The organism is Pedobacter antarcticus (genome assembly GCF_900103515.1).
GTDB lineage: Bacteria > Bacteroidota > Bacteroidia > Sphingobacteriales > Sphingobacteriaceae > Pedobacter > Pedobacter antarcticus.
Map to the genome: position 1 here is coordinate 135,830 of NZ_FNGZ01000001.1, position 461,373 is coordinate 597,202.

The 461,373-nt window shown below is 40.4% G+C and carries 378 protein-coding genes, 1 tRNA gene, 3 pseudogenes and 4 riboswitches (2 of these 386 only partly in view); of the genes and pseudogenes, 262 read left to right on the forward strand and 120 right to left on the reverse strand.

The window, feature by feature from the left end:
• Together BLR53_RS00595 and BLR53_RS00600 are read left to right on the forward strand one after the other, a co-directional pair.
• On the forward strand, nt 1-535 hold the final stretch of the coding sequence (locus tag BLR53_RS00595) for an FAD-dependent monooxygenase (protein WP_074586185.1). The gene continues 581 nt to the left of window position 1, outside the view; only the last 535 of its 1,116 coding nucleotides appear in the window; its start codon lies beyond the left edge, outside the window; its stop codon occupies nt 533-535.
• A 194-nt stretch (nt 536-729) separates the two neighbouring features.
• Complete coding sequence (locus tag BLR53_RS00600; RefSeq protein ID WP_074586188.1) at nt 730-1,626, forward strand: LytR/AlgR family response regulator transcription factor; 897 nt, start codon at nt 730-732, stop codon at nt 1,624-1,626.
• A gap of 61 nt (nt 1,627-1,687) precedes the next feature.
• Here BLR53_RS00600 and BLR53_RS00605 read toward each other — a convergent pair whose 3' ends face one another.
• Nucleotides 1,688-4,060, reverse strand: coding sequence for an ABC transporter permease (locus BLR53_RS00605; RefSeq protein ID WP_074586190.1), 2,373 nt, complete (start codon nt 4,058-4,060; stop codon nt 1,688-1,690).
• A gap of 277 nt (nt 4,061-4,337) precedes the next feature.
• On the opposite strand from BLR53_RS00605, the gene BLR53_RS00610 reads away from it, so the two are divergent.
• Nucleotides 4,338-5,555 carry a GAF domain-containing sensor histidine kinase gene (locus BLR53_RS00610; protein ID WP_218122954.1) on the forward strand — a complete coding sequence of 406 codons (1,218 nt, stop codon included), beginning with the start codon at nt 4,338-4,340 and terminating at the stop codon, nt 5,553-5,555.
• 9 nt (nt 5,556-5,564) lie between these two features.
• On the opposite strand, the gene BLR53_RS00615 is transcribed toward BLR53_RS00610, so the two are convergent.
• On the reverse strand, nt 5,565-5,978 hold the full coding sequence (locus BLR53_RS00615) for a hypothetical protein (RefSeq protein WP_074586194.1): 414 nt from the start codon (nt 5,976-5,978) through the stop codon (nt 5,565-5,567).
• Nucleotides 5,975-6,532: an RNA polymerase sigma factor gene (locus BLR53_RS00620; RefSeq protein WP_074586196.1), complete on the reverse strand. Its 558-nt coding sequence runs from the start codon at nt 6,530-6,532 to the stop codon at nt 5,975-5,977. Before BLR53_RS00620 ends, BLR53_RS00615 begins: the two co-directional genes overlap by 4 nt.
• 126 nt (nt 6,533-6,658) lie before the next feature.
• On the opposite strand from BLR53_RS00620, the gene BLR53_RS00625 reads away from it, so the two are divergent.
• The 5 genes and pseudogenes from BLR53_RS00625 (at nt 6,659) to BLR53_RS00645 (ending at nt 10,936) form a co-directional block, all read left to right on the forward strand.
• Complete coding sequence (locus BLR53_RS00625) at nt 6,659-7,006, forward strand: hypothetical protein (RefSeq protein WP_139218390.1); 348 nt, start codon at nt 6,659-6,661, stop codon at nt 7,004-7,006.
• Nucleotides 7,007-7,108: 102 nt separating this feature from the next.
• Nucleotides 7,109-8,056 (forward strand): TonB-dependent receptor plug domain-containing protein, encoded by a 948-nt coding sequence (locus tag BLR53_RS00630; RefSeq protein WP_074586199.1) that lies wholly within the window; start codon nt 7,109-7,111, stop codon nt 8,054-8,056.
• A gap of 18 nt (nt 8,057-8,074) precedes the next feature.
• Nucleotides 8,075-9,328, forward strand: a pseudogene (locus BLR53_RS00635) (outer membrane beta-barrel family protein); the annotation flags it as partial.
• Nucleotides 9,329-9,506: 178 nt separating this feature from the next.
• A complete protein-coding gene (locus BLR53_RS00640; RefSeq protein WP_037444844.1) occupies nt 9,507-10,328 on the forward strand; it encodes a universal stress protein in 822 nt (273 codons plus the stop codon).
• A gap of 185 nt (nt 10,329-10,513) precedes the next feature.
• The gene (locus BLR53_RS00645; protein ID WP_074586202.1) at nt 10,514-10,936 is read left to right on the forward strand and encodes a cupin domain-containing protein; all 423 of its coding nucleotides are present in this window, start codon (nt 10,514-10,516) and stop codon (nt 10,934-10,936) included.
• A gap of 21 nt (nt 10,937-10,957) precedes the next feature.
• On the opposite strand, the gene BLR53_RS00650 is transcribed toward BLR53_RS00645, so the two are convergent.
• Nucleotides 10,958-12,163 (reverse strand): FAD-dependent monooxygenase, encoded by a 1,206-nt coding sequence (locus BLR53_RS00650; protein ID WP_074586206.1) that lies wholly within the window; start codon nt 12,161-12,163, stop codon nt 10,958-10,960.
• Between the two features lie 241 nt (nt 12,164-12,404).
• Between BLR53_RS00650 and BLR53_RS00655 the strand changes: the two genes are divergently transcribed.
• Nucleotides 12,405-13,820 carry an MFS transporter gene (locus BLR53_RS00655; protein ID WP_074586209.1) on the forward strand — a complete coding sequence of 472 codons (1,416 nt, stop codon included), beginning with the start codon at nt 12,405-12,407 and terminating at the stop codon, nt 13,818-13,820.
• Between the two features lie 25 nt (nt 13,821-13,845).
• Here the strand turns inward: BLR53_RS00655 and BLR53_RS00660 are convergent, their stop codons facing one another.
• The gene (locus BLR53_RS00660) at nt 13,846-14,271 is read right to left on the reverse strand and encodes a lysozyme inhibitor LprI family protein (protein ID WP_074586213.1); all 426 of its coding nucleotides are present in this window, start codon (nt 14,269-14,271) and stop codon (nt 13,846-13,848) included.
• 366 nt (nt 14,272-14,637) lie between these two features.
• Here BLR53_RS00660 and BLR53_RS00665 point away from each other — a divergent pair, with 366 nt between their 5' ends.
• The 8 genes from BLR53_RS00665 (at nt 14,638) to BLR53_RS00700 (ending at nt 23,170) form a co-directional block, all read left to right on the forward strand.
• Nucleotides 14,638-16,794: a GH92 family glycosyl hydrolase gene (locus BLR53_RS00665; protein WP_074586217.1), complete on the forward strand. Its 2,157-nt coding sequence runs from the start codon at nt 14,638-14,640 to the stop codon at nt 16,792-16,794.
• Between the two features lie 129 nt (nt 16,795-16,923).
• Nucleotides 16,924-18,042, forward strand: a complete 1,119-nt coding sequence (locus BLR53_RS00670; RefSeq protein WP_074586220.1) for a Gfo/Idh/MocA family protein — start codon at nt 16,924-16,926, stop codon at nt 18,040-18,042.
• Nucleotides 18,043-18,050: 8 nt separating this feature from the next.
• Nucleotides 18,051-18,401, forward strand: coding sequence for a DUF2200 domain-containing protein (locus BLR53_RS00675; RefSeq protein WP_037444832.1), 351 nt, complete (start codon nt 18,051-18,053; stop codon nt 18,399-18,401).
• Nucleotides 18,402-18,583: 182 nt separating this feature from the next.
• A complete protein-coding gene (locus tag BLR53_RS00680) occupies nt 18,584-19,042 on the forward strand; it encodes a MaoC family dehydratase (RefSeq protein ID WP_037444829.1) in 459 nt (152 codons plus the stop codon).
• A gap of 119 nt (nt 19,043-19,161) precedes the next feature.
• Nucleotides 19,162-20,700: a sensor histidine kinase gene (locus BLR53_RS00685; protein WP_074586223.1), complete on the forward strand. Its 1,539-nt coding sequence runs from the start codon at nt 19,162-19,164 to the stop codon at nt 20,698-20,700.
• A complete protein-coding gene (locus BLR53_RS00690) occupies nt 20,693-21,049 on the forward strand; it encodes a response regulator (RefSeq protein ID WP_074586228.1) in 357 nt (118 codons plus the stop codon). The genes BLR53_RS00685 and BLR53_RS00690 overlap by 8 nt, the downstream gene beginning before the upstream one ends.
• 39 nt (nt 21,050-21,088) lie before the next feature.
• Entirely contained in the window at nt 21,089-22,150 is a 1,062-nt protein-coding gene (locus BLR53_RS00695; protein ID WP_074586233.1) for a sensor histidine kinase, read from the forward strand.
• 90 nt (nt 22,151-22,240) lie between these two features.
• Complete coding sequence (locus BLR53_RS00700) at nt 22,241-23,170, forward strand: DUF5996 family protein (protein WP_074586236.1); 930 nt, start codon at nt 22,241-22,243, stop codon at nt 23,168-23,170.
• A 14-nt stretch (nt 23,171-23,184) separates the two neighbouring features.
• On the opposite strand, the gene BLR53_RS00705 is transcribed toward BLR53_RS00700, so the two are convergent.
• Nucleotides 23,185-23,661 (reverse strand): universal stress protein, encoded by a 477-nt coding sequence (locus tag BLR53_RS00705; RefSeq protein ID WP_037444816.1) that lies wholly within the window; start codon nt 23,659-23,661, stop codon nt 23,185-23,187.
• 138 nt (nt 23,662-23,799) lie between these two features.
• Nucleotides 23,800-23,991, forward strand: a riboswitch (cobalamin riboswitch).
• Between the two features lie 125 nt (nt 23,992-24,116).
• Between BLR53_RS00705 and BLR53_RS00710 the strand changes: the two genes are divergently transcribed.
• From BLR53_RS00710 to BLR53_RS00720, 3 genes are all read left to right on the forward strand, one after another.
• The gene (locus tag BLR53_RS00710) at nt 24,117-25,058 is read left to right on the forward strand and encodes a PKD domain-containing protein (protein ID WP_074586240.1); all 942 of its coding nucleotides are present in this window, start codon (nt 24,117-24,119) and stop codon (nt 25,056-25,058) included.
• Between the two features lie 15 nt (nt 25,059-25,073).
• Nucleotides 25,074-26,177 (forward strand): DUF5074 domain-containing protein, encoded by a 1,104-nt coding sequence (locus tag BLR53_RS00715; RefSeq protein ID WP_074586243.1) that lies wholly within the window; start codon nt 25,074-25,076, stop codon nt 26,175-26,177.
• 260 nt (nt 26,178-26,437) lie between these two features.
• A complete protein-coding gene (locus BLR53_RS00720) occupies nt 26,438-27,331 on the forward strand; it encodes a bestrophin family protein (RefSeq protein ID WP_074586245.1) in 894 nt (297 codons plus the stop codon).
• Between the two features lie 25 nt (nt 27,332-27,356).
• Here the strand turns inward: BLR53_RS00720 and BLR53_RS00725 are convergent, their stop codons facing one another.
• Entirely contained in the window at nt 27,357-28,199 is an 843-nt protein-coding gene (locus BLR53_RS00725; protein ID WP_037444805.1) for a hypothetical protein, read from the reverse strand.
• 431 nt (nt 28,200-28,630) lie between these two features.
• A complete protein-coding gene (locus BLR53_RS00730) occupies nt 28,631-31,834 on the reverse strand; it encodes a TonB-dependent receptor (protein ID WP_083331957.1) in 3,204 nt (1,067 codons plus the stop codon).
• 554 nt (nt 31,835-32,388) lie between these two features.
• Here BLR53_RS00730 and BLR53_RS00735 point away from each other — a divergent pair.
• The 26 genes from BLR53_RS00735 to BLR53_RS00860 all read left to right on the forward strand — a co-directional run bounded on the left by BLR53_RS00735 (nt 32,389) and on the right by BLR53_RS00860 (nt 60,530).
• A complete protein-coding gene (locus BLR53_RS00735; protein ID WP_037445124.1) occupies nt 32,389-32,571 on the forward strand; it encodes a hypothetical protein in 183 nt (60 codons plus the stop codon).
• 30 nt (nt 32,572-32,601) lie between these two features.
• Nucleotides 32,602-34,305 (forward strand): fimbrillin family protein, encoded by a 1,704-nt coding sequence (locus tag BLR53_RS00740; protein ID WP_074586250.1) that lies wholly within the window; start codon nt 32,602-32,604, stop codon nt 34,303-34,305.
• A 214-nt stretch (nt 34,306-34,519) separates the two neighbouring features.
• Nucleotides 34,520-35,908 carry a S41 family peptidase gene (locus BLR53_RS00745; RefSeq protein ID WP_176763497.1) on the forward strand — a complete coding sequence of 463 codons (1,389 nt, stop codon included), beginning with the start codon at nt 34,520-34,522 and terminating at the stop codon, nt 35,906-35,908.
• A gap of 46 nt (nt 35,909-35,954) precedes the next feature.
• Complete coding sequence (locus tag BLR53_RS00750) at nt 35,955-36,881, forward strand: DUF5106 domain-containing protein (protein ID WP_074586255.1); 927 nt, start codon at nt 35,955-35,957, stop codon at nt 36,879-36,881.
• A gap of 54 nt (nt 36,882-36,935) precedes the next feature.
• Nucleotides 36,936-38,096 carry an MraY family glycosyltransferase gene (locus BLR53_RS00755; RefSeq protein WP_037444798.1) on the forward strand — a complete coding sequence of 387 codons (1,161 nt, stop codon included), beginning with the start codon at nt 36,936-36,938 and terminating at the stop codon, nt 38,094-38,096.
• A 21-nt stretch (nt 38,097-38,117) separates the two neighbouring features.
• Nucleotides 38,118-39,077 (forward strand): NAD-dependent epimerase/dehydratase family protein, encoded by a 960-nt coding sequence (locus tag BLR53_RS00760; protein ID WP_037444796.1) that lies wholly within the window; start codon nt 38,118-38,120, stop codon nt 39,075-39,077.
• A 4-nt stretch (nt 39,078-39,081) separates the two neighbouring features.
• Nucleotides 39,082-40,602 (forward strand): lipopolysaccharide biosynthesis protein, encoded by a 1,521-nt coding sequence (locus BLR53_RS00765; protein ID WP_074586257.1) that lies wholly within the window; start codon nt 39,082-39,084, stop codon nt 40,600-40,602.
• A gap of 12 nt (nt 40,603-40,614) precedes the next feature.
• Nucleotides 40,615-41,493, forward strand: a complete 879-nt coding sequence (locus BLR53_RS00770) for a polysaccharide pyruvyl transferase family protein (protein WP_074586259.1) — start codon at nt 40,615-40,617, stop codon at nt 41,491-41,493.
• 103 nt (nt 41,494-41,596) lie between these two features.
• Nucleotides 41,597-42,655 carry an acyltransferase family protein gene (locus BLR53_RS00775; protein WP_074586262.1) on the forward strand — a complete coding sequence of 353 codons (1,059 nt, stop codon included), beginning with the start codon at nt 41,597-41,599 and terminating at the stop codon, nt 42,653-42,655.
• Nucleotides 42,656-42,742: 87 nt separating this feature from the next.
• Nucleotides 42,743-43,603: a beta-1,6-N-acetylglucosaminyltransferase gene (locus BLR53_RS00780; protein WP_074586264.1), complete on the forward strand. Its 861-nt coding sequence runs from the start codon at nt 42,743-42,745 to the stop codon at nt 43,601-43,603.
• A gap of 11 nt (nt 43,604-43,614) precedes the next feature.
• Complete coding sequence (locus tag BLR53_RS00785; RefSeq protein WP_074586267.1) at nt 43,615-44,427, forward strand: glycosyltransferase family protein; 813 nt, start codon at nt 43,615-43,617, stop codon at nt 44,425-44,427.
• Nucleotides 44,428-44,429: 2 nt separating this feature from the next.
• Nucleotides 44,430-45,314, forward strand: coding sequence for a beta-1,6-N-acetylglucosaminyltransferase (locus tag BLR53_RS00790; protein ID WP_074587239.1), 885 nt, complete (start codon nt 44,430-44,432; stop codon nt 45,312-45,314).
• Nucleotides 45,304-46,296 (forward strand): glycosyltransferase family 2 protein, encoded by a 993-nt coding sequence (locus tag BLR53_RS00795; protein ID WP_074586270.1) that lies wholly within the window; start codon nt 45,304-45,306, stop codon nt 46,294-46,296. The genes BLR53_RS00790 and BLR53_RS00795 overlap by 11 nt, the downstream gene beginning before the upstream one ends.
• Nucleotides 46,297-46,308: 12 nt before the next feature.
• The gene (locus BLR53_RS00800) at nt 46,309-47,550 is read left to right on the forward strand and encodes a hypothetical protein (protein ID WP_074586272.1); all 1,242 of its coding nucleotides are present in this window, start codon (nt 46,309-46,311) and stop codon (nt 47,548-47,550) included.
• Nucleotides 47,547-48,680, forward strand: coding sequence for a glycosyltransferase family 4 protein (locus BLR53_RS00805; RefSeq protein ID WP_074586275.1), 1,134 nt, complete (start codon nt 47,547-47,549; stop codon nt 48,678-48,680). The genes BLR53_RS00800 and BLR53_RS00805 overlap by 4 nt, the downstream gene beginning before the upstream one ends.
• A gap of 6 nt (nt 48,681-48,686) precedes the next feature.
• Entirely contained in the window at nt 48,687-49,814 is a 1,128-nt protein-coding gene (locus BLR53_RS00810) for a glycosyltransferase family 4 protein (protein WP_074586277.1), read from the forward strand.
• A 23-nt stretch (nt 49,815-49,837) separates the two neighbouring features.
• The gene (locus BLR53_RS00815) at nt 49,838-50,959 is read left to right on the forward strand and encodes a glycosyltransferase (protein ID WP_074586279.1); all 1,122 of its coding nucleotides are present in this window, start codon (nt 49,838-49,840) and stop codon (nt 50,957-50,959) included.
• A 92-nt stretch (nt 50,960-51,051) separates the two neighbouring features.
• The gene (locus tag BLR53_RS00820; RefSeq protein ID WP_037444769.1) at nt 51,052-51,489 is read left to right on the forward strand and encodes a S24/S26 family peptidase; all 438 of its coding nucleotides are present in this window, start codon (nt 51,052-51,054) and stop codon (nt 51,487-51,489) included.
• Nucleotides 51,490-51,514: 25 nt separating this feature from the next.
• Nucleotides 51,515-51,799, forward strand: a complete 285-nt coding sequence (locus BLR53_RS00825; RefSeq protein WP_037444768.1) for a PqqD family protein — start codon at nt 51,515-51,517, stop codon at nt 51,797-51,799.
• On the forward strand, nt 51,789-52,886 hold the full coding sequence (locus BLR53_RS00830; RefSeq protein WP_074586282.1) for a nucleotidyltransferase domain-containing protein: 1,098 nt from the start codon (nt 51,789-51,791) through the stop codon (nt 52,884-52,886). Before BLR53_RS00825 ends, BLR53_RS00830 begins: the two co-directional genes overlap by 11 nt.
• Before the next feature lie 3 nt (nt 52,887-52,889).
• The gene (locus BLR53_RS00835; protein ID WP_074586286.1) at nt 52,890-54,515 is read left to right on the forward strand and encodes an ABC transporter ATP-binding protein; all 1,626 of its coding nucleotides are present in this window, start codon (nt 52,890-52,892) and stop codon (nt 54,513-54,515) included.
• 11 nt (nt 54,516-54,526) lie between these two features.
• Nucleotides 54,527-55,501 (forward strand): phosphoenolpyruvate carboxykinase (ATP), encoded by a 975-nt coding sequence (locus tag BLR53_RS00840; protein ID WP_074586290.1) that lies wholly within the window; start codon nt 54,527-54,529, stop codon nt 55,499-55,501.
• Between the two features lie 10 nt (nt 55,502-55,511).
• Nucleotides 55,512-56,306: a polysaccharide biosynthesis/export family protein gene (locus BLR53_RS00845; RefSeq protein WP_218122955.1), complete on the forward strand. Its 795-nt coding sequence runs from the start codon at nt 55,512-55,514 to the stop codon at nt 56,304-56,306.
• A 5-nt stretch (nt 56,307-56,311) separates the two neighbouring features.
• Complete coding sequence (locus BLR53_RS00850; protein ID WP_074586295.1) at nt 56,312-58,696, forward strand: GumC family protein; 2,385 nt, start codon at nt 56,312-56,314, stop codon at nt 58,694-58,696.
• 78 nt (nt 58,697-58,774) lie between these two features.
• Nucleotides 58,775-59,962 (forward strand): OmpA family protein, encoded by a 1,188-nt coding sequence (locus BLR53_RS00855; protein ID WP_234797498.1) that lies wholly within the window; start codon nt 58,775-58,777, stop codon nt 59,960-59,962.
• A 139-nt stretch (nt 59,963-60,101) separates the two neighbouring features.
• Nucleotides 60,102-60,530, forward strand: coding sequence for a hypothetical protein (locus tag BLR53_RS00860; protein WP_143007792.1), 429 nt, complete (start codon nt 60,102-60,104; stop codon nt 60,528-60,530).
• 30 nt (nt 60,531-60,560) lie between these two features.
• Here the strand turns inward: BLR53_RS00860 and BLR53_RS00865 are convergent, their stop codons facing one another.
• On the reverse strand, nt 60,561-61,307 hold the full coding sequence (locus BLR53_RS00865; RefSeq protein WP_074586304.1) for a sulfite exporter TauE/SafE family protein: 747 nt from the start codon (nt 61,305-61,307) through the stop codon (nt 60,561-60,563).
• Nucleotides 61,308-61,502: 195 nt separating this feature from the next.
• On the opposite strand from BLR53_RS00865, the gene BLR53_RS00870 reads away from it, so the two are divergent.
• Nucleotides 61,503-61,874, forward strand: a complete 372-nt coding sequence (locus BLR53_RS00870; RefSeq protein WP_037444753.1) for a hypothetical protein — start codon at nt 61,503-61,505, stop codon at nt 61,872-61,874.
• Between the two features lie 159 nt (nt 61,875-62,033).
• Here BLR53_RS00870 and BLR53_RS19745 read toward each other — a convergent pair whose 3' ends face one another.
• Together BLR53_RS19745 and BLR53_RS00875 are read right to left on the reverse strand one after the other, a co-directional pair.
• Entirely contained in the window at nt 62,034-62,186 is a 153-nt protein-coding gene (locus tag BLR53_RS19745; RefSeq protein WP_139218388.1) for a lmo0937 family membrane protein, read from the reverse strand.
• A 77-nt stretch (nt 62,187-62,263) separates the two neighbouring features.
• A complete protein-coding gene (locus BLR53_RS00875; RefSeq protein ID WP_074586308.1) occupies nt 62,264-62,761 on the reverse strand; it encodes a DUF892 family protein in 498 nt (165 codons plus the stop codon).
• Between the two features lie 223 nt (nt 62,762-62,984).
• Between BLR53_RS00875 and BLR53_RS00880 the strand changes: the two genes are divergently transcribed.
• The 3 genes from BLR53_RS00880 (at nt 62,985) to BLR53_RS00890 (ending at nt 66,455) form a co-directional block, all read left to right on the forward strand.
• The gene (locus BLR53_RS00880) at nt 62,985-63,833 is read left to right on the forward strand and encodes a helix-turn-helix domain-containing protein (protein WP_074586312.1); all 849 of its coding nucleotides are present in this window, start codon (nt 62,985-62,987) and stop codon (nt 63,831-63,833) included.
• 81 nt (nt 63,834-63,914) lie between these two features.
• Entirely contained in the window at nt 63,915-65,261 is a 1,347-nt protein-coding gene (locus BLR53_RS00885) for an amidohydrolase (protein ID WP_074586316.1), read from the forward strand.
• A 3-nt stretch (nt 65,262-65,264) separates the two neighbouring features.
• A complete protein-coding gene (locus BLR53_RS00890; protein ID WP_037444743.1) occupies nt 65,265-66,455 on the forward strand; it encodes an MFS transporter in 1,191 nt (396 codons plus the stop codon).
• 146 nt (nt 66,456-66,601) lie between these two features.
• Here the strand turns inward: BLR53_RS00890 and BLR53_RS00895 are convergent, their stop codons facing one another.
• Nucleotides 66,602-67,174 carry a hypothetical protein gene (locus tag BLR53_RS00895; protein ID WP_037444742.1) on the reverse strand — a complete coding sequence of 191 codons (573 nt, stop codon included), beginning with the start codon at nt 67,172-67,174 and terminating at the stop codon, nt 66,602-66,604.
• Between the two features lie 363 nt (nt 67,175-67,537).
• Here BLR53_RS00895 and BLR53_RS00900 point away from each other — a divergent pair, with 363 nt between their 5' ends.
• Nucleotides 67,538-68,089: a hypothetical protein gene (locus tag BLR53_RS00900; protein ID WP_074586320.1), complete on the forward strand. Its 552-nt coding sequence runs from the start codon at nt 67,538-67,540 to the stop codon at nt 68,087-68,089.
• Between the two features lie 18 nt (nt 68,090-68,107).
• On the opposite strand, the gene BLR53_RS00905 is transcribed toward BLR53_RS00900, so the two are convergent.
• Nucleotides 68,108-68,341 (reverse strand): hypothetical protein, encoded by a 234-nt coding sequence (locus BLR53_RS00905; protein ID WP_074586324.1) that lies wholly within the window; start codon nt 68,339-68,341, stop codon nt 68,108-68,110.
• Nucleotides 68,342-68,479: 138 nt separating this feature from the next.
• Nucleotides 68,480-68,587: riboswitch (SAM riboswitch) on the forward strand.
• 296 nt (nt 68,588-68,883) lie between these two features.
• Here BLR53_RS00905 and BLR53_RS00910 point away from each other — a divergent pair.
• Both BLR53_RS00910 and BLR53_RS00915 read left to right on the forward strand, forming a co-directional pair.
• Complete coding sequence (locus BLR53_RS00910; protein WP_074586327.1) at nt 68,884-72,057, forward strand: SusC/RagA family TonB-linked outer membrane protein; 3,174 nt, start codon at nt 68,884-68,886, stop codon at nt 72,055-72,057.
• A 10-nt stretch (nt 72,058-72,067) separates the two neighbouring features.
• Nucleotides 72,068-73,501: a SusD/RagB family nutrient-binding outer membrane lipoprotein gene (locus BLR53_RS00915; RefSeq protein ID WP_074586330.1), complete on the forward strand. Its 1,434-nt coding sequence runs from the start codon at nt 72,068-72,070 to the stop codon at nt 73,499-73,501.
• 96 nt (nt 73,502-73,597) lie between these two features.
• On the opposite strand, the gene efp is transcribed toward BLR53_RS00915, so the two are convergent.
• Nucleotides 73,598-74,158, reverse strand: a complete 561-nt coding sequence (gene efp, locus BLR53_RS00920; RefSeq protein ID WP_037444734.1) for an elongation factor P — start codon at nt 74,156-74,158, stop codon at nt 73,598-73,600.
• Between the two features lie 178 nt (nt 74,159-74,336).
• Here efp and BLR53_RS00925 point away from each other — a divergent pair, with 178 nt between their 5' ends.
• Nucleotides 74,337-76,745, forward strand: a complete 2,409-nt coding sequence (locus tag BLR53_RS00925) for an outer membrane beta-barrel family protein (RefSeq protein WP_074586333.1) — start codon at nt 74,337-74,339, stop codon at nt 76,743-76,745.
• A 43-nt stretch (nt 76,746-76,788) separates the two neighbouring features.
• Here BLR53_RS00925 and BLR53_RS00930 read toward each other — a convergent pair whose 3' ends face one another.
• Entirely contained in the window at nt 76,789-79,284 is a 2,496-nt protein-coding gene (locus tag BLR53_RS00930) for a family 20 glycosylhydrolase (protein ID WP_074586336.1), read from the reverse strand.
• A 233-nt stretch (nt 79,285-79,517) separates the two neighbouring features.
• Between BLR53_RS00930 and BLR53_RS00935 the strand changes: the two genes are divergently transcribed.
• Nucleotides 79,518-79,745 (forward strand): hypothetical protein, encoded by a 228-nt coding sequence (locus tag BLR53_RS00935; protein WP_037444727.1) that lies wholly within the window; start codon nt 79,518-79,520, stop codon nt 79,743-79,745.
• Nucleotides 79,746-79,946: 201 nt separating this feature from the next.
• Nucleotides 79,947-82,421, forward strand: coding sequence for a glycoside hydrolase family 95 protein (locus tag BLR53_RS00940; protein ID WP_244889424.1), 2,475 nt, complete (start codon nt 79,947-79,949; stop codon nt 82,419-82,421).
• A gap of 4 nt (nt 82,422-82,425) precedes the next feature.
• Here the strand turns inward: BLR53_RS00940 and BLR53_RS00945 are convergent, their stop codons facing one another.
• Nucleotides 82,426-83,541, reverse strand: a complete 1,116-nt coding sequence (locus tag BLR53_RS00945) for a LacI family DNA-binding transcriptional regulator (protein WP_244889425.1) — start codon at nt 83,539-83,541, stop codon at nt 82,426-82,428.
• A 68-nt stretch (nt 83,542-83,609) separates the two neighbouring features.
• Between BLR53_RS00945 and BLR53_RS00950 the strand changes: the two genes are divergently transcribed.
• Complete coding sequence (locus tag BLR53_RS00950; protein WP_037444725.1) at nt 83,610-84,323, forward strand: DUF4397 domain-containing protein; 714 nt, start codon at nt 83,610-83,612, stop codon at nt 84,321-84,323.
• A 69-nt stretch (nt 84,324-84,392) separates the two neighbouring features.
• Here BLR53_RS00950 and BLR53_RS00955 read toward each other — a convergent pair whose 3' ends face one another.
• Nucleotides 84,393-85,457 carry an endonuclease/exonuclease/phosphatase family protein gene (locus tag BLR53_RS00955; RefSeq protein WP_037444722.1) on the reverse strand — a complete coding sequence of 355 codons (1,065 nt, stop codon included), beginning with the start codon at nt 85,455-85,457 and terminating at the stop codon, nt 84,393-84,395.
• A gap of 110 nt (nt 85,458-85,567) precedes the next feature.
• Here BLR53_RS00955 and BLR53_RS00960 point away from each other — a divergent pair, with 110 nt between their 5' ends.
• Entirely contained in the window at nt 85,568-86,287 is a 720-nt protein-coding gene (locus tag BLR53_RS00960) for a DUF3891 family protein (RefSeq protein ID WP_051760285.1), read from the forward strand.
• On the opposite strand, the gene BLR53_RS00965 is transcribed toward BLR53_RS00960, so the two are convergent.
• Together BLR53_RS00965 and BLR53_RS00970 are read right to left on the reverse strand one after the other, a co-directional pair.
• Entirely contained in the window at nt 86,288-87,061 is a 774-nt protein-coding gene (locus BLR53_RS00965) for an HAD-IIA family hydrolase (RefSeq protein WP_074586338.1), read from the reverse strand.
• A gap of 91 nt (nt 87,062-87,152) precedes the next feature.
• On the reverse strand, nt 87,153-88,277 hold the full coding sequence (locus BLR53_RS00970; protein ID WP_074586340.1) for a Gfo/Idh/MocA family protein: 1,125 nt from the start codon (nt 88,275-88,277) through the stop codon (nt 87,153-87,155).
• A gap of 149 nt (nt 88,278-88,426) precedes the next feature.
• On the opposite strand from BLR53_RS00970, the gene BLR53_RS00975 reads away from it, so the two are divergent.
• Nucleotides 88,427-89,014 (forward strand): Crp/Fnr family transcriptional regulator, encoded by a 588-nt coding sequence (locus BLR53_RS00975; RefSeq protein WP_244889426.1) that lies wholly within the window; start codon nt 88,427-88,429, stop codon nt 89,012-89,014.
• A 110-nt stretch (nt 89,015-89,124) separates the two neighbouring features.
• Nucleotides 89,125-89,787: a DUF1349 domain-containing protein gene (locus BLR53_RS00980; RefSeq protein WP_074586342.1), complete on the forward strand. Its 663-nt coding sequence runs from the start codon at nt 89,125-89,127 to the stop codon at nt 89,785-89,787.
• Between the two features lie 50 nt (nt 89,788-89,837).
• Here BLR53_RS00980 and BLR53_RS00985 read toward each other — a convergent pair whose 3' ends face one another.
• From BLR53_RS00985 to BLR53_RS00995, 3 genes are all read right to left on the reverse strand, one after another.
• On the reverse strand, nt 89,838-91,223 hold the full coding sequence (locus BLR53_RS00985) for a BamA/TamA family outer membrane protein (RefSeq protein ID WP_244889427.1): 1,386 nt from the start codon (nt 91,221-91,223) through the stop codon (nt 89,838-89,840).
• A gap of 117 nt (nt 91,224-91,340) precedes the next feature.
• Nucleotides 91,341-91,826, reverse strand: coding sequence for a hypothetical protein (locus tag BLR53_RS00990; RefSeq protein WP_074586344.1), 486 nt, complete (start codon nt 91,824-91,826; stop codon nt 91,341-91,343).
• 47 nt (nt 91,827-91,873) lie between these two features.
• Nucleotides 91,874-92,743 (reverse strand): AraC family transcriptional regulator, encoded by an 870-nt coding sequence (locus BLR53_RS00995; protein WP_074586347.1) that lies wholly within the window; start codon nt 92,741-92,743, stop codon nt 91,874-91,876.
• A gap of 103 nt (nt 92,744-92,846) precedes the next feature.
• Between BLR53_RS00995 and BLR53_RS01000 the strand changes: the two genes are divergently transcribed.
• Together BLR53_RS01000 and BLR53_RS01005 are read left to right on the forward strand one after the other, a co-directional pair.
• On the forward strand, nt 92,847-94,562 hold the full coding sequence (locus tag BLR53_RS01000; RefSeq protein ID WP_037444712.1) for an IlvD/Edd family dehydratase: 1,716 nt from the start codon (nt 92,847-92,849) through the stop codon (nt 94,560-94,562).
• A 4-nt stretch (nt 94,563-94,566) separates the two neighbouring features.
• Nucleotides 94,567-95,337: an SDR family NAD(P)-dependent oxidoreductase gene (locus tag BLR53_RS01005; protein WP_218122956.1), complete on the forward strand. Its 771-nt coding sequence runs from the start codon at nt 94,567-94,569 to the stop codon at nt 95,335-95,337.
• 59 nt (nt 95,338-95,396) lie between these two features.
• Here the strand turns inward: BLR53_RS01005 and BLR53_RS01010 are convergent, their stop codons facing one another.
• On the reverse strand, nt 95,397-96,392 hold the full coding sequence (locus tag BLR53_RS01010; protein ID WP_074586349.1) for an NADP-dependent oxidoreductase: 996 nt from the start codon (nt 96,390-96,392) through the stop codon (nt 95,397-95,399).
• 266 nt (nt 96,393-96,658) lie between these two features.
• Here BLR53_RS01010 and BLR53_RS01015 point away from each other — a divergent pair, with 266 nt between their 5' ends.
• The 5 genes from BLR53_RS01015 (at nt 96,659) to BLR53_RS01035 (ending at nt 105,428) form a co-directional block, all read left to right on the forward strand.
• The gene (locus tag BLR53_RS01015; RefSeq protein WP_074586351.1) at nt 96,659-98,854 is read left to right on the forward strand and encodes a M28 family metallopeptidase; all 2,196 of its coding nucleotides are present in this window, start codon (nt 96,659-96,661) and stop codon (nt 98,852-98,854) included.
• A gap of 7 nt (nt 98,855-98,861) precedes the next feature.
• A complete protein-coding gene (locus BLR53_RS01020; protein ID WP_244889428.1) occupies nt 98,862-99,431 on the forward strand; it encodes a TlpA family protein disulfide reductase in 570 nt (189 codons plus the stop codon).
• A 107-nt stretch (nt 99,432-99,538) separates the two neighbouring features.
• The gene (locus BLR53_RS01025) at nt 99,539-101,965 is read left to right on the forward strand and encodes a zinc-dependent metalloprotease (protein ID WP_074586356.1); all 2,427 of its coding nucleotides are present in this window, start codon (nt 99,539-99,541) and stop codon (nt 101,963-101,965) included.
• Between the two features lie 116 nt (nt 101,966-102,081).
• Nucleotides 102,082-104,763, forward strand: a complete 2,682-nt coding sequence (ligD, locus tag BLR53_RS01030; protein ID WP_074586359.1) for a DNA ligase D — start codon at nt 102,082-102,084, stop codon at nt 104,761-104,763.
• A 50-nt stretch (nt 104,764-104,813) separates the two neighbouring features.
• On the forward strand, nt 104,814-105,428 hold the full coding sequence (locus BLR53_RS01035) for an alpha-ketoglutarate-dependent dioxygenase AlkB family protein (protein ID WP_244889429.1): 615 nt from the start codon (nt 104,814-104,816) through the stop codon (nt 105,426-105,428).
• A gap of 431 nt (nt 105,429-105,859) precedes the next feature.
• On the opposite strand, the gene BLR53_RS01040 is transcribed toward BLR53_RS01035, so the two are convergent.
• Together BLR53_RS01040 and BLR53_RS01045 are read right to left on the reverse strand one after the other, a co-directional pair.
• Nucleotides 105,860-106,462 carry a DUF4142 domain-containing protein gene (locus BLR53_RS01040; RefSeq protein WP_074586363.1) on the reverse strand — a complete coding sequence of 201 codons (603 nt, stop codon included), beginning with the start codon at nt 106,460-106,462 and terminating at the stop codon, nt 105,860-105,862.
• Nucleotides 106,463-106,542: 80 nt separating this feature from the next.
• A complete protein-coding gene (locus tag BLR53_RS01045) occupies nt 106,543-106,911 on the reverse strand; it encodes a YccF domain-containing protein (protein ID WP_074586366.1) in 369 nt (122 codons plus the stop codon).
• Between the two features lie 102 nt (nt 106,912-107,013).
• Here BLR53_RS01045 and lspA point away from each other — a divergent pair, with 102 nt between their 5' ends.
• Nucleotides 107,014-107,508, forward strand: coding sequence for a signal peptidase II (lspA, locus tag BLR53_RS01050; protein ID WP_037444693.1), 495 nt, complete (start codon nt 107,014-107,016; stop codon nt 107,506-107,508).
• Between the two features lie 50 nt (nt 107,509-107,558).
• Here lspA and BLR53_RS01055 read toward each other — a convergent pair whose 3' ends face one another.
• On the reverse strand, nt 107,559-108,389 hold the full coding sequence (locus BLR53_RS01055; RefSeq protein ID WP_037444691.1) for an SMP-30/gluconolactonase/LRE family protein: 831 nt from the start codon (nt 108,387-108,389) through the stop codon (nt 107,559-107,561).
• Between the two features lie 204 nt (nt 108,390-108,593).
• Here BLR53_RS01055 and BLR53_RS01060 point away from each other — a divergent pair, with 204 nt between their 5' ends.
• Both BLR53_RS01060 and BLR53_RS01065 read left to right on the forward strand, forming a co-directional pair.
• On the forward strand, nt 108,594-110,747 hold the full coding sequence (locus tag BLR53_RS01060) for a S9 family peptidase (RefSeq protein WP_074586369.1): 2,154 nt from the start codon (nt 108,594-108,596) through the stop codon (nt 110,745-110,747).
• A 95-nt stretch (nt 110,748-110,842) separates the two neighbouring features.
• Nucleotides 110,843-111,337 (forward strand): hypothetical protein, encoded by a 495-nt coding sequence (locus BLR53_RS01065; protein WP_037444687.1) that lies wholly within the window; start codon nt 110,843-110,845, stop codon nt 111,335-111,337.
• Between the two features lie 71 nt (nt 111,338-111,408).
• On the opposite strand, the gene BLR53_RS01070 is transcribed toward BLR53_RS01065, so the two are convergent.
• The 4 genes from BLR53_RS01070 to BLR53_RS01085 are packed head-to-tail and all read right to left on the reverse strand — an operon-like array spanning nt 111,409 to nt 115,549.
• Entirely contained in the window at nt 111,409-112,275 is an 867-nt protein-coding gene (locus tag BLR53_RS01070; RefSeq protein WP_037444685.1) for a glycine betaine ABC transporter substrate-binding protein, read from the reverse strand.
• Nucleotides 112,276-112,293: 18 nt separating this feature from the next.
• Nucleotides 112,294-113,124 carry an ABC transporter permease gene (locus BLR53_RS01075; protein ID WP_074586371.1) on the reverse strand — a complete coding sequence of 277 codons (831 nt, stop codon included), beginning with the start codon at nt 113,122-113,124 and terminating at the stop codon, nt 112,294-112,296.
• Nucleotides 113,121-114,359 carry a quaternary amine ABC transporter ATP-binding protein gene (locus BLR53_RS01080; protein ID WP_074586374.1) on the reverse strand — a complete coding sequence of 413 codons (1,239 nt, stop codon included), beginning with the start codon at nt 114,357-114,359 and terminating at the stop codon, nt 113,121-113,123. The genes BLR53_RS01075 and BLR53_RS01080 overlap by 4 nt, the downstream gene beginning before the upstream one ends.
• 14 nt (nt 114,360-114,373) lie before the next feature.
• On the reverse strand, nt 114,374-115,549 hold the full coding sequence (locus BLR53_RS01085; RefSeq protein ID WP_083331959.1) for a hypothetical protein: 1,176 nt from the start codon (nt 115,547-115,549) through the stop codon (nt 114,374-114,376).
• A 450-nt stretch (nt 115,550-115,999) separates the two neighbouring features.
• Between BLR53_RS01085 and purL the strand changes: the two genes are divergently transcribed.
• On the forward strand, nt 116,000-119,659 hold the full coding sequence (gene purL / locus BLR53_RS01095; protein WP_074586383.1) for a phosphoribosylformylglycinamidine synthase: 3,660 nt from the start codon (nt 116,000-116,002) through the stop codon (nt 119,657-119,659).
• A gap of 10 nt (nt 119,660-119,669) precedes the next feature.
• Nucleotides 119,670-120,182 (forward strand): protease, encoded by a 513-nt coding sequence (locus tag BLR53_RS01100; protein ID WP_074587259.1) that lies wholly within the window; start codon nt 119,670-119,672, stop codon nt 120,180-120,182.
• 71 nt (nt 120,183-120,253) lie between these two features.
• On the opposite strand, the gene BLR53_RS01105 is transcribed toward BLR53_RS01100, so the two are convergent.
• From BLR53_RS01105 to BLR53_RS01115, 3 genes are all read right to left on the reverse strand, one after another.
• A complete protein-coding gene (locus tag BLR53_RS01105; protein WP_037444675.1) occupies nt 120,254-120,841 on the reverse strand; it encodes a DUF4142 domain-containing protein in 588 nt (195 codons plus the stop codon).
• 158 nt (nt 120,842-120,999) lie between these two features.
• On the reverse strand, nt 121,000-122,505 hold the full coding sequence (locus tag BLR53_RS01110) for a RagB/SusD family nutrient uptake outer membrane protein (RefSeq protein WP_170844837.1): 1,506 nt from the start codon (nt 122,503-122,505) through the stop codon (nt 121,000-121,002).
• A 22-nt stretch (nt 122,506-122,527) separates the two neighbouring features.
• Nucleotides 122,528-125,614, reverse strand: coding sequence for a SusC/RagA family TonB-linked outer membrane protein (locus BLR53_RS01115; RefSeq protein WP_074586388.1), 3,087 nt, complete (start codon nt 125,612-125,614; stop codon nt 122,528-122,530).
• 477 nt (nt 125,615-126,091) lie between these two features.
• Between BLR53_RS01115 and BLR53_RS01120 the strand changes: the two genes are divergently transcribed.
• Both BLR53_RS01120 and BLR53_RS01125 read left to right on the forward strand, forming a co-directional pair.
• The gene (locus BLR53_RS01120; RefSeq protein ID WP_037444671.1) at nt 126,092-127,066 is read left to right on the forward strand and encodes a 3-keto-disaccharide hydrolase; all 975 of its coding nucleotides are present in this window, start codon (nt 126,092-126,094) and stop codon (nt 127,064-127,066) included.
• A gap of 130 nt (nt 127,067-127,196) precedes the next feature.
• Nucleotides 127,197-128,525 carry an amidohydrolase gene (locus tag BLR53_RS01125; protein ID WP_074586392.1) on the forward strand — a complete coding sequence of 443 codons (1,329 nt, stop codon included), beginning with the start codon at nt 127,197-127,199 and terminating at the stop codon, nt 128,523-128,525.
• 39 nt (nt 128,526-128,564) lie between these two features.
• Here BLR53_RS01125 and BLR53_RS01130 read toward each other — a convergent pair whose 3' ends face one another.
• Nucleotides 128,565-128,945: a DoxX family protein gene (locus BLR53_RS01130; protein WP_037444667.1), complete on the reverse strand. Its 381-nt coding sequence runs from the start codon at nt 128,943-128,945 to the stop codon at nt 128,565-128,567.
• Between the two features lie 225 nt (nt 128,946-129,170).
• A riboswitch (cobalamin riboswitch) is annotated at nt 129,171-129,364 on the forward strand.
• A gap of 94 nt (nt 129,365-129,458) precedes the next feature.
• On the opposite strand from BLR53_RS01130, the gene BLR53_RS01135 reads away from it, so the two are divergent.
• From BLR53_RS01135 to BLR53_RS19665, 5 genes are read left to right on the forward strand one after another with little or no spacing between them, the layout of a single operon-like run.
• Entirely contained in the window at nt 129,459-131,543 is a 2,085-nt protein-coding gene (locus BLR53_RS01135; protein ID WP_083331961.1) for a TonB-dependent receptor plug domain-containing protein, read from the forward strand.
• Between the two features lies 1 nt (nt 131,544).
• Nucleotides 131,545-132,684: a YncE family protein gene (locus BLR53_RS01140; RefSeq protein ID WP_074586396.1), complete on the forward strand. Its 1,140-nt coding sequence runs from the start codon at nt 131,545-131,547 to the stop codon at nt 132,682-132,684.
• 11 nt (nt 132,685-132,695) lie between these two features.
• The gene (locus BLR53_RS01145; protein ID WP_037444663.1) at nt 132,696-133,799 is read left to right on the forward strand and encodes a DUF5074 domain-containing protein; all 1,104 of its coding nucleotides are present in this window, start codon (nt 132,696-132,698) and stop codon (nt 133,797-133,799) included.
• A 12-nt stretch (nt 133,800-133,811) separates the two neighbouring features.
• The gene (locus BLR53_RS01150; protein ID WP_083331962.1) at nt 133,812-134,471 is read left to right on the forward strand and encodes a hypothetical protein; all 660 of its coding nucleotides are present in this window, start codon (nt 133,812-133,814) and stop codon (nt 134,469-134,471) included.
• Nucleotides 134,452-134,760, forward strand: a complete 309-nt coding sequence (locus BLR53_RS19665) for a hypothetical protein (protein ID WP_143007793.1) — start codon at nt 134,452-134,454, stop codon at nt 134,758-134,760. Before BLR53_RS01150 ends, BLR53_RS19665 begins: the two co-directional genes overlap by 20 nt.
• A 7-nt stretch (nt 134,761-134,767) precedes the next feature.
• Here BLR53_RS19665 and pepE read toward each other — a convergent pair whose 3' ends face one another.
• Both pepE and BLR53_RS01160 read right to left on the reverse strand, forming a co-directional pair.
• Nucleotides 134,768-135,475, reverse strand: a complete 708-nt coding sequence (pepE, locus tag BLR53_RS01155; protein WP_074586401.1) for a dipeptidase PepE — start codon at nt 135,473-135,475, stop codon at nt 134,768-134,770.
• Nucleotides 135,476-135,494: 19 nt separating this feature from the next.
• The gene (locus tag BLR53_RS01160; protein WP_037444658.1) at nt 135,495-136,538 is read right to left on the reverse strand and encodes a hypothetical protein; all 1,044 of its coding nucleotides are present in this window, start codon (nt 136,536-136,538) and stop codon (nt 135,495-135,497) included.
• A 206-nt stretch (nt 136,539-136,744) separates the two neighbouring features.
• On the opposite strand from BLR53_RS01160, the gene BLR53_RS01165 reads away from it, so the two are divergent.
• The 7 genes from BLR53_RS01165 (at nt 136,745) to BLR53_RS01195 (ending at nt 151,896) form a co-directional block, all read left to right on the forward strand.
• Nucleotides 136,745-137,350, forward strand: coding sequence for an RNA polymerase sigma-70 factor (locus tag BLR53_RS01165; RefSeq protein WP_074586404.1), 606 nt, complete (start codon nt 136,745-136,747; stop codon nt 137,348-137,350).
• Nucleotides 137,351-137,461: 111 nt separating this feature from the next.
• Nucleotides 137,462-138,736, forward strand: a complete 1,275-nt coding sequence (locus BLR53_RS01170) for a FecR family protein (RefSeq protein WP_176763498.1) — start codon at nt 137,462-137,464, stop codon at nt 138,734-138,736.
• 113 nt (nt 138,737-138,849) lie between these two features.
• On the forward strand, nt 138,850-142,365 hold the full coding sequence (locus BLR53_RS01175; protein WP_083331964.1) for a TonB-dependent receptor: 3,516 nt from the start codon (nt 138,850-138,852) through the stop codon (nt 142,363-142,365).
• A 41-nt stretch (nt 142,366-142,406) separates the two neighbouring features.
• Nucleotides 142,407-143,918: a RagB/SusD family nutrient uptake outer membrane protein gene (locus BLR53_RS01180; protein ID WP_083331965.1), complete on the forward strand. Its 1,512-nt coding sequence runs from the start codon at nt 142,407-142,409 to the stop codon at nt 143,916-143,918.
• Between the two features lie 18 nt (nt 143,919-143,936).
• A complete protein-coding gene (locus tag BLR53_RS01185; RefSeq protein ID WP_074586411.1) occupies nt 143,937-146,678 on the forward strand; it encodes a M14 family metallopeptidase in 2,742 nt (913 codons plus the stop codon).
• Nucleotides 146,679-146,896: 218 nt separating this feature from the next.
• Nucleotides 146,897-150,394, forward strand: coding sequence for a TonB-dependent receptor (locus tag BLR53_RS01190; RefSeq protein ID WP_083331966.1), 3,498 nt, complete (start codon nt 146,897-146,899; stop codon nt 150,392-150,394).
• Between the two features lie 23 nt (nt 150,395-150,417).
• Nucleotides 150,418-151,896 carry a RagB/SusD family nutrient uptake outer membrane protein gene (locus BLR53_RS01195; protein ID WP_037444650.1) on the forward strand — a complete coding sequence of 493 codons (1,479 nt, stop codon included), beginning with the start codon at nt 150,418-150,420 and terminating at the stop codon, nt 151,894-151,896.
• 73 nt (nt 151,897-151,969) lie between these two features.
• On the opposite strand, the gene BLR53_RS01200 is transcribed toward BLR53_RS01195, so the two are convergent.
• Nucleotides 151,970-152,599 carry a DUF4159 domain-containing protein gene (locus BLR53_RS01200; RefSeq protein ID WP_037444648.1) on the reverse strand — a complete coding sequence of 210 codons (630 nt, stop codon included), beginning with the start codon at nt 152,597-152,599 and terminating at the stop codon, nt 151,970-151,972.
• A 151-nt stretch (nt 152,600-152,750) separates the two neighbouring features.
• Between BLR53_RS01200 and BLR53_RS01205 the strand changes: the two genes are divergently transcribed.
• The 22 genes from BLR53_RS01205 to BLR53_RS01310 all read left to right on the forward strand — a co-directional run bounded on the left by BLR53_RS01205 (nt 152,751) and on the right by BLR53_RS01310 (nt 190,258).
• Nucleotides 152,751-153,749, forward strand: coding sequence for an AAA family ATPase (locus tag BLR53_RS01205; RefSeq protein ID WP_037444647.1), 999 nt, complete (start codon nt 152,751-152,753; stop codon nt 153,747-153,749).
• Entirely contained in the window at nt 153,749-154,636 is an 888-nt protein-coding gene (locus tag BLR53_RS01210; protein WP_074586413.1) for a DUF58 domain-containing protein, read from the forward strand. The genes BLR53_RS01205 and BLR53_RS01210 overlap by 1 nt, the downstream gene beginning before the upstream one ends.
• A gap of 1 nt (nt 154,637) precedes the next feature.
• Nucleotides 154,638-156,068, forward strand: coding sequence for a BatA domain-containing protein (locus tag BLR53_RS01215; protein ID WP_074586415.1), 1,431 nt, complete (start codon nt 154,638-154,640; stop codon nt 156,066-156,068).
• A complete protein-coding gene (locus BLR53_RS01220) occupies nt 156,061-158,223 on the forward strand; it encodes a DUF4175 family protein (protein ID WP_074586434.1) in 2,163 nt (720 codons plus the stop codon). Before BLR53_RS01215 ends, BLR53_RS01220 begins: the two co-directional genes overlap by 8 nt.
• Entirely contained in the window at nt 158,224-160,020 is a 1,797-nt protein-coding gene (locus tag BLR53_RS01225; protein ID WP_074586436.1) for a hypothetical protein, read from the forward strand.
• Between the two features lie 88 nt (nt 160,021-160,108).
• Nucleotides 160,109-161,743 carry a TldD/PmbA family protein gene (locus tag BLR53_RS01230; protein ID WP_037444636.1) on the forward strand — a complete coding sequence of 545 codons (1,635 nt, stop codon included), beginning with the start codon at nt 160,109-160,111 and terminating at the stop codon, nt 161,741-161,743.
• A 2-nt stretch (nt 161,744-161,745) separates the two neighbouring features.
• Complete coding sequence (locus BLR53_RS01235; RefSeq protein WP_037444634.1) at nt 161,746-163,062, forward strand: TldD/PmbA family protein; 1,317 nt, start codon at nt 161,746-161,748, stop codon at nt 163,060-163,062.
• 87 nt (nt 163,063-163,149) lie between these two features.
• Entirely contained in the window at nt 163,150-164,790 is a 1,641-nt protein-coding gene (locus BLR53_RS01240) for a TldD/PmbA family protein (RefSeq protein ID WP_074586439.1), read from the forward strand.
• A 186-nt stretch (nt 164,791-164,976) separates the two neighbouring features.
• Nucleotides 164,977-167,649 carry an alpha-L-rhamnosidase gene (locus tag BLR53_RS01245; protein ID WP_074586441.1) on the forward strand — a complete coding sequence of 891 codons (2,673 nt, stop codon included), beginning with the start codon at nt 164,977-164,979 and terminating at the stop codon, nt 167,647-167,649.
• Nucleotides 167,650-167,797: 148 nt separating this feature from the next.
• A complete protein-coding gene (locus BLR53_RS01250; protein WP_143007794.1) occupies nt 167,798-170,926 on the forward strand; it encodes a SusC/RagA family TonB-linked outer membrane protein in 3,129 nt (1,042 codons plus the stop codon).
• A 10-nt stretch (nt 170,927-170,936) separates the two neighbouring features.
• On the forward strand, nt 170,937-172,451 hold the full coding sequence (locus BLR53_RS01255; protein ID WP_074586444.1) for a RagB/SusD family nutrient uptake outer membrane protein: 1,515 nt from the start codon (nt 170,937-170,939) through the stop codon (nt 172,449-172,451).
• A 16-nt stretch (nt 172,452-172,467) separates the two neighbouring features.
• Entirely contained in the window at nt 172,468-175,236 is a 2,769-nt protein-coding gene (locus tag BLR53_RS01260; protein ID WP_244889430.1) for a glycoside hydrolase family 78 protein, read from the forward strand.
• A gap of 62 nt (nt 175,237-175,298) precedes the next feature.
• Nucleotides 175,299-178,583 (forward strand): glycosyl hydrolase, encoded by a 3,285-nt coding sequence (locus BLR53_RS01265; protein ID WP_074586448.1) that lies wholly within the window; start codon nt 175,299-175,301, stop codon nt 178,581-178,583.
• Nucleotides 178,584-178,607: 24 nt separating this feature from the next.
• A complete protein-coding gene (locus BLR53_RS01270) occupies nt 178,608-180,371 on the forward strand; it encodes an alpha-L-rhamnosidase-related protein (protein ID WP_244889431.1) in 1,764 nt (587 codons plus the stop codon).
• 53 nt (nt 180,372-180,424) lie between these two features.
• Entirely contained in the window at nt 180,425-181,456 is a 1,032-nt protein-coding gene (locus BLR53_RS01275) for a GntR family transcriptional regulator (protein ID WP_037444623.1), read from the forward strand.
• Nucleotides 181,457-181,550: 94 nt separating this feature from the next.
• The gene (gene rhaT / locus BLR53_RS01280; RefSeq protein ID WP_074586450.1) at nt 181,551-182,627 is read left to right on the forward strand and encodes an L-rhamnose/proton symporter RhaT; all 1,077 of its coding nucleotides are present in this window, start codon (nt 181,551-181,553) and stop codon (nt 182,625-182,627) included.
• A 23-nt stretch (nt 182,628-182,650) separates the two neighbouring features.
• On the forward strand, nt 182,651-184,771 hold the full coding sequence (locus BLR53_RS01285; protein ID WP_074586453.1) for a bifunctional aldolase/short-chain dehydrogenase: 2,121 nt from the start codon (nt 182,651-182,653) through the stop codon (nt 184,769-184,771).
• 36 nt (nt 184,772-184,807) lie between these two features.
• The gene (locus BLR53_RS01290) at nt 184,808-186,082 is read left to right on the forward strand and encodes a sugar isomerase (protein WP_074586454.1); all 1,275 of its coding nucleotides are present in this window, start codon (nt 184,808-184,810) and stop codon (nt 186,080-186,082) included.
• Nucleotides 186,082-187,476, forward strand: coding sequence for an FGGY-family carbohydrate kinase (locus BLR53_RS01295; RefSeq protein ID WP_037444615.1), 1,395 nt, complete (start codon nt 186,082-186,084; stop codon nt 187,474-187,476). Before BLR53_RS01290 ends, BLR53_RS01295 begins: the two co-directional genes overlap by 1 nt.
• Before the next feature lie 3 nt (nt 187,477-187,479).
• Nucleotides 187,480-188,235 carry a (Fe-S)-binding protein gene (locus tag BLR53_RS01300; protein ID WP_074586467.1) on the forward strand — a complete coding sequence of 252 codons (756 nt, stop codon included), beginning with the start codon at nt 187,480-187,482 and terminating at the stop codon, nt 188,233-188,235.
• Nucleotides 188,235-189,614, forward strand: a complete 1,380-nt coding sequence (locus tag BLR53_RS01305) for a lactate utilization protein B (protein ID WP_074586468.1) — start codon at nt 188,235-188,237, stop codon at nt 189,612-189,614. The genes BLR53_RS01300 and BLR53_RS01305 overlap by 1 nt, the downstream gene beginning before the upstream one ends.
• Nucleotides 189,615-189,634: 20 nt before the next feature.
• Nucleotides 189,635-190,258: a LutC/YkgG family protein gene (locus BLR53_RS01310; RefSeq protein ID WP_074586475.1), complete on the forward strand. Its 624-nt coding sequence runs from the start codon at nt 189,635-189,637 to the stop codon at nt 190,256-190,258.
• Here the strand turns inward: BLR53_RS01310 and BLR53_RS01315 are convergent.
• Entirely contained in the window at nt 190,247-190,894 is a 648-nt protein-coding gene (locus tag BLR53_RS01315; protein ID WP_074586477.1) for a DUF6266 family protein, read from the reverse strand. The genes BLR53_RS01310 and BLR53_RS01315 overlap by 12 nt on opposite strands.
• A gap of 303 nt (nt 190,895-191,197) precedes the next feature.
• Here BLR53_RS01315 and BLR53_RS01320 point away from each other — a divergent pair.
• Nucleotides 191,198-192,571: pseudogene (locus tag BLR53_RS01320) on the forward strand (NAD-dependent succinate-semialdehyde dehydrogenase).
• A 40-nt stretch (nt 192,572-192,611) separates the two neighbouring features.
• Here BLR53_RS01320 and BLR53_RS01325 read toward each other — a convergent pair.
• Entirely contained in the window at nt 192,612-193,496 is an 885-nt protein-coding gene (locus BLR53_RS01325; protein WP_051760339.1) for an AraC family transcriptional regulator, read from the reverse strand.
• A gap of 318 nt (nt 193,497-193,814) precedes the next feature.
• On the opposite strand from BLR53_RS01325, the gene BLR53_RS01330 reads away from it, so the two are divergent.
• The 6 genes from BLR53_RS01330 to BLR53_RS01355 all read left to right on the forward strand — a co-directional run bounded on the left by BLR53_RS01330 (nt 193,815) and on the right by BLR53_RS01355 (nt 204,052).
• On the forward strand, nt 193,815-196,907 hold the full coding sequence (locus tag BLR53_RS01330; RefSeq protein WP_074586479.1) for a SusC/RagA family TonB-linked outer membrane protein: 3,093 nt from the start codon (nt 193,815-193,817) through the stop codon (nt 196,905-196,907).
• Nucleotides 196,908-196,939: 32 nt separating this feature from the next.
• Nucleotides 196,940-198,448: a RagB/SusD family nutrient uptake outer membrane protein gene (locus BLR53_RS01335; protein WP_074586481.1), complete on the forward strand. Its 1,509-nt coding sequence runs from the start codon at nt 196,940-196,942 to the stop codon at nt 198,446-198,448.
• A gap of 36 nt (nt 198,449-198,484) precedes the next feature.
• The gene (locus tag BLR53_RS01340; protein ID WP_244889432.1) at nt 198,485-201,499 is read left to right on the forward strand and encodes a glycosyl hydrolase; all 3,015 of its coding nucleotides are present in this window, start codon (nt 198,485-198,487) and stop codon (nt 201,497-201,499) included.
• Nucleotides 201,500-201,504: 5 nt separating this feature from the next.
• A complete protein-coding gene (locus BLR53_RS01345) occupies nt 201,505-202,938 on the forward strand; it encodes an arabinose isomerase (protein WP_074586486.1) in 1,434 nt (477 codons plus the stop codon).
• Between the two features lie 191 nt (nt 202,939-203,129).
• Complete coding sequence (locus BLR53_RS01350) at nt 203,130-203,561, forward strand: hypothetical protein (protein ID WP_051760266.1); 432 nt, start codon at nt 203,130-203,132, stop codon at nt 203,559-203,561.
• On the forward strand, nt 203,558-204,052 hold the full coding sequence (locus tag BLR53_RS01355; protein WP_070808232.1) for a nucleotidyltransferase: 495 nt from the start codon (nt 203,558-203,560) through the stop codon (nt 204,050-204,052). Before BLR53_RS01350 ends, BLR53_RS01355 begins: the two co-directional genes overlap by 4 nt.
• A gap of 348 nt (nt 204,053-204,400) precedes the next feature.
• On the opposite strand, the gene BLR53_RS01360 is transcribed toward BLR53_RS01355, so the two are convergent.
• Nucleotides 204,401-204,667 carry a hypothetical protein gene (locus tag BLR53_RS01360; RefSeq protein WP_139218386.1) on the reverse strand — a complete coding sequence of 89 codons (267 nt, stop codon included), beginning with the start codon at nt 204,665-204,667 and terminating at the stop codon, nt 204,401-204,403.
• Nucleotides 204,668-204,789: 122 nt separating this feature from the next.
• On the opposite strand from BLR53_RS01360, the gene BLR53_RS19885 reads away from it, so the two are divergent.
• Both BLR53_RS19885 and BLR53_RS01365 read left to right on the forward strand, forming a co-directional pair.
• Nucleotides 204,790-204,948 (forward strand): hypothetical protein, encoded by a 159-nt coding sequence (locus tag BLR53_RS19885; RefSeq protein ID WP_157282951.1) that lies wholly within the window; start codon nt 204,790-204,792, stop codon nt 204,946-204,948.
• A 25-nt stretch (nt 204,949-204,973) separates the two neighbouring features.
• A complete protein-coding gene (locus tag BLR53_RS01365) occupies nt 204,974-205,465 on the forward strand; it encodes a PRC-barrel domain-containing protein (protein WP_037444590.1) in 492 nt (163 codons plus the stop codon).
• An 8-nt stretch (nt 205,466-205,473) separates the two neighbouring features.
• On the opposite strand, the gene BLR53_RS01370 is transcribed toward BLR53_RS01365, so the two are convergent.
• Nucleotides 205,474-205,893: a hypothetical protein gene (locus BLR53_RS01370; protein WP_074586488.1), complete on the reverse strand. Its 420-nt coding sequence runs from the start codon at nt 205,891-205,893 to the stop codon at nt 205,474-205,476.
• A gap of 187 nt (nt 205,894-206,080) precedes the next feature.
• Here BLR53_RS01370 and BLR53_RS01375 point away from each other — a divergent pair, with 187 nt between their 5' ends.
• The 4 genes from BLR53_RS01375 to BLR53_RS01390 all read left to right on the forward strand — a co-directional run bounded on the left by BLR53_RS01375 (nt 206,081) and on the right by BLR53_RS01390 (nt 212,382).
• On the forward strand, nt 206,081-206,494 hold the full coding sequence (locus BLR53_RS01375; protein ID WP_037444583.1) for a hypothetical protein: 414 nt from the start codon (nt 206,081-206,083) through the stop codon (nt 206,492-206,494).
• A 136-nt stretch (nt 206,495-206,630) separates the two neighbouring features.
• The gene (locus BLR53_RS01380; protein WP_143007795.1) at nt 206,631-207,719 is read left to right on the forward strand and encodes an efflux RND transporter periplasmic adaptor subunit; all 1,089 of its coding nucleotides are present in this window, start codon (nt 206,631-206,633) and stop codon (nt 207,717-207,719) included.
• A gap of 69 nt (nt 207,720-207,788) precedes the next feature.
• On the forward strand, nt 207,789-210,941 hold the full coding sequence (locus BLR53_RS01385; RefSeq protein WP_074586489.1) for an efflux RND transporter permease subunit: 3,153 nt from the start codon (nt 207,789-207,791) through the stop codon (nt 210,939-210,941).
• Nucleotides 210,934-212,382, forward strand: coding sequence for a TolC family protein (locus BLR53_RS01390; RefSeq protein WP_143007796.1), 1,449 nt, complete (start codon nt 210,934-210,936; stop codon nt 212,380-212,382). The genes BLR53_RS01385 and BLR53_RS01390 overlap by 8 nt, the downstream gene beginning before the upstream one ends.
• 82 nt (nt 212,383-212,464) lie before the next feature.
• Here BLR53_RS01390 and BLR53_RS19670 read toward each other — a convergent pair whose 3' ends face one another.
• Nucleotides 212,465-214,396, reverse strand: a complete 1,932-nt coding sequence (locus BLR53_RS19670) for a PAS domain-containing sensor histidine kinase (RefSeq protein ID WP_083331968.1) — start codon at nt 214,394-214,396, stop codon at nt 212,465-212,467.
• A 154-nt stretch (nt 214,397-214,550) separates the two neighbouring features.
• On the opposite strand from BLR53_RS19670, the gene BLR53_RS01405 reads away from it, so the two are divergent.
• From BLR53_RS01405 to BLR53_RS01470, 14 genes are all read left to right on the forward strand, one after another.
• On the forward strand, nt 214,551-216,899 hold the full coding sequence (locus tag BLR53_RS01405; protein WP_074586490.1) for a mechanosensitive ion channel family protein: 2,349 nt from the start codon (nt 214,551-214,553) through the stop codon (nt 216,897-216,899).
• 44 nt (nt 216,900-216,943) lie between these two features.
• Entirely contained in the window at nt 216,944-217,741 is a 798-nt protein-coding gene (locus tag BLR53_RS01410) for an NIPSNAP family protein (RefSeq protein WP_074586491.1), read from the forward strand.
• Nucleotides 217,742-217,762: 21 nt separating this feature from the next.
• The gene (locus BLR53_RS01415; protein ID WP_176763499.1) at nt 217,763-218,611 is read left to right on the forward strand and encodes a hypothetical protein; all 849 of its coding nucleotides are present in this window, start codon (nt 217,763-217,765) and stop codon (nt 218,609-218,611) included.
• A gap of 24 nt (nt 218,612-218,635) precedes the next feature.
• The gene (locus BLR53_RS01420; protein WP_051760260.1) at nt 218,636-219,013 is read left to right on the forward strand and encodes a hypothetical protein; all 378 of its coding nucleotides are present in this window, start codon (nt 218,636-218,638) and stop codon (nt 219,011-219,013) included.
• 109 nt (nt 219,014-219,122) lie between these two features.
• Nucleotides 219,123-223,496, forward strand: coding sequence for a CusA/CzcA family heavy metal efflux RND transporter (locus tag BLR53_RS01425; protein ID WP_074587286.1), 4,374 nt, complete (start codon nt 219,123-219,125; stop codon nt 223,494-223,496).
• 13 nt (nt 223,497-223,509) lie between these two features.
• Entirely contained in the window at nt 223,510-224,643 is a 1,134-nt protein-coding gene (locus tag BLR53_RS01430; protein ID WP_083331969.1) for an efflux RND transporter periplasmic adaptor subunit, read from the forward strand.
• 99 nt (nt 224,644-224,742) lie between these two features.
• Complete coding sequence (metN, locus tag BLR53_RS01435) at nt 224,743-225,780, forward strand: methionine ABC transporter ATP-binding protein MetN (protein WP_280513374.1); 1,038 nt, start codon at nt 224,743-224,745, stop codon at nt 225,778-225,780.
• A 10-nt stretch (nt 225,781-225,790) separates the two neighbouring features.
• Nucleotides 225,791-226,432 (forward strand): methionine ABC transporter permease MetI, encoded by a 642-nt coding sequence (gene metI / locus BLR53_RS01440; RefSeq protein WP_425312209.1) that lies wholly within the window; start codon nt 225,791-225,793, stop codon nt 226,430-226,432.
• 65 nt (nt 226,433-226,497) lie between these two features.
• Nucleotides 226,498-227,316 carry a methionine ABC transporter substrate-binding lipoprotein MetQ gene (metQ, locus tag BLR53_RS01445; RefSeq protein ID WP_037444569.1) on the forward strand — a complete coding sequence of 273 codons (819 nt, stop codon included), beginning with the start codon at nt 226,498-226,500 and terminating at the stop codon, nt 227,314-227,316.
• Nucleotides 227,317-228,360: a hypothetical protein gene (locus tag BLR53_RS01450; RefSeq protein WP_074586500.1), complete on the forward strand. Its 1,044-nt coding sequence runs from the start codon at nt 227,317-227,319 to the stop codon at nt 228,358-228,360. It abuts the gene before it with no gap.
• Nucleotides 228,290-230,614 carry a hypothetical protein gene (locus tag BLR53_RS01455; RefSeq protein WP_074586501.1) on the forward strand — a complete coding sequence of 775 codons (2,325 nt, stop codon included), beginning with the start codon at nt 228,290-228,292 and terminating at the stop codon, nt 230,612-230,614. Before BLR53_RS01450 ends, BLR53_RS01455 begins: the two co-directional genes overlap by 71 nt.
• Before the next feature lie 7 nt (nt 230,615-230,621).
• Entirely contained in the window at nt 230,622-231,464 is an 843-nt protein-coding gene (locus BLR53_RS01460; RefSeq protein ID WP_051760254.1) for a DUF4349 domain-containing protein, read from the forward strand.
• A gap of 28 nt (nt 231,465-231,492) precedes the next feature.
• Nucleotides 231,493-232,173: a pseudouridine synthase gene (locus BLR53_RS01465; protein WP_074586502.1), complete on the forward strand. Its 681-nt coding sequence runs from the start codon at nt 231,493-231,495 to the stop codon at nt 232,171-232,173.
• Nucleotides 232,174-232,227: 54 nt separating this feature from the next.
• A complete protein-coding gene (locus BLR53_RS01470; protein ID WP_074586503.1) occupies nt 232,228-233,274 on the forward strand; it encodes an NAD(P)-dependent alcohol dehydrogenase in 1,047 nt (348 codons plus the stop codon).
• A 98-nt stretch (nt 233,275-233,372) separates the two neighbouring features.
• Here BLR53_RS01470 and BLR53_RS01475 read toward each other — a convergent pair whose 3' ends face one another.
• Nucleotides 233,373-234,401, reverse strand: a complete 1,029-nt coding sequence (locus BLR53_RS01475) for a glycerophosphodiester phosphodiesterase (RefSeq protein WP_074586504.1) — start codon at nt 234,399-234,401, stop codon at nt 233,373-233,375.
• A gap of 203 nt (nt 234,402-234,604) precedes the next feature.
• On the opposite strand from BLR53_RS01475, the gene BLR53_RS01480 reads away from it, so the two are divergent.
• The 8 genes from BLR53_RS01480 (at nt 234,605) to BLR53_RS01515 (ending at nt 243,733) form a co-directional block, all read left to right on the forward strand.
• A complete protein-coding gene (locus tag BLR53_RS01480; RefSeq protein ID WP_074586505.1) occupies nt 234,605-236,836 on the forward strand; it encodes a heavy metal translocating P-type ATPase in 2,232 nt (743 codons plus the stop codon).
• 11 nt (nt 236,837-236,847) lie between these two features.
• On the forward strand, nt 236,848-237,060 hold the full coding sequence (locus BLR53_RS01485; protein ID WP_037443566.1) for a heavy-metal-associated domain-containing protein: 213 nt from the start codon (nt 236,848-236,850) through the stop codon (nt 237,058-237,060).
• 22 nt (nt 237,061-237,082) lie between these two features.
• On the forward strand, nt 237,083-237,628 hold the full coding sequence (locus tag BLR53_RS01490) for a helix-turn-helix domain-containing protein (RefSeq protein WP_244889433.1): 546 nt from the start codon (nt 237,083-237,085) through the stop codon (nt 237,626-237,628).
• 163 nt (nt 237,629-237,791) lie between these two features.
• Entirely contained in the window at nt 237,792-239,171 is a 1,380-nt protein-coding gene (locus BLR53_RS01495) for a mercuric reductase (protein WP_074586507.1), read from the forward strand.
• 3 nt (nt 239,172-239,174) lie between these two features.
• Nucleotides 239,175-240,059 (forward strand): ABC transporter ATP-binding protein, encoded by an 885-nt coding sequence (locus BLR53_RS01500; RefSeq protein ID WP_051760169.1) that lies wholly within the window; start codon nt 239,175-239,177, stop codon nt 240,057-240,059.
• Between the two features lies 1 nt (nt 240,060).
• Nucleotides 240,061-241,641 carry an ABC transporter permease/substrate-binding protein gene (locus BLR53_RS01505; protein WP_074586510.1) on the forward strand — a complete coding sequence of 527 codons (1,581 nt, stop codon included), beginning with the start codon at nt 240,061-240,063 and terminating at the stop codon, nt 241,639-241,641.
• A 4-nt stretch (nt 241,642-241,645) separates the two neighbouring features.
• Complete coding sequence (egtB, locus tag BLR53_RS01510) at nt 241,646-242,791, forward strand: ergothioneine biosynthesis protein EgtB (RefSeq protein ID WP_074586512.1); 1,146 nt, start codon at nt 241,646-241,648, stop codon at nt 242,789-242,791.
• 3 nt (nt 242,792-242,794) lie between these two features.
• A complete protein-coding gene (locus BLR53_RS01515; protein ID WP_037443575.1) occupies nt 242,795-243,733 on the forward strand; it encodes an L-histidine N(alpha)-methyltransferase in 939 nt (312 codons plus the stop codon).
• Nucleotides 243,734-243,845: 112 nt separating this feature from the next.
• Here the strand turns inward: BLR53_RS01515 and BLR53_RS01520 are convergent, their stop codons facing one another.
• Complete coding sequence (locus BLR53_RS01520; RefSeq protein ID WP_037438210.1) at nt 243,846-245,174, reverse strand: OmpA family protein; 1,329 nt, start codon at nt 245,172-245,174, stop codon at nt 243,846-243,848.
• A gap of 385 nt (nt 245,175-245,559) precedes the next feature.
• Here BLR53_RS01520 and BLR53_RS01525 point away from each other — a divergent pair, with 385 nt between their 5' ends.
• The gene (locus BLR53_RS01525; RefSeq protein ID WP_074586517.1) at nt 245,560-246,153 is read left to right on the forward strand and encodes a biliverdin-producing heme oxygenase; all 594 of its coding nucleotides are present in this window, start codon (nt 245,560-245,562) and stop codon (nt 246,151-246,153) included.
• A 42-nt stretch (nt 246,154-246,195) separates the two neighbouring features.
• On the opposite strand, the gene BLR53_RS01530 is transcribed toward BLR53_RS01525, so the two are convergent.
• From BLR53_RS01530 to BLR53_RS01540, 3 genes are all read right to left on the reverse strand, one after another.
• Nucleotides 246,196-247,581 carry an MBL fold metallo-hydrolase gene (locus BLR53_RS01530; RefSeq protein WP_037438208.1) on the reverse strand — a complete coding sequence of 462 codons (1,386 nt, stop codon included), beginning with the start codon at nt 247,579-247,581 and terminating at the stop codon, nt 246,196-246,198.
• 103 nt (nt 247,582-247,684) lie between these two features.
• On the reverse strand, nt 247,685-248,515 hold the full coding sequence (locus tag BLR53_RS01535) for an SDR family oxidoreductase (RefSeq protein ID WP_074586522.1): 831 nt from the start codon (nt 248,513-248,515) through the stop codon (nt 247,685-247,687).
• A 70-nt stretch (nt 248,516-248,585) separates the two neighbouring features.
• A complete protein-coding gene (locus tag BLR53_RS01540) occupies nt 248,586-248,792 on the reverse strand; it encodes a cold-shock protein (RefSeq protein ID WP_037438206.1) in 207 nt (68 codons plus the stop codon).
• Nucleotides 248,793-249,009: 217 nt separating this feature from the next.
• On the opposite strand from BLR53_RS01540, the gene BLR53_RS01545 reads away from it, so the two are divergent.
• Both BLR53_RS01545 and BLR53_RS01550 read left to right on the forward strand, forming a co-directional pair.
• Nucleotides 249,010-249,243 (forward strand): hypothetical protein, encoded by a 234-nt coding sequence (locus tag BLR53_RS01545; RefSeq protein WP_037438205.1) that lies wholly within the window; start codon nt 249,010-249,012, stop codon nt 249,241-249,243.
• 74 nt (nt 249,244-249,317) lie between these two features.
• Nucleotides 249,318-249,794 (forward strand): YMGG-like glycine zipper-containing protein, encoded by a 477-nt coding sequence (locus BLR53_RS01550; protein WP_037438204.1) that lies wholly within the window; start codon nt 249,318-249,320, stop codon nt 249,792-249,794.
• A gap of 153 nt (nt 249,795-249,947) precedes the next feature.
• Here the strand turns inward: BLR53_RS01550 and BLR53_RS01555 are convergent, their stop codons facing one another.
• The gene (locus tag BLR53_RS01555; RefSeq protein WP_069381983.1) at nt 249,948-250,133 is read right to left on the reverse strand and encodes a hypothetical protein; all 186 of its coding nucleotides are present in this window, start codon (nt 250,131-250,133) and stop codon (nt 249,948-249,950) included.
• Between the two features lie 450 nt (nt 250,134-250,583).
• Here BLR53_RS01555 and BLR53_RS01560 point away from each other — a divergent pair, with 450 nt between their 5' ends.
• Both BLR53_RS01560 and BLR53_RS01565 read left to right on the forward strand, forming a co-directional pair.
• Nucleotides 250,584-250,958: a response regulator transcription factor gene (locus tag BLR53_RS01560; RefSeq protein WP_037438203.1), complete on the forward strand. Its 375-nt coding sequence runs from the start codon at nt 250,584-250,586 to the stop codon at nt 250,956-250,958.
• A gap of 10 nt (nt 250,959-250,968) precedes the next feature.
• Complete coding sequence (locus BLR53_RS01565) at nt 250,969-251,835, forward strand: aldose 1-epimerase family protein (RefSeq protein ID WP_074586528.1); 867 nt, start codon at nt 250,969-250,971, stop codon at nt 251,833-251,835.
• A gap of 44 nt (nt 251,836-251,879) precedes the next feature.
• Here the strand turns inward: BLR53_RS01565 and BLR53_RS01570 are convergent, their stop codons facing one another.
• Nucleotides 251,880-253,766 (reverse strand): CocE/NonD family hydrolase, encoded by a 1,887-nt coding sequence (locus tag BLR53_RS01570; protein WP_074587288.1) that lies wholly within the window; start codon nt 253,764-253,766, stop codon nt 251,880-251,882.
• 143 nt (nt 253,767-253,909) lie between these two features.
• On the opposite strand from BLR53_RS01570, the gene BLR53_RS01575 reads away from it, so the two are divergent.
• Both BLR53_RS01575 and BLR53_RS01580 read left to right on the forward strand, forming a co-directional pair.
• Nucleotides 253,910-255,142 (forward strand): MFS transporter, encoded by a 1,233-nt coding sequence (locus BLR53_RS01575; RefSeq protein WP_074587290.1) that lies wholly within the window; start codon nt 253,910-253,912, stop codon nt 255,140-255,142.
• A 9-nt stretch (nt 255,143-255,151) separates the two neighbouring features.
• On the forward strand, nt 255,152-256,666 hold the full coding sequence (locus BLR53_RS01580; protein WP_074586532.1) for a gluconokinase: 1,515 nt from the start codon (nt 255,152-255,154) through the stop codon (nt 256,664-256,666).
• A 22-nt stretch (nt 256,667-256,688) separates the two neighbouring features.
• On the opposite strand, the gene BLR53_RS01585 is transcribed toward BLR53_RS01580, so the two are convergent.
• Nucleotides 256,689-257,390 carry a hypothetical protein gene (locus BLR53_RS01585; RefSeq protein ID WP_037438199.1) on the reverse strand — a complete coding sequence of 234 codons (702 nt, stop codon included), beginning with the start codon at nt 257,388-257,390 and terminating at the stop codon, nt 256,689-256,691.
• Between the two features lie 176 nt (nt 257,391-257,566).
• On the opposite strand from BLR53_RS01585, the gene BLR53_RS01590 reads away from it, so the two are divergent.
• The 9 genes from BLR53_RS01590 to BLR53_RS01630 all read left to right on the forward strand — a co-directional run bounded on the left by BLR53_RS01590 (nt 257,567) and on the right by BLR53_RS01630 (nt 270,133).
• On the forward strand, nt 257,567-258,136 hold the full coding sequence (locus tag BLR53_RS01590) for an RNA polymerase sigma factor (RefSeq protein ID WP_051759568.1): 570 nt from the start codon (nt 257,567-257,569) through the stop codon (nt 258,134-258,136).
• A gap of 91 nt (nt 258,137-258,227) precedes the next feature.
• Complete coding sequence (locus tag BLR53_RS01595) at nt 258,228-259,292, forward strand: FecR family protein (protein WP_074586537.1); 1,065 nt, start codon at nt 258,228-258,230, stop codon at nt 259,290-259,292.
• Between the two features lie 170 nt (nt 259,293-259,462).
• Nucleotides 259,463-262,906, forward strand: a complete 3,444-nt coding sequence (locus tag BLR53_RS01600; RefSeq protein WP_234797484.1) for a SusC/RagA family TonB-linked outer membrane protein — start codon at nt 259,463-259,465, stop codon at nt 262,904-262,906.
• Nucleotides 262,907-262,941: 35 nt separating this feature from the next.
• Nucleotides 262,942-264,822, forward strand: coding sequence for a RagB/SusD family nutrient uptake outer membrane protein (locus BLR53_RS01605; RefSeq protein WP_074586541.1), 1,881 nt, complete (start codon nt 262,942-262,944; stop codon nt 264,820-264,822).
• A 51-nt stretch (nt 264,823-264,873) separates the two neighbouring features.
• Nucleotides 264,874-265,839 carry a formylglycine-generating enzyme family protein gene (locus tag BLR53_RS01610; RefSeq protein WP_074586544.1) on the forward strand — a complete coding sequence of 322 codons (966 nt, stop codon included), beginning with the start codon at nt 264,874-264,876 and terminating at the stop codon, nt 265,837-265,839.
• Between the two features lie 47 nt (nt 265,840-265,886).
• A complete protein-coding gene (locus tag BLR53_RS01615) occupies nt 265,887-267,209 on the forward strand; it encodes a Gfo/Idh/MocA family protein (protein WP_051759566.1) in 1,323 nt (440 codons plus the stop codon).
• A gap of 14 nt (nt 267,210-267,223) precedes the next feature.
• The gene (locus tag BLR53_RS01620) at nt 267,224-268,225 is read left to right on the forward strand and encodes an FAD:protein FMN transferase (RefSeq protein ID WP_074586546.1); all 1,002 of its coding nucleotides are present in this window, start codon (nt 267,224-267,226) and stop codon (nt 268,223-268,225) included.
• Between the two features lie 36 nt (nt 268,226-268,261).
• A complete protein-coding gene (locus BLR53_RS01625; protein ID WP_074586548.1) occupies nt 268,262-269,203 on the forward strand; it encodes a hydroxypyruvate isomerase family protein in 942 nt (313 codons plus the stop codon).
• 111 nt (nt 269,204-269,314) lie between these two features.
• On the forward strand, nt 269,315-270,133 hold the full coding sequence (locus BLR53_RS01630; protein ID WP_037438193.1) for a TerC family protein: 819 nt from the start codon (nt 269,315-269,317) through the stop codon (nt 270,131-270,133).
• On the opposite strand, the gene BLR53_RS01635 is transcribed toward BLR53_RS01630, so the two are convergent.
• A complete protein-coding gene (locus BLR53_RS01635) occupies nt 270,082-270,774 on the reverse strand; it encodes an ATP-binding cassette domain-containing protein (protein WP_074586550.1) in 693 nt (230 codons plus the stop codon). The genes BLR53_RS01630 and BLR53_RS01635 overlap by 52 nt on opposite strands.
• 398 nt (nt 270,775-271,172) lie before the next feature.
• On the opposite strand from BLR53_RS01635, the gene BLR53_RS01645 reads away from it, so the two are divergent.
• The 3 genes from BLR53_RS01645 to BLR53_RS01655 all read left to right on the forward strand — a co-directional run bounded on the left by BLR53_RS01645 (nt 271,173) and on the right by BLR53_RS01655 (nt 273,315).
• A complete protein-coding gene (locus BLR53_RS01645; protein ID WP_074586555.1) occupies nt 271,173-272,033 on the forward strand; it encodes a helix-turn-helix domain-containing protein in 861 nt (286 codons plus the stop codon).
• Nucleotides 272,034-272,106: 73 nt separating this feature from the next.
• Entirely contained in the window at nt 272,107-272,790 is a 684-nt protein-coding gene (locus BLR53_RS01650) for an SIP domain-containing protein (RefSeq protein WP_051759561.1), read from the forward strand.
• 42 nt (nt 272,791-272,832) lie between these two features.
• The gene (locus tag BLR53_RS01655) at nt 272,833-273,315 is read left to right on the forward strand and encodes a DUF4112 domain-containing protein (RefSeq protein ID WP_074586557.1); all 483 of its coding nucleotides are present in this window, start codon (nt 272,833-272,835) and stop codon (nt 273,313-273,315) included.
• A gap of 59 nt (nt 273,316-273,374) precedes the next feature.
• On the opposite strand, the gene BLR53_RS01660 is transcribed toward BLR53_RS01655, so the two are convergent.
• From BLR53_RS01660 to BLR53_RS01670, 3 genes are all read right to left on the reverse strand, one after another.
• Nucleotides 273,375-274,214 carry an N-acetylmuramoyl-L-alanine amidase family protein gene (locus tag BLR53_RS01660; protein WP_074586558.1) on the reverse strand — a complete coding sequence of 280 codons (840 nt, stop codon included), beginning with the start codon at nt 274,212-274,214 and terminating at the stop codon, nt 273,375-273,377.
• A gap of 218 nt (nt 274,215-274,432) precedes the next feature.
• Complete coding sequence (locus tag BLR53_RS01665) at nt 274,433-274,879, reverse strand: hypothetical protein (RefSeq protein WP_074586559.1); 447 nt, start codon at nt 274,877-274,879, stop codon at nt 274,433-274,435.
• A gap of 149 nt (nt 274,880-275,028) precedes the next feature.
• Nucleotides 275,029-276,000: a hypothetical protein gene (locus tag BLR53_RS01670; protein WP_074586560.1), complete on the reverse strand. Its 972-nt coding sequence runs from the start codon at nt 275,998-276,000 to the stop codon at nt 275,029-275,031.
• Between the two features lie 372 nt (nt 276,001-276,372).
• On the opposite strand from BLR53_RS01670, the gene BLR53_RS01675 reads away from it, so the two are divergent.
• The 14 genes from BLR53_RS01675 to BLR53_RS01740 all read left to right on the forward strand — a co-directional run bounded on the left by BLR53_RS01675 (nt 276,373) and on the right by BLR53_RS01740 (nt 296,672).
• Nucleotides 276,373-277,959, forward strand: coding sequence for a calcineurin-like phosphoesterase C-terminal domain-containing protein (locus BLR53_RS01675; RefSeq protein WP_074586562.1), 1,587 nt, complete (start codon nt 276,373-276,375; stop codon nt 277,957-277,959).
• 86 nt (nt 277,960-278,045) lie between these two features.
• The gene (locus BLR53_RS01680) at nt 278,046-278,378 is read left to right on the forward strand and encodes a DMT family transporter (RefSeq protein ID WP_037438187.1); all 333 of its coding nucleotides are present in this window, start codon (nt 278,046-278,048) and stop codon (nt 278,376-278,378) included.
• Nucleotides 278,379-278,501: 123 nt separating this feature from the next.
• Nucleotides 278,502-279,158, forward strand: a complete 657-nt coding sequence (locus BLR53_RS01685) for a response regulator transcription factor (protein WP_074586564.1) — start codon at nt 278,502-278,504, stop codon at nt 279,156-279,158.
• A 175-nt stretch (nt 279,159-279,333) separates the two neighbouring features.
• Entirely contained in the window at nt 279,334-282,294 is a 2,961-nt protein-coding gene (locus tag BLR53_RS01690; RefSeq protein WP_074586566.1) for a CheR family methyltransferase, read from the forward strand.
• Nucleotides 282,278-283,894, forward strand: coding sequence for a PAS domain-containing sensor histidine kinase (locus BLR53_RS01695; RefSeq protein WP_074586569.1), 1,617 nt, complete (start codon nt 282,278-282,280; stop codon nt 283,892-283,894). Before BLR53_RS01690 ends, BLR53_RS01695 begins: the two co-directional genes overlap by 17 nt.
• 24 nt (nt 283,895-283,918) lie before the next feature.
• Nucleotides 283,919-284,779 (forward strand): chemotaxis protein CheB, encoded by an 861-nt coding sequence (locus tag BLR53_RS01700; RefSeq protein ID WP_074586572.1) that lies wholly within the window; start codon nt 283,919-283,921, stop codon nt 284,777-284,779.
• Nucleotides 284,780-284,816: 37 nt separating this feature from the next.
• Entirely contained in the window at nt 284,817-285,458 is a 642-nt protein-coding gene (locus BLR53_RS01705; RefSeq protein ID WP_074586575.1) for a response regulator transcription factor, read from the forward strand.
• A gap of 12 nt (nt 285,459-285,470) precedes the next feature.
• Nucleotides 285,471-287,645 (forward strand): ATP-binding protein, encoded by a 2,175-nt coding sequence (locus BLR53_RS01710; protein WP_074586578.1) that lies wholly within the window; start codon nt 285,471-285,473, stop codon nt 287,643-287,645.
• A gap of 156 nt (nt 287,646-287,801) precedes the next feature.
• Complete coding sequence (locus BLR53_RS01720; protein ID WP_037438180.1) at nt 287,802-288,953, forward strand: sensor histidine kinase; 1,152 nt, start codon at nt 287,802-287,804, stop codon at nt 288,951-288,953.
• Between the two features lie 87 nt (nt 288,954-289,040).
• On the forward strand, nt 289,041-289,202 hold the full coding sequence (locus BLR53_RS19890) for a hypothetical protein (protein WP_176763500.1): 162 nt from the start codon (nt 289,041-289,043) through the stop codon (nt 289,200-289,202).
• Between the two features lie 89 nt (nt 289,203-289,291).
• Nucleotides 289,292-291,130, forward strand: a complete 1,839-nt coding sequence (treZ, locus tag BLR53_RS01725; protein WP_074586586.1) for a malto-oligosyltrehalose trehalohydrolase — start codon at nt 289,292-289,294, stop codon at nt 291,128-291,130.
• Entirely contained in the window at nt 291,123-295,091 is a 3,969-nt protein-coding gene (treY, locus tag BLR53_RS01730) for a malto-oligosyltrehalose synthase (RefSeq protein ID WP_074586588.1), read from the forward strand. Before treZ ends, treY begins: the two co-directional genes overlap by 8 nt.
• Nucleotides 295,092-295,151: 60 nt before the next feature.
• Nucleotides 295,152-295,859 carry a class I SAM-dependent methyltransferase gene (locus BLR53_RS01735; protein ID WP_037438177.1) on the forward strand — a complete coding sequence of 236 codons (708 nt, stop codon included), beginning with the start codon at nt 295,152-295,154 and terminating at the stop codon, nt 295,857-295,859.
• Between the two features lie 375 nt (nt 295,860-296,234).
• Nucleotides 296,235-296,672 (forward strand): RrF2 family transcriptional regulator, encoded by a 438-nt coding sequence (locus BLR53_RS01740; RefSeq protein WP_037438176.1) that lies wholly within the window; start codon nt 296,235-296,237, stop codon nt 296,670-296,672.
• 52 nt (nt 296,673-296,724) lie between these two features.
• Here the strand turns inward: BLR53_RS01740 and hmpA are convergent, their stop codons facing one another.
• The 3 genes from hmpA to BLR53_RS01755 all read right to left on the reverse strand — a co-directional run bounded on the left by hmpA (nt 296,725) and on the right by BLR53_RS01755 (nt 300,062).
• Nucleotides 296,725-297,933: an NO-inducible flavohemoprotein gene (gene hmpA, locus BLR53_RS01745; RefSeq protein ID WP_037438175.1), complete on the reverse strand. Its 1,209-nt coding sequence runs from the start codon at nt 297,931-297,933 to the stop codon at nt 296,725-296,727.
• Between the two features lie 195 nt (nt 297,934-298,128).
• Nucleotides 298,129-298,806 carry a response regulator transcription factor gene (locus tag BLR53_RS01750; RefSeq protein WP_037438174.1) on the reverse strand — a complete coding sequence of 226 codons (678 nt, stop codon included), beginning with the start codon at nt 298,804-298,806 and terminating at the stop codon, nt 298,129-298,131.
• Nucleotides 298,807-298,808: 2 nt separating this feature from the next.
• Nucleotides 298,809-300,062 (reverse strand): sensor histidine kinase, encoded by a 1,254-nt coding sequence (locus tag BLR53_RS01755; RefSeq protein WP_074586590.1) that lies wholly within the window; start codon nt 300,060-300,062, stop codon nt 298,809-298,811.
• A 122-nt stretch (nt 300,063-300,184) separates the two neighbouring features.
• Between BLR53_RS01755 and BLR53_RS01760 the strand changes: the two genes are divergently transcribed.
• From BLR53_RS01760 to BLR53_RS01805, 10 genes are all read left to right on the forward strand, one after another.
• On the forward strand, nt 300,185-301,528 hold the full coding sequence (locus BLR53_RS01760; RefSeq protein WP_176763501.1) for a DUF4270 family protein: 1,344 nt from the start codon (nt 300,185-300,187) through the stop codon (nt 301,526-301,528).
• A gap of 6 nt (nt 301,529-301,534) precedes the next feature.
• Nucleotides 301,535-302,512 (forward strand): Kelch repeat-containing protein, encoded by a 978-nt coding sequence (locus tag BLR53_RS01765; RefSeq protein ID WP_074586595.1) that lies wholly within the window; start codon nt 301,535-301,537, stop codon nt 302,510-302,512.
• A gap of 149 nt (nt 302,513-302,661) precedes the next feature.
• Complete coding sequence (locus BLR53_RS01770) at nt 302,662-303,858, forward strand: GTP-binding protein (protein ID WP_074587292.1); 1,197 nt, start codon at nt 302,662-302,664, stop codon at nt 303,856-303,858.
• A 388-nt stretch (nt 303,859-304,246) separates the two neighbouring features.
• Nucleotides 304,247-305,368, forward strand: a complete 1,122-nt coding sequence (locus BLR53_RS01775) for a porin (protein ID WP_074586597.1) — start codon at nt 304,247-304,249, stop codon at nt 305,366-305,368.
• A gap of 18 nt (nt 305,369-305,386) precedes the next feature.
• Nucleotides 305,387-306,862 carry an anion permease gene (locus BLR53_RS01780; protein WP_051759552.1) on the forward strand — a complete coding sequence of 492 codons (1,476 nt, stop codon included), beginning with the start codon at nt 305,387-305,389 and terminating at the stop codon, nt 306,860-306,862.
• A 17-nt stretch (nt 306,863-306,879) separates the two neighbouring features.
• On the forward strand, nt 306,880-307,557 hold the full coding sequence (locus tag BLR53_RS01785) for a succinate dehydrogenase cytochrome b subunit (RefSeq protein WP_234797483.1): 678 nt from the start codon (nt 306,880-306,882) through the stop codon (nt 307,555-307,557).
• A complete protein-coding gene (locus BLR53_RS01790; RefSeq protein ID WP_074586599.1) occupies nt 307,554-309,470 on the forward strand; it encodes a fumarate reductase/succinate dehydrogenase flavoprotein subunit in 1,917 nt (638 codons plus the stop codon). The genes BLR53_RS01785 and BLR53_RS01790 overlap by 4 nt, the downstream gene beginning before the upstream one ends.
• A gap of 6 nt (nt 309,471-309,476) precedes the next feature.
• On the forward strand, nt 309,477-310,220 hold the full coding sequence (locus BLR53_RS01795; RefSeq protein WP_037438168.1) for a succinate dehydrogenase/fumarate reductase iron-sulfur subunit: 744 nt from the start codon (nt 309,477-309,479) through the stop codon (nt 310,218-310,220).
• 79 nt (nt 310,221-310,299) lie between these two features.
• Entirely contained in the window at nt 310,300-311,163 is an 864-nt protein-coding gene (locus tag BLR53_RS01800) for an OmpA family protein (RefSeq protein WP_143007797.1), read from the forward strand.
• 239 nt (nt 311,164-311,402) lie between these two features.
• Nucleotides 311,403-312,953 (forward strand): M20/M25/M40 family metallo-hydrolase, encoded by a 1,551-nt coding sequence (locus BLR53_RS01805; RefSeq protein WP_037438166.1) that lies wholly within the window; start codon nt 311,403-311,405, stop codon nt 312,951-312,953.
• A 70-nt stretch (nt 312,954-313,023) separates the two neighbouring features.
• On the opposite strand, the pseudogene BLR53_RS01810 reads toward BLR53_RS01805, so the two are convergent.
• Nucleotides 313,024-313,648: pseudogene (locus tag BLR53_RS01810) on the reverse strand (CatB-related O-acetyltransferase).
• Between the two features lie 566 nt (nt 313,649-314,214).
• The gene (locus BLR53_RS01815) at nt 314,215-316,797 is read right to left on the reverse strand and encodes a TonB-dependent receptor (RefSeq protein WP_244889435.1); all 2,583 of its coding nucleotides are present in this window, start codon (nt 316,795-316,797) and stop codon (nt 314,215-314,217) included.
• Between the two features lie 560 nt (nt 316,798-317,357).
• On the opposite strand from BLR53_RS01815, the gene BLR53_RS01820 reads away from it, so the two are divergent.
• The 4 genes from BLR53_RS01820 to BLR53_RS01835 all read left to right on the forward strand — a co-directional run bounded on the left by BLR53_RS01820 (nt 317,358) and on the right by BLR53_RS01835 (nt 322,850).
• Entirely contained in the window at nt 317,358-317,912 is a 555-nt protein-coding gene (locus BLR53_RS01820) for an RNA polymerase sigma-70 factor (protein WP_051759550.1), read from the forward strand.
• A 59-nt stretch (nt 317,913-317,971) separates the two neighbouring features.
• On the forward strand, nt 317,972-318,934 hold the full coding sequence (locus BLR53_RS01825) for a FecR family protein (RefSeq protein WP_074586603.1): 963 nt from the start codon (nt 317,972-317,974) through the stop codon (nt 318,932-318,934).
• A gap of 108 nt (nt 318,935-319,042) precedes the next feature.
• Entirely contained in the window at nt 319,043-321,631 is a 2,589-nt protein-coding gene (locus BLR53_RS01830; protein ID WP_143007798.1) for a TonB-dependent receptor, read from the forward strand.
• Between the two features lie 52 nt (nt 321,632-321,683).
• Nucleotides 321,684-322,850: a PepSY-associated TM helix domain-containing protein gene (locus tag BLR53_RS01835; RefSeq protein WP_074586606.1), complete on the forward strand. Its 1,167-nt coding sequence runs from the start codon at nt 321,684-321,686 to the stop codon at nt 322,848-322,850.
• 20 nt (nt 322,851-322,870) lie between these two features.
• Here the strand turns inward: BLR53_RS01835 and BLR53_RS01840 are convergent, their stop codons facing one another.
• Complete coding sequence (locus tag BLR53_RS01840; protein ID WP_074586608.1) at nt 322,871-324,574, reverse strand: tetratricopeptide repeat protein; 1,704 nt, start codon at nt 324,572-324,574, stop codon at nt 322,871-322,873.
• Nucleotides 324,575-324,926: 352 nt separating this feature from the next.
• On the opposite strand from BLR53_RS01840, the gene BLR53_RS01845 reads away from it, so the two are divergent.
• The 5 genes from BLR53_RS01845 to BLR53_RS01865 all read left to right on the forward strand — a co-directional run bounded on the left by BLR53_RS01845 (nt 324,927) and on the right by BLR53_RS01865 (nt 329,766).
• Entirely contained in the window at nt 324,927-325,277 is a 351-nt protein-coding gene (locus BLR53_RS01845; protein ID WP_143007799.1) for a hypothetical protein, read from the forward strand.
• A 53-nt stretch (nt 325,278-325,330) separates the two neighbouring features.
• Nucleotides 325,331-326,338, forward strand: a complete 1,008-nt coding sequence (locus BLR53_RS01850) for an ABC transporter transmembrane domain-containing protein (protein ID WP_037438160.1) — start codon at nt 325,331-325,333, stop codon at nt 326,336-326,338.
• On the forward strand, nt 326,331-327,692 hold the full coding sequence (locus BLR53_RS01855) for an HlyD family secretion protein (RefSeq protein WP_037438159.1): 1,362 nt from the start codon (nt 326,331-326,333) through the stop codon (nt 327,690-327,692). The genes BLR53_RS01850 and BLR53_RS01855 overlap by 8 nt, the downstream gene beginning before the upstream one ends.
• Before the next feature lie 9 nt (nt 327,693-327,701).
• A complete protein-coding gene (locus tag BLR53_RS01860; protein WP_037438158.1) occupies nt 327,702-329,120 on the forward strand; it encodes a TolC family protein in 1,419 nt (472 codons plus the stop codon).
• A gap of 199 nt (nt 329,121-329,319) precedes the next feature.
• A complete protein-coding gene (locus tag BLR53_RS01865; protein ID WP_074586615.1) occupies nt 329,320-329,766 on the forward strand; it encodes an Hsp20/alpha crystallin family protein in 447 nt (148 codons plus the stop codon).
• Between the two features lie 90 nt (nt 329,767-329,856).
• On the opposite strand, the gene BLR53_RS01870 is transcribed toward BLR53_RS01865, so the two are convergent.
• From BLR53_RS01870 to dctA, 5 genes are all read right to left on the reverse strand, one after another.
• Complete coding sequence (locus BLR53_RS01870; protein ID WP_037438156.1) at nt 329,857-330,042, reverse strand: hypothetical protein; 186 nt, start codon at nt 330,040-330,042, stop codon at nt 329,857-329,859.
• A 93-nt stretch (nt 330,043-330,135) separates the two neighbouring features.
• The gene (locus tag BLR53_RS20125) at nt 330,136-330,474 is read right to left on the reverse strand and encodes a sensor histidine kinase (RefSeq protein WP_244889436.1); all 339 of its coding nucleotides are present in this window, start codon (nt 330,472-330,474) and stop codon (nt 330,136-330,138) included.
• A gap of 85 nt (nt 330,475-330,559) precedes the next feature.
• Entirely contained in the window at nt 330,560-331,258 is a 699-nt protein-coding gene (locus tag BLR53_RS20130) for a PAS domain-containing protein (RefSeq protein ID WP_244889437.1), read from the reverse strand.
• A gap of 55 nt (nt 331,259-331,313) precedes the next feature.
• Nucleotides 331,314-332,261, reverse strand: a complete 948-nt coding sequence (locus tag BLR53_RS01880; protein WP_037438216.1) for a manganese catalase family protein — start codon at nt 332,259-332,261, stop codon at nt 331,314-331,316.
• Between the two features lie 138 nt (nt 332,262-332,399).
• Nucleotides 332,400-333,692, reverse strand: coding sequence for a C4-dicarboxylate transporter DctA (gene dctA, locus BLR53_RS01885; protein WP_176763502.1), 1,293 nt, complete (start codon nt 333,690-333,692; stop codon nt 332,400-332,402).
• Nucleotides 333,693-333,828: 136 nt separating this feature from the next.
• Here dctA and BLR53_RS01890 point away from each other — a divergent pair, with 136 nt between their 5' ends.
• Entirely contained in the window at nt 333,829-334,395 is a 567-nt protein-coding gene (locus tag BLR53_RS01890; protein WP_074586617.1) for a Crp/Fnr family transcriptional regulator, read from the forward strand.
• Nucleotides 334,396-334,485: 90 nt separating this feature from the next.
• Here BLR53_RS01890 and BLR53_RS01895 read toward each other — a convergent pair whose 3' ends face one another.
• Entirely contained in the window at nt 334,486-335,157 is a 672-nt protein-coding gene (locus BLR53_RS01895) for a type 1 glutamine amidotransferase domain-containing protein (protein ID WP_074586622.1), read from the reverse strand.
• Nucleotides 335,158-335,168: 11 nt separating this feature from the next.
• A complete protein-coding gene (locus tag BLR53_RS01900) occupies nt 335,169-335,459 on the reverse strand; it encodes a putative quinol monooxygenase (protein WP_074586627.1) in 291 nt (96 codons plus the stop codon).
• Between the two features lie 296 nt (nt 335,460-335,755).
• On the opposite strand from BLR53_RS01900, the gene BLR53_RS01905 reads away from it, so the two are divergent.
• From BLR53_RS01905 to BLR53_RS01915, 3 genes are all read left to right on the forward strand, one after another.
• The gene (locus BLR53_RS01905) at nt 335,756-336,628 is read left to right on the forward strand and encodes an AraC family transcriptional regulator (protein ID WP_143007800.1); all 873 of its coding nucleotides are present in this window, start codon (nt 335,756-335,758) and stop codon (nt 336,626-336,628) included.
• Between the two features lie 63 nt (nt 336,629-336,691).
• Entirely contained in the window at nt 336,692-337,489 is a 798-nt protein-coding gene (locus tag BLR53_RS01910) for an inositol monophosphatase family protein (protein ID WP_074586634.1), read from the forward strand.
• Nucleotides 337,490-337,508: 19 nt separating this feature from the next.
• On the forward strand, nt 337,509-338,135 hold the full coding sequence (locus tag BLR53_RS01915; protein WP_074586637.1) for an NAD(P)-dependent oxidoreductase: 627 nt from the start codon (nt 337,509-337,511) through the stop codon (nt 338,133-338,135).
• A gap of 134 nt (nt 338,136-338,269) precedes the next feature.
• Here the strand turns inward: BLR53_RS01915 and BLR53_RS01920 are convergent, their stop codons facing one another.
• A complete protein-coding gene (locus BLR53_RS01920) occupies nt 338,270-338,668 on the reverse strand; it encodes a hypothetical protein (protein ID WP_074586639.1) in 399 nt (132 codons plus the stop codon).
• 609 nt (nt 338,669-339,277) lie between these two features.
• On the opposite strand from BLR53_RS01920, the gene BLR53_RS01925 reads away from it, so the two are divergent.
• The 3 genes from BLR53_RS01925 (at nt 339,278) to BLR53_RS01935 (ending at nt 343,233) form a co-directional block, all read left to right on the forward strand.
• The gene (locus BLR53_RS01925; RefSeq protein ID WP_074586641.1) at nt 339,278-341,338 is read left to right on the forward strand and encodes a tetratricopeptide repeat-containing sensor histidine kinase; all 2,061 of its coding nucleotides are present in this window, start codon (nt 339,278-339,280) and stop codon (nt 341,336-341,338) included.
• Between the two features lie 22 nt (nt 341,339-341,360).
• Nucleotides 341,361-341,972, forward strand: coding sequence for a response regulator (locus tag BLR53_RS01930; RefSeq protein WP_074587301.1), 612 nt, complete (start codon nt 341,361-341,363; stop codon nt 341,970-341,972).
• A gap of 292 nt (nt 341,973-342,264) precedes the next feature.
• Nucleotides 342,265-343,233, forward strand: a complete 969-nt coding sequence (locus BLR53_RS01935; RefSeq protein WP_037438148.1) for a TolB-like translocation protein — start codon at nt 342,265-342,267, stop codon at nt 343,231-343,233.
• Nucleotides 343,234-343,389: 156 nt separating this feature from the next.
• Here BLR53_RS01935 and BLR53_RS01940 read toward each other — a convergent pair whose 3' ends face one another.
• Complete coding sequence (locus BLR53_RS01940) at nt 343,390-344,877, reverse strand: PAS domain S-box protein (protein WP_051759545.1); 1,488 nt, start codon at nt 344,875-344,877, stop codon at nt 343,390-343,392.
• Nucleotides 344,878-345,057: 180 nt separating this feature from the next.
• On the opposite strand from BLR53_RS01940, the gene BLR53_RS01945 reads away from it, so the two are divergent.
• Nucleotides 345,058-345,864 carry a 3-keto-disaccharide hydrolase gene (locus tag BLR53_RS01945; protein ID WP_074586643.1) on the forward strand — a complete coding sequence of 269 codons (807 nt, stop codon included), beginning with the start codon at nt 345,058-345,060 and terminating at the stop codon, nt 345,862-345,864.
• Between the two features lie 554 nt (nt 345,865-346,418).
• Here the strand turns inward: BLR53_RS01945 and BLR53_RS01950 are convergent.
• The 12 genes from BLR53_RS01950 to BLR53_RS02000 all read right to left on the reverse strand — a co-directional run bounded on the left by BLR53_RS01950 (nt 346,419) and on the right by BLR53_RS02000 (nt 357,018).
• The gene (locus tag BLR53_RS01950; protein WP_074586645.1) at nt 346,419-348,218 is read right to left on the reverse strand and encodes a DUF2326 domain-containing protein; all 1,800 of its coding nucleotides are present in this window, start codon (nt 348,216-348,218) and stop codon (nt 346,419-346,421) included.
• Nucleotides 348,218-348,490 carry a hypothetical protein gene (locus BLR53_RS01955; protein ID WP_074586648.1) on the reverse strand — a complete coding sequence of 91 codons (273 nt, stop codon included), beginning with the start codon at nt 348,488-348,490 and terminating at the stop codon, nt 348,218-348,220. The genes BLR53_RS01950 and BLR53_RS01955 overlap by 1 nt, the downstream gene beginning before the upstream one ends.
• On the reverse strand, nt 348,487-349,413 hold the full coding sequence (locus BLR53_RS01960; RefSeq protein ID WP_074586650.1) for a hypothetical protein: 927 nt from the start codon (nt 349,411-349,413) through the stop codon (nt 348,487-348,489). The genes BLR53_RS01955 and BLR53_RS01960 overlap by 4 nt, the downstream gene beginning before the upstream one ends.
• Before the next feature lie 420 nt (nt 349,414-349,833).
• Nucleotides 349,834-352,005, reverse strand: a complete 2,172-nt coding sequence (locus tag BLR53_RS01965) for an ATP-binding protein (RefSeq protein ID WP_074586653.1) — start codon at nt 352,003-352,005, stop codon at nt 349,834-349,836.
• Nucleotides 352,006-352,318: 313 nt separating this feature from the next.
• Nucleotides 352,319-352,819 carry a phage integrase SAM-like domain-containing protein gene (locus BLR53_RS01970; protein ID WP_143007801.1) on the reverse strand — a complete coding sequence of 167 codons (501 nt, stop codon included), beginning with the start codon at nt 352,817-352,819 and terminating at the stop codon, nt 352,319-352,321.
• Entirely contained in the window at nt 352,812-352,961 is a 150-nt protein-coding gene (locus tag BLR53_RS19895) for a hypothetical protein (protein ID WP_176763492.1), read from the reverse strand. Before BLR53_RS19895 ends, BLR53_RS01970 begins: the two co-directional genes overlap by 8 nt.
• Nucleotides 352,934-353,101: an Arm DNA-binding domain-containing protein gene (locus BLR53_RS20290; RefSeq protein ID WP_083331973.1), complete on the reverse strand. Its 168-nt coding sequence runs from the start codon at nt 353,099-353,101 to the stop codon at nt 352,934-352,936. The genes BLR53_RS19895 and BLR53_RS20290 overlap by 28 nt, the downstream gene beginning before the upstream one ends.
• Nucleotides 353,102-353,512: 411 nt before the next feature.
• Nucleotides 353,513-353,600 (reverse strand) — tRNA-Ser (locus BLR53_RS01980).
• Nucleotides 353,601-353,699: 99 nt separating this feature from the next.
• Nucleotides 353,700-354,686 (reverse strand): YihY/virulence factor BrkB family protein, encoded by a 987-nt coding sequence (locus BLR53_RS01985; protein WP_037438146.1) that lies wholly within the window; start codon nt 354,684-354,686, stop codon nt 353,700-353,702.
• 80 nt (nt 354,687-354,766) lie between these two features.
• Nucleotides 354,767-355,174, reverse strand: a complete 408-nt coding sequence (locus BLR53_RS01990; RefSeq protein WP_037438145.1) for an acyl-CoA thioesterase — start codon at nt 355,172-355,174, stop codon at nt 354,767-354,769.
• A 1-nt stretch (nt 355,175) separates the two neighbouring features.
• Nucleotides 355,176-356,231, reverse strand: coding sequence for an endolytic transglycosylase MltG (mltG, locus tag BLR53_RS01995; protein WP_074586659.1), 1,056 nt, complete (start codon nt 356,229-356,231; stop codon nt 355,176-355,178).
• A 13-nt stretch (nt 356,232-356,244) separates the two neighbouring features.
• The gene (locus BLR53_RS02000) at nt 356,245-357,018 is read right to left on the reverse strand and encodes a PASTA domain-containing protein (RefSeq protein WP_037438143.1); all 774 of its coding nucleotides are present in this window, start codon (nt 357,016-357,018) and stop codon (nt 356,245-356,247) included.
• A gap of 183 nt (nt 357,019-357,201) precedes the next feature.
• On the opposite strand from BLR53_RS02000, the gene BLR53_RS02005 reads away from it, so the two are divergent.
• The 3 genes from BLR53_RS02005 to BLR53_RS02015 all read left to right on the forward strand — a co-directional run bounded on the left by BLR53_RS02005 (nt 357,202) and on the right by BLR53_RS02015 (nt 359,277).
• The gene (locus BLR53_RS02005; RefSeq protein WP_037438142.1) at nt 357,202-358,188 is read left to right on the forward strand and encodes a D-alanine--D-alanine ligase; all 987 of its coding nucleotides are present in this window, start codon (nt 357,202-357,204) and stop codon (nt 358,186-358,188) included.
• Between the two features lie 6 nt (nt 358,189-358,194).
• Entirely contained in the window at nt 358,195-358,776 is a 582-nt protein-coding gene (locus BLR53_RS02010; RefSeq protein ID WP_037438141.1) for a Crp/Fnr family transcriptional regulator, read from the forward strand.
• Between the two features lie 66 nt (nt 358,777-358,842).
• On the forward strand, nt 358,843-359,277 hold the full coding sequence (locus BLR53_RS02015; RefSeq protein WP_074586660.1) for a DUF983 domain-containing protein: 435 nt from the start codon (nt 358,843-358,845) through the stop codon (nt 359,275-359,277).
• A 304-nt stretch (nt 359,278-359,581) separates the two neighbouring features.
• Here the strand turns inward: BLR53_RS02015 and BLR53_RS02020 are convergent, their stop codons facing one another.
• On the reverse strand, nt 359,582-360,001 hold the full coding sequence (locus BLR53_RS02020) for an acyl-CoA thioesterase (RefSeq protein WP_037438139.1): 420 nt from the start codon (nt 359,999-360,001) through the stop codon (nt 359,582-359,584).
• A gap of 233 nt (nt 360,002-360,234) precedes the next feature.
• On the opposite strand from BLR53_RS02020, the gene rpsO reads away from it, so the two are divergent.
• The 6 genes from rpsO (at nt 360,235) to BLR53_RS02050 (ending at nt 366,994) form a co-directional block, all read left to right on the forward strand.
• Nucleotides 360,235-360,537 (forward strand): 30S ribosomal protein S15, encoded by a 303-nt coding sequence (gene rpsO, locus BLR53_RS02025; RefSeq protein WP_037438138.1) that lies wholly within the window; start codon nt 360,235-360,237, stop codon nt 360,535-360,537.
• Between the two features lie 116 nt (nt 360,538-360,653).
• Nucleotides 360,654-362,801: a polyribonucleotide nucleotidyltransferase gene (pnp, locus tag BLR53_RS02030; RefSeq protein WP_074586661.1), complete on the forward strand. Its 2,148-nt coding sequence runs from the start codon at nt 360,654-360,656 to the stop codon at nt 362,799-362,801.
• Between the two features lie 137 nt (nt 362,802-362,938).
• Entirely contained in the window at nt 362,939-363,613 is a 675-nt protein-coding gene (gene rpe, locus BLR53_RS02035; RefSeq protein ID WP_037438212.1) for a ribulose-phosphate 3-epimerase, read from the forward strand.
• Nucleotides 363,614-363,700: 87 nt separating this feature from the next.
• Complete coding sequence (serC, locus tag BLR53_RS02040; protein ID WP_037438136.1) at nt 363,701-364,768, forward strand: 3-phosphoserine/phosphohydroxythreonine transaminase; 1,068 nt, start codon at nt 363,701-363,703, stop codon at nt 364,766-364,768.
• A gap of 8 nt (nt 364,769-364,776) precedes the next feature.
• Nucleotides 364,777-365,727 carry a D-2-hydroxyacid dehydrogenase gene (locus BLR53_RS02045; protein WP_176763503.1) on the forward strand — a complete coding sequence of 317 codons (951 nt, stop codon included), beginning with the start codon at nt 364,777-364,779 and terminating at the stop codon, nt 365,725-365,727.
• Between the two features lie 55 nt (nt 365,728-365,782).
• On the forward strand, nt 365,783-366,994 hold the full coding sequence (locus tag BLR53_RS02050; protein WP_074586663.1) for a DUF1015 domain-containing protein: 1,212 nt from the start codon (nt 365,783-365,785) through the stop codon (nt 366,992-366,994).
• 130 nt (nt 366,995-367,124) lie between these two features.
• Here the strand turns inward: BLR53_RS02050 and BLR53_RS02055 are convergent, their stop codons facing one another.
• Nucleotides 367,125-367,667 carry a hypothetical protein gene (locus BLR53_RS02055; RefSeq protein WP_074586666.1) on the reverse strand — a complete coding sequence of 181 codons (543 nt, stop codon included), beginning with the start codon at nt 367,665-367,667 and terminating at the stop codon, nt 367,125-367,127.
• A gap of 53 nt (nt 367,668-367,720) precedes the next feature.
• Nucleotides 367,721-368,500 carry an SAM hydrolase/SAM-dependent halogenase family protein gene (locus BLR53_RS02060; RefSeq protein ID WP_037438134.1) on the reverse strand — a complete coding sequence of 260 codons (780 nt, stop codon included), beginning with the start codon at nt 368,498-368,500 and terminating at the stop codon, nt 367,721-367,723.
• Nucleotides 368,501-368,602: 102 nt separating this feature from the next.
• Here BLR53_RS02060 and BLR53_RS02065 point away from each other — a divergent pair, with 102 nt between their 5' ends.
• Genes BLR53_RS02065 through BLR53_RS02080 form a run of 4 tightly spaced genes read left to right on the forward strand, consistent with a single transcriptional unit; the run spans nt 368,603 to nt 371,891 of the window.
• Nucleotides 368,603-369,568, forward strand: coding sequence for a PhoH family protein (locus BLR53_RS02065; RefSeq protein WP_074586668.1), 966 nt, complete (start codon nt 368,603-368,605; stop codon nt 369,566-369,568).
• 36 nt (nt 369,569-369,604) lie between these two features.
• Entirely contained in the window at nt 369,605-370,558 is a 954-nt protein-coding gene (locus BLR53_RS02070; protein ID WP_074586671.1) for a phosphoribosylaminoimidazolesuccinocarboxamide synthase, read from the forward strand.
• A 31-nt stretch (nt 370,559-370,589) separates the two neighbouring features.
• Entirely contained in the window at nt 370,590-370,979 is a 390-nt protein-coding gene (locus tag BLR53_RS02075) for an STAS domain-containing protein (protein WP_074586673.1), read from the forward strand.
• Nucleotides 370,980-371,891, forward strand: coding sequence for a ribonuclease Z (locus BLR53_RS02080; RefSeq protein ID WP_074586676.1), 912 nt, complete (start codon nt 370,980-370,982; stop codon nt 371,889-371,891).
• Nucleotides 371,892-371,968: 77 nt separating this feature from the next.
• On the opposite strand, the gene BLR53_RS02085 is transcribed toward BLR53_RS02080, so the two are convergent.
• Complete coding sequence (locus tag BLR53_RS02085; protein WP_074586678.1) at nt 371,969-372,922, reverse strand: MlaD family protein; 954 nt, start codon at nt 372,920-372,922, stop codon at nt 371,969-371,971.
• 14 nt (nt 372,923-372,936) lie between these two features.
• Entirely contained in the window at nt 372,937-373,779 is an 843-nt protein-coding gene (locus tag BLR53_RS02090; protein WP_037443954.1) for an N-acetylmuramoyl-L-alanine amidase family protein, read from the reverse strand.
• Nucleotides 373,780-374,113: 334 nt separating this feature from the next.
• Between BLR53_RS02090 and BLR53_RS02095 the strand changes: the two genes are divergently transcribed.
• From BLR53_RS02095 to BLR53_RS02105, 3 genes are read left to right on the forward strand one after another with little or no spacing between them, the layout of a single operon-like run.
• Nucleotides 374,114-376,738, forward strand: coding sequence for a putative LPS assembly protein LptD (locus BLR53_RS02095; protein ID WP_244889438.1), 2,625 nt, complete (start codon nt 374,114-374,116; stop codon nt 376,736-376,738).
• A gap of 6 nt (nt 376,739-376,744) precedes the next feature.
• Entirely contained in the window at nt 376,745-377,998 is a 1,254-nt protein-coding gene (locus BLR53_RS02100) for a competence/damage-inducible protein A (protein WP_074586689.1), read from the forward strand.
• 52 nt (nt 377,999-378,050) lie between these two features.
• Complete coding sequence (locus tag BLR53_RS02105; RefSeq protein WP_074586693.1) at nt 378,051-379,403, forward strand: dihydrolipoamide acetyltransferase family protein; 1,353 nt, start codon at nt 378,051-378,053, stop codon at nt 379,401-379,403.
• A 56-nt stretch (nt 379,404-379,459) separates the two neighbouring features.
• Here BLR53_RS02105 and BLR53_RS02110 read toward each other — a convergent pair whose 3' ends face one another.
• From BLR53_RS02110 to BLR53_RS02125, 4 genes are all read right to left on the reverse strand, one after another.
• Entirely contained in the window at nt 379,460-380,701 is a 1,242-nt protein-coding gene (locus BLR53_RS02110) for a homoserine dehydrogenase (protein ID WP_074586698.1), read from the reverse strand.
• Complete coding sequence (locus BLR53_RS02115) at nt 380,702-381,760, reverse strand: homoserine O-acetyltransferase family protein (RefSeq protein ID WP_074586703.1); 1,059 nt, start codon at nt 381,758-381,760, stop codon at nt 380,702-380,704. It abuts the gene before it with no gap.
• 25 nt (nt 381,761-381,785) lie between these two features.
• Nucleotides 381,786-383,090 carry an O-acetylhomoserine aminocarboxypropyltransferase/cysteine synthase family protein gene (locus BLR53_RS02120; RefSeq protein WP_074586708.1) on the reverse strand — a complete coding sequence of 435 codons (1,305 nt, stop codon included), beginning with the start codon at nt 383,088-383,090 and terminating at the stop codon, nt 381,786-381,788.
• Nucleotides 383,091-383,311: 221 nt separating this feature from the next.
• Nucleotides 383,312-383,424, reverse strand: a riboswitch (SAM riboswitch).
• Nucleotides 383,425-383,565: 141 nt separating this feature from the next.
• Nucleotides 383,566-384,681, reverse strand: a complete 1,116-nt coding sequence (locus BLR53_RS02125; RefSeq protein ID WP_074586713.1) for a trans-sulfuration enzyme family protein — start codon at nt 384,679-384,681, stop codon at nt 383,566-383,568.
• A 65-nt stretch (nt 384,682-384,746) separates the two neighbouring features.
• Between BLR53_RS02125 and BLR53_RS02130 the strand changes: the two genes are divergently transcribed.
• The 7 genes from BLR53_RS02130 to BLR53_RS02160 all read left to right on the forward strand — a co-directional run bounded on the left by BLR53_RS02130 (nt 384,747) and on the right by BLR53_RS02160 (nt 393,750).
• Nucleotides 384,747-385,241, forward strand: a complete 495-nt coding sequence (locus tag BLR53_RS02130) for a lipocalin family protein (protein WP_074586718.1) — start codon at nt 384,747-384,749, stop codon at nt 385,239-385,241.
• 179 nt (nt 385,242-385,420) lie between these two features.
• Nucleotides 385,421-386,617, forward strand: a complete 1,197-nt coding sequence (mqnE, locus tag BLR53_RS02135) for an aminofutalosine synthase MqnE (protein WP_074586722.1) — start codon at nt 385,421-385,423, stop codon at nt 386,615-386,617.
• Nucleotides 386,618-386,680: 63 nt separating this feature from the next.
• The gene (locus BLR53_RS02140) at nt 386,681-387,406 is read left to right on the forward strand and encodes a menaquinone biosynthetic enzyme MqnA/MqnD family protein (protein WP_037443935.1); all 726 of its coding nucleotides are present in this window, start codon (nt 386,681-386,683) and stop codon (nt 387,404-387,406) included.
• Nucleotides 387,407-387,496: 90 nt separating this feature from the next.
• Complete coding sequence (mutS, locus tag BLR53_RS02145) at nt 387,497-390,106, forward strand: DNA mismatch repair protein MutS (protein WP_074586725.1); 2,610 nt, start codon at nt 387,497-387,499, stop codon at nt 390,104-390,106.
• 11 nt (nt 390,107-390,117) lie between these two features.
• On the forward strand, nt 390,118-390,627 hold the full coding sequence (locus tag BLR53_RS02150) for a C40 family peptidase (protein ID WP_037443931.1): 510 nt from the start codon (nt 390,118-390,120) through the stop codon (nt 390,625-390,627).
• A 175-nt stretch (nt 390,628-390,802) separates the two neighbouring features.
• Nucleotides 390,803-391,780 (forward strand): 3'-5' exonuclease, encoded by a 978-nt coding sequence (locus BLR53_RS02155; protein WP_074586727.1) that lies wholly within the window; start codon nt 390,803-390,805, stop codon nt 391,778-391,780.
• Nucleotides 391,781-391,884: 104 nt separating this feature from the next.
• Nucleotides 391,885-393,750 carry a M1 family metallopeptidase gene (locus BLR53_RS02160; RefSeq protein ID WP_074586730.1) on the forward strand — a complete coding sequence of 622 codons (1,866 nt, stop codon included), beginning with the start codon at nt 391,885-391,887 and terminating at the stop codon, nt 393,748-393,750.
• Here BLR53_RS02160 and queG read toward each other — a convergent pair.
• Complete coding sequence (gene queG, locus BLR53_RS02165) at nt 393,737-394,699, reverse strand: tRNA epoxyqueuosine(34) reductase QueG (RefSeq protein WP_074586733.1); 963 nt, start codon at nt 394,697-394,699, stop codon at nt 393,737-393,739. The genes BLR53_RS02160 and queG overlap by 14 nt on opposite strands.
• A gap of 81 nt (nt 394,700-394,780) precedes the next feature.
• Between queG and BLR53_RS20135 the strand changes: the two genes are divergently transcribed.
• On the forward strand, nt 394,781-395,092 hold the full coding sequence (locus tag BLR53_RS20135; protein ID WP_234797480.1) for a hypothetical protein: 312 nt from the start codon (nt 394,781-394,783) through the stop codon (nt 395,090-395,092).
• On the opposite strand, the gene BLR53_RS02175 is transcribed toward BLR53_RS20135, so the two are convergent.
• The 4 genes from BLR53_RS02175 to pdxH all read right to left on the reverse strand — a co-directional run bounded on the left by BLR53_RS02175 (nt 395,093) and on the right by pdxH (nt 399,318).
• Nucleotides 395,093-396,601 (reverse strand): bifunctional GNAT family N-acetyltransferase/carbon-nitrogen hydrolase family protein, encoded by a 1,509-nt coding sequence (locus tag BLR53_RS02175; RefSeq protein WP_037443923.1) that lies wholly within the window; start codon nt 396,599-396,601, stop codon nt 395,093-395,095.
• A gap of 123 nt (nt 396,602-396,724) precedes the next feature.
• Nucleotides 396,725-397,747 (reverse strand): Holliday junction branch migration DNA helicase RuvB, encoded by a 1,023-nt coding sequence (gene ruvB, locus BLR53_RS02180; protein WP_037443921.1) that lies wholly within the window; start codon nt 397,745-397,747, stop codon nt 396,725-396,727.
• Nucleotides 397,748-397,749: 2 nt separating this feature from the next.
• Nucleotides 397,750-398,643 carry a 3-hydroxyacyl-CoA dehydrogenase family protein gene (locus BLR53_RS02185; RefSeq protein WP_037443919.1) on the reverse strand — a complete coding sequence of 298 codons (894 nt, stop codon included), beginning with the start codon at nt 398,641-398,643 and terminating at the stop codon, nt 397,750-397,752.
• Nucleotides 398,644-398,667: 24 nt separating this feature from the next.
• Complete coding sequence (pdxH, locus tag BLR53_RS02190; RefSeq protein ID WP_074586735.1) at nt 398,668-399,318, reverse strand: pyridoxamine 5'-phosphate oxidase; 651 nt, start codon at nt 399,316-399,318, stop codon at nt 398,668-398,670.
• 49 nt (nt 399,319-399,367) lie between these two features.
• Here pdxH and BLR53_RS02195 point away from each other — a divergent pair, with 49 nt between their 5' ends.
• The gene (locus BLR53_RS02195) at nt 399,368-399,931 is read left to right on the forward strand and encodes a YqgE/AlgH family protein (protein ID WP_074586737.1); all 564 of its coding nucleotides are present in this window, start codon (nt 399,368-399,370) and stop codon (nt 399,929-399,931) included.
• On the opposite strand, the gene purE is transcribed toward BLR53_RS02195, so the two are convergent.
• Both purE and BLR53_RS02205 read right to left on the reverse strand, forming a co-directional pair.
• Nucleotides 399,932-400,423, reverse strand: a complete 492-nt coding sequence (gene purE, locus BLR53_RS02200; RefSeq protein ID WP_074586739.1) for a 5-(carboxyamino)imidazole ribonucleotide mutase — start codon at nt 400,421-400,423, stop codon at nt 399,932-399,934. It abuts the gene before it with no gap.
• Nucleotides 400,423-401,562, reverse strand: coding sequence for a 5-(carboxyamino)imidazole ribonucleotide synthase (locus BLR53_RS02205; protein ID WP_037443911.1), 1,140 nt, complete (start codon nt 401,560-401,562; stop codon nt 400,423-400,425). The genes purE and BLR53_RS02205 overlap by 1 nt, the downstream gene beginning before the upstream one ends.
• A 59-nt stretch (nt 401,563-401,621) precedes the next feature.
• Here BLR53_RS02205 and BLR53_RS02210 point away from each other — a divergent pair, with 59 nt between their 5' ends.
• From BLR53_RS02210 to nrdF, 9 genes are all read left to right on the forward strand, one after another.
• Nucleotides 401,622-402,812, forward strand: coding sequence for a BaiN/RdsA family NAD(P)/FAD-dependent oxidoreductase (locus BLR53_RS02210; protein ID WP_074586742.1), 1,191 nt, complete (start codon nt 401,622-401,624; stop codon nt 402,810-402,812).
• Nucleotides 402,813-402,828: 16 nt separating this feature from the next.
• Entirely contained in the window at nt 402,829-404,721 is a 1,893-nt protein-coding gene (locus BLR53_RS02215; protein ID WP_074586744.1) for a RecQ family ATP-dependent DNA helicase, read from the forward strand.
• A 40-nt stretch (nt 404,722-404,761) separates the two neighbouring features.
• A complete protein-coding gene (locus BLR53_RS02220) occupies nt 404,762-405,472 on the forward strand; it encodes a head GIN domain-containing protein (RefSeq protein ID WP_074586746.1) in 711 nt (236 codons plus the stop codon).
• Between the two features lie 21 nt (nt 405,473-405,493).
• Complete coding sequence (locus BLR53_RS02225) at nt 405,494-406,813, forward strand: MFS transporter (RefSeq protein ID WP_074586749.1); 1,320 nt, start codon at nt 405,494-405,496, stop codon at nt 406,811-406,813.
• A 23-nt stretch (nt 406,814-406,836) separates the two neighbouring features.
• Entirely contained in the window at nt 406,837-407,574 is a 738-nt protein-coding gene (locus BLR53_RS02230) for a (Fe-S)-binding protein (RefSeq protein WP_074586752.1), read from the forward strand.
• Nucleotides 407,575-407,888: 314 nt separating this feature from the next.
• The gene (locus tag BLR53_RS02235; RefSeq protein WP_037443901.1) at nt 407,889-408,131 is read left to right on the forward strand and encodes a glutaredoxin family protein; all 243 of its coding nucleotides are present in this window, start codon (nt 407,889-407,891) and stop codon (nt 408,129-408,131) included.
• Between the two features lie 24 nt (nt 408,132-408,155).
• Nucleotides 408,156-408,518 carry a class Ib ribonucleoside-diphosphate reductase assembly flavoprotein NrdI gene (gene nrdI, locus BLR53_RS02240; RefSeq protein ID WP_037443899.1) on the forward strand — a complete coding sequence of 121 codons (363 nt, stop codon included), beginning with the start codon at nt 408,156-408,158 and terminating at the stop codon, nt 408,516-408,518.
• 4 nt (nt 408,519-408,522) lie between these two features.
• On the forward strand, nt 408,523-410,613 hold the full coding sequence (nrdE, locus tag BLR53_RS02245) for a class 1b ribonucleoside-diphosphate reductase subunit alpha (protein ID WP_074586754.1): 2,091 nt from the start codon (nt 408,523-408,525) through the stop codon (nt 410,611-410,613).
• Between the two features lie 28 nt (nt 410,614-410,641).
• Nucleotides 410,642-411,628, forward strand: coding sequence for a class 1b ribonucleoside-diphosphate reductase subunit beta (nrdF, locus tag BLR53_RS02250; protein WP_074586757.1), 987 nt, complete (start codon nt 410,642-410,644; stop codon nt 411,626-411,628).
• Nucleotides 411,629-411,688: 60 nt separating this feature from the next.
• Here the strand turns inward: nrdF and BLR53_RS02255 are convergent, their stop codons facing one another.
• Entirely contained in the window at nt 411,689-412,327 is a 639-nt protein-coding gene (locus tag BLR53_RS02255) for a hypothetical protein (protein WP_074586760.1), read from the reverse strand.
• Nucleotides 412,328-412,662: 335 nt separating this feature from the next.
• Nucleotides 412,663-412,914, reverse strand: a complete 252-nt coding sequence (locus tag BLR53_RS02260; RefSeq protein WP_037443892.1) for a hypothetical protein — start codon at nt 412,912-412,914, stop codon at nt 412,663-412,665.
• A gap of 112 nt (nt 412,915-413,026) precedes the next feature.
• On the opposite strand from BLR53_RS02260, the gene BLR53_RS02265 reads away from it, so the two are divergent.
• Nucleotides 413,027-413,497, forward strand: coding sequence for a GAF domain-containing protein (locus tag BLR53_RS02265; RefSeq protein WP_074586763.1), 471 nt, complete (start codon nt 413,027-413,029; stop codon nt 413,495-413,497).
• 70 nt (nt 413,498-413,567) lie between these two features.
• On the opposite strand, the gene BLR53_RS02270 is transcribed toward BLR53_RS02265, so the two are convergent.
• From BLR53_RS02270 to BLR53_RS02290, 5 genes are all read right to left on the reverse strand, one after another.
• Complete coding sequence (locus BLR53_RS02270) at nt 413,568-415,202, reverse strand: carboxylesterase/lipase family protein (protein WP_074586765.1); 1,635 nt, start codon at nt 415,200-415,202, stop codon at nt 413,568-413,570.
• 71 nt (nt 415,203-415,273) lie between these two features.
• A complete protein-coding gene (gene aqpZ, locus BLR53_RS02275) occupies nt 415,274-415,981 on the reverse strand; it encodes an aquaporin Z (protein WP_037443888.1) in 708 nt (235 codons plus the stop codon).
• A 106-nt stretch (nt 415,982-416,087) separates the two neighbouring features.
• Nucleotides 416,088-416,549, reverse strand: coding sequence for a GNAT family N-acetyltransferase (locus BLR53_RS02280; protein WP_143007803.1), 462 nt, complete (start codon nt 416,547-416,549; stop codon nt 416,088-416,090).
• A 155-nt stretch (nt 416,550-416,704) separates the two neighbouring features.
• Nucleotides 416,705-417,499 (reverse strand): helix-turn-helix domain-containing protein, encoded by a 795-nt coding sequence (locus BLR53_RS02285; protein ID WP_037443886.1) that lies wholly within the window; start codon nt 417,497-417,499, stop codon nt 416,705-416,707.
• A gap of 12 nt (nt 417,500-417,511) precedes the next feature.
• Nucleotides 417,512-418,609, reverse strand: a complete 1,098-nt coding sequence (locus tag BLR53_RS02290; RefSeq protein ID WP_083331987.1) for an MBL fold metallo-hydrolase — start codon at nt 418,607-418,609, stop codon at nt 417,512-417,514.
• Nucleotides 418,610-418,937: 328 nt separating this feature from the next.
• On the opposite strand from BLR53_RS02290, the gene map reads away from it, so the two are divergent.
• Nucleotides 418,938-419,738, forward strand: coding sequence for a type I methionyl aminopeptidase (map, locus tag BLR53_RS02295; protein WP_037443884.1), 801 nt, complete (start codon nt 418,938-418,940; stop codon nt 419,736-419,738).
• Between the two features lie 25 nt (nt 419,739-419,763).
• Here the strand turns inward: map and BLR53_RS02300 are convergent, their stop codons facing one another.
• Nucleotides 419,764-420,165, reverse strand: a complete 402-nt coding sequence (locus BLR53_RS02300) for a VOC family protein (protein ID WP_037443882.1) — start codon at nt 420,163-420,165, stop codon at nt 419,764-419,766.
• 507 nt (nt 420,166-420,672) lie between these two features.
• On the opposite strand from BLR53_RS02300, the gene BLR53_RS02305 reads away from it, so the two are divergent.
• Genes BLR53_RS02305 through BLR53_RS02320 form a run of 4 tightly spaced genes read left to right on the forward strand, consistent with a single transcriptional unit; the run spans nt 420,673 to nt 425,591 of the window.
• Nucleotides 420,673-421,866 carry an anhydro-N-acetylmuramic acid kinase gene (locus tag BLR53_RS02305; protein ID WP_074586769.1) on the forward strand — a complete coding sequence of 398 codons (1,194 nt, stop codon included), beginning with the start codon at nt 420,673-420,675 and terminating at the stop codon, nt 421,864-421,866.
• Between the two features lie 30 nt (nt 421,867-421,896).
• Entirely contained in the window at nt 421,897-423,027 is a 1,131-nt protein-coding gene (locus BLR53_RS02310; protein WP_074586771.1) for a dipeptide epimerase, read from the forward strand.
• Between the two features lie 16 nt (nt 423,028-423,043).
• On the forward strand, nt 423,044-424,345 hold the full coding sequence (locus tag BLR53_RS02315; protein ID WP_074586777.1) for an NAD(P)/FAD-dependent oxidoreductase: 1,302 nt from the start codon (nt 423,044-423,046) through the stop codon (nt 424,343-424,345).
• Nucleotides 424,346-424,394: 49 nt separating this feature from the next.
• Nucleotides 424,395-425,591 (forward strand): aspartate aminotransferase family protein, encoded by a 1,197-nt coding sequence (locus BLR53_RS02320; RefSeq protein WP_074586782.1) that lies wholly within the window; start codon nt 424,395-424,397, stop codon nt 425,589-425,591.
• Here BLR53_RS02320 and BLR53_RS02325 read toward each other — a convergent pair.
• On the reverse strand, nt 425,576-425,947 hold the full coding sequence (locus tag BLR53_RS02325) for a response regulator (protein WP_037443874.1): 372 nt from the start codon (nt 425,945-425,947) through the stop codon (nt 425,576-425,578). The genes BLR53_RS02320 and BLR53_RS02325 overlap by 16 nt on opposite strands.
• 124 nt (nt 425,948-426,071) lie before the next feature.
• Between BLR53_RS02325 and cls the strand changes: the two genes are divergently transcribed.
• Complete coding sequence (gene cls / locus BLR53_RS02330; RefSeq protein ID WP_074586787.1) at nt 426,072-427,532, forward strand: cardiolipin synthase; 1,461 nt, start codon at nt 426,072-426,074, stop codon at nt 427,530-427,532.
• A gap of 4 nt (nt 427,533-427,536) precedes the next feature.
• On the opposite strand, the gene BLR53_RS02335 is transcribed toward cls, so the two are convergent.
• Complete coding sequence (locus BLR53_RS02335; RefSeq protein ID WP_234797478.1) at nt 427,537-427,734, reverse strand: DUF3606 domain-containing protein; 198 nt, start codon at nt 427,732-427,734, stop codon at nt 427,537-427,539.
• A 76-nt stretch (nt 427,735-427,810) separates the two neighbouring features.
• Here BLR53_RS02335 and BLR53_RS02340 point away from each other — a divergent pair, with 76 nt between their 5' ends.
• On the forward strand, nt 427,811-428,998 hold the full coding sequence (locus BLR53_RS02340) for an esterase-like activity of phytase family protein (RefSeq protein WP_074586791.1): 1,188 nt from the start codon (nt 427,811-427,813) through the stop codon (nt 428,996-428,998).
• Here the strand turns inward: BLR53_RS02340 and dinB are convergent.
• A complete protein-coding gene (gene dinB / locus BLR53_RS02345) occupies nt 428,988-430,073 on the reverse strand; it encodes a DNA polymerase IV (protein ID WP_143007804.1) in 1,086 nt (361 codons plus the stop codon). The two genes, BLR53_RS02340 and dinB, sit on opposite strands and share 11 nt — an antisense overlap.
• Before the next feature lie 111 nt (nt 430,074-430,184).
• On the opposite strand from dinB, the gene BLR53_RS02350 reads away from it, so the two are divergent.
• Together BLR53_RS02350 and BLR53_RS02355 are read left to right on the forward strand one after the other, a co-directional pair.
• Complete coding sequence (locus BLR53_RS02350; protein ID WP_074586800.1) at nt 430,185-433,586, forward strand: trifunctional glycoside hydrolase family 18/polysaccharide deacetylase/glycosyltransferase family 2 protein; 3,402 nt, start codon at nt 430,185-430,187, stop codon at nt 433,584-433,586.
• A gap of 58 nt (nt 433,587-433,644) precedes the next feature.
• A complete protein-coding gene (locus tag BLR53_RS02355; RefSeq protein WP_037437762.1) occupies nt 433,645-433,977 on the forward strand; it encodes a hypothetical protein in 333 nt (110 codons plus the stop codon).
• Between the two features lie 89 nt (nt 433,978-434,066).
• Here BLR53_RS02355 and BLR53_RS02360 read toward each other — a convergent pair whose 3' ends face one another.
• From BLR53_RS02360 to BLR53_RS02375, 4 genes are all read right to left on the reverse strand, one after another.
• Nucleotides 434,067-435,260, reverse strand: coding sequence for a metallophosphoesterase (locus BLR53_RS02360; RefSeq protein ID WP_074586805.1), 1,194 nt, complete (start codon nt 435,258-435,260; stop codon nt 434,067-434,069).
• 73 nt (nt 435,261-435,333) lie between these two features.
• Nucleotides 435,334-436,695, reverse strand: a complete 1,362-nt coding sequence (locus tag BLR53_RS02365) for an MATE family efflux transporter (protein ID WP_037437765.1) — start codon at nt 436,693-436,695, stop codon at nt 435,334-435,336.
• Between the two features lie 28 nt (nt 436,696-436,723).
• Complete coding sequence (locus BLR53_RS02370; RefSeq protein ID WP_074586810.1) at nt 436,724-437,356, reverse strand: AlbA family DNA-binding domain-containing protein; 633 nt, start codon at nt 437,354-437,356, stop codon at nt 436,724-436,726.
• A 21-nt stretch (nt 437,357-437,377) separates the two neighbouring features.
• Entirely contained in the window at nt 437,378-437,863 is a 486-nt protein-coding gene (locus BLR53_RS02375) for a DUF4442 domain-containing protein (RefSeq protein ID WP_074586814.1), read from the reverse strand.
• A gap of 224 nt (nt 437,864-438,087) precedes the next feature.
• Between BLR53_RS02375 and hemF the strand changes: the two genes are divergently transcribed.
• The 7 genes from hemF (at nt 438,088) to BLR53_RS02410 (ending at nt 448,275) form a co-directional block, all read left to right on the forward strand.
• On the forward strand, nt 438,088-438,981 hold the full coding sequence (gene hemF, locus BLR53_RS02380) for an oxygen-dependent coproporphyrinogen oxidase (protein WP_037437770.1): 894 nt from the start codon (nt 438,088-438,090) through the stop codon (nt 438,979-438,981).
• Nucleotides 438,982-439,079: 98 nt separating this feature from the next.
• Nucleotides 439,080-441,689 carry a DNA gyrase subunit A gene (gyrA, locus tag BLR53_RS02385; RefSeq protein ID WP_037437773.1) on the forward strand — a complete coding sequence of 870 codons (2,610 nt, stop codon included), beginning with the start codon at nt 439,080-439,082 and terminating at the stop codon, nt 441,687-441,689.
• 100 nt (nt 441,690-441,789) lie between these two features.
• The gene (locus BLR53_RS02390) at nt 441,790-442,869 is read left to right on the forward strand and encodes a tetratricopeptide repeat protein (protein ID WP_037437774.1); all 1,080 of its coding nucleotides are present in this window, start codon (nt 441,790-441,792) and stop codon (nt 442,867-442,869) included.
• Nucleotides 442,870-442,951: 82 nt separating this feature from the next.
• A complete protein-coding gene (locus BLR53_RS02395; protein ID WP_234797477.1) occupies nt 442,952-444,103 on the forward strand; it encodes a tetratricopeptide repeat protein in 1,152 nt (383 codons plus the stop codon).
• 255 nt (nt 444,104-444,358) lie between these two features.
• Entirely contained in the window at nt 444,359-445,573 is a 1,215-nt protein-coding gene (locus BLR53_RS02400) for a TCR/Tet family MFS transporter (protein WP_074586817.1), read from the forward strand.
• Between the two features lie 83 nt (nt 445,574-445,656).
• Nucleotides 445,657-447,819 (forward strand): FUSC family protein, encoded by a 2,163-nt coding sequence (locus BLR53_RS02405; RefSeq protein WP_074586819.1) that lies wholly within the window; start codon nt 445,657-445,659, stop codon nt 447,817-447,819.
• A 45-nt stretch (nt 447,820-447,864) separates the two neighbouring features.
• Nucleotides 447,865-448,275: an organic hydroperoxide resistance protein gene (locus BLR53_RS02410; protein ID WP_037437779.1), complete on the forward strand. Its 411-nt coding sequence runs from the start codon at nt 447,865-447,867 to the stop codon at nt 448,273-448,275.
• 74 nt (nt 448,276-448,349) lie between these two features.
• Here BLR53_RS02410 and mgtE read toward each other — a convergent pair whose 3' ends face one another.
• From mgtE to BLR53_RS02425, 3 genes are read right to left on the reverse strand one after another with little or no spacing between them, the layout of a single operon-like run.
• Nucleotides 448,350-449,699 carry a magnesium transporter gene (mgtE, locus tag BLR53_RS02415; protein ID WP_074586821.1) on the reverse strand — a complete coding sequence of 450 codons (1,350 nt, stop codon included), beginning with the start codon at nt 449,697-449,699 and terminating at the stop codon, nt 448,350-448,352.
• Nucleotides 449,700-449,704: 5 nt separating this feature from the next.
• Nucleotides 449,705-450,823, reverse strand: a complete 1,119-nt coding sequence (gene corA, locus BLR53_RS02420) for a magnesium/cobalt transporter CorA (protein ID WP_037437781.1) — start codon at nt 450,821-450,823, stop codon at nt 449,705-449,707.
• Nucleotides 450,824-450,826: 3 nt separating this feature from the next.
• Nucleotides 450,827-451,441, reverse strand: a complete 615-nt coding sequence (locus BLR53_RS02425; protein WP_074586823.1) for a WbqC family protein — start codon at nt 451,439-451,441, stop codon at nt 450,827-450,829.
• A 102-nt stretch (nt 451,442-451,543) separates the two neighbouring features.
• Between BLR53_RS02425 and BLR53_RS02430 the strand changes: the two genes are divergently transcribed.
• Entirely contained in the window at nt 451,544-452,569 is a 1,026-nt protein-coding gene (locus BLR53_RS02430; RefSeq protein ID WP_074586825.1) for a glycosyltransferase family 2 protein, read from the forward strand.
• On the opposite strand, the gene BLR53_RS02435 is transcribed toward BLR53_RS02430, so the two are convergent.
• On the reverse strand, nt 452,544-452,963 hold the full coding sequence (locus tag BLR53_RS02435; RefSeq protein ID WP_037437788.1) for a type II 3-dehydroquinate dehydratase: 420 nt from the start codon (nt 452,961-452,963) through the stop codon (nt 452,544-452,546). The two genes, BLR53_RS02430 and BLR53_RS02435, sit on opposite strands and share 26 nt — an antisense overlap.
• Before the next feature lie 43 nt (nt 452,964-453,006).
• Here BLR53_RS02435 and xerD point away from each other — a divergent pair, with 43 nt between their 5' ends.
• A complete protein-coding gene (gene xerD, locus BLR53_RS02440; protein ID WP_342342058.1) occupies nt 453,007-453,906 on the forward strand; it encodes a site-specific tyrosine recombinase XerD in 900 nt (299 codons plus the stop codon).
• Here the strand turns inward: xerD and prmC are convergent.
• Nucleotides 453,903-454,745, reverse strand: coding sequence for a peptide chain release factor N(5)-glutamine methyltransferase (gene prmC, locus BLR53_RS02445; protein ID WP_074586829.1), 843 nt, complete (start codon nt 454,743-454,745; stop codon nt 453,903-453,905). The genes xerD and prmC overlap by 4 nt on opposite strands.
• 80 nt (nt 454,746-454,825) lie before the next feature.
• On the opposite strand from prmC, the gene ribD reads away from it, so the two are divergent.
• The 5 genes from ribD to BLR53_RS02470 are packed head-to-tail and all read left to right on the forward strand — an operon-like array spanning nt 454,826 to nt 459,495.
• Entirely contained in the window at nt 454,826-455,881 is a 1,056-nt protein-coding gene (gene ribD, locus BLR53_RS02450) for a bifunctional diaminohydroxyphosphoribosylaminopyrimidine deaminase/5-amino-6-(5-phosphoribosylamino)uracil reductase RibD (protein ID WP_074586831.1), read from the forward strand.
• Nucleotides 455,878-456,738 carry an EamA family transporter gene (locus tag BLR53_RS02455; protein ID WP_074586833.1) on the forward strand — a complete coding sequence of 287 codons (861 nt, stop codon included), beginning with the start codon at nt 455,878-455,880 and terminating at the stop codon, nt 456,736-456,738. Before ribD ends, BLR53_RS02455 begins: the two co-directional genes overlap by 4 nt.
• Nucleotides 456,728-457,342 carry an IMPACT family protein gene (locus tag BLR53_RS02460; protein WP_074586835.1) on the forward strand — a complete coding sequence of 205 codons (615 nt, stop codon included), beginning with the start codon at nt 456,728-456,730 and terminating at the stop codon, nt 457,340-457,342. Before BLR53_RS02455 ends, BLR53_RS02460 begins: the two co-directional genes overlap by 11 nt.
• A 31-nt stretch (nt 457,343-457,373) precedes the next feature.
• Entirely contained in the window at nt 457,374-458,252 is an 879-nt protein-coding gene (locus BLR53_RS02465; protein WP_037437796.1) for a nucleoside phosphorylase, read from the forward strand.
• Between the two features lie 13 nt (nt 458,253-458,265).
• Nucleotides 458,266-459,495, forward strand: coding sequence for a multidrug effflux MFS transporter (locus BLR53_RS02470; RefSeq protein WP_074586837.1), 1,230 nt, complete (start codon nt 458,266-458,268; stop codon nt 459,493-459,495).
• 6 nt (nt 459,496-459,501) lie between these two features.
• Here BLR53_RS02470 and BLR53_RS02475 read toward each other — a convergent pair whose 3' ends face one another.
• Nucleotides 459,502-460,314 (reverse strand): mechanosensitive ion channel family protein, encoded by an 813-nt coding sequence (locus BLR53_RS02475; protein ID WP_074586839.1) that lies wholly within the window; start codon nt 460,312-460,314, stop codon nt 459,502-459,504.
• Nucleotides 460,315-460,495: 181 nt separating this feature from the next.
• On the opposite strand from BLR53_RS02475, the gene BLR53_RS02480 reads away from it, so the two are divergent.
• Nucleotides 460,496-460,816 (forward strand): hypothetical protein, encoded by a 321-nt coding sequence (locus BLR53_RS02480; RefSeq protein ID WP_037437799.1) that lies wholly within the window; start codon nt 460,496-460,498, stop codon nt 460,814-460,816.
• A 116-nt stretch (nt 460,817-460,932) separates the two neighbouring features.
• Here the strand turns inward: BLR53_RS02480 and BLR53_RS02485 are convergent, their stop codons facing one another.
• Both BLR53_RS02485 and BLR53_RS02490 read right to left on the reverse strand, forming a co-directional pair.
• Complete coding sequence (locus BLR53_RS02485; protein ID WP_074586841.1) at nt 460,933-461,313, reverse strand: hypothetical protein; 381 nt, start codon at nt 461,311-461,313, stop codon at nt 460,933-460,935.
• Between the two features lie 3 nt (nt 461,314-461,316).
• Nucleotides 461,317-461,373, reverse strand: partial view of a sigma-70 family RNA polymerase sigma factor gene (locus BLR53_RS02490; protein ID WP_074586843.1) — the end only. The gene runs 825 nt beyond the window's last position; 57 of the gene's 882 nt are visible here — the last part of the coding sequence; its start codon lies off the right edge, out of view; it ends in the stop codon at nt 461,317-461,319.

Here is a 461,373-nt window from a genome sequence, read left to right on the forward strand (position 1 = left end):
AAAGAAAAATTGCCTGCAAATATATAATGAGCCAGATAAGGCCGTTATGCTCAACGCTTATAAAAATAAGACTGATATAATCTTTTGCTTCAATTCAGAAAAAGAGATTTCTTACAATTACCGCGATTTGGAAGAGCAAAGAAAAATAATCCTGGAACAGTTTTCAGACGTAAATTGGAGAACTCCGGAACTATTAGAGGAAATGAAACAGTCGGAAAATTTTTACTTCGATAAATTCTGTCAGATAAAAATGCCCTCATGGACAAAGGGCCGTGTAGCTCTGGTGGGCGATGCGGGCTATTGTGCTTCTCCCGCTGCAGGAATGGGTGCCTCGTTAGCCGTAAGCGGTGCCGGGGCACTAGCAGATGCTTTACAAAAATATAACGGACATTTTGAATTGGCATTTCAGGATTATAATAAAAACCTGAGGCCATTAATAGAGGAGGTTCAAGCTGAAGCCGTAAAGAATTTGCGGAATAATTTTATCCCCAGAACTGAGGAGGCTATTCGCCGAAGAAACATTGAGGGCTTTTAGTATTTGAATACTATTGTGTAGAGATGTAAAGATTCCATAAGTTCTCTGATAAAAAACAATACACAATGCGATCCTTTTTGCTGAATTGTACATATTCACCTGCTGAAATGCCCATCTGCAAACGTGAAATGTCTTTATAGTTAATTTATTATGTGGAAATATTTGTATTTTTAGAAAACTATTTAATTTCAAGAATGCAGAAATATAAAAACATAGACGATAAAACATTGCCTAATCTCGGTTTAGGGTGGTTTTTGCTGATTGCATGCTTTATTACGCTATGTTTAATTTGGCCAGCCGCCGATATTCATATCTGGAATATTTTGACCGAAGAATGGTTTCAGCGTGCATTTGTGAATACGCTGGTTGTCGTCATACTGATGATGAAAATAGTCGGCTATTCCGGCAGGTATCTCGATATGAAAAATCCCTGGGAGGAAAACCCCTGGGAAAGGTTATTGATGCAGCTGATTTTCGGCTGGGCACTATCTGCCGGAGCCGGCTACCTGGTTACCTGGTTTTTTTCGGCTCAGCTCCATATTGATAACCGGGTGGTACGGTCCAGAAGCCTTATTTTACTGATCTCTCTGTTACTGAACTCATTGTATATAGTTCGATATTTCATTCTTAGAGTCGTAGAGCCGAAATTTCGTGAGCTGGAACCTGTGCCGGAACCGTTACCAGAGCCGGCAATGGAAACAGAAAGGGAGCCGGAAGGATATTCTGTGTTTTTTCTGATCCCCGATGGGAAAGGGGAAAAGAAAGTTCTGGTTATTGATATTGCATATATATCCAGAGCTGAGAATAACACGCTTATTTATTCCCATGGGGGAGCGATTGATATTTGTTATTTGTCGCTTGACTTTCTGATTTCCCGATTAGATCCTGATTCGTTTTTCAGGGCCAACCGAAGCTACATTATAGCTAAGGAGGCTATAGAAGGTTATTCAAGACAAAGTGATAGAAAGTTGAGCGTCAATTTAATTCCTCCAAGCGATAATCCGGCGGTAGTCAGCAGGACTAAAGCAAAACAACTTATTTATTGGTTCAAGGCTGGGAAAGGAAGCATATCGATTTTACGTGATCAATAATATGCAGGTATATCCGTTTAGTCTTTAGGGATTAAATTGGTTAGGCCAGTGGGGTTGAAGGCTATTCATATTTTAATGCATCTACAGGGTTTGCTTTCGCTACTTTGAAACTTTGCATACTAATAGTTAGAATCGCAATAGTCAAAGAAATTCCTGCTGCCAGCATATATGGCCATAAGCCGGTGCTCACTTTATAATCATACGTTTGAAGCCATTTGGTTAAAAGAACATAGGCGATAGGGATTGCTATAAGATTAGATATCAGTACCAGTTTGATAAAATCTTTATTCAATAAAACAAGAATACTTTTTAAATCTGCACCCAGGACTTTTCTGATGCTAATTTCCCGTTTCCGCTGTTCTGCCATATATAAGGCTAATCCGAGTAGTCCAAGGCAGGAAATAACAATAGCGAAGCTTCCGAAAATATTGGAAAGCACGCCAAGTAGTTTCTCGGACTTTATTTTTTGTTCCATGCCTTCATCAATATATTTTAAAGCAGATGGGTATGCCGGATTCAGCTGCTGGCTAATTCTGTTTATTGTCTGGATAGCAACGTTCAGCGGCTGACTGGGATTGAGCCTCAGCAATAAAGCGCCGCTCTTTTTAGGGCTATAATAAAATGCGGTAGGCTCCGCCTGATTTCTCACTGTTGCATTATTGTAATCATTGACCACACCAATAATATGCAGTTTTTTATCGCCCCAGCTAATGGGTGTGCCCACGGGATGCTGAAGTGCCATCATTTTTACTGCTGCCTGATTGACAAGAATCCCACTGGCAGTATCTGAGGCTAACAGTCTTGAAAAGTCGGCTCCCTCTATCAGTTTAGCTCCAATCGTACTAACAAAATCGTATCCTACAGTGCGGTAATTAATAACATAATCGTCTTTTTTATTTTTTCCCGGCCAACTGAAGTTACCTGTAATTGAGCCACCATTAGCGGTGAAATCTGCCGCATATTCTGAAGCCGATACAATTGCATTCTCTTTTTTTAGCGCCGTCTTCAAGACCTCTACTTTGCTGGGATTGGCAAATTCTCCCTCTAGGTTTAGCTGCACAAGGTTATTTTTATCAAAGCCCAGCGGTTTATTTTTCATATACTGAATTTGAGAATAAACGATCGTAGCACCAACAATCATAACTATGGATAAGCTAAATTGAAAAACAACTAAAAGCCTCCTGATTGATAACGAACCTTTACCAGCTATTGTAAACCCTTTTAAAACCCTTATTGGCGTAAAAGATGAAAGGTAAAATGCAGGGTAGCAGCCGGCAAGGAAACCGGTAGTTAATATGAGAACAATAATGGAGCACCAGAATAGTGGAGATTGATAATTAATGGTGAGAACTATTTCCAACAAGTGATTAAAATATGGAAGTGTGAGTTCGATAAGTACAAAAGCAATAACCATAGCCAAAAAAGACAATAACATGGATTCCATCAGGAACTGGCTAATCAAAGCCTTTCTACTTGAACCCAAAACTTTCCTTACACCTACTTCCCTTGCCCGCTTTTCTGATCGTGCAGTAGAGAGGTTCATATAATTGATACTGGCAATTAGTAATACGCAAAAGGCAAGAAAAAAGAAAAGTCGTACCTGATCTATTCTACCACCTATCAGTTTGCCGTTTTTAAACTCGTCATATAGCTGATACTTGCTGAAAGGGAAAAGAAAGACTTCCATCTGTGTGTCTTGCTGATGTGCTTTAATCAGCTTCCTCAGCGATGCGTCGGCTGCACCGAAGTCTGCATTCTCCTTGAGTTTGAAAATAGTTGAACAGTTAATACTTCCCCAGCCGCCATTTATTTCATTAGGATATTCCTGGTCATGAAAGGCCCAGGTTTGCAACGCCTCGAACTGCATACTCTGGTTTTTAGGCGGGTCTGCAATTACAGCGGTTACAGTCAGAGGTTTGCGGTTGTCCCACATCAAACTCTTTCCTAAAGGTTCTTCACTGCCAAATAACTTTCTGGCAGAACTTGCGGTAAGTATAACAGAATTGGGTTGTTTTAATGCTGTTGCAGGATCTCCCTTAAGGAAAGAATAATCAAAGACCTGCAGAAACTCCGGGTCTACATAGCTATAAGTTAACTTGATTTTATTTTGCTGGTAAGTAAAGAGCTTATTTTCTTCATCACTCATTCTGGTCGCAAGCTCAATACCAGGGATCTCCTGAGCAGCAGTATGGGCAAGTTGGTTTGGTGTAGCCTCTAAAGTAATAGTGTTACTGCCCAGCTTTAAGTTGAGCTTCGCAAAATATATGCGGTCAATATCTTTAAATTGTTTATCGTAACTCCACTCGTAATTAACGTAAAGCAGCAGTATCAGACAGGAAGCAAGTCCAATTGCTAGTCCACCTATATTGATAATGGTGAACCCCGGATTCTTACGAATGTTTCTTACCGCTATTTTGAAGTCAAGTGCGAGCATATTTTATTATTTTGCTGGCTTAAGCGATTAGTATGCCAATACAATTGTAGGTTTGTAGGACGCTAAAAATAAGCAAAATACATAAAGTATCCAGCTTATATGTCCAATACTGAACAACGATTGTACGCTAACGCACATTAATCGATAGATCGCAAAGACGAGCGTCAAAATCTAAATAATCAAACTTAAACATTGCATAATGAATAAATACTTGGAGATTATACACCTAAAACTTGCTTAGTATCGTTAAGTGTAATAATATTGTACGAAGTATTAAATGATGTTAGAAGAAACTTTCCCAGTACCACAAGACGAGATGCAAAGATTGTTGAGCTTATCTGAGCATGACCTGGATTATTCCGAACTTTCTGATGAATTTAAAGATCTGGCTATGCTTGCTGCAAAAATAGCAGGAACGGACATTTCCCTGATTAACCTAATTGATTCCTATACCACCTGGACTATTTCCGGCCAGGGATTGGATATAGAACAAGTGCCCAGAGAGGACTCTCTGTGTCAATATACCATAATGGGACAACCACAATTTGAAGTTTCAGATCTGTTGTTAGACAAGCGGTTTAAAGATATGGATTTTACAAAGGCGCCATTGGCACTCCGGTATTATTTTGGTGTACCGCTTACAGATACTGAAGGGCACCAGCTGGGCGCCTTATGTGTGGTAGATAAGCAACCTAAGCATCTGAGCCCTGAGAAAATTGAAATGCTGAAAATTATCGCTGATCAGGTGATGAACCGTATACATACTTACCGGGTTATAAGAGACCTGCAATGTCAGGTGAAAGGCGCTAATGAAACAAAAAGTAAAGTGGCCCATGACATTCGCGGACCACTGGCCGGGATTATTGGATTGTCTAATATTATTGTTCAGCAAGGTAACAGCAATACTCTTGGTGAAGTACTGGAATTTATCCAGCTGATAAACAAAAGTAGTAAATCACTGCTAGAGCTGGCCGATGAGATTCTTACCGAAGATCAGAAATGTGCGAAACTTGCGGAAAATGAAATGAATCTTAGTGTGTTTAAATCCAAATTGGAAGATCTCTACAATGCCCAGGCTAAAAACAAAGGTATCAATCTGCAAATACAAACTAACGACGGCAATACTTTATCTCCTTTCCCAAAAAATAAATTGCTGCAGATCACAGGCAATCTGATATCCAACGCGATTAAGTTTACACCCGAAAGTGGAACGGTTAAAGTTGATTTGAGTTTAATTGAACAGAAGCAGGAGTATATGCTCAGTTTAGTGATCTCAGATAATGGTGCAGGGATTAGTGAAGAGGCACTCAGGCACCTGAAAGATGGTGGCAATTCAAGTACGGACGGCACATATGGAGAAAAAGGCTATGGGTTCGGACTCGCATTGGTTAAGCATTTGATACACGGTTTAGGTGGCACTCTGGAGGTTCATAATATGACAGAATCAGGTGCTTGCTTTAACGTGCGCATACCTTTTCTAAAGCAAGTGGATTAACCGCTTGCTTTAGTATTCCCTTTCTGTCAGCTGCTGGTCTGTTAGCAGTATTCCAAAAAACAAGCAGGTTAGTGATAACAGCAACCATTTAAACTCTACAACCATACTCCAGACCAGATCAGCGGCAGTTTGACTGATTAATTGTAATAATCCATAACCCAGCAATAGGCACAGTATAAAAATGCTCGCCGCCATCATATTGAATCGCATATCACTTTTACGGTTAAGGCGTCCTTGTAGTTTTCTCCTTACGTTTGACGCGAAACTAAAAGATAGGCCTTGTGCAGGCTCAGTCTCCAGGATTTTAAATAAATTTTGATAGGCTAAAAGGTTATCGGCGTCTTTTACACTCAAGTTATCCTCATTTGAGCTTGGGTTGTTACTCAATAACTCCTGCAGGGCATCATCATTTAACTTTTTCATGTGTTTTCTCGTTTAAGATCTTTTTCAATTTTCTCTTTCAATAATTTACGTGCCCTGAAGAGATAGCTCTTCGCTGTGCCTTCTGGAATTCCTGTTATGTCCTTAATTTCAGCTAATGAAAACTCGTTCAGATGATATAAGGTTAAAACTGTCTTATAGTGATGTGGCATTTGTGAGATAAGGTGGTTAACATAAGCCGACGTATTCTTTTTTATTAGCTCCCCTTCCGGATTTTCATCTGTGAAATGATAATTGTCGATATTTTCAGGGTACTCATGAGATAATCTGTTTTTAGTGCTCTTAACATAGTTTACAGCAGTTAAATAGGCTATCCTCGCGATCCATGTGGATAGTTTTGACTGAAATCGGAATGACGGAAGGCTTTGATGTATTTTAATAAAAACTTCCTGACAGATATCCTCTTTGTTCTGCTTGTCTTGAACCAAACGGTGGATGACAAAGAAAACGAGCTGCTCATATTGCTTTACCAATAATTCAAAGGCACGTAGATCTTTGTTTAATACCCTGTTTACGATCGCATTCTCATCAAACATATTACAGTAGTCAAGATATGTACATTAGTGGTTGCAAAATCAAGAAATAAAATATTTATTAAAATAATTGCAACCGTGGTAGTGGGTATGCTGACTACTGTAGCAAATAACCTAATCAATAACGTCATGAAACATTTAATGCCATTTATAATTGTCATTGTATTTTTTATACTTATCGCCATATTCATCCTTGCTCTTTACAACTACAAGTTGAAGAAACGGATTATCGATGCAGGCCCATTAGATGAAACAGGTCTTAAGTTTCTGGCTCAATTATCAGGCTCTGGAAATGAAGCCGTAAAATGGGGTTTACTTTTGCTATTTGCAGGGATTGGGTTTGTCGTTCTGGAGTTTGTACCCTTTAGCGCGGAGGATTCACCTCTGCCATATGGTATAGAAATGATCTTTATTGCTGCGGGATTTCTGCTTTACTACCTCTTTTTAAAAAACCAAAAGAATAGCGATAGGCTATAGGTTTTCTACCTGAATACCATTCTTCTTCTAACCAATACTAAAGGATAAATACGCCTGATGGGATCGTTATGTCCAATATTACACCAATTTACACTTTCTATTATGAAACTTAAATATGCCATCATACAGTTGGCTATGATCAGTACTGTACTCCTAACTCAAACCATCGCGACCTTTGGCCAGACCGTAGTGAATTCCCGTAGCAACGCAGTCAAAGCTGATTCTTTAACGAAAAATGACAGTATAGTTGGCTTAAAGGAAGTGGCCATAACTGCTGGCCGACCAGTCATCCTGCGAAAGGCCGACAGGGTAATTTATGATCTGAAAGCGGATCCTGAAAGTAAAAATAATAATGTGCTTACGATGATGCGTAAAATCCCATATCTCTCAGTAGATGGTGATGATAATTTGCTGATGAAAGGAAATTCAAGCTTTAAAGTGCTCATTAACGGAAAACCATCCGGTAGCCTGGAAGGTAATCTTAAAGCGGTATTGAAAAGTATCCCTGCGTCTACGATAGAGCGAATAGAGGTTATTACGACCCCGCCATCTAAGTACGACGCGGAAGGGTTGGCTGGCATCATTAATATTATTACGGCTAAAAAAATAAACGACGGGTTCAACGGCTCGGTAAATATTAATGAAAGCTTCCCGGTTGGCGGTCCTGGTATTGGAGGAGCATTTACGGCTAAGAGTGGTCGTTTCGGGATGTCTGCTTTTGGAGGCGGCGGTATTGACCATTCGCCAAAGACCTTTAATCGCAATAAAAGGATTGATGCTACTGGTACCACACTAGATCAGCGAGGCAATCAGCACTCCAATAACAAGACTGTATATTTTGGGACAGAACTGAGTTATATGATTGATACCTTGAACTTATTGACAGCACAAGTAAATTACAATGGCAGCCTTGTAAACGGTTATACTGCACAGGCATCGGACCTGATAGAATCAGAGGGATCTTTACAGCGATATATTGCTGAAAACGATAACAGGGCAACTGGTTATGGTATAGATGCAGGCCTTAATTATGAAATGGGTTTTAAATAGGTAAAAAACAGGTTACTTACATTCTCGTATCTGTTTAGTGCTAATCTGAACGACAGGAGGGGGAGTGTGGCTTTTGGTGACCGTATGAATTTTACGACTCCAGACTTTGTGCAAACAGATCGCCAGCGATTTAAAGAACACACGTTTCAGATTGATTTTGTTACACCAGTTAAAAAACTGAGCATTGAGGCTGGGATAAAAGGAATACTGCGGAAAAATGATAGTGATTTTGACTATAGTCAGTTAAACCCGATATTGGGTTGGTACCAAAAGGATCAGGCAATTTCCAATTCGTTTAGCAACACCCAAAACGTGTTCAGTGCATATAACTCTTACCGGCTGAATTTAAGCACTTGGAATATCAATGCAGGTATAAGGCTTGAAGAAACGATAATCCGTGCCGACTTCTCTAGTACAACTTCAGTTGCCGATCAAAATTATTTAAACGTCATTCCCTCTGTAGCTGTTGGTAAGGGGTTCAAGGACGGCAGCAATATCAACTTCGGCTTTTCGCAAAGGATCAGGAGGCCGGGTATCAATAGGCTTAATCCATATGTGGATCGTTCAAACCCAAACTACGAAGTGACGGGGAATCCTGAACTAAAGCCGGTTCTGTTAAATGATATCCAGTTCGGGTATGGCAGTAACAAAAAACTGGCGGTGAATATTGGACTCAATTATTCGTTTATGAACAACTTGGATTTGCAGGTGCTCAGCTTTAATCCAGTGACGCAGATTACTCGGATAACTTACGCCAATACTGGAAAATCTAGTAGCATAGGAAGTAACTTTAACTTAGGCTACCCAGTAACCAGCATATACAACCTGAACATTAACGGTAATGCGACGTACCTTTGGCTTAGCGGAGAGGATAACGGCCAGCCGGTAAACAATGATTTGTTAATGTATGCTGTCACCTTGTCAAACGTTGTACGTCTTAGCCATGGCTGGGCTTTAAATGCAGACCTGGGTTTAAACAGCCGTAATCCGACGGGCTTACAGGGGTATACGAATGGCTTTTTTTACAGCGCATTTAATTTCAATAAGAATATCATTAAAGACAAATTCAGTATCGGTGGTGGAGTTAAAAATCCTTTCACTAAATACAGGAATAGTGTAAATACGAGTTTTGGTCCGCAGTTTACTCAGGTAAATAAGACACGTAATTACTTCAGATCATTCAACATCAGCCTAAATTACAATTTCGGAGGTCTAAAGGATCGCATCAGTAAAATCAGAGGGGGAATAGAAAATAATGATTTAGCGCGCTAAATTGACTGGGCGTAACTTCCAGGTGGTGTTGGATCTAAAATATAAAAAAGGAGCTTTAGACATATATTAACGACTTTTCACTATTTTATCTAGAGGTCTGAGTGGTGATATTTACAGTACTTATGCGAGTTATCACATAAGTACTCTCTGATTGAACTTATAAAAATATAAATCCTCTATGATCAAGATCCTCGTTGCGACAGATTTTTCAGCTATTGCTGATAATGCTGTTGAATATGCTGCGGCTTTATGTCGGCAGTTTAACGCAAAATTAATAATATATAACGCATTTATTGTTCCTGTTCATGCCGCCAATACATTGCTGACTGCTGAAAGTTTTCAGGAAATGCTTGAAAAAAATCAAGGTAAATTGAAAAAATGTGCGGAGACAGTTAGTGTAAATTATGGTATTCAGGTTGCTTATGAAGCTAGTTATTCATTCGTTGAAGATGAATTGAAAAATCTTTTACTAAAATATGAGGCGAGTCTGGTGGTACTTGGTATGTCCACAAAAAGTTTGGAGCAGGATCTAATGGGCAACACGACTACTGCTGTAATTAAGAAAATGAAATTCCCTGTTTTGGCTATACCATCAGGTGCTAAATTTACAGGAATGAAAAAGATACTATTTGCCTGTGACGTGCTGCAGGGGGTACCCGCTAAGGTACTGGAGCAGGTCAGAAATCTATCCTCAGATTTGCATTCACAGATCGAGGTGTTTTTCGTTGATGAAAAAATAGAAGAGTTAAGAAACAGTGATTCAGCAACGCTGGCTATTGATATTATTAACGATGGTCTTGAGGGTGTTACATATTCTCACAAAAACGTTCGTTCCAGTGCCGTCATAGAAGAAATTGGTAAGGAAATTATAGCTTTCCAAGCAGAGCTTTTAATTATGGTTCCTAAGAAATACGGTTTTTGGGCATCTCTCGTACACAAAAGTAAAACGCGCATGCTAGCTTCTGGTCTGGAAATTCCACTGCTTTCTATTCCACTTTAAGTCGGTTATTAAGCCTCTTATCGGTGTTTTCATTATTCCTAATTCTTGCAAATACGGCTAATCAGTAAAAATGGTATGATTAGCCGTTATTTATATAACAATATATAGTCTGATGTTTCCGAGGTTTGTGATGTCATCAGGAAATAAAACAAATGTTATATAATACTTAAAATAAGGAAGAAAACATGGAAATAACAGATAGTGAAAATGAAACAATCTTTCCACTTGGAAACCGAGGACCTGAGAACTGGTTCAGTGGTGAGGTGCATGTTCAGACTTTAGTAAGTCCTGAACAAATTGAGGGCTTATACACTGTTGGGCAGGTGACATTCAGCGCTGGCGGGAGAACATACTGGCACACACATCCAATTGGTCAGGTTTTGCTCGTTATCGAAGGAAAAGGATGGTATCAGGAACGTGGTAAACCAGCACAGGTGCTCCAAAAAGGGACAGTAGTTGCTATCCCTAAGGAAGTAGAGCATTGGCACGGAGCATCTGCAGAACATAAAATGGTACACATCGCAGTGTCCAATATTGCTGACGGTAACAGTGTAACCTGGAAAACTCCTGTTACGGGAGAAGAATATGCAGAAGTGAATAAGCAATGATCATCCAGCGATTAAATGAAACTATTGACTCGTAAAATCAGGTAAGTCTATTTTGTCTTTTGTAGGGTCTTCGTCCTTACTGGCAAATAACTTACTGATTTTTCTTACCGGGCGACTTGCTAAAATTCCGGCCATTGTATTAACCACCTTTACGCCGAATTTAGATTTCGGATGGGCAAGCCATGGAACTCCTGGCGGCAGCTTTTGAACGTTATTTACGAAAGGACGCATGCGTTCTTCATAAGCCGCAAAAGCGTCTTTATGCTTCTCATGCCGGGATAGTTCTCCCGCCAATAAGTAAGCACCTACAATTGCTAGCGTAGTACCCATACCTGTAAGGGGTGTAGGGCAATATGCAGCATCACCAATCATGCCTGCACGACCGTTAAACCATCTTGGTGCATGTACCTGGCTGACACCATCAAAATATACATCATCATTTTTTTCAACTTCTTTCATCAGTCGGTTTTCTTCCCAGCCGGCGCCTGAAAGTTTTTCTTTTAATACCTTTTTCTGTTCGCTGTTCGATAGGTTTTGATAACTCAAATTATCAGAAAGAAAGCTAAATGATGCCCGCACGGTACCATGGTTATCGGGACGGATTACCATAACCCTTGACCCCGGTGCTGTATACCAACGGGCCCACTTTGTATCTGTATCGTTTTTAGGGATTGTGTACCATGCATTATATAGTCCGACGAATTTAATTTCCGGTTCATCTCCAAATAGGAGATATCTTGTTGTAGAACGAACGCCTTCTGCGGCTATCAGCAAATCAAAAATATCTATTCTTCCGTCGTTAAAAGTTGTGGTGACTCTGTCATCACCCTGGTCAATGGCTGTGATGTGTATCCCAAAGACATACTTCACTTTCTTTTTTGTTGCGTTGTATAATATATTTACCAGGTCACCTCTTAAGATTTCTGCCTCACTTGTAAACCCATTGGCGCCGTCTATCGGGAATGCAGCTTCTACCTGGTTGTTTTTGTTTACAAACTGCAGGCCTATCTCGCCTGTATTAGCTGCAAGGATTTCGTCTTCTAAACCCATCAGTCTGGTTATAGCACGACCAGCACCTCTTATATCCAGATTCTGGCCACCTAGTCTTAATGATTTGGAACGTTCTATTACAGTTACATCGAAGCCATATTTGGCTAACCAGAAAGCCAGGGTTGGGCCGGCAATACTTGCTCCGGACACCAGAACTTTCTTATTTCCACTTTTCATATTCTTGATTAATTAAAGGTATCCGTTATATGATTTTGCTCATTGATATCACGGTGATTGCAATCCCGTGAATTCTAATTACGTCAATAATATTTAATAATATAATTGTTTACGCACAATAATTGCTTATGCGATGTTGATTGAACAAAAAGGAGTATCCTGATGCGCAGGCCGGCCCTGATAATTAAACCTGCAGAACATTTGAATCGGTTAATCGTTATTTTAAAACAAAATAAGTCTTATGAGTCCAAATCTATCGACGCAACCTCTGGAATCCACAAAAAAAATACTTCCTATTATTCTAGGTACCGCCATTTTCATGCAGATGCTCGATTCGACGATCCTGAATACATCATTACCGGCCATAGCTAAAGATTTTAATGAGTCGCCATTGAATATGCAGAATGCGATCATTAGTTATGTGCTGACTCTAGCTGTCTTTATGCCAGTTAGCGGATTTCTTTCAGATAAATTCGGCACCAAAAAGGTCTTCATTTTTGCATTGGTCTTATTTAGTGCAGGCTCTCTGTTTTGTTCACTTTCTCATAATCTGATACAGTTGGTAATTGCAAGGATGATACAGGGGGTGGGTGGTAGTTTAATGATTCCCGTCGGAAAACTGGCGCTAATCAAAACTTTCCCAAAAAATGAATTATTAAAAGCAATGAACTATGCTATTATTCCTGCGTTAATCGGTCCAGTTCTAGGGCCATTGGTGGGTGGCTATATGGTCGATTACTTATCATGGCACTGGATTTTCATAATTAATATACCTATTGGCCTAATTGGAATTGTTTTGAGCATTCGTTTTATGCCTGACTATAAATCTCCGATTATTGATTTTGATCTGAAAGGTTTCCTCATTTTCGCTGCAGCTTCCTTGCTATTATCGGTAGCCCTTGAGTTATTTGGTAATACGCTCTATGTTACGCCGGTGTTACTAGTCTTCTTATCTGGATTTTTAATGTTGTATTTCTATTATCGCCATGCCTCAACGGATAACAATCCTATCTTTCCTTTGAACCTGTTTAAAGTGAGAACATTCAGAGTTGGTATTGTAGGTAATCTGGCTACGCGCCTGGGAATTAGTGCTATTCCACTTTTACTCCCTATGATGATTCAGATTGCTTACGGAAGATCGGCGGTAACTTCTGGATGGATAGTGGCACCGATGGCTATCACAGCCATGTTCGGCAAATCTGCGGTAATTGGAATTTTAAATAGGTTTGGTTATCGGTTAACCTTAATGACTAACACTTTTATTATTGGCATTTTAATTTGTTGTATGGCTATACCGGGGGTAAACGCGTCGATCTACTGGTATATGCCTATTATTGCGATATTGGGGTTCTTCAACTCGATCCAGTTCACGGCAATGAACACCATTTCTATTGCCGACTTGCGTCAATATCATACCAGTAGCGGGAATTCGTTGATTTCAGTTAATCAGCAATTGGCCATTGGTTTTGGTATTGCCTTTGGACTCATCGTGCTGAAGATTTTTCAGGGCGATGTAACACTAATAAATGACCAGATTCATAATGCGTTCAGATATACTTTTTTAGTAGTTGGAGTATTAACTATCATTTCAGGATTAATTTTTAGAAGGCTTCATTTTAAAGATGGCGATAATATGAAATCTGAGGATAAACAATAATAGCCGATTCTTATGAATATTATTCCTAACGGGTTTTCACCGATCCATTACAAACGTCTCCTTCAGGAATACCATCTACCCAAACTTTAAGAACTTTGATGCGATCTCTGGTTAATGACGTCAGGTAGGTCGCCCTACATAATGATTCCGCAGTTCCATACTGTCCTTTTTCAGGAAATCTGGCCTCTAGATCGGCGTCTCGAAGTTTGAGCCAAAGACGTTGAGCAGTCTTTATATTTTTTATAAACTGAGTCTTTGATGCATATTCTTTAAGTATAGTTTGATATACCTTGTTGAGTTCATTATCGGCCTGTTTATAATTAACGGCGGCGGAACTATTCATTCCAGACTGTGACTGACCAAATGAATTACTGCAGAACAACGTTAGGCTTAATGCTACAGATAATAAAAGAGTGAAATGCGTAGAGAGTTTGCTTTTGTTAGTTTTCATAGCTTGGAGTTATTTAACAGATCATTGTACCTGTCCCGAAGGCTTAAGTCAAATACTTGTTCACTACATTCTGAGACCGAAAATTGTTTGGTTTTCTACCTGTTTGCGTTAATTTGGATTCGACTCAGTCAAGGGAGCGGTAGTTAATTATGTCACGTATACCGTACTCTTGGATTTTTGTCATCATTGTTATGCTTTTTCATAATGTCAGTTGTAAATTTCGTGCTGAATATGCTGAAACCTAATTCATTTTTTCAGCGTACCGGTCGATAAATATCTATTGTTAATAATTATATGTTAATTGATAATTATCAAAAGTTCTTTTTAAGTATTTTGTGCGACCAAATAGAAGCTAAATCGTTTAATATGAAAAAAAGATGCACGAGTTTGCTGTTGATAATCCTGTTTTTATCTACCGCAGTTAAGAGTCAGACGAGCAAAACAAATACGAAGTATGTAAATACTTTTATCGGAACAGAGGCAGTTACAGATCCAAAGATTCTTGGATTTGAGTTGCCAGAAGACTGGAGAGCTTGGTCTGGACTTACTTTTCCAGGTAGTTCATTACCAAATGCAATGGTTCAGCTCAGCCCTATGACAAAATACCAGCCGGCGGGTGCCGGGTATGAATATGAAGATTCTGTAATAGTCGGGTTTACTCATACGAATAAAGGACATTGGAACTTAGGAAATATTCCTGTACTGCCTATGTCAAATCCAGGCTCAAAAGCAGGTTCCCATTTTTCTCATAAAAACGAAAGCGCCGAGCCAGGTTATTATCAGGTATATCTTGAAGATTATAAGGTGAATGTCCGTCTGACATCAACATTAAGAACTGGTTATCATAGCTATGAGTATGCTAATAATCATAGCAGACAGGTATTGTTCGACTTATCAAAAGCACTTAGTGGCGTAAATAACTGGAATATTGAGCAGGTAAGTAAATCTGCTCTAAAAGGATTTCAAGGGGGAGAGAACGTCTACTTTTACGCAGTTCTGAATACAGATATTGAAAAGCTGGAAATCAAATCCACAGGCGAAAAAGACGGCTATGCAATAGTGCACTTGGCGGATGGAGGAAAAGGCCCCGTAGAGCTTAAAATAGGATTGTCATTTGTAAGCACAGCCAATGCAAAAGCGAATCTGGATAAAGAGATCGGTAATAAATCGTTTGAGTCCATTCGTAGTGAGGCACACAAGACCTGGGAGAAAATGCTATCGGCCGTTCAAGTGAAAGGTGGAACAGAGAAACAAAAGGTGATGCTTTATTCTTCTTTGTATCGCTCACTTCTGTGGCCTGCACTGCGTAGTGATGTGAACGGTGAGTTTAAAGATGCTAAGCATGCAGTTGTCAAAGCAGATAATTACAAATACTATACCGAACCTTCTTTATGGGATACTTACCGCAATAAGGATGTTCTTTTAGGGTTAATGTCTCCGCAGGTTACTACTGACGTGATTAAATCAATGAAGGACGTCGGAGACAAGACTGGATTTATTCCTACATTTTTTCATGGTGATCACGGAGCTTCCTCCATTGCTGGTGCTTATCTGAGGGGGATCGATAATTTTGATGTTAAAGGTACCTACGACATTCTGTTAAGAAATGCAAATGTATCACCCGGAGCGCGTCCTTTCCTGGATGAATATCTTAAAAAGGGTTTTATATCTGATCCGGATGTCGATAATCCTCATGTGGAAACCAAGGCCAGAGCGGGAGTATCTAAAACCCTGGAGTATGCTTATGATGATTATTCGCTTGCGCAGATGGCAAAAAAGCTAGGTGATACTGCCAATTACAGAATCCTGATGGCAAGATCTAATAATTATAAAAATATGTTTGATCCTTCTACACGGTTTATGAGGGGCAGACTGGAAAATGGAGACTGGATCACACCTTTTAATCCACAATATCCCTACTATGAGTACATGTATCGTGAGGCTAATGCCTGGCAAGTATCATTTTACGCACCTCATGATATGAAAGGCCTGATTGCGTTATACGGAGGAGAGAAAGGCTTTGAGTCCAAGCTGGATTCGTTATTTACCCTGCCATGGAATCCAAAGTATATAGCCAGAAATGTGGAAAGTATGATCGGGCAGTATTGCCACGGTAATCAGCCCGATCATGAAGCACCATTTTCTTATCATTTTATTGGAAAACCTGAGAAGTCCCAGAAAGTAATTGATAACATCCTGAATAATTTATATGGTATAGGTGAGCATGGTTTAGCACTTTGTGGTATGGATGATGCTGGAGAATTGTCCTCCTGGTATGTATTTACTGCATTAGGTTTTTATCCATTTTCGGCCACCGATGCCGAGTATATCGTGACTGCCCCACTATTTGACGAGGTTAAATGGACAACGCCAAATGGGAAGGTACTAACGATCACAAAACCTGAAAAGGGAAGGGCTATTACCGAAATAAAAGTTAATGGAGAAAAAAATAAAGGCTATTTTATCTCTCACGATCTGTTTAAAAACGGAGGTAAAGTAGAGATAATCACGGAAAAACTTTAGCGGCAGGCAGGCTGACGTGTTTGTTTAATTTTTTTTCTGTATTGTGTTGTACTATAATTAGTTGAAACTGTACGGAGTGATATTTGTTCTTGATAAAACTTATATTACAGACTAAATATATTTAAACTTATGAATTCACGTCGGGATTTTTTACAAAAGTTAGGCGGATCCGCCCTGGCCTTACATCTGGCATCCGTTAATAGTTGGGCTGCCGGTAAGAATGAATATAATGAACTTTATGACGGGCCAGTTTTGCGGGTAGCGATAATGGGTTTGGGCGGGTACGGTAGCCGTGTTGCCGAAGCGATGCAATCATGTGTTAAAGCTAAACTTGTCGGTGTGATTAGCGGTACGCCTTCGAAAGTCAAAGACTGGCAAAGCAAGTATGGGATTTTAGAGAAGAACTGTTACAATTATGAGAATTTTGACAGAATCATCGAAAACCCTGATATTGATGCCGTATATGTGATAACGCCTAATGCTTTACATCATGACCACGTAATACGTGTAGCTAAAGCGGGTAAACATGTAATTTGCGAAAAGCCAATGGCTTTGAATGCAAGAGAAGGACAGGAAATGATTGACGCCTGTAGAAAAGCAAACGTTAAACTGCTGGTTGGCTACCGTATGCATTTTGAACCCAAAACACTTGAAATTATTAAAATGAGAAAGAATGGAGATTTTGGGAAAATTACATTCTTTCAGGGCTTGTGTGGTTTTAAAATTGGTGATCCTAAACAATGGCGATTGAATAAACAAATGGCTGGTGGTGGAGCGCTTATGGATATTGGAATATACGCTATCAACGGTGCGCGTTATATGGTTGGTGAAGAACCTGTATGGGTCACCGCACAAGAAACCAAAACAGATCCTGTACTATTTAAAGAGGGGGTTGATGAAACTATTCAATTTCAATTTGGGTTTCCCAGCGGCGCGACAGCTTCTTGCTTATCAACATATAACATGAATAATCTGGACCGGTTTTTCCTGAATGGCGATAAAGGATTTGCAGAACTGCAGCCCTCTACCGGTTATGGTCCAATTAAAGGCCGTACAAATAAAGGTGAATTAACCCAGCCTGTAACCACTCATCAAACCGTACAGATGGAAGAAATGGCTGGGATCATTCTAGAAGGAAACCCCCCAGTTGTGCCTGTAGATGGCGAAGAAGCTTTGAAAGATTTAAAAATCATTGACGCGATCTACCTGGCGGTTAAAACGAATAAAAAGATTACCCTTAATCTTTAGGATGGGATATGGAAAATACCCGAGTATTTAAAATGCCCTTCGCTGGGGTTTACCCGCATTACATTCAAAAAGCGGAAAAAAAAGGACGTACAAAAGATGAAGTAGACGAGATTATATTTTGGCTTACGGGATATGATGCACAAACATTGCAACAAAAACTAGATAGCAGAATAGATGTTGAAACCTTTTTTGAGCAAGCACCACAGATAAATCCTAATACTTCAAAAATCACTGGTGTAATCTGTGGCTACCGTGTCGAAGAAATTGAAGACCCGATAATGCAAAAGATACGCTATCTGGATAAGCTGATTGACGAATTGGCGAAGGGTAGGGGAATGGAGAAGATTTTAAGGAAGTAGGTCGAGTATTCTTTAAACTAAACGGTATACTTTAATGAATTTTTATGCCGCACAGAAATTTGTGACCAGATGATTTGGGACATCAATTTCAATTGCTATATTATGATACTATCACGGCACGGATTTGGCGTGTAGCAAATGGGAACTGAAACAACTTAAATCGATAAAAAAGGAATATAAATATGTTAGTTATTAGAAATTTTGAAGAGTATAAATCTTATTTAGGCAAAGAAATAGGGGTTTCGAAATGGCATAAAATAGATCAACACCAAATAAATAAGTTTGCCGATGCGACTCTCGATCATCAATGGATTCATGTAGATAAAGAAAGAGCTGAAAAAGAGGGGCCATTTAGTGCGACTATTGCACATGGATACTTAACCTTATCACTCATTCCATATTTATGGAAACAAATTGCTGATGTTCAGAATATTAAGATGGAAATAAATTACGGGATTGAACAGTTTAAATTCGGTCAGGCTGTAGTAGTAGATAGTGAAGTGCAGTTAAAAGCTAAGCTTAAGTCGATAGTAAATCTTAGAGGTACCACTAAAGTGATTATTGAAGCCACACTTATCATAAAAGATCACGCCAAGCCTGCCTATACAGGAGACGTTATATTTTTATATCATTTTATTTAGTCAATATCTCTAATCCAAATTGAGAAAAAGATCGTATGTAAACAATTAATTAATATAGGCATACAATTGTTTTTACAAATGATATAAACAAAATGAGCTTTATAATGTAGTGTATTTTAATGAATTCAAATATCAAACCCAATTTAACTGATCAGGTGCTTCTGGAAAAAGTAGTGGAAGCAGCGAATACCGGGATAGTAATTACCGATAATCTATTGCCTGATAATCCTATCATTTATTGCAATCCGGCATTCGAACGGCTTTCTGGTTATAGCCGTGAAGAGATCATTGGGCATAATTGCCGTTTTTTGCAAAATCAGGATCGCAAACAGGAATCCCGAAAAACGGTGCGTGAAGCAATCGCCAGAGGAGAGAGCTGTATGGTTGAATTTAGAAACTACAATAAGAGTGGTGAGCTATTTTATAATGAACTATATCTCTCTGCCGTGAAGGATGATAAAGGATGCGTAACCAATTTTATTGGAATCCAGAATGATATCACTGACAGAAGAAAAGCTGAACAGGCCTTACAATTATATTATAATGAGACAGACCGTAAAGTCGTAGAGCGAACCCGGATGTTGAAAGAGAATGAAGAATACCTGTCCAGTATTGTAGAAACTATAAGAGAGAGCTTACTGGTGATGGATAAGGATTACCATATTCTGAGTGCAAATAGTCATTTCTTGAATACATTTAAAGTATCTATTAGTGAAACTAAGGGTAAATTGCTGTATGAATTAGGAAACGGACAATGGGACATCCCTGAACTTAGAAAGATGATGCTGGAAATTCTTCCTACAAACAACCCTGTACTGGATTATGAAGTGGAGCATGAATTTCCTCATATCGGAAAGAAGCTGATGTTGCTGAATGCACATCGGATTGAACTGGAGGGGCAGTTTAAGGATAGAATTCTACTGGCTATTGAAGATATTACTGAGCGTAAAGCTATAGAACAGCGCAAAGATGATTTCCTGTCTATTGCGAGCCACGAACTGAAAACCCCTTTGACTACCGTGCTTGGCTACGTACAAATGATGCAACGCCTGATGCCCGAAACTGTGAGTGATAAGTTCAGATCAGTGGTCGATAAGACTGGGGTTTATGTAGACAGGTTGAACCAATTATTGGCGGAACTGCTCGATGTGTCCCGGATACAAACCGGTAATCTGGAATTACATATGGAATCTTTTGATTTCGATAAGATGGTCATTGATACTATTGACGGGCTAAAGGCTGCGACACCGGGTTATAACATAATTTTAAAAGGTAAAGTCGAAGCCGTTTTTAATGGCGACGAAATGCACTTAGTCCAGGTTCTGACCAATTTAATCAGTAACGCAATTAAATATTCGCCTGAATCACATGAGGTCGAGGTCTACGTATCTAAAGTAAGTAACTTTGTTAAAGTCTCCGTAAAGGATAAAGGTATGGGGATTAAAGAAGGTGAATTGAAAAAAATATTCGAGCGGTTCTACCGCGTTGGTGAGATACAAAAACGCTATCCTGGTATGGGAATTGGTTTATATATCTGTGATCAGATCGTTAAAAACCATGGAGGTACGTTATGGGCTGAAAGCAAAATAGGAGAGGGCTCTGTTTTTAGTTTTACTTTACCAATAAAGGATTATACGGGAGAGGCGAGCAATGGTTAAGAAAATTATGATTTGTGACGATGATAACGGGATATTGGAAATGATGGAAATGATCATTGAAGAGTTTGGTTTCGAGGTGTTTACAGAAGCAAATAGTGTAAATGTTTTAAAACGGCTGGAGTCAGAAAAACCTGATCTGTTATTATTGGATATATGGATGCCTGTTCTTTCTGGAGACCAGGTTTTAAAGACGATTAAAGCGGAGCCTAAGTTTTCATCTTTACCGGTAATTATGTACTCTGCCAGTGCAGAAGGGCATATCATTGCAGAGAAATCAGGTGCCTCTGATTACATCGCAAAACCATTTGATATGAATGATCTGGAAGCTAAAATAATAGCCCTGTTATAAAATATTTTATTCGTTTGCTACTGCTTATTTTATACTTAAATGGAAATCGAATTACAATCATCTGCCACTTACCCTTTTGGTTCAAATGTTCATTTTGCTTATCAGGTCGTCACTGCCGAACTTCTATATCTGCATCCTGATTTTCATTGGGTTATTGATCAGCAAGCTAATCTGAAACTGCATGATGTACTGATGTCCGCCATTCACCCCGATGATTGGGCAGAATTAAAAAATGTTTTTGACAAAGTCATTGGAGGAACATTCAGCGGCAGCGTGAAAATAAAGTTTGATACGCCCCTGGGGTTTCGTTGGCTCCAGATCTGCCCGTTTATAGCCAGTCAGCATGGAAATCTTATTTTACTGGGAAGCATAACCGAGATTACAGATGAAGTTGCTAATCATGAGATTATTGCCCGTTATACAAATAAGAAGAACTCAATATTACATATGCTTGCCCATGACCTGCGGGGACCACTGAATATCGCCAAGTCGGTTACCAAGCTAATAGATGGTGAAATAGAGGAACCCCAAATACAGAAAAAAACGCAATACATCGCAGGGATTCTTCAGCAGGCAATTGATCTGATAGCAGACTTATTGAACAGAGAGTTTCTGGAAACCACCGAAGTGGTTTTAGTTAAGAAAAAAGTAGACATCGTATGTAAACTCAATGAATACCTGGAGGAATGCAGACGATCGGAAGATCTTGCCAAACTCAGTTTCAGATTGCTGAGATCAAATGAGGAAATATTTATTGAACTGGATGATGCAAAATTCATGCAGATTATAAATAATCTGATTTCCAATTCATTGAAATTTACCCGGCCACCTGGAGAAATCATTTTAGAAGTGATAGATGCTGGAGATCAGGTTCAATTTAGCTTTTCTGATAACGGTATAGGTATTCCTGAAAATCAGCTAGACGAAATCTTTGAGGAATTTACTGCCTCACGCAGGCCTGGCCTGAATGGCGAGCCTACTTTAGGACTCGGCTTGTCAATAGTTAAAACCATTGTCGGTTGGCATGGTGGAACTATTTGGTGTGAAAGTGTGGAAGGTTCCGGTACTACTTTCCATTTTATACTTCCAAAAAGCCATTGATGCATTATTCATCTGATTTTAACTTTGTCTTATTATTTAAATTCCGTTGAGCATTGCTTATCTTGTATCTGAACCTCAGATAATTCGATCATGAAAACTACCACTCAATCCTGGCCGGTACTAGATTACGAAAAGTATAATAATACACTCGCAACAGTCCATTTATGGACACAGATTGTTGGTAAAATCAGGCTGTCAAATTCTCCCTGGGTCAATCACTCCTGGCATGTAACACTCTATGTCTCTTCGAGAGGCCTCACTACCGGAAGCATTCCTTATTCCAATGGTATATTTCAATTGGATCTTGATTTCATATCGCATGAGTTGATCGTTTCTTCGAGTGACGGCCAGCGAGAGATCATATTGCTTTATCCGCGCACTGTAGCTAGTTTTTATAAGGAGCTTTTAAGTAAACTTGAACTCATGGGAATTGAAGTAGCCATTTATGCTTCTCCCAATGAGGTTGACCCTGCAATTCCTTTTATGCAGGACGAAATACATAAAAGTTATGACGCCGTTCAAATGAACTTACTTTGGATGGCTCTAGTTAAAATAGAAAAAGTCTTCACCAGGTTTCGGGCCGGTTTCACGGGGAAGGTAAGCCCTGTGCATTTTTTTTGGGGTGCCTTTGATTTGGCTGTGACCCGTTTTTCCGGTAGGGAGGCACCAGTCCATCAGGGCGGAGCACCAAATATGCCAGATAGGGTCATGCAGGAAGCATATTCCCATGAGGTCAGTAGTTGTGGCTTTTGGCCAGGTAGTGAGCTGTCTCCGTCACCGGCATTTTATTCTTATTGTTATCCGACTCCTGAAGGGTTTGGAAAGCAATCTGTACAGCCCGCCGAAGCATTTTATAGTGAAGAAATGGGCGAATTTTTCCTTACTTATGATGTAGTGCAGCGCTCAGGAAATCCCGAGGAATTACTAATGCAGTTTCTGGTATCAACTTATAAAGCCGCGGCTATTACAGGGAACTGGGACAAGGAGCTGGAGTGTAATCTAAGACATTTTGAACGATAGCTAATCCATATTGATTAATCTGTTAAAAATGCAAATTCGGGTACAATGACTGCCGGACATCTAGCGTTACCAAGTATGTCGCTGATGACCGTTCCATACTGGAAATCATCATTGTTACGTGCACGGTAACCTCCCATAACGACCATCAAAATATTTTCTCTTTCGGTAATCAGATTGGTAATATTGTCTGCAAGCGACCCTCCTTCGACAAGACATTCTATCTTTGGTTGATATACATTCTCTGACGCAGCTGTAAGTTGATTAAGGCGTTCTGCTTCCCTTTTCAATTTGGACAGGCTATTTTCCCGGAGTGCAGGGTAATCAGTGTCAGGCCAGTTGTCAAAGGTAGAAACTGGTATGAAATAGGAGTGGAACAGCAACAGGTTAGCCTGAAACTTACCGGCTAATACCAAAGAATATTCAGCTGCATTTCGTGCACAACTGCTGAAATCGGTCAACACAATTATAGTTTTAAGATCTTGATCACTCATAGAATTGGTTTGATTAGTTGAGTTATTAAAGTTACTGTGTTATTACGATATGAAAATGATAATACTCACCTAATTTACTGATAACGAGCATCTTTTTTATCAGACAAACATATCAGTTTTTTTTCTACATTATTTCATTACATTTGCGGCGCTTTTGGTTCCAGGAATAACGCCCAGGATTAAAAGGGAATACAGTGAAAATCTGTAACTGTCCCGCAACTGTAAGCGCCATAACGATTTTCTAATCTAGCCACTTTTCTGCTTCGACAGAATGGGAAGGCTTGAAAGTCGGGCGTGAGTCAGGAGACCTGCCTTTAGCAATATGATTTCATAGCTTCCGGGGATTGAAGCTAGGATGAGACTTAAAATATTGTATTTCATTTCCTTGTTTAACTGTTTGCTGTGGGGTTGCAACTCATATTTGCATTTCGTCAGGGATAATACTTTCGCTTCCTATGAGAATAAAATTAATTCCAGCGCTCTTTGTGCTATCAATCGTTACTTTTTCCTGTAAGAAAGAACAAACGGAAGGAGAGAGAGAATTACCTCCTGTGGTAAACCAATCACCTTATCTAAACAAAATTTATGAGTTTAGACCCGCTCCCGGACAATTTACTAATGAGGGAGGTAATAATGACCTTGCCAAAACAGATATTCTTGTAGGTGCTGTGGGCAATGGGCTGGTATCATTAGGAGGTTATGGTGGTTATATCGTCTTTGGTTTCGATCACGCTGTTACGAATGGACCTGGTGTTGATCTGGGGATTCATGGCAACCCCTTAATTGGGTTAGGGATGGAGTTTTCGGAACCTGGCATAGTGAGCGTGATGCAGGACAAAAATAAAAATGGCTTACCAGATGATGAATGGTTTGAGCTGGCGGGAAGTGATTATAATGCGTCAACAACCATTAAAAATTATAAGATCACTTACTACAAACCAGCAAGCCTGACTGATGATATCCGTTGGACTGACAATCAGGGTAAGGACGGTCTGGTGCTGAGAAATCAGTTTCATAAACAGGATTATTACCCGGGCTGGGCAACTACCGATGAAATATCTTTTACCGGTACCTTAGTTCGTAACACATTAACGCCAGGATCTATTATCACAAATAAACCTTTGGGTATCGGATACTCGGATAATGGATCGAGTGAATATTTAAGCCTGCAGGAGCAGTTTGGACGCGGTTACAATACTTTTGACATCGATTGGGCTGTAGATAGCAATGGAAAGAAAGTTGCGTTAGATGCGATCGATTTTGTTAAGGTTTATACAGGACAGAACAGTAATGGAAATCCTTTTAGCCCTGATAATGATAATCGGAGGTCCCGTTTTGTCGGCGAAATATCAACAGAATTTGCGGGCGCCGCAGACCTCAAATTACTAAAGAAATAAACAACAAACTATACAATGAAACAATTTAACATCAGACAACTACTTTTTGCTGCATTAATTGTCACTACAAGCTTATACTCTTGTAAAAAAGACAATGTTGATAGTCCGGAAATTGATCCCTCAGGGGCCAAATACGACAATGGGTTTTTCGTTATCGGAGAAGGTTCATATGCAAGAAATGCCGGAGCAATTAATTTCTACAGATACGGGGATGATACGTTGAGCATAAGGGCTTATGAAAAAGAAAATCCAGGTAAAATACTAGCAAATAATTCGCAAAGCAGCACGCTGCAATTTGCTTCGGTAATTAATAACAGCATTTACTTGATTAGCAAAATGAACGGGCCGATTGTTAAAGTAAGCGCGTCGACTTTAAAAGAAGAAGCCAGATATGTTCAGGAAACCAGTAATTGGAGAAGTATTATTCAGGTAGACGGAAACCGCGGACTTTTAAGTGCGGGTGATGGTGTTTACCAAATTGATTTAAATAATCTTGCTATTCAGAACAAATTGATTAACGTAAGTGCGTTAAACACAGGTGACATGTTGAAAAATGGCGATTATGTTTATGTATTGCAAAGTAACGGTGCTAAAATCTTGTCTGCCAGTAACTATTCATTCGTGAAAAGTTTTTCTAACCTGAGCCGTGGTTTTGCAGAGACGCCAAATGGTAAAGTATGGGCCTCGACAGGTAGCCGCTTAATTGCAATCGATAGTAAATTGGATACTGTAGGAGTGGCTATTCCAGTAAGTCTGGGGTCATCTGGTTTAGATGCACCTACAAGAATAACCGCTTCAACGAAAGAGAATGCTGTTTTTTATCATTCTGGCAAATCAATCTATAAGTATATTGACGGTAATGTATCTACATTGGCTAAGCCTTTTATTACCATTACTGAAGATCCATTTATGGTTTATGGCGCTATCCGGTATGATAGAAACAAAGATTATATTGTTGTTAATGGAATTCAGGGCTACGGCGCTGCTTCAACAGTTAATTACCTGTTAATTTATAATGCTTCGACTGGTGCTTTAGTTAAGAAAATAAAATACGGTGGAGACGGCGTTACAGTAGATTTTAGTAAGATCTTCTTTCCTGATCTGACTGTATTTCACTAAGTCTTACTAAATCAACGTATTAAATGCTTAAAGCGGGCGTGTCACATAAGATGACACGCCCGCTTTTTGGAATCGATAAAAAAAGATGGAGGGGAGAATCTTCAATTTCCCGATTTTGCGGTAAAAAATAGGCAGTAATATCATCATGGTCGTATAATTACAGATGTCTGCCAGTCAGACATTTACAGGTGCTATAGCAAATAAATTAAACGACTTGGTCTATAATGGATTCAGATTTGCTAAGCTGTAAAAAACGATATATGTTACTTAAAAAGCGGATTCCTTTTAGTTATATCTTCAATAAGGTAAAACTCGAATTATTTCATGTACTAATCATTGGACTTGTTGTCTATTATCTTACGACCAAATTCAGAGAATTTATTCCGGTGATGCCCTTAGGTATTCCTGCATTTCTGGGTACGGCGATATCGGTTATACTTTCCTTTAAGCTCAATCAATCCTATGACAGATGGTGGGAAGCGAGGAAGATATGGGGGAGTATTGTAAATGATAGCAGAAGTTTTATACTGCAGTTGCAGTCATTTGTTATCAAGCCTAATGCAGAAGATATAAAGAAAATTGCATACAGACATATTGCGTGGTGTTATAGCCTGAGTCAATCATTAAGAGGCCAGGACGGTGCTGCAAATCTGAATGAATATTTATCCGTTGAAGACGTAAACAGCTTGGAAAAACATCACAATAAGCATTTAGCTATTCTCCAGTTGAATGCGCAACATGTCGCAGATCTAAAAGAGCGTGATAAGCTCCATGTTTTTAATCATGTTCAGATAAACAATTCCATGGTTAATTTTTCTAATGCTATGGGAATGGCAGAGCGGATTAAAAGCACTGTGTTTCCGTCTACTTACAGGTATTTTTTACATTTAATTATCTACCTCTTTTTGATTACACTTTCTATCTCGCTCCGCGATATTAAAAGCTATTTTGAAATACCACTTTTGCTGGTGATTTCTGCAGCTTTTTTTCTGCTGGAGAAGACCGCAAGCCACCTTGAAAATCCGTTCAGTAATTTGCCTACCGATACTCCAATGACGACGATCTGTAATACCATTGAAATTAATATCAAAAACTTACTGAACGAAGAAGTGAATACTGCGCCCGCGGTTTCTGAATCTTTTTATATCTTGTAAAGATCGTAGGACTGTAAATGAATCCCTATTTCACATTTACAGTTACATAAGCCTTGTTGCCAGCTTTGTCTTGTAATGGAATAGTAAATATGCCTTTAGACTCATTTTCCGATGTGGCTATATTTAAAATGTCGTATTTTTTGTCCTTGTCGCCTTTTGCTATCATAGTGAGTTTCTTGAAAATAGGAGATGATTGTTCCCCAACTATTTTCCACTCACCAGCTCCCTGCTTAATGATGACAGAGATGATTTGATCATTTATCGCTGTTATTTCAAGGGTTCTACCGTAGAAATCATAAGCAGTAGTCACATAGACTTCAAACTTCGCTTTAGCACCTCTTTTATCTACTATTTTATAATAAGAATTTCCTGGCTTTAATGCATTAACTTTCAGTTCGTCATTCTCAACGACTATTACCTCGGCAGAGGTGCCTTTTATTTTTTCAATAGTGTATCCTCCCTCTCCAAAGTTGATATCCTTCATTGTATATGAAGTTCCATTATCAATGAATATCCCATATGCTGATGGGGTGAGAGATTTTGCAGACGAATTGATTACAACCGATGCACTTTGACTGTCTTTATCTGTGACTGTGATGCTCGCTGTATTTTTGAGCAGATTTACTTTTACCTTATTTCCTTCGACTGTCGCTCTGGCATCCTCATCGTCGGATACACTTACGGTATAGCCTCCATTCCCGTCCAGAATTTCAAATTCGAAGTCTATATTACTGGTGTAAATATGTCCCGGTTTAATTGAAAGGGAAAGTTCCTTTATTACCGCTTCGGGTTCTGCAATTAAATCATCTTGTGAACTACAGCCGGCAAAGACACTAGTTATAAGTAACAGGATTAAAACTTTTTTCATACAGTCTGATCAGTAAATATATTTTGGATAATACAATATAGAATTAAGAGTTGTGGTTCTTCCAACTGAAACTGTATTTATCGTGTTACTTTTAATCTTAAACGAATAATAAGTCTTTTGAATAAATGAAACATTTGAACTGTATCCCCTGGTCTGTTTGTTGTAGTTTCAGGAAACTATTTTTCTAACATTATTCATTGTTTCTTCAATGTTCCTTCAATCCAGATTGAAGGAGCATTGAAGAAACAATGAACGAGCAATGAAGGAACTTTGAATTGATTGTGGACTACACAAGCACATAACTAAGCGTTAACTAAAGGTTAATTATGTGTTTTTGTTAACACAGAATTAGAAATTGCAAAATAAATTTCGATAAAAAAAGGGGGATCCGTCCAGATCCCCCTTAAGTATATTAAGCACCAAGCCAAAGGTTAAAACCCGTATCTCAAACCAATTTGAAATTGATAAGGATTACCTGAAGGATTAACAATACCAGCATTGTTTACTCTGTAATTGAATGACTTAGTTGTTGCATCGTAATTTGGAACTGCGGGCACTGCTGGAGAAGTAGCTGTTGCTGGCTTCTCAGCGCTACCATTTAAAGCGTATAGTGCCTGGGTGCCTAAAGATTCATTTACGCCCCATTTTTTGTTCAGTAAGTTTGCAAAGTTGAAGATATCTCCAGAAACTTCCAGGTTATGGTTTTTGTATAGTTTGAATTTCTTACTGACTCTTAAATCTACAATACCAAAGAAATCATTCACGCCACCATTACGTTGCGCAATTTGTCCCGAATATTTGTTGATATATTCTTTCAAGCTCTGACTTGCATTAGGATTATCTAAGATTGCTTGTAAACCATTGCGGACATTCTGTGGTATAGCAAAATTGTTTTTATCAAAGACGAAAGCCAGGTCATTGGTGGCTACAAAATCACCGTTGTTGTTAGTGCCCGATAACAAGCTATAACGTGTACCGCCAATTCCAGAATAACGCACCCCAACTGTCACACCGTAGAAAGTTGGAAGCGTACCATAGATAACGATCTTTTTTCTGAACTGATTATCAGAATAAGTCATGTTGCTCAAGTTTCTCGGGTCATCTTTTACCGGTAAAGATAAAGTGGCAGAATTTGCTACGTTACCGTTGTAAGAGGTATTATCCTTTGCGTCATTCCAAGTATAACTTGCAGATATTTCACCATCTCTGAAATACTTCCACGTTGCATCTAAAACTACTGCAAACTGATTTACTTTACCCTGACTGTTCAATTCCAGGACACGGCCGAATTTATTGCTGATACGGCCGGTTTTCCAGTCCGGAGAACCGTTGCTTGGCATTTCAGGTACGAAAACGCCGCGGTTATCTTCGTTAGGTAACGTAAAGTACGGATCGGCAGACATATTCCTGTCGACATACATATAATTGTTGCGCCCTAATGTTGCATAACCTGTAATTCCAACTTTTAAGTTATCGCTAATTAGTCTGCTATATGATAAGTTAGCTTTATATACCACTGGTATTTTTGCATCTGCGGCATAAGTATTGATCGTTGGTAATTGTAAAGCAGTTAACGTAGGAGCAGAAACCGAACCATCTCTGTATCCCGGGAAATTAGGAGTAGGAACGTCTTTATTAAATACATCTACAGTGGCGAGATGTTTACCGTCAAAAGTTAAGTTGTTAATCGTCACATAGTTGTTTACATCTGAGCCAAAAATTCCTGCCCCAAAGCGAAGAAAATCAGTTCTGTTCTCATTAATATCCCAGTTGAACTGAATTCGTGGCTGAATTAAAAACTGCTTTAATTCATGATCAGTTCTAACACCCAGCTCGCTAAACAAGGTTTCGTTTAACGGTGATTTTGGATAAGAGCTATAATCAAGGCGTAAACCTCCAACGAAGTCAAGGCCTCTCGCTAATTTCGTTTGCATCTGACCGTAAAGTGCTGTATTCCAGATTCCGGCTTTAACTGTTGGGTCTGCAACTAAAGGTACTTCACGATAAAATCTGTTTGGAACCAGGTTTCTAAAGTTATCCAGGGAAGAGCCGGCAGTTGTGTTGGTATATTCAAACCTGCCGTTTACCTCACTACCATAAAGTGATTTAGCATTAGTATACATTACATCTACACCAAATGTGTATTTGACTTTATCTGTGTTATAATAGAAGTTATCGACTAACTGGAAAACGTTATTGGTAAAACCTTCCTGACCAAAACGGTGTCCGCCTATTTGAATTGCTGTATTTGCTGCCGTACCATCCGATAATGTTGACTGAACGTTTCCGACTACTGCTCTTGGAATAGCGTATTTAAGCTCGTCATTTTGCGTACTTGCCTGGAATGTATATAGATGCTGTACTTTCAGCTCATTGGTTATTTTGCTGCTAATGGTGGAGCGTAATGTCGCCAGTAAGCTATTATCAACGTTTTTATCATTTCCATAACTTTCGTAGAAGTTGATCGCAGTGTTATCTCCTAATCCTAATGGATTTCTGTCATTCGTATAATTATCACGAATGGTTAAGAGGTTTCTGTCGTTGATCTGCCAGTCTAAACGGGCAAATGCAGCATCAGAACCACGTTTCTTATCGAAGGTGCCATATTGTGGGGTATTTGCGACACCATATTTATTTCTCGCGATCGATAAAAAGTCTGTTAAAGTAGCATTGGTAATTCTAAATCTTGCTTCATCGGCAGGACCATTGATGTCGGCAATAATTAACGGACGTGAATCTTTCTGATGATCCAAACCAATGAAGTAATGGAGCTTATCTTTAATGATCGGCCCACCTAATGTAAATCCATACTGATAAGTAGAGAAATCATTTTGACGTCTGATACCTCTAATATCATAAGGGCTGGATAACCAGTCTGCTCTTCCGTACATGAATGCACTTCCGGTAACTGTATTTGTACCGGATTTAGTTACCGCAGTAACTGTACCGCCACCAGCTCTTCCTAATGTCACATCATATTGGTTTGTAACTACTTTGAATTCGCGCACAGCCTCTATAGAGATAGAGTAGGGGGCACCACTACGACTGGTTGTACTACCTGAAGATGTAGGGTTTTTAGCACTCATACCATCAATAGTATAGTTAGTGGATGAGCCTAGTTGCCCAGAAATACCGCCGCCGCGGCTTAAAGGAGACAAATCCATCAGATTTGAGAAGTTTCGGCCGTTAACAGGGAGCTGATTCATAGTTCTCGCTGAGATCTCAGTTGATGCGCCGAAATTCTGGACTTTATTTTTCAAACCAGATGCGACAACCTGCACTGCTTCCAAATCCTGAGATGCTTCCTGCATTGAAATATTAACTCTTACGACGTCACCCAGGTTCAAGTTATAACCGTTTCTGGTCTGTTCGCCGTAACCCATAAAATTGGCTTTTACTGAGTATGGTCCACCTAAAGGGAGTTCTTTAAAAGTGTATTCACCTTGCGCATTAGTAGATGTTCTGGTCGTGAAACCAGTGGAATTGTTTTTAACCTGGACAGAAGCACCTGGAACGGGCTTCTTTTGTTCATCAGTTATGATACCTAAAATAGATGCTTGTGTAGTTTGTGCATGTAGGGAATTTTTTACACAAAAACACAGCAATAATACCGCTAATAGTAGATTTCTTACCATAATTAGTTTGTTTTTTTTTGCTACAAAGATGTTGCTGCAGTATTAAGTGAAGTTTGATTTTAGATTAATAAATGGTTGTGAAATTCTCCTTTTTAGGACCTAATGTTAAGATAAAAAATGAGTTAAGACTGCCGATATAGTAAGAAGTGTCCGGTCAATTCGGGTAGGAATTTAACTCCGTTAAAACGTGAATTTTTTACCCTCCATGTAAATCTAAGTGTTTCTTGTTATGGTTTGTATACCAGTGTTTTATATGTTTTTTTGTTTGTGCAGGCTATTTGATGTAACATCAAAATGTGTCTTTCTCGCTGGACCGAACTTCTGGCAATTGGTTAAATTTGTAGGTAAATAATATTTCTTATGAAAAGAACCTGGCGAATATTCTTTGCCATTGCTGCAATATTTAACATGTAGCCTGCCATTGATCAAATGGTATTTCAGAACTAAATATTCATCAGGATATGCAGAACATGCTCTTTGTGATTTGCAACACAAATAAGAACATCGTAAGAGCGGGGAGAAATGAGGAAAATAATAAACATAAACATATACCAATGAAAAAGGAAAAAAAGATCAAATACGAAGCACCTGCTTTAGAAGTAGTGTTCGTAGAGCTGGAGCAGGGAATAGCTGCTGCTTCTGTAACGGTTTCCGGAGGAAATTCGGGTGCTCCATATCAACCTCAGGTTGACGATTGGGGAGATGGTGGCGGAACTACCTTTAATGGAGACCTATAATAAAGATCACGAACTTTTTAATGAAAAAATATGAAATTACTATACAAAAATTCTATCCCTAAAATAGCGGTAGCTGTTTTATTTGTATTTGCCACGCAGCTTTTCCAGAGTTGCTCGAAAAATAAGGCTGAAAATGAAGTGCCAGGGGAGACCAGACTAGACGGTAAAATCTCGGTGAAGGTTCTTGGTATCGACGATGATGAAGGCGTTACTCTAATTAATCCAAAAGCTAATGTTGGAAACAAATCAGTAGCCAGAGAGACTGGCACTACACCGAGAAAAATCATTACATATCCTGGGTTTGATGCCGTTGTTTCTGTAGAGCGCGACGTGTTAAAACAACCTAATATAGCTATTGGAAATGTACCGAAGGGAATATCAACTACGAGCGATTTACTAGCTGTCTCTGCTATGGCGACAGACGTTAAATACCGTCTTTTATTATATAAAACAGATGGAACGTTCGTAAGCTCCACACCATTGGTATCGGGAACTGCCGGTGCAGTGGATGTTGCTAAAGGAACTTCATATAATTGGTATGCAATTTCATATAATAGTACAGATGCCGTGCCAGATGTAGATCCGGCAGACCCAACTCTTGCTCTGCCTGGAGGCAAAGATGTGTTATATGCAAGTGGAACAATCGCCATTCCTGCAAACGGACCGGATGGTAATAGTCCATTGGGCATAACTTTTAAGCATAGCCTTGCCCGTATTGCAGTGGAACTGAATACCATGGGAATGTTTGCAGATATAAATACAGCTGCGGTTAGTGTATCCGGGATAGTTTTAAAGACAGCTACGATCAATCTTAAAACTGGTGCGCTATCTGATTTAGTGGATTATACACAGGTTGTTAATTATGCTAGTTTTTCAGATGTGCTGGCCCCATATCATGATGCGAAAGTAGCCTATATATACACCGCGGATGCAGCTACTCCAGCTGCGCTTACAGTTACGTTAACGAATTTGGCGCTTGACATAGATAATTCAACAATAAGATCTTTTGCTACTTTATTAGGTGCAACTCCGTCGGTTTTTACATTTAATGTGACGCCTCAATTAGGCCGCAGTTACAGGGCCTTAGTTAATTTGGTTGAATCACCGTTGACAGTTGCAGGCGTAAGATGGGCGAGGGCCAATTTGTATAACCCTGGTGGGCACAACCCTTACCGTTTTCATCATACTTATGCGAGTACAAATCGACGAGACAGCTACTTTTCTTTTAAAGGGATTGTTTCCGCCGATTATGGTACAAATGGCGATCCTTGTACACTGGTTTATCCGGCTGGAATATGGCGTCAGGCCAGTGAACCTGATTTTAGGTTGTTAGTAGGTGGCTTATTGGGACCTCCCGCTCAGCCGTTTACAACCGGAACTGTCGGAGCTCTCCGTTTTCTTGAATATACAGCGACAGGAACTGCCGCACCTTATCCAAGTAACAGACTGCATTTTAACTATAATGGAGAAGGTGTTGGACTTTCTTTGGTAGAAGGCATTATTCAACTGAATTTTAACGATACTTATGGAAACAGCGCGCAAATATGGACAAGTACTGCCGGTCTGGACTTACTTGGATTAGCTGGTGTAGGAGCCTGGGATTATTCGGCAAATACAGGTATTCTGGGTACTAGTGCAGCCCTTGGGGTTTCCCTTCTGAACGTATCTGCTATTGGTCTGGATGTTATTAAGACGAATTTCAAGAACGTTCGCTGCGTACGTGCAGCCATCTAATTATAAGCTGCCCATCTAGGGTAATGAAATGATAATGAAAGCGGTTTGATGCTGCATCAAACCGCTTTTTTACACCCAAATTGGGGTTCAGCAATGAGACAAGATCAATTTTATGTTTTACTGGAAAATCATAAGCGTGATGAGGGGCCTGGGTTATAAGTTTTTTTTAGTAAATGGATTCTTTCTGCTGTTTTTTTTATCCTGTAAAAAAGAAATGTTACCTATTTCCGAGGGCAATGAAAGGGCGGCCGACCAGCAGTTGAAAGACAGTATTTTCCATTATTATAAGCTTTATTCCTTATGGAGTGATAATATAATGCCAGAAGATAAAGCTCTGTTTTCATTTACAGATTCGTATGCGTCACCCGTTGATCTACTTACTGCCTTAAAAAGGACAACCCCATTTCACGCAGGTTATAATGCGAGTATTGATCGGTTTTCTTATCTGGAAGACATGAGTAAGATTGGAAGTTCACCTGATGACATAGAAGTGAACCGGGGTTTTGGTCTTTTTGTATCATTAGGAGCAGTGAACGAAAACTTTGCTTACCCGATAATATATTATGCAGAAGGGGGCTCTTCGGCGGCTCAATCTGGTATCAGACGGTCGGATGTGATTTTGGGAATAGATGACGATCAGGATTTCAGTGTTCCGGTTTCCTGTGAGTCAGGGAGCTGTAAGTTTACGGACGAGAAGATTCGCCAGGCAGTTGTGAATAAGTTGCTGGCAGCCATGCAACAGAGCAGCATGCGAATCAAAGTTCGTCACACTGATGGCAATGAGTCCACTAAATCGATCTCATCAACACCATATGAAGTTAATCCAATAATCAAAAATAAGGTGTTCTTATATCCTGCTAAAGCTATTGGTTACCTGGCGCTTTCGTCTTTTGAAGCCGTACCCGAGGGAAAAGCCAACCGAAGCCGGTTGAATCAGGTGTTTGACGATTTTGAGCAAAACCAGATCAGGGACCTCATTTTTGATTTGCGTTACAACACAGGAGGACATGTTAGCACTGTAGAATATATGGCTAACAAAATAATTGGTGCTACAGCTGACAGGGCTTTAATGTATAAATACATACTAAATACATACCTCTCACAACCTGATAATTTACCTGGGGAGTCTTTTGACGATGTGAATTTTCAACGCCGTAATAATCTGAATCTGAGTACTGTCTATTTTTTAGTAACAGACGTTACAGCTTCTGCCTCGGAATTGCTGATCAATGTTCTTCGTCCTTATATGAATGTCGTAATCATAGCAGAACATAATGGTACATATGGCAAACCTGTTGGTTTTTTCAGACAGGAAATTATGGGAAAGAAAGGGCTTTGGGTGGCATCTTTTAAATTGACCAATGCACGGAATCAGACAGATTACTGGGATGGGATCGGTGGAGATCAGCGGAATGTGAGAGACTATATCTTTCGGGATTTTGGAGATGCAGAAGAGGATATGCTATCTGCAGCGCTCAATCATTCACTGGGTAAAGCAGGCTCGTCTGCCCGGGCATCAGCAAGATCAGACAGGGGGCAAGCAGTAAAAATGACCAGGATAGAAAATGTGAATATCGTTAGTCAGGGGTATATGCGGAGGTAAGAATCCTCGGATAATAAATATGATAATATTAGATAGATAGTTAAATATGAATAAGGTGCTTTTTTTTAGATCTGTTGTATTGTCTTGCATTATTTTAAATGTATTGTTTAGCTGTGCCAGGAAAAACGAGAAATTACCCGATTCTGCTAAAGTAGATACGGGCACTAAACTCTCTGTAGAGACCTCTCCTGAACGTCTGTTCTTTCATTATTGGGATAATTTTGATTTTAAGGATACCATCGCCTTAAGAGATCCCGCTATAGGTGAACAGCTCCTGGTCGATTTCATTGCCAGTCTCCCTAAATTTCCGGATACGATCAGCTCAAGGGCAATAAAACATATGCTTTCAAAAGCAAAGCCATTTCCTACCAGTTTTGAATTTTTCAAAAAGCAGTATGAACACTATTTGCACGATCCGAATTCGCCGGTACGCAATGATTTATATTATAAACCTGTCTTGGAATTTCTATTGGACTCATGTAAGCTCGGTGAGGCCGATAAATATATCTACAATGCACAACTGGCAATGGTCAAAAAAAATAACGTAGGTTCAGCAGCAGTGGATTTTGAATTTCAGATCCCTACAGGTGGAAAAAGGAAGATCTCTTCTGTCCATGCACCTTTTGTCCTCTTATTCTTTTATGAGCCTGGTTGTCCGCATTGTGAAACAGCAATTGCGGAACTCCAAACTAGCACGAGATTCCGCCAGCTTGTCGACAAAGGAATACTGAATGTATTAGCAATATATGCACTCGGTGATCATAACGTCTGGAAGGCATATCAATCGCATATTCCGGCAACCTGGACGAATGGATTCGATAGTGGTAAACAGGTGCTCGCTAAAGGTTTATATGACATTCGAGCCTCGCCTACGATTTACCTGCTGGACATAAACAAGAAAGTTCTTTTGAAAGACACAGATCTGTCAAAGGTAGCCCTATTCTTAAACGCCCAGTCTACCCTTAATATATAATTAATAGTAACGAATACTTGAGTGTGGTTTATGTTTCACTTAATGAATTAAAAGATGACGACCGTAAAAATTTTAATTATCCTGATCCCTTTTCTATTAGCATTTTACCTTGGAAGGTCTATTATCCGTTTCATTTATCTTGTAAGCTACAAGAAGCGACTTTTTGACCCGGTTAATAATCGAAAAACACATGAGCATATCATACCCAGATTGGGTGGTGTGGCATTTGCACCAATCCAATGTTGTTTGATGACATTAGCAGTTGTAATCTTTCATAAGTACAACTTTTTAAATGACCTGCATTTAAATACTGGTGAAATATTACCAATGTTCCTGTTACTTACAACTGGTCTGGTAATCTTGTTTATTGTCGGGCTTGCAGATGATCTGATAGGTGTTAGTTATAAGTTTAAATTTTTTGCGCAGTTGGTTGCTGCAATGCTTTTACCACTTTCCGGTCTGTGGATAAATGATATCTACGGTGTATTTTTTATCGATTTTATACCTGCCTGGGTAGGTATGCCACTGACGGTTTTCGCGGTAATGCTCATTATCAATGGCATCAATCTTATTGATGGAATTGATGGTTTATGTTCCGGACTGATAATGGTCAGCAGCTTGATTCTTGGTATTTTGTTCGCTGCAGAAGGTGCATGGTTACACGCTATTTTCGCTTTTATTACAACTGGCCTGTTAATTCCTTTTTTTTACTTTAATGTATTTGGTGCATCAAAACGGAAACGTCGCATATTCATGGGGGATACCGGCAGTTTAACCCTTGGCTATTCAATCGCTTTTTTAGCAGTTAGTTTTTCTATGAATAATCAGGATATCAAACCATTCTTTGATGGTGCAATTGTGTCAGCATTTACAACCTTGATTGTTCCTGTCTTAGATGTAGCCAGAGTAATGTGGGTACGATTTAGAAACGGAAAGTCAGTTTTTGAGCCTGACCGGAACCATATTCATCATAAATTTTTGGACCTCGGCATTTCCCATCGTACTGCCATGATCTATATCATATTGCTCGCGCTATTTTTTAGTGTCTTTAATATTGTCAGCGTACAATATATCAGTAATAACATTGTACTGGCTTTAGATATTGTCCTTTGGGGTCTATTTCATTTTGTATTTCACCGGATTGAGGCGGGGAGAAGAGCCGATACTGCAATTTCATTAAGTAAGAACGCACAAATCAGCTATAGCGAAGTATAAATTTTATTTAGAATTGAAGATATGAAAGTTGCCATCATTGGAGGGTCAGGTTTTGTCGGAACCCGACTGATAGAGACCCTGAAACAAAATCAAGGATTTGAATTTCTTAATATAGACAAACAGCAAAGCAGCAGTTTTTCAGCTATTACCCACATTGCAGATGTGCTAAGAAAAGACACGTTAGTCACTTTATTAAAAGGTGTGGACGTAGTTGTGTTATTAGCGGCAGAGCATCGTGACGATGTTACACCTGCTTCTTTATATTATGACGTAAATGTTCAGGGGATGAAAAACACCCTGGAAGCGATGGCCCAAAACGAGGTAAGGCGTATCGTATTTACCAGCACCGTAGCAGTTTATGGATTAAATAAAGTAAATCCGGATGAACTTACTCCGGCCAACCCATTTAATGCTTATGGAAAAAGCAAATGGCAGGCGGAACAGGTTCTGCAGCAATGGTACGACTCGCATCCGGACTGGAATATTAATATTATCCGTCCGACGGTGATTTTTGGGGAAGGTAACCGGGGGAATGTATACAATCTGCTGAACCAAATTGCTTCTGGTAAATTTTTGATGATCGGAAAAGGTAATAACGAGAAATCAATGTCTTATATTGGTAATATAGTTGCTTTTATGGAATTTCTGATCCGCGAACGAAAAACAGGGTATGAGGTATACAATTACGTAGACAAACGTGATTTTACCACCAATGACCTCGTTCACCATACGGGAGAAGTATTGGGTAAGAAAATCCCAACTATACACATTCCCTATACATTAGGGATATTGGGCGGATACGGATTTGATATCCTGGCTTGGATACTTCGTAAAAAATTAACTATAAGTTCAGTGAGAGTAAAAAAATTCTGCGCAGTGACCCAGTTTGATTCGAAGAAAGCTATGACAACCGGATTTGTACCTCCTTACTCTATCGAAGAAGGATTGAAAAGAACGCTGCGAGCTGAGTTCGGTAAATAAATATATGTCAGATACAACGAATAGCAAGCGAATTGCTAAAAATACCCTAGTGCTTTATATACAGATGTTTGTCAGCATGCTCATTGGGTTGTATATCTCCCGTGTTGTGCTGAACGTATTGGGAGTAGAGGACTTCGGCTTATACAACGTTATTGGAGGTGTAGTGGCCATGTTTGGTGTGCTAAATTCGGCAATGGCATCATCAACCAGTCGCTTTATAACATTTGAGTTGGGGCGGGGAAATAATGACAGGCTAAAATCGGTTTTCAGTGTAAGCTTGCTTATTCATCTTTTGATTGCACTTTTAATTTGTGTTTTAGCAGAAACTGTAGGATTATGGTTTTTGAAAACGCGTATGCAGATTCCACCATTACGTATGCAGGCCGCGGTATGGGTATTTCATTTCTCTATAATCAGTGCATTTATTTCCATTATTAATGTGCCATATAGCGCAGTGATTATTGCACACGAAAAAATGGGTGTGTTTGCTTACTTCTCTATACTGGATATGGTCTTGAAACTAGTTGTTGTTTTCTTACTCCAGTCGGTTGACTTTGATAAATTAAAAATCTATGCAATGATGTTGGTTGTTGCACAGTTTATCATGCAAATTATTTATTGGGGTTATTGTTTCCGTAAATTCGACGAGGCGAGAGGTGGAATTAAATGGAATAAGCCTTTATTTAAAGAGATGGCTTCTTTTGCGGGTTGGAGTATGTTTGGTGATTCAGCGTTTTTATTATTCACTCAAGGCATAAATATATTGCTCAATATATTTTTTGGAGCGACAGTCAACGCCGCGCGTGGAATAGCAGTTCAGGTCCAAGGGGTAATATCACGTTTTATCAGTGGCTTCCAAACTGCGCTGAACCCACAGATTACAAAAAGTTACGCCGCAAATGACCTAACTTATATGCATAAGTTGATTTATGTAAGTTCAAAATATTCGTTTTTTTTACTGCTGCTGTTATCTCTGCCCGTTTTTTTGGATATAGAGAACTTACTTATTTGGTGGCTCAAAATTGTCCCGGAGCATACTGTTAATTTCGTTCGTGTCATGCTGCTCATTTCACTGGTTGACAGCTTAGCCAATCCACTGGTTTTTGCAGCTAAGGCGACCGGAAGAATTAAGGTTTATCAATCTATCTTAGGGAGTTTGCTTCTCTTGGTTGTACCTCTGGGTTATGTAGCCTTGAAATTTGGATTACCTCCGGAGTCAGTTTTTATTGTACACCTGGTTATTGTAATAATTGGGCAGATTGTGCGGGTATGGTTAATCCGTAATATGATTGAGCTTCCATTGAAAGAGTATTTGGTGCAGGTTGTTTATAAGTGTTTTATTGTTTTGCTTATTTCACCAATTGTTCCATATCTGATATATCAGTCAGTATCACAGCCTTTCTTACGCTTCGTAAGTGTCAGCCTAGCAAGTCTTTTTTCTATGTTCTTTCTTATCTATTTTGTAGCAATGAGCAAAACGGAAAAGGATTTAATTATAAATAGTTTTTGGTCAAAGATTAAATGATAAAAATATTATATGCGCGTTATTAATCTAATATATTGGGATAGTGATAATTTTGGAGATGCATTAAATCCTTTGCTTATTGAAGAACTGTCAGGTTTAAAGGTTCAGTATAAAAATATACAACTGTCCTTAAATGAGCGAATACGAATACTTTTTAAAAGTATTATCTCGTTACGACCCAGTGTTTTAGCGCCTATTATCTTTCCATGGCAAAAAACCTTTGTTGGCGTAGGATCTGTCATGAGTTGGGCTAAGGCAGATTCTCTTATTTGGGGTGCTGGTTTTATGAATAATTCTGATTCATTCAGGGGGGGAGAAACATTTGCCGTACGGGGTAAATTGACTGACGAGAAATTGAGAAGCGCTGGGTTTTCCGGATCCAAAGTTTATGGAGATCCAGCGTTACTACTGCCTTTGTGGCTTAATCCAAATATAAAAAAACAACATAAGTTAGGGATCATTCCTCACTGGAAAGAAGTTGATTTTTTCATAGAAAACTATGGGGATAGGTATCAGATAATTGATTTACGTACCAGAGACATTGAGAAAGTGATTAATGAGATTTCTGCGTGCGAATTTGTACTCTCTACATCGTTACATGGTATTATCGTGGCTCAAGCGTATAATGTTCCGGCGCTGTGGATTGAAAAAGGACATATTGATACTGATGGATTCAAATTCCATGATTATTTCAGTTCAGTGAATATTCCCTTTTACGATGGGTTTAAAGACTTTGACTGCATTTTGAAAAATGATCAAACTTGGATGCAGTTATTTGAACAGAATCGAGATAAAGCTAACATTAATACGTCGCTAGATGAGATCCAATCTGAACTGCTCCGGTCAGCGCCTTTTCCTTTAAAAGAAAAATATAGAATGATAATCCAATGATGTGATTTTACACCTTATCATTTCAATTTATGACTAGTATTAGGCATACATTGTTTGGTGCTTCGCATTTGATATTGTAGTTAGATTAAAGAAGAACGATTTAATGATAGTGAAAAATAAAGTTGAATCATTACAAATAATTAGAGCATTTGCCGCAGTTTTAGTGACTATTTGCCACATATGGAATGACGGTTGGCTACCAATTGAGTTTACAAATTTGGGAGGATTTGGCGTGGATTTATTTTTTGTTTTAAGTGGGTTTATAATGTGCCTCACCGTTAAGCTCAATATCGGGTCCAAATATTTAAATGCTAAATATTTTTTGAATAAAAGGATAATCAGAATATTTCCTATTTATATATTGTGCGCTTTTCCACTGCTACTGTTTAATATTAAAGCTGAAGGGATTAAAAGCAGCTTTTTTTATATCGGGAATCTATTTCTGCTCCCTTCGTTCAACAACGACGTCAATTATGCATTCGTTTTAGGTACAGGATGGACTTTGGCTTACGAAATGTTATTCTATTACATATTTGCATTTTTTATTTTAATAACGGGCAGCAAGTTTCGTTTGTTGGTTTTGTCATCTATCTTTCTCTGCAGTTTAGTTTTAATAGTTAATGTTTTTGGGTTCAAAGGAGGTCAGCTCCGATGGGTTAATTTCAGTTACATTATAGGTGATACACTACTTCTGAATTTTGTATTAGGAATAATCTGTTACTTTATTTATATAGAACTAAAAGATCGAATTTTTCTTAATTATTTTCATAGTTTACTTTTACTGGCTATTTTAAGTGTATTGGCTGCCTATCTTAATACGCTAGATTCTTTACCGAGAATCATTTCGTTTGGACTACCTGCTTTTGTTATTGTAAGCTTTTTTACGTTAACGAGAAATAACCTTAATAATAGCTGGTTACTAAAAAAGATTGTTTTTATTGGCGACGCCTCATACAGCATATATTTAACACATTTTTATTTTGCTTTTTTTAAACCAAAGGTATTATTGGTGGCTAAGCATATTGACCTAGAATTTAATGTGTTAATAAATATTATAGATGTTTTACTTTTGGTCGGTGCAGTTGCTTGCGGATGTTTATTTTATATAATAATTGAAAAGCCAATTATTAAGTACACTTCACGCGGCGTAATTGCAAGGTGATTTTACGGCCTGTGCCTAAGATAGGAGACTTGGGTTTTTAAACAATAATATGTTATAAAGTGGTCGCCTACCTAATGTTTAATTAAAATGCAGAAAGAAAATATGAAACACGCATACTTGATTATAGTACATCACCAATTCGAAGTTTTACGAAGTCTGCTAGCTGCTTTGGATGATGAACGGAATGACCTCTTTATTCATTTTGACAAAAAAATCAAAAGTTGGCCTAAACTTGAGACTGATAATGCCCGAATTTTTGTGGTTGGAAATAGAGTCGATGTGCGTTGGGGTAACGTTTCACAGATTGAAGCCGAGTATGAATTGTTTGCGGCAGCTCATAAGAAAGGGCCTTATTTGTATTATCATTTGATTTCAGGAGTGCATCTTCCGCTGTGTTCGCAAAATGATATGCATGATTTTTTTGATCGGTTATCTGGAAAGGATCTGCTGATGAAAATGAATACTTCGACTGACGAAATAGCACTTAAAGTGCAGAAGTATAATCTTTTTACTGAGAATTATATTTCTTCAATAAATTACAGGCAGAGATTCTACCAGCGACTTTGGAGTATTTCAATTAGATTTCAAAGAATTTTTGGGGTTTCCGTAAATAAGAGAGAATTGTTTTATAAGGCTGCGAATTGGTTAAGCCTTACTGAGAATTCAATACAATACGTATTGGACAAAAAAAAAGATGTATTGAAAAAATATAAGTATACTCTATGTGGAGATGAATTTTTTGTCTCATCAGTATTGGAGAATTCCGAGCTCAGATCTAATATTATGTATTATAATAATTTGCTGAAATGCGACTTTGACGGAGCAAATCCAAAATCATATACTATGTCTGATTATGAGGACTTAATGGGGTCAGGGTGTCTATTTGCTCGTAAATTTAGTGACGACGATTTGATACTAGTCAATAGAATTGTGGAAAATATTTCTTAATTGTGATAAAAATGAAAATAGCGGCTGTGATTATACTGTTTAATCCAAATATAAAGGAGGTTGAGAATAATATCCAGCAGTTTATTCAATGGGTTGATAAGTTAATTATATGGCAGAATTCTCCTGGACTAGTTACACTATCTGATGATTTCTCTGATAAAATCATATATATGGGATCGGAAATGAATGAATTTATTTCGAAGCCATTAAATGAAGTTATAGGTTGGTGCCATGAAAATGAATTTGACTGGTTACTTACCATGGATCAAGATAGTACTTGGAGGAACTTCGAAGAATTCCGAGCGCATATTCAGTTATACAAAGATACTGACGTAGTAATATATGCTCCTAATGTCAATAACATTATTACTAGCGAGTTATGTAGAGTTGAAGTTGAAACAGTTATAACATCAGGAGCACTTCATTCTGTTGAAAGGGTAAGAGAATTAGGCGGTTTTCGAGAGGATTATAAAATTTATTGGGTTGATGGCGAGTTTTGCTATTGGGCTAGATTGAATGGATATAAAATTATAGTTGTAAAAGACGCTCATTTAACACAAAAATTTGGAAAAGAGGAGCGGGGACCCTTTGGAATCTTTGTTGCAAACTATTCTCCAATAGTTTATTATTATTTATTTCGGAACATGATCTGGATGAAAAGGGAGTATCGGAAAGGACTTACGTTTAAGACAATAATTTACACATCAAAATTATTTATATGTGGAATTATCTTCGGGGAAAATCAAAAATTTAAAAAACTATTTATGATTAAAAGGGCCATTATTGAGGGCTTATTTAGTCATATTGAGACCAGAAGGAAATGATTATGAAGCATGCTTATTTGATTATTGCGCATAATGAGTTTGATGTTTTGGAACGTCTGATTCGTGCACTAGATGATATTAGAAATGATATTTTTATTCATTTCGATCTAAAATTGGATAATATTCCAACAATTAAGGTCAAATATTCAAAGTTATATTTGATTAATGAAAGAATAGATGTTCGATGGGGTGATTTGTCTGTCGTAAGAGCTGAGTATTCATTATTTGAAGAGGCCTTGAAGAGAGGTAGATATGCTTATTTGCACTTGCTTTCAGGAGTTGATATGCCGTTGAAGAGTCAGAATTATATTCACTCTTTTTTTGAATATAACATCGGTAAAGAGTTTGTCGGTTTTGGTCAGGGGGATATAGAGGTAGAAATCGAACGAAAGATGAGACGGTATCATTTTTTTTCTAAGTATTTCCGTACCTCTTCTAAATTGACTTCTTTTTTAATGAGAGCGAGCCGATTCTTGTTATTACGGTTACAATATATACTAAATATAAAAAGAAATAGCGGCTTTGTGTTCAAGAAAGGTCCGCAGTGGGTAAGCATTACAGAAGATTTTGCATATCATCTCGTAAAGCAGAAATCAGAAGTTTTAAAAGTCTATAAAAATACATTTTGTTGTGATGAGATATTCGTGCAAACAATTTGTTGGAATTCCACTTTTCAAGATCGAATTTTCAATATCACCGATGAAGCGGTTGGATCGCAAAGGATGATCGGATGGGAGAATGGTCAGCTGGTTGAATGGCAGGATGAAGATTATGAGCTACTTATGGAATCACACCTTCTATTCGCTAGGAAATTCAATGGTGAAAATTTAGATGTGTTAGATCGTATTTTAAAAGAAATAGAATCCCAATATAAATATGGAATTTAAACCTGTTGTATCTATAGTTGTTCCTATTTATAGGGTTGAACCGTTTATAGAAAAATGTGTTCATTCTTTACTGAATCAAACCTATCAAAATATAGAATTTATTTTTGTGAATGATGACTCTCCTGATAACAGTATGATGTTATTAAGGCAAATTATAGAAAAATACCCTCAACGTCAAGATCAAGTCAGAATTTTTGAACACAAAATGAATAAGGGACTACCTGCGGCTCGGAACACTGGGCTCTCTGCAGCTCAAGGAGATTATATTTTTCACTGTGATAGTGATGATTGGGTTAATTCGAATATGATTGAAGACATGATCTCCATAGCTATCAAGGAAAACTCGGATATAGTATATTCAGATTGGTTTTTGACATTTGAGGAGAAAGAAAGATATATGACGCAACCGTCGTTTTCAAGTGCTGATATTTGTATCCGAGGGATCTTAGAAGGAAGTATGAAGTACAATGTTTGGAATAAATTAATTAGAAAACGTATTTATCATGACAACGAAATTTCTTTTCCTGAAGGAAATGGCATGGGTGAAGACATGACCATTATTAAGCTTTTTTGCCATGCTGATCGCGTCTCCTATATTTCTAAAGCATACTATCACTACATGCAGACCAATCCAAATGCATTTACCAAGGGATTTTCCGAGCAGCATCTTAAAGAGGTGAGGTTTAATATGTATGATACCATACGATACATAGAAACAATATTTGGAGCAAATTTCTTTTTTAAAGAGTTACAGTATTTTAAACTTAATGTGAAGTTACCGTTTTTAATTGGTAGTGAACGTCGAATGTATGATATCTGGCGGGAATGGTTTACTGAGGCCCACCCATATATTGCGAAAAATCCTGCCTTTTCATCACGTACTCGTCTAATTCAGTACGCTGCTATGAGAAAACAGGACTGGTTGATTAAGCTATATAGTTATTTTTTAGACAGAGTAGTGTATGGATGGTTTTACAGATAACATAAGATATATATGATACGAGCCATTCTTTATTTTATCATTGGAATAATAACTAGTTGTTATTATTTTTCTTTCGGTTTTACTTTTCTTCCCAGTAGCATTAATACCAAGATGATTCTTGCTGTAGTAGGAATTGGGCTATTTGTGTTTACCGTATTGAAACAACGATCATTTACAATCAGCAAAGAAATGTTATCTGCTGTGATTTTTTCTGCTGTTTTCTCCTTAATCTGTTTTTTAACAACAGATATTAATAATACCAATGATTTATCTTACGCGACTTATCTTTTAAGTTTTTTCACATGGTTGGGAGGCGCCTATACAGTTTGTGCGTTAATTCGAATTGTGCATGGTGAAGCTAGTTTTCGCCTATTAACCACCTATTTAGCGACTGTCTGTTTTGCTCAATGTGTATTGGCATTGATGATTGACAGTATACCTTCTTTCCAATTATTAGTCGATAATTACGTTGCTCAGGGTCAGGAATTTTACGAGGAAGTAAATCGTTTGTACGGCATTGGAGCTGCATTAGATGGGGCAGGGGTCCGATTCTCTATTGTACTGATAATGATTTCGGCGCTTCTTTGTACAGATCAAAAAATTAGAGAAAACCGTTTCTTCATCGCACTTTTCCTAATTGCATTTTTTAGTATTGCCGTTATAGGTAACATAATTTCTCGGACTACAATTTTGGGCGTTATCGGTGGATTCTGTTACTTTTTTTTCGGTGCGGGCTTGTTACGGTTGGAACATCGAAAGTTTAATGGAGTGTTTATTGTGACGCTTTTGATCGCTCTAGGATTATGTATTTACGGATATAACATCAATCCGGCATTTCATGACCATATGCGTTTTGCATTTGAAGGTTTTTTTAATTGGGTAGAAAAAGGAGAGTGGCGTACAGACTCAACCGATAAGTTGAATAAAAACATGTGGATATGGCCTTCAGACATGAAAAGCTGGATAATTGGAACAGGAATGTTTGATAATTGGGCATTTGGTACGGATATAGGGTATTGCCGTTTTATATTATACTGTGGGGTAACTGGATTCGCGGTTTTCGCACTGTTTTTTGTTTACAATGCTATAGTGTTTGCACATAGATATCCGGAATATCGAGCTATGTTTTTCATATTCCTCATATTAACCTTTTTAGTTTGGGTAAAGGTATCTACTGATATTTTTCAGATATATGCCTTCTTCTATTGTATGGAGAGATCTGACACTTTGAAATTTTCAACTAAAAGAGTATGAAAATAGTATACTGTATCGTTGGAACATTTAATTCGGGCGGAATGGAACGTGTGCTTACTAATAAGGCCAACTATTTAGCCAAGATGGGTTACGATATTAGTATTATCACAACAGATCAAAAGGAACGTAAACCATATTTCGACCTAGATAAACGTGTCTCGCAATATGATTTAGAGTTAAATTACACCGATGAGATAAATGTTAGCTTGTTTCGTAAGATACTGGTTTTTAAAAGAAAGCAAAAGAATCACAGGGGGAAATTGTCAGCTTTATTGCTACGCTTAAAGGCCGATATAGTGATTTCCATGTTTGATCATGATGCTACTTTTTTGCATACGTTAAAGGATGGAAGTAAAAAGGTGTTGGAAATTCATTTCTCACGGTATAAGCGTTTGCAATACGGGAGAAAAGGGATTTGGAAACTTGTTAATATGTTTCGTAGTTGGACAGATCTCAATACTGCAAAAAAATATCACAGTTTTGTCGTATTGACACATGAGGACAAAGGGTATTGGGGGGATTTGCCGAATATAACTGTAATTCCTAATGCAAATAGTTTTATCCCTCAAAAACACGCTGACCTCATAGCAAAAAAGGTAATCGCAGTTGGCAGGTATGATTATCAAAAAGGATTTGACGAGCTTATACAAGCATGGAAACACGTGTACAGAGTTCATCCTGATTGGTCGCTTTCAATTTTTGGTCATGGTCCATTAGCAGAAACACTGCAATCTTTGATTCAAGATCTGGAGCTGCAGGATGTAGTACGTTTGTGCACTCCGGTTAAGAATATCGAAAAGGAATATGTATCGAGTTCGATTCTCGCTATGACTTCTCGTTACGAAGGTTTACCGATGGCTCTTTTGGAAGGGCAGGTATGCGGTTTACCATTAGTATCCTACGCTTGTAAATGTGGGCCAAAAGATATTATTCACGAAGGTGAAAATGGCTTTTTGTTAGCCGAAAGAGATCAAGAGGGGCTGGCTGGCAAATTAGTCCTTTTAATGCATAATGCTACTCTGCGGAAACAGATGGGACGCACTTCGCGCGCACTATCGTTAAACTATACTGAAGAAATTATTATGAAACAATGGTTTGATCTCTTCAAACAATTAATTAAAAATAATTAATATTTAATGTCTAAAATCATAATCTCGCCGAGAACAATCGTTATATCAGCTATTAACCTTAATAAAGGAGGCACCCTTACAATCTTAAGAGATTGCTTGCAATATCTTTCTACCCTAGCTTCTGAAGATAATTATCGAATAGTTGCTTTAGTATATAAGCAAGAGTTGGCTGATTATCCAAATATTGAGTACATCGAGACCCAGTGGCCAAAAAAACGTTGGATTAATCGTTTGTGGTTTGAATACATTTCCATGAATAAGATTTCCAGAGAAATTGGCGCGGTATATCTGTGGCTTTCTCTCCATGATACGACTCCAAATGTCGTAGCTGAAAGAAGAGCAGTGTACTGCCATAATTCTTTTCCCTTTTACAAATGGAAGTGGCGTGAGTGTTTCTTTGCTCCAAAAATAGTGTTACTTGCTTTGTTTTCGAGTTTTATTTATCAAAAGAATATACATCGTAATGATTTCGTCATTGTACAGCAGCAGTGGTTAAAAGATGCTATCAGGCATTTATTCGACTTATCTGCTGCGAAAATAGTAATAGCATCACCTAAAATCAACAAGGATGAAATTTTGTATAATCACAAACAAAGCCTTATAAAAGAATACTCCTTTATTTATGCCGCTTCCCCTGATAGCCACAAAAATTTCGAGTGTATTTGCCAGGCCGTAGAAATCCTTGAAAAGAAAAGATTGTCAAATTTCAAAGTGATCATTACCGTGGGGGGAAAAGAAAATAAATATGCCAAATGGCTCATGAAAAGTTGGGGGCATTGTTCAGCTTTAAATTTTGTTGGGTTTTTAGACAGGACTACACTTTTTGGATATTATTCTACCTGCAACTGCTTAATCTTTCCATCAAAAGTAGAGACATGGGGTCTGCCCATTTCGGAATTTTCAAGCTACCAAAAGCCTATGTTACTGTCGGATTTGCCTTATGCTAAGGAGACGGCTGCAGGCAATCAGCAGGTCGCATTTTTTGATCCAGACCGTCCCGATGTGTTAGCGCAACAGATGCAACAACTGATTGAAGGAGACTTGTCATTTTTGAAAATGGTACCGAAACTTCCACTTGAAGAACCAGTTGCGCATTCCTGGGATGAATTGTTCCGTATCCTTTTAAAACCATAATCAGTAGCTGAAATAATAGAAATATGAAAATACTTCAAGTCGGTAAATTTTACCCTATACGCGGGGGAGTAGAAAAGGTTATGTACGATCTGATGCTCGGTCTATCTGCCCGGAATATCCACTGTGATATGCTTTGTGCAACCACAGAAGATCATCCGGGGGGCATTTTGCCGGTAAACTCATTTGCTAAAGTAATAGCGATACCGACACAGATTAAATTCGCAGCGACGATGATCGCTCCTAAAATGATCCTGAAACTTCGTCAGATCGCTGGCGATTATGATATTATTCATATTCATCATCCTGATCCTATGGCAACCCTGGCCCTTTTTCTGTCAGGTTATAAAGGCAAGGTTGTTTTACATTGGCATAGTGATATTCTCAAACAAAGAATGTTATTGAAGCTATATAGACCATTGCAGGATTGGGTGATTAAAAGAGCAGATCTGATAGTAGGTACCACACCGGTGTACGTAAATGAGTCACCTTTCCTAAGTAAGGTACAGTATAAGGTAGATCATATTCCTATTGGAATAGAGTCCATCACACCAGAAATTGCACAAGTCGAAAAAATTCGTCAAAAGTACGGGGAAAAGAAATTGATTTTCTCGCTGGGAAGATTGGTAGAATATAAGGGTTATGAATATCTGATTCGTGCAGCACAGTATCTCAATGAAAACTATCAGATCGTTATCGGAGGTAAGGGGCCACTTTATGACGCATTGCAACAGTTAATTCTGGAGCTAAATGTAAAGGACCGCGTCGAGCTTATTGGATTTATTTCCGACGAAGATCTTCCTGCTTATTATGGTGCATGTGATATTTTCTGCCTGAGCTCGATTTTGAAAACTGAAGCTTTCGCAATTGTACAGATCGAAGCAATGTCTTGCTCAAAACCAATCGTATCCACGCATATTTCCGGGTCAGGCGTGAGCTGGGTAAATGCAGACGGAGAATCCGGTCTGGTTGTTGAGCTCGAAAATCCAGAGGCGCTAGCTAATGCAATTAACAGTATTTTGCAAGAAAAAGAAAAATATGACCAGCTGTCAGCTGGAAGTTTACAACGTTATCAGACATTTTTCACCCTCGAAAAAATGGTCGATAAATGTCTGAATCTATATCATAAACTCCGCTCAAATCTCTGAGAAATATCGGGCCGTATAAATGCACAAAATGAACAGAGGTATATTTCCTTCTATTTCATATTTTGAACAGAATTTAACGGTGGAAGACATTATTGCTATACAAAGATAGAATTACGATACCCAATAAACTTCTTTTTGAGCAGGTACTTGGCTACATAAAGCAAGGCAAATATGTAACCATACCGGTCAAAGGGACTAGTATGCTGCCTTTCTTAAAAGATGGCAACAGGGTATCGCTTAAATCTTTTCACGTAAGTGAGTTAACCAAAGGTATAATTGTATTAGCAAACGTAAAAGGCGAGATGATACTTCATCGTGTGGTGAAATACGATAGTACAAAAATCTACCTGGCAGGTGACGGGAACGTTGCAGCGCATGAAGTCGTCAATTACGATGATGTGGTAGCAATTGCCCACACCGTCTATCGTGGTGAGACCGAAGTTAAATTAAATCAGAGAAAGTGGCGCTATCTCGGGCAGATTTGGTACTTGATTCGCCCTGTCCGAAGAGTAGCGAGAAAATTGTTCTGAAAATTGTGTTGTAATTAACGGCTTTATGAAAATAAGAGAAGATTTGGTGTTGAGGCATATAGGAGATGATCATATTATTGTCGACCCTGGGCAAGATATGGTAGATATGTCGAAGGTTTTTACGCTGAATGATTCTGCAGCTTGGTTATGGGAGAAATTGGCAGGACGTGAGTTCACCAGTAGCACTATGGTGGATTTGTTGGTGGAACGCCACGATTTGCCATATAATCAGGCCGAAGAGGATATTCGCAAGTTAGTTGAGGTTTTAGAAAAGAATGGATTGCTGGACAAATTAGCTAATGCCGGATAATAAAATTCACAGGGCATTACTAGCGCTATTGCGGTCAGGACTTTGGGGTGAGAATGAGAATATTATATCATTTCCTTTATCCGGTGAGCAATGGGTTCAGCTATATAATTTTGCCAGGCAACATACTATAGAAGGTATTGTATTTGACGGTGTTCAGCGGTTACCTTTCGATATGTTGCCTCCGCGTGAGCTGATGTTGAAATGGGCTGTAAAGATTGATCAGATTGAGCGGCGTAATATGCAGATGAATGTCTGTATAGAAGAAGAGCTGAACTTTTTTAATGGCCAGGGTTTATATCCAGTATTGCTCAAGGGGCAGGGTGTTGCCGCTTGTTATGCTGTTCCAGAACATAGAGTTTGTGGAGACATAGATTGGTATTTTGAACAGAAAAATCAATACCAGAAAGCAAATAGAATACTTAAACAGCGGGGAATTAAGAGCTCCGGTACAGCTGGATTCAGCACTGAATACGTATGGCGCGGAATTCTCACGGAACATCATACACGAATGTTTGATATTCATAATCCTTTCTGCTTCACTTATCTGGATCGTTTGCAGAAACAGTTTTATAACGAAAGACTGAAAAGTGAGTTTCAGGGACACACTTTACTTTTGCCGGCACCTATACTTATGGTTTTACAAGTAAATGTTCATATTCTGAAGCATCTGTTATCGTTTGGAGTTGGATTGAGGCAGTTATGCGATTCAGCGAGAGTATATCATACTTATCAAATGAAGTTAGATGGGCAGGAGCTTAAGCAGATTTATCAAACATTGGGAATTCTAAAATGGATACATCTGTTACATACCGTTTTGGTCAAGTTTATGGGATTACCATCGGCGTCTTTACCTTTTGAACTTCCCGATGCGAGCGATGCAGATTGGATGATGGATGAAATTCTCATGTCGGGGAACTTCGGCTTTTTTCATCCCCGGTTTGAAGGACAAACTGAAAATGCTGGTTTAGTGAGAAGCCATGTGACCCGCCGGCTATGGTCGAATATGAGAAGATACTTTAAGTTTGCACCAATGGAAGCAGTTAGCTTTCCACTGGTGCAATTTTACTCAAAATTAGCAGTAAAATAACCAATGAATAGCACAGCTCTACATCAAATTAATTGGGTGTGGTCTATAACGAAAGGACATAGATCGGCATTACTCATTTATTTTTTGCTTGAGCTCGCAGCAATAGCACTTTCCCTGCTATTTGTACTCTGGTCTAAAAGAGCTGTCGATATCGCAATGCAGACAAATGCTTCCGATATGAAAATGGTGCTGATACTCGTAGCAACCAGCTTGTTGTTCGCTTTAGTTATCCGTGGTTTTTCAGGTTGGTTGAGTGAACGTACCACTTTGAAGATAGGCCTGCGTTTACAGCAACAAATGATTGAAGTTCAGATGATGTCTTTATGGAAAGTTGTAAAAGACTGGCACTCGGGAGATATACAGTCACGTATTCATTCAGATTGCAATGAAGTGGTTAGTATGGTGGCGTATTCAGGTATTTCATTTCTGCTGACATTGATCAGATTGCTTGCGTCTTTTGCCTTTCTCTGGAGTATGGATCCCATGCTCGCTTTCATGATTCTGGCCATTACACCTCTCTTTTTATTTTCAAAGGTATACTTCAGGAGAATGCGGCGCCTAAGCAGGGATGTTAAACAGAAAGAAAGCGATTTCTGGAGAATTTTACAGGAAAATTTAAGGTTCCGGATGGTAATTCGCGCAATGGATCTACTATCCGGCAGGAGAGAGAAACAGGAGAATAGCCAGGATTTGATTTACAAGCTGAAATCAGAACAGTTGAATTTCGCCAGCTTTACCCAATTGGCCATGAAATTTACAATCAATATTGGATACTTGCTGACATTTATCTGGGGTGTTTATCGCCTGCGTGCCGGAGAGATCTCATTCGGGACCATGACGGCATTTCTACAATTAGTAGGAAGAATTCAGACACCAATTTTGACGCTTAGTGGCTTTTTCTCGCTTTTTATCAGATTCAGAACTTCCCTGGAAAGAATAATGGAGTTAATGTCAGGAGAAAGAGAACCATTTGTAGCCCCTCAAAAAATACGTGGACTTTGTACGCTTTATATTGATAACCTGACTTTCAAATATGAAGATGAAAAGGTTATTGATGGGTTAACTATAAAAGTAAAGATTGGCGAACCAGCGGCAATTATTGGTTCGAGTGGAAAAGGTAAAACCACTTTAATGCGTTTACTACTGGCATTACTGCAGCCAGAGAATGGCTGGATATGGTTAGCAGACTATCGTCAGAAATACGTTTTGACAGCCGGCCATCGTGTGAACTTTGCCTACGTCCCTCAGGGAAATACTTTGTTTAGCGGTTCTATTCGGGAAAATTTATTAATCGCTAACCCTCAGGCAGACGAAGAAAAGTTAAAGTATGCTTTATGGCTTTCATGCTCAGAATTCGTGTATCATTTACCGAATGGTATAGATACGGTAGTGGGAGAGTCAGGACATGGACTATCGGAAGGACAGGCTCAACGTATTGCTATTGCAAGAGCGATGATGCGCGATTGTGATATCTGGCTCTTTGATGAGATTACATCGGCATTAGATAAAGAAACAGCAGGCAATTTAACCAGAAGATTGATAAAAGCCGGTGAAGATAAGCTCTGCATATTCGTTACGCATGATTTTAATCTGGCCGAAAACTGTAGCCAAACCATATACATTAATTGATTAGCGGGGAAATGGTAAATCATATTCAACAAGATGTAATGCCACAGAAAGCGACTTATAAAGTAGCCGGGCTTTATCTGGAACTCGTTTTTCCGGCGATGCTTAAACGCGCAGAAATATTGCCTTCTTTTGAACCTTTTTTAGAAGAGCATGGTATAAACGAAAAATGTATATGCTCCATTGAATTAACTTTTCAAGACGTATCAGTGCAAAATGAGGATGGAAAGCTCCTAAGTGATCTGTCTGTGGTCTGGGGTGATAATTTCCGTTTTTATGAAAGCGAGTATTGCTACACCACAACCATCTGGAGTGAATTTGACGATGGTTTCTGGAAAATGAAAAGTAGTAAAGACTTTAGTCATTCCGTCATATATCTGGTAAATAGAAAAGAGGCTATAAATAACGCACTAAGCTGGTTGGTTATGGTTGCTTTCGGGCAGGCATGCTTATTATATGATACTATTCTAATACATGCCTCTGCCATTTCTAAAAGTGGAGAAGGATATGCTTTTTTAGGTAAGAGCGGAACAGGAAAAAGCACGCACAGCAGACTATGGCTGGAAAATATTCAGGGGACACAGTTACTTAACGACGACAACCCGGCAGTCCGGCTTGAAAATGATGGCCATGTCTATATCTACGGTACCCCATGGAGCGGCAAGACTAGCTGCTACAAAAATATCAAAGTTCGTTTACAAGCATTTGTACGGCTTAAGCAGTCACTTTATAATCGGCTGACACAGAAAAAAGGAATGGCAGCTTTTGTTTGTGTTCTGCCAAGTTGCACAGCAATCCGTTGGAACAACCGGCTTTTTACCGCAATGAGTAACACTGTGGAACACGTTTTACAGAGAGTTATGATTGCTGAACTGGAGTGTCTTCCCGACCGGGAGGCAGCCTTGCTTTGCTACCGTGAAATTTTAAAAATTGATAAACAAAGTTTACAAAATTCCGGCTACCAGGAGGTTACGGGAACTAAAAATTAATTACACCTATATGAAAAAATGTCTACTTATTCCCTTTGTCGGCTTCGTACTACTTTTAAACTCTTGTGTTGTGAGTAAAAAAGTGGTATACGTCCGCGATATGGAGCCGGATACCACTTATCGCGCCATGTCCGCTCCTCCGTTACGTATTCAAAAGAGTGACCGCCTGAGTATTGTTGTTAGCGCTAAAACCCCCGAACTGGCTATTCCTTTTAATCAGGGCGTTGGTGCTTATCAGGTTAATGATCAAGGCGATATATCTGCGGGATCATCTGCAGCAACAGAAATTCAAGGTTATCTGGTGGACGATAGTGGTGAAATTGAATTCCCCATACTCGGTGCATTTAAAGTGGAAGGAATGACACTGGAGGAAATTAAAAATTTGATTAAAAGCCAATTGGTTAAGGAGAAATTGATTAATAACCCAGCCATCAAGGTCGAATTGTTAAATCTTAAAATCAACATGATGGGGGAAATTAACAAGATAGGTGTGCTAACTGTACCTGATGCCAGAATTACGCTTCTTGAAGCGATATCGCGGGCAGGCGGCTTGACTGTAAATGCCTCTCCGGGTAAAATAACTGTAATCCGTGAGGAAAATGGCGTACGTAAAATGGTGATCAATGACATCCGGTCAAGGGATATTTTTAATTCACCCACCTATTATCTGCAGCAAAATGATATCGTATATATCGAACCCCTGGATGCACAGCCAACACCTAAGGTCCAGACCAATTGGCGATATATCACAACAGGTCTTGGCTTAGTGGCAACTGTATTTACTATCATCAATGTTTTTAAATAAGCTGTATGGATAATCTTAATAACATTAACCTTATGCCAAAGGCAAAGGAAGAAAAATCCATCAACTTGCTGGATATTCTGAAGTACCTGCTCTTTCAGTGGAAGTGGTTTTTATTGTCAATATTCATATTCGGCGGATATTATCTATATCAGTATAGTAAGACACCATTTATCTATAGCCGTTCCGAGACCATTATGATCAAGACTCCGCTGAATACGATGCCGGGTACCCGTATCACAAGGGCTAATTATTACAACACTGTAAATGTTGCCAGTGAGATTCTGCAGCTTCGGTCTAAGGAGCTAATGCGTAAAACTATTGATCGGATTGAAGGTGATATAAGTTATACTGTAAAAAAAGGATTGCGGGAATATGAACTCTATAAAGACGCGCCCGTTAAAGTTCAGTTTATAGATGCTAAACCTGAAGTTGGTTTTTCCTTACAAATAGAGGCTTTAGATCAGGATCACGTAGCACTTTCTTCATTTTCAAAAGGAAATACGTCTCAAGTTCTTAAGATTAAACTAAACCAAACCGTTCGTACACCCATAGGTCTGCTTAAAATCACGAGATCACCTGGATATAAAGTTTCGGATTTTGATAAGCCTGTAATTGTCCGGAAGTATCCGCGTGAAGCAATGGTTGGCTATTATATGGCCAATTTGAAAATTCAGCAAATGGAGGAAGATGCATCTTTATTACAGGTTTTTGTAGAAGATAGCTCGCTGCAGCGTGCAGATGATCTGATCACTACTTTGATTACAGTATATAATGAAGATGCAGTCGAAGATAAAAATAAGGTTGCAATTAATACAGCTCAATTTATAATGGATCGGATTCAGATCATACAAAGTGAGCTGGGGTCTGTAGAGTCTAATTTAGAAAACTTAAAAGTATCAAATCAGGGCATTGATGTCAACGCGGCCAGTCAGATGTATGTGAGCGAAGGAATGATACATGAATCTGCTGGTAACGATGTTCAGACGCAGCTGAAGCTGGTAGAGATGATGCAGAACTATATGCGTGATGCAGATAAAAAGGATGACTTGATTCCTAATAATACAGGACTGGTAGATGTCAATATTGAAAACCGGATTAATGAATATAACACAGCCTCACTTAGAAGAAACCGGCTGCTGGAAGGGAGCAGTTCTGAAAATCCTATTGTTCAAGATCTGAATATAACCCTCGCAGCCATGCGTAAGAACATCTACCGGGCGATGGAAAATGCAGTTAGTGGTTTACAAATAAAGATTAATAATCTAAAAAAAGAACAAACACAAGCAAGAAATAAGGCAATGGCTGTTCCAGCGAAACAGCGGATGATGCTTTCAGTAGAGCGTCAGCAAAAGGTGAAAGAAGAACTATATCTGTTACTGCTTAATAAACGCGAAGAAAATGCGATTAACCAGGCAATGACAGAAGATAATGTCCGGATTATTGACCCGGCTTCAGGTTCGGATGCACCTATTTATCCTAGCCGTATTAAGAAATTAGCACTAGGTGTAGGAATCGGTATCGCATTGCCAGCTATAGTGTTTTTATTAATGCTTATGTTGGATACGGGAGTACGCAGCCGTAAAGACATCGAAGAAGTATTGTCTGTGCCCTTTCTGGGTGAGATTCCCTTCACCCTTAAAGATAAAGGAGGTGAAGCTGTTGTTGAGGAAAAAGGACGGGATTATACATCTGAAGCATTCCGTATTCTCAGGACAAATATTGGTTTTATGGCTGCGGGAAAAGAGCAGCGTGTAATCACCTTTACATCTTTTAATATTGGAGCCGGAAAGACATTTACAGCGATTAATCTTGCCGCAAGTTTTAGGTATTTGAATAAGAAAGTCTTGTTATTGGATTTAGATCTGCGAAAAGGGACCCTAAGCAATAGGGTAAATGCCCAAAAAGAAAAAGGTTTGGGTGTGACAAACTTTTTAGCAAATCCAAAAGTAACTGTTGATGACATTATTTATCAGGGTCTTGTAGGCGGTATAATAGATGTTATTCCTATCGGTGTAATCGCACCAAATCCTGTAGAACTTTTATTGAGCACAAGGCTAGATGAATTGATCATTGAATTGAAAAAAAGGTACGACTATATCATTGTAGACAATGTGCCTGTCAATTTGGTTGCTGATGCTTCAATTGTAGACCGTATATCTGAATTAACAATTTTTGTGGTCCGCTCAGGAAAGATGGACCGCAGGCAACTGCCTGAAATTCAATCCTTATATGATCAACGAAAAATTTCCCATATGGCAGTGTTGCTGAATGGTGTGCGTCTGAATAAAGGGGGGTACGGATACGGCTATGGATACGGTTATGGGTATGGTTACGGTTATGGGAACGAAACCAAAAAGACTATCTGGGATAAATTATTTGGAAAACGCTAGTAAGTGTGCATTTGTGGTATTCGCTCCATAATGCCTCCAGATTTTACAATAATATTTTAAACAAAAACAATTATGATTATGAAAAAAGAATTAATGATTTTGCTCTGTTTGTTTTGCGGTGGTGAAGCATGGAGCCAATCTGTAGAGTCGGTAAAAGATACTGTAGTTCAGCAAAGTACCGATAAATATAAGGTTGAAACAAACAGGTTTTTTGACAACTGGTTTATCGGTGCTGGTGCCGGTGCACAAATTTTCTTCGGTGATCACGACAAACAAATGAAGTTTGGAGATCGTTTGACTCCGGGCTTTGAACTTTATCTTGGTAAATCGTTCTCGCCTGGGGTTGCGGTACGTTTAGCAGTAAACGGTTTTAAAATTAAAGGTCTCACCCAGAATGGTGCCCATTCTACCGGCGAAGTGTTCGACGCTGGGAAACGATTGTCAAAACAAGAATTCAATTATTACAACGTGCATGGTGATGTACTATTCAATTTAAACAACCTTTTAAGTGGTTACAAAGAAGATCGCGTTTATACTTTAAGTCCATATGCGGGTTTAGGATGGATGCACACATGGGATAGGCCAGTGGAAAGCGGTGTGAGCGCTAACGTTGGTATTTTAAATGCCTTCCGTGTGAGTGACGGCCTTGATATCACAATAGATCTGCGTGGAAGTATGGTTGATGACCGGTTTGATGGCGAGACTGGAAACAGAAAACAGGATGGTCTTGCTACTGCAGCTCTGGGTTTGAAATATACATTTAAAAAGCGCAATTGGGATAGAAGTTCTACAACCGTTATCCGTCAAAGTGATAAAGAATTGAATGCACTGCGTGATCAAGTAAATACTTTAGCAAATGATAATGAAATTTTACGTAAACAATTAGCTCAGGCTGGAAATAAATCTGTTACAGATGTAGTTGTAGAGAAAAATATTATAGTTGCACCTGTACTGTTGACGTTTCCAATTAATAAAAGCGTCATTAGTAATGAAATGCGTGTAAACCTCGGATTCCTCGCGAAAGTGATTAAAGACGGTGGTGCAAAGGTTAAATATCGTGTCACTGGTTACGCAGACAAGGGCACAGGGTCTAAAAAGACTAATGAGCGACTAAGTAAAGAGCGCGCTCAGGCAGTCTACAATATTTTAGTAAAAGAGTTCGATGTACCATCATCACTGATCGATGTTTCTTATGAAGGTGGGGTAGATAATATGTTTTATGATGATCCTCGCCTAAGTCGTGCAGTGATTACCATTGCAAATTAATTTATCGGCTAATAGGGTTTAACAAAAACAGGCAGATCATTTTGAAATGATCTGCCTGTTTTTGTTTGGAATTATGTGTAGCGTTTTTCGAATGGTTTACGTTATACCAGTATTAACCTTTATAAACCTTATTCAAATTATGAAAAGAGCGCTTTCTCTCCTCAGCATTACCCTCTGTATGACGGTTTTATTTATTGCGTGTAAGAAAAACAAAGACGGGGAACCAAACCATGAATTGGTTAATCGATGGCAGGAAAAATTATCCGGAGGATTTACAAGAACACTAATTTTCAGTTCAGATGGTAAGTTCTCTATGGAGTTTGCCGGTGGTGATGAAAATTCAGTAGTGAACGGGAAATATATTGTCAATGGTAATTCACTGAAAGTGAATTTAACTGAGTCTCTTTCGAAACTAGGTACTTCAAATGTCGTCAGGACGAAAATAGATTACGAACTGTTTGAGAAAGGCACCTATAAGATTGAAGGGTCGGTGTTAATAATTCAATATATAAGTTATCCTGCAGATGCACCTGTACAAACTGAGACGGAATATACTTTAACCAAATAGATGCCCATACCATTTAGATTATTAACCGGATTATCCTTTAGTATTCATCAGTGAATTAATTACTAAAAACCCGCCTATTAATATTAAACCATAATAAACATATTTGAAAAAGGAATCATTTTTAAGTTTCTGGTTTAGATACCTTCCTAGAAAAATTGCAGGTATAATTGCAGGTAATGAGATTAGAAAATATTTGAATACTTCATAAGTTAGAAGTCCTTTGAACATATATCCCAATATTCCGATGAAACTGGCTGGCAGAAAATAAGCCTGAAGGGTGGCGCGGAAGTGTTTTGCACTCCAGTTTCTCATATTACCATAGACAACAAGAGGTGGGCCATTCACTCCGTAAGCACCTCCCAAAATACCTGATAGAAATCCACAGATGAATAACCACCATTTATTATCATTTGGGAGTTTGATACTTTTTTTACCATATAATGCATAAGCTGAATAAGCGATAATTAATATCCCAAGTCCAATTTTAACCCAAAATTCATTGCCGTAAATCAAGATTAGCAGCCCGACTGGTATCCCTAAAATTGCAAAAATAATCAACCATTTCGCGCTGTCAATATGAATCTGGCTATGGTCCTGAATTACTACAACAAGCGCAACCAAAACTGACATTAAAACAGATAGCGGTACCGCGACATCCAAAGGCATAAACAGAATGAACAAGGGAACGGCAATTAAGGATTCGCCAAATCCAAACGTTGATCTGACTAAAGTGGCGACGAAGGAAATAATTAATATAAAGAGGTAAGTAAGCTCCATAGAAAGAGTAGGAATCTAGATTTATAGGGATTGGAACTGGTGATTCGAGAGTATTAAAGATACGGTTTTTGCAAAGAAAAACCGATTGAAATGTAACCTTTTGACCCTTCTGTGCGTCTTATAAAATATTGGTGTACCTGATTATTATCAGAAATATAATCAGGGCGGCCGATACTTTATCTAATATATATAAATATGATAATCCTTAAGATTTCTATCCTATGCGGAGTTTTGCTTTTGAACGCACAAAATTATACCAAGAACTGGGAGGGTAGTGATCTGCCCGGCCATAGCTTTGCTAAGTTCGAAGATTTCAACGGAAAGCAGGACTTTAAAGTTAAGCTCGATAAAAATGAAAGTTTCGTTTTTAATTACACAGCTAATGTGAAAAAGGGCGAACTTCATCTGGAAGTTAAATCTCCAGGCGGAACGGTATTCACAAAGAACATTACAGGGACAGATTCAGGTGAGTTAAAGGTGCTGAACCTAAAGGGAGAACAGTACAAATTCATTTTCCGGGCCAAACATGCCGAAGGCAACTTTGACATTAAATACAAAAAGATATAGGAAAAATGACCCTATCTTGTGATTACACAACAGTCACTGAGTAGAATCAATGCAAAATATACATTGAGGCTTATTCGTAAAAGTAAAAAGGCCCGTTTTACTCTACCCATAGATAGTGTCTTATCTTTAGGATCGGTGTTAAAACGGGCCTTTTCTGATTTAGGCGGCTCGTCTGATTACCCCTAAAATGATTGCAATGATAGCGATTACAATAAGGACGTGAATAATTCCGCCGGTGTAATATCCGCCTAAGAAACTAATGGCCCAAATGATGACCAGTATGACTGCGATAGTATAAAGTAAATTTCCCATAGGTTTGAGTTTTAATTAGGATTCGAATCTACAACCGCTTTCAACGCATTTTGTTTTTGGATTTTTTCAAAAATAATCTACATAGACTCTGGATAGATAATATTTCCAGAGATTTGCAATAGATAACTATTGCTGTTTTGATTATCTTTTGAGCACTGTTCTAATAAGATAGCATCCTCATCTTGCTGTAAAGTCAGGGCCATAAGATGTAAGGATTGATAAGCAGAAACTTTCAGCTGAAAGATGAGCTGACCATACTCCAAAATGTCAATATCTCTTGCACGTGATGATTTTTTTTTGGGTTTTATTAAATCAGCACACAGCTTTAGTAGTGTGTCAGTCAGGATGTCGTTTGTGTTTGCGCCCTTAATTTTTTGACGTGTCATACATTGTTTGAGCCTTTCAATATGCTGATCCATTTCCGTAGATGACGGAGAGAGAGCCGTTTTTAACTCGTCGGTAAAGGCTGCTGCTGACATGTCACGGAAACATTTCAGATATTTCTTTTCCCTGTCCATCAGAGCTGCCAACCGTTGAGAATATACAGCCGACAGATTTAGTGTAGTTTCGTTCATATGTTCCAATTTTATGCTTTTGTAGAGGAGAATGAGACAACAAAACCAAATCGAATAGGTTTAGGTTATTCGTTTATGAACTAAAAAAGGGGCAAGGTGAAAAACATTGAGCTCGACGGCCCAAAATTCGCTATGAAGCCCGCTTATGAACACATATGTCGAAAAAGATAACCGGCCAATTACAAGTTTATATTATAATCGAATGATTTTGTAATTTCCCCTGGTGAAAGCAAAATCCAACATCCCGGTACTTCGAATCAACGATTTTCAAATTGATCTGCAGTCAGACGGCAGTATTCAGTATCATGAAATTTTTGGTTCCAGGTTGATTGATAAAGCTCATCAGCACGACTTCTTCCTTTTTCTGCTATTTGAAAACGGTGGGGGCACCCATACTATTGATTTTATAAAACACGACGTTTCCTCACACCAGCTACACCTGTTATTCCCGGGTCAGGTACATACCTGGAGCTTATCCGAAAACACACGTGCTTTTCAGATAATGATTAGCAAACGGATCTTTGAGATCTTCGCTACTTCATTGCGTTATGATCTGATACGCTATCAGGAAAATCCTGTACTGGCACTTAGCGCGACAGCCTTTCAGCAGCTTTTATACGAATTTAAAGAAATTCAGGCAGAACTAAGCCTGGAAACCAGGCTGTGGGACATTATCAGCTCCAGATGCAGGATTATTGCGCAACTGGCTAGCCGTGAAGCTGAAGAAAGATTCGCCGGGCTGACGGCTTATCAAACTAAACCGATATTAGTCGACTATCTTTCCTTAATAGAGCTGAACTTTAAACAGCAAAGGTCGGTGGCATTTTACGCTGAAAAATTAAATATAACACCAAACTATCTTAATATACTCTGTAAAAAACACTTTCATAGTTCTGCAACATCATTCATACATAACAGATTAATTCTGGAGTCTAAAAGATTATTACTCACCTCTAAAAATTCGGTAAAAGAGATAGCTTATGAATTGGGTTTTTATGATCTGGCTTACTTCTCTAAATTTTTTAAAATGCAGACCGGCACCAGCCCGAGAGAATTCAGGTTGCCATTATAATTATAAATTTTACAAGTAATGGGATGAATAAGACCTTCTGTAACCACGGTGTGGTTATAACTTTGTATAAAAAAGAATATTATGTCTGTACAATCAATTTCACGCAAAGATTTTATAAAAAATTCATCAATTCTGATAGCAGCCGGTACCGGTATATTGGGGCCTTCCTCCGCATTTGCCGGGGACAGATCTCCTAACGATTTATTAAAAGCTAAATCCGCTGCAAACAAAGGCTTTATTTTAAAAAACGTCAGACTGGAAACCGGTTTTGATTACGAAGATGATGAAGTCAGCCATACCAAAACAAACCTTTTTACTGTGCAAGTCAGTGATGGTAAGATTAAGTCGATTTTGCCTAACCAGCCCAATTCAGATGCAATCGATGCAAAGGGACTATTGATGCTTCCGGCATTTCGGGATATGCATATTCATTTGGACAAGACGGGCTATGGTTTACCCTGGAAGGCCAATCCGAATAAACGAAAGACTGTGAAAGATATGATCGCATATGAACAGCAAATTATCCCTGAATTGCTTAAAACGTCAATTCCAAGGACAGAGAAGTTGATAGAACTGATGCAAAGTTACGGCACAAACTACGCCAGGACACATGTAAATATCGATCCCACGTCTGGACTTGACTCGTTAAGGCATCTGGAGAAAGCCCTAGAGAATAAACAAGACTCTTTTCATGCAGAAATAGTGGCTTTCCCGCAACATGGTATTTATTACACAAAATCGGAACAGCTCATGAAGGAAGCTGCAAAAATGGATGTAGATTTTATAGGTGGACTGGATCCTTATACCATAGACGGTGCCATAGAAAAACATATGGACCTGGTTGTTCAGCTTGCGCTGGATAATAATAAAGGTATCGACATACATCTGCATGAAGCGGGAGAGTCAGGAATGAAAACCATAAATTATCTGATAGATAAAGTAGTGGAGAACCCAAAGTTAAAAGGTAAAACATTTATAAGTCATAGCTTTGCGCTGGCGAATCTTGATGCGGCTAAAACAGAAGAGATAGCGGAAAAACTGGGCAACGCGAAAGTTGGTATTACTTCAACTATACCATTCACACGCAATGTGATGCCAATCCCTACGCTTTATAAATATGGAGTAGACGTCATGGCAGGGAACGATTGTATTATTGACTGGTGGAGTACATTTGGAAGTGGTAGTATATTGCAGAAAACGAATCTTTCTGCACAGTTATACGGGTATCGTAATGAGTTCGACCTTTCCAGAAGTCTGAGATTGGCTACTCATCATGTTCTGCCATTAGACGACAAAGGAAATCAGGTTTGGCCGAAGGCTGGTGATACAGCAGATTTCGTGCTTATAGATGCTAGTTGTTCAGCAGAAGCGGTTTCCAGAATATCACCCGTGAAATCGTTGGTCCATCGTGGAAATATTGTATACTAAATAATGAAACAGAATAAACCAGAACTCACTAAGACTACATTATGGCTAATGACTATTGCCAGCGGGCTGGTGGTTGGAAATAACTATTATAACCAGCCTTTATTGGGTTTGATCGCCAGAGATCTGTCTGTGACTGAAAGTCAGGTGAGCAATATTGCAATGCTTACACAAGTAGGTTACGCATTTGGATTACTCTTCATTGTCCCTCTGGGTGATATGTTTCTTAGAAAACGGCTTATTCTGATTGATTTTTGTTTTATCATCCTTTCCTTGCTCGGAATGACCTTAGCTCCAAACCTCGGTTGGCTGTTACTTGCAAGTTTTACAGTTGGTTTTACCTCGGTAATCCCACAGATGTTTGTTCCGATGGCTGCAGAACTAGCCAAAAGAGAAAAGCAGAGCTCTGCAATCGGGATGGTTATGAGCGGGTTGTTAATTGGTATTCTCTTGTCTCGAGTGGTCAGTGGCTTTGTCGGGGATTTATGGGGTTGGAAAGCGATGTACTATATTGCTGCAGCACTGATGGTAATCCTGGCTGGAATGGTCGCTGTAAAATTACCTGAAGTTCCGCCGTCATTTAAAGGCAGTTATACTGCTTTGATGAAATCCCTTATTCATTTGACCAGAACTCAGCCCGTACTTCGCCTTGCAGCATTCCGCGGAGCGGTGGGCTTCGCTGCATTCAGTGCATTCTGGACGATATTGGTGTTTCATTTGAAGGGTCCGCCATTTTATGCGGGCGCTGCAGTTGCCGGATCATTTGGAATAATTGGTGCCGCCGGTGCGCTGGCAGCAGCACTAGTCGGTAGAATTAGTAAAAGCGTAAAACCTTTCACTATTGTTCTGGCAGCAATTATGATGCTTATTTTGAGTTGGGTAGTTTTCTATTTTGCCGGGTATACATATATCGGGCTAATTTGCGGCATAATACTTATTGATCTGGGTTTACAATCCATGCATATTATGAATCAGGCTGGTTTTTTTGCCTTAAATCTGGGAGCGACCAATCGCCTGAATACAGTTTATATGTTTAGTTACTTTATAGGTGGTTCGATAGGTACTTATCTGGCATCTTTAGCCTGGGGATATTACCAATGGGATGGGGTCGTTATGGTTGGTTTATTTTTTACGTTTCTGGCTCTTGGAGCGCATTTGCTATACGGGAGAGTTGACCTGACCGTTGACGACAATTGAGGAAATTTTAGTGCAATGTTCCTTCTATATCGAGAAATTTCATCGTGACAGCGGGGGAGATTTCATCACTTGTATGTTGAGTATACTCAAGTTTACATTTAGTTGTATAGCTAAATGTAAACTTATATCCTGGGTTCTGTTTTAATTTATTTTCTCAGCAAGTATGATTTCTTAATCTTAAACAAGTGGTTTTTGCTCATATTAAGCAACTTAGCTAATATCGCTGCATTAACCCTGAACAGAACTGATCTCTGGTTTTTAGCAAAGGCGTTAAATCTTTCTTTCGCATTTGTCATTCGGAGCAGGATCTCTCTTTCTTTGGCTAAATGAAGGCTTTCTTCCTGTATTTCTAAAAATAGCTTACATAAATATGGACTGTCCCGAAGTATCAATTCCGCTGTATTCATCTCTAGTGCATACACCCGTGATTCTTCAATTGCCTGTATATTTTCTTCGAATGGTAACTGATTGGAAAAGACCCCGGCAGGCGATATAAATCCGTTGTCGATTATCCAGGAAGGATAGGTTAGTTCGTTGATGATGCAGCTACCCATCACCAGTCCCTCTTCTACATAGTATAAAGTAGGATATGAATATCCACTGTTGTCCAGTGACATTCCCTTTCTGACTGTAAGTTCTACAAAAAGATCTTTGAAGGCCGTAATATCGTGGAACTGGGTAGCCCGCATAGACAATAATTTTTTATGTAGTTCTTGCATAGTACAATTAAGCAAATATCTTTTATATAAAAGATAACATTTGATTCTATTTGAACATGATCATAGTTTTTGTTGAAATTTTTCCTATTTAAAATCTAACTAACTCTACAAATACTAAATACCTATATAGTATTTTGTATATTTCCCCATAGATGCATTCATTTTGCGTAAGCAACTGGTTAAAGCTTCATCCAAATTCCTTATCTGGCAAAATGGAAAAGTCGATCAGGCTTGAGCTGTGAGTTTAGGTTGGACTGAGAAAAAAATCTATCAATTTCTAAAGCTCTTAAGGTTTTATATAGCGAATATCCTGTTTAGTTTATCTTTGTCTCCGCAATAATGCCGAGCTCAATAGCTATTTGAATGAAATCTGTTAAAAAATGTGACCTATCTGTATTCGTGTTGATTTTCTTTTGCTGTTTATCTTTTACCCTATCTGCACAGGAATCCAGAAGTGGTGCGCGTAAGCTTTCAGACAGACCATATTTTCTGGAACACGAGCTAAAAAGTAAGGATAGCCTGTTTGCCGTAGACACTCTTACGCTCAAAACGTATATCACATTTGACAGTCTTGATGTGGAATTGCTGAAAGCACCTGTATTAAGGGAGATTTTATTAGGAGAAGCCAGGATTGGCAGGCCCGCAACTTATCAGACAATGGTAACTTATATAGCTTACTACCGGCAGACAGTCGCTTACAGAGAGTTTCGTGAAAATTTGTCGCTATTTAAACGAATGGAATCTCTGAAAGTAAACCCTTTGAATTGGGAAATGGACAAGGTGCTTTTTAACCGCCTTGGGTTTACTGAAAGCGATCTGGAAGATTTTAAGTCCTACATTTCGTCTCCTGAACATGCTGATATGAACTATAAGCAGGCCTATATAGGTTACATGAATGAAATAATGGCCTTATAAATGTAAATTAACTATTGATTAATCCTTGTCTTGTGTTGGTGTGGTTAACATTTCCTTCCCACTTCCTTTGCTGTTTCTTCGGACTTCCTTCGCTGTTCCTTCGGTCAGAATCGAATAAGGAGCGAGGGAAAAGCGGATGATTTTTAAATGAAAATCGACCAAATGCAAAACTGTATACTTTCTTCCGGAGAAAATATAGCGGCCTGATAAAGCGAAGCTGAAAAAGCTTAATAAAAAGCTTTTTATTTTCATCGGTCAGCTTATTAGGCTACTAATTAAATAGTCAAATATAGCTGGCTATTATGCGCAGATAAAAAATATTCAAATAAATTCTACAGAATAAGTAGTTTTTAAATTATGAATGATATATTTGCCCCGGTTATTTTAAAGAACTTATCAAGAAAGGTGGAGGGAATGGCCCTTTGAAGCCTTAGCAACCGTCCGTGAAAATGGAAATGGTGCTAATTCCATCCCGGGACAGCCCGGGGTAGTTAAGTCAGTTGAATGCAAATAATTTATGTCTGACATAAACGCAAGCACTTCTGATTTTCAGCGGTGTTTTTTTTTGCCGCTTTTAATTGTATTGGATGTTTAATTTAAATGAGTACAGATGTAAAAACATTACCTAAGAGTGATCTACCCTCAGCCAGACCGGATTACGTTTACGTATTGGCTGTCTGGACAAACAAATTTTAAAGACACCTCCTGTTATATTTCGAGTTTAAAAAAAAGCGGACGTAAGCCGCAGTGGGATTGGTATGTCTAAATTTTCTTATCATCAATAATCAATAATTATGTTTAAAAGTATAAAACTGTCAGCGATACTCTTCCTGATATTGCTTTCACAACTGACTTTCGCACAGGATACCACTATTAAAGGAGTTGTTAAAGCCTCCACGGGGGAGACATTACCGGGTGTGTCCGTAGCCCTTAAAGGCTCCTCTCAGGTGGTTGCTACAGACATCAACGGCTCTTTTTCTATTGTCGCGCCGGACAGAAGCATACTGGTGTTTTCTTATATAGGTTTTCAAGTACAGGAACTCCAGATTAATAGAAATGCAGGCGCATTACTGGTCACATTACAGCCGACTGAAAATGCGCTTAATGAAGTTGTCGTGACCGCACTGGGTATTAACAGGCAAAAAAAATCATTGGGGTATGCCGTGCAGGAAATCAAGGGTCAGGATTTGGCGGAGGCGAAAGAAACGAATTTAGTTAATGCGCTGGCTGGAAAAATCGCCGGTGTGAGAGTAACGAACAGTCAGGGAGACATGGGTTCCTCAAGAGTGGTGATACGTGGGGAAACCTCCATTTCAGGAAATAACCAGCCTCTGTTCGTAGTAGATGGGATTCCGGTGGATAATTCTCAATTGAATTCTGCAGGTGCACGTGATTATGCTAATGCCATTTCGGACATTAATGCAGACGATATAGAATCGATCAGCGTACTGAAGGGGCCAAATGCAGCTGCGCTTTATGGATCGCGTGCTGCGGCTGGTGTCATCATCATTAAAACGAAGACTGGTAAATCAAAACGAGGAGTGGGCATCACAGTAAATTCCAATACTGTGCTGGAGACTATTGCTACATTGCCTGTTTATCAAAATGCATTTGGCCAGGGTTCTGAAGGCCTGTTCAGTTATGTAGATGGAAAAGGAAAGGGTCTGAATGATGGGGTCGATGAAAGCTGGGGACCAAGAATGGATGGACGTTTATTGCCTCAGTTCTTTTCTAAAGGTGTCGCGGTTCCATTTGTCGCACACCCGGATAATGTACGTGATTTCTTTCAGACAGGATATTCATTGAATAATGGTATTGCAATTGCAGATGCAACTGAGAAATTTGATTACCGGTTATCATATAATAATTTAAAACAGGTCGGTGTAGTTCCGAATTCAGGTCAGGGAAAAAATTCAGTGACCTTGAACACAACATTAAGGCTTACACCGAAATTGAGTCTCACCGCCAATGCTAATTATAGCAAACTTGGCTCAGACAATCTTCCTGGAACTGGTGGCTCAAGGTCTACGAGTACAATGCTTCAGTTCGCTTGGTTTGGAAGACAGGTAGATATTAATGAGCTCAAAAATTATCTGGATGAAGACGGAAATACGTTCAACTGGAATAATAGCTACTATTCTAATCCTTACTGGGTTGCCTACGAAAATACGGTGTCCCAAAACAGAAACCGTTTAATTGGAAGCGTAGGTCTGAATTACAAAATTATTGATGGTCTGGACTTTAATTTTCGTACAGGTACAGATTATTATAATGACCGCAGAAAGGTTCGTGTAGCTTACGGTACGAACGGATCGCCTTTCGGCTCTTATACAGAAAGTGCTTTCACTGTTAGTGAGACTAATACAGATGGGACGCTGAATCTTAATAAAAAACTAAGTTCTGACTTTACACTAGAAGCACTCGTAGGGGCAAATATCCGGTCGAGGTATATCGAGCAGAATGATCAGAGTGCACCGCGTCTTGCAGTAGCCGGTTTGTATGCGCTGAATAACTCACGTGATCCGCTCACTTCGTCAAATATTTATAATAAGCTGAAATCTTACAGTATTTATTCTTCCGCGCAACTTGGTTTCAGAAATTATCTTTTTGCAAATATTACGGCACGTAATGATTGGTCTTCTACTTTACCGGCGCAAAACCGGTCTTATTTTTATCCTTCATTTAACGGAAGCTTTGTTTTAACGGAGGCTCTGGATATTAAGAGTGAGGTACTTGATTACGCCAAAATTCGCGGAGGCTGGTCTAAAGTTGGTAAAGATGCAGATCCTTACCGTTTAATTAACACTTACGGTTTTAGTGCCCCATTTGGGTCCAATCCACAGTTGAGTCCTTCCACAACAGATCTTAACCCTAATTTAAAACCGGAAACAACGACTTCAACTGAATTAGGAGCAGAAGCGAGTTTCTTTAACAAAAGAGTCCGTTTGGACCTGAGTTTATATAATACAAATAGTTATGATCAGATCTTGAGCGTAGATGTGAGTCAGAGCACGGGTTTTAAGTCTAAACTGCTGAATGCCGGAAAGATAAATAACAAAGGTATTGAGGTTCAATTAGGTGTAACTCCTGTTAAAAAAGCTTTCACCTGGGATGTTGATGTTAATTTTGCGGCGAACAGGAGCAGAGTCATTTCACTGGATGATGCCGGACTTCTGCAAAATTACGTAGTTGCTACTAACTCTGCTCAGGTAATTGCGTCTGTTGGACAGCCTTATGGTACCTTATTTGGAAATGCTTTTCTGAGAGATGCCGGCGGAAATATTATCGTTAACTCTACAGGCGCGCCACAAACAGATCCCTCTAAAAAGGTATTGGGAAAATATACACCAGATTGGATAGGTGGCATTTCAAATACTTTTAGTTATAAAGGACTAAGCCTTGGTGTACTTATCGATGCGAGTATCGGAGGTTCAATTTACAATGGCACTTATGCTACTGGTACTTATACAGGTGTATTGGCATCTACACTTCCGGGAAGGGGCGCCGAATTTGGCGGCATATCGTATTACTATCCGGATAATAAAAAAGCTAATGGTACTGTCCGGGTGGGCAATGGGGCTGCTGCTCCAACTGGCGCTGTTGTTTATGATGATGGTATCGTATTTAATGGTGTGAGTGCCGACGGTAAGCCAAATGAAAAAGTTCTGCCTGCACAGCAATATTATAAGTCATTCCGTACAATAGATGAGGCCAATATTTTTGATGCTTCTTATGTCAAATTAAGAGAGGTGAAATTGAGCTATAATTTACCAGCCAAATGGATTCGTCCTTTAAATCTTCAGGGAGTCTCAGTTTCTTTAGTTGGCCGTAATCTTCTGATAATTCACCGCAACGTTACTGACATAGATCCTGAAGTTGCTTTTAATACCGGAAACGGGCAGGGACTGGAAAGTTTGTCAAATCCGACGACACGAAGCTACGGCTTCAACATTAACATCAAAATTTAATAATCTGGACATGAAAAATAATAAACTATATATCATAGCTGCACTGGCATTCTCCCTGGCGTCCTGCGCAAAGGAACTGGATAAAATTAATATCAATCCAAATGCAACTGAAAAAGCACAGCCTGATTATCTGTTGACAGGCGCAATTAAAAACACAGCAGATGTATATTGGGGAACTACCAATAATATGAATTCAAGCCTGCTTTTTTCTCAGCAATTTGCAAAGGTTCAATATACAGAGGAAGATCGCTTTATCTATTCGAATAGTAGTTTGACTACATTGTGGTCAAATGGTTATTCTCAAGGTATCATTGCTTTTAACAAGATAATCGAAGCCGGCGATGCACAGGATAATCCGAATTACCGGGGCGTTGGCCTGGTCTTACGTTCATGGGTGTTTCTTCTGCTGACAGATGCGTATGGCGATGTGCCTTATACAGAGGCCGGGAAACTAAACGAGTTTATTACGCCTGCTTATGACAAACAAAAAGATATATATTTCGGCTTGCTGGAAGATCTGAAAGCCGCTAAAACGGTACTCAATCCGGCTGGCAAGGCAATCGGAGGCGATATTATTTATAATGGAGATATTTCGCGCTGGAAAAAACTGGCTAACTCACTCCGGGTCCGGATTGCACTGCGTATCGCAGACCGGGAACCTGCAAAAGCAAAACAAGTATTTGATGAGATTAAGGCAGATAATGATGCATTGATTAGTGAGAATGCAGATATAGCACAGTTAATTTATCAGACCTCTCCTCAACAGAATCCGATTAGCGCACAGTTTGAAACCCGTGACGATTACCGGATCAGCAAAACAATCGTCGATAAGTTGTCCGAGCTTAAAGATCCCAGACTAGCAGTTTATGCCAGTAAGACGCAGACGCCTACACCAGAAGAGTATGTTGGTTTACCAAACGGACTAACGAACTCTGAAGCGAGTGCATTAGGTTTTGCAAAGGTATCTAAGCCAGGCGCTTACTTTCTTTTACCTCAGGCCCCGGCTGTAATCTTCAGTTATGCAGAATTACTGTTTGACAGGGCAGAAGCTGCCGCCAGGGGATTCACAACTGAAAATGCTGCAGATCTTTATCAGCAGGGGATTAAAGCGTCTTTCAGACAGTATAATATTTCTGATGCCGCTGCGGCAGCTTATGTAGCTCAGCCCTTCGCTCAATATGATCCGGGTAACTACAAGAAATCAATCGGTGAACAAAAATGGCTGGCTTTATTTGGGCAGGGCCTTGAGGCCTGGGCCGAGAGGCGCAGGTTGGATTATCCGGTGCTGAAAGCCTCGGTTAACACGGTTTTAAATGGCGAAATTCCGGTACGTTTCATTTACCCCGGAACAGAACAATCTTTAAATATTCAAAGCTATAAAAATGCAGTTGCGAGCCAGGGTCCCGACCTGCTGACCACTAAGTTATGGTTTGATGTGAATTAGCTGAAAGGCCAATTCTGAGTCATAAAAATGCCCCCGGAAAGTGTCTCACTTTTTGGGGGCATTTTAGGATATCCGTGATGCTTTTTTGAATGTAAATTATTTTACACGCTCTATGTATTCACCTGTACGGGTGTCTATTTTAACTTTATCACCTTGATTCACAAACAAAGGTACCTTAACTTCGACTCCATTTTCTAATGTGGCATATTTTAATGCACCTGAAGAAGTATCACCTTTTACAGCTGGTTCCGCATAAGTAATTTCCAGTTCTACAAAATTCGGTGTAAGGGCCATAATAGGTTCTTCGCTTTCAAAAGAAACCACTACGCTCATTCCTTCTTTTAAATATTTAGCAGCCGGTCCAAATAATGCTTTAGGAATGTTAAACTGATCAAATGTTTCATTATCCATTACCACAAAATAATCACCGTCTTCATACAGGTATTGATAGTCATTGGTTTCAACACGGCATATTTCCACCTGCTCATCTGTTCCTAAACGTGCTTCAACTATTTTTCCGGTTTTAATATTACGGAATTTACCTAAGTAGAAAGCTCCGCCTTTACCTGGTGTACGGTGAATGAATTCTGTAACTGTTACCAGTTCACTGTTGTAACGTAAAATATTTCCTACTTTAATTTCAGATGCCTTTGCCATAAAGAATATAATTGTAAAATTTGAGCCTAAAGATAAATGCTTTTTTGAATTTATAAGATTAATCTGATCAGAATAGTCTCAAGCCAATTTTTTATTTGTCTTCTCCGAAAATCCCTATATTGTAGAGGAATTCTTTAATCTAAAGAATGTCAGCCTCTTAAAACCTAATATTTATTGTATGCACAAAATTCTACAAGCGGGATTACTTCTTCTCCTTCCTCATGCTGTCTCAGCTCAACTATCCTTAAAAGGTAAGGTTAGCAACGAAAATAAAGAACCCGTGGAATTGGCAATAGTCAGTATTAAAAAAGGCAACGTGATAATCGGAAATACTATCACAGACAGTTTAGGCCATTATCAATTTCCGGATCTTAAAAATGGAGCGTATACTATTTCGGTGAAGAATATAGCTTTTAAGGATACTACCTTTCTTGCTGTGGTCGATGCAAATACCTTACCTGATATTTCTCTGCGTCGTATTGGCGACCTGAAAGAAGTGGTTGTAACAGCCAAAAAGCCTGTTTTTCAACGTGAAATTGATCGCCTGCGTTTTAATGTCGGAGAAACGGACCTGGTGTTCGGAAACAATATCTGGGATGTTATTGAAAAAACACCACTGGTAAATGTTTCCTCGGACGGAACCATACAGATCAGCGGTACTTCAGGTGCGATTGTATACATTAATAATAAGCGAAAAGTGCTTAGCGGTAATGCGCTGAAAAATTATTTAAGCAGTATTCCGTCAGATAATCTGGATGCAATTGAAGTTATAACTACACCACCGAGCAAATACGATGCAGAAGGTGGCGCAGGAATTATTAACATCCTGACCAAAAAGAATAAGGAAGAGGGGCTGGTCGGGAATACCGTGCTTAGTTCCAGGCAGACTGCCGTTAATTCGCAGGGTGCCAGTGTCTATTTGAATAACCGTCAGGGGAAATGGAATGTATACTCAGATTTTTCTATGGGTAACCGGAGCAGGCAGCCTGAGTTTAAAAAAGATATATATTATCCTGCCTCCGGTACGAAAAGTCTTTTACACCGGAATATTACCTCTAATACTGATTTTCAGAACCTATATCCCGGTGCGAATCTTGGAATTGATCGTGAGATTAATGAAAATCATGTAGTCGGTTTATTATTTGATTATGCAGGTAGCTGGCACAAGGAAACGCGGGATGCATTCAGACGCGATTATTACCCGGACACGGACTCACTCAGCAAAACGAATAACAGGGATAATTTGAGTTCACAGACTTTTTCACTTAACCTGAACTACCAGGGCAAACTGGATTCTTCCGGCAAAAAAATCAGCATTGATTTTGATGCACTGGAATACACTGCTAAAAACAACTCGGTAAGTAAGACGAATGCTTTAGACCTTGGCACGCAACAACCACTGTTCACAGAAGATTGGTTTAGAAGTGCATCTCCGCAGAAAATCAGTAATCAATCGGTTAAAGTTGATTTTGAATGGCCGGTTAATAAACGTGTCGGTGTAGAATTTGGGTCAAAATTATCCTTCTCCAATATTGATAATACCCTTCTTTTCGAAAACAGAAACGGAGATGATAACTGGGTGAAAGATTTGAGCAGAAGTAATCTTTTCAGGTATCAGGAAAATATCAATTCTTTATATGGACTGATAAAGCATATGGTCAGTGCAAAATGGTCATATCAGCTGGGCTTGCGTTTGGAAAATACAGTTGCAACAGGATGGCTGGAAGGTGTAAAGGAAGTAGACAGAAACTATGTTAATGTTTTTCCTACTGCCTTTCTGAAATATACAACCAGCCAGAACAGATCATTTGTGCTTGCGCTCTCCAGCAGAATCACCCGACCTGGTTACTGGGATGTTAATCCGTTCCGTACTTATACTACCGATCAGACTTATTTTGAGGGAAATCCATTTTTGTCTCCGTCTAAATATTACAGACAGGAGCTTAATCATACGTTTAGTAGTCAAAATGGCACATTTTCTGTCCAGTTTGCGGCTGGCCAGTTACTGGACGAGTTTTATGCACTTCCTTATAATCCTTCGGGCAATATTATCGCGAACAAGAAAGTTAACTACGGGAATAAATACAGCTATTCCAATACGATTACCTATTATAACCAGATTTTACCGTGGTGGAAATTTACAGGTACGACGCTAACTGGATATGTGGTATCAAAGGGGAAATATGCGAATGATGTGATTATCGATAACAAGACCATGTTATTGAGTATCTCTACCAATCAAACTTTTACGCTTTCTAAAAAGGAATCTCTTTTCTGTACTGTAATTGCGAATAATACTTTTCCCGTAACTATTGTAAACACAGCAATCGGAAACAGACTGGAAACCGAAATAAGGTTGAGGAAATCATCGGGCCCGTGGAATATCACTTTATCCGCACAGGACTTATTGAAGAGTAATAAAGACCGGTATAAAGTACTGCTAAACGAACTGAGTATTGTTGATATGAATTACTATGACACTAGAAGCGCAGCACTGTCTGTAAGCTATAGCTTCGGCAAATCTTCTGTTAAAAGCAAAAGAGACAGGGATGCAGGATACGAAGCAATTAAACAAAGGCTGTCGTAGTTAAAGATTGCCGAAATAGACGTGTATACACGTCTATTTCGGTTTACAACTGTACTTTAATTAAGTTACTTCCCCGTCCTTTAGCATTTATGGTTTTAAAAGTATAATTTCCTTTCTGGCTGATCGGTGCGGTATACTTCTGGCTGTTCTCATTAGGGTCAGAGCCATCTGTTGTATAAACTATGGTTAATCCCGGGTAAAGAACGTTTGCGGACAATGTTCCGTTTTCCACCTTAAGTCCGGGAGTAGGGATCCGGTAATTAAATCCACCAGACAGATTATCAAGCCTTGGGAGTTCATAGTTGCCAACGGAGTTTAGAAATGACTGGTACGCAGCATTATACTGCGCTTCTGATTTTGCTGCATCTTTTTCTAATGCCCATGTCGGATCCTGTGCCCAGGCTCTTTCGGCCAGCCCGAATAATTTCGGGAAAAGCAGGTATTCGAATCTTTCTTTGCTGAATATAATCTCGCTCCAGAGTGGTGCTTGTATACCTACAATATTAGACTTTCCAAATTCGGTAAGCTGTACCATGTTTTTGAAATGACCAGGGGCAATTGCGTTCCCACGTTCATCTTCCTTCTGGTTTTTGGTGTAGTTATAAGGAATAAAGCTGAACGGTTTATCGATATCTACATAACCGCCCCAGTATTGACCGGGCTCTGCGTAACTTTTGCTGTATGCCAGATCCAGGTAGAGGTTGGTAACATTGGTCAGCACTACTTTGTAACCAGCATTGGCCAGTCTGTAAGCGAGGTCTTCGTTGCCGGATAAATTATTCCAGACATCTGTATGGAAATTACTTTTAGCAAACCTTTCATTGACCACCATCTTTCCCTTGACTTTATGAAGTCCGATTTCTTCCCATCCGGAAAGATATAGCCCTTTGCGTTTTAACATCTGGTCCAGTTTATTAAAGTAATAGGGCCAAAGCTGCCCGGTGTTTTTAACTGAAGGATTTTTTCGCATCAGCGATAATACTACCGGAGATTTTTCCCAGACGCCTGCAGGTACTTCATCTCCGCCGAAGTGGATAGTTTTTAATGGAGCATCTGCAGTTTTATACATCGCGATCAGTTCGTCAGTTACCTTTTCAAGAAAAGTGTAAACAGAGGGCAGAGCTGCGTTTATGACATTATCTTTAAAACCCTGAACAGATCTGTACACAGATTTATCCTGCAAATCCCGCAGCAGGTATTTTTCGGCTTCTGTTTTATTTCCGGACTTGATCAATCTGTTGTAACGCGCATTCATTGCTACGATTGCCGCTCTGGCATGCCCGGGAGTTTCTATTTCCGGAATAACAAGAATATGTCTTTCATGCGCAAATTTCAATATTTCGATGAACTCATTTTTAGTCAGGTAACCGCTGCCGGTCAGGTTATCCCGATTTGGCCCTGATCCATAAGAAGGGTTAATCTGGTCATTTTCATCTGTGGTATGTCCTCTGTGTCCACCAACCTGCGTTAGCTCCGGTAAACCAGGTATCTCCAGTCTCCATCCTTCGTCGTCAGTAATATGGAAATGTAATACGTTAACCTTATACAATGCCAATGCCTCAATCAGTTTTTTGACCTCGTCTTTAGGTTGATAATTACGCGCGATATCCATCATAAATGCCCGATGTCCAAATCGGGGTTCATCATTTATTTCCAGTGCATTTATAGCGATGTTAGCTAGTGAACCCGTTCCTTTTTGTAGAGGTAACAGCGCTTTTAAAGATTGGAATGCGTAAAAAACTCCTGCTTTTGTCGCTGCCTGTATCTTAATTTCTTTTGGACTGATATGGAGATTGTAAGCCTCGGGTTTAATTGTGTTTAATTGTTGTACAATAATCTGATTTTCTTTTGCTTTTCCATTTAGCTGTGGTTTGATACCGGTTGCTACCTGCAGGTCATTTAAAAATAACTTTGCCTCAGCAATGAATTCCTTTGGTACAACCAGGTTAGATTGCCCGCTTAGTGAAAAAGAACCTTCCTTTCTGACCAGAGATTTTGGAGTAGGCAGGATCGGAGAAAAACTGTCTGAGCCAGCTGCCATCGTTTTTTCAGTCTTATCATACACCGACCGGGCAATCGCTAAATCTCTGGCATTAAGATCTTCTGTGGTGTTTTGCTTAAGTTTAACTGGAAAAGTCCGTTTGGTGCCAGTGAACGCAATGTAGAACCCTTTTGGGTAGTCTGTTAAGTTTTTGAGTTGTCGGGTGAGGATAGGAAGATCGAGTTCTTCTCCGGGTTTTAAAGCTTTAAAGCCCGATTTAGGAGAAAGGCTGTAAAAGTCTCCGTTAATATAAGTTATAGTCACCGGCGCACTCTCCGGATTCTGTAATTTACCATTTAAGGAGTTATAGTAGATGACCCATCCGGATGCCGGAAGATCCGTTTCTCCCAGATTTTTAAGTTTAAGTACTGAAAGCGCCTGGTTTGAATTTTGATAGTTTGGTTCGGTAACGGACCAGGTAATTTCCAGGTCTGTACTTTGAGCCTGAACAGAAATTACAGACAGGATCAATAAAGTAGTAAAAATCAGGTTTTTCATATTTGGTAAAAGATTTATATATCCCAATATAGTAATTATCGGGGGTAACGCAACTCCTCATTCAGCGTCCGATCACTTAAAGAAAAAGTTCATACTAAGGAATAAATTGATGATGTCTTTGTTTTGCGTTATTTTACTCGAACGTTATTTTTATTTTTTTTTAAAATTGTTTAAACCTTTCCGTATAGTGCCTGTTTACCAGTTGATTATAAATCACCTAAATTTTTGAACTTATGAAAAAGTCATTAATCACTTTGCTGCTGACAGCGTTCTGCTGGACAGCATTTGCGATGAGTGTTCCACAACAGGATACCACCCGCAAAAAACAAGATACGACCAAAAGACATGATCAAAAAAAGAAATCCAAGATGAAAAATCAAAGTAAAAAGGATTCAACCTGGAAAGACAGCACGAAACGGAAAACCTGGGACACTCTTTCCAGGGCACAGAAACCAATGTAGATCATCTCTATGTGAAATATTCTTGATGTGTTCAGATCAGTCTGTTGTTTAAAAGCCGCAGACTGATTTTTATTTTTTTAGCCCTGCTCAATAGAACAAGTTTTTCTTAGTTTAACGTTTTAAGGTCGATTAATGATATATTAAGGTTTTTAATTGCGTCAGCTTAATTTATGCTGAAACCATATATAATATTAACGGCCTATGCATAATTCTATCCGAAATAAGGGTATGGTTTTCACCATATTTATTTCTCTTACAATTTCTGTCTCCGCACAAAACACCGATCTCAAACTATGGTACAATGCCCCGGCCGAAAATGTATGGGAAGCTGCGTTGCCTGTCGGAAACGGCAGATTGGGGGCAATGGTCTTTGGTAACCCGGGTCAGGAACAGATCAGTCTAAACGAAGCGAGCATCTGGAGCGGCGGTCCAAATCGGAATGACAATCCGGAAGCACTGAACGCTCTTCCGGAAATAAGAAAACTTATTTTTGAAGGTCAGTATCAGCAGGCCAGTAAGATGGCGGCACAGCATATCCAGTCCAAACGCATTAATGGCATGATGTATCAGCCAGCAGGAGATTTCCGGCTAGTCTTTCCGGGACATGAAAACTATGCCGGCTATTACAGGGAGCTTGATCTTGAGAGTGCTGTTGCTAAGACTACCTACAAGGTTGGAAATATCACTTATACACGTACTGTTTTTTCTTCTGTTCCGGATCAGGCTATTATAATTCACTTGACAGCAGATAAGCCGGGTAGCCTGACTTTTGAAGCCTCCTTGCTGAGTGAACATAATTCCAAAGTTATAGTTGCAAAAGATAATATACTTTATCTGTCAGCTCAGAGCAGCGATAAAGATGGGGTTAAAGGCGCAGTTAAATTCGAAACTGGTGTCGGAATAAAGCAAAAAGGCGGTACGATTTCATCGGACAATGGGAATTTGAAAGTGTCCGGGGCAAGTTCTGCTACCGTTTATATTTCAATAGCGACCAATTTTGTCAATTATAAAGATATCAGTGCTGACGAAAAAACGAAAAATGCTGCGTATTTGCATGCGGTAATGCAGAAGAGTTATCGCCGGTTATCGAAAGATCATATAACTGCTTATCAAAAGTATTTTAACAGGGTGCAGATTAATCTGGGGAAAACTCCTTCCGCCGGGCTTCCGACAGACCAGCGTGTCGCAGAATTTGCAAAGGGAAATGATCCACAGCTTGCAGCGCTTTACTATCAGTTTGGACGTTACCTGCTAATCTCCTCATCACAGCCGGGAGGGCAGCCGGCAAATTTGCAGGGAATTTGGAATAATAAGATGAATCCACCCTGGGGTAGTAAATACACTATAAATATTAACACAGAAATGAATTACTGGCCTGCAGAGGAATCAAATCTCTCAGAAATGCACGGGCCGCTGATTGAAATGGTGAAAGAGCTCTCAGAGACAGGGAAAGAAACTGCCAGAGTTATGTACGGAGCCGCGGGTTGGGTTACACACCATAATACAGATTTATGGCGTATAAGTGGTCCGGTTGACGCAATAAATTACGGCATGTGGCCGATGGGTGGTGCCTGGTTAAGCAGGCACCTTTTCGAAAAGTATCTTTACAATGGTGACCGGGAATATCTGAAAACAGTCTATCCAGCTTTAAAGGGAGCGGCGCAGTTTTACCTCGACTTCCTGGTAGAAGAGCCTGTAAAGGGTTGGATGGTTGTAAGTCCGTCAATGTCGCCTGAGAACTCACCTAAATCTCATCAGGAGATCTCGATTGCCGCTGGCACAACTATGGATAATCAATTGGTTTTCGATCTGTTTACCAATACAATCAGTGCTGCAGAAGCCTTAAACACTGATGTGGTTTTAATCGACAAACTTAAAAAAATGAGAATGCGTCTTCCGCCGATGCAGGTAGGACAATATGGTCAGCTACAGGAATGGATACAGGACCTGGACAATCCAAATGATAAACACAGACATGTTTCCCATTTATTTGGTCTTTATCCGGCCGGACAGATTTCACCTTATCATACTCCTCAATTATTTGAGGCTGCAAAAAATAGTATGATACAGCGTGGCGATGTTTCCACCGGCTGGTCAATGGGTTGGAAAGTGAATTTATGGGCCAGGCTGCAGGATGGGAATCATGCCTATAAACTAATTATTAATCAGCTTACACCTGCAGGGGTAAATCAGGGAGAAAACAGTGGGGGTGGTACCTATCCGAATCTGTTTGATGCACATCCGCCTTTTCAAATCGATGGGAATTTTGGCTGTACTGCCGGAATTACAGAAATGCTGATGCAAAGCCATGATGAAGCCATTCATTTGTTACCTGCTTTGCCCGATGCCTGGAAAGATGGAAGTATTAGTGGTTTGAGAGCGCGTGGCGGATTCGAAATCGAACGCCTGGTATGGAAAGACGGCCATCTGTATGAAGTCGTTATAAAATCTACTTTAGGAGGTAAATGCCGGTTGCGTGTTCCTAACCAGATCAAAGGAAGAAAATTGGCAGTAGCCGCAGGTAATAATCCAAATCCATTCTTTCAGTCTCTGGAGGTAAAGCCTGCTATTATTTCAGCAACTGCGGGTCTGCGACCTGCTGAAATTAAAGATACCTTACTTTACGAGGTGGATACTAAACCCGGTAAAACCTATAAGTTTAAAATTAGTCAGTAAATTATTAAACCCGGTTTTTATTCCTGAGTGTCGATGATCTGACGATTAATTGAGGCTTAATACTCACCGTTTGCGGGTGGCTTCCATTGTCCATAAAATCGATCTCCTGGAAGTATAGATTAGCTATAGCTTTACCCATGCTCACACTGTACTGATCAATCGTAGTTATAGAGGGGCTTGTTATTTCTGTAAATGGCTCATTAGAATAGCCACAGATTCCGAGTTCTTCTGGTACTTTCAAGCCTTTTTTTGTTGCTACCTCTAAGACACCTAATGCGGAGAAGTCAGAGGTAGATGCAAAAATGGCGTCTGGAGGTTCAGGAAGGCTTAATAGTTGCCGGGTAGACTCAGCACCTAGCTCTTTCGTCCATGCATTTTCCTTAATTAATTCCGGTACTAGCGGGTAATTATGTTTTTTCAATGCTTTGAGATAACCTTCTTTTCTTTGTCTGAAGATATTAAGGTTCTGCGGCCCTTCCAGTAGTGCAATTCGTTTGTAACCCTGTTCGATCATATGACTCACGGCTTCCATTGACGCCTGCTCGTTATCATTTAAAACTTTAAAAGTGTCCAGGGTATCTGTAACCCTATCAAATTGAATAAGAGGAATACCATGTTCTTTAATGTTCCTCAGATGACTGTCGTCTTCAAAATCAGCACAAATGGAAATCGCAATGCAGCTTACATGCTGATTAATCAGCGTATTTACACACTTAATTTCTCTCAGATAAGATTCATTGGACTGACAGATAACCAGATTGTATCCTTTTTGATAAGTTACTTCTTCCAGTCCGGCAATGATGTCAGCAAAAAAATTCTGATTAATGCGGGGAACGATTACACCTATGGTCTGATTCTGCCCCTTACGAAGATTCGATGCCATACTGTTTTGCTGGTAATTAAGTTCTTTCGCAGTTGCCAGGATTAATTGCCGGGTAGCTTCGCTCACATTACTGTTGTTACTCAGAGCTCTGGAGACAGAAGAAGCATTTAAATTCAGCTTTTTCGCTATATCATAAATAGTTGTTCTTTTCTGCTTTTTCATAACGACGTAAAGATGGCTAAATAATGAGAAATAATTATTAGGATTTGGAATACGGTTATTATAGGAATTCATCATAAAATATAGCTGGCACTGTTGCATTTCGGTCTCGACAGGAGTTTTCCTTAAAACAATCAACACGATCAATGATGGAAACAAAAAACTACACAACCACATTTTTAAAAAAAGGCATAATGATTCTGCTTGCTGTATCGGCGTTTACCGCCTGCAAAAAAAAGGACGATAATGCTTCTTCGCCTGATCAGAAGGCAAAACTTGCGATATTGATATCTTCACCAGGTGCAAGTGAATTATCATTTTATATTAATGGCAACAAGACGGGTACCACCAATGTCTTAAATTTCAATACAGTAGTCAATTATTTTGCCACCGAACCAGGCACCGGAGAATTTGGATTTTCTAAAAAAGACTCAGAAGTGATATTAGCAAAAGTAGCTTATGACCTTAAACCGGCCAGTTATCATTCTTTAATATTCACGGGAAGATCTCCCGAAAGTGATGTGATTCTGGTAGAAGATGATCTTTCTGCTCCAGCAACAGATAAAGCTAAAATACGCTTTGCCAACCTTAGTCCGGACGCGCCCGCACTGGATCTATATATGCAAGGAAAAACAGACCCAGGACTAAGTAATAAGACATTTAAAACAGTATCAGGATTCATCAACGTTGACCCGGCAGTGAATCCAAAATTCGAAATAAAGACTACCGGAGGGACAAATGTGCTGGCGAGTCTCGAAAATTTTAAGATTGAAAAAGGAAAAATTTATACGATTTGGGTGAGAGGACTAATCGAGGCAGGCGACGGGCCTAAGTTAGGCTTAGAAGCAATGACAAATTAATTAAATCATGCTGCACAGCAGGGGGTAAAAGTCTTTTGTTATCCTGCTGTGCTTTGATAAAACTGTTTTTTAAAAAATCTCGATTGGCTTTGCCAATTTTTCTTCTGCGAGCTCCTTGTCTTCCTGATCAGCTACCGGAGCTTCATTTCGAGCTTCTGAGTCACTGTCAAACTGAAGATCGGCACACATCGGAAAATGATCAGAACCACAACTCTCTAATCGCTGAATACTCGTTAAGGTGAAATCGGTGGAACAGAAAATATGATCCAGTGGGAAACGGAGGAAAAAGTATTTAGCGTTAAAACTATTAAAAAATCCACGACCTCTTCTTGGGTCTAACAGCCCGCTTATTTTCGAAAATAGTTCGGTTGTATAACTCCATGCCACATCATTCAAATCACCTATTACAATTACAGGCTGAGCACATTTTTTCGCTTTTTTCGCAATCATCAATATCTCCTTATCCCGTTCTGTTGATCTCGGGTTTTCCTGCGGCACAGGTGGCTGTGGATGAAGGCAGAAAAGCCGGATCAGTACTCCGGACCTGAGTCTTACGTCTACCTCAATAGATGGAATATCGTCCTCTACCAGAAAATTTACTTGTCCATTTTCCAACTCAAATCTGGAATATAATATCATGCCGTACGTGTTCTCAAGCGGGATCTTCAATTGATGCGGATAATCCGAACTTATAGAATCCATTTGCTTTTGCCACCATAAATTAGTTTCAACAAGAAGAATCAGATCGGGGTTGCATTGGTCTATTATGCGGTGGTAATCTGCAGCGCGGCGATTTTCCTGATAGACATTTGCGATGAGCAGCCGGACATTATTATCGCCGGGAGGATTTCGGCTCTTCACAATTTGTTTAGTCCCCAAAATTGTAAAAGGGTATACCTGGTAGCACAGATATAATAAATTTAAGAATAGTGCAGCTAATACTATCCAGGCAACGGTATTTTCCGGCATATACCAGACAGTAATTATCAAAATTACGATCAGATTTAAAATTAGTTTTTGAAGTCTGGGATACTCAAATATTCTAAAAATCCAGTAATCATGGCGAATTAGTGGAATCAGTGTGGAGATAATGAGGAATAAACTGAAGCAGAGTAACGGGAGTGGGAGTGTCAACGATTAGAGTTTAAATGAAATTATTCAGATCCTAACCAAATAACAGGCCAGTTTTTATTTAGGGTTCGTAAAAATGCAAACCATTATTGCCTGTATATGTTAGGCAAAAGATGATTGTAAATTATACAGAGTCCGGTTGGCAAGTTATTACACAACGTTCACATGGTTTACTCGCCGCTCAAATCTGTGCGAACTGGAAATTTAATGAACAATATGGAAGCAGGTGGATTGAGACTTTGACTGCTGTAGCGGAGCATGATGACGTTTATAACGAATTTGAAAATGATGATTTGTTAAACGAATACGGTGGACCGGTCAATTTTAAAATGACTGTTTTCAGAAAAGACTATTGTACGCGTCTGATCGAGATGGCTATAACAAAAAGTTCCTGGATTGCCTTACTGGTTTCCCGCCATATTCAATTTGTCCACGGTAGCAATCCGGCTGCTGCTAACTTTATCAAGGGATTGAAAAAACAGGAAAAGGATTGGATCAGTACAAGAGGTGTAACATCAAAAGAAGTCAGTGAAGCATATTTGCTGCTGCAGTTTTGCGACGCGTTTTCACTATTAATTTGTCAGGGAATGATTCAGCCCGAGCAGCGAAAAATTGAGATAAGCAAAGGCCCTGGACAAGTTAGTTATATGTGTGTGGCAGGTGGTATAAATAAGTTGCTGGTAACCCCCTGGCCATTTGAAAAAGAAAAGTTCAGGGTGAGTTTCGAATCCAGAACGCTGCCAAGGCTTACTTTTAAAAATGCGGCAGAGTTCCGGAAAGAGTTATGGAGTGTGGAAACCGTTGTACACCAGTTCAGTATTAGCGCTTTTTGATTACCACCAGGCGAGCGGGAACTCAATTTCGTCCACGGAGCTTGCAATTAAATCGGGTTTAAATGCATAGTAACTTAATCTCTCTTTGGTGGAGATTCCCGAAAGAACCAGGATCGTTTTATAACCCATCTGTACGCCCCCCTGAATATCCGTTTCCATAGTATCGCCGATTACTGTAGTTTCCGAAGTTTCCAGGCCTAGAAACTTTCTTGCCGAACGCATCATTACCGGACTCGGCTTGCCTGTAACAAATGCCTTTCTGCCGGTAGCTTCTTCGATCATAGCTGTTGTAGCAGCGATTCCCAGATTATTCCATCCCGGTTTTTTAGGAGACGGATCCCTGTTCGTCGTAATAAATTTGGCTCCTGCAAGGATCATATCCACTGCACGTTGTACCATTTCCAAAGTAAAATTCCTTCCTTCGCCCAATACTACGAACTCCGGATCGGTATTGACCAGTGTAATTCCATTTTCATGAAGGCTGCTTAGTAAACCTCCTTCGCCAAGAACATAGGCGGTACTGTCCGGACTCTGATCGCGCAGAAATTTGCCGGTTGCCATTGCGCTGGTATAGACGTGCCGGGCTTCCACCTTTATTCCCAGACCTTTAAGTTTCCTTACGACCTCCAGACTGGTGCGCTGACTGTTATTAGTCATAAATGCGAAAGGGATATCTTTTTTTATCAGGTTATTGATGAATTTATCGGCACCGAAAATTAGCTCTTCGCCACTGTAGATTACACCGTCCATATCGATTAAAAGTCCTTGTTTCATAGCTGATAGCTTTAGAATTGAAAGATACAAAGAATCATTAATTTCCATTGTTTCCGATCAACTAGCAGAAAGTCTTTTTTTAACCGGTAACTTATTTTAAATAAACTTTCTGACCTTTTTTTGCAGATTCTTTCGCCGCCTCCAAAATTTTAACAACGATTAGATTATTCTCTGTTGAAGACAAATCATTAGCCGGGTTTATCTGACCTTTCAGAACTGCGGAAAGATAACCCAGATAGCCACTAGCAGATGGAGCAAGTGCGGCCGGTTGAGTAGTTTGATAGGTATCGCGGTTATGTTCCCTTGAGCGCACATTTCCAGGGTCAACAGCCTGTAAATAACCAGTCTGGCCAAATACTTCAAAGTCTTTGATATTGAACGGCCAGTTCCAGGAAGCTTCGATGATTCCGGTTGCGTCTGGATATTCTAAAAGGATAGTCGCATCATCATCGACCTTAGGATAAACGTCCTTTTTAATTTGTTTAAGAACAGCGGTCACCGATAACGGAGCTTTACCATCCATCATCCAGGTCATAAGATTGGCTCCATAGCAACCAAAATCAATAACAGCGCCCCCACCATTTTTAACAGGATCTGTTAACCATGCTAAAAACTCTTTACTGACTCCAATTTCTTTCGGACCCTTATGGCCGTCATGGGCGACCATTTTTCTGATATGACCTATAGACTGGTCCTTTTTTATCTTTTGATAAAGTTCCTGATTGCTTGCATACCAGGTAGTTTCATAGTTTGTCAAAAGGTGTATATTGTATTGTTTGGCCAATTGAATCATGCGTTCCGCATGTTTGACAGAGACAGCAAGCGGCTTTTCCACCATGACCGATACATGGTAAGGTGCTGCCGTTTCTACGACAGAAAGGTGATCCTCGATGGCATTAAATGCTAGAACGGCATCAGGTTTTTTATGTTTTAATAAGTCGTCCAGTGTGTTGTAAAATATAGAATCGGGGAGCTTAGCTCTTTTCTTAAACTTTTCAATCAGATCTTTATTTGACTCCGCAATTCCAATTATATGAACCATGCCTTTGGAATAATCATTCATGATCAGGTTCACGTGATCATGACTCAGTCCGGCAAGTGCCACATTCAGTTTTTCCTGACCATATACTTTCCGAAATGAAGAGCCTGTCAGCAGGACCGTAAAAAAAAGGAGGGAATACACAGCTCTTTGAGCGTACTTCAGCAGCTTAATCATCGTATTTATATTTGGTTATTAGTTTCCATTCAAACTAAATAAATAAACCGTGAATTCAATTTTTATGATGGCAATGGATGCGTGGCAAATAAATCAATAGTGCAGGGCCAGCAGATGCTTGGAATATCAATTAATATTATATTTGCGGGGTGGATACCAATAAAAACAGACATATATTTTTCAGGACGCATATCAGCCAGATTGTGCAATTGACTGACGAAGAATTCGAACAGGTATTAAACTGTTTCACCTTTCGGAAATACAAAAAGCATCAGTATATCACGCAGCAGGGAGAGATTGGTTCACACGAACATTTTGTGCTTAAAGGAATTGTAAAGTCTTCTTATACGGATCCGAGCGGGAAAGAACATATATTACAGCTGGCTATGGAGGAATGGTGGTTTTCGGACATTAATGCTTTTAACAATGAACAACCGGCCACTTTCAATGCTGATTGTCTTGAAGACACTGAAACCTATTCTATTTCTTTCGAGAATAAGGAGAAGCTCTGCGCAGAATCTAAAAAAATGGAGTACTTTTTTAGAAAAAAGTATACTTCAGGCAACATTGCACTACAAAAAAGAGTACTTGCACTTTTATCCAGCAGTGCAGGTGAAAGGTATAATCAGTTATTGATTCAATATCCTTCATTATACAAACGGGTGTCTAAAACAATCATAGCTGCCTATCTAGGTGTAAGCCGTGAAACACTCAGCCGATTATCCAGTACCGGTTAATCCGTGATATAGCTCACTTTAAAATAGTGATGTACATCCTTTAGAATCCTCCCTGATTGCGCTAGTTTTGAGATCAATTAAGTTCTGTACCAAATAAACATACTGTATCAATGAAAATCAAATTACTAGCCGTAGCGGGAATCCTGGCTCTATCTGCAGTTCAAACTGTATCGGCACAAAGCCTGGAAAAAATGAACTGGTTCAATGAACCGGAGCAATGGAGCATTCAGAATAAAAATACATTTAAAATGTCAGTTCCTGGTAAAACAGACTACTGGCGCATCTCTCATTATGGATTTACAGTCGATGATGCCCCTTTTTATTATGCAACTTATGGTGGTGAATTTGAAACTAAAGTAAAGATCACTGGTAATTATGTGACAACCTTCGATCAGATGGGAATTATGTTGCGTATTGATCATGAGAACTGGATCAAGGCAGGAGTGGAGTTTGTAAATGGCAAACAAAACGTAAGTGCGGTAGTGACACATAAAACCAGTGACTGGAGCGTGGTCGAATTGGAAAAGGCACCTTCTGCGATCTGGATTAAAGCAGTCAGAAAATTAGATGCAGTTGAGATTTCATATTCACTTGATGATAAAAAATATACAATGATCCGTACAGCGTGGTTTAAAGACAATTGCCCTGTGATGGTTGGTTTGGTTGGAGCCAGCCCGGATGGTAAAGGTTTTGATGCTGTATTTGAAAATTTTAAAGTTATACAAACACCAGACCTGCGTAGGGTAGACTGGGCAGAAAAACAAAAAAAATAGAATCGTATTATTTTTTAATCCACACGCTTTCACAACCGGAAAGGTGTGGATTAAAATGCTTCGTTTAAACCTAGAAAGAAACCCCTTGCGCCATAATTTCCAAACGCGTAGTCCAGGCAAAGATTTGTCCGCGTTGCTTTGTTAAAGAGTACACGTAAACCAGCGCCGCCTCCGGGCTGCCATTTTTGAAATAACTTCGTCGCAATATCATCACTGGCTGTCTGTACATTAAAAAATGTCACACCACTCAGGAATTTATTCCTGGTGATCGGAAAGCGATATTCCAGTTCAGAGTAGAAATATTTCGGACCCTTAAAATACCCGACCGTATAACCCCGCCCACTGCGGAAGTTTACATCCTTTCCAGTTCCCGGAAGCTCAAGGTATGGCAATGCCCCACTAATCAGATAAGACCCCCAGTTCCAGAAAGCGAGAACATGTTCAGGATTTGTTTGAGAAAGGCTCCAGTATTTTCTAAAGTCGGTAGTGATCTGTACCGCACTTTTAGAACTTCCCATCCACTGTTGATTTACCCTGACACCAGCATCGGCATAGATCCCTTTATAAGAACGGTTTTGATTATCTCTGGTTGTGTATTGCAAATTGAAAAGTAGGCCATTAGACATGTAGTTGTCCCGGTCAAAACCGTAACGGTCTGTATAGATATTATATGGCGTCATTTCAGTTTCAGTCCTTCTATCCTCAATTTTTCTTCGAATATCAAATGATACACCTGCACCAACGAACAGGTTGTCCATAATTTGTTTATAAACCTTCTCGCGAATATTGTAAAACTGGGCATGCAGAACATAACCTTTACGATCTGGGTTAGTCAGCGCCAGATCTTCCTCACTGCCATCTGCACCCTGTCCTATACCGAGCCCGTAATCTGGTGTGACTGTTTTTGCAGCGACCAGACTCCCCTGGAAATTCCATTTATTACCGGGGGTGAATACATTATGGCTGAGGTAGAAATACAGAATGCCTTTGGTGGTGATAGACGCAGATGAGGCCGCTACCGACATAAAAGTATTTGGTTCGTTTCCAAGCACTTTACCAGCTACAGCTTTAATGCCAATCTGCGCACCGATACTTGGATTATAAGCAATGTTGGGCATGGGTGTGATGCCAGATTTCTTTTTAAGTGGTTTAGGTGGACGGTGGGGATGTATGATGTCCCTGATTAAATCTGCAACATCATATTGCACCACACTTGAGTCCGGGACACTTTGTTTTTTTATAGTATCCTGTGGAATGACTGCGGAAGGAATAGTATCTGCAGTTTTCGTTGAAAAACGATCAGGGATACTGCCGGCAAAAGACGAATACTGAATCCCGGCCAGAAAAAACGCCAATAATATCTTCAGGTACAGTATAGATTTGAAGGGCGCAGAGGTGATTCCGGCTTCTGTACGTATCAGTTTTGTATATTTCAATATCTTTATATTTTTTTTGAACTGACAGCAAATTTTACACCAATAAATGGATAATGCTGTATTTCAAGCTAGTCGCTAATCCGAATTCTATCGATAACCTCTGTTTTTTGAGATTGATTATCTCGCAGTTTCGCGCAAATACTTTTCGGTAATTGTTCTGTCTACACCAGCCTTCTCAACTTTCTCCACACCTGTTTGTACGAGCGTATCACCCTGTATTTTAATGGTGAAAGTAAATGATTTCCCTTCCCAGTTCGGATCGTTATAGAAATCCAGTGATTCTGTATACTGGTCTCCGATGAGCTTATAACTTCCGCCACCAGCATCGAAATTGTTTTTACCTGCTTTACTGGGTTTAAGGTCATGTTTTAAAAAAGCAAAATGATCGTCATTAATAATTTTGATCATCCTTTGAGCTTTGGAGTAGTCTTGTACCGTGGTTTTTCCGTTCTCGAGCGTTACCGCTGAAAGTAAACGCCATGAACCTTTGAGCTGGCCAGCCAGTTCATTTTTATTATCGTCGGCCAGGTTTTCACTCTTTTGCTGCGTACAGGAAATGCCTGCTGCCAGGCAGCACATAAATGGTAGAAGGTATAATTTCATTGCTTATAAATTTAGATAGGGTTTAAATTAAATTTGGGGTTTAATAATTAAGACAGGTTAAATTCTCGCCGGTAGGAAAGCGGTGAATTGCCCGTGATCGTGCGGAATTGACGGTTAAAATAAGACAGGTTATTAAATCCGCAGGCAAAGCAGATCCCGGAGACGGCAATATCGGAAACAGTGAGTAGATGGATAGCATGGGTAATTCTCACCGTATTCACAAATTGGGAGAGTGTTTTGGTCGTTCTACGTTTAAAATATCTGCAGAAGGCTGCTTCGTTCATAGATACTATGGCAGCGGCATCCCTGGTAGTAACTTCGTCTTTGAAATTAGCCATAATATATTTGCAGACACGTTCGAGCTTATCTTTGCTTTCCTTTTCCTCTGCGCTGATCCGGTATAACGAACTACTGATATAATTGATACCATGGTCTGGCAGGGAGGAGATATTCTCCAGCATGGATAAAAGGTTAATCACAGCTTTTAATGCGGGAAGTGCAGGGAAAGCCATCATAAACTCCTGCAGTTCATTGGAAGGATCCCTTATTTTAATTCCCCTGGAAGATTCGTTTAGCAGATCTTTCAATTGGCTGAATTCCGATTTTTGATAGAATTCGCGTCCCATGAAGTCTTCGTGAAACTGAACGAAAATAGAGTGAACATGGTCAGGTTGCCCATTCAGAGATCTGTCATTGACGAAAAAATGAGGAAACCCAGGACCAAAAAGGTATAAATCACCAGCTTTAAAATTCATTACACTATCCCCGCCATAGAATTTACCCTGACCTTTCACTATATAAGTGAACTCATACCCCTGATGATAATGGAACGGAGCTGTGAACTCCTGGCCGGTTTCCTCTTTCACGATCAGACAGGTGTCCTCCGGCATTGAAAGTTCACGTAGTAATTTTTTCATTTTACACTATTTTGTTCGTGTTTGTATTTATAAATGTAAATAATGTATTAGAAACGGCAAATGGTGTTGTAGTTAAACCTATGGCAGAGTAGTAAGTTTGAATATGAAAGATCAAGTGCTCCGTAGCAGAGAATGGTTTGGCCGTAAAGGAAAAGATGGTTTTATCTACCGTGCATGGATGAAAAACCAGGGCATTCCTGATTATGAATTTAACAATAAACCGATAATAGGAATATGTAATACCTGGAGTGAACTCACGCCATGCAATGCGCACTTCAGGGAGCTTGCAGAGTCCGTTAAAAGAGGAGTATTGGAGGCGGGAGGGTTTCCTGTTGAGTTTCCGGTCATGTCACTTGGAGAAACTTTGATGAAACCTACTGCTATGCTTTACAGAAATCTGGCCAGTATGGACGTTGAAGAATCTATCAGGGCAAATCCGATCGATGGGGTGGTTTTACTTTGTGGCTGTGATAAGACTACCCCGTCACTGGTTATGGGGGCTAGCAGTGTTAACTTACCCACAATTGTCGTATCCGGGGGACCAATGCTTACAGGCAATCATAGAGGAGGGCATATCGGTACCAGTGATGTTTGGAGATACCATGACGAGGTAAGAGCTGGAAAGATGCTGGAAGAAGAACTGTTAACGATAGAATCTGCAATGTGTCGAAGTCAGGGACATTGTGCGGTTATGGGAACAGCATCGTCTATGGCTTGTATGGTGGAGTCTCTCGGACTAAGTTTGCCGGGGAACGCTGCAATCCCCGCTGCTGACTCCAGACGTAAAGTATTGGCGCAGCTTTCCGGCTTGCGGATCGTAGAAATGGTTGCTGAAGACTTTAAGCTATCAGATATTTTAACCACCCAGGCATTTGAAAATGCAATAAAAGTTAATGCGGCAATTGGCGGATCGACTAATTTTGTTATCCATTTACTAGCGATAGCCGGCAGGATAGGGATTAAACTAAACCTCAATGACTTCGACCGGCTTTCGGCGGCTGTTCCATTGATTGCCAATCTGCAACCATCCGGTAAGTATTTTATGGAAGATTTATTCTATGCCGGAGGTTTACCAGCAGTTCTCAGAGAGCTGGATGGGATGCTTAACCGCGATTGTATCACTGCAAACGGAAAGTCCATTTCGGCTAATTATGAGCATGCAGTTTGTTATAATCCAGATGTGATAGCCACTATTGAAAAACCTTTTAATACTGCAACAGGGCTGGCAGTGCTCACCGGCAATCTATGTGAGAGTGGTGCGGTTATCAAACCTTCAGCAGCCAGTCCGCATTTAATGCAGCATACCGGAAAAGCAGTTGTATTTGAAAATATCGAAGATTTTAAAGCAAGAATAGATACCGATGAATTAGAGGTTGACGGAGACAGTGTATTGGTTTTGAAAAACGTCGGGCCCAAAGGTTATCCGGGAATGCCGGAAGTCGGTAATATGGGCATTCCCAAAAAGTTGTTGGAAAGCGGTATAACTGATATGGTTCGTATTTCCGATGGAAGAATGAGTGGGACAGGTTTCGGTACGGTGGTGCTGCATGTATCGCCTGAAGCTGCTGCCGGAGGTAATTTTGCAATGATCAGGACGGGAGATATGATTACACTTGATGTTCCGAATCGCAGATTGGATACGGATATTGGAACTGCAGAATTGGAGCGTCGCAAAAGGGAGTATATTGAACCATTACCTGTAGCGGAAAGAGGATATATTAAATTATACACTGATCACGTACAGCAGGCACACTTAGGTGCCGATATGGATTTTTTAAACGGCGGGTCAGGAAGTAAAGTATTAAGAGATTCACATTAAAAGAATGATGAGATTTAAAGATAAAGTAGCAATTGTTACCGGTGCAGGACAAGGCATTGGATTTGAGATCTGCAGAATGTTGAATTTGGAAGGTGCTGTGGTTATCCTGAATGACGTCGATCCGGAATTGTGCCGGCAGGCAGCAGAAAAAATCAATGCCGCAGGGCATGAAGTCTGTATTCCCGTCACTGGAGATGCCGCAGATCTAAATTTTATTCAGGAACTCGTAGATACAGCGGTTAACCGGTACGGAAAACTCGATGTGGTTATTGCCAATGCAGGTATTACATTGTATGGAGATTTTTTTAGTTACAGCAAAGACGCATTCGATCAGGTGATGCGGGTAAATCTTGCCGGAACTTTCTTTTTGGCACAGGCAGCGGCTAATCAGATGAAAAAACAAAACGGCGGCTCCATACTTTTCACTTCTTCGGTGGTCGGACACAGGGCATTGAAGGATCTCGCGGTGTACGCAATGACTAAAGCAGCAGTAGAAATGCTGGCCACAAATCTGGTTATTGAGTTATCGGCTTATGGTATTAATGTGAATACTGTCGCCCCTGGCGCCACGCTTACTGAACGTACTGCAGAAGAAGCTGATTATGAAAAAGTATGGTCTGAGATTACGCCGATGGGCCGGCCGGCTTATGCAGCTGATATTGCCACTGCAGCGCTATTTTTTGTGTCTGATGCTGCAAGTCACGTTACAGGCCAGCATTTAATTGTTGACGGTGGATGGTCAGCTATAAGTACATTGCCGCAGGGACTTAAATAATTGCCGGAGCCGCCAGCAGCTGGAAGCCCAGCCACTGGCGGGTAGCCAAGCATGAAATTTTAGATCTTAACAATCATTTTACCTTCATTTTTACCCTCGAAAAGATCAATGAAAGCTTGTGGGATTTCATCAAAACCTTCCACGATAGTTTCTGTATAATTTAATTTTCCTTCTTTCAGCCAGGTCGTCAGTGTTTTTATGGCTTCAGGAAATTTATCGGCAAAGTTTGAAACTATAAAACCTTGCATCAATGCGCTGTTTTTTACCAGAATCGGTTGTACACGCGGGCCTACGGATACTTCTGTGTTATTATATAATGATATTGCACCGCAAACCGGGACACGTCCGAATTTATTAATATTTGCCAGGACAGCATCAGATATTTCGCCACCAACATTATCAAAATAAATATCGACTCCATCAGGAGCAGCATCTTTAATAGCTTGTTGCATATCTTCGGTCGTCTTATAATTTATAGCCTCGTCAAAACCAAATTTGTCTTTTAAGAGCGCTATCTTCTTTTCAGAACCAGCAATTCCGATTACTTTACAACCCAATATTTTCCCGATTTGACCAACGACACTTCCGACAGCTCCGGCTGCTCCGGAAACTACAAGCGTTTCGCCTTTTTGGGGCTTTCCGATCTCCGTAAGTCCAAGATAGGCCGTTAAACCGGTCATTCCCAGAATACCGAGATAAGCGCTCGGACTTGCAGCTTCCTTGTCGATCACCGTTAATCCTTTTCCATCTGAAACCTGAATCTCTTTCCAGTCAAGGTTACCAGACACAAAATCTCCTTCTTTAAAATCCGGATGATTTGATTCTGTAACTTCTGCAACAATTCCGGATTGTATAGGGTCACCAACTTTAAAAGGTGGTACATAAGATTTAGCATCACTCATCCTGCCTCTTAAATAAGGGTCGACCGAGACATATTGTGTCTTCAGCAGCAGTTCATTCTTACCAGGCTGCGCTACAGATTCATTCTTGAATTCAAAATCTGTTAATACAGGTTTTCCAGCGGGTCTTTTTTGTAATAAAATTACTTTACTCATGATAAGGGGTATTTAATTGAAACATTCTCCTAGTTCCAACACACCGCTCCGGGTATTGTTTGTGTTCTAGGTAGCTTTTGGGCAAGGACCGGTTTCAAAGGGATATTATTTCACTGAAATAAATACTACTAAATTAATAGATATTACTATATTTATGGCCTAAACTCAAACCTATTAAGCATTAACAATCGTAAACCACCACATTCTGGTGGGCGGGAATCCCTATGCCTTAAAGTGGGACTTTAAATAATAAGCAACAATAAAAAATGAATAAACGACTACTATTCTCCACACTCTCAATGAGCCTGATTTCAGGTTTTGTATTTGCACAGCAACCTGACGGTCAAACTCAATTGGAAAACCGGTTTGACCAGTTTTTAAGTAAAGAAAATATTGGACATTCTATTAAAGAATTATCCGCTAAACCCCATCATCTGGGCTCGGAAGCAGGAAAAGACGTAGCCTTAAAACTCAATGACCTATTTAAGTCCTATGGCTGGAATAGTCAGATTGAGACCTTTTATGTATTATTCCCGACACCTGTGGAGCGTAAGCTGGAACTCCTTTTACCTGTCAAATTCAGCGCTACTTTAAAAGAGCCTGCAGTACCCGGAGATGCAACTTCCGGCCAGCAGGGACAGCTGCCAACCTACAATGTATGGGGAGCTGACGGCGATGTAACTGCACCACTGGTTTTCGTTAACTATGGTTTACCTGCCGATTATAGAGAACTGGCAAGCCGCGGTATAGATGTAAAGGGCAAAATTGTTATTGCTAAATACGGGAACTCCTGGAGGGGAATTAAGCCAAAGGTAGCCTATGAACATGGCGCTGTAGGCTGTATTATTTATTCTGATCCGATAGACGATGGCTATTATCAGGGAGATGCTTACCCGGAAGGCCCTTTCAAAAATGAACATACCGTACAGCGGGGTTCAGTAATGGATATGGTCATCTATCCCGGAGATCCCCTAACTCCGGGATATGCCTCGGTTAAAAATGCTAAACGCTTAACCAAAGACGAAGCAGTTACCATATTGAAAATACCAGTATTGCCTATTAGTTATCATGATGCCAAACCACTGCTTGAGGCATTAGATGGACCTGTCGCACCTGCATCCTGGCGCGGGGCATTGCCATTTACTTATCGGATTGGCGGCGGAGATAAAACAAAGGTCCATTTGAAAATTAAACAGAACTGGGATATTGTGCCGGCCTATAATGTCGTTGCAAAAATCAAAGGGAGTGAATATCCTGATGAATGGATTATTCGTGGAAATCACCACGATGCCTGGGTTAATGGGGCATCTGATCCGGTCAGCGGGCTGGCGTCTTTACTTGAAGAAGCAAAAGCAATAGGTGAGCTGGTTAAACAGGGATATAAGCCAAAAAGAACCTTGGTATATACGGCATGGGATGGAGAAGAACAATCTCTTTTAGGATCGACAGAATGGGTGGAGCAGCATGCTAAAGAATTAAGTGAGAAGGCAGTTGCTTATATCAATACCGATAATAACAGCAGTGGGTTTTTTAGTGCCGGAGGATCCCATGCTTTATCGGACCTGGTGACCTCTATTACTAAATCAGTTAAAGATCCGATTACGCAGGCTACAATTTTTGACCGTAAGCGTGCTTCTGAGATTATCAAGGCTAGTGGAACAGCGAAGAAAAAAGCTTTGCTGGAGAGTCCGGACTATAATTTAGGTGCATTGGGTACGGGTTCAGACTATTCTGCCTTTTTACAGCATTTAGGTATTCCAAGTTTAAACTTCGGTTTCGGCGGAGAGAGCACTGGTGGTGAATATCATTCAATCTATGATTCTTATGATAATTATATTCGGTTTAAAGATCCCGGATTTAATTATGGACTAGCATTATCGCAGGCAGCAGGCAGGGCTGTTCTAAGGCTGGCAGATGCAGAGAAATTACCTTTCAACTTTACAGGACTTTACACTGCTGTTCAGAATTATACCGATGAGGTGATCGGATCAGCGAAAAATTTACAGCAGGAAGCTGGGTTACAGCACCAGTTGATTGACAGTGATATTTATAAGCTGGCTGCTGATCCGAAAGAACCCTTTCAGGCTAAAGAAAAAACAGTCGAAGTTCCCACCTTTGATTTTATACCGCTTACGGATGCACTGCTCGGTTTGAAGAAAGAAGCCGCCGCACTCCAGCTAAGGCAGCAAAAGTTCACAGGCGATCAGAAGGCTATCCGTCAGAATAATCAAAAGCTATATCAGGCAGAAAAAACACTACTGCTGGAAAACGGATTGCCTAGAAGGCCCTGGTACAAGCATAGTATCTATGCGCCTGGATTCTATACAGGCTATGGTGTTAAAACACTTCCTGGTATCAGAGAGGGGATAGAAGAAGGACATTACGACGAAGCTAAACAAGAATTAGTTAAGCTAACCGGTGCGATAAATAAACTAACACAGTACTTAACAACAATCTATTAAATCAGACATGATGAAAAAAACCTTATTTACATTAGCTATGGCCTGTTCGTTCCTGCTGTCTGTTGCGCAGGATAAACCACAAAAAGGCCCGCAGTTTGAAAATCCAAACAGTGACAGCAGGGGATACCTTGTGAAAGTCGGCGATACTGCACCTTCAGATTTTCAACTGGTATTACATGACGGTACAAAGACTTCACTGGCAGAATTAAAAGGTAAAATTGTGATCCTGCAATTTACGGCTTCCTGGTGTGTGGTATGCAGAAAGGAGATGCCGGAACTGGAGAAAGAGGTTTGGCAGGCTTATAAAGATAAAGGAGTTGTACTTATAGGTGTCGACCGTGACGAGCCGCTTGATGTGGTACAGAAATTCCATAAAGATATGAATATCAGTTATCCGCTTGCTTTAGATCCCGGAGCCGGAATTTTTCAGCGCTTCGCCGATAAAAAAGCAGGTGTTACACGAAACGTGGTTATAGACAGGGACGGTAAAATACAATTCCTGACCAGGCTCTATAACCAGGAAGAATTTGAAGGTATGGTTAAGGTTATAGAACAATTGTCTATAACAAAATCGTGACAGTATTCCGGTTGCCATCAAACAATGATATTTAATGGTTAAAACTTCTGTAATTTTCCTCATCAATCTAAATTAACGGCGCCTAAACCTCTAATTATTAAACAGACATGAGAATCTTTACCAGAAAACTTTTACTGTTAATCGCCATGTCCTGCATCTTGAATACCGTTCAGGGACAGGATATGCTCTCCATTGTAAAAGGTCTAAAAAAGTATGATGGCTATTTCCCATTTTACTACGATGCAAAAAATGGAAAAATACTACTGGAAGTAAATAAGCTCGATCAGGAGTTTCTTTACTTCGCGTCCCTGCCTGCTGGCGTGGGATCTGGTGGTCCGGAACTCGGCAAAGCCAAATCGGATATCGTAAAATTTACGCTATTGGGTGGCAAATTATTATTAATTCAACCTAATTACCGCTTCCGCGCAGTCAACGGAAATAAGGATCAGGTCAGGTCGGTGGAAAATGCATTTGCTAAATCTGTGATCTGGGGATTTAAACCTTTGGCTACAGAAGGAGATAAAGTGCTCATTGACCTCACTCCATTTTTAATTTCCGACAGCCAGCAGATTGGTGGAACTCTCGGTAAAACACCTTATAAACTCGATGAAAGCCGAAGTGCTATCGCTATCGAAAACACAAAAAACTTTCCGCAGAACACAGAATTTGAGTCACTTATCACATTTACCGGCGGTGCTCCTTCAGGTGGCTATGGCGGTGGTGGTATCGCACCGGATCCAACTGCTGTAACTGTTTCGATGAGACAGTCATTTGTCGCATTACCCGAGCCGGGATTTAAGCAGCGGAAATTTGATCCGCGATCAGGTCTGAATCCGTTTAATTATTATGATTTCAGCGCTGATATGGATCAGCCGTTGATAGCCAAATTTTCAAGAAGACAAAGGCTGGTTAAGAAAAAACCAGGATTAGCACCAAGTGAGCCAGTTAAACCGATTGTATATTATGTAGACCGTGGAGCGCCTGAAAAAATCAAACGGGCACTCATAGAAGGTGGGAATTGGTGGAACGAGGCATTTACTGCAGCGGGTTTTATCAATGGATTTGTTGTAGAAGAACTGCCGGAAGGAGTAGACCCGATGGACATCCGCTACAATGTAATAAACTGGGTAAACCGCAATGGCAACCCAAGAGGTTATTCTTTTGGAAATTCTTATATAGACCCGCGTACCGGCGAAATTATTAAAGGTGTAGTAACACTTGGATCTGACAGACACCGTCAGGATTATTTAATTGCCGAGGGTTTACTTCAACCTTATCAAGAGGGAAAGCCGGTTCCCAAAGAACTGGAAGAGCTTACATTGGCGAGAATCCGCCAGTTGTCTGCACATGAAATCGGGCATACCATTGGTCTCTACCATAATTTTGCAGCCAGTGTAAAAGACAGGGCATCGGTAATGGATTATCCGGCTCCGTATTTCACAATGGATAAGAACGGAAAGATAGATGTTCAGCACGCCTATGCTAAAGGAATTGGAGAATGGGATAAAAGAGCGATCATGTGGGGTTACAGCGAATTTGATGCTGGTACAGATGAAAATAATGCGCTTGATCAGATCATGAAAGAAACCCTTGCCAAAGGTTTTATACAAATTCCGGATGTCGGCGGAGATGTGCACCCGCTTTCCCATCAATGGGATAATGGTAACGGCGATGTAACTGGCGAACTGAACCGTTTACTGGAGATTAGGAAACAGCTGATCACTAATTTTTCAGTGAAAGCAATTGCTGCGAATGCACCGATGAGTACGCTGGAAGAAGTTTTGGTGCCGATTTATTTGCTGCACCGGTACCAGATAGAGGCTGTTTCGAAACTGATCGGTGGATTATATTTTACACATGCATTGAAGGGCGACGGGCAAGTTCCAACAGCGCTAATCCCTCCCGGCCAGCAGAAGGCTGCATTAGATGTTTTACTATTGACGATAAAACCCGAAAATCTTCGTATTCCAGAGCAATTACTTGAAAAAATTCCACCCAGACCTTCAGGATTTCCCGGGGGAAGAGAAGTCTTTTCCAGAAAGACAGGGCCGACATTCGATCCTTTATCGGCTGCGGAGTCTGTCGCTGGTTTCACCGTTGCATATCTGCTTGACGGAAAGAGAGCTGCCAGGTTAACCGAATATGCAGCCAGGGATGCTAAACAACCAGGGTTTATTCATATTGCCGGACAACTCATCAACCAGACCTGGAAGGCACCAGATGCAGGTGGTATGGATGGACAGTTGCAGATCGTTGTCAATAACCTTGTGCTTAAGTATCTGCTTGCTTTAGGTACTGGAAAAGACGTCTCCGAAAACGTACATGGACAGGCCTTGCTGAAAATAGAAGAACTGAATCACTGGCTGGAGGCTAACAAATACCTGGGCAGTGACCAGCAGAATGCAAACCGCCTTTTCGCGCTGTCTCAAATTAAAACATTTCAGTTAGATCCAGCTAAGTTTGAGATTGCTCCTGCGGCAGAAATGCCTCCCGGCGCTCCAATAGGTATGGATAACCCTAATCTATTGCAATAGGCATATTCAGGTTAATGCTGTATAAAGAGCTTTTATCTTTCGAAGATGAAGGCTCTTTTTTGTTGCACAGAACATTACCGCCTGGTCATTGTTAATGAGCAAAACGGATATTGGTTATGGCACTGGAACAATACAAAAAGAAACGTGATTTCAAAAAGACTACTGAGCCACAGGCCGGTACGTCAAAAGATAACAGTAAGTTACACTTTGTTATTCAGAAGCATGCAGCCTCGCATCTTCATTACGACTTCCGGCTGGAAATGGAAGGCGTGTTGAAAAGCTGGGCCGTACCAAAAGGACCATCGACAGATCCTAAGACAAAGCGACTGGCGATGATGGTAGAGGACCATCCTTATAGCTATAAAGATTTTGAAGGATCTATTCCCAAAGGAGAGTACGGCGGAGGGACGGTTATTGTATGGGACCATGGGACGTATGAACCAATTGAAACTATAAAAGGTAAAAAAGCACAGGATAAACATTTGCTGGCGCAGCTGAAAGCAGGTTCGCTGAAGATTAAGCTAGACGGTGAAAAATTAAAGGGAGAATACGCACTGGTTAAAACGCATGGGATGGGAGAGAATGGATGGTTGCTGATTAAACATAAAGATGAGTATGCAGCTACGGCGGACATCACAAAAAAAGACAAATCAGTACTTTCCGGTAAGACGATAGCTGAAATGGAAAAACATAGTGAAAAGGTGTGGCAGCATGGTGCGGAAGAGGATATTGAACTGAAATCTGATGCTGAAAAACCAGAAGCAGAGATTACATCGATTTTAAAAAAAGCAAAAAAGAAGAAAATACCGATTGGCATGAAGCCTATGCTGGCTACGCTTGTAGATGAACCTTTTGATGATCCTGACTGGTTATATGAAGTTAAATGGGACGGTTACAGGGCATTGGCGTTTCTAAAAAAGAATGGTGATACCGAGTTGCTATCCAGGAATAATAAGCAGTTTAATGAACGGTTTTATCCGATTTATAAAATACTGCAAACCTGGAGTATGGACGTAGTGCTTGACGGCGAGATCCTAGTGCTTAATGAAAAGGGGATCTCCAATTTTGGTAAACTGCAGAACTGGAGAAGTGAAGCAGACGGAGATTTGGTGTATTATGTATTTGATGTACTTTGGTATGACGGTAAGGACCTGACAGAATTGCCTTTAGTTGAAAGGCAGGAAATCCTGGGTAAAATTCTGCCTCAGGAGGATGACCGTATCCGGCAGAGTAAAGTGTTCCGTACCTCCGGAAAAGAGTTTTTTAAGGTTGCGGAAAAAATGGGTCTGGAAGGTATTATAGCTAAAAAGGCATCGGGTTGTTATACTTTCAACAACCGCTCATCGGATTGGCTCAAAGTGAAAGTGCATCAGAGACAGGAAGTTGTAATCGCGGGGTTTACCAAAAATGAGAATACATCTAAATCGTTCAGTTCGCTGTTGCTTGGTGTCTATGAAAATGGAAAACTTACTTATGTTGGAAAAGTGGGTACAGGGTTTTCTGACCAGCTGCAACGGGAAATGATGGCCCAATTTAAACCGTTGATCACCAGTAAAAGTCCTTTTGAAATTTTGCCTGATGTGAATAAACCTTCGCGTTTCCGGCCCAATCCTCCGAAAGCTAAAGCGACCTGGCTGAAACCAGAACTGGTCTGCGAAGTCGCTTATAGTGAAGTGACGTCCGATGGTGTTTTCAGGCACCCTTCTTTTAAAGGGATGCGGGAAGATAAGCCGGCGCTGGACGTGGTCCGCGAAGCCGCTGTCGAAACTGAGGCCGTGATTAATTTCGATGAGATAGCCGAAGTTAAAGTGAGCAAGGAAGTTTCGCATGCGAAGGCTATTAAACCGCCAAAAGCCAGCGGACGCAAATCTTTACTTAATCCTAAGGATGAAACGCAAGTGAGAAAGGTTTGTGGACATGAGTTGAAATTTACGCATTTAAGTAAATTGTACTGGCCCGAAGATAAGGTGAGTAAGCGAGATATGTTTAACTATTATTATCAGGTGGCAGACTATATTCTACCTTATTTAAAAGACCGTCCTATGTCTTTAAACAGGTTTCCTGGTGGAATTAACGGTAAAGGTTTTTATCAGAAAGATGTAAAGGGGAAAGCTCCGGATTGGGCGAAAACTTTTCCTTACAGTACTGGTGAGGGCGAAGAAAAGGAATACCTGGTCGGCGCAGATGAGGCAACGTTACTTTGGATGGCATCTTTGGGATGTATAGAAATGAACCCCTGGTTTAGCCGGGTGAGTGCACCGGATAATCCAGACTATTGCGTAATTGATCTCGATCCGGATCAGCACAGCTTTGATCAGGTTGTGGAAGCTGCACTCCAGGTTAAAAATATACTGGATCAGATTGAGGTCCCAGGCTACTGTAAGACTTCTGGATCCACAGGGATGCATATTTATATTCCTTTAGCGGCCGCTTACACCTATGAGCAGTCACAAATGTTTGCCAAAATTATCGTTAGTCTTGTACACCGGCATATTCCTGAATTCACAACTCTGGAAAGAATGATCAAGGCGCGCGGAGGGAAAATGTACCTGGATTTTCTTCAGAACAGACCAGGCGCCACCATTGCAGGGCCTTATTCATTACGTCCGAAACCAGGGGCGACGGTTTCTATGCCGCTGCATTGGGATGAAGTGAAGCCAGGTTTGGCAATGAAAGATTTTAATATTTTTAATACGGTAGAGCGGTTGAAGTCAGAGGGCGATCTTTTCAATGGAGTTTTGGGTAAAGGGATTGATCTTGCAAAAGCCATAGAAAAAGCTAAAACCGTGTTTGGCTAAATAATTTAGTAATTTTTTTTGTTGGCTAATATTTTTAGTTTAAATTTGTAATGATGATGGAACAGCTTAGTTTTTTCTCTGAATCGGGGCAGACACCCGGTCTTCCTTCCGATTTATTACAGTATACACCGGACTTTTTCAGCGAGTCAGAGAGTGAAATTCATTTGGCTCATTTAATCGCAGAAACACCCTGGAAACAAAAAGTGGTTAGTATGTATGATAAGCAGGTTGTTACGCCGCGGTTGAGCGCTTGGTATGCCGACCCGGAAATTTATGATTATACTTCTTTGCGCAAATCTTCCCCGAATTTCTGGACTCCTGAATTGATGCTTATCAGGAATAAGATCGAAGCTTTCACCGGAATTAAATTTAATAGTGTGCTATTGAATTACTACAGGGACGCTAACGATTCTGTGGCCTGGCATAGTGACAATGAAGAAGCTTTAGGAACACATCCGGTGATCGCCTCACTAAGTCTTGGGCAGGTAAGAGGATTCGATATTAGAAATAAACAAAATCATAAGCAAAAGTATACTGTAAAATTGGAGAACGGGTCTCTTTTGTTAATGAAAGGGAATCTTCAACAACACTGGGACCATAGAATTGCGAAATCCACTAAGAAGATGAAAGAAAGACTAAATCTTACTTTCAGAATTGTACACTAGAAAAAATATTATCTTTTTTTTTCTAGTGTACAATAATATCAACGTAAGAGCGTCTATATATGTGAGAGCGTTAATTAGATAAGCGGTGAAAGGTTGTAATGACCGTTCACCGCTTTCTTATTTGTGGTATTTCCATTTTGAGAAATGTCAACAGAAATTTGAGCCTGAGGGTCAGTAAAGGCATAAATTCTAATGGTATAGTATTCTCTTTTTATGATAATATATATTTAGGGTTTCGTATTACCAGGTTGGATGACGCTTCAATACCTAACCATACTTCCCTCGTTGATCGTTCAAATCCGATTGAACAAACAATGAAGGAAGTATGAAGAAACATTGAACGAAGTTTGAATAAAACAAAAGCAATTCCCTACCAATGCCAGGTTAACTGGTGGTTAAAATTTCAGGACACGTTGGAAGGATCTGTGGTTTTATCTTTTGTTTTGATCGAATTTTGAAGCCAGTTCGCGTGCCTGTTTGTAGTGTTTCTGCAAAGTAGGGAGTAATTTTAGCGCATAATGGCTGACAGCGGTGTCCGGAGATTTAGAAGCACCTTCAAACAATGCAATATCCGTGAGATGGTTTTCTACCATCATGTTCGTATAATAACTGTCAAAATCTTTCCCTGTCATTTGGCTCAGGTCAGTGAGATGTTCCTGTTTTTCAGCACTAATTGTTAAGGGTAAAGTTAAATTTTTCGCTTTAGCGATTTCTGCAAGCCCCGTGCCGGCCACTTTATGATCTCGTTCAATTGTAACCGCATAGTCTTTTATCGCTTGCAGTTGTGCTTTTTGCTGCCCGATTCTACCCATTTCATTTTCCAGCAGGCCCGAAACCGCCGCTTCACTAATAAACTGGGCAGAAGGGTCTTCTGAACCTGCCTTATTTGCAGGGGTGCCGGCGGTATCAGAGCCAGAAGGCCGTGCATTACTGTTTACAGTAGTATCCCGGCGATCTTTTGATTGTTCAGAATGGCAGGAGGTCAAAGACGCCCCTGCAACTAATAATAGGGTGGCAATAGCTGTGGTTTTCATAAGCCTGGTTGCTTTTTAAATTCATAACAAGCGATTTGTCCTGGTGTTTTAAGATTGACAGAATTGCAATGTTATTTTATTTAAGAGATGCTCTTACCGAAAGGAGAGAACGCCAGATTCATTAGCTTGAAGTGCTGTCTGCCGAATGGTATGCCTACAATGGTTAAGCATAAAAGTGCCCCAAAAAATAAATGGGTAAGTGCAATCCAGATACCTCCAAATATTAACCAGATAATATTCATAACAGTCGAAAGGCAGCCGGTATCGGAAGCAGTATCTGTAATTCGCACGCCAAATGGAGCCAGCCCGACAAATGCGAATTTAAAACATTGAAGGCCGAATGGGATTCCGACAATAGTCAGGCAAAGGATTAGTCCGCCAATTATATATTCAAAAAATATAAATATCCCACCAAAGATCATCCAGATGATATTACCAATTAAATTCATTTCCTAGTTTATTTTAAGACGCCTCAGGGGGTACGGATGTTACAATTTTATATTTAGCTGGTGAAATTTTAATAAATTCAGCCGGAATTAAGTGCCATATAGATGCCGGAGAAGAAGACCTATAGTAATTATTTTATAATTGTACTCATCATGGGGAACTTGATCTTAGATCAGCTCTCTAAATATCTGGTCAGGGTGTACCTGATTCCACATGATATTGTAGAAATTATTGGTAGAAACTTAATTTTTATGCATGTAGAAAATACCGGTGCTTTTCTAAGCGCGGGAGCGTCGCTTAATGACACTTTTAAATTTATAACCCTTACCGTACTGCCGTTTATGGCATTGTGTGCAGTGATTGTATTTATGCTGAAATACAAGTCTTTACCTTTATTGCTGGTAATCGGACTGAGTTTTGTTGTGGGGGGAGGGTTAGGTAACTTATTTGACAGGTTCCAGTTTGGGGCTGTTACCGATTTTATTCATTTAGATTTCCTGTTTATTAAAACCGGAATATTCAATCTGGCCGACGTTTCGATCATGATAGGGGTAATTTGTCTTGCACTAAATATTTATTATAAAAAGATATTGCGGTAAAAGGGCAGGGAAACGAATACCGATTAATAATACGTCTCCCTGCCCGGTTGCTAATTCTTACTCAACTGGTAGGCAGCGACGCTGTTTTTAAAGAACGTCGGTACGTAAACAATCTGCTTTACCGGGTCATAACCGATATCAGCCGCATTGATCTTATCTTTTTGTGTATCCAGCAGTAATTCGTTCCTGCCATCCGCATATACGTAATAAATTAATCCACCCCAGGCTGAGAAAAGAAAATCTCCGTTACCGATTGGTTCTATCCCATCTCCACCATGTGGCAGTCCTGCAATCTTAGTTAGTTTTTTTGAGGCATCGGCCTTTAATAGATTTTTACCGCCGCCAGCAATAAAAAGGTCTGATCCCACTGCCTTAAGGCCATTCAAACCGTCTATCTCTTCAAGATATACAGTAGTCTGCTTGTTTTTATGTTGATGTATGCGTTTTGTTTTTGAATCCGAAACATAGATTACACCTTTGTCGTCTGCGGTCACGTCATTTAAGAATGCCGATCCGGGGATTTCTATACGCTGTTCGATTTTTGAAGAGGGTATGTCTATAATAACCAGATCTGTAATATCTGCGACATATAATTTATCGCCATGTCTGGCCATTCCCTTGGGAGAATTCATTCCGGTAATCCAATCCATATTTTTGACCTTGCCATTCAGGTCAAAAATTGCGACGCCACCTATACTGTCTTTGGTATCGGAAGTCTGTCCCATCACAGCGACAAACAGATGTTGTTCTTTGGCGTCAAATAAGACAGATTCGGGTAAATCAATGGGTGTGGTCGTCTCCCAGATTTTAACAAGTTTAGGTTGCGCTTTCGCCTGCACACTTAATAATGCAATGAGGATAATTCCGAAGAGTTGTTTCATAATCTATTCTTTGATCTTTTAGATAATTGGTTGATTTACTTAAATATAGTAAATTTATGAGACAAGATCCGCTTTCTTGTTAACAGATGGTTAAAAAGGAGGAGTGACCAACGTAAATATGGGGTGAGATTTGTAAAAAACAGACTACAAGCGAAGAATGATTTTAAAAATACTTAATTTTCTGCCCATACCTAAACCTCAATTATGAAGAAACTGATACTTGTTAATTTTTTGATTTTCAGCACTACGGTAGTCTGCTGGTCGCAGACTGGAAAAGATGCTGTTCAGATTACAGACATGCTAAAGATACAGCGTGCCGGACAACTGGATATTTCACCAGACAAAAAGAAGATCCTGTTTACAGTGCAAAAGATTCAACCGAAAGCTATTGATTCAGCAAACTTTGAATATGAAAACCAATTATGGATAGGTGATTTGGGTAAAGATCATAATCTGCGCCAGTTAACTTTCAGTAAAGAGAATCCCGGGCAGGCATCATTTTCTCCGGATGGAAAATCTATTTTGTTTATTCGTAATGTTAATGGCAAAGGGCAGTTTTTTATCCTGCCATTAACAGGGGGTGAGGCCAGGCAGTTGACCACTTGTAAATACGGCGTCGGATCTCCAAAATGGAGTCCTGATGGTAAAAAGGTCGTATTTTCAGTGAATCTTAAACTAAATGACCTGATTTCAGACCTGACCTTGAATCCCAGCCAGCAGGTTCCTGTATGGAGCAGTGAGAAACCTGGATTTGCCAAAAATGATTATTTCTCAATTGGTAAAACTAAGGGAGACCCAAATGGTGATCTAGCCCAGATCAGAGCATACCTGAATAAAAATGAAATTGATAATAAAGCCAAAGTCATTAATAAACTGCAGTTTCAGGGTGAGTCGGCAACCTCTGCTGATATTCAGCTTAGCCAGGTATTTGTATTTGATGTCTCCGGTAAATCTGAGCCTGTTTTAGTCACTCCGGGATTCAATTCCTACAGCGACCCTTACTTTGTAAATAATCAGGAAATACTGGTAAATGGTCGCCTGGATGAAAATGTTTTTCCCGACCGCTCACAGGAGTCCGCTATATATAAAATTAATATTCAGACTAAAGCTGTTAGCCCGGTTTTAGGAAAAAAAGAAAGCAGCTACAGGATCGGATCAGTAGCTCCATCGGGTAAGTACCTTGTTTATGGAGTGTCTGAAATCGGAAAGCCTAGTGTGGGAAAAGTATCTGTTCAGGATCTTGGATCAGGAAAAGATATCAGCACAATTCAGCTGGATCGTAATCTGAATGGGTTCAAATGGTCAGATAAAGAGGATATACTTTATTTTACAGCCCAAAGTAATGGCGGCGTCCCTTTATACAAAACAGCGGTTAGAAATGGAATAGTGAGTAAACTATCTGACGAATCTGAAGGAATTGAAGATTTTGTATTGGGTGAAAAATCGTTTATTTACAGTAAAACCAGCGTGCAGAACCCCTCAGAACTGGAAATTGCCGATGAACAATTTAAAAATACGAAGGTAATTACCGCTTTAAACTCAGGTTGGCTGGCACAAAAGAAAATAGTTTTACCAGAAAAACATACTTTTAAGAATGATGCTGGCATGGATGTGGACTATTGGGTTATGAAACCAGCTAATTATCAGTCCGGTCAAAAATATCCTTTATTACTGGAAATTCATGGTGGACCAAGTGCGATGTGGGGCCCGGGAGAAGCAGGAATGTGGCATGAATATCAGTATTTCTGCTCAATGGGTTACGGAGTAGTATATAGCAACCCCCGTGGTTCAGGAGGGTATGGAGAGCAGTTTCTCAGGGGGAATGTAAATAATTGGGGTGAGGGTCCGATGAACGATGTAATGGGCGCATTAGACAGGACTGTTGCTGAAGGCTGGGCAGACACCACTAAACTGGTGGTTACCGGCGGTTCTTACGCAGGTTATCTGGTCAGCTGGATAGTTGGACATGACCAGCGTTTTAAAGCTGCTTGTGCGCAGCGCGGAGTTTATGATCTTAAAACCTTTTTTGGGGAAGGAAATGCCTGGCGGTTAGTACCTAACTATTTCGGTGGCTATCCATGGGAAGAGGCCGCAGGTAAAACTATCGAGCGTGAGTCTCCGATCAATTACGTCGCGAATATTAAAACCCCGCTTATTATATTTCACGGAGAAAATGACCTGAGAACAGGGGTTATCCAAAGTGAGATGTTGTATAAGAGCTTAAAAGTTTTAAACAGACCGGTTGAATACGTAAGACATCCTGGTGCTACACATGAAATTACGCGGAGCGGTGACAACAGGCAACGCATCGATCAAATGCTGCGTACTTATGAGTTTTTCGAGCGTTTTATTCATTAATTGAATGCTTACAGTTTGAAAATTCTGGTATAATTATTATTATTACATTGTTTTATAAGTTTATCTCAAGCATTTTTTTGAATAACAAATATCAAATGAAAAAAATAATTCTGACTGTCGTTCTGATGTCTTTCTCTGTTTATGGTTTCTCCCAGTTTAAAGTGGGCCGTTCTAAAGAAGAAGTGAAAGCAGACAAAGATAAAGTGACACCAAAAAGGATTGGAGTTAAGACAACTGCGTTAACTGCAGACTATGAGCTTTATGCTGTCGGAGACGATAAAGAGTTTTTGCGGTATATTACAAAAGGCGGAATGGGAACCGAAATTTATGAAGTGATTAATTTCACAGATATGAAAGAGGAAGCTGATTTTTATAAATACGTCCTCGGGTTATATGACGATTTTAAAGATAATGAGATCTTAATTAACAAGATGAAGATCGTGCCCCGTGAAATGAAATTGCTTGGTATGAAGAATATCATGTTTGACGTATATCCAAAAAGCAATTCTGATTATAAGAATTCTACGATCATGCTGTCAAAAAAAGCCTGGGTTAACTTGTTTAAAAACTCCAGAATCCATAAATTATAAATGCAAAATAGAAACGCCTCCTCATTAATTAAAATGACGAGGCGTTTCTTACAGCACAACAAATCAAATCACTAATTAACTGCTTCTGTTTTAATAAAGGAACTGAGTTGTCTTTCCAGATCCTGGTTTTGCTCCAGCCATTTTTCAACAGCTGCCTTATCATCACCTGCGCCAGCGAGCTCACCCATTAAAGAGCCCAACTGGACTTCATTCAATTTAAAGTTTCTGAAAAACGCAGTTACTTTTGGATTAGAGCGGATAAAATCTTTGTTGGCAACAGTTTGAATAGTTTCTACATCGCCAAAAATACCTTTAGGGTCTTTTAGGAATTTCAATTTATAATTGCTGAACATATAATGAGGAGACCATCCTGTTACTATAACAGGGGTACCTGCATCAATGCTTTTTTTAACGGTAGCCATCATAGCTGCTTCACTGGCGGACTGAAGTTCCAGTTTTAAGCCATAGGCTTTAATAGCTTCTTCTGCTTTGTTCATAATGCCAGCGCCGGCATCAATACCCACTATTTTACCATTAAATAACGCAGCATTAGTATTTAGTTCATCTATGCTGTTAATGTTTACAGATTCGGGTACAACGAACCCGATGCGGGCGTTGTCAAAATTAGTACCAAGTACCTCCAGCTTCGCACCGAATTTTTCGAGATATTCCTTGTGAGTTACCGGCATCCAGGTGTCTAGAAATACATCGGCATCCCCACCTGCAACGGCTGCGAATACAGGTGCGACGTCTGCATTTTTCAATACTACGGTATAACCTTCTTTTTCCAATAATACCTTAGATAACTGTGTCATTGCCACTCCTTCTGCCCAGTTCACATAAGCAATAGTTACTTTCTTATCGTCATTTTTTGGACTGCATGCATACATTGATGTCAATATAACAGCGACGAATATTCCTATAATTAATTTCTTCATGTGTATTCTATTTTTTGATTAATCAGATATTTTAACTTTTTTTGAGCCGAATGATTGTGTGATTCTATCCAGTATAATCGCCAGGATCACAACGGAAATACCACCTTCGAATCCAATCCCTATTTTTAATTGTGTAATTCCTTTTAAAACGACTTCACCTAATCCGCCCGCTGCAATCATGGCGGAAATAACTACCATGGACAGGGCCATCATGATCGTTTGATTTACACCTGCAAGGATAGTCGGCAGGGCGAGTGGCAGTTCGACTTTAAATAATAACTGTCTGGATGTTGCGCCAAAGGAACGCGTTGCCTCTACAATATCTTCTGGTACCTGGCTTATCCCGAGTGTAGTTAAGCGTACGGCCGGTGGCATGGCAAATATAATTGTTGCAAATGCTCCGGGAACTTTACCTAATCCGAAAAACAGTACTGCAGGAATCAGATATACGAAGGCTGGCATAGTTTGCATGAAATCCAGTATTGGTCTGATGATCTTTTTAGCCATCGGATTTTTTGCTGCCCAAATGCCAACAGGAATTCCCAGTAGAAGGGCAATAAATGCAGAGGAAAGAATCAACGCTAGCGTTGCCATCGTCTGTGCCCAATACCCCATAGCCCAGATGAGCGTTAGTCCAAATAAGGTTAAAATAGTTACACCCATTCCTGTTCTTTTCCAGGCCAGGAATGCTATAAGTAATATAATTACGTAGAAAGGTGGAAACATAAAAACCCATTCTACACCGTTCACTATCGATTCGACTACAATCTTAATGGCGTCAAACAAACCTGAAAAATGCAGTGTCAGCCAGTTTATAAATTGTTCTATATAAGGTCCTATATGTATCATATAATTTCATTTTGTAAGTTATCAATTGAATTTCCTGTGATATTCTCCCAGGATGTTCCTGTAGTTTCAATTAGCAGGGAGGTCTGTGCGACAATACCCAGTAATTTACGGGTGTCTTTGTCAATGATCGGAACGGCACGGCCGTTCTCTGCTATAAATGGAAGCATAGTTTCTACAGTTGTTTCCGGATAAGCCACGGGAATATCAGTGATAATAGCCGCTTCAATCGTATGATGACCTTTTGCTTTAATCTCCAGAATATCTTTCAGGTAAACAAAACCAAGAAATTCTTTGTCAGTGGAGACTGCGGGTAATGCAGTGAGGCCCGAACTACGCATCTTACGCAGGGTACCCTCGACACCGTCTTTTCTGAAAATTGCAACTGTCGGTTTTTCGAACATCAGGCTTGCTGCAGTAATAATAGACTTACGGTCAACTTTTTCCACGAATGAAGACACGTAGTCTGTAGCTGGGTTTGTCAGAATCTCTTCCGGGGTACCAATCTGGATGATTTCACCATCTTTCATGATGGCAATTCTGTCTCCCAGACGTATAGCCTCATCCAGATCGTGCGTAATAAATACAATCGTTTTATGCATGGTTTTCTGCAAATCAATTAACTCATCTTGCATCTGAGTCCGGATCAGCGGATCAAGGGCGGAAAAAGCTTCGTCCATGAGTAGAATCTCAGGCTCATTAGCCAAAGCCCTGGCCAAACCCACCCTTTGCTGCATACCTCCTGAAAGAGCAGCAGTTGGCTGGTTCTCATAACCCTGCAAAGAAACAAGCTCAATTACTTTCCTCGCTTTTTCCTCGCGTTCTTTCTCCGGAATATCCTGTAATTCTAATCCGAACGCAACATTTTCGAGTACAGTACGATGCGGGAGTAAACCGAATTTCTGGAATACCATTGCCATTTCTTTACGGCGTACATTTTGCAGTTCTTTATCACCCAGACTGGTAATATTTACCTCGTTAAGTATTACATTTCCAGAAGTTGGCTCAATAAGCCTGTTCAGACAGCGTAAAAGACTGGACTTACCACTACCGGATAGACCCATGATAACAAAGAATTCGCCTTTTTCAATTTCGAACGCCGCATTTTTAACAGCTACTGTGCATCCGGTTTCTTTCAGGATTTCTGCTTTAGTACTTCCTTTCTTTAATAGCGAAAGGGCCTCTTCTTTTTCTTTTCCAAAAATAAGGGTGAGGTCTTCTATTTTAAGTATGGACATTTCTTTAGTTTATATTAGAAGTAATAACCGATATTAATATTAAACCGGCTGTGCCATTTGGCATCCGGATTACCTTGTGCAAGGCCATTTTGCCATTCAGGACCTAACCAGGGTTGGTTTTTCCCTGCTGCCCAGTCTATATAAGTAACCAGGTTGCCTGCGGCAATCATGCATCCTGCAACATTCATCTGGGTATCTGCATAACCTTGCTGTGGTTTTTGCATATAGGCGTAATTCTCGTAGAACGTGATATCTGTAACCGGGCCAATTTTTACCGGTTGTTTGTACGAGAAAGAAGCAGTATGAATTGCAGCCTTACCCGTCACGGTGTACGACGAACCATATGCTGTCAGGTCTACAGTACTGTTAAATCCAGCGGAATCTGCAGGATTATAATGATAGTACATCGATTGGAGCTTAACATTAAGCTTTCCAAAAGTAAGATCTGTGTGTAATGCTGCCGCCCATCGGGTACCCATGTTACCGGTTGGTATATTGTATACACCACCAATCATGCCGGAAATGCCTATTTGCTTATCTTCAGCAAGCATATAAGCGGTTTTTATATTACCCTGATTAACTTCTTTATTCCTTCCGGCGACATCATATGAGTATCTGGATGGATCTGTTTCAGTCTGGTCGCCAAAGTTAAGTTCCATTGCATTTTTAAAGAAAGCGATATCATATACCCAGCGATTCCGCTGTTGGTGAAATTTAACACCCATTGAGAATTTATCTTCAAATCCAAGATAATAGGGGAGATTAAAAAACCAGTTGTGGGAGTTGTAAGTAGTGTTTCCGAAGGGATTCTGTACCAATCCGAAATCTAATTGCGTTCTGTTATCTACATGATAGCGGACATAACCTTCTTTTAAAAAGCCTCCGCCAAAATCTTTTGAATAAAATCGGTATTCCGCATGCAGGTCTAACTTTTTAAATGCCGCATCTGCATTGATTCTAAACATGTCCAGGCCAAAATCTCCGCCTCTTTTGACCTGTTCCTTTTTCCAGGTGGAGAGGTTGTAGTTGAATCTTAAGGCTCCACCAATCTTCAATGTAGGTTTTTCTGGTCTGTTTTCCACCAAACTGGTGTCTGTTGCGACCATAATGCTATCCTGAGCAAAACTTGCGATTGGAAGGAAGAGTGCTAATCCAAGGTATTGTAATTTGTATATGAATTGTTTAATCATAAAATAGTTTAGATATGCCAGCCTAATTGCTGCATATAAAAAATGCTTTAAATAAACATTTGTATTGAAAAATCAGGGGGCAATCCCCAAAGACATTTAACCAGATAAGAAGCTGCTCCTGACAAAAACACGAACCCTAAATGGGACGGGTACAGCGGTGGTTTAAATGAAAAACGATGCAAAGGTAGGTAAAAATAAGTTAATAGGCAAATATTTGTTTCAAAAGGATGTTTTTTAACCCAATAAGCAATATGATTATGGTTTTTGTTTTTGCTGTAAATGACGCCTTATTTTACTTAAACCCAGTAAAATGGAAATTGAGCCTTTGTGTCTTCATCATGGATTTTAAAATTTATATGAACTGGAAAACACGTCAGATAAATGCTAATTATTCACCGTTTTTAGGTACAACGTGTAATTTTGGTTAACTTTGCGGCATAAAATAAAACCATGATTTATTTCTTTTCCAACGAGAGCAATACTGTATTTGCTGTACAACTAGAACGAACCCTAAATTCGTCTGATATTTCGAAATTAGCCTGGCTGTTTGGCGATGCCAAATTGAATGAAGAAAATTCCCTGCAAGGTTATTTTATCGGTCCGCGTGCTGCGATGATTACTCCATGGAGTACAAACGCTGTGGAGATTACTCAAAATATGGATTTGCATGGTATAGTAAGGATTGAAGAATTTCAGGTTTCTGCTACGGAAACTCAAGATTTTGACCCGATGTTGCTGCAGTTGTACAATGGATTAAACCAGGATATTTTTACAGTAAATATTCAGCCGGAAGCAATTTTGGCGATAGGGGACATCGCTGCTTACAATCAGCAGGAAGGTCTGTCCTTAAGTGAAGAGGAAATAGATTATCTAAATAAATTATCAGAGAAACTTGGCCGTGAATTAACCGACTCGGAGGTCTTTGGATTTTCGCAGGTCAATTCAGAACATTGCCGTCACAAAATATTTAACGGAACATTTGTAATTGATGGGGTAGAACAACCAACCTCCCTTTTTAAAATGATCCGTGAGACTTCAGCAGCAAATCCTAATGGCATTGTTTCTGCTTATAAAGATAACGTCGCATTTGTAAAAGGTCCTACCGTTCAGCAGTTTGCACCAAAACGTGCAGATGTGCCTGATTATTACGAAATTAAAGACTTTGATTCAGTAATCTCTTTAAAAGCTGAAACGCATAACTTCCCGACAACTGTCGAGCCATTTAACGGGGCTGCTACTGGGTCCGGGGGGGAAATCAGAGACAGATTAGCGGGCGGACAAGGCTCATTGCCTTTGGCAGGTACTGCAGTTTATATGACCTCTTTTTCACGGCTTCTGGCAGATCGTCCCTGGGAAAAAGCGATGGAAGAGCGCAATTGGCTCTATCAGACACCAATGGATATTCTGATCAAAGCGTCTAATGGTGCTTCAGATTTCGGCAACAAGTTTGGGCAGCCATTAATCACAGGCTCTATCCTAACCTTCGAACATGAAGAAGATGCAAGAAAGCTTGGTTATGATAAAGTGATCATGCAAGCTGGTGGTATTGGATACGGAAAAGCGAGTCAGGCTAAAAAATCTACTCCGGCTGTGGCAGATAAAATTGTCGTACTTGGTGGTGAGAATTACCGGATCGGGATGGGTGGTGCAGCAGTATCATCTGCAGATACCGGTGCAATGGGCTCAGGTATTGAGTTGAACGCAATTCAGCGCTCTAATCCGGAAATGCAAAAAAGAGTTGCAAACGCTGTCAGGGGAATGGTTGAAAGTGATCATAATGCTATTGTATCAATTCATGATCATGGTGCAGGCGGACACTTAAATTGCCTGTCTGAATTAGTTGAAGAAACAGGCGGTAAAATAGACTTGGATAAATTACCGGTAGGTGACCCAACTTTGTCTGCAAAAGAGATTATTGGGAATGAATCTCAGGAACGTATGGGATTGGTTATTGGTAAAGCAGATGTAGAAACACTGCAAAAGATTGCTGACCGGGAACGCGCACCGATGTATACTGTCGGCGAAGTTACAGGCGACCATAGGTTTACTTTCGAATCGGCAACCACCGGTGCTAAGCCAATGGATCTGAAAATGGAAGATATGTTTGGCAGTTCTCCTAAAGTGGTAATGCAGGACCAGACTAGAACAAGAAAATATGAACCGGTTACTTATGATATTTCACAGATAAATACTTATCTGGAAGCTTTGCTTCAACTGGAAGCTGTGGCATCAAAAGATTGGTTAACAAATAAAGTAGATCGCTGTGTAGGTGGCCGTGTAGCTAAACAACAGTGTGTCGGACCATTACAGTTACCTTTAAATAATTGTGGGGTGATGGCTCTGGATTTTCAGGGTAAAGATGGTGTGGCAACTTCGATTGGCCATGCACCACTCTCTGCACTAATTGATCCGGCTGCCGGTAGCCGTAATGCAATTGGAGAATCGCTTTCGAATCTGGTTTGGGCACCGCTTAAAGACGGATTGGACAGTGTTTCCTTATCTGCAAACTGGATGTGGGCATGTAAAAACGAAGGTGAAGATGCCCGTCTTTATGCAGCAGTTAAAGCTTGTTCGGAATTTGCTATAGATCTTGGCATTAATATTCCAACCGGGAAAGACTCGCTTTCCATGAAACAAAAATATAAAGACCAGGAAGTAATTTCTCCGGGTACTGTAATTATATCAGCAGCGGGACATTGCGACGATGTAAAAAATATTATTGAACCGGTATTCAAAAAGAATGGTGGGGCAGTTTACTATATTAATTTATCTGGAGACGAATTTAAACTGGGTGGCTCTTCTTTTGCTCAGATCCTGAACAAGATTGGAGAATCTACACCAGATATCCTGGATGCGGGTCAATTCAAAAACACTTTCAATACGTTACAGGAGCTAATAAAAGCAGGTAAAATTCAGGCAGGCCATGATATTGGCAGTGGTGGTTTAATCACAACACTGCTCGAATTATGTTTTGCAGACAGAAACCTGGGTGCAACAATTGACTTGAGCACATTAGGCAGCCAGGACATTATTGCTAAATTATTTGCTGAAAATATCGGTATAGTATTTCAGGCTGATAATTCCGTGGAAGAATTACTAAATGCAAGAGGAGTGATCTTCCATAAAATCGGACAGGTAAATGCTGAAGCAAAACTGCAGGTTAAAGATGCTGCAGGTGAATGGAGTTTTGACATAGATCAACTGAGAGATGTTTGGTTTACCACCTCTTACCTGCTGGATCAGAAACAAAGCGGACCGGTAAAAGCAAAAGAGCGTTTTGATAACTATAAGAATCATTTGCTTCAATATAATTTCCCTGCGTCATTCGACGGACGGAAGCCGGTTATTGACGAGACTAAACCAAGACCGAAAGCAGCGGTATTACGCGAGAAAGGATCTAATTCGGAAAGAGAGTTGGCTAATGCGATGTATCTTGCTGGTTTTGATGTTAAGGATGTACATATGACTGACTTGATTTCCGGAAGAGAGACTCTGGAAGATATCCAATTTATAGGTGCTGTTGGCGGTTTTTCGAATTCGGATGTATTAGGTTCAGCAAAAGGCTGGGCAGGTGCTTTCCTTTATAATGAGAAAGCCAAAACGGCTCTGGAGAACTTCTTTAAAAGAGAAGATACGCTTTCTGTTGGTGTTTGTAATGGCTGCCAGCTTTTTGTAGAGCTCGGCCTCATTAACCCTGATCATGAGCAAAAACCTAAAATGCTGCATAATGACAGTCAGAAACACGAAAGTGGATTTACTTCATTAACGATTCAGGAGAATAATTCAGTAATGCTTTCAGATCTTGCCGGAAGTACTTTAGGTGTATGGATCTCTCATGGTGAGGGTAAATTCCAGTTACCTTATACTGAAGATAAATATCAGATTGTAGCTAAATATGGTTATGATACGTATCCGGCAAACCCGAATGGTTCAGACTATAATACTGCTATGTTATGCGATAACTCAGGAAGACACCTGGTAATGATGCCGCATATAGAGCGTTCTGTATTCCAGTGGCATTGGGCGAATTATCCGGAAGGACGTAATGACGAGGTTTCACCTTGGATCGCTGCCTTTGTGAATGCGAGGAAATGGATTGAGAATAAATAACATCAAAACTATGAAAAACTATCATTTTCTCTGGTCTGCCGCGATATTATCGCTGGCAGCCTGTACAACGGCTAATAAAGCTGGTTCGACAGCCGACTCTGTTTTAACTCAAACTACTGTTGCTTCTGTAGATAAGGGCATTTTCGCTAAAATGCACATGAAGGATGAGCTGAAAGCAGGAGATTCGCTGTTGCTTGACTTTACTGTCTATAACGGTTCAGATACTGCTATGAAATTTTGTAAATGGCACACGCCGTTTGAGCCGCTGATGAGCTCCTATCTGGAGATTAAAGGTGAAAATGGGGAAGAGGCTGCGTATAGTGGCGCAATGGCAAAAAGAATCATGCCACCTCCCGCAGACAGTTATATTACTTTGAACCCGAAGGATAGCCTGAAGACAAAAGTAAACTTACTAAAAGCGTATAGGATCGAAAAGCCGGGAAAATATACGGTGAAATATACTGGAGAAAATATGAGTGGTATTGTGGTGAAAGACAGCATCACTTTTGTATACAAACCCTAATAGGGCATAAAAAAACTGGCCGAAATAATTCGGCCAGTTTTAAAAAATTAATTAATATCTGTTTATACAGCTTATTTTAACGTTTTCTGGATTTTTGTAATCATATCCAGATGCGTTTGAACAACAGGAGCTGTTTTAGCGGCAAAAGATTTCAAATCTGCATCTTTTCCGTCTTTAGCTTCCTTATTCATTAGATCTAAGGTGCTTTTGTGTCCGTCTACCATTGCATCAGTGTAAGCTTTATCGAAGTCAGCTCCCGATTTCTGTTGCAAATCATTCATTTTCTTCTGGTGTTCTTCATCTACCATTCCAGGAAGCGTAATGTTTTTCATTTTAGCCACAGCCATCAATTCTGCATTTGCCTTTCCATGATCGTTAACCATCATATTAGCAAATTCTTTTAGCTGTGCATTGCTCGTTTTTGTAAGGGCTAGTTTTCCCAATTCAACTTCTGCCATACCACCTACAGCTGCTTTAGTCGCAAATTCGGCATCCGATTGATCAACAGCAATTCCGCCAGTAGCCATTTCATTAGACGTAGTGTCTTTTGTTTTGTTTAAACTGTCTGCAGTTTCTTTGGCATCTTTTGTGCCGCTGTTACATGCCTGAAATGCAAACGAAGTTGCAGAGATGGCAAGGACATAAATTAACTTTTTCATAGGGTTAGATTTTTGTTTGATCTACAACACCCCAGTTCATAATTAGTTTACAAAATTTTCAACTAATTGAAAATCATGCGTATAATCTATTGTTTTTACATGAAAAAAGCCTGGGCGATTTAAGTTCCCAGGCTTCTCCAAACTTGTAGTAAACACTTTTATTTGTTGATATCAGGATTAGTGTTCAATTCCGACTGTGGAATTTTAAATAGATAGTATGGGCTGTTGGGCACGAATGCAGACCCATCTGGAAATTTCAAAGTAGTATGCGGTCTGGTGCTGACGGACTGAATATTTCCGTTTTTATCTTTGACATTTATTTTCACAGGCTGACCTGTTGCGTCGGTATAAGGTTTTCTAACTACCGCTGTCTGGGTTCGTAAGATATCTGACAATGCAAAACCTTCGCCCCAAAGTTCTTTTCTGCGTTCTACAAGAATCGCATCAATTATAGAAGTTGCTGTATTACCGGAAGATGAAAACGGCGCAGCGTTCCGTACTTGTCTGAGTTCATTTAAATATTGAACTGCAGAATTCAAATCTCCATTTCTAGCTGAAGCCTCTGCCTGAATAAGCGTCATTTCCGACGAACGCATTAGCACAATATCACCTGTCTCGTCGGGGCGGAACTTAAATTTTCCGTAACGCAGATAACCCTCTCTGCCTGCCTGTTCGTCCCAGGAAAACAATTTGGATCTGATGTCATTGTCTTCAAATAATAATTTGAAGTTTGGATCTGCCATAAAGCTATAATAATAAGAATTTGGTGAAGTTACATCTAGAAAATGGAATGAATAACTTGCCGTATTCTGGTCTGGCTGCTGCCCGTGTCCCCAGATCCATTCTCCATTAGTAAGGTCATTGAACCCTGCAGCATAGTTTGCAGCAGACATGTAGCTGTAATTTTTACGTGCTTCTGCAGCACTTTTAGCTGCTGATGCCCATTTACCTGTATTTAAAAATGTCCTCGCCTGTAGACCATGTACAACGTCCAGATTGATCTTATATTTGGCGCCACCTGGTCTGGTGTAATTCTGAAGCAATGTCTCGGCCTCCGCAAGGTCTGCGTTTATCAAAGTATAAACTTCTTCCAGGGTGGATTTAGGTTTACCCTGCGTTTGTGAATTAGTGGGCTGAGTATAAATTGGAACTGCTTTTGCATTCGGGTCTTTTAGGTAGGAGAATTGATAATATGTTGCCAATGTCAGATAGCTGTTTGCACGTAATGCCAATGCCTGACCTTTGATCTGTGCTTTTTTCTCTGCTGATCCTTCTGCTGCATCAATTCTGGTTATAATATTATTACAGTTGTTAATCACCTTGTACAAGATGGTCCAGATGGCATCAAGCCGGGTCTGGTTATTTGCAAGCGTAAATTCATACGCATCCCTGTAGCCGTATTTATTAGTGATAATTGCGACATCGTCGCCCATGGCATCACTGGTACGCAGAATAGTGGAGTATCCGGGGTTGGCATAGGTGAAATAGGTGTCGTTCATATAAGCCCAGGTACCATTTAAAACTTTTTCGATATTGTTCACATCACCATAGATCAGTGACTCTGAAACAGCAGTGGTCGGGGTGGTAGTGAGCTCCTTTTTACATCCTGAGGCCACAAGGAGTAGAACAGCGGCAAACAGGGGAGTTATGATATTAATTTTCATGTGGATTTCAATTAAACTGGTGTTAGAAAGTGAGATTAACGCCTGCAGAGAAAGTTCTCATGGCCGGGTAGCGAAAATAGGTTGCCCCGTTTACGGTTTGTTCCGGGTCCATTCCTTTATGACCGTAAAAGGTCAGCAGGTTCTCTCCGGATAATGTAAATCTCAGGTTGTTAATGTTCATTCTGCTTACCATTGCTTTTGGTAAGCTATAACTCAGGCTGACGTTTTTCAGGCGTGCATAGGTGGCATCATATAGAAAACGTGTTGACGTTTGTGTCCAGCCCAGGTTATCTGTAGTTAATCTGGGTACATTTGTGTCTGTGTTTTCAGGTGTCCAGTGATTAAGCATTTCCACAGACCAGGTTCTTCCGGGACTATTTCCATTGTGCATCATTGAGGTATAGTCTCCATCAAGTATCTTACCACCCAGGCTGTAAGATAATAATGCAGAAAGTTCAAATTGTTTATAGGTGAATGTATTGCTGATACCACCCACTAAATCAGGTAATGCACTTTTTTGAACATATTGGGTAGCTTCAGAATAGGTTTCGGTAACTACCTTCTGACCTTGTCCATTATTTTTATACCACTGTGGATTACCATTTTCTGGATTTACCCCTGCCCATTCCCGGAGGTAAAAATCATAGATCGAACCGCCGATTCTCAGGAGTTTATTTCCGGAGATCAGGTTATCCTGCGGTAAGTCTGTAATCTTGTTTTTGAAGTATGTTGCATTAATGCCGAATGTCCATCTGAAATCTGTCGTGCTTATCGGAACTGTATTTAACTGAATCTCAATTCCTGTGTTTTTTAAGGAACCTATATTAGCATCAATTGAACTAAATCCTGTTGAATTTGGCATAGCTTTACTAAACAACAGGTCTTTTGATCTTCTGTTAAAGTATTCTATGCTACCACTGATTCTGTCTCTGAATAGGCCAAAGTCCATACCGATATTCAGGTTCAGGTTGGTTTCCCATTTCAAATCGGGAGTGGGAAGTCTGGAAGTCACCACGCCATTCTCCCCTAAATTATTTCTGATGGCATATAGAGCATCGTATGCATAGTATGTACCAATATTATCATTTCCCTGAGCACCATAACTGGTTCTGAATGTAAGGTTGGTCAACCATGTTTTGTCTTGTAAAAAATCTTCTTTCGAAGCTCTCCAGGATGCACCTACAGACCAAAATGTACCCCATCTGCGGGCTGGTGAAAATCTGGATGAACCATCTGTTCTCAGGGAAGCCGAAAGCAGGTATTTGTTTTTGAAATCATACTCTGCCTTACCCAGAAAACTCAATAACATATAATCAACGGATGATCCATTAAAGCTATTCAATTGAGCTGCTGCATCCGGTTCAAATAGGTCTGGCAGAACAAAATTCTGTCTGCTCCCCGAAATACTACGTGAATTATATTTGTAGATCTCATGACCCGCTAGCAGATTTAAGTGATGATCTTCATTAAAAGTCTTTTGATAAGTAAAAATATTATTCCAGGTCCAGGAGTAAATTCTTCTGCTGCTTTTTGAAACCGATCCTCCGTTTGCAGCGCCTCCACCTAATAATGGATTGGTGTAATAATGATCATTCATTTCTGAATAATCCCCGCTATAGGATGTTTTGAATTTAAGTCCTTCAGCTATGTCAGCTTCCATAAATGTTCTGGCAGATACATTATCCTGCAGGATTTCGCTTTTATCCAGTCCTACGGTTGCTGCAAGATTACTTCTTGGAATTGCTGAACTTGGTCTATAATCTCCGAAGTCATAAACCTTATTTCCCGATGCATCCAGCCGGTAACCTCCATCGGCATTTCTCTGATAAACAGGATAGAAACTCGGTACAAGTCTGGAGTAATTAATTACATTACCGGTATTGCTGTCTTCAGATGTCGGGTAGTTCTGTGTAGAGCTTGAGGCTGAGATGTTCAGGCCGACCTTTAACCATTTTTTGGCTTGAGTAGTCAGATTTATCCTTGCATTGTATCTTTTATAACCTGAACCCAGAGCAATTCCTTTGTCATTGAGGTAACCACCGGAAATGAAATATCTGGTGGTTTCGTTTCCTCCGCTGAAACTCAGATCGGCTTGTGTGCGTAAAGAAGTCTGTTCCATTTCTTTACCCCAATTATCATCCCATAGCGGTGCTGCTCCTGTAACTATTTTGCCATCTGCGCCAACTGGCTGAGGGTAGGCCGCTCCATAGGGATTAATTCCCAGGTCTGCAATTAGTTGGTTACTGGCGTTTTGTCCGGCCTGTACGTCGTTGATGCCATTGGTTAATTGTTTGTTTTTAAGTGCGAGCCAGTAGCTTTCGAAATACTGGTTTGTGTTCATCTGCGCATAGTCTTTCACAGCACGGTTAGATACACCTTGACTAAAGTTGGCGCTGATTAATGTTTCTTTGGAGTTTTTGCCGGATTTGGTGGTTATAATGATTACACCGTTCGCTCCTCTGGAACCATAGAGTGCACTTGATGCTGCATCTTTAAGTACACTGACGGATTCTATATCATTTACATTAATCGAATTGATATCTCCGGAGAAAGGATTTCCGTCTACTACATATAAAGGTGCACTTGATGCATTGATAGAGCCAATTCCCCGGATCCGGATGTCGGCAGTGGTACCTGGCTGACCACTGGACGAGGTTACCTGTACACCAGGAACCATTCCCTGTAGTGCTTTAGATACGTTTGAAACTTGTCTGTTAGCAAGTTGTTCCGACTTAATCTGTGATACTGAACCTACATAACTTGCTTTTGAAGCTGTTCCATAAGCGACTACTATAACTTCATTCAGGGCATTGGAAGAGTTGTCCAGGCTGATATTCATTGGCGATCCGGAGGTGCCAGTTAATTCTTTAGTCTTGAAACCGAGGTAGGATACAATCAAAACAGGCTCGTCAGACTCCGATGAGATGGCAAATAAACCATTTTGGTCTGTTGTTGTTCCTGTTTTAGTGCCTTTGACTAAAATACTCACACCGGGTAGTGGGATTTGCGTATTACTTTCGAAAACCTTTCCGGTTATCTTTTTAGAGGATTGCGCGTAACCCAGATTGATACTGAGAAACAGAAGCAGTATTGGTAAAAATACTTTCATAATTTGATAAAATTGGTGCATAGTATACCATTGCCGGAACCCGAAGGATGGATACGATATTTGAGAAAAATAGTAGGGTTTTAAATGGCTGTCCGCTGTTTAAAAATTACGGCAGCAGCGATGATGCTGCAAAATAAAGGGGGGGTAATAGGGCATCACATTCGGGAATCTTGAATCGGCTTGTAAAAATAAATTCATCATTATTTGTTTTTTTGAGTGTGTGGTGCCATTGAATGGTAAGCTCAATGTGCCGTTTTAATAATTTAAAAGCATTTCAGTTTAGGTTTGCAATATTAGATAAATTCTACCGGCTAGGTATAGTTAATATTTTTTCTGATTTAAAAATGACAAAGTTTATTGGGCTCAGCTTTGATTTATTAGCTGAGAACTTTAGAAAATCTTATCTTACCGATGAGTAAGTATTTTAACTTTAACTCTTTATTGTAATAAATCTATTTAAATCATAAAATCACTGATATGAACAAGAAATTTATAGTTTTAGGCCTGACCAGCCTTTTATCTGTTGGATCTGCCAGTATTCTGCTCGCGGCAAACCGTAATCCGCAAACATCGTCAGCAGAAACGGTTGCTGATTCTGAATTAATAGGAAGATGGGATATTACTATGGACGACAACGGGAAACCTGCGCCTTCATGGCTGGAAGTGAAGCTTTCTGGAAACAGGATACTAGTTGGCAGCTTTGTTGGTGCTTCAGGTAGTGCAAGGCCGGTTTCAAGAGTAAAACTAGATGGTCAGAAGTTTAGTTTTAGTCTTCCGCCCCAGTGGGAAAGCGGAGATAATGACTTTGTCATAGAGGGGGAGCTGTCAGGTGGGGAAATTCGTGGGACGATCACAACCAGTGAAGGTAAAAAACACACTTTCACCGGGCAGAGAGCGCCATATCTTAACCGGACAGGTACAGTATCATGGGGTAAACCGATAGCGCTGTTTAATGGTAAGGATCTGACCGGCTGGAAAGCATTGGGACAGAATCAATGGATTGTTAAAGATGGTGTGCTGACCAGTCCTAAATCCGGAGCCAATCTGATCTCTGATGAAAAGTTTACAGATTTTAAGTTACACGTAGAATTCAAATACCAGAAAGGTAGCAATAGCGGTATTTATCTCAGAGGTCGTTACGAAGTTCAGATCGAAGACAGTCCTGCTGACCTGCATCCTGCGAGCGTGCTGTTTAGCGGTATCTATGGATTCCTTGCGCCGAATGAAATTGCGGCCTTGGGGCCGGATCAGTGGCAGTCTTATGATATCACATTGATTGGCCGTAAGGTAACTGTGGTTGCCAATGGCAAGACAGTGATCACAAATCAGGAGATCCCTGGTATCACCGGAGGGGCTTTAGACAGCAAGGAGGGGGAACCCGGACCAATTTATATACAGGGCGATCATGGTCCGATTGAGTTTAGAAAAATTACGATTACACCTGTTAAATAATTTTAAAACTACATCAGCTAAGTTTCAGCTGATGTAGTTTTTCTGTTTTTTATAAAAAGGACAAGTCTTGTCACCATTTGAATAGTATTATTCCGAATTATCCTTGATAAATTTGTTCTTTTAACCCGATATGAACAGAAAGAACTTTTTATCCTTATCTACCGGCATGGTTGGTGCCGGCCTCCTGGCTGGTGTACCCAAACCATTAGTGGCCATGACAGCGTTTACTGGAAGCAGTAACAAAGCGGGGAATATCACGCTTAAAAACGTTTTGCTGGAAACTGGATTTGAATCAGATGAGTTTGAAATAACTGCTACTAAAACGGCATTGTTTGTTGTGGAAATCCGTGATGGAAAAATCTTCAGCATACAGCCGAACTCAGATTCGAAGGATGCTGTGGACGCGAAGGGGTATCTTATGCTTCCTGCGATGAAAGATATGCATATCCATCTGGATAAAACTTTTTACAGTGGTCCGTGGAAGGCAAGGTCTAAAAAACAGAAATCTATTGTTGACATGATCAGACTGGAGGAACAGATTATCCCTCAGTTATTGCCTCATTCTACCGAAAGGGCAGAAAAGATAATCGAGTTACTGCAGTCTCAGGGCACAGACTTTGCCCGCAGCCATTGCAATATCGAACCTACTTCAAAGTTAAACTCCTTAAAGAATCTTCAACAGGCCATCTTGAATAAGAAAAACTCGTTCGGAGTAGAGATTGTTGCTTTTCCGCAACATGGACTATTATACTCAAAATCTGAGGGGCTGATGAAGGAAGCTGCACAGCTGGATATAGATTTTATAGGCGGCCTGGATCCTACATCTATTGATCGGGATATGATTAAATCAATGGATCTGACCATCCGCCTGGCACTGGATTACAAAAAGGGAATTGACATTCACCTGCATGAATCGGGTGAATCGGGTCTGGAAACTATCGAATATCTCACTAGACGCGTGATGGAGAATCCAGCGCTGAAAGGTAAGACATTTGTTAGCCACGCCTTCGCTTTAAGCAGACTGGAACAGCCTAAACTGGATCAGGTATGTGCAAATCTTGCCGAAGCGGGTATTGGTATCATATCTACCGTGCCGATAGGGAAATCTGTGATGCCTATACCAACTTTGTACAAACATAAGGTAAGGGTAATGACAGGTACGGACAGTGTAATTGATCATTGGTCTACTTTTGGCTCTGGCAATATGCTGGGAAAAGCCAATTTGCTTGCACAGCTTTATGGCTGGTCGGACGAACTGGCACTGTCCAGATGTCTGCGAATTGCAACCGACGATATTTTGCCGCTGGATGACAACGGTAAACAGTTATGGCCGAAAGTTGGTGATGCAGCTAGTTTTAACCTGTTTAAGGCAAGTTGTTCTGCTGAAGCAGTGGCGCGTATACCGCCATTGCGTGCCAGATACTATAAAGGGGTGGAACAGCAAATTTTGATATCCTGATTATGATCCCTGCCACGAACTCCAGCGGCAGGGATTTTTTTATGCAGGAACCGTACTATTCAGTTTGTGATAAGAGGAATAGGAGACCAGCAGGACGATAAACATTACAATCGGACTGTACCACATACCGCCAACTCCGTCTACGGCAAGAATAGCAATAAATGCAGAGATAAAATCTATACCGAAAGCTACATAAGTCCATTCCTTTAACCGCTTCGGGAAAAGAGGTACAATGAGTATAATACCGCCAATGAACTTAGCGATCCCTAATTCCCAGTGAAACCATAAAGGAAGACCAAGGTGTGCTGTGCCATCTAATGCCATTTTACTGTTAAGGAAAAAAATACCTGGGATGATGAATATGGCCAGTATCCCTGTGCTCACCCAATACGTAATTTTTGTTTTTTTTGATTCGGTCATAGGTCTTTGATTTTTTTTAAATCTCTATATTAATATACGAAAAAATCAGGGGAGTATGAGCCAATAATAAGGGCTGTAAAGGACATTGAATTTCATAATCCTGACCTGGAAAAATCCCCGGACGGCGACGGGATCAGGATCGATAAAAAAGGAAGCCGTAAGACTTATTACGCCGATAATCAGATTAAATATATGCCTCAAGACTAAAATCCGGCACGTTTTAATTACATTTGCTTCGCTTTTGGTTCTCTATGTAAGTCGCATAAAGATTAAAAGGGAATCTGGTGTAAATCCGGAACTGTCCCGCAGCTGTAAGCTCTTTATACCAAACCCAATCTATAGTCACTGTTCTGTTCAGAGAATGGGAAGGCGGGGCAAGGAGAGCAAGTCAGAATACCTGCCTCTAGCTTTATAATTCATAGCTTTCGTGGAATGGAGCTGGAATGAAAATACTTATCGTGTTTTTTCATTTATAGTTTAAATCTGGTTTGCTGTGGGGTTACTATACCACACATGGAATTAATTGCGCTTCCTACGCTTTTAGAGCGTAAATACCTTTCTTGGATTCAGTGTTTATATTTCACTCTTTTAGTGTCGATGGTGGTGTGCTGTCCATTCACTGTATCTGCCCAGATCAAAAAAAACATCCAGGATCGCAAAGCGGATACATCAAAAATTTTCCAACTCAGACAGGTTAATATTGCTACGGTAAGGGCAGGTATACGCCATACGTCTGCAACTCCTGTCCAGTTATTGAAAGGTTCCGAATTAACCAGACTGAATAGTTTTTCTGTTGCTGATGCACTGCGTTTTTTTAGTGGGGTCCAACTGAAAGATTATGGTGGCATCGGGGGGCTCAAAACCGTGAATGTAAGAAGTCTTGGCTCTATGCATACCGCTGTTTTTTATGATGGTGTACAATTGGGAAACGCCCAGAACGGACAGGTAGATCTCAGTAGATTTTCTTTGGACAACCTGGAGGAAATTGCCCTTTATAACGGTCAGCGTAGCGAAATCTATCAACCTGCGAAAGCGTTCAGTGCAGCGAGTTCTATTTATATGAGGTCTGCCAGACCAGAATTTAAGCCTGGCGAGCACCGGCACATTCGGGTTGGTGTGAAAAGTGGCTCCTTTGGTTTAATTAATCCTTCTGTTCGCTGGCAGGAAAAAATAAGTCCGCATTTAACTGCAAATTTAAGTACAGAATGGCTCCATGCAGACGGAAGGTATAAATTCCGGTATACTAATGGAGTTTATGATACTACCGCACGAAGAAGTAATACTGATATTACATCGATGCGCCTGGAGGCAGGGTTGAATGGTTTAACGGCAGACAGTAGTTCCTGGTTTGTTAAAGGTTACCAGTACAGATCGGCGCGGGGGTTGCCTGGAGCCGTCGTAGCGAATAAGTTTGACTATACTCAGCGACAGTGGGACAGGAACACTTTTGTTCAGGCAGGTTACCAAACGAATGATAAAGGACGCTATAGTTTAATGGTTAATGCAAAATATGCGCATGATTACCTTCGTTATCTTGATCCTGAATATGTGACCACTTCTGGATTTCTGGATAACCGGTTTAAACAGGATGAACTCTATGTTTCTGCTGCCGGCCGCCTCCATCTGCTGCCGGTTTGGGAAATTGCCCTGTCTACAGATTATCAGATGAATAAATTGGACGCGAATCTTTACAGATTTCCTTTTCCAACCCGTCATACCATCCTGACTGCGCTAGCCTCGGAGCTGAAGTTGAAACGCTTTAATCTGCAGGCCTCCGTATTAGGAAGCTTTATACGGGACGAGGTCCGTGAGTATACGAGTGCGGGCAGCAAGCATGAATTTACACCAGCCGTGCTGGCCTCATGGCAACCATTTGATACCGAAGACTTCAGGGTCAGGGCTTTTTATAAAAGTATTTTCAGGATGCCTACTTTCAACGACCTTTACTACACATTTATAGGGAATACCTTATTAAGGCCTGAATATACAAGCCAGTATAATTTTGGATTGACCTACCATCATACATTCTTGCACCAGTCTCTGGTGAGCCTGTCTGTCCAGACTGATACATATTATAACCGGGTTAAGGACAAAATTGTAGCTGTCCCCAGTCAGAATCTTTACCGCTGGACAATGTATAATATTGGGGTCGTTGGTATTAAAGGGTTGGAAGCCAATATACAAACAGTATGGAATGCGGGTAACGGAGTTGGTATTCAGGCAGGTGTTAATTATACTTATCAGCAGGCCAGGGATATTACCAGCACAGAACGTTATAATTATAATATTCCTTATACACCCATGCATAGTGCTTCGCTGACCCTGGGTGCTGATTATAAAAACTTTGAATTCAATTACAGTTATATATATACGGGCGAAAGATATAATCAGCTAAGTACGGACCAGAATCAGGTGTACAATTATATGCAGCCCTGGTATACCCATGATGTTTCCGCGGGCTATAATTTCTTATTAAACAAACAGCAGTTAAAATTCCAGATAGAGATTAATAATCTACTTAACCAGGATAGGGAGATTATTGCGAGTTTTCCAATGCCCCGCCGGTTTTATCGCCTAAAACTTCAATACACGATTTAATATGAAAAAGCCCAATTCTCTCTTTATCTGCATACTTATAGCTTTTTGTATAGTTTTTTCTTCCTGCCGGAAAGATCCGTCTGTGATTCCTTCCCAGGAAGAACTCGTATTTCCTCCCAATCCTTCAAGTACATTGAAAGGAATGTTCATATTAAACGAAGGAAATATGAATATGAATAAAGCTTCTCTGGATTTGATTGATTTCCGGACAGGAAAGTATCAGCGCAATATTTATAGTCAGGCAAATCCTGAAGTTACCAGAGGACTGGGCGACGTAGGTAATGACATCCTGGTTTATGGGTCTAAGCTCTATGTGATTGTGAATGTGTCAAATAAACTGGAGATCCTGGATGCTAAAACAGCTAAAAGAATTAAACAGATCGATATTGTCAATTGCAGATACATCACGTTTAGTGAAGGTAAGGTATATGTGAGTGCCTATCTGGGTAAAGTAGGAGATGCTTCTGCGACACAGGGAATTGTGGCCCAAATCGATACAACAACTTTAACTATAGAAAAGAAAGTAAATGTAGGCCGGCAGCCCGAAGAAATGGCCATAGTCGGTCGAAAATTATTTGTCGCAAATTCTGGTGGTTATAGTCCGCCGGATTATGAGCGTACATTATCAGTGATTGACCTGGTCTCTTTTAAAGAAATCAAGCGAATTGATGTAGCTATTAACCTGAACAGGGTAAAGGCAGATCGTTATGGTGATCTTTATGTAACCTCACGTGGTGATTATTATGATACCCCTTCCAGATTGTTTGTTATTGATACTCAAAAAGATGCTGTTAAAAAGGTGTTCGATATCGCTGCAAGTAATCTCTGGATTGATGATGATATTGCATATCTGTATGCGAGTACATGGAGTTATCCTTTACAAAAAAACACCATTTCATACACGATGATTAATGTAAAAGATGAAACGGTAATGGACCGCAAGTTCATAAACGACGGGACAGAAAAAGAAATTCTTGTTCCTTACGGAATTAAAGTAAATCCTTACACGAAAGAGGTTTATGTAAGTGATGCCAGGGACTATGTTACCCCAGGTAAATTATACTGTTTTGATCCTGCAGGAAACAAAAAATGGTCAGTGACAACAGGGGACATCCCCGCACATTTCGCATTTATAAATTAACCATAAATAATATGAAAACAAAACTACCCTTATTAAAGACGGCTATACTTAGCGTTTCAATTTGTCTGATTGGTTTGAGTTCTTGTAAAAAGGATCATACCGAGATTGAAAGAGAGAGATACACAACGGGCATATATGTGCTGGGTGAAGGTACGGTCGGAAACAATAACAGTGCAATATCTTTCTATGACGTGGAGAAAAATTTAACCGTGGTTGATTATTACAAACAGGTAAATGGAATCGGGCTGGGTGAGACAGCGAATGATCTGCAGCAATATGGTAGCAAAATGTATTGTGTAGTATCTGGTATTCAGGGTGAGAAAAAATCATTTGTCGATGTGATGGAATTATCAACAGGAAAGTCTATCAAAAGAATCTCTTTTAATACGGAGACTGATGGAGCTATTCCACGTTTTATTGCATTCTATAAGAATAAGGCTTATGTTTCCCGTTATGACGGGAAGGTTAGCCGGATTGATACCGCAAGTCTGACAATCGACGGAGAGGTAATGCTAAGTGAAGGTCTGGAAGGTTTGGCAGTAGCTAATGGTAAATTATATGTGGCGAATTCTTCTCACAGGTTTTACCAGGAAAAAGGAGCTAAAAACAAAGTTTCTGTAATTGACCTGCTTAATTTTAAAAAGATCAAAGACATCGAGGTGAACAATAATCCGGTGAGTGTCGCTGCAGGTGAAAATGGTCAGGTTTTTGTCGTGACTGTAAATGATTATATTATCGGTAATGCTCCATCTCTTGATCTAATAAACAGTACAACAGATACGAAAGTAAGTTCATTCCCATATGATATCGGATCGATTGCAATTCAGCAGAATATAGGATATGTCGTTACAGATCCTTACATGAATGCACAGGTAAAACCTCTGGACCTGAATACTGGTGCCTTAGGTAGCCCGCTGATTACTGATGGTACATCAATTAAGACGTATTATGGTTTAAGTATTAATCCGCTTAATAATGAGGTGCTTGTTTCTGATGCAAACGGATACGGTACAACCGGCTTCGTTTACGCTTTTGGAACTGATGGTAAGAAGAAGTATGAAGCCACTGTTACCGGACTGCCGAAACATGCAGTTTATCTATACAAGACAAGATAATAAATTATAAAAATGAAATTTTTGTTAAAATCTTTAGCCCTGACCGCGATCTGCGGTCTTGGCTTCAATTCCTGCAAGAAAGATCAGCAGGAAACTCCGGAAAATTTCAGTCCGTTTATCAGTCAGGTATTTGCTTATGTTCCTGCGCCGGGGCAGTTTGTTAATGACCCCTCGTCTGGTACGGCGGAAAAGGCAAAAGATCTGATAGGCGGTGTAGATAATGGGCTGGTTTCATTAGGCGCCTATGGTGGTTATATCATTTTTGGTTTTGACCACAGCATTAAAAATGAATCTGGTCCTGATCTGGGGATTTTTGGTAACCCTGTTACTATAAATGGTGCAGAATGGTCTGAACCTGGCATTGTTATGGTAATGGAGGATACCAATAAAAATGGTCTGCCGGATGATACATGGTACGAGATTGCCGGAAGTGGGCACGCTGCCACCGGAACAATCAAAAAGTATGAGATTACCTATTACAAGCCGGATAAGTTGCAGGATGATATCAAGTGGACGGATAATCAGGGTAAAAGCGGATTTATTCTTCGGAATGCTTTTCATACCCAGGCTTATTATCCGGTTTGGGCGAATGAGAAGGCATCTTTTACTTTCAATGGAACATTACTTGAAAACACCTTCAAAGATGGGGGAGTTGAGCAACAAACCTTTTGATTTTGGCTATTCGGACTCTGGGTCAGCAGAATATTTAAGACTTCAGGAGACCAGGGGCAGAGGATATAATGCTTTCGATATCGATTGGGCAATGACCGAACAAGGTGAGCAGGCTAATCTTAAAAAGATTGACTTTGTAAAAGTATATACCGGCCAGAATCATAATGGAAGCCCGGTAACAGACGCATCTAATTCAACAGCCCGGGTTACCGGAGAAGTATCCACAGAGGTTGCAGGAGCCGTAGACATCAGATTGTATAATAAGTTTTTTAGCCCGATTCCACAGTAACATTTAATTATTGCAGATGATCCATTGCAGATCCGGGTTCCAGCTCTGCTGCTTCCTGCCCTGGTAAAAAAATACGGGTGCTGTGGCTGCCTTCCGTGGTTACTTTCCCTTCTTTTACCCTGATCCAGCTTCCTTCCCTTAGACCCGCAACAGGTGTTGAATTAAATACATGGAACTCTTTAATTCTGGTCTCCCGGGTTTCTCCATTGTGTTTTAGTCCGCTATCCGGATCCAGATAATGTGCATTAATATTAAAATTAATTAAACCCATAGTCCTGAAGTCAGGCGGATAGACGATAGGCATGTCATTGGTGTTCTGCATATTTATACCGCCTATATTACTCCCGGCGCTGGTTCCAAGATAAGGTTTGCCGGATTCCGCGGCGTCTTTTAGTTCAGCCATTAGATCCAATTCGTGAAGCTGTTTGACTAATAGAAATGTGTTTCCTCCCCCTGTGAAGAATCCTTTGGCCTGCCGGATTGCCATTTTTTGATCGTCAAAAGTGTGCAGTCCCTTAACTTTGATATTTATTGTTTCGAAGAATGAGACTGCTTTTGCAGTGTATTCATCGTGAGTGAGACCTCCTGGTCTGGCATAGGGGATGAAGATTATTTCGTCTGCCTGTTGAAATAATAATTCAATCTCAGGCTTAAGGTAGGCGAGGTATTCTTCCCCAAAAAGGGAGGAGGTACTTGCCAGAAGGATGTTTTTCATCTGTTTTTTTATCTTTTAATTATAATTTAACCTGTCGTATGATATTTTTAATATTCAGTTCTACCAGGTCAGTCATGGTCTCACATTCCAGGTAATCCTGATCTTCGAAGTGCCTGGCCATCCCATTTTTAAGGGTTTCAATATTTTCTGGTGTGGTGAGTATCTCTGTATTGGATACATCTCTGAGATCCCGGAGCCTGTGCCGCTCACTGCGTACACGGTGGAGGATGGAAGATTTCTCTTCCTGCTGATACTGTTGAAAAGTTTTATCACTAAGGTGTTCCATACATAATTTAACGTAGGGAAGGTTCTCCTTGAAAAACTGGGCCATATAAATTTTGATATTTCCTTCATAAAACTGCTGATCAAAGTCAATAGCCCTGATCCGGAATTGTATGTCGTCAAAATCAGGTGTAATCTGCACGACGAAGTTATAAGCGCGCATGTCTCCCAAAAGCATAACCAGGCAACGTTCGTTGAATTTGACAAATTCCTTCGCTATCCGGGTCGGGTTATATTCCGGGTTTTCTAAATAACCTTTTGCGAAGACATCTCCCGGAATACCGGCAACATGTTCTTCGATCAAAGTTTCTCCGTCTACCAGATAATTGACTTGGTTTGGTGAGAGTATTTCTTCCAGCTCCAGTCCATAAATCCTGGATGCATCGGCTTTCTTTACGTAGAAATAATCATATACGTCATTTAACCTGTTAACTATTCTGATTCTGAAAGGATTTGTATTGCCAAACGTGCAGTATTCGATCTTATCTATATACTTGTGCTGAACGATTCTAAGGTTTCCAGATGCCTTTAAATTGGCGTAGATCACCTTTAGGCCATTGTGGATATGCTCAATACGGTCTGAGGCGTATATCGGGCCTTCCCATAATGAATCTTTTCCATGCTTATCCATTATCGGATAAGATTCATCAAAAACCAGAAGATCATTGTAGGTTATTGGAAGTTTCGAATCGCGCTGGTAAGATTTAAGGTACTTCTGCAGCGCCGCACTTACTGGGTAGATCGGTTTCTTCTTCGATATTCTTACATCAGTGGGTTCCATAGAATTTGTTTTGCGCCAATTTAGTGTTTTTAGCAATTATTAGTAGAACTACATTAATTACCATGTACATTTTTTGACTGTATTTTCCTTATTCATAAGGTTCTTTTTCTTTATTGTAATACGACTAAATTGTTACATGCTTAAATTATAACTCATCTGCTTTTACTCTATATTGACAATGTTTATATATTATTTCTGCATGAGCCTTGGGACTGAAACCTTTAAATAATGAATCATATCTCCTGAACAGGATAGCTCAAGACGACGAACTGGCTTTTGAGGATCTGTTTATGGGCTACCATCATCAATTAGGGGAATATATATTAATGTTAACGCACTCCCAGGAGCTTACTGAGGATATTGTTCAGGAAGTTTTTCTGAAAGTATGGATCAATAGAGAAAAACTAGCTGAGATTAGTAATTTTAGTTCCTATCTTTTTATTTTAACACGGAATTTTACTTTGAACAGCCTTAGAAAGATGCTTAATCATCATAAGTATCAGGAATATTATAAGCAACAATTTGATGATACAGAACCTGCAGAAACCCCTGCAGATAATCTGAATAGTAATCCTGATATTCAGGTTCTGGTAGATCAGGCAATCGCTCGCCTGCCATCTCAACAGCAAAAGGTCTTCTTACTCAGAATGCAGGGTTTAAAAAATCCGGAAATTGCTGATAAAATGCAGATATCAACAGATTCAGTCAAAAAATATCAGCAATGGGCACTTAAATCAGTGTCATGCTACGTTAAAAGCAGTAATATTTTATACTCTTTACTCTTATTAATGTGCTATCTGGAAGATTTGTAAAAAATATCACTTTCTGATATCCACTTTTTTAGCGTTTAGTGTCTTTATAGTAACAAGCCCCAGGTAACTGGTGAAATGTTTCAAACAGACGCTCATATGGTAAATACCCGGATGTCCTTATTGTTCCAGCTTTATCTCGCTAATCAGGCCCGGCCTGAAGAGAAAGCCGAACTGCTTGCTATGCTTGCAGATCCTGAACATGAAGAGGAAGCCAGGGAATTATTGGGTGAGGCATGGAATGAATTTGTTCCCTCAAAAAAGATTTTTACCCCGGCGACAAGTAACCAGATATTACGTAATATCATGGAAAGCAGTCAGACTCCTGTCGTTTCAATAGGAAGAAGCTGGAACATAAAAAGAGCATTCACAGTTGCTGCGGCGGTGTTTATACTAATCTCATCAGGAATATGGTGGCTTTTGACACCTGCGACACTGCCGGAACGGAAACTCGTGGTTGCGAATACTATAACTCCGCATGTAAAAGTGCCCGACGCAGTTCCTGGAGGTAATAAAGCTATGCTTACTTTGGCTGATGGTACGCAGATTACCTTGGATGACATGTCAAATGGAAAAATCGCAAGCCAGTCTGGCATTAGTATTACCAAAGCTGCGGACGGACAATTAATTTATACATCTTCCGGCAGTAATCATGAAGAACGCCATCTCGCAGAAAGTCAGATCAATACTATTTCTACCCCAAAGGGTGGTCAGTATCAGATCAATTTACCAGATGGAAGTAAGGTCTGGCTTAATGCAGCCTCTACTTTGAAATTTCCGGCAATTTTTTCCGGGAATGAAAGAAGGGTAGAGCTAAATGGAGAAGCCTATTTTGAAATCAGACCGTTACTTAATAAAGAAGGCAGACAACCATTTAAAGTAGTGACCAGGGAGGGTGGCAAAAACCAGGAGGTAGAGGTGTTAGGTACACATTTTAATATCAATGCTTACGGGAATGAGAAGTTTATGAAAACCACATTACTGGAAGGCAGTGTGAAAGTAACAAATTTAAATATTTCGGACAGTGATATCCTCCGGCCCGGACAGCAGGCTATTTTGAAAGGAAACCAGATGAAAATTGCCTCTGTAGACCTGGATGAGGTTATGGCATGGAAGCATGGGAATTTCCGTTTCAATAATCTCAGTTTGGTTGATATTATGAAGCAATTGGAAAGATGGTACGACGTAGAAGTTGACTATGCTCATCTGCCTGAAACCCGTTACCAGGGGTTTATTTCTAAAAACGTTACACTTTCCCAGGTACTTGATATGCTGGAGCTCACCGGAAGCCTGAAATTCAGAATTACAGAAATGGCAGACGGCAAGGGGAAAAGGATAGAGATTAATCGAGCTAACACAAACACAAACATAAATGTCAAACCTAATTAATATGCCTATGTAAATTTAGCTCTACTTCAACCAGAATTGGGGATTAACCATCCTGATTCTTCAGCCAAAATCAAAACACCTAATTAAAAACTAACCAAAACTAATTTTAGCGTATGAATTTCCGTGTCGTAAACACTTGGATGTCCCGCTGTTGTGTACCCAGCAAAATCAATTCAGCATTTATTAATAATCTGCTGAAAGCCAAAAAACTAACTATTTTTATTCTCGGCATTACCGTGTTTCAGGTGAATGCTAAAAGTCAGGTGAATAATATCACGATCTCTGAAAAGAATGTGATGCTTGATAAAGTTCTACAGAAAATACGAACGCAAAGTGGCTGCAGCTTGCTTTATAACGAAGAATTGATTGCAACTGCTAAACCTGTGTCTATTGATGTAGCTAATGTCTCTCTGGAGGAAGCACTCAATGAATCTGTAAAAGACCAGCCTTTTACTTATGTTGTTAAGAATAATACAGTACTGCTTACCCCAAGAAAAACAATTGTTAAAAATGTACCGCCGATAGATGTCCGAGGTAAAATCGTTGACGAAAAAGGATTGCCCTTACCAGGTGCCTCTGTGAAGGTGAAGGGTGGCGGACAAGGTACAATGACAGATCAGAACGGTGCCTTTGCATTTAAAGGTCTTGCTGACGACGCTGTCTTGCTTATTTCCTTTCTTGGTTATCAGACTAAAGAGGTTAAAGCATCTGCAAATCTCGGGACTATAGCATTGAGTCCAGATAACTCCGATCTGAACGAAGTGGTTGTAATCGGATATGGAACGCAGAAGAAATCTGAAACCACGGGCAGTCTTTCCAATTTAAAAGGAAGTACCCTTGCGGACCAGCCGGTAGCAAGTTTTGAAAGTGCGCTGAACGGTCGTGCAACGGGAGTTAATATGACCGCAAACGCCGGTGTAGTTAACCAGGCTCCTGTATTCCGTATCCGTGGTGTAAACTCATTATCGTTGAGTTCTTATCCTTTGATCGTGGTAGATGGCGTGCCAACCTTTACCAATGAAAATGAATCTAATCTGGGCTATGCTGCTACAAATCCGCTGTCTGCAATTAACCCTGCAGATATTGAGAGTGTAGATATTGCCAAAGATGCCGCAGCAACCAGTATATATGGGAGCCGTGCAGCAAACGGAGTCGTATTTATCACGACAAAAAAAGGTAAACAGGGTGCTGCAAAGATTAACTTTCAGAGCTCTGTAGGTTTTAGTAATGCAAACCGGTTGCCTAAATTGTTAAACGCTGCGGAATATATCGAGATTAAAAATGAGGGCCTCAAAAATGAAGGTACTTTTAATCCAGAGACAAATTATTACGGATTATCATACGATGCAGCAGGTAACCCTATTGATACGAGATGGTATGACTATATCTACCAAACAGGTGTTTCGAATAATAATAACCTTAATATCTCCGGAGCTACCCAAACGACAAAATATTATGGTTCAGTTGGCTACACCAAACAGGACGGTATTTTCAGAGAGAATAAATTCGACAGAAAGTCTGCAATGTTCAATGTTGACAATAAAACGAATTCCTGGTTAAGTCTGGGTGCGAAAATTAACTATGTCAATGAAAATAATGCGTCGGCAATGTCTACCGGGGCGGCAGGAAACTCCTCTGCATCGGGCGCAATGTCCAGACTGGCATTAATTAATTCGCCGATTGTAAGTCCGTATAATAATGACGGTTCTTATAATAATACTTCAAATGGATACCTTGGGATTCAGGATAATACCGGACATCTAAACCAATCGAGATTAGGTTTCTATAACCCTGAAGTATCACTGAATACCAATTATTCCAGAAATAAGGTAAATAATATTCAGTCCAATGCCTATATCCAGGTTAATCCGTTGCCATGGCTGGCTGTGAAGTCAATTTATGGTATTGATTATAGGTATACAACTTATGAAAACTACTACAGCCCTGTCAGTGGTGAGGGGATAGCTACAAATGGTAGCAGTAGCAGCGCGAATTCGACGAGAGAGAGATGGGTGTGGACAAATACTGTCACCGCAGACCATGTGTTCGCGGATCATCACTCATTTAATGTCTTATTAGGTCAGGAACAGCAGAAGACCAATGGTAATCAATTCGGATTACAGCGTCAGGGGCAGTCAGATCCTTTATATTCAAATATTCAGGGCGGATGGCAGAATGTATTTGCCTATAACACAGATAATCAGGTTTATGATAATTATCTGTTCTCTTTGTTCTCCCGTTTGCAGTATAACTTTAAGCAGAAATTCTATGTGACAGGTAACTATAGAATGGATGAGTTCTCTGCATTAGGCCCTAATAATAAAAAAGGTACTTTTTGGGGTGTTTCTGCCGGATGGGAAATTATGAAAGAGGACTTCTGGTCTGGTTCTGTACTGGATAAAGTATTCAGCAACTTAAAAATCAGGGCGAGTTACGGTAAAGTTGGTAACATCGGCGGACTAACGGATTTCGGAGCTCTAAATACTTATTCTGCTAACTTGTATGGCGGGCAGCCAGGTCTTGGCTATTCAGCTGCCGGAAATCCGGATCTTAAATGGGAGACCAGTAAGAAAACGGATATTGGTATTAATTTCGGCTTGTTAGGTGGGAAACTGAATGGTGAACTTGCCTATTACAAAAACAATATCGACGGACTGATTTTCGGTGTACCGCTGCCTCCGTCTGCAGGTATCCCTAACTCAACAAATAACAGTATTCTGCAAAATGTAGGTACAATGTATAATCAAGGTGTTGAATTCTCCCTGAATGGTGCGCCGGTCAGAACGGATAATTTCACCTGGAACAGTTCATTTAATATCACTACTAATAAAAACAAAGTCACTTCCCTTGCCGATGGGGTGCCAAGTATTATCGTGGGCAGTGTGGATACTTATAGTATTACACTTCCGGGGTATGCAGCGGGCATGATCTACGCAATTCGTACCGGTGGTATTGATTCGCAAACCGGCAGAAGAGTCTTTATTAACAGTGAAGGACGTAAAGTGCTCTACCAGCATGTAGTTACACCTGGCGGACCTTCTGCTTACCAATGGTCTTATGAAGATGGGTCACGTGCACCTGCTATTACACCTGCAGCAGATGCTGTAGCTTATAAAACTTCAGCAGCAAAAATGTTTGGTGGCTGGTCAAATACCTTCCAGTACAAACAGTTTGAGTTAAGCGTTCTGTTAACCTACCAGATGGGCGGGTATATGATGAATGGAACACAGGCGACTATGCGTGATCAGCGTTTCTGGAACAACTCTGTGGATGTATTAAATCGCTGGAGAAATCCTGGTGAAGTAACTAATATCGCAAGGGTAGTAAATGGAGATAATGTTTCGAGCGGAAACTCTATGCCATTGGACGTTAACGTAAGTTCTACTGACTTCCTGCGATTGAAAAACGTGATGTTATCTTATAATTTGCCTAATGATTTTCTAAAAAGGATCAAAGTAAGCAATGCGAAAGTATTCGTCAGCGGACAAAATCTTGCTTTGTTAACGAACTACACAGGTTTAGATCCTGAAGTAACGACGAATGCGAATAATGCAATCACTCAGGGAATGGATAAAAACCAGAGTCCGAATGCAAGAACAATTACTGTTGGGTTAAATTTTGGTTTCTAAACCATTAATCGGATCAGAAAACGCTAATTAAAAAATTGACAATGAAAAGATCGACACACTTATTTAAATATAAATTCAGCTTCAGGAAGTTAATGGTATTCGGTACCTGTCTGATGCTGCTTTCTGCCTGCAAAAAAAATGAACTCCTTAACCCGGATCCTACCACACTGATTACTGACGCAGCTGCATTCAGTACTGCACCCCGGATTCAGAATCAGGTAAACGGACTTTATTTTACACTTAAAAAGGGACGCTTTCTGGGAAGCTGGTATACGATTGCCAGTGATATCCGGGCCGGAGATTTTATTTGTACCAATTTGAATGCAGCGACAGGTGCAACTACTTATCAATTGCTGAATCAAACGACAACGAATGATGTCGTTCAGATCTGGGAGTTTGGTTTCCAGGCTATTAATGCTGCCAATGTGTTTATTGATGGCATGAACAACACTGGTACGGCAGTAGTAGGTGCAGAGACCGCTGCGGCTTATATTGCAGAAGCGCGGTTAATTCGTGCACTCGCTTACTATAATCTGTTACAACTTTATGCAAGACCATATTTGGATGGTGCAGGCTCTAAACCAGGACTTCCTTTACGTCTGGAAGGTAATAAGCAACCGGGTAATTATAACCTGGCAAGAAGCAGCGTAAAAGAAACTTATGCACAAATTCTACAGGATCTGGACTTTGCAGAGGCAAACCTTCCGGCTAACTATGCCTCGGCCGTTCTGAACACAACCAGAGCACATAAAAATACAGCTATAGCCCTGAAAACCCGTGTGTTTCTCAGTATGCAGGATTATGCAAAAGTAATTACCGAAGCAAACAAAATTATTTCCGCGGGAGCGCCTTTCACCACTACAAGCGGTGTGAAAAATGCATTGGAAGCTGACGTGAAAAATGTATTTACAGCGCCTTATACTTCCGATGAATCAATTTTCTCTATGCCGTTTTCCAGTAATGATGCACCGGGCCCCGCATTAGCTGGTTATTATTTGCCGGGTACCAGGGATGGAGGAACAACTTCCAGCAATGGTGCAGGCGAATACTCGCTGAACCCTAATGGAATTGTTGCTGATCCGGATTGGTCTGCTGCTGATGCAAGAAGGTCTTTTTTGAAGATCGGACCTTCTACTAAAAAAACATGGTTGTTTAAGTATTCTCAGGCAGCACCTTATCTGGATTATGCGCCCGTAATCAGATATGCGGAGGTTCTACTGAACCTTTCGGAAGCATTAACAAAAAGTACTTCCAGTGTGGACAGCAGAGCCGTTGCTTTATTGAATGCCGTGAGGAACCGGTCCGATAAAAGCAAAACTTATACTATTTCTAATTTTGGCAGTGCTACGGAATTGACCAAAGCGATTATAAAAGAAAGACAAATAGAATTTTTGGGAGAGGGAATCAGAAATAGTGATATTATGAGGTTAGGATTAGACATTCCGGCAAAACCTGCACATTCTGTACCTGCAGCAGATCCTTCTTCACCTAACTATATTTTCCCGATTTCGAATGACGAATTGATTCTGAATAAATTAATGGTAAATAACTAATTATTAAACAAACAGACGATGATGAATTGCAAACACCTTTTATACGGTATGGCCCTAAGCGCATTGATATGTGCCGGGCCGGTAATGGCCCAAACCATTCCTAGTCCTAAGGAACATTTCGGATTTAATATCGGGGATGATTATAGCCTGGCCAATTACACCCAGGCAGAGGCTTATTTTAAGAAGCTGGCCGCCGCTTCTGACCGGGTATTACTCCGCGAAATAGGGAGTACAGAGGAAAACCGTAAGCAATATGTGATGATCGTTTCTTCACCTGCCAACTTGAAGAAGATTGACAGATATAAAGAAATCTCCCAAAAACTAGCAAGAGCAGAAAACCTGACAGACGAGGAAGCCGCAAAGCTGTCCCTTGAAGGTAAGCCAGTGGTTTGGATTGATGGAGGGTTACATGCAACAGAAACTGTGGCTACCCAGCAATTACTCGAGACCTATTATCAGCTGGTGAGCCGTAAGGACCCTGAAACAATGCGCATTCTGGATGACGTGATTATACTCCTCTCTCAAGTTAATCCGGATGGGCAGGAATTAGTTTCAAACTGGTATATGCAGGGTAAAGACTTGTCTAAACGGAATATGAATATACCGCGTCTATATCAGAAATATATTGGGCATGATAACAACCGTGATTTCTATATGATGAATATGAAGGAGACGACAAATATCTCCAAACAGCAATATGTAGAATGGATGCCGCAAATCATCTATAACCATCACCAGACCTCACCTGAGGGAGCGGTGGTTGCAGGGCCTCCATATCGTGATCCTTTCAATTTCGCTTATGATCCTTTACTGATTACCGGTATTGACGGCGTTGCAGCCTCAATGATCAACAGGTTGAACGCAGAAGGAAAACCAGGATATACCCGTTTAAGCGGCTCTGTTTATTCTACATGGTGGAACGGTGGACTCAGAACAACACCATATTTCCATAATATGATTGGTATCCTCACAGAAACTACAGGAAACCCTACACCATCAAAAATTGCCCTGGTACCGGAAAGGTTAATCCCTAATAATGCAACACCATATCCGATAACCCCGCAGGAATGGAAATTCAGAAAGTCGATTGATTATTCTGTTTCTATGAATTATGCAATCCTGGATTACGCGAGCCGAAGCAGCGATAAATTGCTGTATAATATTTACGTAATGGGACGTAATGCTATTCAGAAAGGTAATCAGGATAATTGGACTTTACAACCGAAGTATATCGCTTCTATTAATGCGGCTTACGAGAAAGATAAGAAAGCTGGCCTGATTGCGAAGAGCGAATCTGTCGGTCGTGGTGGTCCTGAAATTCCAATGAAATATTATGACGACGTGCTTAAAAACCCTGCGCTGCGTGACGCAAGGGGCTATATTATTCCGGCAGATCAGTCAGATTTCCCGACCGCAGTAAAATACATTAATTCTTTGCTGAAATCTGGAGTTCTGGTAGAGCGTGCAACGGCTGCTTTTAGCGTTAATGGCAAAAAATATCCTGCGGGATCTTATATTGTTAAAACTAATCAGGCATTCCGTCCACATGTTCTTGATATGTTTGAACCACAAGATCACCCTAATGATTTCCAGTATCCCGGAGGTCCTCCGGTTCGTCCTTACGACGCAGCAGGCTGGACTTTAGCTTTCCAGATGGGTGTTCAGTTCGATCGTATTCTAGAAGGTTTTGAAGGGCCTTTCGAGCGCGTGGCTTATGGTGAGCTTCAAAATGCACCGGTAGCTAAAGTTACGCCATCGGCTGGTGGTTATCTGTTAAGTGCTGCGGTTAACAACTCGTTTATAGTTGTTAATGATTTACTAAAAGCTGGTATTGAAGTATCGAGAATTAACAGTGCACAGGACAAGATGCCTGCGGGTTCATTTTATGTGCCGGCTAAAGGTCTGGCAATTTTGCAGAAATCAGGTGTAGAATTCGGGACAGCAGCTACTGGTGTAAAAGGTAAGCCAAATGGTGCTGTTAAAATCACTCCAGCAAAAATTGCCTTGTTCGACCAATACGGCGGTTCTATGCCATCCGGTTGGGTACGTTGGATTATGGAGCAGTATCACTTTGCCTTCCAGTTGGTTTATCCAAAAGATATCGACCAGGGAAAATTACGCAGTAAATATGATATGATCTTGTTCATTAGCGGAGGTATTCCACCTGTGGGCAGAACTGAGCCGGTATGGGGCAGAATGCCCAAGGAAGATGAAGTACCTGCAGAATTCCGCGGCTGGTTAGGAAGCATCACACCAGATAAATCCATTCCACAGCTTAAAGCTTTCCTGGAAGAAGGGGGTAACATAGTTACTATCGGTAGCAGTACAAATTTGGCTTATCATCTAGGTCTGCCTGTTAAGAATGCACTTGTAGAGACTAAGGACGGTAAGGAAGTAAACCTGCCAGGTGATAAATTTTATATTCCGGGTAGTATTCTCCAGGTTAATGTAGATACCAGTCTGCCTTCTAATTGGGGAATGCCCGCAAAAGCAGACGTAGTCTATAACAACAGTCCCGTATTTCACTTTGCTGACGGGGCAGAAGCACAGGGTATTAAACCTTTAATCTGGTTCGGTAAAGAAGATTCGCTGAGAAGCGGGTGGGCATGGGGACAAAGCTACCTTAAAGACGGTGTGGCAGCTTTTGTTGCACCAGTAGGTAAAGGTAAACTTTACGCTTTCGGACCAGAAATCACTTTCAGAGCTCAGTCTCACAGTACCTTTAAACTGCTCTTCAATGAGCTTTATCTAAAAAAATAAACCACCAATTCTAAACTCCTTTTAAGGTTGTCCCCTGCCGTTTTTTAAACAGCAGGGGGCTTCATGGAAGGTCTTTGCCCTGATTTTTGAAAAAAATTAATCGATAAGCCTATGTAACAGGAACCAGACACAGCACACACAGGCGGTCTAACCAACTGTCAGATTCATCTACCTCTACCTTATGTAATTTATCTATAATCTTCTAAACCAGTAGCATTATGAATTTCTATTTATCCAATGCCCTCATACGTTGTTATCAGGAATACAGGAACAGGAAAGCTGTTTTTCATAACAAAATAAGTTTAATCGGTAAACTTAGCGTGATGATTGTCAGCACCACCATTTTGCAGGTGAATGCCAGCGGGCAAGTCAATAATATCACTTTATCAGAAAATAATGTACCCCTGAATAAGGTACTCGATGAAATTAGAAAACAAAGCGGTTATAAATTACTGTATAATGCGGATATGCTCGATAAAGCGCATCCCGTTACGATTCATATGGAGAACCGTTCTCTGCGTGACGTGCTTGACCGCTCGATCAGCGACCAGCCATTTGAATATCAGTTGAAGAATAATACCATATTGATTACACCCAAAGCAAATGCTTTTATGGATGTAAGGGGTAAAGTGCTGGACGAAAGAGGAATGGCGCTCCCTGGAGCTTCTGTTAAAGCTAAAGGAACATCTTTAGGTACAATGACCGATGCAAATGGAAATTTTGCATTAAAAGGAGTGGAAACAGGCGCTACGTTGGTGATTTCATTTGTTGGGTATCAGCCTAAAGAGGTTAAAGCAGCCGCAAACGTGATAGTTAAGTTAGAGCCTGATAAATCAGATCTGAACGAAGTGACTGTAATTGGATATGGCGTTCAGAAGAAATCTGAAGTTACAGGAAGTATCTCGAGCGTTAAGGGAAGTGCACTTGCTGAGCAACCTGTAGCAAGTTTTGAGAGTGCTTTGAATGGCCGCGCGACTGGTGTGAACATGACAGCTAACGATGGTGTTCTAAATCAGGCACCTACTTTCAGGATCAGGGGGACAAATTCTCTTTCTTTAAGTTCTTATCCGCTTATTGTTGTAGATGGGGTTCCTATGTTTACCGAAGATGTTAGTGTCGGGGGAAATGCAGCTTCCAATCCCTTATCAGCAATTAATACGAATGATATTGAAAGTATTGACATTGCAAAAGATGCGGCAGCGACGAGTATCTATGGAAGCAGGGCGGCTAACGGTGTTGTTTTTATTACTACTAAATCAGGTAAAAAAGGGAAAGCTAAGTTTTCATATAATGCCTATTATGGAAATAGTAAAGCTACCCGTCTTGCTGAAGTGTTAAATGGAGCGCAGTATCTTGAAATTAAGAATGAAGGTTTAAAAAATGCCGGGACTTATGATCCAGTGAAAAACTATTATGGCACTTCACTGGATGCAAATGGTAGCGTGATTGACACCAGATGGTACGACTACATATTTCGCACCGGTAATTCTCAAAATCATAATATCAGTTTGTCTGGTGCAAATGATGCAACTAAGTATTATTTTTCAGTAGGTTATACCGATCGTCAGGGTATTCTTAAAGGTAACGATTATGAAAGGAAATCTGTTAGTTATAATGTAGAGCATAAGGTAAATAATTGGTTTAAGGTTGGTTCCAAAACTAATTATAGCAGCGACGAAACCTCAGCAATCCTATCAACTGGTACCGGGGTCAGTTCAGTATCTTCGAACTCCGTAGCTTACCGGCTTGGCTTTATTACTGCACCGATAGTCGGACCATATAACGCCGACGGCACATTTAATGTTATCGGGCAGAATGTCGGGATTATGGATAACGCAGGTCACCTGACTTCAACCGCACGTCTGGGATATACCAATCCGGTTCTGAGTTTACAGGCAAATAGTGACAATACTTCTAATAACTACATTCAGTCCAATATATATGGTGAAATCACACCGCTACCCTGGATTACTTTCAGAACGGCATATGGCGTGAATAACATGTACAGCAGAACTAATCGTTATTTTGATCCGCGTACCAATGAAGGTATGAGTTCAAATGGAAGTGCGACAGGCGTTTCAGCGAAGAAGGAAACAAATGTCTGGACTAATACGCTAACGGCAAACAGGAAATTTAAAGAACATTCTTTCGACCTGTTATTAGGTGAAGAGGAGCAAACCACAAACGGAGACAGGTTCGGGATAAATCGTTCTAATCAGTCGGATCCGTTTTATACGGATATACAAGGTGGATTCGGTAACGTGGCAGTTAGCAATACAGCGAATCAAAAATCTTATAATTACCTGATCTCTTTATTCTCACGTGTTCAATATAACTATGCAAGGAAATATTTCCTGACAGCGAATTTCAGACGTGATGAAGCATCTGTACTCGGTTTACAAAATAAAGCAGGTAATTTCTGGGGTTTCTCAGGTGCATGGGAATTGAATCAGGAAGGCTTCTGGGCAAATTCTGCGATGTCGAAAGTGTTCGACTCTTTTAAGTTTAAAGCGAGCTATGGCAAGGTTGGAAATCTTTCCGGAATTGGCGATTATGCAAGTTTATCGACCTATGGTGCGAACCTGTACGGTGGATTACCGGGACTTTATTACTCGGCAGCAGGAAATCCGGATTTGCAATGGGAAACCAGTAAGAAAACAGACCTTGGTATTAACTTCAGTATGTTTAATTACCGTTTAACAGCAGATTTATCCTATTACAAAAATAATATTGATGGTCTGATCTTCGGGGTGCCGGTCCCGGCATCGGCCGGTTTGCCTGGTGCTAATCAGAACACAGTGCTGGCAAACGTAGGCAGTATGTATAATACTGGTATTGAGCTGTCACTGAACGGCGTGCTCATTAAGAAAGATGATATTGGATGGAATACAAACTTTAATATTTCTTATAATAAAAATCAGGTTAAATCACTCGCTCCGGGTGTGTCTAGTTTGATTATCAACGACGTTGGAGGGTCTTCCGGAATGGTATCTATCTCTCTTCCGGGCTCGCCTGTTGGAATGATCTATGCAATCAGGACTGATGGCGTTGATCCTGAAACCGGAAGAAGGATTTTTCTGGATGGTTCAGGCAGAAAAGTTTATTATGAGCAAGTGCCTGCCGCGGGTCATAATCAATGGGAATATGAGGACGGATCTATTGCGAAGGCGGTAACTACAACCGATGATGGTGTTATCTATAAAAACACCAATCCGAAATTCTATGGTGGTTTGTCTAATACATTCCGCTATAAGAATTTTGATCTAGATGTTATGCTAACCTATCAGTTCGGCGGTAATATGTATTATGCTACCCAGGCTTCTTTGATGGATTACCGTTTCCAGAATAATGATGTGAAAGTTCTGGACAGATGGCAGAAAAAAGGTGATATCACCGATGTGCCGAAAGTACAGGACGGGGACATTACTTCATGGGGATATTCTTTACCGATTACCGCAAATGTATACAAAAGCGATTTTGTGAGATTGAAAAATGTGACGCTTGGGTATGCATTACCTAAATCTGTAATGGAAAAAGTTAAAATTGAAAGTGCCAGATTTTATGTAAGCGGCCAGAACCTGGCAATCATTACACCGTATCCAGGTGCAGATCCTGAAGTGACCAGTACCGGCAATGCGACTGCAACGCAGGGATTCGATAAGAATATGACGCCAAATGCCAGAACATTTACGCTGGGTGTACAAGTAGGGTTTTAATTAAAAATATGAATTGCTCAATTATGAAATTAATAGCTAAAAGTATGCTGGTTATGGGCATGGTAATGTCCTTAACAGCTTGTAAAAAAGAGAGTAAACTTAACCCGATCCCAACTTCACTGATTTCAGATGCCTCTGCTTATGATTCACCTGATCGTATCGCAACTCTCGTGAATGGCTTATACGCCACATTTAAAGGATCTGGATTTTTCGGAACACAATACATTTATTATAGTGAGGCCAGGAGTGGGGATTTTATTTCTACCAACCTGAATCCGACCCGTGGTGGGTTAACCTATCAGATGACTGTGGATCCAGGAATATCTGATGTTTCTGCAGTATGGACGCAAGGCTATCAGATCATTAATGCCTGTAATGTTTTTATTTCCAGTATGGAGGAGAAGGGAATTAAAGTGTTGACGCCACAGATTGCAAATAATTATCTTGCTGAAGCTCGTTTCCTGCGTGGCCTGTCTTATTATTACCTGCTTCAGTTGTATGCAGAGCCTTTCACAAAAAATAATGGGCAGGGTAAAGGTTTGCCATTGCGCTTAACACCGAACAAAGGCTTGGCGGAGTATAATCTTGCCAGAAGCTCAGTAGCAGAGGTTTATAAACAGATTATAACAGATCTGGATTATGCAGAAGCTAATTTGCCGGCAAACTATTCTTCAGCAGCATTAAACACTACACGTGCGCATGTAAATACTGTCATATCAGCCAAAACAAATGTTTACCTGAGCATGGGAGATTATGCGAATGTGATTAAAGAAGCAGATAAGATTGTGCCGGCTACCGCACCATTTGTCGCGCCAACAGGAGTGAAAAATGCTTTGCAGACGGAAGTTACTGCAATTTTTAAAGCGCCCTATACCACGACAGAATCGGTATTTTCAATGCCTTTTTCTAATACAGATGTACCGGGTACCTCACTTGCAAATGCTTATCTTCCTGATGGGGCAAATGCAACAGGATTAGGCTCAGCAGGCACTGGAGATTTTTATCTATTTGAGGGCGGCATTGTGAGCGATCCGCTCTGGAAAACAACAGACAAGCGCCGGGCATTGGTTTTTACAACAATTGCGGGTGGGAATAAAGGCAGACAGTGGAGTACTAAATATGCAACCGGGTCTCCGTACACCGATTATGTACCGGTAATCCGGTATGCCGAAGTCTTATTAAATCTGGCAGAAGCACTAGCTAATGTTAACGGGGTGGATTCCAGGTCCCTGGCTCTACTAAATGCTGTCAGACAAAGAGCTGACCAAACTACGACTCTAACAGCTTCCAGTCAACCAGAGCTGATCAGCAAAATTATACATGAGCGTCATATTGAATTTTTAGGAGAGGGTATCCGCAACGCAGATCTAATGCGGTTAAAACTATCTGTGCCTGCGAAAACGCCACTAGGTTCTTCGCCTGTTCCACAGATTAATCCCGAGAATCCGAATTATTTATGGCCGATTCCAAATACAGAATCACTTTACAACAAGGATATCTAAGGCTTCATAACCAAATAGATATTTGAGCAATGCCTCTTACTTTATCTCAGGATAGTAAGAGGCATTTGTACGATCAGGAATTAATGCCCATGGCATAAAGAATAATGTTTACGCCAAACTTTGTATTGTCCTCTGAAAGGAAACGTTTATTCCGGAAATCATAATCCCACTCGCAACCATAATCCTTATTACTATATAACACACCAATTCTGTTATTGACTGTGATAGCTTTCAGGTAGTCATGAACCAGGTCGTCACCCCAGCCATTGAGTTCAAAAGATGTTGTTGGAGGGCCATTTTCAAATTTAAAGAAGGAGTTATAGATAGGATGGTTATTCGCGATCTTTTTCAGTGCCTGCGGACCAAAAAGATTACCCATTTGGGTTTCAAATGACTTTGCAAATAGTCCGTCGATATCGTGATTACAGTCATCGACGAAAACAAACCCTCCATTATTAATATATTGTTTGAAGTTAGCGGCTTCAGCCTGATTAAACTGCACGAGTTTATGGCCGCTCAGATAGCAGAAAGGATATTTAAAGATGTCTTTGCTGCTGAGTTCTACAATTTTCTCTTCCTTCTCCAAAGGAATACTTGTGTACTCCAGCAAAGAATTAAGCAGGTTCGAAGGCATACGCTGGTCGGTGTCCCAGTTGCCTGAACTGTACTTGATTCTGGCAAAAGTAAATTTTGATCTTTGCATTGGTCTAAAATAAATCAATTTTAATTATTCACCATTTTTATAGATCGTATTGTTGTAATTTTTTTGATATTCTCAGATTTATGCCTGAAATTTTTACTGAATATGCCCTATATTGAGGCACATTCTCATTATCTACTAAAAATCAATTGCTTTGGAAATATCAGAAAGTAACATCAAAGTTTTAATACAGAAAATAGCACAGTTAAAAACTGAAATTCAAAAAGTAATAGTCGGGCAGGATGCTATCATTGAAGAGATGCTGGTTGCGCTCATGGCTGGTGGACACTGCTTGTTGGAAGGAGTGCCTGGTCTGGCCAAAACACTAATGGTGAGGACCATGTCACAGGCTTTAGACTTGTCCTTCAGGAGAATTCAGTTTACACCAGACCTGATGCCGACGGATATCGTTGGAACGGAAATTCTGGAAGAAGATCATGTGACAGGCAAGCGCTTTTTTAAGTTCAATAAAGGGCCTTTATTTGCGAATATCATTCTTGCGGATGAAATTAACAGGACGCCGCCAAAAACGCAGTCCGCATTACTAGAAGCGATGCAGGAGTTTGAAGTAACCTATGCAGGACAAACTTATCCGCTGGACCGTCCGTTTTTTATATTGGCGACACAAAATCCTATAGAACAGGCAGGTACTTATCCTTTACCCGAGGCGCAGCTGGATAGATTCCTGCTTTATATTAAAATTGGTTACCCTACCGCTGCAGATGAGGTGAAAATCCTAAGCAGCACTACAGGTGGGGTTAAACATAAAGTAGAAGCGGTAATTGGTGCCGAAGAAATTAAACAATTGCAGGCACTTACGCGCGAAGTGAGTATCAGTGACGATCTGATCACTTATGTAAGTGAACTTATCAGGGCTACCAGACCAGATACCTCCACAGTATCATATGTGAAAGAATGGGTAAGATGGGGTGCAGGGCCAAGAGCAGGGCAGGCACTAATTCTCACAGCAAAAGCTAAAGCCTTGATTCAGGGACGTTATGCTGTGGTAATGGAAGATATACAGCATATGGCTTATCCTGTACTCAGACACCGTGTTTTAATGAATTTTAAAGCAGAGGCCGAGGGCGTCCACCCGGATATGGTTACGGCAGAATTATTTAAAAGTATTTCCAGAATACAAACCAAGTTGTAATGAGTTCGTTGCTGGATCCTAAAATAATGATGGCGATTAAAGAATTGTCTCTTTCTGCTAAGATGACTGTAGATGGGATGATGAGCGGAATAAATAAGAGTGCAGTTAAAGGGCCCGGTATGGAATTTAGCCAATACAGGAGCTATCAGCCTGGAGATGACCTTCGCTCACTGGACTGGAAGATGTTTGCCCGGTCGGATCGTTATTTTATAAGGGAATCAGAAATAGAAACCAATATCTCCATCAGAATGCTCATTGATGCCAGTGCTTCAATGGAACATCAGGACGGAGAATTTACAAAAATCGACTATGCGCGTTACCTTGCCGCATCACTCGCTTATCTTGGAAACTTACAGGGAGATGCATTGGGTTTGTATGTATTTGAAGAAAAAGGGATTTATTCATTGGCGGCTAAACAGGATTTTCAGCATTTGTCCAGGATATTCTATCAACTTGAACAGATCAAGCCCCGAGGAAAATTTACAACACCGGTTCATTATAAGGAGCTCTATGCTGGTTCCAAAAACAGGGAGCTGCTGATATTAATGACAGATTTATACCAGACCAATGCAGAGATCTTTACCTTATTAGACACGCTGACAAGTTTAGGTCATGAAGTGCTGGTTTTTCATCTGCTTTCCAGAAATGAACTAGAGCTTGATTATAAAGGATATTCAACATTTGAAGATCTGGAGAGTGGTAAATCTATTCAGATAGATCAATCTAAGGTAAGGCAGGAATATCAACAGCAAATGAAAGATTACTTGGAGAAAACCAGGACTGAACTGCTCGACAGAGGCATTTATTACCGGTTAATGGTTACCGATGAGCCATTAGATCAGGCTTTGAGGGATTTTTTGAAACAGAGAACTAAATTAAGAGTATAACGTGCAGTTTTTATATCCGATCGGTTTGCTGGCGCTGGCTGGAATGTTAATTCCCCTGCTAATCCATTTGTGGAATATTAAGCAGGGTAAGACCTTAAGAATCGGCAGTATAGCGCTTCTCGGAGAAAGTTCTCCGCTGAGCTCCAGAAGTTATAAGTTAACCGACTTATTATTGTTATTACTGCGCCTGCTAATTCTGCTTTTCATCGCCTTTCTAATCGCCAAACCGTTCCTCAACCGTAATGATAAAAGGACAGCTGACAAAGGCTGGATCTTATTAAAAAAACAACAGCTTGTACCGGTTTATCAAGAGCACGGTAAGACTATAGATTCTTTATTAAAAGCAGGCTATAGTATCCACGACCTGTCACCTGGTTTTCAGCAGATATCACTTAAAGATACTTCGAATTCTATAAATTCAAATGACACATTATCAGTTGGTTATTTTAATTTACTTCAGGTGTTAGATCAGCAGAAGAAAACAGGTTTTAGGACAGTTGTTTTTGCTGATCAGAGGCTCGAAGAATTCGGCGAAGTAATGCCTTCATTAAACATTGATCTTAAATGGATATCGTTGCCTTCCAAAGATACCGTTGCAACCTGGACATCCGATCTGATAACCGGAAAATATGAGGGTGTGTCCACACCCGGATCAACAGTTTACACGAAAGTTCCTTCGGCAGTGAAGCAGGTAAATATAATGGTTAATGCTGGAAACTATCCTAAGGACGCACGATATATCCGGGCTGCTGTGCAAGCCTATTCTAAATATAGCAAGAGTAACATTATACTTTCAGATTATCAGCCAGGCCGCATAGAAACTGCAGATGTGCTGATCTGGTTTTCAGAGAGTCAGTTACCAGAACAGATGCTTTCCGGGATGAAAAACGGTGGAAAAGTATTCAGTTATAAACCTGGTAAATCAGAAGCCATAAATTCAACATTCCATTTTGCAGATATGGGAGCCGGTAATACGCCGGTTATCCATTTAAACCGAAGGATTAATGCAGCTTCAGACACTGGAGTGCCGGTATGGACAGACAGTTTTGGCAGCACAGTGCTTTCAAAGTCTGAGCATAAAAATGTTATAGAGTATGGCTACTACAGCCGTTTAAACCCTAACTGGTCAGACCTGGTCTGGTCTTCACAATTCGTAAGAAGGCTTATTCCGCTTCTGATAGACAATTCAGAGCAGCAGGATAAAAATGGTTTCGTCCGGAGCGCAAAGGATCAGCGCACTTTTAAACCGGATTTTAAGAAAATAAGGGCTGCGGATCTCAAAAATTCCGATCTCGGCGGACCAGAAGAACAGGTCAAAAACAGGGTCAAACAGGCTTCTTTGGAAAATTATATATGGGTCGTTTTATTGGTACTGCTTTGTGCCGAACGATTTTTGTCTTTCCGTAAATTTAAAAACCTGAATAATGGATAGACAGGAAGGAAGAAATAGGATAGAAAATTTACGATTGAAATGGCAGATGTTGGTTTTTGCCGAGCGTTTGTGCATCAGCTTGTTGTTTTCTTTACCTTTAAGTGCTGTCATCATGCACTTTATCGGTTTCGGAAATTGGGTATTATTACCATTAGTAGTGCTGAGCTTTATAAGCTGCTCCTTGTTTAAGCCATTCTGGAAAATCAGCACATATGATGTGGCCAGATCGCTTAATATCAGCCACCCTGAGTTAGAAGAGAGTGCCGGACTTTTATTACAAGAGATCAATCAGTTAAATACATTACAGTTATTTCAGCAGCAGAAAGTGGCCGATACGCTATCTGGAATCAAAGTTCAAATATTGTCGGGTAATACCATCATACGTCTGTCCGCTCACCTGGTTACAGCTATTTTGTTGTTTATTGGTATTCCGCATCTGAAATCTGGTAGTCCGGCGGTTTTATCAGGTTCCGTATCGCACAGCGCTGAAGGTGTAGCCAGGGGGCAGGGCTTACCGCCACAGTTAAATCGTATTCAGGTACAGATTATCCCTCCGGCCTATACTGGAGTGCCTTCAAGAAAACAGAATCAATTGAGCATTAAAGCCGAAAATGGCGCAATTCTGCGTTGGGAGATGCAAACCTCTATTCCGGTTAAGAATTTCAAGTTTATTTTTAATGATAAGGAGAAAATCAATCTCCAGTCGGAAAATGGAGAAGGGAAAAGCTGGACATTGAGTAGGAAAATGGTAAAACCAGGCTTTTATCAGATAGAGATGGATGGAAAGAAGTCCGATTTATATCAGATTGAACTCGTCGCCGACAGACCGGTTGTTATTCAGATCACGCAGCCAAAACCACATACAACTATAGATTTTGGCGAGGCAAGAAGAGTGAATATGAAAGTTAGCCTTGACGATGATTACGGCATTCAGAACGCTTATATTTCGGCGACGCTAGCCAGTGGAAAAGGAGAGGGCGTGAGTTTTACTGAGAAAAAGCTGGTCTTTAATACCAGTTTCAATGCACAGAAAAGTATGAAGCTTCAGAAAGAACTGGATTTGAATGCCCTTGGCATGAAGCCTGGAGACGAACTTTACTTTTTCGTGGCTGCGACCGATAATTATGGACAGGCGAGCCGTTCCGATGTTTATTTCGTTTCTATCGCAGATACCACTGAGTTGATGAGCCTTGCCGGAATGACCAGTGGCGTGAACCTGGTACCGGAATACTTCAGAAGTCAGCGACAGATTATTATGGATACGGAAAAGCTACTTTCAGAACAATCCAAAATTACAGTTCAGCAATTTAAAACCAGGAGTAATGATCTGGGGACAGATCAGAAGCTGTTGCGCATGCGTTATGGAAAGTTTCTGGGCGAAGAATCGGAAACGGAGATTGGTGGCGGTCACGACCATGACGAAGAGGGTCATGACCATGAAGAAGGACATTCACATGGAAAGGAACCTGAGAAAGCAGCTGCATTCGGTGACGTTCAGGCTATTATGGATAGTTACGCCCATAAACATGATATCGCAGAAGACGCTACATTCTTTGAGCCGGAAGTGAAAAGCAGATTAAAAGCGGTACTGACCGAGATGTGGAGTTCTGAATTGAAATTAAGAACCTACCAGCCGCAGGAGGCTTTACCATTTGCATACAAGGCATTAAGATTGCTAAAAGATCTGCAGCAAAAGTCAAGGGCATTTGTTGCTAAAACAACAGTAAAAGTATCACAGCTTAAAGAAGAAAAACGCTTTTCTGGAGAACTGGATAAGATTGGACAACCGGTAATGGAGCAGAAAAAAGTAAAGACCGACCAGCGTGATGAAGTCTTGAAAAAAGGTCTTTCTTACCTGGATACATATAAAACAGCTTCGGAAATTGATGCTGGTGCCACTGCTAATCTTTGGGAAATGGAGAAATACCTCGTAATTTCTGCTGTAGATCATCCGGATACCTATTTGCCAGCACTAAGAGCGATCAGAGAACTGAGAAGTGGTACTTCAGTTAAAAAGCCTTTAATTGACCGCATACAAAAAGGTGTCAGGAAAATGCTGGAGCAGGAAGTGACTGTTCCGCAGGCTGGTTCAGATTTGCCATCTTCTGATTTATATCAGCAGTATTTTAATCAATTAAAAAAAGATCTGCGCTAAATGGAATTTAAATATATAGCCTTAATAGCTTGTGTAATACTGGGAATTGTTCTGCTGTTCTTTGAATATAGAAGAAAGAACAGAAATAATCTTTATGGTAGATTAGCTGCAACTGTCGTATTGGTATTTTGCCTGGCATTGCTCATCTTTCCGGTTCAGTACGAAGTAAAGGGAGTCTCCAATAGTCATAGTATCAATCTGTTGACTGCTGGTACACCCAAGGATGAAGTTCTGGCAGCCGGCATACAATCTTATACCACAGATCCTGGACTTTATCAGGCCTCAAAAAAAACAAGGGTAAAATATATTGCAGATCTGATCTATTATCTGGCTGATCATCCCGAAATTAGGCATATCAATATTTATGGTTATGGTTTATCTGCCGAAGAGGTCCGACAACTGAATAAATATACTTTCAGCTTTCATCCGCCCAAAGAGCCTGCTGGAATTGTATCTGCCAGTTGGAATAACAAATTAAAATCTACCGAATTTCTGCAGGTGCAGGGGACATTTAAAAATCAGACAAATAAAACTGTTAAAATTTATCTGGAAGGTTTTGGTACGCGTTTGGATTCGCTTACAGTTCCAGGTGGAAATAATATAAGCTTCAGTTTTAGAGATCAGCCAAAACAGACCGGACTGGCCATTTACCGGCTAGTTGCAATTGCAGGTAACGACACCATTGCAAAAGAACCTGTTCCATTCGAGGTTAAAGCTGAGATTCCGGGAGCAATTTTAATGTTATCCTCAGCGCCTGATTTTGAATTTAAATTTCTGAAAGATTGGTTATTTGATCATCAGTATCCATTGATGTTGCGTAGTAGGATAAGTAAAGATAAGTTTAGTACAGACTTTCTAAATACACCGGTTGTTAAGCTCGAAAGGATAAGTACAGAGCAGTTACAGAAAACGGCCTTGCTGATTATAGATGAAGACGAATTCACTGCTTTAAGTATGGGCGAAAAAGAAGAGGTAGACCGTGCATCTGCCAGAGGAATGGGCCTGTTGATCAGGGCGTCGTCCGGTGACCAGAAAAAACTTCAGGAGTTTTCCATACATACCGAAAATGTTCCTTCATTCAAGGAGCAGGAAGTTGTTCCCGAGCTTACAAATAACGCTTATCGCTTTTCAGCGTTACCTGCGGGCCAGACCAGTTTTATTCAGCCCGCATCAGATTATAAAATGCTGGTTCAGACAAAAGCAGGAAAGGGTTTGGTCAGCGGCAGGATTAATGGAGCAGGAATGTTACTTTACTCGGTAATTCCTACCACCTATAATTGGGTACTGGACGGTAAGAAGTCAGATTACACTATATTCTGGTCAACTATTATAGCCGCAGGAATTCGTAAGACTACAGAACGCTTTAGTTATGAAACGCAAACATCATTTCCTGTAATTTCTGAGAAGCTAACCTTAAATTTGGAGGTTGCTGATAGTAAAAAAATGCCTCAGGTGAGTATCAATCAAAACAGGTGGAGTCCATCACAACACCCGCAATTTAATTCTTTGTGGCAGGTGAGTGGTTGGTCCGGCCAGGCAGGATGGAATACTTTAGCAGTTAATGGCAATCAGAGTGCATTTTATGTCTATGCAAATTCCGACTGGAGTTCTGCCAGGTATATTCAAAGATTAAACTTTAATAGTAAGTTAATCAATAATCAAAATGGACGCGCTTCTTCTTTCGAAGCCCCGAATTTCGTAAAAGAAGACCTTTCCCTATGGTGGTTTTATACAGGATTTCTACTTTCAGCTGCATTTCTATGGTATGAGTCGAAAAATCAGGAACAAAACGGCTAATGAAACTAAATTGTTATAGAAAATCTGATATTTTGACTTTGATAAATAGCTAAATTGGGATATTCCTAATTAACCTAATTCAAATCAATTGAAAAGAAAAGATTTTCTCTATTTATCCGGCCTGGGTATGGGTGCTTTAATGCTGCCTGATCTTTCAGCTTTCGGAAATACGATCGACCCTCTCCAGGCATTGGAAAGCGTTGATGTAAAAATTAAAAAGGAGCTGGCAGACGTGGCATTAAATGCAGCCAGGTCAAAAGGAGCTTCTTACGCAGACATCAGAATCGGTCGCTATCTTAACCAGTTTGTCTCAACACGTGAAAAGCGCGTTCAGGGGATTGCAAATACAGAATCCTATGGAGTCGGTGTCAGAGTATTGGCCGATGGTTGCTGGGGTTTTGCAGCGACCAATAAAGTAACACGTGATGATATTGCAAAAGCAGCTGAACAGGCTGTCGCGGTAGCGAAAGCAAATGCGAAAATCCAAGGTGAACCGGTACAACTTGCTCCTCAGAAAGGATTTGGAGAAGTTAGCTGGAAAACACCCATTGAAATAAATGCATTCGAAGTTCCGGTTAAAGAAAAAGTAGATCTCTTATTAAATGTAAATGATATTGCCCTGCAGAATGGAGCAAGCTTTGTTAACTCCGTCATATTTGCTGTCAATGAGCAGAAATACTTTGCTTCCACAGATGGTTCTTATATCGATCAGGATGTACATAGAATATACCCAACATTTAACGTAACCCGTATAGACCGCGAATCAGGTAAGTTCAAGACCCGTAATTCACTGAGTTCTCCGATGGGTATGGGGTATGAATATCTCACAGCCCGTCCGCAAGATAAAGTCTCAGGTATTGTTACCCGCTATAAAGGCCGTTATGATATGCTGGAAGATGTAAAAGCAGCGGCTTTAAATGCAAGTGAGAAAATCAAAGCAAAATCTGTTGAACCAGGCAAATATGATTTGGTTTTGGACCCTTCACACTTATGGTTAACCATCCACGAATCTGTCGGTCACCCAACTGAGCTGGACAGGGTATTAGGTTATGAAGCCAATTATGCAGGTACAAGCTTCCTGACACTAGATAAATGGCGTTCTAAAAACTTCAAGTTTGGCAGTGATAAAGTAAACGTTGTTGCCGATAAACTACAGCCAGGTTCTCTTGGAGCAGTAGGTTATGATGACGAAGGTGTGAAATGCGGAAAGTGGGACATCATCAAAGATGGGGTGCTGGTTAATTATCAGGCTATCCGTGACCAGGCCCATATTATAGGATTGAAAGAATCTCAGGGATGCTGTTACTCACAAGGATGGGATGACGTACAGTTTCAGAGAATGCCGAATATATCTTTGCAGGCAGGAAAAGAAAAACTGAGTGTTGACGATATGATTAAGAATGTAGAAAAAGGAATTTATATCATAGGAGACGGTAGTTTCTCTATTGATCAGCAACGTTATAACTTCCAGTTTGGCGGGCAGCTTTTCTACGAGATTAAAGAAGGTAAGATTGTCGGTATGTTGAATGACGTGTCTTACCAGTCTAACACACAAGAATTCTGGAACTCATGTACAGCAGTTTGTGATCAGAGTGATTACCGTTTAGGTGGATCATTCAATGATGGCAAAGGACAGCCTTCTCAAAGCAGCGCGGTGTCACATGGTAGTGCAACTACCAGATTCAATGGAGTAAATGTTATTAATACAGCAAGAAAGATTTAATTATGGCAATATTAAGTAAAGAAGAAGCTCAGGCTATTCTGAAAAAAGTACTCAGCTTTTCTAAAGCTGACTCGTGTGAATTGAGTTTAAATGGTTCTGACGGAGGAAATATCCGTTATGCAAGGAATGCAGTTTCTACGGCTGGACAAATTAGTAAAATGAGTTTGGCTGTAAGTTCAACTTTTGGTAAAAAAACAGGTATGGCCACCATCAATGAATTTGATGATGAATCTCTGAAGAAAGTTGTTGCGCGTTCTGAAGAATTAGCGAAGCTAGCTCCGGAGAATCCGGAATTTATGCCATTGCTCGGTCCTCAGCAGTATGCCGACGCACCGACATTTAATGCTAAAACAGCAGCGATCACTCCAGACAGCAGAGCAGAGATGGTAGGTAAAAGTTTGCAGGTTTCTAAAGCAGCAAAACTTGAAGCAGCAGGTTTCCTGGAAAACTCCACCTGGTTCAATGCCATTATGAACTCTAAGAACCTGTTCGCCTATAATAAATCTACTGATATTTCTTTTTCTGTAACGGTTAGAAATCAGGAAGGCACAGGTTCCGGATATATTGAGCAACGTTTTAATGACCTCGATAAAATGGATACACTAGCGCTGAGCAAGATTGCTGCATCTAAAGCAACTGGTTCTGCTGGGGCAAAAGCAATAGAGCCAGGTAAATATACAGTAATCCTTGAGCCGCTTGCAGCCAGTGATATGCTAGGTAATATGTTCCGTGGTTTCGATGCCAGAAGTGCGGACGAAGGGCGCAGTTTTATGAGTAAAAAAGGCGGTGGTACGCGTATCGGTGAGCAGCTTTTCTCAGAAAACGTAAATATATATTCAGATCCAATGAATCCGGATGTACCTACAGCTGCCTGGAATAATGATGGTGTTCCAATAAATAAAACACAGTGGATTGAGAATGGGGTGGTTAAAAACCTGTCTTACTCCCGCTACTGGGCGGAGCAAAAAGGCGTAAAACCTTTACCATTCAATCGCAGTATAGTTATGGAAGGTGGGACTCAATCATTAGAAGAGTTGATCAAAAGTACAGAAAAAGGTATTCTGGTAACACGTTTCTGGTATATCCGCTCCGTAGATCCACAGACTTTACTTTTGACAGGTCTTACACGTGATGGTACTTTTTATATCGAAAACGGAGAGATTAAATTCCCTGTCAAGAACTTTAGATTTAATGAAAGTCCGGTTATCATGCTGAATAACGTTGAAGCTCTCGGAAAACCAGTACGTACCGGAAATGGAATGATACCTCCGATGAAAATAAGGGACTTCACGTTCACTTCGTTATCTGACGCTATTTAAAAATAATTTTCTTATAACCGGCCAGCTGTATAGACAGAGCTATCGCTTTTGTGATACGGCTGGCTGGTTGAAAAAAAGAACAAGCACATGAGAAGAAGAGATTTTCTATATATGACCGGCCTTGGCCTGGGTGCATCGATGCTGGAAAGCGTTCCTGTTTTTGGAAGAGCGATCAGCATTGAAGAAGCACTAACTCCGGTGGATGTGAAATTAAAAAAACGCATGGCCGATGTAGCATTGAATTCCGCTAAGAGTAAAGGAGCGACGTATGCTGATGTAAGAATCGGCCGTTATCTCAATCAGGTAGTTGCGACACGTGAAAAACAAGTGCAGAATATTGCGAATACCGAGTCCTATGGATTAGGTGTACGTGTAATCGCAAACGGAAGCTGGGGTTTTGCAGCAACAGATAATCTGAGTGATGACAGTATTGCAGCAGCAGCTGCATCAGCAGTGGCGATTGCGAAAGGTAACTCCAAGTTGCTAACAGAACCTGTCCAACTTGCCCCACAGCAGGGTTTTGGAGAAGTAAGCTGGAAAACACCTTTTGAAGTTAATGCGTTTGAAGTACCGATTAAAGAAAAGGTAGATCTGTTACTTAATGTAAACAGTGAAGCCCTGAAAGGCGGAGCAAAGTATGTAAACTCCAATTTGTTTATGGTCAATGAACAAAAGTATTTCGCGTCAACAGACGGTTCTTATATTGACCAGGATGTCCATCGCCTGTGGCCAACTTTCACCGTTACTAAAATTGATTCAGCAGGTGGTAAATTTGAGACCAGGACTGCGATGAGCTCACCAATGGGAATGGGATTTGAATATCTTACGCCGAAAGACAGCGAGAAGATCAAAGGCGGCCCGGTAACCATGTACAAAAAGCGTTACGATATGCTGGAAGACGTTAGAGAGGCTACAGTACATGTAGAAGAAAAGCTGAAAGCAAAACCAGTACAGCCAGGTAAATACGACCTGGTATTAGACCCGACCCACTTATTTCTGACTATCCATGAATCTGTTGGACACCCGACAGAACTTGACCGCGTTTTAGGTTACGAAGCGAATTTTGCAGGCACAAGTTTCCTGACACTCGATAAATGGGAGAGCAAAAAGTTCAACTTTGGTAGTAAACAAGTAAATGTTATAGCTGATAAAACAGAACAAGGCTCACTTGGCGCGGTAGGTTATGATGACGAAGGTGTGAAATGCGGTAAATGGGATATTATCAAAGACGGCATCCTTGTCAATTACCAGACCATCCGTGACCAGGCGCATATTCTGGGTTTAAAGGCTTCCCAAGCTTGTTGTTATGCAGATAGCTGGGATAGCATCCAATTTCAGCGTATGCCAAACGTTTCCCTGGCACCTGGGAAAGCGCCTTTAAGTGCGGCGGAGATGGTTAAGAATGTAGAAAAAGGCATTTATATGTTTGGCAGAAATTCATATTCCATAGATCAGCAGCGTTACAACTTCCAGTTCAGCGGACAGTTGGCTTATGAAATCAAGGAAGGTAAGATTGTTGGAATGCTTAAAGATGCATCTTATCAGTCCAATACCCAGGAGTTCTGGAATTCCTGTACACAGCTGTGTGGACAGGAAGACTATAGGCTTGGCGGTACATTCTCAGACGGTAAAGGCCAGCCAGGACAAGCCAGTGCCGTTTCTCATGGTTGCCCAACCTCCCGTTTTAACGGGGTAAACGTAATCAATACCGGAAGACAATTAGGCTAAAGCCATCTTCCTTGTTTAAATAACGATCCGGTACAGGTTTATTAAAGCCTGTACCGGATTTTTTTATGCAGGGAAATGCGCTCATCCGGTTATTCCGACAGGACAGCACAGGTTGCAATGTAAGGGGGTAAATGTTATTTTGCAGATTAGTTCTGAATAAAAGAGTAGCCAAATACAAAAATCCATATGAAAACCAAAATCTTCTTGTTGTCTGTTTTCCTGACTTCATTATTTTCTTTGCCAACACTATCGGCCCAGTCAATTCTTCGGCCGGTTCAGTTGAGATGCGAATACCTGGAAACACCTCTGGGTATAGATGCAAAATACCCACGCTTAATGTGGAAATTAAAAGACAGCAGGCAGGGGGCAAAACAAACTGCCTATCAGATTCAGATTAGTACCGATTCTGTATTTTCTGGTACATCCAACAGAGCAGAAGTTTGGGATTCAGGGAGGAAAACCTCCGCAGACAACCTGGTCTCTTATAATGGTAAACCACTGGAAGCATTTACTAAATATTTCTGGCGCGTAACGATTTGGGATAAAGACGGAAAACAAGCAGCACCCGTGATGTCCAGTTTTGAAACCGGAATGGTGGATATGAAGAACTGGCAAGGCAATTGGATTAGTGACCGCGGTGATATCAATAAATTACCAGCACCCTATTTCCGCAAATCTTTTAATGCGGGCAAGACTGTAAAATCTGCCAGGGCGTATATCGCTGCCGGTGGGCTTTATGAATTGTATCTGAATGGAAAGAAAGTTGGAAATCACCGTCTTGACCCCATGTATACTCGCTTTGACCGCAGAAATTTATACGTAAGTTATGACGTTACCCCGCAGGTAAAGAACGGAGATAATGCGATAGGTGTGTTGCTGGGTAACGGATGGTATAACCATCAGTCTCTTGCAGTCTGGAATTTTGATAAGGCGCCATGGCGTAACAGACCAACATTCTGCCTGGATCTTCGCATTACCTATACGGATGGTACGACAGAAGTTGTTTATACAGATCAAAGCTGGAAAACACATGACAGTCCTATTGTTTTTAACAGTATTTATACAGCTGAACATTATGATGCCAGGCTGGAACAGAAAGGATGGAATACTGCTGGATTCGATGACAGTAAGTGGAAAGGATCTTCTTTGCGTGCTGCTCCTTCAAGAAATGTGGTTAGCCAGGCTATGCATCCCATTAGAAATGTAGAAACTATTCCGGCGAAAAGCATTAAGAAGATCAACGATACGACCTACCTGTTTGATCTGGGAAGAAATATCGCTGGCGTGAGTCAGATTAAAGTGAGGGGAGAACGCGGAACACGATTAAGTATTGCACATGGAGAACGTCTTAAACCAAACGGACGGCTGGATTTATCTAACATAGACGTGTATTACAAACCGGTATCCAGCAATGATCCCTTTCAAACTGATATATTTACCTTAAGTGGTGAAGGCGAAGAAGAATTCATGGCTAAGTTTAATTACAAAGGATTTCAGTATGTTGAAGTAACCAGTAATAAACCTGTTCAGCTGGATCAAAAGAGTATTATCGGACATTTTATGCATAGCGATGTACCGGTAACCGGAGAGGTGAAAAGTTCGAGTGAAATGATAAATAAATTATGGTGGGCCACCAATAACTCCTATTTATCCAATCTTTTCGGTTATCCGACAGACTGTCCTCAAAGAGAGAAAAACGGGTGGACAGGAGACGGGCATTTTGCGATTGAGACAGGACTGTACAATTTTGATGGGATTACTGTCTATGAAAAATGGCTTGCAGATCATCAGGATGAGCAACAGCCGAACGGTGTTTTACCCGATATCATACCAACTGGCGGTTGGGGTTATGGAACAGCAAACGGTACAGATTGGACAAGTACAATTGCAATTATTCCATGGAACATTTATATGTTCTATGGTGATTCCAGGTTACTGCACAACGTTTATCCGAATATAAAATCTTATGTGAACTACGTCACACAGATTAGCCCCAATGGATTAACTACATGGGGACGTGGAGACTGGGTACCTGTGAAATCTGAATCTCCGCTCGAGTATACCTCGTCGGTCTATTATTATGCAGACGCTGTGATTTTGGCAAAAGCAGCTAAGCTGTTCGGGTATGATAGCGATTATCAGGAATATACAGCATTGGCGGAAAAAATTAAAAAGGCTATAAATGATAAATATTTTCATGCTGAAAAAGGTATTTACGGAACCGGATTGCAAACAGAACTCAGTGTTGCCCTTTTCTGGGGCATTGTTCCTGAAGAGTTAAAAGCCTCGGTAGCAGAGAAATTAGCTGAAAGAGTGAAAGCAGACCATATGCACCTTGACGTAGGCGTGCTGGGTGCAAAGGCTATTTTAAATGCATTGAGCGAAAACGGACAGTCCGAGATTGCTTATCAGCTTGCTGTGCAGGATACCTACCCGTCATGGGGCTGGTGGATTGCTAATGGTGCCACTACACTTTATGAAAACTGGAATATACAGGCAGAGCGTGATATTTCTTTAAATCACATGATGTTTGGCGAAATTGGTGGTTGGTTCTTTAAGGGATTGGGTGGAATTATGCCGGATGAAAAAGCACCTGGATTTAAACATATCCGGTTAATGCCGCACTTCTCTGGCAATCTGGCCGAGTTCGAGGCGAGCCATAACGGTCCGCAGGGATTAATCCGTTCGTCCTGGAAGAAAAAAGGTAAGCAGGTTTCTTACCAGGTAACTGTGCCTGCAAATTCTTCGGCAACAGTCTATTTCCCACTTAAAGCTGGTCAGTCTGCCTGGTTGGGTAAAAAGAAGTTGCCAGCTCAGTTCGAGATTGAAGCTGGTGAGTATCAGTTCGTAATCAGATAACCGGTAACGGAACCACAAAAGACTCGAAAGGGAGTGCCTGTTTTTTACAGCACTCCCTTTTTTTGTTTTTATATCCTTTTTGCAGGATGGAGCAGGTTGCCGCAGCAGGAGGGTTGCTCTATTTTTAGGTAACCAAATATATTCTGATATGACAACCCAAAGAAATTTACACCAATGGATTTCTGTTGTGATCTGTGTAACTATACTCGCCTTTGGCAGTATTGATTCCGCATTTGCGCAACAGCATCGGGTTACTGGAAAGGTAACCGACAAAAACGATGGCAGCCCGATACCGGGCGTAACAATCAAAGTGAAAGGCAGCAATGCCGGTACCACCTCTAATTCCAATGGAGAGTACGTCTTGCAGACGAATAAAGAAGCGACTTTAACCTTCAGTTATGTGGGCTATGATGAACTTAGCCTGCAGGTTAATGGACAGTCTGCTTTGAGTGCAGTACTTGTTCCCAATAATCAGCGGCTGGATGAAATTGTTGTAATCGGTTACGGAACGACAACTAAAAAAGATGCAACCGGTGCGGTAGCGACATTATCTGCAGCACAAATCAAAGACATCCCTGTAAGTTCCGTAGACCAGAAATTAAAGGGACAAATACCAGGAGTACAAATCAGTACGACTACCGGAACACCCGGCGGTGGAACTTCCATCAAAATACGAGGTTCAGGTTCCATCGGAGCAGGAGACAATCCTTTGTTTGTCGTAGATGGATATCCAATTTCAAATACATCCGGGCAGGTCTCTAATCCACTGAACGTGATCAATCCAAACGATATAGAGTCTATTACAGTCTTAAAAGACGCTTCCTCTACCGCTATCTACGGGTCCAGAGGTTCCAATGGAGTTATCGTTATTACAACCAAGCAAGGTACCAGAGGAGCTCCTGCAGTAAATGTCAGCGCTTACACGGGCGTGCAGACTGTTCCTCAGAAAGGAAGACCTCAGATGCTTAACGCAACTGAATTTGCGCAATTTAGAAAGGATAAGATTATTGACGATTTTGCTTTCAGAGGTTTAACAGCTACTGATGCAGATATACCAGAGGCATTTAGAAATCCCGCCCAATACGGAGAAGGAACAAACTGGTACAATGAAATTCTGCATACCGCTCCCCAGCAAAGTATAGATGCAAGTATTAGCGGCGGATCAGAAAACTCTAAATATGCTTTCTCGTTAGGTTATCTCAATCAGGATGGGACACTAAAATATACCGGGTTTGAGCGGCTCTCCGTGCGTATGAATACTGAAAGCAAGATCGGTAAGAGACTAAGAATAGGTTTGAGCCTGGCACCAACACACAGCGTACAGAGACTGAATAGTTTTGAAAATGACTTTGTAGATGTATTAAGCCGCAGCCTTTGGCTTAGCCCGCTTGTTCCGTTGACCGATGGGAATGGGAACCGTACTCCCTATGTTATTTCACCAGATATGTATGCCGGGCCTAATCCATTAAATTCATTGGAATTTGCGGGTACAAAAAGCAAGAGCTTCAGAGGACTTGGAACTGCATTTGCTGAGCTGGAGATTATGCCTGGTCTGAAGGCGAGGTACAGCTTTAATGTAGACTACATTCAAAACTCATCTTTTGTATTTAACCCTTCTTTTGTGGGTGGTATTAATGCGCCGCCACCAGTAGTCCCCAATTCATCAACCAATAAATCAAATAGCTTCAACTGGCTCTCAGAAGCACTGTTAACCTACGATAAATCATTTGGAACAGATCACCGGTTAAATGCTGTACTAGGTTATAGTGCGCAGCAGGAGCGGGCAGAGTCTTTAAGCTTGTTTGCTGATAATTATCCCGACGATAAAATCCAGACTATTAATGCAGCGTCAATTATAAGTTCCTTTGGAGAGGACGTACAGAAATGGTCTATTATTTCCTATCTGGCCAGATTGAATTACTCCTACAAAGATAAATACCTCTTTACGGCCACCGTACGTACAGACGGATCCTCCCGTTTTGGACAAAATAACCGGTACGGAACATTTCCTTCTGCGGCACTTGCCTGGCGGGTTTCACAGGAAGACTTCATGAAAAACATCAGCTGGATCAGTGACTTGAAACTGAGAGGAACCTATGGTTTATCCGGGAATTATAATATTGGTAATTACACCTATATCACCAATATAGGCTCATCTAACTATGCCTTTGGCGGTAACCTTGCAGGCGGCAGAGTTCCTACATCACTTAATAATCCAAATTTAACCTGGGAAGAATCATCGCAGCTGGACCTGGGTATTGATATGGGGATAATGAAAGATCGTGTCAACTTTACGCTCGACTATTACCGCAGAATTACTAAAGGGATGCTTTATAATAGCGAAATACCCCTTTCTTCAGGTTATTCTAATGCTATTATAAATTCTGGAGAGATCGAAAACAAAGGTTTCGAATTTGGTATCACTTCCAGTAACCTGCAGGGTGAGTTTAAATGGAATACCAGTGCGAATATAGCCTTTAACCGTAATAAGGTACTGGCGCTGAATGAAAATAATGACCCGATTTTCAGCGGAAGGAGCGGTGAGGGTTCCTACCAGCATATTACCCAGGTAGGCCGCCCCGTTGGAGAGTTCTATGGTTATGTTTTGGAGGGGATTTATAAAAACCAGGCCGATCTGGATAACTCGCCGAAGCATGTAACCTCAGTTGTTGGATCTATAAAATATAAAGATGTCGATGGTAATGGGATTATAGAGGCTGTAAAAGATTTTGATGTGATCGGCTCGCCTCAACCTAACTTTATCTGGGGTTTAACCAACAATTTTGCTTACAAAGGATTTGACCTGAACATATTGCTGGTCGGTTCTCAAGGGGGGCAAATCCTCAAAACAGCCAATCAGTTCCTGTTAAATACCGATGGAATTTTCAACGTAGATCGTAAAGTATTAAACCGCTGGAGATCTGAAGCAGATCCAGGTGATGGGATGACCCCCACAACCAATGGTGCCAGGGTTATATACAGAGATGTCAATTCATCCTGGGTTGAAGATGCAAGTTTTATGCGCATACAAAATATCACACTTGGCTATAAAATAAATGAAAAATTGCTGGCCTCTTCCAAAGTCATTAAAGGTGCACGAATTTATACCAGCGTGCAAAATCTGGCGACATTCACTAAATACAGCGGATCGAATCCGGAAGTCAGCAGGAATACGATTTCAGGAAATGCGGTGAGCAATGCCTTGGTTCCAGGAGAAGACTTCACCAATTATCCATTGCCAAGAACATTCATTTTGGGCGTTAATCTGACATTTTAAAAAGACAGACATGAAGAATCATTTAAAAACTATTATAACAGGCATCTTTATGGTAAGTCTTGCGGCAGCAGGCTGTAAAAAGAGCTTTCTCGATCAGACGCCGGAGGCTTCTCTGGCTGGCAATAATTTCTATCAAACCGAAACAGATTTCAAACAAGCCGTGAATGGCGCGTATTCGTCCTTGCGCGAAATGGGGTCTGTTAATTACTGGTTGTTTGGAGAAATGCGGTCCGACAACACTTACTATCAATATAACCCGTCCGACAGAGGTTATGAACAACGTGAATTTATTGATCAGTTTCTCGTCGGTGCAACTGCAGAGCCGCTAAGTTCTTACTGGCAGCAGAATTATACGGCCATTGCCAGAAGTAATGAGATTATTTTCAGGATTGCAGACAAGCCCATCGCAGAGGAATTAAAGAAGCAGTATACTGGAGAAGCACTGTTTCTGCGTGCCTTCAATTATTTCAATCTGGTTAGACAGTATGGAGGAGTTCCTTTAAGACTCGAACCGACCAATTCCCCAGATGAAGCGCAATCTAAAGGCCGTGCATCAATAGACGAAGTATATGCACAAATTATCACCGACCTGAATGCCGCTGCAGAATTGCTTCCCGCAAAATATCCGGTAGCAGAAGCTGGCAGAGCAACAGCAGGTGCCGCGAGGACGGTACTAGGCAAAGTCTATCTCACCCAGAAGAAATATACCGAAGCGCTGACAGAATTCCGTAAAGTACAAGGACTAGGCTATGCACTGAGGGCGAAATATGCCGATGTATTCAGTCCTGCCAATAAAAACAATAGCGAATCTATATTTGAAATTCAATACCTTGGAGCTCAGCCAGCTCTGGCGAGTAACTTCATGTATCAGTTTGCACCCTGGAATTCACTGAGCATTGTTACAGGAGATGCAGGCACTACACTGGGCGGTGGAAATGGCTGGAACGTTCCAACGCAGGATATGATAGATGCTTACGAGCCCGGTGATCTTAGAAAAGACATCTCTCTGGCCGTTGGCTTCACTGATCTTAGCGGTAAATTTCAACCCAATCCATATGTAAAAAAATACAACCATGGTTTTGTTGACAGGGGTAGAACAGACGATAATTTTCCGCTGCTACGGTATGCAGATGTCTTGCTGATGATCGCGGAGTGTCTTAATGAACAAGGGTTTGCGGCCAACGGAGAAGCATTTTCTCTACTGAATCAGATCCGTGAACGGGCACAGTTGAAACCAAAAACTGCCGGTAACGCCGATCCGGTATTGCGTGTGGAGACACAAGAAGCATTTCGCCAGGCTTTACTTCAGGAAAGAAGGGTAGAACTGGCTTTTGAGAATCACCGCTGGTATGATCTTGTACGCGCAGGTAAAGCCGTTGAGGTAATGAACGCGCATGGGAAGAAAGAAATGGTTGGTAAGATAACGGTACCTGCGGGCTCTTACCAAGTCAATGCGGCTAAACTGTTACTACCTATTCCACAAAGAGAAATTAACCTGGATAATTTGACCCAGAATCCCCAATAAATAAAAAGAAGATGTTATGATGAAAAAAGAGCAGGTTACCCAGTTCTCCATTAGCAGAGCCGGTTCTGCCTTAATCCTGTTGAGTTCATTACTGAGCTCCGGGGTAATGGCACAGCAAATTCAAATAGAGGAGCTGAGAACAGAATACCAAAGCAATCCGATGGGCATAGACGAAGCCTCGCCGAGATTAAGCTGGAAAATCAAATCGGAACAACGTAATACCCTTCAGAAGAGCTACCAGATCAGGGTGGGGAAAGACTCTGCAGCGTTAATCAAGGGAAACCAGTTGTTATGGGACAGCGGGCAGCAACAGAACGAAACATCTGTACTGCTACCATATTCCGGCCCTGCGCTAGAATCTTCCACTAAGTACTACTGGCAGGTTAAAATAAAAGATAACCACGGAAATGAGTCTCCATGGAGTATGGTCAGGAACTGGCATACCGGTTTACTCAAGCCATCTGACTGGACAGCACAATGGATCGGCACTACAGCAACAGATACACTTGCAGGACCATCACCGATCTTTAGAAAGACTTTTAACGTCGACAATAATATCCGGACTGCAACACTTTACATAACGGCGCATGGGATCTATGAAGCCAGAATCAATGGAAAACGGGTCGGTAAAGACTATATGGCGCCCGGCTGGACAAGTTACCATCAACGGCTACTCTACCAGACCTATGATGTGAGTGACCTGGTAAAAAAAGGACAGAATGCTATTGGCTTCATGTTGGGCGACGGTTGGTACCGTGGTAACATCGGGTTTAATGGGCAGCGTAGTTTTTACGGCAAAAGACTAAGCGGATTGGCACAGCTGCAGATCACTTATCAGGATGGCAGCACTAAAACCATTAATAGCGATGGAACCTGGAAATTCAGTAAAGGACCGGTACTGTATTCCGATTTGTACAACGGCGAAAACTACGATGCGAGACGCGAGAAAGCAGGCTGGTCTTTACCCGGATATTCAGATACAGAATGGAAATCCGTCAGTATTTTACCGGCTGGACCAGAAAAATTGATGAGTAGCATTGCGCCCCTTGCCAGAAAACAAGAAGAGTTTAAGGTACTGAAGGTCATCCGGACACCTAAAGGAGAGACCGTTCTTGATTTCGGGCAGAATCTTGTAGGTTGGGTACAGTTTAGGATGGCTGGTAAAGCTGGTTCGGTAATTAAGCTTGAGCACGGCGAAGTGCTGGATAAAGAAGGTAATTTTTACGATGCCAATCTACGAACTGCAAAACAGCATGTTAGTTATACATTTAAAGGTTCAGGCACAGAGACTTATGAGCCGCATTTTACCTATCAAGGATTTCGTTATGTAAAAGTAACAGGGTTAAATGGTGCGGCAGACCCTGCTGCATTTAAAGCTATAGCCCTTTATGCTGATATGAAACCTACCGGCACTTTCAGTTCTTCTAACCCTTTGCTCAACCAGCTTCAGCATAATATCCAATGGGGGCAGAAAGGTAATTTCCTGGATGTACCAACCGATTGTCCGCAAAGAGACGAACGTCTGGGCTGGACAGGAGATGCGCAGGTCTTTTTCCGTACTTCCGCTTTTAATATGGATGTAGCTGGCTTTTTTACCAAATGGATGAAAGATGTAGCTGGCGACCAGTTGCCTAACGGAAGTATTCCATTTGTAGTGCCCAATGTAATGGGAGCTGACGCAACAGGATCTGCCGGATGGGGAGATGTAGCCACTGTAGTTCCATGGAATATGTATCTCTCTTACGGTGATAAAGACATCCTTACTAAACAATACCCGAGTATGAAAGCATGGGTAGATTTTATGCAGCAGCGCAGTAAAAATGATCTTTGGAATGTAGGTTTCCACTTCGGAGACTGGCTTTATTTTCATTTGCAGGATGATAGTGACGGGCGGTCTGCCGTTACCGATAAATATCTGATTGCACAATCGTTTTATGCCTACTCCACACAATTACTTATAAATGCTGCAGAGGTACTTGGCAATAAAGCAGATGTAGATAAATATAAAGAGCTGCTTGGACGTATTAAAAAGGCATATATCAAAGAATATGTAACGCCAAATGGAAGATTGGTGTCGGGTACACAGACGGCTTACGTACTTGCCCTGCAGTTTGATCTGTTGCCCGAAGATTTAAGGGCGCATGCAGTAGAACAGCTCGTGGCCAACATTAAAAATTACGGAACCCATCTGACCACAGGATTTTTGGGTACTCCATATCTGTGCGAAGTACTGACCAGATTCGGCCGGAATGATGTTGCCTATGAACTGCTGTTGCAGGAAACTTATCCTTCATGGCTCTATCCGGTGAAAATGGGGGCGACTACAATCTGGGAACGCTGGGATGGTATAAAACCTGACGGAACTTTTCAGACTACGGGAATGAATTCCTTCAATCATTATGCTTATGGTGCTATCGGCGACTGGATGTACCGTACAATTGCAGGTCTGGATATGGATATTTCCGGTCCTGGGTATAAAAAGATCAATATCGCACCACAACCAGGTGGTAAGCTTACCCAGGCTGCGGCGCAGCTTGACAGTCCCTATGGTTTAACGGGAAGTGACTGGAGTATTTCCGACGGGAAATTTAAAATCAAAGTAACTGTGCCGGCCAATACAACAGCACAGATTACTTTGCCAGGGGCTGCTGCCGCTGAAGTTTTGGAAAGCGGAAAAGCAATAGCCAGGGTAGAAGAAATCAACCAGGTCAAAAAATCAGGTAACGATTTAGTTCTGAAAGCCGGATCCGGCACCTATTCATTTGAATACACTTATAAATTGTAGATATTATAACCCTTAAACAGCGGAATGCATATTCCGCTGTTTAAACAAACCAGATATTACCAATGAATCAAGGTCAAAGACTAAAGCTTATCCTGCTATTGAGCTTATTTAGCTTTAACGGTTTGGCACAAAATATAACCAGTCCTTTTAACAATACTTCTGCCGGGCTGGAAGAAGGATTTCATAATCCACCAGACAGTATTCAGACCTCTATATACTGGTACTGGATGTCCGATAATATTTCGGCTGCTGGGGTAATTAAAGACCTGCACGCTATGAAAAAGGTAGGGATTAACCGTGCATTTATCGGAAATATTGGCTACCCATCCACGCCGTACGGAAAAGTGAAGCTGTTTTCTGAGCAATGGTGGGCAATCCTGGATACTGCCCTGCATACAGCCACGAAACTCAATATTGAGATCGGTATTTTTAACAGCCCTGGATGGAGCCAGTCCGGAGGACCATGGGTTAAAACAAGCCAGTCCATGCGCTACCTGACTTCCACCGAAAAAAAGGTGAAAGGCGGATTGAAGGTTAATATCAAACTGGATAAACCAAAAGATGAATTTCAGGATGTTAAAGTTCTTGCCTTTCCTGCGCCTGAAGGATATGGTCAGCATGTTTCCGGCTTAAAGCCAGTTATCAAAACAAATGTTGCTGTTTCTGGTGCAGCCGCGTTAGCTGACGGTGATTATACGCATACAGTTAAATTACCGGCAGGCCAGCCAGTACAGATTGATTTGAAGATACCTGGTAAATTCACAGCAAGAAGCCTGGTTATTTATCCTGCTCACCGTTCTTTAAAAGCTAAAGCCGAACTTCAGGTATTTGATGGAACTATCTATACGACAATTAAAAAATTTGATATTGATCGCAGCAATCCTGCGCTTAATGTCGGGTTCGACCCCTTTGCGCCTGTCTCGGTAAGCTTCCCTGAGATCGCTTCAGGAGACTTCAGATTAATCATCAGTTCCGCTTCAGAAGGATTCGGATTGAATGAAATTGAAATTTCAGCAGCTCCTGTTATCGAAGACTATTCTGGCAAGACACTAGCCAAAATGTTTCAGTCTCCATTACCTTACTGGAATGAATACCAATGGAAAGCACAGGCTGTAGTGGGTTCAAGTGCCATGCTTATCGATCCCGGGAAAGTTATCGATGTCAGTGCCGGATTATCTACGGACGGCAGTTTTATTTGGAAATTTCCTGCCGGTGACTGGATTGTAATGCGCACAGGCATGACGCCGACTAAGGTAACTAATAGCCCGGCCTCAGCAGAGGGAACCGGTCTTGAAGTAGATAAGATGAGCAAAGAACATATTGCCAGTCACTTCGACAGTTTTCTTGGAGAAATTCTCCGCAGGATTCCTGCAGAACACCGTAAAACGTGGCGGGTAGCTGTTGAAGACAGTTATGAAACAGGCGGCCAGAACTGGACAGATCAGATGCAGGAGAAATTTGTGGCGGCATATGGTTACGATCCGACTCCTTACCTCCCGGTTATCACTGGGAAAGTTGTAGGTAGTCAAGATCGTTCGGACCGTTTTTTATGGGATTTAAGGAGATTGATCGCCGACAGGGTGGCTTACGATTACGTGGGCGGCCTGAAGGCAATTAGCAATAAGCACGGACTAACCACCTGGCTGGAAAATTATGGACACTGGGGCTTTCCGGGAGAGTTTCTCCAATACGGCGGACAGTCCGATGAGATTGGTGGTGAATTCTGGTCTGAAGGTGAATTGGGAGATATTGAGAACCGTGCTGCATCATCAGCGGCGCATATTTATGGAAAAAATAAGGTGTCTGCTGAATCATTTACCGCTGGCGGTAAATCTTATGCCCGTTATCCCGCTCTGATGAAACAACGCGGTGATCGCTTTTTTTCTGAGGGCATTAACAATACCTTGCTGCATTTATTTATTCAGCAGCCAGACGAAAGGGTTCCGGGTATCAATGCTGAATTCGGCAATGAGTTTAACCGGCATAATACGTGGTTCAGTTATATGGATCTTTTTACAGCTTATCTTAAACGCTGTAATTACATGCTTCAGCAAGGTAAATATGTGGCAGATGTCGCCTATTTTATTGGTGAGGATGCACCGAAAATGACCGGTGTAACCGACCCAGCTTTACCGGCAGGGTACGCTTTCGACTATATCAATGCAGAAGTTTTAATGACCCGTACGGTAGTTAAAGACGGCCGGCTGGTATTACCGGACGGTATGAATTACGGCTTGCTCGTTTTACCAAAACTAGAAACTATGCGTCCCGAACTACTTGCAAAGATCAGAATTCTGGTTGAGCAAGGGGCAAATATTTTGGGGCCAGCCCCCTTCAGATCACCGAGCCTGCAGGGTTATCCAAATGCAGATCAAGAAGTTAAAAAGCTTGCTGCAGCGTTATGGGGCGGGGTGCCAGCTACAGAAAAATCATTCAGAAAGTATGGAAAAGGGCAGGTTATGCAGAACGTCGGTATGCAGGAGGCTTTAAATCAGTTGCAGATCAGACCCGATTTTAGTTTGACACAAGAAATACCCGTACTCTACATCCATCGCCGGCTTGCAGATAAAGACATATATTTTATCAGTAATCAAACTAGTAAAGAACTTCAGATCAGTCCTTCTTTCCGCGTATCAGGTAAGGAGCCTTCATTATGGGATCCGGTTCAAGGCGTTACCCGTGCGCTACCGGATTATATTGCGGCAGACGGTCAAATAACTGTTCCATTAAAACTTGCGCCCTTAGAAAGCTTCTTTTTAGTTTTCAAGGCAACAGAAAAGCAGCGGGTTCATAATCAGCGTCAAAATTTGCCATCGGAGCGCCGGATAGTTAAAAATTTCCCAGAATTACAACTCGTAAAGGAGCTGACAGGTAGCTGGGAACTTTATTTCGAAGATCAGCAGCGTGGACCAAAAAAAACCGTCGTGTTTAACCAACTAGAAGATTGGACAAAAAGAGCCGAAGACAGCATCAGATATTATAGCGGTACGGTCAGATATCAAAAAATGTTTACTCATAAACCTCATAGCGGATCAGAAAGAATAATCCTTGAGACGGGTGAAATACGGGGAATGGCGAAAGTTAAAGTTAATGGAAAAGAAATTGGCGGACTGTGGACTGCGCCATGGCGTATTGATATCAGCCCGGCATTAAAACCTGGTGAAAATAAGCTAGAAATTTTTGTAGTCAATACCTGGGTAAACCGGCTTATCGGGGATAGTATGCTGGAGCCAGAGCAAAGGACCACCTGGACCAGTGTCAATCCGTTTAAACCAGTAAATCAGCTGGAACCTTCGGGCCTGACTGGCCAGGTACGGTTGTATAGCCTGCCTGTTGCAGGGAAATAAATTCAGACAATATTAGAAAAATACATGATGATAGTTAATTTACGCGCCTTCCTTTTCCTTCTGCTACTGGTCATTTCAAGCAGTATTTACGCACAGCTTCCACCAGTTTTTAAAGGCAGAGACACCGCTGGTATTTCCAGAGACCCCAGAACAAGGATGTATTTGAGTCCGACCCGTATTCTCTGGAAATCAGATAGTAGTGGTACTTATGTTAAAGATGCACATCAACTTTTGAAACCCGGTAACGGACAAGCAGAACTGGTCAATAAAGATCTGGTTACTTTAAAAAATGACGGCGTACATCAACCTGGTATCCTGCTGGATTTTGGCAAAGAAATACATGGGGGTATCCAGTTGGTCACTGGGTTAATGGCAAATCAAAAACCGCTTAAAGTGCGTATTCGTTTTGGGGAATCAGCTACAGAAGCAATGTCAGATATTGATACTTTGAGCGGTGCAACCAATGATCATGCGATCCGCGACATGATCGTAGAGCTGCCTTGGCTAGGCGGCATGGAGTTTGGCAATACAGGATTCAGGTTCGTCAGGATCGACCTGATAGATCCGGGAAGAGAGCTCTTGTTGAAAGAAGCCAGGGCTATTTTCGTCTACCGGGATATCCCGTATAAAGGCTCCTTTCACAGCAGTGATGAGCGGTTAAACGAGATTTGGGCAACAGGCGCCTATACCGTTCATCTGAACATGCAGCAATACCTCTGGGATGGAGTTAAAAGAGACAGGTTGGTCTGGGTAGGTGATATGCATCCTGAAGTAATGACTATTAATAGTGTTTTTGGCTATAACGAAGTAGTTCCGCAGAGCCTGGATCTCATTAGAAATGTTAATCCTTTACCATCCTGGATGAATGGAATCAGTTCCTATTCTATGTGGTGGATCAGGATTCAGCGGGATTGGTTTAAATATCAGGGACGCAGAGACTACCTGGAAGCACAGCGCGGTTATCTGGTAGATTTACTGGGACATCTGATTAGTAAGATTAACGGTAATCAGGAGGCACTCGATGGAAATCGTTTTCTGGATTGGCCATCCTCAGAGAATAAAGCGGCCATACATGCTGGTTTACAGGCTATGATGATTATGACCTTACAGGACGGTGCCGAACTTTGCCGGGTTCTGGGTGAAGAAAAAATGGCAGTCCGTTGTGATCAGGCCATTTCCAGGTTGAAAAAACATGTACCTGAAATTGGCGACAGTAAACAGGCTGCCGCTTTAATGGCTATGGCAGGTCTGATTCCCGCAAAAAAAGCGAATGAATATCTGAAAATCGGAGGCACCAAAAACTTCTCGACTTTTTATGGCTATTACATGTTGCAGGCGAAAGCCAAAGCAGGAGATTATCAGGGTGCGATTGATAATATCAAAGAATACTGGGGCGGTATGCTCGATCTAGGCGCCACTACTTTCTGGGAAGATTTTGATTTAGACTGGACAAAAAATGCGGGCCGGATCGATGAGCTTGTTCCTGCCGGAAAAATAGATGTACATGCCTGTTACGGAGCTTACTGTTATAAAAACCTAAGACACAGTCTGGCACATGGATGGGCTTCCGGGCCTACGGCCTGGCTTACAGAACATGTTTTAGGTATTCAGGTTCTGGAACCAGGTAGTAAAGTTATTCAGGTGAGGCCACATCTTGGAGACCTGACCTTTGCACAGGGGAGGTTTCCGACTCCGCATGGTCTTGTTACCGTAAAACACACACGGTTGGCGGACGGTGAAATTAAAACAGAGATTGATGCGCCGGAAGGCGTTCGTATCGTCAGGTAAAACGAAAAGATTTAGCTAATCAAAAATGAACATACACACAAAATAAATAATAAATGAAACCAGTAGATTATTTTAAATTTATTAAAGTCGATGACTATTCTGCAACCCCAAAATATTTACAGCTGAGTGATTCCATCATAGAGGCAGTTGAGCAGGGTCTGCTGTTAAAGAATGATATTCTACCATCTATAAATGAGTTGAGCTGTGTTCTGGAAATATCAAGGGATACTGCAGAAAAAGGTTATAAGTATCTGAAAAATAAAGGCGTAATTGTTTCTGTGCCGGGGAAGGGATATTATATAGATCAAACTGATTTCAAAAAGAAGGTCAAAATATTTCTGTTATTCAATAAGCTTTCAGTCCATAAAAAGATGATATATGACTCCTTTGTCAGCGCACTGGGGGAAGATGCAACGATAGATTTCTATATCTATAACAATAATTTTGCGCTCTTTAAAAAGCTGATCCAGAATAAGCGCACAGTTTATACCCATTATGTAATTATCCCACATTTCGTAGAGGGTGGGGAAATGGCTCATGAAATAATAAACACGATACCGCCGGAGAAACTAATCCTGCTGGATAAAAAGATACCGGGTATTACAGGGGAGTATTCAGCGGTATACGAAGACTTCGAAAAAGACATCTATAATGCGCTTGGGGAAGCCAGGGATGCTTTAGCGAAATATCATACCTTGAAGATTGTCTTTCCAAAACACAGCTATTTTCCAAAGGAAATTATCAATGGATTCAGGCGGTTCTGCCAACAGTATGCATTTAATCACGCAATTGTCCATGAAATGAAAAACGAGAAGATCACAGCCGGAGAAGCCTATATTATTCTGGTCGAAGATGATCTTGTTGTATTGATGGAGAACGTATTAGCGTGGGATCTGACGGTTGGTAAGGAAGTCGGTATTATTTCCTACAATGAAACTCCGCTTAAGAAATTCCTGCTTAACGGAATAACGACAATTTCAACAGATTTCAAGATGATGGGGACAATGGCAGCGGCAATTGCGCTGGGACATTCCGTTCAAAGTTATGCTGCCCCTTTCAAGCTTCAGTTAAGAAAATCCCTTTAATTTCAAAAAAGAGCTGTGGGGCAGGACAGTCAATGACAGTTAAGCCGGGCTAAAAAATTAATATCGCTGAATATTCTAACCAAATAAAGAACTTATGCAAATTATACTCGGTGTGTTATTCCATTTTATTGGTGGTTTTGCGTCTGGCAGTTTTTATATCCCTTTTAAAAAGGTCAAAGGATGGGCTTGGGAGAGCTATTGGATAGTGGGCGGCATTTTCTCCTGGTTAATTATCCCACCACTGGCTGCTTACATGACTATACCAGATTTTTCGGCGATAATTAGCCATACGTCTGGTAATATATTGCTTTTCACCTATCTGTTTGGTGTGTTATGGGGTATTGGAGGGTTAACCTACGGATTAGGTGTCCGGTATCTTGGCGTGTCACTGGGAAGTTCAATTATCCTGGGACTAAGCTCTGTCTTTGGTGCTTTATTGCCCTCGGTTTATTACAATTTCTTTCCAAAAGCAGGAAAGGATACATTCACAGATATGATCAGCAGCCCCTGGGGACAGCTGGTTATCCTTGGACTTGCCGTTTGTGTTGTTGGTATTATCATCTGCGGAAAGGCAGGTATGGCTAAGGAAAAGGATCTTGAAGGGCAGCACCCGACCGCAGAAAGCAAGGAATTTAAAATAGGATTGGGACTAACCGTAGCCGTTATTTCAGGGATTCTGAGTTCCTGCTTTGCCTTTGGTATAGATGCTGGGAAAGATATGGCGCATGAGGCCAATTTATATTGGCAAACGCTGCACCCCGGAGAAGGTGAATTTTTATTTCAGAATAATGTAACTTATGTTATTATACTTTGGGGTGGGTTGACCACCAATTTGTTTTGGTGTATGGTACTGAATACCAGAAATAAAACATTTAAAGATTATACGAATACCCAAACACCTTTGGTATCAAATTACATCTTTTCTGCCCTTGCCGGAATTACCTGGTTTTTACAGTTCTTCTTTTACGGTATGGCAGAGAGTAAATTAGGTAACGGTGCAAGTTCCTGGATTCTGCATATGGCTTTCATTATCCTGGTAGCCAATGTTTGGGGGCTGGTTCTTAAAGAGTGGACTGCTGTGAGTAGAAAAACTTTCAATACCGTACTAGTCGGAATAGCATGTATTATCCTTTCCATTCTGATTGTAGGGTATGGAAATTCAATTAAATAGAAAAAGAAATCAAATTAAATTTTATGTCTGACGAAAAAGACCGTTTCAAGCACGTCAATTATTTATGGGACAAGGCAGAAGCCGATAAACTGGAAGGTGATGAGGTTGGCCTGCTCATTTACAGGTCTAACTTATTAGGGGCCGACCTGAGACTAACAAATTACGGCGGTGGAAATACCTCCTGCAAAGCTATAGCAGCCGACCCGCTTAGTGGCGATCCGGTCGAAATCATGTGGATTAAGGGTTCAGGAGGCGATATAGGGACACTCAAACGCAATGGCCTGGCTGCATTATATGTAGAACGGTTACGTGAGCTGCGCAAAGTATACCGGGGAATCGCACATGAAGACGAAATGGTAGAGTTATTCAACCATTGTATTTACGACCTGGATTCCCGTGCGCCTTCAATTGATACGCCACTTCATGGCTTTTTACCCTTCAAACACATTGATCATCTGCACCCGGATGCTGCTATTGCAATTGCAGCGGCGAAAGATGGGAAGAAGATTACAGAAGAATTATTTCAGGGTCAGATAGGCTGGGTTGACTGGCAAAAACCAGGATTCGACCTCGGACTGCAACTGAAACAATGTCTGGATGAGAACCCGGGTATCCGGGGTATCATGCTTGGATCACACGGATTGTTCACCTGGGGCGACACAGCTTATGAAAGTTATGTGAATACTCTGGAAGTGGTAGAAAAATGCGCCGCTTATCTGGAGGAAAATTTCGGTAAGAAATCTCCCGTTTTCGGTGGTCAGCGGATCAGTTCCGCATCTTTAGAACAACGCAGAAATCAGGCAGCAGTTCTTGCGCCCGTTTTGAGAGGATTCTGTTCTAGTGAACGTCATATGATTGGGCATTTCAGCGATGATGCGCGTGTTCTGGAGTTTATTAATTCCCACGACCTGGAACGTTTGGCGCCGCTGGGTACGAGTTGCCCCGATCATTTTCTGCGTACTAAGATCTCCCCTTTGGTACTGGAACTCGAACCGGATGAAGATCTGCGGGATACTGAAGCAGTCAAAAATAAGCTGAAAGGTGCATTTGAAGCCTATCGTGAAATGTACAGAACTTATTACCAGACCTGTAAACAGGAGAATAGCCCGGCTATCCGCGATGCCAATCCTGTTATTCTGCTTTACCCTGGCATCGGACTGTTTTCTTTTGCGAAAGATAAGCAGACAGCCAGGGTGGCAGCTGAATTTTATACCAATGCAATTAATGTAATGAAAGGAGCGGAAGCAATTTCAAGCTATACCGCACTACCGCGTCAGGAAGCCTTCAATATTGAATACTGGTTGCTCGAAGAGGCTAAGCTACAGCGGATGCCTAAACCTAAAGCACTCTCCGGAAAAATAGCATTAGTTACCGGAAGCGCAGGCGGAATAGGCAAAGCAATTGCTAAAAAGTTTGTCGAAGAAGGAGCTGTTGTATTGATCAACGATAACGATGCTGCGCGACTGGAACAGGCCGTTGCAGAGTTTAGTGCCAATTACGGGAAAGATGCGTTTGCTTCTGCCTTGCTAGATGTAACCAGTCAGGCGGCTATCACACAAGCATTCGCAGAATCAGCTATCGCTTTCGGCGGTGTGGATATTGTGGTTAACTGTGCCGGGTTATCGATATCCAAGCCAATTGAAGAGCATACCGACAAAGACTGGGATTTATTATATGATGTATTGGTGAAAGGACAGTTTAATGTAACTAAGGAAACTGTTTTAATGATGCGTAAGCAGGGAACCGGAGGTGATATTATCAATATAGTTAGTAAAAATGCACTAGTCTCAGGACCAAACAACGCAGGATATGGTTCTGCGAAAGCCGCTCAGTTACATTTGAGCAGGTTGAATGCTGCTGAATTAGGCGCAGATCAGATTCGGGTGAATGTTGTAAATCCGGATGCCGTCATTTCAGACAGTAAGGTTTGGGAAGGTGACTGGGCCGCCGGCAGGGCTAAAGCTTACGGGGTTAAAGTAGAAGACCTGCCCGCATTTTACGCTAAAAGGACTTTGTTGAATCAAATTATTCTGCCGGAAGATATAGCGAATGCTTGTTTTGTCTTTGTCGGAGGACAGCTGAATAAATCAACAGGTAATGTATTAAATATTGATGGCGGGGTTGCCATGGCATTTGTGAGGTAAGGAAGCCTAAAATTGAAGAATTAAAAAGAGGACCGTATGGAAATTACACAGAATCAACTGGAAGCGCATAATGATAGGGCTTCTAAAGCACATCAGCAGAGCTTTAACTTTATAGCTGCTACACAACAACGGGTTGAAGAAGTAATCAGTAAGCTCATTAGCTTTCAGGTCGCGATTCCAAGCTGGGCTTTAGGCACAGGAGGAACCCGCTTCGGACGTTTCTCCGGCGGAGGAGAGCCACGCAGCCTTGACGAAAAGCTAGCTGACATTGGCCTGCTGCATCGTTTAAACCAGTCTAGCGGTGCTGCCTCATTGCATATTCCATGGGACGTACCGCAGGACTACGCTGCAATCAGACAGCAGGCGCAACACTATAATCTTCTCTTCGACGCGATGAATTCCAATACTTTTCAGGATCAGCCAGATCAGGCACACAGTTATAAATTCGGCTCTTTACACCATGCAGATCCTGCTGTACGTAAACAGGCAGTTGAACATAATATTGAAGTGATCCGCCAGGGCATTGAGCTCGGCTCAGATACATTGTCTATTTGGCTGGCGGACGGTTCTTGTTTTCCGGGGCAGTTAAATTTCAGAAAAGCATTTCAGCGTACACTGGAGAGCCTGCAGGAAATATATGCGGCTCTACCGGAACACTGGAAAGTTTTTGTGGAGTATAAAGCATTTGAACCGAATTTCTATTCTACTACAATTGGCGATTGGGGACAATCACTGCTTTTCGCGAATAAACTCGGACCAAAGGCGTTTACGCTGGTAGACCTGGGACATCATTTACCAAATGCAAATATTGAACAGATCGTTTCTTTATTAATGATGGAAGAGAAACTCGGCGGATTCCATTTCAACGACTCTAAATATGGAGATGATGATCTTACTGCAGGAAGCATTAAACCTTATCAGTTATTTTTGATATTTAATGAGCTCGTCGAAGGTCTGGATGCCAGAGGACTCGACCATGCGACTGGTCTGGGCTGGATGATTGACGCGTCTCATAATGTGAAAGACCCCCTGGAAGATCTCTTACAATCGGTAGATGCAATAATGCTTGCTTATGCGCAGGCATTATTGGTAGATCGCGACGCTTTAACAGCGGCTCAGGACAATAACGATGTTACTTTATGTCAGGAGATTTTGCAGGATGCCTTTCGTACAGACCTCAGACCCGTGGTTCGTGAAGCGAGGTTGCGGGCGGGAGGAGCAGCGAATCCGGTAGGATTGTATCGTGAACTGCAGATACGTCAGCAACTGATCAGCGAGCGCGGATTGAAAACGGTAGCAACAGGATTATAATGATGGCAGTTCCGGTTATAGTTATATTCGATGTCGGTAAAACCAATAAAAAGGTTTTTGTTTTCAACGAAGATTATGAGATCGTTTATGAACGTTCTGCACGTTTTACCGAAACTTATGATGAAGATGGAGATGTCTGCGAAAATCTGGAAAGTCTTCGCTCTTCGGTTTTTAATGCGCTGCATGAATTATTGGCAAGAAAGGATTTTATGGTCAGGGCCGTGAATTTTTCCGGATATGGTGCCAGTCTCGTTTTTACCGATGAATCAGGAAAGCCGCTGACACCCCTATATAATTATTTGAAGTCTTACCCCCTTGACCTGCAAAATGAATTTGACAAGAAATATGGGCAGGGAGATAGGATTGCAGCTGAAACCTCGTCTCCGGCACTGGGGAGTTTAAATTCGGGAATGCAGCTTTACCGTGTCAAAAATGAAAGACCAGCGCTATTCAATAAAATCCGTTATGCCCTGCATCTGCCACAATACCTTAGTTTTATGGTAACTGGTCAGGCGGTTTCCGGCCTCACCAGTATTGGTTGTCACACCCGGTTATGGGATTTTGGCAAACAGAACTATCACCCTTGGGTTATCGAAGAAGAACTTGATAAGAAATTAGCTCCCTTGATGACCGAAGATCAGGCATTTGATGTTGAATTAGATGGACACAGCTTTAAGGCAGGTCCCGGCTTACATGACAGCTCTGCTGCTTTGATTCCTTATCTGATTAATTTCCACGAACCATTTATATTGATCTCTACAGGGACCTGGTGTATTACAATGAATCCGTTCAGGGAGGAAGTGCTTACCGCTCAGGAGCTCGATCAAGACTGCCTTTGTTATTTACAGTACAAGGGTAAGGCGGTAGCAGCTTCGAGAATATTTGCGGGTTATGAACATGAGCAACAGGTAAAACGAATTGCAGAACATTTTAACGAGCACACCGGATTTTACCGCGGATTTCATTTAAATGCAGAATTAGCTGAAAGGATTTTTCAGGAAAACGCAGAGAAAACGGAGAATTTAAAATGGAGCAAGACCTCTGGTTTTGACAAGAAAATGTTAAACAGATTTAAGACTGCCGAAGAAGCTTATTATTATTTTATACTCGATATTGTGAAGCAGCAATTTGTATCTTCCCGCCTTGTCATGAAAAGTAAACAGCTCAAACGAATCTTCGTTGACGGAGGTTTCAGCAAAAACCAAATATACATGAACTTTCTTGCACGTTTTTTTTCTGAAATGGAAGTCTATGCTGCATCGATGGCTCAGGCTAGTGCTATTGGAGCAGCTCTAGCTATACATGAGCACTGGAATACACAACCCATACCGGATCACATTATTGAATTGAAATATTATGCCGGAAAGATACCCTTCAAACCAACACATCTTTAACAAATGCCCGATAACCCGTTATCTCTCCGCATAGGGCTGTTCGTTCCCTGCTATGTAGATCAGTTTTACCCGGGAGCAGCAATAGCCACTTATCAGTTGCTCACTAAACTTGGAATGGATGTAACTTATCCGGAAAATCAGACCTGTTGTGGTCAGCCTATGGCAAACAGCGGATTTGAACATCTGACGGACGGATGTAATACCCTGTTTATAGATCAGTTCAGTGAGTTCGATTATATTGTTTCACCTTCAGGCAGTTGTGTACTGCACGTCAAAGAACACCTCAAGGACAAAAAACAGCCTGAAATGGCCATCGGAATTCGTAAAAAGGTCTATGAACTCGTCGAGTTTCTGGTCGATATTCTCGGCGTGCAGGAGCTCAATGCCAGCTTTCCACATAAAGTCGGTTTGCATCAAAGTTGTCACGGTCAGCGTGGGCTAATGCTTAGTCAGATGTCAGAACTGGCAGCACCATTTTATTCCAAACCTCTTCAATTACTTAAACTGGTGAAAGGACTTGAACTCGTTGAACTCAGCAGGGAAGATGAATGCTGCGGTTTTGGCGGAACATTTTGCGTGGCCGAAGAAGCGGTTTCTGTAAAGATGGGAAAGGACAGATTAAAAGATCATCTCAGCCATGGTGCAACTTTCATAACCGGATCAGATATGAGTTGTCTGATGCATATGGAAGGGATATTAAAAAGAGATGGGGGTAAAGTACAGGTATTGCACATTGCAGAAATCCTAAATGCAGAATAATGGCTATAGAAGCAGGAAAACAAACACATTCAGAACTTGCCGGTGGTTTCAATGCAGATGAGCAGCGTGTAGACTGGCATGATGAAACCCTATGGTGGATCAGGCAAAAAAGGGATAAAGCTGCACATGGGATTCCGGAATGGGAGCTTTTGCGCGAGACCGCGTCTCAAATTAAAAATAATGTATTATCCGGACTGGCAGCTTATCTGGAGAACTTTGAAGCACGTGCGTTAGAGAATGGCATCAAGGTACACTGGGCCGCCGATGCTGCCGCACATAATCAAATCGTATATCGTATTCTTAAAGAAAAAGAGGTTACGCAATTGGTGAAGAGCAAGTCTATGCTCACCGAAGAATGTCACCTGAATACTTTTCTTGAAGAAAAGGGAATAAGTGTGATTGACTCAGACTTAGGCGAGCGGATCGTGCAGCTTGCCAAAGAACCTCCAAGCCATATTGTGCTACCGTGTATTCATAAAAAAAAGGAGGAAATAGGTGAGTTGTTCCACGAACATCTCGGAACTGCAGCTGGCGAATCAGATCCGCAAGTTTTAACCGAAGCTGCCAGACAGCATTTACGCGAAGTGTTTTTAACCAGCAAGGCAGCATTGACCGGAGTTAACTTTGCAATTGCAGAAACAGGTGAATTTGTAGTCTGTACAAATGAAGGTAATGCAGATTTAGGAGCCCACCTTGCCGACGTTCATATTGCAAGTATGGGTATTGAAAAAATTATCCCGGAGAGAGCACATTTGGGTGTATTCCTGCGTTTGCTAACCAGAAGTGCGACAGGACAGCCCATTACAACCTACTCAAGCCATTTTAAGAAGCCTGCTCCCGGTCAGGAAATACACCTGGTCCTGGTCGATAACGGTAGAACTGAGCATATGGGCCGGGAAGATTTCAGGGCATCCCTGAAATGTATCCGTTGTGGTGCTTGTATGAATACTTGTCCTGTTTATCGCAGAAGTGGGGGACACAGTTACCATTACACTATTTCTGGTCCGATAGGAGCTATCCTTGCACCAAATCTGGACCGTAAAAAATATGCAGACCTTCCATTTGCATCTACACTGTGCGGGTCATGCAGTAATGTGTGCCCGGTAAAAATTGACATTCATCAGCAGCTTTATAAGTGGCGTCAGGTAATTGTTCAGGAAGGCCATGCCGATCTGGCTAAAAAATTAAGTATGAAGGGGATGAGTTTATTATTGTCTTCGCCTTCTGCATATCGTATCGCTGGTAAATCCGGCAGGTGGTTACTCAGGCATGCGCCGTTTGCGATGAACAATAAATTCAATCCCTGGTATAAGCAACGTGAAATGCCGGCTCCGCCTGAGCAGTCATTCTCTGAGTGGTACAAAAAAATGAAGAAATAATTTCCCAGAAATTCCATCCCATGCAAGATCCGCTATCACTACAAAGCCGGGCAAATATTCTGGCTGCCTTAAGACATAACCAACCAGAAAGTTCTGCACTTCCTCCTTCACTGTATTTTCCGCAGGCTCCGGCAGCTGAATTAAAGGGACAGTTTATTCGCATTGCAACTGGAATCGGTTCAGTGGTACATACCGCAGATACATTTGAAGGTGCCGTGGAGCTTCTGCAAAATACTATAAAACCAGGTCAGAAAGTACTGAGTACAGTTCCTGAACTGTCATCTGATGAATTCATTTATCCTGGAAAAGACCAGGATCCACACCGCTACGCCGACCTGGATATAGCTATATTCAAACCTCTTGTTGCTGTGGCGGAAAATTCAGCCTTATGGATCACCGACGAGCAATTGATTATCAGAGCGCTGCCTTTTATTACGCAGCATATCTACATGCTTGTCGATATTTCGGTATTGGTTGCAGACATGCATGAAGCCAGCAGGATAACCGGTCTGGAATCTCAGAAATATGGTTTTGGTACTTATATCGCGGGGCCTTCCAAGACAGCGGATATTGAGCAGTCGCTGGTTCTTGGTGCACACGGTCCGAGAAGTATGACCATTTTTCTTTATGGGTCAGGGGCGTAAACAACCACCATATACGCTATCTGAGACCTCATCATTAAGCAAATTCTTAAAACAGAAATACAGATGGTAGGTATAACCCAGTTCGGTCCTTGTTTTTAAGGCGAGAGTCTGCTGCCTGTCTTTTTTACTGCCTTTATAAATTTCTGAATACACTTGTTGCGTGTCGGTACAGTAGAGTAATATCATAGTCTGCTGGTTGGCCTCATCATGCATTAATTTAGTTTTGGTTTCCCAATGGAGTGTGATGTTTTGATCCTGTAGGCTTACGGTTAAGTTTTCCGGAGCAGGCAATGATCCGGAACTCAGCTGTACCATTTCCCAGTTTATCTGCTGTTCAGGAAAGGTGCCGGTTACTCCGTGTTTCAGATGATACGACTGACTTAGATTGTGGGTCGTTTTATTGTGTATTATGCTTTTGGCTCTGTATCCTATTTTTATAAAATCTATGCAGGAGTTTAGTAAACCCGTTATTAACTTCAGTTTGTAGTTCTGTGCCTGTTGTGCCAGAGATCTTAGTTTCCCGGAAACAACAGATGGAGTCGTTCTCGCATAAACCTTTCCATGCATAGAATAAACAACCAGTGGCCCGATTTTCCCTGTTACCATGCCTAGAAGGCCATTTTTCACTCTCGCCATATTTTTTATTTTATTTTATTAAAAATGTTTTCTTTTCTGAGATATAATATAGTGTTTTTATGCGTAATAAGCAATTTAGTTTACATCTAATTCTTGTTTTGTATATTTTTTATTCGATATTTCTTCAATTCCGATTGAAGGAACAATGAACGAAGTGTGAACAAACTCCGAAGGAACTTTGTATTAACCACAAATTAAACCAGCAGAATACTAGGGCATATAGTTGATAACAACGAAAGTCTCCAAATAATATCGATGACAAACATTCCTCTGACCGTAGTGTTTCTATAAAAACCATTTTTTATGTCAATTTCATCTATTAATCCAGTTAACGGAGAGCTTATTCAAGAATATCCGGCAGACACTGTAAATCAGCTCCGAGAAAAAGTAGAACTTACCCATCAGTCCTGGCTGGATTACCGGAAAACCTCCTGGCAGACCCGTTCAGCCGGTTTGGATAGAATGGCCGAACTGTTACTGGAACGAAAACAGGATCTGGCCAGATTAATGGCCTTAGAAATGGGAAAGCCATTATAAGATGGCGTTGCAGAAATTGAGAAGTGTGCAGCAGTCTGTCAATATTATGCAGCTCAGGGAGAACGTTTTCTGAAGGATGAGACAGTCGAAACTGCTGCAGGAAAAAGTTATGTCACTTTTCAGCCAATAGGAGTAGTCCTGGCTATCATGCCCTGGAATTTCCCCTTCTGGCAGTTATTTCGTTTCCTCGCTCCGGCTTTAATGGCCGGTAATGCAGGTCTGCTCAAACATGCATCTAATGTTACTGGCTGTGCACTGGCTATTTCGGCTTTAGTGGAAGACGCAGGGTTTCCAGAAAATATCTTTAATGTATTAATTACCAGCAGTAAATATATAGAGGAAGTGATTGCGCATCCGCTAGTTAAGGCTGTTACGCTCACCGGCAGTACAGCTGCAGGAATGAGTGTGGCAGAACAATCGGGTAAATTACTGAAGAAGACTGTGCTTGAGCTCGGTGGTAGTGACCCTTACCTTGTGCTGGCTGACGCCGATATCGAACTGGCAGCCAAAGTATGTGCCGAAGCAAGGCTAATTAATAATGGGCAGAGTTGTATCGCAGCTAAACGTTTTATCGTAGTGAAAGAAGTGGAAGAAGAGTTTACCACACTCTTCAGATCCCACATGGCCGCTAAAAAAACGGGTGATCCACTGCTCGCCGGTACAGATCTGGGTCCAATGGCCAGGGCAGATCTAAGGGACGAATTACATGGTCAGGTCCAAGAATGTATTAGTCAGGGTGCAAAATGCATATTAGGTGGAAATATTCCTGATTTCCCTGGTGATCATGCCTTTTACGAGCCAACCATCCTTAGTGGAATTAAACCGGGAATGCTCGTTTATAAAGAAGAGATATTCGGACCTGTCGCCGCCATTTTTACCGCAATAGATACTGATGATGCCGTCAGGATCGCGAATGACACAAATTTCGGTTTGGGTGCGGCCGTATTTACCAGAAATGCGGCATTGGCAGAAGACATTGCCAGAAATCAGTTGCAGGCAGGTTCTTGTTTTGTAAATACGAATGTCAAGTCAGACCCTAAATTACCTTTTGGAGGGATTAATCAAAGTGGCTACGGCAGGGAACTCGGTTTATATGGGATCAGAGAGTTCGTAAACATCAAAACCGTATTTATACAATAAATCGGATTGTTGGTAAACAGGAGTCTGCTATTATGTTTAATTAGGCAGGCTCCTGACTTCTTTTTCTGTAATCGGTTGGTTTGATGCCTGTTTTTTTCTTAAAAATTTTTGAAAAATAGAAACTGGAGTCAAAATTCAATTCGATAGAGATTTCTTTGATTGGTAAATTTGTCCCGCATAACATTTCCTTTGCTTTTTCTATTTTAAGCTGCAGATAGTATTGTCCCGGAGAAAGTCCGGTATAGTTTTTAAATAACTTACGGAAGGAAGAGTATCCTATATTAAGCTGCTGAGCTGCAAGCTGGGGTGAATATGAATTGTTAATATTTGAACGAAAAAGTAACATCGCCTTGTTAATAATGGTTTCTTCTTCTTTGTTTTCGGTTGAACTTTGCTTAATTACCGCGTGACATGCCCCAATCAAATGCAGTACCGCACCAGATACCAGCGGTTGATAACCTTGTTTTTCTTCTTTTGTCTTGTCGATTATACAATTGTAGAGATTAAAAATATTTTCATTAAAACCCACGTATAGGCAGGGTTTTTCAATGCTTAAATACCCGGATTGGACGAGGTTGTCTATAATGTTGCCCTTAAGGCCCACCCAATATTCATCCCATCCGGTTTGATTGTCTGGTTTATAACGATGCCGTTCATTGGGGAAAATAACAATTACGGTACCTGCTTTGACCTGTGTCTGTTTTAGACTGGCAGATTCAAACAGACCTTGTCCTTTAGTGATATAAATTATCTGATATTCCTGCAGAACTCTCCAAGTATTCCAGTTAAAATTATGCGGTGCAGGATGCCCTTCAAACGGATAACAATCAGAGGCTTCAGTACGCGTACATCCCGCATTCAATACACTTAAACCCCAATTCTCATCTTCTTTACTAACAGGCAGGTATTTGTAAAAATTTATCATGGCCATTCATTCAAATTCCCGGTTTTATATTTGGTTGTTTTTTGCGGTTTTTAAAATATAAAAATAAGCATCCTTTGTAGAAGGGAGGCCTTTGTATCAAAAAATATATACGAATTATCAGTTTGTTAATTCTTCTCCCGGAAATTATCATTAAGCGAAAGCATCGTTAATACGACAGCCTGTTTCAGCCTGCACAAATGATTCACTATTAATCAGAAACAGCAGTTCATTTATCAGAATAACCATTTAACAGAAGGAGCTATTCGGATACTTTTGAAATCAACCAAATATTAACCTAATTATTAAACCATCTTCATTATGGGAAAAAGACTTTTGCTTTTTGCGACGGGTAAACATTTCGCAATAATGGCTCTCGCATTATTATTTTATTTACAAGGTCAGGCACAGACCGTTGTGAAAGTATCCGGTACTTTAACCGACGCCGCCGGTTCAGGACCGGTCTCAGGTGCTTCTGTTGCAGTGATGGGTTCAAACACCATTACACAAACTGATGGCAAAGGACACTTTTCCATCAGTGCCACTAAGGGATCAATGCTGATCATCCGTTTTATTGGTTATACAGAACAACGGGTCCTTGTCACAGATCAGACAAATCTAAAAATTCAACTCTCTGCATCTGCTGAAGGATTGCAGGAAGTTGTGGTCCTTGCCTACGGATCACAACGTAAAGGAGACATCACCGGTGCTGTATCCGCAATAGACTTGTCCAAATCTCAGGGTATTCCTGCATCTAATGTCGGCAGACTATTGCAGGGACAGGCAGCGGGTGTGGTCGCTAAACAAACCACAGGAGAGCCTGGACAGGAGTTGCAGGTAGAAATCCGGGGAAATAGTTCCCTTGGTGCTACCAGCGATCCCTTGTATGTTGTCGACGGTTTTCCAGTTGGTACCAGTGTCGGTACGGCATTAAACTCAAACGATATAGAAAGTATCACCGTTTTAAAAGACGCCGCTTCAACTTCAGTTTACGGTTCCAGAGGAGCGAATGGTGTTGTTCTGATTACTACTAAGAGTGGCAAAAAGGATGGGTTTAAACTAACGGTAAGTTCCAATAATGGATTTGCCAATGTACCGGATTCCCGTCGTGTTAAAGTGCTGAATGGCCCTCAATTTGCACAATTTCAGCAAGAAATTTTCACAGATAAGATTCGCTATTTTCAAAACAGGGAACCGTTAATCTCAGAAATTCCCGAAGATTTCCGCTACCCTGAAAAGACAACGGTTTCGACCGATTGGTATAAAGAAATTTTGCGTCAGAATGCGCCCTTCAGTGATTACAATATTTCATTGAGTAACGGTTCAGAGAAAACCAGTTCTTATTTGTCTATGGGTTATCTTAGTCAGCAGGGTGCCTTAAAGAACACCGGTTTTAACAGGGTTACCGCCAGAGCCAACCTAGATGGCAGACCTAATGACTATATCAATTTAGGTTTAATGTTATCAGGAGCGTATTCCTGGGCAAAGAACAGTGATGCTGTTGCTGGAACTTATGGTAATAATATTGTAGATCAGGCATTATTAATGGATCCAAGGGAACCTGTTTATAATGAAAACGGATCTTATAATAATTACATCGGGGGCCATGATAATATTTTCGGATTTCCAAATCCCGTGCAGCGACTTTACGAAGAGCAGCACAGGCAGTATAAGGGTAATTTGACCGCTAACGCTTATATCGAAATTAAACCTGTGAAGGATCTATCTTTCCGCACTAACCTGAACGGAAAACTGGAGGATGTTCGTAATCATGATTTTACACCTTCGGGGATTGCTGGCTTTAACAATGCGCCACCGCGAATGGCCAGTGCCAATGAAGCTTTCTATAATTATCTGAATTATGGAATGGATAACCTGCTTACCTATTCACCAAAATTTGAAGATCATAAACTGGAAGTAACAGTTGGACATATTTTTCAGAAAAATACGGTAAATACAGGTAGTGCAAACGGGACAAATTTCCCTGATGATCTGGTCGAATATGTTTCTGCTGCAAACCAAAGAGATGGGAGTTCTGGAATGGCTGCTTATACTATTGAGAGCTTTTTATCACGTGTTAACTATTCCTACAAAGGAAAATACCTGTTTACTGCTGCGTTTAACCGGGAAGCAAGTTCCAGATTTGGGAGTAACAACCGCTGGGGAAGTTTTCCTTCGGCATCTGTCGGCTGGCGTATTTCGCAGGAGAATTTCTTTCCTAAGTTAAGCTGGGTTGATGATATGAAATTTCGCGCAAGTTATGGGATAACAGGCAACAATAATATAGGGAACTATACTCCGCAGGCTAATATCAACAACAGTAATTATGTGTTTGGAAATACTGTTGTACCAGGTGCGACAGTGGGTTCTTTTCCTAACATTAATTTAGGTTGGGAGCAGTCTAGACAGCTTGACATTGGTTTGGATCTGAGTCTGCTCAAAAATAAAATAAGTGTGACTGCAGAATATTATCGCAAACTGACCACAGATATGCTTCTGAACGTGGAAGTGCCTGCAGTAGCGGGCTTCAGTAATATTATCACTAACATAGGGAAATTGCAGAATAAAGGCGTGGAGCTTGGTATAAATTACAGAGACCGATTTAATCAGGTTACTTTTAATACTGGATTTAACATTTCCTTTAACCGAAACAAAGTTCTGGAAATTGACGGCGATAGAAATTCACTATTGAGCGGCGCATTCTATGATGGTTATAATATTACTCAGGTGGGCAAACCAGTAGGATTATTCTATGGTTACAAAGTGTTGGGTATCTATCAGAACCAGGCAGAAATTGATAATAGTCCGCATAATCCTAACCATATTCCCGGTACCTATCAATATCTGGACGGCAATGGAGATGGAACTATTTCGTATGACACTGAAGATATGGTTGTTATAGGTAATCCAAATCCAAAGTTTACCTGGGGGTGGAATTGGAATGTCGGTTACAAACGATTTGATTTAAGTGTTTTATTAAATGGATCATATGGTGGAGATCTTTACCGCGCTATTGAAATGAATCTCGCTAATATTGATGGGGTATTTAATGTGCTTTCAGAAGTGCAGAACCGCTGGAGATCTGAACAACAGCCTGGAGCGGGAAAACAGGCAGGATCCAACACCTACTATTTCACCAGGGAATCAAATTCAAGGTATGTTTATAACGGCACTTACGCATGGGTCAAAAACATCACACTGGGTTACACCATTCCGAGAGTCAGAAACCTTTTTGATGCCAAACTATTCGTTAGTGTTGACAACGCCTTCCTGTTCACAAAATATCCCGGTAATAATCCAGAAGTTAATGGGGCGAGAGCTAATAATGGCAACGATGTGATTAGTCCGGGCAGAGATATGGAGGCATATCCTGTACCGAGAACAATTTCTGTGGGCACAAGAATTAATTTTTAATCCAATTCTATTATCAATTAAATGAGATCATCATGAATTATCTATATAAAATATCATTGGTATGCTGTGTACTGACAATTACTTCCTGTAAAAAATCATTCCTCGACCTCTCTGACCCTACGAAGAAGACAGCGGACAGGTTTTATAAGAATGAACAAGAATTTCAGCAGGCCGTAAACGGTGCATACAGTTCTTTACAGGATCATGTGAATAGTCAGTACGTTTTTGCAGAGATGCCATCAGACAATACAACCATTCAGCTTAATCCTTCTGACAGGGGACAGACTGACCGGGCGGAAGCATTCGAATTCTGGAACTTAACTGCGACTAATGTCAATATTTCAGAGCTGTACAGTCAGAGTTATAACGCCTTATATAATATCAACTATGCGCTTTTGAAACTAAATGACGTGCCTGGAATCAGCGAAAAGAAAAAAAAACAGTATCAGGGTGAGCTTCAGTTTATCCGGGCGTATTATTATTTTAATCTTGTACGCTATTTCGGGCCTGTGGTTTTAATGACTGAACCACTCGAAAATTCTGCTGAAGCATTTAAAACCGTCCGGAGTGACGAGCAGGTCGTTTATAATCAGATTATTAAAGATTTAACAGAGGCTGCTGCCAGTTTACCGGCCAGAAGTGAATATGGTGCTGCGGACGTCGGACGTGCTTCTAAAGGTGCGGCTCTGGGTTTGCTGGGGAAAGTTTATCTGACAATCAAAGATTATCCAAAAGCTGAGCTTACTTTAAAAGAGGTTTTAACACTAGGTTATGCCCTGGTGGGAGATTACGCTGCTGTGTTTGATCCAGCCAGAAAAAATAACATTGAGTCTTTATTTGAGGTACAATACCAGGGAGGTAATAACCTTGGAGAATGGAGTAGTTTTATCTATGCATTTGCGCCGCGAGGTTCGGAGGGAGCGATTACCGGTTTTCCGACGAGTCGTCCTCAGGGATGGAATATTCCAACCAGAAGCATAATCAACGAATTTGAAACCGGAGACTTGCGCAAGGCGGTTGCGTTGAAAGAAGGATATACTAACGCCAAAGGAGAATTTATAGGGATTCCTTTTGTCAACAAATATAACCATCCGCATACAATAGATGGAAGAACTGATGATAACTGGCCGGTACTGCGTTACGCAGATATTTTATTAATGCTGGCAGAAGCTATTAATGAACAGGGTGGGCCAGGGAATGCCTATCAGTACATTAATCAGGTGAGAACCAGGGCCGGACTTAAAAGTCTTAATGCATTGGGACAGGAAGATTTCCGGACTGCGATCCGTCATGAGCGCCGTGTAGAGCTGGCTTTTGAAAATGACCGCTGGTTTGATTTGAAAAGAGCATTGACAATTACACAGTTAACGGCTTTAATGAATGCACATGGACAGTCCGAGAAAGCCGATCCGACGGTAGATCGAAGCGGGGTTTCCTTTTCTCCGAATGACTATAAATTTGACGGTTATGAAGCATTCTTTCCTATACCGGACAGACAGTTATTCCTGAATTCAAATTTAACACAGAACCCGGGATACTAATATTGACGAAATCGAAACTTAGCTATGAATTTAAAAATGCATTTACTTCCGCGGATTTTCTTTGTCCTTCTGTTATCTGGCGTATCTACTGCCCATGCACAATTACCGCTTCAAAACCTGCGCGCAAATTTTATTAAACCACCCGATGTTTACAAGCCTGGTGTTTATTGGTATTTTATGGATGGGAATATGACTGCAGCATCTATCACTAAAGATCTGGAGTCTATGAAAGAAGCCGGGATCGGGAACTTGATTTTTCTGGAAGTAAATGTTGGCGTTCCCAGAGGTAACGTCGATTTTTTAAGTGAAACCTGGAAATCGCTTTTCGTATTTGCCGAAAAGGAAGCCAGAAGACTGGGGATTGAAATAACTTTAGGTATCGGACCAGGCTGGACAGGGAGCGGGGGCCCCTGGGTTAAACCAGAGCAATCTATGAAGCATTTGGTCTCCAGCCAGGTTTCGGTATCAGGCGGCGAAGGTAAAAAGATCGTATTGCCTGTGCCACTACCTAAGAAGCCATTTTTTGGTGAAGGGAATCTCACTGATGATTTCAAAAAGGACTGGATGCATTATTTTGAAGATGTGGCAGTACTGGCATTTCCGGAAGTGGAAAAAGGAAGTCCCATTGAAGATTATGAAGAAAAGGCGCTTTTTTACCGTGCACCATACAGTTCAGGAGAGGTGAGAGCATTAATGCCCTCGCCGTCCGCGCTGAAAGGAAACAGCAAGTCTGCTATTCAGAAAAGCAAAATTATAGATCTGACTGGAAAAATGCAGGCAGATGGTACGCTTAACTGGACTCCGGCCAGCGGACGTTGGACGGTAATGCGTTTTGTCAGCCGTAATAATGGGGCTATTACCCGGCCTGCATCCTTTCCTGGTCTAGGTTTTGAAGCAGACAAATTTGATACTACTGCGATTAATGCACATTTGGATGTCTACGTAGGCAGCTTGCTGAAAAGAATAGGGAAGACTAATAAAAGTAATGGCGGCGGATTAAAGCGTTTACATATGGATAGCTGGGAAATGGGCGCACAGAACTGGACCGCGAATTTCCGAAATGAATTTTTGCGGCGAAGAGGTTATGATCCGATCAGGTATTACCCGGTTTATGCCGGGAGCGTTGTGGGGAGTTTAGAAGAAAGTGAAAGATTCTTATGGGACCTGAGACAGACTTCTCAGGAACTGGTTTTAGAGAACCATGCAGAACATGTGAGGAAATATGCCCATCGTCATGGTTTGGAATTGTCGATTGAGCCTTATGATATGAATCCGACTTCAGATCTTGATCTGGGAAGTGTCGCAGATGTGCCCATGGCAGAATTCTGGAGTAAAGGTTTTGGGTTCAATTCGACTTATAGTGTTATTGAGGCAACTTCAATAGGCCATATAATGGGGAAATCACTGATTCCTGCGGAGGCTTTCACCGCGCAAGGGGGGGAAGGCTGGCAACAACATCCCGGGTCAATCAAAAATCAGGGAGACTGGGCTTTTGCGGCTGGGATAAACCGTTTCGTATACCATACTTTTCAAAATCAGTTCTTACCTGACTCTTTGAAACCCGGAGCGACTATGGGGCCTTACGGTGTGCACTGGGACAGAAGTCAGACTTGGTGGCCTATGGCAGGCAGCTATCATGATTACGTAACACGGTCTCAATATCTGTTACAACAGGGGCGTACGGTAGCAGATATACTTTACCTGACACCTGAAGGTTCACCGCTAGTCTTTGTACCGCCTTCAACAGCCATCGTTGGAGATACTATCGGCGACCGCAGAGGTTATAATTTTGATGGTTGTTCACCATTACAGTTATTAAAAGCTTCTGTGAAAAATAAGCACGTAGTATTTCCTGGTGGTGCCAGTTACCGGATTTTAGTATTACCTGCTTATGAATCTATGACGCCGGCATTGTTGACGAAAATAGGTGAACTGGTTAGTGCAGGAGCAACAGTCGTAGGCAGCCCTCCACGTAGATCGCCAAGTCTCGTTAATTATCCGGCCTGCGATCAGCAGGTGCTGACGATGAGTAAAACTATCTGGGGAGGTTCACAAAATCCGGCTCAGGAAACATTTCGCAGTTATGGAAAAGGGCAGTTGATCTGGGGTGGACAAGTAAGTAGAAATCTCGATGGTCTTTATCCACGTTATGAAACGACTGCTAAAATATTGAGTGCCCTGGATCTAATCGAAGATTTTAAAGCAGACGGCCCCGTTAGGTACACACACAGAACTGATGAGAACTGGGATCTTTACTTTGTTTCCAATACAACAGACAGACAAGTGGATTTGACAGCAGAATTCAGGTCTGTAAAAGGATCACCTGAATTCTGGAATGCGGTTACAGGGAAGATTACACACACAGATCAGTTTGAGACGATTGGACAAAAGACATTGGTTCCTCTGCAACTGGATGCTTATGAAAGCATATTTGTGTTATTCTCAGCAGATAACACCTGGAAACCTGCTCTAATTAAAAAGAAAAAAAGTCTGGATCCTGTTTTGACGCTTGGAGGTCCCTGGGATGTAAAATTCGACCCGTTATGGGGCGGACCGGCAAATCAGGTTTTTCCTACACTAACGGACTGGTCTAAAAATGAGAATGAGGGCATTAAATATTATTCAGGTACAGCAGTTTATCAAAAGGAGTTCGATCTTTCAGCGTCGGATCTTAAAGCAGAAACACCGGTCTATCTGGATTTGGGTAAAGTCAAAAATATGGCAAGAATAAAACTTAATGGAAAGGACCTGGGCGTCGTCTGGACCGCGCCATGGCGAGTTGATATTTCCGGCCTTTTAAAGAAGAAGAATAAGCTGAGCATTGAGATAGTTAATTTATGGCCGAACAGATTGATCGGTGATGAGCACAAACCATTTGACGGCGTGGTTAATGACCAGTGGCCGGCATGGTTACTAAACAATCAACCGCGTACCAGTGGGCGGTATACTTTTACGTCATCGCAGCCTTACAAGGCAGATACACCATTGTTCGAGTCTGGCCTGTTAGGACCTGTGACTATAGTCAGAGAGAAAATCAGAGAAATAAAATAAAATACATGTATACAAAAACAAAGGTGAAAGCCGGCCTCTTCGGTATAGGTCTGGAGGCTTATTGGGAGCAGTTTGACGGTTTAAAGGCGAGACTGACAGATTATTTGAATCGGGTCGCAGTAAATATGGAGGGTTTCGATGCCGAAATTGTAAATCTGGGTTTAATAGATACCCCGGAAAAAGCTTTTGAAGCTGGAACGACATTTAAAATCAAAGATGTAGATATTATATTTTTATACGTTCCTACTTATGCATTATCATCTACGGTATTGCCAGTAGTTAGAAAAGCAAATGTGCCGGTTATTATACTTAATCTTTCACCAGAGGCGAGTATAGATTATAAAAGTTTTAATAATTTAACTGATAGAACGGTAATGACCGGTGAATGGCTGGCACATTGTTCATCCTGTGCTGTTCCGGAAATAGCAAATGTATTTAACCGCAGTAAAATTCCGTTTTTCCAGATAACGGGTATGCTCCGGAATGACGATCATGTCTGGAACCAGGTCCGGGAATGGATTGAAGCTGCCGGTGTAGCAAAGACAATGTATTATAACCGGATGGGGATAATGGGCAACTATTATAGTGGAATGTTAGATATTTATACTGATCTGGCTCTGCAGCTTGCCACATTCGGCGGGCATATGGAGGTGATTGAAGTGGATGAATTATCAGGTATAAGAGCGGAAGTTACAGAAACAGAGGTTTCTGCTAAGCTTTTGGATATTCATTCGGAATTTGATGTTCAAGATGATTGCCAGCAGGAAGAGTTACATAGGGCAGCTCAGACTGCGGTAGCACTGGATAAGCTGGTCAGCAAATATCAATTGGGGTCCCTGGCTTATTACCATAAGGGAAGTGGAAATCCGGTTAACGAGAATACTACAACTTCAGTTATTCTTGGTAATTCGCTCCTGACCGGACGTAATGTACCTGTAGCTGGCGAATACGAAATCAAAAACGTTCAAGCTATGAAAATTCTCGACAGTTTTGGCGCAGGTGGTTCCTTCACAGAGTATTATGCTATGGATTTTACCGACGACGTAGTGCTGATGGGGCATGACGGTCCCTGTCATCCGGGGATAGCAGAAGGGAAGATCAAAGTGCGGCCCCTGCAGGTTTATCATGGTAAAGTTGGTAGTGGTTTGTCCGTGGAGATGTCTGTGAGCCATGGTCCTGTTACGTTGCTTTCAGTTGTCGAAACAGGAGATGGTCAATTGAAACTTCTGGTGGCTGAGGGTGAATCTGTGCCTGGCAGTATTCTGGAAATTGGCAATACCAACAGTCGTTACCGGTTTTCTTTGGGTGCAAGGAATTTTGTCGAAGCATGGAACAGGCAGGGGCCAGCGCATCACTGTGCGATTGGTAAGGGACACCTGGCATCACGTATTGAAAAACTGGGAGAAATATTAAAAGTGAAAACGATACAGGTTTGCTAGGCTTCCAGGACTGATATTTATAATCGAGAAACAAAAAAGCAACCATTATTTAATGGTTGCTTTTTTATGGAATTATCTACAGGGGCGTTGTTGATCGTTGAGCGGGTGGGCTAAGGATCATAAGGTGGGGCAATCGGGACTATTTTTGTTCATATGACTAATATTGCTATGATATTTGTTATATTTGGTATATGGAAATACTAAGTGTTCAGGGGAAAAGAGTAATCGTAGTTTTTTGGAAAAATAATACAGAGAATCCTTTTGAAGTATTTTCTAATCTAAAGAACTTTTGTTTAAGCTATCCACAGTTTAATTACAATACCATTAGTAATTATTTGAGTAAGGCTAAAGTCGCTTATGAAAACCAGGAAATACGAATAGAACGTAAAAATATTATTTTAAAGCCTAAACCTGCTCCTGAACCCCGAATAAGGAAGATAGCGCCTGTATTAAGAAGGGTTATGCTGAAAGATGCAAATGATGAACAACATGATCTGATATATTGGTTGGGTCGGCCGGTAAAAGAGCGTGCTGCTGCAGTTACTCATATCATTTCTCAATCTTTAACAAAGGGACAAAGAATGGATAAAACTAAACTGGTAAAGAAAAGAATTTACGCATGACATTAGCCGAAGATTTTGAAGATTTTGTTAAATTGTTAAACCAATATAGTGTTGAGTACATGGTTGTGGGTGGTTATGCATTGGCATTTCATGGTAAGCCTCGTCACACAGGTGATCTCGATATTTGGATCAACGTATCTGAAGAAAATGCAATTCGAATGCTCAAAGTCGTCAATGATTTTGGGTTGCAATCTCTAGGCTTCCAGAAGGAGGATTTTTTAACAGAAGGATTAATTAGCCAGATCGGATATCCACCATTAAGGATTGACGTGCTGAACCTCATTGATGGAGTTAAGTTTAGTGATGCAATCTTAAACATGGAAAAGATAGAACTCGAGAATGATCTTGTCATCAACTATATTGGCCTTAATGATCTGGTGAAAAATAAACAAGTCTCCGGCCGCAGACAAGATATCACAGATGTTAAGACATTACAAAAGTTAATGAAATCTAAAAAGGGCAATTTTCTGGATCCTGCCGATGAAAATTAAAGATAAATTAATTGAATTATCGAATCGATACCCCAAAGACGTTATATTGCATAATTAGTAAATTAGGCGGTGCGGAGTTGAGCTTTACAGGACATTCGTTTGGCGGAGGATTAGCTCAAATCGCCCGATAATAGGTGCAGACTTAATGATTTTTTAGCCAGGCAACCTGTGACCATTTCAGTCAGTGATATCCCATTACATTTCGAAAAGTAAACATATTAATATATTTATCGCAGCGTAAGGCCGCTGGTCTTTCCTAAAAGATTCTGGTCTTTTGAAAAGCCGCGGCCATTGACTTTATTACATGTGTTCTTAATTTATAGAAACTAACTACAGTTCAATTTACCCCTAAGGGCTTACTGTTTCTATATCACCCTCAGGGTTCTCTTCATCGTGATCTTCCGGCAATTCTGCGTCAGGTTCCTCCTGATCTTGTTCTGTATTTTTAATTGGCTTATCTTCCTGATCATCCGATAGTGTTTCTTCAGGACTGTTGTTATTCTTCTGATCATTTGGTTTTCCATCTTTCTCTGTGTCTGGCGTAACCGTTTCGATATTTTTCTGGATCTCTTCTGTAGGATCTGGATGTTGTTGTGTGTTTTTTGATTCTTCCATTGCTTTAGGGATTTGTTTAAGCTTTCGTAATACAATCGTTATTTTGGAGAAATTGTTTTCAGGAGAATTTTTAAACAAATTAAAATGCTGAGGGTTAATGCTAAATACCAAATAAAAAAAAGATGGCGGACATAAATGTACAACCCAAGAGGAAGAGCTCATGGTGGTTCTGGTTAGTTTTGATTTTTATAGCAGCAGGTTTGCTTTACTTCCTGTTGAATAAAGACGGAAGAGAATCCACAGACCGAATGCGGACGATTCCGGCGACTTCAAATCCATAAAATTATTAAACAAACAAAACAGACCATGACTGCAGCAGAAAATTATGAATACAGGCGTTTAGAAAGTATTACCGGCAGCGATTTTGAAGTCGCGGACGGCGATCCCAATATAAAAGGGTGGGAAATTAAAGATCTTTTAGGGGAAAGGCTAGGGGAGGTCGATGATTTATTATTTAGTCCCGCCGCGTTGAAGGTAAGATACCTGGTGGCCAGACTAGATGCTGTTGCTGTTGTAGATGAGCCGAGAAAGATCCTGATTCCGATAGGCTTGGCAGAACTGCATGAAAGTGCAGACCTGGTATTTATACCGGGTGTTTCTATAGCACAGTTAAATTCGGCCCCGGTTTATGATCCGGACCAGTTTACTCCTGAAGGTGAGCAGGCAGTGCTCCAGACTTTTAGAACCGAAAGAGATCTCATCCCCGGCTTTGATGAAGAACGTTTATATGACCATGCGCATTACGACTTAAGGCATCTTTACGGAAGGCGCTTTCCCGACAGGGGAAGAACGGTTTAAATCTAATCTCAATTCTGGTCCGCACAATACCTGTATTTCTGAAGTAAAGCGTAGACGGAAATATTTTCTGTACTAAATGTTGTGAGGCTGCATTGCGGACCAGCATTTAAACCTGCGTGCTCAATGCTTAAAAACTCAATTTTATCAGAAGTTCTGTTGGCTACAAGATAATGCGTCCCATCGGGAATGACTATACCCTTTCCGCAAGGGATATCCATCTGCCTGCCGTCAGTATAAAAAGAAACTATCCCATAAAGTGTATAAAGAATCGTTTGACAAGTGGTCTGGTAATAAAGTAGGTCGCTGCCATTAACTTCGACAAACATGTGTCTCACAGAGAGCGCATCATCTTCTCTGAACGTATGACTGCCTTCTGAATTACCCCAGAAATAATGTTTTATCCGTCGTTTATCAGGCACCGTGTTCATCACAATTCAATTTTACATAGCCTACTATATTAAGTAGATCTCGTATACCAATTTATGGAATAATAAACGCTTAAAATCAAGTTTTTTAGTAAACATTTGTCATCTTAACGTTTGAAATAGCTTTTTTACCCAGAATTATAGGTATAGTTTGTCCCGTGCCATTTAAAAAAATATCTTTGGGGAGATCATGCAGATAAACACTCCGTATAGTTTTCATTCTGTGAGCTGGCTTAAATTCATTTTGCTGGCTTTAGTGGTTTCCTCATTTACGTTTTTTGAATCCGATCAGGCGGCTGTAAAACAAATACATCATTCCTATTATTATGATGATCCACTTGATGACGAAATGCTGGAGCCTGCATCGACATTTGCCGGAAGCCGTTTATTCCGGCATATTCAAGCAACAATTACCCATAATCGTACGAATTCTGGAAATGGCAAAAACATTAAGTTTCAGCTGGATAATTTCATTTTCTGTGAAAATCAGTTTTTCCATCCTTATCGTATCTTTGACGATTACACCTTAACAGGCCACAGGTATGAACCTGAGTGGTTTCCTAAAGCCCAGCATATCAACCTGTTTCGCCAAACACTTTTCTAGACCTTTTCTTTTAAAAAATTTATTGATCCGGATCTATGCTGATCCGGAGGTTTCGAACAGTCTTTTTTACAGGACTGTCCGTCTTTTTATTGATTTTTAAGATAGTATCATGAAATTTAACTGGTTAATATGAGCCTTGATTATACTTGCGGGATGTTCCCGTCAGGAAAAGAAAACAACGACTGCCGAAGTGCCCAGCGAAATTCCGGTCATTAAACTACTAGCAAGAGACACTTCGTTGGCACATAATTATGTCACAGATATACAGTCTATTAAAAATGTTGAAATCCGTGCGAGAGTACAAGGTTTTATAGAGAAAATTTTAGTAGATGAGGGCCAATATGTAAAAAAAGGCCAGCTGCTTTTTCAATTGAATGACCAGGAGTACAGAATTGCACTCAGCAAAGCCGAGGCTGGTCTCAGCAGTGCCATGACCACGGTTAAAATTGCCGAGGTAGAAATGGAGCGGATTAGGACACTGGTTGATAAAAAAGTGATTTCAAAATCAGAACTTGATTTGGGCATGGCAAGACTCAACGAGGCAAAATCAAAGGTTGCAGACGCAAGAGCGACGATCGCTGATGCTAATCATAAACTTTCGTATATAGCTGTTCGTGCTCCCTTTGACGGTATAATTGACCGTATTCCATTAAAAACCGGAAGTCTGGTAAGTGAAGGAGCCCTTTTAACCACAGTGTCTGACAATCAGGAGATGTATACTTATTTCGATATCACAGAAAATGAATATCTGGAATACAAACGTACCGTTGACGGCAAATTTGCTCAAAATAAAGTTGCCAGGCTGATTTTATCTGATGGTTCACTTTACCCGATAGAAGGTAAGATTCAGACTCATGAATCCAAATTTTCGGATAATACCGGATCCATCGCCTTCAGGGCTAAATTTCCCAATCCAGATCACATGCTGAAGCATGGGGCTTCGGGTAAAATTCAGCTGGTTTCCGAATTGCAAAACAGCATCTTAGTCCCTCAGAAGGCAGTGTTTGAAATTCAGGATAAAAACTATGTATTTGTAATGGATTCTAAACAGCAGGTAAAAATGAAAAGCTTCGTGCCTTCGATGAGAATTGCAGAATACTTTGTAGTTGATTCCGGCCTGAAAGATGGTGATGTAATCGTTTACGAGGGCGTCCAGAATATCCGGGATGGTGTACAGATCAAGCCTGTTTTTCAGCAGGAGGATACCAAATTGGCTAGCAAATAATTTTCTAATTTTCATGGGTAGTCCAACCTTTTTAAAGGGGGATGGCTGCTGCATTTATTTTTTTCCGAGATGGTTGAAAACTTTATAAAAAGGCCAGTGCTTTCACTGGTGATTTCCTTGATTTTTATTTTACTGGGTCTGCTCGCTTTATTCAGATTACCTATTACCCAGTTTCCGGACATCGTACCGCCCTCAGTTGTTGTGACAGCCAGTTACAATGGTGCAAATGCTGAGGTCTGTGCAAAAGCCGTCGCTACACCGCTTGAAAGGGCAATTAATGGTGTGCCGGGCATGACTTATATGAACTCCGTGAGCAGTAATAACGGGGTAACACTAATCCAGGTTTTCTTTGATGTGGGAATAGATCCCGATCAGGCAGCCGTAAACGTGCAGAACAGAGTAACTACCGTTCTGGATGAATTACCAGAAGAGGTTATTAAGGCTGGTGTGACTACAGAAAAAGAGGTTAACAGCATGTTGCTTTATCTGAATGTAACCAGTTCTGACAAAGATATGAACGAGGAGTTCATCTATAATTTCTCCGACATCAATATCCTTCAGGAATTAAAAAGGATTGATGGTGTAGGCTTTGTGCAGATTATGGGCTCCAGGGACTATTCTATGCGTGTTTGGCTCAAACCAGACCGGATGTTATCTCACAATATTTCCACAGAAGAAGTAATTGACGTGCTTCGCAAACAGAATATCGAAGCCGCACCTGGGGTAGCCGGTGAAAATTCAGGAAAGGATACGCAGGTTAAACAGTATGTATTAAAATACGGAGGTAAATTTAATAAAGAGGAGGATTATGAAAAGATCGTACTTAAGGCAGATGAAACCGGTGCGGTTGTCCGCCTGAAGGACATTGCAGATATTGAGTTTGGTACCATGAGTTATGATATGGTGTCCAGAACCGATGGTAAGCCTTCTGCTTCTATTATGATTAAACAAAGGCCTGGATCCAACGCGAGCGAGGTTATCGAACAGATTAAACTCAAAATGGCGGAACTGAAAGAGACGAGTTTCCCACCCGGAATGGAATATAATTATGCTTATGATGTATCCCGGTTCCTGGATGCCAGTATTTCCGAAGTAGTTAAAACACTTGTGGAGGCATTTATACTAGTTTTTATTATTGTGTTTCTTTTTCTTCAAGATTTCAGAAGTACACTAATCCCGGCACTGGCCGTACCTGTCGCTTTGATTGGAACAATGGCATTTTTCCAGGTGCTGGGCTTCTCGATCAATATCCTCACCTTGTTTGCATTGGTATTGGCTATTGGCATCGTGGTAGATAATGCGATAGTTGTGGTTGAGGCGGTCCATGTAAAAATGGCTGAAAAGCATCTCCCGCCTATGGAAGCGACGATTGAAGCCATGCGTGAAATCAGTGGAGCAATTGTAGCGATTACTTTAGTTATGTCGGCGGTATTTATTCCGGTCGCTTTTCTTTCCGGTCCGGTCGGCGTGTTCTACAGGCAATTCTCATTGACATTGGCAATCTCAATTGTTATATCCGGTATTAACGCGCTCACGCTTACTCCTGCGTTATGCGCTATCTTATTGCGTCCGCATGATCCTTCGTCTCCCAAAAAGAGCTTAATGGGTAAATTCTTTAATCGCTTTAATAAGGGATACGACAGAACAGAAAGAAAATTTGCCGGAACAGTATCTGCATTGGTTGGCCGTAAACCGGTTACCATTGCTTTATTTGTGTTCTTCTGTTTTGCTGCCTGGTTGGGAAGCTCAATATTACCTTCCGGATTTATACCTACAGAAGATCAGGGTATGATCTATGTCAACGTAACCACTCCGCCGGGTTCTACGGTAGAAAGGACTGAAAAGGTTCTGATCGATTTTGAGGAAAAGATCAAAGGATTTAAATCCGTGGAAAATGTGAGTACCCTGGCCGGTTACAGTTTAATGAGTGAAATATCCGGTGCTTCTTATGGAATGGCCATGATAAACCTGACAGCCTGGGATCAAAGGGAAGAATCCGTAGATGAGCTGATACAGCAGCTTCAGAAAGCCACCGGAGGTATTAGCGACGCTACAATTGAATACTTTCTTCCGCCAACAGTACCTGGATTCGGAAATGCCGGAGGGTTTGAATTACGCTTACTCGACAAAAATAAGGGAGAGGACTTGAATAAAACTGCAGAAATTACTAATGGATTTGTTGCCGCACTTCGTGCTGATGAAAAAATAGCTGGAGCATTTACCGGTTTCGATCCGACTTTCCCGCAGTATATGATTCATATAGATCAGGATGCGGCTGCTCAGAAAGGGGTAACTATAGACAATGCGATGAGCAATCTGCAAACCCTGATCGGTAGTTATTACGCGACCAATTTCATACGTTTTGGACAAATGTATAAGGTTATGTTACAAGCCTATCCACAATACCGGAGTAAACCAGAAGATCTGTTATTGCTCTACGTGAAGAATAGTATGGGGGAGATGGTGCCGTATTCTTCTTTTATTAGCCTGGAAAGAATATATGGTCCGGAACAGATTAACAGGTATAACATGTATACTTCTGCGATGATCAATGGTGATGCTGCAGCGGGTTTCAGCAGTAGTGAAGCGATTGCCGCTGTGGAAAGGATTGCGAAAGAAAAATTACCCAGGGGGTTCAGTATCGAATGGTCAGGGATGACCAGAGAACAGATTCTTTCGGGTAATCAGGCAGTCTATATTTTTATAGTTTGTCTGGTCTTTGTATACCTGCTGCTTGCCGCACAGTATGAAAGTTTTCTACTGCCGCTTCCGGTATTATTGTCTTTGCCGGCGGGTATTGCAGGGGCATTTTTTACCCTGAAATTCGCTGGCCTGGAAAATAACATCTATGCTCAGGTCTCGCTGGTCATGTTAATCGGCTTACTGGGGAAAAATGCAATTCTGATTATCGAATTTGCGGAGCTCAAAAGGAAGGAAGGGGCCACTGTAATTGAATCTGCGATTGCAGGGGCAGTGTCCAGGTTGAGACCAATTTTGATGACCTCCTTTGCTTTCATCGCTGGTCTGATCCCATTATGCCTTGCTTCGGGTGCAGGAGCTTTGGGTAACCGTTCTATCGGTACTGCATCGGTTGGGGGAATGTTATTCGGTACCATTTTCGGAATCTTCCTGATCCCCGGCCTTTACGCCATTTTCGCTGCATTGGAACAGCATAAAAACAAGAAAAAGAAACCTCTAAAAGAAATTACTGCTCATGTATAAAATCAATTTTAAAACATGGAACAAGTCCTGCATGGCGGGCAGCCTGATGCTACTTTTACTGCTCACAGGTTGTGGAGGAATGAAAGAAAGTGCGCTAACCGGACATCAGGCTATACCAGAAGCCTTTGAAGGGCAGACGGATACCACGCAGAACGGTCTCAGCTGGAAGGAGCTTTTTAGTGATCAGCGTCTTCAGGAATTGATTGATACTGCTATGCTGCACAATTATGAGATGAAAACAGGGTTGCAGCGCATTAATGTCGCAGAAGCAAATCTGAGACTTGCAAGATCCAGACAACTGCCATCAGTACAAGCCGATCTGTCTGCCGGACTTGATAAGTTTGGTAAATACACCATAGATGGGGTGGGAAATTATGATACCAACTTTTCACCGAATATTGACAGCAAAAGAAATATCCCGAATCCCACCGGGAATTTCTTTGCTGGCTTTAGAAGTTCCTGGGAGTTAGATATATGGGGTAAGCTAAATAAGCGAAAACAAGCTGCTTTTCTTCGGTATCTGGCTAGTAAAGAAGGGCAGCGGTGGTACCAGACCCAGCTGGTCAGTCAGGTTGCACTTTTGTATTTTGAATTGCTGACATTGGACAAGGAAGCCCATATTTTACAGCAAAACATAAGACTGCAGGAAAAAGGAGTGGAGATCATAGAAGCGCAGTTAGCTGGCGGAAGGGCTACAGCTTTGGCCGTAAGTCAGTTCAGGGCTCAGTTAATGGGAACTAAAGGCAGGGCATATGAAATTAGACAGTCTCAGAAAGAAACAGAAAATGAACTGAATACGCTGATGGGCAGATATCCGGTAAAGATTGCCAGAGATACTAATACGCTTAATGTGGCAATCCCGCAAAGACTTCATATGGGCCTGCCTTCTACAGTATTGTTATCCCGTCCGGATATCCGCGAAGCTGAACTGGAACTGAAAGCAGCTAAAGCTGACATTTATGCAGCAAGAAAAGCAATGCTGCCAGCGCTAACACTAACGGCATATTCCGGGTACAATGCCTTTAAATTGCCTTTACTATTTTCTCCGGGCTCCTTAGCATCTGGATTTTTGGGTGGCTTAACAGCACCTGTGCTGAATAGAGCGGCTATAAAGACCGAATTCAGTCAGGCAAACTCTGCCCAGTTAAATGCATATTATAACTATCAGCAGAAATTATTACAGGGCTATCAGGAAGTGAGCACACAGTTAAGTGCAATGGATAATTACCATCAGGCTATGCTGTTGAAGGAAAGACAGGTAAAGGAATTAAAGGAAGCACTCTCTACGGCCAACGACCTTTATCTCGCAGGATATGCAAGTTATCTGGAAGTTATCGTTGCACAGGGAAGTGTACTTGATGCTGAAGTGGAATTTGTACGGATGAAGAAGGCTTCAGGAACTGCGCTGATAAGTCTGTTCAGGTCTATCGGGGGCGTCTGATTTTAAAAATAGTTTTTTTAGTTTTGTTTTGGAGAGCCCTGTCGCTAACGCGCAGGGCTCTTTTTTAATTTTCAGACTTGATTCACTTCAGCGGCAGGCTGAAGTGAAATTCCGAGCCACTTCCGATGGTACTTTCTACCCATATTTGCCCCTGATGGCGGGATATAATTTCAGCACAAAGGTATAAACCGATGCCAAAGCCTGAGATATGTGCAGTGTGTTTGTTCTCTACCCGGTAAAATCGTTCAAAAAGTTTCTGCTGATCGTATATTGAAATACCTATTCCATGATCCTTAACCTGTAGTTCTACCTGTTTTTCTTTTAGAGAGCAGCTGATGGTTATATCTTTTCCGGCGGGCGAGTATTTCACGGCATTACTTAGGAAATTTGAAATCACCTGCCCGATTTTGTCCCTGTCTGCAGACACAATAATCTCAGGACAGGGTATAAAGATAAACTTATGTGTATTAGTAAAAAGCAGCATTTCATTAAGAACCTCGCTAACCAGTGCAGAAAAATCAAATTCCTGTGTAGTCAGATAAATTTTACCAGATCCTATTCTTGAGACGTTTAGAAATCCGTTGATCATAACAGCCATTTTTTTAACCTGCTGGTTTGCTTTGGATAATGCGTTTACTGCAAAATCATCCTGTCGCCTTTCTGCCTTATTTAATAGGAGCTGGATATACGCAGTTAGAGAAGTCAGGGGTGTTTTTAATTCATGACTTACCATACTGATAAAATCATTCTTTCGCTGTTCGTCCTGTTTTCTTTCTGTAATTTCGAGTATGGTTCCTGAGAAATTCGCCGGTTTGCCTTGCTCCTCAGGATATAATCTTCCGGTAGATTTAAGCCATCTCAACTTTCCGTCATTACGACCTTTAACCGGATGTTCAATATCGAAATTAGTGCCGGTCGCAATCGCGTCCTCTACAGCCTGAATAACCAGATTTCTGTAAGGTTGTTCAATTTGCTGCATTGCAGCTTCGTAGGTCATTTCTTCTGACTCTTCGAAGCCAAAAAACTCTTTCATCCTCGTTGAAGGAATGAAATCCCTGGTGTTAATGTCAATGTACCATGTGCCCAGTGCGGCGGAGTTAATTGCCAGGCGCAGCATTTCTTCTGCTCTTTCAATTGACTTACGGGAAAGCACAGTTTCAGTTACATTTACAGCAACAACCATAATATGGTCTACCTGGTGCGCCTGATTAGTCATTGGCTGATAGACGAAGTTGAGATAGACTTCTTTGAGTTCCCCTTCATATTCTAAAACAACCATCTTCTCATTGCCATAATAGGGGATGCCCGTAGTATAAACCTCATTTAGGATGTCGGGAAAGGACTGGCCTATGATTTCAGGAAGTGCCTCCAGCACAGGGAGTCCAATAATTGATTCATTTTTACCCCAGATCTCCAGCATTTTATTATTAGCGGAGTCTACGATCATATCCCGTCCGGACAACAGGCCTATCGCTACAGGTGCCTCAGAAATTAGGTATTTAGCCCTGGATTCGCTGATTTCCAGCTTTTGGTTAAGTTGCCTTATTTCTATATGCCTTTCCTGCTGCTGTAAATACCCAATTTCTCTGTTTTTATATTCCCGGATATTTATTAACTGTTCTGTGATATTGTAGGTGCTGAAAAGTAAGAAGTCGACTTTGGTGCCGTCAGCCGATACCGGGACGATCTCAATATGCCACCATTGTGGTTCTAACGTTCCATCGGGGTTTGGAACACTATATTTGAATTCTTTAAGTGTGATTTTTTCATTCTTTTCTGCTGCGCTGATTAACGCCCCGCGGAATTTATTCAGACTTTCCATATCTGATTTTTCCAGCACAAATGCGTCCCAAAGACTTTGGTTCGTAATATCTCTTCCCTGTAGATTCTTCCCTTCTTTAAATGCTTGATTGCATGCCATTATCGTAAAATCCGGGACATTGGCTTTCAAGATCATTCTGGGGATTGGTGTATGAAATAAGGCCTGGAAAAAAGGGTCTTTCGGTAAATTCATCTGAGCATGTTTGGCTCTCTTCTATGCCAATTTTTATGCCACAATCAGGTTTTTCTTGTTTTAGTGACAGGCAGGGAAGCGTGGAAATCTTCGGAATTTTCATTTTACAAACCAATTTTGCATCTTGATAGTTATTAGTTTATAGATTTACACCATGTCAGAACGCCGCTTGAGGAGCCCTTATTCTTTCTTTCTGTTACTCACTATACTTTTAAGTCTTAATTTCTCTGAAGTATTTGGCCAAATCCAGCTTCTTCCGGTTAGGGATACGCTTCCTGCGTCTCAGGATACTGTTTTGTACCAAATCCAAAAAGCACAGGCAACACTTGACGAAGTAAACATCAATAATCAAAAAGGATTTAACATCGCGCGTATCCGGAGTGGTCTGGAAGAAATGGAACAGAATTTGGAACCTCTGGAAGCCGATCTGGAAACAAAAGATAAGACGCTGGATATGAAGAGTCTCCAGAGTTATGGACTCATTTTAAAAGACTCCCGTGCAAAATTAATGGACTGGCAGTCATTTCTGGCATCACGTCATCACGACCTGCTCGCGCAGCAGCTCCGGCTAAAAACTTTCAGTAAAGATAGTACCCTGGCTCAATACGATGGCGACAGCAGTTACCGGCAATTATATGCCACTCAGATTGTGGATGTCCGTGGAAAATTAGCACTGGGGTTAAGCACGGTAGCTACAGAATTAGATTCGGTGAGTACACTGCTTGCCGATGTTTCAGCTAGTTCCAGCCGGGTAAATAACCTGCAGGCTATGCTGGATGAACAGTTAAAGATATCAGGTAAGTCGCAATTAGGTAAAGAATCCCCTTATATCTGGTCTGCGCCACGCGTAGCCGAAGATATCAGCATTAAAGATTTACTGAACTCAACTTTTCAGGGGCAGAATAAGATCGTGAAGTACTTTATCCGTTCTACCTGGGATAACCGGATCCTGCTATTGCTGATCTCGGTTGCATTTTTTGTATGGGTTTACAGAAATTTGAAAAAAGTTTCCTCCCCGGAATTGAAGGAGGCTATAGGAGAGGTTAACCTGCTCTACCTGAACCGGTATCCAATACTAGCGTCATTAATTTTTCTTTTTAATCTTACACCCTTATTTGAACCGGAGTCACCGGCATTTTATATTGAGTTGAATCAATTCTTCTTGCTACTGGTGCTCACAGCCTATTTCTGGAAAAAAGTAAAACCTGAAGAATTAAAACACTGGCTATTGAGTGTCGTACTTTATATGATAGTCATTCTCACTACTGTGGTAGTACATAGTGCTATATGGATGCGGTTATGGCTGCTTATTCTCAATTTAGGTTCGCTGTACCTGGGCGTTGTATTTTACAGGAGGTTGCAAAGGGCAAATTTTGATCAGAAGCTCATTCGTCCTGTGTTAATTATATACCTCATATTTAATGTGCTGTCTGTATTACTTAATGTGTTTGGCAGGGTAAGCTTGGCAAAAGCTTACAGTATAACCGCTATTATCGGCCTGACCCAAGTGATAGGCCTCGCCGTATTTATTCAAGTGGTCATCGAAGCAATTGAGATTCAGATCAGGATCAGTGCCTGCAGTAATGGATTGTTTTCCAGAATCAACATTGCCAAATCGAGAGCTACCTTCTACAAATTGCTGACTGGTCTGGCTATATTACTCTGGATGCTTGTCTTTTTGATCAATCTGGGAATCGCTTCCGGGGTCTATAATTTTATTGAACAGGTACTTACTAAAAGCAGGAGTTTCGGCAGTATCAGCTACCAGTTGAGCAATGTTCTTTATTTTGTAATTATCATTTATATCTCTAATCTGCTACAGAAGTATGTGGGTTTACTTTGGTCAGGAAACAATCTGACTTTCGCCGGCAAAACAGAACCCAAGAGCTCCAAACTTGCGCTGTTCAGATTACTGATTATCGTAAGTGGTTTTCTTTTTGCAGTGATGGCATCGGGTATTCCAGTAGATAAACTAACTGTTATGCTAGGTGCTTTTGGTGTAGGTGTAGGTCTGGGTATGCAGAATATCATCAATAACTTCGTTTCTGGGATTATTCTGATTTTTGAGAAACCATTTCGTATAGGTGATTATATCGAACTAGCAGAAAAAAAAGGTAAGATACAAGATATTGGTATCAGGTCAAGTAAAATGCTTACGGCGCAGGGTTCTGAAGTTATTATTCCCAACGGAGACCTGCTTTCAGGGCGGGTGGTCAATTGGACTTTGAGTAACGATTACCTTAAAACAGAACTTTTATTTAAAGTAAGTAATGAGACAGATCTGGATATGCTTCGCAAGCTCATTGAGTCCGAGGTTAAGAAGTCGACGGTAATTGTTAAAAGGCTTGCTCCTGAAGTATTGGTTAATGCGATCACTGCCGACGCTGTGGAATTGAAAGTGATGGTATGGGTAAACAGCGTATATCAGGAAGCTAATTTCAAAAGTCAGCTGTTCACGGCATTACTTGCGCAGTTTAAAACTTTAGGTGTAAAAATTCTTTAATCATTGTATATCTTTATGCTGAAACCTTTTAATCAAGTATTTATATGACATCGTCCCGTTTGAAAGCCCTGCGTTTTTCAGGCTTAATCCTTTTATTTTTCACTGTTTTTAATTTTTCAGCTTCTGCATCTTCGGCGAAGCGCCAGTTTTATCAATTACAGGTGTTTCATGTAAAAGACCAAATGCAGGAAAAAGAACTTGACCAATTTTTGGCTGATGCCTACCTGCCTGCAGCGCATCGGGCAGGTTTGAGCCAGGTTGGGGTTTTTAAGACATTTGGAATTGATACGGCTGCAGTCAAGAAAATTTATGTGCTTACTGCTTTTAATTCACTGGATGAGCTTTTGAAAATTAATAAGCGGTTGGAACTAGACGGGGAATTGATCAAAAACGGTAGCAATTTTGTAAATGCTGCTTATAATAAGCCTGCCTTCATCCGTAAAGAAGTTATCCTGATGGAAGCTTTTACCGGGATGCCTGTATGGAAAAAGCCTGAGCTTAAGGGGCCGAAGGAGAACCGGATTTATGAACTCAGGAATTATGAAAGTACTTCAGACAAACTTTACCGGAATAAAGTCGCAATGTTTGATAAAGACGAGATGGAAATTTTTGAAAGGATTGACAGTCATCCGATGTTCTATGGAGAAGTAATCGCGGGGAGCCGCATGCCCAACCTCATGTATATGACTGTATATGCAGACCGTACTTCCAGGGATGAGCATTGGAAAACATTTTCCGGAGATCCGAAATGGAAGCAGATTTCTACATTACCCGAGTATCAAAATAACGTTGCCGTTGTTGATATTACATTTTTAAGTCCCGCTGCGTACAGCGATTTATAGTTTTTTATTAAATTGCTTTTTTTGAATCCTATCTGTCTTTTATTTATGCTATTTCTACGTTCCCGTTATATTTTGGTATCTTTTGGTTTACTATTATTCTCCTGTAAAAGTTCAGTCGACACTGTAGTCCTGCAATCTCAGGTTCTTGAAACTGATACCGTTTTCAAAGCGCAAAAGAATGAAAAATCTGAACTTCGTGTTTTTAATATTCCGAACGCCGACGCGTCTGCTGGAGAGAATACCGGGCCGCAGGTTTTTAAACTAAATCTGGGTGATCAGCCGCTTGCTATACAACCTGATGCAAAGAATCCTGAAAAACTGATTACCGAATTTGCATTTGCTAGCTTTATTAATAGTCAGCATACTGCTGCTCTAGTACAGTTACAGGATAACAGCGGTCTTGTTGCTCCATTTTATATTATAAGTCTTGATGGTGAAAAGGCGAAAGCTTATAGCCTCTATCGCGGGTCGGAAGGTCCACAAGATTCGAGATTTACCAAGGGACAAAGTGAAATTGGACGGTCGGGATACCTGATTAACAATGATTTTTTTGTTACCAGGGTGGATGGAAGAGTCTATAAATTGGCGAGACAAGAGCCCGGGCAGCGAATTCAAGGTTTGCATTTTATGAATTCTGCAGATCGGCAGACACTTGTATTCCTGGTTAATTCTGCCTTATATCAGGTGCATTATCCGAGTGGGAAGACCTATACACAGCCATTACCAGCTTCAGCTCCTAAAAAGCCCTCTGGACTATTTGCATGGATTCAGCAAAATCTGGTGTGGGAACGTGATAAGGATCAGATTTTATGGTTAAAATCCAGTGCTGCTGACAACAGGGTCAGAAATTTAAATGAGTTCAAAAAATAAGACTAAATTTTCTACTTTTGGGGCATGACCAGGTTTCTGCTCTTCTTATTGCTTTTTCAATTTGCTACTGATTCTAATATACTGATTCAGCTGGCAAAATTTCCTGTGCTCATTGAGCATTATCAGGAACATAAGCAGTTGAACAGCAAAGTAAGGTTCACTGAATTTCTCTCCATGCATTACTGGGGAACCGATCTGGATGACGACGACGATGACAGAGATAGTCAGCTCCCTTTTAAAAGTGTAGACGCTAAAATTGTTCATTTTTTATATTTTCAACCAGCCCGGATAATAGCCGTTAAAGCCGCCGCTTATGGTTTCTCCCGGTCTTATCCGCTTTACCGTTTTCAGGATTTTTCTGATCCTTTGGTTGGTGTGCTCTTCAAGCCGCCGCGCGTTTAATTTTAATCAGGATTTCTAATTTTTGCTGTGCCGGATGTGGTTTTACCATCCGATATGCGGGTGTATTCCTGTGCACAGTGTATTTCTGTTAAAATTGAAAAGCAGCACTATGCTCAATAGAATTATTCAATTTTCCGTTCATCATAAACTGGTGATAGGAATATTTATGGCTATCTGGATTCTTTATGGAATTTTTGAAGTAAGCCGTTTACCGATAGATGCAGTACCTGACATTACAAGTAATCAGGTACAGGTTATTACTACAGCCCCTGCACTGGGTGCACTGGATGTGGAAAGATTAATTACTTTTCCGCTTGAACAGGCACTCAGTAGTATTCCCGGGCTCAAAGAGAGCAGGAGTCTTTCCCGTTTCGGACTTTCGCTGATTAGTATCACATTCGAAGATGATGCTGATATTTACTGGGCCAGACAACAGATCACCGAACGTTTGCAGCAAGCAGAAATTACCGCAGCTGCAGGTAAACCGGAACTTGCCCCGGTGACCACTGGATTAGGCGAGATTTATCAGTATGTGCTGCGGCCAAAGCCGGGTTACGAAGGCAAGTATTCGCTGTCCGAGCTGCGTTCTATACAGGACTGGTCTGTCAGGCGGCAATTACTTGGCACTAAAGGCGTCGCGGATGTCTCCACGTTTGGCGGGGAATTAAAACAATATGAAGTCGCTATAAATCAGCACCGTTTACAGGCGATGAACCTGACTATCACCGATGTGTTCACAGCTCTTCAGGCCAACAACGGAAATACCGGGGGTGGTTATATTGAGAAGGGCCCTTCAGTTTTATACATTCGAACAGAAGGTCTTGCCGGGAGCATAGAAGACATCGGACAGATTGTAGTTCGCCAGAATACCAACGGATCTGTTGTTCTGGTTCGTGATATTGCAGATGTAAAAATTGGTGCTGCAATTCGTTACGGAGCACTTACATTTAATCACACAGGTGAAGTTACCGGCGCTATTGTCATGATGCTGAAAGGAGAAAACTCTTCCGAAGTAGTAAAAAATGTAAAACTCAAAGTTCAAGAGATTCAGAAAACCCTGCCGGAGGGATTACAGATCGAACCTTTTCTGGACCGTTCCAAAATGGTTAAAAATGCAATTTCCACGGTTGAGCATAATCTGCTGGAAGGTGCACTGATTGTGCTATTTGTTCTAGTCTTATTTTTAGGCAATCTGAGAGCAGGTTTAATTGTTGCTTCTGTGATACCGTTGTCAATGCTTTTTGCCATTATGATGATGAATCTTTTTGGTGTAAGTGGTAATCTAATGAGTCTTGGTGCATTAGATTTTGGATTAATCGTTGACGGAGCAGTAATTATTGTAGAAGCGATTCTGCACCATATGCATTTCTCCAGAAAATATCAGTATTCCGATGCGCTCAGCCCGGCTGAAATGAACGAGGAAGTTTCATTTTCTGCTTCCAGAATGATGAATGCAGCGGTTTTTGGGCAAATTATCATTCTGATCGTTTACCTACCTATTCTTTCGCTACAGGGCATAGAAGGAAAAATGTTTAAACCGATGGCTCAAACTGTAGCTTTCGCTATTTTAGGTGCATTTATCCTCTCACTAACATATGTGCCGATGATTAGCTCACTTTGCCTGAGCAGGAAAGTTAAGCACAAGCCTAATTTCTCGGACCGCATTATGGCCAAACTGGAAAATTACTATACCAGAGCTTTAACCCGCGTTCTTAGATTCAGAAAAATGGCGGTATTGTTCGCGGTGGCTTTGTTTGTTATTGCAATTGGCTTATTCATGAGAATGGGTGGCGAATTTATTCCGCAGTTGGAGGAGGGCGATTTTGCTGTCGAAACAAGGTTGCTGGTGGGTACAAATTTGAAAAAGACCACAGAAACTTTTTTGCAGGTTTCCAAAATAATAATGGATGAATTTCCAGAAGTGGAAAAAATTGTTTCCCGTATCGGAAGTGCGGAGATCCCAACTGATCCCATGCCTATTGAAGGCGGGGATATGATTATTGTAATGAAAGATAAAAAGGAGTGGACCTCTGCACATACTTTTCCTGATATGGCGACGAAAATGGCTGCTGCCGTACAAGAAGCAGTTCCAGGTGTAACAACGGGTTTTCAATTTCCTGTCCAGATGCGTTTCAATGAATTGATGACCGGAGCCAAACAAGATGTGGTATGTAAAGTCTACGGGGAAGATCTTGATCGTTTATCTGACTATGCGGAAATTATCGGTGGAATCAGTAAAACCGTTTCCGGTACAGCAGATTGGTATATTGAGAAGGTTACCGGTATGCCGCAGATAGTAATTCGTTATAACCGTGCCGAAATGTCGAGGTATGGGTTGGACGTCGAAACGGTCAATCGCGTTGTCAATGCTGCTTTTGCAGGTGCAGCCGCAGGGAAGGTCTATGAGGGAGAAAAAAGTTTTGACCTTGTGGTACGTATAGACGAAGCCGGACGCAAAAGTGTCGACGATGTAAGGAATTTACTGATCGGGAACCGGGTTGGGCAACAGATACCATTGAACCAGATTGCCGATGTTAATGAGATTGAGGGACCTAATCAGATCCAGCGGGAGAACGCGAGGCGTCGTATCCTGGTGGGTTTCAATGTTAGAGGGCGGGACGTACAGTCCATCGTCAATGAGCTGCAAGAGAAGATCGCAGCTAAATTAAAAATGGAACCTGGCTATACAATTGAGTATGGCGGTGCTTTTGAAAATCTTCAGCAGGCAAAACAGCGACTTAGTATTGCCGTCCCAGTTGCGCTATTGCTCATTTTTGTGATGCTTTATTTTGCATTTTCTTCTGTAAAGGAAGCTGCGCTGATCTACTCCGCTATTCCGCTTTCTGCGATTGGTGGTGTATTTGGTTTGGTACTGCGCGATATGCCGTTCAGTATTTCTGCTGGTGTGGGCTTTATTGCATTGTTCGGTGTGGCTGTGTTAAACGGTATCGTTATGATTGCAGAGTTTAACCGGATCAAGCTGGAAGGTAAGGTAACAGATACGCTGGAGCTGGTCATGTCCGGTACAAGGAACCGGTTAAGGCCTGTATTGATGACAGCCGCAGTGGCTTCTTTAGGGTTTTTACCGATGGCCCTGAGTAACGGAGCAGGAGCAGAAGTTCAGCGCCCGCTGGCGACAGTTGTAATAGGTGGCTTGATTACAGCTACACTACTTACTTTATTTATACTGCCGGCTTTATATATGCTGCTGGATAAGGTCTCTGTGAAAGTCACAAAAAGCAAGACCTTGGTGTTGCTTCCTTTGTTCTTGCTGATGAGCCCCCTGATGGGACATAGCCAGCAGGTAAATATTGATTTAACTCAGGCGATCCGGATTGCCGAAAAACATAATTCAGGAATATTGTCTGCCAGGCTTGCCGAACAAGCAGCCGGTTTCCGGAAAAATGCTGGTGCAGATCTGGCTAAAACGCAATTTAGCGCTGATTACGGCCAGATGAACAGTGTGCAGCGTGATACCAGGTTCGGTGTTTCACAGGCGCTGAGTTTTCCGGCAGTATACCGTAATCAACGTGGGCAGTTCGAAGCACAATATAACATGTCTGCCTCCAGGAATAAACTCACTGTAATTCAGGTAAGGTCTGCTGTCAGATCTGCTTTTTCAGAAGTGATCTGGTTAAAAGAGAAACAAAGACTATTGCTTTACGCAGATAGTATTTACACTTTATTCGCAGCGAAGACAGGTATTCGTTTTAAGGCAGGTGAAGCAAATATTGTAGAAAAAACTACAGCTAAGCTGCACAGTGAACAGATTGCCAGCCAGCTGGCACAACTGAAGGGGGATTTAAAAATCGCCCTGAAGACGTTTAACCTTGTTCTCCAGGATTCCGTTACTTATGTTCCATCCAGTAGTTCTCTGCGTTTGAAGGGAATTAGTGATTTGCAGGTTTATCCTGAATCGGAACATCCTCAGGTGCAGCTCGCAAGGGCGGCGGCCGAAGAAGCGAACTGGCGGTATAAAACCGAAAAAAGCAAGCTTTTGCCAGATTTTTTTATTGGATATAATAATCAGAGTATTAACGGTATTCAGAACGAAAATGGAATCGAGAAGTTGTACGGCAGCAGCAAACGGTTTTCATACGTAAGTGCAGGAATAAATATCCCGGTTTTTTCAGGTGCACAAACGGCCAAATCAAGAGCAGCGCGAGTGGAATGGGAGCAGGCAAAAGCGGATTTGAACTATAGCAGTAATGCTGCACGTGTTAATTATTTGAATGCGCTGTCTGGCTTAAAGAAGCATCAGGACGCACTCGACTATTATGAAAAACAAGCACTTAAAGATGCGGAAGTAATTATGACCGCGGCAGATCAGCAATTTGCAGGGGGAGATATTGATTATCTGCAATGGGTAATTCTTGCCGATCAGGCTGTAAGAGTCCGTAGCGAATATCTGGACACACTTAGTGCGTACAACCAGTCTGTTATCAGGCTTTTAGAGTTAAATACCCGGGATTTTAATAATTAAAAAAATAATCAGAATGAAAAACTATATCATATTAGGTGTTACCATTTGCTGTCTTGCATCTTGCTCTTCGCCAAAAAAAGAGCCTGCTGCTCTGCAGGTCCAGGAAGATACGACACTGGTGAGCCTCAATCCAGCGCAAATTAAGAACGCAGGGATTGTAATTGGTTCTCCAGTGGAAAAAGATATAAATCAGGTTTTAAAGGTACAGGGAACGGTTGAGGTTCCCCCGTCAGGACTGGTTAGCGTGAGCTTTCCTCTAGGTGGCTACTTAAGAAGAACAACCATGGTGGCAGGTATGCCTGTTAAAAAAGGTCAGGTGCTCGGTATGCTGGAAGATATTGCTTTTATTCAGCTCCAGCAGGATTTTCTGCAAACTAAAGCTACTGAAGATCTCGCTTTACTGGAGTATAAAAGACAGGAAGAACTTAATAGGAGTAAAGCAAGTAGTGATAAGGTACTGCAACAGGCAAAAACGGCCTGGGAAACCCAAAGGATCAGTAGAAAAGCGCTAGCTGAGAAGCTTTCCCTACTAGGTATTAACGCTGGTGGACTTACAGCATCAAATATTTCAGGAACGCTTGCAGTTCGATCTCCGATAGATGGTTTCGTTTCTAAAGTGAATGTAAATCCTGGAAAATATACAGCGCCTACAGATGTTCTTTTTGAACTGATTAATCCGAAGGATATTCATTTGTCTGTTCAGGTATATGAAAAGGATCTTTCACGTTTGCGTACAGGACAAAAATTACTGGCCTACACTAACGCAAATCCGGATCAGAAATACTTGGGAACTGTTGCGTTGATTAGCAGGGATCTGAATGCCGACCGCATGGCGGAAGTACACTGTCACTTTACTCAGTCTAACTTATCGCTTGTACCTGGGATGTTTATGGTAGCAGAGCTTGCATTAGAGGGGCAACGGGCTTTGACCGTTCCCGAGGAGGCTGTAGTGAGATGGCAGAATTTATATTATGTATTTGTAGCTGGCGGCAAGCAAAGTTTTAATATGGTTCCGGTGCAACTGGGTAACCTGCAGGACGGTGGACAGCAGATCATATCAGCAGCAATTAGTCCGGATACCAAATTGGTAGTGGCTAATGCTTATGCACTCTTGATGAAAATGAAGAATACTGCGGAAGAAGAATAATGGAATCCTGGCGCAGGCTCTGCTTATTTAAGTCTATTGAAATACTAGAAATAAATCAATAATGCTTAGCTTGCGCCAAATTTGGCTAAATCGTATAAAATGTCTTTGATTGAATTAAAGCAAATCACTAAAAGATTTCATCAGAAGGGCAGGGTTACCACAGCACTTGATCAAGTATCATTAACTGTACCGGCAGGTAAAATTGTCGGCGTAATCGGGGCTTCAGGTGCAGGAAAAAGCACACTGATCCGCTGTGTAAACTTGTTGGAACGGCCTGATGAAGGAGAAGTGATTTTGGGCGGGGTAAATTTAATGCAGCTTAAACCTGCTGCCCTCGCAAAAGAAAGAAGGAAGATCGGAATGATCTTTCAGCATTTTAATCTGATGTCTTCCAGAACGGTTTCTGAAAACATAGCTTTCCCGCTCGAACTTGATGGTCTTTCGAAAGGAGAAATTTCGACAAGGGTGCAGGAATTACTGCAATTGGTTGGTCTGCAGGACAAACAGCATCAGTACCCGTCAAATCTTTCCGGCGGACAGAAGCAAAGAGTGGCCATTGCCAGATCGCTTGCTAGTAATCCGGGTGTTTTATTGTGTGATGAGGCTACAAGTGCACTCGACCCGGCAACTACCGCATCTATTCTTACGTTGTTAAAGGATATTAACCGAAGACTGAACTTAACCATACTGCTTATTACACATGAGATGGATGTCGTTAAAAGTATCTGTGATCAGGTTGCTGTGATTAGCGAGGGAAAGCTCATTGAACAAGGAACCGTAAGCGAGATTTTTGCGCATCCGCGCACCGATCTGACACGCGAGTTTATTGCTTCTGCTATTAATCTGGATATTCCAGAAGCTTATCTGGAACGTCTTAAAGAATTTCAGGAACCCGGAACCCGGCCTTTACTGAAACTCGAATTTACTGGTGGTTCGGCAGATAATCCAGTAATCTCGGAGGTGAGCAGGCTATTTAATCTGGACAATAATATAATCTGTGCACAGATTGAAAATGCTGGCGGGGTTAAATTCGGTATTATGGTAGTCGAAGTATTCGGTGAGGATAAAGATCATTTGGATGCATTGAATTTTTATAAGGAGAGAAATATAAAGGTGGAGGTCTTGGGCTATGTCTGAACAAATGATAATGCTGCTCATTAAGGGCACATGGGAAACTATAGTAATGACTTTTACAGCCGGTTTCTTTGGCTTCGTTATTGGTTTGCCGACGGGTGTGATGTTATATCTCACACAGAAGGGACAGTTGCTGGAGCGCCGCTCACTAAATAATGTTATCTCTTTTATTGTTAATATATTTCGTTCAGTACCTTTTATTATTCTGATTGTCTGGATGATTCCCTTTACCAGAATGCTGGTCGGTACGTCCATAGGTGTAGAAGCCGCGCTGGTTCCTCTGAGTATAGGAGCCGCCCCTTTTATCGCTAGAATGGTGGAGAATAGCCTGATGGAAGTTCCACTGGGGCTTGTCGAAGCTGCGAGAGCAATGGGCGCTTCTCCTTTTCAGATTGTAAGAAAAGTTTTATTGCCGGAAGCATTGCCTTCTCTGATTAATACAGCGTCTATTACCTTAATTACTCTGGTAGGCTATTCTGCAATGGGCGGGGCTGTTGGTGCTGGCGGATTGGGGCAGATTGGTTATCAATACGGTTATGTAGGTTATGATGTTTTCGTGATGAATACAGTCTTAATCCTGCTGGTTATCCTGGTGTTTATTATCCAATATTCTGGTGACTTTATAGCGAGAAAAACAGATCACAGAAAATCATAATATAAAAAGCAGATAAAGCCTGATCCGGTTTATATTTGTAATTAGAAAAAAGCAATTCATTTGATATGAAATCTACAATTCAATCTTCTCTGGCTGCAGCAGCCTTTATTTTAGTGTCCATTTGGGGATGTGGTAATGGAAAGAAAAATGCCGACAATAATGTATTGAAGGTGGGTGTGGAATCTGGTCCGGAGTATGTGGTTGCTTTGACAGCACAGCAGGTAGCCAAAGAACAATTTGGACTGGATGTGGAACTTGTACAGTTTAACGATTACGTGATGCCTAATGAGGCTTTACATCAAGGAGATATTGATGTAAATGTCTTTCAGAACAGACCATATCTGGATGTTCAGGCAAAACAAAGAGGTTATAAGTTCGCGATCCAGGGGAATACTTTTGTTTTTCCGCTGGCTGGATACTCCCATAAAATTAAGAGTGTTAAAGAATTGAAAGACGGAAGTACTATTGTCATTCCGAATGACCCGACCAACCTGGGCCGGGCTTTATTGTTATTGCAGGCCAGTGGATTACTAAAGCTAAATCCAGCTTCTGGTTTGCTACCTAATGCAACTGATATAGTTTCCAATCCAAAAAATCTTAAAATTCTTGAACTGGAGGCTCCTCAATTGCCCAGGGCATTAGATGATAAACAGGTAACTATCGCAATTATCAATAATACTTTTGCCACACCGGCGGGTCTGGTAGCTAATAGAGATGGTCTGTTTATGGAAGGAAAAGAATCACCATACGTAAATATTATTGTCTCCAGGGAAGATAACAAGACTGATGAAAAGATTGGAAAGTTTGTGAAAGCTTACCAATCCAAAGAAGTTGAAAAAGTAGCTGAACAAGAATTCAAAGGGGGAGCTGTTAAAGGTTGGTAAATGGTTATTAATAAGCCTTCAGGGCTAATTTGTTCGGCGTTTTTGCTGATCAATATATTTTCGGCCTGCCGCAACAGTAAATCTGATGCACAGGCCGCTTTTTATTACTGGAAAACAGATTTTAATCTAACAGGGAAGCAACAGTCGTTACTGAAAGAAGTGGCTGCCAACAGGTTATATGTTCGTTTTTTTGACGTCGTATGGGATACCCGGTTGAACCAGTCTGTCCCGCGAGCAGTTTTAAAGGCTTCTGATATTTCTAAAGATTTGAAAATTATTCCTGTAGTTTATCTGACTAATCAGGTATTTGAGAGCACAAAAAAAGGCCCGGAATTAGATTCACTGGCGTCGAGGGTTAACCGTGAGATTTTGCATCTTGCAGAGAAGGCTGGTGTTCACTACGAGGAAGTTCAGATAGATTGTGACTGGACTGTGAGTACAAGACCTGCCTATTTTTCTTTTTTATCGTTATTCAGAAAATATACAGGTAAAAAGCTTTCGGCGACAATAAGATTGCATCAGGTTAAATACCCGGAAAGGACCGGTATTCCTCCAGTGGATAAAGGGATACTGATGTTCTATAATATGGGTAAAATTTCTGCAGATCCTAAGCTTGCAAATTCTATATATAATATAAAAGACGCGTCACGGTACCTCCAGCGTGTACGCTATTATCATTTACCGCTGGATGTGGCACTGCCTTTGTTCTCCTGGACTCTGCAGATCAGAGAGGGAAAGGTGATTCAGCTTTATGCGAAGATTACCCGCAAGGAACTGTCTGATGCTGATCGTTTTACTAAAACTAAATATCAGGATGTTTACCGGGCGAGAAAAAGTTTTTTCACCGGGGGTGTCTATATTAAGGAAAATGATCTGCTTAAACTGGAAGAAATCAATAAAAACACATTGAAAGAGGCTGCCCTTCAACTAACATCCGAACTGGCGGTTCTCAAAAAAAGAAATATCATTTATTATGAACTATCGTCCGAAAATGCCGCTGATTTTGATGCCAAAGATCTCCAGGAAATTTCTTCTTATTTTTAGTTTCTGCAGCGTTGCCATTGCAGGAATAGTATATGCTTGTGGCGATGGTGGCTGGGATGATCAGGACAATTCAAGTTTTGCACCGCAGGCTTTTGTTTCCGAAGACTATTCGCCATTTTTTTATACGAGCTGGACAACTTTATATATAAACGGCAGTAGCAGTAACAGCCGCTATAATGAAAGTATTGTTACGGAATGGCAGCAATGGTTCAAGAATAAAATTGATTCTACTACACTGGATGCGTTATTGTTACGCTCTTCTGAGTCAAGAGTGGATTCAGCTGCACTTTATGTGAAGGGAAAAATTAAAGTATTACCTGATGGATTGCCTGAGCTAAAGCAGTTTAAATCGGAGAAAAAAAAGGCAGCTCTCTTCTTTAATTATTTACAGATTGCTAAGGCGGCAGAAAGTTATGCAGTGGGTCCCGGGGAATATTCCTGGTATGCACCGGAAAAACAAGACAGACAGATTAGTGCTGAACTGGAACAACGTCTTTTAATAGCTATGAAAAAGGAGAAAGACCCTTTTATCAGAGAACGTCTGTGGTTTCAGACGGTTCGTTACTATTATTTCCTTTGTCGTTTGGACTGGGAGCGTTATAATAATGAAAAATATGACCTTCCGGCATATTTTGCTTCTACAGAATCCGAATTTCCGAAGAATATATTGTATTACCGATCCCTTGGATATCTTGCCGGCTACTATTACCTGCGTAATGACTATAGTCAGGCGAATTATCTCTATAGTAAAGGATATGATTATGCCCTGAACTTTAAAATTCCAAGTCAATGGAGTTTTCATCCACAGGAAGAAAAAGATTGGGAGGCCACATTGTCCCTTGCTAAAAATAAGGATGAGAAGATCACACTCTGGCATTTATTAGGTACTACCAAAGATGAGCTCCGCGCAATTAACGAAATCTACAAGTTAAATGCTGCTTCTGATAAGCTTGATCTTTTACTCAGCAGGTTAATTAACAAACGCGAGCTCAATGGTTCTGGATTACGTGATCAATCGGAGGGTGGCCAGGCGATACGTGCCGAAGCAGTAAGAGAAATTGAAGTTGTGAATAGTATCGCACGCAGCGGCCAGGTACACCAGCCTATTTTATGGAAAATGGGTGCAGGTTATTTAAACGCACTAGCTGGTCATTATATCGATGCACGCAAATTTTATGATGAAGCCGAAAAAATGCTTCCGGCGGATAATAAGTTATTACAGGCGCAATACCGGTTGTTAGACTGGACTTTGTATTTAAACACGCTTCAGAAGATTGATGCTAAAGCTGAAGCGAAAATGGTAGCTCCTTTAAACTGGCTTGCAGAACTTAGTCAGGAGAAAGGAGTGATTTCAGATCTGCGTTACAGTCGTGCACTGGGAGAAAGCCTGACTATACTGGCGAATCTATATACCAAACAGGGAGAATTGGTTAAAGCTAATTGTTTTAGGCCGACGTCTCAGTTCTACCAGTCAAATACTCACATTAACGAGCTTAAAGCATTGCTCGGTAAAACTAATCAATCTGCATTCGAGAAAGCAATGCTTCGATTTTATCCTGTGAAGCTGGAGCAGCTTAACTATTTGCAGGCTTCACAGCTAGTTTACAGGGATCAGCCGGAAAAAGCGCTGGAACTTATGCAACAGGCTGGGGCAGGTGCTGGTTTTACTTTCCTGGGAAACCCTTTTAATATGAGACTTGTGGACTGTCATGATTGTGACCATGCGCAGGTGCTAAAGACACCTTTTACGAATCTGTCTTTTGTGGAGACACTGGTTAAAATTAAAGCACAACTTGCTCAGGGTAAAGATGTATCTAGAAATGCTTCTCTTTTAGCTAATGCTTACTACAATATTTCTTACTATGGGAATGGAAGAAGTTTTTACCAGTCTGATATCACAGGAAGTTTAGGAAATCTACCTTCGGATATTTCTGCACCTTTCCGGGATATTTTTACCAGCAATAAACTTGCTGAAAAATACTATCTGCTTGCCAGAAAAACAACTCAATCGAAGAATCTTCAGGCTAAATATACTTTTCTGGCCAGTAAATGTGAACGCAATGCGTCTTATAACGCAGTTTATTTCGCGCCTGAAAATAAAGGCACTTATTATGGTTATAATGATTTGTTGAAAATACCGGCTGGCCAGTATTATGCACAGCTGAAAAAGGATTTCGCTAGTTCTGCATTTTACAATGATATCATTAATGAGTGTGGATATTTCAGGACTTATTTGTCTACAAACAATAACTAATCTTTGCATGAAAAAAATATGGATTGCCGCTTTTCTCCCGATTTTACTTTTTGCCTGTAAAGGGAATAACCATAATGGCAGGTTAGCTGAGGATGCTGTATCTCAGGAATTTTTAGCTACCGATTCGGTTTCGGGAAGCAAAATCAGTAAAACCTCTGAAATGCGTTTTCGGGTAAAGAATGTCCAGAATACAAAGGAGAAACTCAGTGAAGTGATTCAGTATGAAGGTGGATTTCTGGTTGAAGCATCAACCCAGAGCAATATTGTTGAAAATGAAAAGGTTGCTTACAGCATTGATTCTTTATTGGAATTGAATTCTTACCGTACTGACGGATTAGTGATTGCCAGAATACCCGCAGACCGTCTGGATGACTTTACTTCAAAGGTTGTGAAAATGGCTGTCTTTGTCGATTTCCAATCAATAAGAATGGAAGACCTCAGCGGAACATTTAAGGAGAATTCACGTAAAACTGCAGCTCAGAAAAAAGCGACTGCTGGGATGAATAAATTACCGCAGAATCAGGCACAGGTTATTGACAAAAAACTGCAAATTGAAGAACGTACCATAGCGCAGCAGGAGGCCAATCGTCAAATTAACGCAAAAGTTGCCTACAGCACGATTACCTTGAATTTCTATCAGGATAACAAGGTTCAGCGGCTGGTTACCGGAAATGATAAGCTTTCGGCCTATAAACCATCTTTTTTTCAAAGGGTAGGTCTTAACATTGTTGAAGGTTGGAGAATCTTTAAAGAAGTGATTTTGTTTATTACGCAGTTATGGCTGGTCATTCTCGCGCTAATCCTTCTTTATCTGGCTTACCGTCAATACAAGGCGAGACGCGTCAAATGATTTATTTACCTTCGTCAAAAAGATTAATATGTTAGATATCATCTATCAGGACGATTACCTGATAGCTATAAATAAACCGCATGGCTTATTGGTTCACCGTACCGCGATGGCCAGCGACGCTAAAGAGTTCGCATTACAGCTGCTCCGGGATCAGGTGGGCCGCAAAGTAAGTCCGGTGCACCGGCTTGACAGAAAAACGGGCGGACTGCTCCTGTTTGCTTTCGATAAAGAAAACGAGATTGCTATGCAAAAGCAGTTTATGGAAGGACAGGTGAAAAAGAAATACCTGGCTGTGCTGCGTGGTTACGCGCCTGATAGTATGGATATTGACTATCCGCTCATGAAAGATAACGGCGTTATGCAAGATGCATTCACCTCATTTATAACTTTAAAAAGAGCAGAGCTGGATATTCCGTTTGGGAAACATCTGACTTCCAGGTATTCCCTGGTAGAAGCTAGCCCGACAACTGGCAGAATGCACCAGCTTCGAAAACACTTTGCACATATATTTTATCCGATTATCGGAGACCGGAAACACGGTTGTAATAAACAGAACAAGTTTTTTAAAGAGCAATGGGAGATGACGACAATGTTGCTGCATGCCTCTGAACTGAATTTCGTTCATCCGGTAAGTGGTATGCCGATAGCACTTAAAGCCGCTGTACAGCCTGAATTCGGCGCTGTCCTGGAAATGATGAAATTCGTATAGGGTTAGGCTGCAACAATTCCTTGCTGAAATTGTTAGTATATAAATTTATTACAGATGAAAGCAGTTCATTCCTATGCGGCCCAGGCAGCAGATCAGCCTTTGGCTCCTTATTCTTTAGATCGCCGGGAGCCGGGGTCCAATGATGTTGAAATTAAGATATTGTATTGTGGTGTATGTCATTCGGATATTCACACAGCAAGAAATGAATGGGGTGGTACAATGTACCCTGTAGTTCCCGGACATGAGATTGTGGGTAAGGTTAGCCGCGTGGGCGACCAGGTTACGCAGTTTAAAGTCGGCGAAACAGTTGGAGTTGGCTGTTTTGTAGACTCTTGCGGACATTGTCAGAATTGTGATGAAGATAATGAACAGTATTGTGAAAATGGAAACTCGCAAACTTATAATTCCCTTTTACAAGACAAAAAAACGATCACTTATGGTGGCTATTCAAGTCATATTGTCGTGACTGAAAAGTTTGTACTTCGCGTATCCGATAAACTTCCCCTGGAAAAAGTTGCCCCCCTTTTATGTGCCGGCATTACAACTTATTCCCCGCTAAAACACTGGAACGTAAAAAAAGGAGATAAACTGGCAGTTGTTGGACTGGGAGGCCTCGGACATATGGCTGTTAAGATCGCAGCCTCAATGGGTGCTGAAGTTACAGTTTTAAGCAGGTCAAAAGGTAAGGAGAAAGACGCCCAGCAACTTGGTGCGCATCATTTTGAATTAACTACCGATCCGGAAAATATGAAAAAACTGGCGAACAGTTTCAACTTTATTATTGATACGGTTTCCGCAGAACATGACTATAATGAATACCTGTCCTTACTGAAAACTAACGGTGTAATGGTATTACTTGGCGTACCACCGACTCCTGCTGATGTACATGCGTTTAATTTAATTGGTGGCAGAAGAAGTTTAGTCGGATCACTGGTCGGTGGAATCAGGGAAACTCAGGAAATGCTGGATTACTGTGCTGAACATCAAATTACTTCAGATGTGGAAATGATATCGATAGATCAGATCAATGAAGCTTATGAAAGGACACTTAAGGGTGATGTGCATTATCGATTTGTAATTGATATGGCCTCCCTGAATTAGTCCTGATTCAGGATCTTATCAGCATATAAAAAGGCAGCTCACACTTGGTGAGCTGCCTTTTTATATGCTGTTTGATTTTCTATTACGCCGATTGAAGATTATTTTACTTTTTCAAAAAGGAGTTCTGGTTCGTTGGTTGTGATATAGTCTGCACCTGTTTTAAGCATCTCATCCATAACTGCGGCATCATTCACTGTCCATACATTAATAGCGAGCTTATGTGCTTTCGCAGATTTAACCCAGTCCGGGTTCTTCTGCAAAACCGAATAGTGATAATCCAGCCCGAAGAAATGATCTGCAGCAAGTTCATCTGGGGATTTATCGCCTTTCAAGTAAGATACTTTTGCATATGGTGCGAGTTTAATAACTTCTTTACACGCTGCATAGTCGAAACTGATATATTCGACCCAAGCCTCAGCTTTAAGTTTTCTAATGATTTTCAAAGCTTCGTGTGTGAGCTGAATTGAACGTTCAGGACTAACCACAGACGGTTTGATCTCCAGAATTAATTTGGTAGTTTGCTGATTCATACCCGCTTTAAGGAAATTCTCCAGCTGAGGTAGTGGTTCGCCATCTTTCAAACGGACAGTATTCAGTTTTGCCGCGTCACTTTTCTCCATTGATACACCTTGTATTTCGGGATCATGATTAACGAAAATTACGCCATCAGCGGATAAATGCACGTCAAATTCAGATCCGTAGCATCCTAGTTTTACGGCTTCTTTTAATGCAGCAATTGAGTTCTCCGGCGTTCCCATTTTTTTCCATGCACCACGGTGGGCTATTACTTTATTGCGGTTAAACTCATCTGCCAGCAGGGTGTAGTTTTCGGTATACTGCTGACCACCTTTACCGGCTGTGATGGAAATTTCGAGGTTCTTAGGGCTTTTTTTAAGTGTAGCGTCCTTTACAACAAGCTCTCCGGACTTATTTATCTCGACCGAGCTTGCATCGCGGCCGCTGATTTTAAATTGTTTTAACGGCTTGCCTTCGGCTGTCATCACCTGACCGATGCTGGCCTGCTTGTCGGAATAGGTGTACCCGGTTAAATAAATCATAGGCTGTTGTGCAAATGTAAAGGACACGGCTGCTAATTGGAATGCTAATACGGATAGGATCTTTTTCATAGAACTAAATTAAACAAATTGATTAAATTCAGGGCCTCTGAAGTACTAAAGAGACACTAATGCGCAAAACTAAAAGTTCAGTATAAGCTGTAAAGTAATTCTATATTAACAAATGGTTTATAAAACAGAATTATGAAAGTTTAAAGTCAAATCCTGTAATTTATTCGCTGAACTGGCACCTATCTTTGTGGAAACAAATGAATATGACAACAGCAAATTCTTTAGAAACCCTTTCTTTACCAGTATTGGGGATGACTTGTGCGGGTTGTGCAGTTAGCGTTCAGTCTATGCTTGCTGAGCAGCCTGGGATATCGAGTGCAGAGGTCAACTATGCTACTCAGGAAGTAACGGTTGCCTATAATTCCGAAATTATACAGCCTGAACAGTTTAAAAAAGTATTACAATCTGTCGGTTATGATCTTATTCTTGATCAGGTCTCAGGTAAGGAAAAGCAACAGGATATTCAGCGCGAACAATTTCAAGCCTTAAAAAAACGCACTATTTATGCGGCCGCTTTGACCTTTCCGGTAGTTGTACTGGGTATGTTTTTGATGGATATGCCCAATGCAAATTATATAATGCTTGTTTTTACTGCCCCGGTTTTATTCGTCTTTGGCAGAAGCTTCTTTATTAATGCCTATAAACAAGCCAGGCACGGTAAAGCAAACATGGATAGTCTTGTAGCACTGAGTACCGGTATCGCATTTCTTTTCAGTTTGTTTAATACTTTCTATCCTGAATTCTGGCACAGCAGAGGGATGCACCCGCATGTTTATTATGAGGCAGCTGCGGTGGTGATTGTTTTTATCATGCTAGGTAAATTGCTGGAGGAAAACGCGAAATCTAACACTTCATCTGCCATAAAAAAATTGATTGGTCTGCAACCGCAGACGGTTGTTTTGGTTGATGGTAATGGTCAGGAGCAGGAAATTCAAGTCTCTGCAGTTAAACAGGGTGATATACTGCGTGTTAAGCCGGGTGACAAGATTCCCGTAGATGGAAAAGTTTCTTCTGGAAACTCTTACGTTGATGAGAGTATGATTAGCGGTGAACCATTAGCTGTGTTTAAAGAAGAAGGTAAGCAGGTTTTTGCAGGTACAATTAATCAAAAAGGAAGTTTTCAGTTTGTAGCTGAAAAGGTTGGTGCGGAAACGTTGCTTGCACAGATTATTAAAATGGTGCAACAGGCTCAGGGTTCTAAAGCCCCGGTTCAAAAGTTAGTCGATAAAATTGCCGGCATTTTTGTCCCGGTCGTCTTATTAATCGCGATATGTACGCTGGGAGCCTGGTTGCTGTTTGGAGGAGAGTATAAACTTAGCCAGGGCTTACTCGCCATGGTGACCGTGCTGGTTATTGCATGTCCGTGTGCATTAGGACTGGCAACACCCACCGCTATTATGGTTGGGATAGGAAGAGGTGCTGAAAATGGTATTCTAATTAAAGATGCCGAAGCTTTAGAATCAGGTCACAAAATTGACACTCTTATTTTGGATAAAACCGGTACAATTACATTGGGTAAACCTTTAGTTACGGACGTTAAAATATCTGATAACCAGATGGTGAATTCTGATACTTTGCTTGGTATTCTTCTGGCGGCGGAACAGCAATCAGAACACCCGCTTGCAACTGCAATTGTTACTGATCTGCGTAATAAAAAAGTTGTTGCGGCTCGGGTGTCTGACTTCAAAAGTATTACTGGAAAAGGTGTAGAGGTTATTGCAGATGGTCTGAAATATACTGTGGGAAGTCATAAGATCTTAAAACCGGAGATGCACATTCCTGAAAAACTGCAAACTGCTGTAATCAATTATCAGTCCGAAGCGGCAACGGTAATATATCTGCATAATGGCAAGGAATTATTACTCGTGCTCGCTATAGCGGATCAATTGAAGGAGGGGGCCGCCGATGCGATCACTTTATTAAGAAAACAGGGAATCGAAATTCATATGCTCACCGGTGATAACGCATTTACAGCTGGAGCCGTCGCAAAGATGGCTGGTATTACTCATTTCCAGGCGGATTTGATGCCTTCCGATAAGGCAGATTTCGTAAGGAAACTTCAAAAGGAAGGCCGCATTGTCGGAATGGCCGGTGATGGAATTAATGATAGTGAAGCGCTTGCGCAGGCTGATCTTTCCATAGCAATGGCTCAGGGTTCGGCTATTGCTATCGATGTGGCTAAGTTGACTATAATCTCCTCTGATCTGCGCCAGATTCCTAAAGCACTGAAGTTATCTGGTGCAACAGTAAGAACAATCAAACAGAATCTGTTTTGGGCATTTATTTACAATTTGATTGGCATACCTTTGGCTGCCGGTATTTTATATCCTTTTAATGGCTTTTTGCTTAACCCGATGATCGCAGGAGCTGCAATGGCATTGAGTTCGGTTTCTGTTGTTGTCAACAGTCTCCGTTTAAAATTAATTAAACTTTAAATTCAAGAAAAATGGACACATTACAATTTAAAACAAATATTAAATGCGGCGGATGTATCGCAACTGTTAAGCCTCACCTGGATCAGCTTGCTGGTGTGAAAAACTGGGAGGTGGATACACTTGCCGCTGACAAAATACTGACCGTGGAAGCTTCAGGGGAAGTTAAAGATTCCGACATTATAAATACCTTGAGTACTGCAGGTTTCAACGCGGAAAGAATCTGATATGCAGCTCCATATTAAAAATATGGTTTGTGACCGTTGTATCCTGATTGTGGGACAACAACTTAAACAGCTTGGTTTCGAAATTGAACAGATTTCATTAGGCCTTGTAAATGTTGAACCTGAACCAAATCAGCAACAGCGTATTCAGATAGCCTCTGCTATGCAGGTGCTAGGTTTTGAACTGATAGACAAAGAGAAGGACAAGCTGACCGAACAGATTAAAAATCAGGTAATTTCAATCATTCATCAAAGTCCTTTAAATGAGTTGAAACAAAGCCCTGCCCAGTTGGTAGCAGAACGCCTTAACAAGGATTATGCTTATTTGAGCAGGTTGTTTTCCGAAATTGAAGGGACCACGATTGAAAAATACATCATTCAGCAGAAAGTCGAGAAAGTTAAAGAGCTGCTCGAATATGGTGAATATAATCTTAGTGAGATAGCGTTTCAAATGGGTTATAGCAGCAGTGCACATCTATCAACCCAGTTTAAAAGTGTAACAGGTCTTAGCCCGAGCAAATACAAGGCATTACCGCCAGGTAAACGTAAACCTCTCGATCAGGTTATTTAATAAAAACCGGCATATACTGCCGGTTTTTATGTTTTTAATCCGTTCACATCCTTTCGTGTAAAGTAATTGAACTCATTTTATAAATTTTTCTGACATTTTTCCAAATTGATTGTTGTAACAAGGGGCAGGGAATAAACCCAGTTAGCCTTCAAATCAATAGTCCATGAATAAATTTGATGCGATTGTAATCGGGGCGGGTCAGGCTGGTGTTCCGCTCGCCAAGAAATTGGCTGCTGCGGGCTGGAAAACAGCGTTAATAGAAAAAAGAGCAATAGGCGGCACTTGTATAAACGATGGATGCACGCCGACTAAAACCATGATTGCTTCAGCTAGAATGGCGTATATGGCTGGAAGAAGTGATGAGCTCGGCATCCATATTCCCGAATATAGAGTGGATTTTAAAGCGATCATGGACCGTAAATCCACCATCGTAAAGCAGTTTCGTGAAGGTGCAACCAAAGGTCTTGAAGAAACTAAGAATCTTACCGTTATTTATGGTACTGCCAGATTTGTCGACCCCCATACACTTTATGTGGATAAAAATGACGGTTCTTTCGAAAACTATACAGCGAAAAAGATTTTTATCAATACAGGTTGTACGCCTTTTATCCCAGATATTGATGGTTTGAAGGAGATCCCATATCTGACTTCTACTACTTTACTTGAAATTAAAGAAGTTCCTGAACATTTGCTGATTATCGGTGCCGGCTATATCGGTCTGGAGTTTGCGCAGTTGTTTCGCAGATTAGGCTCACAGGTGACTATAGTCGAAAAGTCTAATAGGCTGATGCCAAAGGAAGATGATGATATTTGTACGGTTATGAGTGACATTTTTGATCAGGATGGTATTCGCGTATGGACCGAAACGCAGGTAGAGTCTTTAAGTCTTAAATTAGGAAAAGTGCATGTAAAACTCGAAGGTGGAGGTAAAGGGCCTGCGAGTTTAAGCTGCAGCCATGTCCTTGTGGCCTCTGGTAGAAGGCCTCAAACCGCCGCTCTCGGACTGGAAAATACAGGGGTCGTATGTGACGAAAAAGGATTTATTAAGGTCAATAAGCGTTTGCAAACAGCCGAGCAACATATTTATGCACTAGGTGATGTGAAGGGCGGCCCGGCTTTTACGCATATTTCTTATAATGACCATCTGGTGATCACGGAAAATCTATTGAATGGTCGTCACAAAGATATCAGTAAACGTATGATCCCTTATTGTATGTTTACAGACCCACAGTTAGGCAGGGTCGGAATGAATGAAAGTCAGGCAAAAGAAGCCGGAATAGACTATCTTGTAGCAAGCATCCCCATGAAAAATGTAGCCCGGGCAATCGAGAGTGCAGAAACACGGGGTTTAATGAAAGCGATTATTGATAAAAAAAGCCGCCGTATTCTCGGGGCAGCAATAATTGGTGAGCAGGGCGGCGAGATTATGACGGTGCTGCAAATGGCAATGATGGGAAAGATTACCGCCGATGAGATCAGGAGCGGAATTTTTGCACATCCTTTATATAGTGAATCTTTAAATAATTTATTTATGTCTGTATAACAAATGATTAAGGTAGAAAATCTAGTTAAATACTTTAATAATGAGGCTGCAGTTAATCAGGTCAGTTTTGAAATCGCCGAAGCAGAAAACCTAGTCCTGCTGGGTACAAGCGGTTGTGGCAAAACAACAACTCTTCGAATGATTAACCGTTTACTGGAACCCGATAGCGGCCGTGTATGGATACAGGGTACTGATACTAGTTTACAGGACCCTTCGAAATTGCGCAGGGGCATTGGATATGTGTTACAACACCACGGGCTCTTTCCTCACTTTACTGTTGCAGAAAATATTGCAGTTGTGCCAAAGCTTCTGAACTGGAAAGAGGACGCCATCAGGAAACGTACATTTGAACTGCTGGAAAAATTACGGCTGCCAGCGCAGATTGCGGGACTTTATCCGCAAAATTTGAGCGGCGGCCAGCAGCAAAGGGTCGGACTTGCCCGCTCATTAATGGTGAATCCGCCCGTGCTGCTTATGGACGAGCCTTTTGGCGCACTTGATGCTTTGACACGCAGAGACATTCGCGTGGAATTCCGGCAGCTGGAAGAGTTGAAAAACAAAACGATCCTGATGGTTACGCATGATGTTCAGGAGGCTTTTGAACTGGGTGACAGGATCTGCCTTATGGATAAAGGTGAAATTCAGCAGATTGGGACGGCAATGGACTTGTTGTTTAATCCGGCAAATGCTTTTGTGCGCAGTTTTTTTAGTGACCAGCGAACGCAGCTTGAATTCAAGACGGTAATGCTTACTGATTTATTCACCAGCAGGGGTGTTCCGTCTAAAGTTTCAGTTTGGGATGTATTGGAAAACCGAACAGATGCCGGTGCGGAAATACCGGAACTGCCCGATATTTTAACTGCTTTTGAGAATTTTAAACGGCGATAAGATGGGTCAGGTTTTAGATTTTTTTAATTTCATACAGCAGCAGTCCGGTAAATTACTCAGTCAGACATTAGCTCATATAGGTCTGACGATGATATCGCTGGTCCTAGCCATTTTAATTGCTGTACCATTGGGTATATGGATTAGCAGAAAGCCGAAATTTGCTGGCGGTGTTTTAGGGGTCGCTGGTGTTCTGCAGACAATTCCGAGTATTGCCTTACTTGGAATTCTTATCCCTATACTGGGAATCGGTCCAAGGCCGGCCATTTTCGCATTGTTTCTTTATGCGTTACTTCCGATAGTCAGAAATACATATACCGGCCTTGTGGGTGTTAGTCCAATTGTTATCGATGCAGCAAAAGGAATGGGGATGAATAACTTACAGATTTTATTTAAAGTGGAACTTCCTCTGTCATTTGAAGTGATTATGGCTGGTGTGAGAACGGCCACTGTGATTAATGTTGGTGTGGCCACGCTCGCAGCTTACATTGCAGCAGGCGGTCTGGGCGAATTTATCTTTGGAGGGATAGCACTTAATAATACAAATATGATTCTCGCTGGCGCAATACCAGCGGCTCTTCTTGCTATTTTACTGGATTTTATGCTGTCAAGGGTGCAACGCTTCCGCTTAAAAAAGGTGGTGCTCTGGAAAGCTGCACTGCCAGTAATCATACTTATGCTATCCTCTTTTTATCTCCTGCCCACTAAGCTTGGAGGAAGATTACTGGCTGGTTTTACGCCAGAGTTCATGGGAAGGGAGGACGGTTACATTGGCCTCAAATCTTTATATCACTTGGATATGGAGACCGTCGTGATTAGCGATGCGGTTATGTATAAGGCTGCAAGAGACAAGCATTTGGATGTGATTAGCGGTTATAGTACAGATGGCAGATTAAAAGCTTATAGTTTGATTACACTCGAAGATGATTTAAATCTCTTTCCTGCCTATCAGGCTGCTCCATTAATTAGAGAGGATGTGCTCTTGAAGTTTCCGGGATTGGAAACTGTACTCAATGAGTTATCGGGGAAAATCAGCGAAGCGGCAATGACCGAAATGAATTATAAAGTTGACCAACTCAAACAAAGCCCTGAGAAAGTTGCTTTAGACTTTATGGTTTCCAATAATTTGTATAAAAAGCCGAGGCCATCAAAAGCAGGCCGGGTTCCGGCACTTACCGTGAGGATTGGGAGTAAAATCTTCGGAGAACAGTATATTCTTGCACAGATATACCGTATTTTAATTCTGGGAAATACGGATTTTCTGGTGGAAACTAAAACGGGGCTGGGCGGTACTAAGATTTGTTTCGATGCTTTGCAAAACAAACAGATTGATTTTTATCCTGAATATACTGGAACAGGTTTATTGGTCGTTTTGCAGCCAGATAAGCAGACGCGTGAGCGCCTGCGTACAGATATTCCAGCTACGCGAAACTATCTCGACCAGGAGTTTCATAGGAAATATGCTTTAAAATGGCTTAAACCTATAGGATTTAATAACACTTATGCGCTAATGATGCGGAAGGAACAAGCCGCTGAATTAGGTATTAAAACAATAACAGACTTAACTAACCAAACCAAAAATTAAGCAAATGTCTCCAATTGAAAAATTTATGGCCGTCCGTTCTACAACGGAACGGATATGCTCAGCATTGGAAAAGGAAGACTATGTAGTACAGCCAGTGGTGGATGTAAGTCCTCCTAAATGGCATCTGGGCCATACTACCTGGTTTTTTGAAACTTTCGTCCTTTCCGTGCACGCTAAAGACTATCAACATTTCCATTCAGGTTATGATTATGTTTTTAATAGTTACTATGAAAATGCTGGTGCCCGCGTAATCAGGACAGATCGTGGTAACCTGAGCAGACCAACTGTGGATGATATTTTTTTGTATCGCCGGTATGTAGATCAGGCCATGTTAAAATTGCTGGAAAATGCAGGTTCTGATGTGTTGGATTTGGTTCAACTCGGGCTTAATCATGAGCAGCAGCATCAGGAATTACTATGGTATGATATTAAATACATTCTCGGGCACAATCCATTATTTCCCGCATATGGCGAAAACCATATTGAGAAAAACTTGAAAGGTGAAAATCCTGGCTGGGTTCGTAGTGAAGCCGGTGTTTACGAAATAGGTAATACCGGTGAAGGATTCTATTTTGATAATGAACTGGGGCGGCATAAAGTGTATGTACCGGAGTTTGAGATCTCGACTGCGCTGGTAACTAACAAGGAATATGTAGAATTTATAGCTTCAGGCGGATATCGGGATTTCAATCTCTGGCACGCGGAAGGTTGGGACTGGGTAAAGCTACAAGGTATAAAGGCACCGCTTTACTGGTATGAGGTCGACGGGGAGTGGCAGCGATATGGATATTCTGGTTTGGAAAAATTAGACCTGGATCAGCCGGTGAGCCATATCAGCTATTTTGAAGCGTATGCATTCGCTGCCTGGAAAGGGATGCGTCTTCCAACTGAGTTTGAATGGGAGGTCGTATCTTCCCGGATTAACTGGGGTATGCTTTGGGAATGGACATCAAGTGCCTATTTGCCTTACCCTGGTTTTTCTAAAGCTCCTGGTGCTTTAGGAGAATATAACGGTAAATTCATGGTCAATCAGCAGGTACTGCGGGGCGCATCAATTGCTACTGCTGACGGGCATAGCAGGAACACATACAGGAATTTTTTTCACGCTGATCTGCGCTGGATGTTCAGCGGGATCAGACTGGTTAGATAATTTATGAATCAATTTTTAAAAGAAGTTTTAAGCGATCTTAGTCAGACACCTAAATGTCTGAATTCTAAATACTTTTATGATGAAACCGGCGATCGTATTTTTCAGCAAATCATGGATTGTCCTGAATATTACCCGACAAATTGTGAAATGGAAATCTTTCGGGAGAATAGTACCGAACTTGCTACTGCACTGAAAAATGGATTTTCGGACTTTGACCTGATTGAACTGGGAGCAGGGGACGCAACGAAATCGAGTTATTTATTGAAGGAGTTGATTGAGATGAAAGCAGATTTCACGTACATGCCGATTGATATTTCCTCCAGTATGATCGAATATCTCGATGAACATCTTCCACAGGACATTCCCGGATTAAGGGTTCATGGTTTAAATGGCGAATATTTTGAGATGCTCAAAAAGGCAAATCAGATTTCATCAAAAAGAAAGGTCGTATTAATGCTTGGCGGAAATATTGGAAATGAAAGTCCGGAAAATGCAGTGGCTTTTTGTCGGCAGATCAGGGAAACACTGAATTCTGGCGATCTGGTTCTTGTCGGTTTCGACTTAAAGAAACATCCAAGAACAATACTTGCTGCTTATAATGATGCTGCAGGTTTTACACGTGAGTTTAACCTGAATCTTTTGCATCGTATTAATAAAGAATTAGGCGGCAATTTTAATGTATCAGATTTTGAGCATTATCCATGTTATGATCCTGGATCGGGAGCCTGCAAAAGCTATCTAATTAGTCGTACTAACCAGAAAGTATATATTGGCGATCGGCATTTTGAATTTCAGGAACATGAGGTCATTTACATGGAAATTTCTCAAAAATACAGTATAGCGCAAACGGAGGAGATGGCAGTAGAAACAGGGTTTAAGCCTATTCAGCATTTCTTTGATCATAAAAAATGGTTTCTGGACACAGTCTGGCAATGTATATAATGTAGAAAGGAAAAGGAGGGGAAACCCTCCTTTTTTATGCAGTATGATTTCTTGTTGAACAAAAAAAGCCCCGCAAATCTTGCGGGGCTTTTTTTATAGGATGAATCTCAGCTTAGTATAAAGTGAATTCTACCCTTCTGTTTTTCTGACGTCCGTCAGCAGTTTTGTTAGATGCAATTGGTTGGTTTGGACCATAACCTGTTGCTTCAATACGTGATGCGTTAGCACCTTGAGAAACTAAGTAAGCTTTTACTGATTCTGCTCTTTCTTTAGATAAACGTAAGTTTAAAGCCATTGAACCTGTGTTGTCAGTATGACCAGCTAATTTCAAGCTAAAGTTTTTCTCAACTAATAAAGCTGCTACTCTGTTTAGCGTGGTATACGAACTAGAACGGATTGTTGCTTTACTTAAGTCAAACTCCAGGTTTTTAATTGCTTCATCAACCACTTTACGATCTGCTTCAGTAATGATTACTTTTTCTGTCACAACTGGTCTTGGTTGTTTTAAAGGACAACCTGCACCGTCAACAACTGTGTTTGGAGGAGTTCCAGGACATTTGTCAAATTTGTTAGCAACACCATCATTATCGTCATCAGCTAAATCTCTTGCATATTGCTCCTGATCTCTTAATCTGTTCTGCTCAGCAGTTGACAATGCTCTTCTTAACTCAGCGCTTTCTGCTGCACTTTCTTCGCGAATTGCAGCAATTGCACTATAGTTCTGTAATTGAGATGTGCCTTTTTTACCTAAAGCGATCTCAACACCTGCATGGGCATAAGAGAACCTGTCATTTGCTCCACCACGCACACCGTCAAAATTGTCGGTTTTCATAAAGTTAACTGTATAACCTAAGTCAATGTTTACACCTTTAGATACACCGAATTTAAAACCTGCACCTACAGGGATAAACCAGTTTTCTTTGTATCCTGTGCTTGCACCGTTAGGAGCATCTGTATTTGCACTTGATGACATATAACCAGCACCAGCTGTTAAATATGGAGATAATACATTACGTTTTTGATTCAGGCTCATGTTCGCAATCGTGAAATTCGCGCTTAAAGCTGCCGACCAGTCGATACGTGTTTCAAATCCGCTGTTTCTTTCTGCAGCCGTTGCACCAGCACCCAATCCATTTGGTCTGAATCCTTTTACTTTACCAGCAAGGAAATCTGCCTGAACACCAAATCCTGGAAGGATTTGCTTCTTAATATAACCTCCGTAACCCCAGCTCTCTTGCGGAGTTGCGAAATTGCCGTTTGATCTGCTGTTGAACGGAGTGTAGTGCGTTAACATACCACCATTTAATCCGATTGACCAAGTGCGGAAATCTTTTTTGTTAAAGCGAGCAGTGGAGTCAGACGTTCCGTCCTGAGCAAACACTGATGTTGATAATCCAATTAAGGATAAAAACAGTGCGGATTTTGTAATTCTTGAATTCATTTTTTCTATAATTAGATATTAAATTTTCAGTAGTTAACTGATCGATTAACACTTAGTAATAACCTTGCCAAAGCTTAATTAATTTCATTTTACTATTGAATTTATTGTAAATGAGGTTGTTACGTTAACCTTGATTCTATGTTAAATTTCAGATCATTTATAATTACTACTCAAATAAGTGTATAGTTTTCGATACAAAACGGCTATTTTGAGCTTGCATTGGTGCTATGAGACTATAATTAGATCACATGAGAATAAATAATAAGGATCTGGATATATCTTTATAATGGTCCATAACGTTATTAACTGAGGTTTTATAATATAATGCTCAAGGAAGATTAATGATTATCTTTCACGAAGGAAATAACACATAAATAATTTAACTATGCTGCTGCAGGAATTACTAAAAACAAAAACCAAAGGGAATCACGATCAACTGGAGGAGCTGATGTTTGTTCACGAAATAATGAATAAAACGTTGAGTCTCGAACAATATAAAACTTTGCTGGCTACTAACTACTTGGTTCATGCTAATTTAGAGTTTAAAGTTCACCTGGCTCTAGACGAAAATACAGCTAAACAGGTAGGTGCTGACCAGCGATATAAACTATCTTCATTGATTGAAGATCTGAAAGAGGCGGGTATATCCAAAGATGAACTTGATCAGATTAACATCAACGTACCGCACAATGAATATAGTCCCGCTGCCGCATTGGGAGCTATGTATGTGCTTGAGGGTGCAACAATGGGTGGTCAGGTTATTCAGAAAAAATTGAGGGCAACCCCGGCTTTCGAAGGTTTAAATCTTAATTATTATACAATTTATGGTGATAATCTGATGCCTAACTGGAAAAGTTTTGTTGGAGTTTTAAATACTGCTGTACCGGAATCTGATTACCAACAGGTAATAGATAGTGCATCTGAGACTTTTATGTTTATCGCAACGGTTTCTCAGCTTGTGAATACTACATTAGTATAACTTACAATACATTAGGGGGGAGCCTACTTAAAGGCTGATGCCTTAGAGTATATAAGGTTCACCTTTTTCAGCAATGACTGCAGTATAGCCAGCTGCTTCTATAGCGCTGGCAAGACTGCTTAAACTGCTGTCCTCACCATGAACCAGAAACACCTTTTTTAACTGATTAGGGTCCTGGCCAACTATATTACTCATCAGGTCATCATGATCTCCATGACCACTCAGCAAATCTGTCTTTTTGATAGTTGCATAAACACTCAGATCACGGTGGCGTAGGCGGACTATAGAATCGCCGCGAAGTAATCTGTGACCAAGTGTTCCCTTTGCACAGTAACCGATAAATAGAATTGTACAGTAGTAATTCTGAATGTTATGATAAAGATGATCCTGTATCCGTCCCCCTTCAAGCATGCCCGCAGAAGATATAATTATACAAGGTTCATGATAATTGGAAATAGAAATGCTTTCGCGTTTATCCTGTACATATGAAAGTGAATCAAATTCAAATTCATCTCCTGAGCGATGGTAAAAATCTTGAGCTTCATCATTTAACAGTTGATGATGCTTACGGTAAACGTCCGTCGCAAATTCGGCAAGAGGACTATCTACAAAGATCTTTACCGGAGGCAGCTCCCCGGAACTGAAAAGCTTATTCAGTGTAAATACCAAGGCCTGTGTTCTTCCGATACTAAATGCGGGTATAATCAGCCTGCCTGGGAATTTTATGCATGTTTCCTCAATAATATCTTTTAGTTTGGCTGTGATTGTAGTGTCCTTACTATGTATTCTGCCGCCATAAGTAGATTCTGTAACCAGATAATCCACTGCCGGCAATGGTTGTGGGTCAACTAGAACAGGGTAGTTTCTACGACCGACGTCGCCAGTGAAAGCAATTTTCTTTGTTACGCCTTGTTCTTCTATTTCCAAAACTACTGCTGCTGCTCCCAATAAATGACCTACCGGGATGAATTGCAGGCTAATTCCCTGTCTGATCTGAAATATTTTATGGAAACCGATTGTAATGAAGCGTTCCACTGTATCCATTACATGTTTATGAAGATAAAGCGGTTTTGGGCCTGATCCTGATCTTTTCCCACGTGACCTCTTTTGTTGTTTACTCAAAAAGATATTAACAGAATCCATTAACAGTAATTCAGTAAGATCAGCGGTAGGTGGGGTACACAGAATTTGTCCGTTAAACCCCATCCTTAGCAAGGTGGGTAGATTTCCTGAATGGTCTATATGTGCATGCGTTAATATAACTACATCTATTGACGCAGGATTAAATGGAAAGTATTGATTTTCTTCCTGAAATGTATCTCTCTCATAGTCCAGACCGCAATCTACTAGTATACTGTAATCTCCTACTTCCAGCAGGTGCATACTTCCTGTCACCTGTTTCGCAGCGCCCCATATCGTTAAATTCATCTATTCTAATCGTTTTACAATTAAATCTCCACCCTGAAAAAGGGAAAAAAGATTAGCAATATAATGTTTTATTGCTTTAGGTTGTTTTATTGGCGATTAGAAACTATATATCTTGTTGGTTGACAAGGTCATGTAAATTTAATCGAAATTTATAATTAAGTTCAGTCTTCAGACGGACGCTATCAATAATTTTCCAACTGTTTTTTTGAGGAATAAATTGAGGGAGAGGAAGTCCGGACCTCTTCGCTGCAGCGGTATAGAAGGACGTACGGTCAGGGTGTTCTTGAGAACATGCATGGTAAACCCCACCGTATTTTGCCTGACTGATCATACTGGTCAAAATGCCAATGCAATCATCTAAGCAGATCATGTTAACCGGAGAAAGCCCATTCGGGATATTAGTTTTACCAGCAAAAAATCGACCGGGGTCTCTTCCCGGCCCAAAAAGGCCTGCAAAGCGAACTATTGTAGTTCTGAAATCAGTTGACGAGGTTAAATTTTGCTCTGCCTCGAGTATAATCTTACCTGAGGCTGTTTCAGGAGCAGGCATATCATTTTCATCAAGTTGTTTGTTGTTATCCTGAAATACCGAAGTGGAGCTGATGAAAATAAATTCCCGGACACGACCCTTTGCTGCTGAATCGGCAACCTTTTTTATTTTTGCTGCATACTGCTGCTGAATGATCGGGTCTTTTTTGGGAGGAATGCAGCAAATTAATATATCGCTCTTAAAAAAATCAAGATCTATATCAGGAGCTTCTTCATTTAAATTCAGCAGATAGGGGGCGATACCGGCATCCTGCAACGCGATCTTTTTTTCCGGAGTTGTGGTCGAGCCTTTCACTGTGTAACCTTTTTCGACCATCGACTCCGCGAAAGGGAACCCGAACCAGCCACAGCCAAGCACGCTGATTGTTTTTCTATTTGAAGACATATTTTACGGAAGACTTGATAAAAAAAAAGGGATAATGCGTCGCATTATCCCTTTTTTCAATAAGTTATTCTTAAAGAACAGTTACATTAGAAGCCTCAGGGCCTTTTTTACCGTCGTTTAATTCGAACTCTACATTGTCACCTTCATTCAATTCTCTGAATGAATCGCCTGCAATCGCAGAAAAATGCACGAAAATATCTTTTCCTCCATCTTCTGGAGTGATAAAACCAAACCCTTTTGCAGAATTAAACCATTTTACTTTTCCTGTTGTACGCATATTATTATTATAAATTTCGCTGTGAAAATAATGAATTGAATATTAATATCCAAAATCTAAATTTCTAATTTGATAATTAGACTTTGATTTAAATAATACTATCCGATTATCGGAATCCGATTTCATATAGAATTAAATTTTCAAAAAATGATGTTTTCAAGAACAGCAGCCTGCCAATAGTTGTTGTTAGGTACATATTTATGATTAATAGTTAGCTATGAGAACACCAGATAAAAACGCAGAACAAAAACATGTAAGGAAAAATATGTTAGAAAATGGTCATGATGAATCAACCAATCTAGGGCTAGATGCAGATGATTCTTCGTCAGGCAATGAACTTCTCAAAAATCTAAATTCCGATAATGACAGAATTTCCGGAAATCCTGATGGTGAAGATGACAGACATGATACTTCCGAGATTCCGGGCAGCTCACCATTGCAAGATAAATAAGAGAAAAAATAATCCAGCGGTGCCGTTTGGCATAGTTTTGGTAAATTGGATCTTGTAATATAAAATAATAAATTATGAGAAAGATACTTGCCATAGCTACTGTAGCATTGATGTTTGGTGCCTGCAGTAACGCTAAGAAAGAAGAAGCTATTAAAATAGCTACTATAAAAGCTGTAAAAGACAGTATCAGATTAGATAGTTTTAAAAGAGCAGATTCAGAAGCGAAGTTACAGGCTGCTAAAATAAAGGAGGAAAAACGTGTACTGATGCTTGCTGAAGAAAGGGCTGCAGAGAATGCTCCTGCTGCCAGAATAGCTGAGCCGACTGTACATAGCAGTGCTTCGAACTCTACTTCTACACAAAATACCAAGAAAAAAGGGTGGAGTAGTGCAGCTCTCGGTACTGTAATTGGTGCGGGAGCCGGCGGTCTTGGGGGAGCCCTTATTGATAAAAAGAAAGGTCGTGGTGCCGCAATCGGGGGAGTTGCCGGTGCAGGCGCAGGTTATTTAATTGGCCGCGGACAGGATAAGAAATCAGGACGCGCGAATTAATACATCGTTTTCTTGGATTTTAAAAAGAATGGGGTTCAATGATAAATTTATCATTGAACCCCATTCTTTTTAAATCTGACTTTGCTCTTCAATAAAAAAAGAGGCATACAATTTCTTGCAGGCCTCTCTTATATCGGTTCAAATATCCGTTAACTATTTCTTCTCAGGAGGTGTGGATACGATTTCACCAAATTCATTTACATATGCCATCATACTTTCCAGGTCACCGCCTGTAGAATTTTGCTGACGTTCTTGTTTACGTTGCTCTTTATCTTCTTTTTTCTTTTGCCTGTTTTTTTCTAGTTGCTTCTTCATGAAGGTAGCCTGAGACTTAGCCATAAATTTCCGTATTTAGTTAAAAAATAACTCTTCTCTGCTATTACTTGTTAAGGCGTTCCATATACAAATCGTAAGGATCGATCTAGCCTGAATAAAATAAAGTTCCTGGACAACAACGGTTGAGGAGTCAGGAGAAATTGAGCCTAACCATTGGGTTGGTTAGCAAGTAGTAAAAGAGAATAGTGTGTTTGTTAATCCGTTTAATGCAAATATACAAAAAATATTTAAATCTTAAAAGAGACAGGGCCGGACGAATGTGTAGCGCTATATAGATTGACGCCAAAATAGAACGGTGCTGATTTTTCCGTCTATTGTTCTGCATTATTACAAATAAAGTGGAAATAGCTATTAGCTTAGCTTAAGTTAGTTAGCTTTAAATATAAGCACAGCTATAAAATCGGAACAGTGTTTGTTATTGTTTAATTTTACGTATTTACACTTGAACAAGTTATGAAAAAAAGAATACATGTTTTAGAAGATGATCAGGATATCAGATATATAATTGAGTTTTTGTTAAAAGACGAAGGTTATGAACTGCAATTATCATCGACTTTCGCAGAATTGAAAAGTAAACTGAATGATGGCTTACCTGATCTTTTCATCATTGACGTGATGTTGCCTGATGGAAATGGTATTGAAATTTGTGATGATTTAAAAACTGACATTTTCACAAAACATATTCCTGTAATCGTAATGTCAGCTAATCCTGGAAGTAAGGAGAAAAGTGTGACTGCTAGTGCTGATGACTACATTAGCAAACCCTTTGATCTGGATTACGTAGTTAAAAGGATTGACAGATTGTTATCTACGAAGTTAGCGGGTTAAAATAATTCCTATGATATTTCTGGAAAATGAGCATCTGATAGCTGGATTTAATACAAAAGGAGCTGAATTACAAAAATTAGAACTCAAGTCTACAGGGCTGGATTACCTTTGGAAAGGTGATCCGGCTTATTGGGGTAAATTCAGTCCGGTATTGTTCCCTATAGTCGGGGCGTTAAAAAATGATAGTTATATTTTTGAAAATAAAACTTATTCGCTTTCGCGCCATGGTTTTGCCAGGGATAAAGAATTTGAGGTGTCCCGTCCTGCTGACAATGAAATAATTTTTACATTAAGAAACTCAGCCGAAACACTTGTTGTTTATCCTTTTACGTTTGAACTTGCACTACATTATAAATTAGAAGATTCTGGACTTACCTGTACCTATAAGTTAAATAACCCCGGAGAAAAAGAGCTGCTGTTTTCACTTGGTGGCCATCCTGCATTTGCAGTTCCATTTACACCTGATACTTGCTATGAAGATAATTATCTCCTTTTTGACCGGGATGAGGATTTGTTCTTTAATAAAATTGAACACAACTTAATTAGTGATGAGCAAGGTGTGCTGACTTTAAAAGGTAGTAAGTTGCCTTTAAATCACGAGTTATTCAAAGATGATGCGTTGGTTTTCAAATCTCTGAAAAGTGAGAAAATTAGGCTTGCGAATAATAAGAATAGCCACGGTCTTGAGTTTCGATTCTCCCAATTTCCGTTTTTTGGTATCTGGGCTGCACCCGGTGCTGATTTTGTGTGTCTGGAGCCCTGGTGCGGAGTAGCAGATGGTATTCACCATAATCAGCAACTCAGAGATAAGGAGGGGATTCAAACCTTATCACCAGGCGTTAAGTGGGAGAGAAGCTGGCATGTATCACTATTTTAGTGATCGCATACCAGCATCTCTTGTTCAGGATTACCAGTTCCTTCTTATAAAGGGCTGATTATATCCATTAGTATACCGGAATGCTGTCCTGATCCTGAATGAATACGTATCGTGGCTTTTTGGAAATCTCTTTCATCTGCTTTGTAAATATTCACGAATTTTTGAGGATTACGGTCTACTAATGGAAACCACGAGCTCTGTACCTGAACCATAATACGGTGTCCTTTTTTAAAGCAGTGTGCTGCGTCTTGCATATCAAATTTGACTGCCGTAGTTTTTCCAGGTTCAAGTGCCTCGGGCAAAGAGAAACTGTTTCTATATTTTGCGCGCATTACTTCTCCACGTACCAACTGCTCGAAGCCCCCCATTTTTGTTCCTGTAATAGGACTGTCATCAGGTGCGTTGCTGGGATATACATCTACTAGCTTAACGATAAAATCTGCATCTGTGCCAGTTGTAGATATATAGAGGTCGGCAAATAACTTCCCCGAAATCGTTACGTCTTCTGTTAAGATTTCAGAACGGTAAACTAATACGTCAGGTCTTCTTGAAGCGAAACGCTGATCTTCATACATATAATCAGTTCCCCTGTCAATCCTGATCTGGTTGGTATAGGGTACTGGATTCTCGGGGTCACTAATGTATTCATCATATGTATCAGTTTTCTCAGACGGCTCATCAAATGATAGCTTTCCACCCGGATGAAAATATAGCTTCTTTGTTTTTGCGTCTTCAGGCGGCCAGGAATTATATTTTTTCCAGATATTGGATCCTGTTTCGAAGATAGTCGCCTTAGCCAGTTCAGGATTGGCAGTTCCTTTAAGGTAATGATTGAAGAATGCAAATTCTATTTCCTGTCGGTAATAAGGTCCTGTTGCAGAATTAAAACGTACATTTCCAAGAAAGGAGTTATCACCACGCGTCCAGCTGCCATGCGTCCATGGGCCCATAACCAAATGATTTGGTGATTTTGGTTTATTTTTTTCAATGCCGCCAAAAGTTTTTAAAGGGCCATATAAATCTTCCTGATCGAACCATCCACCAACGGTCATTATTGCCGGTTTTATTTTTTTAAGGTGTGGAACTGGCGTTCTGACTTGCCAGAACTCAGAATAATCAGGATTATCCATCATTTGGTTCCAGATCTTATTCTGACCTTTAAAATAACGATCATTTGCATTTTTTAGCGGGCCCAATTCTTTGTAAAAGTTGTAGGCATCGGGAGTTCCGTAACCGTTAAATGACGCAGCATGATCGGGAGTTGGTTCTGGCCGCGACGCGCCATAATACGATAAAAAGGAGAAAGTACCCATTAAGAAGAATGCGCCGTTATGGTGTCTGTCATCTCCCATAAACCAATCTGTCACAGGGGCCTGGGGTGAGGCAGCCTTTAATGCAGGATGGGCATCAATTGCAGTCATTGTGGTATAAAATCCAGGTGCTGATATTCCCCAGGTACCCACTTTACCATTATTTCCAGGTATATTTTTGACCAGCCAATCTATCGTATCATAGCTGTCGGAACTTTCATCTATATCTTTTTTGTTCTTTTTATTTGCAATATAAGGTCTGTTGGCTACAAAATCTCCTTCAGAAAGATAACGTCCCCTGACGTCCTGATAAACAAAAATATAACCTTCTTTTGCGAATAACATAGAGGGACCCAGGCTGTTCTTAAAAGTCTCCTGTCCGTAAGGACCGGCACTATACGGTGTCCGGTCGAACATAATCGGATATTTTTTTTGCTGATCTTTAGGACTATAAATAACGGTGTGTAATTTTATTCCGTCACGCATAGGGATTTGCTTTTCCACTTTGGTATAGTTCTCCTGTATATACCGGGCGTCTAAAACTCCCTGAGATGGCCCTTGTGCAAAGCCTCCAAACGACATTACTGAGAGCGCCGCTGAGAGAAAGAAGGTTTGTTTCATATGGCCAAAATAAACAATTTTCTGATTTGATGCCCGCAAGTCTGGTATCCAAAAGATTAATCTTTAAAAATTCTATTGCCTGTAGAAAATTCATTTGGCTTATCGCGGAAATTATTAGCTTAGTTATCTCAAAAACCATAACGATGCAATTGACCAATGCTTCAAACTCTAAATTAACTGCTGCCATTCTGGTAGCCTCTCTGGGTTATTTCGTTGATATTTATGACCTGCTGCTTTTTAGCATTGTCCGGATACCCAGTCTCAAGTCGTTGGGGCTAACCGGGACACAATTAACTGATACTGGCATTTTGCTGCTTAACATTCAAATGATCGGCATGCTTATCGGTGGTGTCCTCTGGGGAATGCTTGGTGATAAGAAAGGGCGGCTATCTGTGCTTTTTGGTTCGATTTTTTTGTACTCCATCGCGAATATTGCGAATGGATTTGTTCATTCTGTCGAAGGATACGCCATATGGCGCTTTATAGCAGGATTGGGACTTGCGGGTGAACTTGGCGCTGGTATTACGCTGGTTGCGGAATTGATGCCTAAAGAGAAACGCGGTTACGCAACTACAATTGTTGCATCTGTAGGTGTAAGTGGAGCAGTAGTTGCATATTTCGTTGCGCAACTTTTCGACTGGCGGACCTCTTTTTTTATCGGAGGAGGGCTTGGTCTCGCTTTACTGTTACTTCGCATTGGGGTGGCGGAATCAGGTATGTTTGACTCTTCTAAAACTGCAGAAAACCGGGGTAACTTCCTAGCGCTGATTAGGAATAAAACGCAATTTATTAAGTACCTGCAATGTATAATGATAGGTATTCCATTATGGTTTGTGGTTGGCGTACTTATTACCTTGTCGCCTGAATTTGGAAAAGTACTTCGTGTAAAAGGTGAGGTAAGTGCAGGAGCGGCGGTTGCCTGGTGTTATGGTGGTATTGTGATTGGTGATATTGCGGGCGGTTTACTTAGTCAGTGGCTAAAAAGCAGGCTCAAAGTTGTTTATTTATTCCTCGGTTTATCTACCCTTGGTATTGCCACCTATCTGATGAGCTACGATCTTAGTCTGGATCATTTCTATTGGTTATGCGGTTGCCTCGGCCTTACTGTAGGTTATTGGGTTATTTTTATGACTATTGCTACCGAACAGTTTGGTACAAATATACGGGCGACTGTGACTACAACCGTTCCAAATTTTGTGCGCGGGGCAGTTGTCCCACTTACTCTTTTATTTCAGTTGCTAAAGAATTATACTAGTGGTAATATCATTTATTCTGCTATCATTGTAGCTATGATTAGTCTGGGTTTAGCATTTTATGCATTGAGTCGGATGAAAGAAACTTTTCACAAGGACCTCAATTACCTCGAAGAACTTTAATTTTAAAATATGGAATATATTCTTGGGATAGATATAGGTACTGGCAGTACTAAAGGTGTAGCTGTTGATCTTCAATATAAACCAATTGGCAGAAGTCAGTCTTTTTATCCTACTACCTCATCGGAACCGGGTTATAGTGAACAGAATCCCTTATTAATCTGGGAAGCATGCTGTAAGGTAATCACTGAACAAATTAATCTGCGTGGCCGGTCACCAAAAATAATAAGTTTGAGCTGCGCTATGCATAGTCTCATAGCAGTAGATTCTGGGGGAGAAGCGATTATTCCAATGATGACCTGGGCAGATAACAGAGCTGCTAATTTTGCAGATCAATTATTATCGCAGGGTTCCGGGATTGAAATTTATCTCAAAACAGGAACACCTGTTCATGCGATGTCTCCTTTATGTAAGATCGGCTGGATCCGATCGCATCTTCCAGAGGTTTTCAGCAGAACGGAGAAGTTTATATCTATAAAGGAATATATCTGGTTTAAATTATTCGGTGTTTTTGAAATTGATCATAGCGTGGCTTCTTGTACGGGGCTTATGGAACTGGACAATCTATGCTGGCATCCTGCAGCACTGAATGCTGCAGGAATTCAAGAAGAACAATTGTCCAGACTGGTATCTACAGCTTTTTACAGAGCTTTCCCTGAAGCTATTCCTGGTATGGAGGCTGTTAAAGCTGGTGTACCCGTGGTCATCGGTGCAACGGACGGTTGCCTGGCAAATTTGGGTACAGGGGCAATTGCTCCAGGAATAGGAGCATTAACTATTGGTACCAGCGGCGCACTTCGGGTTTCCGCAGAATGCAGCAGGTTTAACAAGGAGGCTATGACTTTCAGTTATCGGCTGGATGAAAAAATCTATATTAACGGGGGCCCTGTTAATAATGGTGGTATAGCCTTGAAATGGCAGTTGAAGAATATATTGGGCACTAGTCAATTAAGGGAGGAAGATTATGAAACTGCTTTTCGCAGTGTTTCTAATTTAGGCCCTGGTGCAGATGGTTTGTTGTTTTTACCGTATCTGCAGGGGGAGCGTGCCCCGGTATGGGATGCCAGGAGCTGCGGCGTTTTCTTCGGTTTAAACTTATCTCATACTTCAGACCATATGACACGTGCAGTAATTGAAGGAATCTGTTTTGCACTGGAAGATGTGCTGAATGCGTTGGAGAGATCGGGGCAGCAGGTTGACAGGATCCATGTGAGCGGAGGTTTTGTCGCATCTGCGGTATGGTTACAGATCTTGGCAGATATTACCGGAAAAGAATTGGTTCTGATCTCTGTAGATGATGCTTCTGCTATCGGAGCAACCATTCTCGCAGCGAAAGCGATCGGTTTGGAGTCAGATTATCCCATGCCTAATATCAAGGAAGCAACCAGGATTTATCCTGAGAAGCAGACTCACAAGAAATATATGGAGATATTTGAAATTTACGTGGCACTTTACCCTGCTCTTAAAGAACAGATGCACCGTTTACATAAACTATCCAATAATCCATCATCAGCCGGTCTGCTTTGATACGGCTGATGACGGTTCTAATCTATTCCTGCGTACTGTGCACGGAGTTATAGGCTTTTACAAATGAAATAATTGTTTTAGCATCAAATTTTTTGGTGTCTTTCAAACGGTTTACCAAATCCTGGTCATCAGACATATATTCGCTCAATGTAGTTCTGATATAATTAGAATTCTGTTCACTCTGATCTCCGTCCGGTGTAATCTCAAGTATGGTATCGGGGGTTTTAGCTGAAGCAATATAGATTAGCGCTCTGCGATCTGGTCTCGCCTGGGCATCATCATCTCTTCGTCCACCGCCAAAACTGATTCCGCCACCCATTCCGAATCCGCGATAACCTCCACTTCCTATTCCAAGTCCGATAGAAGGGCTGAACTGAATTTTCTTTTTAGGTTTTGTTTTTGCACTTGTTTTCCCACCCATCGTGTAGAGGTTTATGTTTCCGTGCTCTATAAGTTTAAAAAAACGGTAATCTGTTTTACTATTACTTACAAATGCCTTACTAACATACGTTTCCCCATTCCACTGGAATTCCTGAATATCTTTAGCCTGATATTGGTTGAGTGTACCTTCGTCGTTCTTCATTCCGACAGTTTTATAATCTGTACCCTGTATAGTTCCGCGGATAAAATTACCGGGACTAATAATAATCGCGTCCTGGGCAAATGTGCTTAGCGAAAGGATAGAAAAAAAAGATAGTAAACTCAGAAATTTTGTAGCTTTCATATTGTCTCAAATAACGGAAAATTTTCCTGATTGTTGTCATGCACAGATCAGAAGTTTTATCCCCGCTTTTTCTATAAAACAGTTTTACCAGTACGACCATTACACCGGACTCAGCTAAATTGATTTGGTTGGTATTGTTTAATTGTTAAATTTGAGATAACCAAATATTAAATCTGATGCCTGAAACTTCACCGGAGCTAACTGAGTTGACCAGTCGTATCGCATTATATAATAGTGAACATGCGTATGAGAAACTCTACAAATTTCTTTATCCCGGGTTGCATAGATTCTGTTTCTGTCTGCTTAAATCGAAGGAATCAGCTGAAGAAGCCGCCAATGACGTACTGATTGGTATTTGGAGAAACCGGGAAAAGTTAACAGCTATCAATAATATTCGTGTATATGCATTTGTAATGGCGAGGAACCTTTGTCTTAACTTGTTAAACAAATCAGGGAAGCAGGTTTTTGTATCACTTGATGACATTAATGTAGATATCGCGCTTAAAACGAAAAATCCTGAAGAACTACTAATTAATGAAGAGCTTAAACTTAAACTAGATCAAGCTACCAGTGCACTTCCTACACGGTGTAAACTCGTTTTCAAGCTGATCAAAGAAGATGGTTTAAGTTATAAGGAGGCAGCTGCTATTTTAAATATATCCGTTAAAACTGTGGACGCACATCTGGTAGCAGCTGTTAAAAAACTGACTACTATTCTGCAGCTGGAATTCAATCTGATTGATTAATTTATTTTTTTTTATTCTTGACTAGGGAGTTTTTCCGAAAATATTGTCTTATACCTTGAAACCAATATAAACTAATATTTACGGGCCTCTGATGGATAGAAGCAGAATTATAGAATTACTTGCCCGTAAATTGGCTGGTGAAGCAAATTCCTCTGAATTGGAAGAGCTTGCATCGTTAATTTCGCGATACCCTGATTCAGTATATTATGAGGAATTATTAGGTCAGCTCTGGGAGGAATCTCCTGCAGAAAACGACCTTGATATGGATACCATATACCAAAAGCATCTTCGAAAGTATGCAGCAGATTTCGACGCTGATCTTTTACTCCCTGGAACATATCCGGATGAAGAACCTTCCACTAAGAAATCTTATAATGCATTTGCAACGATCGCAATTTGTCTGGTTGCATTAAGTAGCTTGCTTTACCTGACCAAGAGAACAGTTGCAAAAACAGACACCCAAATCGTTGCCGGAAAGGGAGTGAGAAAAAATGTAAGGCTTCCCGATGGCACAATGGTCTGGCTTAATTCAGATAGCAAATTGTCTTATTCCAACAAGATTTCCCAGCAGAAAAAAAGAATAGTCCACCTCCAGGGAGAAGCTTTTTTCGACGTTGCACATCGAGATCATCAACCTTTTATTGTTAAAACTGACCGTATGTGTGTAAAAGTACTCGGAACTGCTTTTAATGTAAAAGACTATGCCTTGGAAAGTAGCTCGGAGGCAACATTACTTAGAGGATCTATAGAGCTTTCTGTCAATGAACGTGCCCAACAAAAAATATTGCTTAACCCATCAGAGAAATTTGCGCTTGTAGAAGGACGCAGTAAAAAGAATGGAAAGGCACCTCGTTCTGCAGATATGACAATGACCATTGCACACGTCTTGCCTATTACCATCGGGGATGAACAGTATATAGAAGAAACTTCCTGGAAAGACAACACACTGGTTTTTAAAAATGAAACACTAGAAGAGCTTAAGCCACGCCTGGAACGTTGGTTCAATGTTAAAATTCATATCGAATCCAGGCAGGCAGGGAGCTATCGTTTTACCGGTGCTTTCAAAAAAGAGGAGATCAGAGAAGCGATGACTGCCTTGCAATTAATCAAACCATTCACCTTTAAACTAAAAGAACATGACTTGATCATTTACTAAAAAATAGAGGGAGCAAATGCGCCAACATTCCTCCCCCTTTAACCATTCCAGCCGCTATAAAAAGATAGCGGCTTCAGATTTATTAATTGATAACTCACAAATCTATGAAAAAAAAAGGACTGTGCAATAAGGTGCTATGCGTCCCATTTCCCAAAAACAAATTCTTATTAATGTTAAACTGGACTTTTGTTTTATCACTGGTTTTCTGTATGCAGGTGTCGGCAAACAGTTACTCCCAATTCAGGAAAGTTAACCTGGAACTGAAGCAAGTAAACCTGAAAGAAGCATTGGCTGTTCTGGAAAGTAAAGGGAGTTTCCGTTTGCTCTACAGTGAAGCAGATCTTCCATCCGGTAAACTGGTAACCCTGGTCCGCAAGGACATGCCGGCAGATGAAGCACTGGCGCATCTGCTCAGAAATACGGGGTTGAAATTCCAGACTATGGAAGATAACCTCATTATTATCCGTCCCGAATGGCTAGCTAAGGCTGACATTCCTGTTAAAGGAAAAGTGACAGATGTACAGGGGCAGGGAATTCCTGGCGTAAGTGTAAAACTTAAAGAAGGTTCCACCGGGTCAATGACTGACGCTAATGGTAACTATAGTGTAAAAGTTCCTGAAAACGGAACACTTGTATTCTCTTACATGGGTTACTTTACCCAGGAAATTCCTGTAAAATCCACACTGACAATTAATGTAAAATTAGTCGAGAATACACAGGCGTTGTCTGAGGTAATCGTCGTGGGTTACGGTACGCAGAAAAAGGCAGTTGTTTCAGGAGCAGTTACAGCTGTCAAAGGTTCAGAACTGGCGAAGTCACCGACAGCCAATTTATCTAATTCGCTGGCGGGAAGATTGCCCGGAGTGACAGCTCAACAGGCAAGTGGCGAGCCAGGAAAAGATGGTTCTACTATCCGGATACGTGGTGTAAATTCACTCGGTAATAATGACGCTTTAATCGTTATCGACGGGGTTCCTAACCGTGCGGGTGGCTTGGAGCGGATCAACCCAAATGATATTGAAAGCGTATCTGTATTAAAAGATGCTTCTGCTGCCATTTATGGCTCAAGGGCGGCAAATGGGGTCATCCTGGTTACAACGAAACAAGGTAAGTCGGGAAAGCCTCAATTGTCGTATGATTTTAGTTACGGACTGCAACAGCCTACCCGTACACCGAAAATGGCCAATTCTGAGCAATATGCAGAGATTCTGAATGAACTGACTATTTTTGGTTCTGATGTGCCGGCCAGCCAATGGGGAGCCGCTCAGAAAAGCTTCAATTCAACAGGGTCTTACCTGAAATCAGACGGAACAACATTAAATGCCGCTTACCGTCCGGACGAAATTGCAAAGTTCAAAGATGGGTCAGATCCACTTAGATACCCGAATACAGATTGGTTTGGGACCACTTTAAAGAACTGGTCTCCGCAACAACGCCATAACCTTCAGATCAACGGGGGGGCAGATAATATTAAATATCTGATCTCCATGGGATACCTGGATCAGGATGGCTATTACAAAAAATCGGCGACCGGTTATAAACAATATGATCTGAGAATCAATCTGGAAGCTAAACTGAATAAGTACGTTACTGCTTCATTAGGCGTAACCGGACGTGAAGAAGTACGTAATTCTCCAACAGTAGGCGCTAATGATATCTTCAGAATGCTAATGCGTGGAAGACCGACAGAAATTGAGGTATATCCAAATGGTTTACCAGGACGTGATATTGAGTTTGGTTATAATCCATACGTCGTGACTACCGATCAGACAGGTTATGACCGGGACACCCGAGATTATTTCCAATCGACCGGTAAACTTGATATTCAGATACCTGGTGTAGAAGGTTTGAAAGTAACAGGTACAGCATCGATCGATAAGTTCTCCGGCAGACAAAAAAGATGGCAGACTCCATGGACTTTATACGATTGGGATAAAGTTAGTTTCGAAGCTGATGGCGTAACTCCGGTTCTGGTAGGCTCAGTTCGTTCTGAAAGAACAGATGCAAGTCTGACTGAAACAGCGGGTGGACAATTGGGTATTAACCTAATGGGTATGATCAACTACGACAAAAAGCTGGGCAACCATACGTTGAATCTGATGGCTGGTGTAACCCGTGAAAAGGTAAACAATGATGGTTTTAGTGCAACTAGAAGATATTTCTTATCTACAGCACTGCAGGAGTTACTGGCAGGTAATGAAAAAGAGCAAAATATCACTAATCCGACCACTGAACCATATAGCCTGTTTAACCGTGCAAGGCTCAGTTATTTTGGTCGTGTAGGATATAATTACAAGGAGAAATACATGGCCGAGTTTCTATGGCGTGCAGATGGTTCTTACATTTTTCCTGAAGACAAACGTTTTGGATTCTTTCCTGGAATCTCTGCAGGCTGGAGAATTTCAGAGGAAAGTTTCTTCAAAAACAATGTCAGCTTTGTCAATAATCTGAAACTTCGTGCTTCGTGGGGTCAGATGGGAGCAGAGGCATATTTCGGAGATGCATTGGCAGAATATCAATATCTGAGCACGATGGGTTTTGGAAACTATGTCATTAATGACCAGATGAATCAGACAGTTACAGAAAACCGTGTTCCGAATCTTAACTTCGGGTGGGAGGTAGCTAATAATTCCAATATTGGTTTAGACGCTTCATTCCTCGACAATAGATTGAGTTTTGAATTTGACGCTTTCTATAATAAAAGGACTAAAATCCTGATCAGCAGAGGTAATTCTATTCCTGGAAGTTCTGGTATTACAGATAAACTTCCTCCGGTAAACCTGGGTAAAGTAAACAATAAAGGTTTTGAATTCAGATTAGGCTGGGCCGACCGTGTTGGAGAAGTACAATATAACGTCAGTGTAAATGGTGGATATGCTAAAAATAAGATCATTTTCTGGGATGAAACTCCTGGTGCTCCGGATTGGCAGCGCTCAACCGGAATGCCAACCGGAACCGTGCTTGCTTATGAATATGCAGGTGTGTTCCGTGATCAATCAGAAATCGATGCTAATAAAACTGACTATAGTGGATTAACTAATCAAATACTTCCCGGTGATATGAAATTCCGGGATATTAATGGAGACGGTATTATCAACGGTGATGATAAGGTGAGAATGGATAAAACCAATACACCTACGTTTACAGGTGGATTTAATCTAAGTCTGCAGTATAAAAACTTTGATTTCTCCATGCTTATTCAAGGTGCGACCGGCGGTCTTCAAATGATAGGCTTAACCGAATCTGGAGATATCGGTAACTTTTTGGAATGGTCTTACCTGAACCGTTGGAGTGTTGACAGGCCAAGCAGCGTAGATCCACGCCTTTCTAACCGTGGTAAAACATACTATACTGATACTAATAATGCAGCTGATAACACCTATTGGTTACGTAGCAATAATTATATGCGTGTGAAGAATGTAGAATTGGGATATTCATTATCTCCGGAATTCAGTAAGAAGATTGGTATGGTAGCACTTAGAGTATATGTAAGCGGATTAAATCTTTTCACGTTTGATAAGATAAAAATCTGGGATCCTGAATCTACGAACTCAAGCGCTCAGTATTATCCACAGGCGAGAGTTATCAATACAGGAATTAAAGCTACGTTCTAAGTTTTCAAGTACAGGTAAAAGAAAAAAATTCAGTTATGAAACCAATTTTTAAAAATACATATATAGCAACCTTCGCATTCGTCGCGCTGATGTCCGGCAGTTGCAAAAAAGACTTCCTCTCTGTTTCACCACCAACGCAAATTAGTGCAGAACTGGTGTGGAAAGATGCAGGATTAGCTCAGGCTTTTGTGACAGATATCTATAATGGACTTAACGTCGGTGGGTTTTCAGAAGAGATGCTTTCTTCTGTCTCCGATGAGTCCTTATTCACTCACCCTAACCGTGGTATAGACCTGATCAATTCAGGTACAATTAATCCAACTACGTTGGGTTGGGTAAATGATACTTGGGAATATAGTAGAATGTACAATAAGATCCGGGCTTGTAATATCACTATCGAGCGACTCGGCACTGACGAAAATAATGGTATCTCAGATAAAGCGATTAAAGATCAGATGTTAGGAGAAGCACATTTCCTGCGGGCTTATTTTTACCATCAGTTAGTTCGTTTTCAGGGCGGTGTACCGCTAATCTTGCGCAGTTATGCATTAGATGATGATTTTGCTGCCAAACGTGCCACGTTTGAAGAATGTGTAAATCAGATCTTACTGGACTGTGATGCAGCCGAAAAACTACTTACTGGTAAAAACCTACCTAAAGGAAGGACTTCATCTCTGGCAGCAGACGCACTTAAATCAAGAATTCTGCTTTATGCGGCGAGTGACTTGCATGATATACCGACTGCAAAAGCAAAATCTATAGTGATTGCAGGTTATGCTAATCCTGAATATCTAGGTTATACCACTGGTGACCGTACTTCCAGATGGAAAGCAGCTCAGGATGCAGCACTGAAAGTAATGAACAGCGGTTCGGGCTATAAGATGAACCTGACTGCGAAGGCAACAGCTGAAGAAGGTCAGCGTAATTATAAGAGTATAGCTATGGGCGGAGGAAGTAAGGCTCCGGGAGTAGATCCTGCTGCAGCCTCCGAGCTATTATTTGCCAGATATTTTATTGACCGCAGTGATATGCGTTATGGTCGCGCAAATGGTCCGAATGGCTATCATAATTGGGCAGGAAATACGCCTATTGGTTTATTAGTAGATGACTACGAAATGCAGGATGGCAGCAAATTTAGCTGGAATAATGCTGCACAGAAGGCTAGCCCTTATACTGACCGTGATCCCCGTTTTTATGCAACTGTATTATATGACGGTGCGAAGTGGAAGCCGAGAAACCTGGTGTCAGGAAATGTTGATCCGGCTAACCAGATACAGACCGGTGAATATGATTTGATGAAATCCGGTACCAAGACTTTATTTAAAGGTTTGGATACTCGGGGTAGTGAAATCGAGAATTGGAACGGAAGCTGGACAGGTTATTATACGCATAAATTTATTGATCCAGATCCTGCAATCATAGAATCCTCTATGCCACAATTTGTTCCATGGCCATTTTTCAGATATACAGAGGCTGTGTTAAATTATGTGGAAGCCAGTATAGAGTTGGGGCAGCTGGATCAGGCGGTATTATGGTTAAACCGTATCCGTTTCAGAGCAGGAATGCCAGCAATCAGTATTACTTCTCAGGATGAAATGAGGAAGATCTATCAGCATGAACGCCGTATAGAGCTTGTTTATGAAGAGCATCGTTATCATGACGCACGCCGGTGGATGATTGCAAATGAAACGCTTGGCAGAAAAACGACATATATCAAAGTAAGTGGTAAATTTAAAGATGGTAAAACACAAAATGCACCATATCACTACGATCCTGCAGTTTATCAGTATACGTATACACCTACTGTCGAAACAGCACAGGAAAACAGAGCTTGGAATGATAAATTGTATTTCAGACCATTTAGTCGTGACGAGATTAACCGTAACAAAGAGCTGTTGCAAAATCCAGGGTATTAATATCCAATTTACGCCTGAGGTATTTCCTCAGGCGTTATCCTAGCATAAAATATGAAAGTTAACAAAAAAGTATTTTTCCTTCCGCTACTCTTAGGGTTGCAAACCGTTGTTGCACAGACCCAGAAACCTTACGAACAGAAAATCAGCGGTACAAATTTATCATTCAGTATGCAGGCTATTCCTGCGGGTAAATTTAAGATGGGCAGTAATAACGGAAAGGCAGACGAAAAGCCTGTAAATGAAGTTACAATATCACCTTTTTGGATGGCAACGTATGAATTGACCTGGGATCTTTATGAACCGTTTCTGTATAAAGATTATGAGGTGAACCACAGTACTTCGGCAGTACCGGCTGCAGTCGATGCGGTTACCAGACCGACTAAGCCCTATCTGGATATGACATTTGGAATGGGAAAGGAAGGCCACCCGGCATTAGCGATGACTAATTACAATGCAATACAGTATTGTAAATGGCTATATGCCAGAACAGGAGTATTTTATAGATTGCCTACTGAAGCAGAATGGGAGTACGCTTGCCGTGCAGGTAGTACTACAGAGTTCAGTTTTGGTGCCGATCCTGAGGCTTTGAATGAATATGCCTGGTATAAAGGTAATAGCGACGGTAAGACCCATAAGGTCGGAACAAAGAAGCCTAATGCATGGGGATTGTACGACATGCACGGCAATGTTTCTGAGTGGACCTGGGATCAATATCTTCCGGATTTTTATGCAGGTTTAAAGGGTGATAAACTGAAGGACCCTTTAGCTGTGCCTACAGAATTGTATGCGCATAGTATTCGTGGGGGATCTTACGAAGATCAGCCTTCTGAATTGCGTTCTGCAGCCAGGTTGGGCTCTGATCCTGTTTGGAAACAGCTGGATCCGCAGATTCCTAAAAGCAATTGGTGGTTCCCTGAAGCTCCTTTTATTGGAATGCGTCTGGTGAGACCAGTTACTCCGCCCTCCGAAGCAGAAATAAAGGCTTACTATGACCAGCCCGTAATCCAGGATTATTAGAAATACATATATATATAATAAAACTTGAACTAAGAACCACAGATAAAATGATTAAAAATGAAGAATTGCGCGATAAGCGCAGGGATTTTATTAAGACCTCGGCGTTACTTGCAGGTGGCGTTTTTTTGAATCAGTTTGCATTTGCTGCCGGGCATTCGGGTGTAGACGATACAATTAAGATTGCACTGATAGGTTGCGGGGACCGCGGTACAGGTGCAGCATTTCAGGCCTTAAGTACAAAAGCCAATGTGAAACTTGTCGCTATGGCTGATGCTTTCGAAGACCGGATGGAAAGTAGTTATAAAATATTATCCGATAAGTTTAAGACTAAAGTTGACGTACCTAAAGAAAGACGTTTTACCGGTTTTGATGCTTATCAGAAAGCCATCGCACTTGCCGATGTGGTCCTGTTGACTACGCCTCCCGGATTTCGTCCGTCCCATTTTGAGGAAGCAGTAAAACAGGGCAAACATGTATTTATGGAAAAACCAGTTGCAGTTGATGCACCGGGTATCCGTAAAGTCCTGGCTACAGCGGAGATTGCAAAACAGAAAAAACTCAATGTCGTTGTTGGTTTACAGCGCCGATATCAGGCCAATTACCGGGAGACCATGAAAAGAATTCAGGACGGTGCAATAGGTGATATTTATAGCGGACAGGTTTATTGGAATAGTGGGGGCGTTTGGGTAAAGAAAAGACAACCTCAGCAAACAGAAATGGAGTATCAGATGCGTAACTGGTATTACTTCAACTGGTTATGTGGTGACCATATTGTAGAACAGCACGTTCATAATATAGACATTGCTAACTGGGTTAAAAATGCCTATCCAGTATCTGTGCAGGGAACAGGTAGCAGAGCCTGGAGAACTGGCAAAGATTATGGTGAGATCTACGATAATCATGCTGTGGAATTAACCTACGCCGACGGATCTGTTATATATAGCCAGTGTCGTCACTTTGAAGGCACAGAGAACAGGGTAGACGAGACATTCCAGGGAACAAAAGGCCGTACCTATCTTTCGGCAGGTAACCAAGGCATATTATGGGATCATAAAGGAAAAGAAATTTTTAGCCATCCGACCAAGGGTAATGCTAATCCTTATCAGACTGAGCACGACGAGTTGTTTGATGCAATTTCCAAAGGAGAATATAAATTCAGTGATGCAGAACGTGGTGCGAAAAGTTGTCTTACCGCTATTATAGGTCGTTATGCAACCTATTCAGGTCAGACAATCAAATGGGATGAAGCTTTGAAAGCAAATAATAGTTTGTTTCCTGACCAGCTCAGCTGGTCTGCCAAACCTAAAGTTTTGCCAGATGAAAACGGACTTTATCCGATTGCAATGCCTGGAAAAACCAAAGTACTTTAATTCATATTGGTTAAATGTATAAACATTTAAGCCTGGTGCTTTTGCTGCTGTGTATTTGCCTCGTAAAGGGAAATGCACAGCAGCTATTTTTACTAAAGGGACTGGCGCAGGGAACGGATTATTCCATTAGTTATTATGCCAGTAAACCTTTGCTTGAACAAGCGGAAATTGACAGTATTTTAATGGAAATCGATCTTTCAATGTCCTTATACCGATCTGATTCCCGTATTTCTATTTTCAACGCTGGCTCTTCGGATATGCAAATGGATGGACATATGTCAAAGGTGATTGAGAAATCTTTTGAGGTTTACCATTTAACACAAGGTAGGTTTGATATAACGGTAGCACCACTCGTACAAGCCTGGGGCTTTGGCGCAAAGCCAGTACAACATTTTCCCGACAGTGCTGAAATCAGAGAGATTTTAAAGACCGTCGGGATGAAAAATCTGACTATCCGTGGAGATTTACTTCAACGTAAAAAGAAGGGAATAAAGATAGATTTAAATGGTATCGCCCAGGGTTACACTGTAGATCTGGTGGCGGATTATATGCTGGCAAAAGGGATTACTTCTTTCATAGCTGAGATCGGTGGAGAACTGCGGATGCAGGGGAAAAAGCCGGACGGTGAAGGGTTTAGAATCGGTGTTGAAGGACCATCATTAAAATCACGAGCTGAGCCAGTTATCAGACATGTGATCACATTTGATCAAGGAGCTGTCACCACCTCAGGTAATTATCGTAAATTCCTGGAACAGGGCGGACATAAGGTGAGCCATTTGATCAATCCTGTTACTGGTTATCCCCTGGATAATCGATTGATAAGCGTGACAGTGTACGCAAATGATGCATTAACTGCAGATGGGTATGATAATGCATTGATGGCAATGGAACCGAAAGCAGTGCTTGAATTTATAAAACTCATCCCGGGAATGGAGGTTTATTTGATTTACAGGAAAGCCGATGGCAGTATTGATGAAATGATGAGCCCCGGGTTCAGCAGAATGATTATCAACTAATTGTATATTTTAATTTGACTACAAAAAAAAATACCAATGAACAGAAATGAGTTTTTAAAGAATAGCCTGGTAGCTACAGGTTCACTGGTTATGGGGTTCTCGCTGACTTCGGCAGCAGCGGATATACAGGCAAGTAACAGTAATGCAGGATTAGCAGCTGAAAAGACATTCAATCTGGATTATGCCCCGCACGAGGGTATGTTTGCCAATTCAGCTGGGAAAAGTTTTCTGGATCAGATTCAGTTTATGTATGATCATGGTTTCCGGTCTATCGAAGATAATGGTTATCTCAACAGACCTGTTGATGAGCAGGTTAAAATTGGGAAGCTACTAGAGAAATTGGGTATGAGAATGGGTGTTTTTGTTGTAGATGGCGGAGATAACTGGAAGGTTTCCCTTACAACCGGAAAGAAGGAATTTCTTGATGTATTTACTAAAACATGTAAGGCTTCTGTTGAGGCTGCCAAAAGGTGTAATGCCAAATGGTTAACTGTTGTACCTGGATTCTATGAACGGAAACTTCCTTACGGCATACAAATGGCCAATGTTGTTGAAGCGATGCGCGCTGGTGCAAAGATTTTTGAGCCACATGGATTAATTATGGTACTGGAGACTTTGAGCGATACGCCGGAACTCTTTTTACAGCAGACTCATGAGACCTATAATGTCTGTCGCGCAGTAAATAGTCCATCTTGCAAAATTCTTTATGATATTTATCATATGCAGAAGACAGAAGGAAATCTGATGGTAAATATTGACCGTTGCTGGGATGAGATAGCATATATCCAGATTGGAGATAATCCCGGAAGAAAAGAACCGACAACTGGTGAGATCAATTATAAGAACCTTTTTAAGCATCTTCATACTAAAGGTTATAAAGGCGTTATGGGCATGGAGCACGGTAATTCTAAACCTGGAAAAGAAGGGGAGCAAAGTGTGATACAAGCCTACCGAGAGGTTGATGCATTCCTGGTTTAAAATCAATTTTATACCGCTGCATTAAATATCATCGTATTAAACACAGATATCCCCGTTTTACAAAGCCGGGGATATTTTTTTTATCTTAAATTAGCAGAACAAAACTACAACATGGATTTTATTCACAGCATACTTGGAGATGATATAAATGCGGCTCTGTTAATTATTCTAAACTTGATTATTATTGAGAGTTTACTGTCGGTAGATAACGCAGCAGTATTAGCAACAATGGTAATGGATCTGCCTAAACATCAGCGCGAAAAGGCATTGAAATATGGGATAATCGGCGCTTATGTGTTCCGCGGAATCTGTTTATTGCTTGCAGCCTGGCTCGTCCAGATCTGGTGGCTAAAGCCGCTCGGTGGATTATATCTGCTGTATCTATCCGTTTCATACCTCCTTAAAAAGCATGGGAAAAAGGAAGAAACTGAAGTTGTTGATAAACAAAAGAGCTGGTTCTACCGCTCTACAGTAGGGTTAATGGGGACATTCTGGGCTACTGTTGCCCTGGTGGAAATTATGGATCTTGCCTTTTCCATTGACAATGTATTCGCTGCCGTAGCGTTTACCGATAATATCAATCTTATTTATATCGGGGTATTTATTGGTATTCTGGCGATGCGTTTTGTCGCACAGGCATTTGTGAAACTGATGGAGAAATTCACCTTTCTGGAAACGATTGCGTTTATTGTGATTGGTGTTCTGGGTTTAAAACTTACATCGTCATTTTTTACCCATTTGTATCCGGACAATGGAATTTCCAGATGGATTGATTCAGAGCATACAGATATGATGGTATCGGTATTTACAGTTTTGATTTTCGTTTTGCCTGTCCTATCTTCTCTAATATTCAATTTTCCGAAGAAGCATATTCCGCATCAGGATGAAGACTTAAATACTGTTATGGAAGAACAGGAGAGTGGCAGGTAACACGAAGCATCCAATTCTTCACTTGACTGTACTGGTTTTATTTTTCCGTTCTGTAATATATAGAGCTGGTCACTGATTCGGAGAGTTTCCTCATAATAGTGATCAGTGATTAGTATTCCTTTTTGCTTGCTCGCTTCTCTAATTAATAGACTCATTTCCTGAATTATAACGGGACTAAGATGACTGAAAGGTTCGTCCAGTAAAGCGAAAGATCCCGGAGTGAACAACAACAGGTAGGTCTCTATAAATCTGCGACTACCACCCGATAGCTGCCTGAATTTTAGATTGCTGCCGGATGCTATATGAGAAAATCTGGAAACAAAAACGTCGTAATCGAGTTCGAAATCTTTAAAGAGGTCAATGATTTTTCTGTCTGCGGGAACGCAGTTGAATTGCGGCAGGTAGCTTATTAAGCCCCTTTCCAGATATGGTTTATGGATATAATGGCCATTGACACGTATCGACTTGGTCATTGGTGTGAGCGTTCCAAAAAGAATTTTCATCAAGGTGCTTTTTCCCTGCCCGTTTCTCCCTAAGAGCCCGGTAATCCGACCAGTTTCTATTTTAATATATATGTCGGACAGAATTCGTCTCCTTCCAACTTCAAATACGATACTATCTGCTTCAAGTGTATCTCTCAAAACTTGACGCTTACGTTAACAACTCCATTCGGATCTTTTTTTGGACTCATAATAAGAAGAGCAATGTTGGGATAAATATAAGCATGTCGAGAATAAAAACTCCGGCGCCGAGTTGCAATTTAGATGCTCCCAAATTATAATAATAATAAAGTTGCTGCTGCTGATAATTAAAGCTGTACAAAATGAAAATTATGGTAGAAATTATTTTAAACCAGCAGATAACAGGAATTGTAACTGCGCCATAAATCCAGAAGGTAAAGCAACAAAAAAAGCTGCAAATCAGCAGTGGAATACATAAGCTTTGAAAGAAACGGCCTATAAAATGAATTTTTTTAAAATAATTGTGCATCTGGTGCTTGAAGGTAAGCATTTCCTTTATAGATTTGATTTTAGCACGAATGAAAAAAAATGTAAAATCTATTCCTGTATTTCAACTGCCTGAAGGCACCACAAATGGGCTTGAAGTCATGCAATTTCTTGATTTTACATCTGGACCCGAAGCTGTTATGCCTGTACACAGAGATGAACATTACATTTTTATCTTTCAGCAGAGTGGCACCAGCGTATTCGAAGTTGATTTTAAATCAATGATTCTCGAAGGTGCAGGTTTAATGTTAGTGCGATCAGGGCAGGTTCATCAGGTTCAAAACTGTAGCGGCATCACTGGATGGATCCTTGCATTGGATAAAATGCTTATAGACGACAAATTCAGGCTTATTTTCGAAAATTGCGAGGGAATGCTTCCACTTTATCCGGAAAAAGAATGTCTGCAGTTAGTTGAAAAAACAATACAGTTGATCAGTGAAGTACATCATAATAAGCTTCATGCAAGATTTCACCGTGACAGTTTATCATTACTGGTAAAAGCTTATACAGGCTTTTTTGCAGGTACAATTGAGTCCTCTTTGGTGCAAACGGCAAGCAAGCCTTCGCGGCCGGTTTCCATTTCTAATGCTTTTAAACTTGCACTTTCCAGGGATTTCAGGGAAGTTAAACAGCCGGCTGCTTATGCAAGAGCATTATGCCTGTCTTTGTCCTATCTGAATGAAGTTGTAAAACAAGTGACCGGTTTTCCTGTAAGCTACTGGATTAAAGACATCATTTTATTAGAAGCTAAGCGTCTGTTATGCTATACTGACCTGAATATTAACCAGATTGCCGATGAACTGGGTTATACCGACTATGCCTATTTCAATAGACTTTTTTCTCGTAATACCGGAACCTCACCGTTAGAATTTCGCAGAAAATACCACGGATAGTCCAATCATTCCCATGTTTTTGCCCTTGAAATAACCTTGTGTTTTGCCTTGATTTGTTGATATAAACTTGGTTATGAATATAATTCAGAAAAAAGCAATGCAGCTGATTGAAAACAGCATGCTTAAGTCCGGTACCGTTCTAGCTGTCAGAAGCTGGGAACCGGCAACGTTTCACGAAATAGATGTCCATTTGCCAGGTGTGAATATGTATAAATGGCAGTCGGTGCAACATATTAAGGTTAAGGTTGCACCATATACCTATCGGGATTATACACCAACACTATGGGACCCAATTACCTGTACCTGTACATTGATGATTAGTGCGGCACATTATGGGCCCGGCAGTCAATGGGCCGCCTCACTTACAGCGGGGGCTACATTGGATTATATGGGTATCGGGTCTACATTACATAAACCCGTAGACGGAGATATACTGGTTATCGGTGACCAGTCCAGCCTGGGACATTTTCTTGCCTTGAGACAGTTAGCTCTGGGTATAGGAGAACTGCAAGGAGCCATCGGGTTTAGTTTGAAAAGCCATGTCCAGGAATTCAGATCCTATTTTGATACCTTATTTCAGCCTGTACATGAGCAAAGCTGGGACTACTCTTTAGTTTCCTGGCTAGATAAACAGGATTTGGATAACGAAACTGTGTATCTCGCCGGACATATCCCCACTATAGTAGAATTGAGGAAAAACCTTAGAATTCGAAAAGACTTTACGGGCAAAGTAAAAGTACAGGGCTTCTGGAGTTAGTTGTTGTTAAAACATTTAGCTTCCCGAATCCGTTTAGTTCAAATGCCGCTATATAAAAACGAAAAAGAGAATATTCAATTAGTTGAATTTCCCTGGATCAGGAAACTTGTTTACCTGATGGATGAACAGTTCCGCCTGCCCGGTACAAATTTTAGATTTGGTTTGGACCCTTTGATTAATCTGTTTCCTTTCGCCGGAGATATTAGTGGTTTTCTCATTTCTGGTGGTTTGGTGATGGCGATGGCACGAAAAGGTATTGGTAGCAAGATTGTTGTGCTTATGTGTATCAATATTTTTCTGGATGCTGTCATTGGCGGAATACCATTAATCGGGCAAGTATTTGATTTCTTTTTTAAAGCTAATAGCCGTAACCTGCGTTTGATGAAAGCGCATTATTTAGAAGGAAAATATCAAGGTAGCGGAAGGAATACCTTAATTCTTGCATTAATAATATTAACAATCATGTTTGCCGGACTATTGTGGGCATTGTGGGCGATGCTCAGCTGGTTTGTACATATCTTTTAAAAATAAAGGGCAGATGTTTTTAAAAACATCTGCCCTTTATTTTTAATCTGAAAACAGGTTTATGGATTTGGTGCCGGATTAATCAGCATTTGGTTTTTATATTCAGTGATTGCAGTTGTAATATTTTGAACAATCTCTCTACGCCCTTCAGGGGAGTTCATATAATCTTCTTCATCCGGGTTGCTTATAAACCCGATCTCTGTAAGTACCGCTGGCATCCCTGCTCTTGCCAGTACAGCCAAACTTTGTTCTTTTACTCCACGGTTCACGCGGCCTGCAGAAACATACTGACTTTGAATTAAAGTAGCAAGTTTAATACTCTGTCTGCGGAAGCCGTTTTTCATTAGTGAGAGAATAATAAAACTCTCAGGATCATTTGGATTGTAGCCTTCGTAGTTCTCTTTATAATCTTTCTCTAGCAGGATTGAAGCATTCTCACGAATAGCGACATCTTGTTCACCCATTCGACCAGATCCGGAAACAAATGTTTCCACACCATTAGTTAAAGTTCGGCCTCGCATATTAGAGGGCATGGAATTACAGTGAATGGAGATGAAAAGATCTGCATGTGCTCTGTTAGCAATATCGATTCGCTCATAAAGGGGAATGAATACGTCCTCAGTTCGTGTGAATATTACTTTTGCATTTGGTATTTCTTTCTGAATATTCTCGCCAAGTGCCAGTGCAACGCTCAGTGCTACATCCTTTTCTTTCGAATATACACCTCTGGTAGAGCCGTCTTTACCACCATGGCCTGCATCCAGAACTATGGTTATTGGCTTCGCTGGGGTTGGGGCGGGGGTATAGGTTTGTGCATGAACCAATCCTGTGGTGCTGATAAATAAAGCGGTAAAAAATATGCGTATGGTTTTAATCTTAAAAATAACTTGCCCGGGCATGTGTGTGTTACGGTTATATAAGGTGAAATGTGTGTGTTAGCTTCAAATTTATAATGATAACGTCGAATTATCCAACCTATTTTATCATTATGCTTATACTGGAGAGAGTTGTAAAGCAGCGAAAAGTTTAATCCAAGTAAAAAAAAACACTATAACCTTTTATTCTGATCAGCTTCATACGAAGAACCAGGTCTGGTATTTCCTAAAGTGTATGGGGTTTAATAGGGTGTTTTTGCGGGTAAAATTAAACCGGAAATACCTGTAACAACTTCTTCCTCTTCTTCTTTAGCTTGTTTTCCTTTTTTCTTTTTCTTTCCGCCACGCAATTGTTCTTCGACAAATTTGTCGTATTCAGTCTGTTGTTCACCTTTTAAAATACTTCTGATTTTTTCGGTGTTTTCATTTTGTAATTTATAAGATCTGGCGACATCGTTCTCAGTAAACGTACCATTCTGTTGCTTTTTTGAAATAGCAAGCTGCTCTTTATACATATCTAATGTATAATTATAGATTATATTTTTCTGGGTAGGATTTAATTTAAGCCTTTTATCCATTGCGTCAATACTTTTAGCCGTAAGCTCTGTAGCTGTAGGCACTTTTTGCTGTGCGTTGGTATACGTAGTGATACCGAAAAATAGAGCAAGTACTAAAAAATATTTCTTCATTTCCTTTTAAATTAAAATAGCGCCGTCACCCGGCGGTTTAAACAGCGCTAATTTATAAATAATCTATCATTCCAGAAAAGCTAAAATTTAGAATTTAAGCGATTAAAATTTAAATACTCCTGTTAGCCTTCAGATAATTCAAAATCTAATTATTTATGGAGAATAGTTTCGGTCTCCAATATAAAACGCTCAATTTTTTTCGTGCGATTAAAAGCTTTTAATACTAATACCTTATGGTTACCATCCTGTGTGTCAATTTTTATTCCAGCGTCAGTTCCCGAATAGATGAAATTTGTCGTCTTACGAATAATGCTAAAACCCAAATAGGCACTGAATGGGTACTCTTTCTTTTTTATTCCTCCCATAGTCGTTTTGAGTATCGTCCGACTATTAGTATCAAAAATGATTTTATTATTGGCACCAATAAGGATGAGTAATCCGAAGATAAACGGGATAAAAGTAATGAGCAGTGGGTTATTCAAGGAGAGCGCATTTGTGCTAAAAAAAGAATATACGCTCCAAATAACCAAAGTAACACCTAAGACGGCATTTATTGCAGCACGGAATTTTAGCGTGTAAACACCCTGATCTAAGGTATAGTACTCAAATGTGGTAATTGCTTCAGGTGCCGGTTCTGTTGTGAAAACATCTTTTAGAAAATCTTCAATTAAGGGGAATACCTCTTCAGTAAAAGCGATCGCATTCTTATCGGTTTCTTTTCCATAACCAGAGGAGATTCTTATTCCTTTTCCATGTCTGTCGGTTTTTTTAAAAACCTGAAAATTAAAAGCTGTCCCGTACAGGTATAAAGCATTCACAGCCGCAATATTATCAAAGGGCACAGACCGGATGGTAAAAAGGCCAAACAGTCTTACATACAGTTTCTGGTCTATACGGTCAAAGATGATCTGATTTCTAGCCAATAGGAAGAAAAGGACAGGCACTGAACCGAAAATGATAAAATAAAACGTCAGTGTTCTGGAATTGGAAAGTAATTCATTCTGAGTATAAATACCCAGGCCAATAAAAATCAGCAGAAATAAAATACCAAAGGCATTGAGAATCAGATTAGGCTGCAGAATAATCCGGTCAGCTTCTGTTTTCCATTTTGTTTTAAACATAAATTTTAGTGTTTTTTCAATGTAGATCAATTTTTCCCGCTAATTAATCCTTTGTGCGTTCAAAATATCAAATATACTTCTAATTGCCCTCTAGTTCATATTTCGTGCCGGGATTCCGATTTGTTTGCAGATGTTTTTCAACAACATTCACCTTATATCTTTTATATGAACAACAGTTTATTTCAAAAATTGAGTTTGCTTCTATCTTATTATAGATGCCTGTGCGAATTAAAACCGAGACGTGTCTTAAAAAGAATCCGGGAGCTCAGCGAGTATAAATTCAAAGACCACACATTTAAAAAATAATATCACGATAACATAGAGGTTTTATGTTTACCCGACTTTTGGAAGTATAATAAATCTAAAACCTTTATGAAGTTAGAAATGAAGCTTACGCTGGTCGGATTACTCTGTGTCAGCAGTTTATTCGCCCAGGAAAAGGCAAGCGGTTATGTTTATCTTGACCATAATGGAAACGGTAAACGTGACAAACAGGAGCCAGGCATTGCCGGTGTGACGGTAAGTAATGGAATGCTGGTTACCACAACCGATAGGCAAGGGAAATACATGCTTCCGGTGTCCAATGACAACATCCTGTTTGTAATTAAACCTGCGGGATATAGTGTACCGCTGAATGGACTTAACCAACCGCAATATTATTATATTCATAAACCTTCGGGATCTCCCGAACTCAACTTTAAGGGGAGTAAACCCACTGGTAAATTACCTGAATTAGTAAACTTCGCTTTAGAAGAATCTAAAGAGCCTGAAAATTTTACAGCACTGATCTTTGGTGATCCTCAGGCTTACACACTGCAGGAAATAGATTTTTTCGCAAAAGGAGTGGTGTCGGAGGTAGAAAGTACGAAAAAGGCATTATTTGGCTTAAGTCTGGGAGACCTTGCCGGTGACGATCTTTCGTTGCATCAACCCTATATCAAAGCTGTTAGCAAAACAGGTTTGCCCTGGTACAACCTGATAGGTAATCATGATATGAATTACGATGCGGTTACAGACTCACTTTCAGATGAGACTTTTGAAGCCAACTTTGGTCCCGCAAATTATGCGTTTAATTATGGAAAGGCACATTTTATCGTACTGGATAATATTCTCTATCCCGATCCAAGAGACAATAACGGCTATTGGGCAGGGTTTCGTAAAGATCAGCTGGATTTTATAACTAATGACCTAAAAACCGTTGACAAAACTAAACTGATAGTACTTGCATTCCACATACCACTGCTACAAATGGGTGGAGAAACTACGTTCCGGCCACAGGACCGTCAGGAACTTTTCGATCTGTTAAAGGATTTTCCGAATACTTTGTCCATCTCTGCACATACGCATTTGCAAAGGCAAAATTTTTATACCGCTAAAGACGGCTGGAGACAAGAAAGCCCACATCATGAGTACAATGCAGGAACTACCTCCGGTGACAGGTATTCCGGAGAACTTAATGCTCAGGGGATTCCGGTTTCAACTATGCGTGACGGCACACCAAAAGGATATGCGTTTTTAAATGTCAAAGGAAATAACTATACTATAGATTATAAGGTTGCTGGTCAGCCAGATGATTATCAGATTAAAATTTATCATCCCAAAGTAGTTGCCCTTGGAAGAAATACAGCTGCAGCGATATATGCGAACTTCTTTATGGGACACCAGGGAAACAAAGTAATGTACAGGGTAGACCAGGGTGAGTGGAAGCCGATGGTTTATGAGGAAGCTGCGGATCCGGACTTTATCCAGTCTTTGGGACGATGGGATAACGCTGACGAGTTAATGGCAGGACGACGTCCTTCAGGTGCAGAGAAAAGCACACATCTCTGGAAAGGATCGATTCCTGTCAAACTTGATGCGGGCGAACATAATATTGAAGTAAAAGCAGAAGATATGTTTGGCCGCATATTTACTCAAAAAAGCAGTTATCGCCTTGAGGCAGCAAAAGAAATAAAATAATTAAGATAGGTAAGCGAGCGATGTGAACCCGGTTTGTTTTTAAATAAAAACACGATCTTTGTCAGATACCAGTTGATACCGAGCAAATGAAAACGTATATATTTCTTTTAATAGCAATTTTTGCAGAAACTATAGCAACAACAGCCTTAAAAGCATCGGAGGAGTTCACGCGCTTCTGGCCGTCGGTTGCCGTCATAACAGGCTATGGAATTGCGTTTTACTTCTTGAGTCTCGTGCTTAGAAATATGCAGCTTGGTATAGCTTATGCACTTTGGTCAGGAATAGGGATCGTATTAGTTACCATTATGGGTGTACTGATATATAAGCAACGTCCGGATGTACCAGCAATTATTGGTATTCTATTGATTATCGGTGGTGTTTTAGTTATTAACCTTTATTCGAAAACTGCAGGTCACTAATTGCCAGCAAAAAAAAAGCGTGATTGAATTAGTCCCAGACGCAGTTTTTTCTTAAATCTTGTTTAAGTAAAAGAATAAAAACTTTAACCGTTTTCTTTTGTTAAATTTCGAAATTAACGGAATATGAAGACTCTAAAAGTTATCCTGGCTGAAGATCATCACATTGTCAGAGATGGCATTAAAATGTTATTGGATAAAACCGACATTATTGATGTTGTAGGTGAAGCAATTAACGGAAAGCAGGTTCTGGATATGCTTGATTCAGGAATCAAAGCCGATGTGATTCTTGCAGATATGAATATGCCTGAAATGGATGGATTATCGCTGGTAAAGGAAGTTACGCGCAGAAAGCTCAATTCGAACGTAGTTATTCTATCGATGCTGGATAATTATAAATATGTAACCGAAGCCTTTGCTGAAGGTGCGTTAGGTTATTTGCTTAAAAATGTCGGGATAGATGAGTTGGTTTTTGCGATTCGTCAGGCTAGCAAGGGTCAAAAGTATTTATGCGCCGAGTTATCTTTCCAGTATATGAATTCTGCAATTCAACAATCTGAAACTACAACTGCAAAGCCGGGGTATGCGATTGATCTGTCATCCAGGGAAATGGAAGTACTCGGTCTGATCGCCGAAGGCTTGACTAATAACGAAATTTCTGATCAGCTGTTTATTAGCAGACGAACTGTTGAGGGCCATCGTCAGGCTTTGATTGAAAAAACAGGAGTTAAAAATACTGCTGTTTTGATCCGGTATGCCTATCAGAATGGTATTCTTAAATAGAAACACTGGCTTTTAAATATCTTTAACGAATTATAACCAGGTGTTCAATCCTATTTTAATTAGATTGAACACCTGGTTTTTTATTTTTCAGCTTCAGATGCTCCCTGCATTAAACCCCCACGGCTAGCAGATAAATCATACATTAGTTAAATTATTTATTTGAAAAGCTAAAGACATGAAAAAGTCAAACAACGGAAAATATGTTGACGGGGAAATGACAGAGCTTAATGTAGCTGATATCGAAAGAAATAATGAGCCCAAATTTTTCCCAATAATTGCAATGGGAGGTTCCGCTGGATCCTTTAGTTCCTTTGAGCAATTTTTTCTGCACGTTCCGGCGAGGTGTGGCTATGCTTTCGTTGTCATTATGCATATGGATCCTGCTCAGAATATGGACGTTGCGGGGCTTCTTCAGCAGTCTTGCTCAATGCCGGTGGTAGAAGCACAGGACGGGGTTAAGCTGTCACCTGACCACGTCTATATTATCCCGCCGGATGCAGATATGGGTATTCATAATGGACAGCTGTTGTTGTTTAAAGCATCGAGGCCGAAAGGTGCCCACATGTCAATAGATTATTTTATGCAAAGTCTGGCAGAAGATCAATGGAATTATGCTGTAGGAATTATTTTTTCCGGCATGGGTGCAGATGGGGAGACGGGCATAAGAATGATTAAGGAGAAGCTCGGAATGACAATGGTTCAGCTTCCAGAGACCGCGGAGTATCCGAGTATGCCGGCAGCAGCTTTAGCGACCGGTATGGCAGACTACATACTTCCGGTCGAAGAGATGCCAGGTAAGTTAATTCAATACCTGAGTCACCCGGTGTTAAAGGTTATAGGGGCAGATGAGCTGATCAATGAGCGGAATAACCTTACTCATTTAAATAAAATATTGTTATTACTCCGGTCACATACCGGGCATGATTTCACCTTATATAAAAAGAATACTATTACAAGGCGTGTGGAGCGCAGGATCGCTTATCACCAGCTCCCGGATTATATTCATTATGTGAATTTTTTAAGGGAGAATCCACAGGAGATTGAAGTGCTTTTTAAGGAGTTACTTATCGGGGTCACTAAGTTTTTTAGAGATGAACCGGCATTTGACGTCGTAAAGGATCAGCTGTATGCTAAATTATCCGTTAAAGGAAAAAGCGACCCGATCCGTATATGGATAGCAGGCTGTTCTACAGGAGAAGAGGCCTATTCTATTGCGATACTAGTGAGTGAGTTTCTATCGACAGTAAAAACCTCTCCTTTACCGAAAGTACAGATTTTTGCAACTGATTTAGATCCTAATGCGATTGAACACGCACGTAGTGGATTTTATTTTTCTAATATAGTTTCTGAAATTTCTGAAGAAAGACTTGAACGCTTTTTCTCACAGAAAAACAACGGTTATGTTGTCAAAAAGGAAGTCCGCGAAATGATCGTATTTGCGCAGCATAATCTCATTAAAGATGCCCCATTTACCAGATTAGACCTTCTGTGCTGTCGGAACGTAATGATTTATCTGACGGCAGACCTGCAAAAGAAGTTAATGCCGATATTTCATTACTCCCTTAATATTGGCGGTATGTTATTTCTTGGACCTGCTGAGTCTGTTGGTATTTATAATGATGCATTTTTGGTTTTGGATTCTAAATGGAAATTGTATGAGCGAAAGAATGGTGCTCCGGCTACAGCTAAACTAATAGACTTTCCATTTAATATTACTAACCAGATTGACAAGAATAATAAACGTATCGAACATAAGCCGGTTTCGAAAAGCTTGCTTGCAGAACGTTTTCATAAAGTTTTACTTGAAAACTATTCTCCAGCATCGTTATTGGTCGATGAAAAGGGGGAGATTTCTTATATAAACGGAACAGTCGAGAAATATCTCAAATTTTCTTCCGGTGAAGCATCGATGAATATACATAAGGTAGTGATTGAGGAGCTTAGATATGTGCTTGGCAACGCTCTTCATCAGTGTGCGTTAAAAAAGAATATAGTTACTTATACCGGATTAAAAATTATGCATAACGGTATCGTTCATCTTATAGATTTTACCGTCGATTACCTGAATGACATGCAGTTGCATAATTTATATATCCTTGTGTTTTTTGATCGCGGACCGGTAAAAAAGAGAAAATCTATTATTGGAATTACCAATTTAAAGCACGGTACAGTCGTAGATGAGCTGGAAAAAGAATTGGTTTATACTAAACAGCAATTGCTCACCACTATTGAGCAGATGGAAACTTCATTGGAAGAGCTTAAATCTACTAATGAAGAATTGCAGAGCACGAATGAAGAACTGCAGAGCACCAATGAGGAAGCTTTAACCACCAAGGAAGAAATGCAGTCTTTGAATGAAGAACTGATGACTATTAATCTTCAATATCAGAATAAAGCCGAAGAGCTTACCCGCATGAATAATGATATGAAGAACCTGCTCGATAATACCGATATAGGAACTATTTTTTTAGATAACAGTCTTAATATTCTGAGATTTACGCCACAGGTTAACAAATTATTTAATGTAATTGGATCTGACATCGGTCGCTCGATCACGCATATCGCATCAAACTTCGATTATCCTGCTATTGAAAATACCATTCTTGAAGTGATAGAAAGGTTAAATGGTAAAGAGCTTGAAGTTAAAACCAGGAATAATGAATGGTACAATCTTAAAATTATGCCCTATAGAACTATGGATAATTTTATAAGCGGTGCAGTATTAACTTTTACTAAAATTACACCTGTTAAGGCGCTTGAAAGTAAATTCTCAAGCCTTTTAGGCTATATCCAATATGCTGTTGATGATTTAAAAGATGCGGCAGTTATTCTTGATCATGAAGGTAAAATAATAGTTGTTAACAGATTGTTTTTGGTAATGTTTCGTCTGAGAGAAGACGAAATAAAAGAACAATTTTTCATGGAGATTGTTCACACCCAATGGAATACAAATAAGCTGAATGACCTGTTCCATAAGGATAGATCTCCAGCGGAAATTTATTTTCAGCATAACTTTCAAGGCGTAGGATTGAAAAAGTTACTAATTGCTGTGAACTATATACCCAGAGATATTTCCGCGGAACATTATGTATCTGTTATAACCTTCATAGAGAAAGAGTGTGAACAAGAAAAATAGCAATAATAAAGGGAGTCTTCTCTCACAAGTTCGTGAACGCATAGAAAGTACTGCGGTCCCTGTAGCCGGTGTAAAAGAGGGTATCACCGATCAGGAACTCGCCGAATTACTGGGCGAACTGGAGATCTTTCAGTTGGAACTGGAAATGCAGAATGACGAACTTTCTGAGTCCTATCAGCTATTGGAAAGTGAGCGGGCGAAATTTGCCGGCTTATTTAACCTTGCTCCGGTCGGATACTTTATTTTAGATCATATTGGAATTATCGAAGAGGCAAATCAGACTGGATCTGACTTGCTTGGGCAGGTAAAAACAAACCTGAGGGAAAAACTTTTTCAAAGTTATATCTCGCCGAATCACTGGGAACTTTTTTATAGCTTCCTGCATAAATTGCAGACTACCCTTACTAAGCAGAGTAGCGAAATTGTAATGCTTATACCAGGCGGTAAAGAACTGTATACAAGAATGGAAGGAATATCTGTTTTTGACACATTTACCAGAAAAAATAAATTCTATGTGACTTTAATCGACATCACCGAAAGTAGAAGTGCCCAGCAGAAATTAATGGATACAACTCATCGGCTGGAAATGACACTCAGAGCCTCTGGTACCGGAACCTGGACGATGGAGTTAGGAAATAATAAGTTATTTCTAGATAGCTTCAGTTATTCAATTCTCGAATTAAACGTATGGGATTTTGATGGAACTATTCAAAGCCTCCTGGACTTAATTCACCCGGATGATCATGCCGTTGTCAGACGAAGCATCATCAACACAATTAATGTGGCTGAAGATCTCGATCTGGAATTTAGAGTTATGACCAGCTCGGGGAAAACAAAAAATATATCTTTAAAGGGGCATCAGATTAATAGGGAGGTTTACACGGCCTATTTTGCTGGTATTATTGTAGATATTACGGAGCGTAAAAGAATAGCCAAGATTTCTGAAGATCTGAAAATTGAGCGGCAAAAACTAATTATGTCGGCCACAATTGATGCACAGGAGAAGGAACGATCTCAAATTAGCAGTGCGTTGCATGATAGTGTTTGTCAAATACTTTACGGTATAAGGTTAAATCTGCAGAATGTACAGTTAACTAAAAACCTCAAAAATGACTTCGATAAAATAAATCAGTTACTTGATCAGGCTATACAGGAAACAAGAGATTTATCTTATGAACTGACTCCTTCCGTTTTAAGAGATTTTGGTTTTAAAGCTGGTATCAGGGAGATGGCGAAACGCCTGAGTACACCAAAATTTACAATCAATACCAATATACATAGTTCGGCAGACAATATGACTCCTGAAGTGCAGCTCTATATTTTTCGAATTATACAGGAGCTGGTTAGTAACAGTATAAAACACGCCAGTGCATCTCTCTCAGAAATAACTGTTTCTCAAGGCGATGATTTATATACAATTTTCGTCAGAGACAATGGGATCGGTTTTAATCAGGACATCGAATCTGCATTATCTCTGGGGTCTGGGATAAGGGGTATTAAAAACAGGATTTTTCTTTTAAATGGGAATATGGATCTTCAGACATCACTTAAAGGCACAGCGATCTCTATCCAATTTAGAGTTGACGCCTACCTTTCCTAATATGAAGATTTTAAATCTAGCGGTATGGATAATTATGACGTAAAGAATATTATTACAATAGGTGCTTCTGCCGGGGGAATCAGTGCGGTGTCAGAACTGGCAAGCGGTTTGAAATTAGAATTAGATGCGGCTGTATTTGTCGTTATTCATATCTCCAAAAACTCATTGGTAGAGATTATTCGTCAGCAGATACAGAAAAGAACAAGTCTTAAATGTGTCGTAGCCGCCGATGGAGACAGGATAAAAAAGAATGTTATTTACCTGGCACCCCCTGACCGGCATATGATGCTTGAAAAAGGAAAGATATTAGTTGAAAAAGGGGCCTATGATAGCCATTGGAGACCGTCTATCGATGTGCTGTTTAGATCCGCTGCTTCGACGTATGATAGTTGCGTAACTGGTATAATATTAACCGGTTTATTAGACGATGGTACTTCCGGTATGACTGCCATCAAAAGAAGCGGAGGGGTTTGTATTATACAGGATCCGGAAGAAGCAGAATTCCCGGATATGCCTCAGAATGTACTTAAAGCTATAAAAGTAGACTTCAAGGCTCCATTATATGAAATAGGTTATATTCTTTCAGACCTACATTCGCGTAAACCTTGCGAAGTCGGAACTGTTCCCGATGAAGTAAAACTGGAAGCGGAGATTACGAAACGTTTAAGCAGCGAAACAATAGAAAACTTTTCTCAGGTAGATCAAAGTAAGGAGTTGGAAGAATCACTTTGGATAGCTATAAGAATGATGGAGGAACGCAGAAACCTCTTGGAAAATATGACAAGCTACAACGATGCCGGGAGAAATGAACGGATATTCCAACTTGGAAAACATCTCAATAGACTAAAAAGGTTATTGCTTGAATTGGGAGCAAATAAAAATTGAGCCAGAATAAGCAGAAGACCAAAAAAATTAAAATATCATGTTACAAGTAGTATTAGCAGAAGATCATAACATTGTCCGGGACGGAATTAAGATGTTATTGGAAATGGATAAGAATATAAATATTGCTGCCGAAGCAGAGAATGGAGCCCAGGTAATGGAGTTTGTCAGAACAGGTGCACCTGTGGATGTGATTTTGGCAGATATTAATATGCCGCAGATGGATGGACTTACATTGCTGAAGGAAATCAAATTATTTGATCCGCGCATCGCGGTGATCATGTTATCTATGCATGACAACGATAAATATGTTACCCAGGCGTTTTCAGCAGGTTCTTCCGGTTACCTTCTGAAGAATGTTGGCGCCGATGAATTAATTTTTTCTTTAAAATATGTGGGTGCCGGAGGTAAGTATATTTGTTCTGAACTTGCTATGAGACAGTTGGGTATGATGTTTAAGCAGGGGAGTCATAACTCGACCTTAGCAATAGACTTTTCATTACGGGAAATAGAAGTACTGCACTTAATAGCAGAAGGGCAAACGAATCAGGAAATGGCAGAAAAACTATTTATAAGTAAAAGAACTGTGGAGGGACACCGTCAGAATCTGATAGAAAAAACAGGTTCTAGAAATACCGCTGCATTAATACGTTATGCAGTATTAAATGGCATTATTCAATAGTGAGACTATAAAATGATAAGTACAACCAGAGCAGATAATATTCTAAGTTTAATTAACGTAGCGTGTTTTCAACTGGATTCGGAGTCCAATTTTATTTATGGAAACAGGAAAGCTGCGCAGCTGTTCAACCTGAACATTACACAAATCATTGGAAAGCACGTATGGAAGGTTTTTGATATCAGCCTTTCTCCTGAAGCATTCAACGTGATCGAGAACGCAATTGTTTATCAGAAATCTTCGAATATCGAATACTTTTGCCGGGTCACTAACCATTGGATGTCACTGAACGCTGTGCCTGCTAATGGTGGAACGGTGTTAATGTTCACTGACGTTCAGATTACCAAGGGTCAGCTGCTAGAAGAACAGCGAAGGTTGAAGCTTGCACAGGAAATTGGAAATATAGGTTATTTCGAGGGGATTTTGCCAGATGGTAGATTGGAGGCGAGCGACGAACTATATCGTATTTTTGGAATTAAGCCGCAAAGTGAAGTTTTAACATGGCAACGAATCTATGAATTTATAGATGCCAGGGAAGCAGCGAACACTATTAGCTTAATAAAAAATCTGACCGGTCAGCAAAAGGAATTCGAATTGCATTTTCCAATTATCACCTTTGATAAAGAGCGGAAAATACTTAATATGAAAGTCCGCTTTACTGCCGATAGCATTAGAAATGTTCATAGGATCCACGGCGTTATTCATAATATAACTGATTATTTTAATGCGAAAGAGGAACTTCGGGAAAGCAAAGAATTAATCCAGTCGGTATTTGATACCAGTTTGGTTGGTATGTGCCTGCTTAAACCTGTGAGGGATGCAGATGGAGAAATAACTGATTTTAGGATTGAACTTGTAAGCCGGGAAATGGAAAGGGAAACCAGCAGGAATGACCTGGTAGGGAAATTATATGCGGCTGAGTTTCCGGGTATCAAAAATGTTGGACTGTTCGATACGATGTTAAAAGTATTAGCTACAGGCAACCCTGCGCAGATGGAATTCTGGTATCCTTACGACGGTTTTGACAAATGGTATTCCAGCGTATTTGTAAAAATGGAAGACGCAATCGTGGCGACACATCTTGACGTCAGTCCAGCAAAGTTTGCGGAGCAAGAGCAGCTTAAGGGTTTATCTCTTTTACAACAATCAGAAGAGCTTGCAAGAACCGGCAGCTGGGAATATGATCTGGTTTCCGGAGAATTTACTTGTTCTGATGGAATGTACAAGCTATTTGATTTAACAAAAGAAACTGCTATTAAGCCAAAACATTACCTCGAATACTCCACTGTAAACTCCAAACCTACGGCTCAAAAAATACTACAATCACTGAAAACAGGAGATTTGGGATTTGAAGAAATTATTGAGTTGAAAACAAGCAAATCCGACCGCGTGCTTAAGGTAAAAACATTTATTTTCAAAGAAAATGGCATTCCGCAGAAGGTACTTGGGGTTAACGTGGATATCACGTTACAATTGGCATTGAGTCTGAAAAATGAACAGCTAAAACTCGAGAGAGCTGAATTAGAAAAGAAACAACAGCAGGAAATTTTCAAGACTATTCTTTCTACTCAACAAGAGGAACGTAAGGTTATAGCCGAAAGTTTGCATAATGGGCTTGGCCAACTTCTTTATGGAGTTAAACTCAGATTGGAAAGAAATATCTATACCCTGGGAGAGGTTTCTAACGATGCCCAGTTGGACAATATGCTGGAAACTGAGCGGTTACTTGCCGACGCAATAAGAGAGAGCCGGCGTTTTTCACATCAGCTAATGCCCACTATTTTAGAAGACTTTGGGCTGGAGGTAGCGCTAAATGATGTAAAGTCTCAACTCGAAGTCACTGTTCGGATTGAGGCCACTTATTCGGGTTTAGCACATCACCTGGATCAATATTTGCAGATTTCAGTCTTCAGGATTGTGCAGGAACTATTGCTCAATGTCGTTAAACACGCTGAAGCAGCATGTGCTAAACTTAAAGTTTGTATTACAAAAAACACCATACAAATTGTTGTGGAGGATGATGGAAAGGGTTTTGAAGCCGGGCCAAATTTTGCAAATGGACTAGGCCTAAGAATGATTCAAAGCAAGGCAAATCTACTAAATGGTAAACTTCAAATTTCACCCAGATCTGGGAAAGGTACCAGAATAGAAATAAATCTTCCAAATTTAGAGTCGGCTAACGGCGGATAAGGCGAAGATTAACACGTATTTATCTCAGTATCTTTAAGTAAAATTACTATCGAATAATTGATACCGTTTATTAAATTTACGTTATATCTATTCTCTCGATTGGAGGCAGCGGCACGGAATTAACACCGAGGCTTATACTTCCGCTAATGATATCCTATGAGTAATAATCTTGCGCAACAAGGGGACTATATTTTTAAATTTCTATTGAAAAGGAGTGGTGGCAGCCCATATAATACCTGGCTCATATTAATACCTGTACTTTTAATTCTGACAGGTCTGTCTTTGGAAGTTTTATATTTCAAGGGTTTTAATTCTCCTGTATACCTGATTTTTCTGCTTGCAGTAATTCTTACTGCTTTTTTTTGTGGGGTCAAAAAGGCATTTCTTGTAAGTATTTTTACAGCTGCGCTCTCCATAGTTTTCATGGTATTCTATCATTCGGGGATTACCTTGACCATTTTTAATGATGTCTCACAGTTTTTATTATTCATCTTCGCCCTCTTTTTTCTTAACGGAATATTTTACCTGCTCAAACTGCAATTAAGGGATGTTGAGCATGAACGCATGTTGAGACAAATAGCAGAGAAGGATTTGCAGATGCATGAAAAACGGCATGAAGATTTTGTGCACATGGCAGTCCATGAATTAAAGTCTCCAATTACGGTGCTTAAAGTTTATGTACAGATGATTGTGCTCAAAATTCAGAAAGAGAAATTCTACAAGAATATAGAAATGGTGGAGAAGATGGATCACCAGCTTGATAAAATGTTAAATCTTGTTGCAGATATTTTAGATGCTGCAAAAGCTGGTTCTGGAACGATCCACTGCGTCATGAATGATTTTCATATTAATGATCTGCTTAAAATGAGTTATGAAAACGTTCAGGCCATCTATCCTGTGTATAACATTGAATTGCAAACAGATCCGGCTAACCCAGTTATAAATGGTGACCGCGACAGACTTGAACAAGTATTAAATAATTTTATTACCAATGCAGTTAAATATTCCTCACAGGATAAATTCATTAAAATCTCCAGCCGCATTCAGGATGGAAAAGTCTATATAGGTGTAGCCGACAAAGGCCTGGGAATTCCGGAGTCAAAAATTAAGCATGTTTTCAAACAGTTTTACAGAGTTCATTCTTTAAAAACTCAAAGTCTCCCGGGTTTGGGCCTGGGTTTGTTTATCTGTGAGGAAATTATCAAAAAGCATAACGGACAGATCGGAGTTGACAGTAGAGAAGGTGAGGGCTCTACATTTTGGTTTTGTATTGACATCAAGAACGACCGGCAAAAGCACTACAGGTAAAAAACTCGTGCGAATGTCATAAATACCTGAATTTAATTATTCTTAAAACTTCATATAACAGTTTTTGTTCTTCATAAAAATAGGAAAATGAAGACATATGAGAGTGAGACGTTGCAGGATCCAGGATCTGCAACACGTATAACAGGTGGAGCAAATGCTGAATATCAACACAAAAAGGTAGATCATATATTGAAACCTAAAGCGAAGGAAAAACGAGAAAAGCCGGATTTCTTACTAAGGCTCCTTTAGTTCAAACAGAACCGGATGATTTATAGATTATCCGGTTTTTTTTGAGCCCTAATTTTAACAACAATCCCCAGATCTACTATAGCTTTCGAATGGATATAAGCAAAAGAACTACAGGAATAAATTTCACAAATAATAAGATGGCTACCATCAATATATGGGCTCCTGAAGCGCAAAATATTGAGGTGCAGTGCGGCAAATTCACAATTAGCCTTCACAAAGATGAATTTGGTAACTGGATAGGTTTCACAGACCTGATTAAGGCCGGCGATTTATACTGGCTGGTAATAGATGGTCAGAAAAGAATACCGGATCCTGCTTCTCTAAGCCAGCCTGAAGGGGTGCATGGGCCTTCCTGCGCAATTGATCTGCACTACGAATGGAATGATCAAAATTGGAAGAATCCAGAGCTGAAAGATTATATCTTCTATGAATTGCATACTGGTACCTACACTTCGCAGGGTGATTTTCAGGGAATAATAAACCAACTGGATTATTTGGTTGAATTAGGAATTACCGCTATAGAGATCATGCCTGTGGCTGCATTTCCTGGAGAAAGAAATTGGGGTTATGACGGCGTATTCCCTTATGCAGTACAGTGGTCATATGGCGGAGCAATGGGATTGCAGCAGCTGGTCGATCAGTGTCATCAGAAAGGCCTGGCAGTCGTACTCGACGTGGTCTACAATCATCTTGGTCCCGAAGGAAACTACCTGACCGAATTAGGGGGCTATTTTACCGATAAATACAAAACTCCATGGGGGGCAGCGGTAAACTATGATGACCGGTATAGTGATGGTGTGCGTAAATTCATAATAGAGAATGTGTTAATGTGGTTTAGAGATTTTCATATTGACGCATTGCGGCTTGATGCAGTACATGCCATTAAAGACTTTAGCGCAGTGCATATCTTACAGGATATCAGAAAGGCAACTGACAAACTGATCAAAGAAAGCGGACATGTACATTATCTAATTGCGGAATCAGATCTGAATGATCCCAGGTATATTACCAGTTTAGAAGAAAACGGTTTAGGTATGCATGCACAATGGACAGATGAGTTTCATCATGCTTTAAGAGTTTCTGCCGGCGAGTCGAAGACCGGGTATTATAGCGATTTTACGGGAGTAGATCATTTGGCAAAGGCTTATAAAGACGCGTATGTGTATACTGGGACGTACTCCAGTGAAAGGGCAAGGAAATTCGGTCGCGGAACTACTGGCCATCCAGGCAGTCAGTTTGTAGTTTTCTCACAGAATCATGACCAGACAGGAAACAGGATGCTGGGTTCCCGTTCTGGCACTCTTTATAGTTATGAGATGCAAAAATTGCTGGCAGGTGCAGTTATCCTTTCTCCGTTTTTACCACTGCTTTTTATGGGGGAAGAATATGGGGAGAAAAACCCCTTCCTTTATTTCGTTAGCCATACTGATCCCGGGCTTGTTGAAAATGTCAGAAGCGGGCGAAAACAGGAATTTGCAGCCATGCACCTGGAAGGGGAAGCACCCGATCCTCAGGATCCTGCAACGATGCAGCAGTCCCGTCTTAACTGGAGTGCATTAAGAGAAAAAAGCCATCAGACTATGTTTCTTTTCTATCAGGCAATTATTGCATTGCGTAAAAGTCATACGCAGCTCTGTTCCGATGAAAAAGAGCTAACCAGGTGCATTGCGCTTAAGCCGTTAAACTGTCTCCTTTTAGAGCGCTGCGCGACTGGAAGTTCGGAACTGGTTTTTTGTATGCTGAACTTTTCTTCAGAAGTACAACAAATTTCCGTTCCTGTAAATATTAAACTGGACGCTGTGCTTTTTAATTCGGCAGCCCTGGTATGGGGCGGGCCGGGAGATGTTTCAGAAGAACAGCAGCCCGAACTCCAGGAAATTTCAATTCAACCAGAATCTTTTATTGTATACCAGGCAAATTATGTTTAACCCTAATTCAACTTACCGGGTGCAGTTCCACTCCGGCTTTACATTTGCCGATTTTGAGGCTATCATCCCGTACCTGAGCCGTTTGGGTATCAGTACTATATACGCATCTCCGATTTTTGCGGCCGTTCCTGGAAGTACACATGGTTATGACGGTACAGATCCGAATGTGATTAATCCGGAAATAGGGAGTATCAGTGATTTGAAGAGGATCTCTGCTAAGCTCAACAAACTGGACATGAAATGGATACAGGATATTGTTCCTAACCATATGGCATATGATGCACAAAATTCCTGGTTAATGGATGTGCTCAAAAATGGAGAAGCATCTGTCTATCGTGAATATTTCGATATTCTTTCTGCTGATCTTAATCAGGACCCTTTAATGGCGCCTTTTTTAGGAAAAGATCTCCAAGATTGTATTCGCGACGGAGAATTGGAATTGGTGAAAATTGAGCAAGACTGGTTTGTCCGGTATGGCGAGAATACCTGGCCTCTGCGTGCTGGTACTAATCCAGAAGATTCCCTGGAAAAAATTCTTTCGCAACAATATTATCGGCTATGCACATATACCGAGGCCAATGCGAGAATGAATTACCGGCGTTTTTTTACCGTAAACAGCCTGATTTGCCTGAATATACAAAATGAAAAAGTATTTGAACATTACCATCGCTTGATTAAAGATTTGGTTGATGCCAGAATATTTCATGGATTGAGAATTGATCATATTGACGGTTTGATGGATCCTGCCGGGTACCTAAGCAGGTTGCGCCAGCTCTGTGGAGGCGAGGTCTATATTGTTGTCGAAAAAATTCTTGAACCCGGTGAACAGCTCCCGTCAGCTTGGCCGGTACAAGGTACGACTGGTTATGACTTCCTTGGACTGGCTAATCAGTTGTTTACGAATGAAAAAGCAGAAAACAAATTCAGCAGTTTTTATAAAAATCTGCAACACAAATACGCCCCCGTTACTGTACAAATCAGAAAAAAGAAAGAAAGCTTTCTAAATACCTATATGCAGGGTGAGTTAGACAATTTATGTCAGTTGATTATATCAACCCCCGTTGTCGAAAAGGCAAATCCAGATGAGGGACAAATTGCAATCATACGCCAGATTATAGCAGAACTGCTTGTCAGGTGTCCAGTTTATAGATTTTACGGCAATGGATATCCGCTGGATAAATATGAGAAAAAAGCTATCGATTCAATATTTAGAGAACTAGAAGAAATAGTAGAGTACAGGCCATCATTGAAGCTGATACGCAAGGTTTTATTGGAGAAAAACATCCATTGTTACCAGCGTCTTATGCAGATCTCCGGACCGCTTATGGCGAAGGGAGTGGAAGATACCTTAATGTATACCTATAACCGTTTTATTGGTAATAATGAAGTCGGTGACTCGCCGGCGTTGTTTGGAATAACCCCGGATGAGTTTCATAAGACTATATCGAGCCGCTCTACTGCCTGGCCAATTGCTATGAATGCCACAGCTACGCATGATACAAAAAGAGGGGAAGACGCGCGCGCCAGGCTTAATGTGCTGACAGATATCCGCCATGTATGGATCAACGAAATCAATCGTTGGGAAGAGCTGAATGAATCATTACATACAGCAGGCAAACCAGACCGGAATGATGCATACTTTATATACCAGACCTTAATTGCCACTTATCCTGAAACCGACAGCGAAACTGAAGATTACAAGGACCGGCTGCAAACATATATCGAAAAAGCTTTGCGTGAGTCCAAAAGGAATTCTGAATGGGAGCAACCTGATTTACAATACGAAAAGGCAACCTGGAATTTCATAGACGGTCTGCTTAATCCTGAACGTGAATTCTGGCATGTCTTCAGCTCTTTTATGAACAATGTTTTCCAGCAGGCAAGAAAAATATCTCTGGGCTCGCTTATTATTAAGTTTGGTACTCCCGGTATTCCGGATACTTATCAGGGAACTGAATTCTGGGACCTGAGTATGGTAGATCCCGACAACCGCAGGCCGGTTGATTATGCCGCGAGAGCCAACTTCCTGAAAGAAATAGAAGAAGGAAATTTTAACCTTGCTGATTTAGTAGAAAATGCGGGCAACGGAAAAATTAAATTGTATCTGCTTCGTCAACTACTCCATTCCAGATTGAGAAATCCTGAATTGTATGCCAGCGGCCTTTATATTCCGTTAGAAATTAAGGGTAAATTTGTTGCCCATCTGATTGCCTTTGCCAGACGTTCGGGAAATCGCTGGGCATTGTTTGTTGTTGCAATAAACCCTTCGATGGTGCCTGACCCGGCATCAGACCTGCAAAACTGGGAAGATACACGTGTCATTCTACCTACTGAGGCTACCGGTAATTATCATGAACTCGTTCATGATATTAACATCAGGGTATCAGGTGAACTGTTATTGCAGGACCTTTTTAAGGTATTACCTTTTGCAGTACTGGAGTGGTGCGGAGGCCAGCGTGAGCGTGGTGCAGGTATCTTATTACATGTTACGTCTCTTCCTTCAAGGTATGGAATAGGAGATATGGGACCGGGTGCATCCGATTTTTTGGAGAATCTGGTGAGTGCCCGCCAGCAATACTGGCAAATTCTTCCGATTAATCCTGTAACTGCCGGCCAGCTGTATTCCCCGTATTCCTCTACATCTACGATGGCAGGCAATGTCTTACTCATTAGTCCCGAACTTTTGTGGTCCGATGGACTTGTGAATGACGGACAGCTTTTACAGGCACAGCAGAAGAACGGTGCTAAAGTTAATTTTCAGCTTGTAGAGAAAAAGAAAGATAAGCTTTTGAAACAGGCATTCGCTTCTTTTCAGGATTTGAATCCGGACGACCAGCTCGTAGTCGACTTTAACCGGTTCATCAAAGATGAGGATTTTTGGCTTGATGATTATGCGCTATACGAGGTGCTAAAAATGATTCAGCAGGGACAGCCCTGGTATCACTGGCCGGAGAGAATCCGGCGGCGGGATAAAGAAACTCTTGCAGGTGTAAAGGCGGACTGCGAGAATGAAATGCAGGAAACTAAATGGAGGCAGTTTATCTTTTACCGGCAGTGGCGCGCCCTCCGTAAACAAGCAAATGCCCTGGAAATTAAAATAATCGGAGACCTGCCTTTTTACTGTGCATGGGATTCCGTAGACGTATGGGCTAATCAACAGCTCTTCAGTCTGGATAAACGAGGGCGTATGAAGGCAGTTGCAGGCGTTCCACCGGATTATTTTAATGCAGACGGGCAGTTGTGGGGTATGCCGGTATATAACTGGAGAGAGATGGCTAAAACGCAATATCGTTGGTGGACCTCACGCATCGATAAAAACAGACTGGATTATGATTTAATTCGACTGGATCATTTCCGTGCATTTCATGCTTATTGGGAAGTTCCTGCAAATGAGTCCTCGGCCCGCTTTGGCGCCTGGCAGCAGGGGCCGGGACCCGATTTCTTTAACGCGCTGTTAAAAGCTAAATCCGGGCTCCCGTTTATTGCCGAAGACCTTGGTGAGATCACAGATGGTGTGTTTCGTTTGAGGGATCATTTTGGTCTGCCCGGCATGCGCGTCTTACAGTTCGCTTTTGGGGCAGATGCTGCTGACTCCCTTCATGCACCACATAATTTTACTGGTCCACATGGACTTGTTTACACTGGTACACACGACAATAATACGTTGAAAGGTTGGTACAAAGATGAGCTGAATTTAACAGAACGTTCTCGAATTGAAGCTTATACCGGGCAAACTGTTTCTGCAAAAAATATACATCTGATTATTATAGGATTGGCTTACGCATCTGTCGCCGGTATAGCGATAATTCCTATGCAAGATATTTTAGGTAAAGGTTCTTCCTCCAGGATGAATGTCCCTGCCTCCGTTAAGGATAACTGGGGATGGAGAATGAAATCAGGAGAATTTAAAAACAATATGGTGGATTATCTCAGATCTCTGGCCCTGCGCTATGGAAGATAGGGGTAGGTAAATGTTTTTTATCCTAATGATCCTTTATATTTGCTAGTATAAACCAGCGTTATGAATAAAGCTACGAATGCAGAAATCCGGGCCAGATTTGACCAGGATGTTGAACGTTTCTCCAATCTTGAAACCGGACAGTTAACTACAATTGACGCGACGATTACGATGGACCTCTGTACGGAGGCTGCAGCATACATTAACCCCAACGCTTCCGCTCTGCTTGATATCGGCTGCGGGGCAGGTAATTACACGCTTAAAATGCTCTCCAGACTCCCAAATCTAAACTGTACGTTGAACGACCTGAGCAAACCAATGCTCGAAAAAGCTTTCGAAAGGGTGTCTGAAGTGACAGCCGGTAAAGTAACCGTGGTGCATGATGATATGCGAAATCTCGAGCTTGGCGAGCATACGTTTGACATCGTATTAGCTGCCGCAACACTCCATCACTTACGTGACGATGCAGACTGGGAAATGGTCTTCCGTAAAATCTTCATCGCTCTGAAACCCGGTGGTAGTTTTTGGATTTCTGATCTGATAACGCATGACTCTCCATTAATCGGGAAGCTATTTGAATCTCGCTATGGTGATTACCTGGAAACGCTTGGCGGGCCGGATTATCGTCAAAAGGTTCTTGACTACATCGCTTATGAAGACACGCCGCGTTCGCTGAATTATCAGCTGGACCTTATGAAAAGGATAGGCTTTCGCGATACAGATATTCTTCATAAGAATTCTTATTTCGCCGCTTTCGGCGGAATAAAATAGGCGGGTATTAATTATATTTTCTTTCTTATTTATTTTACTTTTTATTCGCTGTTCTTCGGTGTTGATATACCCTTGCGATACCCTTGGTATACCCTTCCTTTACCCTTGGTATACCCTTTTGGGTAAAGGAAGGGTATGCCAAGGGTATTGCAACCGGTATATCAACTCCGCAGATGATAAACAGGAAAGAAGTAGTAGAGACACTTGAAGTAAGAAGTTGGCTTGTACTGGTCTACATTAGTTACCGAAGCTAAATTATCACTTGCAGTCCAGTAATTTCGATAGTGTACTGAAGAAAAGAATCAAAGTTTTCCCTCCGTAATAGATAAAGAAAAAACGCTTAATTTTATTATTATATCTAACTTTGCCGGTTATATGGGAATCTTTTCAAAGACTTGTGAATATGCCATGCGGGCAGTGTTTTTTATTGCACACCGGACAGCTGACGGAGGGAAAGTAGGTATAAAAGAAATTGCTGAAGGTATAGATTCCCCAGAACATTTCTTAGCGAAAATTCTTCAGGATCTGAGCAGACGAAATATTGTGAAATCTGCGAAAGGACCAAATGGAGGGTTCTATATGGATGCTGTGAGCTTAAAAAGGCGATTGTCTGAGGTAGTCGAAGCGGTTGACGGAAATGGATTATTTACAGGATGCGGGCTTGGTTTACACTATTGTTCTGAGACTAATCCCTGTCCGCTGCACAACGAATTTAAAGTGATTAGAAATCAGATTTTCAATATGCTGCAGAACACGACTATTGAAGATTTTAATGAAGACCTGAATCTTGGAATTACAAGCTTAAAAAAATAAATTTGAAGAGGTAAAGCTGATTATTCCCTGCAGTACCTCTTCATAAATGAGATTAACTCAACTGTAGTGTTTGAGGTCCAAATTCTTCAAAAAATATTGAATTTTTATTGACACCTATATTGACCAGATCTTTGTACTGTTTCTCAATAAAAGGCGCCGGGCCGCAAACATAGTAAGCCGTTTGATCAGTGTGTATGTCTTTTCCAAGCTTGGTGAGATCTACCCAGCCTTCATAATGATTTTCCACGTCTATTTCCGATCCTATAGTGTTATAAAAGATATGTTTTTGAATGAGTGGATATTCAGCCGCCCATTTTTCTACGTTCTCTTTAAAAGCATGTACGCTCTTGTCCCGGCACCCATGAATCCAGGTTCCCTGGCGTTGCCCACTTTTAATCAGGTTTTCGAGCATACTGAGTAGGGGTGTTTGTCCGACTCCTCCGCTTATAAATACTACGGGGCCGGGATGATCTTTTAAAAAGAAATTTCCCGCGGGTGCTGATACGTCAATAAGATCACCAATTTGAATATTCTGATGAAGATGATTGCTGATCATTCCTTCAGGCGTCTCTTGAATACCTGGCTCTCTTTTAACAGATATACGATAGTATTGACCGTTTGGGGCGCTGGATATGCTATATTGCCTGGGTTGCAAAAGGTTGAGTTCAGGTAGAAATAAGCGAACACTTAGGTACTGACCGGGTATAAAGTCTGCTACTTGACCTTGGTCTGCCGGGTAGAGGTAAAAAGAAGTGATCTCTGTGGATTCGACAACTTTATTTTTCACTAAAAAGGGTCTCCAACCAGACCATCCGCCTTCTTTTTGAACTTGCTGGGTATATAAACTACTTTCATGTCCAGACATGAGTTCCGCCAGCTGGAAATAGGCAACTTCCCAGGCTTTGAGTAATTCCGGTGTTGCAGCTTCTCCCAAAACTTCTGCAATCGACGCCAAAAGATGTTTTCCCACAATGTGGTAGTGTTCTGGTCTGACACTTAAACTGGTATGTTTCTGCCCGATATGATCCAAAACTGGCAATAATACTTCCGGATTTTCTATATGTTCTGCATAAGCTAAAACGGCCATTGCCAGCGCAGTTTGCTGCTTGCCATTATGTTGGTTCCCCATATTAAAGACATGTTTGAGTTCTGGATTGTGCTCAAACATGCGTTTATAGAAATAAGTTGTTAGGAGTACTCCATGCTCTTTGAGGATAGGCACTGTAGCTTTAATGAGATTTTTTTGTTGAGAAGTGATCATAATTATAAGTTGATAATAACAGAATACATTAACCGGATAATAACACCCTTATGTCTTTTATTTTGGGATATTATTAGTTGATTTTTAACTCCGGTAAAAGTATAACATGGTTCTGTTATATAAAAGATGTTTTTGTCTTTTATTATTTTATTGCTTTTTGCTGATAAATAGCAGACGGGGGTGTGGGCTATATGCTCATTCTCCAGGTCGGATAATTAGCATATAGCCTGCACCGCGTACATTTACAATGCTCACGGTTGGATCTTCTTTAAGATGGGCACGAAGCCTGCTTATAAATACATCAAGGCTTCTGCCTGTAAAAAAACTTTCATAGTCCCAAAATTCCTCCAGGATTTCCTTCCTTTTAAGAATGGAGTTTTTATTTTCAAAGAGTTTTTTTAACAGTTCAGACTCCCGGTAAGAAAGCCTGATATATTTATCATCCAGTATAAGCCGCTGATTTTTAAAATCTGCAAAGTACTTACCTATCATGTCCCGTTTGATCAGATCAGGATTTCTCAACTTAAGCTGGAAGTTCATCCTGACAATTAATTCGTCGATACTAAATGGTTTTTTTAAATAATCGTTCGCACCTATTTCAAATCCATGAACAACATCTTTGGTTTGCGTTCTGGCTGTTACAAAAATGATGGGTATTTTCAGATCTGTTTCTCTGATTTTTGAAGCAAGGGTGAATCCATCTGTTTCCGGCATCATAATATCAAGAACAATAATATCCGGCTTTTCGGCGTTAAAACTGCCTAATGCTTCTGTTGCATTGGTAAAATGTGAAACTTTATATCCTTTGTAAAGTAGGCTGTCGGCAACAATTTTAGCCAGGCCCTGCTCGTCCTCTATGTATAATACATTCATAATCAATCTTTAAAAGTTATCGCAATGGTGAAAGTACTACCTTGTTCGTTGCTTTGAACGGTTACTATTCCTTTATGAAGTTCTACAACCTGTTTGACATAAGACAGGCCGAGTCCAAAACCTTTTATAGTAGCCGTCTGCTTACCTGGAACCCGGAAAAACCTTTCGAAAATGTCTTTATGGTAGCTTCTGGGGATTCCTATACCAAGATCAGTCACATGAAGTAACCAGACCCCTTTTTCATAGGTGCTTGCTATAGTAATCCTTTTGTTATCAGCAGAATATTTGACTGCATTATCTATCAGATTTCGCACAGCATTTAAAAGATGAACCGGATCCAGGAATAGGTCTGGTGTATGCGGGTCATAATGAAAAATTAATTCAATATCGCTGTAAGACAGTTGATAACTTTCGATAAGTTGTTCAAGAAGCTGGTTAATATTGGTATGTTTTTTCTCGAGATGCATTTTATCCGTATCGAAAACCGATTGTTGTAAGATCATTTCTATAAGCTTCGAAAGGTGATCAATTTCATTCTTCGAAATATTCAGATAGAGCTGAGTTTTATCACTGTCTTCCAGCGCACCATAATTTCGCATCGCTTCTACTGCAACGGCTACAGTTGCCAAAGGTGTTTTGAGTTCATGGGTCATGTTATTAATGAAGTCATTTTTCATCATGGAAATTTTTCGCTGTGTATATATAGTTATGAGCATATATATCAGACAGCTTGAAGTAATGATAATTAGCAGCAGTGAACCACCAAACTGCCATTTCATTTTATCTATGATATAGGAAGATGGCGCTTTATATGGAATCGCGCTATATAATTCAGCTGGAACGGAGCTCGTTGCATTTACCCGGCGGGTTACACTAGTTGGTAAGGTTGTGACCGCCAGTCCGCTCACCGCGTTGTCTTCTGTAGGATCTACCCCCGGAACTCTGGTAGCAGGTACTCCGCGTACAGCTATTCCTTGAATATTTTCATGAACCATCATGGTTGTAGCCATACGTGGTACTACTCTTGTTGGGTAGGCGATAATAGATTGCGCTACTTGTGCTCCATCTACTTTTTTTACATCGACCGGTAGTGCCGGCATAAAAAACTCATACTGAGTAGAGAACAGCGGCTGACTGCTATAATATTTATAATCTTTATATAACCAGAAAAATTGTGTCAGTATTAAACCGAGAATTGAAATTGTTATAAATCCAAATATGTATTTGATCCGGTTATTCATACTTAATAATTTCATCGGTCAAATATAATTTTAGGTTATGTAGGATTACCAGCCATTCACACTTTTTAACAAATTGTAACATTCGTTAACATTTCGCCCCTGCATATTTGCCACTGTTAATTATACAAATGGCATCTATGAAATCCAATTCACTTATTTTACTAATTTTTACGGGGATACTTACAACCGTCCTGACAGCTTGTAAGACCAACAATAAAATCGGATTCGATGATAATGACCCACTTACTGTCGAGATCAATGACAGCATAAAAGTTATCGCTTCTACTTACTTACTGGATTCTCTGCCATCGTCAAATACAGGTACGATTATGCTAGGCGCTAATGAAGACCCCGCATTTGGAAAACTGAAACTTTCTTCCTATTTCCGAATTAAAGCTCCGGCGCAGTCTGACTTGCCAAAAGACGCAGTTTTTGATTCATTACGTCTGGTATTAAAGTATAGTAAATACAGTTATGGTGATACGACAAAATTACAGCAGTTGGTCGTACACCGTCTAAAAGAGTTGATTAAGCTCCATAAAGTCAATAATGATGTGGAGCCGGAAGAGAAACCCTTATTTGTTACAAATGAGGATGCGCTATTTACCACAAGTACTGTTAAATATGATGCTACGCCAATAGGAACGCATAGCTATAAACCTTCACCAGGCAGTAAAGACAGCGTTTCTATAAAACTGGACGATAAATGGGGTAATGAACTGTTTAAGATGCTCGTGGAAAAGGATAAACGACTCTCCAGTGCAGATGATTTCCTGAATTATTTTAATGGTATGCATATAGAATCCATTAATAGTTCTGCAGTCATTGGATTTAATGCAGATAACCTGAAAATGCTTGTACACTACCACTATCGTAATAATAATGGTTTCCCTGAAACTGGCAAAAGTGAATTTGTAATGCATGATAAGCAGTATCAGTTTAACCATATTGAGGCAGACCGGCAGGCGACCAGCCTTAAAGGGCTAAATCAGAAGAATCAGGAGGTGGATGCTTTAACTACCGGTCAGCAGCTGTTCCTACAAGGCGGAAGTGGTATTGTTACAAAAATTTTGTTGCCTGGGTTAACACAATTTATGCACGAACCGGGTATTGTCGTGAATAAAGTAGAACTAATAATTCAGACAAAACCATCTACTTATGCGCTCTACAAGGTACCTGCTTCACTCATCCTTTTCATAGCTAACGATCGGAATACACCAAAGTTTACTATTCCTGATGCCTATGAAACAACCACACAACAGGCTGCATTCCGACCTGGGAACGATAATGGAGCTTTAGCCAGTTTCACTTTCAATCTGTCAGAATACGCAGACAAAATCAAGAAGGGTGAGTATAAAAATACTTCACTTCTTCTTAGCCTGCCGATCGACGATCTTATTAAAACGGTTGATAGGGCACATATTACAAATGATAAATCAACATTGTCAGTCTCGACAAGAATTACTTACACTAAATACTAATAAAAAATGCTTAAAAAGTTATTAAATCTATCGCTGATCATGATGATCGTATTCGTCGGTTCTTGTAAAAAATCGGGTGACGATGATCCGGATGAATGGACAAAAGGTTCTGATTTTGAAGGAATTCCGAGAAGCGGGGCAGCCAGTTTCGTTATCGATGATGTTGTCTATGTAACTGGAGGTTTTGATGGCGAGAAGCGACTAAATGATATCTGGTATTATAACAATAAGTTAACCAACTGGTATCGTGTTACAGACGCTGATTTCCCGGGAAAGGCCAGGAATTATGCTATGGGATTTAGTATAAATGGAAAAGGTTATCTGGGCGGTGGTTTTGATGGAACAAATGGACTTACTGATTTTTACCAATTTGATCCTGTTCAAAAGAAATGGAAAGCCATAGCCGATCTCCCTGGCGATGGCAGGTACGGAGCTGTTGCCTTTTCTCAGGATGGAAAAGGATATGTGGGCACGGGAACAGGGCTTAACGGCGATTTGAAAGATTTCTACAGTTATAATCCTGCTAATAATACCTGGGTACAGGTAAGCAGTCTTCCTGGTACTAAAAGAGTGTATGCATTCACTTTTACTATTGGTGAAACTGTGTATGTTGGCAGCGGACGGAATAACGGACTATACCTAACTGATTTTTGGTCTTATAATGCAAAAACCGACAAATGGAATATTCTAAAGGATCTGAAGAACACTGAGAAGTCGAATGAATATAACCTAGGCCGTGAAAATGCTGCGACTTTCGTACTGAATAGCAAAGGATATATCGTTGGCGGCAGTTCTGGTTCGGTTTTAAGCAACACATTGCAGTATACTCCAGCGACCGACAGTTGGAAAAAATATCAGGATTTTAAAGGATATGCAAGAGAATCGGCAATTGGTTTTGCCATCGGAGATAGGGGCTATATTACAACTGGCAGAAATGGAAGCAGCCGGTTCGATGACACCTGGCTATTTAAACCTAATAATTAATTATAAGATCTTTCTATTGTTTTTTAAGGCAGCCTTCGTTTTTGCGGGGGCTGCTTTTTAATGCATATGGTTTTTAAGAAATGGTATTTTTCAGACACAATAATAATGCAACTAAGATGCATTTGATTAGATTTGAAAAAAATAATCATATGAACAAATTACCTGTAACAGTTCTCAGCGGATTCCTGGGAAGTGGAAAAACGACTTTACTTAATCATATCCTGCATAACAAGGTAAACCTGCGTGTTGCTGTCATCGTAAATGATATGAGTGAAGTGAATATAGATGCACAATCAGTTAGGAATGAAGGGGTGCTGTCAAGGACTCAAGAAAAGTTAATTGAAATGACTAATGGGTGTATTTGCTGCACATTAAGGGAAGACCTGATGCTGGAAGTGGAGAGGCTTGCTGCGGAAAACCGTTTTGACTATTTATTAATTGAGAGTACGGGTATATCTGAGCCAATACCTGTTGCCCAGACTTTTTCTTTTATTGATGAAGAAAAGGGAATTGATTTGTCGCGGTTCAGTTACGTTGATACCATGGTTACTGTGGTTGATTGTTTTAATTTCTACAAGGATTTCGGATCACCGGAACGATTGAAAGACCGTCAGCTTACAGACATGGAAGGCGACGAACGGACTATAGTAAATTTGCTTACTGATCAGATAGAATTTGCCAACGTAATTATTTTAAATAAAACGGATCTGATTAAAACGTCTGATTTAGATGTTTTAAACGCGCTAATCAAAAAGCTTAATCCGATGGCCAGAATTATAGAGAGTTTATATGCTGCCGTAGATCCGAAAAACATAATTAATACTGGTTTATTTGATTTTAATAATGCGTCTGCATCTGCCGGATGGATTCAGGAGTTGAACAGTATTCATACACCAGAAACTGAGTCCTACGGAATCAGTTCAGTTGTTTTCCGGGATAAAAGACCTTTCCATCCAATTCGCTTTATGAATTTCCTGGAAAATGATTTCCCCTCGAACCTGATTCGTTCGAAGGGCTTGTTCTGGATGGCTGACCGGGCAGACGAAGCTTTAAATTTTTCTCAGGCCGGCGGTTCGTCAAAATTGGAGGGAGCTGGGGTATGGTGGTGTAGTATGTCTTTTAACGAACGGCTTGACTACCCTGATTTTATCGAAAATAAGGAATTTATAGAGGCAAAATGGGATCGGGATTTCGGTGATAGATTGAATGAAATTGTATTTATTGGGCAACATTTGAACAAAGCAGAGTTAATTGCAAAACTGGAAGAATGTTTACTCGACGACTTTGAATTATGTGACTTTAAAGCGGGAAAGTTTAATCCTTTACAAATAATTAAGAATAGTTAATCTAGTATCAGCAATTAGCCCCAAACGAGCTCTTTAACAGAATTTAATTTGCGAACGTTTTTTAAGAATTGGTTAATGGTTTCATGAAAAATAATATTATCTTGATATTGTCTAACTTAATAAAGTTGATCCTTATTTGCATTGTGCATATGTTTTTGATACAAAGATATATAGCCTGTGTTTTGTGAAGTTGGGTTTTGATTATGTCGACGTCTGTTTTTGTGCGGTTTCTATATAAGGAATTTGGTTTCTTAAAGTTATAATAAGGTATGCTGAAATGGTGATTCAGATCATTTTTATTCATGATCTGTGATATTATTAATCTTTATTAGCGTATTATATTTGCTTCATAAGTATAAGCTTGTCTTATGCTAAAATATTTTTCACGATGATAAGAGTATTGAAACTGCTTTCAATTTTTAGTCTTTTTAGTTTATACGTTGACGGACAGGAGCTGGCCAAAGCAGACTCCACGAAGATTAAAATCACAATGAAAGGTCTCTTTCAGGCCAGATATCTTTTCAATACAAATAAAAATATCGATTTAAATGGTTTACACCATACTGATGGCAAAGCTACTTACAATGATTTTGATATAAAAAGGGCCAGACTTCAGTTTGCCTCTAAAATTTCCGACAGGACAGATGTAGTCTTATTATTAAACCTTGCAGATTTTAAATCGGATCCTAAAAACAAAGTTCTTGAGAACGCTTATATTACTTATAAGCTCAATTCGTTCCTTAACGCTAAGATGGGGCAGTTCCGGCCGGCTTTCGGACTGGAAGATATGTATCCTGTAGATGTAATCAAATCTATGGATTATTCAAATCAATATACTGCATTTGGAAATAATGGTTGGCAGAGTTTTCAGATCGGTGCAAGTATTTATGGTGCAACCACAGGTAAATTACCTGTGAAATATGAATTGTCCGTCGTCAATGGGAATAACAGGAATCAAGCAATGGATAATGACAATGGAAAGCATTTTTCTTCCAGAGTCGAATTAGGACTGGATAAGAAATATGCAATTAAAGTCGGACTGAATGGCGGGTTGGCTGTGGTCTCAGGATCTGGAGCTTATGCCTCTGGTATTGACTTATCGGGTACACTTCCTTTGGCTAAAAAGTTATCCTTGGAAATGGAAACGGAGTTCAAACAAGGAAATAACCATGTTTTGTATTATAGCATTGAAGAAGCGAAGCGTGAGGGAAATCTGAAAAAATATCAGATGCGTGGTTTTTATTTTTTACCAAACCTACGCTATGCAATAAACTATCATCGTCTCAGCTCTCTTGAGTTCTCCTGTAGATACGAGTATTTCGATAAAGATTTCAGGCATCCTGGGAGTAAAAGGGAAACGTGGACTCCCATGCTGAGTGCTGAATTTTTAAAAGCTTATAGTGCAAGAATACAACTGGGTGTAAATATAGACCGGTATAAACAGAATATAGCAGGTACGACACAATACAATAACTCCACTTTCATCTTACAGGTTCAATCCAGGTTATAATCATTATAATAAATTGTTATGAACGCCAAATCAACTATAATCGCTGAACCTCCAGCTAAGGCACCAAAAGAAATTCAATTGATCCCATTAGCAGCAACCGTTGCTATTGGTGCAATCATCTGGTTTATTCCTGTGCCAAACGGGGTGAAACCGGAGGCGTGGCACCTGCTTGCCATTTTCCTTGCAACCATTTTCGGAATTATCCTTAAAGCGGCAAGTATGGGTACACTCTGTATGATGGCTATAGCGCTTGTCGCTCTGACGGGAGTGTTGGCTCCAGGAGATCCCGGCAAGTCTATAACGCTCGCTCTTAAGGGTTTCGGTGATAAGGTGATCTGGCTAATCGGAATTAGTTTCTTTATAGCAAGAGGTTTTATAAAAACAGGTTTGGGCAGTAGAATTGCCTATGTTTTTATCAGGTTGTTTGGCAAAAGCTCATTGGGGCTTGCCTATAGTCTGGGCGCCGCTGATTTAATTCTGGCACCCGCTATACCGAGTAATACAGCCAGAGGAGGAGGAATCATTTATCCGATTATGAAGTCAATGGCTATTAGTTTAGGTTCCTTTCCAGATAAACAGGAAACGCACCGCAAGGTCGGAGCTTACCTGACTCTGAACAGTTATTATATGAACCTGATAGCCTCAGCTATGTTTCTTACTGGTACTGCAAGTAATCCGATGTGTCAGAAATTTGCGGCCGATCTGGGTATTCACATCAGCTGGATGTCCTGGTTCTGGGCTGCAATTATCCCGGGTATCGCCTCAATTCTAATCATTCCCTTTTTACTTTATAAAATATTTCCACCAGAATTAAAGAAAACGACGCAGGCACCTGCCATGGCTATAGAAAAGTTAAAGGAAATGGGTTCTATCACCAGAAATGAGATCTTAATGCTCATGGCATTTGTGATATTGCTTGTTCTCTGGGTTACCGGTGATTTGTTTAAGATTGATGCAACTACGACTGCATTTATAGGTTTATCTATTTTATTGCTTACCCAGGTTCTTACCTGGGAAGATATTAAGGCCGAGAAGGGTGCCTGGGACACTATAGTCTGGTTTGCTACATTGGTGATGATGGCAGGAGCTTTAAATGAGCTCGGCTTTATCCCCTGGTTCGGTAAACTAATTCAACAGTTGTTGCTGGAACTTTCATGGACCGTCGCTTTTCCAATTATTATCATCACTTATTTCTTTAGTCATTATCTTTTCGCCAGTGCGACAGCGCATGTGGCCGCTATGTACGCCGCATTGCTGGCAGTGGGGGTTGCGATGGGTGTGCCGCCGATGCTGCTGGCACTCATGCTGGGTTTTACCGGTTCGTTATTTGGAACTTTAACCCACTACGCGCACGGTCCGGCACCGGTCTTCTTTGGAAGTACCTATGTGGACATTAAGCAATGGTGGATTATGGGGTTGATAATTGGTGTTACTCTGCTGGTAATCTGGATGGGGCTGGGTGGAATCTGGTGGAAAATAATAGGTGTTTATTAATCTAAATTTCTTGATATATGAGCGTATTATTAATGGAGAGTACATTGTTGCGGAAAAACTTAATGGCCCTTACGGGTCTGTTTCTTTGTTTTTTTCTGGTTATTCATCTGTTGGGAAATTTGCAGTTGTTACTCCCGGCAACTCGTGCCAGTGAAAGCTTTAATAGTTATTCGGCATTATTATCAGGAAACATATTTATCAAGGTTGTGTCCTATATACTTTATTTTTCTTTGATAGCCCACGCGGTAGACGCCCTGGTTATTACGATTAAAAATAAAAAGACCGCCGGAAAATATGCTTATGATAAAAGGGGCAGTGCAAGTAAGTGGTATTCCAGGAATATGGGCATACTAGGTTCTTTGCTATTAATATTTTTAGTAATACATTTTAAAGATTTCTGGTACGTCTATAAGTTTCAATCGGTGCCGGTAGATAGTAACGGAAACAAAGATCTTTATGCAGTGGTCATTTATGCTTTTGCTTCCTGGTGGTATGTACTTTTATACGTCCTGTCGATGTTTGCATTAGGATACCATTTATTGCATGGGTTTAAAAGTGCAGTAAGGACTTTAGGTGTTTATCACCCTAAATATGCTGCCTTTGTAAATTCCTTTGGTATTATTTACAGTTATGCCATCACATTTGGTTTTGCTATTATTCCAATTTATGTTCATCTTACTCATTTCGGCTTATGACTTTAGACGCTAAAATTCCTGAAGGTCCATTGGAAAAAAAGTGGAGCAGGTATAAGGATCACGCTAAACTGGTTAACCCGGCTAACAGAAAAAAGCTGAGTATAATAATTGTAGGAACCGGACTCGCTGGTGCTTCTGCGGCCGCATCTATGGCTGAGCAAGGCTATCAGGTGCAATCTTTTTGTTTTCAGGACTCAGCACGCAGAGCGCACTCGGTAGCAGCACAAGGTGGAGTTAATGCTGCGAAAAATTACCATAATGACGGGGATTCGGTCTATAGAATGTTTTATGATACGTTAAAGGGTGGCGATTTCAGGTCCAGAGAGGCGAATGTATACCGTCTTGCCGAGTGCTCTTTAAATTTAATAGACCAGGCAGTTGCCCAAGGTGTTCCATTTGCACGTGAGTACGGAGGCTATTTAAGTAACCGGTCATTTGGTGGTGTACAGGTAAGCCGAACGTTTTATGCACGTGGACAGACCGGTCAGCAATTGTTATTAGGCGCCTATCAGTCTTTAATGCGGCAGGTAAGTCTTGGTAAAGTTCATTTGTATTCCCGGCATGAGATGCTGGATCTTGTTTTAGCGGATGGTAAAGCAAAGGGGATAATTGCCAGAAACCTGGATACAGGTGTTTTGGAGCGGTTTGCTGCAGACGCAGTAGTGATTGCAACTGGCGGGTTTGGTAAGATTTACTATCTGTCTACACTCGCCATGGGCTGCAATGGGTCGGCAATCTGGCGCGCACACCGTCGTGGTGCGTTAATGGCTTCTCCGAGCTGGACACAGATTCATCCGACCTGTCTGCCTCAGTCTGGCAGTTATCAGTCAAAACTTACGCTGATGTCAGAATCGCTGCGTAATGACGGTCGCATCTGGGTGCCGAAGTTAGAGAACGAAACACGCGAGCCTAATCTGATCCCAGAACAGGAAAGGGATTACTACCTGGAAAGAAGGTACCCGTCTTTCGGGAATCTCGCGCCTAGGGATATTTCCTCGAGAGCTGCTAAAGAAAGAATAGACGCCGGATTTGGTGTTGGGCCGCAGAAAAATGCTGTATATCTGGATTTCTCTAAAGCCATCAACGAGCAGGGTAAGGATAAGATTACCGAAAAATATGGCAATCTTTTTTCGATGTATAAAAAGATAACTGCTGATGATGCCTATCAGATACCAATGAAGATATCTCCTGCAGCACATTTTTCTATGGGCGGTTTGTGGGTCGATTATGAATTGATGACGACTATACCCGGACTATTTGCTATAGGTGAGGCTAATTTTGCAGATCATGGCGCAAACAGGCTAGGTGCAAACTCCCTGTTACAGGCATGTGTTGATGGCTATTTTATACTTCCATATACATTAGCAAATTATCTTTCGGGAGAATTGAAGTCAGCTAAAGTCGGAATTGACAGTCCGGTTTTTGAAGAAGCAGAAAGAGACGTTCGTAATAGAATAGATAGGCTGGTCCACATTAAGGGATCTCAGACAGCCGATTTTTTTCATAAAGAACTCGGGAAATTATTATATGATAAATGCGGGCTTTCCAGAACAGCAGCAGGGCTGCAGGAGGCCATTGATGGAATAGCTAATTTAAAATCAGCGTTTTATAGAGATCTGCTGATACCCGGTGAGGCTGGTGATATGAATGCAGAACTAGAAAAGGCCGGCCGTGTCGCTGATTATCTGGAGATTGCCAGTTTAATGTGTTTTGATGCCTTAAAGCGGAACGAATCCTGTGGCGCCCATTTTAGAGAAGAGTATCAGACGCCTGATGGCGAGGCTTTAAGAGATGACGAGAATTTTTGTTATGTATCTGCATGGGAATGGCCCGGTGATGATAAAGAGCCTATTCTGCATCCCGAACACCTGGAGTTCGAATTTATTAAATTATCAGTGAGAAGCTATAGCTAAATAATTATGAAAGTACATCTTAAAATATGGCGTCAGAAAGATGCAGCAAGTAAAGGCAGGCTGGTAGACTATGATCTTGATCAGGTAGACACACATATGTCTTTTTTAGAGATGATAGATACCTTGAATGAAAAACTAGTCCTGAAAGGTGAGGTTCCCGTCGAATTTGACCATGATTGTAGGGAAGGGATTTGTGGAATGTGTGCGATGACCATCAATGGAGAGGTTAACGGTCCGGTAGCAGGGTTGACGGTGTGTCAACTGCATATGCGGGAATTTAAAGATAATTCGACAATTTATATTGAGCCGTTCAGAGCCAATGCTTTTCCTCTCAAACGTGATTTGAAAGTAGACAGGTCGGCATTTGACCGGATCATACAGGCAGGAGGCTATATTTCTGCTAGTACGGGCCAGCCGACTGAGGCTAACACAATTTTAATTTCCCACGACCAGGCCGAATCTGCATTTGATTCTGCTGCATGTATTGGCTGCGGTGCTTGTGTAGCTACTTGTAAAAATTCCAGTGCCGCTTTATTCACTTCGGCAAAAATTTCACACCTGGCTAAAGTTCCGCAAGGAAGGGAGGAAGCGCAGAAACGTGTTTTGAAAATGGTGGCACAGATGGATGCGGAAGGTTTTGGTCACTGTAGTAATACAGAGGCTTGTGAAGCAAGGTGCCCGCAGGGAATATCTGTATTAAATATTGCACAAATGAACTGGGAGTATAATAAGGCTCTTGTTTTACGTTAACTATGTTGTCGAAACCTAAGTGGTTTGGCATTGTTAATGTGTTTGAATAAGGGTTATAGAGTTATTAAATATTTAAATTATGAAAATTTCCATTTTTTACACACTGCTGCTTTCCGGCAGTGTATTATTTGCAGGTTGTGTGAGCAACAAAAAGTATAATGACCTACAGACTAATTTTAATCAGTTACAAGAGCGTTCAAGAAGTCTGAACCAGCAGTATCAGCAAGCTAAAAATGACCTTTCGGGTTCTACTGTGAGAGTAAAGAGTTTAGAAGAACAAATTGCTTCTGCGCAGGCAAATGTATCGTCTTTGCAGGATGCCTTAAATAAATGTCTGAACTCAAGTAATCAGGGTAATGTTAATATTTCTAAGTTAGTCGATGAAATAAATGCCTCGAACAGTTACATCAAACATTTGGTAAATACTAAAAATAAGAGTGATTCCTTAAACCTGGTGCTGACAAACAATCTTACGCGCTCATTAAGCCGCGAGGAGATGCGTGACGTTGATGTACAGGTACTTAAGGGTGTTGTGTATATCTCATTGTCTGATAATATGTTATATAAGTCAGGTAGCTATGAAATTTCAGATCAGGCGGGGGAAACTTTGAACAAAATTGCAAAGATCATCAAAGACTATAAGGATTACGAAGTACTAATAGAGGGTAATACCGATGACGTACCTATTTCTCAGAAAAACATTCGTAATAACTGGGATTTAAGTGCACTACGGGCATCCTCTGTGGTTCAGTCTTTACAGATGAATTATGGCGTAGATCCGAAGCGGTTAACTGCAGGTGGCCGAGGAGAATACAATCCGGTTGCTGCTAATGATTCGGAAGCTGGAAGAACTAAGAACAGACGTACCCAAATTATCATTACTCCAAAACTAGATCAGTTTATGGAATTAATTGGAAAAGCACCTGAAACTGCTGCTCAATAATAGATCGATAAAATGTACGAAATGCCGCCTGTTCAGGCGGCATTTTTTGTTTCAGAACACAGCAATGCAGGGCGGATAATATTTTTATTATTTATTAAATAAATAATTTATCAATTACTAATTTGTGATTGTGTCTATTGTAGTTATAATATTGTGCTCGTAGTATAAAATTCTTAATACACTGCATGTGGGTGGGAATTTGAATTGCTATCTTAGTTTTTTAACTCATTAACTAACATATGAAAATAAAACTACTCCCATTTGTGGCCGGCGCGATGCTGATCACTTCGGTTGTTCAGGCCCAAACTGCAGATCCTGTAGTATCTGGAATTGTCAAGGAGGCAACTGAAAATTCTCAACTTCGTAAACTGGCACACGAGCTATTGGATGTTATAGGGCCGCGGTTGGTTGGTTCTCCTCAAATTAAACAAGCACATGAGTGGGCTGTAGATAAATATGCAGGTTGGGGAATTTCAGCTAAAAATGAACAGTGGGGAACCTGGAGAGGATGGGAAAGAGGCGTCTCTCATATAGATATGGTCTATCCGCGTGTAAAATCCCTTGAAGGAATGCAATTGGCATGGAGTCCAGGCACTAAAGGAAAAGATATCACCGCAGAAACAATTATTCTTCCTTTAGTCACAGATTCTATAGCCTTCCAAAAGTGGCTTCCAAATGCAAAAGGCAAAATCGTAATGATTTCTATGAACCAGCCAACCGGCAGACCAGAGTATAACTGGACAGAATTTGCCACCAAAGAATCTTTTGATAAAATTAAAGCTGAAAAAGCAGAAGAAACTAAAGCTTGGGCTGAAAGAATCAAAAATACAGGATTCAACGCGAAGAGTTTAGCATTGGCATTAGAAAAAGCAGGTGCAGCAGCGATTATGGCATCTAACTGGTCAAATGGTTTTGGGGTAAATAAGATTTTCGGAGCAAATACGACTAAAATTCCGACAGTAGATATCGCCCTTGAAGACTATGGATTGTTATTCCGGTTGACAGAAGGAGGTTCTAAACCCAAAGTGCGTATTAAAGCTGAGTCGAAAGAGTTAGGTGCAGTACCTACGTTTAACACAATAGCATCTATTAAAGGTTCAGAAAAACCTAACGAATATGTAATCCTGTCTGCACATTTTGACAGCTGGGATGGTGGAACTGGTGCTACTGATAATGGTACAGGTACCATAGTGATGATGGAAGCCATGCGCATTTTAAAGTCCGTTTATCCAAATCCAAAACGTACAATTTTAGTTGGTCACTGGAGTTCTGAAGAACAGGGATTAAATGGATCGAGGGCTTTCGTAGAAGATCATCCTGAAGTGGTAAATAATTTACAGGCATTATTTAATCAGGATAATGGAACTGGAAGGATTGTAAATATATCTGGTCAGGGTTTTGCAAAATCGGAAACTTATCTGACCCGCTGGATAAATAGAATTCCCGAAAAATACCGTGCAGAAATTAAAACCAGTTTCCCTGGTTCTCCGGGGGCAGGTGGTTCTGATTTTGCTTCTTTTGTAGCAGCAGGTGCGCCTGGGTTTTCATTGAGTTCATTAGGATGGAGTTATGGTAATTACACCTGGCATACAAACCGTGATACATTTGATAAAATCGTATTCGATGATGTACAAAGTAATGCTATTGTAGCTGCAATTATGGCCTACGCGGCTAGTGAAGATCCAGAACGCTCTTCGACTGAAAAAAGCATTTTACCTAACAATACAAGGACTGGACAACCAGGGGTTTGGCCGACTCCAGTTAAACCAAACCGCAAAGGTGGGCAATAAAAAAATAGATCGTAAAAGCCGCTCGGGAGGGCGGCTTTTTTTATGGCAGGAGCAAACCTCGATTTAATCTTTATCCGTTTTTTTCTAACTTTTCAATGTCCATTGCAGTCAGATACTGAAGATTCTCTGTGATTTTTTCAATCTCCCAATCCCACCATCGCAGTGTCAGAAGCTTGTGTATAACATCATCAGAGAATCTCTTTTGCCGTTGCCGGGTTTCCACCTACAATAGTATAGGGCGCTACGTCTTTGACTACCGTAGAATTAGTCGCAATTATCGCTCCATCTCCTACAGTAACACCGGCCATTATTGTCGCATTATAACCGATCCATACGTCGTTACCGATTACGATATCGCCTTTTGTCGGGTATTGTCTTTCGCCCATTGCGTTCTCCCAACCATTTCCGAAAATTGCAAAAGGATAGGCCGACAACGCATTTGTTAAGTGATTAGCTCCATTCATGATAAACTTTACATCTGAAGCAATCATACAAAATTTACCAATTATGAGTTTATCGTTAATAAAATCAAATTGATATTTTACGTTTTTCTCAAAATTCTCTACGTTATCAAAATCATCGTAATAGGTGTAATCACCAATAATTATATTTGGATTTTTAATAATGTTTTTAAGAAAGCACAACTTGTCATAATTCTTTAACGGAAATTTCACTTCTTTATCTGGTCCATTCATTCGTATATCGTTTTATTGCCATTTTGAGCGTGCGCTAATTGGTGATCTCATTTTGCTGTTTTCAGTCGTATGAAAGCAATTTGTTTCACCAGAGAAGGGCACTGCAGATTTTGCAGGCTGGCTATTTATGCAGAGGCATAAAGGTATCAGAACAAACCTGTCACACATCTCAAATCAATCTTGAACAGATTATTATTATATTAAGTTGAGCTGTTTACGCAGAAATTCTTATTGAGAGAGCGTCAAATTTTAAAATGAGAATTTAATCAGATGAATTCTGCTCATCTTTCTCTGTGGAGGTTTTAACATTTTGTTTTGGAGCAATGTATACCGGATAATCTTCGATCGAGGGAAATTCTAAATATATTGACATATCTTACTAATTTAGTGTTTGTACTTACAATAAACCTTAAAAGCCCAAATTGTTTCTATAATCAATAAAATCGTTACAAGAATTAATAATCAGTCAGGGTCGTCTTGCCTGTCCGGCAGCAACAGGTTAACCGTACAAAAAGAGCCGCCTCTATTATATTGAGGCGGCTCTTTCAGACCTGGCAAAATGACGTTTATAGTGAATAACGCAGTGTTACGCCATACGTTCTTGGATCTCCAAGCACACCCGCGTATAAGCCAGAATTTCCAGCTGCTGCTTGTAATTGTTCATAATAATTTTTATTCGCAATATTTCTCGCCCAGACAAATACGGAGAATTTATCAGATTTAAATCCTAGTCTGGCATTCAGCAATGAATAACCTTCAACGTTTAAAATACGGGACGGTGTTGGATTGGAAGAATATTGTGAACGGTAGCTGGCGTCGGCAGCAATAAAATATCTTCCTGCTGTGGTCGCCAGATTACCAGGGTTGCTGAATTCTGCGCCACCAGAAACATTCCATTTAGAAATACCTGGCAATCTTCCGCCAGAAGCATCTTTAAAGGCTACCTGAGTAGCTACGCCGTTAATGAGTTCGGTATGTCCTGTTTCCTCCAATGGCAGCGGTGCGTTTGTGAACTTCACATACTTACCGTCAAGATAAGCCATAGCAGCATTTAAAGTTAAAAATCTACCTAATTGGTACGTTCCATCCACTTCCAGGCCTTTCACATTAACTTTCTCTGCATTCGAGAGGTAACCTCTGTTAACACCTAACTGCGGCGATTGTACATTGGTTTGATAATCTTTAATATCTGTATTAAATGCACTTATGTTTACGATTGCGCCTTTTACAGGTTTAGTTTTAATACCCAGTTCGTAATGTTGAACATATTCTGGTTTAACTACCGCCAGAGATAGGTCTGCTTGTCCATTTGAGGTTGTTGGTAAGCCTCCAACATTCACACCAACAGGCTTGTAAGCTGTAGAGAACGTTCCATAAGCATTTAGCTTAGGAGTAGGTCTGTAAGAAAGTGTGACATTTCCCGATAAATTATTGTTATCTACACTGGTATTGAATTGCTGATTACTGTAAACAGCGGCTTTCAGCGCTAGCAAATCGGCACTTGAAGTTTGCAGACCTCCGTAAGTCACGCGATCATAGTTAACGTCTTTTTTATCATAAGTATATCGTAAACCGGGTAAGATATGCAGGTTTTTCAGGAATTCCCAGTCTGCCTGTGCGAATACTGCCGTACTAAGTGATTTGATAGTTGAGTTAGTTCTGATGCCGTATCCGTCTAATAAACCTGGTGTTGAGTATAATGCCTGAGCTCCGGTATTACCTGTTTGTACAAATCTCCATTGATCTTTACCAACTTCTTCTGTCTGATCTAAACCCTTCAGATTTTGGGCAAGCGCGAATACGCCGACCACACCACTTACTTTATCTGCTATATTACCAGCATATCTAATCTCCTGGGAATATTGGTCGTGGCGTGAGTTTCCCTGAGACTTGGTAAGTGCAGATAACTCGGAGAAATCTCTGTCGTTAGTCGGGTTCCAGTTCCAGAATCTCCAGGCAGTGGTTGAGGTAAGTGTGCCATTACCTATCTTATAATCGACGTTTACGGAGATCCCACCAATTGACTGATCATGTTTCCAGGGCGTATTGGTATTGATCGTTCTGGAAGACGGATTTACTACCGGCTGCTGATATCCTAAGTCAGATACAATTTTAGCGTACTGGCGGTAAGCACTTCTCTCTGTTGTGGTAACACCTGCAATCACAAGTGGATAACCTGCTGGGTGCTGAATACTGACATCACCACTCAGTAATACCTGCAATTTATCTGACGGCGTGTAGTATAACTGGCCTTTAAAGCCCAGATTATTCTGGCCACTGTATCTGCGTTCTTCTTTGGTGTTAAAAATTGTACCGTCCCGCTGAGTTCCGGAAATAGATAATCTTGCAGCAAGGTTTTTTGCGACACCACCTGTAACTGATGTTTTCGCCTGCATAAAATTGTAGTTTCCAAAGCTAAGTTCAACTTTCCCGCTTGGTGTTTGGGTTGGTTTGGCTGTAGTTATATTAAACGCACCTGCAGTCGTATTTTTACCAAAAAGCGTTCCTTGCGGGCCACGAAGTATCTCTATTTGTTCAATATCAAGAAAATCTGTAGAGGTAGCGGCAGGACGGGCCTGATAAACGCCATCTACATAGAAACCTACGCCAGGATCAATTCCGTCGTTCGTTAGACCAAATGTCGACCCTAATCCTCTGATATTAAGTGTGGTATTCCTGGCATTAGAAGCATATAACTGCACGGAAGGAACCAGCTCTTTTAAACGATTAACATTAAAGGCACCTGCATTTTCCGCTGCTTGCCCTCCGATGACAGTAATTGCAATCGGAACATCTTGCAGGACTTCTGATCGTCTTCTTGAAGTTACAACAATCTCATCTAGTAGTTCGCTCTCAATCAGGACTAACTCAAAGGGCGTCTCCTGAAGCTTTAAAATCTGAAAATCCTGCGACTTATATCCAACAGAACTGACCCGGAGATAAAAGGGGAGGTCTTGCTTTGAGTCAATGCTGAATTTACCTTCAGCATCTGCAATCGCTGAAATCTTAGTGCCTCTGATTAAAACCGTTGCATTAGGTACCGGGGCACCATTACTGGTTTTTATGATCCCTGTTATGGGACTTTGTGCAAAAATATAATTTGCCATAAGTAAGAATGGCAGTATAATAAGTAAACGTTTCTTCATCATATTAATCTTAAATGGGTTTTGATTGTACGCACCAAATATCTGGGCGTGTGTTAGTTTCGGTTGTTTATCGGGAGCTATTTGCATAGCAAAGCCATAACGTTGTTTTCGGCATCCGTTCAGGTCTAAAATATGCGAGGTAATAGGTTTTTTGCCCGGTGATTACTGGAACAGTTTCAACAACAACAGTTATAAGCTAGTAGAACGAGCGTTCTTTCTTTAGCCGTTTTTCTTTTCATTTTTATAAAATGCAAGTCTGTTTTCATTAGGTTAGGTTGTAAAGTTTTATTTTGATTATACGAATATAGGATTCTTTTTTAATTAACAAATAAAATCTATAGATTTTGTAGTGTTTATTTAAGATAGCTGTTAAAATGCGGTGGGTTTTAATTCAAAATTGTGTTAATAGGTTGGTTTATAGGATTGTTTAAGTTTAATTCCCGTCCATTTGCTAATGATAGTGATCAGATGAAAAACAACAAGTTTAGAATTGTCATTAACTATTTAGACTTATTCCTAATAAAGGATTATATTCGCGTCCTTTGAGAGGTAAGTAAATAATTGTGAAGATTCTGAAGAATAATAAAGATGATACGCTGATAAACAAAATAGACGAGGCAAGTTTTCGCGCTTTGTTTAATCAATATTGGAAACGATTAGTCGCCTTCTGTCAATATCATATCAACGACGATGAGGTCGCAATGGATATTGTACAGGATATTTTCTGCTCAATCTGGAAACGTAAAGACAATCTTCATATCGAGACCAATATAGAGCACTATCTTTTTCGTGCCGCCCGGATGAAAATTACGGATCACTATCGCGAGAAATTCAAGAAAGAAAACCACAGTAAGTGCTTGTCCGAAAGCTTTTGTGAAAGTATTAACAATACGGAGGAGACTATTCTTTACAAAGATTTAGATCACTTTGTGGATGGGCTTGTCAGCAGATTGCCCTGTCGTTGTAAGCAGGTCTATACTTTGAGTCGTAATAGCGGACTTAGTATACCTGAAATAGCCAAACAGCTAGTCCTGTCCGAAAAAACGGTGGAAGCTCATTTAACTAAAGCCTTACGTTTCCTAAAAACGTACCTGATTAAACAACCCAATGAAAAATAAATTATTTTTCAACTAAGGGTAAATCCTCCTACCTACGACTTGTACTATAAAAGCGGTTCATGTTGGTAGATCATCATTTATTAGAAAAGTATTGGGCAGGGTTATGTAACTCCGAAGAACGCGAGGCTGTAGAAAAATGGATGCTGGACGGAACTCCGGAAGAGTCTTATGAATTGCGTTCCGGAGATGCAGAAGTTACGGTAAAATCTGAGCTGTGGGAACGCATATCTGACGCCCGTCTCGAAGAGAGAAACCCTAATAAGATCATTCGCATCTCAATGTGGTCTAAAATGAGCATAATCGCCGCGGTATTGTTTTTACTAATTGGTGCGGGCGTATATATCTCAGGTCATTTCGCAATTGATAAATCTCCTATAAACAACTTAGTGGCCTTTCAGGAAGTTAGTCTTCCATATGGAAAAAAAGCCAGGGTAACTTTGCCTGACGGGACTAAAGTGTACCTCAATGCAGGAAGCAAATTAAGGTATCCACCGAAATTTTCAAAAACTGAGAGAAGAGTTCTGTTGGATGGTGAGGGATTTTTCGAGGTAACAAAAGATCCGAAGAAACCTTTCTTTATCCAGACCCGGCAAACCACCACCAGAGTTCTGGGCACAAGATTTAACCTCCAAAGTTGGGAAGGTCGTCCTGATATATTGAATGTGGAAGAAGGTATGGTCCAGTTCAGGGCTAAAAGATCGAACGGAACATTGATACTAAATACGAATACACAAGGTGTTTTTGATGGTCATTCGCTCACGAAAACCATAGTTAACAGTAGAAATAGAGTCGCATGGACCAAAGGTCTGCTGATATTTAACGACGTAAAATTAGGCGAAGTTATCCTAGAACTGGAGCGATGGTATGCCGTTAAAATCCACCTGGGTGACCCTGAATTAGCAAAAAACCGGTTGAAAGTTCAGTTTGATAATGCGTCGCTTACCGAGGTGTTGCGGGATATCAGCTTTGCGATGAATATTAAATACAAAATCAAAGATAAGGAGGTTATGTTGTCGAGATAAATATAATTCTTAACAAGAATACCCGGTGTACGCATCGCCAAAATTGTCCACCGGGTAGGAGCAATGAAATGTTTAATTGAATCAATCACATTACTTTTAATCAAAAATATGAACTTTTTGCTATTTAGAGCAACCTTGTTTTCACACGCATTGAAAACGAGTATTTTAATAATTTTAATTTTCGTCACAAGTATCTCAGCCTCGGGACAAACTTCCATACTAAAAAAACGCATCAGTATTCAGGTTAGTAACCTTAGTATTGCCAATGCTCTGGGCGAAATAGAAGCCAAAGCAGGATGTAGCTTTGTGTATAGTCCGGATTTGTTAAATGCAGACCGTAAAATCAGTTTTTCACATCAAAATGCAACTGTAGAATTTATACTTCAGGATATCTTCGGTGAACAGATACGCCGGGTAGAAGTACAGGGAAACCGGATCAATATTCAACCATCTAATGGTAAAGGAAATATTTCAGGAAAGGTAGTTACGAGTGACGGCCTTCCAGCCGCTTATGTCAACGTTGACATTGAAGACAGGAAAGTACAGGCAGATGAAAATGGACTATTTAGTTTTAAGAATATAGAGGTTGGAACGTATAGGATCACCGCAAAGTATGTGGGGTTAAAGGGGCAGAAACAAGAAGTCACAGTTACGCCGAATGCAACAACTAAGATTTCTTTTACTCTATATGAAGATATGAATGCCTTGCAGGAAGTTGTAGTAAATGGCGAACGTGTAAATAGATTTGCCAACAAAACAACAGAATATGTATCCCGTTTGCCTTTAACAAATTTGGAAAATCCCCAGGTTTATAGTGTGGTAACAAAACAGCTTATGCAGGAACAGGTTATCGTTTCAGTTGCAGATGCATTGCGTAATGCCGGCGGGGCAGTTGCTATTACCAATCCATCTGGAGGAGTTAGCGCCTATTTCAGAGGGTTTGGAACAGGAATTAACGCCCGGAATGGAATGGAGTCTACTTCCGACCGTTCGGCATTAGATTTGGCGAATATTGAACGTATAGAGGTTATGAAAGGACCTTCAGGAACCTTATTTGGAGCATCGGTATCTTCTTTTGGCGGGGTCGTAAACGTAGTCACAAAGAAACCGATAGAAGCGAAAAAAACCGAGTTGAGTTACACAACCGGAAGCTTTGGTTTAAACCGGCTTACTTTAGACGTAAATACGCCATTGGACAATGAGAAGCGCGTGCTGTTTAGGGTAAATGCTGCTTCGCACCGGGAGAGAAGTTTTCTTGATTATGGCTTCAACAATACCTTTTTAGTTGCTCCAAGTATCACTTACAATGTTAATGAGAAGCTAACATTAAATGTAGATGCAGAGTTATTACAGGTCCACAATACGCAACCTATGAATTATGTGTTCAGGTCTGCGGAAATTACGCAGCCTAGTGATTTGTTACTAGATAACAGGAAATCTTTGTTCCATGATAATGTAGATGTAAAGAATTACGCAACCAGGGTCTTTGCTGAAGCAGTGTATAAGTTCTCAGATAACTTTAAATCAACTACACTTTTCTCTTTCGTATCTGAGAATGTAGACCATAGTTATCAGCGATTAGTGATTTGGTCTTCGCCGAGTAATGTTACACGTGCTTCCTATGTATATGGTCCAGTGTATAACGGTTATACAAACATCCAGCAAAACTTTAATGGAAAGCTAAAGACTGGCGGACTTACGCACAATATTCTTATCGGAGCCAATTATCGTCATTATAGTTCTAGTTTTCTATTTGCCGAAATACAACCTATCGATCAAATAGACGTTACAAAGCCATTTAAACCAATTGTTCGCCAACAAATCGATGATGCAGTAAGTTTTGAACCTTTTCCCTCTCCTTCGCAGCAAACGGCTAGTGTTTATGCATCGGACATGATTAATATATTACCCCGCCTTTCGGCAATGTTATCCCTGCGTCTGGATCGATACAATAGAAAAGCGATTGAAGGTGAAGATGGTTATAAACAGACTTCATTAGCGCCAAAATTGGGCGTGGTATATGAAGTTTTACCAAAATCTATATCAATTTTCGCCAATTACATGAGCGGCTTTCAAAATGTGGCTCCCGCTTCACAACCTAATGGTATCCGCCAAGTGTTAGATCCAATATTTGCCAATCAGGCCGAAGCAGGGGTGAAAGCAGAACTTTTTGAGAAAAAGTTGAGTTTTACCGCAAGTTATTACCGTATCAATATTGATAATGCAACCCGTATGAATGAAGAATTGTTTACCATACAGGATGGTAAACAATTGAGTAAAGGTGTGGATCTGGAGTTGATCACACAACCATTACCCGGTTTGAACATCCTGGCAGGGTACGGGTATAATGACAACCGTATTGTGAGGGCTGCACTAGATGCTAAAATTGACGGAAACAGGGTTGGAAATGCACCGGAGAACGTAGCGAATTTATGGGCTTCCTATGCATTTCAAAAACAACTCAAAGGTTTTGGGTTTGGTGCCGGTATAAATTATGTAGATAAAATGTACAGGGCTGCAGACAACAATTTCTTTATTCCGTCTTACACTTTAGTTAATGCTGTGGTTTTTTACAATAAACAAGCATGGGGTCTGCAAGTGAAAGCTAATAATATCTTCAATGAGAAATATTGGGATAGCTGGGCCAATTTCCAGGCACCATCAAATTTGACAGCTAATCTTTCATTCCGTTTTTAGACGAGTTTCAGGCAGCAGGAGGGTGACTTCTTTGCTGCCTTATTTTTCACATATGAAGTTAAAAACAATATTAATTTCTATCCATTTATGGATGGGTATTTTATCAGGGCTAGTCGTAATCATATTGGGGCTAACGGGCTGCGTGCTTACATTTGTTGACGAAATCCGGCCATTGGTATATAGGGATAGGATGGAGGTTGCGTCAACGAAAGAAACGCAGTTATCTCTGCAGATTATGCTGCAAAACGCAAGAAATATATGGGGTAAGAACAAGCCTGTCTCAGCTTTAGAGATTCAGAATTCCCCTAATAAAACCTTTCATTTCAGAGCTTATCAGGAAGATAGTAATGAAGGTATTTGGTACTGGAATGAAAAGAAGTATTATGAATCATTATTCATGGATCCATATACAGGAAAGCTGGTTTTTCATGAACAGTCAGAGTTTGAGTTTTTCCGGGTTATTCTATATTTACACTGGAGTCTGTTGTTTAAGACAGACTTGGGGCAGCCTGTTGTCGGGATAGCGACATTGCTATATTTGATTTTATTACTTACGGGAATTTATCTATGGTGGCCGAAAAATAAAAAGGCAAGGCGTGTACGGTTTTTGTTTCGGTGGAAAGCAGATACAGGGAACAAGCGTAAGAATTACGATTTACATAGCATACTGGGTTTTTATTCTTTAAGTGTTGGTATTGTAATCGCATTAACCGGTTTGGTTTTTGCATTTCCTTGGTTTAGCAATGGAGTTCAAAGATTGTTAAATATAAGAACCCAGGTAGAAACGTCGCCAGTAATCAATACTGAGCAAGAAATTCCAATAGAAAAACCACTTGATAATATTCTGGCAGATGTTAAAAAGAAATATCCCGATGCAACGGCCTATCATTTTTATTTCCCAAGAGGTGGCTCATCCGTCGTAACCATACTTGCACGATATGAATCAATTTTTAAAACAACTCAAGCACAATACAATGTAATCTCTTGCAGATTAATTCAGGCAAGTACATATGAAGGGAAAGATGGCCGGGAAAAATTAAGGGATATTAATTATGGCATTCATACGGGAAGTATTTTAGGCTTACCAAGCAAAATATTGGTTTTTTTGATATCGCTGGTTTCTGCTTCTCTTCCAATAACCGGATTTTTAATCTGGTATAATAAAAAATGGGGTAAGCGGAGGAAGCGTAACCGAAAAAATCCTGTTGGTATGGAGTGAAAATTAGTAGCAGGCCAAAACTAAACGCAGTGTGACTCTTTTAAGATCTGATCGAGAGTTTCTCCATATTTCTTTCGCATACGCTGTTTTGATTTTTTAACAGCGTCTATCGTGATTCCAAGCAGATTAGCAACTTCCTGATTATTCAAACCTAATTTTTGCAATAAGATAATTCGGAGATTAGATTCAGTTAAAGCTGGTAAGGTGTTCAATACATCATCATAGAATTCTTCTTTTTCTGCAATAAAAGCGTTTTTAAACAGCATCCAGTTTTCGTCAGTCATTAGGTGCGAATCCAGTAAACTCTCTAATGATTGTCTTTCCGACTCATTCTTTATTTTGTCAATTTCATATTCAAGCTGGTCTATTTGCTCATTCTTTTTTTCGAGATAAACCTGATACGACGATAATGTGTTATTCGTTTCTTTAAGCAACTTTTCAGAGCGGATTTTTTCAAACTCAAAAGAGAGTAGTTTTCTCTCAAAGTGGAGGCGTTGAAACTTTAAACGCCTATTGTATGACAAAAATGTAAGTACGATAATCAGACACAGTAAGAAACTTACAGTTGCCCAGGTCCATTTTAATATAGACGATTTGTCCAGTTTTGCCTGTTCGGCTTCTAACTGCCATTTGATTCTTTCCTTTTGCGTTTGCCAGTTTACTTTGTCAACAATCTCCTGACCATCTGTAACCGATAGATGCAAGTTTATTTTGTCGAGTTTTTTTCTCAAAGCTAACTCAGATTGACTGTCTTGTTTAGCCTGGGCAATCTTTAACTTAATCTCTAAAATTTCTTTTTCAAATCCTTTTAAATAAAGCTTCGTCGTCGCATATAGAAGCGCCTTACTAATTATTTGTTCGGATTTGTCTAAGCGTCCGATCTTAAAATAGAGCTTTCCCAGCTGTATTTGAGCATACATGGTATTGCGTTGGTCGCCTTTTTTTTCTGAGATGGCGATGTCCTCCAAAAGATAAATTTCCGCTTTATGCGTATCGCCCCGCATACTATAGATAATAGCTAGCTCGCCTAGCGCTTTCGCACGCCGCATTTCGTCTGCCGTATTATTTGCAGAGGTTATCGTACGCAGGAAGTAAGTCTCAGCCTCTTCAAGCGCTTCTTTTTTTAGATATAGTGCGCCGATCGCGTAAAGGATGTTCCCATATTCTGAAGATGACCGGGGTGTAATCTCTAACCCTGTTTCTAATAATTTTATGGATGTTTGGTGGTCGTCTATCGTGCCGAAAAAATATGCGTTTTTAATCAAAACACGACTCGCCTCCGGAACTTTTGATATTGGAAATGATTCCAGTGCTCTCGATGCGCTTAAATAGTAAGGCAGAGCACTTATGTATTCGCTGTATGTATAATAATAATTTCCAAATTCGGTATTGGCCCATATTAGAATTCCAGTGTGATGGGTTTGTTCTGCTAATGTGATTGCTTCGCGATACAGCTGTTCGCTGGGGGCATTTTTTCTATCGTTTTTTTTTGAATAAAGGTGTGCCAGGAGCGTCTTGTAAATAATCTTTAAGAACGGCTTCTCCTCAGTTTTTGATTTCTGAATGAGGGAATCGAAGGAGTATGTTAGACGATCTTCTTGCGTATAGGAGCGGTATTTGGCGAGAAGACGATCCAAATGAGTTGAGGGATGTTCCGCTTTCGAGTAGGACGAAAGAAGGGTAAATAAGAAACAGGTGAAGATTAATTTAAAGTAACGGCTCATCCATTTGTTTTTATCAAAGATAGCTTTTTACCGCCAATCGATTAAATTTATATAGTTGTGAAAATAGATTTCTTTAGAACATTTCTTGACGCTGAAGTAGCTGATAACCTGGTTGTCATAGATTTTAGAATCTTGTGAAATTCCGAATGTATGGTACAAGTAAAGACAATGCTGCGCTTAAGAACAAAGAGCCAGGTATAATATCATAATTACTCTTGTTTTAACTGTTTCAACCGGTTTTCTAATCACTTTCTAATGAGTTTTTAATTTCGTGGTCATCATTTCGTCAAATGCTTGGTGAAATCACGAAATTTGTTTGTGATAAACTCTGCAATAATATATTTGCGGGCAGATGGTGGCTGTTTTTAGACGTAAAATTTTGATTTGTTTGTTCAGTATGGTGTTGTTTTTTGCCTTTGGCCTTAAAGCGACAGCCTCTATTGGTAGATGGTCATCTTTTTATCTGGTAATGGAAGATGAGCCTGTTACTGAAGAGGAAAAAAATACGAAGAAGGAAAAGTCCGGTAGATCTGCAAAAAAAATGTGGTATGTCGGCTCGACGGATACGGATCTCTTTTGGTCAAAAATTTACATTGCTACCGAAGCCCACAATAAGCGCTATCTGGTAGCTAGACTCTCCGAGCCCCATATTGCAATACCTACTGAACCGCCTGAAAACGCGGCAGGTTTTCTACGCGTATAAAATACGGGTAGGTAATTTTCAATTTCCCTGACACTTAAATTTCAAAGTTTATCATGAACAAAAAACATGATGTGCCGGCGCTCAGGCCCTGGCAACGCCTGGTTGGAATACTCCATTATGAGCGATCCACTATTAATTATATATTTTTTTATGCGGTACTGATCGGATTGCTCGGACTGACGCTACCCTTAGGCACAACAGCAATTTTCAATTTGCTGAGCAATGGTTCAATGTATAGTTCAACTTATATTTTAATTGGGGTTGTGCTTATTGGGATATTGATTGGTGGTCTGCTGCTTATTGGTCAGCTGACGCTTGTGGAGCTTGTTGAGCAAAAGATATTCGCAAGAACTGCTCTGGAGTTTGCCTATCGTTTACCACGGATCAAAAAGGCCGAATTATCGGGTGAATATCCTCCCGAACTGGTAAACCGTTTTTTTGATATCCTGACGATCCAAAAGGGGCTTGCCAAATTAGTCGTAGAAATGATATCGTCAGCTGTGTTAATTTTTTTCAGTGCAATATTACTATCCTTTTATCATCCGGTATATATGGCCTTCGGTATCTTCATCACATTCGTGTTGGTATTTGTCGTTGCACTTTATTATAAAGATGCTGTGCGGACTAGTATTGAGGAATCAGGACATAAATATCAGGTGGTCGCATATTTAGAAGATGTAGCTGCAAATCTCGATCATTATCGTGGCAATAAAAGTAAAATGAAGGAAGCGATGGAAAAGACGGATGACATTACTTCAAGATACCTTAAGGCACGTACCAGTCACTTTAAAGTGTTGCGTAAATTTTTTGCCAGCTCCATAGTTATACGGGCTATACTAATGGGCGCACTGCTTTTAATGGGCTCGTATTTTGTCATCGACAGGCAAATGACTTTCGGTCAATTTGTGGCGGCTGAAGTTATTGTGGTGCAGATCAGCTATGCAGTAGAAAAACTGATGACTAGCATGAATACCGTATTCGATATGGTTGCCAGTGCAGAAAAGCTGGCAGTTGTAACCGATCTGGAATTGGAAGAAGGACAGGAGGTAAACCATGTCTAATCATCATCAGGTAAACCACCAGGCTAATTGGGAAAACCTTGGAGAAAAGACCAGTCAGTCTTTACTGCGTATGCGTAAGGTGTTGGTACTGGAAAGGATCATGCTGGTTGCATTTTTACTTTCGATTTGTATTTTGTTTTTACCATGGCGGCAAACTATTCCGGGCAAGGGCACCGTTACTGCGCTAAGGCCTCAGGATAGACCTCAGACTATTCAAAATCAAATTGGGGGCCGAATAGAACGTTGGCATGTCAGCGAAGGGCAAAAGGTGAAGCAAGGCGACACCATACTATTGATTTCAGAGATAAGTCAATCTTACTTTGATCCTGAACTTCCACTTAGATTGAAGGAACAGCTAAAAGCAAAGCAAGGAAGTGAAGCAGCTGCAAGGCAAAAGATGCGTGCTACTGAAGATCAGATCGGTGCACTTAGTCGCGGATTAAACTTTCAGCTGATAGCCGCAGAAAATAAGGTTAAACAGAGCATCAACTATGTGCAGAGCGATAGTGCAGACATGCAGGCCCTGCGCCAGTTTTACCGCGTAAGTCAATCGCGTTTAGCGCGTTACGAACAAGGGTTTAAAGACGGGTTGTTTTCTCTTACCGATATAGAGACCCGCCGCCTGAACGTCCAGAACGATAATGCCAAGCTGATTGCTCAAGAGAATAAGCTAAACAGTTCAAAACAGTCGATGCTTATTGCACAGATCGAATTGGATAACATCAGGGCTAAATACCAGGAATCTCTGGCTAAGGCGCAATCTGATATGGGAACTGCACTATCGGGAGAGGCAAGTGCCCAGGGCGATATAGCAAAATTACGCAATGAGATTGCAAACATTGATTTCCGCAGAGGTTTGTACGTGGTTCGTGCGCCACAAGATGGTTACGTGATTAAGACCATGAAAGCGGGTATTGGCGAGAACATTAAAGATGGGGAGTCGGTCGCTACGCTGCAACCAGAAAACCCTCTGGTGGCGGCAGAAATTTACGTAAATGCAATGGATGTTCCGCTAATGACGGAAGGGAGTGAAGTTCGGATACAATTTGAAGGTTGGCCTTCGGTACAGTTTTCTGGCTGGCCGTCGGTAGCCGTAGGTACGTTTGCCGGCAGGGTATTTTCGATAGATAGAATGGTTAGTGCAAATGGTACTTACCGGGTGCTGGTTAAGCAAATGGTTCCGGTTCCTCAGACTGACGAGCCGTGGCCGATTCAGCTTAGACAAGGATCGGGGGTATTTGGCCGAGTCATTTTAAACTCTGTACCAGTTTGGTATGAGATATGGCGACAGTTAAATGGTTTTCCTCCAAGCCTGGAGAGAGAACCGAAAAGTGTTGGTAATCAAGGCAAATAGAAACATTTTATGAAGTTGTTATTAATCTTAATTATATCCTTCGGTTTACTGAATTCCCCTGCACAATCACAAACCGATACTGTCGATGTATTTATGTTACAGGATCTGGAGTTAATGGTGTTTCGCAACCACCCTGTGGTTAAACAGGCAGCGCTATTGAGCGAGTCTGCACGCGCTAATGTAATGCAGTCACTTGGTTATTTCGATCCTGGAATCAAGGCAGGCTTCGACAGGAAGATGTTTGGCGACAAAACCTATTATAACCGCTGGTCCAGCGAGCTGAAAGTGCCCCTTTGGCTTGCTGGTGCCGATCTTAAAATAGGATATGACCGTAATGTTGGCGAATTTGTAAACCCGGAAACCCATACATCTACAGCTGGTCTTGCGGGTATTGGCCTCAGCATTCCTCTAGGCCAGGGTTTGCTGATAGATTCTAGAAGAAATATCTTAAGGCAGGCAAAAATTATGGTCAATTATGCAGAAGCAGAACGCGTAAAGCAGATTAATGCTATTTGGTACAATATAGTTAAGGACTACTGGAACTGGTATTTCTCTTATAATCAATTTCAACTGATTAGTGAAGGGCTGGAACTGGCACAAACTAGATTTAAGGCAATAAGCAGACAAACGCTATTGGGCGACAAGGCGAGCATTGATTCGGTTGAGGCAGCAATTACAGTGCAGGATCGAATGATTCAGTATGAAAAGATGAAAATAGACCTGCTGAACTCCAGGCTTACTTTATCTAACCACTTGTGGAGTGATGAAGCGCAGCCTCTGGAATTGCCAGAGAACGCCAGGCCGCTTCAGGCTGTAGAATTGAATGATAAACCTAAAAAGGAAGTATTAGACACTCTGCTGGAATTTGCTGCAGGAAGCCATCCTGAATTGATCAAGTTGCGTGCGAAAGGGGAGCAGCTCGCTGTGGAGCGCTCTTACCGAAAAGAAATGCTGAAACCTAAACTTAATGTAAGCGGATCGTTATTATCTACCCGTAGAAGTTTCAATAGCTATGTTCCCGATAATTACGATTTCAATATGGGTAACTATAAGCTCGGATTCGAATTCGCACTACCTCTTTTCCTTCGTGCAGAGCGGGGGAAGCTAAGAGAGGTAAAGATAAAGCAGCGCGAATTAGAATACGATATGCAGCAATCCAACCGTGAAATAAGAAATTCGGTACTCACAAGTTACAATCATTTAAATGCTTATAGCGAACAGCTTGCGGTGCAAGTGAAAAGCATTTCAAACCAGCAAGTGCTGTTAAGTGGTGAATCTTCCAAGTTTGATTTGGGTGAAAGCACATTGTTTCTGATCAATACCCGTGAATCTAAATTGATTGATATGAAAATCAAGCGAGAGGAAATGATTGCGGGTTATCAGAAAACATTAGCAGAGCTTTATTATAAAGCGGGTAGCAGGATGTAAAGAAACTAGTAAATTTCAGTCGTGATCGTGAATTTTTGACATTTTGTACTGCAAATTTTTCATTGTTTCTGAAATTTTTTCAGTTGATTTTGGCTTCTCAGGCGTTGGCATTCCAGTTGATCTATCTTTTTCGAACGTGAAGTTCAAGAGTTTAATTAATTATAAGTTTTAATCATTAAAAATTAAAGAGGAAAAACCTATGACACTGGTTAAATTTAATCCCAACAACAGCAACAAGAAAAATGGCTTGATGCCAGGCATTAATGATGTGTTTGACTCTATCTTCAATGACACATTTTTTTCAGATCGTATGATGAGTCGTGTTCCAGCTACTAACATTAGCGAAAGTAAAGACCATTACCATTTAGAACTGGCTGCGCCGGGTCTCAAAAAAGAAGATTTTAAGCTTTCTCTGGAAAGAGATGTTTTGAGCGTTTCGGTAGAGCAATCTTTGCAGAATGATCCGCAGGAGCGTAACTTCAATAAGCGTGAATTCAGTTATAATTCATTTGTACGCTCCTTCAAACTTCCGGAATCCGCAGAAGAAAATGGCATTGAGGCGAGTTACGAAAATGGTGTACTGGCTATTAATATCCCGAAACGGGAGGAGGCTAAAGTGCAGAGCCGCCAGATTGAAATTAAATAAGTTAATTTTATTGATTGCTAATGTTGAGCCGCCATTCTCAGGCGGCTCTTTCATTGTAGACTGCTTTAGCTCGGGCAGGAAACAATGAAGCTACGCCTCGTCCTTAGTATTTTTTACTAATCCTACGCCTGTGAAAAAGAATATTACTCCAATAACACCAAATACGATTAATTGCCTGGTCGCGCCACTATGTTGTGTGTATCCATAACCGGCATAGATCAGACCGATAATTCCAAGGATGGTCAGGATGGTCCCGAAGGTACGTTTGACATTCATAAGTTGAGATTTTAGATGTGTCCGAGCATATGCAATATCTATGCCTAACATATTGTTAAGCTATCCAATGCTAACAACTTAGGGACCTGGTCCCTAAAATGATGTAATTGCCGAATCTTTCTCCTGAGAGCGAATGCTTCCGTCCAATTTTAGGAACGCCTTAAAAGTCGAACCTTTACCTGGTGTACTATCCACTGTAATCTTACCTCCCGAATTTTCGAGAATTTGTTTTACCAGATAAAGTCCAACACCATTTCCTTCTATTGATGTTGTTACACGTCGAAACTTCTCAAAGATTGAACTCAAATTTTCTGGGTCTATACCAATTCCATTGTCTGCGATGCTGATAACCATAAATTCATCTTCTGAATAGGTCTCAATATGTATTTCCGGACGGCGATCCGGAGCTTTATATTTAATGGCATTATTCACAAGATTATACACAATACTTCGGAGCTTGCGCCTGGCAAAGGTAATTTCCGAAAGACCAATATGTTGCTTGATTTTGGCGTTTGATTCATTTTATTTGTGGAGCGAGCGTAAGCTTCACATCTTCAATTATATTTTGGAGGTCGAGCATTTCTTCCTCCGCCTGATACCGGTGTTCATGCCATCGTGATTGCACTAAATCATTAATAATCATTTTCATCTTCGTCAGATTGCTCTCCACCTTTTCCAAGAGAGACGGGAATTTTTCCATGCCCTTTTCCTGGAACTTTTTTAGCATGCCTATTCCTATCCCTAATGCTGTCAACGGGTTTTTTATGTCGTGTGCAATGGTATCAAGTAACAATTCATGTTCAGCGATTAATTTTTCCTGTTCTTTTAAATCCTTGATACGCGAAGTAATGTCCACAAACGTGATAATTACACCATTGGTTTTATTCTCTTTTCTCAACACATATGGAAGAATGTTCATCTGATACCAGCGCAGATCTGTCGTCTGGATTTCTTTTTCCAGGATTTCGCCCGTCGTGATTACCAGATTGATATTATCAATGATTGTCGGAAACCGAAAATTTTCTTTTACATCAATTAAGGGCGTTCCTATATGTTCCTTTTTTAATTTGAACTGCCTCATGGCAGGTGGGGTGAACTTACGTAGAATCAGATCTGCATCTACAAAGAGCTGCGGTATGATCGTATTTTGAAAATAGTTTTCCAATTCTTCGTTGAGTTCGATTAATGTATTGATATTTTCAGTGTTCTTGTGCATGAGCGTAATTAAATAGGGGCTAAGGTACATATTTTAGCCCCTATAACGGTGTGCCTTATTTTAGGGCATCAGCCGTATAGCTGCTCCATTGTGCAACACCGTCGGGCTCTGATTGTTTGACTTCCTCACTACGTATTTTACTCATCTGCAAATTTATTTTCTCGGTTTCCTCCAGTTCTTCAGCCAGATCGTCGCCGGGTATACTTAGTCCTTCAGTCTCGGCAATATGACTAAGAGGGTCTGATACGTATTCCCATTGCTTACCCATGGCAGGCATTTCACCTTCATTCCATGGACCGCGGACGCTCTGTGATGGTGAAAGGTTAAAATACTGCTGCGTAAAACGCGGGTCAGCCTGTAATACTCCTGGAGGGAAATTTGGTTGAATAGTTTCCAATGCGGCCTCAAACATTTTATAATGCGCTACTTCTCTAGTCATCAGAAATGACAACGTTTCTTTTACGTAAGGATCGTCAGTAAATTTCATAAGGTGTTCATAAACTAATTTTGCCCGCGACTCAGAAGCAAGGTTACTTCTTAAATCGACTGTCAAATCACCATTAGAATGAATATAAGACGCACACCATGGGATGCCCATACTGTTACGCAACGTTGGTCCGCCACCTGTTATAATTGGGAACTGAGGGTTCGCACTAAGTGCTGCATGAATAATGTTTTCTTTAGCGGCTTTGCCATCCAATACTTGCATAATCTCGGATGCGTCGGCTGCATCTTTCAGTTCACCGTTTACACCTTTAAGTAGCATTTGGATTGTAGCGCCAACAATTTCAAGATGAGAAAATTCTTCGGTCGCAATGTCCATAAGCATATCGTACTTGTCGGGATGTGGTTGCTTAGCTCCGAAAGCTTGTGTGAAGTACTGCATAGCGGCTGCCAGTTCGCCATTCTCTCCTCCAAACTGTTCTAACAGAATGTTTGCGAAAGCAGGATCAGGGCGGGATACTCTAGCATTAAATTGTAAATCTTTTGAATGATGAAACATAATAGGTAGGGTTAATTGAGGTTTGCTAATTTGCTCACCAGTCATACTAACCTGCACTATGTCAAATAGTTTTCGGGGATTATACCTGTTTATATCTGTATTTATACCTTAAACTATTCGCAGATCGCATCATTAAAATTAAGTTGTTGCCGGGTTGATAGCCAGTTGATATTTTTCTTCATCAAATTCTTTCTCACTTTTAGCGATCACCACCACGGCAATACCGTTGCCAATTAGATTGGTGATTGATCTGGCTTCCGACATAAACCGGTCTACACCCAATAAGATCGCCACATTTTCTACGGGCATGATATTTAAGGAAACCAGTGTCGAGCTGAGCACAATAAAACCACTACCGGTAACGCCGGCAGCACCTTTTGAAGTTACCATTAAGATGCCCATCGCTGCGATCTGCTCTGTGATTCCAATCTCGACTTTGAATGCTTGGGTTAGGAAAATCAGGGCAATAGAAAGATAAATAGAAGTACCGTCGAGGTTAAAAGAATAACCGGTAGGAATTACCAGTCCTACGACTGATTTCGAGCAACCAAAACGTTCCATCTTTTGAATCATGCTTGGCAGAACAGATTCCGAAGAAGAGGTTCCAAGCACTACTAAGATCTCTTGACGAATATATTTCAGGTATTGCCAAAGGCTAAATTTATAGAGGTAACAGATGAAATTGAGCACTACAAAGATAAATAAGAAGCAAGTGATGTAAACGACCAACATTACTTTCCCCATCGGAATCAGTGTAGAAAGGCCATAGTTACCAACAGTAAATGCCATTCCTCCAAATGCACCGAGAGGGGCAAGTTTCATTACAAATTTCATTATATTGAAAATAACCTGAGAGAGGTTCTCAAAAGCTACGATGGTATGTCTCCCGGCCCGGCCCATTTTGCTTAATGCAAAACCGAACAAGATGGCAAAAAAGAGGATTTGCAAAATATCACCTTTGGCAAAAGACTCGAAAATATTCGGAGTAATGATGTTACTTATGAAATCCATCCAGCCCATACTAACAGGAGCTGCAACCGTGGGCGCATGGATGGTGGAAGGATTGCCAGATACAATTGCTGCAGTCGCAGTACTAGGATGGCCTACCACTGGATCTAAGCCATCACCGGGTCTCATTAAATTGGCCGTTACCAGGCCGATAAAAATAGCTATAGTCGTAATTAATTCGAAATAAAGTAGTGCTTTCCCACCAACGCGTCCCACCTTTTTCATATCGCCCATTTTGGCAATGCCGAGCACAATAGTGAAGAAAATGATTGGAGCTATCAACATGCTGATCATGTTGATGAAAGTTTTGCTGATCAGTTTGGCAGTATTTGCAAAAGTGGGGAAGAACATCCCGACCAGGATGCCAAAAATTATTGCAATGATCACCTGAAAAGTTAGGTGTGTGGTGATGTTCTTCATCATGTTGTAACTAGTTTGTCTATAATTGAGTAAAAAAAAGCGTCTTAATCCTCTAATATAAGATATCGGCATCTTAATGGAGGTAAAATTATTGAGTCTATAATTATATCTTTGGTAATTCCCAATTCTCAAGTTCTATATGTCTCCACAGGATATTTTAAAAACCCATCTTGCTAAAACTATTACGCTAACAGATACAGAGTTCGATTATTTTTACTCGCACTTTAAGCCTTATTCATTTAAAAAAGGAGAGTCGATAATCAGTGTGGGAGATCGTGTGGACTGTGAGTATTTTGTGCTGGAAGGATGCTTGAAAACTTTTTATGTCAACGACGAACAAAAGATGTTTATCCTTCAGTTTGCGATGTCTACCTGGTGGGCTTCTGATTTTAACTCTTTATACAATGGAGATCTTGCGACTATTGGTCTTGATTGTATTACCGATGCTGAGGTTTTGTGCTTGAGAAGTGAAGATAGAGAAAGGCTGTGCAGGGAAATTTATCCCCTGGAGTATTTCTTTCGCTGGCGCTCCAATAGAGGATATGTAGCCTCTCAGAAACGACTGTTGTCCTTCATGAATAACGATGCCAAAACCCGTTATGAAGAATTGCTGGCCATGTACCCGCAGTTGTATAATATAGTTCCAAAACAGCTTATTGCAGCTTATTTAGGCGTATCTCGCGAAACGTTAAGCCGTTTGCACTAAACCTTGACGCCTATAAGTAAACCCCAAAAGTTGGGCAAAAAATTTTGGGGTTTACTTCAATCATTGGATGCGGCCTTTTTGATGATGATACTATGCTTCTAAAAGAGCAATCATCTTTTGAGCGGTACCACGTGCAGATGCTGGATTTTGTCCGGTCACGAGGTTGTCATCGGCAATACTGTGGTCTGACCATGGTGCTGCCGCATGAAATTTAGCTCCTTGTTCAGTGAGCGCACTTTCCAGCGCAAATGGAACATCCGCCCTGGCATAGTTGTTCTCCTCTTCATTGGTAAAAGAAGTAATGTTTTTATCCTTAAGCAAAAAGGTGCCGTCGCTAAGTTTTACATTGAGTAGTGATACCGGACCGTGGCATACGGCACCAACTATGGCTTTTCTTTCATAGGTGTCAGCAATTACCTTTTTTAACAGTTCATTTTCAGGCATATCGACCATAGGTGCTAAACCGCCCGGAACAAAAATTGCATTATAGATACTCACATCCACTTCCGAAAGTTTGCTATTATGCTGCATCTTTTCCCATCCGGCCTCTTTTAGGAATCTTGCATTTGATGCTTCGTCTTTTGCTTCCATATTATCGAGGTGGGGAACCTCTCCGGTAAGACTTGCAAAATCAATTTGATAGCCTGCGTCTTCAAATTCTACATATGGATGAGCTACCTCGTCAAGAAACACACCGGTTTTTCTGTTATTTGGGCCAATAAATTTTGCATTGGAGACGATAAATAATATTCTTTTTGACATGATGATTTTTTTTAAAAAAGTTTGTTTAAGATGTTAACTTCACGGATTTCTAAATGTGGAATGATTTGCTCTAATACGGTTTTTTGATAATGCTTAGAGCCTTTGTGAGCCTCTACCGCGTCAGCGTCAACATAACATTCGTGCAGAATAATCTCATTGGTATTTTCAACCGATTGATAGATATTATATAAGACATTACCCGGTTCATTTCTGGTATTCTCAACTAGTTCTTCCAGCAGGGTCAAAATTCTTTGAGTTTCACTTTCTTTTATTTTCCACTTTACGATGAGTTCTTTTTTCATGTTATTCTTTTTATAATTATTTCATTTATCAACCGTGTTACCAGCAGATCTGCAATATTTTAATGAGGTATTGGTTAGTTGACAGTTCAAAGATGAGCCTAATAGAAGAGAAAAGCAGGTGATGTAAATCACATTTGGAATGTTGCCGACTAATGTGATTTACATCACTCTAAATGAATACTAGTTCTGGGGGCTTGACTGGACTTGTCAAAGTATAATGAAATATAAATTTTTTGTGTAAAATTGATAGTCAGATAACCCGCATTACCAGACTTGCAAAACTTAACAAGACAGAATTGAGAAATAAACAATCTAATGTTCTTAAATTTCCATTGTCACCACTTGCTAAGGCAGGTATGATCATAAAGAATATAGAACACGATGCTCATGTTTCTGAACATGACCACTCACGGCCCCACAGGGATGATCATTATCTGTTACTGTTCGCTTCTAGCGGTGATCTGTTAATGAGTATTGACTTTAAAAATATCACAATATTAGGGCCTACACTTTTGCTAATTTTTCCCGGGCAGATTCACTATACGGTTTCGGCACATAATCTCAAAGGTTGGATAATTAGTATAGATCCGGCCCTGGTGGACAAAGAATTCCAGTTAATTTTCGAAAGAAGCTTTCAGCATCCTTTATACATAAATGAAAATTCTCTTCTTTATGGACATTCTTTCACTTTTTTGGAACAGATGGAGAGATTGCAGGAGCAATCAGCGAACCCATTTAAGCTGCGTGCAAAGCACTCTTTACTCGACGCCCTGCTTGGATTGCTAGCGGGAGAAACCAGTAACATTCATAGCACTGGAAGGGTAAAACCCAATCGCGGATTTATTATACAAGAGGCATTTACACAGCTGCTTAAAGTACATTATAGAGAATGGAAACAACCTGCAAGGTATGCCGCTGAGTTGAACATATCTGCAGCACATCTATATGATACCATCAAAGGTCTTACGGGTGATTCTGTATCTGCCTGCATTCAGCAATACTGCATACTCGAAGCAAAGCGGCTGCTCTGTTTTTCTAAACTAACAGTGAAGGAAGTTGCTTATCAACTCGGCTATGAGGAACCTGTATACTTTGGGAAGCTTTTTAAAAAGATCACAGGTTCGACTCCTTTGCAGTTCCGTAAACAATACCTCGATCAGGACTATTAATTCAAGGTTTTGTTCTATTGTGCCCTACTTTTATCTGCGTTCTTTGTCCTATAAAAGAAACAAATGAATCAGCAAATAAATACTCAATCCATTTTGGACGCCGTAAGAAAAGCGGGAGACCTATTTCTTCAGGATTATAAATTAAATTCCATTCCAACGACTAAAAATGAATTTTTTCGACAGCTTGAAGCGATTGATGAACGCTGCATGTCGGTTTTAAAAACAGGATTAAACGATAAGTTTCCTGATATTCCGTGGAACACTATTAATGAATTTGACAACAACGGACAAAAGCGACCCTTGCCGCTACCGGAATATTGGATTTGTGATGCCATGGATGGTGCCATACAGTATTTGCAGCATATTCCTGGTTGGACGATTAATCTTGCAATGATCAGGAATGAGGAGGTGTACTTTTCGGTGATTTATGATCCCCTGTCCAATGAAATATTCTGGGCACAAAAGGGATCGGGCGCATTTATGAATGGCAGACATATCAGCCCGGTTGTGAAATCAGATGCTGAAATAATGGTTGCTGCATTCGAATATGGGCATCAAGAGTCTGCTGATCGAGAGTTTAATCAACAACAAGGAGCTGCAGTGACTGGCTTGCTCAACCAGTTTGGAGTTGTAAGGAATTATGGTCCGCATGGTTTGCAATTGGCTTATGTTGGCTGTGGTAGAATTGATGTGTTTTATCAACTGGGACTAGATACTTTCAATTGGTTGGCAGGTATTTTAATCGCCAGCGAAGCTGGAGCTGAGATTCTGAACACCAAAGGCGATGTTTGGAAATGGGGAGATGAAAGCCTGCTGGTGTCTGCCCCAGGTGTTGCAAAAAGGTTATTCCCAGTTAACTGATCCCAATATAAAAGTAAAAATGAATATTACAATAATCGGAGCGTCGGCTGGTATAGGTTTAGCCACACTCCACCAGGCCTTATCGCAAGGACATCGCGTAACAGCTTTATCCACTCAAACCCAAAGTATACCCGCTGATCCCAACTTGGTAAAGATTAATGGTAGCGCCACTTCGCTAACTGATTTGAAGAAAGTTATGAAGGATGCGGATGTGGTCATTGTGACGATCGGTACAAAAAATAAAAAACCAAACACGCTATTTTCAGATACAGCTCACGCACTTGTTAAGGCAGGAGCAATATTGGAATTTAAAGCGCCGATTCTAATTATAACCGGTTTTGGGGCAGGGGAGAGCCGAGGATTCTTAAGTTTCTTTATGCGGGCAGTGATTCAGATTTTCCTCAAACATCAGTATCTCAATAAAACTGTAATGGAAGAGATCATCTCAAAGAGCAATCTCAATTGGGAAATTATTCGACCCGGAATACTCACAGATAGTTCCCTGACTCAAAAGTATAAAGTGTTGCCAAATCTTTATAAAGGGATCAAAATAGGTAAGATTTCTAGAGCCGACGTTGCGCATTATCTATTGAAGGAAGCAGAAAACCCGACTATGCTTAAAAAATATCCTGCATTGACCTCTTAAGTTAACTTATAGTCTTATCACCTCTTGGTGATAAGACTATAAGTTTCAAAGAATTGAATTTTACACAGTTTTTTGCTGAAAAATAAATTTGAAACGACAAAGCCGCATTCGAAAACAGCTTTGTTGCTGGAAAATTATTTATACTTAATAAATGTTGCCCGGATTTTCTTCTCTTTGATATCGGTAGTGGTGCTGCTCGAAAAACCTGTTGCTTTGTTCGCCTTTTTTGTATTTACACTACCGCTCCCTGAGCTAGTCGTAGCAACAACTTCTTCATCCATTGTAAAGATTACGCCATCAGCACCTTTCTTCTTCGCCAGTTCGATGATCTTTGCCTGGGTTTTTTCTAACGAACGGAAACCTTTATCAAGTTCAGTTTTTCCCATAACTGTATATTCCTTCGTTACATCAGCATTCGCGTAAAACTCATCTACTTTTTGTGTTGGTGTATAAGTTTTTCCGAAATACTTCTGCGCGTAGGTATTACTTAAAATGAACGTTCCAAACAGTAAGGTTAAAATTAACTTTTTCATGTTTTTAAATTATTTTTTTATTTAGGGCTCAAAGGTATACTGCACCGCTATTCGAAAATTAAGTTTTCAGTTGAAGTGATTAAATTTGGGTTTGAAGTGGCAGATTGCAGTGTTAAAAGATTGCAAAATCTTCTTCAACAGAGTTTAAGAAACCTAGGGCAGGAAAACAATTATTAAGCGTAAAAATGAAGTATTGAAAAAGTATATTCAATACTTTTTGTATTTCAAAAAACTGATTTCAATGGTTTAAGTTATTCTACGTTTCCAAATAATAACTTGTGTCTGGCAATTTATAAAGAAAACGATATTGACTTTGTTCGAAAATCGAATTAAAACAATTGTATCATCACACCCGGCAAGAGGAATTTTAAAAGTAAATATCAAAAATTAAAGAGGCATTTTATCTTATAGAACCCTGACACCCGACAGTCGGCAAATATTACTTGTGCAGGCATCCTTGCCCACGAAAGCGCGATGGAGGGCTATACTAAGATAAAACTCCAGACTTCACAACATCTTAACTAGGAACTCATTATGGGAATGGTGCCAGATTGTGAATAGGTGTATTTTATGTATATTATCCAGCGATAAACGTTAACTAAATTACTCGTGTCGAAAACAATAAAACTACTTATTTTATATTTTCTCTCGATAGCTACTCCGGTAAATGGTCAGCCGGGAGACCGGCTAATTCAATATAGCGATAGTCTGTACCGCCAACTAGGACAAATAAAAAACCAAGAAGAAAAAGCGGTGGGTTTGCTTGATTTGAGTTTCTTCTGGTCTGATCACAATGTCACCAAAGCTTTGCATTATATCTCTGAAGCAAAAAATCTATTAGGAACAAAGATACAAACAGATTATTATGGAGGGTTGATTGCTTTTTATACAGCTTCCGTTTATTTCGATAAAGACCCAGATAAGGCAAAAGATTTATATATGGAGGCTGAAAGATTGCTTCAAAAAGTTGATAGAGCCCAGGAATTAAAAGCTGTTCGCTATCGTGCGCGTATTTGGGGAAGCTATGGTGCGCTTTTGCAACGTGAAGATAAAGCAAATGAGTATGTTAATATTCTATTGGATAAAGTGATTCCCTTAGCAGAGCAAACAAAAGATGCTACGCTTCTTGGTATTAATTATCAAAACGTCGCCATGAACCTGATGAATCTACAGGAATATGCAAAAGCGGCTCAGTATTATCGTAAAGCTTTAAGCTTACTCCGGGAACAGGTAAATGCATCGGAAGAAAGATTAACACTTTATGTCAATGCAGCACGAAATGCACTTTACGCAAAGGAGTATCATCAGTCTAAAATGATGCTTGATACAGCCTCCGTGATTGCAAATTTGATACCCAACTCTATCTATGTTCCTATGTACCATACGGTCGCGGGGAGTTATCATGCCGCTGTTAAAAATTTTGAGAAAGCCCATGAAAATCTTTCAGAAGGACTTATTACAGCAAAAATACTAAAGAATGATGAGCTGATTTCAACCCTTTTGTATGATCAGTTCAAAGTATATCAGCAGAATAAGCAGCATGTGAAAGCTAAGGGCAAATTATTGGAAGTGCTCCCATATGTAGAAAAAACATCTTCGTTGGCAAACAAACAGATGGTTTATTACCATTTAGCCACAACGACTGTTTCATTAAATCAATACCAAGAGGCAGTCAAATGGTACGAAGCTTATAAAGTTGTTACCGATAGCCTTTTCACAAATAAAAACCGGGCACAAATATTGGAATTGGAACGCAAATACCAAACTACTGAAAAAGAAAAAGAGTTATTGAAAATTAAATCCCAACATCAGGAGCAATCTTTAGCCCTACAAAAAAACCGAAGCATCGCCATCATATTTGCCTCGCTATGCACGCTTCTTTATGTATTAGGATTTACATGGTATAGAACACAGAAAAGCAAAAAAAGGTTATTGGAGCAAAAAGAATTGCTGCTGCAGGAAGAGCTTAAAAATCATCGGCAAAAATCGACGATTCACCAATACAATGCTATGTTGCAGGGTGAAGAAAAAGAACGGAGCCGATTAGCAAGAGATTTGCATGATGGGTTGGGGGGTATGCTGGCTAGCGTAAAGATGAAGCTTTCTGCTGTAACGGATAATATGGGCTTACAGCGAGTTGATGCTGTCGCCATTGGAGATTTGCAAACCATTATAAGTCAGCTTGACCAATCTGTAAACGAACTACGTCGGGTGTCCCATAACCTCATGCCGGATTCACTGTTATATAGAGGTCTTGAAGATGCAATAAGAGATTTATGCAAAAGTATGACCCAGTCCTGTATGTCCATTGATTTTCAGTCCTTTAGGCTGAGGGGTGATTATTCCCATCTTTTTTTGATGTCGGTGTACCGTATCGTGCAGGAATTGTTGACCAATGCACTGAAACATAGTGAAGCTGATCAAGTTTGGGTTCAATGTTCGGAAGAGAATGATATTTTACACCTCTCCGTGGAAGATAATGGTAAAGGGTTTAAACAAAGCACCGAAAATGTAAACAATATAGGCATGGGGTTGTCAAATATCCGCAACCGCATCGCATTGTTAAACGGGCATTTCGAATTAGATACATATCCAGGAAAAGGTTCGTCATTTCACGTTCAGATACCTATGTATGAACAACAGAATGTACCGAATTCATCAATTCGGTAAAACAAATACGTATATAAATAATATGATTTCGGTAATAATAATAGATGACCATCCATTGGTATTAAATGGATTCGAGTTTATACTCAATAATCATGCGGATATCAAACTGCTGAATACTTTTACCAATGCGGAAGACGCCCTAAAGTTTTTGGAGACTAATGAGGCAGATGTGGTTTTAGCTGATATCAATATGCCGGGGATGAACGGTATTGATGCTACAGTAGCCGTTAAAAAGAATCAACCCAAAACACAGATTATTGCCATCAGTAATATCAGTAAAGGTAGTATTGTCCAGCGTATGCTAGATGCAGGAGCTTCAGGATATTTGCTCAAAAATGTTTCTGCGAGCGAGCTTATAAATGCTATCCGTGCTGTAATGAAAGGTGATAAGATTTTAAGCGCTGATATAGAGCCTATTATGAACCAAACGGATGGCGCTGTTCCCAAAATCACTCAAAGAGAACAAGAAGTACTTCGGTTAATGTCAACTGGAAAGACCACCCCCCAGATAGCTGAACAAATGTTCATTAGTCCGCTCACCGTAGAAAGTCACCGAAGAAATCTATTGCAAAAATTTAAAGTGAGCAATTCTGCCTCTTTGATACATAAAGCAACGGAAATGAAATTCATATAAATAGAATAGGAAGGGCCAAATATCGTATCAATCATATTGCTGGGTGAATGCTCTGCAGTGCTTTATAAACGATTAATGGTACCGATGCGATAAGTGAGTAAGTGAAATTCTGAAAAATCCCTGTTTTCGTGGATTGTTGATCAACTCTTTTGCCCTTAAATTTGTGATATTATCATTTTAAAATTGAAAATATGCAAAAACTATTAGGCAGTTTATTATGGGGAAGCGAAGCTCTACCATAACGCGGGTCCGACATGTCATCCATAATTAAACAAACTCATAAATCAAAACGATGAAAAAGAAAAATTTATCGCTGATAGTGGTATTTCTTATGCTACTATCAGCCTGTTCAAAGGAAAATAATGGGCCAGATGTTGGTGAAAATGGCTACCCATCCGCGTTAAAGGGAACAATATATTACGACTGGGCATCCGAGGGAATTCTTAAAGTAAGTTTACCGGATGGTGTGGGGTCCGCCTTTATTCCCGATAACTCCAAACTTAATAATTTCGACATCTCCCGTGATGGTAAATACAAACTCACTGTAGTAAATGAGCAAACTTTGGGTAAATACCCCATACGTTTTACCCTCAGTGATATTTCAAATGGTAGCATAATAGAGGAATTTGTGTACAATAGTCCGGGACTGAATGGATACTGTAGGGGCTATCTGTCATTTGATAACAGTCATATTCTGGTGCTTTCGAACGATAAGGAAGACGGTATCACTATCCTAAAACGAAATGGTGAGTTTGTCGGACGGATCCACGATATCAACGGACAAGAACTAGGTTTTAATGACCAACGCTTATGGCTTCCTGGCAATGCGCTGTTGATCGTGCATAAAAACAATATCATACGTTTAGACCCACCTTACACCTCCGGTAGTGTACTTAAAGAAATGAATTATCAAGACTGGAGCGACTTAGCCGTCAATCCAGCCGGCAATCAACTCGCCGTGCGTATTGCTAACCATGTGTACACTATGGCTATGGATGGATCAAACGTGAAACAGGTTACCACCAGTAATTTTAAAGAAGCCGTACCCGAGTTTTCTCCCGATGGAAAGTACTTGCTTATAGGCACAGAATACAAACAGACTGGACCATTCGGCTGGATGTGGACGCTAAAAATTATCCCTAACGATGGCAAAGAGTATAATGTGGATCCGATTGCACCAAATACTCCTGGCGTAATCCCCGTTTTCGTGAAAGGCAAAAACAAGATTGAAACGTCAGGTGGACAGATGATCTGGCGGTAACTGACTATTTTAATTTCAAGCTTTTATATATATATTCTTTATAAATAATAGGTAGCAATAAGGTGTAATAACTGGAACTTTAGCCTACTCATAGCATCACTTATCTACACTCACTGTACTCACTGATCCCGGAGGGGGGGAGAACTATACCATAACTCACCCTTCCTGGATCTCCAAATCAAAATAAAAAGTTGATCCGATATTTTCTTCGCTTTCAACCTCAATTTTACTGGCGTGCTGACGCAAGATTTCTGAAACAAGATAGAGTCCGATTCCAAATCCTGTTATACCCCCTGATTTGTCGTTGCTTACCCTGTAAAACCTTTCAAACAGTCTGTTTTGGTCTGCCTTACTGATCCCTATGCCCTCATCGCGAACGAAAACCTTTACCTTTCCTGGCTGCTTCTGACAGCCAATATTAATAGTTCCGCCCATAGGTGAATATTTTATCGCGTTACTTACCAGGTTCATAAGGACTTGCCCTATCTTATTTCGGTCGGCGTGAAGGGTGATCTCCTCGCAATCAACCAGCCTTATCGTATGTTTTGTGCTTAGTATCTGAACATCACCGGTAATTTCCTCAATCAGTGTATGAAGTGCAAACGTTTCTTTGTTAAGCTGTATTTTCCCGTCCTCCAATCTTGCCAGATTCAGGAAGTCATGAGTCATCGAGGTCATTTTTTTTGCCTGGGCGTGAATTCTCGTCAGTGCCTTAAAATCGAAGTCGTCTTCATTTTTGGCATTTTTTATAAGTAGCTGAACATAGGACATGATTGTTGTTAAGGGTGTTTTAAGCTCGTGGCTGACCATCGTGACAAAATCGTTTTTCCGTTGTTCTTCCTGTTTTTTTTCAGATATGTCCCTTGCTATAGTCGATAAGCCGGTCATATTACCATGGACATCCCTGATGGGTGATATTGTTAAGGACATGTCGAGTATCCGGCCGGTTTTAGTAAGCCTCTTGGTTTCAAAGTGTTCCATCTGATCACCGTTCTGTAACCGCGAGAGAATGTGGGATTCTTCATCCTGCCGGTCCGGTGGTAACAGCTTTTGGATCGGCTGTCCGATAATCTCAACACTCGTATAACCGAATATTCGTTCTGCTGATTCGTTCCAGCTGGTTATGGTTCCGTCTAAGGTTTTACTAAGGATGGCATCATTAGAAGAATCGATGATGGCAGCCTGTTGCTCCAGTACAAGCATCAAGTCCCGGTTTCTCTGTTGTTCTTGTCTAAAGGCAGAAATATCGCGGGTAAAGCAACGGGTGTGTATAAATTTGCCGTCTTTCCTCAGGACGTTTGAGCTTATGAGTACGTGCTTAACGGACCCGTCCCGGCATTTAAGTCTTGCCGGGTAATTATGAAGTGTTTCATTGTTGACCAACCGCATAAGGATGTTCTGTATAGCCTCCTGATCTGCATGAAAATTACTGATCGGAAATCCGATATATTCTTCTTTGCTGTATCCGAAAGTATCTAGCTCAGCTTGGTTCGCCCATATAATTTTCCCAGTTCCATCGACCCAGTGAAGCGGGACGGAAGCATTTTCAACGAAATCAGTGAGCTCTTCGACCTTATGTTTCAGTTTTCTGTTTTCCTTTTCGTAACGGGCAAGCCTTTCTTCAATTTTCTTAAAATCTTCCATGGGGTCGCAAAATAAGCCATTTCTAAAGCAAATTCTATTGCTAAATGTAGCAATTAAAAGCCACCTTAGTCTTGCGATTTGACTATCCACAGTCTATCAGCATTCAAAAAATATCTGGTGCCTTCTTATAAATTTGTTATTGAACTAATTTTTAACTAAATCACTTACCATATAACAGTTATGAAAAGAATCATATTTATTACCCTTATTTCGTTTTTTATCTTTACAAGTTCCGGAAGAACTAAGCAAAATTCAAACCAATCTGATGATCAAAAAGGTTGGTTTTCTTTGTTTAACGGTAAAGACATCAAGGATTGGTTTGTAAAGGTGAATCACCATGAAGTTGGTGAGAATTTTGGAAATACTTTTAGGGTTGAAGATGGGATCATTAAAGTGAGATATGATCAGTATGGTGATTTTAATGACCAGTTCGCGCATCTGTATTATAAAACACCCTTCTCTTATTATCATTTGAAATTCGAATATCGGTTTGTTGGAAAACAGCAAAAAGGGGCGCCAGATTATACTTTATTAAATAGTGGAGTAATGTTCCATTCGCAGGATCCCAGAACAATGTTAAAAGAACAGGATTGGCCGATCTCTATCGAGATGCAGCTTCTTGCCGGTCTAGGTGATGGAAACCCAAGGCCTACAGGGAATATGTGTTCGCCCGGAACGAATGTAGTGTATAAAGGGAAAATCTCTGATCAACATTGCTTAAATTCTACTTCAAAAACATACGAAGGAGATCAGTGGGTAAGGGGTGAGCTGATTGTTCTTGGCGATTCTTTAATCACTCATATTATTAATGGTGACACCGTGTTGCAATACTCTAAACCTCAGATCGGTGGTGGTGTAGTAACGGGCTATGATCCTAAAATTAAGATAGATGGTAAGCTATTAAGCAGCGGCTTTATTGCTCTGCAAAGCGAAGGACAGCCTGTTGATTTTAAAAACATCGAAATAAAAGAATTGTTTCATCCGTAAATATTTTATGTTGACTAGTTAAAGCAAAGGGGTTTATAATTCAATCAGGATCAGACGCTAACGCCAAACCCCTCCAATTCCGTATTTAAATATTCTTATGATTGATCAGTGGGAGCGGCACATAATAAGGAAACTATGATGTTGGCTCGTGCATTTTGTGCCCAATGGTAATTGGATATACAAACCGTAGGTTTGGTTTTATTTCAGATGCGTTTAGAGATTCGAGCATTATCGATTTCTTTAAAATCTGAGCCCGCAAAAAGCAACAATCTTTTAGTATCTTCTTGGAAAAATATATATTATTTACCTGTGTAAGACTTTTTGTTCCAGTTAGACTGAAGCACGGAATGGGGATTAGCTCGCTGCGCTCGCTGATCCCCGGAGGGGGTGGCTTAGCTCATAAGCCCGCTTTAATATGGTGTCTTGAAGGTTTGTAATTGCTGACTCACCGAATCACTCACCTACATTAATTTCTTTTATAACTGCAAATGCTATGAATTGAATTTAGGTATTTTTTTGCTGAAATCAAAATTTAAGGCCATAGTATGCTTGATTTATTGACTGATATCCCTTTTGAAAAGCATCTTTGTCGCTACATCTTCCAGCACAATAATTTTTCTATGATTGAAATCAAATTCAAATTCACCGTAAAGATCTATTTTATTGGCAGGGACTTCAATTTCATCTTCACTGAAAGTAACTATGTATTGAAAGTTTTTTACTGGATAGAGCTTTAAATGGGTTCTATATATGTAATTTAGATAATTGACCATAGTCTTGTGAGACATATTTCCAAACACGCCGTCATGGATTAAAAAATCAGGGAGACTCCGCTTCTTGTTTATCAAATTTAAGAAGATCATGATGTCATATGCAATCATTTTTAAGTCTTCTTGACCAAGAGATCCTGATTTAGGAATACTTACGTCGACCTTAAAAGGTAATTTTGTTCTATCAGTACTTTTGGAAATTGCAACGTCAAAATAACCTGAGGGCGAGTCCTCATTGAGAAATAATGCCGAACTTAAAATATCAGTAAACAATTCTCTCAGTGTATTCAGGGTCATTACCGAGATTCTTATATCCTCAAGAATATCTCTACGGACTTCGCTTAACACAATTTGTTGATTCGATAGGATTAAATTGTATTCGTCAATTTGTGAGAGGATTAGATTTTGCCTTTCCACTTGGGATTGCTCATTAATAAGCTCTTCGTAGGTTTTTTCTAGTTTATCTAAAACACCGATCTCTTTTAGATTTTTCAGTAACACTGTCCGGCTGTTCTCTAGTTTAGATAACTCTAGAAATATTGTATTGATCGAATTTTCTAATTCTTTTTCTTTGCTAACCAAAAACTTGTTTCTATTTTCTAAAATTTCAGATTTAAAGACCTTAATTTCATCCAATGATTTTTTAATCGCATTTCCAAAATTAGATAATACTTCATTGTAGATCTTTTCTACTTGAAGAGTGTCTATCTCTTGATTGAGCTGATAAGCTTCACGAATATTTTTCAGTTTTTGGCTTAATGTGTGGTATTCTTGTGATCTATTATTAATTTGCTGTATGATGCCAGTTAATTTCTTTTCAATCTCTTTATGCGAATCCTTAAAATCATAACTGTTTAGACGCTCCTTTAGGATTCGAACATTAGATTCAAGTTTAAGGCGTTCGGATCGGTATTCTTCAACTGAGTATCCTGTGTCTGCTTTAAGTTTTTCCTCATTGGTTTTAAGCGCATCTCTGTATCGGGTATATTCTTTAGAAATTTCAGCAAAATTGATTAGATGCTTAGTAGGCAAGCCTAATAAGTAAAAATTATAAATTGCTTTATCAGCAACATTAGGAGTGAAGCTGAAAAAATTCGTGGGATCTGGCCTAGATTTATTTTGTAGATCATCCTTAATGAAGAACTGCATAAGGGTTCTAAATTTGTTTCCTTCCACATAAACCTGATTGTTTTCCACTGGAAAGAATAGACCCGAAAGTACTATCAGTAACTCAGTTTTTTCATATTCAATAAGATTAGTTGGAGTCTTTCCAAAATGTATTTTGTCGTTGCTGGTAAAATATCTACTGATAAAATATTTAGTTTCACCGATTTGAAATTCGAGAGTCAATTGGTGAAACTCTGTTCGGAGAAAAGCGTATTTGGACTTATTGAATTCTTTTTCAGCTGTATCACTAAGTAACATGTAATTGATCAATCTTACCAGTGAAGATTTCCCAATTCCATTTATTCCCCCCTTTGCTTGGCTTTCACCAGAGTATTTTCCATAAATTATATTGATTCCGGGTTCAAAATTTATATTTTGAACTAGTAATCCTGTATCTGAGTATAGCCTGATAAGCATTAGCTAAATAAATTAAGGGGTTCAGTTAGGTGAGGTGTCAGTTTGATTTTATATCCTTTATGATCGATTAGTCCAACGGAATATAAAAATACGAGAATATGTATAAAAAGATCAGGTGTTCTCCTTTCATCATTTTTCAGAAAAGCCGAAAGTACTTTCTCTACCAATATATAATCATTTGACTTAATTGTAGGTTTCAGTAATTCTATAATTTCAGCTCCGAGTACCATAATATTTAATCTCAGATCGCTTTCAGGATGTGGTATGATCATTCGCTGCTCTCCTTTTCATCAATAGTTTTCTTTCCAATCATGCACTGCTCAAAACAGTATATGAGTAGTGCTCTGGTGAAGTATTCAAAGTCATCATCCTGTCCACTGGTGAACTTATCCATGTATTTCTGAGTAAGCAAGCCTAGTTTCACTTTGAAATTTCCGCGTAGTGCATTAAATTCACGCTTGATTTTCATTTTCAATGAATTGATTTGCTCAGGTTCATAGGAAGAAATGATTCCCCAGATTTTCTTTAGTGTTCCATCACTACTAAGCTCAATATATTCCTCTTCGGCAAAGTTTCGGTCTGCTAATGTATAATTTAGTTGTATTTTATCTGTGATGTTCACAGCAAGTTTATATTCAATGTTTTGAGTGCTCATTTCAACGCCTGAAATCAGATCATCAATGATTGATCGAATATGGTCAAAGACCATCAGTTCCTTTGGAGCTCCCAAATAGTGAGCAAGTTTTCGTTGCTGTGTGGAGCTAAATTCATTTTCAATAGAATGCATGATCTGGTCAATACCTTTTATCAAGACTGACTTAACCGGTAATTTTTTGTTCTTAGCCAATTTTGTTAGTGCGTCTGCAACTTTTAATTGCCCAGGAGCGAGTGCATTATTATACAGCATTTCCCATCTCGGATTATCTTTCGCCCAAGTTTTTATATATTCATCAAAATCATCGTTGATTTTTTTTATGAATTTCTTTTCATCATAGGCATCTGGAGCATATGCAGCTAAAATGGTTCGAGATGACAATATTAATCCTTCAGCTCCTTGATCACCTCGTTCCCTAGTAGGTTGGTAGCCATTAGCTCCATATTGGATCAAATGCATTTCATGCACAAAGGCTTCAAATTCAAAGCCTCTTTTTGCTTTGATGAGTTCTTTAAGATTTGCTTTTAATGCCTTGTCCATAGTTGCAAAAGTATCCAATTAATTCATAAACTACTTATGCTAAAGCTACCAATTTATACACAATAGAGAATAAGTAGGTAGTATGGTGGAAATTAGACCTATGTGTTTTTTCTGATAAAATCAAACTATATAATTGCCCAATTTAATAAAAAAAGCAGGGTAATTAAACCCCGCCTTCTAAAATCCGTTCTGGCCTCGAGTAGACCTACAATGTTGAGTCACTTTTTCTAAACGGCCGAGGCGCATTCTGATGTAAGCTCTTACAAACACTGATTTGAAACCAGCACATACTAAACAGTTTTTCATATTCTATTGATTTAAATTAAAAAAAACATTTAATTAAATCACTATGAATTGCTTAGCAGTACAAAAATAGATTATTTAAGTGGAAGTTCATACCTAAATATTAAAATAATGGTTCTAGTTTAATTCTTTTGTTTGCTTATATAGATCTATTAAATGATAAACTGACATATCAATAAGTGGCTCATACATAAAAGCATTAATATGGATATTTTCAGGTGTCATTAAGTTCACCTTATCTATGATTTCTAAATTCTTACTGTCTTTATATTTTGTTTTGTATTTGGTTGATAGTTCTTTCGTCTGGTTTACTTTGATTTTATCTAAATCGACTTCTGGTAGAGATTTTATTAGATATTTTTCCGTTTTTAATCTGCAGGCAACTGCAAGTGTAATTTTGTTTTCCAATAAAATTTCGTTTATATTTTCTTCGTTTTCTATGTGATCAGCAGTTGAATATATAAAATCTAAGATTTTCTCATTGCCATTGAAATCTATTACTTTATCTTTCAGCTTTGTAATCCTATTCTTAAAAACATCAAAAACTTCATTTATAGTTATAGCTTCTGAATTTTCTTTTTGATGCAAGCAGCTAGTTAGTTTAATGCAGTCGTCTGATTTTGATGAGTCAGTATATTCAATTAAGTTTCTTACAAATGAAATTAAACTAATAAAAACTTTCGGTTCTTCATGGCTCTTTAAATATTCTTTAAAAAGGTCATTCATATATAGCCCTTCTTTTAGCTGTATGCATCTGTTGTTATCCCTAGTTGCCATAAAGGTGTGCTTGTATAATCCAAGTCTTGAGGCAAGGGTTCTGTAAAAGTCGAAGTTGTGTGTTAATATTAGAGATTTAAACCTATTAGAAAAATGCAAATCCCGAATATATTCAATTATAGCATACTTATTTTTGTAGTCAAATGAATCAGCCACATCGTCAAAAATTAAGAGTGTGGTTTCATCAGTAAGTTGTCTTGATTCAATCTCGAATAGGAATTGTAAAATAAAATATGCTCTTTGCTCGCCTTTGCTTAGTATCTTTAATAGACTTTCTCTGGTTTGTATAGCAGGATCTTCATCTTTGTCCTTATAGGTAAATTGTAGGTTTGCCGTTTCTTGTTTAAGAATAACATCATGTTGATTCACTATTTTCACTTCAAAAGGAACGTAGAAACGTGCATTGAATTTTTTTGTGATTTCATTCCATAATGAGGCTTCTTTTTTAGCCTCATTCATGATTTCCTCTAATTCTTTCTTTTGTCTGTCATATAGTTCAGCTAAGGTTGTAGCTTCGTCTTTGATTTCTGACAGGAAACTTGTCCAGACCTTCTTTTTAAATCCATTATAGTCTTTTAAGCTAACTAAAAGGGAATTATCATTTTCAATAACTTTTTTAAAGGCCCTCAATTCAACATTTGCCCCAATTGCCTTATCAACCTTGTCAAATGATTCTTTTAGTTTTTTATCTGATAAAATCTTTTCAACTTCCTCTTGAAATAACTGTTTTAATTCTTCGGAATCCTTAATTTCCGTGCCATCTTCTAAAACAAACTTATGTCCTGCTTCAAAGTAAGAATTGTCTTCAATAGATTTTAATATTTCATTTGCTTGGTAAGTACCGAAAGTATTACTTTCTGTGAGTTTGAAAAGTTTCGAACTGGATATTATTTCATTATAATTCTTAATATAATCGTCTAGTAAATCCTCATTTTTGGATAGGAAAGTTTTGACATTCCCCTTAGTGTCGAATACACTGTTGTATTTGAAAGAAACTTTGTCAACCTCATCCTTTAGTTCATGCACGTGCTTTGATAAAACGCCAAAGAAGCTGTTATTCTTATCTTCGTTAAACGTTGTAATATATTCTCCTTCGCAGTCTGAACTTTGGGAAATTGCTTTGAGTTTTTTTAGAAGTTCATTTTTGGCATTATTTAATTCTATGTAGATATTGTCATACCGTTCTTTTAGTTCTTTGCTTGCAATAAATGATGTTATCTTGTTTGTTGCATCGAAGGAATTATCTTCTGCATTTATAATTAAAATAGTATTGGGATTGATCTCAACTCCATCTGATAAAGCTTCGAATTTGGACTTTTTGTTATGTACGTGGTCTTTCGGTTGATTTTTTTTGTCATTTTTAGCAATCAAATCTAATGTTTTGGCAAAAGAAGTTTTCATGGTGCCATTTGGTGCATATATTAAGTAGGAATTTGAGCTGTTAAAGTCAAATTCATGATTTAATTTTCCAATGCCAAAGCAGTTTTCGAAATCAATGGATAATACTTTCATGATTATATTTGTTTAATTAGGAGTATTGTTTACTACAGCAGGTTTAGGCTGGTATTCGATAATGATTGCACAATTGCGTAATAATAGAAAGAATACTTTACTGCAATGATAAGATAAAAATAGTTGTTGAAATTACGGTTTTCCGTGATTTTGAAACTATTGCATAAAAAAAAATGACGATTTTATTAATTGTAACCTTCTCGTGAGTCGTACAGGTCTTCTGACGAAAACTCAATTGATGTTCATTCCTTAAATTTGAGCTGGAAGTGATTGAAAGATAAATGCTAGACCGACCATAGAACACCTAATAACACTAACCCATAACCCATAACCCATAACCCATAACCAATATAGGTTGAAAGTGTAGGGTAATTCCAATTTGTCTATTATGAACTTGGTTTTCATTTTTAACATTCCGGTATATCAGATAGGCCAATATCCAAAAACCGATGCCAGCAAAGAATTGTTTCAACGGATTCTTTTCAAGCCAGCCATTCGCTAGAGCTATAAGGACGATTTTTTTGAAGTTCTTTATGTACTTGACGGTCGTGTTATTGGCGCAACTCTGCACACTACGTAGGAAATAATCATAGGAGGTCACAAATTCATGGTTTACTTGATTCAAAAGCACGTCTTTAACGTTGTATTTCCATAGCATAAATGCCTCGGTATGTTGGTAGCTGACCTCATATCTATCGTATGTTCCTCGTGCAAAGCCTTTACCTATTAAACTTTCTACTTCCAACTTATGGGTCTTGAATATTTCTAGTATCGTTTTTTCGGCAACCTTGGGCACAATCTCTATATCATACATATACTTTTTTAGATTCTCTGAGGTGATTGGCAAGTCTTGGTTTACCATTATAAACTTTGATCTCTAGGGATTTTAATGCGAAATTGATGTTGCGTACCTCTTCACAGGTGCCATTTACTTTCTGTGCCCTGTTATATTCCATCTATTGGAGTTAATAAAGCGTTTAGAAGATATATCTGTACGGATACTGTCGATAGTTATCCTTAGATAGATAGGGGTGAGGCCATTTGAATTGATCTTTGATTTTTTTGGGTGGAATAAAAGTCCTAATGTCTTGTTCATCGCAATCGATTTAAGTGAATAAATTTAGTTCGTTGCGTTATTTCTGTCAAGATGTATTAATTCTAACGATATTGATATTCAATAAACTACAAGGTTTCTAGTGCCCCAATCGAGAGCGATAGAATAGGGCACCTATTGGAGCACTAGACATTGAGAAATTTTGTGTGGTTTTGATGTGGGCTAAAAATAAACACGGCCTTGAACATACGTTTAAAGCCATTTTGTGTATTTTGATTAAATACTTGCGGAGAGTGGGGGATTAGCTCGCTGATCCCCGGAGGGGGTGGCTTCAATCAAAAATGCTGTCGCTGCGCTCCTGGCAATTTTTTGTTTAGAGTCTAGCCTTCGCACCAAACGGTGCGGGCCGATTATAAACAAAAAATGCCACCCGAAAAGGGTAGCATTTTTGTTTGGCGGAGAGTGGGGGATTCGAACCCGCGGACCTTTAACAGTCAACAGTTTTCAAGACTGCCGCAATCGACCACTCTGCCAACTCTCCGCGACAAAAGTACAAATATGGTCTGATTTTCCAAATCAGTATATCTATTATTTTTCTATAAACGGGTAACTGATTAGTAATGAGAAAGAATAATTTTGATTATAGCTGTTTAGGGCTGTTAGAGAGCGGTTTTTTGAACAGATTAAACGGTTGTTTGATGATTTTAACGGATCTTTTACTCAGGTCTACGCTCGCATTAAGCTCAAAACCTATCAAAAGTATGAGAGAATTTAAGTAGAGCCAGATCATCATTACAATCAATGTACCTATAGAACCATATACCTTGTTATAAGATCCGAAGTGGTTAATATAAAAAGAGAAGCCCCAGATTGTTAGAAAGGCTAGGATCGTGGCCAACCAGGATCCGGCGCTGAACAATCTCCATTTCTTGGTGTTAGCCGGGCCATACCGGTACAAAATTGAAATGGTCACGAAATAGAGGATTCCCAGCAGGCCCCATCTTGAGAAATCTATAATGTATGCTATAAAATGCCCCTTCAGGTGCAGCTCTCTATTAATATATTTCAGTGCAATTTCGCCTACTGTCATCGCGGCGATTGTAGCGATTAATGAAAAGGCGATGACCAAGGTCAGGATCAATGCGATTAGCCGTTGTTTTGCCCAGCTTCTTGTCTCAATGATCAAAGAAGATTTGTTGAAGGCCTTCATCAGGTTATGCATGCCATTGGTGGCGAAGAAAATCGAGAGGATTATACCAAAAGATAATAAACGGCCATTTTGGATTTCTACGATTTCTTCGATTGTGTTTTCGAATGCAGTAAATGCCTGTGCTGGTAAGATGAGTCGTAATAAGACCATGAGCTGCTCCTGAAACCCAATTCTTTTAGGGATATAAGGGATCAGTGTAAATAAAAAGATAATGCCGGGGAAGATAGCCAGCATGAAGTTATAAGCCAGAGAAGACGCTTTATTAATTAATGAGTCTTTGCCGATCTCCTTGAAGAAAAAAGACGCTACAGTATACAAAGGCAGCGGACTAAAGCCAGGTAAGACACAGACTTTTGTCCATGCGATAAACCTGGAATATATACTTAATTTTAATAATTGCTTATGGATCCAATTCATTTAATACCGTATCAATAGGATGATAGCACAGCTATGTTTTTTCGCTGAGCTAATGTGCTATTTGCTTGAAATTAAATAATTTATGCGAAATATTCTTGAATTCGCTCTATAAAGTAATCTGGTGGGGGACACGGGCGTTTCTTTTCCATGTCAAAAAAGACTAAAATAGTGGAGCCGATATTAATAAGTTCCTGCTCTTCATTATATATCTCGTAATCAAAAGTCATTCTGATTCCCGGCAGCGTTTTTACTGAAGTTCTGATCGTAAGTTCCTGGTCATAGAGACCAGGTTTGATAAATTTACATTTGAGTTCAAGCAATGGGAGCATAATGCCGCTTTCTTCCATTTTGCCATAACTCATTCCGAGGCTCCGCATCATTTCTACGCGTCCAACCTCATAGTATTGAGCATAATTGCCGTTGTATACGTAACCCATTTGATCTGTCTCACTATATCTAACCCTGATTTTGGTTTCGTGTTGGTACATACTATCTGAAAATGTTTCTCTTGTTTAAAGCTTGTCTGTATTTATTTGCATTGATCTCATGTTGTTCCTTTGTCTCCGCGAAAGCATGGTATCCAGAAAAATCTTCCTTTGCACACATATAGATATAGCTGTTTTTTTCCGGCGATAATACTGCATCAATAGCTTTTATACTTGGCATCATGATAGGGCCCGGAGGCAAACCTGCATATTTATAAGTATTATATTTAGAATCTACACGTAGCAATGCATTGGTAACTCTTTTAACGGTAAAGTCGTTGTTGGCAAAAATTACGGTAGGGTCGGCTTGTAGTAAAATCCCTTTATTCAAACGATTTAAGTAAAGACCTGCAATAGTTGGCATCTCTTTATCAAAAATTGCTTCACCGTCTACGATTGAAGCCAGAATGGTAACCTGCTGGGGAGTTAGATTCAGAGCAGATGCCTTTTTTTTACGTTCAGGCGTCCAGAACTTAGTGTACTCTTTTTGCATCCTGTCGAAAAACTCCAACGGTGTTGTATTCCAGTACATCTCATAAGTATTCGGGATGAACATTGTATAACTATTATCGGGCGTAAATCCGTATTTCTCAATTAAAGCTGCAGAATCCAACACCTTGATGAATTCCGAAGAATCTGCTTCGAATGTTCTGGATAAATAGCCGGCGAAATCATCTTTCTTTCTGATGTTCTGGAATTTTAGCGCTACCGGTGTTTGGTTTCCGGATTTTATTGTATTGATAAGCGTGCGGTTATTCATTCCCTTTGTCAATTTATAACGTCCGGGTTTGAGTCTCTCTGCCAGATCCATTTGCGCAGCTGCCTGGCTGAATGTACCGACATCTTTTAATAAATCCTTGTCCCTTATCTCCTGAAACACCTGGTCTATATTTCCACCGGTACGTACATACAGAAAGGTGCCATTTTCAGCCACATTAGGTGCAAAATAGACCCTGTAGAATTTTATTCCATAGAATCCTGCGATAGCAAGAATGATAAGCAGGCCTGCAAATATGAATTTCGTATTTTTTTTTAACCCCTTAGTATTTTCGGTAGTCATATAGATAATAGCTCTAATTTAAGTTTTTATTGGACAGCGTTATATTTACAGGTGTACCGATTTTAACCTTCGACAAAGTATCAGAAAGTACCGGAGACTGCATGATAATAACGGCATTTGCGGTGTCAGTAATATTTCCTTCGTAAGTTATTATTCCCAGTTTCAAATTTGAGCCTTTCAATGAAAAAACAGCCTCATCTTTGGTGAATCCCATTAAGGTTGGTATTTCCACCTCCTCATTTCCACGGCCATCGCCCAGAAGCAGATCAATCTTTGATCCTTTTGGTATTACATCGCCCGGATGAACTGCCGAACCTCCGAATGAAATTTCCAGTACAACATCACGACTTACATCAGCCTTATAAGCTGTATCACCAACTTTTAAGCCAAAGCTTGCAATTATGGCTTGTGCCTCAATAAATGATTTAAATTGTATATCAGGAAACTTAACGTTAGGTGCCTGAGCAGTGTTAATAGTCAGATAAATTGTTCTGTTGTCCTTAACGAAGGTATTTGCTTCCGGATCCTGATCAATCACAATGCCAGGAGGCATATCCATAATATATACAGAATCTACCTCGTATCGTAAGCCAAGTTCTTCTAATTTCGATACAGCCTGATTAAAAGATAACCCTTTAACCACGGGCACATTTAACCCCTGACCATGTTTGGTATAATAACGAAGACTGAAAAATGCAATCAGTAATAAGCCGACTACAGTTGCGACTGCAGCTACAAGATTATTTCTAAATGATTTGGTTTTAAGATACGATAGGAAATTTGCCATTAATAGTATGATATACGATGTATTGGGTTCAAATTTAGGCTAAAAATATATTTTATCGGAATATAAATGAGATCTCAATAAAGTATTTTGATAATTTTGAGGAGTAATGGCGCCTAATATATATGTCAGCGGCGGTAATGGCCAGTGTTTAACATAGCCCGAAAAAGTTTAAATAATATTCTAATGAAAAAAATAATAGCCCTGCTAACAGGCGGTACAACTAACGAATGGGTAATTTCCGTTAAAAGCGCAGCGACAATTGCACATCATCTTGATACTGATAAATTCGAAGTTTATAAAATAATGCTAACGCAGCAGGGCTGGTTCTATGAGCCTGCTGATTCTGTGAAAATTGAGGTAGATAAGAATGATTTCTCTCTACATTTTAACGGTAGGAAAGTAACTTTTGACGGCGTATTTATCGCTATTCATGGCGCGCCGGGAGAGGACGGGAAATTGCAGGGTTATTTTGATATGCTTCATATACCTTATACGACCTGCGATGCACTTACTTCTGCGGTTACGATGAATAAAGGCTATACCAAAGCGATAGTCAATGGAATCTCTGATCTTTTTATAGCGCGATCTATGCAACTCTTTAAACATATGCCTGTAGATTTAAGCAGTATAAAAGAAGAGCTTACGCTTCCATATTTTGTAAAACCCAATAATGGAGGGAGCAGTATTGGAATGAGTAAAGTTAAAAATCAGTATGATCTGAAAGACGCAATAGCTAAAGCTTTTAAAGAAGACGATCAATTGTTGATTGAAGAATTCATCTCCGGTCGTGAATTTACTGTAGGCGTAGTGAAGCTCGACGGCAAGATTGTAGTGTTACCGGCAACTGAAGTGGAAACAGCGAAAGAGTTTTTTGACTTCGATGCAAAATATACACCGGGCGTCGCCACCGAAACAACGCCGGCGCCGATTAGAGCAGACACACGTGCACGTGTAGAGAAGATAGCGACAGCCGTTTACGAAAAATTAAACTGCAGGGGAGTTGTACGTATTGATTTTATACTGACTGGCGATGAAGGTGATTTCTATTTCATTGAAATCAACACGATTCCGGGGCAGACGGCGACAAGCTTTATTCCTCAGCAAGTTGCTGCGCATGGAATGGATTTAAAAACATTTTATTCCAAACTTATCAAAGAAACGATTAGTTAATCTAAAATGATTATCGAAGAACTAAGCCTGCTCAGCCATAAAAATGTAGCTTATAAAAAAGGGGAGGTGATTTATAGTCCCGGGCAGCAGCCGAGATTTGTTTATTTTATTAGTAGAGGACAGGTAAGGATGGTAACGGTGAATGGAGATGGCAAAGAATTTATCCAGGGAATCTTCAAAAAGAATCAGTATTTCGGCGAGCCGGCGATGTTATTGAGTAAGCCTTACCTTGCTTATACTATTGCTACTGAGGATACTTCGCTGATTCTGCTGGAACGGGAACAGTTTCTTAGTCTTCTGGAAAATAACCGGGAATTCAGTGTAGAGGTAATTACAACCTTAAGTAAGCGACTCTTCTATAAATCTATGATGCTGGAGGAATTAGCCAATGAACATGCCGACCACCGTCTGCGCACACTGATAACTTATCTGTGTAAAGAACTGAAACCAGATGAGGTTCTTCCGGTTACCCGGCAAGCGCTGGCAGACATGAGCGGACTGCGCGTAGAAACCGTGATTAGATTAATTAAAAAGATGAGTAAAACGGGCGAAATAAAACTATTAAGAGGGAAAATTGTCAAACAGTAATATATGATGCAGGTCATAAAACAATCACTTAATTAGTAGTAAATTTGCAGTGTTAAATAAGATCATATGGAACCAATATCTAAATTACAGGCAGTCATACAATGTAAATGTCCGAGATGTAGAAAAGGTGATGTTTTTACAGGGAATATGTATTCACTCTCTTTCAGAGGACAAACGACCAACGAATTCTGTCCTTATTGCAATCTCCGTTTTGAACGCGAGCCTGGTTTCTTCTATGTTGCTATGTTTATTAGCTACGCGATGAACGTGGCAGAAATGATATCTGCCAGCGTTGCCATTTATATACTGGGCTTACCGCTGGTTTACGATAATCTCTGGTATTATGTTGGAGTTTTACTTTTAACCGTGTTTATCTGCTCTCCGTTTAATTACCGGTATTCCAGAATATTTCTGTTGCATTGGCTTACACCAGGCTTGGGTTATGTTCCAGGAAGCGGCGATGACCAGGTGCATAGTTCAAAAATCGTTTCTCCGCAGTAATCAATTTATAAAATTATAAAAAAGGGGCTGGTCATTGTAAAATGGCCAGCCCCTTTTTTATGCCATGTAATTATCTCCAGACGATAGGGTGTGTTTCGTCATTGTATCGAACCTCGTTTAAATAGCCTTCGTTGTTTCTCCATATTTCCTCCAATACCGATTGAACAAACAATGAACGAAGTATGAAGAAACAGTGAACGAAGTATGCATCGAATGTTGACGAAACCAGCACGTAATACAATTAACTGTTGGTTAAAATAAGACAGCGTTAATGTGTATGAACCTACGGAATCGGATAGCTGGCTTAGATACTGTAAGCCTTAATCATGTCTTCGTCAACCTTGCAACCTTTTCCGGTTGATATATCTATCATTACATAATCAAACCAGCCGTCTGAGGCTATTTTTCCAGTGCGTATATTTTCAATTTCAAACTGTACACGGCAGCCTTTTTCATTAATTGTAAGTATACCAGTTCTCACTTTAATCTGATCTCCCAGGATCAGGGGGCGTTTAAATTCTACCATTGCTGTCCGGACAACCCATCCCAAACCACTTTTCAGAAAGCTTTCCATCGGCATCTTGTAAAACAGCTCCATTTGATCATATCTGGCAGCCAGTACATAATCAAAGTATTTACTGTTATGTACGTGGTTGAACATATCTATGTCGTCAGGACGGACTTTAAGTTCTGTTTCAAAGACGCTGTATGCGGTTTTTTCCATATGACAAAAGTAAAGGTTGGCGCTTATTTAAGGAAATGCTGAAGGTGTTTTGTTAATATATTAGGAATTTATCTGTTTGTATTTGTGGCGTACCCATATTAACATCTGTTTTACAGTCATTTATAAATGACCGCGCTGTGCTAAATGATTTATAGGATTCTTGTTTATCCTGAAAACTTAAAGTATATTTGCACCAATTAATTAATCATATACACTTTAGTATAATTCAAGTAATGTATTTAAGTAAAGAAGTAAAAGCCGACATTTTCAAAAAACACGGCGAAGTTGAGACAAACACAGGTTCTGCAGAAGGTCAGGTAGCGTTATTCACATACCGCATCGCACACTTAACAGAACATTTAAAGAAAAACCGTAAAGATTTTTCTACACAATTGTCTCTTCAAAAATTAGTAGGTAAACGCCGTGGTATTTTGGCTTACCTGTACAAAAAAGATATCAACCGTTACCGTGCTATTATCAAAGCTTTAGGGCTAAGAGATATCATCAAACCATTAGGTTCGAGAGATAGCAAATAAACGTTGTAATATCAGGAAAAGCCATTCTCAGGGATGGCTTTTTTACTTTGATAAATAAAAAAATATATATAAATCTGATGTGTAGAAAGAGGAAAACACATCGCAAATTTTTCTAAATGAATGTAATAAAAAAATCGTTCGATCTGGGCGATGGACGGACAATCGAAATTGAAACTGGCAAACTGGCTAAACAAGCAGATGGAGCCGTTGTAGTAAGAATGGGAGATACCATGCTTTTGGCTACTGTAGTATCTTCTGTAGGTGCTAAATCCAGTGTGGACTTTTTACCATTATCAGTAGATTACCAGGAAAAATATGCAGCTGCAGGCCGTATCCCAGGTGGATTTTTACGTCGTGAGGCGAGATTGTCAGATTATGAGGTTTTAATCTCACGTCTGGTAGACAGAGCTTTGCGCCCGATGTTCCCTGAAGATTATCACTCGGATACACAAGTGATGATTTCCCTGATATCTTCTGATAAAAACATAATGCCGGATTCATTAGCGGGATTAGCTGCATCTGCGGCAATCGCTGTTTCTGATATACCATTTAATGGCCCGATCTCAGAAGTGAGAGTTGCGAAAATTGATGGCAAGCTGGTAATCAATCCTTATGTTAGTGATTTGGAGCGTGCAACTATGGAATTCCTGGTAGCTGGTACAGAGCATGACATCGTGATGGTGGAAGGTGAAGCTGATGAAATTTCTGAAGAGGAAATGGTAGAAGCTATCGAATTTGCACACAAAGCAATTGTTATTCAGGTTAAAGTTCAGAAAGAACTGACTGAATTAGTAGGTAAAACAGTAAAACGTACTTATTCTCATGAAGACAGCAATCCTGAGCTGAAAGAGAAAGTTTATGCTGCTACTTATGATAAAGTATATGCAGTAGCAAAAAGCCAGACTTCAAAATCTGAACGTGGTGATAAATTTGGTGAGATCTTAATGGATTTTATCGCTTCATTAGGTGAAGGTATTGATGATGTAACTGGTTTCTTATCTAAAAAATACTTCCACGATGTACAATACGACGCAATTCGTAACCTTGTATTAGATGAAGGTATGCGCTTAGATGGTCGTGATGTTAGAACTGTACGTCCTATCTGGAGTGAAGTAAGTTATTTACCTACTGCTCACGGATCGGCTGTATTTACACGTGGTGAAACACAATCATTAACTACAGTAACTTTAGGATCTAAAGATGATGAGCAAATGATTGACGGAGCTTTCGTCAATGGTTATAACAAATTCCTTTTACACTATAATTTCCCTGGATTCTCTACTGGAGAGGTTCGCCCTAACCGTGGTGCAGGAAGACGTGAAATTGGTCATGGTAACCTGGCTATGCGTTCTTTAAGAAAGGTATTACCAGGACTTGAAGAAAATCCATATACTATCCGTATCGTTTCAGATATTCTTGAATCAAATGGTTCGTCATCAATGGCAACAGTTTGTGCTGGTACTTTAGCATTAATGGATGCCGGTATTAAAATCAAAGCTCCTGTATCAGGTATCGCAATGGGATTAATTACTGACGAGAAAACTGGTAAATACGCCATTCTTACAGATATCCTTGGAGATGAAGATCATTTAGGTGATATGGACTTTAAAGTTACAGGTACTGAAAAAGGTATTGTAGCTTGTCAGATGGACTTAAAAATCAATGGTTTAAAATGGGAAGTTTTAGTTGCTGCCCTTAAGCAAGCTAATGAAGCGCGTTTACATATTCTGAATGAGATGAAGAAAACTATTTCTGCGCCTCGTGAAGATTATAAAGACCATGCTCCACGTATTGTTTCCCTGAGTATTGATAAGGAATTCATTGGTGCTGTTATCGGACCCGGTGGTAAAATTATTCAGGAAATGCAACGTGAGACAGGTGCTTCAATCTCAATCGAAGAAGTTGGTAACAAAGGTATCGTTGAGATTTTTGCAGATAACAAAGCTGCAATTGATGCTGCAGTTAAACGTATCAATGCGATTGCTGCTAAACCAGACATAGGTGCTACTTATGATGGTAAAGTTAAATCTATCATGCCTTTTGGTGCTTTCGTAGAAATCATGCCTGGTAAAGATGGTCTGTTGCATATCTCTGAGATTGCATGGGAACGTCTGGAAACTATGGATGGTGTCTTAAAAGAAGGAGATAAAATTCAGGTTAAATTACTTGATATAGATAAACAAGGAAAAATGAAACTTTCCAGAAAGGCATTATTGCCGCGCCCTCCGAAACCGGAAGCCGCACAAGATAACAAGCCTGCTTAATTTTATAAAAACCCCGCCTTCGCGGGGTTTTTTGTTTTATAAATAACTTAATTCCTATATTTAATCAATCTAAGCCACTATTGAAAAATAGCAATAACCAACCGGGTTATACTGGTCTTAATTTTAATATAGAACAAATGAAACACCTTATCGCACCTTCGGTGCTTTCTGCGGATTTTGCTAATCTGCAACGTGATATCGAGCTCATCAATTCGAGCGATGCAGACTGGTTTCATGTAGACATTATGGATGGCGTTTTTGTACCCAATATCTCTTTTGGCTTTCCAGTAATGGAGGCTATCCGTAAATATGCCACCAAACCATTAGATGTACATTTAATGATCATTAACCCAGATGAGTACATAGAACGTTTTGTTAAAGCAGGAGCCTATATGGTTACTGTACATTACGAAGCCTGCACGCACCTTCACAAGACTATTCAAACGATAAAGAATGCAGGAGCTAAAGCCTGCGTTGCCTTAAACCCGCATACACCGGTAGAACTACTTACCGATATTCTGGGAGATCTGGATATGGTACTCATCATGTCAGTGAATCCTGGTTTTGGGGGACAGCACTTTATACCGCATACCCTCGATAAAATCCGCAGGCTGAAAGCAATGTCTGTAAAGCTGAATCCTGATCTGCTCATTGAAGTTGACGGAGGTATTAGCCTGCTGAATACAGCTGATCTACTGGAAGCTGGAGCGGACGTACTAGTTGCCGGAAGTGCTATATTTTCGACTGCTTCCCCAGCAAAAACAATTACTGCAATGAAGGATGTGAATGTTATAAAACAACATACTATATAACTTCTATTATTTGAGTAGTTTTTGTCTTTGACAAGGGCTTTATTTATTTAAAACTATTACATTTACAATCAACAAAAAGCAAATATAATGAGACATAATTTTGGAGCAGGTCCCTGCATTTTACCTCAGGAAGTATTCAGACAGGCATCACAAGCCGTGTTGGATTTCAAGGACGGCTTATCTATTTTAGAAATTTCGCATCGTACTCCTGAGTTTGAAGCAGTAGTTACTGAGGCTGTTAAATTGGTTAAAGAGTTATTAAATGTACCTGAAGGCTATTCAGTACTGTTTCTGCAGGGTGGAGCAAGCCTCCAGTTTGCTATGGTTCCCATGAACCTTTTAAGCGAAGGACAGACTGCAAGTTACCTGGACACTGGTGTTTGGGCGAATAAAGCAATTAAAGAAGTGAAATACTTTGGAAACGCTCATATCGTAGCTTCGTCGAAAGATGCAAACTATACTTTTATCCCTAAAGATTATAGCATTCCAGAAGACAGTGCGTATTTCCATTGCACGTCGAACAATACAATCTATGGAACTGAAATGTTTAGTTTACCCGAAACAAATGTTCCTATCGTATGTGATATGTCTTCTGACATTATGAGCAGGGTAATTGATGTTTCAAAATATGATCTTATTTATGCAGGTGCACAGAAAAATATCGGTCCTGCCGGTACAACTGTGGTTATCGTAAAAGATGAGATCCTGGGTAAAACTACTAATAAGATCCCATCAATGCTTGACTACACTCAGCATATTGGTGGTGGCTCTATGTACAACACGCCTCCGGTATTCTCTATTTACGTGGCCATGCTTAATCTGCGCTGGTTAAAATCTAAAGGTGGTGTTGCTGAAATTGAAAAGGAAAATATTGCAAAGGCACGCACACTTTATACCGAAATTGATAGAAATCCATTATTCAAGGGTACTTGTGCGGTAGAAGACCGTTCCAGAATGAACGTTTGCTTTGTAATGGAAGATAAAGAGCTGGAAAAAGAATTCCTGAAACTGGCCGAGGAAAATGGTATAGAAGGAATTAAAGGTCATAGAAGTGTCGGTGGCTTCAGAGCTTCGATATATAATGCCTTATCTATTACCAGTGTACACAGATTAGTTGAACTCATGCAGATTTTTGCAGAAAAACACCAAAAATAATAATTTAGATGATTAAGATACTTGCGAATGACGGTATTGATCCCGTTGGTAAAAGGTTATTAGAAGAAGCTGGTTTTATTGTAGATACAGAGACAGTTGCTCAGGATAAGCTGGTAGAAGCGTTGCAACAATATGATGCCATTACAGTTAGAAGTGCGACCAAAGTAAGAAAAGAATTAATAGACCAGTGCCCGAACCTAAAATTGATAGGCAGGGGTGGAGTTGGTATGGACAATATTGATGTTGACTATGCCAGGGAAAAAGGTCTGGCGGTAATTAATACGCCTGCAGCGTCATCTTTGTCAGTTGCAGAATTAGTATTTGCACATTTATTCACAGGAATTCGTTTTCTGCAGGATTCAAATAGAAAAATGCCCTTAGAAGGTTCAACCAATTTCAACGGACTTAAGAAAGCATATGCAAAAGGAACAGAATTGAGAGGTAAGACTCTTGGTATTATCGGTTTCGGACGTATCGGACGAGAAACTGCAAAAGTTGCCTTAGGACTAGGTATGAATGTACTTGCCTATGATCTCTATCCGTTCGAAGGTACAGTTACGCTGAATTTCCAGGGTAATCTAAGTTTGGATATTCCGGTGAAAACCGTTTCTCTGGAAGAAGTAATTGAAAATAGTGATTTCATCACTTTACATACACCATTTGCTGATAAGCCTATTTTAGGCGAAGCTGAGTTTAGTAAAATGAAACCAGGTGTTGGTATTGTTAACTGCTCCAGAGGCGGTATAATCGACGAAACTGAATTGGTTAACGCATTGAATTCAGGTAAAGTAGCTTTCGCCGGTCTTGATGTATTTGATAATGAGCCAACGCCGTCGGCATCACTTTTACAACATGCTAAAATTTCACTAACTCCTCATATTGGAGCAGCCACAAATGAAGCACAGGAAAGAATTGGAGAGGAATTAGCTTCTCTGATAATTTCACATTTCAAAAAATAAGTCTGTTTGGTTAGGGATTTATTATATTGGATCCCTAACCAAATTTGATTGATTTATGCCTTCTATAAAGCCTTTCCGGGCACTGATACCATCGTATCATGAATGTTCTGTTATTGTAACCAGGCCCCTGGATAATTACAGTACCGGAGAAGCCAGACTCATTGCTACGGAAAACCGATACTCTTTTCTCCATTTAATTGATCCTTCTCTGGCTGAGCCGTCATGGCGAGATATGCGTACAGAATTGATTTATCGAAAAATAAACTTAACTATTAAAGAGTTTCTTGATTCCAGGAAACTAATACTGCAAAATATACCTGCTTTATATATTTATGAATGTGTACATAATGGACTGGCACAGAAAGGTATATGGTCTCTATGCGAAACGGATGATTACTTATCTGGTGCAATTCGTAAGCACGAGGTTACGGTGGAGCGGAGGGAAAAACAGCTTGCCGATTATTTGATTAATACCGGATTAGATAGTAATCCGGTATTAATCACTTATCCGCCTCTGCCTGCCATAGATCAGGAAATAGATAAATATTCGAAAACACCGCCTTTAATAGATTTGCTGTATAATGATGGATCCAAACATAGATTATGGGCAGTGGAAGACAAGGACGACATTCAGGAAATTGAAAATGCAATTGCGTCATTAGATGTATTGTACATTGCTGATGGACACCATAGAGCAGCAGCTATGAAAGGGCAGGGACAGTTTTCTGCTGTACTTATGAATACTTCAGAAATAAAAATTCATGAGTTCAACAGATTAATAAAGGGGCTGAACGGTTTAACGGCATCTGAAATTATAGAGAAGGTATCTGAAAAATTTGAGCTAACTGTATCCAATGAGCCTGTCTATCCTACTAAAATACATGAAATAGGAATGTATCTTAAAGGTCTGTGGTACAAAATAATACCGACGTTTATGATACTTAATGAAAAACATGATCTGGTAGGCAATCTCGATGTCAGTATCTTGCAGGATCATATCTTAGCGCCTGTATTGGGCATATCGGATCCTAGAACAGACGCAAGAATAACATTTCAGGGGAGGATAACGGGAAATTCCGCCAGGATTCAGGATAGTGTAGACCACGGGCCTTATTCAATCGCATTTACCTTATTTCCGATAACAGTAGAACGTTTGCTAATGGTCGCTGACGCGGGGTTAATTATGCCCCCTAAATCTACATGGATTGAGCCCAAATTCCTGGTTGGACTACTAACTAATTATACCCCTAATTCAAAGAGTTTGTAAGGGCCCAGTATCTGTAGGCAATAATCCCTTTTTCAAGATTGGATAATTTTAAAGGATCTTTCTGATAAAGGCTGGGCAGTATAAAATTATTTAACCGCACCAGAAATTTAAATATTGACTTTTTCATCTCTTATGTTTTAAGGTTATTAATTGTATTTATTTTTTTATGCAAGGCGAATATATAGATCAGCGCAGCCAGAAATAATGCTCCTAATACTATATTGATAAGTGTAAAGGTTCCTGTTTTTTTATCTGTTTCGTCTACATTATGTCTTAAAGTTTCATTTTCATCCTGCAGTTTTTTTATAGTTTGCATATAAGCTTCAATCCTTTTACGGCTATTGGCTTCATTGGATTGTACCTGGGAAACCTCTTGGTCTTTATAGTTCATTAATACTTTAAGTTCCCTGAATATATTGTTGTCATTCAGTATGATACTCCTAAGTATTTCATTGGAATTCTTTAAGTCATTTTTAGTCTGCAAGCCAAAAATTCCAGATCTGGCACTTAAACTTAAGTCGTACTGTCCAAACCTTGCGCTCCGTTCTGCCAGCAGCATATTAATCTTTTGACGTTGGGTTTGATAGGCTGAAGTGTCATTTTGGAATGCATATGTTTTAAATCCCGAAAATATGATCAGACTAAGAACTAATATTCTGATAGAAAATTTCATAATTATAATTAAGCAAATTTGATGCCTTATTGAAATATAAGGGGAATTGATTTTTATGGGTGAAATTGAATCCTGACTATGTCTCCCAGGTGTAAACCCAGTAATCCGCTGGCTTTACCTTTATTGATAGCGATTTCCAGGTGATTGCTGATTCCGAAAATACATAGTTTCTCTCCTTCAGGTACTTCGTTGTAGTGCCAGCTTAACTGGGTTATAGTTTCACTTTTCCGGAAGTAAAGGGTGAAGTCGCGGTTGCGCTGAATTTTGGTGAATAACTCTTTCGTAATATTGGTTATCACATTACAGAACGTGTCGATATAGATCACACTTCCCCTGATTATATCCTGCTCAATAACAGGGTGCAACAGCATCCGTTCTTCAATGCTTGCTGTAGGTATCCCAATGTCTTTTAACTTTCCACCTTTAGCCAGGTGAATTGCAGCCTTTACAAAAATATCTACAAGAGGGAAGTGAAGATATTTCAGATCCTGCATTATGTTGAGCTCTACAATTTCGTCAGGAGATCCATCAAACAGAAGCGAAAAAATTCCATTGTCAGCGCCCACGAAATAGTGATCCTGATATTTAAGTCCTACGTATTTGGTATTTTCACTAAAGACTGAATCGATACCGATCAGATGAACAGTACCTTTTGGGAAATAGTTGTAAACGTTCTTTAAAACGAATGCGGCATAAGAGATATTGAACGAAGGAACCTCATGGGTAATATCCACAATTGTCGCAGTAGGAAGGATCGTCAAAATACTGCCTTTGAGGGCAGCCTGATAGAAATCCTTGGAACCTAAATCTGTTGTTAAAGTGATAATCGCCATTAAAAATTGAATATTTATTCTTAATCTTGCGTATACGGCAAGTCGCCTGCAAATATTCAAATTTAAATCAAAATATACACCTCAATCTTAAAAAACAATATTTTGAACGAATTAAAACTCACATTAGAGACAACAGATCCACTACAATTCTGGGGCGCAAATAATGAGCACTATGAGTTGATCAAACGCGCTTTTCCAAAGCTGAAAATTGTTGCCAGGGGTAACGAGATCAAGGTGTTGGGAGATGAAGCGGAACAGAATATTTTTAGTCAGAAGTTTGCTGGTTTAGTCCAGCATCTCGATCAGTATGGTACGTTGACATCTGGTGACATAGAAACTTTATTATCGTTAAAACCAGATTCCTCAGGACCGGTTCAGACACCGGGGGATAAGGCTGCTAGTACTGGTGGAGAGGTAATTGTTTTTGGAACTAATGGTCTGATGATCAAGGCCAGAACTGCGAACCAGCGTAAGATGGTAGACAGTCTGATCAAAAACGATGTGCTATTTGCCATCGGACCCGCAGGTACTGGAAAAACATACACGGCCGTTGCTCTCGCAGTCCGTGCTCTTAAAAATAAAGAAATCAAAAGAATTATCTTAACCAGGCCTGCAGTTGAGGCTGGAGAAAATCTGGGGTTTTTACCAGGTGACTTGAAAGAGAAGGTCGATCCCTATTTGAGACCTTTGTATGACGCATTGGATGATATGATCCCACCCGATAAACTTAAATTATATCTGGAGAATAGAACTATTGAGATAGCGCCGCTCGCATTTATGCGGGGAAGAACGTTAGATAATTGCTTTGTTATTTTGGATGAAGCACAAAATTCCACAGATTTGCAACTTAAGATGTTTTTAACACGGATGGGGCCAACGGCAAAGTTTATTGTTACAGGTGATGTGACGCAAATAGACTTACCAAAAAAACAGATGTCAGGTCTGCATAATGCTTTACGGATTCTGGACGACATACCCGGCATTGAGATCATCTACCTGAACGGCGATGATGTACTGCGCCATAAGCTGGTTAGACGCATCTTGAAAGCGTACGGAGATATACAATAATTTTTACACTATAATTGATGGAGTTCCATCAGCACTATGAAAGCAATCAGAGAAACAAACTTCAATTTTCCAAAACAGAATAATTTCTATAAAGGTAAGGTACGGGACGTATACACTATCGATCATCGTTTAATGGCCATGGTTGTAACAGATAGGATTTCTGCATTTGATGTCGTCCTGCCTGAAGCTATTCCGTTTAAGGGACAGGTTTTAAATCAGATTGCAGCTAAATTTTTAAAAGCTACAGCTGATATTGTACCTAACTGGGTGCTGTCAGTACCAGATGAAATGGTTACAATTGGAAGGATCTGTGAGCCTTTTAAAGTGGAAATGGTTATTCGTGGTTATCTCGCAGGTCATGCCTGGAGGGAATATAGCGCTGGAAAAAGGTCAGTATGCGGTGTATCTTTGCCAGATGGCCTTAAAGAAAATGATAAATTGCCACAACCGATCATCACACCTACTACTAAAGCAGCGGTAGGGCATGATGAAGATATCTCAAGGGAAGACATCCTGGCTAAAGGAATCGTTTCCATCAGCGACTACGATAAATTGGAAGAGTACACGCACGCCCTTTACCAAAGAGGTACGGAAATGGCGGCTGAGCGCGGACTGATTTTAGTAGATACTAAATATGAATTTGGTAAAGTGGGTGAGGAGATTTATCTTATCGATGAGATTCATACGCCAGATTCCAGTCGCTATTTTTATGCTGAAGGGTATCTGGAGCGTCAGGAGTCAGGGGAAGCACAAAAACAACTGTCTAAAGAATTTGTACGTAAGTGGTTAATTGAAAACGGTTTTCAGGGGAAAGACGGGCAGGTTGTTCCGCAAATGAATGAAGAATTAGTTGAATCAATTTCCGCGAGATATATTGAGCTTTTCGAGCAAATTACGGGAGATGAGTTCATTAAAAATACACAGGATGATATTCAGGAACGTATCGAGAAAAACGTTCTGCAAAGTATAGAAGAACTTTTGTCAGTATAATTGTTTAAATTGGTAATAAGCAAATAAGCCTATGAAATTTTCAGTAGATAAACACGAAAAGTATGTTGTTATCAGGCTTGATGAAACTAAATTTACAGATTTTAATGTGCCCGGGCTTAAATCGGAATTTATTTTATTAAATGCAGATGGATATTGTAATATCGTTCTGGATTTGTCTGAAGTAAAGTCATGCGATGATTCTCAGGATCTGAGTTGCCTGCTTGTAGCAGACAGGCTATGTAAAAAGGCTAAAGGTTTGTTTATCGTTACCGGCGTAGCTGACTGTATTGCAGAGATACTCAGACTTTCATCTGTAGATCAGTCCCTGCACATCCTGGGTTCGTTAGCTGAAGCTGAGGATCTTATTTTTATGGAGGAGATCGAAAAAGAGTTGTTGGGAAGTTTTGATGAGGATGAATAAATGAAATTTGAATTAACCATTTTGGGCAGCAGTTCTGCTACCCCTGTATTTAATAGAAATCCTTCCGCCCAATTACTGAATTGTAATGAAAAGTTCTATCTGATTGATTGTGGTGAGGGTACTCAGCAGCAGTTGATCAAATTTGGCCTAAAGGCGAGCAAAATAGATACTATCTTTATTAGCCATTTACATGGAGATCATTATTTCGGATTAATCGGTTTGATTTCTACGATGCATCTGAATGGCAGAATTAAGCCGCTTTATGTTTATGGGCCAGCTGCCTTAAAAGATATATTAGATATACAGTTTAAATACTCGGATACGGTATTGAGATTTGAATTGTTATTTAATCCTGTAGTGGCTGATGAACCGAGGGTTATTTTTCAGAATCAGGATGTAGTGGTCGAAACTATAATCATGAATCACAGGATACCCTGTACCGGATTTAAATTTTCTGAGAAGAAGCGATTAAGAAAGGTAATTGCAGATAAGTTGGAGGAAGCAGGTATTGCTCCGGAGTATTATCCACTTCTGAAAAAAGGACTTGATTTGACTTTACCTGGCGGCAGGTTCATTAAGAATAGTGATTACACAGTAGATTCAGATGCCCCTAAAAGTTACTGTTACTGTTCAGATACGCTGGCGGACGGAAGTTATCTGGAGAGTCTGACAAATTGCACCGTACTATATCATGAAGCAACTTTTCTTCATGAGCTAATTGAGCGTGCGAACACTACTCATCACAGCACCGCATTACAAGCCGCTGAGATAGCACAGGAGGTCGGCGCAGTTAAATTGATCATTGGTCACTTTTCATCGCGGTACAGGGTGTTATTGCCCCTGCTTGAAGAAGCGAAAGGTAAGTTTCACTCAACAGAGCTGGCTTTAGAAGGCCATACTTATTCCATCTAGAAATATTCAAAAATAACAGATATAAAAAAAGCGCCTATTTAGGCGCTTTTTTTATATCTGTTGAAACTGGACGTTTATTATTTGTCCTTTTTATTTCCACCTCCGAAAACAGAGAAGTGTACATAACGTTTAGGATTCTCTTTCAGATCAATAATTAGGTTGTCCAGATTTTTGGAAGCATTGTTTAGATTATCATACATTTTAGTGTCGTTAACTAACAGCCCTAAAGTACCTTGACCGTTATTAACTTTGGTCACGATACCCTGTAAATCTGAGACAGCTTTGTTTGCATTATCTAATGTCTGTTTGAAATTGGCAGCAGCCACCTGATCGGTGATAGTATTAATGTTATTTAGGATAGCGTTGATTTTTTCATTATTGTTTTTAAGGTTCAGTGAGATACTTTCTGCGTTGGCGAGAATAGCAGCGATCCTTTTACTTTCTGTGCCTACCAGTCCGTCAACCTTTTTAGAAGTTCCTTCCAATGAAGTCAGTGTAGCAGCGATACTGTTAAAGCTTTTATCCACATTTTTCTGAAAATTAGGATTTAGAATAGTATTGACACTGGTTAGAATCGAGTCCATCTTACCGATTATCAATTCTGCTTTTTTCTGTACCGGCTGAACGGCTTCCATCAGGTTTTTCTCGACATTAGCATTAAGCGTATCGCCATCCTGTGCAAAGTCCTGTCCTGTTCCCAGAGCCATAACGATAGCCTTACTTCCCAGTAAATCAGTACTTTCTAACTTTGCAATGCTGTTTTTAGGAATGTCATACTTACCCTGGATCTTTAATGTAGCGATGATAGTTCCGTTAGGCTGCAAAATAAGCTTGTCTACACGGCCGATTTGAAACCCGTTAATAAGAACAGGTTTAGAAACCGCAAGGCCGTCCACCCTCGAGTATCTAGCATATAATACTGTTTCGCTTGAAAAGATGGAGTTTCCTTTAAGGAAGTTGTAGCCAATAATTAATAAGGCGATGGAAAAGGCTGCTAATATGCCTACTTTGGTTTCGTTTGCTATTTTCACTTAGGGTGGTTTACTTATTTTACTTCTGTTTCTTTTTTATAGGTCTTCACGGAATCAAAAATTGCACTTACAATTTCATTCTGTCCGCTGGCAGAATTCATATAACTTTCTTCAGAAGGGTGGGATATAAACCCAATTTCAGTAAGAACAGCTGGCATACCGCATCTCTGCAGGACCAAAATACCTTGTTCTTTTACTCCTCTGTTCAGTCTTTTATTCTTCTTGGTATAATTGTTTTGCATTAACCGGGCCAATCTAAGACTTTTGTCCCTGTATAGATTTTTAAACAAAGATAAGATAATAAATGTTTCGGGATCTTTAGGATCATAACCATTATAATTCTTTTTATAATCCTTTTCCAGGGCAGCATCAGCATTCTCTCTAATAGCTAGATCCTGCTCATTAAGCCGGTGACTACCGGCAACAAAAGTCTCAGTTCCCCTTGTTACTTTATTCTTGACATAACCATATCTGGGAATCCTTTTACCTTTTCGCACGGTATGCCCTGTTACTACTCTTCTATCGGGCATAGAATTGCAATGGATAGAAATGAATAGATCGGCTTTCGCATTGTTAGCTATTTCGGCACGCCTGTATAAAGAAACATCTATATCCGTTTTACGTGTATAAATAATTTGGACACCAGGCATATCCCGTTGAAATTTTCGCCCAAGTTTTAAGGCAACCTGCAGGGCTACATTCTTTTCTTTGGAGAAACTGCCTGAAGCACCCGGTTTATTGCCGCCATGACCAGCGTCAATCACTATTCTTTTTACTTTATATCCCTGTGCAAAGGAGCTGAGTGTACAAAAAAGGAACAAGAGCGGCAGCAGAAATATATTTCTTTTGAATATCATCAAATAACTTGGTTTAAAGGTGTGAAATTAGACCGCAAAGATAGTATAATAAATTTTTTAGCCCATAAACGAGGGCAAAAACGTAAAATTCAACGACGACTGATGAAATTTTGAAATGTTAAAAATGCAATCTGGGTAATGTGTTAATCGATTGTAAATCAGTGTTATATTAGGTCTTTAACAATAATTAACGGACAAACACTCATTTACATGATTCTATGCTATATTTTTCATTAATTTTGGACGTTTTGGCTTAAACAACAATTTGAAGTTATATTCCGCTTATAATTTGAAACTTTTACACAGATCCGTCTTCTTGCTTAGTCTATTGCTTATGGTTATTACCAGTGAGGCAAGCTATGCTTATAACTACAAATTCCAGACACCGGTTGTTCAGCAACAAGACACTGTTGGAACAGATACTTTAAAACCTGTACAGCCCAGACAACCCGGCAAGGCAGAAGAAGTTTCAAAAATCGAATATTCTGCACAGGATTCAACTAAATATAGTAAGGACAAAAGCATTATCTATTTATATGGTAAAGCCCGCGTTATTTACGGTTCATTTGAACTGGACGCAGATTATATTACTTATAATTCCAAAGACAATACCGTATTTGCGAGCGGAAGGAAGGCTGCCAATGGAAAATATCTGGGCAAGCCAATTTTCAAAATGGATCAGCAAGGGTCTTCAAGTGCAGATTCGCTTTTCTACAATACTAAATCAGGTAAGGGTACAGTATTTAATACGTTCACCGAACAGGAGGGGGGGTTCTTCTCCGGCGGCCAAAGCAAGCGACAACCGGATAATGAAATCCATATTAAGGGTGTGACCTACAGTACTTGTAATCTACCGCATCCGCATTTCGGGATTTATATTACTAAAGGGATCGTTACCGATAAGCAGATTATAACAGGTCCGGTATATTTGAAGATAGAAGACATTCCTTTACCACTCGGCCTGCCTTTCGCATTTTTCCCCAAACCGAACAAACGTAATTCGGGTATTATCATGCCCTCATTTGGAGATGACTTTACCAGAGGATTCTTTCTTAGAGATGGTGGTTACTATATGAACCTCAATGATTATTGGGACGCTAAAATTCTTGGAACTTATTTTACAAGAGGATCTTATGGCGCATCTGTTACTTCAAACTATGTGAAAAGGTATAAATATAACGGTAATCTTAAGTTAGATTACGGGAGCAACCGTTATGGTTTGGAAGGAACACCACAATATGAACCCAGAAAAGATTACAGTATACAATGGGTGCACTCGCAAAATGCAGCTGCACATCCTGGTACGACATTCTCTTCAAGTGTAAACATCAAAACCAGTGGTTATAACGTTAATACAGCAGGTGGCAACTCCTTTAATTTCCAGGCGATCACGGAAAATGAATTATCATCCAGTATTAGTTACGGTAAAACGATGGCCGATGGTAAAATTACTTTTGCTGCAGCCGCACGTAGTAATCAGAGTACAAAAAGCAAAAATGTGGACGTAACCTTACCGGATATGTCTCTTTCTGTGCAGTCGTTCAGCCCTTTTAATTCAAAAAATAATGTGGGAGAGCAGAAGTGGTACCAAAAGGTCACGATGGGCTATAATATGGTCTCTGCCAACTCCATCACTTCACCAGATAGTCTTTTATTCAGAAAGGAGACCCTGAGTCAGTTTCGGAACGGTATCCAGCAGACTGTGCCGATTAGCATCAACTTTACAGCACTAAAATATTTTAATTTTAACGCCGGTGGTACGTATGTCGAGAAATGGCATTTTATGTCAACCAGACAAACTGCAATCAGAGGTGGATTAACAAATGGAGTAGTCGCTCCTGATCAGATTGTCATGGACACGGTTAACGGATTTAACCGTTCCGGGGAATATAGCTTTAATATGGGGCTATCTACGAAGGTCTACAATACACTTCAATTTAAAAAAGGGAAATTAAAAGCTTTACGTTTGGTAAGTACACCAACGACAAGTTTTAGCTACCGTCCAGATTTTTCTGCAGCTAAATATGGCTATTACAAACCATTGCTTTACCAAGACAAAACAAACGTAATTGATCCGGTTACGAATAAAAACAGACTGTATTCTATTCATAACGGAACGCTATACGGCGGGCCTTCACAGGGCGAAAATGCGAGTATCAATTTCGGATTGGATAATACTTTAGAAGCGAAGGTATTTTCTTCCAAAGATACGACTGGAACGGGAACGAAGAAGATTCCTATTATTCAGGGCTTGAGTATAAACGGGTCTTATAACTTTCTGGCACCTGAGTTTAAATTATCCAACCTGAACTTTAACGGAAGATCCCAGTTCTCTGATAAATTTGGTGTGACCTATACGGGAACGCTGAATCCTTATGCAGTAAGAAATGATGGTTTTGATGCCAACGGGTTGCCAATCCGGACTGTAATAGACAAGATTACGGTACCACGGCTGGTGAACTTTGGTTTATCTTTCGGTTACAGTCTTAATGCAGAAGCCTTCAAAAAAAGAAATGAAAACCTGGACAACCTCACTGAGCAAAAGCAAAAAACAGGAATGACGCCGGAGCAGGCAGCAGAACTGGCTCAAATTAGCAGTGATCCAAATGCATTTGTCGACTTCAAGATTCCATGGAATTTTACATTCTCTTATAGCTATTATTATTCAAAGTTGGCTAACGGATTATCTCCAACAAGTACAAATACCTTGAACTTTAATGGTGATTTTAGCGTTACACCTAAATGGAAAGTGGTATTCACTTCAGGGGTGGATTTTAAAAATAAAGGTCTGTCACCTACATCTTTCGCAATTTACAGAGATCTGCATTGCTGGGATATGAATATTAACTGGATCCCGATCGGGCCGTACAGAAGTTACAGCTTAACAATACGTGTTAAAGCATCGGTGTTGCAGGATCTTAAACTAAGTAAACAACAAGCGTACTATACGCGTTTTTAATTACATATGTTAGCTGAAATTATAACCATTGGTGATGAAATCCTTATCGGTCAGATAGTTGACACAAACTCCGCCTGGATGGCGAAAGTTTTAAATCAGGCTGGAATAAAAGTTAAACAGATCACCTCTGTCTCGGATGATGAATCACATATCCTTGATGCACTGGCTTTAGCCGAAAACCGGGCCGACCTGATTTTAATAACCGGCGGACTCGGGCCGACAAAAGACGATATCACGAAATTCACACTTGCCAAGTATTTTGGTATGGGAATGAGGAATGATCCCGCTGTGCTGAAGCATGTTACAGAAATATTCAGTAAGAATGGCCGGCCAATGTTAGAGGCTAATATCAGACAAGCGGATGTTCCGGATGGTTGTACCGTAGTACCGAATTTAAACGGAACCGCACCTTGTATGTGGTTTGAAAGAAACGGAAAGATCTTCGTGTCTATGCCTGGTGTTCCTTTTGAAATGATGTACTTAATGGACGAAGAGATCATCCCCAGAATAAAGCAAAGATTTGAACTGCCTTTCATCTACCATAAGACTATTCTCACTGCCGGCCTGGGTGAATCATTTCTAGCTCAGCGTATCGAAGATATAGAAGACAGCCTGCCTGAAACTATAAAATTGGCCTACCTGCCTAAATTAGGACAAGTAAGGTTACGTTTAAGTAGTTCTGGTAAGGATGAGCAGCAGCTCCAGCAAAACGTAAATCTGTATGCCAATCTGATTACCGATCGGTTAGGAGCTTATGTTGTGAGCGATGATGATATTGATCTGGAAAAGGTTATGCTCAATATTATGGATCAGAAGGGGTTGACATTATCTGCTGCCGAGAGTTGCACGGGTGGTTATTTATCACATCTGATTACCAGACACCCTGGCTGCTCAAGTGTTTTTGCGGGTGGTGCTGTCGTGTATTCTTATGAACTTAAAGAATCTGTTTTAGGGGTTAAACCGCAGACGCTTGAAGCTTACGGTGCAGTTAGTGAAGAAACAGTAAAAGAGATGGCTTTGGGCGCGTTGAAACATTTTAAAACTGATTATAGTGTTGCAGTAAGCGGAATCGCTGGCCCCGGTGGGGAGACTCCCGGAAAACCTGTAGGAACAGTTTGGGTAGCAGTAGCTAACCGGAATCGCGTGGTTGCGAAACTGCATCATTTTAGCAACAAAAGAGCACAGAATATAGAGCGTTCAGCTGCCGCTGCATTGACCATGATTGTGAATCTCCTGAAAGAAGATGAAGAATTAGTCTAAAAAAGACTTACTTTTGCAGCTGATTGGAAAAACCAAATTTACTATAAACTAAATGGCACAATACGAATTATTATTACCCAAAATGGGCGAAAGTGTTGCGGAAGCAACTGTTATCAAATGGTTGAAACAACCAGGTGATATGATCAGTTTGGATGATACCCTTTTAGAAATAGCCACCGATAAGGTAGATTCAGAAGTACCCTCTCCGGTAGCGGGTAAACTGATAAAACAATTGTATCAGGAAGACGACGTCGTGCAGGTAGGTGCAGTTATCGCGTATATAGAAACCGATGGTGAAAATGCAGAGGAAATAAAGAGTGTAGATGAGTCAGTTGAAGACGACATCGAAGAAAATATTCTGACTGAAATTCCAGGCACTACGCAATTAGAAGTTAAACCGGATACAGAAGAGCAGGTAAAGTCTGATTCCGATCGTTTCTATTCTCCTTTAGTCAGGAGTATCGCCAGCCAGGAAAATATAAGCACAGCAGAGCTGGAAAACATTAATGGCAGCGGTGCAGATGGCCGCCTGACAAAAGATGACTTGTTAAGTTATATTCAGCAGAGCCGCCCTGCGGCAGCGGTAGTTAAGGAAGCTGCTGCTGAAAATAAACAAGCAGGCACGCCAAACTCAAAGGAAGCGCCGGTTAGTGCTGCTCCGGTAATATCTAATCCTGCAGGTGTAAGTGTCTCAGGTGCCGATGAGATCATAGAGATGGATCGTATGGGTAAGCTCATTTCAGACCATATGGTAATGAGTAAGCAAACCTCAGCTCATGTGACGTCATTTGTGGAAGCAGATGTAACCAATATGGTTCTATGGCGTGATAAGGTTAAAAAGAATTTTGAGAAGAGAGAAAACGAAAAAATAACGTTTACACCAATTTTTATTGAGGCGGTTACTAAGGCGATCAAAGATTTTCCGATGATCAATGTATCTGTAAATGGTACCAAAATCATCAAAAAAAGAGATATCAATATTGGGATGGCAGCAGCACTACCTAGTGGCAATCTGATTGTACCTGTAATTAAAAATGCAGACCAGCTGAATCTTGTAGGGTTGACCAAATCTGTTAACGACCTTGCAGTTCGCGCAAGAGCATCTAAGCTTAAACCGGATGAAACTCAAAACGGTACGTTTACTTTAACTAACGTCGGGTCGTTTGGTAATGTGATGGGGACACCTATTATCAATCAGCCACAAGTGGCTATACTTGCAGTAGGGGCAATTAAGAAAAAACCTGCAGTTTTAGAAACTGAATACGGAGATGTTATTGCAATCAGACACATGATGTATCTTTCGCTATCCTACGATCATAGGGTTGTTAATGGAGCTCTTGGTGGTACTTTTGTACGCCGGGTGGCGGACTATCTCGAGAACTGGGATATTAATCGCGAAATCTAATAAAAAACAAAGCAGGCCGGTTAACCCGGCCTGCTTGTATCAAAACACACAAAATATTAGTTATAACTAACTTCTTCTCCGGCAATTACCTCGATCTGCTGATCCGTATAAGTATACCTGCCGGTATGAGCAATAAATACATCTTTTTGTTGTAACAGATCCCGGTTGGCAAGCAGTGACTTTAAGCTCACGCTTCCAATTACGTATTTATAGTCATTTCTGACAAAACGTTCCAGAATATTTTCAATTTTCAGCTTCTCTACGGTGTACTCATGGGTATAGCGCAGGTAAACCTCAATATTCACCTGATCGGTATGGATCAGGCCGTTATGCTGGTGGAATTTTTTGTATTCATACTTGTATCCATATCTTAATGCTGCTATGTCTGACAACACTGCCGCACCGGTAGGGTGACCGCCAGCTCCCTTCCCGAAGAAAAATTGCTTGTCGGCGAAAGCTGCCTGAACAGTTACTCCGTTATATTCATTTTCCACGTTGTAAAGGAAATCATCAGACTTAACAAATTTGGGAAGTACGTAGGTAATCACCTGCTTAGTGCTGATCTTTCTTGCAGTCGGAACCAACTTTATTTTAAAGTTCTTTTCCCTTGCATACTGAATATCCTGCTCCGATAAATTCTGGATACCAATGTTCAATATTTTATCCGGGTCAATAAACAGACCGTATGCATGCGCAGTTGCAATAGCAAGTTTAAATTTAGGATCGTATCCGCCAACGTCCATAATTGGATCGGTTTCGGCGAATCCTAAATCCTGAGCTTGTTTTAATGCAACATCATAGGGCATATTCTCATTGAATATTTTGGAGAGAATATAGTTGGATGATCCATTAAAAATTCCGCTTATTCCGTGCAGGAGTTCGTTATCATAATATTCCTCCAGATTACGAATGATAGGAATACTTCCGCAAACTGCGCCTTCATAAAGTAGTGAGGTTCCGTGTAATTCCTGTAATTTAACCAGTTCTTCCAAATGGTTAGCAATCATTTTTTTGTTCGCCGACACTACATGTTTACCAGTGCTCAGTGCCTTTTTAACAATCTTGAAAGCAGCATCTGCATCATCAATTAATTCGACGATGGTATTGATATCCGGATTATCCAGTATTTCATCATGATCGGTCGTAAAAAGACTACTATCCAGTGATCTCTTCTTATTTGGGTTCTTTATAGCGATTTTAATAATTTCCAGGTTCAGGTCTTGTCCACGGATAATATCATGTAATCCCTGGCCAACGACACCAAATCCAAAAATTCCTATTTTTAGTTTCGTGCTCATCTATGCTGTTTTATGAAGTTTAACAATTTTATTTTTTGCATTTTCCTTTAGGAAATTGCCTATGATATTAGTTAGTTCGTCGGTTTCAATCAGAAAGCCATCATGGCCATAAGCAGATAGAAGTTTCTGGAATTTGGCATGAGGGATATGGTTTGCGAGATACTCCTGTTCACAAAGTGGAAACAACAAATCATTAGGTATTCCAATTACCAGGGTATCGGCTTTAATTTGCTGCAGTGCTTCTGCAACGCTTTTTCTGCCCCGGCCAACATTATGACTGTCCATAGCCTTGGTCAGATACCAGTAGCTGTAAGCATTGAAACGTTTACACAGCTTCTCACCCTGATAATTCTGATAAGATGATGCCCGAAAGCCGTCCGTCTTCTCGTTTACACTCTCCACCTGTGTCGCAACATAAGCGTCGTAAGTACGATAGGAAAGTAAGGCAATGCTTCTGGCTGCTTTAAGACCTTTTAAACCGCCATTAGGGCTCTGGGCAAAAAATGTGCGGTCTGTAGTGATCGCCAGGCGCTGACTTTCATTGAAAGCTATTCCCCATGGGGAATGGAAAGCATTCGTCGCAATAAGTATCAGGTTTTCAGTAAAATCAGGATTGCTTACTGCCCATTCCATTGCCTGCTGCCCACCGAGTGAACCACCAATTAATACCTTAAGTTTACGGATGCCAAGGTCATCGGCGAGCAACTGGTGCGCTTTAACGATGTCTCTTATACCAAATTCCGGGAAGGAAAGGTAATAGGGCAGACCAGTAACCGGATTTGTACTCAGCGGATTGGTAGTCCCATAATGCGAACCCAATACATTTGCACAGATAATAAAATGTTCTTCCGGATTAAATAATGAGTTTTCGCCGAAAAGACCTTTCCACCAGTCCAGAACATCTGCATTTGCGGTTAGTGCATGACAAGCCCATATTACATTTGATTTATCGGCATTTAATTTACCATATGTATGATAGGCAATCTGTAAACCACGGACCTTTTTTCCGTTCTCGAGTTTAAAAAGCTTATGGTAATTGAAAATATGGTTAGATGACATATAGGCTTGTTCTTGCAATGGATTACTATAATTTTATTTTTTCGAAAGCTTGTTCAAAGTCTGCTTTGATATCGTCGATATGTTCAATTCCGACAGACACACGCAGTAATTGTGGAGTGATCCCGGCAGCCAGTTGCTCCTCATCATTAAGTTGCTGATGTGTAGTGGCAGACGGTTGGATAATTAATGTTTTTGCATCACCCACATTTGCCAGATGGCTAACTAATTCTAAAGAGTTTACGAAGTTAATCGTCTGGTCTTTATCGCCTTCCAGTTCGAAAGATAATACAGCACCGAACCCGTTTTTAAGGTATTTCTTAGCATTGAGGTGATATGGGCTGCTTTCCAGTCCGGGATAATATACTTTTTTGACCGCTTCGTGGTTTTCCAGCCAGTTAGCCAAGGCCAACGCATTATCTACATGTCTTTGAACACGAAGTGAAAGTGTTTCCAATCCTTGAATCAAAAGAAAAGAGTTAAAAGGAGATTGTGACGGACCAAAGTCTCTTAAGCCTTCAACCCTCGCCCGGATAATAAACTGAATATTTCCCAGTTCACTATTCACACCGAATACGTCACTGAAAACTAGTCCGTGATATCCTGGAGAAGGCTTACTGAATTGTTCGAACTTTCCATTTCCCCAGTTGTAATTACCGCCATCAACGATCACTCCGCCAACACTTGTACCGTGTCCGCCGATCCATTTAGTAGCGGATTGTACGACGATATGAGCACCATGTTCTAAAGGTTTAAACAAATAACCTGCAGCACCAAAAGTATTGTCGACGACTAATGGGATGTCGTATTTTTGCGCCAGTAATGCTAATTTTTCAAAATCAGGTATACTGAAGGAAGGGTTCCCAATACTTTCCAGGTAAATTCCTTTTGTATTATTATCTATTTGAGCTTCAAAATCCTCAACCTGATCAGTGGCTGCAAATTTTGCATTGATACCCAGTCTTTTAAAGGCGACTTTAAATTGATTGTAGGTCCCACCATATAAATGAGGCGAAGAGACGAAATTGTCACCAGCCTGCAGAAAATTACTCAATGCAATAAATTGAGCTGCCTGACCTGAAGAGACTGCCAATGCGGCAACTCCACCTTCCAATGCGGCAATTCTTTTTTCAAATACATCCGTTGTCGGATTCATCAGTCTGGTATATATATTACCGAATTCTTTTAGCGCAAATAGATTTGCACCATGCTCGGCACTTTTAAAACCATAAGAAGTAGTTTGGTAGATAGGGACTGCTCTTGACCCTGTCGTTGGATCGATTTCTTGTCCTGCGTGGATCTGTAAGGTTTCAAATTTATAGTTGGCTGACATATATTTGGGTTTTTAAGGTTGTAAAATGAAGTGTAGGGTGATTTATACAGCAAAGCATGCTTATCAGAACCTCGTTCAGAGGCTTTCCGGGAAAAATGGTCGGAATTAGTTTTTATTATTCAGCGCAACAACACATATAATTGTGTACGTAAGCAAGCTTAATAATATTTAAAGAAGTTTTGCGCATTCGCGCTAGAGGCATTGTAATTTTCATTTGTCTAAATTTATCTTTCCAATCAGCAATATGCTGTCTGGTCAGGAATTGGCACCTTCTCCATTTGGGAGGGTTGCCAGTGGGTCTAGGAGCCTGTCTCTCGCCACTTCTTTATAAATCAAACCTGTGCAGGCTGACTTGAAAAGCTCTCGCTTTATGGTTACAAATGTAGTGTTCTGTGATTAATATCCAAAATTAAATTTTGAATTACTCACAAAACACTCATTTGCAATAGTTTATTGTTGAGTTTTAAACTCATTTTTAGCGTAAAGCCTGCTCGAAATCGGCAATCAGATCGTTTACATCTTCAAGTCCAATAGATATCCGAATTAAATTCTGTGGCGTTTTTGTGTCAGGACCCTCTACTGAGGCCCGATGCTCAATTAAACTTTCTACACCGCCAAGACTGGTAGCTTGAGCGAACAGATGAACTTTATTAACTACTTTTTTAGCATTTTCTCCATCGCCCTTAACCAACACAGACAGCATTCCGGAAAAGCCTGTCATTTGTTTAACAGCGACTTCATATTGTGGGTGTGAAGGTAAACCAGGGTAATACACTTTTTCAATTAACGGGTGCGCTTCCAGATACTGAGCAAAAAGTAATGCGTTTTCAGCATGACCTTTCATCCGGTAATGAAGAGTTTTTAAACTTCTCAGTAACAGAAAGCAGTCGAAAGGGGAAGGAACTGCACCGCCAATCTGCTGAATATTCCTGATCTTGTCCCAATAAGCAGAAGGACCAGCTGTAATCAGGACACCGCCGAGTACATCACTGTGGCCGCCTATATATTTGGTAGTAGAATGCATTACCAGATCTGCTCCCTGCAAAATTGGATTTTGGAAACATGGAGAGGCGAAAGTGTTATCACAGGCCAGAATCAGTTGATGCGACTTTGCGATCTTAGAAATGGCCGTGAGATCAGTGATTTTAAGGAGTGGATTAGAGGGTGTTTCTGTCCAGATCATCACCGTATTTGATTTGATCGCTGGGGAGACGAGTTCAGGCTTAGTCAGATCTATAAAATCAATCTCCAGGATCCCTTCGAAAATAGACAGCAGTTGTTTTTTAAAACCCCAGTACATATCGTCGGGGGCAATAATATGGCTTCCCGGCGCTAGAGCCTGGAACGCTGCCATTCCAGCGGTATTACCTGATGAAAATGCACAGGATTCTGTTCCTTTCTCCAGTTTTGCCAATATTGTCTCTAAAGCAGTACGGTTCGGATTGCTGACACGGCTATACATGTGTCCGCCCGGGTATCCGCCGTTTTCGTCTCTGTAAAAAGTTGTAGATAAACTAATTGCAGGAGTCACATCTCCGGTTGCACTTGGTGTTATATTTCCTCCGTGGATGGCTGTAGTTTTGTTATGCATAGAATTTCTGTTAAATAGGGTTTTTGGCAGGGTTTGTGTAAGTTGACTTTCAAAAACACAAGTATATGAAAAGAATATTAGTAATAGCAGCCATTTTATGCAGTTCATTGATGGTTTTACAGAGTTGTTCATCCACAAAAAATGCTTCCGCAGGTGCTAGCCTGAAAAGAGGAAATGTGACTGGAAACTGGGTATTAAATGATATTACGTTTGAGGGAGTACCGGCAGCGAATGTGAAATCACTGTTTAATGAAGCATCTTATAAATGTTTTATAGGTAGTACCTGGAGATTGACAAACAGTGGAAATGGTTCTTATATGCTGCCTGGAACTACTGATTGCCCGAGCAGAACTCAGGACATTTTCTGGTCTGTGAGTACTGCTGACGAGACTTTCCAGTTTAAAAAACTGAATGAAGGTGATAAAGCGAAAAATGTAACAGAAGGTTACAGACTTATCCTTTCACACGCCGACGACAATAACCTGACTTTGAAGTCACCTGTTGAATACGGTAGTTCTTCTGCATATATTGTTTTGAACTACACTAAAGCAGCGAAATAACACGCTATAAACGCAATTTTCAAAGGCTGATCATCACATCATGATCGGCCTTTTTCATGTCCTGATTTTTCGAAAGCGTTGTTATGGTATAGCTATGACACAAAACTGACAGCCAAAACAGCCTCTGGAACCATCTTCTGATGTTTTTATCTTACTTTTGACTTTATAATTGATAATAAATGGACACGACACAAAAACTCGCTTTCCTGATTTCCGATAAAGATCTGTCTCCAGAACTATTGGCCATCGCAGAGAAAGTAGAGCGCGAAGAGAGAATTTCCTTTGATGACGGAGTATATCTTTATAAGTATGCGGAACTAGGTTATTTGGGTGTACTGGCTAATTATATCAGAGAGAAAAGACATGGTAACCGTACTTTCTTTAACCGTAATTTTCATATAGAACCGACGAATGTTTGTGTATACAGTTGTAACTTCTGTTCCTATTCACGTTTAATTAAGAACAAAGAAGAAGGCTGGGAAATGAGTGTCGACGCCATGATCGACGCGTTGAAAAAATATGATAATGAACCTGTAACTGAAGTACACATTACCGGTGGCGTCGTTCCAAAGCAGAACCTCGACTTTTATGCCGAATTTTTCCGCAGGTCTAAGGCACACCGTCCCGACCTTCACATTAAGGCATTAACTCCCGTGGAGTATTATTATATCTTTAAAAAAGCGAAACTCAGCCACTATGATGGTATGAAGTATATGCAGGATGCCGGACTGGACTCTATGCCGGGTGGTGGTGCAGAAATCTTCCATCCCGAGGTGCGAGAGAAGATTGCAAACGATAAATGTAACGCAGAGCAGTGGCTGGATATCCATGAACAAGCTCACAAGATTGGAATGCGTACAAATGCGACGATGCTTTATGGCCATATAGAAGAGTACTGGCACAGAGTAGATCATATGGAGCGTTTGAGACAACTACAGGATAAAACAGTTGGTTTTCAGGCATTTATTCCGTTGAAATTCCGTAATCAGAATAATCAGATGGATCATGTGCCCGAGGTTTCAGTTATAGAAGACCTTCGTAACTACGCAATTGCGAGGATTTATATGGATAATTTTGATCACATTAAGGCCTATTGGGCGATGATTAGTAGAGAAACAGCTCAATTATCTCTAAATTTTGGCGTTGATGACATTGATGGCACCTTGGATGATACGACTAAGATTTATTCGATGGCCGGGGCAGAAGAGCAGCATCCTGGTATGAGTACCAGAGAGCTTGTTAATCTCATTAAACAGGTTAAACGTGAACCGATTGAAAGGGATACGCTTTATAATGTTGTTACCGATTATACAAATGTGGAATTTGAGGAAGATGTTAAACCTCAGTTCTATAAACTTCCGGTAATTAATTCCTAGGATAAAAATTCAAAACATGAGTTTATAACCCCAAAAGGTTATAGCCATTATAAGCATATAACATTGAATAAGATACGTATTTCAGCTGTTTCCTATACTAATACTAAACCCTTCATTTACGGAATTGAACATTCCCCAATCTTACAAGAGATTGACCTGAGCCTTGATATTCCAACTGATTGTGCTGCTAAAGTAATTGATGGTACCGTAGATATCGGACTGATCCCTGTAGCGGCGATTCCATTAATTGCCGATCCGCATATTATTTCAGATTATTGTATCGGCTCGGTTGGTGCAGTCAACTCTGTGTTTATTTTTAGTCATTTACCAGTAGAAGATATTCGTACTTTACGTTTGGATGCACATTCCAGAACTTCTAACAATTTATCCAGGGTACTGCTTAAATTTCATTTCAAAAAAGACGTATCCTTCACAACTGAACCAGATGCGGTTACTGATGCTATTGTACTGATCGGAGACCGCACATTCGGCCAGAAAGATAAGTATCCCTATGTTTATGATATGGGTGAAGAATGGATGACGTTTACCGGTCTTCCTTTTGTTTATGCTGCATGGGTCGCCAATAAAAAAATAGATGCTGAATTTATAGCTGCTTTCAATCGGGCTTTAAAAAAAGGCCTGGATTCGAGAAAGGAAGTAATAAAAGGCCTGCCTGAAGTTTCTGGTTTCGATATGGAAGATTATCTGATGCACAAACTTGACTTTGAGCTTACTGCCGCCAAGAGAGAGGCTCTGCAACTCTTCCTTAATTATATTGCTGCTTTATAATTCGTATCAGATTAGCTTGAAATTGCAAAAAAAAGCACAAAGCTAATCCCTAGATAGTATATTTACAGCTTTGTAATTTTATATAACATTTTGGCTAAAGATAAAACGAAAGAGACACCGTTAATGCAGCAGTATAATGCGATCAAAGCAAAATACCCGGGTGCATTATTATTGTTCAGAGTAGGAGATTTTTATGAGACATTCGGAGAAGATGCTATTAAAACCTCCCAGATTTTAGGGATTGTATTAACCAGGCGTGCAAATGGATCTGCAGCCTATATAGAGCTTGCCGGCTTCCCTCACCACTCCCTGGACAATTATCTTTCTAAGTTAGTCAGGGCTGGTCAGCGGGTTGCGATCTGCGATCAGCTGGAAGATCCAAAAACTACCAAAACTATCGTTAAGCGCGGCGTAACCGAATTGGTTACTCCCGGCGTCGCATATAGTGATAATATCCTTAGTCAAAAGTCTAATAATTACCTTGCAGCGATCTTCCTTGATAAAAATGCAATTGGGATTTCTTTCCTGGACATCTCTACAGGAGAGTTTCATGTTGCACAGGGAAATGCAGAATACATTGATAAACTATTACAGGGGTTTAAGCCGACTGAAGTTATCTTTCAGAAAAGTAAACGCCAGGAGTTTTTTGAGCTCTTCGGCGACAGATTCTACACGTATGCACTGGAAGACTGGGCTTTTACATCCGATTATGCCGATGAAGTATTAACTAAGCATTTCGAAGTTACCTCGCTGAAAGGTTTTGGTGTTGAAAAACTGCTTACAGGTTTAGTTGCCTCCGGTATTGTACTACATTACCTAAATGAGACTGAGCACAGAAATCTTAAACATATAACCTCTATTTCCCGGATAGAAGAAGACCGATATTTATGGCTGGACAGATTCACTATCAGAAATCTGGAGCTGGTTAGTTCGGCAAACGAAAATGCAGTGACATTATTTAATGTGCTGGATCAGACTTCGACTCCAATGGGTGCTAGAATGCTGCATAAGTGGATTGTTATGCCGCTTAAAGAATTGAAGCCTATTCAGGAACGTCTGGGGATGGTTGAATACCTGATTGAACAGGATACCTTGCTGGAAGACCTGCTTACTCCTGTAAAGCTGATAGGGGATCTGGAACGTTTAATTTCCAAGGTTGGCTTGCTCCGTTGCGGCCCCAGAGAACTTTGTCAATTAAAAAAGTCGTTATATCAGATTGAGCTTATCAAAGAAAAAGCGCTCGAAACCAATAACCCGTATCTGATGCAACTTGCTTCACAGCTCGATCCATGTCTGAGCATTCGCGAGAAGTTGGAAATTGAGCTGCAACAGGAACCACCCGCTCTTCTGGTGAAAGGTAATGTCATTGCAGATGGGGTGGATCAGGAATTAGACAGACTACGGGCAATTTCTACAGGGGGTAAAGATTTTCTTGTCGAAATCCAAAAGAGAGAAGCAGCTAGTACTGGCATACCTTCGCTGAAAATTTCGTTTAACAATGTCTTCGGCTATTATCTGGAAGTAACCCATACCCATAAGGATAAGGTTCCTTCTGACTGGACACGAAAACAAACCCTGGTTAATGCCGAAAGATATATTACGCCTGAGCTGAAGGAATACGAAGAACAAATTCTTGGTGCCGAAGATAAGATTCAGCAGATTGAAGTTAGATTATATGAAGCTTTAATGTTGCAGGTTGCAAGCTATATCAGACCAATACAGCAAAATGCAAACTTAATTGCGCAACTGGACGTCCTGTTATGTTTTGCGCAGCTAAGTTTACAAAATCACTATGTCAAGCCAATATTAGATAACTCCAGAGCGCTGGATATTAAAGGCGGAAGACATCCTGTTATCGAAAAAAGACTGAAAATAGGGGAGGAATATATTACCAACGACGTATTCCTTGATAATGATACCCAACAGATTATTATTATAACCGGGCCAAATATGTCTGGTAAATCTGCGATCCTTCGTCAGACAGGTCTTATCGTGCTCATGGCGCAGATGGGTTGTTTCGTCCCTGCAAAATCTGCTGCTATCGGTCTGGTAGATAAGATATTTACGCGCGTAGGTGCATCTGACAATTTATCAGCTGGAGAAAGTACATTCATGGTAGAGATGAATGAGACGGCGAGTATTCTAAATAATATTTCAGACAGGAGCCTGATTCTGCTGGATGAGATTGGCAGGGGAACGAGTACATACGACGGAATATCCATTGCCTGGGCTATTGCAGAATTTCTGCATACTCACCCCTCAGCAAGACCCAAAACACTCTTTGCAACCCATTATCATGAACTGAATGAACTGGCTGCAACGATGAACAGGATCAGAAACTACAATGTCTCCGTGAAAGAGATGGCCGGTAAAGTAATTTTTCTGCGCAAGCTGGTTCCGGGCGGTAGTGAACATAGTTTCGGTATTCATGTGGCAAAGCTTGCCGGTATGCCACCTAAACTACTAAACAGAGCTAACGAAATCCTTAAGAAACTGGAAATTGACAGAACTGAAGGACAAAGTATTAAAGATAGTTTCAAAAAAGTACAGAACCAGGCTTATCAGCTCCATATGTTTGCTGTGGATGATCCGGTTCTGGTACAAATCAGAGATATGTTGAATAATATGGATGTAAATGTTCTCACTCCGGTGGAAGCATTATTGAAATTGGATGAAATTCAAAGGTTGATCAAACAATAAAACTAAAACCAATGAAAAAAGTATACCTACGTTATTTTCTATTGGCGCTCACCTGGACGATAATTTTCACTTCCTGTTCGAGCAGGAGACACACGTCAAATGCTAATACTGGCAGCAGAGGTGCAAAAGCGGCTGATGCGATGGCTGCATTAGATAGTAAAAAACTGTATCGTTTTATTACTGACTGGACCGGGGTTCCATACCGGTTAGGCGGATTGAATAAGAAGGGGATCGATTGCTCTGGTTTTGCGCTACTTTTAAATCAGGAGATTTATGGACAAAAGTTACCCAGGCGCTCCCGCGATCAGGCAGATGTAATCAGGAAGAAAGACTTTTCCAGACTTCAGGAGGGAGATTTGATTTTCTTTTCTTTCGGCGGACGGGAAATAGATCATGTAGGCGTATACCTAAATAACGGATATTTCGTTCATGCTTCTACTTCAAAGGGTGTAATTGTAGATGACTTGAATTTACCAGCCTACCAACGGGTGCTCATTAAAGCGGGCAGTGTCAAAAACTAAGCGTAATCTAAAATGAAAAAGACTGTTGATAAAGACCCTTTCTGGACTAAATATAAAAAATTCGCAACAACTGAAATATTGATGTATCTTATCATGATAATTGGTATTGGCTTAGGCATAATATTTCTTAGCTAAGAACTTTTGTATCAATATTAGTATTATAAAAAATATACCAATGAAATTAAATTTAATCCGTCCTCTTGCTTTTTTTGATCTGGAAACAACCGGAATTAATGTGGGATCTGACCGCATCGTTGAAATTGCAATCTTAAAAGCTATGCCAGATGGAACTGAGCAGATCAAAACTCTCCGTGTCCATCCTGGTATGCCTATTCCGCTTCAATCATCTTTGATTCATGGTATATACGATGAACATATTGCAGATGCTCCGAAATTTGCAGAAGTTGCACAGGAACTTGCTGCGTTTATCGGTGATGCAGATCTTGCAGGTTATAATTCTAACCGTTTTGATATTCCGGTATTACTTGAAGAATTTTTGCGTGCAGGTGTTGATTTTGACATGGCAGACAGAAGATTTGTTGATGTACAGAATATCTTCCATCAAATGGAGCAAAGAACCCTTCGTGCGGCTTATAAATTTTATTGCGACAAGGATATTATTAATGCGCATTCGGCAGAGGCAGACATTACAGCTACCTATCACGTATTACTGGCTCAGCTGGAGCGATACGAGGGTGCAGATTTTGAGGATAAACAAGGTAAAATATCTCAGCCGGTTATAAATGATATTGATGCACTTCATGCATTTACCAACATGAATAAACCGGTAGATTTTGCTGGTCGTATGGTTTACAACGATCAGGGAGAAGAAGTGTTTAACTTCGGTAAGCATAAGAATAAGACGGTTGAAAATGTATTTGACATTGAGCCGAGTTATTACGCATGGATGAAACAAGGGGACTTTCCTTTGTACACAAAGAAGAAATTGGAAGAAATCTGGACGAGATGGAACAAAAAGAAAGATTTGAACCGCGTACCAAAAGCACCCGGCTCTACGGCACCGCCAGCTCATAACCAGAAACCATCAGGTAATCCGGTAAGAACTGCGCAACAGCAGCCAAGAAAAGAAAAACCAGCTGAGAATGTCACCTCAGATATGCTGGAACAGTTAAAAATGAAATTCGGTAAATAAGTTTTATCATCCCGCCCGCAGGTCCGTACCAATTATGGTGGGGTCTGCGGGTTTTTGTTTACAACAATATTTTTTGTAAAATGAGCGCCAAAATATAGATTGATATGAAGAGATTTACATTTATCTGTCTGGTCTGTCTGATCAGTTATAGCCTATCTGCCCAACCGGGATTACCTATCTCACCTGAACTGCAAAATGCCTATAAAAAAGGCACCAGGGCAATTAATGGGAAACCTGGACTTGCTTACTGGCAGAATACTGCAGATTATCAGCTGGACATTCATTTCAATCCACAGACAGGATTGTTGGAAGGTACTGTAGACATTGATTACAGCAACCATAGCCCAGATACATTGAAACAAATCTGGTTTAAATTATACCCTAATCTTTATCAGAAAGGCGTCAAAAGAGACTCTAAAATTTCAGAGAAAGATTTAGGGGAAGGTGTTAAACTGGCCTCCGTAATTATAGGGAATAAAAAATACCAGGATACAGCGCTACATGTTGAGGGCACGAATATGTATACTGCAGTTTCACCAGTTGCGCCCGGTCAACACGTTAGAGTGAAGATAAAATACAGTTATCTGGTGAATAAAGGTTCTCATGTCAGAACCGGGAGAGTGGATGACGGGGCATGGTTTATCGCTTATTTCTTTCCCAGGATCGCAGTATACGATGATATAGATGGATGGAACAAATACCCTTATACTGGTGATGCAGAGTTTTATAATGATTTTTGCACTTTCAATGCGAAAATAACGCTACCCGGTAACTTCAGTGTTTGGGCAACTGGAGATCTCAAGAATACCGCTGAATTATTTCAACCAGAAATCGCAGAAAGGATAGCTCTGGCAGAAAAATCTGATCAGACGATAGATGTGATTACAGAAGCAGATGTAAAATCTGGAAAGATCGCTTCCGGCCGGGAAAGCCAAACCTGGAATTTTAAAGCGTCTCATGTTCCGGATTTTGCGTTTGCAGTAAGTGACCATTATTTATGGAAGTCGACCAGTCTGGTTGTAGATTCAATCAGTGGACGCAGGACGCGAGTTGATGCAGTGTTTAACGCTACTCATCAGGACTACTATGAAGTAATTGATTTTGCCAGAAAAACAGTCGACGCGATGAGCTTTAAATTTCCAAGATGGCCATTCCCTTACAGTCATATCACCATTTTTGATGGGTTAGACCAGATGGAATATCCGATGATGGTTAATGACAACCCTGTAGATAGAAGGGAAGATGCGATCACATTGACTGTCCATGAGATATTCCACAGCTTGTTTCCATTTTATATGGGAACTAATGAGACGAAACATGCTTGGATGGATGAAGGTTGGGCCACAATAGGAGAATGGCTGATTGCGCCTATGATTGAACCTGCAATGATCGATGACTATGGGATTAAACCGACTGGAACAACATCAGGAACTAAAAATGACACGCCCATCATGACTTTGACTCCTGAATTGAAGGGGAGTGGCTCGTTTACGAATTCGTATCCGAAGCCAGCACTGGGTTATCTGTATGTTAAAGATTATCTGGGTAATGAATTATTCCTGAAAGCACTGCATCACTACATGGAGCAGTGGCATGGTAAACACCCGGTTCCTGCAGACTTCTTTAACTCAATGAATGCAGGATCTGGCAAAAACATGGACTGGTTCTGGAAGCGTTGGTTCTATGGTAAAGGTGAACTGGATTTAGGTATTTCGTCTGCAACAAAAACTAAAGATGGTTATACCTTTATAGTTAATAATCAAAGTAATAAGCCATTACCAATTTACCTGGAACTGGAGTTTGCAGACGGGTCTAAGGTCAAGATCCACCAGACAATAGGTATATGGGAACATGCAGATAAGCAGGTTAGAATACCTTATCAAACCAACAAGAAAATAAGAAAAGTGAAATTGGGCGATACCTATGTCCCGGACAAGAATCATTCAAATAACACACTTACTCTGAAGTAGGGGTTTCGTTAACCGGGTTTTGTTTAATGAAATCCAGATTACGGACCAGGCCTTTGAACTTAGTCCGTTTTACCGCAGAATTTTTGAATAATTTGCTAAATACGTCTTCTGTAATATCCAGCCAGTCATCTCTTTTCATCTCCAGGAGATTGGGGGCCGGCTGGAATTCAGGTTCCTGATTAGGCACTGCAAAGCGGTTCCAGGGACAAACATCCTGGCAGATATCACAACCGAACATCCAGTTGCCCATCTGTTGATTGAACTGCGCCGGAATTTCGTCCCGCAATTCTATAGTTAGATACGAGATACACTTGTTTGCGTCGATAATCGCGGGCGACAGTATAGCGTCTGTCGGGCAGGCATCAATACATTTGGTGCAGCTTCCGCAGTGATCTGTAGTAAAAGGCTGATCGGGTACTAAATCCAGGTCGATAATCAGCTCCGCCAGAAAGAAAAATGAACCGGTTTTCTTACTGATAATATTACTGTTTTTACCTACCCAGCCAATTCCGGCACGTTTTGCCCAGGCCCGGTCAAGCACCGGGGCAGAATCTACAAACGCCCTTCCACTTACTTCTCCAATTTGCTCCTGAATAAAACCAAGGAGTTGAAATAGTTTGTCCTTGATTACCAGGTGATAATCTTTTCCATAAGCATATTTGCTAATTCTGGGGGCATCGGGATCGATTTGCTGTTGTTCCGGGAAATAATTAAGTGTTAAAGAAATTACAGATTTAGCATCATCCACCAATATTCTAGGATCCAGCCGTTTATCGAAATGATTCTCCATATAGCTCATAGATCCGTGATGTTGGTTTTTAAGCCATTTCTCTAACCTAGGCGCTTCTTCTTCCAGGAAATCGGCCTTTGCAATTCCGCACTGCTGAAAGCCCAGTCTCAGGGCTTCATCTTTAATCAGCTGGGTATAATTTACAGAATTTGGATGCATAAGAGTACAAAGGTAAATATTAAGGCGCAAACCTTTTCAGTACTCTCGTGTTATTTGCTTTGAAAACCAAACCTTATTAACATGGAAAATTTGAATGATAATAATCGAAAAAATGAGGAATTACCGGGACAGGAACCTGATTTAAGTCAAAATGTTGAATCTGAACAGGAATCAGCGTATGTAGAAAGCACAACCAATGTCATTCATGAGGAAGCACCAGGTCGACAACCTGTGCCAGTTGAAGACAATTATTCTCAACATGAACATAACCCGGGTCCATCTCCGGAGGCTGTAAATGAAGATAACGACAAAGGAGCGGGGCCGGTAATGAAATGGCTTATCCCGATCATTGTCGTTATCCTTTTAATTTATTGGTTTCTAATCAGAAAATAATTATTTTAATAACCTCACTTCGTAAAGATCTTTTCTGCGATCCTGTAGAATCTTTACCGTGCCGAAATGATGCACTTCATCTAATAAATGAAGGTCTACATCTACAACAAGCATCATTTCGGTATTCGGAGTGGTTTCGGCCTTCACCGCATTGGTGGGAAAAGCAAAATCAGACGGTGTGAATACCGCAGACTGTGCAAACTGAATATCCATATTATTTACTTTTGGCAGATTACCTACACAACCGGCAATAGCCACATAACATTCATTTTCAATAGCTCTGGCCTGTGCACATCTCCTTACACGCGTATAACCATTCTGTGTATCGGTAAGAAATGGTACAAATAATATCTGCATACCCTGGTCAGCATAAATACGGCTAAGCTCGGGGAATTCTACGTCATAACAGATCAGGATACCAACTTTACCACAGTCGGTATCAAATACCTGAATTTTGTCTCCGCCAACCATTCCATAATATTTCAACTCATTCGGTGTGATATGGATTTTGCGGTATTCATCAGTTTTTCCGCTACGGTGGCATAGGTAAGTTGCGTTGTACAGCTTATTATCCTCAATAATTGGCATACTGCCAGAGATAATGTTAACGTTATACGACACAGCATAACTTTGGATTCTTTCTACAATTTCTGCCGTAAGTTCTGCTAGTTTACGCATCGCTTCCATTTCCGGCAAATGATTATAGGGATGTAGGAGAGGTGTATTGAAAAATTCCGGGAAAAGAAGAAAATCGGACTTATAACCACTAACAGAATCTACAAAAAATTCCACCTGTTCATAAAAAGCCTCCATATCCGGGAATAAGCGCATTTGCCATTGTACCAATCCCAGACGTATAGTTTTCGCTGAGCGTGCGGAAGCATCAATTCCCTGATAGTAGATATTATTCCATTCTATCAGTGTGGCGAACTCCTTCGATTCATGATCGCCCGGCAAATAATTCTTTAATACTTTCCGTACGTGAAAATCATTTGAAAGCTGGAAAGTAAGGGTAGGGTCATACAGTTCCTTTGCTTTTACCTTATCTATATATTGTCTTGGAGTTAATTCATCAGCATGTGAGTGGTAACCTGGTATACGCCCGCCGGCGATAATACTTTTGAGGTTAAGGCTTTCACAAAGCTCTTTTCTAGCTTCGTACAGACGTCTGCCCAAACGCAGACCACGGAACTCAGGGGAGACGAAGATTTCTATACCATACAACGTGTCTCCATTGGGATCATGCGTAGAAAAAGTATAAGCCCCGGTTATTAATTGATAAGTATGTTTGTCACCGTATTCATCGTAATCCACGATAATAGATAGTGAACAGGCAACGACCTTATCATCAACGGCAATACAAAGCTGCCCTTCTGGAAACAATTTTAAAAGTCTTGCGATTGTATGCTTACTCCAGATCTGGCCGCCTAAAGTATCGTAAGCCTGTTCCATAGATTCTTTCAGATCGTCATAATCTTCAAGTGTAAGTTTTCTTGTTTCGATGTTCATATATGTATAGTATTTTAGCAAAAAACGCAAATATATCCAGAATTATACTGAAATAGGTACGTTTTTTATGAGCTGATTAATTAATACAGAACATGCACAAATGATGCCTGAACAGGCCGGAGATCAGAATAATCTACCGGACTGTGCCTGATAGGAACGGCCAAGATGTTTATAAGCCGCTTCGGTGACTTCACGACCACGGGAAGTACGCATCATATAACCTTCCTGAATCAGGAATGGTTCGTAAACTTCTTCTATTGTGCCCTCGTCTTCACCAACTGCGGTAGCTATTGTTTTTAGTCCAACCGGGCCTCCTTTGAATTTATCAATAATAGTCAGCAGGATCTTGTTATCCATTTCGTCCAGACCATGCTCGTCCACATTAAGTGCAGTCAACGCATATTTTGCAATCTTGGTGTCGATCGTTCCGTTACCTTTGATCTGGGCGAAATCCCTGGTTCTGCGTAACAATGCATTTGCAATACGCGGTGTCCCGCGGCTTCTTCTTGCAATTTCATAAGCTCCTTCCTCGGTAATTGGTGTTTTAAGAATTTGTGAGGAGCGAAGCACAATCGTTGTTAATAGTTTGGCATCATAATAAGCGAGCCTTGAATTAATGCCGAAACGCGCCCGTAAAGGCGCAGTCAGCAAACCTGAACGTGTTGTCGCACCAACTAATGTAAACGGATTCAGGCTAATCTGCACTGAGCGTGCATTTGGACCACTTTCCAGCATAATATCAATCTTAAAGTCTTCCATGGCAGAATACAGGTATTCTTCTACCACCGGGCTCAGTCTGTGTATCTCATCAATAAACAAAATATCGCCGGTTTCCAGATTAGTCAGTAAGCCCGCAAGGTCACCTGGCTTATCTAGCACTGGGCCTGAGGTGACTTTAATTCCCACGCTCATTTCATTAGCAATAATATAAGAAAGCGTGGTCTTACCTAAACCAGGAGGGCCATGCAATAGTACATGATCCAGCGGTTCACCACGTAACTTAGCTGCCTTAACAAAAATCTTTAGATTCTCCATGATCTTTTCCTGACCAGTAAAATCTTCGAATGCCTGCGGCCTTAAAACTTTTTCTATATCTCGTTCAACCGGGGATAGATTCTCTGCTGAAGCATCGAGGTTTTCATTCATGTTTATTGATTTAAAAATTTGGAAGCAACATTGGCTTCCTTTATACCCTGACTGTAATCGTAAAAACCCTCACCAGATTTTACGCCCGTCTTGCCTGCCATAACCATATTTATGAGTAATGGGCAGGGTGCATACTTAGCCTGTCCGAAGCCTTGTTGCAGTACCTGTAATATTGCCAGGCAGACATCCAGCCCAATAAAATCGGCTAGTTGGAGTGGGCCCATAGGATGAGCCATTCCCAGTTTCATTACCGTGTCAATCTCCTTTACGCCTGCAACACCTTCAAATAAGGTGGTGATTGCTTCGTTAATCATTGGCATCAGAATCCTGTTCGCGACAAATCCAGGGTAGTCATTTACTTCTACGGGAACTTTATCCAGTTTGGCTGAAACCGCCATAATCTGATTGGTTGTTTCGTCGGAGGTCGCGTAGCCGCGAATCACCTCGACCAACTTCATTACAGGCACTGGATTCATGAAATGCATTCCGATTACCTGGGTACCGCGGCCTGTGACAGCCGCTATCTGCGTAATTGATATCGAGGAAGTATTACTTGCCAGAATAGCTTCGGGCTTGGCATATACGTCCAGTTCGCGGAAAATATTCAGTTTTAATTCTATATTTTCGGTTGCAGCTTCTACAACCAGATCTGCCTGTGAAACGCCGGCTTTAAGATCTGCTGTTGTATGAATTCTGGAGAGAGTTGCTTCTTTATCTGCGATGGTTATACTACCTTTCGTCACCTGCCTGTCCAGATTCTTACCAATAGTTTTAACAGCATGGTGGAGTGCCTCTTCATTTATATCTATCAGATTTACCTGGTAGCCAAATTGTGCGAAGGTATGTGCAATACCATTTCCCATAGTTCCTGAACCAACAATAGCTATTTGTTTCATATGAATCTTTTATATTAGGTTAGATTAGGGAGCGAGTCTAGAAATCACCCATACTCCATTGTCAAAGGTATAATTTATCCTGTCATGTAATCTGCTCGGACGGCCCTGCCAGAACTCCATTGCCTGCGGTTCCAGAATATATCCGCCCCAATGCTCAGGACGCGGGATCTCAACCCCCTGAAACTCGTTTTTCAAAACGGATACTTTTTCCTGAAGGTATTCACGGTTCGGAATAATCTGACTTTGTGGCGACGCCAGAGCTCCGATCTGACTACCCGCAGGGCGGGAATGAAAATAACTATCAGAAGCTTCGGCACTAACACGGCTGACTATTCCGTCAATTCTGACTTGACGTTCCAGTTCCGGCCAGAAAAAAAGCAGGGATGCCTGTGGATTTTCGGCCAGTTGTTTTCCCTTTTTACTCTTATAATTCGTATAGAAAACAAAACCAGTATTATCGAATTCTTTCAACAGGACAATTCTCGCTGAGGGTTTACCCATGGCATCGGCGGTTGCCAGTGTCATCACATTAGGCTCAAAAAGCTGTGCGCCGAGAACATCCTTAAACCAGTTGGCAAATTGATCTGTAGGGTTAGCAGCAACATCGCTTTCTTGAAGCTCTGCTGCCTTATATTCCTGTCTCAGATTCTGAAGATTTTCTTTAGTCAGTTCCATTTCACAAAAATGGTTATAGTTTTTTTAAAATTATCAGTAAATTTCCTAAATGATCAATCATTCAGAGCCGGAAGCAGGTAAATTGCTTATTTCAGAACCTTTCCTTAACGATCCGCATTTTACACGCTCGGTTATTTTGCTGGTCGATACTACACCCGAAGGAACATTAGGTATGATTATTAATCAGCCTACGGCTTTACTGGTTAGTGATCTGTTACACGACCTGGTGGGTGCAGACTTTCCTGTTTATAGCGGAGGACCAGTAAATACAGAATTGATCCATTTTATTCATCGCTGTCCAGAAAAAATAAGCGAGGGACAGGAGCTGGCAAAAGGAATTTTCTGGGGAGGAAATTACGAAGACTTTAAAAGATGTATGCTTGAGCACACATTGTCGAGAGATGAAATCCGTGTGTTTATCGGTTATGCAGGATGGGATCCCGGTCAGCTGCAGAAAGAACTCTCAGCCAATACCTGGATCGTATCGGATCAATACGATGCAGATATGGTTTTTAATGTAGATGAAGCACAACTCTGGCGGGATGTGGTGGTTAATATGGGCCCGAGATATGCCCATATCAGCCAGTTTCCGAAAAACCCGAATCTGAATTAATTATTCAGATTCAAGTTCAGCAGCAGTTTCTTCTACTTTTTTACGCAGTTCATCTTTGTAGCCCTGCATTTTTACCGCAAGACTTTCATCTGCCGTAGAGAGGATTTGAACCGCAAGTAGTCCTGCATTTTTCGCTGCATTTAAGGCCACCGTAGCGACAGGAATCCCGTTAGGCATTTGTAAAATAGAAAGAATGGAATCCCATCCATCAATAGAGTTCGATGATTTTACGGGTACGCCAATAACGGGCAGTACAGTAATTGAAGCAACCATACCTGGCAGGTGAGCGGCTCCGCCAGCGCCTGCAATAATCACTTTTAATCCTCTTGAAGCAGCGTCCTGGGCATATTTAAACATCCGCTCAGGTGTACGGTGGGCCGAAACCACGGTCATTTCAAATTCGACTCCAAATAACTTGAAAACTTCAGCAGCATCGTTCATGACCGGGAGGTCAGACTTGCTACCCATAATAATGCCTACTTTAATACTCATTAAGATATAACTTTTAGTGTGTTTCTGATGAAATTTGCTTTTTCAATAGCGGCTTCCCGATTTTGGTCGATAATTGTGACATGCCCCATTTTCCGGAAAGGTTTAGTATATTTTTTACCATAGAGATGGACATATACACCGTCAATAGCGAGGATTTTTTCTAACCCCTGGTAGCGGGCCACACCATCATGCCCCTTTTCTCCGAGCAGATTGATCATTACTGCATTGGTTACCGTGCGTGTATCACCCAGCGGAAGATTGAATATAGAACGGAGGTGTTGTTCAAACTGAGATACATAATTGCCCTCTATAGTATGATGGCCACTGTTATGCGGTCTTGGAGCAAGTTCGTTAACCAGAATACGACCATCTTTTGTAATGAACATTTCTACAGCCAGTAAACCAGTTATATTTAAAGCTTCGGCAATCTGTACTGCAATAGCTTCTGCACGCGCCTGTATCGGTTCAGGGTAAGTTGAAGGAGAGATTAGAAATTCTACCAGATTTGCTTCGGCATTAAATTCCATCTCCACCAGAGGGAACGTTTTAACATCGCCGTTTGCATTTCTTGCGACAATTACAGCAATCTCTTTTTCAAAATCCACGAGTTCCTCCATCAGGCAGGGGCTGGTAAATGCATGATCAAGATCTGCCACAGAATTAATACGCATTACACCCTTCCCATCATAACCATCTTTACGCTGCTTAAGCATATATGGGTATGGGAAATTAGAGGTGATCATTTCCTCCCTGGAGTTTGCCAGTTGGAATGGAGCGGTAGGAATATCATTTTCTTTAAAAAATTGTTTCTGAACCCCTTTATCCTGAATTAACCTGATTACCCTTGATTGCGGATAAACCTGTTTTCCTTCTTTTTCCAGTTGTTCCAGAGCCTCAATATTTACCTTTTCTATTTCTATAGTGATGACATCTACCTTTTTGCCGAATTTATAAACGGTATCAAAATCAGTAATAGAACCGCATTCGAAAGTATTTGCCAGATGTTTACAGGGAGCGTCATGATCAGGATCCAGAACCAGAGTAGTAAGGTTGTAATTGATAGCCTCCTGAATTAACATTCTGCCTAATTGACCTCCACCTAAAATACCTAATTTTAAATCACTTATTTGTTTTGCCATATCGATATGAAAAAGTTATGCTTATTTTGCACCAAAAATAAACAATATAAACGGATTTGATGGAGGCAGACGCTATAATTATTGGTGCAGGAGCATGCGGTCTGATGTGTGCAGTACAGGCAGGATACCTGGGAAAAAAGGTTATTTTATTGGAAAAAGGAGCACAACCAGGCGCGAAGATTTTGATTTCGGGAGGAGCGAGATGTAATTATACAAATTTGTCAGTTCAGCCGGCGCAGTTTATAACAGCCAACCCACATTTCCTGAAATCTGCTTTCAGCCAGTGGACGGTAGAAGATACAATCAGTTTCTTTGAAACTTATGATATCCAGGGAGAGGAAAAAACATTAGGCCAACTGTTTCCTGTAGAAAAGAATGCTAAAGATATTGTGAAATTGTTTAAAACACTTTGTAATGACTTTGGACAGGAGATTCACTGTAATGCAGAAGTAGGGGAAATCCATCATACAGGAGATCGGTACCAGGTTCATTACCTGCAGAATGGACAGAAAAAAGTATTGGAGGCCCCTAAATTAGTTATCGCAACAGGAGGCCTGCCAATTCCGAAAATGGGTGCGACAGACTTTGCATTGCGTTACGCCAGAAAGCTGGGTTTGCAGGTCGAGCAAACTGCACCCGCACTCGTCCCTTTAACAATTACAGGTAAAGATGAAGAATGGTTCGCGAGTCTTTCGGGAAATGCAGTATTTGCAGAAGTCAGTAATGACAAAGCTAGTTTTGAAGAAAATATATTATTTACACACTGGGGCCTGAGCGGACCAGCAATCCTACAGATTTCATCTTACTGGAAGGCCGGGGAAACAATCAAAATAAATTTACTTCCACAACAGAATATCAGCAGCCTGATCGATGCAGAAAGAAAGCAACAAGGTAAAACACTACTGTCTACTTTAATGCACCGGTATTTTACGCGCAAGTTCACAGATGCGATGGGTAAATATCTACCTCTGCATCAAACCGTTGCTGCTTTAACTAAAGCAGAAATGGAAGAAATTCATCAACGTATCCATGAATTCTGTGTTAAACCCGCGGGAGACAAAGGTTATGATAAAGCAGAGGTTATGCGCGGTGGAATTTCCACAGGAGAGCTTTCTTCGAAAACCCTGGAATCTAAAGCACAACCAGGACTGTACTTTGGGGGGGAATGTCTTGATATTACAGGGTGGCTCGGCGGTTATAATTTCCAGTGGGCTTGGGCAAGTGGCTTTGTAATTGCGCAACAGCTTTAAAAGATCCGGTATTTATATGTCAGAAACAGCAATTCTAAAACAATATTGGGGGCATAGTACTTTCAGGCCGTTACAACTCGAAATCATACAAGCAGTATTGCAGGGCAAAGACTGCCTTGCACTTTTGCCTACGGGGGGAGGTAAATCTATTTGCTTTCAGGTACCAGCGATGGCTATGGAAGGTATTTGCATTGTCATATCACCGCTGATTGCACTGATGAAAGATCAGGTTGAAAACTTAAATGCGCGTGGTATCAAAGCTGTAGCTATCTATGCAGGAATGGGCAAGAGGGAAATTGATATTCTGCTTGATAACTGTATTTACGGGCCCGTTAAATTTTTATACCTGTCACCAGAGAGATTGCTGTCAGACCTGGTCAGGACACGCATCTCCTATATGAAAGTTAATCTGATTGCTGTAGACGAAGCACACTGTATCTCTCAATGGGGTTATGATTTCAGACCTCCTTATCAACAAATTGCAGCAATCCGTGAAATCCATCCGGAAGTACCCATAATCGCACTTACAGCTACGGCTACAAAATTCGTCCGGGAGGATATTGTCGAGAAACTTTTAATGACAGACCCGCAGATATTCGTGCAAAGCTTTGCTAGAAAAAACCTGAGCTATGTTGTTTATGATCTGGAGGATAAGTATAAAAAATTACTAAATATTATCAACCAGGTGAAGGGGAGCGGCCTGGTATACGTGCGTAACCGAAGAGAGACCACAGAGGTAGCCCTGTTTTTACAAAGAAATCAGATTTCAGCAGACTTTTATCATGCCGGCGTAGAGAAGACAGAGCGAAGTACAAAGCAAGATCTTTGGAAAAAAAATAAAACCAGGGTTATAGTGGCTACCAATGCTTTTGGGATGGGAATAGATAAACCTGACGTTCGTTTTGTTATCCATTTGGATCTCCCGGAAAGTCTGGAAGCTTATTATCAGGAAGCTGGTCGTGCCGGCCGGGACGGAAGGAGGGCTTATGCGGTTTTGCTTGCCAATGAATCTGACCGGGAGACACTGCAGATCAGGTATGCAGAGAGTTTTCCAGAGGTTTCTGAGATCAGGAAAATCTATCATCATCTGGGGTCTTATTTTCAGCTTGCTTACGGAGCCGGAGAAGGCATCTTTTTCAGTTTCGACCTTGCGGACTTTTGCAAAAGATATCAGCTCGGTGTAATCAGAACCATGGCGGCGATGAAATTCCTGGAACATGACGGATATCTAACCTTGTCAGAGAATATATTTTTACCATCCAGAGTACTTTTTCTTTCCGGGAACGAAGATGTATACCGCTTTCAGATTGAAAACCCGGGATATGATCCGCTGATTAAGACAATGCTCAGGTCTTATGGCGGTATGTTCGATCATTATGCGCAGATACAGGAAAGCGAACTTGCGAAGCGGTTGCGAATTTCCTGGAACGATGTAGTCAGACAACTGAATAATCTGCAGGATCAGGGTTTAATTTCCTATCTGAAGCAGAGCGATCAGCCTCAGCTTCAGTTTACCAGGCCCAGGGTAGATCAACTGCATCTGGATACAGATGCGCGTTATATAAACTTCCGTAAAAAGATACAGCAGGAACAAATTACTGCTGTATTAGCCTATAGTCAGACCTGGACATGCCGCACCGCACAGCTGCTGCATTATTTCGATGAACCTGGAGCAGAGCATTGCGGGATGTGTGATGTATGTCTGACTGAAAAAAGAAATCAGGATACAGAAGAGCTACACGACAAGATACAATTTGACATAATAACTCTACTACAGAATAGATTATGTAGTTTAGATGAACTGATACTAGAATTGAAAACCGGTACAGATCAAGATAAATTGCAACAATTACGCACATTACTGGACACCGGTAAAATCAAAACCGACGGCAAAAACTATTATATTTGATAAATACTAAAGATAGTCCGCTTAAAGAAAAATAAACCTTATGAAAAAAAGATTCCTTTACCTGCTTATTTTACCATTAATTTTTTCAGCCTGCCAGTCTGAATGTCCTCAGGCCTCAGGAACTATTTCGCACAGGGGAGTTCAGCTCAAGCCCTTCGATCAGATTAGTTTGGAAGGACCTTTAAAACTAGTTTTAAATCAAGATAGCACCTTTATGGTTCACACACAGGCAGACAGTAATGCAGTAGACCTTGTTAAAATTAAAGTGAATGGAGAGAAGCTGGTTGTCAGCCTGAAAGCCGACGCTTACTGTGGTACCGACACTATTGTTGTTGTCGCTGGCATAGGGGATTTAAAAAAACTGGAAATAGGCAAGGCGGGCAGAGTAGAGACTGCTTCCAGAATCGTTGTAAATAATCTGGAGCTTAAAACAACAGATGCAAACAGTGTAGACCTTGAGTTGAATGCAGGAAAATTGGTTACCACTATAGATGGTTCTGCAGATATCCGTTTAAGCGGTCAGGCAGGTACACATCAGCTAAAAAGTAAAGGTAGCTTGAATCTGGAAGCATTTAATTTTATAACTGGTATTTATGACTTAAATATCGACGGAATGGGTAAGCTGAAAATAAATGTTCTGAACGAACTGAAAGTGAAAACTTCGGGCGCATCTGAAATTTATTACAAAGGGAATCCAGCAAAGGTAGAAGAGAAAAAATCGGGAACTTCCAGATTGGAAAAAGTAAACTAACAGATCGGTAGCGCCTCTTTAATGACACAGATAAACGATCGTAAAACTATCAGGTCCTGGGCATTTTTTGACTGGGCAAACTCAGCATATAACCTGGTTATCACTTCTACTATTTTTCCTGCCTATTACACAATAATTACTTCATCTAATAAACCCAATACAATTGACTACGTTCAGTTTATGGGCTTCAAATTTGTAAATACTGCCCTGTACAATTATGCATTAGCATTTGCTTTTCTAATTATTGCAATACTTAGTCCGGTTCTCTCAGGGATTGCAGACAGCCGCGGAAATAAGAAGTTCTTCATGAAAATATTTACATGGATAGGTGCATTATCTTGCTGTGGACTTTATTTTTTTGAAGCAGAAACCCTGCAGCTTGGAATTGTTTTATTCATCTTGGCAGCTATAGGATTTTGGGGCAGTTTGGTGTTTTATAACGCATATCTACCCGAAATAGCAACGCCAGATATGCAGGATAACGTGAGTGCGAAGGGATATGCTTACGGTTATGTAGGCAGTATTCTCCTGCAGCTGGTTTGCTTCGTATTTGTTTTCTTTCCGGATACATTTGGACTTTCCGGTGCAGGGCAGGCATCCAGAGTGTCATTTCTATTAGTTGGCATTTGGTGGATAGCATTCGCGCAGATTCCATTTCGAAACCTGCCGGACACGCCTAAACAACGTGTCGTTCCTACTGGAAACATCCTGACAAGCGGATTTAAAGAACTAAGTAAAGTTTGGGTCCAGCTTAAGCACATGCCTTATCTGAAGCGGTTTTTAACTGCGTTTTTTTTCTATTCGATGGGAGTTCAGACTGTTATGCTTGTCGCAACAGTTTTTGGTGAAAAACAGCTTCAGCTTCCGACCGCCAAGCTCATTGGAACAATCATGCTTCTGCAGGTCGTTGCGATCCCTGGTGCGATGCTCATGTCGTGGCTGTCGAAAAATCACCTGGGTAATATCCGTGTCCTTATCGGCGTCGTAATAATTTGGATTGGCGTGTGCATTGCGGCCTATTTCGTGCAAACAGAACTGCAGTTTTACTTCCTCGCAGCTGCAGTGGGTTTAATTATGGGTGGAATACAGTCTCTTTCCCGTTCTACCTACTCTAAATACCTTCCGCAGGATAGTAAAGACCATACCTCATTTTTCAGTTTTTTTGATGTTATTGAAAAAATTGCTTTAGTTATTGGTATGTTTAGCTTTGGCTATATAGAAGAATTAACCGGCAGCATGCGAAACTCGTTGATAGCGTTAGCCTTATTTTTTGTGGCAGGACTCGCGTTTTTGTGGTTATTGAGAAACTCAGAACCAAGGAAAATCCAGCCTGTATCCTGATTATTATTAGAATTTGAATTCAAATGAAAGTAGAACTATTTATACCTTGTTTCGTTGACCAGCTTTATCCACAGACTGCTTTTAATACTATACAGTTATTGGAGAAGTCAGGATGTGAGGTTATTTATAACCCTGCTCAGACCTGCTGTGGTCAGCCTGCCTATAATGCAGGTTATTGGGAAGAAGCAAAAGCAACCGGAACGAAATTTCTGAACGATTTTTCTGACGCGAATTATATTGTAGCACCTTCTGCATCATGCGTAGGTATGGTAAGAAATGGTTACAATGATCTTTTTACCAATACTATTGTACACAACAAATGCAGAACTATTCAAGGGAATATATTTGAACTGTCAGATTTTCTGATCAACATACTTCATAAAGATTATTTCGGCGCGGAACTAGAGGGTAAAGCCGTTTATCATGACTCCTGCAGTGGTTTAAGGGAATGTAAAATCAAAGACGAACCACGCAAACTACTTTCGAAGGTTCACGGACTGGAGATGATGGAAATGAAAGACACAGACGTTTGTTGTGGTTTTGGAGGAACATTTGCTGTTAAATTTGACGCGATTTCTTCGGCGATGGCAGAACAAAAGGTTAATCATGCGCTGGAGCAGGACGCAGATTATATTATCTCTACAGACTTATCCTGCCTGATGCATTTGCAGGGTTATATCGACCAAAATAAATTAGCCATTAAAACCATGCATCTCGCAGATGTACTGGCAAACGGATGGCTGGAAAGTACAGAATATTAATTTGAGTTATTAAGGTAACACATTTCATTTTTGTCCACAACGTTAAAAGTCAAGGCCGAATTTTTCACACTTTAAATGAATTTTTCAGCCTTGACTTTTTTTCTTCAAAGCGCTTCAAGAGAGCAAATTGCAAATCAAGTATCTAAATGCTACTAATTATAATCGGTTTCCCGGTTAAAAATTAGTCATAAATCCATGGCTCTTTTCCACCTGTGTGGATAACAATTTCGAATCATTCTTAATAGAATTTGCATTTTTGAATTCCTTCACAACCGGGTTAACCCCGGTTGTATTAACCCATTTAATCTTCAAAAATGAGCAACAAAAGAATTATCAAATTTGAAAAAGAAGATTGCAGCCCTTGCAATATGGTTTCCGCTTACCTGGACGGAAAAGGTATCAGCTACGAAACGATAAATCCATTCAACGACCCTGAAATGGCTATGAGATTTCGGGTAAGATCTGTACCAACTGTAATCCTGCTTGATCAGGAAGAAGAATTGTCAAGAGTTATCGGATTTAAACCAGAAGAGTTGTCGGCATTGGCCGCTGTATGATTTAAACTGGAAAACAGAGCGCCTGTGAACTGGATTTATTACGATAGTAAGACCGGTAACGTCGAACGTTTTGTAAACCGGCTTAAAAATGAACGCGATTGGATTATACAAAAGATTGGTAGCGGCTATGAGCCTAGCCAACCAGGGCATCTAATCACATATACAACAGGCTTTGGTGAAGTTCCGCTGAGTACCATGCATTTTTTGCAGCAATACAGCCATCTGATCAGGACAGTTTCCTGTAGCGGCAACAAAAATTGGGGGCCTAATTTTGCGCTGGCTGCATCTAAAATTGCCGCCGAATTTAATTTACCGGTCATCTTGCAGTTTGAGCTTTCCGGTACCAGAAATGATATTGAACGATTTATAGAAAAGATAGAGGGCTAAGGCTATGGTGACTAAAAAATGGATCTTGTTGAACAACGAGATCATGATTAAAAATGATGATGAATTCAGCCTGCACAAAGATAAAGAAGCTGTAAGGTCCTATTTTCTGGATTATGTAAATAAAAACACGGTGTTTTTTTACACACTGAAGGAAAAGATTGACTATCTGATTGAAGGAGACTATTATGTCGACTTTTATCAGTGGTATACTTTTGAGCAGATGGAAGAAGTTTATGATTTGGTTTATGCCAAAAAATTCCGTTTTCAATCATTTATGAGTGCTTTTAAGTTCTTTCAGAGTTACGCTTTGAGGGATGACAGCGGGGAGAAATTCCTGGAGCGCTACGAAGATCGTGTTGTGGCGGTTTCTTTATTCCTAGCACGTGGAGATGTAGCCCAGGCTAAAGGATATGCGGAGATGCTGATTAATCAGGAATATCAGCCGGCAACTCCGACCTTCCTGAACTCAGGAAAAAAACGTTCTGGTGAACTGGTATCTTGTTTTCTTGATGAAATCGGAGATAATTTAAATGGAATCGGTTATGCGATTGATTCTGCAATGAAGCTTTCTTCAATAGGCGGTGGGGTTTCCTTTAATATTTCTAAGATCCGTGCGAGAGGTGAGTCCATCAAGGATGTAGAAGGCCGCGCAGGTGGGGTGTTACCCATTATGAAAATTCTGGAAGATACTTTCTCCTATGCGAATCAACTCGGACAGCGTCCAGGCGCAGGTGCGGTGTATCTGAATATATTTCATACAGATATTGAAGAGTTTCTGGACTGCAAAAAGATCAATGTAGATGAAAAGGTAAGGATTAAATCTTTGTCTATTGGTGTTATTGTACCGGATAAATTTATGGAGCTGGCCGAAAAAGACGAAGCTTGCTATCTGTTTTATCCACACACAGTCTATAAAGAGTACGGCAAATATCTTGACGAATTAGATATGGACCAGATGTACGAAGAGTTAGTTACCAATCCTAAAGTCAGAAAGAAAAAGATCAATGCCCGGCATTTGATGGTGAAAGTGGCCCAGACGCAGAAAGAAAGCGGCTATCCATATTTATTTTTTAAGGGAAATGCAAACCGCGGTCATGCCTTAAACGGAATCGGCCAGGTTAAGTTTTCTAATCTTTGTACAGAGATTATGCAGATATCAGAAGTTTCTGATATAGAGATCTACGGAAAGGAAGACCAGATCCGGTATGGAATATCCTGTAATCTGGGTTCGCTGAATATAGCGACTGTAATGGAGAACAAAAGGATTAAAGAAGTAGTTAAATCTGCTATGTTATCCTTAACTGTTGTGTCCGACATGACCAATATTGCTATGGTACCATCGGTACAGAAAGCAAACAAAGAACTGCATAGTGTTGGATTAGGTGCGATGAATCTACATGGGTTTTTAACTCGGAACTTCATCATGTACGAAAGTAAAGAAGCACTGGACTTTAGCAATGTTTTCTTTATGATGGTCAATTTCTACTCAATCCAGGCATCCATGGAGATCGCTAAAAACAGAGGTATAACATTTGTCGGTTTTGAGAAAACAAGTTATGCTGATGGTAGCTATTTTGACAGTTATACGCAGCAGGATATCGTACCGCAGCATGCTAAGGTGAATAAGTTGTTTGAAGGAATGGAAATACCTTCTGCAGAAGATTGGAAAGTATTAAAGGAGCAGGTTGCCGAGTTTGGATTGTATCACGCTTATAGGATGGCGATTGCCCCAAATCAAAGCACTTCCTATATTATGAATGCCACAGCATCTGTAATGCCGGTTGTAGATGTGATAGAGGTACGTGAATACGGGGACAGTACTACCTATTACCCTATGCCGTATTTGGACAACGACAATTATTTCTTCTATAAATCTGCTTATGATATGGATCAGAAGAATGTATTGAGGCTGATCTCCGTAATTCAGCGCCACGTCGATCAGGGAATTTCCACGATTCTGCATACCAACACGAAGGATACAACCAGGGATATAGCCAGATATTACATTTACGCGCACAAGATGGGCTTAAAATCCCTTTATTACACCAGGACAAGAAAAGCTTCCATTGATGAATGCGTGTCCTGCTCAGTTTAATGATTTTAAAGTATTGAAATAATTTTATATGCACAACTCTTATAAAGCAGTCAACTGGAACACCCCGGAGAACGACTATGCAGGCCTTTTCTGGGAGCAGAATCTGAGGCAATTCTGGATAGATACCGAATATATACCGTCTAAAGATATCGATAGCTGGAAATCACTTAGTCCGGAAATACAGCAGACTTACAAAAGAGCTTTAGGCGGCCTTACATTGCTTGATACATTGCAAAGTCATACCGGTATGCCAAAATTACTGGATCATATTGACGGATTGCAGAACAAAGCAGTTCTTTCATTTATGTGTATGATGGAAGCCATTCACGCCAAGTCATACTCTACAATATTCACTACCGTTAACAGCACGGCAGAGATTAATGAGTTATTTGACTGGGTGGAGTCTAATAAATTACTGCAATTCAAAGCGGCAACAATCGATAAGTATTATAGAAAGCTGGATGCTGATAAGGTGAATGATGAGACGTTATTTATGGCTTTGGCCGCATCAGTATTCTTAGAGTCTTTTCTCTTCTACAGCGGCTTCTTTATGCCGCTATGGCTTGCGGGACAAGGGCAGATGGTAGCTAGCGCAGATATTATTAAGAAAATCGTTGCAGATGAGTCCATCCATGGAGTTTTTGTAGGGTTGCTTGCACAGGATTTGTATAAGAAACTACCAAATCCTGAAAAGACGAAACAAGAAATGGTAAATCTATTGATGGAACTTTATGAGAATGAGTTAAAATATACGGATGAATTATACACAGAAGCGGGATTGACTGCCGATGTAAAGGAATACGTTCGTTATAATGCCAATAAGGCTATGATGAATCTTGGATTTGAAGAGCTATTTGAGGTTAAATCGGTTAACTCAATAGTTTTAAATGGATTAAACGGAGAAACTACGCAGCACGATTTCTTCTCAAAAAAATCTACCAATTACGAGAAAAGTATGGAAGTTGTCTATTTAAATGATGACGACTTTCTGATGGATACTGATCCTGCAATCTGAATTACTGGTCAGATGTAATAATTACCCGTTAAACTGGTTCACCAGTTTAACGGTTTTTTTTTATTTCTTATTGAACAGGCGGCTTAAGTTAGGTTTAATACCTATAGTCAAAGGAACCGTATTAAACGCCTGATTGCCGAGTTTACTGAACCCGTGCATAAAACTACTTTCGAAAAACATATTCGCACCTCCAAGGTTGTATTCGACACCTATTCCCGGCTCAATTATTCCTGTATAGTTAGTTTTATTGTTCAATGTGGCGATATTTGTCTCCTGGTCCACCATGACTCTCGGCGTGAGTATAAACCCACCGCCACCGCCTACGAATCCGTAGAAGGCAAACTTATTGATTATCTTACGGTACCCTAAAGCGACATTCAACAGATAGGTAGTTGCCCTTCCTTTTTCAAGGTAGTAAGAATTTTCCATCTCTCTTATCGGATTATCAAAGCCAAAAACATGAAGGCTTATTTTAGGGTAGAGGAATAGACCACCATCTCCCAAACCAAAATTTACCCCTACAGAAGTGGAGAATTTTGGTCTTGCATTTGCACTAATTTCACCTACAGGCACGGAGAAGCCAAAACCGCTCATCGTATAAAATTTATCTTGCCGGGGAGAAGTTTGCTGGGCTTTACTGATAACAGGATGGATACATATTACCAATAGAAGGGCCAGGGAGCGGGTTATATTTTTCATTTTAGATTTTTGTTTATTTACAACAGCAGCTAGCCACTTATGTTTATCCTATTGCAAATTTTGTTAATTTAGTGGTGTACTTTACACGAAATCAGAATTCCTGTTTTTTTATGATTTACCCCAATTCAAAACAATATTCTGATTTTTTATACACAAAATATAATTCGTTCATCTATCATAACTATATGATATTCAACATACTTATTCTAGTGTATATAAACTGATTGTTATTATGGTAATACAATGAGACTATGAAAAACAGTATATATGCAGAATAAAGTTCTGTTTATGATGTTATAATCTTATTTTACAGCTTTTTATGAACTCCATGTAAACTAATACTGCTGCCTGTTGTAGGCCGCGGAGAAATCCCCTCTCATGAGTTTAAACCGGTCAGTTACTGTCTTGATAAATTCTTCATCGAGAATTTGAAAAACCTCATTTACACCGCCACCTGTCAGGTCGAGCTCGGCCAATTTATAGCTTTGCTCCAGATTGCCCTGTTCAAACTTTATGATATATTTTTGATTCATTTGAAATAAGGTGATCTTACAATCCGGGTGCGGAAGCTCTGCTATAACTCTCATGGTTTTGTCTTATCTTGATTTGTAAAAAGTCCAAAGCTAAGTAATTTCAAATGCATTGAAACGTTCTGTTTTCATTTACTTAAATTTGCTGTCAATACTAAAAAATTAAATTATGGCAGAAGATCTGGTCATCCTGAAAACTACAAATAAAGAAGAACAATACTTATCTCTTGTCCCGCAGATCCATGCGTTGGTAGAGGGAGAGGAGAACCTGATTGCTAATCTAGCAAACGTTGCTGCCGCGCTGAAAGAACAGTTCGGGTGGTTGTGGATTGGTTTTTACCTGGAGTCAGAAGGGGAATTGGTTCTGGGGCCGTTTCAGGGACCAGTTGCCTGTACGCGTATTAAATCTGGAAAAGGGGTATGTGGACAATCCTGGGCAGACAATAAAGTGCTTATTGTGCCGGACGTGGATGCATTCCCAGGACATATTGCCTGCAGTTCTGCGTCCAGGTCAGAAATAGTTATTCCTGTGAGTGCCGCTGGAAAGCTTATCGGTGTACTTGATGCAGATAGCGATGAACTAAATCACTTCGACGAGGTTGATGCTAAATATCTGAAAGAAATCATGTCATTTCTTTAACTTTAAAATATAGAGGCTTTCCGATTGACAGTATTAAACTGTATTGGAAAGCCTCTGCTTCATTAAAACATTATTTGTTGTATTCTTTATCTAAAAAGAGATACCGTCCTGTGTGCCTATCCTGAACAGCCTTTGTTTGTACGCCAATTTCAAGGTACTGTGCATTACGATTATCTTTTATGACAGGCCACTGCGGTAAGCTACCAGTATTCGGATTACCTGTTTTTATGAATGAAGCGAAATAACGCAGCATGTCATGTGAGATTCTGTAATCTTCCTTTCTCCATTCGTAGACCGGGTTAAGTGCCAGATTGCCCAAAGCATACTCAATTTCGAAAGCATGTGGGGCGCCTAACTGTTCTTCCTCGGTTTGTTTCTCTTTAGAAGCAGGCTGCATTCCGCCTGCAAGCCCAGGTTGCTGAGACCTGTATGCGCGACTTAATGGTGGTTTAGTTGGCGTAAATATGTAGCGGTATACATTTCTCTTGCCGGTTTTACTGTGTAAATCTGCCCATTTCCAGGTACTGTAAACGATGAACCTGTCACTTGCCAGATCTGTAGCTGCGCGTTTAACCTGATCTGTAGTTAGCCCTTGGTAAAGACGGAGTGCTTCTTTTGCTTTTGCCCCGTATAATGAATTGATAACTTCAGTATATTCATCAGGCCCTGGTTTTTTACCACCCATTATAGATTGATAAGGTATCTCTGCAGAATTCCAGCCCAGTAACAATGGCACCCGGGCTTGCTTGCCTTTTTCGAATACCTTTGCCGGCGCTTCTTTCAGGAAATAACCGTCGATAGTAGGCGGAAAAGACAGCATCTTCAGGTTTGCAGCTTTGTCCAGTAATTCAGTTTCGGTAAGATCCCTCAATTCAGCCAGATCATCAGTTTGTGCTTTTCTTGCAAATTCCAGACCTGCCTGTTCTGCATCAGAAAGACTAACCGGGGGGATTGTAGGGTTAAACATACCGCCGCTTTCTCCTATTGCACCAGCAATTAATCCGGAAGATAATGGAGATGCCATTAGCGCAGAAACGGCGATAGAACCTGCAGATTCACCAGCAATTGTAATCTTGTTGGGGTCACCACCAAATGCAGCTATGTTTTTTTTAACCCAAACAAGTGCGGCGTGCTGGTCAAGCAGACCGTAATTTCCCGAACCGTGATAGGTAGACTCTTTACTAAGTTCAGGGTGTGCGAAAAACCCAAAAATGCCGAGTCTGTAATTTACAGTTAGCACTACAATTCCTTGTTTGGCCATTTGCTCTCCGTCGTATCGGGCTTCTGAGCCATCTCCCGCTATAAAACCGCCGCCATAGAAATAAACGAGCACCGGGAGTTTTTCAGTTTTTCTTCTGGCCGGTGTCCACACATTCAGATAAAGACAGTCTTCCTGCATTCCTGATGAACGAAAACGCATATCTCCGAATACAGCCTTTTGCATTGGGCTCGGTCCGAAAGCATTTGCTTTTTTAACACCTTCCCAGTGATCTGCCGGCTGAGGTGGTGCCCACCGGAGTTGTCCGACTGGTGGTTTTGCAAATGGTACACCCTTGAAGCTCCATATGCCCGAGTTTTCTTTTGCCCCGGCAAGTTCACCCGCCTCAATTGTGACTTGTCCGTCCATTGTCGTTCCGCCGGATTGGGTATAACCGACATTGTGTAAGCCTGTCAGACAGACTAATAAAAGTAGTAGTTTACGCATAGTGAGTGTGATTCCTTTGAATCTCAATAAGGGAGTTAATAGTATTTGGTATTTAAAGCCTAAATTACATATTATTTTCTTTCCAGCAGAAACCTCCATGCTAATGCACTAAGAATACTTCCTATAACAGGAGCTAAGATAAACAACCACACCTGGCTGAGCGCCTGACCACCTACAAGAAGTGCAGGGCCAATGCTTCTGGCTGGATTTACAGATACGCCAGTCACCTTAATACCTACGATATGAATTAATACCAGACTCAGGCCAATAGATAAGCCGGCAAATCCGCCGTTTATATTTTTGGTAGACGTGGAGCCGAAAATAACAAAGAGAAAAATAAATGTAAATACTGCTTCTGCAATGAAGCCGGAAAGTAGATTATAATGGCCAGGAGAACCAGAATCGTATCCATTTTGCCCCAGGCCCCCGGTTTCAAGGCTGTAGTCAGCTTTGCCACTCGCGATCAGGTAAAGGATTGCTGCTCCTGCAATGGCACCCAGAACCTGGGCGATCACATAAATTACAGCCTCGCTAGCTTTCATTCTTCCGGCAATGACCATTCCAATAGAAATTGCAGGGTTAATATGACAACCGGAAATATGACCGATAGCGTAGGCCATTGCGACAACAGATAAGCCAAACGCAAAAGAGATGCCTAGCAGGCCAACACCTGTTGTTCCATCGGCGCCAGCAATGACAGCGCTTCCGCAACCCATCAGGACTAGTACCAGCGTGCCGAAAAATTCGGCAGAGAATTTAGAAAAGGTATTTGTTTCCATTTGAATATGAATTAGTTATATATTTTAAATATAACTCAAAATACCATCTCTTTAACAAATTATCTTTTCGTCTTATTTTTGTTTAACATTATTAGCTTTCACTGTGCTAAGGCAGCTTTTTGACCATTTCGATATGCGGAATATTATCTTCCAGATATGGCTCTCCAGTCTGGATGAATCCAAAAGATTCATAAAAAGGCTGTAAGTAACTTTGAGCACCGATACGGATATCCCTTAAACCGTGCAGCCTTTCACAATTTGATATTGCCAGACGCATAAGGATTTTCCCGAAATTTTTACCTCTTACAATCGGACTCGTAACAACACGCCCTATTGAGGCTTCCGGAAAGGACACGCCGGGGGGCACAATCCTTGCGTAAGCAACCAATTTGTGCTCTGAAAAAAGCATCAAGTGCTGGCATTTGAAATCTTTTTCATCAGCATCTAAAAATACACATTCCTGCTCCAGCACAAAAACCTCGCTTCTGAGGCGTAAGATTGCATATAGTTCTTTTAAGGTTAAGGAGTCGAAAGGTTTGCAAAGCTCGGTAAAAGTCATATTCTTCATCTATTAAAAAGCCAAATGTATCTATTTTAATAAAAAATCTTAATATTTAGTTTAAGATGTAAATAATTTTCATTCTCGGAATCAGCTTGAAAAAAGCTGTATTGCTAACAGACGTATATTACATTTCAATCGTTTTATTTGATTTGCAAAAAAAATCAAATGGCAGACGGATTGATTCCGAACTGTTGCTTAAAAGCATAGGAGAAGTGCGACAACGTTTCAAAACCAACATTACTAAACACTTCTATTGGTTTCATCTTTTTCTCGGAGAGGAGGAAATGAGCTTCATGCAGCCTCTTGTTTTGCATCCAGCGGTTAGGTGACATATGGTATGTTTTTTCAAAATCACGTTTAAACGACGCGAGGCTCCTTCCTGTGAGGTAAGCTAGTCGGGGTAAGGGGACATTGAATTTGTAATTCTGATTCATGAAGGCTTCCAGATCTATTTTGCCAGGCATGCTAAAATCAAATAGCACGTCTTTTAGTGCAGGGTTACTTCTTAGTAACAAGATAACAGCTTCCTGCTTTTTAAGTGTAATCAGTTCGTCCGGGATTTTTTCTTCAAAAAGAGCATGAAGCGATTTGAAATAGTTTACACTTAGCTTGTCGGGCCGGATTGTATAAAATGGAGATAATTCCTTACTAGGATTCGCTTTATAACTTCCTCTGGCCTCATTATAGGCCCAGAGTATATCCTTGTCAAGAAGAAGAGAAACAGATTCAAACGGTTTATTTTCAGCGGGCTGTTTAACAAATTTTGCCAGTGTATTCTTTTTATAAAGAATGATCTCTCCAGTGTTAAATCGATGTGTTTTTTCACCGTCAAAGGCTTCCAGATTTCCGGAAACAATGTATGACAACCCATGTTCTTCGATAAACTGTTCTCCAGCTCTGCTAACTTCTGTATAACAGGAATATACAATGCCTGATAAATCTTGTACTGTGCTCATACTTCAAAAAAATTATTTAACTTCTTTCCACCATTTTTTAAATATCTGACGTGGATTATCCAGTTCAACCACCTCTCCGATAACCGGCGTCATTAATGGTACGTTCTCAGATTGCGCTAATAATGAAATCCTTTCCAGGGGTTCATTCCATGCATGGTTGCCTAATGCAAATTTAGACGAATGAACGGGAAATAATTTTTTTGCGCCCAGCTCTTTAAAAGCTTTAAGTACTTCTTCCGGTTGCATATGGATGTATTTCCATGCTGTGTCGTACTGACCGTTCTCAAGTATGGCTATGTCTATAGGGCCAAACGATTTTCCTATGCGGGCAAAGTGATCATCGTATCCGCTATCTCCACCAATGTATATACGGCGTGACTTGGTTTGCAGCAGGTAGGAGGCCCATAAAGTGTTATTGGCAGATAGTGCCCTGCCAGAAAAATGCCTTGCAGGAAGTACGTGTATCAGAATTCCGTTCTCAGGTTCGACCGTTTCGTCCCAATCTTTTTCAATTATTACCTTAGGCGAATAGCCCCAGCGCTCTAAATGAGCTCCAACGCCCAATCCACAGACGAGACTCTTTATTTTGGGTTTTAAGGCCACAAGTGTTTTATAGTCAAAATGGTCATAATGATCGTGGGAAATCAGGAGGTAGTCTATTTCTGGAAAATCTGAAGCTGTGTAAATATCGGTACCCTTAAATGCCTTTGTGCCGCCAGGAAGTGGCGATGCATTGCCGCTGAATACCGGATCTACTAATATGCGTATACCGTCAACCTGAATGTAATAAGAGGAGTGTCCAAACCAGATCAGCACGTTCTCTGTCAATGGTATAGCTTTTATATCCGTTTTGATCGACGGGATGCTTTCTGTAGGTTTTATAGTCGTGCTATTATTAAATAAATACTCGTACAAGACTTTTGTGTAACCATATCCTTCGGTTAATTGAGGGGTGTGATGTTTGTTCTGAAATTTTCCATTTCTATAATTCGGCGATTGGATTATCCGTGTTAATCGTTCTCCTTTTGGATTTTGTCCAAACTGCGGAGTCATTGTATATAGAAATACGATGATCCCTAATATAAATATTACTGCAACTGCTACTGCCATTGTTTTAAATGCTTTCTTAAAAAAACCTTTGTATCTCATTTTTCTACTGTTCTATTTCCCAATTAACCTCTTTCTTCAAGGTTGAAATCGACGCTAAAAATATTAGCAACTTTCTTGAAAAGCTCATTGAATACTTACTTTAACCTGTTTTGAAGCGCTTTATCGGAAATAATCCATTTTTCAGACACAACAAATCTACACATCTTAATTTGGATTTACTTTCTTGAAAAGCTCAATTATACTTTCCTGAGAAGCTCATAATGGTTTATGGTCGTTCAGGAAAAGATCCTGATGATGTACTTTATTATTTTTATTATTTTTGCAGCAAATGATTATATATAAAACAGATGAAGAAATAGAGTTGATGCAGATCAGTGCATTGCTGGTCAGCTCCGCTTTGACAGAAGTAGCCAAAGTTTTGAAAACAGGGATGACTACTATGCAGATAGACCGTTTGATCGGGGAGTTTATTGCAGATCATAAGGCAATTCCGTCCTTTCTGAATTATAATGGTTTCCCGTTCAACAGCTGCATCTCAGTTAATGATGTGGTCGTACATGGGTTTCCAAACGACATTCCATTAACGGACGGAGACCTGGTATCAGTAGATGTAGGTGTTTTTAAAAATGGTTTCCATGGGGATCATGCCTATACATTTCTATTAGGCGAAATTACCCCAGAGGTACTTAAACTGGTAAGAGTAACGAAAGAGTCCTTATACGAGGGTATAAAATATGCTACAGTAGGGAAGAGAATAGGTGATATTTCAAATGCTATTCAGGTGCATGCAGAAAAAGAAGGTTATGGTGTAGTGAGAGAACTAGTTGGTCATGGACTGGGAAGTGCGATGCACGAAGATCCTCAATTACCAAATTATGGACGTAAAGGCTCCGGTATGCTATTAAAAGAGAATCTTGTTCTGGCTATCGAACCTATGATTAATATGGGAACAAGAGATATTTATACAGATGAAGATGGCTGGACCATCCGCACCGATGACGGCTTACCGTCAGTTCATTTCGAACACGATGTTTGTATCAAGAAAGGTCAGGCATTGGTACTCTCTGATTACACGCCTATTGAAGCGGCAGAAAAGGCTAACGCTAACCTCAATACTTCATATTACTAAATAATTAAATTTAATCAGGCCCATTCTAATTCTGGGTCTGATTAAATTTTGCCTGTTTCAACTGAAACATGTTTCCCTCCGGATCTTCTCCATCACAAAGCCAATAATCATAGCCGTCAAACGTTTTGATTTCGCGCATTTGAACATGCTGACTAATCAGATATGCCCTGATTTCATGAACATCCTGATTTATTTCAAACACAATCTTTGTGTTATTGTCAAATTTAAAAGCTGCCTTGGTTTTGCTAAGATATTCGTCTCCAATTTGATGGAGGCCAATCTTACAATTTCCGGATTCCAGAAGCGCCCATACGGAATGAAATTCTTCAACTATACTAAAGCCAAAGATGCTAGTGTAGAATGACTTTAAGGTATCGACGTTTTGAACGTAGAGTATAATTGTATCTAGATTAACCTTTATGTGCATTATCCTATCAAATTTGATAATAAAAAACTGCTCGGAATCTTCCGGACAAGATTTCGGAAATTATTAAAAAATTGATTAAAAAGGTGTTTTTAATCAATTTTTTTTCTAAAAATACCCTAACCGTTCATCGTTATTCTGCGTCAGGCGTACGTAAGCTTATTTAAAATTCAGGTTGTATGAGGTTAAATTGTATTTAATTTAAAGTTAATCGAGTCTCGCTCTGGTCAGGTTAACATTTGCTGCACACTTTGTTCGCTGTTCCTTCGGACTTCCTTCGTTGTTCCTTCAATCGAAATCGAACAAAATACGAAGGGAGTATGCACAGGTTCTGAACCTGTACCTATCTAAACCTGGACTTGTATTTTCGTTAAAAGATACTTGAAGGCTTATTTTTAATGAAATAAACGGGAGACTCAGAAGATTACAAATCCATGCTTTTTGAAGCTGATAAGTCTGATAAATAATTTTTTTAATATTTCTTATATTTAGACCTTACGACAAGAGTAGATGAAGAGCCAGATTTTAAAGTTAGCATCCATTGCCAATGCCCCTACAAGAACTATAATAGGTTTAATGTCAGGAACTTCTCTGGATGGACTTGACATTGCGCTATGCCAATTTAAAGGCACAGGACCTGGTACCGTTTGCCGGCTTCTTGAATTTACTACCATCCCTTACACAGATGATTTCCGATCCAGAATCAAAGAGATTGCTTTCCAACCGTTAGCCGATCTTTGTAAACTGACAGTGCTAAATGCTGAAATTGGGACCTATACGGCAGAGTTGGTCCTTCAGGCGTTGAAAAGCTGGAACTTCCCGGTGACAGACGTCGATATAATAGCCAGTCATGGACAAACAATATTTCACGCTCCGAAATCTTTTCATTTGCAGAATTCCGCTCCGAACGCAACATTACAAATAGGTGATGCAGATCATATTGCCGTAAAAACCGGAATAATCACCCTCTCAGACTTCAGGCAGAAACACATAGCGGCTGGTGGGGAAGGAGCTCCACTGGTTTTCTACGGCGACAGCCTTTTGTTTACGGATCAGCAAGAAAACAGGATTCTCCTAAATATAGGAGGCATCTCCAATTTCACATGGCTGCCTTCCGGCGAAACCGATTTGACGGCTTTTTCTACTGATGTCGGACCAGGAAATACAATGATGGACCAGTATATTTCGAGCCAGTTTCCCGGCAAATCTTTTGATCAGGATGCAATTATTGCATCATCCGGAACAGTAAACGAGCAATTATTGAAAATATTAATGGCCAATCCGTTCTTCAAACTGGGCCTGCCCAGAACGACGGGGCCTGAATATTTTAATCTAAGATATTTGGAAGACGCGCTTCGAAAATGTGGAAAGCCAGTATGTTCACCAGCAGATATAATGGCTACATTATGTGCATTCTCTGCCAGAGTTATTGTACAAACTATTCAGCAATTGACTGGTGATATTCCTTATCAGATCTATGTAAGTGGTGGAGGAATGCACAATCCACTTCTGAATAAGATGATTAGTGAAGGGTTAAATCTGAATTTACAATCCACCCAGGAGTTGGGATTGAATCCCGATGCCAAGGAAGCCGTCTTATTTGCTTTACTTGCGAATGAATGTATAGCTGCGCCGCAGCAGGCCTTTAAATCGCGACCGGGTATCCCGGCGGTGACGATGGGCAAGATCAGTCTGCCAGACTAAATTAATTAAACCTAGACCAACAAAAATATAATGACCAGCAGAAGAGATTTTATAAGAAACACCAGTATTCTAGGCACGGCCTCCCTGACCATGGGTACCCTGGGACAAGCAATTGCCTTTCCCGCATTCAGTGGGGCAAAAGGTAAGATGAAATTAAAATTCCGCCCTTATACACTCCAGTTAAATCACGTATTTACCCTCGCAACCAGCTCCAGAAGCACAACCCCCGTTGTCCTCACTGAAATTGAGTATGAAGGACTTGTAGGTTATGGAGAAGCCTCAATGCCACCGTACTTGGGTGAGTCGCATGAAACTGTGCTTAAATTTTTAGGAAAAGTAGACTTGTCGAAATTTGATGATCCTTTTCAGCTGGAGGATATTCTGCACTACGTAGATCAGCTTGCGCCGGAAAACAAAGCGGCGAAAGCTTCTGTGGATATCGCACTCCATGATCTGATCGGTAAAATAATGCAGCAGCCCTGGTATAAAATATGGGGATATAATCCTGTAAATACACCGGTAACCTCTTTTACCATAGGAATAGATACAGCTGAAGTAGTCCGCCAGAAAGTAAAAGAAGCTGAACCTTATAAATTACTTAAAGTAAAGCTGGGCAGGGACACTGATAAAATGATGATAGAAACTATCCGGGAAGTTACCGATAAGCCAATCTGTGTCGATATTAATCAGGGCTGGACAGATAGAAATTTCGCTTTAGATATGGCCGGGTGGTTAAAAGAAAAAGGTGTGGTATTTATAGAACAGGGTATGCCTAAAGAACGAATTGATGATAATGCATGGTTAACTGAAAATAGTCCCTTACCAACCTTTGGCGACGAGGCTGTGCAGCGCTTACCTGACGTGTTGAAGGCATATAAAGTTTATAGCGGAATTAATATTAAGCTGATGAAATCTACAGGAATGCGCGAAGCACATAAGATGCTTACTATGGCGCGGTCTTTGGGCATGAAAGTGATGATTGGTTGTATGACTGAAACCTCCTGTGCCATATCTGCGGCAGCACAGTTGGCACCAATGGCCGACTACGCCGACCTAGATGGTGCTCTTCTGATTGGAAATGATGTGTTTAAAGGCATGACAATTCAAGATGGTAAGGTTACCCTAAGTACGCTTCCAGGGATAGGATTGAAATTGATTTGATAAAATAAAAAGATATATGCAGGAACATATTGTAATTATAGGTGGTGGCTTTGCCGGAATTAATATGGCAAAAGCACTGGGTAAGCATAAAGATTTTAAGGTTACACTAGTAGATAAGAACAATTACAATTTCTTTCCTCCGCTGATATACCAGGTAGCAACGGCATTTTTGGAACCTTCCAGTATCAGCTACCCGATCCGGAAAATTTTTCGTGGCAAAGGAAATCTGCATTTCCGTTATGCCAGACTTATCCGTGTAAACCCCGAAGCGAAACAGGTTGAGTTGAGCAATGGGATTCTAGATTACGATCACCTTGTTTTTGCAACTGGTGCTGAGACCAATTATTTTGGGATGGAGAACGTCCGCAAGAATGCAATTCCTATGAAAACGCTGAGCGATGCTATTCAGATGCGGAACAGAATGCTCACCAATTTTGAAGAAGCAGCCATTCATACGGACCCGGAGGAAATCCGTAAAAACCTAACCATCGTTATTGCAGGTGGAGGGCCTACAGGTGTGGAGATCTCGGGTATGTTCGCGGAGATGAGGTACTCAATTGTCAGAAAAGACTATCCGGAATTTAAAAATAATACAGGTGCTGAAATTTATCTGGTTGATGGGGGAGCTGCGCTTCTGAAACCGATGAGTAAAGATTCTCAAACCCACACTTACGAAGCGCTGACGAAATTAGGAGTTAAGGTAATTCTCAATAGCCATGTTAGTGATTATGTAGACGACCATGTCGTTTTCTCGGATGGGACTAAGATTGCAACCAGGAACCTGATCTGGGCAGCAGGTGTAAGTGCTATGATCTTTGAAGGGGTGCCGGCAGCAAGTTATGGAAGAGGAAAACGTTTAATCGTAAATGAGTTTCATGAGGTGGCAGGATTAAATCATGTATACGCAATTGGAGACACTTCTGGTATGACTGGCGATCCCGGATTTCCCGACATGCATCCACAAGTTGCCCAGGTAGCTATTCAGCAAGGTTTGAATCTGGCCGGAAATTTCGCTAAAAAATTCTCTGGAAAGCCGCCTGTCGCTTTCCGTTACCACGATAAGGGCAGTATGGCTATCATTGGTAGAAATAAAGCTGTGGTCGATTTACCAAAGCCTAAACTACATTTGAGTGGATTTATCGCCTGGCTTGCCTGGTTGTTCATTCATTTATTGTCACTAATCTCGTACCGGAACCGTTTGAATACACTTTACAATTGGACAGTCGCGTATTTTTCGCGCGATCAGAGTCTTCGGATGATTATCAGACCAATGGACGAAACAAATAAAACACCTGCAGAAGATAAAATTGACGTTTAAAAAGCACGAATTGGGCCTTTTTTAAATATTTTCGCGTTTATTTAAGATTATGATAACCCTAAAAGAGCTTTTTCTGAAAAATAATGCACAGACCTCAACCAGTCCTAATATGCTGGAAATTGAATCTGCATCTGGTATTTACCTATATGATACGCAGGGAAAGCGATATATGGATTTGGTGTCGGGGTTTGCAGTAAGCAATATCGGGCATCGGCATCCGCATGTGATTGACGCGATTAAAGCACAGCTGGATAAATTTCTGCACCTCACTGTTTATGGAGAATACGTACAGTCGCCGATGGTTAGGTTTGCAGAAAAGCTGATCAGCGTTTTACCTGCAAGTCTCAACAACGTGTATTTTGTAAATTCGGGTGCTGAGGCTACAGAAGGGGCATTAAAATTAGCTAAACGTTTTACAAGCAGAACCGGCATCATTAGTTGCTATCAGAGTTATCATGGCAGCACCCATGGTGCTTTAAGTGTAATGGGAAATGAGCAGTATAAACAAAAGTATCGTCCGTTATTGCCTGACGTCAGTTTTATTCATTTCAATGAAACAAGCGAACTGGATAGAATTACGGAAACCACTGCTGCAGTAATTATTGAGACTGTACAGGGAGAAGCAGGCATTCGTGTTGCATCCAATGATTATATGCTGGCACTTCGTGCCCGTTGCAACGAAACTGGAACGCTCTTGATCATGGACGAAATTCAGGCTGCATTCGGCCGTACCGGGAAACTATTTGCTTTCGAGAATTATGGAATTGAACCAGATATTCTACTACTGGCAAAAGCGCTAGGTGGCGGAATGCCAATTGGTGCGTTCATTGCCAACCGCGACGTAATGGGCGCATTGAAAGAAAATCCGATACTCGGACATATCACTACATTCGGCGGACATCCGGTGTCGTGTGTCGCCGGACTTGCGAGTCTGGAGGTGATCCTGAATGAAGATCTAGTGAAAGATGTAAACAAAAAAGGCGAGCTATTCCGTTCCCTATTAATTCACCCTTTAATTAAGGAAATTAGGGGTAAGGGACTAATGCTAAGTATTCAACTGGATAATTTTCAGCAAGTTGAAGCGATTAGTAAGCATTGTGCAGGACAAGGGTTAATTATAGACTGGTTCCTGCACTGCGAAACTGCAATGAGAATAGCTCCACCGTTAATTATAACTGAAGAACAAATTCAGGATGCCTGTAAGATAATTCTCACAGCTCTGGACTCATTTCAGGAAGCTAACTGAAAGTAAACCTTATCTATCAGGTCTCCAGCAGTAAATGGTTTTGACAAGAAGTCATCAGGCCCAAAATCCTGATGATTTATTTGTTCCTGACCTGTTACACCACTAATCAGAATTACCGGAATGTGCTGCAATGCGCTATCTTCTTTGATTGCTCTGCATATTTGCCTTCCATCTACGCCATCCAGTATAATATCCATAAGTACGAGGTCTGGTTTTTCTCTGCGGATTTCATCCAGTGCGGACTTCCCGGATGCGAATACTTTTAGATCCCAGTCTACGAAATCAAGTACGGTCTGCAGTGCATGTAAGATTTCCTGGTCATCGTCAATAATGAGAATTTTCTTTGTTAATTGCATATAATTAGGTTAAAGCTTTAGCATATGAATTCCGTTCCATAACGGTTTTTATGGTTTCAGAACAAACGTTCGGGCTAATTGTTGTTGAATAACCAATTAATTTTATCTTAATTTATTGCACTTCATGCAGGACATACGCTGGATCCTTATACTTGAAATCTTTTATTCATTTATTATTATTTTAACCTGCCTGCGTATTATTTACGATACCCGGTCTACGATTAAAACGCTCGCTTATCTGATGCTGACAGTATTTCTGCCTGTCATCGGCGTTGTGATTTATTTCTCTATCGGTACAAATTACCGGAAGCGGAAACTCTATAGTAAAAAGATAACAAAAGATGAACGTATTCAGCGCATGATCGGACAGCGCTTGTATCTCGAGTCGAAAAAAGTCTGGGATACCGTTCCACACGAAATGGCAAGATTTCAAAAGCTTGCAAGGCTTTTACTTAAGGATGGATTGAGCTTACTGAGCGGTCATAATAAAGTGGAGGTTTTGCTAAATGGTGAACAAAAGTTCCCGGCTGTTTTACAGGCAATGAAAGATGCTAAACATCACATACATATCGAATATTATATTTTCGAAGATGACGATATTGGAAATGCGATAAAAGAAGTATTAATTGAAAAAGCGAAAGCCGGTATACAGGTTCGTTTTATATACGATGACTTCGGCAGTCGTAGTATACGTAAGAAACTCGTTCCCGAGCTGCGGGCGGCAGGAGTGGAGGCTTACCCTTTTTATAAGATTTTGTTTATTGCGCTAGCCAACCGGTTGAATTACAGGAACCACAGAAAAATTATTATTATCGACGGATGTATCGCTTTTACCGGAGGAATAAATGTTAGTGACCGATATCAGAATTTGGCTCAAAGCTCAAACGACCTGTATTGGAGAGATACTCATGTAAAAATCACTGGCCCGGGGACATATTATCTGCAGTATTTATTTATATGCGATTGGAACTTCTGTGCTGAACAAGAGCTCATACCGCAAGAGGAATTTTTCTGTGATTGGGAAACTAAATATGGCGAAGCCATTGTACAGATCGCTGCAAGCGGACCAGATTCTGATAACCCTACCATTCTATATTCCCAAATCCAGGCAATAGGTATGGCCGAGCAGGAAATTTTAATCACTACTCCCTATTTTATACCAGGCGAGAGTTTACTGGATGCGTTGATTGTTGCGTCTCTAAGCGGTGTAAAAGTAAGGATACTCGTACCAGGGAAGTCAGATTCCATTGTAGTTGCGGCGGCGGCAAGGTCCTATTACGGAGAACTGCTGGAAGCTGGAGTAGAAATTTACCAGTACAGGAAAGGTTTTATCCATGCAAAAACAATGGTTATTGATGAACAATTGTCCGTTATAGGAACTGCAAATATGGATAACAGGAGTTATGAATTGAATTTTGAAGTGAATGCTGTAATTTATGACCAGCAGACCGCCAGACAAATGACAACCGTATTCGAAAGGGATCTCGAGGACGCCGAAAGAATTAAGGCTTCAGACTGGAAGAAAAGGCCGTTATATAAGCAGTTGCCCGAAAAACTATGTCGCTTATTTTCACCCTTATTGTAGCACGCTAACGACCGGCGAGATATTCCTCAATTTCAGCGGGAATAATACTGCCGGTATGTTGAACAGCAAGTTTAAGTTGTTCGGGGCTCACCTCGAATTTACTCGCCCAGTATTCAATTTCATAATACTCGTTCATATTAATTACTTTTCGGTCTGGAACCTGAAACGCAGATTCATCTTCCATATGTTTTCTCAAGATCATATCATTATTTTGTATGATTATAACAATACTTATGCCTAAATCTGCTATTCAGGGATAGGGTGGCTATATTTGCCCTATGTCAGCTATCTTTTTGCGCTACTCTAATTCTAAAAAATATGCGTTTACCGCACTGTTTTTTTGCTTTTTGCTTTGTTCTTCCTGTGCTGTTCGTCACCAGACTACAGCCAAACAACTACAGCAGCCTGACATTTCAGCGCTTAGATATATCGGTAAATCTGTCATTCCCAATGCTTTCGAATTTAGAAAAACTACAGTAGGGGGTTTATCCGGCATTGATTATGATCCGTATACTGACATTTATTATATGCTGTCAGATGATCGCTCCTCAATTAATCCTGCCAGGTTTTATACTGCAAAGATTAAACTCGCGGATACCGGTATTGCTGATATAAAGTTCAACAGCGTCCATTTCTTAAAACAGAAAGATGGGCGGATTTATCCTGGTGCTAAAGAAAATATTCATAAAGCAACTGACCCGGAGGCAATCCGTTTTAGCCCTGTTCACCAAAATATTGTCTGGAGCAGTGAAGGCGAACGGATTGTTGATCGCAGAGATACTGTCCTGGTAGACCCGACAATTATATTCAGCAATCTTAAAGGAAAGTTTCTGAATTCTGTACCATTGCCCGATAACCTGCGGATGCAAGTCAAAGAATCTGGGCCAAGACGTAATGGCGTCCTGGAAGGGTTGAGTTACGCGAATAATTTTAAGGAACTTTATGCAAGTATGGAAGAACCTCTTTATCAGGATGGTCCACAGTCAGCTTTTGCTCCAAACGGTGCCTTGGTCAGAATATTCCGTTTTGATCTGGAGGGAAAGCGGCCTACAGGTGAGTTTGCTTATGAGCTGGATCCAATAGCTCACAAGCCCAAAACTGAAAACGCTGACTATAATAATGGTATTCCGGATATCTTATGGATAGGCGAACAGAAGTTTCTAGTTACAGAGAGATCCTATACTTCAGACCATCGCGGGACTACGATAAAAATATTCCTGGCTGATTTTTCTACTGCAGAAGATATTAAAGATATACCCTCACTGATCAACTATCCGCAGGTAAAGAAGGTAAGTAAAAAATTATTGTTAAATCTCGACGACCTTGGGATGTATATAGATAATGTAGAAGGAGTAACCCTGGGTCCGGTATTAAACAACGGAAATCGTTCGCTAATTTTAATTGCAGATAATAACTTTAGCAAAAAACAGCAGGCCCAGGTCATTCTTTTTGAAATTATTCCCTGAAGAGTTCGAGTTGATCAGGGTCGGGATAACCAGGTTTAGTACGGTTATCATCAAACCTGCTGATCGATAAACCAAGTAAACGTACACTCATATCGACTGTAGCTACGCTATTTAAAAGTTTCCCCGCGCAGTTCATAATCTGGTTATAACCAGCAATAGGTTTGGAAAATGATTCACTTCGGGTAATTTGGGTAAAATCTGCATATTTGACTTTTAAGGTCAGCGTTTTTCCTTTCAGCTTTTTGCTTTCAAGCCTTTCAGTTACTTTTTGCGCAAGATATCCCAGCTCTGTCATCATTTCTTCCACATCTTCCAGATCTTTACTAAAAGTATCTTCTGCGCCCAGCGACTTGGTATCCCTATCCGGTCTTACACTTCGCTCATCAACCCCCCGAACAATATTATAATAGAAGGAACCAACCTTTCCAAATTTGAGATTCAACTCTTTCTCAGATAATTTTTTCAGATCAGCACCAGTATAAAAACCCATTTTTTTCATTTTATCGGCAGTCACTTTACCAACTCCAAAGAACTTCTCTACAGGAAGCCGCTCCATAAACCGCTCTATTTTAGACGGACCTATAAAAGTTAATCCATCTGGCTTATTCATATCGGAAGCAATCTTCGCGATAAATTTATTACTGGAAACACCGGCAGAAGCAGTAAGGTTTAGTTCTTCACGAATCGCATCTTTGATTTCTTGGGCAATAGTGAGCGCTGAGCCGATTCCTAATTTGTCGGCAGTGACGTCCAGGTAGGCCTCATCTAAGGAAAGCGGTTCGATTAAATCTGTATATCTGGAGAATATAGCTCTTATTTGTCTGGACACAGTCTGGTAGGCATCAAACCTCGGTCTGACGAAAATAGCGGTTGGACATAATTGTATTGCCCGGATAGAGGACATGGCTGAGTGAATACCAAATTTCCTCGCTTCGTAGCTTGCTGTGGCGACAACACCCCGCCCGGTCGGAGAACCGCCGACTACGATCGGCTTACCCCGGTATTCCGGAAAATCTCTTTGTTCCACAGCTGCATAAAATGCATCCATATCGATATGAATTATTTTACGTTTCATGCTTGCAGATAGTTTAATGTCATATTAATTGATAAAGACAAATATCCCAAATTCCGGCGTGTAAATTGTCATTGCACATCTATATATTTGAAGCATTAATTCTATATTCCTATGCAGGAAAAACAAGTCTTTCAAACCGATAAAAAGAACAGGTGGTTAACCTTTCAATGGGTGACAAGAAGTCTGATCATCATTTTTATCATCGCATCTGTTTGCGTCGCTCTCACCTTGTTTTCAAGTGATTATCCAGCTCTGCCGGTAATCAACACAACAACTAAACTAAATTCCAAACAGCTGGAACAGTTGAAGAAATCTACGGTATACAAAGAATTCAGTATTTCTAAACGTAAACTGCTCCAGATTCAAAAAGATCAGCATTTACATCATCTGAGACACCCGAATAATAAGGCGCGCATCAATGCTGGTTTTTATGTAAACTGGGATCCGCAGTCGCTGACTGACCTGAAGGATAAAATTAAATATTTGGATATGGTGGTTACAGAATCATTCTTTATCAAAAATGGTGCTGATACGCTGGTCGATCAGGTCGATACCGATGCGATGAAGATTATTCTAAAACATAAAAAAACTGCTATTGCGATGGTCTCTAATTTTAGCGGAAATCAGTTTGATGGAAATGCAATTCATAAGTTGCTGCAGGATAAATATTTACAAAATCGTTTTATTGATAATCTGATCATTTCTCTTCAGAAATACGGCTTTAAAGGGGTGAATATAGATTTCGAGGAAATTAAAGAAGCATCTGATGTTCCTTTAGCAGAGTTTCAGCGGAATCTTTATGAAAAGCTGCACGCAAAAAACCTGCTGGTTACACAGGATATATCACCCGGGAACGATGATTATAATCTGAAAGTGCTGGAAAAGTATAATGACTACATTTTCGTGATGGCCTATGATCAGCATACTGAAAGTAGTAATGCCGGATATATTTCGCATCAGAGCTGGGTTGAGGAACAACTGGATAAGATATGTGAAAGAATTTCTGCCGATAAAGTAATCCTTGCGCTTGCATGTTACGGTTATGACTGGCCCGATCAGAATACCGGAAAAACAATTACCTATCAACAGGCTATCGCTACTGCCAACAGATACAAAAGCAAAATCACTTATAACAAAGAATCTTCGAATCTTAATTTCGACTATACAGATGAATCTAACATTCATCATCAGGTATTTTTTACGGATGCTGCAACAAATTTTAACCTGATCAGAAGAGCTGACGATTGGGGTTTGGCTGGTGTCGGTATCTGGCGTATGGGTGCAGAAGATCCAAGGTTGTGGAATTTTATTGGCAAGAACCTAAGCCTGGATTCAATTCGGAAAAGTGGTGTCGACCTGAAAAATTTCACTCATATCGGTTTAAATGATAGAATTGATTATTCCGGAGAAGGAGAGGTCCTTGATCTGGTCTCTGTTCCAAAGGAAGGGAAAGTATCCATCAATATAGATACCCTGAATTATCTGATCAGCGATCAGCAGTATGTTGTACTTCCAACTAAATATAGTATCAGAAGATATGGTAGTGCAGATAAAAAAATCGTACTTACTTTTGATGATGGTCCGGACCCTGTCTATACACCACAAATTCTTTCTATTCTGCAAAAGGAAAAAGTTCCGGCAAGCTTCTTTGTGGTAGGCATAATGGCAGAGCAGAATATGGGCTTGCTTTTAAGAGAGTATCAATTAGGGTATGAGATTGGTAATCATACATTTTTTCATCCTGATATGTCAAAGGTGGGAAAGGAAAGGGTAAATTTCGAGTTGAATGCAACCCGCAAACTCATCGAGTCTGTAACCGGACACAGTACTATTTTATTCCGTCCGCCTTATAATGCAGATGCAGAACCTTCAACTTCTGCTGAAATTCTTCCGGTTGCACAGAGCCGGGAACAGAACTATATTAATATCGGAGAATCAATTGATCCAAATGACTGGAAACCAGGGATAACGGCCGATCAAATTTACAATGCTGTTGTTAAACAATCTGCAATGGGTAATGTACTTCTATTGCATGACGCAGGCGGAAACAGACAGGCGACGGTGGAAGCACTTCCTAGAATTATAAAATATTTTCGGTCTAAGGGTTATCAATTTGTCACGATTGGAAACCTGATTGGCAAAACAAGAGCAGAGCTTATGCCTGCTGTAAACGCAGATGAAAATGCATTTATCAGTTCGGGCGATACAGTGTTCCTGAAAGTGTTCTCTTATGGAACGCTGTTCCTAAACTATATTTTTATCTTAGCTATCATCCTGGCTATGCTGAGAAGCATTTTTATTGCAATTATGGCCATTCGTCAGCGCCGCCTTAGCAAAAAGGAAACAGGTGTATTGCTTCAGAATCCTCAGTTACCCGTCAGTATTATTATACCAGCTTTTAATGAAGAGGTTACTGTTGTAAATACGATAAACAGTTTGCTGAGATCTGATTATCCTTTTGCTGAATTCATCTTTGTGGATGACGGTTCTACAGACAAAACTTTTGAAATTGTGCAGCGTCATTTTGGTAATCATGAAAGGATTAAATTATACAGCAAACCAAATGGCGGAAAAGCATCAGCTTTAAACTATGGTATTCTAAAGGCATCTGCGGACTTTGTAATTTGTATCGACGCCGACACGCAACTCAAGACCGATGCAATTAAAGAGCTGATGCGTTATTTTTATGAAGAAGAAATTGCTGCAGTGGCTGGCTCTGTTAAAGTTGGAAATAAGGTTAATTTAATAACTAACTGGCAGTCTATAGAATATATAACAGCTCAAAACATGGATAGAAGGGCTTTTGATTTGTTGAACACGATTACTGTGGTGCCTGGTGCGATCGGTGCATTTCGTAAAAAAGTGATTGGCGAGGTCGGTGGATTTACTACTGATACTTTAGCAGAAGACTGCGATCTGACTATGCGTATTTTGCGTGCGGGTTATACGGTCCGTAACTGTGATGCGGCAATTGCCTATACAGAAGCTCCCGAAACCGTAACCATGTTATTAAAACAACGCTTAAGATGGAGTTTCGGTGTCATGCAGAGTTTCTGGAAAAACAAAGATACTTTGCTGAATAAAAAGTATGGGTACTTTGGATTAGTGGGGATGCCTAACATTCTGATCTATCAAATAATTTTACCCTTGTTTTCACCATTAGCCGATTTCTTTATGGTTCTATCCATGGTAACAGGTCTGTTCTCTTTATCTTCAGTACATGCGCTGACCTGGGAAGGGGTGGGCAGTCTGTTGAGTTTAAATAATGGCTTCGGACAGGTATTCTTCTACTACTGTATTTTTATTCTGGTAGATCTTCTTTTTGCTGCAATAGCGCTAAGAATGGAGAAAGAATCTTATAAAAAATTGATCTATATAATTCCTCAGCGATTTTATTGGCGGCAGTTGATGTATATCGTTTTATTCAGGTCTTTAAGGAAAGCTTTAAAGGGTGAGCTCGAAAGTTGGGGTGTATTGAAAAGAACAGGCAGTGTTAAGGAACAAAATGCTTAATTTTGTAAATCAGCTACGGATTAATGGTCTGTAGCTGATTTTAAATTTTTATAATCTAATGACTGAAAATAACAGTAAACCAAAATTCGAGGATTTTATCACTTTCTACGAGAAAGCTGTACTTCCGCTTCAAAAGGAGAATATCGGACTAATCAGGTTAGACGGACAACTGAAAGGTGACACCCGGGTAACATTTGCTTATTTTGATTATGAGGGTAAAACCTGGAGAGTCAACGCTGATACACATGTTGACAGACTTAAAATTGCTTACGATGAGTTTGTAAAAGGCAATGATCCTTTCGTGATTAAATATTTGAGAGACAACCGCAAAGCTTACCTGGGAATTAAAGGTCAACCGGTTAGAAACGCCAAATTATATATCTACGCTTAAGCCAGATTGATCTGGATAGCTGTTACAGCTTAAATTAGCTTACCTAAAAACGGGCCTGCTCCAATGGAACAGGCCCGTTTGTTATTTAATTATTTTTTGTTTCTCCTTTTGAGTTCCAGTACCGTTATTTCAGGCCAGATTCCAATTCTTCCCGAGAAGCCGATGAATCCAAAACCCCTGTTTATATAAAGTTTACGACCATTTTCTTCTTTCAAACCAGCCCAGTGTGCATATCTGTATTTAACAGGGCTCCATTTGATACCAAAGGCTTCCAGACCAAATTGCATTCCATGTGTATGGCCGGACAGCGTAAGATGAACAATCGGATAGCTTTTTTTTACTTGTGTTTCCCAATGGCTGGGATCGTGAGAGAGTAAGATCTTAAAGGCCTGCTCAGGTACATGCTGGAAGGTTTTTGCCAAATCTCCACGTTCACCAAAACCGACCCCCCAGTTCTCTACGCCACCAAGAATCAATTGTTGATCTTGATTTTTAATGGCCACATGCCTGTCCAAGAGTAATTCAAAGCCTAAGTGGCGGTGGGCTTCTTTTAGTTCCTGCAGGTTCTGTGACTTTTCTTCTGGTGTAGGCCAGCTGATATAATCTCCATAGTCATGGTTCCCTAAAATTGAATATTGACCGTAAGGTGCCTTAATTTTTGAAAATTCAGGAATCCAGGGTTTAATCTCCTCAGCTTTATTATTAACCAGATCTCCTGTAAAAACAAACAGGTCTGCATGTTGTGCATTGATTAAGCTAATACCTCTTTTTACTGCGGTTTTATTTTTAAAACTTCCGGCATGTACATCTGAAATCTGTACAATTTTAAAGCCATCGAAAAGTGGAGGTAAATCATCAAATTCAAGTGTGACTTTTTTAACCGTGTACCGATATTTTCCGATAATCATCCCATATAAAAACAGCAATACGGTGAGCACGAAAATTACAGCTGAAAATAAGGTCCAGTTATAACTTCTGGGTTGGGAGACAATCGTACTATAAAGATCTCCGGGAATAAGAAACAAGATCGTAACCAGTTCGGCAACAACTAAAATGAGCAGGGCATGCGCCGCATAAAGCAATAATTTGCCTTCCGCATTCTTGTGTCTCCTGCTAATTGCTAATCCAAAACCGGCAAAGATTGCCACCGTCAGTACCCAGAAAAATTGCGGAATGCCACTGGATGGAAAAAGAGTATGGAGAGCACTATAGATATAACTGCTGGTCGCAAGCAAGACAAAGGCAAGGATCAACAAGGGTAAAACGGGAATTCTTTTTTTCATCAGCGTTATTAGATTGCTTATTTAACGCATAATTACGTGAATTATATCCAATTTGTTTGCCTTATGAAATTGATTACGATTGGCTGACCAAAAGTCTGGTCTTATTTTGAAACCTGAAGAACAGCATAAAAGAGGCCGCAAGCAACCCAATTGTAAGTCCGTACCAGATTCCATTTACGCCCATCCCCAATCTAATCCCAAGTAAATAACCTAGTGGAATACCAATTACCCAATAAGCTACAAAGGTTATGAGGGTTGGCACATTGACATCTCCAATACCGCGCAGTACCCCCAGTCCAACAACCTGTGTTCCATCAAAGAGCTGGAAGAATCCGGCAATAATTAATAACTGGGCAGCAATTTGTATAACCGCGTTATCATTGGTGTAAATATTAGGTAAAAGGGTATTACCAAATATAAATACTAAAGCTGTAAGAGACATAAATGCAATAATCACATGGTAACTCGCGATGGCTGAAAGACGCAGGTCAAGAAAATTATTTTTACCGAAGTTATTACCGGTTTTTATAGTGGCAGCAGATGCTATACCACTGGCCAGCATATAAGTTACAGATGCCAGGTTAATAGCTACCTGATGGGCAGCTTGTTCTATGGCACCTATCGTACCAATCAGAATGGCGGCTCCGCTGAAGGCACTGATCTCAAACGAATACTGCAGGGCAACAGGTGCACCGATCTTAAATATTTTAAGGCACCTGACTTTGTCTATAAAACTGATTTTAAACGACCGCAGGTAAACTTTGAAATTCGCAGAACGGAAAACATAGATAGTCATTACCAAAGCCATGAGTATCCGGTCTATCAGTGTGCTTAATCCAACTCCTTTCACGCCCATCGGCGCTATGCCAAACATTCCTTTTACGAAGATTACACCGAGTATGATATTAATCAGATTACCCCATATGGAAATAAACATAGCCTGTTTGGTAAAACCAAGTCCTTCTGTAAACTGCTTGAAAGTCTGAAAGATCATCAGTGGTATAATTGATACGGCAAGATATCCCAGATAAGGTTTGGCATAAGCAACAACTTCCGGCGATTGTCCGATATGGTCAATAGCTAGCAATGTTCCGAAATGCACAAAAAGATAGAGCACAATACTTGCAGCGATATTAATAATCAAGCTGTTAGATAACAACCTGCCGCATTCCCCATGATTTTTTCTTCCATTTTCCTGTGCAATCAGCGGTGTAAGGCCATAGGCGATACCCATGCCTAAGACCAGGATCAGCATAAATAAACTATTAACCAGCGAAACTGCTGCTAATTGGATTGTTCCGGCAAAATGACCAACAATCACACTGTCAGCCAAATGTACCAGGGTGTGCCCTAATTGTGAAACAACTATGGGCAGCGCTAAACGAAGGTTGTCTTTATAATATGGTTTGTATTTTGAGTAGAAAGCACTGAACATAATCTTGGGATAATTTGCAAATCTAAGGCTATTTTACCGATGTAAGGGTGAAATATTCTTCTTTCTCCGAAGTGTGCGGCTGAATAAGTTCTGCCAGAATCAGATTGACTAGTATTTTTTGGGCTTTTTTATGTGAACTTCTGGTCAGCTTGCAGAATTCTTTGAGTGTGATCCGGCCTTGTTTATCGAGATATCCAAAAAGCTTTCGCTCCAGATCGGAATAACTGATTGTGATTCCCTGTTGGTTTTGCCGTTGTTTTATCACCTCAATCATCACCTTGCTTGCCAGAACACTTTTATCTTTTACCCGGTAATAGACCCACCATTCTTTTTTATCATCCAGTGCATAATGCGGTTTAGAGTCGCTTTCGTGAATAGTTGCTGCAAGAACAAGTTTCTCATCAATATAGATTTCCTCAAATTCAGGCTCAATAGCCGGGCGGCAATACTGATGCGCGGATCTGGTGATCATATATCTTTCCTCATCTTCTGATTTGACACCCCTAATGGTTCCGTCATCTGCAACGCCGATTAATAAAGTACCACCTTTATTATTTGCAAATGCCACCAGACTTTTGGCTATCTTTTCTTTATTACTAATCGTTTTTTTAAAGTCCAGCGTTGTACCTTCTCCTTGTAAAATTAGTTTCCTGATGTTCATCTTGTATCCTGAATATAAACACTAATAAGCGACCTGACCTTTTTCTCCCTGATGCAAATTTCTGATATAGACTTCATTCATAACTGTAGCACAGATTTCACCTTCCTTGTTTTTAATTTCCATAGGGTAGGCTTTGACAAATTTTCCCGGGCCATCAAGATGATCGATCGCATCTGCGATCATCTCATCTGTGATATGAATAGAAAAATATAAGGATTTTCTACCGGGTCTGACGTACTGAATGCTGGCACTTTTTAACCATACTCTAACTTTATAACCTTTACGCTGCAACAGCTGATCAAATAATAAGGCATAAAAAGGGTCCGTAGCAGCGTATATTGTGCCGCCAAAGATTGATCCGTTATAATTTTTGTTCAGGATACTTTTAGCAATTTTAATATCTGCCCCCCTGAAACCCGCATGAAATTTTCTTACCCATATTCTCTGAAACAAAAGAGGGGGATAAAAACGCATAACCCATTTTAAGGTATTCTCTGATACTATCATTTTATATATTCTTCACCTGCCTGAAGCTATTTCAACAGCTGGTATTGCTAATTTATAGAAATCTTGTTTTAAACCTTCGATATTTTCTGCGTTTACGAATTTGACGGTAATATATTACGCTACAAAGATATTCCAGCGTTTGGCGCAAGCCATTTATTGATTTGTGAGCTGAGTTTTTCGGTTTTAAGCCTAAAAACTTAACTTTGGATATAATACTGAGAAAAATGTTTAGAGATAAGGTTGTTGCCGCTTACAAGCAGATCCAGGATGATATATGCAAGGGTTTATCCCAGGCAGATGGTCGTGTGGAGTATGAAGAAGAAATTTGGACACGTGAAGGCGGAGGAGGGGGACGCACCCGGATCTTTCAGAATGGAAATGTTATAGAAAAGGGCGGCGTAAACTTTTCTGCTGTACATGGAAATTTACCTGAAGCGGTAAAAAACTCATTTAAAGTCGATTCTGACGAGTTTTTTGCAGCTGGTGTATCCATAGTTATCCATCCGTCGAATCCTTTTGTGCCTATCATACACCTCAATATCCGTTATTTTGAAATGGATGCTCAAACGCGTTGGTTTGGTGGCGGAATAGATCTTACACCTCATTATGTATTTGATGAGGATGTACATTTCTTTCACAAACTATTAAAAGATACCTGTGACCAGTTCGATGCTTCTTTTTATCCAAAGTTCAAAAAAAGGGCTGATGATTACTTCTTTATTCGCCACAGGGAGGAAACCAGAGGAGTTGGCGGAATTTTTTACGACAGGCTGCAGCCGGAGAATACAGGTCTGGACTGGGATCAGCTTTTTGAATTCTCGATCGCAGTAGGTGAATCTTTTCTGCCTGCTTACACCGCTTTGATTGAGCGGAATAAAAATAAAACTTTTACACCTGAGAACCAGGAGTGGCAATACCTGCGCAGAAGCAGATATGCCGAATTTAATCTGGTTTACGACTCCGGTACAAAGTTCGGTTTGGAGACTAATGGAAGGATAGAATCTATCCTAATGAGCTTACCTCCAATGGCTAAATGGACCTATAATTATAAACCCTCAGAAAACAGCCCAGAGGCTGCAACTCAGGCACGGTTAATAAAAGGGATAGACTGGGCTTAATTTTTTTAAAGAATACGCTTAAACAGCAATATTTTCCTAAATTCGCAAGGTTATAACATTACCTTATTTAAATCGTTCTTAACGAACATTACTATTTTATGGCAGAAGATTTAGAAAATCAGGAAAACGATAAAATTATCAAGATTGATATAGACGAGCAGATGAAGTCTGCTTACATCGATTATTCGATGTCGGTTATTGTATCAAGAGCGTTACCTGATGTACGAGACGGATTGAAACCGGTACACAGACGTGTACTTTACGGTATGCTTGATTTAGGTCTGGCCAATAACAGGCCTTACAAGAAATCAGCCCGTATTGTCGGTGAAGTACTCGGTAAATATCACCCGCATGGTGATTCATCTGTATATATGACTATGGTGAGGATGGCTCAACCATGGAGTCTGCGTTACTTACTTGTCGAAGGACAGGGTAACTACGGTTCTGTTGATGGTGATTCTCCTGCAGCAATGCGTTACACTGAGGCGAGATTTCAGAAAATGGCTGAAGATATGCTTGCTGATATCAATAAGGATACAGTAGATTTTCAGCTTAACTTTGATGATTCCCTCCAGGAACCGACGGTATTGCCAGCAAAAGTTCCAAATTTACTGATCAACGGTTCTTCGGGTATTGCAGTTGGTATGGCAACAAATATGCCGCCACACAATATTACGGAAGTAATTAATGCGACTATCGCTTATATCGATAATCACGATATTACTATTCCAGAACTAATGAAGCATGTAAAAGGTCCTGATTTCCCAACCGGTGCCATTATTTATGGTTACAGTGGTGTTCAGGATGCTTTCGAAACTGGTCGCGGACGTGTTGTAATGCGTGCTAAGGCAGAAATCGAAACACATAAAGACCGCGAAACTATTATTGTAACTGAAATACCTTATCAGGTAAATAAAGCAATGATGATTGAGCGTACTGCTGAATTGGTTGGTGAGAAAAAAATTGAGGGTATTTCCAATATTAAGGATGAATCCAATAAGGATGGTATCCGTATAGTTTACGAAATTAAAAGGGATGCGAATGCTTCGATTGTATTAAATAACCTTTTCAAGCAAACTGCGCTACAAACTTCTTTCAGTGTAAATAACATTGCCCTTGTTAATGGCAGACCGCAGTTATTAAATCTAAAGGATTTAATAAGACATTTCGTTGAGCACAGGCATGATGTAATTATCAGAAGAACGAAATTTGAATTAAATGAAGCACAGAAACGTGCACATATCCTGGAAGGCTTATTAATCGCGCTGGATCATCTTGACGAAGTTATTAAACTGATCAGGGCTTCCACAACTCCTGAAGAGGCGCGTTTAGGCTTAATGGAGCAGTTTGGATTAAGTGACCTTCAGGCCAGAGCTATTTTAGATATGACCTTGCGTCGTCTGACAGGTCTGGAAAGAGATAAGATCAAAGATGAATACAATGAGTTAATGAAAACCATCGAATACCTGCAATCTATTCTGGCTGACGAAAGCCTGAGAATGCAGATCATTAAAGATGAGCTGGCTGAGATGATGGATAAATATGGTGACGAGCGCAGAACCCATATTGTACATTCAGCTGAAGATATGAGCATGGAAGATTTTATAGAGGACGAAGAAGTTGTCATTACTATCTCTCATGAAGGTTATATCAAACGTACTCCAGCTACTGAATACCGTACGCAGGCCAGAGGCGGTAAAGGCTCAAAAGGAAGTGATTCAAGAAATGAAGATTTCATTGAGCACCTGCTCATTGCTTCAAACCATAACTACATGTTATTCTTTACTGAATCAGGACGTTGTTTCTGGTTAAGGGTTTACGAAATACCAGAAGGTTCGAGGTTAAGTAAAGGAAGAGCGATCCAGAACATTATTAATATTCCTAAAGAAGAAAAGATCAAAGCCTACATTAAGGTGAAAAATCTGAAAGATCAGGAATATCTGGAGAACAACTATATTATTATGTGTACCAAGAAAGGTACCATCAAGAAAACTTCACTAGAGGCTTATTCAAGACCGAGGGTAAATGGTATTAATGCTATTAATATCAACGAAGGTGACCAGTTACTGGAAGCAAGTCTGACAAGCGGTTCAAGTGAGATTGTAATGGCTTTACGTTCGGGTCGCGCGATCAGATTTAACGAAAGTACTGTCCGTCCGATGGGAAGAACTGCTACAGGTGTAAGAGGTGTAACTTTAGGTCATGCTAATGATGAAGTTGTGGGTATGATTGCTGTTGACGATCCTGAAGCTACAGTAATGGTTGTATCTGAAAAAGGTTACGGAAAACGTACTGATATTGAAGACTATAGAGTAACTAACCGTGGCGGTAAGGGTGTTAAAACCATTACGATCACCGAGAAAACAGGAGACTTAATTGCAATTAAGAGCGTTACAGATAATGATGACCTGATGATTATCAACAAGTCTGGTATCGTTATCCGTATTGTACTAAGTCAACTTAGGGTTATCGGAAGAGCTACTCAAGGTGTACGTCTGATCAATTTAAAAGGTAATGATGCAATTGCTTCAGTTGCCAAAATTGAGCATGAAGATGATCCGGAAGAGGAAGTAGAACCAATTTTGGACAGCGCTATAGTTACTGATGAAACAGCTGTAGAAAATGAGGTTCCAGAATTAGAGAAAGAAGAAGAAGATGAGCAGGAGGGAGATTCTGACGAAGAAACTTCAGAAGAGGATGAAGACTAATTATTTTTTTAAACCATAAATTACAGACCTGCATGGATCTCTCTAAAACAAATAAGGGGCCATGCGGGTTTTTGTATTAAATTAAAAACAATAGACTAATATGAAAAAAGTACTTTTAAGTGTATTATTGGTAGGTGCAGCAACCTATGCGAATGCTCAAAAGGGTGAAGTTTCTAAGGCGAAAAATGCATGGGGACTTGCTAAATTTGCATCTGCTCAGAGTCAGCCTTTAGATAAAACCTTGCAAACATTAAGTGAAGGATTAAAGTTCACGGATAATGCAATTGCAAATGAAAAATCAAAAGAAATGCCTGAAGCATGGACATACCGCGCATTATTTGCTTCTAAAATTGCATTTACCGACACTGTGAACGCACAGAATGCTATTGCTAATGAAAAAATTGCAGAAGAAGCGATTACAAAAGCAAAAGAACTGGATGTGAAAGGAAATGAGAAAGAAAATCTTGAAGAAGCAGAAGTAACACTCTCAAATGCTTTAAGAAACAGAGCTATTATGGCTTATAATAATAAAGATTATAAATCTGCTTTAACTTATTTCAACCAAATTACAACTAAAGCTCCTCAGGATACAGCAATGTATGTGAATGCTGGTGTTACAGCCAAGCAATTACAGGATTATCCTGAAACAGTAAGAAACTTTAAAAAAGCGATTGAATTAGGCTCTAAAGATTCTGAATCACTTTACAGTGAAATAATCAGCACGAGTTTTGAAAATTTAAAAGATACTGTTGCAGCGACATCGTTATTGGATGCTGCGATTGCAAAATATCCTGAAAACCCTTATTTCGTTGGTATACAAACTGACTTATATATCAGACAAGGTAATATTGCTAAATCTCAGGAGCTTTTAAAGAAACTGATTGAAAAAGATGGTAAAAATGCTGCTTATCAATATGCAATGGGGGATACCTATTACAAACAAGCTCTTGATTTGCAAGGCAAAAGAAACAAAATAGACGCAAAAAACAAGAAAGAATTTGATGCGATCACTACTCAAATGAATGGTTTTATTGACCAGGCATTGCCTTACTACAAAAAATCTTACGAGCTGGACAATAAAATGACTGCTGCTCTCGAGAATTTAAAAGTTATCTATCTTTTTAAAGATGATAAAGTAAATTACGAAGCGACTAAAAAGATCTTAGACGCACAAAAATAGTCTAAACACAATAATTAAAAGAGGGATAAATTTTATCCCTCTTTTTTTTTGCATAAATTTGGGTTTAAGACTGAATAGGTTTATGATGAATAAGAAATATTTTTTTGCCGCTACCATGCTTGTTGTTGTAAGTGCTTCCACAAATGCAATTGCACAAAAAACACAATTGCTGATTGCAAGAAATGCAGTGGGAAAGCTTCAGGAAGCAATCGCTAATCAGAAAGATGAGAAAACTCAGCTCCAAATACTTGCTGACGGTATAAAAGCAAGCGAAAATGCGCAAAAGGACTCTAAGACAAAAAAGTATCCGGAAACATGGGCAATTAAATCTTATTTGAGTTCTTACATTGCTATCAAAGATCCTAATCAGGCCACATCAGACAAATATTACGAGCAGGCTAAAATGGCTATTGATTCAGCCAAAAATTTTGACCGTTTCGAGGATAATTCCGGATTGATTGCTGCTTCTAATTATAATATTAATATCAAGAAGCAGAAAATGGGTAATTCTGCTTACGAAGCCGGCGATTATAATGTAGCATTTAACTATCTAAGGGAGGTAAGTGACTATTTTCCAAAAGATTCTGCATTAGCAATTAATACAGCGTTAAGTGCTCAGGCAATTAAAAATGACGATGAAGCATTGAACTATTTCAGAAGAGCGAAAGATAATGGAGCCAGAAATCCTGTAATTTTTCAGCGTATGGGAAATATCTATAAAATGAAACTGGATAACGAAGCCGCACTTAAGATCACAGAGGAGGGCTTGAAGTTAAATCCGTACAATGAAATGCTTGGTAATGATTATATCAATCAGTTACTCGACAATGAGCGATATACGGAAGCAATGAACAGAATTGAAAATACGCTCAAAGTTAATACGAGAAGTAAACTGCTTTATTTTTTATATGGATATCTGCACCAGAAAAATGCCAATATGGGCACAGCAGAATTGGCATATAATAAATCATTAGATATTGATAAAAATTATTTTGACGCTTTATACCAATTAGGCTTACTATACCTAAACCTGGGTAACAAAGCTCTTCAGGCTACACCACAGGATATCCCAACATTTTCTTCATACCTGAACAGATCTGAAATCATTTTCAATAAGGCGCTAAAATTGAAACCTAAAGATAAATCTGTAATTAATTTACTAATTGAAATTTATACCCGTAAAAATAGATTTGACCGTGTTCAGGAATTGAAAGCGCAACTAGACGTCTTTTAAACGCTGAAATTCAGCTATATGTAGTATACATACGCTAATATTTTAAAAGCACAAACCGAATAGTTTGTGCTTTTTTTATGCCTGATGGGGAAGTATGTAATTTTATACTTAACATAATATTAATTATATACTAATAAAAGATACCGCTTTTTAAGCTGCCTTTTTAATTTATAGCATAATTCCTTTTCAAATATTTTATGGCTTAACCGATTATGTCTAGATTAGATCCTTAATCAAATTATAACGCTTTTTGAAATGGCTGCTCCTAAAAAATCTGCTATCGGATTTATATTTATAACACTTTTAATTGATTTCACAGGTTTTGGCGTAATCATACCGGTATTACCCAGACTTATCGAAGAAATGACTGGCGGCGGTCTAAGCGTCGCAGCAGTTTATGGTGGCTGGCTTACGTTGTCTTATTCTGCTATGCAGTTTTTAAGTGCACCTGTATTAGGTGGTCTTAGTGATAAATATGGCCGCAGGCCGGTTCTGCTTGCCTCGTTATTTGGATTAGGCATAGATTATATTTTTCTGGCATTTGCACCAACCATTGGCTGGTTATTCGCTGGCAGGATTCTGGCAGGAATTACTGGCGCCAGTTTTACTACAGCAATGGCTTATATCGCAGACGTAAGTACACCAGAAAAACGGGCACAGAACTTTGGATTGATTGGTGCCGCATTTGGTATCGGATTTATAGTCGGACCTGTTATAGGCGGTCTTTTTAGTGAATATGGTCTGCGAGTTCCATTCTTAATTTCTGCAGGTCTTTCACTGCTTAACTGGCTTTACGGTTATTTCATTCTCCCGGAATCACTTGCTCCGGAAAACAGACGGAATTTTGACTGGAAACGCGCAAATCCTGTAGGCTCATTGCTCCAGGTGAAAAAATATCCTGCGCTTGGCGGTTTACTTTTAACCTTATTTTTACTGTATCTGGCCAGCCATGCAGTGCAGTCTGGCTGGGCTTACTATACGATGGAGAAATTTGCATGGACTGAAAAAGCAGTTGGTTATTCCCTGGGATTTGCAGGATTAGTTGTCGGTGTTGTTCAAGGCGGCCTTATCCGGGTTATCATCCCTAAAATTGGACAGATTAAGGCCGTATTTTATGGCCTGATTCTTTATATGGTTGGATTTGTCCTGTTTGCTTTTGCCAGTGAAGGCTGGATGATGTATGCGTTTTTACTCCCATATGGCCTGGCGGGTATTTTCGGACCAGCTATGCAAGGATTGATTTCTAATCAGGTAAAAGCTGATAGTCAGGGAGAGATTCAGGGTGTAATGGCTGGTCTGATGAGTGCTTCGGCGATTGTAGGCCCTTTAATTATGACCAATCTGTTTGCTTATTTCAGCAGTGCATCAAGTTCTGTATATTTTCCAGGGGCACCTTTTATAATGGCAGCTGTTCTTACATTGGCGGGTATATTTATCTGCTCATCGACCTTGAAAAAATATCATTCTTAAATATTTTTTGTTTATATTCTTAACCGGTCAGATTATTGTTCTGACTAAGATATTAGATGTTTTTCTAGACCGTATATCCTAAAATGTTAAACCGTCCAATTCGCACCATACAAGATTTTTTACTGAGTACCTATTTTGCAGATGGCTTAAGGATTACTTTTGGGGTGCTTCTCCCCTCGCTGATTATGGCTCAGTTCGGAATGCTTAAGTACGGCATGACATTATCTTTGGGCGCACTTTGTGTAAGTATGGTTGATACGCCAGGCCCGATTATTCATCGTCGTAATGCGATGCTGGTCACTACGGCACTAATCACGGTGTGCTCTCTGCTTGTCGGGCTTACCAATGTGAACACGCTTTTCGTTGGCATTGTACTGGTCGCCTGTAGTTTCATCTTCTCCATGTTTATTTTATATGGTACAAGAGCAGCCGCTGTCGGTACTGCAGCATTATTGGTCATGGTATTAAGTATTGATGATGTACGTCCTTGGAAAGAAGTCATCGTCTACTCTCTGCTCATCTTTACAGGCAGTGTGTGGTATTCATTCCTGAGTTACTTTTTTTACCACCTAAGGCCTTATAGAGTTGTGCAGCAAACCTTGAGTGATTCGATACATGAGGTGAGTGAATTCCTGAGAGCAAAGGCGAAATTCTATCATCAAAATGTTGATTATGAAGATAATTACGCAGATTTACTTCAATTACAAGTTCAGGTTCATGAGAAGCAGGATGCAGTCAGAGAAGTACTTTTTAAAACACGGGAAATAGTCCGGGATTCGACACCGGAAGGCCGGTTTTTATTATTGGTATTTGTTGATATGGTCGACCTGTTCGAACAAGTTATGAGCACATATTATAACTACGATCGTTTGCATAGCCAGTTCGATTCTATCGGGATTCTTTCTAAGTATGAGCTAATGATTAACCGGATCGCTTATGAACTCGATGAAGTGGCATTTGCTTTGAAAACAGGTGGCACTCCCCGCGCGCCAACTCGTTTAATTGAAGAAGTAAGGCAGTTAAAAGAGGAAATCACGCAACTGGAAAAAGATAATGTTGACGGAAGGTTTAACACGCTGGGGCTAATTGCTTTAAAGAATATTGAGGTAAACATTGAGAATATAGTTTCGAGGGTTAAAACGATTAATGGTTACTTCAATAAAAAGGAAAAAAAGAATCTTAAGAACCAGGAAATTGAAACAGAGCGGTTTATCAACAGGCAGCAAATGGATAAGAAGCTGTTTTTCGAGAACTTAACCTTTAGTTCCGCTACTTTCCGACATGCAATGCGCGTATCAATTGCGATGCTAATTGGCTTTCTTGTAGCTCAGTATTTAAATTCTTCACATAGTTACTGGATCCTACTAACCGTACTGGTGATCTCCAAACCGGGATTCAGCCTTACTAAACAGCGAAATTATCACAGATTGATCGGAACTGTGATCGGCGCAGTAATCGGTATGGTGATCTTGGTCTATATCCATGATAAGAATACGCTATTTGTGATTCTTATCATCTGCATGATCGGTGCGTATAGCTTTTTGCGCAAGAATTATATTGTCAGCGTGCTATTTATGACACCGTATATATTGGTATTGTTCGACTTTTTAGGGCTGGGAAGCTTATCATTGGCGAGAGAACGAATATTTGATACATTAATTGGCTCTGCAATCGCTGTATTAGGAAGCTATACGCTATTTCCGAATTGGGAACATGAAAACCTGAAAGAGGCCATGCTGAAAACATTAGCGGCAAATCTGGAATATTATCAACAGGTAACTTATCTGTATTTCAATACCGAACATAATCTGACCAGCTATAAACTAGCCAGAAAGGAAGTCTATGTAACTTCTGCAAATCTGGCTTCGCTATTTCAGCGAATGTTCTCAGAGCCTAAAAGTAAGCAGAAACTCATGAAAGAGATGCATCAGTTTACGGCGTTAAACCACCTTCTCTCCTCTTATATCGCTACTTTGTCACTCTATACTAAAGAACACGCGTATTCTGTCTCCAAACCGGAGGAGCTTCGCCCGGTAGTTAATAATACTATTTATCTACTTAATCAGACCGCTTTATTTTTAGACAATAAAACAGGGGAAATTAATAATGTACCGCTAATAAAAAGTAAAGATGAGACCGACGAGATACAATTAAATAGCGAAGAACAAATGATTGTGGACCAGTTTGATCAAATCCAGAAGGTCGCATATGATATCTATAAACTTTCCGAAAAAGTCAAATTGTGAAACTAATGCGTTCGTGAATTGTTAATATACTAAACAATGCATTTTATGGAAAAGTTATATACAGCGAGCGTAATTGCGAGCGGCGGCCGTGACGGCCATATTAAATCAAGTGACGGAACAATAGAGTTTGATGTAAGGACACCTAAAGAAATGGGTGGTCAGGGAGGTGCAACTAATCCTGAACAATTATTTGCAGCAGCATGGGGCCCGTGCTATCTTGGAGCTTTGGCAGCTGTAGCAAAAAATCAGGGTGTTGACGTGTCTGAAGCGACAGTGAATGTACAGGTAGCTTTTAACCAGGATGGTAATGCATTTGTACTCTCTGCAGAGCTAGATGTACATATTCCGGGAATTAGTCATGAGGAAACTCAGAGCCTGGCAGATAAAGCCCACAAAGCCTGCCCTTATTCAAAAGCGACCCGAGGTAATATTGAGACAAGAGTTACAGCTGTTTAACGGTAGAAATTATCAATATTTAAAAAGAGGGAGCCGGGAAAATATCCCGGCTCCCTCTTTTTAAATACACTTTTTTAAAGCAACAATTTGCTTGCTAATCCCAGCAGTAGCATGAACCCAAATACATCGGTAAAGGTGGTGATAATAATAGAGGACGCGATTGCAGGGTCTATCCCTACCCTTTTGAGCACCAATGGAATACCAGCCCCCGTAACACCAGCTATTAAAAGATTACCCGTCATAGCCAGGAAAATAACAACACCTAACATAGCGTTCGCATCGAAAATTATCGCGAAAACAAAAACAATCAGGCCGGTAACCGCGCCATTAATCAATCCGACAGTAAATTCCTTTAATACAGTGCGGTAGGCTTGTTTATCCGTAAGGTCATAAAGCGAGATCCTACGGACAGTAACAGCTAAAGCCTGTGTAGCGGCATTACCACCCATACCAGCGATAATCGTCATATAGGCCGAAAGCACGGCGATCTTAGCTATAGTAGGCTCAAAACTGCGGACCACCGCAGAAGCTAAGAATGCTGTACCCAGGTTAATAATTAACCAGGGAAGCCTTGATTTAACGGCCTCAACCCAGTTACCACTAAGTTCCTCATCTTCAGAAACCCCTGATATTTTCAGGATATCTTCGGTGTTAACTTCCTCCATTACGTCAATAACATCATCAAATGTTACTCTTCCAAGCAGCCTATTTTCGTGATCAAGAACTGGAATACTGGTAATATTGTACTGTGAAATTAATCTGGCGACCTCTTCCCTGTCAGTTTCTGGTCTTACCCAAGCTACATCAGTTTTCAAAAGGCCGGTTATCTGAATGTCACCCCTTGATTTAATTATATCTTTTAAAGAGACAATCCCTTTAAATACATGATCTTTGTTGACTACGAAAATCGTATAGAACTCCTCGATTGCCTCACTCTGACGAATAATTTCCTCGATCGCTTCCTTCTTAGATAAATGCAGCTGAATACTAATGTATTCGGTATTCATTAAGCCGCCGGCGGTGTCTTCATCGTAAGTAAGGAGCTTACGGATATGTGTTGCATCATCTTCGTTAAGATCACCCAGGATTTCTTTCTGCTCATGCTCCTCGAGCTGCGAAATAATATCGGTAGCATCATCGTAATCAAGCTCTTCTACAATCTCTGTCCGTTTTTCAGGATGCATCTGGAGTAATAATTCCTCCGGATGCGTTTCTTCATGCATTTCAGAAATTACGTCGGAAGCGATTTTAACGTCCAGCAGGTTGAGTATTCTCTCCCTGTCATCCATTTTTAGACTCTCAAATAAGATGGCGATTTCTGAAGCATGGTATTCACTCAACAATACAGATAAGTATGCGTCATCGCCCTTGAGCGCTTTCTTGATATTAGAGACGTCAGTTTTATTGAGTTCGTAAGACTGCATTGTTTTTATTTAAACCAACCTTTTCTCCAGAAATAGAGTACCTGCGCTACTGCGATAAACAACATGACAAGTATCGTAACCAAATAACCGTTGGACTGGTAAAGTTCCGGCATATTATAGGGCATTAACTTCCCTGTAACCGGATCTTCTTTGGCAAAGTTCATTCCATAAATTCCGGCGATAAATGTCAGCGGGATGAAAATAGACGAAATAACGGTCAATACTTTCATAATCTGGTTCATCCGGTTACTGATTATAGAAAGATACATATCTATATTACTTGCTGAAATCTCCTTGAGAGATTCAATAATATCAATGATTTGTATACAGTGATCATAAGCATCACGGACATATAATTTGGTTCCCTCCGTTATAAGTGGATTGTCGGTACGGAGCATATCATTTAACTTATCACGCTCCGGCCAGGCGACCCTTCTGATACTAATTAGGTTTCTTTTTATCATCTGCGTATCAAACATGATAGTGCGATCAGGTTTGTCAAAAAGCCTGTCTTCAATAGTATCCAGATCATCACCCCAAATACCTAGGATTTCAAAATAAGTGTCAATAATAGTATCATTTATCGCATAGAATACATAACTGCTCCCCCCGGCCCTGATATTTCCTTTACCTGCCCTGAGTCTCTGTCTCACAGGCTCCAGGCAGTCTTCGTATTTATCCTGCAAGGTAATCAGCATGTTATCGGTTAGAATGTATGATAATTGCTCATTTTCCAGGTTCTTTTCATCATCGAGCAGCAACATTCTGCTAACGGCAAATATGTAATTATCATATTCATCCATTTTAGGACGCTGATAGGTCCGGGTAATATCTTCGATGACGAGTTTATTGATATGAAGGTCATCACTAATGGTTTCAAACATCTTTTCTGACTTGAAACCTTTAATTTCAATCCAGAATGTAAAGCTTTTATCACTGATGAGCTGAGACAGATTGTTCAGATCATTTAATTTTTTAGTCTCAAAGCCAGCCTGATTAAATTTGTGCAGGACAATTTTAGGCTGTAATGCATTCTCATCTATATATACAAGTCCAGGACTGGAGCCCGCTTTAGGTAATTTAAACTTTTCTCTCTTTTTTCTGGACTTGACCTTTTTTTCCATTCTTTAAATGTAATTTTTAGCCTGAGGCCCTTGATTGAATAACAAATCAACAATGCTCATGTTTGACATAAATCCGTGCTTTTCAGCGAATACCTGATGGTATTGTTTTACCTCTCCGGCTTCATTATCCAACAATCGGAACTTATTTTTCACTCTATAATCCAGCTCCTGCGGAACTTCTGCAATATATTCTGTTGTAAAACCGAATTCGGGGCTCTGTTTAAGTTGTTTAAAGATCCATAACAGCAATTCCTGATTGTAATCGAACAAGAATTCAAATTTCTGCTCATAGAATTTCACCAGATCATCTTCATAAAATTCAAAATAAGGAGAATTACGGTAACAGCTTTCCATACTGAGCCAATGCAGCCTTTGCCATTTAAAATCATAACTGATTTTAACATCCTTCATTTTGGTATGGTACTTCGAACCTTTTATAACCGGAAGGAACAGATCCAGTGCTCCGTTCGGAGAGTAGATTTTGGTCCGGTTTCTGAAAGTCTGTTTAGGAAAGTGTTCCTCCTTTTCCAGTAATACGGAGAAATCATGTTTCTTCAATGCCGAAAAATAACTTACTGGCGGAAGATAAAAAAGAGGAAAAATAGCTGAATTGTGCATTGGTTAATCTATGTTTGCATTTTTAATCCGGCAAAATAATCATAAAAATAGGCTTTTTGGACATTGCCTGTTATTTTTATAAACGAAACCACTATTATACGCATGTCTGAACCAAGTGTCGCTGTAGTCATCCTGAACTGGAACGGTAAATCTCTTCTGGAAAAGTTTTTGCCCGGCGTCTGCAGGTCTGTATATCCGAACTTACAAATTGTCCTCGGCGATAATGCGTCTACAGATGATTCAGTCACTTACGTTCGCGAGAATTACCCCTTAATTCGGATTATCGAAAATGACCGGAATTATGGATTTGCCGAGGGTTATAATCAGATTCTCAATCATGTTACTGCAGATTATCTGGTTTTGCTCAATTCAGATGTTGAAGTACCCGAGAATTGGATAGAACCGGTTATCAAAGCAATGGAGTCTGACTTAATTATTGCAGCAGCACAGCCTAAGATTAAATGGCAGAAAGATAAAACACAGTTTGAATATGCCGGTGCAGCAGGCGGTTTTCTTGATAGGAATGTTTTTCCATTTTGTCAGGGGCGAATCTTTGACCAAATCGAATTTGATCTCGGGCAATATGAAGCAGAAAGAGAAATATTCTGGGCTAGCGGCGCTTCCTTTTTTATCAAAAGCCATTATTGGAAGCTAAGTGGAGGCCTTGATCCAGACTTGTTTGCACATATGGAGGAGATTGATCTCTGCTGGAGACTGAAGAATCTGGGTTTGAAGGTCATTTATTGCCCACAGGCAGAAGTTTACCATGTCGGCGGGGCGACGCTGGATGCTAAAAATCCTTATAAAGCCTATTTAAACTTTCGAAACAACTTGATGATTATGCAGAAGAACCTCCCTCTTGCCGAGGTGCCATTCGCTCTTTTCATTCGCATGTCTCTTGATTTTATCGCTTGGCTGCAATTTGCTGCAAAAGGTGAATTCCGATTTTCTGCAGCTGTAAGCAAAGCACATTTCGAATTTCTAAAACAGCTCAGAAGAACTGCATCCAAAAGAGCAGGTACGCAATTGCCATTTTCCAGACATACAGGCGTATATCCCGGAAGTATTGTCTGGGCCTTTTTTATTCAGGGACTGAAGAAATTTACGGCTTTAAAAAGCTTTCGATAGCTAACCGGTAACCATCGAGGCCGAAACCCGTCAGCACACCTTTGCAATTCTTACCGGTTAACGAGGTATGCCGGTATTCTTCACGGGCGTAAATATTGGAGACATGGACTTCTACCACGGGTGTATTTATTCCTGAAATAGCATCTGCCAGCGCTACAGAGGTATGTGTATAACCACCAGCATTCAAAATAAAACCATCTAGTGAGAACCCACCTTCATGCAGGCAATTGATCAGTTCACCCTCTACATTACTTTGAAAATAAGTCAGTTCAATTTCAGGAAAAGCTGCCTTAAGCTCCTGAAAGTAATCTTCAAAACTTCTGTTTCCATAAACACCTGGCTCGCGTATCCCCAGCAGGTTTAAGTTAGGGCCGTTAATAATTTGTATCTTCATCCCTTCAAACTTAGCCTTAAAATAATTAAAATAAAATTTTTGTGTGATTAAGTATCCTAACCGGCAGTCGTATAAAGCTTATTTAATGCTGGAAAAGCGTCTATCAGCCCATTCTGTAGAGGCATATCTTCATGACGTGCAAAAACTAGCCGAATTCCTGGAGATCAAAGGAAAGGCATTTGAGGTGAAAGCAATTAAAAATGAAGACCTGCACAGCTTTATCCAGTATCTCAGTGAGATGGGTATGTTTGCCAGTAGCCAGGCAAGGGTTATATCAGGCATTAAATCCTATTTTAATTATCTTTTACTAGAGGAGCTAATCAATGCAGATCCTACTTCAGACCTGGAAACTCCACGCCAGCACAGGAGTCTCCCGGATGTATTGAATATCATGGAGATTAATAGCCTGCTTGACGGCATAGACCTCTCCAAGCCAGAAGGTGTCCGTAGCAAGGCAATTCTGGAGATGCTGTATGGTTGCGGTTTGAGGGTATCTGAACTAGTGTCGCTTAAGGTTTCCGATATTAATATCGCCGAAGAATACCTTCATGTAATCGGAAAAGGTAACAAAGAACGTATTATCCCAATCGGTGCACAGGCACTGAAGTATACATTGATATATTTAAACCAGGTACGTGTTCATCTCCATATAAAACGTGGAAATGAAGATTTTATCTTTTTAAACCGATTAGGGACAAAATTATCCAGGATATCTGTATTTACAATGATCAAAGCACTGGCTGCCCATGTTGGACTGAGTAAAAGTATCAGCCCGCATACCTTCCGTCACTCCTATGCCACACATCTTGTAGAAGGCGGTGCAGATTTAAGGGCAGTGCAGGAAATGCTTGGCCATTCAAGCATTACAACTACCGAAATATATACCCACCTGGACAGAGATTACCTTAAAGAAGTTGTTACACAGTACCATCCCCGATCTTAAGTACCCTTTTTACATCGGATCATCCGATCTTTACCCTGCATATCTTTTTTTAGCAGGATATCGGTGAAATTCCGATCTCTTAGCATATCCATCATTTCTCTCCCAAGGTACTCGTTGATCTCGAAAAACAGATAGCCTTCCGGTTTAAGCACATTCATCGCGAGGTCAGCTATAGCCTTATAAAAGATGAGTGGGTTTTCATCCGTCACAAACAGCGCGAGATGAGGCTCGTGTAATAAAACATGGTTATGCATCTCTTGCTTCTCCTGTTGGGTTATATACGGCGGGTTACTGACAATAACATCAAAATTTTGCTCGGTAGTATAATTTAAGACATCCTCCTGAAGAAATTCGATATCGGTATGATGCAATGCTGCATTTCTCTTGGCTATGGCCAATGCATCTTTGGAAACATCCATAGCCCTGACAGTTACATCCGCTCTTTTAGATTTGATTGTGATGGCAATACATCCGCTACCCGTCCCAATATCTAACAGGTCGGCACTGGTATTTAATGACTGTAGTATCCATTCGACCAACTCTTCTGTTTCTGGTCTTGGAATAAGCACATCTGCATTTACCTCAAATTGCTTTCCATAAAACCAGGCAGCATGAATAACGTGCTGCACCGGCTTTCCTGTTTTTAATTCAGCTAAAGCAGATATCAAGTTATTATATTCTAAAATACTAGCCTCCTGATGGATGTGAATATTAATTTGGTTTATAGACCACCCGCAAATACTTTCCACTACCAACGAAAAAATACCTTTCACTTCATTTAAATCGTATTGTCCTACCAGGCCTTCTAGATATAGCTGTTCAATTTCTTTGAATTTCATAAAGTCCAAAAGTAATTATTATTTAAGTCGCCATATTTTTAAAAATTTATTTTGAGCATTAATTGGCTTACTTTTGCGTTATGAGTGATGAGCTATATATGAGACGTGCTATGGAACTGGCCACTAAAGGTCAGGGAGCTGTAAGTCCAAACCCACTTGTCGGATGCGTAATTGTAAAAGACGGGTTAATAATTGGTGAAGGCTATCACAAAAAGTACGGAGAAGCCCATGCAGAGGTAAATGCAGTAAACCACGTATTCAGCCAGCATGGAGCGAATGCCCCGGCCTTACTTCAAGACGCGACAGCTTATGTAACGCTAGAACCTTGTGCCCACTTTGGAAAGACGCCGCCTTGCGCAGATCTTCTAATCAAACACGCGCTAGGAAAAGTCATAGTTGCCAATACTGATCCTTTTCCTGATGTTAATGGAAAGGGTATCTCAAAAATAAAATATGCAGGTATCCAAGTGCAGACAGGAATCCTCGATGAAGAATGTAAATGGATAAATAGACGATTCTTTACTAGAATAGAACAGCAAAGGCCTTATATTATTCTAAAATGGGCAAGAACAGCAAATGGCTATTTCTCTCCAAAAAATGCCGTCCAGCAATGGATCAGCGGTCCGCTTTCAAAGAAATTGGTACATCAATGGCGGACAGAAGAAGATGCCATTCTAGTTGGAAAAAGAACTGTTATTGCCGATGATCCTCAATTAAGTGCGAGAGAATGGCCTGGTAAAAATCCAATACGTATCGTTATTGACAAAAACCTGGAGATTCCTGTAACCGCCAAAATCTTTAACGATCTGGCCAAAACAGTCATTTTTAATGAGAAGAAAACCACAGTTGAAGGAAATATACATTATATTCAAATGGAAGATATGCATTTTTATCTGCCGCAGAAGATTGCTTTCCAGCTTTATCTGATGGATATACAGTCTATAATTATTGAAGGAGGTGCCCATATTTTGGAGCAGTTTATATCATCCGGTCTTTGGGATGAAGCCCGAGTTTTTACCGGAACAGATAGCTGGAAGACAGGAACTTTGAGCCCTCAGATAAATGGAAACATTACCTCTCTGACTACCATTGATAAAGACCAGCTGACTATTTACACTAATACTTTTACCACATGATCTATATTCTGTTTAGTGTTTGTTGCAGTGTTATTGTCAGTATTTTATTGAAACTGGCCAGAAGGTACAAAATCAATGTTCTACAGGCCGTCAGTTTTAACTACGTAGCTGCAGCTGCCCTTGGTCTGTTCTTTTTCCGACCAGAACCAGCACAGTTATTACAGGCTCCTCCATTGCTGTCGCTTTCACTGGGAATCATTCTACCCTTACTTTTTTTGATTCTGGCGTCCTCAGTTAGCAAGGCTGGAATAGTAAAAACGGATATTGCGCAGCGCCTGTCACTCTTTATCCCGATTATTGCGGCATTATATCTTTTCGGTGAAAGCTTTAATACTTTAAAAATCGCCGGACTGGTTGCAGGGTTTACAGCCATCATCCTGATTCTGATGAAACACTCAGGGAAAAGTAAGAGTCAGCATTTTATCTTTCCGATTCTGGTATTCATCGGGTTTGGCGTAGTGGATGTACTGTTTAAACAGCTGGCCTCTCATTTAGTTATCCCATACACCACCGTGCTGGTGAGTATTTTTCTGATTTCTTTTCTCGTTTCAATACTCATTGTCCTGTACAGGATTTTTATTAAAAGGGAAAAGTTTCAGTTAATCAATGTGCTTTGCGGCCTGATCCTGGGAGCCTTTAATTTCGGAAATATCTTGTTTTATCTTAAAGCACACCGTGCGCTATCAGCAGAACCGTCGACTGTATTTGCCGCTATGAATATGGGTGTAATCGTAGCAGGCAGCATTGTCGGAGTACTGATCTTCAAAGAAAAGCTGTCCAAAACCAATTATTTCGGAATCGTAATGGCACTTCTGGCCATATTGCTAATCACACTATCTATTCACCATGCTGTTTGATGATACTTATAAAACTATAGCTGCACCATCTGAAGGGCTGTTCAAGGATAAAGGGAGCAAATTCATAGCTTATGCCTACCCTATTACAACTGACCAGGAGGTTAAAGGTTATCTAACCTCACTCAGAGCAATTCACACTAAAGCAAATCATTTTTGCTATGCCTACCGTTTAGGACAGGATCGAAGTGTATTTCGTATCAATGATGACGGAGAGCCTTCCGGAACTGCCGGCAGACCGATATTAAATGCTATGTTATCCGCTGACCTAACTAATCTGCTCATTGTAGTTGTCAGGCATTTTGGCGGCACATTGTTAGGAGTCCCTGGTTTAATTAACGCTTATAAAAATGCTGCTAACGAGTCTATTATAGCATCCGAAATTGTCGATAAAACTGTAAATGACCAATATCAAATCAGCTTTGCATATATCGCAATGAATGACGTCATGCGAATCATTAAAGAGCAGCAGCTTAAGGTGCTTTCACAACAATTTGATAATGATTGTGTCATGCATTTGGAAGTCAGAAAGAACCAGTTGAACCAGGTTCTTCAGCAGTTTGAAAACTTAGGTTCAGTAGAAATAAAATATCTCGCCACCGTATAAAAACCTTAATTTAGCGGCCTTAAAATACTCTATGGAAAAGATATCCGAAGCAGACCTGGTCATTAATCCAGACGGGTCTGTATACCACCTTAACTTATTACCAGAAGATATAGCTGATACAGTAATTACCGTGGGTGATCCGGAAAGGATTCCGGCGATTACGAAACATTTTGACCGGATTGAACTTAAAAAAGGTAAACGTGAGTTCCTGACACAAACGGGATATATAGGTTCAAAAAGAATTACTGTTCTATCCACAGGGATTGGAACTGATAATATCGACATTGTAATTAACGAGCTTGATGCCTTAGTGAATATTGATTTCAAAACGCGGACGGTTAATGAAAAACTTAAATCACTGAATATTATTCGCATAGGTACATCAGGTGCAGTGCAGGCAGATTTGCCTATGGGAACTATTTTAGCGTCGTCTTACGGACTTGGTTTAGATGCCTTAATGCATTATTATGAGCAGAATAATTCAGCCGATGAAAAGGATATTCTCCATGCAGCTAAAGCCCATTTTGCTGAGATTAAAGGAGTCCTTCCCTATTTAACTGCAGCCGATCCGGATTTACTGAATCATTTTGGCTCCGGTATGGAAAAAGGCATTACAGTTACTGCTCCTGGCTTCTACGCACCACAAGGCAGGCAAGTGCGTGCTAAATCTACAATCTCCGGATTCATTTCCACGATCAACAGCTTCAACTATCAGAATCAGCGGATTACCAATTTAGAAATGGAAACAGCAGGTATCTATGCCCTTGCGAAAGCTTTAGGCCATAAAGCGCTGTCTGTTAATGGTATTTTAGCCAGTCGGGTTAATTATCAGTTTAGTAAAAATCCAGATCAGGTAGTAGAGGCTGCTATTCAAATAGTTTTGGAAAAACTGATTGACTATAACCCATAATCGTCAAAAAAACATGAAAGAAAAAAGTAAACTGGTCCTGATTCTAATTTTAGGTTCTTTAACCGCATTAGGCCCATTTTCAATTGATATGTATCTTCCGGGGTTTCCGGCAATCGCTAAAGATCTCAACACCACGGTTGCCAGAGTCTCTCTGTCTTTATCTGGTTTTTTTATTGGCATATCTGCCGGGCAATTATTATATGGACCCCTGTTGGATAAGTTCGGCAGGAAAAAGCCTCTCTACATTGGATTATTCGTTTATATCTTAGCCTCATTAGGCTGCGTTTACGCAAATACAATTGAGCAGTTAATTATCTGGCGCTTTGTTCAGGCGATAGGTAGCTGTGCAGCCGCTGTGGCATCCATAGCGATGGTTCGCGACTTATTCCCAGTGAACGAGAATGCTAAAATATTCGCATTACTAATGCTTGTCGTTGGTGTATCGCCTATGGTGGCTCCCACCGTCGGAGGTTATGTTACTTCCACTTTTGGCTGGCATGCTGTATTTCTTGTTTTAATGGCGCTGGGTATTCTGAACCTGTTAACCAGTATTTTCGGATTGCCAAATTCTTATCAGCCGGATAAAGATATCTCGCTAAAACCGGCCCCGATTATAAAGGGTTTTATTGAGGTAATTAAAGAACCTCAGTTCTATACCTATGCATTAACAGGTGCTCTTGCATTTTCCGGCCTGTTCGCCTATGTTGCAGGGTCGCCAATGCTTTTTATGGATATATATGGACTCAGCGAAGAGAATTACGGCTGGATATTCGCTATTCTTTCCATAGGACTTATTGGTTCCAGCCAGGTCAATTCAGTTCTTTTAAGGAGATATAGCAGCGAGCAGCTCATCTTTGCAGCATTGATCTGCCAAACCGTTACAGGCGTGCTTTTTCTTGCTGGAAGTATATTCGGCTGGTACGGGATTACCGAAACAGTTGTTTTACTATTTATTTTTCTGGGTTGTGTAGGTTTTGCAAGCCCGAATGCATCAGCATTATCATTAGCGCCGTTCACTAAGAATGCCGGTAGCGCGTCAGCGCTTATGGGAGCTATTCAAATGGGATTAGGAACGATCGCATCTATTGCGGTCAGCTTGTTTGACGTACGTTCTTCGGTTCCGATGACTAGTATTATGGCATGCTCTGCAATTTTAGCGCTTGCTATGTTGACGCTGGGACGTCGAAATATCAAAATTAGAATTGACGCCGATCCATCCGCTTTAACCGGAGGACTTCATTAACCAGGCCTATTTGGCCTGAATTCCAGGGAGTGGTAGACCGCCTTCTTTCAGTTTCCTGACAAGGAGTTCCTGGAATTTCAATCTGGCGTCATTAAAGCCATGTGCATTTAACCAGATACTGATCATCACTTTATATCCTGATTCTTCAATTGTGGAAACCCCTATACGTCTTTCAGGCGTTTTCAGAATATCGCCAGATTCGTCTATAACCTCGTTAATCTGCCTTTTCAATTCTTCAAAGTCAATTCCGTAGCTAAATTTGACTTCTATATCCAGCCTTCTGCTTCCCTTGGAACTATAATTTATAATTACCTCATTGGAAAGCTTTCCATTCGGGACCACAACGGTACGGTTGTCATACGTCGTTACTTTTGTGTAGAAGATCTCGATATCTGTAACTGTTCCTTCCTGCCCCTGTGCAATGATATTATCACCAACCCGGAATGGCTTCAACAACAGGATCAGCACGCCACTCGCAAAGTTTTGTAAAGTACCAGACAAGGCTAAACCTGCAGCGACGCCAATTGCGCCTATTAAGGCAGCAAACACGGTCATTTGTATACCAATAAACTGCATTACGGTAAAAATCAGCAGAATCCGTAAAGCAGTAACCGAAAGACTAATAAAGAAGGGCTTGACCGAAGGATCCAAATCCTTTCGTACTAACCGTTTTCTTATCCAACGGGAAAAAACCCTGATAAGCCACATTCCGATAAATAATAAGACCAGGCCGATTAAGATATTAGGGCCTTTTAATATGACCCAGTCTATCGCCTTGTCATAGAATTGTTCTGATGTATTATTTTCTGGATTTTTCATAATTAAATCAGTTATACAACGTCTATATGGGTAAATGGTTTATTTATTCTAAAAACGCAAAACAAAAAATTCAATACGAATGTTCCATTTACAGCGATCTGAATTAAAATAATATGCTTAAACTAAGCCTGATTTTTTTCAGATTAGCGGCAATTACACACAAATTATTTCGATTAAAACTATGCTAAGCAAAATCACTCATAATCTGACCATATTGGCAGCAAAAAAAATATTAGACACCAATAAAACAGCTCATCTCTCTACTGCAAAACGGGTCGTATCCATTATTGCGGGGGCATATATCCTTAACCGAGGTATCAGAAGCATCATTAAGCACCCGATTTTGGGCGCTCAGGAAGCGTTATTAGGTGGGTTCCTGTTGTTTGATGCCGTTAGAGGGATCAAAGAAACCTACCCTAAGCGACCGAAAGAACTAAATGATGTCAGAAGGAATCAGATTCAGGGAAATGACCCGGACAGTGCAGTTCCAGCTTTTGTTTAGGCGAGAAAATGCTGGTACCTCATTATTCCCTGGTACCTTATTATGCAAGGACAAAATATCTTAAAAGCCCTGGTTGGGTTAGTTCTTCCAGGCTTTTAAGAATTTATTCCTGAGCTTTACTTAATCATCGTGTCAATCAGTTGCTCGTAGAAACAGACAAGCCGTAATAACTCATCATGAAGCAGTTCACATTGTAAGATCAGATCCTTTTGCTGATATGCAACACTATATCTGGCTTTGAGCGTTCTAAGGTGATCGATTAGCCTGATATCCAGATGTAAGATCAACCTTGTCTGTACGGAAATATAGATCTCCGCATGTTTACCAAATATCAGAATGTGTTGGGTTCCCGCTTTCTTAATCCTTTCGATCTCATCAGATAATAATGTCTCATTTATATATTCGGTATCGTCCATCCGGTTCTTTTCAAGATCGGTAATCAGCTGATGCAGGTATTTTTCTTCCCTTAGGCTTTCCGCCATATCATAATAAGGCATATCTTAATTAGGCTTGGTTAGATGGTCTGTTAAACTAGTATTCGCTCTCAATCCCGATTT

What these genes read in the sequence shown, in the direction of transcription:
- BLR53_RS01385 (WP_074586489.1), top strand. Translation starts at nt 207,789, where the DNA reads ATGGTTGAAAACTTTATAAAAAGGCCAGTGCTTTCACTGGTGATTTCC.
- BLR53_RS01910 (WP_074586634.1), top strand. Translation starts at nt 336,692, where the DNA reads ATGAATCAGCAAATAAATACTCAATCCATTTTGGACGCCGTAAGAAAA.
- BLR53_RS01220 (WP_074586434.1), top strand. Translation starts at nt 156,061, where the DNA reads ATGGATAGACAGGAAGGAAGAAATAGGATAGAAAATTTACGATTGAAA.
- BLR53_RS00710 (WP_074586240.1), top strand. Translation starts at nt 24,117, where the DNA reads ATGAGAATAAAATTAATTCCAGCGCTCTTTGTGCTATCAATCGTTACT.
- BLR53_RS01115 (WP_074586388.1), bottom strand. Translation starts at nt 125,614, where the DNA reads ATGAAAGTATTTTTACCAATACTGCTTCTGTTTCTCAGTATCAATCTG.
- BLR53_RS00730 (WP_083331957.1), bottom strand. Translation starts at nt 31,834, where the DNA reads ATGGTAAGAAATCTACTATTAGCGGTATTATTGCTGTGTTTTTGTGTA.
- BLR53_RS00885 (WP_074586316.1), top strand. Translation starts at nt 63,915, where the DNA reads ATGTCTGTACAATCAATTTCACGCAAAGATTTTATAAAAAATTCATCA.
- BLR53_RS00650 (WP_074586206.1), bottom strand. Translation starts at nt 12,163, where the DNA reads ATGAAAAGTGGAAATAAGAAAGTTCTGGTGTCCGGAGCAAGTATTGCC.
- BLR53_RS01610 (WP_074586544.1), top strand. Translation starts at nt 264,874, where the DNA reads ATGAAAGTTAACAAAAAAGTATTTTTCCTTCCGCTACTCTTAGGGTTG.
- BLR53_RS02215 (WP_074586744.1), top strand. Translation starts at nt 402,829, where the DNA reads ATGTCAGAAACAGCAATTCTAAAACAATATTGGGGGCATAGTACTTTC.
- BLR53_RS01315 (WP_074586477.1), bottom strand. Translation starts at nt 190,894, where the DNA reads ATGGCGAGAGTGAAAAATGGCCTTCTAGGCATGGTAACAGGGAAAATC.
- BLR53_RS01585 (WP_037438199.1), bottom strand. Translation starts at nt 257,390, where the DNA reads ATGAAAGCTACAAAATTTCTGAGTTTACTATCTTTTTTTTCTATCCTT.
- BLR53_RS20130 (WP_244889437.1), bottom strand. Translation starts at nt 331,258, where the DNA reads ATGCACAAGAACACTGAAAATATCAATACATTAATCGAACTCAACGAA.
- BLR53_RS02360 (WP_074586805.1), bottom strand. Translation starts at nt 435,260, where the DNA reads ATGAAAAAAAGAATTCCCGTTTTACCCTTGTTGATCCTTGCCTTTGTC.
- BLR53_RS01570 (WP_074587288.1), bottom strand. Translation starts at nt 253,766, where the DNA reads ATGAAACAAACCTTCTTTCTCTCAGCGGCGCTCTCAGTAATGTCGTTT.
- BLR53_RS02185 (WP_037443919.1), bottom strand. Translation starts at nt 398,643, where the DNA reads ATGAAACAAATAGCTATTGTTGGTTCAGGAACTATGGGAAATGGTATT.
- BLR53_RS02110 (WP_074586698.1), bottom strand. Translation starts at nt 380,701, where the DNA reads ATGAGCACGAAACTAAAAATAGGAATTTTTGGATTTGGTGTCGTTGGC.
- BLR53_RS01270 (WP_244889431.1), top strand. Translation starts at nt 178,608, where the DNA reads ATGATGATAGTTAATTTACGCGCCTTCCTTTTCCTTCTGCTACTGGTC.
- BLR53_RS01260 (WP_244889430.1), top strand. Translation starts at nt 172,468, where the DNA reads ATGATGAAAAAAGAGCAGGTTACCCAGTTCTCCATTAGCAGAGCCGGT.
- BLR53_RS01590 (WP_051759568.1), top strand. Translation starts at nt 257,567, where the DNA reads ATGCCTGAAACTTCACCGGAGCTAACTGAGTTGACCAGTCGTATCGCA.
- BLR53_RS01940 (WP_051759545.1), bottom strand. Translation starts at nt 344,877, where the DNA reads ATGGAAGATTTTAAGAAAATTGAAGAAAGGCTTGCCCGTTACGAAAAG.
- BLR53_RS02210 (WP_074586742.1), top strand. Translation starts at nt 401,622, where the DNA reads ATGGAGGCAGACGCTATAATTATTGGTGCAGGAGCATGCGGTCTGATG.
- metI (WP_425312209.1), top strand. Translation starts at nt 225,791, where the DNA reads ATGCTGCTCATTAAGGGCACATGGGAAACTATAGTAATGACTTTTACA.
- BLR53_RS01080 (WP_074586374.1), bottom strand. Translation starts at nt 114,359, where the DNA reads ATGTCCATACTTAAAATAGAAGACCTCACCCTTATTTTTGGAAAAGAA.
- BLR53_RS19885 (WP_157282951.1), top strand. Translation starts at nt 204,790, where the DNA reads ATGGCGGACATAAATGTACAACCCAAGAGGAAGAGCTCATGGTGGTTC.
- BLR53_RS00735 (WP_037445124.1), top strand. Translation starts at nt 32,389, where the DNA reads ATGAAAAAGGAAAAAAAGATCAAATACGAAGCACCTGCTTTAGAAGTA.
- BLR53_RS02225 (WP_074586749.1), top strand. Translation starts at nt 405,494, where the DNA reads ATGACACAGATAAACGATCGTAAAACTATCAGGTCCTGGGCATTTTTT.
- BLR53_RS01835 (WP_074586606.1), top strand. Translation starts at nt 321,684, where the DNA reads ATGAAGTTAAAAACAATATTAATTTCTATCCATTTATGGATGGGTATT.
- BLR53_RS01545 (WP_037438205.1), top strand. Translation starts at nt 249,010, where the DNA reads ATGAGAACACCAGATAAAAACGCAGAACAAAAACATGTAAGGAAAAAT.
- BLR53_RS00625 (WP_139218390.1), top strand. Translation starts at nt 6,659, where the DNA reads ATGAAACATTTAATGCCATTTATAATTGTCATTGTATTTTTTATACTT.
- BLR53_RS01170 (WP_176763498.1), top strand. Translation starts at nt 137,462, where the DNA reads ATGTCCTTATTGTTCCAGCTTTATCTCGCTAATCAGGCCCGGCCTGAA.
- BLR53_RS01665 (WP_074586559.1), bottom strand. Translation starts at nt 274,879, where the DNA reads ATGAAGAAATATTTTTTAGTACTTGCTCTATTTTTCGGTATCACTACG.
- BLR53_RS01600 (WP_234797484.1), top strand. Translation starts at nt 259,463, where the DNA reads ATGTTAAACTGGACTTTTGTTTTATCACTGGTTTTCTGTATGCAGGTG.
- BLR53_RS01670 (WP_074586560.1), bottom strand. Translation starts at nt 276,000, where the DNA reads ATGTTTAAAACAAAATGGAAAACAGAAGCTGACCGGATTATTCTGCAG.
- BLR53_RS01515 (WP_037443575.1), top strand. Translation starts at nt 242,795, where the DNA reads ATGAATCAATTTTTAAAAGAAGTTTTAAGCGATCTTAGTCAGACACCT.
- BLR53_RS01540 (WP_037438206.1), bottom strand. Translation starts at nt 248,792, where the DNA reads ATGCGTACAACAGGAAAAGTAAAATGGTTTAATTCTGCAAAAGGGTTT.
- BLR53_RS01860 (WP_037438158.1), top strand. Translation starts at nt 327,702, where the DNA reads ATGAAGTTGTTATTAATCTTAATTATATCCTTCGGTTTACTGAATTCC.
- BLR53_RS00930 (WP_074586336.1), bottom strand. Translation starts at nt 79,284, where the DNA reads ATGAAAAACCTGATTTTTACTACTTTATTGATCCTGTCTGTAATTTCT.
- BLR53_RS01060 (WP_074586369.1), top strand. Translation starts at nt 108,594, where the DNA reads ATGAAGAAACTGATACTTGTTAATTTTTTGATTTTCAGCACTACGGTA.
- BLR53_RS02090 (WP_037443954.1), bottom strand. Translation starts at nt 373,779, where the DNA reads ATGATATTCAAAAGAAATATATTTCTGCTGCCGCTCTTGTTCCTTTTT.
- BLR53_RS00790 (WP_074587239.1), top strand. Translation starts at nt 44,430, where the DNA reads ATGAAGCATGCTTATTTGATTATTGCGCATAATGAGTTTGATGTTTTG.
- BLR53_RS00875 (WP_074586308.1), bottom strand. Translation starts at nt 62,761, where the DNA reads ATGAACGAAACTACACTAAATCTGTCGGCTGTATATTCTCAACGGTTG.
- BLR53_RS01425 (WP_074587286.1), top strand. Translation starts at nt 219,123, where the DNA reads ATGCTCAATAGAATTATTCAATTTTCCGTTCATCATAAACTGGTGATA.
- BLR53_RS00870 (WP_037444753.1), top strand. Translation starts at nt 61,503, where the DNA reads ATGATAATCCTTAAGATTTCTATCCTATGCGGAGTTTTGCTTTTGAAC.
- BLR53_RS01720 (WP_037438180.1), top strand. Translation starts at nt 287,802, where the DNA reads ATGAGTAATAATCTTGCGCAACAAGGGGACTATATTTTTAAATTTCTA.
- BLR53_RS01530 (WP_037438208.1), bottom strand. Translation starts at nt 247,581, where the DNA reads ATGAATTTAACGATATGGGGCGCTGCGAAACAGGTGACAGGAAGTATG.
- cls (WP_074586787.1), top strand. Translation starts at nt 426,072, where the DNA reads ATGCAGGACATACGCTGGATCCTTATACTTGAAATCTTTTATTCATTT.
- BLR53_RS02050 (WP_074586663.1), top strand. Translation starts at nt 365,783, where the DNA reads ATGCCTTCTATAAAGCCTTTCCGGGCACTGATACCATCGTATCATGAA.
- BLR53_RS01660 (WP_074586558.1), bottom strand. Translation starts at nt 274,214, where the DNA reads ATGCCCGGGCAAGTTATTTTTAAGATTAAAACCATACGCATATTTTTT.
- BLR53_RS01770 (WP_074587292.1), top strand. Translation starts at nt 302,662, where the DNA reads ATGAACAAATTACCTGTAACAGTTCTCAGCGGATTCCTGGGAAGTGGA.
- BLR53_RS01950 (WP_074586645.1), bottom strand. Translation starts at nt 348,218, where the DNA reads ATGCTTATCAGGCTATACTCAGATACAGGATTACTAGTTCAAAATATA.
- BLR53_RS01450 (WP_074586500.1), top strand. Translation starts at nt 227,317, where the DNA reads ATGGTTATTAATAAGCCTTCAGGGCTAATTTGTTCGGCGTTTTTGCTG.
- BLR53_RS00800 (WP_074586272.1), top strand. Translation starts at nt 46,309, where the DNA reads ATGATACGAGCCATTCTTTATTTTATCATTGGAATAATAACTAGTTGT.
- BLR53_RS00945 (WP_244889425.1), bottom strand. Translation starts at nt 83,541, where the DNA reads ATGATGAATTCCTATAATAACCGTATTCCAAATCCTAATAATTATTTC.
- BLR53_RS00720 (WP_074586245.1), top strand. Translation starts at nt 26,438, where the DNA reads ATGTTACTTAAAAAGCGGATTCCTTTTAGTTATATCTTCAATAAGGTA.
- BLR53_RS01405 (WP_074586490.1), top strand. Translation starts at nt 214,551, where the DNA reads ATGTCAGAACGCCGCTTGAGGAGCCCTTATTCTTTCTTTCTGTTACTC.
- BLR53_RS01625 (WP_074586548.1), top strand. Translation starts at nt 268,262, where the DNA reads ATGAACAGAAATGAGTTTTTAAAGAATAGCCTGGTAGCTACAGGTTCA.
- BLR53_RS00725 (WP_037444805.1), bottom strand. Translation starts at nt 28,199, where the DNA reads ATGAAAAAAGTTTTAATCCTGTTACTTATAACTAGTGTCTTTGCCGGC.
- BLR53_RS01755 (WP_074586590.1), bottom strand. Translation starts at nt 300,062, where the DNA reads ATGAAATTATTAAGTATGAATAACCGGATCAAATACATATTTGGATTT.
- BLR53_RS01015 (WP_074586351.1), top strand. Translation starts at nt 96,659, where the DNA reads ATGAATAAACGACTACTATTCTCCACACTCTCAATGAGCCTGATTTCA.
- treY (WP_074586588.1), top strand. Translation starts at nt 291,123, where the DNA reads ATGTTTAACCCTAATTCAACTTACCGGGTGCAGTTCCACTCCGGCTTT.
- BLR53_RS19895 (WP_176763492.1), bottom strand. Translation starts at nt 352,961, where the DNA reads ATGGAATATAACAGGGCACAGAAAGTAAATGGCACCTGTGAAGAGGTA.
- BLR53_RS02220 (WP_074586746.1), top strand. Translation starts at nt 404,762, where the DNA reads ATGAAAAAAAGATTCCTTTACCTGCTTATTTTACCATTAATTTTTTCA.
- BLR53_RS02150 (WP_037443931.1), top strand. Translation starts at nt 390,118, where the DNA reads ATGAAAAAAGTATACCTACGTTATTTTCTATTGGCGCTCACCTGGACG.
- BLR53_RS00740 (WP_074586250.1), top strand. Translation starts at nt 32,602, where the DNA reads ATGAAATTACTATACAAAAATTCTATCCCTAAAATAGCGGTAGCTGTT.
- BLR53_RS00890 (WP_037444743.1), top strand. Translation starts at nt 65,265, where the DNA reads ATGAAACAGAATAAACCAGAACTCACTAAGACTACATTATGGCTAATG.
- BLR53_RS02405 (WP_074586819.1), top strand. Translation starts at nt 445,657, where the DNA reads ATGTTAAACCGTCCAATTCGCACCATACAAGATTTTTTACTGAGTACC.
- BLR53_RS01370 (WP_074586488.1), bottom strand. Translation starts at nt 205,893, where the DNA reads ATGAACACGGTGCCTGATAAACGACGGATAAAACATTATTTCTGGGGT.
- BLR53_RS00690 (WP_074586228.1), top strand. Translation starts at nt 20,693, where the DNA reads ATGGTTAAGAAAATTATGATTTGTGACGATGATAACGGGATATTGGAA.
- ribD (WP_074586831.1), top strand. Translation starts at nt 454,826, where the DNA reads ATGAGTGATGAGCTATATATGAGACGTGCTATGGAACTGGCCACTAAA.
- BLR53_RS00970 (WP_074586340.1), bottom strand. Translation starts at nt 88,277, where the DNA reads ATGATTAAGCTGCTGAAGTACGCTCAAAGAGCTGTGTATTCCCTCCTT.
- BLR53_RS01690 (WP_074586566.1), top strand. Translation starts at nt 279,334, where the DNA reads ATGAAAAAGTCAAACAACGGAAAATATGTTGACGGGGAAATGACAGAG.
- BLR53_RS01465 (WP_074586502.1), top strand. Translation starts at nt 231,493, where the DNA reads ATGTTAGATATCATCTATCAGGACGATTACCTGATAGCTATAAATAAA.
- BLR53_RS02060 (WP_037438134.1), bottom strand. Translation starts at nt 368,500, where the DNA reads ATGGCGATTATCACTTTAACAACAGATTTAGGTTCCAAGGATTTCTAT.
- BLR53_RS00605 (WP_074586190.1), bottom strand. Translation starts at nt 4,060, where the DNA reads ATGCTCGCACTTGACTTCAAAATAGCGGTAAGAAACATTCGTAAGAAT.
- efp (WP_037444734.1), bottom strand. Translation starts at nt 74,158, where the DNA reads ATGGCAAAGGCATCTGAAATTAAAGTAGGAAATATTTTACGTTACAAC.
- BLR53_RS01710 (WP_074586578.1), top strand. Translation starts at nt 285,471, where the DNA reads ATGATAAGTACAACCAGAGCAGATAATATTCTAAGTTTAATTAACGTA.
- BLR53_RS01025 (WP_074586356.1), top strand. Translation starts at nt 99,539, where the DNA reads ATGAGAATCTTTACCAGAAAACTTTTACTGTTAATCGCCATGTCCTGC.
- metN (WP_280513374.1), top strand. Translation starts at nt 224,743, where the DNA reads ATGTCTTTGATTGAATTAAAGCAAATCACTAAAAGATTTCATCAGAAG.
- metQ (WP_037444569.1), top strand. Translation starts at nt 226,498, where the DNA reads ATGAAATCTACAATTCAATCTTCTCTGGCTGCAGCAGCCTTTATTTTA.
- BLR53_RS01930 (WP_074587301.1), top strand. Translation starts at nt 341,361, where the DNA reads ATGATTTCGGTAATAATAATAGATGACCATCCATTGGTATTAAATGGA.
- BLR53_RS02470 (WP_074586837.1), top strand. Translation starts at nt 458,266, where the DNA reads ATGAAAGAAAAAAGTAAACTGGTCCTGATTCTAATTTTAGGTTCTTTA.
- BLR53_RS01550 (WP_037438204.1), top strand. Translation starts at nt 249,318, where the DNA reads ATGAGAAAGATACTTGCCATAGCTACTGTAGCATTGATGTTTGGTGCC.
- BLR53_RS19670 (WP_083331968.1), bottom strand. Translation starts at nt 214,396, where the DNA reads ATGAATTTACCGAAAGACCCTTTTTTCCAGGCCTTATTTCATACACCA.
- prmC (WP_074586829.1), bottom strand. Translation starts at nt 454,745, where the DNA reads ATGAAATTCAAAGAAATTGAACAGCTATATCTAGAAGGCCTGGTAGGA.
- BLR53_RS01100 (WP_074587259.1), top strand. Translation starts at nt 119,670, where the DNA reads ATGAAAAACTATCATTTTCTCTGGTCTGCCGCGATATTATCGCTGGCA.
- BLR53_RS00755 (WP_037444798.1), top strand. Translation starts at nt 36,936, where the DNA reads ATGACGACCGTAAAAATTTTAATTATCCTGATCCCTTTTCTATTAGCA.
- BLR53_RS00700 (WP_074586236.1), top strand. Translation starts at nt 22,241, where the DNA reads ATGAAAACTACCACTCAATCCTGGCCGGTACTAGATTACGAAAAGTAT.
- BLR53_RS01990 (WP_037438145.1), bottom strand. Translation starts at nt 355,174, where the DNA reads ATGTACCAACACGAAACCAAAATCAGGGTTAGATATAGTGAGACAGAT.
- BLR53_RS00965 (WP_074586338.1), bottom strand. Translation starts at nt 87,061, where the DNA reads ATGAAACAAGGACTTTTAATCGATATGGACGGTGTAATCTACAGTGGC.
- BLR53_RS01145 (WP_037444663.1), top strand. Translation starts at nt 132,696, where the DNA reads ATGAAAACAAAACTACCCTTATTAAAGACGGCTATACTTAGCGTTTCA.
- BLR53_RS01240 (WP_074586439.1), top strand. Translation starts at nt 163,150, where the DNA reads ATGAGAAGAAGAGATTTTCTATATATGACCGGCCTTGGCCTGGGTGCA.
- BLR53_RS01195 (WP_037444650.1), top strand. Translation starts at nt 150,418, where the DNA reads ATGAAATTAATAGCTAAAAGTATGCTGGTTATGGGCATGGTAATGTCC.
- BLR53_RS02425 (WP_074586823.1), bottom strand. Translation starts at nt 451,441, where the DNA reads ATGCACAATTCAGCTATTTTTCCTCTTTTTTATCTTCCGCCAGTAAGT.
- BLR53_RS01705 (WP_074586575.1), top strand. Translation starts at nt 284,817, where the DNA reads ATGTTACAAGTAGTATTAGCAGAAGATCATAACATTGTCCGGGACGGA.
- BLR53_RS02055 (WP_074586666.1), bottom strand. Translation starts at nt 367,667, where the DNA reads ATGAAATTTTCTATCAGAATATTAGTTCTTAGTCTGATCATATTTTCG.
- dctA (WP_176763502.1), bottom strand. Translation starts at nt 333,692, where the DNA reads ATGATGAAGAACATCACCACACACCTAACTTTTCAGGTGATCATTGCA.
- BLR53_RS02280 (WP_143007803.1), bottom strand. Translation starts at nt 416,549, where the DNA reads ATGAAGAATATGACTTTTACCGAGCTTTGCAAACCTTTCGACTCCTTA.
- BLR53_RS01250 (WP_143007794.1), top strand. Translation starts at nt 167,798, where the DNA reads ATGACAACCCAAAGAAATTTACACCAATGGATTTCTGTTGTGATCTGT.
- hemF (WP_037437770.1), top strand. Translation starts at nt 438,088, where the DNA reads ATGTTTAGAGATAAGGTTGTTGCCGCTTACAAGCAGATCCAGGATGAT.
- BLR53_RS01740 (WP_037438176.1), top strand. Translation starts at nt 296,235, where the DNA reads ATGGGAATCTTTTCAAAGACTTGTGAATATGCCATGCGGGCAGTGTTT.
- BLR53_RS02315 (WP_074586777.1), top strand. Translation starts at nt 423,044, where the DNA reads ATGCAGGAACATATTGTAATTATAGGTGGTGGCTTTGCCGGAATTAAT.
- BLR53_RS01020 (WP_244889428.1), top strand. Translation starts at nt 98,862, where the DNA reads ATGATGAAAAAAACCTTATTTACATTAGCTATGGCCTGTTCGTTCCTG.
- BLR53_RS01335 (WP_074586481.1), top strand. Translation starts at nt 196,940, where the DNA reads ATGAATTATCTATATAAAATATCATTGGTATGCTGTGTACTGACAATT.
- BLR53_RS01245 (WP_074586441.1), top strand. Translation starts at nt 164,977, where the DNA reads ATGAAAACCAAAATCTTCTTGTTGTCTGTTTTCCTGACTTCATTATTT.
- BLR53_RS00600 (WP_074586188.1), top strand. Translation starts at nt 730, where the DNA reads ATGCAGAAATATAAAAACATAGACGATAAAACATTGCCTAATCTCGGT.
- BLR53_RS01130 (WP_037444667.1), bottom strand. Translation starts at nt 128,945, where the DNA reads ATGACCGAATCAAAAAAAACAAAAATTACGTATTGGGTGAGCACAGGG.
- BLR53_RS01475 (WP_074586504.1), bottom strand. Translation starts at nt 234,401, where the DNA reads ATGAAAAAGATCCTATCCGTATTAGCATTCCAATTAGCAGCCGTGTCC.
- BLR53_RS00645 (WP_074586202.1), top strand. Translation starts at nt 10,514, where the DNA reads ATGGAAATAACAGATAGTGAAAATGAAACAATCTTTCCACTTGGAAAC.
- BLR53_RS01750 (WP_037438174.1), bottom strand. Translation starts at nt 298,806, where the DNA reads ATGAATGTATTATACATAGAGGACGAGCAGGGCCTGGCTAAAATTGTT.
- BLR53_RS00685 (WP_074586223.1), top strand. Translation starts at nt 19,162, where the DNA reads ATGAATTCAAATATCAAACCCAATTTAACTGATCAGGTGCTTCTGGAA.
- BLR53_RS01300 (WP_074586467.1), top strand. Translation starts at nt 187,480, where the DNA reads ATGCCCGATAACCCGTTATCTCTCCGCATAGGGCTGTTCGTTCCCTGC.
- BLR53_RS02305 (WP_074586769.1), top strand. Translation starts at nt 420,673, where the DNA reads ATGAAGAGCCAGATTTTAAAGTTAGCATCCATTGCCAATGCCCCTACA.
- BLR53_RS01255 (WP_074586444.1), top strand. Translation starts at nt 170,937, where the DNA reads ATGAAGAATCATTTAAAAACTATTATAACAGGCATCTTTATGGTAAGT.
- BLR53_RS01340 (WP_244889432.1), top strand. Translation starts at nt 198,485, where the DNA reads ATGCATTTACTTCCGCGGATTTTCTTTGTCCTTCTGTTATCTGGCGTA.
- serC (WP_037438136.1), top strand. Translation starts at nt 363,701, where the DNA reads ATGAGACATAATTTTGGAGCAGGTCCCTGCATTTTACCTCAGGAAGTA.
- corA (WP_037437781.1), bottom strand. Translation starts at nt 450,823, where the DNA reads ATGGAAAAAAAGGTCAAGTCCAGAAAAAAGAGAGAAAAGTTTAAATTA.
- BLR53_RS20290 (WP_083331973.1), bottom strand. Translation starts at nt 353,101, where the DNA reads ATGAACAAGACATTAGGACTTTTATTCCACCCAAAAAAATCAAAGATC.
- pdxH (WP_074586735.1), bottom strand. Translation starts at nt 399,318, where the DNA reads ATGGAACTGACTAAAGAAAATCTTCAGAATCTGAGACAGGAATATAAG.
- BLR53_RS01495 (WP_074586507.1), top strand. Translation starts at nt 237,792, where the DNA reads ATGAATAAATTTGATGCGATTGTAATCGGGGCGGGTCAGGCTGGTGTT.
- BLR53_RS00775 (WP_074586262.1), top strand. Translation starts at nt 41,597, where the DNA reads ATGATAGTGAAAAATAAAGTTGAATCATTACAAATAATTAGAGCATTT.
- BLR53_RS01035 (WP_244889429.1), top strand. Translation starts at nt 104,814, where the DNA reads ATGATGATGGAACAGCTTAGTTTTTTCTCTGAATCGGGGCAGACACCC.
- BLR53_RS00940 (WP_244889424.1), top strand. Translation starts at nt 79,947, where the DNA reads ATGCATAATTCTATCCGAAATAAGGGTATGGTTTTCACCATATTTATT.
- BLR53_RS02410 (WP_037437779.1), top strand. Translation starts at nt 447,865, where the DNA reads ATGGAAAAGTTATATACAGCGAGCGTAATTGCGAGCGGCGGCCGTGAC.
- BLR53_RS02340 (WP_074586791.1), top strand. Translation starts at nt 427,811, where the DNA reads ATGTCAGCTATCTTTTTGCGCTACTCTAATTCTAAAAAATATGCGTTT.
- BLR53_RS02095 (WP_244889438.1), top strand. Translation starts at nt 374,114, where the DNA reads ATGGTTATTACCAGTGAGGCAAGCTATGCTTATAACTACAAATTCCAG.
- BLR53_RS01765 (WP_074586595.1), top strand. Translation starts at nt 301,535, where the DNA reads ATGCTTAAAAAGTTATTAAATCTATCGCTGATCATGATGATCGTATTC.
- BLR53_RS01780 (WP_051759552.1), top strand. Translation starts at nt 305,387, where the DNA reads ATGAACGCCAAATCAACTATAATCGCTGAACCTCCAGCTAAGGCACCA.
- mltG (WP_074586659.1), bottom strand. Translation starts at nt 356,231, where the DNA reads ATGACTACCGAAAATACTAAGGGGTTAAAAAAAAATACGAAATTCATA.
- BLR53_RS02465 (WP_037437796.1), top strand. Translation starts at nt 457,374, where the DNA reads ATGGAAAAGATATCCGAAGCAGACCTGGTCATTAATCCAGACGGGTCT.
- BLR53_RS19745 (WP_139218388.1), bottom strand. Translation starts at nt 62,186, where the DNA reads ATGGGAAATTTACTTTATACTATCGCAGTCATACTGGTCATCATTTGG.
- BLR53_RS00980 (WP_074586342.1), top strand. Translation starts at nt 89,125, where the DNA reads ATGAAAATCAAATTACTAGCCGTAGCGGGAATCCTGGCTCTATCTGCA.
- BLR53_RS02080 (WP_074586676.1), top strand. Translation starts at nt 370,980, where the DNA reads ATGAAATTTGAATTAACCATTTTGGGCAGCAGTTCTGCTACCCCTGTA.
- BLR53_RS02100 (WP_074586689.1), top strand. Translation starts at nt 376,745, where the DNA reads ATGTTAGCTGAAATTATAACCATTGGTGATGAAATCCTTATCGGTCAG.
- mqnE (WP_074586722.1), top strand. Translation starts at nt 385,421, where the DNA reads ATGGACACGACACAAAAACTCGCTTTCCTGATTTCCGATAAAGATCTG.
- BLR53_RS00655 (WP_074586209.1), top strand. Translation starts at nt 12,405, where the DNA reads ATGAGTCCAAATCTATCGACGCAACCTCTGGAATCCACAAAAAAAATA.
- BLR53_RS01960 (WP_074586650.1), bottom strand. Translation starts at nt 349,413, where the DNA reads ATGGACAAGGCATTAAAAGCAAATCTTAAAGAACTCATCAAAGCAAAA.
- BLR53_RS01870 (WP_037438156.1), bottom strand. Translation starts at nt 330,042, where the DNA reads ATGAATGTCAAACGTACCTTCGGGACCATCCTGACCATCCTTGGAATT.
- BLR53_RS01325 (WP_051760339.1), bottom strand. Translation starts at nt 193,496, where the DNA reads ATGATAAATTTTTACAAATACCTGCCTGTTAGTAAAGAAGATGAGAAT.
- BLR53_RS02115 (WP_074586703.1), bottom strand. Translation starts at nt 381,760, where the DNA reads ATGTCATCTAACCATATTTTCAATTACCATAAGCTTTTTAAACTCGAG.
- BLR53_RS02205 (WP_037443911.1), bottom strand. Translation starts at nt 401,562, where the DNA reads ATGGCAAAACAAATAAGTGATTTAAAATTAGGTATTTTAGGTGGAGGT.
- BLR53_RS01985 (WP_037438146.1), bottom strand. Translation starts at nt 354,686, where the DNA reads ATGAATTGGATCCATAAGCAATTATTAAAATTAAGTATATATTCCAGG.
- BLR53_RS01455 (WP_074586501.1), top strand. Translation starts at nt 228,290, where the DNA reads ATGAACTATCGTCCGAAAATGCCGCTGATTTTGATGCCAAAGATCTCC.
- BLR53_RS00795 (WP_074586270.1), top strand. Translation starts at nt 45,304, where the DNA reads ATGGAATTTAAACCTGTTGTATCTATAGTTGTTCCTATTTATAGGGTT.
- BLR53_RS00830 (WP_074586282.1), top strand. Translation starts at nt 51,789, where the DNA reads ATGCCGGATAATAAAATTCACAGGGCATTACTAGCGCTATTGCGGTCA.
- BLR53_RS02335 (WP_234797478.1), bottom strand. Translation starts at nt 427,734, where the DNA reads ATGATCTTGAGAAAACATATGGAAGATGAATCTGCGTTTCAGGTTCCA.
- BLR53_RS01055 (WP_037444691.1), bottom strand. Translation starts at nt 108,389, where the DNA reads ATGAAACAACTCTTCGGAATTATCCTCATTGCATTATTAAGTGTGCAG.
- BLR53_RS00860 (WP_143007792.1), top strand. Translation starts at nt 60,102, where the DNA reads ATGAAAAGAGCGCTTTCTCTCCTCAGCATTACCCTCTGTATGACGGTT.
- BLR53_RS01075 (WP_074586371.1), bottom strand. Translation starts at nt 113,124, where the DNA reads ATGATACATATAGGACCTTATATAGAACAATTTATAAACTGGCTGACA.
- BLR53_RS01490 (WP_244889433.1), top strand. Translation starts at nt 237,083, where the DNA reads ATGGTTTGTGACCGTTGTATCCTGATTGTGGGACAACAACTTAAACAG.
- BLR53_RS02105 (WP_074586693.1), top strand. Translation starts at nt 378,051, where the DNA reads ATGGCACAATACGAATTATTATTACCCAAAATGGGCGAAAGTGTTGCG.
- BLR53_RS00995 (WP_074586347.1), bottom strand. Translation starts at nt 92,743, where the DNA reads ATGAAAAAATTACTACGTGAACTTTCAATGCCGGAGGACACCTGTCTG.
- pepE (WP_074586401.1), bottom strand. Translation starts at nt 135,475, where the DNA reads ATGAAAAACATCCTTCTGGCAAGTACCTCCTCCCTTTTTGGGGAAGAA.
- BLR53_RS01275 (WP_037444623.1), top strand. Translation starts at nt 180,425, where the DNA reads ATGAAACCAGTAGATTATTTTAAATTTATTAAAGTCGATGACTATTCT.
- BLR53_RS01580 (WP_074586532.1), top strand. Translation starts at nt 255,152, where the DNA reads ATGGAATATATTCTTGGGATAGATATAGGTACTGGCAGTACTAAAGGT.
- BLR53_RS01850 (WP_037438160.1), top strand. Translation starts at nt 325,331, where the DNA reads ATGAACAAAAAACATGATGTGCCGGCGCTCAGGCCCTGGCAACGCCTG.
- BLR53_RS01500 (WP_051760169.1), top strand. Translation starts at nt 239,175, where the DNA reads ATGATTAAGGTAGAAAATCTAGTTAAATACTTTAATAATGAGGCTGCA.
- BLR53_RS01790 (WP_074586599.1), top strand. Translation starts at nt 307,554, where the DNA reads ATGACTTTAGACGCTAAAATTCCTGAAGGTCCATTGGAAAAAAAGTGG.
- BLR53_RS01955 (WP_074586648.1), bottom strand. Translation starts at nt 348,490, where the DNA reads ATGATCATACCACATCCTGAAAGCGATCTGAGATTAAATATTATGGTA.
- BLR53_RS00705 (WP_037444816.1), bottom strand. Translation starts at nt 23,661, where the DNA reads ATGAGTGATCAAGATCTTAAAACTATAATTGTGTTGACCGATTTCAGC.
- purL (WP_074586383.1), top strand. Translation starts at nt 116,000, where the DNA reads ATGATTTATTTCTTTTCCAACGAGAGCAATACTGTATTTGCTGTACAA.
- BLR53_RS02320 (WP_074586782.1), top strand. Translation starts at nt 424,395, where the DNA reads ATGATAACCCTAAAAGAGCTTTTTCTGAAAAATAATGCACAGACCTCA.
- BLR53_RS01830 (WP_143007798.1), top strand. Translation starts at nt 319,043, where the DNA reads ATGAACTTTTTGCTATTTAGAGCAACCTTGTTTTCACACGCATTGAAA.
- BLR53_RS01735 (WP_037438177.1), top strand. Translation starts at nt 295,152, where the DNA reads ATGAATAAAGCTACGAATGCAGAAATCCGGGCCAGATTTGACCAGGAT.
- BLR53_RS02325 (WP_037443874.1), bottom strand. Translation starts at nt 425,947, where the DNA reads ATGCAATTAACAAAGAAAATTCTCATTATTGACGATGACCAGGAAATC.
- queG (WP_074586733.1), bottom strand. Translation starts at nt 394,699, where the DNA reads ATGCATCCAAATTCTGTAAATTATACCCAGCTGATTAAAGATGAAGCC.
- BLR53_RS01460 (WP_051760254.1), top strand. Translation starts at nt 230,622, where the DNA reads ATGAAAAAAATATGGATTGCCGCTTTTCTCCCGATTTTACTTTTTGCC.
- BLR53_RS00910 (WP_074586327.1), top strand. Translation starts at nt 68,884, where the DNA reads ATGTTTAAAAGTATAAAACTGTCAGCGATACTCTTCCTGATATTGCTT.
- pnp (WP_074586661.1), top strand. Translation starts at nt 360,654, where the DNA reads ATGAATGTAATAAAAAAATCGTTCGATCTGGGCGATGGACGGACAATC.
- dinB (WP_143007804.1), bottom strand. Translation starts at nt 430,073, where the DNA reads ATGAAACGTAAAATAATTCATATCGATATGGATGCATTTTATGCAGCT.
- BLR53_RS02120 (WP_074586708.1), bottom strand. Translation starts at nt 383,090, where the DNA reads ATGTCAGCCAACTATAAATTTGAAACCTTACAGATCCACGCAGGACAA.
- BLR53_RS02155 (WP_074586727.1), top strand. Translation starts at nt 390,803, where the DNA reads ATGAAATTAAATTTAATCCGTCCTCTTGCTTTTTTTGATCTGGAAACA.
- BLR53_RS01390 (WP_143007796.1), top strand. Translation starts at nt 210,934, where the DNA reads ATGTATAAAATCAATTTTAAAACATGGAACAAGTCCTGCATGGCGGGC.
- BLR53_RS01310 (WP_074586475.1), top strand. Translation starts at nt 189,635, where the DNA reads ATGCAAGATCCGCTATCACTACAAAGCCGGGCAAATATTCTGGCTGCC.
- BLR53_RS01160 (WP_037444658.1), bottom strand. Translation starts at nt 136,538, where the DNA reads ATGGAACCCACTGATGTAAGAATATCGAAGAAGAAACCGATCTACCCA.
- BLR53_RS01375 (WP_037444583.1), top strand. Translation starts at nt 206,081, where the DNA reads ATGCAGATAAACACTCCGTATAGTTTTCATTCTGTGAGCTGGCTTAAA.
- egtB (WP_074586512.1), top strand. Translation starts at nt 241,646, where the DNA reads ATGTCTCCAATTGAAAAATTTATGGCCGTCCGTTCTACAACGGAACGG.
- BLR53_RS01045 (WP_074586366.1), bottom strand. Translation starts at nt 106,911, where the DNA reads ATGAATTTAATTGGTAATATCATCTGGATGATCTTTGGTGGGATATTT.
- BLR53_RS01685 (WP_074586564.1), top strand. Translation starts at nt 278,502, where the DNA reads ATGAAGACTCTAAAAGTTATCCTGGCTGAAGATCATCACATTGTCAGA.
- BLR53_RS01175 (WP_083331964.1), top strand. Translation starts at nt 138,850, where the DNA reads ATGAATTTCCGTGTCGTAAACACTTGGATGTCCCGCTGTTGTGTACCC.
- BLR53_RS01470 (WP_074586503.1), top strand. Translation starts at nt 232,228, where the DNA reads ATGAAAGCAGTTCATTCCTATGCGGCCCAGGCAGCAGATCAGCCTTTG.
- BLR53_RS01190 (WP_083331966.1), top strand. Translation starts at nt 146,897, where the DNA reads ATGAATTTCTATTTATCCAATGCCCTCATACGTTGTTATCAGGAATAC.
- BLR53_RS01140 (WP_074586396.1), top strand. Translation starts at nt 131,545, where the DNA reads ATGAAAAAGCCCAATTCTCTCTTTATCTGCATACTTATAGCTTTTTGT.
- BLR53_RS00760 (WP_037444796.1), top strand. Translation starts at nt 38,118, where the DNA reads ATGAAAGTTGCCATCATTGGAGGGTCAGGTTTTGTCGGAACCCGACTG.
- lspA (WP_037444693.1), top strand. Translation starts at nt 107,014, where the DNA reads ATGCCGGAGAAGAAGACCTATAGTAATTATTTTATAATTGTACTCATC.
- BLR53_RS01650 (WP_051759561.1), top strand. Translation starts at nt 272,107, where the DNA reads ATGAATATAATTCAGAAAAAAGCAATGCAGCTGATTGAAAACAGCATG.
- treZ (WP_074586586.1), top strand. Translation starts at nt 289,292, where the DNA reads ATGGATATAAGCAAAAGAACTACAGGAATAAATTTCACAAATAATAAG.
- map (WP_037443884.1), top strand. Translation starts at nt 418,938, where the DNA reads ATGATTATATATAAAACAGATGAAGAAATAGAGTTGATGCAGATCAGT.
- BLR53_RS00990 (WP_074586344.1), bottom strand. Translation starts at nt 91,826, where the DNA reads ATGAAATTATACCTTCTACCATTTATGTGCTGCCTGGCAGCAGGCATT.
- BLR53_RS00925 (WP_074586333.1), top strand. Translation starts at nt 74,337, where the DNA reads ATGCACAAAATTCTACAAGCGGGATTACTTCTTCTCCTTCCTCATGCT.
- BLR53_RS00935 (WP_037444727.1), top strand. Translation starts at nt 79,518, where the DNA reads ATGAAAAAGTCATTAATCACTTTGCTGCTGACAGCGTTCTGCTGGACA.
- BLR53_RS00610 (WP_218122954.1), top strand. Translation starts at nt 4,338, where the DNA reads ATGATGTTAGAAGAAACTTTCCCAGTACCACAAGACGAGATGCAAAGA.
- BLR53_RS01505 (WP_074586510.1), top strand. Translation starts at nt 240,061, where the DNA reads ATGGGTCAGGTTTTAGATTTTTTTAATTTCATACAGCAGCAGTCCGGT.
- BLR53_RS01700 (WP_074586572.1), top strand. Translation starts at nt 283,919, where the DNA reads ATGGATAATTATGACGTAAAGAATATTATTACAATAGGTGCTTCTGCC.
- BLR53_RS01105 (WP_037444675.1), bottom strand. Translation starts at nt 120,841, where the DNA reads ATGAAAAAGTTAATTTATGTCCTTGCCATCTCTGCAACTTCGTTTGCA.
- BLR53_RS00765 (WP_074586257.1), top strand. Translation starts at nt 39,082, where the DNA reads ATGTCAGATACAACGAATAGCAAGCGAATTGCTAAAAATACCCTAGTG.
- BLR53_RS01085 (WP_083331959.1), bottom strand. Translation starts at nt 115,549, where the DNA reads ATGATTAAACAATTCATATACAAATTACAATACCTTGGATTAGCACTC.
- BLR53_RS00630 (WP_074586199.1), top strand. Translation starts at nt 7,109, where the DNA reads ATGAAACTTAAATATGCCATCATACAGTTGGCTATGATCAGTACTGTA.
- BLR53_RS01110 (WP_170844837.1), bottom strand. Translation starts at nt 122,505, where the DNA reads ATGAAAATTAATATCATAACTCCCCTGTTTGCCGCTGTTCTACTCCTT.
- BLR53_RS00840 (WP_074586290.1), top strand. Translation starts at nt 54,527, where the DNA reads ATGGTAAATCATATTCAACAAGATGTAATGCCACAGAAAGCGACTTAT.
- BLR53_RS01520 (WP_037438210.1), bottom strand. Translation starts at nt 245,174, where the DNA reads ATGAATTCAAGAATTACAAAATCCGCACTGTTTTTATCCTTAATTGGA.
- BLR53_RS02195 (WP_074586737.1), top strand. Translation starts at nt 399,368, where the DNA reads ATGATCAATCATTCAGAGCCGGAAGCAGGTAAATTGCTTATTTCAGAA.
- BLR53_RS01565 (WP_074586528.1), top strand. Translation starts at nt 250,969, where the DNA reads ATGATATTTCTGGAAAATGAGCATCTGATAGCTGGATTTAATACAAAA.
- BLR53_RS01535 (WP_074586522.1), bottom strand. Translation starts at nt 248,515, where the DNA reads ATGTCTTCAAATAGAAAAACAATCAGCGTGCTTGGCTGTGGCTGGTTC.
- BLR53_RS01290 (WP_074586454.1), top strand. Translation starts at nt 184,808, where the DNA reads ATGGAAATTACACAGAATCAACTGGAAGCGCATAATGATAGGGCTTCT.
- BLR53_RS01970 (WP_143007801.1), bottom strand. Translation starts at nt 352,819, where the DNA reads ATGTATGATATAGAGATTGTGCCCAAGGTTGCCGAAAAAACGATACTA.
- BLR53_RS00620 (WP_074586196.1), bottom strand. Translation starts at nt 6,532, where the DNA reads ATGTTTGATGAGAATGCGATCGTAAACAGGGTATTAAACAAAGATCTA.
- BLR53_RS01410 (WP_074586491.1), top strand. Translation starts at nt 216,944, where the DNA reads ATGACATCGTCCCGTTTGAAAGCCCTGCGTTTTTCAGGCTTAATCCTT.
- rhaT (WP_074586450.1), top strand. Translation starts at nt 181,551, where the DNA reads ATGCAAATTATACTCGGTGTGTTATTCCATTTTATTGGTGGTTTTGCG.
- BLR53_RS01895 (WP_074586622.1), bottom strand. Translation starts at nt 335,157, where the DNA reads ATGTCAAAAAGAATATTATTTATCGTCTCCAATGCAAAATTTATTGGC.
- BLR53_RS01785 (WP_234797483.1), top strand. Translation starts at nt 306,880, where the DNA reads ATGAGCGTATTATTAATGGAGAGTACATTGTTGCGGAAAAACTTAATG.
- aqpZ (WP_037443888.1), bottom strand. Translation starts at nt 415,981, where the DNA reads ATGGAAACAAATACCTTTTCTAAATTCTCTGCCGAATTTTTCGGCACG.
- BLR53_RS02430 (WP_074586825.1), top strand. Translation starts at nt 451,544, where the DNA reads ATGTCTGAACCAAGTGTCGCTGTAGTCATCCTGAACTGGAACGGTAAA.
- BLR53_RS01915 (WP_074586637.1), top strand. Translation starts at nt 337,509, where the DNA reads ATGAATATTACAATAATCGGAGCGTCGGCTGGTATAGGTTTAGCCACA.
- BLR53_RS01645 (WP_074586555.1), top strand. Translation starts at nt 271,173, where the DNA reads ATGAAAAAAAATGTAAAATCTATTCCTGTATTTCAACTGCCTGAAGGC.
- BLR53_RS02365 (WP_037437765.1), bottom strand. Translation starts at nt 436,695, where the DNA reads ATGTTCAGTGCTTTCTACTCAAAATACAAACCATATTATAAAGACAAC.
- BLR53_RS00850 (WP_074586295.1), top strand. Translation starts at nt 56,312, where the DNA reads ATGGATAATCTTAATAACATTAACCTTATGCCAAAGGCAAAGGAAGAA.
- BLR53_RS00695 (WP_074586233.1), top strand. Translation starts at nt 21,089, where the DNA reads ATGGAAATCGAATTACAATCATCTGCCACTTACCCTTTTGGTTCAAAT.
- BLR53_RS01350 (WP_051760266.1), top strand. Translation starts at nt 203,130, where the DNA reads ATGGAAATACTAAGTGTTCAGGGGAAAAGAGTAATCGTAGTTTTTTGG.
- BLR53_RS01185 (WP_074586411.1), top strand. Translation starts at nt 143,937, where the DNA reads ATGATGAATTGCAAACACCTTTTATACGGTATGGCCCTAAGCGCATTG.
- BLR53_RS01815 (WP_244889435.1), bottom strand. Translation starts at nt 316,797, where the DNA reads ATGATGAAGAAACGTTTACTTATTATACTGCCATTCTTACTTATGGCA.
- BLR53_RS00665 (WP_074586217.1), top strand. Translation starts at nt 14,638, where the DNA reads ATGAAAAAAAGATGCACGAGTTTGCTGTTGATAATCCTGTTTTTATCT.
- nrdF (WP_074586757.1), top strand. Translation starts at nt 410,642, where the DNA reads ATGCACAACTCTTATAAAGCAGTCAACTGGAACACCCCGGAGAACGAC.
- BLR53_RS01070 (WP_037444685.1), bottom strand. Translation starts at nt 112,275, where the DNA reads ATGAAGAAATTAATTATAGGAATATTCGTCGCTGTTATATTGACATCA.
- BLR53_RS01775 (WP_074586597.1), top strand. Translation starts at nt 304,247, where the DNA reads ATGATAAGAGTATTGAAACTGCTTTCAATTTTTAGTCTTTTTAGTTTA.
- ligD (WP_074586359.1), top strand. Translation starts at nt 102,082, where the DNA reads ATGGCACTGGAACAATACAAAAAGAAACGTGATTTCAAAAAGACTACT.
- BLR53_RS00855 (WP_234797498.1), top strand. Translation starts at nt 58,775, where the DNA reads ATGAAAAAAGAATTAATGATTTTGCTCTGTTTGTTTTGCGGTGGTGAA.
- BLR53_RS01485 (WP_037443566.1), top strand. Translation starts at nt 236,848, where the DNA reads ATGGACACATTACAATTTAAAACAAATATTAAATGCGGCGGATGTATC.
- BLR53_RS01120 (WP_037444671.1), top strand. Translation starts at nt 126,092, where the DNA reads ATGAACAAGAAATTTATAGTTTTAGGCCTGACCAGCCTTTTATCTGTT.
- BLR53_RS02125 (WP_074586713.1), bottom strand. Translation starts at nt 384,681, where the DNA reads ATGCATAACAAAACTACAGCCATCCACGGAGGAAATATAACACCAAGT.
- BLR53_RS02260 (WP_037443892.1), bottom strand. Translation starts at nt 412,914, where the DNA reads ATGAGAGTTATAGCAGAGCTTCCGCACCCGGATTGTAAGATCACCTTA.
- BLR53_RS00615 (WP_074586194.1), bottom strand. Translation starts at nt 5,978, where the DNA reads ATGAAAAAGTTAAATGATGATGCCCTGCAGGAGTTATTGAGTAACAAC.
- BLR53_RS19890 (WP_176763500.1), top strand. Translation starts at nt 289,041, where the DNA reads ATGAAGACATATGAGAGTGAGACGTTGCAGGATCCAGGATCTGCAACA.
- BLR53_RS00675 (WP_037444832.1), top strand. Translation starts at nt 18,051, where the DNA reads ATGGAAAATACCCGAGTATTTAAAATGCCCTTCGCTGGGGTTTACCCG.
- BLR53_RS01200 (WP_037444648.1), bottom strand. Translation starts at nt 152,599, where the DNA reads ATGCAAAGATCAAAATTTACTTTTGCCAGAATCAAGTACAGTTCAGGC.
- BLR53_RS02020 (WP_037438139.1), bottom strand. Translation starts at nt 360,001, where the DNA reads ATGGAAAAAACCGCATACAGCGTCTTTGAAACAGAACTTAAAGTCCGT.
- BLR53_RS02435 (WP_037437788.1), bottom strand. Translation starts at nt 452,963, where the DNA reads ATGAAGATACAAATTATTAACGGCCCTAACTTAAACCTGCTGGGGATA.
- BLR53_RS01480 (WP_074586505.1), top strand. Translation starts at nt 234,605, where the DNA reads ATGACAACAGCAAATTCTTTAGAAACCCTTTCTTTACCAGTATTGGGG.
- BLR53_RS01040 (WP_074586363.1), bottom strand. Translation starts at nt 106,462, where the DNA reads ATGAAAACCACAGCTATTGCCACCCTATTATTAGTTGCAGGGGCGTCT.
- BLR53_RS01210 (WP_074586413.1), top strand. Translation starts at nt 153,749, where the DNA reads ATGAGTTCGTTGCTGGATCCTAAAATAATGATGGCGATTAAAGAATTG.
- rpe (WP_037438212.1), top strand. Translation starts at nt 362,939, where the DNA reads ATGAAACACCTTATCGCACCTTCGGTGCTTTCTGCGGATTTTGCTAAT.
- BLR53_RS00950 (WP_037444725.1), top strand. Translation starts at nt 83,610, where the DNA reads ATGATGGAAACAAAAAACTACACAACCACATTTTTAAAAAAAGGCATA.
- BLR53_RS01010 (WP_074586349.1), bottom strand. Translation starts at nt 96,392, where the DNA reads ATGAGTAAAGTAATTTTATTACAAAAAAGACCCGCTGGAAAACCTGTA.
- BLR53_RS00660 (WP_074586213.1), bottom strand. Translation starts at nt 14,271, where the DNA reads ATGAAAACTAACAAAAGCAAACTCTCTACGCATTTCACTCTTTTATTA.
- BLR53_RS01355 (WP_070808232.1), top strand. Translation starts at nt 203,558, where the DNA reads ATGACATTAGCCGAAGATTTTGAAGATTTTGTTAAATTGTTAAACCAA.
- BLR53_RS02270 (WP_074586765.1), bottom strand. Translation starts at nt 415,202, where the DNA reads ATGCGTAAACTACTACTTTTATTAGTCTGTCTGACAGGCTTACACAAT.
- BLR53_RS01965 (WP_074586653.1), bottom strand. Translation starts at nt 352,005, where the DNA reads ATGAAAGTATTATCCATTGATTTCGAAAACTGCTTTGGCATTGGAAAA.
- BLR53_RS01360 (WP_139218386.1), bottom strand. Translation starts at nt 204,667, where the DNA reads ATGGAAGAATCAAAAAACACACAACAACATCCAGATCCTACAGAAGAG.
- BLR53_RS02390 (WP_037437774.1), top strand. Translation starts at nt 441,790, where the DNA reads ATGAAAAAAGTACTTTTAAGTGTATTATTGGTAGGTGCAGCAACCTAT.
- BLR53_RS02350 (WP_074586800.1), top strand. Translation starts at nt 430,185, where the DNA reads ATGCAGGAAAAACAAGTCTTTCAAACCGATAAAAAGAACAGGTGGTTA.
- BLR53_RS01825 (WP_074586603.1), top strand. Translation starts at nt 317,972, where the DNA reads ATGTTGGTAGATCATCATTTATTAGAAAAGTATTGGGCAGGGTTATGT.
- BLR53_RS02480 (WP_037437799.1), top strand. Translation starts at nt 460,496, where the DNA reads ATGCTAAGCAAAATCACTCATAATCTGACCATATTGGCAGCAAAAAAA.
- BLR53_RS00680 (WP_037444829.1), top strand. Translation starts at nt 18,584, where the DNA reads ATGTTAGTTATTAGAAATTTTGAAGAGTATAAATCTTATTTAGGCAAA.
- BLR53_RS02075 (WP_074586673.1), top strand. Translation starts at nt 370,590, where the DNA reads ATGAAATTTTCAGTAGATAAACACGAAAAGTATGTTGTTATCAGGCTT.
- BLR53_RS01420 (WP_051760260.1), top strand. Translation starts at nt 218,636, where the DNA reads ATGACCAGGTTTCTGCTCTTCTTATTGCTTTTTCAATTTGCTACTGAT.
- BLR53_RS02455 (WP_074586833.1), top strand. Translation starts at nt 455,878, where the DNA reads ATGATCTATATTCTGTTTAGTGTTTGTTGCAGTGTTATTGTCAGTATT.
- BLR53_RS02355 (WP_037437762.1), top strand. Translation starts at nt 433,645, where the DNA reads ATGACTGAAAATAACAGTAAACCAAAATTCGAGGATTTTATCACTTTC.
- BLR53_RS01605 (WP_074586541.1), top strand. Translation starts at nt 262,942, where the DNA reads ATGAAACCAATTTTTAAAAATACATATATAGCAACCTTCGCATTCGTC.
- BLR53_RS00750 (WP_074586255.1), top strand. Translation starts at nt 35,955, where the DNA reads ATGAATAAGGTGCTTTTTTTTAGATCTGTTGTATTGTCTTGCATTATT.
- BLR53_RS02290 (WP_083331987.1), bottom strand. Translation starts at nt 418,609, where the DNA reads ATGGCAGTAGCAGTTGCAGTAATATTTATATTAGGGATCATCGTATTT.
- gyrA (WP_037437773.1), top strand. Translation starts at nt 439,080, where the DNA reads ATGGCAGAAGATTTAGAAAATCAGGAAAACGATAAAATTATCAAGATT.
- BLR53_RS01295 (WP_037444615.1), top strand. Translation starts at nt 186,082, where the DNA reads ATGATGGCAGTTCCGGTTATAGTTATATTCGATGTCGGTAAAACCAAT.
- BLR53_RS02045 (WP_176763503.1), top strand. Translation starts at nt 364,777, where the DNA reads ATGATTAAGATACTTGCGAATGACGGTATTGATCCCGTTGGTAAAAGG.
- BLR53_RS01225 (WP_074586436.1), top strand. Translation starts at nt 158,224, where the DNA reads ATGGAATTTAAATATATAGCCTTAATAGCTTGTGTAATACTGGGAATT.
- BLR53_RS02300 (WP_037443882.1), bottom strand. Translation starts at nt 420,165, where the DNA reads ATGCACATAAAGGTTAATCTAGATACAATTATACTCTACGTTCAAAAC.
- mgtE (WP_074586821.1), bottom strand. Translation starts at nt 449,699, where the DNA reads ATGCAGTCTTACGAACTCAATAAAACTGACGTCTCTAATATCAAGAAA.
- BLR53_RS00670 (WP_074586220.1), top strand. Translation starts at nt 16,924, where the DNA reads ATGAATTCACGTCGGGATTTTTTACAAAAGTTAGGCGGATCCGCCCTG.
- BLR53_RS01235 (WP_037444634.1), top strand. Translation starts at nt 161,746, where the DNA reads ATGGCAATATTAAGTAAAGAAGAAGCTCAGGCTATTCTGAAAAAAGTA.
- hmpA (WP_037438175.1), bottom strand. Translation starts at nt 297,933, where the DNA reads ATGATCACTTCTCAACAAAAAAATCTCATTAAAGCTACAGTGCCTATC.
- BLR53_RS00640 (WP_037444844.1), top strand. Translation starts at nt 9,507, where the DNA reads ATGATCAAGATCCTCGTTGCGACAGATTTTTCAGCTATTGCTGATAAT.
- BLR53_RS01620 (WP_074586546.1), top strand. Translation starts at nt 267,224, where the DNA reads ATGTATAAACATTTAAGCCTGGTGCTTTTGCTGCTGTGTATTTGCCTC.
- BLR53_RS01880 (WP_037438216.1), bottom strand. Translation starts at nt 332,261, where the DNA reads ATGTTTCATCATTCAAAAGATTTACAATTTAATGCTAGAGTATCCCGC.
- BLR53_RS01805 (WP_037438166.1), top strand. Translation starts at nt 311,403, where the DNA reads ATGAAAATAAAACTACTCCCATTTGTGGCCGGCGCGATGCTGATCACT.
- BLR53_RS02070 (WP_074586671.1), top strand. Translation starts at nt 369,605, where the DNA reads ATGAAAGCAATCAGAGAAACAAACTTCAATTTTCCAAAACAGAATAAT.
- BLR53_RS01945 (WP_074586643.1), top strand. Translation starts at nt 345,058, where the DNA reads ATGAAAAGAATCATATTTATTACCCTTATTTCGTTTTTTATCTTTACA.
- BLR53_RS01595 (WP_074586537.1), top strand. Translation starts at nt 258,228, where the DNA reads ATGGATAGAAGCAGAATTATAGAATTACTTGCCCGTAAATTGGCTGGT.
- BLR53_RS01005 (WP_218122956.1), top strand. Translation starts at nt 94,567, where the DNA reads ATGATGAGATTTAAAGATAAAGTAGCAATTGTTACCGGTGCAGGACAA.
- BLR53_RS20135 (WP_234797480.1), top strand. Translation starts at nt 394,781, where the DNA reads ATGGAAAATTTGAATGATAATAATCGAAAAAATGAGGAATTACCGGGA.
- BLR53_RS00805 (WP_074586275.1), top strand. Translation starts at nt 47,547, where the DNA reads ATGAAAATAGTATACTGTATCGTTGGAACATTTAATTCGGGCGGAATG.
- BLR53_RS01655 (WP_074586557.1), top strand. Translation starts at nt 272,833, where the DNA reads ATGCCGCTATATAAAAACGAAAAAGAGAATATTCAATTAGTTGAATTT.
- BLR53_RS01840 (WP_074586608.1), bottom strand. Translation starts at nt 324,574, where the DNA reads ATGAGCCGTTACTTTAAATTAATCTTCACCTGTTTCTTATTTACCCTT.
- BLR53_RS01675 (WP_074586562.1), top strand. Translation starts at nt 276,373, where the DNA reads ATGAAGTTAGAAATGAAGCTTACGCTGGTCGGATTACTCTGTGTCAGC.
- BLR53_RS01135 (WP_083331961.1), top strand. Translation starts at nt 129,459, where the DNA reads ATGGAATTAATTGCGCTTCCTACGCTTTTAGAGCGTAAATACCTTTCT.
- ruvB (WP_037443921.1), bottom strand. Translation starts at nt 397,747, where the DNA reads ATGAATGAAAACCTCGATGCTTCAGCAGAGAATCTATCCCCGGTTGAA.
- BLR53_RS02005 (WP_037438142.1), top strand. Translation starts at nt 357,202, where the DNA reads ATGAAAAAAATAATAGCCCTGCTAACAGGCGGTACAACTAACGAATGG.
- BLR53_RS01760 (WP_176763501.1), top strand. Translation starts at nt 300,185, where the DNA reads ATGAAATCCAATTCACTTATTTTACTAATTTTTACGGGGATACTTACA.
- BLR53_RS00825 (WP_037444768.1), top strand. Translation starts at nt 51,515, where the DNA reads ATGAAAATAAGAGAAGATTTGGTGTTGAGGCATATAGGAGATGATCAT.
- BLR53_RS01000 (WP_037444712.1), top strand. Translation starts at nt 92,847, where the DNA reads ATGAAAGATCAAGTGCTCCGTAGCAGAGAATGGTTTGGCCGTAAAGGA.
- BLR53_RS02485 (WP_074586841.1), bottom strand. Translation starts at nt 461,313, where the DNA reads ATGCCTTATTATGATATGGCGGAAAGCCTAAGGGAAGAAAAATACCTG.
- BLR53_RS02475 (WP_074586839.1), bottom strand. Translation starts at nt 460,314, where the DNA reads ATGAAAAATCCAGAAAATAATACATCAGAACAATTCTATGACAAGGCG.
- BLR53_RS01795 (WP_037438168.1), top strand. Translation starts at nt 309,477, where the DNA reads ATGAAAGTACATCTTAAAATATGGCGTCAGAAAGATGCAGCAAGTAAA.
- BLR53_RS02235 (WP_037443901.1), top strand. Translation starts at nt 407,889, where the DNA reads ATGAGCAACAAAAGAATTATCAAATTTGAAAAAGAAGATTGCAGCCCT.
- rpsO (WP_037438138.1), top strand. Translation starts at nt 360,235, where the DNA reads ATGTATTTAAGTAAAGAAGTAAAAGCCGACATTTTCAAAAAACACGGC.
- BLR53_RS01630 (WP_037438193.1), top strand. Translation starts at nt 269,315, where the DNA reads ATGGATTTTATTCACAGCATACTTGGAGATGATATAAATGCGGCTCTG.
- BLR53_RS01305 (WP_074586468.1), top strand. Translation starts at nt 188,235, where the DNA reads ATGGCTATAGAAGCAGGAAAACAAACACATTCAGAACTTGCCGGTGGT.
- BLR53_RS01065 (WP_037444687.1), top strand. Translation starts at nt 110,843, where the DNA reads ATGAAAAAAATAATTCTGACTGTCGTTCTGATGTCTTTCTCTGTTTAT.
- BLR53_RS01555 (WP_069381983.1), bottom strand. Translation starts at nt 250,133, where the DNA reads ATGGCTAAGTCTCAGGCTACCTTCATGAAGAAGCAACTAGAAAAAAAC.
- BLR53_RS02010 (WP_037438141.1), top strand. Translation starts at nt 358,195, where the DNA reads ATGATTATCGAAGAACTAAGCCTGCTCAGCCATAAAAATGTAGCTTAT.
- BLR53_RS01900 (WP_074586627.1), bottom strand. Translation starts at nt 335,459, where the DNA reads ATGAAAAAAGAACTCATCGTAAAGTGGAAAATAAAAGAAAGTGAAACT.
- BLR53_RS01365 (WP_037444590.1), top strand. Translation starts at nt 204,974, where the DNA reads ATGACTGCAGCAGAAAATTATGAATACAGGCGTTTAGAAAGTATTACC.
- BLR53_RS01800 (WP_143007797.1), top strand. Translation starts at nt 310,300, where the DNA reads ATGAAAATTTCCATTTTTTACACACTGCTGCTTTCCGGCAGTGTATTA.
- BLR53_RS01430 (WP_083331969.1), top strand. Translation starts at nt 223,510, where the DNA reads ATGAAAAACTATATCATATTAGGTGTTACCATTTGCTGTCTTGCATCT.
- BLR53_RS00895 (WP_037444742.1), bottom strand. Translation starts at nt 67,174, where the DNA reads ATGCAAGAACTACATAAAAAATTATTGTCTATGCGGGCTACCCAGTTC.
- BLR53_RS02395 (WP_234797477.1), top strand. Translation starts at nt 442,952, where the DNA reads ATGATGAATAAGAAATATTTTTTTGCCGCTACCATGCTTGTTGTTGTA.
- BLR53_RS01285 (WP_074586453.1), top strand. Translation starts at nt 182,651, where the DNA reads ATGTCTGACGAAAAAGACCGTTTCAAGCACGTCAATTATTTATGGGAC.
- BLR53_RS02160 (WP_074586730.1), top strand. Translation starts at nt 391,885, where the DNA reads ATGAAGAGATTTACATTTATCTGTCTGGTCTGTCTGATCAGTTATAGC.
- BLR53_RS02310 (WP_074586771.1), top strand. Translation starts at nt 421,897, where the DNA reads ATGACCAGCAGAAGAGATTTTATAAGAAACACCAGTATTCTAGGCACG.
- BLR53_RS01845 (WP_143007799.1), top strand. Translation starts at nt 324,927, where the DNA reads ATGGTGGCTGTTTTTAGACGTAAAATTTTGATTTGTTTGTTCAGTATG.
- BLR53_RS00815 (WP_074586279.1), top strand. Translation starts at nt 49,838, where the DNA reads ATGAAAATACTTCAAGTCGGTAAATTTTACCCTATACGCGGGGGAGTA.
- BLR53_RS02255 (WP_074586760.1), bottom strand. Translation starts at nt 412,327, where the DNA reads ATGAAAAATATAACCCGCTCCCTGGCCCTTCTATTGGTAATATGTATC.
- BLR53_RS02130 (WP_074586718.1), top strand. Translation starts at nt 384,747, where the DNA reads ATGAAAAGAATATTAGTAATAGCAGCCATTTTATGCAGTTCATTGATG.
- BLR53_RS00745 (WP_176763497.1), top strand. Translation starts at nt 34,520, where the DNA reads ATGTTACCTATTTCCGAGGGCAATGAAAGGGCGGCCGACCAGCAGTTG.
- BLR53_RS02375 (WP_074586814.1), bottom strand. Translation starts at nt 437,863, where the DNA reads ATGATAGTATCAGAGAATACCTTAAAATGGGTTATGCGTTTTTATCCC.
- BLR53_RS02175 (WP_037443923.1), bottom strand. Translation starts at nt 396,601, where the DNA reads ATGAACATCGAAACAAGAAAACTTACACTTGAAGATTATGACGATCTG.
- BLR53_RS01180 (WP_083331965.1), top strand. Translation starts at nt 142,407, where the DNA reads ATGAAAAGATCGACACACTTATTTAAATATAAATTCAGCTTCAGGAAG.
- BLR53_RS00900 (WP_074586320.1), top strand. Translation starts at nt 67,538, where the DNA reads ATGAAATCTGTTAAAAAATGTGACCTATCTGTATTCGTGTTGATTTTC.
- BLR53_RS01525 (WP_074586517.1), top strand. Translation starts at nt 245,560, where the DNA reads ATGCTGCTGCAGGAATTACTAAAAACAAAAACCAAAGGGAATCACGAT.
- BLR53_RS01865 (WP_074586615.1), top strand. Translation starts at nt 329,320, where the DNA reads ATGACACTGGTTAAATTTAATCCCAACAACAGCAACAAGAAAAATGGC.
- BLR53_RS01345 (WP_074586486.1), top strand. Translation starts at nt 201,505, where the DNA reads ATGTATACAAAAACAAAGGTGAAAGCCGGCCTCTTCGGTATAGGTCTG.
- BLR53_RS01890 (WP_074586617.1), top strand. Translation starts at nt 333,829, where the DNA reads ATGTCTCCACAGGATATTTTAAAAACCCATCTTGCTAAAACTATTACG.
- BLR53_RS00960 (WP_051760285.1), top strand. Translation starts at nt 85,568, where the DNA reads ATGATTGTAAATTATACAGAGTCCGGTTGGCAAGTTATTACACAACGT.
- BLR53_RS01265 (WP_074586448.1), top strand. Translation starts at nt 175,299, where the DNA reads ATGAATCAAGGTCAAAGACTAAAGCTTATCCTGCTATTGAGCTTATTT.
- BLR53_RS01855 (WP_037438159.1), top strand. Translation starts at nt 326,331, where the DNA reads ATGTCTAATCATCATCAGGTAAACCACCAGGCTAATTGGGAAAACCTT.
- BLR53_RS00770 (WP_074586259.1), top strand. Translation starts at nt 40,615, where the DNA reads ATGCGCGTTATTAATCTAATATATTGGGATAGTGATAATTTTGGAGAT.
- BLR53_RS00810 (WP_074586277.1), top strand. Translation starts at nt 48,687, where the DNA reads ATGTCTAAAATCATAATCTCGCCGAGAACAATCGTTATATCAGCTATT.
- BLR53_RS02265 (WP_074586763.1), top strand. Translation starts at nt 413,027, where the DNA reads ATGGCAGAAGATCTGGTCATCCTGAAAACTACAAATAAAGAAGAACAA.
- BLR53_RS00845 (WP_218122955.1), top strand. Translation starts at nt 55,512, where the DNA reads ATGAAAAAATGTCTACTTATTCCCTTTGTCGGCTTCGTACTACTTTTA.
- BLR53_RS01150 (WP_083331962.1), top strand. Translation starts at nt 133,812, where the DNA reads ATGAAATTTTTGTTAAAATCTTTAGCCCTGACCGCGATCTGCGGTCTT.
- BLR53_RS01125 (WP_074586392.1), top strand. Translation starts at nt 127,197, where the DNA reads ATGAACAGAAAGAACTTTTTATCCTTATCTACCGGCATGGTTGGTGCC.
- nrdE (WP_074586754.1), top strand. Translation starts at nt 408,523, where the DNA reads ATGGTGACTAAAAAATGGATCTTGTTGAACAACGAGATCATGATTAAA.
- BLR53_RS00785 (WP_074586267.1), top strand. Translation starts at nt 43,615, where the DNA reads ATGAAAATAGCGGCTGTGATTATACTGTTTAATCCAAATATAAAGGAG.
- BLR53_RS02370 (WP_074586810.1), bottom strand. Translation starts at nt 437,356, where the DNA reads ATGAACATCAGGAAACTAATTTTACAAGGAGAAGGTACAACGCTGGAC.
- BLR53_RS00915 (WP_074586330.1), top strand. Translation starts at nt 72,068, where the DNA reads ATGAAAAATAATAAACTATATATCATAGCTGCACTGGCATTCTCCCTG.
- BLR53_RS00865 (WP_074586304.1), bottom strand. Translation starts at nt 61,307, where the DNA reads ATGGAGCTTACTTACCTCTTTATATTAATTATTTCCTTCGTCGCCACT.
- BLR53_RS00780 (WP_074586264.1), top strand. Translation starts at nt 42,743, where the DNA reads ATGCAGAAAGAAAATATGAAACACGCATACTTGATTATAGTACATCAC.
- BLR53_RS02015 (WP_074586660.1), top strand. Translation starts at nt 358,843, where the DNA reads ATGGAACCAATATCTAAATTACAGGCAGTCATACAATGTAAATGTCCG.
- BLR53_RS02400 (WP_074586817.1), top strand. Translation starts at nt 444,359, where the DNA reads ATGGCTGCTCCTAAAAAATCTGCTATCGGATTTATATTTATAACACTT.
- BLR53_RS01920 (WP_074586639.1), bottom strand. Translation starts at nt 338,668, where the DNA reads ATGAAAAAGTTAATTTTAACCTTACTGTTTGGAACGTTCATTTTAAGT.
- BLR53_RS01330 (WP_074586479.1), top strand. Translation starts at nt 193,815, where the DNA reads ATGGGAAAAAGACTTTTGCTTTTTGCGACGGGTAAACATTTCGCAATA.
- BLR53_RS01575 (WP_074587290.1), top strand. Translation starts at nt 253,910, where the DNA reads ATGCAATTGACCAATGCTTCAAACTCTAAATTAACTGCTGCCATTCTG.
- BLR53_RS00715 (WP_074586243.1), top strand. Translation starts at nt 25,074, where the DNA reads ATGAAACAATTTAACATCAGACAACTACTTTTTGCTGCATTAATTGTC.
- BLR53_RS02460 (WP_074586835.1), top strand. Translation starts at nt 456,728, where the DNA reads ATGCTGTTTGATGATACTTATAAAACTATAGCTGCACCATCTGAAGGG.
- BLR53_RS01615 (WP_051759566.1), top strand. Translation starts at nt 265,887, where the DNA reads ATGATTAAAAATGAAGAATTGCGCGATAAGCGCAGGGATTTTATTAAG.
- BLR53_RS02285 (WP_037443886.1), bottom strand. Translation starts at nt 417,499, where the DNA reads ATGAGCACAGTACAAGATTTATCAGGCATTGTATATTCCTGTTATACA.
- BLR53_RS00905 (WP_074586324.1), bottom strand. Translation starts at nt 68,341, where the DNA reads ATGAAAATAAAAAGCTTTTTATTAAGCTTTTTCAGCTTCGCTTTATCA.
- BLR53_RS02230 (WP_074586752.1), top strand. Translation starts at nt 406,837, where the DNA reads ATGAAAGTAGAACTATTTATACCTTGTTTCGTTGACCAGCTTTATCCA.
- BLR53_RS01935 (WP_037438148.1), top strand. Translation starts at nt 342,265, where the DNA reads ATGAAAAAGAAAAATTTATCGCTGATAGTGGTATTTCTTATGCTACTA.
- BLR53_RS01560 (WP_037438203.1), top strand. Translation starts at nt 250,584, where the DNA reads ATGAAAAAAAGAATACATGTTTTAGAAGATGATCAGGATATCAGATAT.
- BLR53_RS02000 (WP_037438143.1), bottom strand. Translation starts at nt 357,018, where the DNA reads ATGGCAAATTTCCTATCGTATCTTAAAACCAAATCATTTAGAAATAAT.
- BLR53_RS01680 (WP_037438187.1), top strand. Translation starts at nt 278,046, where the DNA reads ATGAAAACGTATATATTTCTTTTAATAGCAATTTTTGCAGAAACTATA.
- purE (WP_074586739.1), bottom strand. Translation starts at nt 400,423, where the DNA reads ATGAGTATTAAAGTAGGCATTATTATGGGTAGCAAGTCTGACCTCCCG.
- BLR53_RS00835 (WP_074586286.1), top strand. Translation starts at nt 52,890, where the DNA reads ATGAATAGCACAGCTCTACATCAAATTAATTGGGTGTGGTCTATAACG.